We start from the raw sequence: 461,373 nt of genomic DNA, 5'->3' as shown, positions 1-461,373 counted from the left end.
GAATCGTCGTGAATCGCGCTGATTTCGATGTAATTCTTTCGGTCGTCATCATTAATTGCAAACAGTTTAAAATCGCGCATTAACTTAGGTGATAAATACTGGCTAATAAAGCTCTCGTCTTTAAAGTTATGCATTGCAAAATGAACAGCGTCTAACCAATCACTTCCTGCTAGGTCAGGGAACCATTCTACATCTTCATCAGTGGGGTCTTCGCAGATACGTTTGATGTCTTGAAACATAGCAAAACCAAGCGCGTATGGGTTAATGCCACTAAAATGAGGGCTATTGTATGCTGGTTGTGCTACGACACTGGTATGGCTGTGCAGAAATTCAAGGATAAACTTATCCGAGACTAATCCCTCGTCGTATAGGTGGTTCAATATCGTGTAGTGCCAAAAAGTGGCCCATCCTTCATTCATTACCTGTGTCTGTTTTTGAGGATAAAAATACTGACTGATTTTACGGACGATACGAACGACTTCTCGTTGCCAGGGTTCCAGGAGTGGAGCGTGTTTCTCAATAAAGTAGAGGATATTTTCTTGAGGTTCGCTGGGAAACCTTACTTTCATATCTTCATCTTTTATGGCTGTTTTTGGTACTGTTCGCCACAATTCGTTAACTTGAGATTGTAGATAGGCTTCCCTTTCTTGCTGCCGTGCCGTCTCTTCTGCAATTGAGATCTTCTCAGGTCTTTTATATCGATCCACACCATAGTTCATAAGCGCATGGCAAGAGTCGAGGAGCTCTTCAACCTGAGGAACCCCATATTTTTCTTCACACTCTGCTAGGTAGTTTTTTGCAAACAATAGATAATCAATGATGGAGCTGGCGTCTGTCCAGGTTTGAAAGAGGTAATTGCCCTTAAAAAATGAGTTGTGACCATAACACGCATGAGCCATGACGAGCGCTTGCATAGTAACAGTATTCTCTTCCATCAAATAAGCGATACAAGGGTTTGAATTAATCACAATCTCATAAGCAAGGCCCATTTGGCCATGTTTATAGCCTTGTTCGGTCTGGATAAACTTCTTACCAAAAGACCAGTGATTATAGTTAATGGGCATACCGATACTTGAGTAGGCGTCCATCATTTGCTCGGAGGTAATCACTTCGATTTGATTTGGGTATGTGTCGAGTCGATAATGCTGTGCGACGCGTTTTATCTCAACGTGGTATTGCTCTAATAAGTTGAACGTCCAGTCGGGGCCGTCAGGGAGCATCTTATCTTTTGACTTACTTTTTTTTGATGTTTCTGTTTTTGCTTGAGTCGCCATGGGCACGTTCCCCTAAGTTGATTCTTTTTGAAAGAGTTCCCGAAATATGGGGAAGATGTCATCAACGGTTTTAATATTTTTCATCGCAAAATTGTCAAATTGCTGTGCAAGCTTTTCGTATTCATGCCAAAGAGTTTGATGAGAACGCCTCGTGATCTCGATGTAGGAGTAGTACTGACAAGTCGGTAAGAGTTGATTAACCAGTAGCTCTTTACAGCGAGGAGAATCATCGGCCCAGTTGTCGCCGTCTGACGCTTGCGCCGCATAGATGTTCCATTCGGATGCTGGGTATCGCTCAGCAACGATGTCATTCATGAGTTTCAACGCACTAGAAACAATGGTTCCTCCCGTTTCCTGAGAGTAGAAAAATTCATGCTCATCGACTTCTTTTGCTTGGGTGTGATGACGAATGAAAACAACATCGACATTTTCATAAGTACGATTCAAAAATAGATAGAGCAGCACATAAAAACGTTTGGCGATATCTTTTGTGGCTTGATCCATCGAGCCGGAGACATCCATTAAACAAAACATGACCGCTTGGCTTGATGGGATAGGGCGCTTTTCGTAATTTTTATAACGAAGATCGAAGGTATCAATGAATGGAACACTTTTGAGTTTTTTTCTTAAATCTTCGATCTCTTCTTGGATGCGCTTTTCTTCGAGCATTTGAGCGGGTTCAGCATTTTGGATGCGCTCAAGTTCCTCTTCCAACTCACTGATTAGGCGTTTTTTACCCGCTGTCATTGCTGTTCTGCGCGCTAATGACTGCTGAAGTGAGCGAACGATAGCGATGTTGGATGGGATCCCCGCAGATTGAAACCCCGCGCGATGCGTTTTCCATTCGGTTACTTTGTTGACCTGATTTTTTTCGAGGTTGGGAAGCTCTAGATCTTCAAAAAGAAGGTCCAAATATTCGTCTTTGGATATTTGAAAGACAAATTCGTCTTCCCCATCGCCATCAGGGCTGGCTTTGCCTTCTCCGGCTCCATTACCTTGCCCGCCACCTTTCGGCCTTTCAACTTTGTCGCCTTTGATGAATTGGTCATTACCAGGATGGACTCGCTCGCGTTTGCCTCCTTGCCCTTGGTGAAAGGTCGGCTCTTTTATGTCGCGGTGAGGTATAGAAACATCTTCACCGGAATCCGTATTGGTGATTGAGCGGCTATTAACGGCATCGGCTACCGACTCTTTAATCTGTTCTTTATGGCGGCGCAAAAAACGTTGTCGGTTGACTGCACTCTTGTTTTTCCCGTTAAGCCTTCTGTCGATAAATTGTGCCATCAGCAATTCCTCATGAAACATCACTCCACTGAGCCTTTAACCATCAAGTGATACTACGATGGTTAAAGACTGTCGGTTTTAGCGTTGCTTACGATTAAGAAGATTTACGAACGCGTAAATACCACTCAGACAGCAATCTAACTTGTTTTTCGGTGTATCCTTTTTCCATCATGCGAGCGACGAAATCATCATGTTTTTTCTGGTCGTCTGATGACGTTTTCGCATTGAAAGAGATAACGGGGAGCAGTTCTTCCGTATTCGAGAACATCTTTTTCTCAATAACGGTACGAAGTTTCTCGTAACTGGTCCAAACCGGATTTTTGCCGTTGTTGTTTGCTTTCGCTCTTAATACGAAGTTGACTATCTCGTTTCTGAAATCTTTCGGATTACTGATGCCCGCTGTTTTCTCTATTTTCTCGAGTTCACTATTGAGTGCGCCTCTATCAAACAGCTGCCCCGTTTCTGGATCGCGATATTCTTGGTCTTGAATCCAGAAATCCGCATAGGTCACGTAACGGTCGAATATGTTTTGCCCATATTCGGAATAAGATTCAAGGTAGGCCGTTTGGATCTCTTTACCAATAAACTCGACATATTTAGGTACGAGGTAGCCTTTCAGAAACTCAAGGTACTTTTCAGCTTGCTCTTGTGGAAACTGCTCTCTTTCAACCTGCTGTTCGATGACATAGAACAGATGAACAGGGTTGGCAGCGACTTCGGTCTGGTCAAAGTTAAAGACTCGCGACAAAATCTTAAAAGCGAAACGTGTCGACAAACCGGACATACCTTCGTCGACTCCTGCGTAGTCACGGTACTCTTGATAGCTTTTCGCTTTCGGGTCGGTGTCCTTTAGCGTTTCACCATCATAAACCCTCATTTTAGAGAACAAAGAGGAGTTTTCTGGCTCTTTCAAACGAGAGAGGATAGTAAACTGTGCCAATAACCCTAGGGTACTCGGTGAGCATGGGGCTTTAGACAGTTCGGAATGTTCCAGAAGTTTTTGGTAGATCTTGATTTCTTCAGACACACGTAAACAGTAAGGGACTTTGACGATGTAAACACGGTCTAAGAACGCTTCGTTGTTTTTGTTGTTTCTGAACGTTTGCCACTCTGATTCATTCGAGTGAGCCAAAATCATGCCATCAAATGGTAGAGCAGATAACCCTTCTGTGCCGTTAAAGTTGCCCTCTTGTGTCGCGGTTAGCAGAGGGTGTAATACTTTTATTGGCGCTTTGAACATTTCGACAAATTCCATTAACCCCTGGTTTGCCTTACACAATGAACCGGAGTAGCTGTAAGCATCGGGGTCATCTTGAGAAAAATGTTCTAACTGACGAATATCAACTTTACCGACCAGAGATGAAATATCTTGGTTGTTTTCATCGCCAGGTTCTGTTTTGGCAATGGCAATTTGTTCAAGGATAGAAGGGCGCAGTTTCACGACTTTAAACTTAGATAAGTCCCCCCCAAACTCTTTAAGACGTTTGGCTGCCCATGGAGACATAATCGAGCGTACATAGCGTTTCTCTATTCCGTAATCTTGCTTTAAGACCTCGCCATCTTCATTGACATCAAAAAGGCAAAACGGGTGGTCATTGACAGGGCTTCGCTCACCATTCGCTGATAACACATAAATCGGCATTTGTTGCATGAGTGCTTTTAGTTTTTCAGCTAAGGATGATTTACCGCCACCGACAGGGCCGAGCAAGTAGAGTATTTGTTTGCGTTCCTCTAGTCCTTGCGCCGCATGTTTTAAATAGGAGACAATTTGTTCAATCGCGTCTTCCATGCCGTAGAAATCTTCAAATGTTTTATATCTTGAGATAACACGATTAGAGAAAATTCGGCTTAGGGTGGGATCTAAGGCGGTATCGATAACTTCTGGCTCACCAATAGCGAGCAGTAATCGCTCTGCTGCGTTTGCGTAGGCGCTCTTATCCTCTTTACAAAGAGAAAGAAACTCTTGAAGCGACAACTCTTCGTCTTTGGCTGCCTCATAGCGTGCTTGGAAATGGTCGAAAATACTCATCATGAAATCCCCTTTGAACCGTTCAAACTGTCAAACAACCCGCAATCGAAATACAAATCCTTTCATAGTTAAGATTAGTTTAGTTTTAGAATTGTGCTTAACAATTATGTGTTTAATTGCAAAATAGAGGAACGAGGGGAGAGAATTAGGTGATAAAGATGTTCATGGAATACGGTACAAAAAAAGGCCAGCTCTACGCTAACCTTTATCCAATCGGGTTTACTTGGGCTTATGCTCCAAGTTCATGCATTAAAGTTATGCATTAAAGATTTGATTCAACTCAGTCGCACACAAGTGATATTGACGAGGGCAGGCTCGCCACGTTGCCAGCATGCGACGATACTTTTCAAGCATCGGCATTTGGCTATTGAAGTGGTGATCCGCTTTATCAAAGTGCGGGTATAAGCCTTCAGAGTCAATCAAGAAACGAACGTAATTGACGAGCTGTGATTCGCGAGCGATATCAAACCCTAAAAACTGTAAGCGTCTTTGGTCGACGTCTTTACGCTCATCGTCTTTGAGCATTTTGTTCGATTCTTGCATCGCATGATACATTTCCAAAATATCAATCACTTGACGACACTCAGCTTCAACGATACAACCGAAGTCTTTATTTAGCTCCTGCATTTGCAATTCGTAACCACGCTCTACAATGGTCTGAAAACGTTGGTACTTACCACGGTTTTCTGGGTCCATTTGAGACATCAAGTAATACTGGTTTGAAAGGATCAAACGTTGAGCATTGGTCATTTCCATAATAATTCTCTATTCGTGTTAATACATGTTTATAAAAGGCTATAACATTATTTATCAGTACTTTACGTTAGAGTTATACTGACTCAAAATTGACTGAATATTGTCCATAGACTCTTTTGATGGAGGGCTGACGCCTTCCAGTTCGTACTCAAAACCCAGCGCTTCCCACTTATGCGCACCTAGCTTGTGATACGGTAGAAGTTCAACTTTTTCAATGTTATCCATATCTTTAATAAACTCACCAAGCATGTGCACCGCTTCGATGTCATCGGTATAACCAGGCACAACCACATAGCGGATCCAAGTTTTTTGACCGATTTTGTGTAAGTAGCGAGCAAAGTCTAGGGTGCGCTTATTAGAAACACCGATAAAATCATGATGAATTTCATCTTTCATATGCTTGAGGTCTAGCATAACGAGATCGGTAGAGGCGAGAACCTCATCAACTACGTCGGTGTGTTTGCGAATATACCCGTTGGTATCAAGACAAGTATGAATACCTTCGGCTTGCGCTGCTTGGAAGAAATCTCTTACAAACTCAGGTTGCAGCATCGCTTCGCCACCGGAACAAGTGATACCCCCACCCGATGCCTTCATAAAATGTCGGTATGACTTGGCTTCGGTAATAATTTCTTCGACAGTGACCTCTTTTCCGCCATGTGTATCCCATGTATCGCGATTATGGCAATACTTACAACGCATTAAGCACCCTTGCATAAACACAATAAACCGAATGCCAGGGCCATCGACGGTACCACAAGACTCAAAAGAATGAATGCGACCAGTTGTAGACATGAACTCATCTCGAAAAGGAAATTTGACGTTATTTTATTATAAATAGCAGGTTATAAACAGTGCTTGTGGCATTAACTGCATTTTTTCCACGGTTATTAAAATGGTTATTAAAAATAGTTATTAAAAATAAATCGCCTTATACAGGTTATGTGTTATAGAGTTGTTATAGTTAATAAAGATATTAATAATAATTTAGTTACATAATTTTTGCTTAGTTGTTTATCTCAATAGTAGATAAGGGTGTCTCATGGAAGTATTTGCATTATCTCAACGACAAAAAATAACTGCCTTTTTGGTGATTTTGTCTATCGGTTTTATTAGCCTTGGCCTGTTTACCTCAAACCGTTTGTCTGTAATGGGGTCACAATATATCAGTAGTGGCGATGTGGCTGCTGGTTCGATTTCGATATACAAAACACAAAGTGCGTTACTGACACTTGCCGCTGACATCGATTCTCTTACCGCGAATGAAGTGGAAAAGACTAAGGTAACAACAGAAGAAATTAAGCAGTTAGCCGATGAAAATGCGATTTTTCTAAAAGCGCTTGGTCTGATTCAGCAAGCTGATGACCTGACGGGGAGTGTGGACGAGTTTTATCAAACACTCATTCCATGGTTAACGGTGAAGGAAGAGCTCGGATTCAGTGTAGATGAGGGGAATTTAGGCCAATTAAAATCGCTGGCGACAACCATTGAAAAGAAAATTGAAGAAACCGGTATGGTGACTTTGAATTCAGATTTTCAGGTTATGATTAAAGCACAACAAAACTATCTGCTTCAGCCTAACGAAAAAAATCTCACTTTGTTCAACAGAGCGATGGCGATGTTCGTAAACATGTCGAATACATATGCGATGCTTGATCTCTATGAGAAAGAGATTGAAGCGATGAAAAGTACCTTTCTTAGAGTTGCTGAGCTTTCCCAAGAGATTGGAACGATTGAACAAAACTTATTTCAAAGTGAATTACGCGTAAAGACGGTCATTGGTGATGTGACGGATACGTTAGCGGGTATTACGACTGAATACATTGGAAAGGCCGAGAAAAGTGCGGCCCAAACCCAATGGTCGGTTCTCATTGCATGTGCGGCATTAGCCGTATTTACTATTGCAATCTTTATCACAATCAGTGGGACGCTAACACGCTCAGTTAAGCAAATAAGTACGATTCTTTCCGGCGTTGCGAAAGGTGATTTATCACAGAGAATGAAGATAGGCCCGAACGATAACGATGAATTTAACCAATTAGCGATGACGATTAACCAAAGTTGCGAAAATCTGGGTGAATTGGTTCATGGTGTACAAAATAGCAGTAATGCATTGTCAGTCAATGCGGCAGAACTGAATACAGGGATAGATACGTTGGCACACAATCAATCGAAAGTATTAGGACAAACCGAGTTGTTAGCGTCTGCGACTGAAGAAGTCAGTGTGACCACGCAAGAAGTGTCTAATTCGTTGGAGTTTGTTGCTGATGTGAGTAAGTCATCGACCAACGCTGCAGAAGAAGGGGCGACGGTGATCAAAGGAGCTATTGATTCCCTTGAAGATGTTAACAATATACTGAAGTCGGCAGCAGGGCATATTCAACAGCTAGAAACCGCCTCCTCAAAAGTGGATTCCGTTATGGAGATTATTAACGGGATTGCGGAACAAACCAATCTACTTGCTTTGAATGCGGCGATAGAAGCGGCAAGGGCTGGTGAGCAGGGGAGAGGATTTGCCGTGGTTGCCGATGAAGTTAGGAACCTGGCGGTGAGAACGGTTGATGCAGTTGGTGAGATTTCAGGGACGATTGAAACCATGAAAAAAGAGAGTGCTGAAGTGATTCAGTACATTGGGCAATCTGAATCTTCTATACAAGCAGGTCAAGAAAAAGGCCACGAAGCGATGACAGCATTAGGTCAAATCACTGAAAAAGCCGATGAAGCTGCGCATCAAACCGAAGTGATATTCGCCTCAATAAGAGAGCTTGCTACGACTAGTCAATCAATGGCGAATAACATGATAGAGATATCATCGGCAATGAAAGAACTCGAAAACAATAATGAACAGCTAAGACAGACGAGCGAGTTGGTGGATGAACGTTCAAGCAGCCTGAATTCAGACTGCGAACGTTTCAATATTTAGCCAATTTAGCTATCAGTAATCAGTAATCAGTAGAGGTAGTCGTCTCAATAAAATGGTTTTTATTCTAACGGCTATCCTACTGAGTGTTATAGCAAGCAAAGGTTAGAAAAAGGCAAATAGTGCGAGGCCACCCGTACCATATATCGAGCTTGGCGCTTGTTTGTAATCGGGTGTTTTTGCTGTCACGGTTAAACTGGCCCCGACGTATTGGTTGTACCAAACCGCGCCTAAAACCGCGGTAGATTGCCAGTTTTCAAGGGTGCTTGGGTAATTTTCAGGGTCTGAAATGTTAGGTCGTTCGCCTTCAATGGTGATGTCGTTGAATCGATAGCGACCTTCAATGCCAGTGAAGACAAACCAAGCAGAATTAGACGCGCCAATCATACCAGGTCGAAATGGGTTTTCTGTTGAAATGTTGGCAGCGCCCATGTTTCCCCCAAGGTCTGTACCCCATCGAAACATCATCCCAGTAGAAAGATCACTTCTAAAACTCCCTATATTGCCTTCGCTGACGTTGGACACTTCAAATTCAGTATTACCGAATGAACGGCTGCGTCCCCAGTTAAAGTGAGATAGGTAGCCAACACTGCCGACCATACCCTCATCGACTTGGTAGTCCCAGCCGTTTGGATCGTCAGACCCGGTAATGCTATGAACCAACTTTTGTGCTTGGCCTGCCAATGAGTTTTCACCGGTTGCGCCGAGAGTTAGGTTAAATCGCTGAGCTTGCTGTGGGTGAAGGCTGATGAAATTAAGTTCACCATGGAAATAACCCGCGTACGGTCGGTCATTTGCAAGGGGCTCCATTGCTTCAATGTCTGAAGGCGTCCACATTTTGTGCCCTAACGTAAACTCGACTTTGTCTAAAGGAGAGGCTCCCCAAACCGACAAGCTCAGAGGGGTAAGAATCCAAGGCGTGTTGATTGCCCCTGAAGTATAAGAGAGAAAAATGCCATTGGTATAATCTTGGTCGACCCCAAAGATACCATCGTTATCAAGGGAAAATGAAACGGTGGATCGTTCAGATGCGATGACACTTGACGAGGAGATAATTAAAGCAAGGAGAATTCGTGACTTCATTTTAGTACTACAACTGATTACTGACTCTAGATAGTACAGCAAAAAATACGCCAAAGTGAGCGATAGAATAATGAAGCGTTAAAACTGTGCGCGTAATCGAATTAATCGACTTAACCAAGATTTTTGGTGAATTGTAGTCGAAAAAAAGCCCTGCTTACTGAATGAGTAAGCAGGGCTTCTACGCTTTATGTTTCGCTAAATCTTATAGAGATTCAGTGAAAGTACGTGCGATTACATCAGCTTGTTGCTCTTTAGTTAAAGAGTTAAAGCGAACAGCGTAACCAGAAACACGGATAGTTAGCTGTGGGTATTTCTCAGGGTGCTTAACAGCGTCTTCAAGCGTACCGCGGTTAAGAACATTCACGTTAAGGTGTTGGCCACCTTCAACGCCAGCTTCATGGTGGAAGTAACCATCCATAAGGCCTGCTAGGTTAGCACGTTGGCTATCTTCTTCTTTACCCAGTGCATTTGGCACGATAGAGAAAGTGTAAGAGATACCATCTTGTGCGTCTGCAAACGGCAGTTTACCTACAGATGTCAGTGACGCTACTGCGCCTTTCTCATCACGACCGTGCATTGGATTTGCACCAGGAGCGAAAGGAGCACCAGCACGGCGACCATCAGGGGTGTTACCTGTCTTCTTACCGTATACCACGTTAGACGTGATAGTCAGAATAGACTGAGTTGGGATAGCGTCACGGTACATCTTAAGCTTACGGATTTTGCCCATAAACGTAGAAACAAGTTCACATGCGATGTCATCAACACGAGCGTCGTTGTTACCAAATTTAGGGTAGTCACCTTCGATATCGAAATCGATAGCAATGCCGTCTTCATCACGCACTGGTTTAACCGTTGCGTATTTGATTGCAGATAGAGAGTCAGCTGCAACAGAAAGACCCGCGATACCACATGCCATAGTACGACGAACATCACGGTCATGAAGTGCCATCAGAGACGCTTCGTAGCTGTATTTGTCGTGCATGAAGTGGATGCTGTTTAGCGCAGTCACGTATTGCTTCGCTAACCAATCCATAAACGTGTCTAGGCGACCCATTACGTCATCGTAGCTAAGCACTTCGTCAGTGATCTTATCGCCAACTGGACCAACTTGCATTTTCAGTTTTTCATCAACGCCGCCATTGATTGCGTAAAGCATTGTTTTCGCAAGGTTAGCACGAGCACCGAAGAACTGCATTTGCTTACCAACAATCATTGGAGATACACAACATGCGATTGCGTAGTCATCCGACTGTAGGTCAGGGCGCATTAGGTCATCATTTTCGTACTGGATAGAAGACGTATCGATAGATACCTTCGCACAGAAACGCTTGAAGCCGTCAGGCAATTGCTCAGACCAAAGAACCGTAATGTTTGGCTCTGGAGAAGGCCCCATAGTGTATAGGCTGTTTAGGAAACGGAAGTTTGTACGCGTAACCAGTGTACGACCATCAACACCCATACCACCCATAGATTCTGTAGCCCAGATTGGGTCACCAGAGAATAGCTCATCGTATTCAGGAGTACGTAGGAAACGAACCATACGTAGCTTCATTACGAAGTGATCGATCATTTCTTGTGCTTGAACTTCTGTGATAGCGCCAGAAGCAATATCACGCTCAATGAACACGTCTAGGAAAGTCGAAGTACGACCTAGAGACATCGCTGCACCGTTTTGAGATTTAACCGCCGCTAGGTACCCGAAGTAAGTCCACTGGATTGCTTCTTGAGCTGTTTGAGCTGGGCCTGAGATATCGTAACCGTATTTCTCAGCCATTACTTTCATTTGGCCTAGAGCGCGGTGTTGCTCAGAGATCTCTTCACGAAGTTGCATTGTTGCTGCTAGGTCTTCGCCGTTTTCAAAACGCTCTTGAAGAGAAGCAAACTGAGCTTGCTTGTCTTTCATCAGGAAGTCTACGCCGTAAAGTGCAACGCGACGGTAATCACCAATGATACGACCACGACCGTATGCATCAGGAAGACCCGTTAGAACACCAGATTTACGACATTTTAGAATGTCTGGCGTGTAGATATCGAAAACACCTGCGTTGTGTGTTTTGCGGTATTCTGAGTAGATCTTTGAAACCATCGGGTCAAGAGTTTCACCGTATGCTTTACAAGAACCTTCAACCATACGTACACCACCGTTAGGGATGATCGCACGCTTTAATGGTTTTTCAGTCTGAAGACCAACGATAGTCTCAAGATCTTTGTTGATGTAACCTGCATCGTGAGCAGTGATGGTAGAGATAACAGATGTATCGAAATCCACAGGAGCTTTCGTTGCGTTTTCCTGCTTGATACCTTCCATTACTTTGTTCCAAAGCACGTTAGTTGCTTCAGTACCTTCAGAAACTAGGAAAGATTCGTCGCCTTCATACGGCGCGTAGTTCTTTTGAATAAAATCACGAACGTTTACTTCGTTTTGCCACTCACCTGCAGCAAAACCTTCCCAAGCTTTAGCAAATTGCTCTGCCATGACATACCTACCTTTTTAGTAGAAAAAACACGTACTGGGTTCACTGTATGAACAGCTATCTTCAGAGGAAGACCAGTACTCACATTAATAACAATATCTATAATAGTAGAAACTAGCATCTCGAAAATTATACATATTGCCATTTACATCGAGTGTGGCATTAAATTTGGAATAACAACACTCACGACATGGGTGAATCATACTCTAAAATATTTTTACAAAACTTAAACTAAATCAATAAAAGTAAAATAAAGTTGAAAAAAAAGGGCGATGAACCTCATCACCCTAACTTTTTTTTAGTTTACAGCCAAGCTTTTAGCCCATACTGACTTTCTAACATACCAACAGCAAGCATCGCAATCAAACAAATGATCAGTACGCCAGCAGGAATAACAATTTTGTCTACGAATGATAGTTTAGAAGCACGCTCTTTATCACCAATCAAACCATTGTTATCGAGAAGCATCGTCAATGCCCAAGCCAGTACAGGGTTGACAACCGCTGACCCGAAGATACAAATCCCCGCAGCTTGAGAATCTTTCGTGTCTTTAACCATCTGCATGCCTGCTTCAAGTAGAGGTAAGAAAACACCCACAAGAAGAGCAACACGCATCACTGGAGGCCATACCGCAACATCCATTGGGAAACCAAGAATCGCAACAATAATACACAGTGAGCCCAGTAAAATCGCACCAGCCGGAATAGGGCGCTTAGCGATTGCTGCCGGGATCATGTAGGTTCCCCAAGATGATGTGATGTTACCACCACCGACTGCAGTCCCCACCATTTGACGGAAAGAACACATAGTCATGGTGTCATCCACATCCATTAATACTTTTTCAGTCTTACGCGGGTAGTTCAGCTCTTGGAAGATACGGTGACCTAGGAAGTCTGGCGACCACATCGCAACCGCAAGGATCGCAAATGGAAGTGATGCAATGAAGTGTTCCAGGTTAGGAAGACCTAATTGCCAACCTTGTTCTGTGCTCCCCCACCAGTAAACAGGGTTTAGATTAGGTAGGCCCATTTCTGTTTCGAACGTAAGGTCGAAGCCCGCTCCAAGGCCTAAAGCAATAATAAGGCCGGTGAACGCACAAACAGGAATCGCTAACCAACGCATGTTGATCTTCGCCAGAATCGCGTAAACCACAATGTTAATGCCTAGAACCACTAAACCAATGTAGCCAAGGCTACCGGCTTCCACTGTGGAAGACTGAAGTCCTGTCGCCCAAGTTTGAATCGAACCTATTTGGCTCATTACCCCAGTAAAGCCGAGGAATATTAATAATCCTCCTGCTGTTCCTTGGGAAGTGAGGTTAACCAGTTTGGACCCCCCTTTGAAGTAACTGAGCAACAAACCGAAAACGCCTAATAAAATCGCCAGCGCAAGAGGGTGAGCACCAGCAAGAGCGATACTACCAATTAGAGGAATCATCGGACCGTGGTTACCGGCCAAATTTGCTCTAGGGTTAAATATCCCAGATGCTAAGATACAGAACAGTAACGCTGGGATAAGCATTTCAACACGGGCTACTTCAATAGCGAAGTCCTTGCCCAGCTCAACATGATCCCATGCCGCCGTTAGGCCATCAGCCCAAGACATCATTACCGCAGAGTACATTGCGATAATACCAATCGTACCAGCAAGGGCAGGTACTAAGTCTTCTAATTCAAATCGGAAATCACGACCAGGCAGGTTAAGCCCAAAGCGGCGTGGTTTCATAATTTGCAGTTCATGATCTAAATAGTCTGAACGGCTAGCAAACTCAGATGCTGGACGGTGGAGCTCTTGGTAGCTCTTGTTCTCAATATCCGAATCAGAGTGCGGTTTATTCACTGCGTCTGACATAGATTCCTCATAATAAAAGTAGTCATTTGTTCAATCCGAAACCTGCAACTCGTTAATAGTAAGTTGCTGGAGTGGTACGAGATAATTGTGTTAATTCTCAATTAAAGATAAAGCATGTAGTGTTTGTTTACACTTTCGATTTTTTGCGAGTTTACCCCGCTTGCTATATGGCTTGATTGATCTTGATCACTTTATAAAACATTGTGAAATAAAGCTACAGAACTGAGGGGCATGTAGGTAAAAGTAATATTGATATTGAAATTAAGTTACATAAAAAATATTGATATTGAAAGTAAACTACATCCTATTGCGAGTGTTTTTTTTAAACGAGCGTAGTGAACAAGATAAGTGAAGGTTTACAAATGTTGAACTATATCTATTTTTTATAAATCTATTAACATTTGCAATGTTGGAATAATGATTCAAATTATTCATTTTATGCGCCTTTGGTAGATTATTAGCCTGATGTTTGAATTATTAATCATATAAAGTAGCTATATATTTCAAAAAGACAGGTTAATAATTTGTTGCATCTATCAATAAGGGGTGCTAGTTTGAATCGCTATGTGGGCGGAGCCCAGCAGTCATATCGAAATAGGGAGTACGAGCGCATGAATGAAGTACCAGCGCTAGATATTAAGGAACTACACAAGACATTTGGTCAAAATGAAGTACTGAAAGGCATTTCGTTAGAGGCACATAAAGGCGATGTTATTTCTATCATTGGCTCTTCCGGTTCAGGCAAGAGTACTTTTCTTCGATGTATAAACCTACTTGAAACTCCCACGTCTGGTGATATTTGGGTCAATGGTGAATTGATCGATATGAAAAAGAATCGTTCGGGTGAAGCGGTTCCTGCCAATGAAAAACAAGTCCAACGAATTCGTTCTCGGCTAGCCATGGTCTTTCAAGGCTTTAATTTATGGTCGCATATGACGGTATTGGAAAATGTGATTGAAGCGCCTGTACACGTTCTCGGTGTTCCCAAAGCTCAAGCCATTGAAAATGCAGAATTGTTACTAAAGAAAGTGGGCTTGTACGAACGAAAAGACTATTACCCTGGTCACTTATCGGGTGGGCAACAACAGCGTGCAGCAATCGCTCGCGCTTTAGCGGTTGATCCAGAAGTGATGCTGTTCGATGAACCGACTTCTGCATTAGACCCAGAACTTGTTGGTGAGGTTCTTGGTGTTATGCGAGATCTTGCCGAAGAAGGCCGCACTATGTTGGTTGTTACTCATGAAATGGCGTTTGCCCGTGATGTTTCTAACCATGTGATGTTCTTACACCAAGGTATCGTTGAAGAGCAAGGCGACCCAGCCAAGCTATTTACAGCACCAGAATCTGAGCGTTTACAGCAGTTTATATCTTCGATCTACTAGCTCAGGAAACTGGTTTAGTGGAATTGTAAGCACAACCCAAAACACATAAAAATCAAACTTTATAGAAGTAAATTTCAATCACAGGAGTATGGAAATGAAAAAGTGGTTACTAGTAGCAGCGATTGCTGCAACAGCTGCAACAGGTATGGCCCAAGCGAAGGAATGGAAAACAGTACGCTTTGGTATTGAAGGCGCTTATCCTCCATTTAGCTGGACTGAAGCTGATGGTTCACTCAAAGGCTTTGACGTCGATATGGCAAATGCACTTTGTGAAGAGATGAAAGTGAAATGTCAGATCGTACCTCAAGATTGGGATGGTATTATTCCATCGCTACTTGCTCGTAAATACGATGCCATTATCGCAGCAATGTCGATTACAGAAGAACGTAAGAAGCGTATTGATTTCACTGGAAAATACGCGCTTATTCCAAATAAATTTATCGCTAAAAAAGGCGCAGAGCTTAACTTCGACAAGCTTGAAGGCGTAAAAATTGGTGTTCAACGTGCAACAACACACGATAAGTACCTGACGGACAACTATGGCAGCGCAGTAGAAATCGTACGTTACGGCTCTTTTGACGAAGCCTACCTTGATCTAGCTAACGGTCGTATCGTTTCTGTTCTTGGTGATGCCTCGGCACTTGAAGAAGGTGTTCTCAATAAAGCGGGTGGTGAAGCGTACGAATTTGTTGGTCCTTCTCTAACGGATCCTAAATGGTTTGGTGACGGCTTTGGTATCGCAGTGCGCAAACAAGATAAAGACCTAACGAAAACGCTCGATGCGGCGATTCTTTCGCTTCGTGAGAAAGGTGTGTATCAAGAGATTGCTGCAAAATACTTCAACTACGACGTATATGGCCAGTAATAGCTAAGCCGATATCTGGCTGTTGGTTCCTAGTCAATTGATGTACCCAACAGCTGGATATTCGCGTCTACAACCTAGGGACTAGGAACTAACCTATGTTAGATTTACAAGGATACGAAGCCTCAATATTAAAAGGGGCCGTTTTAACCATCGAAGTTGCCATACTGTCGCTTATCCTAGCTATGGTACTGGGTATGCTCGGCGCTTTAGCCAAATTAGCCCCATATCGTTGGGCAAGGGCAATAGCGACTCTTTACACCACAGTCATTCGTGGCATTCCTGATTTAGTACTCATGATGCTTATCTTCTTTGGTGGGCAAATCTTATTGAATAATAGTCTCTACTCGATGAATGAATGGATTAACGAATGGTTTACCTCGTCTAATCCAGATCACGAGTGGACAGCGTATTTACCTGATTATATCGATGTCAGCCCTTTTGTCGCTGGCGTATTAACCATCGGGTTTATTTTCGGTGCTTACATGGCTGAAACCTTCCGCGGCGCAATTATGGCGGTCGATAAAGGTGAAATGGAAGCGGCTAAAGCATATGGAATGAGTGGTCCTCTGGCGTTTCGACGCATCTTGCTTCCACAAATGATTCGTCACGCGTTACCAGGATTTGGTAATAACTGGTTGGTTTTGCTTAAAACCACGGCTTTGGTTTCAATCATTGGGCTTGAGGATATGGTCCGAGTCAGTTCATTAGCTGCGGGTTCAACGAAAATGCCTTTTACTTTCTATATGACGGTTGCTGTGATTTTCTTATTCTTTACGAGTGTATCAACGGGGTTACTTAAGTTGGTCGAGCGTAAATTCAGCATTCATGCGAGGTAGATGATGGATTTTTCTTTATTGATTGATAGCTTTCCTATCTATCTTGATGGCTTGTGGACAACAACCTGGCTTGTCTCTTGTGCTTTAGTGATAGGCTTAGCCATCGCCATCCCTTTAGCGATAGCACGAAACAGCCCTAACTACTTTTGGAATGCGCCGGCATGGACATTCATCTACTTTTTTCGCGGAACACCGCTGTTGGTGCAGCTCTATTTGATTTATTACGGTATGGACCAGTTTTTCCCAGTCAAGGATACGTTGTGGGAAAACGCGTGGTTTTGTGCCCTCGTCGCGTTTGTTCTTAATACGTCCGCGTACACGGCGGAAATTATCCGTGGCGCGATTAATGGTTTGCCGAAGGGGGAAGTAGAAGCCGCAAAAGCGTATGGAATGAGCATGTCGAAAACATACCGTCGAATCATTCTGCCGAGCGCATTGCGTCGCGCACTTCCAGCCTACAGTAATGAAGTGATCTTTATGCTCCACGGCAGTGCGGTGGCGGGTATTGTGACTATCATGGACTTAACTGGTGCAGCACGTCTCGTGAATGCTCGTTACTACGCCCCGTTTGAATCGTTTTTAGCAGCAGGGCTATTTTACATGGGCTTGACGTTTATTATTCTGTGGTGTTTTAAACATGCTGAAAAGCGTTTTCTAGCGTACCTTAGACCACTTAGCTAGAGTTTTAAGCCAATTTGGCTACTGTTCTAGACCATTGAGATAAAAGCGATAAACTAAATGAGAGAAAGGCTTCTGAGCAGAAGCCTTTCTTATTTTTAGTCCTTGATTCCTTGGCACCAAATTCCTTGGTACTAAATTCCTTGGTACTAAAAAGAAAAAGTTGACCATATAGGCGCATGGTCTGATGGTTTTTCAATACCTCGCAGCTCGTAATCAATGCCTGCGTCTATGCATTGAGCGGCCAGTGACGGAGTTGCTAAGACAACATCAATGCGCAGCCCTCGATTGTCATCAAAGCCACGGGAGCGGTAGTCAAACCATGAGTATTGGTCATCCACGGTTGGGTGCAAGTTTCTAAAGGTATCTTCAAGGCCCCATTGCTGCAGAGTCGCTAACCATTCACGTTCGATGGGTTGGAATGAACACTTACCGGTTTTCAACCAACGTTTTTTGTTTGGTTCCCCAATGCCGATATCAGCATCAATCGGGCTAATGTTAATGTCGCCCATCACCACCAGTTTTTCATCATTACAGTGGTTATCATTAAGGTAAGTCATTAAATCTTTGTAAAATTGCTCTTTATAAGGAAACTTAGTTTCGTGCGCAATATTGTCACCTTGCGGGAAGTAGCCGTTAAGCACGGTGACAGGTTCACCGTTGTCATTTTCAACGGTAACCATAATCATGCGCTTTTGATGCTCTTCAGTATCAGTTGGGAACCCGTATGTAACCGAAATAGGCTCTTTCTTACACAACATGGCCACGCCATAGTGTGCTTTTTGTCCGTGAAAATAGACGTGATAACCCATGGCTTCAACCGCTTCAAGGGGAAATGCTTCATTGTGAACTTTGATTTCTTGTAGGCCTATCACATCCGGTTGGTGTTTGTCGATAATGGCTTGTAACTGATGTAAACGAGCACGAAGGCCATTGATATTAAAGCTGATGATTTTCATAAGTCATCCATGTAGAAGAGGCAAAGTAGGATTCTATCACCTCTTATAATGAGGACAACGGCCAAACGCATAAAATATTATGTGGTCATTGATTGCAATATTAACATTTAAGTAAAGTTCTGATTGACGGAGTAAAACAGTGTGCTTTAATTCTAATGGTCAGGACTATTTTAACCGAAATTTCATACTGTTTGCTTATAAGGATGTAAGATGCGAACTCTTTCCGTGCAGTGGAAAATAACCCTCTTAGCAGGTTGCTGCCTACTGATCACTTCATTATCTCTTGTCGGATTTTCCGTTTACAACGCGATAGGGAATCAAAAGATCATCACCGCTCAAAGTTCAACGTCGGTGATAGATAAATCTCAACAGCTTCTTGAAACACGCGCTCGACTGAACGCTACTGAAGTGGCTCAATTTCTCGATGAAGCGATATACCGAGCTGAAATGCTGGCTTCAAACGCGTTATTTTTCAAACGAAATACGGAAGAAAACTTTGGTTCAAGTGAAGAGTTACGCACCGCTCTAGATGAAATGGTGCGTCAATCGGTTGCTGAGTTCGATGCCATCGAAGGGGCTTATCTGGTGTTTCAACCGGATCTTCTGGATGGGGAAGATGGTAATTATGTAAACGCCGATTATGTAGGTTCCAATGACATTGGCCGATTTGCTTCTTATTGGAAAACGGCAGAAAACGGCGAAAATATCATTGCTAACGTGTTATCAGAAAAGTCCTTGGCACAAGAAAGTGAAAGTGAGCGTTTTTACTGCCCAATTGGCAGTGGTGAGATTTGTGTCTCGACACCCAGGCTCATTGTCCAAGCAGATAGAGAATTTCTCACCTCATCCATTTCTGTTCCCATTCTTGTTGACGAGGTTCCAATCGGTTTCTTTGGTATCGATCTTAAACTCGATCAACTGACTAACGTTATCGCGGAATCCGATGCCAGCCTGTTTGAAGGACGTGGTCGATTATTTATCATCAGTTTGAATGGTTCTTTGATCGCGAGTGACGACCCGAGTCTCGTGATTGGTAGTGCGTTTCAAAGTAGTACCGTCAGTCGCGATAAAGTGACGGATCTGTTATTTGGCGGCGAGCTAACGACAAGTTGGAGCAATGATGATTCATGGCTAACGGTTTTTGCTCCAATGACGGTTGCGAATCAAACCTGGGGCGTTATTTTTGAAATGCCTCGCTCAGTGGTGGTCGCAGATGCCGTCGCGTTAGATGAAGTCTTATCTGGCAACTTAGCGTCGAGTGTAAAAAGTGAATTATTAACGGGCGGGATATTTGTCCTTGTTGGTTTGGCTCTTATTGCTCTTTTGGCTCAACGTGTTGTTAAACCTATTCGAGAAGTGGTGGTACGCCTTGATGACATTGCGTCAGGTGAAGGTGATCTTACTCAGCGTCTAAACGTTACGTCACAAGATGAAATAGGCCAATTGGCTCAGGGTTTTAATCTCTTTTTGGAAAAACTTCAGTCAACGATCAAAGACGTGGTGGTGACAACCAATGATGTTGCCCAAACGACGGTTGAAGCCAAAAGTGCGGCGATGGCAACTCGAACGAGCAGCGAGTCTCAATTCAAAGAAGTGGATTTAGTCGCGACTGCATCTGAAGAGATGACACAAACGGCGAGCATGGTGGTACAAAATGCAGAAACAGCCGTGCAAGCTGCTGCTGATGCTAATGACGCTGCGGTTACCGGACAAAAAGTGATTGAAAGCTCTCAGACTGAAATGGGAGCACTGCTCAGTAAAATGACGCAAGCGGTCCCTATTGTCGAAGAGCTAGCTGTAAATAACGCCAATATTACCGAGATATTGACGGTTATTGAGGGCATATCAGAACAAACAAACTTATTGGCTCTCAATGCTGCCATCGAAGCGGCTCGGGCTGGAGAGCAAGGACGTGGTTTTGCAGTGGTGGCGGATGAAGTAAGAAACCTGGCTAGTCGTACTCAGGCATCTGTTGGTGAAATTAGAGGCGTGATTGATAAAGTTCAGCGTGGAACCCAAGACGTTGTTGCAACGATCCAAGAGGGTCACCAACTCGCTCATGACTCTTCCAGTCAGGTCAATACCGCTGTTGAAGAGCTGAGTCATATCTTTGCCGCAATCGCTGCGATTAACGATATGAATAGCCAGATTGTTAGAGCGGCAGAAGAGCAGCAAACGGTCTCGGCAGAAGTGAACCAGAGTGTGTCGAATATTAGGGATCTAAGCGCACAAATTGTTAGCCAAGCGGGTGAGTCAGAATCGATTGGTAATCAAATTAATACACTGTCTGAGAAGCAGCAGCAGTTGGTGAGTCAATTCAAAGTATAAGTGCTTGGTTGAGCGACCTTCCAGCGCGATAAAAATCCAAGTGTCTCTCAGGCACTTGGATTTTTTATGGATCCTTCGTAAGCTCTGAGTGTCATGTCTAAATGGAAGGGTGAGGGGGCAAAACACGCGCTAATAAGTAAGAGCGCCATTTTTCGTCAGTGAACCGCACTCGGGTTTGAGGTGACGTCCCATTGACTTTGCTCAGCGTCCAGTGACCACAAATAGCTTGGTTATCTTGAGGTTTTCCCCACATATTCTGTTACAAATAGCAATTCCGCTCAAATATTTTTTAGAGCAGTAAAATAAATATTCCTTAATTTACAACTTCTAAGTCTTTTATTGGCAATCAATCCCCCAAATGACTCAAATTATTTTGAGTTTTTTGATTTTCAGGAGTAGTATCTCTTTGCTCTTCACCGTTACGGTGTAACACGGAATTAACAATAAAATAAACTTTGCGTAACACCCTGCGCGACCTCGTGGTTCGTTAAGGGCTTTATTGCACAGAAAGTGTCACTCAGCCGACACATAGGAGTAATTATGTTGGACGTAGTTGAACTATCACGTCTCCAATTTGCAATAACAGCGATGTATCACTTCTTATTCGTACCGTTGACTTTAGGTTTGGCGTTTCTACTCGCCATCATGGAGTCGCTGTATGTCATGACCGACAAACAAATCTACAAGGACATGACTAAGTTCTGGGGTAAGTTATTCGGTATTAACTTTGCGTTAGGTGTAGCAACTGGCCTAACAATGGAATTTCAATTTGGTACTAACTGGTCTTATTACTCCCATTATGTGGGTGATATTTTTGGTGCCCCTCTCGCCATTGAAGCGTTAGTCGCTTTCTTTTTAGAATCAACCTTTGTTGGGCTTTTCTTCTTTGGTTGGGAAAGGCTGTCAAAGCGTCAGCACTTGGTTGTGACTTGGCTCGTTGCGTTAGGCTCAAGCTTTTCCGCGTTGTGGATCCTCGTTGCTAATGGTTGGATGCAAAACCCAATCGGTGCAGAGTTCAACTTTGAAACCATGCGTATGGAAATGGTTAGCTTCTCGGAAGTTGTGCTTAACCCAGTCGCTCAAGTTAAATTCGTTCACACGGTCGCCTCCGGTTATGTAACGGGCGCGATGTTCGTTCTTGGTATCAGCTCTTATTACCTTCTGAAAGGTCGTGATGTCGCGTTTGCTCGTCGTTCTTTTGCTATCGCAGCTTCATTTGGTATGGCGGCTATCTTGTCGGTGATCATCCTAGGCGATGAGTCTGGCTACGAGCTAGGCGACGTACAAAAAGTGAAGCTCGCTGCCATTGAATCTGAGTGGCACACGGAAGAAGCTCCTGCTGCCTTCACCGTTTTTGGCATTCCAAATCAAGAGACAATGGAAACCGATTACGCGGTGAAAATTCCATACGTGATGGGCATCATTGCAACTCGTTCTCTTGATACTGAAGTGACGGGCCTACGTGACCTGCGCGATGAACATATTGTTCGTATCCGTAACGGTATGGTGGCTTATGAATTGCTTGAACGAATCCGCGAAGGCGATCGCAGTGAAGAAAACCTCGCAGCGTTTGATGAGGTCAAGGTGGACTTAGGCTACGGTTTACTGCTGAAGCGATATACCGATAACGTTGTTGATGCAACAGAAGAGCAAATTCAAGCAGCGGCTGATGACTCTATCCCTACGGTGTGGCCACTCTTCTGGTCATTCCGTATCATGGTAGCGTGTGGCTTTATTATGTTGTTTGTTTTTGGTGCCGCATTCATCCAAACCTGCCGCCAAAAAATCGAGCAAAAACCATGGATACTTAAAGCGGCACTGTTCAGTATCCCACTTCCATGGATTGCAGTGGAAGCAGGGTGGTTTGTTGCGGAGTACGGTCGTCAGCCATGGGCAGTCGGTGAAATCTTGCCGGTAAACATTGCGGCTTCAGCCCTAACGATGGGTGAATTGTGGACGTCACTGTTTATGATCATCGCACTGTACACCGTCTTCCTGATTGCTGAAATTTATCTAATGCTGAAGTTTGCTCGCAAAGGGCCAAGTAGCCTGAAAACTGGGCGCTATCACTTCGAACAAGGTGAGCAATCACTTGAAGATAAAGTTAGCCGTCAAGTTGAAGCATAACAGGGAGTAGAGACATGTTTGATTACGAAATTTTGCGCCTAGTTTGGTGGGTGCTTATTGGTGTGTTGTTTATCGGCTTCGCCATAACAGATGGTTTTGATATGGGGGTTGGCGCACTGATCCCTGTTATCGGGAAGACCGATACCGAGCGACGGGTAATGATTAATTCCATTGCACCGCACTGGGATGGAAACCAGGTATGGCTAGTGACGGCGGGTGGCGCGTTATTTGCCGCTTGGCCACAAGTTTACGCAACGTCATTCTCAGGGTTTTACCTTGCGATGATGGTGACGCTCGCGGCGTTATGGTTGCGACCACTTGGTTTGGATTACCGTTCAAAAATTGAAGATCCAAAGTGGCGCAAGTCATGGGATATCGGTATTTCGATCAGCGGATTTGTGCCACCAGTTATATTTGGTGTTGCTTTTGGTAACCTTCTACAAGGTGTTCCATTTCAATTCAACGATTTTATGATGGTGACCTACCACGGTTCGTTTTTTGGTTTGCTCAACCCATTTGCCCTGCTATGTGGTCTTGTTAGCTTGTCGATGATCTTGCTGCAAGGAATGACTTGGCTGCAAATGAAAACCACCGATGAAGTGCATTCACGTGCACGTTCTATCGCGCAAATCATGGGCTTGATTGTTGTGGTCACGTTTGTGGCGGCTGGTGTTTGGATTCAGAGCATCGAAGGTTACGTAGTGACAAGCATTATTGATACGAATGCGCCTTCTAACCCTCTGAACAAAGAAGTAATTCGAGAAGCGGGCGCTTGGATGAACAATTTTTACGCGTATCCAGCCATGTGGTTAGCACCAATAACGGGTATCGTTGGTGCCTTGCTGGCGGTGTTGTTTGCTAAAATTGACCGCGCTGGCTTTGCATTTCTGTCTTCCAGTTTAGCGAATACGGGTATTATTTTGACAGCTGGCTTTGCCATGTTCCCGTTTGTGATGCCTTCAGATTTGCTTCCAAACCACAGCTTAACGATGTGGGATGCAACGTCGAGTGAGCTGACTCTTAACTTAATGACAGCCGTCGCATTTGTTATGGTGCCCGTTATCTTGGCCTACACAACGTGGACGTACTACAAGATGTTTGGTCGTATCAATAACCAGTTTATCGAAGATAACAAAAACTCACTTTACTAAGGAGCGTAACGTATGTGGTATTTTGCATGGATTTTAGGCATTTTACTTGCCTGTGCATTTGGCATCATTAACGCTCTTTGGTTAGAGCACTCAGAAATGATGGATAAAGATAGCGAATAGCAGAGAGACCACTTGGTTTCATTTGTAATGATGAGACATAAGTCGATACAATTTTTGCTACTAAATGATGAAATAACATCCAAGTTAGCGCTACCTCTTTGAGGCAGCGCTAATTTTTTATCTGAAAGGGAGCAAAACCATTGATAGCACTTGTACTAATAGTGATAACTTGCGTTATAGTACATTCAATATTTAATTGATAATGGGTATTACTGTGCATCCAAGTGCCTCAGTTTTTAGCTGGCCAGTAACGGTCTATTACGAAGACACAGACGCTGGGGGAGTGGTGTACCATTCTAATTATCTGAAATATTTTGAACGTGCACGAACCGAAATGCTTCGAAGTATTGGGGTCTCACAACACCGCTTACTTGAAGAGAATATTGGGTTTGTTGTTCGACATATGGATATCGACTTTTTACAGGGCGCCCGCCTTGATGAGCAACTCAATGTGGTTACCACCATCGCAGTAAAGAAAAAAGCATCAATGACCTTCTGTCAAGAGATCGTAAATCTCGACGGTAAGACATTGTGTAAAGCGACGGTTAAGGTAGCATGTATCGATAATGTGAAAATGAGGCCAAAAGCAATGCCTCAATCTATAGCTTTGGAGTTAATAGAAAGTGACTGCTGATATTTCGTTTGTAGAACTGATACTAGAAGCCAGTATTCTAGTTCAATTAGTTATGTTGATTTTGCTTGGCATGTCAGTCGCTTCTTGGGCAATGATCATTAAGCGCAGTAAAATTTTGTCTCAAGCTTCCAAAGACAGCGAATCATTTGAAGATAAATTCTGGTCAGGTACGGATCTCGCCGTTCTTTATCAAGACGTTAAAAAGAGAAAAGACAATCTATCGGGCACAGAAGAGATTTTCTATTCTGGCTTTACCGAGTTTGCGCGCTTGCGTAAATCCAACGCAGATTCACCAGCGTTTATCATGGAAGGGACTGGCCGTGCGATGCGCGTAGCCGTTGCAAGAGAAGTGGATGACCTAGAAACTAACTTGCCTTTCTTAGCTACCGTCGGCTCTATCAGCCCATATATTGGTCTATTTGGTACGGTTTGGGGGATAATGCACGCCTTCATCGCATTGGGTGAAGTAAAGCAAGCAACGCTGTCTATGGTTGCGCCTGGTATCGCCGAAGCATTGATTGCGACAGCAATGGGCTTATTTGCCGCAATTCCAGCTGTCATGGCCTATAACCGCTTTAGTAGTAATGTTGGTAAACTTGAGCATAACTACGCGACTTTCTCTGAAGAATTCCACAGTATTTTGCACCGCCAAGCAATGGCAGGTAGGGATTAACCATGGCGGGTTATCAACCAAAAAAACGTAAGATGACAGCGGAAATAAACGTTGTACCCTACATCGATGTTATGTTGGTTTTGCTGATCATATTCATGGCAACCTCACCATTTGTGACGCAGGGCGTCGATGTTGAATTACCACAAACGAGCAGTGCAAAAGCCGCATCGGAACTCGCTGGTGACACCGATAGCAGCTTTATCATCGTCGAGATTGATAAAGAGGGCGTTTTAGGTTTGAGTGTTAACGATGAAGAAGTTCAGCGTGGTATTTCAATGCAGGACGCGATCATTCGAGTCAAAGCGGAGTTGTCGATTAAACCTGACTCACCGGTTGCGGTTGGTGGTGATGCAGCAACGCCGTATGCGGATATTGTGTTAGTGCTTGATGAATTAAGCCGTGCAGGTATCCCTAAGGTTGGCCTGTTAACGGAATTAAGGGATTAGATCCGTATTACTCATGAAAGAAACTAACTCAAAAAACAGTAATTATCGGAATCCCATTGTTATTTCTTTAGCAATGCACATCGTGCTGATTGTTGCTTTGCTCTGGGGCTCAGACTTTAGCATGTCGGAACCTGAAGCGAGTGGTCAGATGGTTCAAGCGGTCGTTATCGATCCGAACCTGGTCAAACAGCAAGCGCAGAAAATTCGAAGCCAAAGAGAAGCCGCAGCGAAAAAAGAACAGACGCGTCTAGACAAATTGAAGCGCGAAAGCGAGCAATTGGAAAAGAACCGTAAAGCAGAAGAAGATCGGATTCGTAAGTTAAAAGAGCAGCAAGTTGCAGAAGCAAAAGCGACACGAGAAGCTGAGAAAAAACGCGCTGCGGTCGAGAAAGAACGAAAAGCAGAAGAAGCCCGAGTAAAGAAAGAGAAAGAGAAAGCCAAACAGCTTGAAGCAGACCGCAAGCTTAAAGAAGCGGAAATAAAACGCGCTGAAGAAGAGCGTGTAGCGAAACAAGCAGCAGTGGCGAAAGCGGAACAAGAACGTATCGCTCAAGAAAAAGCAGCAAAAGAAGCGAAAGAAGCAGCAGAACGCGCAGAGAAAGCTCGAATCGCTGAAGAAAAAGCTGCGAAAGAGTCGGCTGAAAAAGCGCGCCAAGAAAAGCTTCGTTTAGAGCAACTTGAAAAAGAGCGCAAAGAGCAAGAAGCCGCGTTAAATGATATTTTTGCTGGTATGGAAACAGAGAATGAGCGTAATTCTTCGGCTCAATCTAAATTTGCACAATCAGAAGCCGCTCGTTACGGCAATATGTACAAGCAGATGATCGAACAAAACCTGCTTATCGAGGACAGCTTTAAGGGAAAGTCTTGTCGAGTTAACCTTCGCTTGATACCCGCAGGCGACAATGCTCTATTGGGAAGATTATCGATTGTCAAAGGTGATGAACGCTTATGTGCAGCAACGAAAAGAGCAGTAGCAAAAGTGAATTCGTTTCCACTGCCGGTGGATCAGCCCAGTGTCGTTGAACGATTGAAAGACATTAATTTAACCGTTGAACTGTAACAGTCATAAAGGAAAAGCGAGTGATTAAGCGAATAATTTTTGGATGTTTGTTGTTACTATCGAGCTCGGTTCAATTTGCCAATGCGGCACTTGAACTGGTGATTACTGACGGTATTGACTCCGCAAGACCCATTGCCGTCGTGCCATTCCAATGGCAAGGTGGACAGCCACTTCCCCATGACGTGTCAGCGGTAATCGCGTCGGATTTGCAGCGCAGCGGGAAATTCAGTCCTGTTGCGACGAGCAATATGCCACAGACGCCTTATTCAGAGTCTGAAATCGCCTTTGATTCATGGACAGCGCTTGGTGTCGATTCCTTATTGACGGGGACCATCTCGAAAGGCGAGGGCGACAATTACATCATCAACTACCAGCTGGTGGATGTTATTCGAGGTCAGCTAACCCAAGGTCAAAGTAAAGCGTTAAGTGAAGATGGCCAATTGGTTCTGTCGAAAGATCATGTACTGTTTAATAAGAAAGCCACTGTACCAGGCCCCAGATTGCGTGAATATGCGCACCGAATCTCCGATTTAGTTTACAAAGAGTTGACGGGTGAGCGTGGCGCATTTTTGACTCGTGTCGCGTATGTTGTAGTGCAAGACAAAGACCCATACCCATACCAATTGCGAGTTGCGGACTATGACGGTTATAACGAGCGATTAGTGCTACGTTCTAAGCAGCCGTTGATGTCACCAGCATGGTCACCTGACGCAAAACAACTTGCGTACGTCAGCTTCCAAAATGGGCAAGCTGAAATCTTCATCATGGATATTTATACCGGCAAACGAGAGAAGATCACCTCGTATCCACGTCATAATGGCGCACCAAGATTTTCCCCAGATGGCAATAAGTTAGCCCTAGTATTATCAAAAACGGGGTCTCTTCAGGTTTATACCTTTGATTTGAGATCAAAGAAATTGACGCAAATTACTCGTGGTAGATCAAATAATACGGAACCGTATTGGCATCCGGATGGAAAATCATTAATCTTTACCTCTGATAGAGGTGGTAGACCACAGATTTATAACGTAAATTTGGCAGATGGTTCGACCAACCGTCTGACTTGGCAAGGCAGCCAAAACTTAGGAGGTCAAATTACGCCTGATGGTCGATTCCTGGTTATGGTGAATCGAAGCAATTCAGGGTTTAATTTAGCCAAACAAGATTTAGAAACGGGTGCAATGCAAATACTAACAAGCACATTGCTTGATGAGTCTCCAAGTATTGCACCTAATGGTGGTATGGTCATATACAGTTCTATCTATAACAAAACGAATGTACTTTCGATGGTTTCGATAGACGGGCGTTTTAAAGCTAGATTACCGGAAACAAACGGGCGTGTAAGAGCACCTGCTTGGTCACCGTTTTTATAGAAAATAAGTATTAATTAGTTAAGGGAAAAATATAATGCAGCTTAATAAAGTTCTTAAAGGTCTACTGATTGCTCTTCCTGTATTAGCAGTAACAGCTTGTAGCTCTAGCGATGAAGCAACCAGTGCTTCAGGTACAGAGACTAATCAATCAACTTCTGGTTCAGAGAACACGGTCGACACAACCGTTGTGACTCCAGTTGATTCATACGGTGAGCTAACAGAGCAAGAGCTTAAAGAACAAGCTTTGCGTGAAACTCAAACTATTTACTTTGCATTCGACAACGCAACTATTGCTGGCGATTACGAAGAAATGCTAGCAGCACACGCCGCTTACCTAAGTAAAGATGCTAGCCTACAAGTGACTATCGAAGGTCACGCAGACGAGCGCGGTACTCCTGAGTACAACATCGCTCTTGGCGAGCGTCGTGCACAAGCGGTAGCAAACTACCTACAAGCACTTGGCGTACAAGCTGACCAAATTTCTATCGTTAGCTACGGTGAAGAGAAGCCTCTTCTACTTGGTCAATCTGACGAAGTATACGCTAAGAACCGTCGTTCAGTTCTTGTATACTAATCTTCGCGTTGTGCTTAATTCGCGTTGTACTTAAGTCGTTATGATACCTAGGTGATAAATTGCACCTAGGTTATCAATACACTTATGCTGCAAGACAAGTTATGCGACAACACAAATAGAGGAATAGCCTCATGTTCAGTAACTCAAAGCGAGTTTTAACGCTTATGTTACTGGCAAGTGCAGCGAGCACATCGTTTGCTGCACCAGCTCCAGTATCGGACTTAAGCAATACAGCTCCAGCCTCCACCACATCAACACGTACAGTGAACTCTTCTGAAACCGATATCCAACGTCTAGAGCGATTGCTAGAGAATCGAAATCGTGTTCAATTGACTATGCAGCAGCAAATTGACGACATGTCGATGGAGATCAGTGATCTTCGTGGTCAACTTGAAAAGAACAGCTACGACATGCAGCAAATGTTGCAGCGTCAGCGTGAGCTTTTTATAGAGTTAGACAAAGTCCGCACCGAAATAAAGACCGTTGAAGCGCCTGTTGTTGATTCATCCGACACACAACCAGTAGGAACGTTCAGCAGCAATGTTGATGAGCAAACCGCCTATCAAAATGCCGTCGATCTTGTGCTTAAAGAGCGCGATTACGCTGGTGCTATTGTTGCATTGAAACAGTTTCAGGTGGATTTTCCAGATTCTTCATTTTCGTCAAACGCACACTATTGGCTAGGGCAACTTTATTTCGCTAAGAAACAAGATAAAGAAGCTGTGAAGAGTTTTGCTGCGGTTGTGTCATACAAAGACTCAAACAAACGCGCCGATGCATTAGTGAAGCTTGGTGACATCGCTAAGCGAAATAACAATCAAGCAGCAGCACAAAAATACTATCAGCAAGTTGTGGATGAATACCCAAATAGTTCATCAGCAAAATTAGCACAACAGAACTTATAGTTGATGGCAGTGCTTACCTAAATTGCTTATCTAGAAGAGGTGGATATCCCGCCTCTTTTTCTATTGGCTCAAACTCCTTTGATTCAGGCCATGTTTAAGGTGTACAATGCTTGGATTCATGGAAGTTGCATAGAGCAAGAGCAATGAGCCACATATTAGACACAGTTGAAACAATATACCCATTTCCTCAAAAGCCAGTTCCTTTAAGCGATGTTGAAAAGCAAACCTATATTGCTAGCATCAAGTCACTACTGGTAGAAAAAGATGCGGTTCTGATCGCGCATTACTACACCGATCCTGAAATCCAAGCCTTGGCTGAAGAAACGGGCGGATTTGTGGGTGATTCGTTAGAAATGGCTAAGTTTGGTAATCGTCACCCTGCCAGCACGCTTATTATTGCCGGTGTTCGATTTATGGGAGAATCGGCTAAGATTCTAACCCCCGAAAAGACCATTTTAATGCCAACATTAGAGGCCGAGTGTTCACTTGACCTTGGTTGCCCTGCTGATAAGTTCTCGGCTTTTTGTGATGCCCATCCCGATCACACTGTTGTGGTATACGCGAATACATCTGCGGCTGTTAAAGCAAGAGCCGATTGGGTCGTGACATCAAGCATCGCCTTAGAAATTGTTGAACAACTCGACAGTGAAGATAAGCCGATTTTGTGGGGCCCTGACCGTCACTTAGGCTCTTACATTGCGAACAAAACTGGCGCAGACATGTTGCTATGGCAAGGTGAGTGCGTTGTTCACGATGAGTTTTCAGCAGATGCACTGCGTAAGATGAAAGCGGTTTACCCCGATGCAGCTATTTTGGTTCACCCTGAGTCACCAGCCAGTGTGGTTGCACTTGCTGATGCTGTGGGCTCGACAAGCCAGCTCATAAAAGCGGCGAAAGAGTTACCCCAAAAGAAACTGATTGTTGCTACCGACAAAGGTATTTTCTTTAAAATGCAGCAATTAGTACCAGAAAAAGAGCTAGTAGAAGCGCCAACAGCCGGTGCGGGCGCCACCTGTCGCAGCTGCGCACATTGCCCTTGGATGGCGATGAATGGCCTCAAAGCGATAGAAACGGCTCTACGTGATGGCGGTGATGAGCATGAGATCTTTGTTGATGAAGAGTTACGAGTAAAATCGTTGATCCCTTTAAATCGCATGCTAGATTTTGCTGAGCAACTTAATATCAAAGTGAAAGGCAACGCATAGAGGTTAAAGAGGTTAGTCCCCCTTGTTTGTCAGGCTATTTTTCAGGAGCGTCGCTATTTTATACCGCCGATGAATGTATCGGACGCTTCAGCTGGAAAGCACGACCTAAAAAGCCACATAAACTAATATTAAACATGTGAAATAAACAAAGCCTACGGATAAGTAGGCTTTGTTGTTTGTGGAGAACTCTGTCGCTTAACGCAAAGACTTATTGCTGTTCCGCTAAAAGACCACCACGCTGAGTTAATCCGCAAAGCATCACTGGAATAGCATTAAAAATTTCTTCAAATTGCTCCATCCCTTCGATGCCTTGATCCGCAAGCGTGCTAATCGACGTTTCAGGATCGTAAAGCATGCTTAACGACAGTAATACACCACCAAGAAGTGCATTGTCTTCACTTTGCTCAGGCATGATGGTCTCCCAGTCGTCACGTGCTAATTGCCAACCTTGCAGCATACCTTCACAAAAATCCCGGGTTTGTTTCGTGACAATATCTTCTTCATCAAGCGCACATAGATTTGGCCATTCCCATTTGCCATCTAAAAGTGCAGGGCGGTATGTGTTCCACATTTGAATCACGAGTTCGACATAACGCTCAAGCTGCTCACCATCGCTAAAGGGGGCTGTGTCTTCTCCTCCCCACAAGAAGGGTAGCCACTCTTCAGGTGGAAGGACGTTCGGCGCTGCGGCCATTGAGGCAACGAACCCTTGCGTTCTTGCTTCATTAAGAAGCTTTCCTTCTAGCTCGGGTAAAGAAAGGATATTGTCTAAAGTCAAAATAGATCCATTGGTTTGAATTAATGTTATTCCTATAGTACCAACTCAAATACTAACGAAAAAGACTTGATGCTTGATAATATTCACTATAATTTTTAATAAACATAAAATAATTCAAGTCATTATATGGAAATCAGCTCCTCACTAAAAAGAAAAAGTATTTTGGCGCTTGGCGTCTATTTGTTTTTCTTTATCGCTATGATCGGCACGGTGACCTACCTCGTTGTTGAACCCCTCGTGCGTTCAAAGCTAGAGCAAAGTTTAGACTTAAAAACAGAGTTGCTGGCTTCTCAATTAGAACAACCACTTAACAGTGCGGTTGGCGTTCTTCACGGGATAGCGAGTATTGGAGAAGCCAATCACTCACAGAAGACTCAAGCCGAGATATTAAGCTCATTATTTAAAACGTTAGACGGTGCGGTGGTGAGTGGTGGTCTTTGGCCTGAACCTTACGCCATTGACAAAGATATTCCTTACATGAGCCTTTATTACAATCGTTCCAGTGATGGTCGGGTAGATAATATCCAGTCATGGAATAACCCAAGTGCCGGTGGCTACGTTCAAGAAGCATGGTATACCGTTGCGATTGATGCACCGAAAGGAAGTGTTTTTTGGTCAGAGGTCTATATTGATGCCTACACACATATCCAGATGATTTCCATTACTTCTCCTTATTACATTGATGACCAATTCTCTGGCGTAGCAACCGTGGATCTGTCACTGGCTGATTTGATCGACTTTATTCAAAATAATGCCAAAGAGCATGATTTGGGGTTTATTCTTCGCGATGGATTGGATGAGGTCATCACGGAGCACAACTTTAAAAAATCAGACACTATCTATATCAGCTCTCATCAATTTGGCGAATTTAAATGGACGATAGATGTTGTTAATGCAAAACGAACCGTCAACGACAATGTGTATGCATTAGTAACCAGTATCGAGCTCAGTATTATGCCAATCCTTTTATTGTGCGTTATGGCTGGCTATTACCTGCTCAATCAGTTCTTAATAAAACCGATTGTCTTGATTGCAAAGAAAGTAGACGCTTCAAAAGAAGGGGGGATCATTGAAGTCGCTTATCGAAGTAACGATGAAATCCGTCACCTTATAGACACGTTTAACCAGAAAACTGTGTATTTAGAAGCTGAAAAAGTCAAAGCACAGGCATCGACCAAAGCGAAAAGTGCCTTTCTAGCGGTGTTATCTCACGAAATTAGAACGCCAATGAATGGTGTATTGGGTACAGCACAAATTTTGCTGAAAAGTAACTTAACGCCAGAACAGCGTAAGCATCTCAATAGCCTGCGAGAATCAGGAGAGCATATGATGACATTGCTCAATGAAATACTGGATTTCTCCAAGATAGAACAAGGCCATTTAGAATTGGAGCGAAACCCTTTTCCTATCGATTCCATCATCGGCAGTATCAATAGCGTTTACCACACACTGTGTACCGAAAAAGGCCTCCAATTCAAAGTGTACTCAGAAGTTCCGGCAGGGCGTTGGTACAACGCTGATAAGGCTCGGCTTAGACAGATATTGTTCAATTTACTCAATAATGCCGTTAAGTTCACCTCTAGAGGGTTTGTAGAGGTTTATTTAAAGGAAAAGATGGTCGGGGAGCAATTACATCTTCTAATTAAAGTGAGAGATACAGGCATTGGTATTTCTAAAGAAGCACAAAGTCGTGTTTTCAAACCGTTTGAACAAGCGGAATCGAGTACCACGCGTCGTTTTGGTGGAACAGGCTTAGGGCTTGCGATCGTGAAACAGATCGTCGAGCTCAATGGGGGACGCGTTACCGTTACCAGTGAAATGGGAATTGGCACCAGTTTCGATGTTTCGCTATTGATTGAAGCAACGTCCCCTGGCTCAGTTGAAATGAACGTTCATCGGAAGTTGAACTACAGTGGCTTAAAGGTCTTGATTGTTGAAGACAATAGAACCAATACCATCATCATTGAAACATTTATGAAAGGCAAAGGCTTCGAATGTGATTGTGTTGAAAATGGTGAGCAAGCACTGGTGGCGGTCGCCCAAACACAATACGATCTTATTTTGATGGATAATCACATGCCTGTGATGGATGGGGTCGAAGCAACCTCTAACATTCGGGCTATGAATGACAACAAAAACAGAGTGCTGATTTTTGGCTGTACGGCGGATGTGTTTATTGAAACAAGAGAAAGGATGCTAAGTGCGGGAACGGATTATATTATTTCCAAACCGATAGACGAGTCTGTACTTGATGATGCCCTTTACCGTTATGCCTCCAAGCTTTACCAATACCATCCAGAAAAGAGCTTGATCTCAGAAGTTCTCATTTCAGAAGAAGTACTGGTTAGACTCTATGTGGAACTCGATAATCAGCATTTCTTTCAAGCGAAAGAGATTATAGAGGACATTGCGATAGCGCTTGCTCCTTACGAAGATCAAGTATTGATGGATAAGCTCAAGGATATTGTTCGATGTTTAGAATTGGAAGAGCAACCCCAGGCCGAAGATATCGATGTTATAACCGTAATGCTCAGTAAGTATTGTAATTAAATTTCACAATACCAGGCCAAATTGATGGTAAATTGACCTATATCTCGTTTTGTAGTTAGAATATCTAGTTTTATATTCAATACTGGTTATTTATTTACCTTCCCATGTAAATTTTGAAGTATATCTCTGCAAATACTGTGTTCTAATAGCAAGATAATCCAGCCTAAAGTTAAGGGCTGGTATGTTGTGTTATCTAATCGCCATTAAACCAGTTATTTATATTGCAGAGGAAGACCATGAAAGCCCGCGCCCCTTTTTGTATCCGTCATGCTGCGGCAGATACGTTTGCGATGGTAGTATTTTGTTTTTTATCGGGGATGATTATCGAAATTTTCATCTCAGGCATGACATTTGAGCAATCTTTGGCGTCGAGAACCCTTTCGATCCCAGTCAATATAGCGATTGCATGGCCATACGGGGTATTCAGAGATTACGTATTGAGGCAGGGAAGAAGAATTTCTGATACTGGTTTAGTGAAGAATATTGCGGATTTGTTTGCTTATGTGCTTTTTCAATCTCCTGTTTACGCGGCGATCTTATTGGTTGTCGGGGCATCAAGTGATCAAATCATGACAGCAGTAACCAGTAATGCCGTTGTTTCATGTGGAATGGGGGTACTTTACGGATACTTCCTAGATACATGCCGTAAGTGGTTTAAGGTTCCTGGGTACTGCCCGCAGGCATAACGTTTTGATGAAAAAATGCGCTTAAATGTCAATTAGTAAGCACTTAATCAAGGTTGTTGGTTTTTTTTAGCAATAGCACTTGACCAAGGAGAGCAGAATCATTAAATTAGCGCCTCGTTAACGCATAACGTTGACACACAATACGGTGAGTTGTCCGAGTGGCTGAAGGAGCACGCCTGGAAAGCGTGTATACGGCAACGTATCGAGGGTTCGAATCCCTCACTCACCGCCACATTTAAACGAATAAGCCCTTGATTATCGAGGGCTTTTTTGTGTCCGCTCAAAAGTAAATTTGGCATGATACGTACAGGTGATACGATCATGTTTCTACTCAAAGACCGCAATGCTACATATTACGCCCGTTATTACTTCCCTAAGGAGCTAGTGAGTAAGGGGTTTCCAAACGAGCTACGCTTTTCCCTTTCTACGAAACAACGCTCTATGGCTTTAGAACGAATGTTATTAGTCGTGGGTGCCATTCGAAATCATGTGAATCAATTGGATCTGAATCAGAGCGCTGATGTCGCAATGGAATCTATTAAAACGTTACTGAAATCAATTAGATCCAATGGTTTCATACTCTGGCATTAAGCCGAACTCGTCAGTAAGCCAACACAAGACAGCAACACTATTAAGCGTCAAACCTTATCAGAACTTATGTGCATCATGAAAACAAGCCGATATGTCTTGAGATAAATGCCCCTGTAAGCCTTTTATACTAATTAGTGAATTAGTGAATTAGTGAATTAGTGAATTAGTGAATTAAGGAATGGATATCGAGTGAATTACGTTGGAATCGATGGTTGTAAAGCGGGCTGATTGCTCAACCGACCAGCTGTATTGTGATTCCATTTGGTTATCACCGTTATGGTGTTCAGGCATTACTAAATGATCGACTTCCCACTTATACTGGTCTTCTTAACGAGAATGCAGAGCGCATGTCTTGTCACTTGAGAGGGATATCAGAATTGAAACTAGGTTGTGATGAAAAAGTTTCCCACGTTAATGCTCTTTGCTTGTGCGCCTGTTCAGGCTGACGTAGTTGCGTCTATTGAAAAGTTCACTGATATATTTAGTATCAGCGCATCTTCTGTTGATAATGATGTCGTTTATACTTTAGATGGGAATTACTATCTAACTGAAAATTTGAGGGTTTTTGGGGATATTGATACGGATTCACAATGGGAGATAGGGCTTGGTTATTCTTTTTGGTCCAATGATGATTTCTACACAGAGAATACAGTTAGTGCCAATTCCAATACGTATTCTACGGGCCTCTTTTTAGCAAAGTCAATAAACGAAAGCTGGCTTGTTATATCTGATGTTAACTTTAATTACCGTACAGATATTAATGATCCACTTTGTTACTTTGACGAAATTTGTAACGGTAACCAATTGAGTGCTAAGTATGTTAGATCTCATACTGTTGATTACAGCCTTGGGGGGATGTGGAGCCCCATTTCGTTTTTTGATTTACTGTACAAGTTTAATCATGAAGTTGGTATTGACCGAAATGAGCTTGAAATCTTGAGCTATCGAACAGAACTGCAGAGAACAAATTTCAATTATCATGAAGCTTCTATGCTGTTCAATATAGGCTTTTTGAAACCCTCAATTACTTACACTTTTGGAAAACAGGTTAGCGATAACTATGTGGAGTTTGGCCTTGCGTTTAGTTTCTAGTGATTCCATTTGGTTATCAGAAATATCCCATCAAGTCATTATCTTTCTTTGTCGCAGAGAGTTACGATTTTGTTAAACCTAAAGCTTGCACGGAAGCTTCTGTCCCGCATTACAAAGAGAGATAAGATGAAAAAAACAATACTAGCATTAACAATTGCAACAACGATTCCTTTTGTCAGTGTTGCTTCTGCCGCGCAAGTTGATCGTGCTGTCGCAAACTACTATACAGAACAAGTGATTGCTCAGCAGATGAGTGATATTGACGATCGTGTTCTTGAACAGCTTAATGCTCAGGGCAGTCAGGTTGCTGTTGTCGACAATGTTGTCTATGAACAACATTCGGATGGTTCTTGGAGTAAAGTCGGCGCTGCTTCGCTAACTTTAGTTGCTGGTATCTTAAGCACATCTTCATCTAGTTCGTCATCGTCTAGTGAAGCTTTACCTGTTCTGCCTAATGTTGGTGAGCCATCTCTCTTACCTATTCCTGATACAGATAACCCTATATCCAAGCAATATACTATTGAAGCAACGACCTCTGGCTGGAAAGTGACTGATAATGAGACCGGTGCAAACGCATTGGTTAATGAAAATGGTGATATCAGGGATTCAAATACAGGTAGGTTGATAGGTGCCATTGAAGAAACTAACACCGGTGCAGATATTCTAAATAGCGAAGGTATTGTCGTTGCCACTTATAACGCGCAAGATGGTCTTGTATTCCTAGATGTGGATCAAGATGCTGGCAATTCGTTGACTCCAAAGGACCAACCGATTTTTGAGCAGTTCAGTATTGAAATGACCACAATGGGTTGGAAAGTGACGGATAACCACACGGGTGCAAATGCATTGGTGGACGATAAAGGCACTATTCGTGATTCAAATACAGGTGAAGTTATTGGCCAGATTTCTCAAAGCTCAGCAGGGGCAAACATACACAACAGCGATGGTGTTTTAATCGCGACATACAACCAGAGAGATGGACTGGTATTCTTAGATGTAGACCAAGATGCTGGCAATTCGTTGACTCCAAAGGACCAACCGATTTTTGAGCAGTTCAGTATTGAAATGACCACAATGGGTTGGAAAGTGACGGATAACCACACGGGTGCAAATGCATTGGTGGACGATAAAGGCACTATTCGTGATTCAAATACAGGTGAAGTTATTGGCCAGATTTCTCAAAGCTCAGCAGGGGCAAACATACACAACAGCGATGGTGTTTTAATCGCGACATACAACCAGAGAGATGGACTGGTATTCTTAGATGTAGACCAAGATGCTGGCAATTCGTTGACTCCAAAGGACCAACCGATTTTTGAGCAGTTCAGTATTGAAATGACCACAATGGGTTGGAAAGTGACGGATAACCACACGGGTGCAAATGCATTGGTGGACGATAAAGGCACTATTCGTGATTCAAATACAGGTGAAGTTATTGGCCAGATTTCTCAAAGCTCAGCAGGGGCAAACATACACAACAGTGATGGTGTTCTAATCGCGACATATAACCAGAGAGATGGACTGGTGTTCTTAGATATTGATCACGGTTCATCAAATGGTAAAACATTTTCGAGAGTAGTGACAGACGATCAACACGAGCGCGTAACACGTATTGACCACGTTAATTCTGAAGCATCGGCTATGATTGTATACGATAAAGATGCCCCACAAAGAAGTACGATCACGGTTACCGATCGTAACGGGAATGAGTTATCAAAGCCTCAAATCAACGAAAAGGTTAAAAGTTTGCGCGGTAGCGGGCGCCTTGATAGCGTTAAATCTCAGATATCAGCGGTAAGATAATCGACCTGTAAGAGTAAGAAGCCAATGCTCGGTATCGGGTATTGGCTATTTTTTTAGTTGGTGTTCAGCTAAAATTTAACTAGTTTAATTCTATTGGTATGGCTCATGGCTAAAGACCTGTTTTCTAATCTGGATCTCAACCTCCTTCGAACGTTTATTATACTTCATCAAGAAGGTAACATGCGTCAAGCTGCGAGAAGACTATTTGTTACGCAACCAGCTATAAGTAAATCTTTACAAAAGCTCAGAGCACATTTCGATCACGAGTTGTTCGTTAAAACACATAAGGGTCTTACTCCTACGGCTTATGCCAATGATCTTGCGAGCAAAATCTCCCCATTAATCAATGATCTTAACCTAGCCTTAAACTCTACCCATAAATTTGACCCTAGCCAGTTGACAGGAATACTCAAGGTGGCTATTTCACCTCATATTCTTAGTGCCTTTGCGAGTGAAATATTTCATGCAATTCGGAGAGATGCCCCAAATGTTCAAGTCCAGCTTCTAAATTGGTCAAGTAACACCATTCAAGAGCTAATGAATGATGAAGTGCAATTAGGTGTGAATTATGAAATCGATTACGCGCCAAAAGAACTGCTTAGGCATTTCGTTATCCAGGATGAGTTTCACGCCTATGTCAGAAAAGACCATCCGTTCAAAGGGGAATCAATCTCACTTGAGCAAGCTTTAAATTATGAAATCGCCACTATCATCGCTGCCGATTGGAACTCTCAAACCTCATTTGCAGAAAAGGTAATAAAAGAGAAAGGGTTGAAATCTAATGTGGCGTTTCGTTCAGAGCTGCCCTCAGCCGTGGTTGATGTGGTACTGAATTCCGATATGTTGTTTCCAAGTTCGAGCCTTTCTAAGATGGATAAGTTAGACAAGTTGCGTCGCTTTATTATCAAAGTAGATAGCTACGCGCGTACCCCAGAAGTATTTATCTACTACCATCACAAGAATCGTGAGAATAAAACAATGAGGTGGCTGAAAAGTAAAATAGAGGAGACTCTAGCTAGTTACGCTAAACGCTAGCGTCACGTAGGTGAGTGAGTTGCTCCATTAACTAGTAGACTATTAGCCTATGTGGGTTATTCGAGAAAATAAGAAAGGTTGTCGCGTTCTAACTTTTGAAACAGTAATTAAGATCGCATAACGATTTTCCTTGGAATAAGCTCAACGCTGGGGTTATGCCGTTTTTGTGAGACGTTGAGTGTTTGTTTTAACGTACTGTCACAGATCAAATCAAACTGCTGGGGCAAAGAGTTTATCTTGAAAGGCAAAAAGTGGAGTAAGTGATCATCACCAATGAAAACAATATTTTTGAATTTTACGCATAATATTTAACGATCTGGAGAGCACTATTAGTGTTCTTTTTCGTATCTGGAGCCTAATAAGATAACACTAGCCCTCACTGGAGCTAACACAGGTTATCCAATAAGCGCCTACCTTATCCTAAAGCTCTTTACCTATTTCACAGTCGGACGGGTGTCTATACCGTTCGGTTGACTCTGCGTGTAAATGGGCACCACCGCATTTAAGCTTTTAGGCGTTCAGCCAAGTCAACAATCATGAGATGGGAATATTTGTTGAAAGGAATGAGGATTCGGATATTTATCGCGATACTTATGATGAGACGCAGAGAATTATCCGAATCAGTGAAGAGATTCGCGCGCCTAGAATCTAGGCGGCTAACTTATTCTTTACTCGTCACAATACCAGTAACCTTTGTTGACTAGCTCAGTAAATAGAGCGATATCGGCGCTTCCGATAGGTCGATCAAAATCAGAAGCACTTAACGTGTCGTAGTTACAGAGTCTGTGTAAAAGGTCCTGCTGTTCTGAATCAACTTTAAACATGTTGCCATCGATATAAGCGACACATGGCTCTGACTCGTTGTATAACGCACGTAATCCAGAGACTTTGATAAAGTTCACCTCGTTATCGAGTTGCAGTGAGATCTCTTCACTTTGCCATGCGTCTTCTGGCGGATACAGCGCTAACTGATGGCGAGATTGGCTTAGCATGCTGCCCATAAAGTCTTTGAGCGTATCCGGATCTTCGATAGCTCGTGTTAGCATTTCTGTCAGCAGTGTGAGGTCACTAGAAAGAATCTCTCCGTGCTGAGTTTGCGTTTTTAAGTTTGGATTGTGAAGATGCACATCCCCAATATCATGAGCCAACACATAATCGGCGAAGTTGCTGACCAGCTCTTGTTCTTTTGGTGAACGGTATCCCATCGAATAACTCATCGAAGGTTCTAATGCGACGCCTTCGTGTGGGAAACCTGGCGGAATATACAAAATGTCACCAGGCTCTAGAATGTCATCAATGATGGCATCGAATCCTTCTATTTGTCTTAGGGCTGCGGCACGTTGCGTTTCTTTGTATTGTCCGACATCTTTATCTCCAACTCGCCAGTGGCGCTTCCCACTGCCCTGAATAATAAATACATCATATTGATCGATGTGTGGGCCAACTCCGCCACCGGTTTCGGAATAACAGATCATGAGATCGTCGAACAACCACTGAGGCAGATGCTTAAAAGCTTGAGAGAGTTCAGCAACGCCCTCGTGCCAATGGTTCGCGGCTTGCACGATCAATTGCCAGTGTGACGGAGGTAATTGGCTGAACTTCGCTTCATCGAACGGCCCATGTTCTGCAATCCATTTATTATCAAAATTAGACACATAGCGGGAATCGACTTCTTCTTCCATGGTTAGGCCAGCCAGCTCTTCAGGAGTGATTGGGTCTTCAAAACGTGCGAATCCGCCTTTAATAATGGTGGGCTTTTTATGCCAAAACTCAGCAAGAAAGGAATCTAAGGAGAACGAAAGTTGATACATGTTTTTACCAATTAAAGGGTGGGTATAAATAGTGTGTGACAATGGCTACAGGCTACAGGCTACAGGCTACAGACTACAGACTACAGAATTGATGACAGTTTGGATTCAATATCTGACTTGACTATCTCTATGGCTTTCAGGGCGGTTGTTAGATCGACTTCGTTGGATTCAAGAAGATAAATGAGATCCACAGCGAGTTTGATCTCATCTGGCGCGTTGTCCAGCGGAGAAACATTTTCATTCGGCATCTTTTCATGCGGGATATTTTCGTCAGACATAATTATTGGTTCTTTTCTCTAAAGGTTATTTGCTTTTCTATTTTTAGCTTGGCTTCTTGGCAGCGTTGTAACCTTTGTTCCGTGGCAAGTAAAGATTGCTGAGCCTGCTGTTGATGAAAAGAAGGGGCCTGAGATAACTCTAGCTGTTTCTCTATCACCATATCACGCAGGCGAATCTCCCACTCCTGGTGTTGGGCCAGTTCCTGATAGAGCGCATTAATCGGTTTTCGGTAGTAGCTTGAATGCTTAGGTTCACTTTTGCGAATACCCTGCGTTGAAAGTTCTCTCTGAATAGCGCTTATTTGAGCGAGCAAACGTTCGGACAAAAACTCTGCTCTATCAGCAGTGAGTTTTTTCGCTTGTTCTTCTCGAATGATGGTTTTAAAGGTCGACTGGGTTTCAGTGACGCAAGGGACCAGCAATCTCCCGTGACAATGAAAAAGGCGCTCATCGAACAAGGGTTTATGATGTTCCCCACGAGAGCGATCTAATTGCGCAGCTTGATGGGCCAATTGTTCAAGAATGGGCTTTAAATTTGAAAAATGACTCATAGGTTATACGACTCGTTCCATGGGTTTATCATTTTTTGGGCCATTATAAACTCACAAACCAAGCTTCGTACGCCAGTTTTACCGCCAATACGCTCACTACGGTGATAAAAACTGGGCGAATGAACTTAGCGCCAAATCGAATCGCTGAATGTGCACCCACGTAGGCTCCCGCCATAAGGCAAACGCCCATGGTTAACCCAAGTACCCAGTCAATGTGGCCGAGAACAGCAAAAGTTACGAGCGAGGTAAAATTGCTGGTAAAGTTCATGGCTTTAGCAAGGCCAGAAGCTAATAGGATATTGAGGCGGTATAACGCCATAGAGCTGACGGTCCAAAAAGCGCCGGTTCCAGGCCCTGCAACACCATCATAAAACCCCAATGTTAGCCCTTGGATAATCTGCTTCTTGCGAATCGATGCGGTGTACTTTGGCAAGACATTCTTAGTCGAATGGGGCGTTTTATGGAGAATGGTGTAAACCGCAGAGGCGAGAATAATTAAAGGAAGCCCTTTTTCGAGCCACTCTGTGCTTATGGCATCAACAATTAACGTTCCGAAAATCGCACCCAATAAGGTGGCGACAAACGCTTGTCCCCAGAATCTAGGCTTGAACAGTTTTTTCTTGTAATAAGTAAAAGCAGCCGTCGACGAAGCAAAGGTGGCCGCCAGTTTGTTTGTTCCCAACGCGATATGTGGGGGTAACCCAAGTGAAAGCAGGGCTGGTACGGTTAGCATTCCGCCACCGCCTGCGACAGCGTCAATAAAACCAGCGACAAAAGCGACCAGCGCTAGCACAACCAGCATGGTCGGCTCTATTAATTCCATAAACTCTTCTTCTATTTTATTGTCGGGGCCGGTTTATTATTAGGCCTGTGTGAATCAAAACGAACGAACCAAAAACAGCAACACGCACTATTTTATTGTTCTTTTAAATGGCGGAAGTGAATCAAGCAACGACTTCCCGTAGCGTTTTGTTACTAGACGGCGATCAAGGATGTACACTTTACCAGAGTCTCGTTCTTTACGCAGTAAACGCCCTACCGATTGAATCAGCTTTTTACTGGCTTCAGGAACACTGATTTGCATAAACGGATTTCCACCACGCTGTTCAATATATTCCGCGTGTGCTTGCTCAACAGGTGAGGTGGGGACACCAAAAGGAATCTTAGTAATGATGAGATTCTCCAATAGCTCCCCTGGCAAATCTAATCCTTCAGAAAAGCTCCCTGTCCCAAACAGCACACTTGTCTTCCCACATTGAATCAACGTTTTGTGTTTGTTTAGAATCTCGTTACGAGAGCTGTCACCTTGAACTTGAATCGCCCAACCTTTTTTAATGAATCCCTTCGCGAGGCCTTCAGCAACTTGATTCATTTGCCAGTAAGAAGAGAATAAAACAAGATTGGCCTTCTTGTCTTCAATTAACTTAGGCAATATTTCAATAAGATATTCAGTAAATTGAGGCGCCTGAGGCTCATATTTCATTTCAGGTACAATCAGCTCTGCTTGGTTTTGATAATCAAAAGGTGAAGCCAGCGCTAAAAATTGAGTGCCTGAATCTGGTTTGCCACTGACTCCTGTCTGGTGGCAGAAGAAGCGAAAGGAATTGAGTGCGCGCATTGTGGCGGAAACCAAAATAGCGCCAATGCAACGGCTCCATAGCTGCTGATCTAACTGCCAACCGACTTCAAGGGGAGAAACGTTGACCGTGAAATCACTGTCGCTGTCTTTCGATACTTCTATCCAACGAGCGAGTGGCGCTCCTTTTTCGCGTGTTGGTTCGGCCATGAGCGTCCAGACTTGAGCGAGATTCTCCAACCTTTGCAAGTAAAAGCCCAGCTCCGCTAATGCAGGTTCTGCTAACTTGCTCGATAGCTCACCGTCTTTTAACCGTTCAGCGATCAGATCCGCTACTTTTGCCGCGGCTTGAGCCCCTTTATTGGACAGCAGCTTTAATTCTGTCGCTTCTTTCTCAAGCCAAGAGGGGAGTTCTCCTCCTTCAAAACGATATGTCCCTTCTTCAAAGGATGAAGGTTCAAAGCGCTGACTGAGTTGCGTTAAAGAGGGAATTAATTGCTGAATGGAATCTTGAAGCTGGTTTTGGAAACGACCAACTCGTTTTTCGTCCGCTAAGCTAGCAAACTTACTGACCAGTTTATTCAGTCGCTCTAGCCAGGTTGCTGCACCTTTTAAGCTGGCTGACGCTGAAGAATGGTCGCGGGCAACGCGAGGTAAATGATGCGCTTCATCGAAAACATAAATGGTGTTTTCAGGTTCGGGTAGGATGACACCGCCACCGAGATCAGCATCGGCCATGACTAAACTGTGGTTAGCAATAATGACATCGGCTTTGTCTAGTTCAGAACGTGCTTTTTGAAAAGGGCAGGAGCGATGAGCAGGCAAGCTGTTATTGCAGCTGTGCTTATCGCTGACGATCGATTGCCATAATTCATCACGAATCGGTTTTGGCCAGGAGTCTCGATCACCGTCCCATTTTCCACCCACCAGTGATTTGTACATGGTTTGAAGTAATTCAATCTCATTTTTTTGAGGTTTTGATTCAAACATGGCCAACTGACCACCATCGACACCGCTCGCTGAGGCCAATTTTTCTGCGCAGCAATAACGTTGTCGTCCCTTCGCTAAAATAAAAGAAAACTCTCGGTCGGTAATGCGTCGAAAAAGCGGCAGATCTTTGTTAATTAATTGTTCTTGCAATGCGACCGTGGCTGTCGAAATAACGACCTTACGGTTATTGAAGACAGCAATCGGAATCGTCGCCATTAAATAAGCCAAAGATTTACCGATTCCGGTGCCGGCTTCGCCAACGAGGATGCGATTTTTTTTGTGATAATCACCACAAAGTGTTTTTGTGATTTCTGCAACAAGATAGTTCTGCGCTCGACGAGGGACAAAGTTATCGAGCTGAAATTGCAGGTTTTGATAACTTTTGCGGATAGATTGTTGAATTTTACTGGTTGACATACGGTGACCTAAATAGTGACCTGACGATGTTAGCACAAATCTCTAGTGTGTACTTAGTTCACGAAATTGAATGCTATTAGCTAAAAAATGGATCTTGTTCACAAAAAAAAGTTGAACCTTCATGGGGTTAGATTAATTTTATAACTAAAAATATATAAATCTCCAGGCACGTGTATTTGGCGGTTAAATATTCTGAAGAATTGACGTGCTGGCCTTGTTTTTAGGATTTTAATCTGATTTTTGTTTTGTTAATTTTTTGATTTTTTACGCCAAAAGCTAAGATGTGACTCGAAAAAAAAGCACAAATTAGTGTAACTTATTGATTTTTATTGATTTGACGTTTTTTTAGGTAAATTTTTAGAAGATTTGACACGCAGGATTATCTTTTGCAATCTAGACCACGAAATTTAGTGACGGTGACATCAAGCCATAAGAGCTTGAGCCACCATCAAAATAAAGGGAACCGGACAAGGATTTCCCATCTAACGAAAAGGCAGTGGATTATCATGAAAAAGACTCTATTAGCACTAAGTGTTATGGTTGCAGCTACTTCTGCACAAGCAGGTATCGAAGTTTACAACAACGAAGGCGTTACAGTTAACCTTAAAGGTGACATCGAAGTTGTATACGTACAAGACATCGGTGTGGACAAAGAGTTCCAGCAAGAAATTCAAGATGCAGACTTTGGTTTTGACGTACGCTACGCAGTGAACGACGAATTCCAATTCGGCGGTTACTGGGAGTTTGACGGTGCATCTGGCGATGTAACTGACGGAAAAAGCAGCAGCGCTGACGTAGGCGACGTTTACGTAGCAATGTACTCTCAGTCTTACGGTTCTGTAAAAGTTGGTCGTACTTGTGGCGCTCTAGATGATGCTGGCGTAGGTTCAGATTACCAATTCGGTGTTAACTCTTTCTTTAGCAACGACAGCTCTTTCTGTGCTGACGAAATGGTTCGTTACGACATCGACACAGGTATGTTCTACGGTACTCTTTCTCTAGCACAAGACAAGAGAAGCGTTGATAAAATGGGTAAAGACGGTTCTTACTTTGATTTAAAAGCGGGTGTTCGTGTAGCTGATTTTGATTTCACAGCATACTACGGCGACGCAACGCTTAAAAACCGCAAATCATCAACTACATCTGACGTAGTTGTATCTGGTCCAGGTGGTAACTACACTATCTCAAACACAGTTACTACTGACCAGCCTCAAGCTGATGACTCACTTCTTGGTCTAGAAGCTCGTTTCGGTGGTGTTGAAAACCTAAACCTAGAGATTGCTTACTACCAAATCGATGTTAAAGTAGCTGGCTCTGATAAAGTTAAGTCGGATACTATCGCACTAGCTGCTGACTACACAATCGATGCAGTTAAACTAGCTGCTGGTTACAGTGTTTCTGGCAACGATGTAGCTAACTCTGAAGATCTTAGCAAGTGGTTTGTAAATGCAGGTTACGGTTTTGCTCCAAACACAACAGCGTATGTTGAAGTTGGTGGTGATGACGTAAGCGCAAATGACACTGGTTTTGCAGTTGGTGTTAAAGCTAGCTTCTAATCAAGCCTAGTATATAGTAATTATAAAAAGCCACCGCAAGGTGGCTTTTTTAGGTTTGCAGACAGCCACTTATATAGTTTTCGTCACGGTATCAACGTGATACAGTAAAACGCTCTTAAGTTTAGGGTACGAGTTCAGGGAGTTAACTGACAGTGAATAAAATTAAATTGGCCATTTCTATCGCTTGCATGATGGCATTTTCAACGAATGCGGCGACATTAATTCCTGCGAAGGGTGTGTCCATTCTCTATATTAACGGCCAAGAAGCAGACGCTAAAATTGGCAAAAATAAGGTGTTAGAAGGTGAGACTCAGCTTATCGTAAGAATGGATAAAGAGCTTGGCCGTGGTAATAGTAAAGAAGTCTTCACCTCCGATCCTTATGTCGTAAGTTTGGTGGTAACGGGTGATGAATTGAAGATTAATCATCCTGTGGCAAGAAGTACCATTGAAGCAGAGAGTGCATTTAAGTCGAAAGCTCCGCAGTGGCGGATTACCCAAGATGGAGCCGAGCTAAGCTACAGCCAAGAGCCGTTGCCTAAGAAAAAAGGCATGCTCCCATTTATGGGCCTAGATACGATCGTCAGCGATTACAATGAAGATAAAGGCATCTTCTTTGTCGATGGGGTGCTTACGGCAGCAACTGTCGCCCCTGCTAGTGTAGCAGCGGTAGCAACAACAACCGCAGTAGTGGCAACATCAGCTGAGAGCAAAGTGGCGACGGATGCCATTGCCAATGAACAGCCTAAGTTGGCTATCGAAGATACTCAGAATGTAGACCAACTGAAAGCTTGGTATCTCAAAGCATCAAAATCTGAGAAAAAAGAATTCCGCCGTTGGATGATCGATCAAGAATAAAGACTTAAATCCAAAGAGATTTATAACTTGAAAACAGATAGAAAGAGGAGCTTAGTGCTCCTCTTTTTGCTGATGTTAACTTACTTTGGTGGGGTAGCTTACCTATATTGACTTAATGTATTGGCTTAATGTATTGGCGTTGGATGAGCGGGGTTACAAAGAGCTATTCAATAGAGCACTGCGGTGACTGCACTGCACTCGATATAGCGTCAATCAATGTCTTTATTTGATCCGCACTGGTGATAAATGGGGGCATCATATAAATGAGCTTGCCAAATGGACGAATCCATACCCCTTGCTTAACAAAGTGCGCCTGTATTACTTCCATATTTACGCTCTTATGTGTCTCTACGACGCCAATCGCACCCAGCCAGCGAACATCTTTGACCTGCTCATATTCACGTAACTTGGGCAGTTGCTGAGAAAATAGTGTTTCAATGGCTTTAGTCTGTGCGAGCCAGTTCCCTTGTTCAATCAGTTCTAAGCTTGCCGCACCAACAGCGCAAGCCAGTGGATTACCCATAAAGGTAGGGCCATGCATAAAGCAGCCAGCTTCACCCGCACATACGGTATCAGCAACCTGTTTGCTGGTGATGGTTGCTGAAAGAGTCATATACCCGCCGGTGAGCGCTTTACCCACGCACAGTATATCTGGCGCAATCCCCGCATGTTCGCAAGCAAATAACTTGCCTGTACGACCAAAACCCGTCGCGATTTCATCCAAGATGAGTAGAACTTTATACTCGTCACAAAGCTGACGCACTCCTTTCAAATACTCTGGGTGATAAATTCTCATTCCCCCTGCGCCTTGAACGATGGGCTCCATGATCACTGCCGCGATATCGTGATGGTGTTCGCTGAGTTTGAGCTTGAAATCATCGAGATCTGTCTCATCCCATTCTTGCCAGTATCCGGTTTTTGGCGAGTTCGCGAAAATATGCTCGGGTAAGAATCCTTTATAAAGAGAATGCATTGAATTATCTGGATCGGTTACCGACATCGCGGCAAACGTATCCCCATGATAGCCATCGCGTAGTGTGAGGAACTTTGATTTTGGCTGACCTTTCGCGTGCCAGTATTGAAGCGCCATTTTCAAACTGACTTCAACCGCAACAGAACCTGAATCGGCCAAAAATACTTTCTCTAAATTAGGGGGCGTTAAGCGAACGAGCTTCTTACACAGCTCTATGGCTGGGTTGTGAGTCATGCCTCCAAACATTACATGCGACATCTTGTCGATCTGGTTATGCGCCGCTTGGTTTAAATGAGGGTGATTGTAGCCGTGAATCGTCGACCACCAGGAAGACATACCATCAACCAATTTTTCTCCTGTCTCTAATTCAATAAAAACGCCTTCAGCGCCCACTACGGGATAACAGGTTAAAGGGTCAATGGTTGAAGTGTAGGGATGCCAAATATGATTTTTATCGAAGTCTAAATCCATGCAAAGAAACTCGCTGTGTGTTTTATAACCAAGTGTAAACTTGTTTGTTTTTATGCTGTTGACAGTCTATCGCTTATCAGTACACTAGCCAAGTATCCATAACAATAATGATGAATTACTTAATAAGGAAAGCGCTGTGCAAATACGTCACGATTGGACTCATGCAGAAGTTCAGCAATTAATGCAAAAACCATTCATGGATCTGTTGTTTGAAGCACAGCTCGTTCATCGGGAATTTCAGCCGCATAATCACGTCCAAGTCAGTACTTTGCTCTCTATTAAGACGGGCGCTTGTCCGGAAGACTGTAAGTACTGTCCGCAAAGTGCTCGTTATCAAACCGGTGTAGAGAAAGAACGCTTGATGGAAGTCGACCGGGTACTGGATGCGGCGCAGAAAGCCAAGCAAGCGGGCTCAACCCGTTTCTGTATGGGTGCCGCGTGGAAGAATCCTAAAGAACGCGACATGCCACACCTGACGGAAATGATCAAAGGTGTCAAAGATCTAGGGCTAGAAACCTGCATGACTTTGGGCATGTTAGAGCCTAAACAGGCAAAAGTACTGGCTGATGCAGGCCTCGATTATTACAACCACAATTTAGACACATCGCCAGAATTTTATGGAAACATCATTACCACCCGAACCTACCAAGATCGTTTGGATACCTTGTCTCATGTTCGTGATGCCGGGATGAAAATTTGCTCTGGCGGCATTATTGGCCTTGGAGAAAGCACCAATGATCGCGCAGGCTTATTTGTTGAGCTGGCGAATCTTCCTGTGCAACCAGAGAGTGTGCCAATTAACATGTTGGTTAAAGTAAAAGGCACCCCCCTTGAAGAAGTCGACGATGTTGACCCTTTTGACTTCATACGCTTGATTGCCGTTGCCAGAATTATGATGCCAAAGTCTGCGGTTCGCCTGTCGGCTGGCCGTGAAGGGATGAACGAGCAAATGCAAGCACTGTGCTTTATGGCCGGTGCAAACTCAATTTTTTACGGATGTAAGCTGCTGACCACACCAAACCCGGGCGAAGACAGCGATATGCAGCTATTTAAAAAACTGGGTATTAATAGCCAACAAGTGGTTCAAAAACCTGATGAGATTCAAGAAAATGAATTACTTGATCGCGTGACTGAGCGGGTTGCTTCTCGTCCGACTAAAGACGATCTGTTCTACGAAGCGTCAGTGTAATTTCTATGAACCAAGGCTTTACTCATCAAGGTGTTAACAATAAGCAAGGCTTTAACAGTAGACAAGGCTTTCACAACAGACAAGGCTTTCACAACAGAATAGAGAAAGCGCTGGATGCAAGACGTTCGCAAAGCCTGACTCGATCTTTGTTGCCGACGCTGAATGGAAACACCGTAGAGCTGACTCGAAATAATCAACGACTGATCAACTTTTCCAGTAACGATTACTTAGGGTTAGCCAACGATAGCGAACTGATTCAAGCATGGCACAAAGGCCTTGATATTTATGGTTGTGGAAGTGGTGCTTCGCCGCTTGTGACAGGCTTTACGCCCGCCCATCAGAATTTTGAACGAGCGCTGTGTGAGTGGTTGGGCTTTGATCGAGCCATACTCTTTTCATCGGGGTTTAGTGCGAATCAAGCGCTTCTATTCACATTGTTAGAAAAATCCGATGTTGTTTATCAAGACAAGCTTAACCACGCTTCGTTGATGGAAGCAGGAATGCTGTCACCCGCATCAATGCGCCGTTTTAAACATAACGACACCAATCACCTTGCGAATCTGTTGGATACCAGTGGCATTGAGGTGTCAGACCAACTTGTGGTGACGGAAGGTGTGTTTAGTATGGATGGTGATCAAGCTCCATTGAAATCGATAGCGGATACCATCGATCAGCGTGCTTGGTTAGCCGTGGATGATGCTCATGGCATCGGTGTGTTAGGGGCAGGAGGTCAAGGCAGTTGCGATGTCCACCAGGTAAAGCCCAATATTCTTATTGTGACCTTTGGTAAAGCGTTTGGTCTGTCTGGCGCGGCGATTTTGTGTGATCAATCTACTGGTGATTATCTTACCCAGTTTGCTCGGCACCATGTGTATTCAACCGCGATACCACCCGCGCAAGCTTATGCTCTATCTCATGCTTTACATATGATTCAAACGCAGCATTGGCGTAGAGAAAAACTGTTCGATCTAAAATCGATTCTGAATGATCAACTGAGCGGGTTTGAGCAAGTTGTCGCAACGCAGACCCCAATTAATCCGATTATCATAGGTGATAGTGATCAGACACTGTCAGCCGCCCAGAACCTTGAACAGTTTGGCCTGGGTGTTACGGCGATTCGTGCACCGACTGTTCCAGCAAACATGAGTCGTTTACGCATTACCCTAACGGCCAGTCATTCAGAAAATCAGGTGAAGCACCTAACGACTTGCCTTCAGAAAGTACTCGGAGAATGAAACGGATGTTGAACACGCTCAGTGCCCAAAATCAAAATGAATGGCTTTTTGGTCGTGCCCCCGATAAGAGCAACATTGCCGCTGCGTTTAGCAAGGCTGCCGCGAGCTATGACAAACATGCTGGATTTCAGCGTGATGTCGGTGATCAGCTATTAGAGCGTATGCCTTTGGATCTGTCAGGGAAAGTCGTGGTTGATTTAGGTTGTGGTACGGGATACTTTTCAAAAAAATTATTGTCACGAGGCGCTTACGTTATTTGCGTTGATCTATCGGCATCGATGCTTGAACAAGCTCGGCTGAGGTGCGGTGATAATAGCATTCAATATTGCGTGGCTGATGCTGAGAGTCTTCCTCTTAATCAAAACTGTGTTGACTATGTATTTTCGAGCTTAGCGTTGCAGTGGTGCCAAGATTTGTCTGTCCCTCTTAAAGAAATAAACCGGATATTGAAACCAAAAGGCGAAGCGTTTTTTTCGACATTGTTAGATGGTTCATTACAAGAGTTAAAGACGTCTTGGGAGAAGGTTGATAAAAATCAACATATAAATACGTTTATATCACCTAATCAGGTAAAAATTGCGTTAGCTCAATCTCAATTTAACAATCTTCGACTAGACTTCGATGAAATCACTATTTGGTACGACTCTGCATTTTCAGTGATGCGTGATCTTAAGGGTATTGGCGCTAACCATGTCAATGGCCGCTCACAAGGGCTAACAAGTCGTAAGGCTTTGATTCAAGTAGAACATGAGTACCAAGTCTTTAAAAACCATCAAAATCAACTACCTGTTACATATCAGGTATGTTTAGGGGCAATTCAACGATGATTGATGCATTTTTTATTGCTGGTACGGATACCGATGTAGGCAAGACCGTAGCGTCAAAAGCAATTTTACATGCTTTAGCTACTAAAGGGTTAAATACGATTGGCTATAAGCCAGTGGCTGCTGGAAGTACTAAGACAGAAGAAGGCATGCGTAATTCAGATGCGCTTCATTTGCAAAAAGCGGCAACACTCGATACGCATTATGATGATATCAACCCATACGCTTTAGAATTAGCATGTTCACCGCATATCGCTGCGAAACGAGAAAATGTAGAGATAGATTATGCCGTACTGAGTGAAAAGCTGGCGTCGCATAAGAAGAAGGCGGATGTTGTTCTTATAGAAGGTGCTGGCGGCTGGCGAGTGCCTGTCTCTGATACGGATTATCTATCAACATGGGTTAAGAAAGAGCAACTGCCGGTTATTTTAGTGGTTGGGATTAAACTAGGGTGTTTAAGTCATGCTGTTTTAACGGCGGAAGCGATCAGGGCAGACGGGCTCAACATCGCAGGTTGGGTGGCGAATCGTGTTAATCCAGGTACCGAGCATTACGCTGAACTTATAGAAACGCTTGAAGCACAGTTAGGTGCACCAAAGCTGGGTGAGATTCCATACATCCCAGCGGCGAAGCGAACGGATCTTGGTCGATTCATTGATTTAGACAAGTTATCTCAGTAGTGAAAATCGAGCACCGCCACAATAAATAGAAATAAAACAAGAATCAGAGATAACAGAATAAAAAGAGGGCTGCATTTTTTGCAGCCCTCTTTTTATGGATTTATATCTATGTATTTGAATTATATGTCTAACACAGCGTTACTTCAGTCAGGATAACTGGCTGTTTATTTGTCTTGAACTAAGCCCATGAGTGCTTGTTGTGTATCAAAGGCCGTCTGCTGTATTTCTTGATCAGATTTAATACCCAGTTGCTGTTTTGCTTCTTTTTCAGTGATGCCAAGATGACAGCAAAGAAGATCAATCGCCATTTGATAGTTGTTAGCTTCCACCATAAAACTGTCCTTTTCTTTGGGGGCTAAATGTATAGTGAAAATGTAATAGCTTTGGTCTAAAAGCACAATAAGACTAAAGTCTAATCAATATGTAACCTCATGCATTACAATAGAAAACAAATGTTTCAATTTAGCACTTAACCTTGTTTTATTTCCCTTTAAACTATATGTATAAATATAAGTGATAAAGTTTTCTATTATCATGTCGTGTAAGCTTCCCATCGGAGAGAAAGAATGAAGCGGATAATGCTGTTTTTAGCCACTAACTTAGCAGTGGTGCTTGTACTAAGTGTTGTACTTAATATCGTTTACGCTGTAACGGGAATGCAACCAGGTAGTCTATCTGGCTTATTAGTCATGGCTGCCGTATTTGGATTTGGTGGCTCGTTTATTTCGCTGCTGATGTCAAAGAAGTTGGCCCTGCGCTCTGTGGGTGGTGTTGTGATTGAAAGCCCACGAAATGAAACGGAGCATTGGTTGATGGAAACCGTGAGTCGTCAATCTCAACAGGCTGGTATTGGGATGCCAACAGTAGCGATTTATGATGCGCCAGATATCAATGCTTTTGCAACTGGAGCAAAGCGAGATGATTCACTTGTCGCGGTGTCAACCGGGTTACTCCATAGCATGACGCGCGATGAGGCGGAAGCGGTACTCGCCCATGAAGTTAGCCACATTGCCAATGGGGACATGGTGACGATGACGCTGATGCAAGGTGTCGTCAATACGTTTGTTATTTTCTTATCCCGTTTTATCGCCAACATTGTTGCATCAAATAACAATGACGAAGGGGAGGGGGGAAGCAATATGATGGTTTACTTTGGTGTTTCGATGGTGCTGGAATTGGTGTTTGGTTTCCTAGCCAGCTTCATTACCATGTGGTACAGCCGTCATCGTGAGTTTCATGCCGACTATGGTGCAGCGAAGCTGGTAGGCAGTCATAAAATGATTGCGGCTCTAGAGCGTTTGAAAGTCAGTCACGAACCACAATTAGAAGGGTCTATGATGGCCTTTGGTATTAATGGTAAGCGTTCTATGACTGAGCTTCTTATGAGCCATCCACCGCTGGATAAGCGCATTGCTGCGTTAAGAAGCTACGATTACAGCTAAACACGGCTGGCTAGTCAATCGACTTAAACGCTATTATTCAGAGAACAAACCCTATTATTCAGAGATAAGAAGGGTTGAGTGTGAAAAATAATTAGAGATTAAAAAAGGGCTCATCAGAGCCCTTTTTGTTGTTTGTTACTTTATTACCATTCTAGCGCATGTTAATGATAGCTCTAATGATCGCTCATTGCATGCTGATGGAAGGAAAGTGCTTGCTATAGTTTGTCCGTCAGCTCAATGGCTTGACCGATATAGTTAGCAGGTGTCATCTCTTTTAGACGCACTTTTTCAGCCTCAGGAAGCTCAAGGCCGTCAATAAAGTTACGCATAGCTTCACCATCGATTCGCTTACCACGAGTGAGCTCTTTAAGCTTTTCATAAGGCTTTTCAATGCCGTAGCGACGCATCACAGTTTGTACTGGCTCTGCAAGTACTTCCCAGTTCTTATCAAGATCAGCCAATAGTGCTTCACGGTTCACTTCTAGCTTGCTAATACCTTTAAGCGTTGAAGTATAAGCAATGATTGCATAGCCAACACCAACACCTAGGTTACGCAATACCGTTGAATCGGTTAAGTCACGTTGCCAGCGAGAAATAGGCAGCTTTTGCGATAGGTGGTTAAACATTGCGTTTGCTAGACCAAGGTTACCTTCCGAATTTTCAAAGTCGATTGGGTTTACTTTATGTGGCATCGTCGACGATCCGATTTCACCAGCGATGGTCTTCTGTTTGAAGTGACCAAGAGCAATATAGCCCCAAACATCACGATCAAAATCGATAAGAATCGTATTGAAACGTGCAATCGCATCGAATAGTTCAGCGATGTAATCGTGAGGTTCAATTTGAGTTGTGTATGGGTTCCATCTTACACCAAGAGATTCAGTGATGAACTCTTCACTAAAGTTATGCCAATCCAGTTCAGGGTAAGCAGAAAGGTGAGCGTTGTAGTTGCCAACCGCGCCGTTTACTTTTGCCAGAATTTCAACATCAGCGATTTGCTTGTATTGACGCTCCATACGGTATGCAACGTTTGCCATCTCTTTACCCATTGTGCTTGGCGAGGCAGGTTGACCGTGCGTACGAGAAAGTAATGGAATGTCGCGGTATTCAACAGCCAGTGCTTTAATCGCGTCAATGATGTTTTTAATTTCAGGTAGGATAACCGTTTCACGCGCTTCTTTTAACATTAGTGCGTGTGACGTGTTATTGATATCTTCTGAAGTACATGCAAAGTGGATGAACTCATTAACCGCATGAAGCTCTGCGTTGTCTGCGACTTTCTCTTTTAGAAAATATTCCACCGCTTTCACATCGTGGTTAGTCGTGCGTTCAATTTCTTTGATACGTGCTGCGTCTTCTTCGTTAAAGTTCGCTGCAATGTTATCTAGGAATTGATTCGCTTCTGCGCTAAACGCTGGAACTTCAGCAATACCTGCCGTTGCAGCTAGTTTTTGCAACCAACGAACTTCGACAATAGTGCGGTATTTTAGTAGCCCATACTCACTAAAGATGCTGCGTAAAGCAATCGTCTTACTTCCGTAACGGCCATCTACCGGTGATACAGCAGTTAACGCTGACAAATCCATGGTGTTCTCCTGAATTGAGTTTCAAAATTTGTGTTTTCAAAACTTATGTTTCTAAATAATTGTGAGCTTTATACCAATAACTGCTCTTATTGTCACGAATATTGCGCAATCGTTTGCGCGAAAGTTACATTGAGCGAATAGAGACAGTGAATTGAATAAAAAGTCAGCTCGCGATAGTTCGCAAGCTGTGTATTTGTTCAGTCTGGCTACATTCTGGCTAATAGAATCTGAGCTTGTTCGACCATTTTCTTGCGACCAAAAATTAAGTGGCGACGTTTGCCCCCAACTTGACGCCAAAGAACCGCACTGCGTATACCCGACAACAATAATGCACGAACTTTGTGCTGGTTAGTCGTATGCTGTAAGACAGTGGGTGTTCCAGAAACCTGAATACGCGGGCCTATAGGGCTAACCACATCCAGATAAACACTGGCGAGGTTACTGAGCATTTGGTCATCAAGCAGTTCAAAGTGGTCTAACTGGCGCTCCAACATCTGTATACGATCGCCGAGCTGAGACATAGCATCATTGCGTAAACTGAGTTTTTTCTCGAGAGCCATTAGGCTGATGATATAGCGTGTTACTTCGCTGCCCGCTGGGGTACTGTCGATTCCTTTTACCAAACACTGCAACCCAAGTTTTAGATCTTGCTCACTGCCGAACACATCTAAGGTACTATTTGGGCTGGTATTAATGACAGCATGCAGTGAGGTTCTAAAGGCATCGCTATCGCACTCACCATCTTTGGCTACTTGTTGAACTAATGAGACAGCTTGGCATATACCAGCAAAGGCTATAGTACGGTCATACAGAGAATTCGCCACGTAGTAGTACTCCAGTTTACGAATTAGTTAAATACGTTGTTCGATAATACCGCCACCGAGGCAGACATTATCTGAATAAAAGACAGCGGATTGGCCAGGTGTGACAGCAACTTGGGGCTCGTCAAAGATGACCTTAATACTTTCATCGTCCACTGGGATGATGGTGCACTTAATGTCGGTCTGACGATAGCGAGTCTTCACCGTGCAGGTTAGTGGCTCGGTGATCGTGTTCCTGTCTACCCAGTGAAGCTGTGATGCTATCAACCCTTGAGACTTTAGAAGAGGGTGATCGCCACCTTGTACCGCAATAAGAACATTACGTTTAAGATCTTTTTCTGCTACATACCAAGGTTCTTCATTACCGCCGCCGCCTTTTTGGCCACCAATGTGCAGACCTTTTCTCTGACCTAGGGTGTGATACATCAAACCTTGATGTTCGCCAATTACCTTGCCTTCTGGTGTCTCGATTTTACCTGGTTGAGCAGGAAGGTAGCGCGATAGGAAATCGGTGAATTTTCGCTCGCCGATAAAGCAGATACCGGTTGAATCTTTTTTCTTCGCAGTAATCAGCCCTTGCTCTTCAGCAATTCGACGCACTTCGGGTTTTTCAAGTTCGCCAACAGGGAAAAGGCTACGGGCCACTTGCTCATGACTTAATGTATATAAGAAATAGCTTTGATCTTTATTACTATCTAGGCCACGAAGCATTTGCGGTTTTTCTTCGCCTTCAGGAAAGGTACGGCTAACGTAATGGCCCATTGCAATATAATCTGCATCAAGAACATCATCAGCAAAATCGAGAAATGCTTTAAATTTAATCTCTTTGTTGCAAAGAATATCAGGGTTAGGGGTTCTTCCTGCTTTATATTCCTCAAGGAAGTACTCAAACACATTATCCCAATATTCTGCGGCGAAATTGATGGTGTGTAGGTGTATCCCTAATTTGTCACAGACAGCTTGAGCATCAGCGAGATCTTCAGCCGCAGTACAATACTCTTCATTGTCGTCTTCTTCCCAATTTTTCATGAACAAGCCTTCGACTTGATAACCTTGCTGCTGAAGAAGATACGCTGAAACGGATGAATCGACACCCCCAGACATTCCGACAATGACTTTCTTTTGGCTGTTGTTTGACATGACTTATTACCACTCACTATAACTGGTCGCAGATTCTAACAGAAACAGACAAGGGGTGACAGTTTCTAGGCTAGAATCACAACGTCATTTGATGAAAAAAATGGCATAAATGTAGAAGTTATTTGCTCACCTATGGCATAGTGCAGCGAAATTAATATTGAGGCCATAAACATGTCTGAACAAAACGAATTCATGCAAGAAGAAGAGCTTATTCAAGTGATTGAGAATCAGCTTGAAGATGGAAATCCAATGAAGGTAAAAGAAACACTGATGCGCCTGATGATGACAGGGACTTCACGTGATGATGCGGTTGCAATGATGGCATGTTGTATGTCGATAGAGATTTTTGATGTCATGAAAAATGAAGGCGAGTTCAATTTAAAACGTTATTCAGAGCATTTAGATCGTCTACCAGACCTGAGCTTTATGGAAGGTGAATAAATTTTATTATCGCAAACGTTTGCTATAATTAGCTAGATTGCCGCGTGTTATTGAGCGCGGTAGAATCCCCCCTTCATCCTTAATACGAACTGTCGCTTATGAAATTCCCTGGTCAACGCAAGTCCAAGCATTATTTTCCTGTTCACGCTCGTGATCCTTTAGTGAGTCAAGCTCAAGAAAGTAAGAAAATGTCACAAACCCATATTATTGGCATTGATCAAACGCTTGTTGATATCGAAGCGAAAGTCACCTCTGATCTTATTGAAGAATATAATTTAAGCAAAGGGCACTCATTAGTTATTGATGATGCAACCGCTGAAACGTTATACAATCATTTAAAAAAAGAGCAGCTCATTACGAATGAACATGCAGGTGGAACCATTGGGAATACGCTGCATAATTATTCGGTGTTAGCTGATGACCGTTCTACTTTATTAGGGGTGATGAGCCAAGATATTAAAATTGGCAGTTATGGCTATCAATATTTATGCAATACATCGAGCCGGATGGATCTTAATCATTTGCAAGGTGTTGATGGTGCAATAGGGCGATGTTTCGCTTTGATAACGGAAGATGGAGAACGGACTTTTGCAATTAGTGAAGGTCAAATGAATCAACTTCATCCAGACAGTATTCCTGAGTCTATATTTAAAAATGCTTCAGCTCTGGTCATCACCGCTTATTTAGTTCGCTGTAAAGAGGGCGATCCAATGCCTCTAGCTACGATGAAAGCAATTGAGTATGCAAAAAAGAATAATGTCCCAGTCGTATTAACGTTAGGAACAAAATACGTTATTCAGAATGATCCTTTATTCTGGCAAGAATTTTTAAAAGAACATATTTCCGTTGTTGCAATGAATGAAGAAGAAGCGGAAGCTTTAACCGGTGAACATGATCCTTTAGTCGCTGCAGATATTACTTTGAATTGGGTTGATTTAGTTTTATGTACGGCTGGCCCTGTTGGCTTATTTATGGCGGGTTATACGGAAGATGCGGCGAAACGAGAAACGTCGTTACCATTAATGCCAGGATCGATTGCTGAATTTAATCGATATGAGTTTAGCCGACCTGCAGCGAAATCTATGTGTGATAATCCGATTAAGGTGTATTCACATATAGCGCCATATATGGGCGGGCCAGAGAAAATTAAAAATACCAATGGCGCAGGAGATGCCGCTCTCTCTGCGTTACTGCATGATATGGCGGCTAACACATATCACCGGGAAAATATTCCAAACTCAAGTAAGCATGCTCACACATTCTTAACCTACTCTTCGTTTTCACAAGTGTGTAAATATTCCAATAGAGCGAGCTATGAAGTATTAGCTCAGCATTCACCAAGATTATCGAAGGGTTTACCTGAAAGGGAAGACAGCTTAGAAGAATCTTATTGGGAACGATAACTTCCTGGGAACGATAAAACAGAAAGGCTCCTTTAAAGGAGCCTTTTATATTTAATGATGTTTTAGAAAACGAAATTAAAGTGCAAATTCTTCTAATGATTTACCCGCATCAAGCTGAGTTTGAATTGCTGAAGGTGTACGGCCTTGACCGGTCCAAGTCTTTTCTTCGCCATTAGTATCTACATACTTATATTTTGCAGGGCGAGGAGCACGTTTAGCTTTTACTTTACCAGCCTTAGTTTTTGTTTCGCCGGATAACGCAGAAATAAGCGCTTCAACATCAATACCGTCTTTTGAAATCTGTTCAGCAATGGCGGCCAGTTTTTGTTCTTGTTCCGCTTTAGCTGCACGCTCTTCAGCTTCAGCTTCGTTACGTTCTTGAACAACAATCGTTAATTTATCTAAGGCTTCTTCTAGTTGCTCTAAGGTTAATTCGCGAGCAAAGGCACGAAGGCTACGAATATTTAATAGTGTTTTTGATAGTTCCGACATGTCTATTCCTATGAAAATAAATTGTATTGGTTGATATTAATCTGCAAATAGATTTAACACAATAATGAAATCAAAATAAATACTAGCATATAAATGGATTATATATCGTCATATTAATGTAAACAGAGGTAATTGTTGTATCAGATATTAGAAAAAAGTTTGCCTTAATAGAAATAGTCGAACAGTTAACGTATTTTACGTGTTGCATAATAAAGCGCGTGGAGTGTTATGGCTAATGGAGGATGAAATTTATCATTGATATCTTATTTCGAGTTAAATATTGCAAAGAGGTGGTTTGTAAGTACAATAGAATCCGCTTTAAGTGTGAGGCCAGTTAAATTGTTGTTAATTTAAAGTAACAGCGGTTATTTATGCCTTGCACGGTAGAGGCGCGAGATAGAAGAGTCGATGTTATTGGGGTGATGCCAATGAATAACATTAAAAGGCTATTTCGCCGAAGTGAAAGTGTGCAATCATCACCTTTTGCTGGGGGTGTACTCAACAGGTACATCACTGCCATAGTCTATAATTTTTACACTATGGAGCGCTACTGTAGAGTTAGGTTTTGTCATTGTTAGCCTTTCACTTCGTTCAATGAAATTTCGATGAGTTACTATCACGAAATTTTTCTGCAGTAGATCTCTTGCCATTACTAACTGGTTTTTGAAGATCATGAATTTAATCGATTTTGCATCATCCCCTTTGTCACTCTTGCCTCCAATTGTGGCGTTAAGTCTTGCTATTATTACCCGCCGCGTTCTAATTTCGCTTGGTGTCGGCATCGTACTCGGTGCGTTGCTACTTACAGATTACTCCGCCACCGGCATGGCCGGATACGTGGGTAAAACTGTATCAAGTGTCTTTATTGAAGACGGAAGCATTAACTCATGGAACATGAGTATCGTTGGTTTCTTGCTTTTATTAGGCATGATGACTGCACTGTTAACCATGTCTGGTGGCACTCGCGCGTTTGCCGAGTGGGCGCAGACTCGAGTTAAAAGTAAACGCGGTTCTAAACTGCTAGCCGCCTGTTTAGGGGTATTCATCTTCATTGATGATTACTTTAACAGTTTGGCTGTGGGCGCTATTTCCCGGCCCGTCACTGATCGCTATTATGTTTCGCGCTCAAAACTTGCCTACATCCTCGACTCTACCGCCGCACCAATGTGTGTGTTGATGCCTGCATCAAGTTGGGGTGCTTACATCATGACGATTGTTGGTGGAATATTAATTTCTCACGGTGTCACTGAGTATTCAGCGATCGGTGCGTATGTGCGCATGATCCCAATGAACTTCTATGCTGTGTTTGCTCTCTTAATGGTGTTTGCGGTTGTTTGGTTCCAGCTTGATGTGGGTCAAATGCGCAAACACGAAATTCAAGCATCTCAAGGCCGTGGGTTTGATGGGGATAAAGAAGCCGATCTACCACAAGCTCATGAACTAAATGAAGAGCTTGATATTCAAGAAAGTGAACACGGAAAGGTATCGGATCTGGTCCTACCGATTCTGTGTCTTATCGTTGCGACGGTTTCTGCCATGCTTTACACAGGTGGTTCTGCGCTTAAAGCGGACGGCCAAGCCTTTTCATTATTGGGCGCATTTGAAAATACCGACGTTGGCATGTCACTTATTTATGGTGGCATTACTGGTTTTGTTGTTGCGTTAGTGACTGTGCTAAAACAAAAAATGTCGCCTAGTGATATTGGTGTGACGCTTTGGATTGGTGCTAAGTCTATGTTTGGCGCAATTTTGATTCTTATTTTCGCATGGACGATTGGTACCGTTATTGGTGACATGAACACCGGTGCTTATTTATCTTCTCAGATTGAAGGTAGTATTAGCCCAATGTGGTTGCCGGTTATTTTATTCCTACTATCTGGGCTGATGGCTTTCTCAACGGGCACTTCTTGGGGCACGTTTGGCATTATGTTACCTATAGCGGGAGATATGGCTGGCGCAACGGATGTTGCACTTATGCTACCGATGCTAAGCGCAGTGCTAGCTGGCTCTGTATTTGGTGATCACTGCTCTCCAATTTCAGATACGACTATTTTGTCATCAACGGGTGCTCGTTGTAATCATATTGACCATGTTGCCACACAATTACCTTACGCACTGTCGGTTGCGTTGGTGTCGTGTATTGGCTTCATTGTACTCGGTATTACCGCGTCGGTATTGTTCTCGTTCTTAGCATCACTGATTACTTTTGTGCTGGTTTGTTTTGCAATGTCCGTGATTGCAAAATCAAAAGTGACAAGTTACCAAAACGCTTAGTTCTAACGACTTATCTATATAAAAGAAGGCTTAGGCCTTCTTTTTTTGTGGAAAGCAAATAAAAACCAAAAAGTACTAATTAAAGGTTGCAAATGATACATAGCTTAGTTAGTGTGGTTATCAACGAAGCAACATTAGCAGAGCCAATAAGTATGCGTTATATTACTATGAATATTCATCACCATCATCACCCTATTTAGTCTTTCGGGGAGATATACGCATACCCGGGAGGCACAAGCTCCCGGAGGTGAAATTGGTAAAACAAGATTCAAACCCTCGGGAGACATGCAGTCTCCCGAGGGTTTTTTAGTTTTAAGCTTGAACGAAATTTAATAAATTCAACAATTTGTACAGGGAAGAAATAATGCAAACACAACGTCTAAGAATCGCTATTCAAAAGAAAGGTCGCTTGAGTAAAGAGTGCCAAGAGTTACTTAAGAAGTGTGGTGTGAAATTTATCGTGATGGGCGAACGCCTTGTTGTTCATTCACTGAATATGCCAATAGATCTGCTTCTTGTACGTGATGATGATATTCCAGGTTTGATTATGGACGGTGTGGTTGATCTCGGTTTCATTGGTGAAAATGAACTCGAAGAAGTTCGCCTAGATCGTAAAGCACTGGGTAAACCTAACGAGTATGTAGCGTTACGACGTTTAGATTTCGGTGGCTGTCGCTTGTCGATTGCTATCAATAAAGATGAAAAGTACAACGGCCCTCAAGATCTCGCCGGCAAGCGCATTGCAACCACATACCCTCAGCTATTAAAAGCGTTTATGGATGAGCAAGGGGTTGACTACAGTGCTTGTATGCTTACGGGATCGGTAGAAGTTGCTCCTCGCGCTGGCCTTTCCGATGCCATTGCCGATTTAGTCTCGACGGGGGCAACATTAGAAGCGAACGGATTAAAAGAAGCGGAAGTCATTTTCAAATCTAAAGCAACATTGATTCAGCGCAACGGTGAATTTGATGCTGATAAGCAAGCACTTATCGATAAGCTATTGACCCGTATGCAAGGTGTCCAACAGGCGAAAGAGTCGAAGTACATCATGCTTCACGCCCCTGTATCAAAGCTAGACCAAATTAAAGCGCTTCTCCCAGGAGCAGAAGACCCAACCGTATTGCCACTGTCTTCTGATACAGAGAAAGTCGCTGTTCACCTAGTGAGTACTGAGAACCTATTTTGGGAAACAATGGAACAATTGAAGGAACTGGGTGCAAGCTCGATTCTTGTCCTTCCAATTGAAAAAATGATGGGGTAAGTCCATGAGAACAGTTGTTTGGCAATCATTAAGTGAATCTCAGCAAGATTCGATATTGGAGCGTCCGGCCATTACCGAAGGCGCTAATATTACCGCCTCGGTATCAGACGTCATTGCAAGTGTCCGCAGCGAAGGCGATAAAGCACTTAAAGAGCTGACCCAAAAATTTGACGGCGTTGAATTGGTTTCTATCCGCGTATCAAGCGACGACATCGAGTCAGCATCAGCGAGACTTGGGGACGAAATAAAAGCCGCGCTCGAACAAGCCTATAGCAATATAGCAAAATTCCATAAAGCACAAATACCTCAACCATTGAGTGTCGAAACACAACCAGGTGTGGTTTGTGAGCAAGTAACGCGGCCAATTAATACGGTTGGATTGTATATTCCAGGTGGCAGCGCACCCCTGCCTTCAACAGTCTTAATGCTTGGGGTTCCCGCTCAAATAGCAGGATGCCGTAAAGTGGTCTTATGCTCTCCACCGCCAATTGCTGACGAAATCTTGTATGTGGCGAAGCTATGCGGAATCGATGAAGTCTACAACGTTGGTGGCGGTCAAGCGATTGCGGCCATGGCGTATGGGACGGAAAGTATCACGAAAGTGGACAAAATATTCGGACCTGGAAATGCTTATGTAACAGAAGCCAAAAGACAGGTGAGCAATGATTTTCGTGGCGCAGCGATAGATATGCCTGCAGGCCCATCAGAAGTGTTAGTTCTAGCCGATGAGACAGCAGACGCTGACTTTATTGCGGCAGACCTACTTAGCCAGGCTGAACACGGCCCAGATTCACAAGTCGTATTAGTAACGCCATCGGCGGTCATCGCAGACCAAGTGACCGATGCGGTCCAACGACAATTACAAGAGTTATCGCGTGCGGATATTGCCCAAAAGGCATTAGCCTCGAGCTTGGTGATTATTGCTGACTCTCTAACACAAGCGATATCTATTTCAAACTACTATGGGCCAGAGCACTTGATTGTTCAAACGAAAAGCCCTCGTGAACTGTTACCGCTGCTTGATAATGCGGGCTCTATTTTCTTAGGCGACTGGTCTCCTGAATCTGCTGGTGATTATGCGTCTGGAACTAACCACGTACTGCCTACTTATGGTTATACCAAAACGTATTCAAGCTTGGGCTTAGCCGATTTCTCGAAGAGAATGACGGTTCAAGAGCTAACTGCAGATGGACTTAAACTATTGGCTCCAACCGTTGTGACAATGGCGGAAGCGGAAGGCCTAGATGCGCACAAACGTGCGGTAACTATCCGCATTGAAAAATTGGCGCAAGGAGAAAGCTAATGGAAAAGCTCGCTCGCAAGCAAGTTCAGGCCTTAACGCCTTATTTGTCAGCAAGACGCATTGGTGGCACTGGGGATGTTTGGCTCAATGCTAACGAATCGCCATTTAATAATGAATACAAAACAGATTTTGCTCGATTGAACCGTTACAGCGAATGCCAGCCAAAGGCTTTGATACAAGCTTATGCTGATTACGCGAATGTGACTGCTGAGCAAACACTGACAACTAGGGGAGCAGATGAAGGTATTGAGCTTTTAATTCGCGCCTTCTGCGAACCGAATGAAGACGCCATTCTATACTGTCCACCAACGTACGGGATGTATGCGATCAGTGCTGAAACCATCGGCGTTGAGAGAAAGGTCGTTCCTCTTACTTCCGATTGGCAATTGGATCTTGAGGGCATCAAACAAAATTTAGACAAGGTAAAGCTCGTTTTCGTATGCAGCCCTAATAACCCAACGGGTAACTTAGTCAAAAGGGAAGATATTGTCTCTTTGCTGGAAATGACCAAAGATCGCGCCATTGTTGTCATGGATGAAGCGTATATCGATTTTTGCCCAGAAGCCTCAACGGTTGATTTGTTAGCTCAATATCCAAATTTGGCGATATTACGTACCTTATCTAAGGCTTTTGCATTGGCTGGGTTACGTTGCGGTTTTACCCTCGCCAACAAAGAAATCATCGACGTGCTTCTTAAGGTGATTGCGCCTTATCCGGTGCCGATTCCTGTGGCTGAAATTGCACAACAAGCGTTATCAGAAACTGGGCTCGCTCGAGCGAAATATCAAGTTCTTGATTTAAGTGCAAACAGAGCGTACTTGCAGGCTGGCTTATCGGTCTTGCCTCAACTTACCGTCTTTGAGGGCTGGGGTAATTATTTATTGGTGAAATTCCAAGATGGTGAGGCTCTATTCAAGGCGGCTTGGGACAGTGGCATCATATTAAGAAACTCTCCCATCGAAAATTGCGTTCGTATCAGTATTGGTAATCGTGAAGAGTGTGAGAAAACACTAGGTTTTATTAGAAATTACTACGCTTAGGTATTTTAGGGCAAAGCCTATTTGCCTAAACTATTTTTTAAAAGGAAGTTCGTGTGAGTAAGCAACAGAAAATATTATTTATTGACCGTGATGGCACCTTAATTGTTGAGCCTCCGATCGATTTCCAAGTAGACCGTTTAGATAAGTTGAAGTTGGAACCGTTCGTCATTCCTAGCCTGCTATCACTTCAAGACGCAGGTTACCGCCTTGTTATGGTGACTAACCAAGATGGTTTAGGAACAGATAGTTACCCGCAAGCTGACTTTGATGCGCCGCAAAATATGATGATGGAGATCTTCGAATCTCAAGGTGTTATTTTTGACGACGTGCTAATTTGCCCACACTTTGATGAAGACAATTGTTCTTGCCGTAAGCCTAAGCTAGGTATGGTGAAAGAATACCTTCAGGGTGGCAAAGTTGATTTTGCTCAATCCGTGGTCATAGGTGACAGAGAAACAGACTTGCAGCTCGCTGAAAACATGGCGATTCGTGGCATTCAGTACAACCCAGAGACAATGGGTTGGAAACAGATCCTGAAAGACTTGACGGTTAACGCGCGTACCGCAAAAGTCGTTCGTACTACCAAAGAAACCGATATTAATGTGTTCGTTAATCTGGATGAAACCGGTGGAAACAAGATTGATACTGGCATGGGATTTTTTGACCATATGCTTGATCAAATCGCCACTCACGGCGGCTTTCAATTAAAGCTGGATGTCAAAGGCGACCTCCACATTGACGATCACCACACTATTGAAGATACCGCTCTAGCTCTCGGCGAAGCGCTTAGAGAAGCCTTGGGTGACAAAAGAGGCATTGGGCGTTTCGGCTTTAGTCTGCCTATGGATGAGTGTCTAGCGCAATGTGCCCTGGATCTGTCTGGGCGTCCTTACCTTAAATTTGATGCCAAGTTCTCAAGAGAGCAAGTCGGTGACTTATCGACAGAAATGGTGGTTCATTTCTTCCGCTCACTCACTGATACGCTAGCCTGTACTTTGCACTTATCCTCGGCTGGTGACAACGATCACCACATTATTGAGAGTCTGTTTAAAGCGTTTGGTCGCACGGTTCGCCAAGCGATTAAAGTGGAAGGAACGGAACTGCCGAGCAGTAAAGGCGTACTTTAATAAGGAAGTATTATGAGCGATCAGAAAGTCGTCATTATTGATACAGGATGTGCGAACGTCTCTTCAGTGAAATTTGCCATCGAGCGGTTGGGCTACAAGGTTACGATTTCGAAGCAACCAGAAGTGGTGTTGGCCGCTGATAAGCTTTTTCTACCAGGGGTGGGAACCGCAAGCGAAGCCATGAAAAACTTGCAAGAACGCGATCTCATTGAACTGGTTAAAAAAGTGGACAAACCACTGCTAGGTATATGCTTAGGAATGCAGCTCTTGGGCCGAGCTTCCCAGGAGAAAGGCCAAAAAGCGGATCAAATCGTCGAGTGTTTAGGTCTGTGTGAAGGCGAAGTTAAACGCTTACAAACCGGCGATTTACCACTGCCTCATATGGGGTGGAATACCGTTCAAGCGACCCCCAATCATCCGTTGTTTAAAGGCATAGAAACGAACGAGTATTTTTACTTTGTTCACAGCTTTGCGATGCCAGTGGGTGAATACACTATTGGGCAATGTGACTACGGCACTCCGTTTACGGCGGCACTTCAAAGTGGCAATTATTATGGCGTTCAATTTCACCCAGAACGTTCAAGCAAAGCCGGTTCTAAACTCATTCAAAACTTCTTAGAACTGTCGTCACCGTTCTGAGCGTAGGAAAAGGAATTTATCGTGATTATTCCAGCATTAGATTTAATAGAAGGTCAGGTTGTTCGCTTATTTCAAGGCGACTATGGCCAAGTGACAGAATACAAAGTTGATCCTGCTGAGCAGTTCAATCTCTACCACCAAGCCGGTGGCAATTGGTTGCATTTAGTGGATTTAACGGGCGCTAAAGATACCTCAGCACGACAACTAGATTTGATTGCTAAGTTATTGGCGAGTACACCCGCCAATATTCAAATCGGCGGCGGTGTCAGAACCGAGCAAGATGTGGTTGATTTGCTAGAAGCGGGTGCTCAACGGGTTGTCGTAGGCTCTACAGCCGTCAAACAGCCTGAACTGGTCAAAGGTTGGATGGAAAAGTACGGCGCAGAGAAGATTGTTCTCGCATTGGACATTAACATCGATGATCAAGGCGTAAGGCGAGTGGCTATTTCAGGCTGGCAGGAAGATTCAGGAGTGACCATTGAAGCACTGGTTGATGATTACCTAACTGTGGGCCTGAAGCATGTTTTGTGTACCGACATTTCTCGAGACGGCACGTTAGAAGGCTCCAATGTTGAGCTGTATATCGATCTGTGTAAACAATATCCACACGTTCAGTTCCAGTCATCTGGTGGTATTGGCAGCCTAGCTGACATTGAAGCACTTAAAGGCAGTGGTGTATCTGGCGTGATAGTGGGACGAGCCCTACTGGATGGTAAGTTTACCGCAGAGGAGGCATTTGCATGTTGGCAAAGCGAATAATTCCATGCCTCGATGTTCGTGACGGGCAAGTGGTCAAAGGTGTTCAGTTTCGTAATCACGAGATCATCGGTGATATCGTTCCATTAGCTCAGCGTTATGCTGAAGAAGGGGCTGATGAGTTGGTATTTTATGACATTACTGCGTCAAGTGATGGCAGAGTTGTGGATAAGAGCTGGGTCGCCCGAGTGGCAGAGGTGATTGATATCCCTTTTTGTGTCGCTGGTGGAATTAAATCTGCTGAAGACGCTGCCCGTATTTTAGAGTTTGGAGCGGATAAAGTGTCAATCAACTCGCCAGCACTCGCAAAACCTCAGTTGATCACTGACCTCGCCGATAAATTTGGTGTTCAATGTATTGTTGTTGGTATCGATTCATACTACGACAAAAACACGGGTAAGTATCAGGTTTATCAGTTTACGGGTGATGAAGAGCGAACCAAAGCCACAAGCTGGGAAACAAGAGATTGGGTTCAGGAAGTGCAAAAACGAGGCGCGGGTGAAATCGTACTGAATATGATGAACCAAGATGGCGTGCGTAATGGCTACGATATCGAGCAGTTAAATATGGTACGCGAAGTCTGCCATGTGCCTCTGATCGCGTCTGGTGGTGCTGGTGCAATGGAGCATTTTGCACAAGCGTATAAACAAACGAATGTCGATGGAGCACTTGCTGCCTCGGTATTTCATAAGCAAGTCATCAATATTGGTGAACTGAAGCAATATTTAAAAGCAGAAGGTATAGAGGTACGAGTATGAGTTTTAATGTATCGAAGATAAATGAGCTTTCTGAACGAATAGACTGGAACAAAGTCGATGGTTTGGTTCCTGCTGTTGTGCAAGACTTTACCTCAGGGCAAGTCTTGATGATGGGCTATATGAATCAGGCAGCGCTTGAGAAAACAGCTGATACTCAGCAGGTTACATTTTTCTCAAGAACCAAAGAGCGCCTTTGGACCAAAGGTGAAACATCAGGGAACGTTCTTCAGTTGGTGAATATTTCCCTTGATTGCGATAATGATACACTTCTTGTCAAGGTCAATCCAATTGGTCCTACGTGTCACACCGGTACCACAACATGTTGGGATGCAGACAAGCAAGAAGAGTCTCAAATGGTGTGGCTTCATCAACTTGAGCAGCTATTGGCTGCCCGCAAGGACGCCGATCCAGAGTCTTCTTACACAGCCAGTCTATATGCTCGTGGTACAAAGCGTATTTCGCAGAAAGTCGGCGAAGAGGGCGTTGAAGTCGCGCTTGCGGCAACGTCGGGTGACAAGGCGGAGTTAGTTTGTGAATCTGCTGATCTTATTTACCACTTGATGGTGCTACTGCAAGATCAAGGTTTATCAATGAATGATGTCGTCAATAAGCTAAAAGAGCGTCATAAATAGCTCTAGGTTTGGATGTGTCGCTGACTCGTTTCTATAGATAATAATATCGGTGGGGACGATATCAGCGAATAACTATCGTGTTTAATAACTATTGTGTTTAATAACTACCGTGTTTAATAACTCATAGTGTTCAATAAACCCAGTGGTGCATAACAAAAAGGTCAGCAACGGATGCTGACCTTTTTTGATCGGAAGGTGGTGATCGACAAGAGAAGAAAGCGCCACATCGCTTTAACTATCATTCAGTTAGGTAAATCATGCGGTTAGGGGAATCATGAAGCTAGTGAGATTATGAGATGAGGGAAATCTACAGTGTGATCTCTTTCCATTGACCGGGTTGAAGATCAGCCAGTTCGACGTTGCCCATTGAGTAACGAATGAGACGCAGAGTAGGGTGACCGACATGCGCTGTCATCCGTCGGACCTGACGGTTCTTTCCTTCAATAATGGTGATTGATAACCATGTAGTCGGAATTTTTGCTCGAACCCTAACTGGCGGCGTTCTTTCCCAAACGCTAGGCGCTTCCATTATCTGGATTTCAGCAGGGAGGGTAAGACCATCTTTCAGTTCGACGCCATCCCTGAGTTGTTGGAGTGACGCCTCACTAGGGGTACCATCAACTTGAACCCAATAAGTTTTAGGCGATTTAGAACTTGGTTGGGTCAATCTTGCCTGCAATATTCCATCATTGGTTAAAATCATCAGACCTTCACTGTCACGATCAAGGCGTCCTGCGGCATAGACTTCTTTGACTGGAATATAATCGGCTAACGTTTTTCTGCCATCGCCATCGGTAAATTGGCTAAGTGTATCGAACGGCTTATTGAATACGATGACTTTACGATCTTCTGGATTGACCCGTTTCACTTTGCTTGTGTCATTTTTGCGACTTGCTCGTCGACCTTTTGAAGTGTCACCTTGTTTAAAATGTGGTCGAGAGCCAGTTGAAGAACGTTGGCCCTGCTTATGACGAGAACGCGGCTGCATGTTAACTACCTTGCAAAAATGTGAATAAAGTGTGGTAAAAAGTTTTTCCGCATCTGTAAATAAGCTATCATTTGCGCGCCCAAAAACAGAATAACGCTCAAGATAATAGACTATTATCGCGGTTTTGTTTAATTATAAGTATCAGCACTCAAGGACTTAGGATACGACTGCTCAACAAGACTATCTTAAGAAGTTTAAAAGAGTGATAAAATCGCATCAATTAGGATGCGGACATTCACACAGCATTATTGAGACCAATAGTGGCTGTTTAGAACAATAGGGAAATTTCATGCCTACAGAAAAACCTACCATCATTTATACGATTACCGATGAAGCGCCAGCGCTAGCAACTTATTCATTATTACCAATCATTCAATCTTTCACCGCTTCTTCTGGCATCAATGTAGACACACGCGATATCTCATTAGCAGGGCGCATCATTGCAAACTTCCCAGAGCATCTAAAAGAAGAGCAGCGCATAGGCGATGCATTGACGGAACTTGGTGAGCTAGCGAATACGCCAGAAGCCAATATCATTAAATTACCGAACATTTCAGCGTCAGTACCTCAGTTGATTGCAGCGATTGAAGAGCTTCAAGCTAAAGGCTACGATCTTCCTAACTACCCTGAAGAGCCAAGCACTCACGAGCAAGAAGCGATCAAAGCGACTTACGACAAAATTAAAGGCAGTGCAGTAAACCCTGTATTGCGTGAAGGTAACTCTGATCGTCGTGCTCCGCTTTCGGTGAAGAATTATGCGAAGAAGAACCCACATTCAATGGGTGCCTGGTCACCGGATTCTCAATCGCATGTATCAAGCATGTCTGAGAAGGACTTCTTTGGTAGCGAAAAATCAGTCACTGTAAGCGGTGACACAGAAGTCAAAATCGAATTCGTTGCTCAAGATGGTTCAGTAAAAGTGCTGAAAAAACCCTTCGCAATCCTTGATAAAGAAATCATCGACTGTTCTGTTTTAAACAAAGCAGCGTTAGTGGATTTCTTTGCTAAAGAGATTGCTGATGCGAAGAAGCAAGATGTTTTATTGTCGTTGCACTTAAAAGCAACAATGATGAAAGTGTCCGATCCAATCATCTTTGGCCACGCCGTTAAAGTGTATTACAAAGACGTGTTCGACAAGTACGGTGAGACCTTCGAGCAGCTCGGCGTAGATGTGAACAACGGCCTAGGTGATGTCTACTCAAAGATTGCGTCACTTCCACAAGCTCAAAGAGAAGAAATTGAAGCGGCTATTCTTGCCGTTTACGAAACTCAACCTGCACTTGCGATGGTCGATTCAGATCGTGGTATTACTAACCTTCATGTTCCAAGTGATGTCATTGTGGATGCGTCAATGCCTGCAATGTTACGTTCTTCAGGTCAAATGTGGGGTCCAGATGGCAAGCAGAAAGACACCAAGGCACTGATTCCTGATCGTAGCTACGCTAGCATCTATCAAGCGGTTATCGATTTCTGTAAGAAAAACGGTGCTTTTGATCCAACCACAATGGGCAGCGTTCCAAACGTTGGCCTAATGGCGCAAAAAGCAGAAGAATACGGTTCTCATGACAAAACGTTTACCCTAGACGCACAGGGCACAGTGCGTGTTGTTGATGCTTCAGGCGCGACATTGTTAGAGCAACCTGTGGAAGAAGGCGACATCTTCCGCATGTGCCAAGTGAAAGATGCCCCTATTCAAGATTGGGTTAAACTAGCCGTTACTCGCGCTCGTGCAACTGGCGTACCGGCGGTATTTTGGTTAGATAAGAATCGAGCACACGATGCTCAACTTATCGAAAAAGTAAATGCTTACTTACCTGGCCATGATTTGAGCGGCCTGGACATAAAGATCCTAGCACCACTTGAAGCGTGTCAGTTCTCGTTAGAGCGCATTAAAGAGGGATTAGATACGATTTCTGTGACAGGAAACGTATTGCGTGACTACTTAACCGATCTTTTCCCAATTCTTGAGCTGGGTACATCGGCGAAAATGCTGTCGGTTGTTCCACTGATGAATGGTGGCGGTTTGTTTGAAACGGGTGCCGGTGGTTCAGCTCCTAAACACGTTCAACAGGTTGAAAAAGAAAATCACTTACGTTGGGATTCATTGGGCGAATTCTTAGCGCTTGCTGCGTCGTTAGAGCACCTAAGCACGGTAACTGGCAATGCTAAAGCACAAGTACTAGCTGATGCGCTTGATAAAGCGACCGGTGAGTTTTTAGATGAAAACAAATCACCGTCACGTAAAGTGAATCAACTTGATAACCGTGGCAGTCATTACTATTTAGCGGCGTACTGGGCTAAGGCGTTGGCAGCACAAATCGTCGATGCGGATCTAGCGGCAGAATTTGCACCAATTGCAAAAGCGTTAGCGGATAACGAAACGACTATCATCACTGAACTCAACGAAGCACAAGGTGTGGCGGGTGATTTAGGCGGATATTACGCGCTTGATGATGAAAAAGTGTCAGCGTTAATGCGACCAAGCCAAACACTAAACAGCGTAATCGATGCATAATATAGATTACTCCCACCATTTTTGATGGTGGGAAAAAGCTTTATAAAAAAGTAACCCCGCTAGTTTTAGCGGGGTTTTTATATTCTTGGCGTCTTAAGGTTTATTTTGCCATTTGAGCTTCAATCGGCACGACGGAGCTAGCATGGTAGCCTTTAGGTCCTTGCTCAATTTCATAAGCGACTTGTTGACCCGCTTTGAGCGTACGATAGCCATCCATCTTAATTGTTGAGTAGTGAGCAAAAATATCCCCGTCCTCACCCTCTGGACAGATAAAACCAAATCCTTTGGCATTGTTAAACCATTTTACTGTACCTGTAGCCATGCTATACATCCCTCATGCATTTAATACTGATGTTGTGTTAAGACGATTCCGCCACAAACGTAACGTGAATCTGTTAGTGACTAATCATTCACGTGCCTATTATTTTTAATCACTATTTGACCAATGTAGTCAATGAACAGAGACAGTCAATAGGCAAAAGGTCTTAAATGCTACATATTTGCAAACAAATCACTTTTGAGATTTACATTTCTGCAACTTGACAAGCCTGAGATCTAGGCACTTTTATTAGTTTGCTTGTGAAACTGTTTGCTTTTTAATCAATTAGATAATTCTCTAGAATTGATTTCTATGTTTTATTTGCAGCGATTGGAATGCTGGATTAGTCTCTAAGTAAGGGATGCATTTCTGGCCGTAATATTTCTTAGCAGCATTCGGAGATAAATCTAAAACTTTGTCGTCACATAATGGTAAAATCGACTCTAGAAATCCTCAATTATTGAATTGACCATGGGCCGAAATTTTGAATGGGTAACTCCAGACTCTGATTTACTGGAGAAAGAGAAAACGAAAATCCAGCCACCTGCGATGTATCACGTGTTGTTAAATAATGATGATTACACGCCGATGGACTTTGTGATTGAAATCCTTGAGCGTTTCTTTTCAATGGACATAGAGAAAGCGACGCAAGTTATGCTTCAAGTGCATTATGAAGGAAAAGCAATTTGCGGAACCTTTACCGCAGAAGTAGCTGAAACAAAAGTGGCGCAAGTCACCATGTATTCCAAGGAAAATGAGCATCCATTGCTTTGCACATTAGAGCAAGCGTAACGCTTGTATGAACAACCCTGTTGTTCTTTTAGGAGGTACATATGCTTAATAAAGAATTAGAGACCAGTCTTAATGGCGCTTTTGCGCGCGCTAGAGACAAACGACACGAGTTCATGACTGTCGAGCACCTCCTACTCGCATTATTGGTAAATGATGCAGCCAAGGAGGCATTAGCGGCTTGTCAGGCAGACCTAGAAGCTTTACGACAAGAACTCGATGTTTTCATTGACCAAACAACCCCTCTTATTCCTGAAAACGATGAGACTCGTGAAACTCAGCCGACGTTAAGTTTTCAGCGAGTTCTTCAACGTGCCGTTTTCCATGTTCAGTCTTCTGGCCGCAGTGAGGTAACAGGCGCTAATGTTCTGGTTGCCATTTTTAGTGAACAAGAATCACATGCGGCGTATCTACTGAAGAAAAATGACATCAGCCGACTCGATATCGTTAATTTCATTTCTCATGGCATTGCTAAGTCGTCAAGCTCAAATGATGACTCCTCTGAATCGTTTGGCTCAGAAAATGTTGAAGAGGGCTCTTCCGATGAGCGTTTAGAAAGTTTTGCTATCAATCTAAATCAAGTGGCAAAGCAGGGCCATATTGACCCGTTGATCGGTCGAGATAAAGAACTAGAAAGAACGATTCAAGTATTGTGTCGACGCCGTAAAAACAATCCTTTGCTTGTTGGCGAGGCGGGGGTGGGTAAAACGGCAATAGCAGAAGGCCTCGCTTGGCGAATCGTAGAAGGTCAAGTTCCAGACGTCATTAAAGACAGCGTTATCTATTCATTAGACATCGGTTCATTACTGGCGGGCACCAAGTACCGTGGCGATTTTGAAAAGCGTTTTAAAACCATTCTAAAGCAGCTAGAGAAAGAAGAAGACGCGATCCTATTTATTGATGAAGTTCATACCATCATCGGTGCAGGAGCCGCTTCTGGTGGTCAAGTTGATGCGGCAAATCTGATCAAACCATTACTGAGTAGCGGTAAGCTTCGTTGTATCGGTTCAACCACGTATCAAGAATACAGCAGTATTTTTGAAAAAGAACGTGCGTTATCTCGCCGCTTCCAAAAAATTGATGTTGTTGAGCCATCACTAGACGATACAACCAAAATTCTGATGGGCTTAAAACCTAAGTATGAAGCACACCATGAGGTGCGCTATACCAATAAAGCACTCAGAGCGGCGGTTGAACTGTCAGCTAAATACATTAACGAACGCCATCTGCCCGATAAAGCCATCGATGTTATTGATGAAGCGGGTGCTCGAAGTCGTTTGGCGCCAGCGAGTCGTCGCAAGAAGACTGTGGGCGTTGCTGACATCGAGTCCATGGTGGCTAAAATGGCTCGAATCCCTGAAAAATCGGTGTCTTCATCAGACAAAGATATTTTGAAAAATCTTGATGATAAGATGAAAATGTTGGTATTTGGCCAAGATCCAGCCATTGATGTTCTAAGTGAAGCGATCAAGTTAACTCGTGCTGGACTTGGAGCGGATAACAAACCGGTTGGTTCATTTTTGTTTGCAGGCCCTACGGGGGTAGGTAAAACTGAAGTGACGTTGCAATTGGCGAAACTGATGGGAATTGAACTGCTGCGATTTGATATGTCGGAGTATGGAGAAAGACATTCTGTTAGTAGGCTAATCGGTGCTCCTCCAGGTTATGTTGGTTATGACCAAGGTGGGTTGTTGACGGACTCGGTTATCAAACACCCCCACTCAGTCGTGTTGCTCGATGAAATCGAAAAAGCACACCCCGATATCTTTAACCTACTATTGCAGGTCATGGATAACGGTACGCTTACCGATAATAACGGGCGCAAAGCGGACTTTAGGAATGTCATCTTGGTGATGACGACCAACGCTGGTGTTCAAGAAACAGAACGTAAATCAATGGGCTTGATTGAGCAAGATAACAGCCCTGATGCCATGGCGGAGATTAAGAAAGTCTTTACGCCTGAGTTCAGAAACCGTCTTGATAACATCATTTGGTTTAACCGCTTAGATGAAACGGTTATCCACCAGGTGGTCGACAAGTTCATCGTTGAACTTCAAGCACAACTGGATGCTCGTGGTGTTTCTTTAGAAGTGTCGGAGAGAGCAAGGCATTGGCTAGCAATAAAAGGCTACGATAAGTCGATGGGGGCTCGACCAATGGGCCGCGTGATTCAAGAGCAACTGAAAAAACCATTGGCAAATGAACTGCTCTTTGGTTCGCTAGTCGAAGGCGGTACAGTCAAGGTTGACTTGAAGAAAGATAAAATTGTCTTTGAGTATTTCGGTACGAAAGAAGAAGCGCTGCACTAGTCTGTCTGTAGTGAGTCACACACTAAAAACCAGAGCGATGTGCTCTGGTTTTTTATGTGGTGTTCGCAGGTGATTGTTGTGTTCGCTAGTAATTGTTGTCTTCGCAGGTGACGGTTGTCTTTGCAAGTGACTGCTGTCTTCGCAAGTGACTGCTGTCTTCGCAAGTGATAGTCCAAACCACTGACACGCTCAATGTGTTAACGGGGCGAGGTGTTTCATGGATAAGCTTGTTTAAAGGGTCGATTCCTTGAATGAATCAATTCCTTCAATGGTTCAACAGATAGTGTTCGTAGATGAATTGATACGCCTGCTCTACAGAATCCGGTATTTCTTGCTCAGTCTGAAATCCAAGTTGGGGGTAGGTTTTGATGCGTTCATAGTCTTCGGTGAGTGCTCTTAACACCATATCGAGGGGCATATCTTCATTGAGGTAATCAAAAAAACCGTCTGATGAAGAGCTCACCAATACTTGTTCACAAGGCTCAGGCCATTGCTGCATAAACGTCGCATAACTGCGCCTTTCCATGAAGGGCTTTTGAACCAGGAGCATTTTCTTATGTGGTAACCCAAGTCGTCGAATGAGTTCATAGCCGAGCGTGACATTTTCTCCGGTATTGGTCGCTTCTTTTTCGATGAAAATGTCCCCTGAAGGTACCCCACAATCTTTTGCAATTGCAGCAAACGTCTCGGCTTCTGTTTTATCGAAATGTCCTTCGGTAAAGCGTCCAAAGCCACCAGAGAAAACAATCCGTGGAGCAAACCCTTGCTGGTATAGTGAAGCGGCATGAGAAGCGACACGTAAATCATTACTGCACAGAACAAAAATAATATCCGACTGCTTCGGCGTATGCCCCATTAACATGTAGCTCCACAGAGTCTCTATGTGTTGGTATAGGCGTTTAGTCATTTAGCGCATCCAAAACAAGGGAAAGAGTCGGGTAACGATATGAGTACCCAAGTGAGATAAGTTTGCTTGGGTCTATTTGTTTGTCGTGTACGTCAACTATTTTGGGTAATAAGGAAGTCGGCAAGCCAGCATTGATAAGCGCCTTTTGATAAAAAGTATCTTTATACATGATATCAGGCGTGGTCACGTTAATGGCTTGGTTACTAATATTGCTAATCGCAAACTCCAAGCTCCCAATGGCATCATCAAGGTGAAGTATGTTTGCTGGCGCTAAACGACTTACCTGTTTTAATTTACTGACAAAGCGAGCTGGGTGACGATTTGGGCCTACTAATCCGCTCAGGCGAGCAATAACAAACTCGATACCTGAGTCAATGACATGTTGCTCTGCTTGAAGCATGACAATGGCGTTTTCGCTGAAGCCATTTTTGCTAGAACGACTCTTGTCAGTCTCATTCGATTGGGTCTGAGCTAAGTCATAGTGGGTCTGAACTAAGTCATAACAAGACATGGGTTCTGTCATCAAGTGAGGTGCAGGCTGGTTTTTGTCGATAGAGGGGTAAACCGCTGTCGAGCTGATCATGATGATTTTTTTTACGTTAGCCTGTTTTGCGGCCTCTACGACCGTTTGCCACATCAATTGATATTCATTAGATAAACCCCGACGAAATCCTGGAGGAAAACATCCAATAAGGACATCAGGTTGTTGTTCGAGAAGGTTTTCAGTCAGCTGATGAGGAGACCTAAGATCACAAATGAATCCTTGAATACCTAATGCGGATAATTGCTGAGCTTTATCTGAGGTAGTGTTGCTAGCAAACACTCGATGGTGTTTAGAAAGGAGCGTTGTGGCGAGGGGAGTGCCCAGCCAACCTGCTCCAATAATAGTGATAGTTTTCATCGGATTCTGTTAGAAGACTAATGGATAGCTATGCGCTTAGTATACGCAAAACTTTATCGGCTTTTTCTGCTATTTCGATACCTTCGTCAGTGAGGTAGCCTCCATCAGGCAGTGTACACAATCCTTTATCGAAGAGTCGCTTAGCCGCTTCTTGTGTCTCTTTAGCGGCATCTTGATGGACCTTGATGCCAGTCGCTGCACTACTAATATCAAATTGCAGAAGCAAATTTAGCTCTGCGAGGTGGTCTTGGGAAAATTTCATGATTATGTTCCTTTAAATGCTATTTGCTACACATTAAGCAAGCATGGATAGCACTGCAAACAAGGAAAGTGAGAAGTGTTAATTAGAACCAAATTGGTGCACATTTGTTCGATGCTGGGCATAAAAAGTCCCGTTATCTGGGTGATCAAAACTGCCCAATATAATATGCACCTAGAGGTATATAAAGGATGGGTTATCCACATTTTCTGTGGATAAAGTGTTTCTAACGCGAGAGGGTGTACGTTTTTTGTCCAGATTTTAGGCTCGTATCGTTATGAATTTTATCGGCTTTAAATGGTTGTTTGTTATCAAGCTGCCTTTGTCTTTATTGGCTATTTTTATCGATACCCATTTGGTGTGTAGACTCAATCAATATCAAACGAACGACACTGAGCGAATTTAAAGAAGTATGATTTTGGATTTAGACGGACTCTTTATTTAAAAAGCGAGCTAAACTGTTAACTGAGTGTTTAGTGGTTAACCTTAAAACAACATGTGTAACTTGTCTTATTTGTTCATAATTTTACACATAATATGACAATCAAACATATCTCTGGATGAGCTCAAAAAAGTGTTGATTAATAAGGCTTCAACAGCGGTTGTTATTGAAAGTTAGATGACGCGTGAACTAAAATTCATTCTAACAATGACGAGATTTAACTAACTCAAAATATTGAGTCGTTAGGCAAAACTAAATCGAATGCAGGTAAATGTATGAGAAGTGTTAATAAAGATAAGAAAGATGAGGCACATTCGTTAGAATGGCAGTCTTTTCTTTTTATTACTGTCGTCCTTTTCCCAATCTTAAGTATCGCTTTTGTTGGTGGGTATGGTTTTATCGTTTGGATGCTGCAAGTGTTTGTCCTTGGGCCTCCTGGTGTGCATGGTTAATGCAATCCCTAACACCCATATTTAAATAGAATTTTAAGAGAGTGAAACATGAAATCATTGATTGCTAGACTGTGGCGTACAATGACACGCCCGGCAGTTCATATCAGCCTAGGGGTTCTAACCATGGGCGGTTTCATTGCTGGTGTGATTTTTTGGGGTGGCTTTAACACCGCCTTAGAAGCAACCAACACTGAAGAGTTTTGTATTGGTTGCCATACCATGAGCGAAAACGTGTACGTAGAGTTACAAGAGACGGTCCATTGGAAAAACAGCTCTGGTGTTCGAGCGACGTGTCCAGACTGCCATGTACCTCATGAATGGACAGCAAAAATAGCGCGTAAGATGCAAGCATCGAAAGAGGTGTTCGCGCAAATATTCGGTGATCTTGGTACGCCAGAAAAATTTGAAGCACGACGTCTTGAGTTGGCTCGCCATGAATGGGACCGATTCTCTGCGAATGGTTCACTGGAATGCAAAAACTGTCACGCGTACGAGTCGATGGACTTTGAACAAATGTCACCCACGGCGCGGATTCAAATGAAACAAGCCGCTGAACGAGATCAAAGTTGTATCGATTGTCATAAAGGCATTGCACACCACCTCCCAGCAGATATGGCTTCAATGAGCGGTATCGTTGGTGATCTGGAGCAGACAGCAAGTAGCACCAACTACTCACAGGGTAATGACGTTATTTCCGTTCGTCATCTTCCATTGTATACCGATCAAAGCGCGACAACAGAAGCTGGCTTGTTAAGTCCAGCTAGCCAGGTGGCCATCGTAGGCCAACAAGGCGACATGATTGAAGTTAAAATTGACGGCTGGAGAAAAGCGAAAGGCTTTGGCCGTGTGATCCAGGAAGATTTCGGTCTTAATATCTCTACGGCAATCTTATCTCGAGAAGTGTCCCAGAGTGATCAAGTGAATGTGGGTGAAGGAAAAGAAGACGAACTCACCGGTCTGCCTTGGGAAGAAGTGAGCGTCAATCTTTGGATGAAAAAAGAATCGATGGTTTCCGACTACGCTCCGATCTGGAATGCGGCGAGCGATGCCTACAAAACGAACTGCTCGACTTGTCACTCACAACCTGATGAAGCGCACTTTAGCGCTAACGGTTGGGTCGGCATGCTAGATGGCATGATCGCATTCGTCAACTTTGATGCTGACACTGAAGCACTGGTACTGAAGTATTTACAAAAGCACTCATCAGACTTTGCTGAAGGTCATCACTAATCGACGTCAATTGGAGTAATAAAATGGCAATTTCACGAAGAAGTTTTCTCAAAGGTGTGGCCACCACGAGTGCTGCATCTGTTATCGGTCCAAGCCTGTTGGCGTCGACGTCGGCTATGGCAGCAGAAACCACAGAAGGGACTTGGAAAGTATCAGGTTCTCACTGGGGTGCATTTCGCGCCCGAGTTTATGCGGGCAAAGTGCAAGAGATTAAACCGTTAGAGCTCGATAAGCACCCAACGGACATGCTAAATGGCATTAAAGGCATCATCTATAGCCCATCGCGTGTCCGCTATCCAATGGTTCGTCTTGATTGGCTTAAAAAGCATAAGTACAGCGCTGACACACGCGGCAATAACCGTTTTGTGCGCGTGACATGGGATGAAGCACTCGACCTGGTTTACCGTGAGTTAGAGCGCGTCCAGAAAGATTATGGACCTTCTGCACTGCATGCGGGTCAAACCGGTTGGCGTTCAACAGGGCAATTCCACAGTTGTACTAACCACATGATGAGAGCCATCGGACTTCACGGACATTCCGTAAAGAAAATCGGCGACTACTCGACAGGGGCCGGTCAAACGATTCTGCCTTACGTACTAGGCTCCACTGAGGTCTATGCTCAGGGTACTTCTTGGGAGCTTATTCTAGAGAACAGTGACAACATTATCATGTGGGGTAACGATCCCGTTAAAAACCTACAAGTTGGTTGGAACTGTGAAACCCACGAATCATTTGAATATCTTGAGCAACTGAAGCAAAAAGTGGCGAATAAAGAAATCAATGTGGTTTCAGTCGATCCTGTGCAGAATAAAACAGGGCGCTTCTTAAACAATGAACAGTTCTATATCAACCCCCACACTGATGTCCCGTTCATGTTGGGTGTGGCCCATGAACTGTATAACAAAAACTTGCATGATAAAGAGTTCATTGATACTTACTGTCTGGGTTTTGAAACGTTCATTCAGTATGTTCAAGGTGAGACGAAAGACAGAGTAGAGAAAACGCCAGAGTGGGCTGCCAATATATGTGGCGCGAGCGCTGAGAAAATTCGCGAGTTCGCACGTATGCTCGTGAATGGGCGAACCCAAATCATGGTGGGTTGGAGTATTCAGCGTCAAGAGCACGGCGAGCAACCGTATTGGATGCTTGCAGTATTAGCAGCGATGGTCGGTCAGATTGGATTGCCAGGTGGTGGTATTTCTTATGGGCACCACTATTCAGGCATTGGCGTTTCTTCAACAGGTTTTGGTGCTCCAGGTTCGTTCCCGCTTAATATCGATCAAGGTCAGACGCCGAAATATGACAACCAAGATTACAAAGGCTTTAGCCGAGTTATCCCAGTTGCGCGTTGGGTTGATAGCCTGATAGAGCCAGGTAAGAAGATCAAAGCCAACGGTTCAACGGTGACGCTTCCAGACATCAAAATGATGGTGTTCAGCGGTAACAACCCTTGGCATCACCATCAAGACCGAAATAAAATGCGTCAAGCATTCAAGAATCTACAAACAGTCGTAGCGGTAGATTTTGCTTGGACTGCAACCTGTCGCCATTCTGATATCGTGCTGCCTGCGTGTACACAGTGGGAGCGTAATGATATTGATGGTTATGGTTCTTATTCTGGTCGTGGTTTGATAGCCATGCACAAATTGGTAGACCCATTGTTCCAGTCAAAATCTGACTTTGATATCATGAGAAACCTTACCCGTCGCTGGGGCCGTCACGATGATTACACTCGTGGCATGGATGAAATGCAATGGGTTGAGTCTTTATACAACGACTGTCGTGCAGCGAATGGTGCTAATTTCGACATGCCAGAATTTAAAGAATTTTGGGAGAAAGGCTTCTTAGATTTCGGCAAAGGGAAGCCGTGGACCCGCCATGCTGCGTTCCGTGAAGACCCAGAAATTAATGCCTTAGGTACGCCTTCTGGCTTTATCGAAATTTCGAGCCGTACGGTTGGTAATATGGGCTATGAGCATTGCCAAGAACACCCAATGTGGTTTGAGAAATCAGAGCGTTCACATGGTGGTCCGGGTTCCGAAAAGCACCCATACTGGTTGCAATCTTGTCACCCCGATAAGCGCTTGCATTCCCAAATGTGTGAGTCGGAAGAATTCCGTGCGACTTATGCAGTACAAGGCCGCGAGCCAATCTACATGAACCCAGGTGACGCTAAGAAAAAAGGTATCAAAGATGGAGACCTAGTTCGAGTATTTAACGACCGCGGGCAATTATTAGCAGGAGCCGTTCTTATGGACAGTTATGCACCAGGAGTGGTTCGTATCGAAGAAGGTGCTTGGTATGGCCCTATGAACGAAAAAGTAGGTGCCTTAGATACCTATGGCGATCCAAACACATTAACTCAAGATATCCCAACGTCTGAACTTGCGCAGGCAACCTCAGCCAATACCTGCTCTGTTGATTTTGAGAAGTTTACTGGGAAAGTTCCACCTGTTACCTCATTCGGTGGACCGATTGAAGTGAGCTAATTACGCTCTGCAATTAACATAATTCAATGCCAATCCAACAGGGTTGGCATTTTTGTATTAAAATCCAAGTAGATAGTACAGAGAAACAGACAGTACGTAAAAGCTGGTAGTACAGAGCCATCGTGACTCGCAGTCATTGTGCATTGTGCATTGTTTATTGTGTATTGTTTGTTGGGCACTGTGCATTGTTCATTGACCTAAAATAAACCGAGGGGTAAGTCGCCGTTATGCCGCAAATCATTACTTTAGCTTGCCAGCGTGAGATATCGGTTCTCAATAATGATCTCTCCGTGTCGTTGGCTAACCAGGAGCTCACCTTTCGTTTTATTGGACTGCACAACAATCCAATTCCAAGTGACTACCGATTGTTTACCATGCCGTTCGATTTTGAACTGTCGGCGACCTTGCTCGGTGATGGTTTTCAGATGCTAGCTCAGACTTCAGGAAGTTGTGATAATCCAATAGAAATAGGTCGTTGTGCGGACAACAATGCGAGTTATCGAATTTACCCACAAACCGAGGCTAAGCGTTATTACAACTATCTCGTCATAGAAGACTCTGCGGGATATACCTTGTTAGGCTTTACAAGTTGCCATCGATTTGCCGGATATTTTCAAATCATCAACCAAGAAGGCCAACGCACTATCTTGGCGAATATAGATGGTGAGAAAACATACCCACTCGACTGGGATAGCCAAAGGCTTGAATCTGTTGCTGTGCTCAGCGGGCCTTCTCTGTCTTTACTGTTTGAAGAGTATTCTCAGCTCATTAAACATCATCATCCAACGAAATCCACGTTGACACAAAAGTCACCCATTGGCTGGTGCTCTTGGTATGCGTATTACGATGCCGTAACAGAGAACAACATCGCGCGTAATGTAAAGGCGATGAAACAGGATCTTTCTTATTTAGATTGGGTGTTACTGGACGACGGATACCAAGCGTTTATGGGTGATTGGTTAACCCCATCGTCGAAGTTTTCTCACGGCGTAAAAGCGATGATTCAAGCGATCATCAAACAGGGGAAGAAACCGGCTATTTGGTTAGCGCCTTTTATCGCTGAACCCAAATCCAAGCTATTTAAACAGCACCCAGACTGGTTTGTCCGACACGAATCTGGTGAATTACTCAAAGCCGAAGACGTGACTTATGGTGGTTGGCGCTGCACACCTTGGTATGTGTTGGATACATCAAATGCTGAAGTGCAAGATCACCTAACTCACATTGTTAAAACGATGCATGAAGATTGGGGCGTGCAGCTTTTTAAACTCGATGCGAATTATTGGGGCACATTAAAAGGAAAGCGTGACCAAACGGGTGTAACAGGGATTCAAGCGTATCGAATGGGGATGAAAGCTATAGAGAAGGGAGCCGGAGACGCATGGATACTCGGTTGCAATGCACCCATGTGGCCATCATTGGGTTTGGTCGATGCAATGCGGGTCTCTGATGACGTAGAGCGCTCTCCCGATCGCTTTTGTCAGATTGCCCAAGAAACCTTTTTCCGCAGTTGGCAACATCGCCAGCTTTGGCATATTGACCCAGACTGTGCGACCTTTGTATCACTCGCGAATCAGTCTACAGAACGCCAGTATTACGATTTTCATCGTACCGCTCTATTGGCAAGTGGAGGTTTACTTCTTTCGGGGGATCCACTTCCAGAGCTTACCCCTTATGCTAAGTCGAGTTTGACCAAACTTGTGCTGCGGCAAAAACACAATCAAAAAGCTTCAAAATTCACATCGTTATCGCTTTCCCACGCGTTTCTTCCGATAACGGATAGAAACGATCTACACTGCTTATTCAATTATCACTCTGAACTTGAAGAGTTTACGTTAACGTCCAAACAAGCGGTCTATTGGTACGATTATTGGTCGGGCAAAAAGCTGACGTCAAAGCCAACAAATGCACTTCAAATCAGTTTAGAAAAAGGTCCAAGTAGCCGGGCGATCATTACCGCGATTGCTAAATGAAAACCGATTGCCAAGTGAAAACCGATTACTGCGTAAAAACTGACGGCTATCTATACGGATGGCTGTATAAACTGATAGCTTTATAAACTGACAGCTACATAAACGGAAGTCACACAAACGAAAACCACACAAACTGAAATCTTTGTGGGTTACTCAAATAGAAAGAAATACCCATAGCCGACAATAAAGGCGGGGATCACTGAGTAAATCGTTGCTATCAAGGCGGCTTTTGGTGCAAGAGCGATTGCAGGGAACAACGCATCACCATCGTTTGAAATTGAATTAGCCAGTTGGCTCGATAGCGGAACCGCCCCAGACAAGTAAAGACTGGTGATCAATATCTGTGGGCCGCAACCAGGAAGAATACCAACAGCCAACCCGATGAGTGGCATCCAGACTCCCCAACCAGAAACGCTGGCTTTAATATCAAGACCAGAAAAAAATGCAGCGAGCTCAAAAAACAGAAAGGCGATGATGACCCAGGCGGTGACAAAATTGGTATCTTGGGCCGCTTTTTGAATCGGGTGAGAGGTCGAGTATTTTAGATCTTCAGAAACGGTGGTTTGGTAGTCTTTTAACTCTTTAGTTAATGACCACAAAAGCATGCTAACAATGATGAGTATGCAGCCAATCCACTCGATGGTCATATCAGAAAGGGATAAAAGATGATTAATATCCACTTGAAACGAACCGAGTACTGCCACTATTGTCACTGGAATGAGCAGCGCTTTCCAGAACATGCCTTGTAAATTGATGGCTTTGCTTTCGAATTTTTTCTCTGAACATTCTGCTTGGTGTAGGAGGTTCATTCGAGAATTGTTCTCTGGCATTGTTTCAATCTCAGGCCTTAAGAAATCATCTCTATGCAGTCTATTGACGGTCCACCCAGAGACGCACCCTACAACAACCCCAAGAGCAATAACACTTAATCCCACTTTAGGTGCACTCGCAATCAGCAGAAAAGCGGCATCACCCATTGTGGAGGTGAGTACCGCCACCATTGCTCCGAATCCTACGCGACCACTGATGAATTGGGTTGTCACTACAATAGCGCCTCCACAACCGGGTAACGCCCCGAGAAGCGAAGCAAAAATGACCTGATGAGTACGAGAGCGAGTATAGAGCTTAACCAGTTGACTGTTTTTACTCATTCGATTGGAAAGGTAGTGATAAATCGCCAAGGTAAATGCGACGTAACATGAAACCGCCCAAAAAGCATCGGATAAAGTGGTTACGGTGATTTGCCTCGTGGTATCGGATGCCAGCAGAGCAATGAGACAAATAGGAAGAATCAGTCGTTTATAAGTTAAACGAAACTGAGTCGATGAAAGCCAAGATAAATGTTTGCTAAAAGGGCTGAATGTATTCATCAACAGAGCATCCGTAATTATTCAATACCTTCATTATATGCAAATGATAATTATTATCAATCGCATTTGCTTTGGTTTTTTAGATAACGGCCTTTTGCCAATATCAGCACTAAGACGTACAACAGAAGTCGTTCCGCTTTAAAAGCCTATTCCTTGCTCGTAAATTTGAAAGTAACTGTATGGTATATGTGGGAAAATTAGGCTTAGCGCCGGAAAGCAGCGATAAAAAATGGTGGTGGGTGATGATAAAAGGGATAGAAAAATCCGGTTAAAAAGATACGTTATAGATCGAAAAAAAATGACAGAGACAAGCTTGGTTTGTGCTTTGACGTGTAAAGGAATGACAAATTTAAAAATTCAGGTAAAGTAACACCTTTGTGAGCAACCTCACCCCGCAGAGGGTGAACAAACTAAATGAACAGGAAGAAAAATGATTCTAGTTGTCGGTCATAAGAACCCAGATAGTGACAGTATTTGTAGCGCATTAGTAGCCACTGAGCTATTAAAGTCTCGTGGTCTTGAAGCGATGCCAATTCGCCAAGGTGAAATTAACCGCGAAACGCAGCACATTTTAGAGGTGGCTGATGCTAAATCTCCAGAGTTGCGTACATCTGTCGCTGGCGAAAAAATCTGGTTAGTAGACTACTCTGATCTAGCACAAGCCCCAGATGATGTCGCTGATGCTGAAATCCTAGGCATTGTTGACCATCATCGTCTTGGTGATGTAATGACCATCAACCCTATGGAAGCTTGGATCTGGCCTGTAGGTTGTACTAACACTGTTCTATTTAACATGTTCAAAATTGAAGGCCATACGATTTCTCAACAGATCGCTAAGCTGATGATGTCGGCGATTCTTTCTGACACGGTAGGCTTTGCTTCGCCAACATGTACTCAAAAAGATAAAGATGCCGTTGCAGAGCTGGCTGAAATCGCGGACGTACAAGATGTTGATGCATTCATCAAAGATCTTTTGATTGCAAAAACAGACATCGAAGGCCTTTCTGCTGCTGAACTCGTAGAGAAAGATCTAAAAGGTTACCCATTTAATGGGCGTGATGTGGTTGTAGGCCAAGTTGAACTTGCAACTCTAGAGCAAGTTGACGGTATGATTGAACAGCTAGAAGCGGATCTAGACGCTCGTTGTGCGAAAGACAATCTAGCCTTCGCTGCTGTTATGTTAACGGACATCACAACGGCTCAGACTCGTCTTCTTTACAAAGGCGAGTGGGCTGAAAAATTAGTGAAGCATGAAAAAGATGGCTTACTAATGATGGAAAACACGCTTAGCCGTAAGAAGCAAGGTTGGCCTTGGCTACAAGCTGAACTCGTATAACCAAATGTGAATCATTGAAGCGCCCACAGGCACAGTCTGTGGGCGCTTTTATTATGAAAGCTTAAAAAGCTGAGGAATAAAACATGACAACGACAGCGCTAAACGCCGATCAAATCGCGACGATTAACCGTTATAACGATGATCAGCGTTTCAAATATTGTATAAAAGAAATCGTCACCAATAAGCAAGTTTGGATTCTTACCGATGAACATGGCTGTGTGATGCTCAATACCGAGGATGATGATTGTGTCCCTGTTTGGCCAAACGAAGAATTTGCGACGGCTTGGGCAACGGATGACTGGAAAGAGTGCAAAGCAGAAGCGATTTCATTAAACAAATGGCATAGCCGATGGACCCAAGGGCTCGAAGATGATGAACTTTCTATCGTTGTATTTCCAAACGAAAAGGAAGAAGGCGTGATTGTTTTTCCAGACGAATTTGACTTTGAACTGAAAAAACAAGCAGCAAAACGTTAGTTAACGCTATCGAGTCACTCCTCAATGAAAGTCATTCACTGTAAGAACAGGCGGAATGACTTTGACGGAATCTTTTGTACTCATTGATCCCACGTTCAGGCTGTTTAACCAAGTTAGGCTGTTTAAAAAAGGGCGCTTTATTTGAAAAAAGGCGCTTTATTAAAATGGCTTTCAATCATACGTTGAGTGATAGGATGTTGGGGGTCAGATAACACTTGGTGTGTCTCTCCTGATTCTACGACATCGCCTTCATGCATCACGATTACTTTATCGGTAATGTGCTTCATTATTCCAATATGTTGGGATACGTACACAAAAGAAACGCCCATCTCTTCTTGTAGTTCCAAAAATAGGTTGATGATCTGAGATCGCATTGCCATGTCGAGGCCATTGAGGGCTTCATCTGCAACAATAATGGAAGGCTGAAGAATGAGGGCTCTCGCCAAACAAATGCGCTGTTTTTGCCCTGTTGCTAACATTTGTGGATAGAAATAGGCGTGCTCAGGTAAAAGACCAACTCTTCTTAACGTTTCTTTCACCCGTTTCATTCGAGCGTCAGGAGTCATATTGGTGTTTCTCTTCAGCGGCCCTTCAAGTATTCGGCCCACTTGAATCCTGGGGTTCAAAGACGTGTTTGGATCTTGAAAAATCATTCGAATCAGTTTGCAACGTGTCGAATAGTCTTTGTGCTCTAACAGTTCGCCATTAACGCGAATGTCACCCTCTGTAGGTTCAACCATACCGGAAAGCATTCGAGCAAGTGTTGATTTTCCAGAGCCGTTTTGGCCGATAAATCCGATGGTTTGCCCTGCATCCAATGAAAAACTGACGGGCTTAACCGCGTGTTGAATTTTCTTTCGGAAAAAGCCAGAACGGGTAACAAAGTCTTTTTTCAGCCCGTTGACTTCCAACAATGCGCTCATTGTTTTTTCTCCATGTTAAGAGGAAAGTGGCAAGCAAATTTATGTTGCTTAATCCGCCTAGTAGGGGGAATCATTACGCATTGTTTTTGAGCGTAAGGGCATCGTGGTCCGAGTCGACAGCCAATCGGTAGATGCTGAAGAGGTGGAATAGAGCCGGGTAAAGACTGTAATTTCTGTTTATGCGGAATCCAATCACTGAAATCAGGGACGGCTTTCAGCAATGCAGAAGTATAAGGATGCTTTGGCGCGGACAAAATCTTCTTGGTACTGGCGGATTCTACCGATTGTCCACAATACATTACTGTGATGCGGGTCGCCCATTGAGTAATGGTGGCTAAGTCGTGCCCAACCAACATAATGGTCGTATTGTGCAGTTGATTCATCCGGCTTAACAGGCGCAAAATTTGTGATTGCGTTATTGGATCGAGATCATTGGTCGGCTCATCGGCAATTAATATCTTAGGCTTAGTCGCGATAGCCATTGCGATCATCACTTTCTGGCATTCCCCATCCGTTAGCTCATATGGGTAGCTTTCCATTAAGCTCTTATGATCTTTTATGCCTACTTTATGCAGTAGGGTGATGGCTTGTTTTTTACGCCATTTTAATCGTTCCCACCAGCGCCCTGTAAATGTTCTTGAAGGGATGGATTCAATCAACTGTTTACCGATTTTCTCAGATGGGTCAAGGCAAGTAGAAGGTTCTTGGAAAATCATAGCGATATCACGGGCGATGACTTTACGTCTTTCTCTGGGCGCGAGTTGCAAAAGGTCTATGTTTCCAAAACGCATGCGATCGGCGGTCACTTTCCAGTTGTCTTTACAAACTCCTACAATGGCCTTAGCGACAAGACTTTTACCTGATCCCGACTCGCCAACGAGACCTCGAATCTCTCCTTCATTTAAGGTTAGACTCATTCGATCTACCGCTTTGACTAAGCCTTGAGGGGTGTCTATTTCAATCGTGAGATGGCGAATATCTAATAGCGGCATTATTCAGTCCCCGCATTGAGCGCTTGTCTGATCCCCTCGCCAACCAAGTTGATCACGATAACCGTGACCATAATGGCCAGCCCTGGAAGTGTCACCGTCCAAGGAGCGAGATAAATCAGTTCAACCGAATCACCTAAAATAGCACCCCATTCAGAGCTGGGTGCCTGTGCACCTAATCCGAGAAATCCAAGTGCGGATATATCTAAAATTGCAATCGACAACGCGTAGGTCATCTCTGTGGCGATGACGATCAGAATGTTAGGTAAAATCGAGCTCCATAGGAGGTAAAAATCATTCGCGCCATCTAAGCGGGCGGCCATAATGTAGTCTTTTTCAATCTCATTATGAACGGCAATATAAACAGAACGAATGAAGCGTGGAATAAGAGCAAGACAAATCGCCAAAAGAATATTGAACTCGCCGAAACCGAGAAAGGCGACAAAAATAATGGCCAGCAACAAAGAAGGGATCGACATAATCGTATCAAGCAAATGATTGAGAGTACTTGATAATAGACCTTTGGTCATACCGGCGAGGATACCAATGATGCAACCTATAGTCGCAGCAATAGCCGTTATCACTACCGCAGCCCCAAAGGTGAGTTGAGACCCTTGAATTAGCCGAGAAAGAATATCTCGACCTAAATCGTCAGTCCCTAAAAAGTATTCAACGGTCCCGGATGGGTTCCATGAAGGAGGAATAAGAAGCTGTGTCGATTGCGCTTGTGGATCATGAGGTGTGATCAAGGGTGAAGCGAGTGTAATCAAAATAATGATAACCAAGCACCACAAACCGAACATCGCAAGACTGTTAGAGCGAAAACTTCGCCAGAACCGTTGGAACTGAGTCGGGATATGCTCTTCTTGATAAATGTTATTTGTTAGCATACCAAGCCTTTCTCTCCAATGGGTTAACCATTGCACCAATTAAGTCTGAAATAATATTTGCGGTTAACACAAACGTCGCCACCACCATCACACCGGCCTGTATGGACGTATAATCTTGATTGGATAATGCATCAAGTAACCATCGGCCGATTCCTGGCCAATTAAAGATAGTCTCGGTAATAATCGCCAGGGTCAGCATACTAGAGAGCTGGACACCAATCTTTGGGATGATAGGTGGAATAGCGTTTCTCATTACGTGCTGGGTAATGATCTCTAGGGTCGTGAGACCTCTTATTCGAGCAGCTCGAATGTAATTTTGTGTCATGACTTCCGCGACAGACGTTCTCATCAATCGAATCACTTGAGTGGTGGGTGCCAATGCCAGTACCAAGCAGGGTAATATTAAGTGTTCCAAGACACTTTGAACGGTATGAGCGCGATACTTTCCTTCCGTAAAGAAGGCATCGATCAAAGCAAACCCAGTCACGTGTTCTACCTGGTATAGAAAATCGTACCGACCTGCAATAGGTAAGACTTGATATTCTAAAGAAAACACCATGATCAATAGTAATGCGACCCAAAAAATTGGAGCGGAATAACCGGTCATTGAAGTGAATGAAATAATGCTATCGATCCACTTACCTTGTTTCATCCCTGCGAGCGTGCCGAGTGGAATACCGACAAACATTGAGATGATGAAAGCGATCAAACATAACTCAATGGTCGCAGGGAAAACGATGATGAGTTCGTCAATGATAGGCACCCCATTATTATTGGTGCCAAAGTTAAGCTGAGACAGTTCGACAAGATAGCTTAACCAGCCACTCCAGAAATCAAGATGTGCCCACGGAGATAGGGCATCAAGGCGAACAATATTGAATCCAATGAGCGTCAGCAGCAGCAGAGTAATAAAAAACAGATTCAGACGACGAAGCGTATAGAGAAACATTACTGACTCCGTTCAACTAAGTTAAATGGGGGCAAATTAAAGGGATTGAATTCTATCCCTTTTAGAGAATGGTGGTAAACCTGAAATTGTCTGCCATGGGCAAGTGGAATGACTGGAAATTCATCATTCAAAATATTCTGAGCCTGATAATATAAATTGGTGCGGTAACGAGGTTTGTCGACTTCCAGCGCCAAATCGAGTAAGAAATCAAAATCTGAGTTACACCACATGGAGATATTAAGCCCCGCTCTTTCAGAATCACAGGAGAGTAGAGGCCTAAAGAAATTGTCTGGGTCCCCAGTCGCACCAAGCCAACCGGTTAAAAATAAGTCGATATTATCCCTGTTGTTTGCGTCGCTCCGACTCAATCTATCTTCAGTAATAAGATGCAGTGTGATACCTACATCAGCAAAATTAGCTTGGATCAGCTCGGCAGTTTTACGAGGGCTAGGGTTGTACGCTTTGCTTTCTAAAGGGATGGACATGGTTAATTCTAAACCCGAGTCATAACCGGCTTCTCGCAAGAGAGCTATCGCATAATTCCGGTCGTATCGGATTTGTACTTGGTCTTTCTGATACGCCCAGGATGTTGGTGGTAGAAGTGTATAGGCTAAGCTACCGGTACCGTAATAAACCGAATCGAGGATATTTTGGCGGTTGATGGCAAAACTGAGTGCCTTACGGACTCTGACATCGGTTAACTCTGGGTGAATGGTATTGACCGCTATATACGCAACATTGATGGCCGGTCTTGCGGTTAACACCAGTGACTCTTGCTGCTCAATAATAGGAATTTGGCTTGAAAGAGGTGCGTTCAGGACATCGCACTCATTTCGAAGAAGCTTCGCGAAGGTCCCTGTCCCACGGTGAGAAATATCAAACACCACTTGCTGAAGTTTCGCTGGACCATTCCAGTAGGTATTATGTTTACGAAGACGGACGAAGTCATTGACCAGATATTCATCTAGATAAAATGGCCCAGACCCCACGGGTAAAGTATCGATCTGTCGCTTACGGTCGTTTTTCTCAAGCTGAGTGGCGTATTCCAAAGAGTGAATAACAGCATGGCTTGTCGCGATGTTAGACAAAAATGTGTTATCAGGGCGACTGAGCGTGAACTTGACTTGATGGGCTGTTAAAGCCTGTACATCGATCAGCAGATTTTGAAAATCAATGCCGGTAAACCAAGGGTACTGGCCATTACCCACGTAATGATAAGAATGACTCGAATCTATAATACGTCGAAAACTAAATACAACATCTTCAGCGTTAAGGTTGCGCGTTGGCGTAAACCATTCAGTCGTATGGAACGGAACATCTTCTTTAAGATCGAAAATATATTCGGTACGAGACTTATTCACCGTCCATTGAGTCGCAACACTCGGGATGGGTTGATGCGTTTCTGGATCGAGTACAACTAAAGTATCGAAGAGTTGCGGGCTAAGTGCTTCAGACGTAATACCGCTATCGACAAGTTGTGGATTGAACGTTTGTAAGCCGCCTTGCCCACAAAAAATAAAGCCACTTTGTCGGATTTTATCGTGATCGATATCTTCACCACAGCCGACCAAAAACAGTAGGCCAAAGAATCCAAATGTCAGTTTTGAGAACGCTTTCATAGAAAGAACTTTGTCAGGGGATAAGGCAAAACTAAACCAATATTCATGCCGTCAGATCTCGATAATTTACCATTGTTTGGACATTCAAACCAACTGAAAACAGTTGAATCTATGAGGTTATTGGCCGTTTTGCGCAATCAAGTCGTATTTTCTGACCATGCCTCTTAATTGATGATAGCTCAAGCCTAAAAGCTCAGCGGCTTTTCGTTGGTTAAACTGCGCCTCATTGAGTGCCAGATTCAGCAATGCAATATCTTGTTCTTCTTGCCACGCTTTATAGTCAATTGGCAACGCTAACGGGTTGAGTTTACTCGGTTCTAGTGATTTATCGTCTGAGTATGGCGATACAAAACCATTATTTTGAGGGTTCAAAAGAGCGGAATCTGGCTGCTCGCCCATTTTACTATCGTTATCCTCGTGGTTCACTGTTGTGTTGCCCCAAGCGCCACCAAAGGGGTCAAACACTAGAGTATCAATGGGCTCATCGATGCGATTGTGCTGGTAGATAGCACGCTCAATGACATTTTTGAGCTCTCTGATGTTACCCGGCCAAGTGTATTCAAGAAGTTCTCGCATGGCGCTGTGAGAAAAGCCAGGAAAAAATTCCAGATCCAATTCTTGACACATCTTTATCGCGTAGTGCTCAGCAAGCAGTGGAATATCTTCAGGGCGTTCTCTCAATGGCGGCAAGTGAATAACATCAAATGCGAGCCTGTCGAGAAGATCGGCCCGAAAGAGATTCTTCTGTGCGAGCTGAGGCAAGTTTGCATTCGTCGCGCAGACCAAACGAACATTGGCATTCAGTGTTTTTTGACCACCGACTCGCTCATATTGCCCATATTCGATCACCCTGAGCAGCTTTTCTTGCACGGCTAAAGGCGCGGTGGCGAGCTCATCTAAAAACAGAGTTCCGCCTTCTGCACGTTCAAACCGACCTTGGTGACGACCTTTAGCCCCGGTAAACGCGCCAGATTCATGACCAAACAGTTCCGAATCAATTAAGCCATCACTCAAAGTGGCGCAGTTAAGTGAAACAAGGCTATTTTCCCACCGTCTGGATAGGTAATGAAGCCGCTGAGCGATCAGTTCTTTCCCCGTACCACGCTCGCCAATAATGAGGACGGGCCGTTCAATAGGCGCCAAACGAGAGACTTTATCTAATACTGAGAGAAAGGCTGGGGATTCACCGATCAAGTTTTGGCGCATGATGTCGACTCCATGTTAAGAACGAACTGGTTAAAAATACCAATAGTAGGTTAATTTCATCATAACACAGAGTGGTGGCTAATGACGGATAATATAAGTGTATGATTATAAAGATTTAAAAATTGGCATGCATCTTGATTGTTTCTTTTCATACATCAAGAATGTCAGCGCATATACCGCGCATCGTTACCGTTAATTAGGAGATATATCATGGGTGTTTTTTCTCGTTTTGCAGATATCGTAAACTCAAATATTAGTTCTCTACTTGATAAGGCAGAGGATCCAGAAAAGATGATTCGACTTATCATACAGGAAATGGAAGATACACTGGTTGAAGTAAGAACCAACTCCGCGAAAGCGTTGGCCGATAAAAAAGATCTGAGCCGTAAAATTGAATCAATGGAAGACCAGATTGAAGGTTGGCAGCAAAAAGCAACACTCGCCATTACCAAGCAGCGCGAAGAGTTAGCGAGAGCGGCATTGATCGAGAAGCAAAAACTCATCGAGATCCTCAAAGGGCTGCAAGCTGAAAACGTATTGGTGGAAGATACGATTGAAAAGCTTAGCGGTGAGGTAAGTAAATTAGAGAGCAAGATCATTGAAACGCGAGCTAAGCAACAAACACTGGCGATTCGAAACCAAACAGCAACCAGCCGACGTGATGTCCAAAAGCATCTTCATACTAGTCGTACTCATGAAGCTATGGCGAAGTTTGAGCAGTATTCACGTAAAGTGGATGAACTGGAAGCGGAAGCGGATGTGTATGCCAAGAGTGGTAATGCAAAATCCTTAGATCAGGAATTTGCCGAGCTCCAAGCGCAAGATGAAATTGAACAAGAGCTGGCGAAATTAAAGCAGCAAATGAAAGATAAAGGATAGGAGAGTTCTATGTCATCGTTTTTGATCGCTGGGCCATTGATGGTTTTTTTAATCTTTGTGGCTCCCTTATGGTTATTTTTACATTATCGAGCAAAACGTCATTCCGGTAATGGGTTATCCAAAGAAGATAACCAACGGATCCACCATTTGTCAGAGCAAGCAGAAAAGCTGCAATCTAGAGTGGTGACGTTAGAGAGAATTCTAGATGCTGAGTCCCCCAATTGGAGATCATCTTATGACTAAACGCGAACTCTACAGAGATGTTCAAAATAGTAAACTGACCGGCGTTTGTGCTGGTTTAGCGAACTACTTCAGTGTCGAGGTTTGGTTGATTCGAATCCTAGTCATATCTGCGGCATTACTTGGTGCTGGATTTCTGGTTCTCCTGGCTTATGTCGCGATGACACTGATGATTGAGAAACAGCCGGTGAATTATTCTCAAGACATCAAAACTCAACAAGAGCACAAGCTAAAAAGTAAGCCTTGGCAACAAGGCAAGAGTGCCAGTGAACTGCTAAAAACGTTAGAAAGTGATTTTGATACACTGGGAGGGAAATTAGGAAAAATGGAGGCCTACGTCACCTCTGATGCGTTTAAAGTCAACCGCGAGTTTAAAAATCTTTAATCAATAATGAGAGTGGCATCAAATACCACTCTCTACTCATTTGATTTCAATGAATTAACCGATTATTCACTGGTATCCATCAGGGTATTCAACTATCTTTGTAACTAAATGATTCTGTTGGGTGCTACACATGGCAAAGTATATTTATCTCATTGTCTTTAGCGCAATCTTAAGTGGTTGTGGTAAAGATCTTCCTCCTGTACCTGAGCCGGAATCACGGCCTGCAAAATTATTCACAGTATCGGTTGGTAATAACCAGTTTGAACGCACTTTCCCCGCGACAACCGAAGCGGGTGATAAAGCGATATTGACTTTTAGGGTTCCTGGCCAACTGCAATCGATTGATGTAACTGCCGGGCAAAATGTCAAAAAAGGTGAGCAGTTAGCGGCTTTAAACCCAGATGAATACGCCTTACTGGCCAAGCAAGCCCAAGCCAATTTCATGTTGGCTGACGTGCAGTTTGAACGTTACAAAAAGTTGCATATTGATAAAGTAGTGTCAGAACAAGACTTTGACCAAGCCAAAGCGAATCACAATTCTGCGCGAGCTATCCTCTCTCAAGCGAAAGCAAATCTTAGATACACTACACTGATCGCGCCCTATGACGGCACCATTTCACTTTCCCCAGCTCAAAACTTTGAATTTGTGAGCGAGAAAACAGGGGTAATGAACATTCAAACGAACCAGTTGCTGAAAGTGGTGTTTCAGTTACCTGATCATCTGTTGAACCGTTTTTCGCAAGATCTTAACCCTAGTGTCACCATGACGTTTGATGCTTTCCCCGACACGAGTTATCCGCTTCTCTTTCAAGAAATAGACACAGAAGCAGACCGGAACACGGGGGCTTATAAAGTGACGATGGTGATGGAACGGCCAAAGGATGTCGGTATTCTTCCTGGAATGGCAGGCCGTGTCCGAGCCATCGTTGATGCGGGTCAATCTACCCGAATCCCATCATCTGCACTGTTTGAAGAAGATGGAAAAACACGAGTATGGCGTGTTACACCATCGGGTCTAACAGAGAAAGCAACGGTTGAAGTGAATGATAAGCGAGAAGTACTCTCTGGCTTAAATGATGGTGATCAAATCATCGTATCTGGCGTTGGTGGCATTGAAAGTGGCATCAAAGTCCGAGAGTGGGTTAAGGAGAGAGGGCTGTAATGATGAAACAATGGAAAACAGTTGGCTTGTTCGCATTCAGTATCGTTTTGGTGGGATGTAAAGATACCGTTGTAAAGACTGAAATGGCTCCTCTTAACGTTAGGGTTGCTGATCTATCGATTTCTGAAGTGACAGAATCGCTTTACTTCCCCGCTGTGGCAAATGCGGCAGAGCGCTCTCATTTGAGCTTTCGAGTATCAGGCGAAATCAGCCAGTTAAGCGTAAAAGAAGGGGACCGAGTTAAGAAAGGGCAATTGATTGCTAGGCTAGATCCCACCGATTATCAGCTTGATGTCGACAACGCTCAGGCTCGATTTACCGTTGTGAATAATCAGTTTAATCGTTCCAAACCCCTCGTTAACAAAGGGCTTTTGGCTAAGTCACAATTTGATGAGATTGCGGCGCAAAGACAAATAGCCTTGGCCGAATTAGAGTTGGCGAAATTAAGACTGTCGTTCACCCAGCTTAAAGCCCCTGTTGATGGCGTTATTTCTCGAGTTAATACTGACCAATTTGAAAATGTTCAAGTTGGGCAGCACATTGTCAACATACACAGTGTTGAAACAGTAGAGATACTCATACAGTTACCAGATAGGCTTTACGTCAATGCGCCAACTCGCCAGGTTGTAGAGTCGATTCAAACGGTCGTCAGAGTGCCTAGTGGCAATGAATATGAGGCATCAGTAAAAGAATTTACCACCGAGCCGGATCCGGCAACAGGTACATTCACTGCCACATTGTCTATGCCGATGCCAGAAAGCGAATATATCCTCGACGGTATGGCTGTTGAAGTTGCCGCCATGGGTGAGGGCCTTGGGCATAGTATCAGCGTCGGGGCTTCTGTCCCTGTAGAAGCGATCTTTAATGGGGATGGGGATGCCTTAGAAAGAGACAATAAATACGTGTGGATTTTACAAAGTGACAATACGGTAACAAAACAAAAAGTCACATTAGGCAAAGCATCGCAAAACTCATTTAAAGTACTCGATGGGCTAGACAAAACTAACGTCGTCGTTGTTGCAGGACTTTCTAAATTGCGAGAGGGAATGAAAGTGAACGTGATTTCAGAGGTAGCATTTAATGAGTGATTTGAAGCAAGCGATACCCGACCAAACGAATGAAGAAGAAAAAGGAATCGCGGTTTATTTTATCAAGAATAAAGTCATCAGCTGGATGATTTCACTGATCTTTTTGATTGGAGGCGTGTCTGCCTTTTTTGGGTTAGGTCGTCTTGAAGATCCTGCCTTTACGATCAAAGACGCTATGGTCGTGACTCAGTATGCAGGTGCGACTCCTCAGCAAGTCGAAGAAGAGGTGACTTATCCTTTAGAGAAAGCCATTCAACAGCTTACTTATGTGGATGAAGTTAATTCGATTTCCAGCCGAGGGTTGTCACAAATAACGGTGACGATGAAGAACAATTATGGCCCAGATGACTTGCCGCAGATCTGGGATGAGTTGCGTCGAAAGGTCAATGATCTGCAAGGGTCATTACCACCAGGGGTGGGCGCTCCTAAAGTCATCGATGACTTTGGTGACGTTTACGGTATTTTGCTCGCGGTGACAGGGGATGGGTACGGTTATAAAGAGCTGCTGGATTATGTAGATTACCTAAGACGAGAGCTAGAGTTAGTTGATGGCGTGAGCAAAATCTCCGTCTCTGGGCAACAGCAAGAGCAGGTATTCATTGAAATATCGATGACTCGAATGAGTAGCCTTGGCTTGGCGCCGGCAACGGTATTCAACTTACTTTCAACACAGAACCTAGTGTCGGATGCAGGTGCTATAAGAATCGGCGATGAATACATTCGAATTCATCCTACGGGCGAGTTCGAAAATGTTGAGCAACTTGGTGATTTAATCATTAATGAAAATGGCGCTTCAGGGCTTATTTATTTACGTGATGTTGCCAAAATCACCCGTGGTTACCAGGAAGTACCGAGTAATATTATTAACTATAACGGCGATGTCGCGCTTAATATTGGTGTTTCTTTTGCAACCGGTGTTAACGTGGTTGAAGTCGGTGAACGGTTTGATCGGCGCTTAGCCGAGTTAAAGTACCAGCAGCCTGTTGGCGTGCAGATAGCAGAGATATACAGTCAACCCAAGGAAGTGGACAAATCGGTAAGTGGGTTTGTTGTCAGTCTTGGCCAAGCGGTTGCGATCGTCATCATCGTGCTGTTGTTTTTTATGGGCTTAAGGTCCGGGTTATTGATTGGTCTGATTCTCTTACTGACCGTCTTCGGCACCTTTATATTCATGCAGTATTTCAAGATCGATTTGCAACGTATCTCATTGGGTGCGTTGGTGATTGCGCTAGGGATGCTGGTGGACAATGCCATTGTGGTGGTTGAAGGAATACTCATCGGCACCCAAAAAGGACGAACCCGCACCCAAGCCGCCACTGATATTGTTACACAGACGAAATGGCCACTACTCGGTGCTACTATTATCGCGGTGACGGCATTCGCGCCGATTGGGCTTTCTGAAGATGCCACTGGCGAATATTGTGGCACCCTGTTCACGGTGTTGCTGATCTCGTTGATGCTCAGTTGGTTTACCGCTATTTCACTGACGCCGTTTTTTGCTGATATGTTTTTCAAAGGGCAAAAGCTTCCAGAGGGCGATGAGAACAGTGATCCATACAATGGGGTTGTGTTTGTTGCCTACAAAAACTTCCTAGAGTTTTGTATGAATCGCGCTTGGTTAACTGTGATTGTATTGGTTGTGGGGTTAGGTGTTAGCCTTTATGGTTTCACCATGGTGAAGCAATCCTTCTTCCCTTCATCAACGACTCCGATGTTTCAAGCTGACATTTGGTTACCTGAAGGTACGGATATCCGCGCCACCAATACCAAGCTCAAGGTTTTAGAGTCTTGGCTATCAGAGCAAGATCATGTTGAACATGTGACGACCACAGCGGGTAAAGGTTTACAGCGTTTCATGCTGACTTATGCACCAGAGAAAAGTTACGCAGGTTATGGAGAAATCACCACTCGTGTTGATGATTACGAAGCCTTGCACAATCTTATGGAAGCGTTCCGTCAGTATGTTGAGTCTGATTTCCCAGAAATCAGTTACAAGCTCAAGCAGATAGAACTCGGTCCTGGTGGTGGCGCGAAAATTGAAGCGCGAATAGTGGGGTCAGATCCGACTATTCTAAGAGGGCTGGCGGCGCAGGTTTCAGAGATTATGTCTGCCGACCCAAATGCAACCAATGTACGTCACGATTGGCGTGAGCGAACAAAAGTCTTAGAGCCTCAATTTAACGAAAGCCAGGCTCGACGTTACGGTATCACAAAATCGGATGTTGACGATTTCTTGTCCATGTCGTTTTCAGGTAAGTCTGTCGGGGTTTATCGAGATGGCACGACGCTAATGCCGATAGTGACCCGATTGCCGGAAGATGAACGGGTTGATATTCGTAATATTGAAGGCATGAAAATGTGGAGCCCTGTACTCAGTGAATACATTCCTTTACAGCAAATCACACTTGGGTATGAGCTACGTTGGGAAGACCCAATCATAGTGCGCAAAAACCGTAAGCGTGTCCTTACTGTGATGGCCGACCCAGACATTCTAGGTGAAGAGACGGCGTCTACGTTACAAAAAAGGTTAATGCCACAAATTGAAGCGATAGATATGCCGCCAGGGTATTTTCTAGAGTGGGGTGGGGAATATGAATCTTCTCGTGATGCGCAAGAGTCATTGTTTACCACGATGCCATTGGGCTACTTGTTTATGTTCCTTATCACGGTCTTCCTATTTAACTCAGTGAAAGAGCCGTTGATTGTTTGGCTTACTGTACCGTTAGCGATCATAGGGGTAACAACGGGCTTGCTCGCCTTGAATACCCCTTTTGGTTTTATGGCGCTGCTTGGGTTCTTGAGTCTGTCCGGTATGCTGTTGAAAAACGGGATTGTATTGCTTGATCAAATTGAAATAGAAATGCGCACAGGAAAAGAGCCTTACGTTGCTGTGGTAGACGCGGCCCTTAGCCGTGTGCGACCTGTTTGCATGGCAGCGGTCACGACGATCTTGGGTATGGTTCCATTGTTGCCTGATATCTTCTTTAAACCGATGGCCGTCACAATTATGTTTGGCTTAGGGTTTGCAACCGTATTGACGCTTATCGTAGTGCCTGTGCTGTATCGACTCTTTCATGGACTCAAAATACCGAACAAGATTTAACGGTTACTAATGGGTGGATTGATTCACCCTAGAAAAGACATATAGACACTCAATGCCTCTGATATTTCAGGGGCATTGCTTTATTGCTTTGTTGCTTTAAGGAGAAGGAGAAAGAGTAATGGCAAATGAAACGTGTGCTTGGGCACTGAACCATCCTTTGGAAAAGGCGTACCATGATGAAGAATGGGGACGCCCTGTGTATGACGATCGCGTTCTTTTTGAGTTTATTACGCTGGAAGGTGCACAAGCCGGGTTGAGTTGGATCACCATTTTGAAAAAGAGGGAAGGCTATCGTTCTGCTTTTCTAAACTACGACATACAAAAACTTGCCGAGCTAGACGAATCGAATGTAGCAAGGATTATTGAAAGCTATGACGTCGTGAGACATAAAGGAAAAATAGCATCGGTTTACAATAATGCACGCGCCACAATGAAACTGCAGCAGGAATATGGCTCATTATCAAACGCACTTTGGCAGTTTGTAGAAGGTCAGCCACGAGTCAATGGGTGGACATCCGTGGATCAAGTGCCCGCTTTCACCGCAGAATCGACAGCCATGAGCAAATTTCTAAAAAAGAATGGTTTTAAATTTGTTGGCGAAACGATCTGTTATGCATTTATGCAAGCGATGGGAATGGTCAACGATCATCTTATTGATTGCCCCCAATATCAGCGTTAGCCATCACTGAAAGACAACAAGTGGTAAACAACAGGCGATATAGGATGAGGAAGAAACACAGACATTGGCAATTTTAGCCTTTCGACTGAATTAACGAGTCGAAAGGCACATTCTTCGATTCCGCAGCTCAGAGCTTGCAAGTGGATCAAAGCTTGCAAGTGGAGCAAAGTTTAGATTATTGAGCTGACGCCACTGCTTGCTTGTAGCGCTCGAGGCCAGATTTTAGATCGTCAATCAAATCATCTACGTTTTCAAGGCCCACATGAATACGAATCAAAGTCCCTTCAAAGTTTGGGTTCGCAACGGTACGTAAACTGTTAAAGCTTCTAGGTTCGTTCGCTAAAATCAGGCTTTCAAACCCACCCCATGAATATCCCATGCTGAAATGACGCATTCCATCGAGCAGTTCTGTGGTTGCCTTAGGGTGAGACTCTTTTAGAACAAAAGAGAACAGGCCGTTACCGCCAGTGAAATCTCTTTCAAAGAACTCATGGCCAGGGCAGGAAGCAAGCGCCGGATGACGGACATGATCGACGTCAGGGTGACTTTCTAACCATTTGGCGATGGTCAAGCTATTTTCAGCGTGCTGTCGCAAACGAACATCCAGTGTCCGTATCCCTCGTAGTGCCAAGTAAGCGTCGTCCGGTGACACGCATTGGCCCATCAAATAACTTTGCTCTCTAAGTTGAGGCCAGTGCTTTTCATTCGCGACTGCGGTCCCTAACATGACATCGGAATGCCCAACGATGTATTTAGTCGCCGCTTGTATGGAAATATCGACACCGTATTCAAACGGCGAGAAGTTAACACCCGCTGCCCAAGTATTATCGAGCATAACGATGATATCGTGCTTGTGTGCAATGCGCGATAACGTGGGTATATCTTGAATTTCCATCGTTACAGAACCTGGGGACTCGGTAAACAATATCTTGGTATTTGGCTGAATAAGATCGCGAATACCTTCACCGATAAGTGGGTTGTAGTAGGTGGTTTCAACGCCCATTTTTTTCATAATAGTATTACAAAAATCACGAGTCGGTTCGTAGCAAGTGTCGACCATCAAAATGTGATCGCCAGTTTCAACAAACGATAAAATGGCGTTTGATATTGCGGCGGTTCCACAAGGATAAAGTGCGCATCCCGCACCACCTTCTAGTTTTGTCATTGCATCTTGGAACGCAAAGTGTGTATTTGTTCCTCGGCGTCCGTAGAAAAGCGTTTTATTCGCTCTGTTCAATGTTGCCGCATTTTTTTCAGCAACGGTATCAAATACGATGGTTGATGCACGTTGTACCGGAGGGTTAACCACACCATTGGTCCATTTCTTATCTCGCCCAGCGGTGATGAGCTGGGTCTGTTTCCCCTTTGACATATCAGTTCCTTGTCTACGAATTTTGATAACGCTATTTAAAGCATGGAGTTGCTATTGGTTTCAACCCCTAAAGCGCTTTTAAAGAAGCGGATTGAATAAAAAGAAGGCTCGTTCTAAGAATCTATGGTGAAGTGGGCGTTCTTGCCACTTTTCTTGGTCAACAGGATACGACTGCTCAATATATTGCTGTTGAAGCCACGACATTTCTTTAGTAAACGCTGGATCTTGCACGGCTAAGGTCACTTCAAAATTGAGCCACAAACTGCGCATATCCATATTGACGGTTCCGACAAGGCAGAAATGGTCATCAATAACGACCGATTTGGTGTGCAGCAACCCCCCATGAAACTCATGAATGTTCACCCCCGCGTCGAGCAGATCGCCATAAAAGGCACGCGATGCCCACTTAACCATGATTGAATCATTTTTATGAGGGATGATGATATCAACGGAAACACCACGCTGAGCGGTTAATTTTATGGTCTCAAGTAAATCGTTACTAGGAACAAAGTAAGGGGTAGTAATTTTGACCGAATGATTCGCCTGATGCATGGCTAAAGCGAGAACTTGCATGATCAAGTGTTCTGGCATACCAGGGCCTGAAGGAACCACTTGAACGGGGTTTTGTTGTTCATTGGGCTGAATTGTGCATTCCGGCTGTTTGGGTAAGTGACGTTGGCCTGTTTCAACTTCCCAGTCCCAGCTATGAATCGCGGATAAAACGTTAACCGTCGGGCCAGTAATGCGAATCATGATATCAATCCATTGCCCGACATCGGCGCTTTGTTTGAAAAAAGCGGGATCGACAAGATTCATTGAACCTGTGTACGCAATAGTATCATCGATGACAATAATCTTGCGGTGCTGGCGAAGATCAAGACGGCGTAGAAACATTCGCCATGGGCTGACTTCTAAAGCTTGAACCACTTGAATACCTGAATCTTTCATCATCCGGCACCAAGGGCTTTTGAAAAAGCGTGGGCTTCCAGCAGAATCGAGCAGCAGTTTAACTTTAACCCCTCGCTTAGCGGCTTGAATAAGGGCACTTGCAACCGAATCAGCCAGACCGCCTGGGTGCCAGATATAGAAAACCATACTGATGCTATGTTGCGCTTTTTCTACATCTTCAATAATCGAATGAAGAATCTCGTCAGGTGAGTTTTGTAAAGACAAAGAATTGCCGACAAGGGCAGGTATGCTCATACGGTTATTGCACAGCTCGTCAATTTTGGAGATGTGCCCATCGAGTGACTCTGGAAGGTGCGCTTGGCAGTGATTCAATTGACGAAACCAATGCTGAAAGGGGGTAAACATCTCTTTGGTTCGTTCCGCACGTTTACGGCCTAAATTGAGCTCGCCGAAAAGAAAATAGCAAGCTACGCCGACAACAGGAACAATGTAAATGATCATAAGCCAAGCTAGCGAAACACTAACAGCCCGCCTTTTCAGGACAATTCGTAAAGTAACACCAGCGACTAGAAACCAGTAAATGCCAATACTTGCTAGCGTAAGAAAGTGATAAAACTTATCCATATACACACAACATTGAATGAGAGAAGTTTGATAGTAATGGGAATCTAATAATATAGAAACGTGTAAATGCACTAATATGAAATTAGTAACAGTATAATATTGTTAAATTTTAGTGATAAATAGAATTAGAGGAATATGGCTGGCTAAAAATGCAACAGATAAACTGCAAATTGGGATTGTAGGCCGTAATTTATACTTTGTGGGGTTCCAATTTTAATCGCAAACTGGTTTACTTGCTAGGCATGAGCGTCACATAACCTTTGTAGGTTGTATATTTTAGTTTACACGCTAACTTTACACTCAACCTTTTGGACGCCAAATAAGACAAACACAACTAAAGATTTGGAGATAACGTGGCGACTAATACAACCACAGCACCCCGTGATACCTGGGGGTCGAAACTTGGATTCGTAATGGCAGCGGCAGGTTCAGCCGTAGGCCTAGGTAATATTTGGAAATTTCCGTATACAGCAGGTGAAAGCGGCGGCGGTGCGTTTGTTTTAATTTACCTTCTGTTTGTGATCTTTATCGGTTTCAGCGTCATGCTAACGGAATTTGCCGTTGGTCGTAAGACCGGTGTTTCAGCGGTAGGTGCTTTTAAATCGACAGACAGACGTTGGTCGTTCGTCGGCGTAATTGGTGTTTTCAGTGGTCTATTGATCATGGGTTTCTACCCAGTTGTTGGTGGTTGGGCAATTGCTTACATCTACAAACTGTCAACGGGTCTATTGAGTGCCCCTGAAGCGATCGGTGATAGCTTTGGTGCGTTTATCTCAAACCCAATTGAGCCGTTGATGTGGATGGGTCTTTACCTACTTCTAAACATCGCTATCGTTGCTCGCGGTATTTCTGGTGGTATCGAAAAAGCAGGCAAAATTTTAATGCCTATGCTATTCATCATCCTAATTATCGTTTCTGTTAAGGGAATGATGCTACCGGGCGCAAGCGCGGGTCTAGAGTTCCTATTCAAACCAGACTTTTCAAAGGTAGACAGTAGCGTAGTGTTGGCTGCTCTAGGGCAAGCGTTTTTCTCTCTAAGCCTAGGTATGGGTTGTATGATCACATACGGTAGCTACCTGAAGAAGAAAGAGAACCTAGTTCAAACGACCGCTATGGTTACGGCGATGGATACCAGTGTTGCTATCCTTGCTGGTGTTGCAATGTTCCCTGCAATGTTCGCATTTGGTATGGCACCAGCAGCTGGCCCAGGTCTAGTGTTCGTTGTTGTTCCTCAGCTATTTGCTGAAATGGGCGCAGTTGGCTTGATGTTCGCACTGATGTTCTTCGTTGGTCTAAGTGTTGCAGCTCTAACATCTTCAGTATCTCTACTTGAAGTGGTTGTATCGTACTTAATCGATGAGAAAGGTTTGAAGCGTTCTTCAGCCGTAGGGCTTGCAGCGACAGTAATGGCTGTGTTGTGTGTGTTCTCTTCAATTTCTCTAGGTGGCTTAGGTCCTCAACTGTTTGGTACAGGTGCGTTCGATGTATTTGACCTACTAACAGATAAAATCTTCCTAGCGGTTGGCGGTATGCTGATATGTATCTTTGCGGGTTGGAGACTTAACCGTGAAGATCTAGAAAAAGAAATCACTAACGACGGTACGGTCAAATTCCCTCTATTCGGTCTTTGGTACAACCTAGTGAAGTACGTGATTCCTTTTGCTGTAGCGATTGTTGCTATCGCAGGTATCAAGGCAGGCTTTGATAGCGGTAAAGGTGCAATCATGCTGATTGGCTTAGGCGTTATCGTAGTATCTGGCTTCATTTCTAAGAAGTTGTAAGTTTTCCATAGAGCCAGCTTTATCGCTGGCTTTATTGAATTGAAAAGCGAGAAGCATTGATTTGTTTCTCGCTTTTTGTTTTTTAGCAGTGCATATGGGATAGACAGAGGTGGAACGTCAACTACCACTGGCATCCTACGTGATACTGGGTATACTCCAACTCGAAAATGGAGCTAGCCTGATGTTCGATATACTTTATACCCATACAGATTTTCTTGTTATCAACAAACACCCAAATGTGTCTGTCCACAAAGACGATGGTGATACCATGCTTCTTCAAGAAGTTGGACGCCAAAGTGGCGATGATCAGTTGTATTTAGTACACCGACTGGACAAGATGACATCAGGGATTCTGCTATTAGGGCGAAACAAAGAAAGCGCTAGCTCACTCTCCAAAGCCTTTGCTAACCGAGAGGTCGCGAAGTTTTATCTCGCAATTAGCAGTAAAAAACCCAAGAAGAAACAGGGTCTTATTATTGGGGATATGGAACGCTCTCGTCGATCAAGCTGGAAATTGACTAAGTCTCAAAATAACCCAGCAATTACACAGTTTATGTCCCTGCCTGGTGAGCCTGGTGAGCGCCTATTCTTATGTAAACCTCATACAGGCAAAACTCATCAGATACGTGTCGCTCTTAATTCTGTTGGCTCTAGTATTGTTGGTGATTCGATTTACAATGCCAGTAGTCAAGCAGATCGTGGCTACCTCCATGCCTTTGCTCTTAACTTCACATATAAGGCGCTAGAGTTTCAGTTTGTTTGCGATCCCAGAGAGTATTCTACGTTAGGTGAGAAGTGGCATGAGCCAATTGTGAGTGAAGGCATTGCAACATGGCTAAAGCCCGACTTGTTGGCTTGGCCAAAGCTTAAAAATAGCCCTAAGCCAAAATAAGACAAAAAATAACTTAACTAATAATTAAATATTGATAGAGAAGAATATGCAGGTTTCACAACTACCGATTTTTTTTGAACATATCGAATCTGAACTCGCACAAGCGCCGAATGAATTGCGTCGCCTTTTTCATGGTAGAGGACACAACTGGCAAGGACTTGAACAGATGACCTGTGACTGGCTACAAGGTCAGATGATCGTTAGCTTGTTTAAGTCGGTGGATGACGCGTTCCTAATGAGCCTAAAAAATGGTTTGTTAGCGTTTACCCAAACGTCGCCCTGGCTAGAGAAGTCTGGTTCTTGCATCGTTGTTCAACATCGATATACCGACGGTGCGCCTTCTGAAGTTTTAGTTGGCGAGTTAGAGTCTAGGCCTGTCGTGACAGAAAGTGGGTTAAAGTATCAATTGGACATCGGCCGAAACCAGAACTTTGGTTTATTCTTAGACATGCGCTTAGGTCGTGAATGGGTAAAAGAACGATCTGAGAAAAAAAATGTGCTTAATCTGTTTGCTTACACCTGTGGTTTTTCCGTTGTGGCAATAGAAGGTGGCGCGACCAAAGTGGTGAACGTCGATATGTCGAAATCATCACTGAGCAAGGGGCGTGAAAATCACCGATTGAATGAGCATGACGCGCGGTCAGTCAACTACCTTGGCTATGACATCTTCAAGTCTTGGGGAAAGATCAAGAAGATGGGACAGTATGATTTAATCATCATTGACCCGCCTTCGTTTCAAAAAGGCAGCTTCGCCTTAACTAAGGATTACAAGAAAATCTTACGCCGACTGCCTGATCTTTTAACGGAAGGTGGTGAAGTTCTTGCGTGCGTTAATTCGCCTGTTGTGAACAGTGAATTCCTTGTTGATAGCATGAAAGAAGAAGCGCCAAGCCTTTCATTTCAGTATCGATTGGACAACCCTCCAGAGTTTATTGATACAGACCCTGAAGCGTGTCTAAAAGCGCTTGTGTTCAGTTAAATCATGGCGTTGGTAGCACGTATGATGCATAAAAAAGTAGCGCTCTTTAGCGCTACTTTTTTATTTGGTTTCATTCAGAGTATGGAACCCCGAGTAGATACGGTTGGCGGTCGTAAACCAACACGCAGCTGAATAAATATAAGCGATGAGAGCGAAGTGCATTGGGAACAAACAGAAGGTAATGAAACACGCGATGGTTTCTGTCCCTTCAGTCAACCCGCTCATGTAATACAGCGATTTATGTTTATACACTGGGTTTTCAATTCCTCGCTTGCCCGCCATCACAGCAAAGGCTAAGAAACTTGTTCCCGTCCCGATGAACGAAAAAATTAAAAAAGCTCCGGCAATCGCGTTTTGATCAGGGTTGGCTAAGATGAACCCAAATGGGATAAGCGAGTAGAAAATGAAATCTAAACTGATGTCGAGAAACCCGCCTGCATCGCTTATCCCCTGAATCCGTGCGAGTGCGCCATCAAGTCCATCACAAACGCGGTTAATAACAATCAGAAACAAAGCCAGGTGATATTGCTCTAGAGCCAAAGCGGGCAGAGCTAGGCAACCAATGAAAAATCCGAATAAAGTTGTCTGATTGGCAGTAATGCCGACGCGATTTAGTCCTTTTGCTGCGGTTGCTAACGGCCATCGAATGATTTTGATGCTAAGACTATCAAGCATGATGCGTCTCCCAAGGCCAGCTATACACCTTACTGTTTGGTGGCACGTCTTCTTTGTCGTGCGTAACCATCAATGTTGGTATGTTGGCGTTGCTGAGTTCACTAATGACCCAGTCTCGAAATTGACCTCGCAACTCTTTATCGAGCTTACTGAATGGTTCATCGAGCAACGCGAGTTTGGGTTTAGCCAATAACATGCGAGTTAGGCTAATACGAGCGCGTTGGCCGCCAGATATTTGATCTGGTAGTGCGTTGGCCAATTGAGTCAGGGAAATGGCTTCAAGGGCTTCCAATGCCTGCTTCTTTCGGGCTGCGCCTTTTATGTGATTAGGTAAAGCAAAAGCCAGGTTTTCCCAAACACAGAGATGCGGAAACAACAAATCATCTTGAAACAGAATGCCCACGTCACGTTTATGTGCCTCAAGCTGAGACAGATCTTTCCCGTTAAGGGTTACCTGGCCATCATAAGTAAATTCATTTGAAAGATGGCCCGCAACAAGATCTAACAGGGTCGATTTTCCACAACCACTAGGGCCCATGAGAGTAAGGATCTCGCCATTATGGATAGTCATAGTGATAGACGAAAATAGAGGTTCGCCATTCTTTTTAATGATGGAAAGGTTTTTGAGACAAAGACTCATTCGGTAATAGACCTTTATTAGAGAGTTTACGAGAGCGAACGCTAAATCGACTTAATAGAATTGCAGCAGAGAAAAAGAGTAAGGGCAACAGCATTTGCCATAGCGCATAAATTGCAGTGACTCGTCGGTCAAAACCGCTCGAAAGAGCAACCGCTTCCGTGGTAACCGTGGTAATTCGACCTGCTCCTAGCATTAATGTAGGTAGATATTGAGCCAAACTGACACTGGCACCAATCGCCCAAGCAAAAATCAGACTGGGAAAGAGAAGGGGCATTTTTATTTTCCACCAAACACTAATAGGGTGTTTTCCAAGGCTTAAAGCCGATTTCGTTAAGTTACTATTATAGCTGCGCCAAGCGCCATCGAGAGACAAATAGACAAAAGGAAAGGCGAAAAACACATGAGACCAAAGAGTCCAAAGGAAGTAACTGCTTTGATTGATATACAAGGTGATGATCTGGATGCCAAATAAAATAGACAGTTGTGGAATCAACATTGGAATGGCGATGAGGTAGTCCGACAGTGCCCAACGATGTTTCAGGCGATACTCGTGAGCAATCACGGCAAGCATTAAAGCCATCGAAGCACAGGCAAGCGCGAGCGTCAGGCTTTGTAGAATATTGCCTAAAAGGCCAAACCATTCATATTGCCAATAACGAGTCGTAAAGTTGCTAGGCAGTAAATCCGGGAATCGCCATCGCTGAGCGAAGCTCCACACGACCGTTAAAGGGATGATTAACATCGATAAGGCGAATACCGCGACCAATACAGGTTTTCCGCCTAACGATTGTCCATACCGCCCTGAGAACTGCCAACCTCGTAGCCCATGAATGAATACCCATTCAAATAAGCGAGCAAACCCCATTAATAATGACGCTAATAGAAACAAAACCATGGCGCCAGCGGCTGCGCGGGGGAGTAACGTTAAGTCTGGGTCACTAAACCATTGCCAAACCAGTACCGCAAATGTCGGTGGGTTAGTCGGGCCAATGATCAGAGCAATATCAACAACCGATAGACTGTAAGCAAGCACCGCCAGTAAAGGAAAGCGCATTTTCCTAATCCACTGGGGAAAAATGCATTTCCACCATGTTTGAGCGCGGTTATACCCCAACGAAGCGGTCACCTTTTCTAATTGGTCGACATTCATTTGTTTGAGTATCGACATGCTCATCAATAACAAGAAAGGAATTTCTTTTAGAGCAAGCATAACCACAAGACCAATGGCATACGGGTCGTTCACCAACAAAGGAAGATCATTGACCGTTTGCTGATTCACGTCATAGCCAACAGAATTGAAGAGTACTCGGGAAATTAGGCCTGTCGGAGCGAAAAGAAAAGCAAAGCCAATCGCAAAAGCAACGTGGGGAAGCGCGAGCAGCGGTGAGAGTGCTAACTCAATCTTATTCCAAAACGGCTTTCCCCAACAAGACAATAAGATTGCAAAAGAAAGCAATGCAGCAAGATAGCTACTGGCCAGTGCTGAAAACAAAGAGAGCCCAATGGACTGCCAGACACCTTGCCATTCAAATACCCACTGAAACCCAAGAAAAGAGAGAGTGTGCATGTTGATCGGCGGTATATAGCTAAAAGAAGAAGCGATCACACCGACTACCCCAGGGATAGTCGGAATAAAACAGATCAGGATAATGAAAGGGTACAGCGCTCTCAACATCTAGAATCAGTTTCCGTAGCGTTCAAGCCAAGCTTTTTCAAGAGCGGCTTGCCAACTAGGGTGAGGTTCAGAGACGGACTTAAACTGCTGGGTGTTTTTTGCGCTTCCTGTTAGGTACTGGCTGCTCAATACAGATGGATCGCCCCATACTGACAAATCCCCTTTTCTCGATTGAGCTTCAGGGCTCAGTAAAAAGTTAATCGCAACTTGCGCACCAGCATTCGCATTCGAGTTCCATGGGATCGCTAGGAAATGAATATTAGACAGGGCTCCGGCGTCCATGGCATAGGCTTTCGTCGACATCGCGAGTTTACCGCTAGCTTGAGAAGAAAAGACGGAATTCGGGTTGAAGCTGATCGCTAAATCCAGTTGGCCGTCATCCAACAATTGAATGGTTTCCGTTGTGCCCGCTGGAAATTGTTTTCCTCCACGCCAAGCGACAGTGTGTAATTCGTTGAGATAAGACCAGAGAGATTCTGTGACGGCATTAAAATCACTCTCGGAAACCGGTTTGGCTAGCGCAGGATCATTATCGGTCAACTCGATGAGCAGTGCTTTAAGAAAGCTTGTCCCGTGGAATTCAGGGGGGCGAGGATAACTGACCTTATTAGGGAATGCTTTTGCGTAATTGAGCATCTCAGCAAAGGATTTAGGTGGGTTGTTTAATGTTTTGCTGTCATGAATAAAGACCAACTGACCGACACCCCAAGGGGCTTCCAATCCAAGAGTTGGCTCCGAAAAATCCACGTCAACAGGGAGTGACTTATCGACATATTGCCAATTTGGCAGTGATTGCGTGAAAGGACCAAATAGAAGTTGGTTGTCTTTCATGGATTTGAAGTTCTCTCCATTGATCCAAACAATATCGACACTGCCGCCTTCGTTTTTCCCTGCGGCTTTTTCCGCAATCAGTCGCGTTGTTGTTTCAGCAATATCGGTCACTTTAACGTGTTTCAGTGTAACGTCATATTGTTCGGCAAGCTCTGATCCCGCCCATTGAATATAGCGGTTGATCTCTTGACTTCCACCCCAGGCATGGAAATAGACCGTTTGCCCTTTTGCTTGGGATTCAATCGTTGTCCAATCTGTTGCCAGAGCTTGAGTTGCCAATGTGGCCGTCGTTAGTAACATCGTACTAAGTAGCGTCTTCATAACCTTATCCATGTTAAATAATACCAGTGAAGTTTTTATGTTCCATTAACTAGAAATACTAATCTATCTCATTCATTTATCAATACTATTTACTTAATGATTGTCGTAAATGTATCCAGAACAGCCCAGTTAATGAATTAGGGTGTGTAAGCGATGTTTCTAGAGACCCGTAAAGAGCAAAAAAGATTACAGTAAAGATAGAATTAAATGAAAAGTGTGGCCAAGTGCCGACAAGAACCCGGCATTTTGTTCTGTAATGGCCGCGTCTTTTGTCGCCAACATTGACTTTAAACCTCTTTAAACCATGCAATTGCCTAGGATCGTTCTAATATTGTTGTAGTACATAGGTATTGAATAGAGAGTGAAATCAGCCCGTTTTGTCAATGAACACCTGTCATTCAGGTATTCTTTTTAAAACTGAGGGATTTCCCTTGTAGTCGCTGCTCTAAAAGGACATAAGGTTAATGAGGATTGAGTTCTGCTCTCCGTGGGGTGGTTTTAATGTTTAGAAATATGAAAATTGGAATGCGGCTAGGGCTTGGTTTTGCATCAGTCTTGCTGCTTCTGATGATCACGGCATATCTTGCTTTTAATGCGCTTCAAACCGCTTCATCGGGATTCGCAGATTATCGTTCACTGGCTAGAAACACCAATAACGCAGGCCGAGTACAAGCTAATTTATTAAGTGTACGTTTAGCGGCGTTAAAATACATTGATAGTTCAGATGAGCTGTTTTTAGATGAGCAGCAAACTCGTTTTGATACATTAACCGGTTTAATGGTCGAAGCTCAGAATGAAGCTTTAACCAAAGAAGACAAGGCCATTTTTGAGCGTGTAGAAAAGCATTTACAGACTTATGACGTCACCTTTAATCAAATTATCGAGAAAATTGAGCGTCGACATGTTTTAGTGCATGAAACGCTGAACAAACTTGGCCCAGAGATAGAAACACACATCACGGCATTACTCGTTGGCAGTAAAGAAGACGGTAATATGGATGAGGCCTACGATGTTTCGCAATCAATGCGCCATCTGCTGTTGGCTAGGCTGTATGTGAGTCAATTCCTCAATGGTAATGACTCAAAAGATGTCGTTCGGGTGCAAAATGAATTCAAACACTATTTACGCACATTCGGTCAAATAACACATCAAACCAATAACCCAAGGCATCGTGCCATCATTGACAAGGCAACGGTACTCAATGGGCAATATATAACCGCCTTCAATGAGCTTGTTTCGGTTATTGAGGAACGAAATCGATTAAAGAGTGAAAAGCTAGATTTGGTAGGAGAACAATCCGCCAAACTCATAGAAGGTTTCAAACTCGCCATTAAAGAGAGGCAAGATTTGCTAGGCCCTCGGTTACAGACCTCAAATGATCAATCGAAAGCATTTGTTATCGCAATCAGCTTCATCGCGGTGTTTTTGGGCGCTATTCTTGCCATCATTATTACGAAAATTATTACGGTTCCTGTTCGAAAAGCCGTATTGATTGCCAATCGACTCGCTAAAGGGGATTTAACGTCAAACATCTCAATTGACAGCGAAGATGAGACAGGACAATTGCTCAAAGCGATGAAGCATATGGTACAACAACTCTCAGGCATTATTGGTGAAGTAAGAAGTACATCAAACAGCTTAGCCAGTGCATCAGAAAAGGTCAGCGCAACAGCATACTCGATGAGCCGCTCTTCTGTGACTCAGGCTTCCAGTGTTGAGCAAACGAGAGACTCAATGGAAGACATGACCGCTTTGATTAAATTGAACACTCAAAATGCTAAGGTAACGGATGATATGGCCTCTAAAGCGACCTTTGAAGCGCAAGAGGGTAAAGTCGCGGTTGAGCAAACGGTAATCGCGATGAAAAAAATAGCGGATAGAATAAGCATCATCGATGATATCGCTTACCAAACGAATCTACTGGCATTGAACGCAACGATTGAAGCCGCCAGAGCGGGGGAGCATGGTAAAGGGTTTTCGGTCGTGGCAGCAGAAGTGAGAAAGTTAGCTGAACGGAGCCAAAGAGCAGCCCAAGAAATCGGAGACGTTGCCTCTGACAGTGTTATTTTGGCTGAAACAGCAGGACGGTTGTTGGAGCAAATTGTCCCTTCGATCAACAAAACATCCGGTTTAGTTCAAGAAATCAATCACGCTTCCGATGAGCAATCAGCAGGGATCGAGCAGATCAACGATGCCATGAAACAACTCACGGTCATTACTGAACAGAATGCTTCAAGCTCAGTTCAGCTTTCTTCCACGTCAAATGAAATGAGTACGCAGGCACAACAATTACAATCAGTGATGGGTTTTTTTAAAGTTCGTGAAAAGCGCTAACGTGCGAAGCGAAAGCGTTACTAAGTCGGCTTCTAACACGAAAAAAGAACGGCGAACCGTTCTTTTGTTTGAGCGAATACATTTAAGTATATAAGTCGGGTCTAGTTTACCCAGTCGCGTAGTGTGAACGTTAACGTATGTGCATCATTTTCAAGTACTAGGCTGTCTTTTGTTAGCGTCATATTGCTCCAGTCCGTAAGCACTTGAGACATAACCATTTCAGTGTTCATTGATACGTCATCACACATTTTCATTGTCATGCCCATTTTTTCAATACGGAACTGGTTTTCGTTTAGTTCAGCTTGTCCAAAGAAATTGTTGCAGCCAGCGTGTCCGTTAGCCGTCATGTTCTCCCCAACTTCTAGGCGCACAGGTCGATGGTCGTTATCTTTAACTATGTCTTGCCCATCGATTTGGACAAGTTCCCAGTTGTGGTGCTGTAGATCTTTAGGAGTGATGACTTGTCCTTCCTCGCTGACATTTGTACAGGCAGCCAACAATACTGGAACAGAAATAGCAACAACGAGCGTTTTTAAACTAAGCTTCATAATATAAAACTCCGAACTGAAATATGACCAAGCAATGTGCTATTCGGTCTAAGAATGCAAAAAAGTATAGTTAATAAAACAGTGTTTTTGTCAGAACTAAGTCATAGTTTACTCTACGTCACAGTTTTGCTAATTTAAAACACGCTCTTAATAATCATTAACTAACATATTGAATTATCGAGATTTAAGGGGTTAATTTGGAACAATTAGAATTCTTTACTGTACCAAGCCCTTGTGTAAGAGTCTGTCTCACTGATGAAAAAGGGTATTGCCAAGGCTGCATGCGAAATCGCGAGGAGCGTTTTAACTGGTTATCGATGACAACGGCACAGCAGCTTCATGTTATAAAATTGTGTCGACAACGGTACCGACGAAAAATGTCGCAAGGAAAACATGATCAATCACCGGATATTGAAGCCAGTGACCCTCAGCAAGATCTGTTTTAATCGGAATACTTGGTGTTTTCAGGAAAGAAAGAATGACAGAAGAGAAGTAACGCCGCACACCATTATTTACAATAACTTATTTCCAAGCTCTTGTTTGTAGAAGCTTGTTTATAACATCCAGGCGGCGTAATAGGATCCCACTTATTTTAGCCCCCAGGTATCACTAACCCACCCCCCGGCACTTTCATCAAAATGACTGCCGCTAAATCGGTGATTCCTTTCGACACATTCTTCCTTGTGGGAGCTATCGTTCAGTAGGTGCTGAATATAGTTAGCCATTACGTCGTTGGAAAGTTCACGTTGCTTTCGTGTCGCGACCTCTTTTATGAGTTGTAATCGATATGCAGTGCTTGCTCTTTTCATCCTCAATGACCTCCTAGTTAATAGACTTAATAACAAAATTTAGAAGTTAATCACATGAGCGTCAAACCGATTTCGCCCTAATTCTGAGACTTTTTTCGTGCTTTTAAAAGGATCGAAAAAAACAGTTGTAGAATCAAAAAGTAATAGAGTGGACAACCATTGAGAAAGTCATTCTCTTCGCAAAAATAAAACAGTACAGATGTTAACTCTAGAAGCGGTGGAACTAACAGATTCACTAGATAGCGATAGGAAGTGGTGATGCCAACTCGTCGGTGTATTTTGGATAGTCGGGTCCCGTTATGCTAAAGTTAGACGATAATAGGTCGAAACCTTAGTATAAGAATAATAGATAGATTGATTCATATGTGGATGTATTACTCACATAATTAGGGATAAGAAGTAGAATGGAGTGGTTGTCATATGAGTGAAAATCCAGAGCAAAAGCGCCAGTATTATCGGCTAAAATACCCAAAACGAGCGAGGCCGATCATAAGAATTCATGAGCGTCTTTTTCATGTGAGTGAAGTGTCTGAGAAAGGCATTCGTTTTGTGATTGATGACCCATTGGCAGTGCACCACGGGTTAGATCTATCAGGTGTTTTAAATCTGCATGATGACAGTGAAATCAGAATTGAAGGCGAAGTACTGCGCCTAGACAAAAACGAAGTGATTATTTTATTGTCCAAAGGCCCTAGCTTTAAAGATATGGTTAGAGAGCAGCGACACATACGCCAGAAGTATCCCGTGCACTTCGCTAAATTAAGAGCATGCACGGCTTAACCACTTATTTATCCCCTGCCTTTTCTTTAAGATCCTCTATCTCGGTTTGCTGAAAGTGTTTGATGAAAGCGTTTGATCAAGTAAGTCGGCGATCGTCTCATAACGAGCGGGCAGGTTTCTGTGACGTTTTTGTACCATGTATAACGTTTCATTGACTGGGGACTGGGTCGAAACAATATGCAGCTGTTCTTTTTCTGAAAAACTGTCGATTGCGCCTTGAGGGATAACCGTAAATCCAATGCCTTTAGCTACCGGAAGCAGAATCTGGCTAAGTTGGTTGATATGGCCGGAATGTGGAATGTCATCCAGATTAAGGTTCTCTAGCTCTTTATCGCCACATAAATCAAAGTAGAGTGATAAGTAGTGATTAGCATCAGGGTGGCTGATGAGCCCACATTCAATCAGTTTTTCTGCGGTTATTCTTTCATTGTCGAATGACCGAGGTACAACTAAACATAACGTCTCGTTACCAATGATTTTACTTTGGAAAAGATTGCCCGTGGGAATATGAGTTACGATGCCTAGGTCGATTGCTCCCGTTTGTAAATCATTCAGGATCTTGTGATTTGGTGCGGCTTCAAGGTGAATACTCAAGTCGGAGTGCGTCTGCTGTAATGTGATGAGTTCGGGGTATAGACGCAACGCCAGCGAACCCGAACACGCAATTTTACATTGACCTGAAAATGGATTATCAAAGCTCAGGCTTTCAACCAGCATCGCCTCATTATTGGCTAATGTGAGTGCGTATTGATACACCATTCTTCCTTGTTCTGTCAGCTCAAAGCTTTTTCCTTCTCGCTTAATTAACGAATGTTTACATGCTGACTCAAGCTTTTTGATATGTTGGCTGACACCTGGCTGAGTCATGTACAGCTTTTCAGCGGTTTGGGTGAAGTGGCCAATATCGACAAGGGTTTTAAACGTGTTCAGCCAAAGTGGATTAAGCATGGCTAACCTCAGAGATTGATAACAGAGTATTATTATATTAATCGAAATCGATAATAAAAGTGGCAAAAAGTGTTCATTGAGAAATAAGGGGGGGAGATGCATCAAATTGGTGATTGTTTGCAAATGATTTCCGCTTACGGGTTGCTCTCTGAAGACCAGAATAAAACTTGAAGGCATTTGTCACCATAACCAACCTGTCGTGGTCGATCGCTTTACCAACAGAATTCAAACTGAGCAATGTTGATTAGGCATTGAACGGGTTGCGTGTGTTCGTTATAGAGAATTTACTTCCCATTGAACGTGGCTAATGCTGAATCATAAGCATGACTTGGGAGTGGCACATAGCCTGCCTGTTTAACAACGTCAGGTGTGCTGTGTTTGTTTAGATACAGGTTTACAAACCGTCTAACGAAGGCTCTATTCTTCATAGACTGAGTATTGACGTAAATAAACAAAGGTCTAGAGAGTGGCTGATACAAACCGCTTGCGGCATTAGAAGCATTTGGAAGAACGGCTTCTCTTCCTTGCCAGCCAATGGCCACGGCTTTTAACGTGTCTTTATGCTCCAAATAATAAGCGAGCCCAAAAAAAGCCATAGCGTTTATGTCAGTGGCAACGTTTTGCGCCAAAACGTTGTCATCTTCGTTTGGTCGGTAATCCTTTCTGCTCGTTTTTTCACCTAATACTGCGTTGACAAAGTAATCGTAAGTGCCGGAATGAGCGCCTGGCCCATGAAGTTCGATTGGTCGATCGGGGTAGAGGCTGTTTAAGTCACTCCAGCGTTGAACTACCCCTTCTGATTCAGGGCTCCAAGCGGTTTTGAGCTCTTCAACGGTCATCGAGTGAGCCCACGTGTTGTGTTTACTGACGACGACAGTAATGGCGTCAAGCGCGACGGGCAGCTCAATAAACTCAATGCCGTTTTGTTCACAAATGTTCATTTCCTTTGCTTTGATTGGCCTTGAAGCATTCGATATATCGATGTCACCTCGACAGAATTTGTTAAATCCACCGCCAGTTCCATTGATACCAATCGCGATTTGAGTTTTACCATTTTCAGTCGCCATAAACTCTTTTGCTATGGCATTAGTGATAGGAAAGACCGTACTTGAACCGTCCACCTTGATGAGGTTTTTTGCTTGAGAATATGAGCAAAATAGACAAGTAACTAATATTACAATCAATGGTTTGGGTGTTTTCTTTGCTGTCATATTTTTAGCCAAAATTCACTCCGTGAGATTGCTGCTACTGATAATGTTGCCATTTTAATATTAATTTAATATTACGATCTGATAATCCTCATCAATGTTTTAACAATCATATAGATAAATTGGTTTATCTATCTCACCGCAACGATTTGGAAGAGTTAAATCGGGTGATATTAGGTCAGAACCAGTTTCAACTGAGAATTGGAATGCTCGGTTGCTCAAGTTAGGGACGCGGAATGAAGGCAAAGAGGTTATTTTTACTCACGGTTACTTTGGCAGGAATTATTATTTCCTTAACAACGTTACTGTTTGCGCAAGCGAACAAATTGTTGACAGAGAAAGCCCCGCTGATTGAAGCCTCTCAGGAAATCAAAATTAACGGCACACTGGCGCACCTTTGGTTCGAAGAGGTTATGTCTGGGGATGCCACTCAGTCGGTGCAAGAGGTGTGGTATTACCTCGACCTTGCAGACTGGCATACATTAGCTTTGCTAGAAGGTGGGAGCAGCATACAGGGTGACTTTAAGCCCATTCAAGATTCCGCTCTGCGAATCATCTTGGTTTCAATGCGAGACACACTCGTCAAGTTTAGAAATGAAGCGTTACTAAGGCATCAAAATAAAGATATCTCAAGTGCAGGTTCGGCCATTGATATCCGGTCAGATGAAATGTTCCTAGACTTCATTCAAGAAGCGGATGATGTCCAAAGAGCCGTGAAAATGCACCTAGAAGAGGGAATCCAAAGATACCAGTACATCAGCATTATGTTGATCATGGTCTCCATTGCTAGTGTTGCGTACTTGTACCGAGTGCTTAATAAATTTGAAGAGAACAGAACCGTTTGGGTTGAATCCTTAAGTAAAGCGAATGAATCTATCGCGGCCAAAAATGAACAACTGCATAACCAAGCACATTATGACTCTCTGACGAAATTGCCAAATCGGGTGATGTTTCTAGAGAGCTTGGAAAAGTCTGTTTCGAGAGCGTCACGATTAAAGAATACGTTTGCTGTGCTGTTCATCGATTTAGATCATTTCAAAACCGTCAACGATCAATATGGTCACGACATTGGTGACAAACTTCTAAAAAGTGTCGCAACGCGCATCAACCACTGCATTCGAGACTCCGATACTGCCGCAAGAATCAGCGGAGACGAATTTGTTGTCGTTCTTGAACATCTCAATGATGTGCAAAAAGCCACCAATGCGGCCGGTAAAATAGCCAAAAGCCTGAATAAGGCGCTGCAACGCCCTTTTCAAATTAATGATGTTTGCGCATCCATTTCAGCCAGCATCGGTATTGCGATATATCCTGATGACAGTATGAACAGTGATTCTTTGATGCGTTACGCTGACAACGCGATGTATCACGCTAAGTCTTTGGGAAAGAACAACTTTCAGTTCTACTCTGAAGAGCTTAATCGCATTTCGATGTCGAGAATAGAAATCGAACGCGATCTAAAAACCGCCATTAAGCGAGACCAATTTACACTTTATTATTTGCCGAAATGGGAACTGAGAAGCGGCAAGATTGTGGGTGTTGAAGCCCTTCTACGGTGGTTTCACCCGACAAAAGGCATGATTTGCCCAGATGCATTTATTCCCATTGCTGAATCGACAGGATTGATTCGAGAGCTAGATTTGATGGTGTTGTCCAAGTCAATTGAGCAACAAAAAGAGTGGCAGGCGAGGGAGATTGATACGGGGACGATGGCGATTAATGTTTCTGCAAAAAGCCTCAAAAATCAGGCGTTCTTTGAGCAGTTAAAGCGCATTGTTATCGATTCTGGCGTTGACACAACAAGTTTAGAATTAGAAATCACAGAGAGTGTGCTGATTGAAAACGCAGAACAAGCGAAAGTCATCTTCAAGGAGTTAAAGCAACTTGGCGTTCGTTTGGCTTTGGATGATTTTGGCACTGGATTTTCATCACTCTCCTACTTGAAAGAATTCGACTTTCAAACACTCAAAATTGACCGAAGTTTTGTGGCGGATTACAGAGAAAGCGCCAAATCAATGGTGTTACTCAAAAATATTCTAAATCTAGGAAGAGAGCTTGGCTTAGATGTGGTTGCTGAAGGAGTTGAAACGAGCAAGCAACAAGAAGATCTGCAAGATTTTGGGTGTCTTATTGGGCAAGGCTACTTTATGACTAATCCGCAACCCGCCAGTATTCTCATAGAGCGACTGTTTAGTGCTAACCTCGCAAAAGTTCAGTACCTCAGAAAGGTGAGTTAGATTTCTAGATTTAGAGAGGTCGATTTCCATATTTAGAGAAGTGATGGCCGACAAAGATGTCCGCCATTCGCCGTTCTCTGTTCGGCAAAGTGAAAGATAGCCTCTGACAGTATCAGTATGGCTATCTTCGCTTCGCCTCTATAGAGAACATCTCAGCTTGGGAGCTATTCGGATTTATTCGGGAGCTCGCGAGCAATAAAGCTACAGCTCAATTCCGTTCACCGAGAGTTTTATACCCATTAAATTGCAAGCAACTTAATTTGAAATAATACTAATTGAAAAAAATAACGTGCGCAAGTATATTGTGTGCAATTAAAGTTTTGAGTGGTGACTGTTATGGGCGAACCTTGCTCTGAAGGTAATCTAAGATTGGATAATCAGGTTTGTTTTGCACTTTATAGCGCATCGAATGCTATGGGACGTGCGTATCAGCCTATGTTGAAAGCGTTAGATTTAACGTACTTACAATACATTGTCATGATGGTGCTTTGGGAAGATCAATCCATCAACATTAAGCAACTGGGTAAAAAAATGCATCTCGACTCCGGCACATTAACTCCGCTGGTGAAACGTCTAGAGACAAAGGGATATGTGACACGAACACGCAGCGCTGAAGATGAAAGGGTACGGATTGTTACCGTGACAGAGCAAGGCAACGCTCTGAAAGAACAAGCAAAGAGTATTCCAGAAGAAATGATGTGCATGGCAAAAATGAACGCTGACGCCCTGATGAGGTTGAAACGTGATTGTGAAGAATTACTGGCAAACCTTAGTCGTTAGGCCCCTGGCTCAGTTGAGCTTATTTCTATCGAATTAATGAGTGGCTATCTAAAATGGAGTCAAAAATGAGTGAGTTTTATAAGCAGTCGATAAACACACTGCAAGGACAAGAACTCAACCTGAGTGAGCTAGAAGGTAAGGTTGTGTTGATTGTGAACACCGCGAGCCAATGTGGACTAACACCTCAGTATGAAGGTTTACAAGCGTTACATGAGCAATACTCAGACCAAGGCTTAGTGATCATTGGTTGCCCTTGCAATCAATTCGGGGAACAAGAGCCGGGAAGCGAGAGGGAAATAGAAGGGGGCTGCCTGATCAATTATGGAGTCAGTTTTACCATGAGTGAAAAGGTGGATGTGAATGGTAAGAACAGCCATCCACTTTTCGTTTATTTAAGAAAACAGCTTCCTGGTGTACTGGGCAACCGCATCAAGTGGAATTTCACTAAATTCTTGATAGGCAAAGATGGGCAACCTATCAAGCGTTTCGCGCCAACGACCAAGCCTCAGGCTATTGAAGCTCATATTAAAAAGTCTTTAGCTTAGCGTCTCAAAACCTTGAAACTCGATATCAGTAAAATAGGAACAGTTCTGATGTGTCGAATAGCTTGAAGAATGATAGATTTTTCATAATACACCTTCTATTGACGTTTATTGAATGAGCGAGGCGTCAACCGCCTCGCAATGTTATTCGTGATTTACATTTTTGATTATGACTATAAGCCTAGTGCAGCTTTTAAACCTTCGCCATAAGCGTTGTCTGCTTGGAACGCATGGTCAACGTGGCGCTGTTGAATAAACTCAGGCACACCTTCTAACGATCGAGCTGTGTTGTCGAAGAGCGCTTGACGCTGATCATCATTCATTAAGCGGAAAAGATCACCGGCTTGAGTGAAATAATCGTTTTCTGTTTGCCCTTGATCGTAGTGATCGGCATCGCCAGAAATTTTCAAAGGCGGCTCTGAGTAATCAGGTTGTTCTTGCCACTCTTGCTTATGGTTTGGCTCATATCCGATGGTTGAACCAAAGTTTCCATCAACACGCATTGCGCCATCACGGTGATAGCTGTGAACAGGGCAGCGTGGTGCGTTCACTGGGATCTGATGATGATTCACTCCTAAGCGATAGCGCTGTGCATCACCATAAGAGAATAAGCGACCTTGTAGCATCTTGTCTGGAGAGAATCCAATCCCAGGAACGATAGAGGCAGGGTTGAACGCCGCCTGTTCTACTTCGGCGAAGAAGTTTTCTGGGTTGCGGTTAAGTTCAAATTCGCCCACCTCAATCAATGGGTAATCTTTTTGAGACCATACACGCGTTAAATCAAATGGGTTAAAGTTCACTTGGTCAGCTTCGAGCTCTGGCATCACCTGAACGTACATTGTCCATTTAGGGAAATCTTTGTTTTCGATGCTGTCGTATAGGTCGCGGTGATGGCTTTCACGGTCTTTACCGCAGATCTCTTGCGCTTCCTGATCGGTTAGATTTTTAATGCCTTGCTGAGATTTAAAGTGGAACTTCACCCAGTAACGTTCATTGTCCGCATTGATAAAGCTGAATGTGTGGCTACCAAAGCCGTGCATGTGACGGTAAGTTGCAGGAATACCGCGATCACTCATGACAATCGTAACTTGGTGGAATGCTTCAGGCAGTGATGTCCAGAAATCCCAGTTGTTGGTGGCACTGCGCATGTTAGTGCGAGGGTCACGTTTAACCGCGTGGTTTAGATCTGGGAATTTAAGAGGATCACGTAGGAAGAAGACCGGCGTGTTGTTACCCACTAAGTCCCAGTTACCTTCTTCGGTGTAGAACTTTAATGCGAATCCGCGAATATCACGCTCGGCATCTGCCGCACCGCGTTCGCCAGCTACTGTTGTGAAACGAGCAAACAACTCGGTTTCTTTGCCTACTTCAGAAAAGATCTTAGCGCGGCTGTACTTTGAAATGTCCTTGGTTACGGTGAACTTACCGTAGGCGCCAGACCCTTTTGCATGCATACGTCTTTCTGGAATAACTTCGCGATCAAAATGAGCCAGTTTCTCTAAAAACCAGACATCCTGAAGAAGTTGAGGACCACGTGGGCCAGCGGTCATAGTGTTTTGGTTATGTGCAACTGGGCAACCTGCTGCTGTGGTTAATTTTTTGCTCATGTGTCTAATCCTTTATCATTCGTGGGGCGAGTCGACAATGTTCTATACATCTAGCATATTGTCATGATTGAAAAATAACTTGCGTGATTGATGAGGTAGATATTCATCTTTAGAGACAGAATAGGGGGGGGCGGGTACAGAGAAAAGACGGTTAAAACTATAACTGTTATTGGTATTTTCGATTATAGAAATCGTAATGATGGTTTCAAAATTATGATGTTAATTCTGAATAGGTCGAGAGCGCAAAGGAAATGCAGTCCCAGATTTCCTCTGAGGTTCATTGGAAATCTGGGGGGTAGGCGATTGCTTTGGCGATGCGAGTTGAGTCGTTCGTCTAAGGAAATACTGATTGCTCTATTGCGAACTTTGTAACATTTCGGAGTACCCCCCAGCATTGTGAACATGAGTGAACCCTTTTTGTTTTAATTGCTCTAATGCAGCCCCTGAGCGACGACCACTTCGGCAGTACAGGACAATTGGCGTATCTTTAGCAATAGACTCAGACCATGACTCTAAGTCTTGCAGAGGATGAAGTTGAGCGTTATCCAGGTGGCCTTGTTCAAACTCTTCTGGGGTTCGAACATCAATGAGCATAGAACCTTGTTTTATTTTCTCCCAACCTTGGTTTGCTCTTTCTGAAGCCAATGAGGAAAAAGTGCTAAGAGATAGAAGTAAAGACAGCAGTAATAAATACGTTTTGTTGATCATAGCTGAGCCTAAATTAAATAACAGTAAACTTATTATAACAACGATTTACCATAAGAAGGGAAACGGTGTGCCATTCAATGAGACGCACTGATCCGGTGAAATTTCGTCAATTTCTTCATTGATCCCGTAAACCCGAGCTTTTTCTAACTAACTGCTACACTCAAGGAATGAAATAAATCTCGCTTTATAAAAGAGATATTGAGTGGTTCAGTTGGAATAGGAGGAGAAATGGTTGATTCTCGAAAATTGTTGATCATCGAATCAGACACGGAATTTTGTAATGCCATGGTTGAACAGCTAAAAGGCACCTATAGCGTTGAGGTCGCCTTTAACTTTAACCGAGCGCAAGATCTGATTGAAACGTATCAGCCCAATATCGTGCTGCTAGACACACACCTAAATAACGAATCTACGATTGAGTTTTATAACAACCTAAAAAGCCTAAATCATTACGATGATTTTGCTGTTGTATTTATTACTGACAACACATCAATAAACGAACGGCTCAAAGTTTATCAAGCGGGTGCTACTGAAGTGCTAGTTCGCCCTTTTGCCCACGAAGAGTTGATGGCTAAGCTCCATGTTATCGATAAGTATCTGATAGAAAAAAGAAAGCTGTTGTCGGACTATGATGAAGCGAAATCCGCATCGACAGAGTTTATGAAAGAAGCGAGCCAGCATGGTCTGGTTGTCCAGTTTTTTAGAAACCTATCCTATTGTCAGCATATTGAGCAACTGAGTTTTACGGTTTTTCAAACAGCAAGTGCGCAAGGCTTGCACGCTTCCATGGTGGTTCGAGATGAGCAGGATCACTATTTTGATAATATTAGTGGTGTAGTGAACCCGATCGAGCGCAATATCTTTGACCTTTTACATACTAAAGGTCGGGTTTTCCAATTTGGCAATCGCCTCATATTCAATGACAAAAATTGTGCAATTTTGATAAAAAACCTCCCTGAAGACGATGAACGTTTTGTCGGGCAAATTCGAGACATCTATGCGTTTGTAATTGAAGGTCTAGAAGCAAAGTACCAAGATATCAGGCGTCAAAACATGATGTTAGATATTGTAAAAGACATCGCTAACACTGCTCAGCAAGTCTCAATGCGTATCAACGATTTTGATGCGATATCCGCGGAAAATCTCAGTGAATCACAGCAAGAACTGAATAATAGTTATCACTTTTTGGGGCTCTCTTATGAGCAGGAAGAAGCGTTGTCGGCATTATTCGAATCAGGGCTAAAAAGAATGGCGTTTGCAAAAGATGAACTGACGAATATGCAAAGTGTATTAGAAGATCTGGTATTAAAAATAGAGAACGCAGATATGCTCACCGTCCCTAGCGAAGAAGCGCCGAGAGAGGATACGGGTGGAGACGTAGAACTGTTTTAAGCTGTTTCGCCTTAGCGATTCCATCTGAGCCAGCACGCTTAGCGTCTATGACATGCTGGTTGCCCATTGGATGACAAAAATCGGCTTCGGTAGTGACAATGTGTCTTATATGAAAAAAGCCTAATGATGAAGTGACACCATTAGGCCTTTAGGCTTTTTCATTAGTGAATAAATGCTATTACCACATCAGGTCATCGGGTACGACGAAATCAGCGTATGGGTCATCTTCTGCAAGTGTTTCTTCATCAGAGGTGTTGTTTTCGATGATCGTTTCTTGATCTCGCAGAGCGATTTTGTCAGCAACACCTGCTGGGATAACAGCGTAGCTTTCGCCGTAACGAGCAATCGCAAGAATGCCTTTGATGATTTGCTCACGGACTAAAGATTCAACATAAAGAGATTTAACCAGGGTGCCATCAGTAAAGTTGTATTTGATGTCGCCTTTAAGGTCCAGCTTATTCATTTCAATCAGCTGCTTCACTTGAGCCTTTAGTTCTTTGCTCAATTGCTGCTCTTTACGCTGTTGATTCAGCTCTTTATCGCGCTCTTGTTGTGCAAGTTTATTGGCTTCAACCGCTTCTTTTGCTTCACGCGCTTGAACTCGTGATTTTTTGGCGCCTTTTTTGGCTTTTTTGAGTTTCTTTTCGTTTACTAAGCCTGCTTTTAGCATTTGCTCTTGTAGCGTTAACTTTGCCATGATTTATCCAACTTAATCAAATTGGCGATAGTTTATCGTTTAGGGCAGAGCAAATAAAGCCATTGCAGTGGAATTCAATTCATCATTGGCGATTCGACGCCAACAACAAGGGATAAAGCCACTTCTACTGCCCTTTAATTGGCCCACGAACCAGTAGGCTCACGAACCAGTAAGCGCACTAACCAGTAGGCGCACGGACTTTGGTGGATTTTCCCAAGCCCTTATTTACTTTCAGGCGGCGCAATTAAAGGAAAACTAAGCTTGAATCTGGTTCCTTCTCCCTTAACACTCGTTACCGTAAGTTCACCACCGAGTAACCCGGTCACAATGTTGTAGGAAATATTAAGCCCCAAGCCCGAACCCCCAGCCCCAAGGCGGGTGGTAAAGAAAGGGTCAAAAATCTTGGGTAAGTTCTCCGGTTCAATGCCTTGCCCGTTATCAATCAGTTCAATCATGGCACAGTGCTCATCAACCAGAGAGCAAGTAATGGTGACGAGTTTTATTGTCTGATTATTAAAAGCATGGGTGACAGCATTAGATAGCAGATTCATCATAACTTGTGTTAAAGGCCCAGGATAGCTGTCCATTACGATGGAATCAGACAGCTGTTCGTCTAACTGTATTTGCTCGCGTGATAGCGTTGGCGTCATTGTGATACGCAGTTCATGGAGTATTTCAGCCAAATTGAATTTACGACGTTGATAACTGGTTTGGTCAATGGCGACTTGCTTAAAGCTGGTAATCAATTCCGCTGCCCGTCGGAGATTATGTTCAATGCTGCTTGCTGATTCAGCGCTTTGAGATAGATACTGATCAAGTACCGACTTTCTTAATCCTTCTTTGGTTGATTCGATAAAGTCGTTATTAAAATCTTTGATAGAGCTGGCGACCAACAGCGCATTGCCGATGGGGGTGTTCAATTCGTGGGCTATCCCGGCGACCAGTGATCCAAGGCCAGCCAATTTCTCAGAATGAATGAGTTCATCTTGTGTGGATTTTAAAGTCTTGAGGGCTTCTTGTAATTCAATGGTGCGTTCATTCACTCGCTGCTCTAGTAGCTGTGTTTGTTGTTCAATGGTTGATAAATGCAGCCTGCGGTCCGTTTCTGTTCGGGCGACACTTTCAAACCAATGTCTCCATCGGCTAGGGATGTTTGGAATGGAAATATCCTCGGTCTCAGGGATTTCTTCTACAAATTGGGCGAGCCTCAGCGCTGGCTGACTAAAGTTCCAATGCTGATATAACACAACAAATAACAGCAGGGCTGCAAACAACATACCCATAATGACGTAAGGCAAAATGGCGTTGAGAATATAGCCATCGATATTGGCATCGGGTATTTCTAACACTAGATTCCAGGGAGTATGCTCAAGCGAGTAAGAAACCCAATAGCCGCCATCCACGTCTTGAATTTGTTCCGCAGGGATTTGATGCGCTTCCCCTATGTTGACCAAAGAAAGTACTTCACTTTGAGAAACAGCGTCCGTTTTATCTTTTAAAGCGCCTTGGCTATCTGCGACCACTGTCCCTGTCGCATCAAGCACAACAAACCGGCCGATTTTAGATGGATGACTATTAAGAATCGTATCCAGCACTTTTAAGGTAATATCTGTGCCGACTGCGCCAATGAATGTGTCGGCCTGATAAACAGGGGCCAGCAATGAAATCATCATTCCTTTCCCCCCTGCATCCATATAAGGTGGCGTCCATACCTTGTTTCGTTCCCGATTTTTTTCAGGGCTCACCAGCTGCAACGGAAAAGTCCCGCCAGCTTCATAGATAACGTTGATCGCTTCATCCATGTTGGCCGTGTCCGTGGCAGCGAGGAGATCATTAAAACTCACCCATGGATAAAGCTGAGTCAACTTTTGATGGGCGTCATAGTAGTAACTCCACTGAAATTCTTTGTGTTGTTGGTGGGTGGCCACCACCGTAGGCATCATGGTAAGTAACGTGCGTTTGTCGAAAGAAATATCGCCAGCATCAGAAGCAACAAAAACCTGCCCCACTACTTGTTTCAATTCCGTGGGCAGGGAGTCCCATGGGGAGCCCTCGGGGGATTTCTTTGCCTGTTGTTCTAGGTAGGTTAACGAGGCTTGGCTCGGCATCAAGTCGGGGTGCTCACGCGCCGTTTCAACGGAATATCGCATATGATCAATGTGATCGAGTGACACTGAAATGGTTTGAGATAGTGCTTGTAATGTTTGGACGCCTTGGTGATTTTCTTCATTGAGCACCTGTTGCTTTGTCTGTTCACTCAGATAAAGCGCATTACCCAATGTTAGGCCGATAATCAGCAGAAGACCGCCATAAATCATAGAGCGATAGCGTTGTATCAGGACTTTGGAGCTGACCCTTGTGCTTGAGGTTTTGTCAGCGCGATCGGATGAATTGCTCACGGAATACTCCTGTTTATGGATAGGCGTCCTGCTGATTGACATGAAGGCTGCTTTTGACAAGAAGGCTGCCGATGCCAGGCAGTGTTAGGCTTTACTTTGTTTAAGCTCTGAGATGAGCTCTTCAAGAACCATCGCTTTGGCAAATAACCAGCCTTGACCTTCTTCACAACCAAAGGATTTGAGCTTTTCAAATTGCTCATCGGTTTCAATGCCTTCAGCGGTCACTTCTAGGCCCAATGTTTTTCCAAGATTCACGATCATTTTGGCAATGCTGTCGTCTTCATCCATCGCATCAACAAACGCTCTATCGATTTTTAATCGTGTCGCGGGCAGTTTGTGTAGAACGCTGAGTGAGGAAAAGCCCGTTCCAAAATCGTCTATCGCGACTTTGCAGCCGAGATTTCTTACCTCAGTCAGCACGTTGCAAATGTAGTCAAAATCATTCGCCGCGACGGTTTCAGTGATTTCTAATTCCAATTGCTGTGGTGAAATCCCCGTACTTTCAAGAGAGTATTGAAGCGAAGAAATAAACCCCGAATCTTCAAGTTGAGAGGGTGAAATATTAATAGCCATGCTGATGTCTTCAAAACCAGCCTGATTTAATTGCCTTAATTGCTCACACGATCGCTGCATGACAAAAGCACCGATGGTCAGCATCATTCCCGATTGTTCCGCGAGTGGGATGAACTGATCCGGTGGAATGAGATCACCACTGTCCGTTCGCCAACGCAGCAACGCTTCCATGCCCGTTATCGTTTTGGTTTCAAGGTGGTACTTAGGCTGATACATAAGAAACAGCGCATTTTTGGTCAGCGCCAGCCGCAGTTGGGTCAATAGCTGTATTCTTTCTCGAGCACATTGCCCCATGTCTTGTGAGAAAGTCATTGCTCCGCCACGTTTATGAACTTTCGCTTGCTTGAGTGCGACCTGAGCATCTTTGAATAAGTCGGTGAGCTCGGTGGTGCGCTCTGCAAGTTTGACCAAACCAACACTGGCACTGAGTTTAAAAGGTTGTTCATTGACGATGAATTCATTTTCGAATGTGTCAATGATAAGAGATGAGTTCACTTCCGATTCAAGGCCAATAAGCGCAAATACATCACTGCTGACTCGAGCAAGAAAACATTGAGGGAATCGACTTGTTAACCGATTGATGACTTCTTTGAGTACCGAGTCGCCAAATTGATGACCGAAACTGTCGTTGATGGCTGAAAAATCATCGAGATCAATCAAGGCCAATAGAGAGGTTTCAGAATGATCGATTGGGCTGCACAGATATTTAAGCAGGTAATTAAGATTGGGCACCTTGAGCAAAGGGTCTGTATAGGCCTGTTCTTCAAGTTTGTTGTAGAGAAAGACATTATCAAAACCGACCGAGAGGTTGGCACAAAATACTTCCAGTAAATGTTGGTCAACGCTATTGAGTGGACGGTCAATATCGACGTAGGCGGCTATTCCTCGCCCTCTATCGGTAGAGAAGTAGAGGGTAAGCCCATCATCGACTAGGTTCTTTTTTTGTTGCAAACAATGGGTAAGCAACTGCTTTATTTTAGGCGATTTTAAACTGTCTAAAGGGGCCTGTACCAGGTTACTGTATCGACCTGAAGCCGCGATAACATGAATATTGTCGGCATTATCATGGGAACCGTCTTGAGCACAGATCAATCCATCGGGCTCTATTTGTATCAGTGCGCTTATTTGCTTAACGGCCCCTTCAGCAAACAGTCTCATGCCATGGATATTCGCCATTTTCGTGCTGGCACTGACGACGTTTTCCAACCCCTGTCGCATGACTTTGTGCTGCCTGATTTGCTTGTAAGCACGTATCGCACTGGTCAATATGGTGAAAAGGCGAATTCGAGTTAAGTCAGATTTGGTTCGGTAATCATTGATGTCGTACTTTTTGATGGTTTCCATCTCTGGTGCATAACCGGGTTGTCCGGTACGCAGGACTATACGAACGTCATCTAACATTAAATCATTGCGGATGGTATCGACCAGATCTAATCCAGAATGCTCAGACTCCATAACCACATCCAATAGTACGACACTGATGTCTTCTTCTGCTTTAAGTAGCGTCTCCGCTTCAGCCGCTGAATAAGCGTGCAATAATTCTAACGTTCGATCCTCGATCACTAAGCTGTTTAATGTGAGGTTAGTAGCAACATGGACATCCTCGTCGTCGTCAACCACCAATACGCGCCAGTAATTGGAGTGATCGACCTCTTCAATATCGCCTTGTGTGTCGTCGATAATGGTCAATAACTCATCGTGAGCACTGTTTTCCTTTGGCATCCAATCTCCAGATAAATCTAGCGAGTTAATGTGACAAACTCAGGTCATTATGGGCTAGGCTTTACATTCGCAAGCCCCTTATGGCTGAGTAAGTGACGGTTAATCTTGGTGACTCGTCGTTTACAAACCATGAGTCACCCACCTTAAGTAACCAACGTATTTGAGTATAGAACGGTTTTTAAGGGTGTGCCTGAACTTGGATAAAGAAGTGCTGTAAACCTTATTAAATGTAAGATTTTGTATGGTAATGAGTTTTTGGGGTCGTCTTCGGGTGCGCTATTGCCCGTCACGACTTCTCGGTTTGGGTGAGCGTTGCTGAAATTGTTTGATGCTTTTTTTGTTGTTGGTTCTTCGGTTTGCTTTTTTATCTCTTGGGGCTCGCTTGCTCCCGCTTGACGATGGCGTATCGGTGACTGGAAAATCAGCAAGGGTTTGTGTGGTGAGTGGGCGTTGAGTGCATTGGCGAATGGCGTGTAAGTAGTCAGCTTCTCCATGACACACGAGTGAAACGGCCAGCCCTTGTTGTCCTGCTCTTGCGGTTCGTCCAACTCGATGCACATATGCCATCGGATCGGAAGGGAGTTCGAAATTGATGACGACAGGGAGGTGATCAATGTGAATCCCTCGGGCTAAAAGGTCCGTTGCAATGAGAACTTGTAGGGATTTGTTTTTGAATTGCTCAAGTGTGTATTCACGTTCTTGTTGAGTTTTATTTCCATGCAGTGCTGCACAATGAATCCCCGCTTTCGCGAGTTTTTTTGTCAGCGCATCGGCATTGTCTTTTGCACCAATAAATACCAAAACTTGTTGCCAATCTTCACTGTGTATCTGTTGGATAAGCGCCTTGGCTTTACTGCCTTTGTTCACCAAGAAAAGCCTTTCTTCTATATTGTCAGCAACCTGGTTAGCCAAACTTACCTGGACATAAGAAGGCTGTTTTAATTGAGTGTCAAGGCGCTCTTTGAGCTCATCGGGCAGTGTGGCTGAAAACATCATTGTTTGTCGATTGCTAGGTAGGGCATGGCTGATGGATTGAATATCTGACCAAAAACCCATATCGAGCAAACGATCGGCTTCGTCAAACACGACGCTATGAATACCACTCACATCGAGGTGACGAGTTTGAATCAGATCCAATAAGCGCCCAGGTGTTGCGACGATGATGTGTGGTGACGGTTGCAGTTGCTCTATTTGAATATCTTTTTCGATACCACCACACACTGAGATAATTTTAACGCTCTGGGTTTGCTCCAATTGTGCAATATTGGTGGCCAGCTGTTGTAGCTCTTTCGTTACCTGGGCCGCCAGCTCACGGGTAGGTACGACGATAATAGCGCTGGGTAGTAATACTTTATGAACATCTATCTCGAGTACTTTTTCTATGATGGGTAGGCCGTAGGCCAGTGTTTTCCCACTTCCTGTCTGGGCGATGGCAAGTAAGTCGCCCCCTTTAAGAGCGACAGGAATCGCCTGTGATTGAATGTCAGTCGGTGCACGAAACGAGCTAGGAAGAGCATGAATAAGAGTCGAACTCAAATTTAGGCGAGAAAATGGCATTCACTGTACCCAATAATCGATGTGGAAATTCTGGCCGCAACCTTACCACAGAGCGAATAGGGGGCCTATTGGTTTTCATTTTGCGCTTTTTACAGGAACGATAGTATTTTTAAGCCAGTATTTAGCCCTGAATACTGAGTTCGTAATCTTTAGTCATCAGCACTTAACCACTGGTATTCAACTGATGACATGGCCCGAAAGAGTGAACCGAAAGAGGCGACCTTGTCTGAAAAAATACGCCCAACCGACTGAAAATTGACCAATGAGAGGTCGAAGTCACAAAAATAGTGCCGTTCTAACGGGTATTGCTCTATAATCTTCGGCCTTATTTTTGGTTATGCTGTTTGTGGTCGTAGCCGTCAGATTTTAGGAACACAACAATGTCATTTTCATCTCAGAATTTTGCGCCAGAAATAGTGAAAGCACTGTCGGAGTGCGGCTACGAAAAACTAACACCAGTACAAAAACAAGCTATTCCTCACGCTCGTCGTGGTCACGATATTCTTGCGAACGCACAAACGGGAACGGGTAAAACCGCCGCTTTTTCTTTGCCTATTATTCAGCAATTGCTCGACAAGCCTAAAACAACGAATCGCCATCAAGCGAGAGCGCTTATTCTTGCACCAACACGAGAATTGGTTGCCCAAATCGCGCAAAATATAGAAGACTACATTAAGTACACCTCTCTCTCTGTTGCAGCGGTATACGGTGGGGCGAAAATGTCATCGCAAGTGAAAAGCCTCCAACAAGGTGTTGATGTATTGGTCGCTACACCGGGTCGATTAATTGAGCATTTAGATGACAACAATGTCTCATTGGTGAACTTAGAGTTCTTGGTGTTTGATGAAGCGGATCGCATGCTCGATATGGGCTTCATCTCTTCTATTGAAACCATCATGGGTGGGATCTCAACCAAGCCTCAAACTATGCTCTTTTCAGCGACGTTCTCGCCACAAATGAATAAATTGGCAGGCGAAATTTTGCGTCAACCAAAACGCATCTCTGTCGCCAGAGAGAATGTGACAGCAGAGACCATTGCACATGTTGTTTACCCCGTCGATCAAGAGCGAAAACGTGAAATGCTCTCAGAGCTGATTGGTCGTAAAAACTGGAAACAAGTCTTGGTATTTGTTAACTACAAAGAAACCGCCAATATGCTGCTAAAAGAGTTAAAACTTGATGGCATTAAAGCGGTGTTATGCCATGGTGATAAGGCACAAAGTGCCCGTAGAAGAGCCCTGGAAGAGTTTAAAGAAGGCAAAGCTCGCGTGATGATTGCCACGGATGTTGCAGCGCGTGGCCTAGACATCAAAGACTTGCCTCACGTAGTGAACTTCGATATGCCATTTTTGGCAGAAGATTATGTTCATCGCATTGGCCGCACCGGTCGTGCTGGTCAAAAAGGACACGCTATTTCCTTTGTAAGCCGAGAAGAAGAATTGACACTGCAGCAGGTCGAGTCGCTGATAGGTCATACGATTTATCGAGTCGAGCAAGCGGGCTATGAGCCAAAGAATCGTGATGCGTTGTTGGAGAAAATGCACTCCAAGCCGGCGTTTAAAAATCGCAAAACAAGAACAAACAACCCATCAGATTCCAATCAAGGGTCAGCAGAAAAACGAGCAAGGCTGCGCAAGATGATTGTGAACAAAAACAAGCCAGCAAGCCTTAAGAAATAGCGGTTCTACGTTTCAGACCCTATATTTTAAAGCGTTAAGTTTAAAAGCGTTAAGTTTAAAAGTACCAAGTTTGAAGCGCTAAGTTTGCAAAGCTCAGCGTCAAATGAAAAGCGCCGAAGACAACCATCTTCGGCGTTTTTTTATACTTCTAATAAGGTAATGATTTGAAAAATGAGGTTTACATTGAAAAATTGGGTGTTCAGCCGAGAGAATAGCCCCATCGGTTGTGTAGCGAGAGGAAAAGTTAAGCAACAAATTACCCACTAATTAGAAATAAGTGTCTGCTTGAACTAAATTGAATAGTAAACAAAGCGTGTAGGTACTTATGAGCGTTTCAAATTGGGCTGAACAATATTGCTCTGGCTCGTCAGAGTTGCTGGTGCTGTATCATCCAGAACAAAATTATGTATGCCAAAGCAAAGGGCTATTGAAGACACTTTCGCAAGGCGATTTAGATATCGTGGGGTTTCTTTCAAACCTCACTCCTGAGCAATTAAATTCCCCGGACTTCAGCGGTTTTTCTATGGATCTAGCGGAAGTCACCTGTATCGATGATCTTTATTTTTACCGCTTAAATTTGATCACACCCATATCTTCGAATGAGCCGAATATCCAACCCATTCGCAATAATGAGAACTTGACGTTCAATGAGCAAGCTCGACTTCTGGAGAAAGCACAAAAAGAACTTATTGAGTCTGAGAAACTGGCTTCCTTAGGGGCGTTGGTGGCTGGCGTGACCCATGAAGTCAATACGCCGATTGGGATAGGAGTCACCGCAGCATCGCACTTATTATTGGAAACCAAATCCATTATCGAACGCTATGACAATAAGACGATGAAAAAGTCACAACTGGAAGACTTTTTAGAGGGCACGCTAGAAAGCGGAGAAATCATTCAAGATAATTTGATGAGGGCCAGCGACTTAATTAAGAGCTTCAAGCAAATCGCGGTAGAACAAACCATTGATTCAATATTTGATGTAAATTTGAACGAGATGGTGGCGAACATAAAAAACAGTTTTCACCATAAACTCAAAAATAAGCCAGTCACTTTTGTGAATAATGTTGGCAGTGATCTGGTGTTTAGAACCTGTTCAGGGAAACTGAATCAAATCATGACTAACCTAGTCAATAACTCGCTTATTCATGGTTTTGATAAAGGTAACAAAGGCAGCATTGAAATTAACGCTAAACGTGAAAACGGACACATACACATTTGCTATTTTGATACAGGTAGCGGGGTAGACGACACGATACTAACTCAATTGTTTGACCCTTTCTTTACCACCAAAAGAGAGGAAGGTGGCACCGGGCTTGGCCTGAATATTGTTTACAATATTATCAAGGAACAAAATGGCCAAGTGGAAGTCAGCCACGTAAAGCCGTCAGGCCTTCAATTTAACATCATTCTACCAATCGAGGTGAATCAATGAGCGATGATCTGTTTGATGATGATTTTTTTGCCGATGAAGAAGAAGCACAGGACAAAGAGCCTCAAAAACCCTGGAACGTACTGATTGTCGATGATGATGAAGAGATTCACCGCGTCACCAAGATGGCATTGCGATCATTTGAATTTGAAAATAGACCGTTAAACTTTATCAGTGCGAACTCTGCAAAAGAAGGAAAGAAAGCCTTCCTCAATAATACCGACATCGCGATGGTGCTGCTTGATGTGGTTATGGAAACGGATCATGCGGGGTTAGAGTTAGCAAAATGGATTCGAGATGAGCACGGTGATCTAAATGTTCGAATCGTGTTGCGAACAGGCCAGCCAGGCCAATCGCCAGAGCAGTCAGTGATTAAAGACTATGACATTAATGATTACAAAGCCAAAACGGAATTGACGGCGCAGAAACTCTACACCACAACACTTACTGCTTTGCGAGCCTATCAACACATTATGATTCTCGAGCAAAGTAAGATGGGGATGGAGCAAGTGGTCGTTGCGACCAAAAATGTGATGGATAAATTGGGTTTTGTCGCGTTTTCAAAAGCGGCGCTCGACCAGATTATTACGCTCATTAATGTCAACGACACCATGCTGATTGACTTGACGCCAATGACCAAGGCCCAGGTTTCTGGTACTCAAAATCAAGATGCAAAAAGTAAGGTTGATGTCATTTGTGGAACGGGTTTGTTTCAAAACACGCAGGATAAATACACGTATTTAGAAGAGCTACCGTTTCAGTGTCTTGTCGCTAAGTCTCGACAAAATAATGGATCTGTTTTTGATGGTGAAGAAATTCTTATTTACTGCAAAAGTGACAATCATGCGGTAGCTTTTTACATCGCCACAGGACGAGAATTGGGCCATCTTGACCGGCATCTATTAGAAGTATTTACCGAGAACTTAGTGGTGGGGTTGAAAAATATCGACCTGAATGAGCAAATGAAAAACTCTCAAAGAGAGGTGATTTATCGATTAACCGAAGTGGTAGAAAGCCGTTCGAATGAAACTGGCTATCACGTTAAACGAGTCGCCCGCTATTGTGAATTGTTGGCGCAGTTATACGGCTTGAACGAAGAGCAATGCGAAACCATTCTATTTGCGTCGCCACTGCACGATATTGGCAAAGTAGGCACTCCTGATCGCGTTTTAAACAAACCGGCTAAGTTAAATGCGGAAGAGTGGGCGATCATGCAAACGCATGCTGAAATTGGTCAGCAGATGCTACAGGGGTCTGAACTCGAGCTATTGGATGCGGGTGCAATCATAGCGGGTACGCACCATGAACGCTGGGATGGCAATGGCTACCCTAACGGGTTAAGTGGCGAGGATATCCCCATCTATGGAAGGATTTGTGCGTTGGCAGACATTTTTGATGCGTTGTGTTCCAAGCGTGTTTACAAAGACGCTTGGTCAATTGAAAAGGTATTTGACTACATTGAATCCGAATCGGGGCTGTTTTTTGATCCAAAACTGGTTGAGTTGTTTTTAAATAACAAAGCGCTGTTTTTAAATATAAAAGAAGAGCTTAAAGATCCTGAATGCTAACGCTCGACTATTTTGATTTACCTTCTACCCTTTGATGATAGGTAATGAATAAGAGATGGAATGGTTATTATGACTAAATGGTTGCTGGTTTTACTCACTGTATATTGTTCCGCTCTATTTGCTGCCGAACCCAGCGTATTTCGAGTCTATTTAGATGCCGATAGAACAGGACATATTGAATCGGCGCGATCGATTGAACAGGGGGTTCGTGTCGCGTTTTCGGAAGTTGGCGACCAAATTGGTGGTGTTCCGGTAGAGTTCGTCGTGTTAGACCATCGTGGGAACTCACTTCGTAGTCTAAAAAATATGGAACGCTTTTCCAAAGATCCTAATGGGTTAGCGTATATCTCAGGGATACATTCACCGCCATTGATTAAATATCGTCAGTTTATCAATGAATCGCAGATGCTAACGTTAGTACCTTGGGCTGCTGGTGCGCCCATTACTCGCTACCCATCCCCTGACAATAATTTTGTTTTTCGCCTATCGGTTGATGACTCAAAGGTCGGCAGTATTTTGGTGAAACATGCGTTAGCCAATCAATGTCAGCAACCTCAACTTATGTTAGAGAATACGGCATGGGGAAAATCAAATTATGAAGCCATGAAATCAGCACTGCCCAAAGAACTGAAAGCCAAAGTGCAAGTCACTTGGTTTAATTGGGGGATTTCTGATATTGACGCAAGAATCAAAATTCGCGAATCCATCGACACGAATGCCGATTGTCTATTATTAGTCAGTAACGCTCGGGAAGGTCGGTTGATTGTTCAAGGGGTGAGTGACCTTGAATTGAACACGCCGGTCTATAGCCATTGGGGTATTACCGGGGGAGATTTCGCACAGAGAGTCTCTTTAGAAACAAGAGAAAATGCACAGCTTAATTTCGTTCAGTCTTGTTTCAATTTTTATAGCCAACAGAATAATCGCTTCCAGCAAGATGTCTTCAACCGGGCTCAGGCTTTGTATCCCAACGATTATGCCACACGCAATATCGCAGCGCCTGCAGGCTTCGTGCACAGTTATGATTTGGCGAAGATTTTCCTTCAAGCGGCAGACAATACGGTATTAACCCACGATGCAAAATTGAATCAAAGGAAACTGAAGGAGTCGTTGGAATCATTGGCAGTACCCGTCCAAGGTTTGATTAAAAAATACAACCAACCGTTTAGAGTCTTTAGCTCGCAAGACCTCGATGCGCATGAAGCGTTAGGTGCTGATGATTTGTGCATGGCTAAATATGATGAAAACAATGCGGTGAAATTAATTAGCGGTGAAAATAATTAGCGGTGAAAATAATTAACTGATTAATGATATTTACAATGGAATGTTGGAGTAAAACGAGACGCCTATGATTGAGCGTAAAAAGAATAAAGTCGATAAAAGCACATTTAAGTTCGACAAGAAAAATGGAATGCACCTCTTTTCGGTTTTTATCCTGTTGGGTGCTTGCGTTTTTTCAATGGTCAGTTTGTTTTTTGTCCAAAAGCAGGCAGAAGATACGGCTCGCTTAATTGTAGAAGAAAGTAACGCGGGGCGATTCTCTACGATTGAGAATTACACCAAGGAGTTCCTAAATTCCCATCAACAGACCCTCACAAAAATGGTGGAGCACCCGCTCGTTCGAGCTTCAACATTACAAGGTGTGGCGGATAAAATAGCGTTTGAAGATCAAATCGCTAAACTCAAAGTCACAGAGGTAAGCAGTTATTTTAGTGTCTATGATTTCATCGGTAATGAAATCTATAGCGAATCGATATTACCGGAAAATGTCGCCAATTATATTAAATCTGGCGTCAGGGATGAAAGTTTACTAACTTCCGTATCCTATTCTTTTTTCAAGAAAAATAGTGTTCGATATATAATGCTCTCTGCGCCTATTCTTTATAATGGGCTTGCTGAGGGGCTAGGTGTTTATATTTCAACCGTCGATGAAAATAGGCTGCGTTTAGGGCTGAGTGATGATGGTAACTATTGGGTTGGCATTACCCAAGATCGCTTAGGTTGGAAAATGATCGCTCCCACAGGCTGGGAAACACAAACCTCTGAGATCCCAGAAAAAGCGCTCTCTGTCTCTTTTGCCTTGTCTCCTTCACTTTTTAGTCATGCACAGCAGTCACTGTTTAACAGTTTGTTTGTCGGTTTATTGGTCGCTACAACAGTGGCGTTTTCCGCATTGTTTTTTCTTGGTCGCCGAGTTCTGGTTTCCCCTTATCAGCAGTTGTATCGTTCAGAGCAAGAATTGATCGTTTATTCAGAAGCATTGAAACGTAAAGAAGAAGAATCGGCGCTCCTCGCGAGGGTGGCGAAGCATATGCGAGATGCCGTGATCTTCACTGACACAGAGACCAAGATCACTTGGGTGAATGATGCTTTCGAGAAAATGACAGGTTATGCGTTTGAAGAGGCAGTCGGAAAAAGGCCAGGAGAGTTGCTACAGGGAGAAGACACTGATCGTGAAACGACGCTGAAGATTCGAAAGGCGATCCAGAATCGCGAGTCTGCTTTTTTCGAAGTTATCAATTACACCAAGCAAGGAAAACTGTACTGGGTTGAAGTTGCCTTAACGCCTCTTTACAACAAAGCAGGAGAGTTAGAAAGTTTTATGGGGGTTGAAAGAGACGTAACACAACGGGTTGATTTGGAAACGTCACTCAGGCAAAAAGTGTTGGAAGCGGAAGCTGCGAATATCGCTAAGTCGCAATTTTTAGCGGCCATGAGCCACGAGTTACGAACGCCAATGAATGGTGTGTTAGGAATGGGCGAGTTATTAAAGTCAACCCAGTTGTCGGTTACTCAGCAAGGGCATGTTGATACTCTCTTACAGTCAGGCTCGCACATGATCTCCGTCCTCAACGATATTCTTGATTACTCTAAAATTGAAGCGGGAAAACTCGATATATCGTCCCACAACTTTTCGTTGATGAGTGCAGTGGATAAAGTTGTCCATATGTATGAACCTCTTTGTCGCGAGAAAGGATTGAACTTCGTTCAACAGACGCCTAGCCATAATGATGAGATTATGATTTGCAGTGATGAAAAGCGCCTTGTTCAGATATTGCAAAACTTGCTCGGGAACGCGTATAAGTTCACTTTGAAAGGAGACATCAAGTTCGAGCTGAAGATTGTCGATAATGGGGTAAACAATAAAACCTTGTCGATTGCAGTAACGGATACGGGTATTGGTATTGCAAAAGAAAAACTGGGTGACGTGTTTGAAGCTTTCGTTCAAGCGGACAGTAACAGCACTCGAAACTTTGGCGGTACAGGCCTTGGGCTAGCGATATGTAAAGAAATTGCCCACGAAATGGGGGGACATATCCATGTTGACAGTGAATTAGGTATAGGCAGTCGGTTTAGTGTCGACTTACCGGTTACGCTTGTGCAGAGCGAAGGGCATGTCTACATGGTCGAGACCCCTATGTTCACCGGCAGTGGATTATCGGCACTCATTGTTGAAGACAATAGAGTGAATACCATCTTGCTCTCTAAGTTGCTAGAGTTACGAGGGTTTGAATACGATACCGCGGAAAATGGTCAGATAGCGGTTGAAAAAACCAAGGCAGGTCACTTTGATTGTCTCTTTATGGACAACCACATGCCGGTCATGGATGGCATTGAATCGACCACTGTGATTAAAAACCTGAAGCTGGACAAAGAACCTGTGGTTTTCGGTTGTACTGCGGATGTATTTGAAGAAACCAGGCTAGAAATGCTGGCAGCAGGCTGCGTAGAGGTTTTGACTAAACCAATAAGCTTGGAGAAGTTAGATGAGGCTCTTCATCATTGGTTGAAGCCCAACCGCATACCAAGCAGCTCGTCTAAAGTTAGCTGAATAGTCGATGCTCTGAATAGGCTAGCCGTGCAAGTCCGTTAGCCGAGTCAGTGAAGCTAGGTTTGAGTGTGCCCACAATCAATCAAACAGAGGGAAGATCCTGTTTTAGCTCGAGTAGAAGCAGGTAAGCACTTTCGCCTGACATTTGATAAGGGTTAAACTCATCAGTACTCGAAAATTGCAGTGTGAGAAGCGCCGATAGATATGAAGGAGGTACATGGCCCATCGACCAGTCTCCAAATTCTCTACAATTGACTTCTTTGAAGTAAATAATGGTTACATTGCTATGCCTACTGTCTTTTTGAATTCGACGGTAAGTTTTGTTTACTTCCTCTCTGGATCCTTCTAAGCATTGCAGAAAGTACTTTTTGTTGAAACTAAGCAGCCCAGTGAGATGGCTTGATTGATTGTTTCTGCGCGACGCATTGAGAATATTGTCCATATCCGCAGAGTCGCAATGATCGGAAATGGTACTAACGTAAATTAATCGGCATAAAATCATAGAGCATTCTCTGTTTTACACATATCTCTATTAAATATAAGCGATAGTATGGGAAATGCGAGCAAGCCCTGCTGATTTATACCGTTCATTACCGGTATTTATTGACGATTTTTGTTGGTAAAAAGCACGCTGTATAGATTTTTTAACACCCGCTTCACATTGAATTTATAAATCCTTATCGACATTTTGCGCAATTGAAGCGATCTTAGCGTCCTTCAAAGCCAGAGCTCGTGACTGAACTGGCGAAGTGGGTAATTTCAGTGGTATTAATAAGGACATTCAAACATGGATAATGAACATTCTCTTCGAGAGAATCTCTTAGCGTTGATTCTGGGCAGTGCGCTAGTGTCACTCGGGGTGATATTTTTTAATCAGGTCGGTCTATTGACCGGTGGTACGGCTGGGCTGTCTATTTTTATCACCAAGATCTCGGATTACTCTTTTGGCCAAGTCTTTTTCGTTCTCAATCTGCCGTTTTACATTTTGTCGGTGACGCGAATGGGCTGGCGTTTTTCTATTAATACTTTTGTTGCGGTGAGTATTGTTTCGTTTGCTGTTGATCATTTGTACCATGTGATTCAGATCGCTCATATTCAGCCGTTGTACGCGGCTCTGCTGGGCGGTGGATTGATTGGAATGGGCATGCTTGTCATCTTTCGACATAAAATGAGCTTAGGTGGTTTCAATATCCTGGCGCTCTACTTACAAGAACGCTTTGGCATTCGAGCGGGCAAGGTTCAAATGGGTCTTGATTGCTCGATTGTGGTGATGTCGCTGTTTATTGTGAATGTTGAGCTGATATTGCTTTCAATCGTAGGTGCTATTGCGACGAACTTGATTTTGGCGATGAATCATAAGCCTGGCCGTTATCAGGCTGTGGTGAACAGTACGCCTTAGTCTTTAAGGTAACGTTTTTAAGATAAAAAAGTGGTCTAGATAAAATCTAGACCACTTTTTTGGTAAATATTGCCATTGTAAACCTTGTCATCACAAACTGTACAATCACAACACCCTGTCGTTTTATTCTATTGTATTTTCTTTCCTGAACGCTGTTGCTCTTTTAGCGCCAACTTTGCTTTTTTGCGTTGTTCAATCAAATGAGCAGCTTCACCACCAACATGGGTTTCACCACGTAAGTTAGATAATTGAACTTGCTTTTCACGTTCACGGAAGCGTGCTTTTTGCTCATCACTGTGTTTGTCGACACACTTAGGGCAGCTCACGCCTTTTTCGAAATGCATCGATTCTTTGTCTTCATTAGTGATGGGTAAGCGACAAGCGTTACAAACATCGTAACCACTTTTTTCTAGTTGATGATTGACGGCAACGCGCCCGTCGAACACGTAGCAGTCACCTTCCCATAGGCTTTCTTCTTCTGGTACATCTTCCAAATACTTGAGAATGCCGCCTTCCAGGTGGTAAACCTCTTCAAATCCTTGCTCTTTCATGTAAGCGGTTGATTTTTCACAGCGGATGCCACCAGTACAGAACATGGCCACTTTTTTGTGTTTGGCTGGGTCTAAATTGTCGGCAACGTATTGTGGGAATTCACGGAATGTTTCAGTGTTTGGATTGACGGCATTTTTGAATGTACCAATGTCCACTTCGTAGTCGTTACGCGTATCCACTAGTAACACGTCTGGATCGGAAATGAGTGCATTCCAATCGCTTGGTTTCACATACGTACCGACCACATTAAGAGGGTCGATGCCTTCTACGCCCATGGTGACGATTTCTTTTTTCAGCTTTACTTTTGTGCGGTTGAAAGGCTGTTCTTCATTAAACGATTCTTTGTAAACAACATCGGCTAGGCGAGTATCTTGCTTGAACCATTCAAGTAATGCATTGATGGATTCACGTTTACCAGCAACTGTGCCATTAATTCCTTCACTTGCTAGTAACAAGGTACCTCTAATTTTATTGGCTTCAAGGAGTTCGGTGAGCGGTTGGCGAATTTCTTGGTAATCGTTTAGCGTGACAAACTTATAGAGTGCGCATACAACATATTGAGACATGGTTTTTCCTTCTGCGAGCTGGAACGTAAATCCAGTGCGTGCCTTCTAGGCGTATTAAAATCACGCGAAGTATAACCAAGCATAGGTAAGACAAAAACCCACATAAAATAGGGCTATTCACCTTTTTCAGTGTGGGAGTCGTGGGGGGAATCAAAAATGCTCGGACTGCATCGCTTTGTTTAGGGGCTCTTTAGGGACTCATTTAAGTTTAAGAAGCTTGGTTTAGCAGCTTAGCTTAGAAGCTTGGTTTAGCAGCTTGGTTTAGAAGCTTTAGTGAGAACTCTTACTTACCCCAGTGGTGTTTATTTGGGTCATTGCGGGCGATCCAGTCAGGCTCTTCACGGGCTTTGAGGTATAACTGCAACCCATTGTACGATGCAAACGCCGTGACCCCGCCTAAATGCTCAAACTCATCAAAGAACGCGTCTTCTTGTTCACACAAGTCAGAAAGGTTCTCTACACCGTTTTCTATGGCCCATCTTACTGCAAACGCTGGTGCGCTGGTGCCAGACACAGAAACGTCTGTTATTGAGTCTTGCTCTTGATGTTCTAACGTTAACGCTTCGTGTTTTTCTGTTTCCTGCTGGTGAATGTCATCAATGATCTGGGTCCGTTGAGAGTGGGAAGGGCGTCTATTTAACTTGGCTATTTGGAGCGCATAATCAAACCGTTCAGGCGTCAGAATGTGAACCAGTTCAGTGATCAAATCTTTGTCGATTCCTGTGGCTTCAACGAAGTAGTCGATGCATGCACTGAGAGAGGAGTAGTGAGTGCCGTTAAACTCGAAATAGCTTGTGTCGTCATCACAATCGATAGGAAGTTCGTCGACGCAGACGGGCCACCCTTGGAAAGAGACTCGCTGTTTGGCAATGTTATACATTTCCCAGGCACTTCGGCCAAAACCACCTAATATCGCACCTGAGAAATCGCTATCAATCAGCTCTTGTTCCGTCCAGTTTTCCCCAATTCCCAAGTGCTTAGTGTACTTAGAGATAAGCGCCTGTTTGATATGAGCGCGTAATGCCCAAATTGAGGTTAAATGGTTAGGATAGCGAATAGAATGACATTCACTGCACGCGGGTATTGCCAGCGAAGGGTGCGTCACATATTGACGAGATAGCTCGTTGCTAGGAAAATCTAGGCAATCAGAAGAGGGCTCACCACAAAACCAGCAGGTGTAACGCAGGTTGAAGGGAATATCGATGACAGTATACGAATTTAGTGGCGGTTCAATGGGCATATTTTTGAGCTACGGTTTTGACGGGCTAGGGCGAAACTAGTCAACCAATGAGTGAAATTTTATATAGGGGGGATAGTATCAGGAAGTTGAGCATGGCTCCAAGTACACGAATCGATCTTGCTAATAATTAAGATAGGAATTTTAAAACTTGAGGAGACGGAAAGCGAGCGCTCAAGAAGAGGGAGATGCTCTGCCGACTGTTTAACCTGGTGACGATTTGTCTTTTATCACCAGGTATAAGTACGAGGTTTTAATCTTTAAACTGAAGCTCTAATCTCAAGCTCCATGCTCAGGTACAAAAGCAAAGGCTCCCATATTCTCTCGTGCCTAGGGCGTGTTACAGCGATGGAGAATTTAGGAATTCATGCAATTGCTTTTCCGTCGGTAGGGCCGTCATTGCACCTTTTGCGGTTGTTGCTAAGGCTCCACATGCATTGGCCTGAGTAATAATAGTGACTAAGTTATCCCATTGTTGCCAATCATCTGTTGATGAAAGCCCAGCTAACAAACCGCCAACAAACGCGTCTCCTGCACCGGTGGTATCGATTGGAACCACAGGCTGACCTTTAACCAATTGCTGAGTGTTGTCCAAAATGATGAGTGCGCCGTCTTTTCCTTGGGTAATGATGGTCAGTGGGATGGTGTAATGATGTTTTAGCCAGGCAATGGCAGATTCGGTATCGCTCTTTTCGGTTAAATAGTACAGTTCATCGTCTGAAAATTTAGCAACATCCGCCAAAGCAATCGCTTCTAAAACGACCGGTTTCATTTCATTCAGGTCCGTCCATACATCGTCACGTAAATTGGGGTCGAACGAAACATAACCGCCCGCGGATTTTATCGCTTTCATGGCATTTAAGGTGGTTGAACGTGATGGTTCATTAGCCAGTGCAATTGAGCAAACATGAAGCCACTCCCCGTGGTTGAAGGAAGGGATGTCAGAGGGTTCTAAAAATTGGTCAGCACTGGGAAGAACCATAAAGGTAAAACTGCGTTCTCCATCATCATCGAGATCGACGAGCACGGTCGACGTTCGATGCTTTTCATCCAGTAGCATGCTTTGGGTATCCACGGTTTCATTGGTCAATACCTGTTTCATGAATTTACCTAGTGGATCACAACCAACACGGCCGATGAAAGCAGCGTTGCCCCCAAGTCGAGCAATACCCACCGCAACATTCGCAGGGGCCCCACCAGGACATTTCAAATAGCTATTATCTCCATCTGGAATGAGATCAACAACGGCGTCTCCAGTGACCCATACTTTAGCCATGTTATTTACCTTTTCGTGTATTTATATTTTTAATTGTCAAGTGAAGTGCCAAGTGCAAAAGCCCTACTCGTTACTGTGTGAAGCTTGGCTGCAACACAGAGTCTTTAAGTAGGGCGGTTAGCCAGTCGATAATCTATTAAGCGGTTTTTGCTGCCAATCTATTTTGTTTAGCGTGATAGCGCTTACCAAGCAAAATCGTGATAGAGAATGCAACGGCAAAAGATATCGCCATACCAACAACATAGATGCCGACTTTATCTGGAGTAATCGAGATAATGCCAGGAAGTCCAGCGGCCCCAAGTGCTTGTGCTTTTACTTTGAAAAGGCTAATAAAGGCACTCGCTACGGCAGCTCCGATAATGGCCGCGATAAATGGGTAACGCAATTTTAAGTTGACGCCAAACATTGCTGGCTCGGTAATGCCAAGTAAAGCGGTCACGCCAGAGGGCATTGCAACGCCTTTCATTTTGTTGTCTTTAGTTGTAAGACCCACCGCGAGCGCTGATGCGCCTTGGGCAACATTTGACATAGCAGCGATAGGGAATATAAAACTGCCTCCTGTTACGATGATGTTCGTCAACAGCTGGGTTTCTATCGCAATGAAGCTATGGTGCATACCGGTGATAACAAAGGGTGCGTAAATAAACCCGAATAACGCGCCGCCAACAAAGCCTGCTGAGTCATATAACCAAGTCAGCCCGTCACCTAATAGGAAACCTAAATCACGTGTAAATGGCCCAACGAGCGTAAAGGTGATCACACCGGTAATGAAAATCGCCAGCATTGGGGTTAATAAATTGTCCAATACGGATGGGATGACTTTACGTAAATTTTGCTCTACTTTCGCCAATATGAAGGCGGAAACTAAAACGGGTAATACAGATCCTTGATAGCCTACTTTTTGAATTTCAAATCCTAGAATATTCCATGTAGGAATGTCACCGGTTATCGATGCACCGCCGAATCCCCAGCCGTTTAGTAAGTCTGGATGAACCATCAACATACCTAGGGCTGCGCCCAGATACGGGTTACCACCAAATTGTTTCGATGCTGAAAACGCTAATAAAACGGGAAGGTACACAAAAGGGGCGTTTGCAAAGGTATTAATCATGGCAGCAAGATCGGCTAAACCAGGATTAGCATCAATAATAGATTGTCCTTCAATGAACAAGCCATTTGCGGTTAAAAGATTAAATACCCCCATTAAAAGGCCGCCAGCGACAATAGCTGGGATAATCGGGACAAAAATATCAGAAAGCCCCTTTACTGCGCGTTGAACAATATTTTGTTTATCAGCACCTGCAGAGGCGACATCTTTCGTCGACATTTCTGTGATGTTTGTTAGCTTCGCCATCTCAGCATAGACTTGGTTAACGATGCCTGAACCAAAAATAATTTGGTACTGACCGGCAACTTTAAATTGCCCTTTGACTCCCTCTAATGCGTCGATTTTCTTTTCATCAACCAGTGAATCATCTTTCAGTGCCAAGCGTAGGCGAGTAGCACAGTGCGCAAGAGCTTGTATATTTTCTTTACCACCTAAGGCGGAAAGCAATGTTGTAGCAACAGCGGGGTAGTTCATATCCTGCTCCAAGTTTGTAGGGTTTAATTTTTTGGGAACGTTTGCAGTTTAAATATTGAGATAATTCGATAAATAGTCAAAACATTAAGACCAATAGTGTGAAAACGATCATGTTAATTCTAATATGATCGTTTTTTATGAGAGTGTTATCGGTGATATGCTCTTTCTATGACAGTTTTTTCGCAAACCATCCCAAAAAAGGAACGAGAATGGCTAGCTTGCATGATGTAGCAAAACTCGCAGGCGTCTCTAAATCGACGGTTTCCAGAGTTATTAATAATGAGTACGGTGTTAAAAAAACCACAAAAATTAGAGTAGAAAAAGCGGTACAAGAGTGTGGTTATGTCGTTAACCAGGTAGCGAAAGATCTAAAGTCCCAAAAAACAAACTTGGTCGGAGTTATTGTGCCTCGTATGGCTTCAAATGCCACAGCACAAGGGGTTGATGGTCTGAGCGCTGTTTTTGAACGCAATAATAAACATGTATTGCTCGCCAATAGCCAGCGAGAGCATCGAAAAGAAGTCGAGTTTATTCACCTGTTTAACCAGAAACGAGTGGAAGGTATTTTGCTGTATGCGACTCACTTGGATGACGATATTATCAATGCGATTGCTCAATCGCGAGCTCCTGTGGTCTTAGTGGGACAAGATGGCTCGATGCATAATATCCCCAGCGTTGTTCATGATGATTTTAGAGTGGGCTTTGAAGCTGGGACTCGGTTAATGAAAGCGGGTTGCCAGCGTGTCGGGTTTATTGGTGTAGATAATAATGATATTGCTGTTGATGGCTTACGTTCTCAAGGGTTAGCTCAAGCGTTAGAGCGGGATGGTAAGTCTGTAGAGTGCCATTATCATGGCGACTTTTCCATCGAGTCGGGTTATCTGCAGATGCGCCGTATGTTAAATGAGCATTCTACTGTTGATGGCGTTTTTGCGGCGACCGATCGCATGGCTTTGGGCGCGATTAAAGCAATTCAAGAGCACAATAAAACGGTGGGTAAAGAGATTAAAATATTAGGTGTGGGTAATGATGAGCTGGCAAAAATAGCCACCCCAGGCCTGTCGACGTTTAATTATACTTTTGATTATGCAGGAGAAAGTGCAGCCAGTCTCTTGCTGGAGTTGATTGAAGAAAAGAAGAATATCATGAGCAAGTTGGTATTAGGGTTTCAATTCGTAGAGCGTGAAACTTGCTAGTGATTGTTTGTCATACGTATGGCAATTAGCCCTCTGAATTTGAGGGCTTTTTTGTCGTTTCAATGTCTGACACTCCTCAATATTTTGTCCAATATCGCGAGTTTCATTTGTCATTTTTATTTTGATGGATTACGATTGCAAACGTTCCCAATAATAATCAAAGCGAGATGACGATGTTAGAGCCAATCTTAAAATGTTGCGGTGGTACAAGAAACCTTACTCGTGTGCTAGTGGATGGCGAAAAACTTGTTTTTGAAATCAACAACAAAAATCGGTTGGAACTGGATGGTTTAGAATTGTCATGCAGTGATGTTTTGGGTAAAACGCAGGTGTCGTATCGTTCGCCAGCAAGTTTGTCATCTAAAGCTTTACTGAGCATTGGTGAAGATATTCGAAAAAATCAATTGCGCTTATTGAGCGATGTTCAAAAACCGATCCCATGTACCCATCGCCCAGATTGGCACATATCACCTCCGCAAGGGTTGCTTAATGATCCCAATGGCTTCATTTATCATCAAGGTCAGTATCACCTTTTTTACCAGTGGTCGCCTTTTACTTGCACACACAAAGACAAGTACTGGGCACATCTCACAAGCACCGATTTTATCAACTGGGTATGGCAACCTGTGGCATTAACCCCTTCTGATTGGTTTGACTCACATGGTGTATTTTCAGGGCATGCGCTTACTGTTGGGGATGAGTTATGGCTTTATTACACAGGAAACACTCGCATTGGTTCTGAGCGCATTAGGCAAACGACTCAATGCTTGGCCATTTCAACTGACGGCATTCATTTTGATAAGCTGGGCCCGGTCATAGACAAGCCCGCTCCTAATGTGACAGAGCATATGAGAGATCCAAAAGTGCTTCGTGACCATGAGCACGATCATTGGCTCATGTTGCTAGGTGCTCAGCGCCAAGATAGACAGGGCAGGTTAGCCGCTTATACCTCAACAGACTTACGTAACTGGCAATTTGATCGGTTATATGGCGATGAGTTAGGTGATTTTGGGTACATGTGGGAATGCCCTGATATGTTTGAACTTGGTGGTCAGTCATGGGTGATTATTGGCCCCCAAGGTATTGAATCCGAGAGTGATTATCACACTGCTCCTCACCATAATCGAATAGCCAAAACCAACAATCAGAGTACAAAAGGCTTTTTTCTGGACGAGGCTCAAGCGTTAGACCATGGCTTCGATTTTTATGCCCCACAGACACTACTGGCACCAGATGGACGTCGTATCCTATGTGGTTGGATGGGGTTGCCCGATGAGGTCGACCAACCAAGTGAAGGGTGGGTACATCAATTGACTGCGTTAAGACAGCTAACGTTTGAAAATGGACGCTTAAGACAATGGCCAATTGCGGAGCTGAGCATGCTGCACGGGGAGGAACAGCGACTAGAACTCAGTCAAAACGGACTGGATATAGGGACTAAGTCTTTTGATTTATCGTTGACGATGTCATGGGGGCAAACTTTGCATCTCTTCGAGAACGGTAACCAGTACTTCAAAATTGAACTAGACGAGAGCAGTCGTCGACTTTGCCTGGATAGAACTCGAACCTTGATTAGAGAAGGTGACGTTATTCGAGAGTTACCTCTGTCTGGCGATGAGGTTTCATTGCGCATTTTGGCGGATAACTCATCGATAGAGATCTTTGTGAATGAGGGAGAACAGGTATTGTCTTCACGAGTGTTTACGGAGGTCGATGCTACCCATATATCCCTTCATGGTGGGACTGCAATGGCAAGATTCAATTCAATTGGCCGTTCAGCTGCGCCATTTGTGCAAGATTAGGGAAAAAAGGGCATACGGTTAATCGATTGAGAAGCTCAAAGACTGGTCGATAAGTGAGTTGTGCATTTTCACAAACACCAGCACAACTCATACTCTATTCGACCACCAAACTCTCGGTGAGTAAGCTTTAACTAAACAGCTTTAACTAAACAGTTTTAATTAAACAGCTTTGACCAAACAGCTTAGGCTACACAACGGCTACATAACGGAAGTTACGTTAAATGTTCACCAAAGAAGGCTAGGGTGCGCTCCCATGCTAATTCGGCTTCGGTTTCAGCGTAGCGACCTGTTGAATCATTATGGAACCCGTGATTCACTCCTTCATAGATATGAGCGGTATAGTCGGCTTTTATCTCTTTCAGTTCGGACTCGTAGTCGGGCCAGGTAGCATTTACTCGTTTGTCTAAACCCGCAAACTGTATCAACAGTGGACCTTTCACGTTCTTTCTCAGTTCCGGTGCAGCAGGGGTGCCATAAAATGGGACGCCTGCATCAAGCTGTTCGGGCATCACCGCAGCCAACATGTTGACAATATACCCACCAAAGCAGAAGCCGACGGCACCTAACTTACCGCTACTCAGTTCATGTGACTTTATAAAGCTCGCCGCCGCGATAAAGTCCTCCTCGATTTTGGCTTTATCCATGGCCTTTTGCATAGCGCGACCTTCGTCGTCATTTCCTGGGTAACCACCTAAGGGGTGCAACGCATCAGGCGCAAACGCAATGAAGCCTTTTGCTGCTAATCGCCGAGCGACATCTTTAATGTAAGGGTTTAGCCCACGATTTTCATGCACAACGAGTACTACGGGCGCCTTACCTTTCAGTTCTCTTGGCACGACGAGGTAACCTTGTCCTTCACCACTTCCTTTAGGTGAAGGAAACGTTTCATAAGTGGCTTTGATGGATGGGTCGTTGAACGAAACCTGTTCTGCCAATGCGTAATTAGGTATTAAAGCCGAGGTTAATGTTGTCATCGCAAACCCGAGGGCAACTAAGCCAGACAGGCGAGTCATGAACTCCCTGCGGTTGATAAGCCCATGTGCATATTCGTCATACCAATCAAATGCTTCTTGTGGAATGGCTCTGCTATGGTCTTGCTGATCTCTATTCTCTTGAATCATTTTTCTTCCTTGTTGATGTTGGCTGATAAGACAGAAGTCACTATCCGTTTGGTATTCAAAGCTTAGTCAGTATAAAGAGATAAACGCAATTATTTACATTCGTTTACAAATAAAGGGGGGATGAGGAATAATCCGAAACCGTGATTTTTAAGGGAAGGTGAGTAGATAAACTCAGTGAGAAGGAAACGAATCAGGAGAGTATTACTCTGTTTATCGAGCTGAGTTGGATATAAAACGGGAGATTAAAGTCTAGGAAATTAGGTCTACTACTTTTTGTTAGTAGCATCACCCTTTGGTTGTATAACGACCAGTAATTACCTGTTTGACTTATTCTGTAACATAATTTGAGTATTTATTAACAGAATTATGCATTTAGGTGCCTTATGTTTTGACATTGGTTCATAAAAAGTATGTAATCGCGCATCATGATTTTTATCTCAAATTATCATTTTCTTAACAAAACCCTTCGGTTAATAAGGATTTTCAGCCAATGGTTGGTCTAGGCATTCAAAACATTTTCCACTCAAACAAAATTGGTAGTTCAGTTCGTGCGATTCTAAGCAGTAAGCAAAGACGAATGAACAAAAAGCAAAAAATTGAGAAAAATACCGCCACTAAGAAGACCATTGTTTTTGAGGCTATGGAGCCTAGGCTGCTGCTTTCTGCTGACACATTAACCACCGCAGATATTACTGCGCTTCATGATAGCTTGAGAGATCAGTTAGACCAATTTGATGCTTTTTTAGAACAAATCGAAGGTTTGGAAGCGGTTAATAGTGGTTCAATTCAGCTCCCGTTTATTGACCAAGATAGCGACGGTTTCTTTGGTCAACTTGGCAATGTTCTCGATTACAGCAGCATTGTTAGTGATACCGCTGTTGATAAACTAGAAAGCTATGTGATAGATCCAGACACGATTACCGAGGTTAAATATACTGAATTCCTCAATTCGGTTTTTGCTAGTGTTGATGGTAACTCCAATATCACACTCAATAAGGCTGAGAATGGTCTGATTTCGGTCAACTTTGATTTTTCGCTCGTCTCTAATGATGATTTTCAACTTGATTTAAGTAGCTTGGGAGAAGGCATCAAGCTCACTCACGTGCAAGATGCGAATTTGGTAATCGAACACGCTGTTAGCTTTGATTTTGTTTTAAATACTCAAAATAGTGCGAATCATTTCGATGATTTAAGTGTGAACTCTGATATTGGAGTCAGTGCGGAGCTAACGGGCGCATTAATCAAGTTAGGACTGTTTGATTTCAAAATTGGCGAAGGCGCACTCAGCGACTTAAAAGAGCTAGATTACACATTAACTGTTTCTGTAGGGTTAGACGATCCCGCCCAAGAATTGGTTTTTGACCCTGATGCGCCAATTTCAGCACAGGAACTAATAAAAGCGGATTTTGGCTATGCTGAAAATCAGCAGATTGTAGATTTAAAACTCTCTCTAGATAATGACCAACTCGTTAATGGTTTAGATCTTCCTGATGATGCGTCAATCACTGTCACCACGTCAGAAACAAACGAGTTAAGCAATGCTTCCATTGTAATGCACGAACAGTTGTCTGATCTCACACTTTTTGATGCGAACATTCTTTACATCGCATTGGAAAGTTTGGTCGAGCGTATCGACACGATTTTTGACCACGATGCATTTGACCTAGATATTCCATTCTTATCCGATCTTGAGCTGTCGGAGCTGTTTTCCTTAAGAGAATCACTACAAGCGAACTTACTGGATGCCTTTATTCCGGTACTGGATTTGATTGGCTTTGAGGGCGAGAGTTCCAACGAGTACACTTCCACAAGCACCGAACTTCTTGGCGCAGAGATAGAGACTGATGGCAGTGGAACATTGCTACAAGCTATTTCAAGTAACTTTAGTTTTGCTATTACGTTGAGTGATGGAACTCGGGAATTGATCGAATGGTACCCGACAGAAGAAGCACCTGAAATCACAACGATTGATGCTTTAGTGGCGGCACTGCATACCTCTATTCAAAAAAATACCAACTTAAAAGATCGGTTGTCGGTGACTAAAGATAGTAACCGCCTAAAATTCACCGATTCAAGTCAAAAAGTCGATGACGAAAAAGTAATAAAAATATCTGATCCTCAACGTCATCTCGCTGTCGATTCTATTGATGATGTGGTTGTCGCGTTTGCAAAAGCTCTAGGCAATGATGTCGCCAATGCTTCTGGTGAAAACATTAAAGCTTGGGCAGAAAGTCTAAACCTACGTTTTGAAGACAATGCCGTTAAGTTCGATTTGAGTTTTTCGCTGCCGAAAGTGTCAACTGACTACGATTTCAGTGATGGTTTATCACTTGGTGATTTAACCGGTATTTCTTCAGATGGTACGATTAATATTGAAACCAATGCCGTGTTTGATATGACGCTTGGTTTGGATTTAGACCCAATTGGCTCCGGCGCGGGAGATCTTTCTGACACCGCACTCAAAGACCTGAAAATTTGGAGCGAAGGGATAGAAGCAAGTGGCGATGGCGCTGAATTAACTTTTGTTTCCCCATCAGGCGCGTTAATAGAAGTTCAGGTTTCTGGTGACGATACGATTCAAGATGTGATCAGTAATATCAATACTGCGGCTGGTGGCGCTTTCTCTGCCTCGTATGATGCAGAGCTACAGAAAATTGTTATTAGCCAGATTACAAATTCGCTCGATCCCGTTGTTTCTGACGGCCCTATTTCATCAAAGCCTGGTACATTTGGGGATGAATACCAATCGGTAGTCAATCTGAAAGTCGGTGAAGATGGCTCACTACAAGCCACTCAAATGGCGGACAGTTGGTCTTCAAGCAGTGCCTCCACGTTTATGCTGCGTATTGGTAGTTTAACACCAGTGGCAATAACCATAGATGCAAAGGCGGATCGCGACCTCAATGGTTTTATTGATGCATTTAACCAAGCTTTAGATAGCCTCAACCTAGACATCAGTGACCTTGGTCTAAAACAATCAGATTTAGCCGGCTCAGTAAACGCAGCGAGTATTCATTGGGGAGACGTTATTTCCGTCTCTAGAGAGGCAAACTCAAACGAATTTCGTGTGGTATTTACACCAGATAGTATTTTAAAAGTTGAGAGCGAGAAAGACTCTGCCGGTAACTTACTGAGAGTGTTTACCTCATCTTCGGCTAAAGCTTTTGGTTTGTCTTCAATGACGCTGGGTAATGCAGAGTTTTCTGCGTTGCTCAATGGTGATTCCCTAGTGGCTCAAGTGTTAGGGCTTAGTGGTTCTGCAGATGCCAAAGGCAAAATATACAGCGGGGAATTGCATGGTCAAAATCTTGGAGATCGTGTTTTCTTAGAAGACACAGGCTTTTCTGCGGTTGTGACTGCTGAGCTAAATGACGTTGATATTACAGCAAATATCGGAATGCTTGGCGTTGAAGCCGATCTTAACGGTTACTTGTCTTTAGGTTCTAGCATCGTGCTGGCCGATGATGACAATCGAGTTAACCTCAACCAGTTGTTAGAGGCGAGCAACCAAGGAACGTCAGAGTCTTTGGTTTCGGTTGATTTCTTCAGCGGCAAAGAAGGCGGCTTACTTGGCAACCTTGTTATCGATGACGTTGTTGCAGTAGGAGATGTTGAGGTTGCTCTGGGGGAGTTAGGGGTAAATGCTTCGATTGAACTGCCTCAGTGGGAAGATGGGCAATTATCAAATCCAGTTGTTAACTACGATTTCAAAGGGCTAGATAGTATCGGGTCACTTTCATCCATGAGCTATAGCGATATGGTTGAAGGGCTGCAAACCATACTTGCTACCTTGGATAGTCTGTTAGGAGCGGGTTTATACGATACCGCACTGCCGCTGATTGATCTTAGCTTAAAAGATATCTTAGATATTACTGGAGATTTAGCCGAGAAAGTCGACCAAGTGAAAGAGAATCCAGATATGGCTCTGGATCTTGTCGAGGCTGAAATTGAAAAGCTACTCTCGATTCCTTCAGACGCTTTTGATATTCGTTATTCCGCAGACTATCAAGGGTCTGGCCCCGTAATTCTACTTGATCTTGACTATGAGCTAGCGGGTTTCAATCAATCCGTTGCTCTAAATGTAGACTTGCAGGAACTGCTGAAAGGTGTGGATGATCCTGATGTACGTAAGCTACTGGACGGTGTTGGCAGTTTAGTTGGAATTGGCGCAGATGGCGCGTTGGATTTAACACTCACGAGCAGTTTGACGGCGTTAATGGGTATTAAGCTGACTTCATCGACCACGCCTGCGAACGGCAATACGCTGCTGAGTGAACTGAATGATGGACAAGGCTTGCCAACCGATAAAACGGAACAAGCGGATCTTCAATTTACGCTTAAAAGTGGTGAACAGTTACGTTTAGATCTTGATGGGCTTAACTTGTCTACCGCTACACTCGATGTTTTGATCGAGGCGATTAATGCCCTTTCCGATGATTTAGTCGCGAGTTTAGAGAATGGGCAAATTATTCTAACGGATAACAGCGTTGCACAGCCGGCCATTGGCGGGCTCGACGCACTTGGCGAAACGCTTCAGGATATTGCACTACCCAACACCTTTAATTTCGATAATCTTCCCAACAGTTTTGACCCAACCGATGCGATTCAATTCTCTATTAGTGTAAACGACCAACGTATTGAATTGCAGTTAGCCGCAGATCCAGAACGCAGTCTGTCTCAGTGGGTTGAAGATGTGAATCGCGAACTGAATAAAGGGCTATTTAAATACTCTGATGGCACTCAAGGGTCTTCAAACAATGCACACATAATGTGGAGCCAGTTGTTAGAGTTTAGCTTAAGTGAAAATGGTGCACTATCGCTGTCCACTGACGTACAAACTTGGAACAAGTTAGCGTTAGCCAATGGTGCCACTATGACGATAGCGGACATACAAGCTGAAGAGCCTGCGCTGCTCATCGAGGGAGTGTCAAACACAGATATTCTTCATGCGTTGGGTTTAGCCCAGTTAGAAGCCAGCGATAATCAGTGGAGTTCAGAAACCTTAACCGTTGAAAGTACAGGGGATCAGTTCTTCTTAGATACTGCGGAAACAGGATTAAAGATCAATGCTGAGCTTAATGGCACTGATCTTGACTTTAAAACGTATCTCAGCGCGCTCGAAATCGAAGTCAGAGACGGCACAGCCGTGATCTCTGGAGATGATGCCGAAGGTGATAAGGCAAATAATGAAGATTTCAGCGTCGTTGCAGGCGATGGTAACGATCTAGAGTTCAAGTTTGGTATCACTGACGATAAGCCGGATACCGAAGGTGATGAAGATTCGTTGCTCTTTTTTAGTGAGTTTAGTGAAGTAGACACGACCTTTGTCGACACTTCAATCAGTGGTGGAGCGCAAGCCATACTGCCAGTGTATGTTGCTGGAGTGAAAGTAGGTGATGTTGTCATTAATATCAGCGATATTGTTGATGACAATGGAGAGCGTGAAGTTGATATCCAAACGCCTGATTTTGCCTCTATGTTTGCGGAGCTCAATTACCTTAATAACCCTGAAATACTCATCAGCGGTTTAGATACATTTTTTGCATCCCTAGATAAAATTTTAACCGATAGCGTGTTTGGTTTTGAGATACCGGTTATTGGTAGTGCATTAGAAGGGGCAGGGGATTTCATCTCTAATCTGCGTAATGCTATTGTCCCTGCACTTTGGCAAGAGTTAGAAGAATTTAAACTCAACTATCCTGGTATACCGCCAACCACTTCAACGCTGATCGCGAACGTGTTACAGGAACAATTTAGCGCGTTGGGTTGGAACGCAACAGTAACGGGTAATGACAATGTTGACTCAAAGTCAGTCGACTTTACGATTGATTTTGATTACGAGCTGTTCAATACCGATATTGATTTAGATGCTGACCTTGGCTTCCCAGGATTAGGTTTAAGTGTTGAAGATGGCACTATTGGTGTGAGTGCGATTGCCAGCATGGCTTTGGGCTTTGGCTTTAGCATCGAAAATGGCTTCTACCTTCACGATGTTAGAGAAGTTAATGGTGTACTAGTAGACCACAATGAGCTTGAGCTGAAAATTGTGGCTGATTTTTCTGATATGCCAGAGCTATCGGCAAGCTTGGGTATTCTTCAAGCATCGATATCAAACAACAAATCAGCGGATGTTCAGACATCACTGACCGGCACCATCGGTATCGATCTTAACGACGGTAACGACGATGGCATGATGACCTTTGATGAAATGAAAGGTCAGAAACATATGGTAGAGGTACTGGCTCAATTTGAGACTGTGCTTAACCTTATGCTTGATGCTGGGTTTGAAGATAATTTGCCAGTGAGTTTGCCAGCCATAAGTACCAATTTATTCTTTGACCATACTTATACAAAAGTCCTCTATGGTGAAGCACGTGAAGTAATGACGGTTGAGGCGTTCGAACTACGTGATATTACTTTAGATGTGGGTGAGTTCTTAGAAGGATTCTTAAAACCAATTATTGGCTTTGTCGATGATGCGCTCGATCCAATTCGTCCAGTTCTCGATTTTATTACCTCACCAGTTCCAGGCATATCCGATATTTTGGGTCGTACTTCGCTATTAGATATCGGTAAAATGACGTCTGGAGCAAACCCAAGCTTTGATAGTGCGGTCAAGTTTATTGATATGGTTGACAAAGTTAACACGCTCATTGTTCTGTTAGAAGACAAGACAGATCTGACGATCAACTTTGGTACTTATGACTTTGGCTCAGATACGGATCCGTTTGCGGGTGGAATGAGCGAACATGAGTTTGATTTAGCCAATCTGACGGGTGGCGATTTTAACGCTAACGATCCATACGGAAGCCTTTCTAAAGAGAATCCGGCTCTAGCTGGTGCTCTTTCAGGCAGTGAATCAAGCAGTTCAGACAGTAAATATGGTCTTTCACTTCCCATATTGACCGATCCTATGATGGCGCTGAGACTTCTTTCTGGTGATACCAGCAACATCGATTTGTTCTTGTGGCACTTTCCATCTTTTGCTCTTTCTTTCGAGAAAACCATAGGAGCCAAGGTTCCTGGTGTACCCAAGGTTGGGTTGAGTGCTGATGTTGAATTTAGCGTTGATCTCGGTTTTGATTTGGCCTTTGGTTACGATACCAGTGGCTTTACCAAAATGATCGAAAGCGGTAATTCTAAATATATCCTTGATGGATTTTACATTGCGGATTATGAGAACGGCAGAGAAAAGCCAGAAGCATGGTTTAACGCAACCATTGCATTGGATGCCAACGTTAACCTATTCCTGTTCAAAGCTGGCGTTGAAGGATACTTAAGCGCTGATTTTAGCGCTGATTTAACCGACCCAAATGAAGACGGCAAAATTCGCGCCTCTGAATTTATCCAACTTATCACTGAAACGCCAGAGTACCTCTTTGAAATAGATGGAAAAATATCGGCAGGAATAGATGTCTATTTTGATGTCTACTTTAACTATCTGGTCGGTAAGAAAAAAATTGGTGGTGACTCTTGGGCCATTCTTCCTAAACAAACCTTAATCGACTTTAGTCATAATTATGAGCCTGAGCTTTCTCTAGGGAATGTCGACGGTGGAAAGCTCACCTTAAATATGGGTGATTATGCGGGCGATCGAACCGTTGGTGAGCTTATCGATGGAAATGAAGAGTTCCGTATCGTTCAATCTGGTAACGATATTCTGGTTTATTCTGAGTTTTATAAAGATGGCGATAAAGCACAACGTTTTTCCAATGTTGATCAAATCGTCATCAAATCTGGTGCTGGTAACGATGTATTGAACTTTGAAGGATTCAGTGGCGGTGTATCCATTGATATTGATACAGGTAGTGGCGATGACAAGGTTTTCTTCAATACGACGAACGCTTTTTCTGCCGCAATGGTCACAAGATCCTCATCGTCTAATGTGACGATTCAAGGTGGTATTGGTAATGACCAAATCGTTGTAGGTAACGGTAATTTCGTTATTTATGGCGGTGAAGGGAATGACACAATAACCATTACTGGAAGTGGTAATAATACCGTTTATGGTGAGGCTGGCGATGATGTCATTTCAACGGGGACCGGAAATGACACTATTTATGGTGGTCGAGGTGCCGATAGATTAACCACTACAGGCGGTAACAACACGTTATATGGTGATTCTGGTGATGACATTATTATCGCAGGTATTGGGTCTGACACGATTTACGGTGGTATGGGTGATGATCGTATTCTCGCGGATGGCGGAACGATTGATCTTAACTCCATGGTATCTGACAAAACTTCCGGTGGAGCAGACACAATTAAAGGTGGTGACGGTGATGACCTCATTATCGCTGGAGCGGGCAAGGACACAATCTTCGGCGAGCAAGGTAATGACACCATCGTTGCTGATCTTGGCGAAATTGGCTTTGGTGCGTCGAATATCACCTTTGCAGAAGCAACGGGGAACGTAGGTGGCGATGACGACATCGATGGCGGTTTTGGACAAGATATTGTTCTAGGCGGTGCAGGCTCAGATACCATTAAAGGTGGAGGCGGGCTTGATGTACTAATTGGTGATAATGGTTACGTAGATGGTGCGGATGGCGGAAAAACACTGGGTGAGTTTATCGCGCAAGCGAGTCAATTCACGGGCAGTGTATCCAATACTAGCGACAACATAATAGGTGGTGCTGGTCGCGATATTATTTTAGGCGGAGCCGGTGCAGATACTCTAAATGGCGGCGAAGGCAGCGATGTCATTTTAGGTGACCACGGTGAAGTGATACGTCAAACGACATTCAGTGCCGCTTATACTTCGATCAAATCAGTGCATAGCAACCAAGATGGCGACGATATTATTATTGCTGCTGGTGGCAGTAACACTGTGATTGGCGGTTCCGGTTCGGACACCATCACTGCCTCTCCTCAGCAAGGTGTCGTCGGTAATAATATTCTTGTTGGAGATCATGCCAATATTCAACCTGCAGGTACGACCGTCGGTATTAATCCAGCTCCAGATATTGTATCAACATACGTTGAGAAGGGCGGGAATGACATCATTAAAGGTGAATCGGCTATCGATATTATTATTGGTGGTGCAGGAAATGATGTACTTGAATCCGGTGCAGGAAATGACCTAATAATTGGTGATGTAGGTTCTGTAACTCGCGATGAGACCTTATATGTCCTTGAAGCCAGCTCACTTAATACAATAATTACAGGCAATGACAACATCACAGCTTCTGCGGGTCACAATCTTGTCATTGGCGGCTTAGGTGACGACGAGGTTACAACTGGCAACGGTCAAGATGTGGTTATTGGTGATTTAGGAGTAATTACCGGAGCAACTGTTGATCGTAACGGTGTTAAATTTTCCTCGAAAGAATCTTCGTTTGGTGGTGACGACACAATCAATACGGGCAGTGGCTCAGATGTGGTTATCGCTGGGAACGGTGATGATGTTATACAGACTGGATCAGGCACAGATATCGTTCTTGGTGATAACGGTGACGTCATCGGAGAAGCCCAGTTCACTTATGACAAAGATTTAGATGCACAGATAGTAGAGAGTTGGCACTTTGTTGAGGTGAATTCTGGCGCCGACAGCGATGAAGTTCACGGTGGTAATGACACTATCGATGTTGGTGCCGATAACGATATTGTCATCGCCGGTACGGGTGATGATGAAATCATCGGCGGCTCCGGTCACGATGTCTTACTGGGTGACCTAGGTATTGTGGTCCCAGCCAACGGACAAACCGCCGATGTGATTGCGCGTAACGCAAGCAACGGTGGCAAAGACACCATTCACGGTGATGATGGCAACGATGTGATCGCCGGTGGCGGTGATAACGATGTGATAACTGGTGGCAACGACCAAGACCTTATTTTAGGTGACAACGGTCAAGTCAGTCGCACGCAGGAAAGTACCGGCTGGCAACTCGTGAGCATTGAAAGCACCGAAGAGTCACAAGGTGGCAACGATGTCATCAATGCAGGCAGCGGTAACGATGTGGTGATCGCTGGTACGGGTGATGATGAAATCATTGGCGGCTCCGGTCACGATGTTTTACTGGGTGACCTAGGTATTGTGGTCCCAGCCAACGGACAAACCGCCGATGTGAGTGCGCGTAACGCAAGCAACGGTGGCAAAGACACCATTCACGGTGATGATGGCAACGATGTGATCGCCGGTGGCGGTGATAACGATGTGATAACTGGTGGCAACGACCAAGACCTGATTTTAGGTGACAACGGTCAAGTCAGTCGCACGCAGGAAAGTACCGGCTGGCAACTCGTGAGCATTGAAAGCACCGAAGAGTCACAAGGTGGCAACGATGTCATCAATGCAGGCAGCGGTAACGATGTGGTGATCGCTGGTACGGGTGATGATGAAATCATTGGCGGCTCCGGTCACGATGTTTTACTGGGTGACCTAGGTATTGTGGTCCCAGCCAACGGACAAACCGCCGATGTGATTGCGCGTAACGCGAGCAATGGCGGTAAAGACACCATTCACGGTTTTGATGGCAACGATGTGATCGCCGGTGGTGGCGATAACGATGTGATCACCGGTGGCAACGATCACGACCTGATTTTAGGTGACAACGGTCAAGTGACTCGCACGACTCAAAGTTCAGGCTGGCAACTCGTGAGCATTGAAAGCACCGAAGAGTCTCAAGGTGGCAACGATGTGATTAACGCGGGCAGCGGTAATGATGTGGTGATCGCCGGTACGGGTGATGATGGAATCATTGGTGGCTCCGGTCACGATGTCTTACTGGGTGACCTAGGTATTGTGGTTCCAGCCAACGGACAAACCGCCGATGTGATTGCGCGTAACGCGAGCAATGGTGGTAAAGACACGATTCACGGTGATGATGGCAACGATGTGATCGCCGGTGGCGGTAATAACGATGTGATCACTGGCGGAAATGATCACGACCTGATTTTAGGTGACAACGGTCAAGTGACTCGCACGACTCAAAGTACCGGCTGGCAACTCGTGAGCATTGAAAGCACTGAAGAGTCACAAGGTGGCAACGATGTGATTAACGCGGGCAGCGGTAACGATGTGGTGATAGCGGGCACGGGTGATGATGAAATCATCGGCGGCTCCGGTCACGATGTCTTACTGGGTGACCTAGGTATTGTGGTCCCAGCCAACGGACAAACCGCCGATGTGATTGCGCGTAACGCGAGCAATGGCGGTAAAGACACGATTCACGGTTTTGATGGCAACGATGTGATCGCCGGTGGTGGCGATAACGATGTGATAACTGGCGGAAATGATCACGACCTGATTTTAGGTGACAACGGTCAAGTGACTCGCACGACTCAAAGTTCAGGCTGGCAACTCGTGAGCATTGAAAGCACCGAAGAGTCTCAAGGTGGCAACGATGTGATTAACGCGGGCAGCGGTAATGATGTTGTGATCGCCGGTACGGGTGATGATGGAATCATTGGTGGCTCCGGTCACGATGTCTTACTGGGCGACCTAGGTATTGTGGTTCCAGCCAACGGACAAACCGACGATGTGATTGCGCGTAACGCGAGCAATGGTGGTAAAGACACGATTCACGGTGATGATGGCAACGATGTGATCGCCGGTGGCGGTGATAACGATGTGATAACTGGCGGAAATGATCACGACCTGATTTTAGGTGACAACGGTCAAGTGACTCGCACGACTCAAAGTTCAGGCTGGCAATTAGTAAGCATTGAAAGCACCGAAGAGTCGCAAGGTGGCAACGATGTGATTACAGCGGGTCGTGGTGATGACATAGTAATTGGTGGAGTCGGGTCAGATAATATTCAAGGTAATCAGGGTATTGATGTGTTGCTGGGTGATTTAGGCATAGTCTTCCCAGCTAATGGTTCACGAGCTGATGTCATTTCCCGTGAAGCCGAACTGGGTGCAGACGACACGATTTCTGGAGGTGATGGACATGACGTTATCATTGGCAGTGGTGGTCAGGATGATCTAGACGGTGATGCTGGCAATGACGTGATCCTTGGCGACAGCGGTTATGTGATTCGTAACCAAGCTCAACAAGCGTTGAAGATTGTGACCACTCAGGTTGATATCGGCGACAATGATAAGATTTTGGCTGGTGAGGGAGATGACTTTGTCTTTGGCGGCCAAGGTGATGACGTAATAACCGGGGAGCAAGGGCGAGACATCATGATGGGTGATGCAGGTTATCAAATTAATGATGATAATTGGGTCGCTCGTGAAATGATTTCTACCGACTTCAGCATTGGTGGCGATGACCGAATCTTTGGTAATCAAGGTGAAGATTTCGCTATTGGCGGCATTGGTAATGACTATTTAACAGGTGATCAAGGGCGAGATACCCTCATTGGTGATCAGGGCACATTCAAGTGGCTGAGTAATGGACACAGAGATTCAGCAAAAACGATTGCTCAGGTAAACGTGAACGGTGAATTTAACGATGAGCTTTATGGTGGTGAAGGCAACGACAACTTATTTGGCGGCCGTGTTAACGATAAGCTATACGGTGGTATCGGCAGTGACATCTTAGTTGGTGATGAAGGCAACATTTTCTTTAAAAACGATAAAGAGTACATTGCGCAGTCCAAAGAGTCCTTTACTGGAGGCGCTGACACCATGCACTTAGGCACTTGGGAAGGCAATGCTGAAGGTGTTGACCTCTCTCCCGATTTCTTACTTGGCGGTGAACAACCAAACTTCAATTTTGCTGACGCTCTTTTAGATATGATCTTGCATGAAAATGCGCATGTTGAAGTCAATCCAGACCGAATCGGTGAGTGGGACGAACCTCCGTTCCTTGGTGACCCTGTCGCGACAACGACAGACGACTTCTTCTCTTTATCCGGTGAAATGGACCTGTTAATAGACGAGTTAGAAAACCGCGAATCAATCAGCACGCAGTTTAACGAGCCAGAGAGTTCTCGAAATGCTTTGAACCGAGATATGGGTGCTGATGTTCGTGGTATGAACAATTCTGCAAAACCCAATAATGTCATCGTGCTAGGTGAGACAGGAAATGAAGAGGTTGCTGCTCTCACAGAAACAGAGAATGAGAATAATCCTGTTGCTACGACAAATGCACTGACTTCAGCGCAATCGTCCCCAGCACCTTCAAACAAAGGGCAAGCAAATAACGGTTCAGATTCAAATCAAAGCACGGCACCAGCGCCAAATGATGCCAAATCATCGCAACCTAATTCACCTTCTGAAGCAAGTAATGACGAAGAGGCTGAATTAGAAGACCAAGTGGGTAATCTACTGTTTTTCGATGCGCAGTTAGGCCTCTGGATTAAAGCACAACCTGAATCCGATGTTCGTATTCAGGATAATCAACATAAAGTAAGAATCATCTAACAAGTAGTAAGGATCAAATGATGAGCAATCAAGATAAAACACCAAGCAACCAGACAAACATTAATTGGAATGACGATCAAATGCGTTCTACTTACTCGAATGTTGCCAATGTAGGCAGCACCATAGAAGAGTTTATGCTGCTATTTGGAACGAGCCAAAACTGGAACGGTTCAGCAGAGCAGATTGATGTTGAGCTAAGTGACCGCATTATTATGAACCCTCGTGCTGCGAAGCGCCTATTTTTACTGCTTGGTAAAGTGCTCAAAGAGCATGAAGAAAAGCACGGTGAAATTAAATAATTAATGATTATGCAAAGCAATACCCCCGTAAGTGACTCTGAGCTATGGCAAACCTTTTCTAGGACCAACGATCCTGAACAGCTTGGTCAAACATGGTTGGCCATCGTGTTGAATCAATTTTCACAACGGGCGGATATAGCAATACAAGATGGCTTGCTGGCCGTTGGTCAGCCAGCCTCTGCTGATTATAAAACCGTTGCATTTACCTCAAATGGCGCAAAGTCATCTGCAATATTAAAGCAGGTGGGTGAGCAGGCTATGCAGCGTTTAGCGCCTGTCGTTCAGAGCGAGGAGCAAAAGGGACTCTATTTTTTGGCGTGTCCATTGGTGGTCGAAAATCAACTCTATGGCGTAGTCATTTTATCGTTGAAGTTAAACCATAAGAACTTATTGACCAAAGCGACAGAAATAGTCCAGTGGTCGATTCCCGTTCTTGTACAGCGTTTAACACCTACGAATCAATATGCCATGGCCACTGAGGATTCTAACTCGCCCGTATTTTCTCTATTGGAACAGATAAATCAGCCTATCCCAATTGCTGATATGGTTGAATGGGTATGCACAGAGCAGCTTAAAAGGTTTGGTTTAACTCGCTGTGCTATGGTGATTGCGGACGATAAAGCCAATTCTCTTTTGCAAGTGGGCACGTATACGGGAGAACTTGAATCCAAATCTGAAACCGATGTCATTATTAGTCAAGCTCGTGAAGTCTTGCTGCAAGGGAATGGACCTAATGAACTGAGCGACAATTCCGATCACATCGGTCTACAGCTCAAACATCAAGATCAGGTCTCTTGGGCTGATTGGTTTACCCAACCCCTGACATACCGAGAAAGTACAGTACATGTTCTTTGGTTGGTTTCTTGTGACAAAGTACCTACGGCAGCGATAAGAGATCAGATACAGCAAACTCTCTTTACCATTTCTTCTCCTCTGATCTCTAAATATTTTGAGCAACAGTCTTTAACCCGCACGGTGACGAAATCAACAAAAGTCAAACTGTCTAACTTTTTTCGCAATCGAAAAAAGACGCCAATAACGTTCGGTACTTTCATCCTATTGGCTGCTTTTTTATTTTGGCCAGTGAACTATCAAGTGGTTGCTGATGCGAAAATTGTCGGTGCGGAGAGAAGGGTCATTTCGGCGCCATTTGATGGGTATATATCAAAAGTGGCGGTTCGACCGGGTGATGAGCTCATTAAAGACCAATTGATGTTCGCTCTCGATGATAAAGAGTTAGAACTACAGAAACTCGATCTTAAAGCGAAATTTGTAGAAGTTTCTCGTCAAATGGACGCAGCGCGTGGCGAATATGATATTGCGAAGTCAAATATTCTAGCGGCCTCTCAAAAGCGCGTAGAGGCAGAAATTCGCTTGATTAACCATAAGTTAAGCCGTACTCAGATTCTTTCGTCGTTAGACAATGCCATCGTGGTCAGTGGTGATCTTATTGACGCCATCGGAACGCCTGTTCGTCAGGGAGAGGTTCTCGCGGAGTTATCCCCTCTTAATCAGTACAAACTATTGATTGAAGTTGAGCAACTGGACATCGGCTATATTGCTCTCGAACAGTTAGGGAAAGCACTGCTGACTCCAATCCCTAATCAACCTTTTGAGTTTAAGGTAAGTAGAGTGACACCCATTGCCCAGGCTAAAGATGGAAAAACGGTATTTCGTGTCGAGGGTGTGCTGCAAGGTGATGTTTCAGATCTTAGACCAGGAATGGATGGCGTCGCGAAAGTAGAGACTGTTTCTCAACCTAGGATATGGAACTGGACACGCAAATTATGGGCATGGATTTCTATTAAAACTTGGGTACTCATGCCGTGAACCCAAGTGCCTGGAAAGCAGTTGCAACGTCACGACCAACATTAAAACCTGGACTTTCGACAGCAACGCACCTTTATCGAGGAAAACAGTGGTGGGTCATCCGAGATGACGATACTCATCGCGTTTTTCGTGTGCCTATCAATGCTGTGTCTTTTGTTTTAGCGCTTAGAGGCGATCAAACAATCGAGCAAATTTATCAAGCGTACAGAGAGCAGGTTCACGAAGAATTACTCAGCCAGGAAGAACTCCTATCGTTATTGAACCAGTTAGAAGTGCAGGGGTTGATTGTAGGGCTGAGTCAATTAGGGCTAGAAAAGCTTACTCAGAGAAGAACTCGACAGAAGAGGTTGGCGTTATTTAGCAAATACGGTAACCCAGTTTCATTTAAGCTTCCTCTATTGAATCCAACAAAATTCGTTGCCCAAATGGTTGGTGTGGCTGGTGCTTTATTCAATCCCTATGCGCTGTTTTTATGGGCAATGTTGGTGGTTGTTAGCGGAATTCTAGCAGCTATGCATTGGCGAGAAATTACCGATAACCTCAATGACAAATTTTTCAGTGTTGAAAATGCATTATTGGGCTTAATCGTTTATGTGTTGATTAAAGCCTTTCACGAGCTTGCTCACGTCTTTGCGATAAGTCGCTATGGTGGCAGGTGTAAAGAGGTGGGGTTACTGTTTATTGCTTTTGTACCCGTACCTTATGTGGACGCGTCACAATCGTCGTTGCTGCCCAATAAATGGCATCGTGTATGGGTTAGCCTCGCTGGAATACAGTCTGAATTGTTACTTGCCGCTGTTGCAACCTTTGTCTGGTTAGCGGTCGAACCCGGTTTACTGCGTGCAGCAATGTATAACGTAATGATGATCGGGTGGATCAATACTTTGCTTCTAAATGGTAATCCGCTGCAACGTTTTGATGGTTACTTCGCGTTGCAAGATGCGTTTGAACTTCCCAATTTAGCCACACGATCTGCTAATGCTTATCAGTACTTAGCTCAATATTATTTGTTAGGGGATCGATCGGCGGTAAAGCCTGACTACCTGAGAAAAGAATGGCTGTGGTTTCTGGTCTATTGGCCTGCGTCATGGTGTTTTCGTACCGCAATCATGGTGACGATTGCACTTTATTTAGCTGAACATATTCCTTTTGTAGGCTGGATATTAGCCGCGTGGACTTTGATTCAGATGTTCGCTATTCCTTTGGTAAAGTTTGTATTGTTTATGAGTCGTAATAAAAAAGAGAAACAACAATCTCCAGTGCTGCGTCGAGGGCTACTGCTGAGCTTGATGATCGTGCTGTCTATTTCATTCGTGCCATTACCCAACAACTCAGTCGTTGAGGGTGTCGTTTGGCTCCCCGACGTTCAGCGAGTGAGAGCGACGTCGAGTGGCTTTGTAGAACAACTCCATGTAACCCCTTCGACAGTTGTGACTGCTGAGCAACCTCTAGTCACATTAAATGCGCCTCTCATTGAATTAGAACGCAGTGAGAAACAGGCACAATTAATACAGTTAGAAAGACAATACGACGCTGATTTGGTCGATGATCAAGTGAAAGCAGCGATTACTAAAGAAAGAATTCAACAAGTTGAGTTTGAAGTTGCAGAGCTTGACCGCCGTCTTTCCGAGTTAGTGGTTTATGCGCCCCGTGATGGGGAGTTTGTAATGTTAGAAGAGTCACTCATTATTGGTAGTCATGTAAAAAAGGGTGACCCGATAGGAGAAGTCCAACTCGTGGATTACAACTCAGTCAAAGCCGCTATACCAATGGATAACATTGATTTGGTGCGAGAGTCTCTTGTGAATGTCGAAGTTAGGGCTGCCCACGCTCCATTCAAAGTGAGCAACGCAAGTATCGTTCGCTTAGATCCTGGGGCAAGTCAAACTCTGCCCAGTGAGGTGTTGACTATAGAAGGTGGTGGTTCTTTTGCTGTTGAAGATGCAGAAAAATTAACCAGTCACCAGCTGTTTTATCTTGCTGATATTCGCTTAGCGAACCCAGAACCATTTTATGGTGGAGAGCGCGTGACGGTTCGATTCCAGCACGAATATCAGCCTCTTTTTTTCCAGGTTGCAAGGTTAGTGCGTCAGACATTACTAAGGAGACTCGATGTATAAAGTAACATTGGCAATGCTGTTACCTTCATTGGCTGCAATGCCTCTAGCTGCCCAGACATTTCCCTGCCAAGTCAAGCCAAGTGAGTTACTTGAATTAGCATCGCCCGTGGTTGGTGTTGTTGCTGAAGTCCATGCCAATCGAGGTAAATGGGTTAAGCAAGGAGAGCTGCTTGTTAAACTCGATGATAGGGTTGAACAAGCAAGAGTTGCCTACTCCAAATCCCGAGCACAAAGCAACGGTTCAGTTAGTGCACGAAAAGCGAAATATGAGTTTGAGCAGCGTCAAATTGAGCGAAACAAAGAAGTGATGGCACAAAATATCATTTCAGCTCAAGCCGCTGATGAGATTCGAACGGGGCATGTCATCGCGAAAATGGAATTGCAAGAAGCAGAAGAGCAGCAAGCGATTTTCAGAGATGAGCTGGCAATGGCAAACGCTGAACTAGCGTTAAAACGCATTCTTGCTCCGATAGATGGAGTAGTGGTAGAACGTTTTGTGGGTTTAGGAGAGCAAGTTCGAGATGAACCAATCATTAAAATTGCGAAGGTTGACGTTCTCTATGTCGAAGCTAGCGTGCCTGTGGAGCAATACGGGCAGTTCAAAACAGGTGATAAAGCGACGGTCTCCTTTACCTTGCCAGGATTAACGGACAAACAATTGCCCATTACTTTGATTGACCCAGTTGCAGACCCTCGAAGCCATACTTTCAATGTACGCCTAGAGCTACAAAACAAAGACTTTAAAATCCCGGCAGGGAGCAAATGTTTAGTCAAAATAGATTTTAAGGAATCTAAATCGTCGGCCAATGACGACTCATTATCAACGGCGTTGTCAGATTTAGATTCTTTGTTACCCGAAGCCCAATCGAACATAGATAAACATCAATAAGGACGTAATTAAAGCATGAAAACACCTAAAAGAACCCTTTCAGCGTTGATATCAATACTGGCTGTTTCAACGGCTTCAGCAGGGACTTTACTCGATGTTTATAGCCAAGCAACTCTCAACAACCCTAGTTTGCAAAAAGCGGAAGCACTGACCAATGAGGCTGAAGCGGCTTATACGAACTCTTGGTTGGGTATTGCTCCAAGAGTTAACTTGACTCTCGATTTTGAATCGGTCAGCCAAGAGCTTAAAAGAACTGAAAACCCTACGTTTAACTTGGGGGAAGCTGAATTCGACAATAAGAACCGAACCTTATCGATCGTCCAGCCAATCATCGATGCATCGTTATTTGCTTCAATACAACAAAGTAAATATCGATTAAACAAACAAGTGTCTGAGTATCAGGTATCGGAACAAAATCTGGCTTTTGATACTATCGAAGCGTATTTAATGGCACTAGCGAGCCACGATGCTTACCTGCTTGCTAAATCGGAGTATGAGATCTACGCAGAGCAGAAAAATCAGCTAGAGGTACGTCGAACCAGTGGGTTAAGTAGCAGTTTGGAGTACAGTGAGATCACCGCAAAATTGAGTTTGGCTAAAACTCAAATGTTGCAAGCTTTGGCTCAAGTAGACAATAAATTCTCAGAGTTAGAAGTGCTGACAGGACAGCGACTGGAATATATTCAGCCGCTTAACGTCGATTTTCCTTTGCAGCCACTCGCGTACAATGATGTTGATTACTGGTTGGCACAAGCCCAAAAGCAAAGCCCAGATTACCGTGCACTAGAGCATGATGTAAAATACGCGAGATCAGAGCTTGCTAAGCAAGATGGTGAGCTACTACCTACTGTTGAATTGAGAGCGACAAATACCTATCGTGATATTGGTGGCGCCCTTTTTGGCTCTGCTTCTGAAAGTGAAGAGACCATTGTGGTTTTGCGCTTCAATGTGCCAATCTTTAACGGCAATGGCGTCGGCTATGAACGAATGGAAGCGGCTCATGCATGGAAGTTTAAGCAGTATGAAAAAGTCGAATTTGATCGCGCATTGAGACAGCAAATCAAAACCGCATTAGTACAAGTTAATAACAGCATTGAACGTCTACCTCATCTCAATACTTTGGTAGAAAGTCGTAAAGCCATTGTTGAAAGTAGTGATAAGCAACTTTCTGCCGGTTTAATTACAGTTGATACCTTGCTCGATGATGTTAGTGATGTTTATAGCGCGAAGCGTCAACAATTGTCAGCAAGCTATAATTATTTATTGGGTAATTTATTGTTAAATCGCTTAACGGGTGAAATTAATATCGCTTCCGTTGAGCGAGTTAATCAATTGTTAGACATGAACGCAATTCCAGTCGAAAGACCGACCTTATTTAATTAAGACATAGACTCAGTTTAATACTACCTACTTTTCGTCAAGTAGGTAGTATTGGCTTGTTGACCTTAACGCCGTGCTCTCGCTGCATACGATCTAATGTTCTATTAAGGTCTATTCATTGAGATATATCTGTTCAGCTCTATTTATTCAGTAATGCATTATCAAAGCAATGTTCCATGTAAGTAATGTAATATTGGCATAAGCTGAAAACTCACCATTACATATAGAAACCGTTTCTACCTTTCTCTTTTGCTTTGTATAAAGCCTTATCTGCGTTGTGCAGTAAACTTCCCATCTCTTGCCCCTTGCTGGAAGCAGCGCAGCCAATACTCACGCTCGTAGAAACACCTTCAATATTAAATGTGTGCGAAGCAACAGAAGAACGTAAACGCTCAGCAAGTTCAGTGAGGCGATTATTATCAGAGTGTTCGATAAGAACCAGAAATTCATCACCACCCCACCGAGCAGCACAATCGCCGGGCTCTATTGAGTTTTTCAGAATCGTTGCTATGGTCACTAGGACTTTATCTCCGACCGTATGGCCATAAGAATCATTGATACTTTTGAACCAGTCGATATCAATCCATAGAATGCCAATCTGGCTATTATCTGAGGCAGATTTCTCCAAACTGGCTTCAATCCTATCTGTCATTCCACGACGGTTGTACAGGTCGGTAAGAGGGTCTATCTGAGTCAGTCGCTCTAGTTCTGCAGTTCGATCCTGAACTTTTTGTTCCAGATCCCGTTTTGATTCCAGAATGACCTCCGACATACGCATGAAATGTTTGATCAAACTTGCCAAATCGCCCTTAGCGTTAATACTCAGATCCGCGTTTGGTCGTTTTCCTTTCTCCACACGATTCATCGCATGTTCTAACTTGCTCATCGGGTTTAGCACAAGGCGGTTCAAAAAGTAGTTCAATAGAATAAGAGCGATTAAAAGGGCAGCCACAAACATCATGGCGATTTTAACGATGTTCTCGGTTGGAAGAATGTAGCTGAGATCAATCAGAGAGATTTCATACCAGTCGATTTCTGGTAGATACACAACGCCAATAAGATGTCGCTGACCAAAGAGAGTAACAAAACCGGTTGCGACCTCATTCTCCAATTTCTCAGCTTGTTCCATTGCGCGATAAACCGTTTGTTTATCCTCTTCTTTCTCGAAAATTAGGTCGACGGTCTTTTGCGTTCCTTCATGTTTACCAATAGAGCCAAAATCAATAAAATCCTGATTTCTGTGTAGCTGAATGGCACCTGAGTGATCGAGGAATAAGTTAAGGACACCGGGCTCGCTGTCGCTAGTCAGAGCGTCGAGCACTTCAGATAAATCCAGGCCTGTCCCTGCAATCCCTAGAATCTCTTCACCATGGCGGATCAATACATCAATCCAAAGCTTAGTTACGCCAAGCTCGACATCAGGATTGACGTTAATATGAATATCACGTCCCTGCTCAATCAAACTGTAAAACCAGTTATCAGATTCTTTATCGGCATCGAGTACATAGCGAAATTCATCGCCCTTAAACTCATTGGTACTATTATTATGGTAATAATGCCCATTGTTTAAAAAAGCGACAAAGTAATTATGCCCTCTAAAATTCAGACGATAACTCTCTAGCTCTTCCATAGCCGTTTTTTGTAACTGTTTATTTTCAGGGTCTTGAGCCCATTCTCGAATAAACCCTGAGGTCGCGAGTTGGCGAGAAAGAGCAAGCTCACGCATAATCGGCTGTAGCGTCCTGCTTTTGTCATACAACGCCTGTTTCACCATGAACTTTGACGCCCACTGCTGAACAATGCCTTCCGATAACGTTCGTATTGACCAAGAAACCCCAATTGCTGTCACCAAAAAGAGTGTTGCTGTAAGCAATAAAAAGCGTGGTTTTAAGTTCATTCCTTTTCCTAATACCGAGCCGAATATATCCATGTATCCAGCAATTTTACTATGAATGAATGCCCCATAGTAGGTTATTGAATTCTTTTCTATTTCTCCCGGTATATTCCCAGCAAAAAACTTTATATTAGAGCTTAGTATATATTCGTGTTGTTTTTATATCTGCGTGTCCAAGTTATTTCTGAACGTTTTAATATCATCCCCGCGCGGGAGTGTGTCTGTAACCAATGAATACCGCAAGGTGTGGCATGAGATGTTTTTATCCATGTTGGCTAATTGACCTGTTAACTGAATGTGTGTTTGAAGCGCGTTTGGGTGAATATGATGCCTACGTGGTACACATGCGAGCAAATCGCTTGATTACTCACTATTTTTCCGAAGAACTCAATCGTTTTTTATTGTTAATGATGAAATAGGGGAGGTCTGTTTTACTTATGATGGTAGTGAGTTATTAAGTTGTTTTCCTTGTGAAATCGATGAAACTTCTGAAGTTTGTCTGTAGAAATTCCCATGAAAAACGTTCATTATTGATTCATAACACTTGGCGTTTACGGTTTAACCTATTAAGTATTTACGACACATTAGATTAGGCGCAGCGTTATGTGCCTCTTCCATTTTGTCGATTCGAAGGTATTGATGTGAAAAATTCAGCTTTGGTGATTTTATCTATCGGCTTTATTGTATTTCTGCTTGTTGGTCGTCAATTTGAGTGGTTTGGGTCAAGTAACGCGAAGTCCTTCCCTAAACTCCCTGAAAAACCAGACTTTATTGTGTCAACTAAGTTTGATGGTGAATGGGTGGGTAGGCGTATAAACACAACGGGTAATAATATGTGTGAGCGAACAACCATCACCGGGAATATCATTGAAGGTAAGGCAAAATTGAGGCTAACTTATAATGGCACTTCACTTCAGGGCTGGATTTCAGAAGATGGGAAGCTAGTGTTATATGCTAACCATAGGCTGTGGGATTATCGTTTTTCGGCGACAGGTCGTAAGAATAGGCTAGAGGGAAATTGGTTTTTAACTAATGGCCCTTGTAAAGGTTCTTGGTATATTGAAAAGAAGTAGCATCCCCGTAAGCTTTGGCACATAACAAACTGGTTAGCCTGGCGCTATAAATAATTGGTAATTTCGGATTTAGGAATCAAGTATATGAAGTGTTCAGTATTTATTGCGGCGAGTACGGATGGGTACATTGCTGAAGAAAACGGTGGTTTAGATTGGCTTCATACATCGGGTAATCCGGATGCTGATATGAGCGAAAATTTTGATATGGGCTTTGCCGACTACATAAACTCCGTTGATTGTATGGTAATAGGGCGTAAATCTATGGAAACCCTATCTAGTTTCAATCTTACTCCAGAGCAATGGCCTTATGGTGACATCAAGATCTATGTTTTGAGCAGCACGCTGACCCAAGCCCCAGAAAACGTTTCAGATAAAGTTGAGGTGTTCTCTGGAGATATATCATCTTTAGCTCGTCAACTAGAAAAAGAAGGTTATAAGCATGCATATATTGATGGTGGATTAACGATTACCTCATTTTTGAATGAGCGACTCATCAATGAAATCACCATCACTCGAGTTCCTGTCATTTTGGGTCGAGGCATTCCACTTTTTGGAAAGGTTCAAAAGGCGGTTCAATTGCGCGAAGCTACGGCGATAGTATTCCCCAATGACTACATACAAACAAAGTACACAGTAAATTACTTATAACAACGATTCTGCTTGTGCATACAGCGTTATCAGTTAATAACTAAGCGTTCGATAACATCCAGTATTACAGAAAGTAAAATTCAGCGAGTACGCCTATTTACCGTATGAAAATCAGATTGATACGAAGAGGTAGCGCAAATGATATTAACGGAATATCATACGTTTTATTTGGCTCAACTTTTTGGTTTTCCCCAGCTTAATGATTCAGTAAAGCATTCACTGGATATTTGAGGACAGATCTTTAACTCTTTGTTCAGCCGAGTAATTGACGGCCATTCAGCTTTTTCATAGGCTTCTATTAAATTCAGTACATTTCCCGGCACACCTTCTCGTTCTATGATGGCGCTGTGAACCGTAGGACTTATCCTGATTGAGGCAAAGATGGTCTCAAAGCTGACTTTAAACATGGCATCTAACAGGGAGAAAAGGCCAATAAGATAGGCATCCGTGCGACCTAGCTTCAAGTGTCCTGCGAGTAGAGAGCAGAAATAGGCTCTCTGGATTGCCATGAGGTAAATGGGTTTAGGATCGGTGCTTTTGTCCGCTGAAAGGGCGATGAGCGACACAAACAGCCGAATTTTGTCTGCGCCTAAGTAGACAAGTGCTTGTTTAAATGATCGGATTTCAACGCTTAAATTAGATGAGTTTACATATCGAAAGAGTTTGAAGGATAGTGCAACATCTGAGGCAAATAGGCTTTCTAAGCGTGTAATTTCAAGTTCTTCTTTTGCCACCTCTTGGCACAGTTTCAGAATCGCTAACTGAGAGGCGCTGATCGATTTTTGTTGAACTACTTCTGGTTTGGCAAAATAGTAGCCTTGAAAGTAGTGAAACCCTATATCTTTGCATTTTAAAAAATCTTCATGTGACTCCACTCGCTCGGCAACGAATGAAATTTTGTGACTTAACTTCTTAATCAAATTGGCGGTTTTATTTAATGGGATCTGAGTGATGTCGAACTTAATGATATCAACAAAAGGCAGAAACCTTCTCCAGGCGGGGGTTGGCATAAAATCATCAAGTGCAATTTTGTAGCCAAGCCCTTTAAGTTCTTTTAGTGCGGCAAGAAGCTCATCAGTAGGCTCGCAAGTTTCTAGTACCTCAACAACTATCTTGCGTTTAGGCAATAGCGAAGGGATTAGCCTAACGATACTGTTGTATGGAAAATTAACAAAGCCTAACTTATCTTGCAGTAAACGTTCGTAGCTATCGCTATTAAAGTACACGTTAGATAAGACTTTCGATGTTGCTAAGTCAGGGGCAATGTTTGGAAATGCATTATCCTTTCCTTCGCGAAATAAAAGTTCATAGCCAATTAAATTTTTATCTCTATCAAGAATGGGTTGCCTTGCTATAAATGTTTTTTCCATGATTAAATTTATTGCCCTTGGGATTTTTACGTAAATACAAATAGTTAAATTAATGTCTTTGTTAATAACTGAGTAACCTTATTGCATAGGTAAGGGTTACACACTGATCTATTTACATTATGTAACGAATTAAACATGGTTGGACCAGTTATTTTTAGATGATTAGGCTTCTTTTAGGGTAAATATTGGCCAAAATGTCGACTTTAATGGAATAAAATGCTGTAAATTATCTGAAAAATTAAGTTATCCGTGATAAATGCGATACAAGGAGTGTGGAATTAGCAGGGGCAAAAGGATGGCAGGTCTTGCCTTTCCTCCACCTTTAATTCACCCATAGTGGATAGGGTTATAATTTAACGGTAGGTTTTACAGGGATTTCAGTAGCTTGAATGGAAAATAGGAAGGTTTCTGACCGTTAAAAACGGTGAAACCCCGATGTTGGTAGCATCGGGGTTTCGAATTTTTAGATTATCGAATGGTAAGGTCGATACTCTTTTCTATGCAGAAGGCTTGGAGTTATCCAATCAATTCCTTGGTCAGGAATTAGATACGGATGAAGTCCATGTGCTCAACTTTAGGCTTGAACGCGTGACGTTGAACGTCTTGCGGCTTAACCTTAACTTCAGCGCCGTCAATCACTAGAGTGATTGCTTCGTAGAACTCAGGCTTATCCATTTGGTTGATCACGTCAGAGTGAACAAGTTCGATAGATACTGCTGGTGCTTCACCACCGTAAATTACAGCTGGGAATTTACCAGCGTGACGTAGGCGGCGGCTCGCACCTTTACCTAGTTCAGTACGTACTACTGCTTCAAATTTCATAGTTTTACTCTCAATTAGTAAACATTAAATATCACAACACAATGCGACCTTGTGATGCGCTTACATTCAACCGTAACCGAAGTTACTTTCAAACGAGCGCGGATACTATCATTCTCTTTGTTTTCGAGCAAGAGCCTACCTTGATTTTAAGGCGTTAACTTAGAGTAATTTCAGCGTTTGATTAGATATCGTTCAGTTGAAGCTTCATAAGCCTTGGTCTTGAGTTTCGGCATCATATTCCAGTGTCTTTTATCTTTGCCTCAGGCTGGTTACACAGACCAAGTTACGGATGTGAAATATTCAATGTTAAGGCTGCTTTCAAGCCCCCCATGGTGCTTTTAGACAAGGTGACGTTTCCTCGGTAACTGTGGGCCATTTCGCTTACTATATTAAGCCCAAGACCTGTTCCTGGCGTTGTTTCATCGAGCCTCACCCCACGTTTGGTAACAAGAGCAAGTTTTTCTTCAGGGATTCCTGGGCCATCATCTTCGATGATCAGAGTGACATGGTTACGATCAACGCTTTGAGCATGAACTCTGATAATGCTACCCGCCCATTTGTACCCATTTTCAAGAAGGTTGCCGATCATTTCATCGAGATCGGCGGTTTCTACCGAAACGGCAAGATCGGAATCAAGTTCATTGATGAGTGTGATTTCTCTGTGGGAATACACTTTATCAAAGGCCATTGAAATCGCGTCAACACGCTCGCTTGGGTTTGATTTGACCGACAGAATATTCATAGAACCAGCCATTCGAGCACGGCCTAAATGGTATTCAATATGATTCTGAATCTGATGGATCGGCTGTGAGAATTTCTCGGCATCTTTTTTGGGTAGTGTTTCAACTTCATTCTTGAGCACAGACAAAGGCGTTTTAAGCGCATGAGATAAGTTCCCCGCGTGATTGCGCGCCCGTTCAAGTAATTCCTGATAGTGAAACAGTAGGGCGTTCAAATCAGACACAAGGGGGGACACTTCTTTTGGGTAATTGTCCCCTAAAGATTGTTGTTCACCGTTTCTAAGTAACACTAATTCTCGTTGCATTCTATTTAATGGCAATAGTGACCAACTGACTTGAATCCCGATCAACAGCAAAATACCCACAAAGAGCAATGACAAAATCAACCAGATTTCCCTGGTGATTTGTTGGACCGTGGATACTAAAGGCGCTTCATCAACACCGACTGTGATGGTTACGGGTACACGGAGATCGGGCAAATACACAGAGCGAGAAATATAGATGAGTTTTTCATTCTTTGCGCCAGTCACCGTGAGACCTAATGGCTTCTTTTTGAATGAGAGGCTTTTGTCCCAAAGGGAGCGAGAGCGCAATGTCTTATCGGTTGTTTTGGCTGTCCAGTATAGACCACTGTAAGGCTGATAAAACCGAGGATCTGAAAGCCGGCTCAGCATCACTAAATTGCCATTGGCATCGGTTTCAATATTGGCGGTGAGTTCATCCATAGCAAGGCTGAGTTGCTGCTTTATATCATCAGTAAGGTAGTCTTTAACAAGCTTAGGAATGCCAAGGCCTGCGGCTAAAATCATCGCGCCAAGCCAAAAAGCCGCGGCGAGAAGCAAACGGCTCTTAAGGCTGATGTTTTTAAGGTTTTTCTTCGATGGAGAGGCTAGCTTAGGCACGATACGCTCTTAATGTCATGGGTGATAAAGAGGTGGTTAACCGATGCGGACATATTGACATCATTACTCACAATTCAGTTGGTAGCCTAATCCACGCACTGTTTTTATGATCTTAGGAGCAATCTTTTTACGGATTCGTCCAATAAAGACTTCAACGGTATTTGAGTCACGGTCAAAATCTTGTTTATAAATATGTTCGACCAATTCAGTTCGTGAAATAACCTTATCTGAATTGTGCATAAAATAGGCAACCACTTTATATTCAAGGGCAGTCAGGCTAACGGCTTGTCCTTGCCAAAGCACTTTGGAACTGCGTGTGTCTAAGCTTAGATCACCAATCTGTTGAATAGGCGATGCATTGCCTGATGCTCGGCGCAGTTGTGCACGAATGCGCGCAATTAACTCGACCATTTCAAAGGGCTTGGTTAAGTAGTCGTCAGCACCGGCGTTTAACCCTTCCACGCGCTGACTTAAGGTGTCTCGTGCGCTTAAAATGACAACCGGTGTATTGATGTTTTCATCTCGGATGCCTTTTAAAACGGTTAAACCATCAAGTTTTGGCAGGCCAAGATCGAGAACAATCGCATCCCACGGCTCAGATGTTGCTCGGTATAATGCGTCGATGCCGTCTTGAGAAAGCTCGGGTACCCAATCGGCGGATTCAAGTGTTTCAATAATTTGTTCGCCAAGACGAGGGTCGTCTTCAACCACTAAAATTTTCATATGTCACCAGGTTGTGTTTTTGTCGTTGTTATTTTTTGATCACATCTTGCAGATTGCGTCCCTTTATCTCTAACATTTCTAGAGTGGTGGCGTTGTATTCTACTTTGATTACGTTGTCATTATGAACCAACTTTAACTCGTAGATCCATTCATCGCCGTCTTCTTCTAATTCAACTTTGATGACACGACCGTGCAGTTGGGATTCAATGGCATCGTAAAGGTCAGAGAAAGGCAGTATCAAACCCTCTTTTACCGCTTTATACACTTCATCTTGGTCTTCATCGAACTCGACACGAGCACCTTCTTTGTACTCATCTTGAACGAGGTCATGACCATTTGTGTTGGAATCTGACATCGCGACATTGGGTAATAAAAGCGCGCAAAACAAAGACACGCTAGCAATGGTTGTTTTACTAAGCATAACTGATCCAGAGTTGGGGCGACCTTCACTACCTTAAAGCAATGAACATGAATAGAAGGTGAATTTGCCAAGCTTAACGGTTTTGAAGTTCATCATCGAATATTTTGTCCCTCATTTTCCAAAATCGCCCTGATTTACGTGCGATAACAAACTGAGGTAGGCGGAATCGGTGCTGATTTGCAACGACCTTGGCAGGCGATGCTTCTTCAAAAGGTCGATGCTTGTCAGCTAAGTGCGGACGAACAAACCGATCTTTAAAGGCTTGTTTCTGTTTTTTTGTGGTGAGGGACCAAAACTCATGGACCTGGGCTTGGTTCTCTCCTCGATAGGTGACTTTGAGTTGAGGTTTTCCTTGTATGTCCTTGAGCACATTGAGTTCCATCTCTAAGCACTCGAAGACCAAAGCGTCTTTTAAGTTTAACGCCTCCTTAAGCTTTTTGTCTGGGTCTACTAACGTCGCATCACATTCATGGCAAATGCGTGCTGCTATGTCGTTATCTGCCCCACATTCATTGCAATACTTTGCTCGAAAGCGATAACCGCAATGCTCTCGTTCACCGCTCTCTTCGTCTGTAAAAAAACCTTGGCAGCGTCGACCAAAGTGTTCGAGTAAGAAACCGTTGCTGTCGAGTTTGCCCCAGAAATTATTGTTAAATCCGCACGCGGGGCAGGGAATGGTAATGATTTCGCTGTTTGAATCAGGTTTAGGGTCTCCCACTTCAGGTTGATAGAGATCGTAGTTGTTGCCCGCGTAGTCGAGAACCAAACATTCCTTTTTTCCCGGAGATAAGCGCAATCCTCGCCCAATAATCTGCTGATACAGGCTGACAGATTCTGTAGGTCTCAAAATGGCAATGAGGTCGACGTGAGGGGCATCAAAACCGGTCGTTAAAACAGAAACATTGACGAGATACTTAATCTTTTGCTGTTTAAAGCGCTGAATAATGTCGTCACGCTCATGTGTCGGTGTGTCACCAATGACTATCGCTGACTCAGCCTCGGGAAGCAGTTGCAAAATTTCTTGAGCATGGCGCACGGTTGCAGCAAAAACCATGATGCCCATTTTATCCTTTGAATACTGGAGGATTTGCTCAACAATTTGTGGCGTAGCTCGCTTTGCTTTGTCAATAACCATGTCCAACTCGGCTTCTTTATAGCGTCCAGTGCTGGCCGGTTTTAGTTGAGAGAAATCGTAAGACAGGACAGGTGCATCCATCATTCGAGCTGGAGTTAAAAAGTCTTCATCCAGTAAGTAATGGATGGGAAGTTCAAAAATGCAGTCACGGAAGAAGCGCGGTTCTTCACTGCGTACCTGGCCTCGGGTGTGATATTGGTAGATCCAGCCCATACCAAGGCGGTAGGGGGTGGCTGTTAGCCCAAGGACTTTGATTCCTGAATTGAGATCTTTTAGATGAGTAATCACTTTTTGATAGCTGCTGTTTTTGTCATCGGGAACACGATGGCATTCATCAATAACCAACAGTGAAAACGGGTGCTTAAAGTCATCCAGATTGCGAACCACAGACTGAACCGACGCAAACACGACTTGCTGCTCGGTCTCTTTTCGTCCTAACCCTGCGGCATAAATCGACCCTTTTAAACCATAGCCTTCATACTTTTCGTGATTTTGCTCTACCAGCTCTTTGACGTGAGCAAGCACCAAAACACGCCCTTTAGCGAGGCGAGCAAGTTCTGCGATCACTAGGCTTTTTCCAGCGCCGGTGGGCAGCACAATGACTGAAGGCGTCGAGTGCTTGCGAAAATAATGAATCACGGCTTTTACTGAATCGGCTTGATAGGGGCGAAGGGTATACATAGTCACTAAAGGTAAGGATCGTTATTGAGTCGTCTAGTATACACAGCAGACTCACAGACTGGAATTGCACAATATCGCTAATGATATGAATTGTATTCACATCGAAAGTGCAGCTGGGCTCATTTAATTTGAACCGTGAACGGAATAAGATTCTAAGCAACAAACGAGTCGGTGATATTTTATGAAAAGAAAAATTCTCGGTGTAGTGCTGGCAGGAATGCTTAACATTCAAATCGCACATGCATGTCTTGGTGACGGAGCGGTAGATGGTGCTCTGGTTGCTGTGCCAGCAGGAACATTTGAAGTGGCTGTCGCGACATATCATGCCCAGGCAGACGGGAATCTCACTAAATATCAGCGACATAACCTAGTTACTGTTCAGTTCTTACTTGCTCAAGCGTTAAGCAGCAATTATCAACAAGAAATTTTTGATGTGACGATTTTTGAAGCGACAGGTCAACATTTCTTCCGATTTGTTGGTGACGGTGAGCGAGTGGAGATCTTGGCCCATGAAGTGCCAAAAAATGAGTTTGATTCTGTCATTGTTACTGACATTGATGTTCTAACCGCACTGGTTAGAAAAGAGCTGAATTTTACTGAAGCAGACTCGTTAAATCTTTTCTATCAAGCTGATGTGTCCAAAAGTTTTTATCAGCTACTGACCCAATCTTTTTAATTTACTTTAATCCAATTAGTTAGAGGTTCCTATGAAACTTTCTACCCTTAGCGTACTAATTACAGCGGTTGTTTCTGGCTCTGTTATCGCGAGCGCATCACTTCCTACATTTACGCCAGATCAAAAAGAGGCGACACCACATACGATTGAGTTTCAAAAAGAGATTCGCACAACACTGCCCTTTGCTGACCAAGAAGATTGGGATCTCGCTAAGAAAGGCTTTATTGCGCGTGTTGATGACTTGGAAATCAAAGATGCAAACGGCAGCGTGGTATGGGAGCTAGGAAACTACGACTACCTTCTTCAAGGGGAAGACTACGACACTATCCATCCATCAATGCAGCGTCAAGCAGAGCTGAATATGGAGCATGGTTTATTTGAAATCATGCCAGGTAAAGTCTATCAAGTACGCGGGTACGATTTGGCTCAAGTGAGCTTTGTTCGTTCAGATAATGGTTGGGTTGTTTTTGATCCACTCACTATCCCAGAAACTGCGGCGGCAGCGTACGATCTGTTTAAGGCACATGTAAAAGAAGCGCGTGAGTTGCCAATCACAGCGGTGGTTTACTCTCATTCTCATGGTGATCACTTCGGCGGCGTAAAAGGTCTAGTATCTCAAGAGCAAGTTGATTCTGGTGACGTTCAAATTATCGCTCCTCGTGCTTTCTCTGACTTTGCGATTTCAGAAAACGTATTGGCGGGTAATGTGATGGCGCGTCGTGTGGTATACCAATACGGCAATACACTCGAGAAAAGCGCAAAAGGTCAAGTTGATGCCGCTATTGGTAAAGGTGTTGCGAACGGTGGTCTATCATTGATTCTACCGACTCACCAAGTGGAAGATGATCTAGAAACGCTAACTATTGATGGGCTAGAAATGGTGTTCCACAACGCACCGGATACTGAAGCACCGTCAGAAATGAACACGTACATTCCAGAGTACAAAGCATACTGGGGCGCTGAGACGACAGTTGCAGGTCTACACAATGTTTACACACTACGTGGTGCATTCGTACGTGACACTATGCAGTGGGCTGACTCCATCAATGAAGCACTGTATATGTTTGGTGGGGAAGCTGAACTATTGTTTGCATCACACGGTTGGCCGCGTTTTGGTAACGAGAATATTCAAGACTACCTACGTGGTCAACGTGATATGTACGGTTACTTACATGACGAAACACTGCGTCTTATTAACCACGGTGTGAGCATTACAGATATCCAGGATGAGTTCTTTGTACCAAAACCTCTAGCTGACCAATGGTACACACGTGGTTACCACGGTTCATACCACCGTAATGCTAAAGCGGTAGCCAATAAGTACATCGGTTACTTTGATATGAATCCAGCAACTTTACTGCACTTAAACTCTGTTGACCAAGCAACTAAGTATACGGAGATGATGGGTGAAGAGGCGATTCTTGCGGAAGGTAAAAAGGCATTCGAAAGTGGCGAGTTCCGTTGGTGTGCGACCGTTGTTAACAATGTTGTCTTTGCTAATCCAGAAAATATGCAAGCACGTTATTTACAAGCGGACTGTTTTGAGCAGTTAGGTTACCAATCTGAATCTTCAGGTGAGCGTAACGTGTTCCTTGCTGGAGCATCAGAACTGCGTAACGGTATTGTCGAAGTTCAATCGACTAAAGCGGTTACACCGGATTTGATTCAGGCGATGCCGACTCGTGACTTCTTAAACTTCATGGGCGTTCGATTTAATGGCCCACAAGCAGCAATGGATGGGTTCGTAATGAATGCAAACCTAGTGATTCCTGATGAAGATGCAAAATACGCTATTGAAGCGTCAAATGGTCGTGTAAGTAATATCGAAGGTTTCGATGTTCCTAACCCAGACTTTACGCTAACCATTAACCGTTCAGACATCACTTTGATGCTGCTACAGCAAACAACATTGCAAGAGCTTCTTAAAGACGGTAAAGCAACAGTGAAAGGTGATTTGAGTAAAGTTGGCCAGCTAACGGGTTACCTCGATGACTTTAAGTTCTGGTTCAAAATGGCGTTGCCACAAGACCACTCAGAGTACAGCTTTGGTAAGTCAAAGACGGGCGTATCACCAGTTAACCGTTAATTGAAGTTAATTGGCGTGCAGCCAGCAAACGTTAAGTAATCAAACGTTAAGTAATCAAACGTTAAGTAAGCGCTAAGAGCACAGTGTTAAGCCTCGGAGGGTATCCCGAGGCTTTTTTGTTGTTACCGTACTTTGGTGATACATTGAATTCCATCGTATTTGACTAAGGGTTATGGTTCGATGCCAAAAAGTAACCATTTTGATTTTAATCTATTACGAGTGTTTCTTAGCGTTTATAAAACTCACTCTTATTCGCAATCAGCAGAAGCATTAGACCTAACCCCATCAGCGGTGAGTCACGCAATTAAACGGTTAAATACACAGCTGTCTGAAACACTATTCCAGCGAACAAATATAGGGGTTGAGCCGACATTTGTCGCACATGATTTCTATAAGCAAATCGCCGCTCCTTATATGGACATTGAACAGAGCTTATCGAGCTATGAAAAATTTGATCCTTATGAGTCGAAACGTACTTTTCAGGTTTTAGTACCAGACATCTATATGCCAGTCTTTGCAGCTCGATTAGATAAAGAGAATGATACGAATTGCCAAATTATTTGTATTGCTCTTCCTGCGGAAGATGAACAGATCTACGACTTGTTGATGAGTGGAGAAGTTGATTTAGCATTGGATTATGTATTGCCAAGTTTGGCGGGTATAAATTCTGAAATGATCTATGAAGAGGAAATTTGTTGTGTAGCGAGAAAGGAGCACCCAAGAGTGAAGCTGCCTTTGGGGTTTGAAGATTACATGGCAGAGTCACACGCCAAGCTCAATTTACGCCGTTGGAGTCATAGGGCAGCAGATACGCTTGCAAAGCGGGCTCTACCTCAGCGTAAGACACATAGTGAACATAATTCGCTCTATTCGATGGTACATACTTTGGCGAGCAGCGATGCACTAGGTATTTGCCCCAAACGATTAGCACAAGATCTACAAAAGACACTGCCTATAGACATTCTTCCGATTCCGTTTGAAATTAACAATATTACGGTCTGGCTGCACTGGCCAAAGAAAGTCAGCAATAACCCCGCGAACAAATGGCTGCGGGATATCGTAAGAAAAGCATGGGCAGAAGGGTAATAAATTTTCGGCCGATACTCACTGTGGTACGAATTCCATGTATACTGCGCGCGATTTCGCTCAAATGAGGCCAACATGCGTTTAGATAAATTTTTATGTGACACTTTAGGTGTTACCAGAAAAGAAGCTCACCAGATCCTACGTTCAAAAAAAGTGATGGTTGATGGTGAGATGGAAAAAAGAGCTGCGTCACATGTGACGGAAGAGTCTGTGGTTGAATGGCAGGGCAACCAGCTTAAGTTATCTGGGCCTCGTTACATCATGCTTTACAAGCCGGAAGGGTTTGTGTGCTCACACGAAGATGGTGCGAACCCAACTGCGTTTGAACTGATCGATGAAATTAAAATGGACGAGCTTCACTTTGCTGGTCGTTTGGATGTCGATACGACAGGATTGGTTCTGATCACCGATGATGGACAGTGGTCTCATCGAATCACCTCGCCGAAGCACAAGTGCCAAAAAACTTACCGTGTTTGGCTAGCGGAGCCTGTTGAAGATGACTATGCAGAAAAATTCAAACAAGGTATTCAGCTGAAAAGTGAAACTGGATTAACGCTACCTGCTGAACTCGATGTGCGAGCGGAAAAGGAAGTGTTGCTAACCATCCATGAAGGTAAATATCACCAAGTTAAACGAATGTTTGCAGCGCTTGGTAACAAGGTGGAAGCACTGCATCGCGAGAAAATCGGAGATATAGAGATGGATGAAAGCCTAGAGCTGGGTGAATATCGTTATCTTACGGAAGATGAAGTGAACTCCATCTGGAAATAACCCCGCTTTAGAAACACGTATATTTCTCAATGAGAACTAGTCTTTTTTATAAGAGTCGTTATTATTATTCGTTAATAATACGCCACGAGTTGGTTATGGTATCGGTACCATAATCAAATCGACCACTGATTTGATAACCTAATGACAAATAATTCGATATCTTCTCCTGCCAGCTCACAACAAATAGGACTGATTCTTTTTGCGGTGCTAGGGGCTATTGGTGCTTTAACACCATTAGCCATCGACATGTACTTACCTGCGATGCCATCCATTGCCAATGACTTGGGCGTGACGGCTGGTGAAGTTCAATTTACCTTGACTGCTTATACTGCAGGTTTTGCGATTGGTCAGTTGTTTCATGGGCCATTTGCTGACAGCTTTGGTCGTCGCCCTGTTCTACTCATTGGTGTGGCTTTATTTGCTATTGCATCCATAGTGAGTGCGACCACTACGGGTATTGACGCGTTAACGTTTATTCGATGTGCACAAGGTTTTGCAGGGGCAGCAGCAGCCGTCGTTATTCAAGCGGTTGTCCGCGATATGTTCGACAGGGAGGACTTCGCTCGAGCGATGTCTTTTGTCACGCTCGTCATGACTATTGCTCCGCTTCTTGCGCCTATGATTGGCGGCCACCTCGCTATCTGGTTTGGTTGGCGCTCCATCTTTTGGGTGTTGGCTGTTTTTGCTGTTGTGGTGATTTTGCTTGTGGTGTGGAAAATTCCAGAAACCTTACCAGTAGAAAAACGACACCCGTTGCGCTTAGGGACGACAATTCGCAACTACTTGGGTCTGTTTCGTAACCCAACCGCGATGGGGCTAATATTTTCAGGTGCGTTTTCATTTGCCGGGATGTTTGCATTCTTAACGGGTGGCTCATTCGTTTATATTGATATTTATGGTGTTCGTCCCGATCAGTTTGGGTACCTGTTTGGCCTTAATATTGTCGCTATGATTATCATGACCAGTATTAATGGTCGGCTAGTTAAACGGGTAGGGTCACACGCTATGCTGCGTTTTGGTTTGGTTATTCAGCTTATCGCCGGCATCGGTTTATTGGGCAGTTGGTTACTGGATTTAGGACTGTGGGGAACGGTTCCTTTTGTTGTCTTATTTATCGGCACTATTTCAACCATAGGCAGCAATACTATGGGCTTGCTGCTTAGTGGCTATCCAAACATGGCGGGGACTGCGTCGTCGTTGGCGGGCACGTTAAGATTTGGAACCGGGTCTATTATTGGTGCGGTTGTTGCGGCTATGCCAAGCGATGTGGTTTGGCCGATGATATTCGTAATGACAGCGTGTTCTGTGCTGTCAGTAGCATTTTATTGGACATTAGGAAGAAAGGCATAGTGTCAAATTATACAGTTGAAATTCAAAAGGTCGTGAATCTAGCCTTAGCAGAAATGCAGGCTGAACACGCTTCTGGCAAGTTGGCTGATGCGCCAATTGCTAATAATCACTTCTTGGTGCGCTGGGTGACAAAGGCTCTCAAAAGCCAACGTTTTGAACGGTGCGTCGTGGAGGATTTAATTCGTTGGCAAAAATCAGGACGTTCCAAAGGCGATAGTGCAGGGCTACCCTTTATCTTTAAACGAATTTCAGTGTTTTATGCGCAGTTTTTCCAGTCAGATGAATCGCTAAAAGAGCTTAAAGACAGTGATATTGAAACGTTTTTGGATGAAATGATTGCCGCGAATTGGGACGTTTCAACTTCAGAGCCATTAATCGGTGGGGGTAAAGTTCAGATCTTTACGGATGGGCATAGTTCGCTCGCATTGTGCGCTAACCAGTGTGATGACTGCTTTGAAGGTGAGTTACTGACCAAACCGATGCATTGGTTTGTACGGGGTAATCATGCCGAGTTTATTGAAAAATCGGCGGCGGCGGGTTTTATGGTTCATAAGGTAACGGATTACAAGTCGGTGGTTAAATACCATGGTGAATACGTGATTTTCCCACGAAATCAGGGCAATCAACTGGCTGAAATTCCATTGAACCTGAAGATAGATTAAGACGTTAAGATAGACGAAGCCTTCCGTGGTTAAACAATATGGAATGAAAAGACGTATCCAATGAGGGTACGTCTTTTTTCTACTCGTTGTTTTGTGTCGCTACTCGTTGTTTTGTGCGTTTTTGACTATCGCTTTAACCATACCATTGAAGATAAAGAGGTGGGCTGGCATCATTGCAAACCAGTAGAGTAACCCTAAGAACCCTTGTGGATGCCACCAGGCAGTGATGGTGAGCTTTCTTTCATTTCCTAAGTCTGCAATGGCTACTTCTAAGCGCCCTAGGCCTGGCCCTTTCATGCCAAACAGAAGAGAAAGAAATTGTTCTTTTTCACACCGAATGACTTTCCAAGAATCAATGTGATCTCCGACTTTTAGCTCCGGCCCTTCTGGCTTGCGACGTTGCGGCACTCCTCCACCAAATAAAACATCCAGCCACTCTCGTGTGCGCCATAAAGTGTTGGCAAAGAAATATCCATGCTTACGACTGCCTATTTGCTGAGCGACTTTCCACAACTGCTCCGAAGTTAAGGAAGTTTTGATACTGGCCCCCGCTTGTTTAGGGTAATAGCCGTAACCGGGTTGCCATCGATTGAGCGCTTCTGGTTCAAACCCCCATACATTGCTCCGAACAAATGTACCTTCTTCTTTGATGGCGGTCGTAACGGCTTGTTTATAGGAAATAAGAGTTTGCGGATAGTCTTGCTGAGCCTGGTTTGAATCGGAAATATAATCATGCTCTAAGCCCGCGAGCAACGCTCGGCCTATGTTACTTGGAACGGACGTGACTAAACCTAGCCAGTAGGAGGCCAACTTGGGAGTCAGCAAAGAAGTGGACCATAGCCGAAACGGTTTATTAGCGATCTCGCAAATGGTTTTAAACTGCTCTCGATAAGAGAGGACATCCGGACCGCCGATAGAAAACTGTCGATGTTCAGTCGGGGACTCTTTGGCAATTTCAATCAAATAGTGATTGAGGTTATCAAGAGCGATGGGGTTCGCTTTGGAATCGACCCATTTTGGAGCAATCATTACCGGCAAGTTGTATACGAAGTCCCTCATGATTTCAAAAGCGGCTGAACCCGGCCCAATGATAACCCCCGCTCTAAGCTCGGTGATCGGTACGCTGCTTTGCCGAAGAATATCGCCAGTCTGACGCCTTGCATCTAGGTGCGTGGAATTCCCCGTTTGAGGTTGCAACGCGCTGAGGTAAATGACTTGTTGTACCGAGCTGCTGACCAGGGCTTCTTTAAAATTGTGCGCCAGAGAAAGCTCGTATTCTAAAAAATCGTGTCCTGCGGCCATGCCGTGAACAAGAAAGTAGATCAGATCAAATTGAGGAATCAGTTGCAGAGTTGCTTCACGATCAGCAAGGTCTAGGTATGTAAATCTTAAATGAGCGTGAGGCGTTACTCTTGCTTTCAAGTATTCAAGATTTCGAGCTGCTGCTGTTACATTGTAACCTTTGGAAAGGAGGATCGGTAATAACTGAGAGCCTACGTATCCTGATGCACCAAGAACCAATACCTTTTTCATACATTCCCTTCAATCGCCATGGTTAAGAATCTATCACTGTATACCATAACGCGTTGATTTTCTGTTTATTGAGCGTATGAGGTTCAAGTGCCAGATTATCGTTGTCATGTCAGTTACCTCACTGCATAGTGTAAAAGCAATAAGTAAGAAAATAGTTTGTTAGAAAATGAGAAGTGACGCGGTTAATTGTTGCAATTGAGTGCATATCTTGTGATCAGGTATCCAAAATACTTTCTAGAAAGCTCAATTTAGTGTAGATTCTCCTTCCCAGTCATATTATTGCGAGCTATTTAATGTTACAGCTGAATAACCTATGTAAAGGATACGTTGACGGTGGTGAATTTCATCCAGTTTTACAAGGTGCGGAACTGACATTAAATCAAGGCGATCAGGTTGCTCTTATGGGCGAAAGTGGTACAGGAAAAAGTACGCTACTCAACCTGATTGCAGGGCTCGACACCATCGACTCAGGAGAAGTTCAATATCCGGATTTCTCTATGCACGAAAGTCCAGAACACCTAAGGACTGCATATCGACGCAATAATGTGGGTCTTATTTTTCAGCAATTCAATTTACTTCCTACGCTAAATATCGCCGATAACATTCGCTTTTGTCGTCAGCTTAAAGGGTTACCAGAAGATCATGGACTGTGGCGACAAATTTTGTCGGCGTTGGATCTTATGCCTCTATTAGGGCGCTACCCAGAAGAGGTTTCAGGGGGGCAGCAGCAGAGGGCTGCGATCGCAAGAGCCTTGTATATGGAGCCAAAGATTTTGTTGGCCGATGAGCCAACTGGGAGTTTAGATGAAAGAAACGCCGAAGCGGTGATGCGCTTATTGACTTCCTTAACTCGCCAATTAGATTGCACGCTTTTGTTGGTCACGCACAGTGATAAAGTGGCCGAACACATGGATGGTCGCATTCGTCTCCAGGGAGGGCAACTCCATGTTATGGCCCGTAGTTAAAGCGTTATTCGGGCACTATCGTCGTTATCCTTTACAGATGATCTTAGTTTTACTTGGGTTAACGCTGGGCGTTTCTTTGCTGGTTGGGGTTACCTCTATCAATCATCATGCTCGTCAGAGCTACGCTGACGGTGAGAAACTCTTTTCGAATCCATTACCCTATCGAATTCGACCTAAGCATATTAGTAATACGGTCCCGCAGGGCTTATACGTTCAGTTAAGGCGTGATGGCTTTAATGAGTGCGTCCCATTCGTTCAGCAAAATCTCACGACGGCTAATGGCGATGAATTAGTGTTGGTGGGTTTGGACCCCATTGCCATGTTTCAAACTGAGCAAGGGATGTCACTGGCACAACTCAAAAGCCTGGATCTCATGAATCCACCGTATCCCATTGTAGTAAGCCAAGGGCTAGCAGAACGCCATGACTGGAAAGATGGAGATTCAATAACGCTAGACGATCAGTCGCTTCTTGGGCCCATTGTTGTCGATAGCAATAAAAGTTTGAGCGGCACTCGCATGATTGCGGATATCTCGCTACTCAGGATGCTTAATCGCAGTTCCGGTATCGGCCTGATCGCTTGCGGAGAAATGCCAAAAGACAAATTGGCCAGCTTAAAGAGCAGCCTTCCTAACGGTTTGTCTTTATCACGAAGCTCCCATTCAGAACTTGAATCATTAACCAATGCCTTTCATATGAATCTTAGCGCGCTTGGTATGCTGGCCTTTGTCGTCGGACTATTTATTTTTTATCAAGCCATTTCACTTTCGTTCGTTCAGCGTCAGCCTCTTGTTGGTATTTTACGACAGACTGGGGTGTCAGGCTGGCAATTGGCGCAAGCGTTATCAATAGAACTCATCGGTATGATATTCATCAGCTGGCTATGTGGCAATGTGTTCGGATTGATGCTTGCAAATCAATTAATCCCAGCCGTAGCCACTAGTTTGGGTGAGCTTTACAACGCGAATGTAGGTATTGATATTGGTTGGAGCTATTACTCAAGCTTCTACAGTCTAGGCATGTGTGTGCTAGGGGTGATTACTGCATGTATTTGGCCACTTGTTCGTTTGCTGCGCTCACAGCCGAATCGGTTGACTTCGCGTTTGTCACTGGTCAGGTTCGCCGGAACTGAATTTACTCTCCAAGCCTTTTTAGCTTGCGCGTTGTGTGTCGCGGGTGTGGCTATCTACCAAGTGCCCCAAACACAAACATCAGGCTTTGCCATTATTGCGCTGCTGATGATGAGTGTCGCGCTCTTTACTCCATTTTTAATTTGGAAAGTGTTCACCAGTTTTACCTACTCTCTGCGTTGGGTGAAGTTACGTTGGTTCTTTGCCGATGCCGCAACCAGTATGAGTTATCGTGGTGTGGCAACGATGGGATTAATGCTCGCCATGGCTGGCAATATTGGTGTGGAGACCATGGTTGGGAGCTTCCGTGATACGACCGATAAGTGGTTAACACAAAGGTTAGCCGCTGATCTATATATTTATCCAAGTACTAACGCCGCTACTCGTTTGAACAATTGGTTACAAAAGCAACCTGAAGTTGAGAGTGTCTGGTGGCGATGGGAAAAAGATGAGCAAACAGCAAGAGGCGTACTTCAAATAGTAAGTACCGGTGCTTCTGACGCGGAACTTGACGCGCTGACCGTCAAACTTGGTATTCCAAACTACTGGTATCATTTGCACCACTCTAAAGGTGTGATGATCAGTGAGTCTATGTCGTTGAAATTAAACATCAGACCTGGCGACTTTATCAGTCTTTCTAATCAGCTTGGACAACGGTGGCAGGTTGTTGGTGTCTATTACGATTATGGTAATCCGTATAACCAAGCTTTGTTATCGCATCGAAATTGGCTCAATGAATATGCAGGTACCGGCGACGTTGCTCTTGGCGTTGAGCTTAAATCGGGGGTGAACCCAACCGGATTAAAGCATCGACTGGCTTCTGTATTTCGTTTGAATTCCGATCGCGTGTTTGATAATAGCGATATTCATACACAAGCCATGAAGGTGTTTGATCGTACCTTTGCTATCGCTGATTCTTTAGGCCATATCACGTTATTTATCGCGGTTTGCGGAATTTTCTTTGCCACCTTAGCTGGCGAGGTTTCCCGCCAGCGGCATATAGCGTTGTTGCGTTGCTTTGGTATTTCAGGCAAAGAGCTCGTCATTATAAGTGGGCTTCAACTTCTTGTTTTCTGTATGATCTCGGTAGTGATCGCAATGCCTCTCGGGTTGGCTTTAGCAAGCCTTGTGGTGGATGTTGTGATAAAACAATCGTTCGGTTGGACCTTGGAGTTGAGATTTGTTCCTATAGAATATATTAAGACAATATTTTGGGTGATTGCATCGTTAATGGTGGCTGGCGCACTGCCTGTATGGCGAACGATTAAGAGCACACCCATGAAGTCTTTACGGGATTCGCTATAAATGAAAAGTACTCCAAAGATCGGTAAGTTAAGTTTTATTCGTTTGTTGCTTTCTGTTACTGTGATTCTCTTTGTATCAATCCTACTTTACTTGAGTTCCGACCTCTCTGATTCTGATGTCCCCGATCGTTCGCATCAAGCCGTTGTCCAAATGTTGCAAAAAAAAGTGTTTGAACCGGTCCTGCCTGATCAAAGCGTTAGCCTTCCAGACGACTTTAAATCTCACCCAGAATATCAGCATGAATGGTGGCAGTATTTTGCCAATGTTGTTGATCAGCAAGGCACTGAATATGCAATTCAATGGAGTTTTTTTCGAGTAGCTAGGGATGAGAGAAAGACGGAAGGCTGGCAAAATCCTCAGATTTATATTTCTCACGCTGTTATTTCCAATAAAACGCAAGTATGGAAAGAGCAGAGGATTGCTCGAGGGGGAATCGGGCAGTCGGGGACGAATGTGAACCCATTTAAGTTATGGATAGATAATTGGGGGTGGCAGTCATTGGGTTATACACCCTTTCCCGGTGAGTTGGACATTTCAACGAATGATTTCAGCATAAACCTTCAAACATTGACAGCAGGCCCTTTTGCGCTGCTTGGCGATAATGGTTATCAACCAAAACATGATCTCCTTCCTATCGCGGCATTTAACATTAATGCGCCATTTTTGTCTGTATCTGGCGAACTGAGCCTAGATAATGGTGAGCCATTAAAAGTGAAAGGCAGTGCATGGATGAGCAAAGAGTGGGGGAGTCAGCTGATTTCGAAGCATCAGGAAGGGTGGGATTGGTTTGTCATTAATCTAACCCCGACTGAGACGTTAACCGTAAGTCGTTATCGCCATCATGAGCAGATGCCGTATCTCTATGGTTCTATCATCAGTAATAGTGGAAGAAACACGCTACTTGATGAAAAGAGCATCTCTTTAAGTCCCTCAAAAACAACCGTATCGTCGAGCGGAAAAAAAATACCTCTTGAATGGAGGATAGTGATTGCTGAGCATGGTATCGATGTATTACTCACACCGGTTAATCGTAATCTATTACTACCTTTTGTCATTCCTTACTGGGAGGGGCCAGTTGAAACATCAGGTTCTCACGAAACGAAAGGGTTTATGCAACTAACGGGCTATTAATGCCCAATGTGCTATAGCTCTCATTTTTTTAGATGATTAGACTCGCTTAATCTTTTGATTAGCGAGTTTTTTTTATTCTAGTTCTTTTGTGTAACATTATGTTATAAATTGAATGATTAAGTGTGCCTCTGATTGTTATATCGGAAATCCCGAATTAATATATCAGAAGAAACGAAATTACATGTGCTAAAGATAAAAGCTAGTCACCACTAATTCGTTAATTTTTTAATTATTTAAAATTCTAAGGGCAACAACAACATGACAAGTATGATTCGTGACTTCTTAAAAATGGAGTCATCTAGTGGTATTTTACTGGTCATTGCCGCAATCACTGCGATGATGATAGCTAACTCGCCTCTCAACGGCTTTTATCAGGGTTTTTTACATACTTATTTGTTGGGGATGTCTCTATCTCATTGGATAAACGATGGCTTAATGGCTATCTTTTTTCTTATTATCGGTCTTGAGGTGAAACGTGAGCTGGTTGAAGGTGCGCTGAAATCAAAAGAAACCGCTATGTTCCCTGCAATCGCTGCAGTGGGTGGCATGTTAGCGCCTGCACTTGTTTATGTTTTATTTAATTATCAAGATCCAGAAGCCCTAGCCGGTTGGGCAATACCTGCTGCCACCGATATCGCATTCGCACTTGGGATTATGGCTCTTTTGGGTAATCGTGTTCCTATCAGCCTAAAAGTCTTTTTACTTGCTTTAGCGATCATCGATGACTTGGGCGCTGTTATTATTATTGCGCTTTTCTATACCAACGATTTGTCGGTAACTGCGTTGACAGTCGGTTTTATTTCAACTGCTGTTTTGTTTATCTTAAACTCACGTCGTGTCACGTCTTTACCTCTGTACCTAATTATTGGCTTCGTGCTTTGGTTTGCGGTACTAAAATCTGGAGTGCATGCAACGTTAGCGGGTGTTGTTGTCGGGTTCGCTATTCCATTAAAAGGGAAAACCGCCAGTGACTCGCCGCTTAAAACGTTAGAACACGCCTTACACCCTTACGTCGCCTTCGGTATTTTACCTTTGTTTGCGTTAGCTAATGCAGGCGTATCTTTACAGAATATCTCGGTAGAAGGTTTAACGTCTATGCTTCCTTTAGGTATCGCTTTGGGCCTATTGGTGGGCAAGCCTATTGGTATTATGTCTTTCTGTTGGCTGTCGCTGAAATTGGGAGTTGCAAAGCTTCCTGACGGGATTCAGATGCGACATATTTTTGCGGTGTCTATCTTGTGTGGTGTGGGTTTTACAATGTCGATATTTATATCTTCATTGGCTTTTGGTTTTGAGAAAGAAGTCATGGACACATATGCTCGCCTAGGCGTTCTACTTGGCTCTACAGCCTCTGCACTATTGGGTTATGCAATATTAAGTATTGTTTTACCAAAGCAAAAAGCAGTGACAAATTAATTTATAATAGTTCGCAAAGGTAAACGGTAATGTTCCTTTGCGAACTTTTCTCCTATTCAGAAATCTCCTCTAGTTACACTTAGATACAGAAAATTGTCGTTTAATCTACAACGTTATTTGACAAGTCATTTCTTCTTTTTATTCCGTGAACAATTAATAATCAGTTTCCTTTCTTTAAATATTTCCCACTGTATTTAGATGGTATTTTCGTCGTATTTGTCGGTTTCTTACGGAAATGCCGAGTTATTGCTTCATAACAAGCGAGTATTCAAGCGAGAGCTATTTAAATAAACTCCTCGTTCAATAATATCGTTACTTTCTGCATTTCGTTTTTGAATATTATTGCGTTATAGATTGGTTGTGATTATGCTTTTTTTAAGGTTTCTCATGCACTAACTCGTATACACTAACTCAAATATCGGATTTATTTTGAGTTAGCGTCTTGCTACTTGATTCTATGGTCGAAGTTTTTGGAGGCTATTTTTAATGCTTATTGCTGTCCTGTCAGGTTTTTTCCTGGCGGCATTTGTTCCTTGGTTGTTTAAGCGTTTTGGTGAAAAAACCAGCCAGTTGCTCGCACTATTGCCAGCGGCTTTGTTTGTCTATTTTCTTACTTTTTTGCCGGCTGTGACAAGCGAAGGTCCACTGCTGATCAGTTATGAATGGGTACCACTATTAGGTATCAGTTTGAATTTTTGGCTAGATGGGTTGAGCCTACTGTTTGCGTTATTGATTTCGGGTATCGGTTTTTTCGTCATGATTTATACAGGCAGCTACCTAGCTCATAAAGCCGATCAGCGTAAGCTCTTAATGTATCTGATGGCATTTATGGCGGCGATGTTAGGCGTTGTGCTGTCTAGCAACCTGATGGCCATGTTTGTCTTCTGGGAACTGACCAGCATTACTTCGTATATGCTGATTGGTTATTACCATGAAAAAGAATCATCGCGTAAATCAGCGCTTCAAGGACTGATGGTGACCGTTGGTGGTGGTCTTGCGCTACTGGCGGGCATTATTATGCTTGGCTTGATTGCCGGTACTTATGAAGTCAGGGAGATTCTTGCTCAAGGCACGAGTCTTCAATCTCATCCCTTATTCCCTGCAATGATGGTGTTGGTCCTACTTGGTGCATTTACTAAGTCAGCGCAATTCCCATTTCATTTTTGGTTGCCTAACGCAATGGCTGCCCCAACGCCTGTCAGTTCTTACTTACACTCCGCCACCATGGTAAAAGCGGGTGTCTATTTGATGGCTCGATTGCAACCTACGATGGCAGGTTATGAAGCATGGACTGTTGCGCTTACATTCTTTGGTGCGACGACAATGTTACTCGGAGCCACTTTGGCTGTCACGAGTACCGATTTGAAACGTATTTTGGCGTACTCGACTGTAATGGCATTAGGTACGTTAACGATGCTCATTGGTATCGGTACGGAAGCTTCATTGGTTGCAGCGGTAGTCTTTTTGTTAGGTCACGCGCTGTATAAAGGTGCGCTCTTTATGGCCGCAGGTACGATTGATCATGAAGCGGGAACAAAAGACGTACGTGAATTAGGCGGGCTTAGAAAGGCTATGCCGTATACGGCCGCCTTTATGTCATTAGCCGCTTTGGCACTGGCTGGCGTTCCACCACTGTTCGGCTTCATTGGTAAAGAATTGATGCTAGAAGGGGTTTTATCTAGCCCTTGGGCTGTGCTTCTTATCTTCATGACGTTGTTAACCTCTGTCTTTATCGTGGCTTGCGCAGGGTTGCTTGTGATTAAACCATTTTGGGGTGAAAAGAAAGTAACACCGAAAGAGGTCCATGAAGCGCCGATGGGTATGCGTTTAGGTTTTTCTGTACTGGCGACCGTAGGGCTGATTTTTGGGTTAATGCCAAGTCTCGTGACACCGTTAGTATCTTCTGCGGTGAGTGCGATCTCATTTGGTCAGATTGAGTCCGTTGATTTAGCACTTTGGCATGGTATCAATCTACCGCTGATGATCAGCGTTACCGCTCTAGGTTTGGGTTATTTGCTGTTTAAGAAGTGGGACACGTTAGGCCCACGAGCATCAACATTGAAACCTATGCTTGAGTACGGACCTGAACGTGGTTACGAAATATTTATGGATAACTTAGTGACGTTTGCTAAGTGGAGTACCATGAAGCTGCAAAATGGCTACATGGCAAACTATATCCTAACGATCTTTATTACGACGATTGCACTAGTCGCGTATGCCATGTTCACCAAAGTTGGCTTCCATTGGGATATTGATTTCTCTGATGTGACGCTTAAAGACGTAGGCATCTCGATTCTCATTATCGCGGTGATTACCTATGCGTGCATAACGCCTCTTCGACTTGGCGCCGTTGCCGCTATTGGTGCTCTGGGCTTTTCGATGGCGTTAATCTATGTCTTCTTTAGTGCTCCAGATCTAGCGATTACTCAAGTACTGATAGAAACCTTGACGGTTATTATGCTTGTTCTCGTGCTGTTTAGATTGCCTAAATTCCAAAAACTATCAAGCAGTGACGTACGCTGGAGAGACTGTTTTGTGGCGGTTACTTTTGGCGTGATGATGGCCGTTCTACTGTTGACGGTTACGCACTTTGCGATGCCTGATCGTATCAGTTCCTATCTTATTGAGAATAGCTACACGATTGCCAAAGGACGAAATATCGTCAACGTAATCCTAGTCGACTACCGTGTACTCGATACGTTAGGTGAACTATTCGTACTTTCCCTTGCCGCAATAGGGGTTACAGCCATGCTTCGAACTCGGGAGGAAAAGTAATGAACAATACGGGGACTTCTCTCATTCTTCAGGTAGTGGCGCGTTTTTTACTGCCAATGCTGTTGTTGTTTTCTGTGTTTTTGTTGTTACGTGGGCACAACGAGCCAGGCGGTGGTTTTATTGCTGGTTTGGTCGCTTCAGCCGCATTTGCGCTTCACTTTTTTGCTTTTGACGCGTCTCAAACTCGAAAGCTTATTGGTATCGACAGTAGTTACTTGATGGGTGGTGGCTTGCTGATTTCGTTATTGAGTGGTTTTACTGGTTTTCTAATGTCAGGCAGTGCTTACCTAAGTGCAGTATGGTGGGATGTGTATGTTCCCGGTATTGGAGAATTAAAATTGAGCACACCTTTGATTTTTGATGTTGGCGTTTATCTTGTCGTTACGGGCATGGTTACAACGTTACTCTTCTCGTTAGCACAGTTGGAGGAATAAATGACAACTCTATTTGCTATTGTCATTGGTGCTCTTTACGCCGCAGCACTCTATATGATGCTTCGACGTAGTGTGGTTAAGCTCGTGATTGGACTGATGATTTTGTCTAATGCGACCAATTTGTTGATTTTCACGGGCGGAGGCTTGATTCGTGGTGCGCCTCCTCTTATTGAGGAAGGAATGAAAATACCATCGGGGCCGATAGCCGATCCATTGCCTCAAGCTCTTATTCTAACGGCTATCGTGATTAGTTTTGGTGTGTTGGCATTTGCTGTTGTACTGATAAAGCGCGCTTATAAAGTCATAGGCGCAGACGACATGAACGAAATGAAGAGTACAGATTCACAATTATGATGATATTAATGCCAGTACTGATCCCAATGTTTGCGGCAGCGTTATCAATGTTGCTGTGGAAGCATCGAACGCTACAGCGTTGGATCAGTGTAATCTCAAATTTTTCGCTGCTGGTTGCCGCGATTACGTTATTTAACAAGGTTTACACGAGTGGTATTCAGGCCACCAATCTAGGAGGCTGGGAAGCACCGTTTGGTATCACTTTAGTGGCCGATTTACTTGCGGTCGTCATGGTGACAGTGTCTTCGGTTGTGGCGTTTTGCATATCAATCTATGCATTGGCCACCATGACCAAAGAACACGAGAAGTTTGGTTTCTATCCTTTATTGCATCTAATGCTTGCGGGCGTTATTGGCTCGTTCCTAACCGGAGATATATTCAACCTGTACGTATGGTTCGAGATAATGCTCGTGGCATCGTTTGGCTTGCTGATCTTAGGGGGTGAACGAAGCCAGATGGAGGGTGCGCTGAAATATGTAACGCTTAACCTACTGTCGTCAGCGCTGTTTCTAAGTGCGGTAGGCTTGTTGTACGCCTATGCGGGCACGTTGAATATGGCCGATTTGGGACAAAAGTTGTCAATGTCTGCCAACCCTGAGGTTGTGACGGTCATATCGCTGCTCTTCTTGGTCGCCTTTGGTATTAAAGCCGCTGCATTTCCGTTGTTTTTCTGGTTACCAGCGTCGTATCACACGCCTCCTGTTGCGATCTCTGCGGTCTTTGCCGGCTTGCTAACCAAAGTGGGTGTTTACGCCTTATACCGAGTGTTCAGTGTCATCTTCGTGGGCGATGTGGACTTTACTCATCATACTTTATTGATGTGGATGGGCATCTTTACCATGGTCACGGGTGTGCTAGGCGCCGCCGCTCAGTTTGAAGTTCGTAGAATTCTCTCATTTCATATTGTGAGCCAAATTGGTTATATGATTTTAGGTCTCGCACTCTTTACGCCATTGGCGATTTTAGGAGGCGTGTTTTACTTATTCCATCACATCATAGTCAAAACCAATCTCTTCCTAATCAGTGGTGTGATGTATCGAATGCACGGTAGCTACCGATTGGAGAAGCTGGGGGGGCTTTATAAGTCCGCGCCTTTCTTAGCCATTCTGTTTGCAGTGCCGGCAATGTCACTGGCTGGGATCCCACCGTTATCGGGTTTCTTTGCCAAGTTCGTCGTTATACAGGCGGGTATTGAAGCCAAGGAATGGATTGGTGTCTTCGCTTCATTAGCGGTTGGTTTGCTCACTATGTATTCAATGATTAAGATTTGGTCTGAAGCGTTTTGGAAGAAATTACCAGATGACGCAGAGACTCGACCAGCGATGTCTGATTCAGAACGTTTGTGTCTCTACTTGCCAATCATCGTGATGGCGATCATTACTATTACCATTGGTATCAATGCGGAATGGTTTGTAAATCTAGCTTCTATGACGGCGGAACAAATACTTGACCCGCAGCAATACATTGACGCGGTATTGGGAGGTCAATCATGAAGGCATTTGGATGGAATATGCTGCTTGCATTAGCTTGGCTAGTGCTATCCGGTACCTATACCATATCTAATTTTTTTGCAGGCATGCTGCTGAGCTATGTCGTTCTGGCTTATGTATTGCGAGACCATGAACCATTTAAAGTCTATTTTGGTAAGTTACCAAAGATGCTTAATTTTATTCTGTTCTTTATTTGGGATTTAATTAAAGCGAATGCGAGAGTGGCCTACGATGTCGTCACTCCGACGCATTTAATGAAACCAGCGGTTATTGCAGTGCCATTGGATATCGACACTGATGGGGGTATTACGATCTTCTCTACTTTGATCACGGTAACACCTGGATCGCTGGCACTGGATGTATCAACGGATAAAAAGGTGCTTTATGTTCATCTGATGTATTTCGAAGATGAGAAACTTCATATCGCTGAGCTTAAGCGCCTTGAAGCCATGGTTATTGATTTATTAGGTTAAAATTATGCTAGATACTGTTTATAACATTTGCTTCATTATTATGACCTTGGCGTTGCTACTTTCCTCGGTCAGGTTATTGAAAGGGCCGTCTTTACCAGATCGAGTTGTCGCACTTGAATTGATGGCGTCAATCACTGTAGGGCTGGTTGTTCTCTATAGCATTGCTCATAGTGAGCCAAAGTTTATTGATGTTGCGATCGTATTGGCACTGACGTCTTTCTTAGCGGCGGTCGGTTTTTCTCGATACTTAGAACAAAGAGGGATTAGAGAGGATGATTGATATTATCGTAGCTTTTTTCGTACTAACAGGTGCTTGCCTCATGTTATTGGCCAGTATCGGTATTAATCGCATGCCTGATCTTTTAACGCGCATGCACGCAACTACGAAAGCTGGCGCCCTGGGTATTGGTTTAATTGTGGTCGCGTTCTCGATCATTTTTTGGAGTGATACAGCGGTGGTCGTACGTGCTATGGCGGTTGTGCTTTTTGTTATTCTTACTGCTCCTATTGCGGCTCATGTACTGGCTAGAACCAGTTACTTTGTCGGCGTTCCAGTTTGGGAAGGGACGGTGAAAGATGCGATAAAAGAGCAGTACGACATGGATACTCACCAGCTATCGAGTCGCTGTGCTGAAAAGAAAAAGGTGCCTGAATAGGTGAATAGGTCAGTATAGTTTGCCTTGCTAGTGAGGTTTGTCGTCATGAAATGAGGTCAAACAATGATTGAGTGAGAAAACGGTAATGTCTGTCTTTTCTCAGTCTCACACTTTTAAAAATGCTCCCAAGAATAGGGGGCATTTTTTTTCGCATCGCACGTGGTTGAACAAACATTAATGGTCATGACTAGAAAAATAGACCAGCCTGTCTTTTTATACCGCAGGATAGAAAGATTTATGGGTATAACAACGCTAAATGGAGGGAATATAAGCAAGCAGAAGGTAGGTGAAGGAGCTTGGTTTTATTTACAAATTGGTTAGTAAAAATAGTTGCCAGCCTCTTTGAGTTTGTGATACTTTTCCGCGCAATCTCGGAGCACTTATTAATGCATTACTCTGGGGGATACTCGTAACGTACATTCGGCTGATTGTCTCGTTGCGTAGGGTAGGTATCAGCAAGCCCTTGTTGATAGACGGGATAGTTTTGTTGCATTGGCAACAGATGAGAGAGAAACCCAACAGTGAAAACCTTTAATTTATACAGCCTAATCAGCTTCGTACTTCCTAAGTGCCCTGTACTTCACGTCAGTAGCATTACTGAACCCTGAATTCCAGAACTCCTAATGGACCACTCTAAATGGTCACGATCTTAATCCCGAACGTATGGATGTTTTCGGAAGGTATTGCTTTGCCTCTTTTTTATCAACCAGAGTGTCTATCAACTGAGTTGAAAGAGCGCAAATCCTCTATTTTTTAGGGAATTACAATGAGTACAGTTTTTGACGTCGATAACACGCTTATCGCAACCCCTTTTTCTACTAAAGTTCCTCATGTAGAAGGTCTTTATGATCTCACACCAGACCAAATCCTGCTGGATCAAGCAGAACATGAGTCTGAAGTTCGTTCATACCCAAGACGTTTACCCATAGCGATAAAACAAGCTCAAGGTGTGCTTGTCGAAGATACGCGTGGTCAGCTTTTTTTAGATTGCCTAGCGGGTGCGGGCACCTTGGCTCTGGGTTATAACCACCCAGAGATCAATCAAGCGCTTAAAGACCAGCTTGACTTGGGCTTGCCATATCAAACCTTAGATATGACGACCCGAGCAAAAGACACCTTTATCAAGCGTGTGAAGGCATTTTTACCGAAAGAGTTCGCCCATAATTCTGCAATTCAGTTTTGTGGCCCGTCAGGGGCTGATGCTGTTGAAGCGGCGATCAAGCTGGCTAAGCAAACCACCGGTCGTAATACCATGTTTGCTTTTCGCGGCGCGTACCATGGCATGACCAATGGCACTATGGGTATGATGGGTAACCTCAGTACCAAAGCGCGTCGAACGGGTTTGATGTCTGACGTTCACTTTATGCCTTTCCCATACAACCTACGTTGTCCATTTGGTTTGGGTGGCGAGGAAGGGGCTCAAGCGAGTATTCGTTATATTGAACGGCTACTTCATGATGATGAAGCTGGAATCATGAAACCTGCGGCTATTATTGTTGAGCCTGTTCAAGGTGAAGGAGGGGTTTTACCAGCTCCTGCATCTTGGCTTCGCGAACTTAGACGTATTTGTGACGAGCATGAAATTTTACTGATCCTTGATGAGATTCAATGTGGTGTAGGAAAAACAGGCTATCGATTTGCGTTTGAAGAAGCGGGCATCTCTCCGGATATCTTGTGTTTATCAAAAGCCATTGGTGGTGGATTACCGATGTCTATCCTTGTATTTAACAAAGAGATTGATACATGGAAAGCGGGTGAGCATACCGGTACATTCCGTGGAAACCAGTTGGCGATGGTATCCGGTGCTAAAGCATTAGAAATCATCGAGCGTGATAACTTGGTTGAGCATGCCAATATTGCCGGTCAATATTTGCGAATGGGCCTTGAAAGCATTCAAAAGCGCGTGAATTGCATAGCAGAAGTTCGTGGCAAGGGCTTGATGCTAGGCATGGAAATCCAAAAGGCTGATGGTTCGACGAATAAATTTGGTGAGCCTGTCGCCGATGGTGAACTGACACTTGCGATTCAGCGGGCAGCACTAGAGCGTGGGCTGATGGTTGAAAAAGGCGGGCGTGATGGCTCTGTTATTCGCTTCCTTCCACCTATGATTATCTCGTTTGAGCAGATCGATTTCGCCCTTCGAGTCATGGAAGACGCGATCTTGGCTGCTGGTGGCGGCAAGCGAGAGTCACTCGAAGAGAACGCAAAGTGGAAACAGCACTTTATTCATACCGGTGAAAATGGCGCTGATAATTATGCGGCGGTGATGAACCACGCGACCAACACGTTAAAGCAAATTTTTGAGCAGGTCGATAAGCCATACACGGGTATGGATCCCAAGCTTCTAGAAGCTCAAGTTAACGCCGTGTGTTTAGATTCTGCCAATCACAGCCTAAAAGAGGTGATTGATAGCACCAGTGATTTAGTCGTAAAGAATTCTATTTTCACACAGCACCCTAATTGCATTGCACACTTACATACACCACCGTTGATGCCGGCGATCGCCGCTGAAGCTATGATTGCGGCTCTGAATCAATCTATGGATTCATGGGATCAAGCGTCTTCTGCAACGTATGTTGAGCAGCGTGTGGTTGATTGGTTATGTGGTAAATACGAACTAGGTAACCAGGCTGACGGTATCATCACCAGTGGTGGTACACAAAGTAACCAAATGGGCTTATTACTCGCTCGTGATTGGATTGCCGATAAGCTTTCTAACCATTCCATTCAAAAGCTGGGGTTGCCTGAATACGCTCACAAACTGCGCATTATCTGCTCTGAAAAATCACACTTTACGGTGCAGAAATCCGCATCGTGGATGGGACTTGGTGAGAAATCAGTAGTGACTGTACCTGCACATGTTAACGGTACCATGGACACATCGCTTCTTGATTCGACCATCAGTGATCTTAAGCAACAAGGTCTGATCCCATTTGCCATTGTGGGCACGGCGGGGACCACCGATCACGGTGCCATTGATGATTTAGTCACACTGGCGGATTCAGCGAAGCAACATGACCTATGGCTCCATGTCGATGGCGCATATGGTGGCGCTTTGATTCTAAGCCGTCACAAAGATCGATTGGCTGGTATTGAGCGAGCGGATTCCATCAGTGTAGACTTCCACAAATTGTTCTATCAAACAATCAGTTGTGGTGCGTTATTGCTTAAAGATAAGTCTCAGTTTAAGTACTTGCTTCATCACGCAGACTACTTGAACCGTGAACACGATGAGCTGCCTAACTTAGTGGACAAATCCATTGCGACCACCAAACGTTTTGATGCGCTTAAAGTCTTCATGACCATGCAGAATGTTGGCCCGCAAGCACTGGGCGAAATGTATGACCATATCATCACTCAGACGCTTGAAGTGGCTGATAACATTCGAGCACATGAAAATTTTGAACTGCTGGCCGAGCCGTCATTGTCAACGGTGCTATTCCGAGCGATTGGCACGTGTGAAGGCTCTACCGACAAACTGAATCAAAAAGTTCGTATAGAAGCGTTAGTTCGTGGTGTGGCTGTGCTCGGTGAAACTGTGGTAGCAGGGCAATCTGCATTGAAGTTTACGATCCTGAATCCATGTCTGACGATGGCAGATTTTGAGCAATTAATTACAGATATAAACCAGTTAGTCACAGAACTCGCTGATTAATTGAATAGAACATAAGGTAAAAGAACAATGGCAATTCTACAAATTGGTGCAGGTGGTGTTGGTTGGGTAGTCGCACATAAAGCGGCGCAAAACAACGAAGTGTTAGGTGATATTACCATCGCCTCACGTACTCTTAGTAAGTGCGAAAAAATCATCGAGTCAATCAAAGGCAAAAATAATCTTAAAGACACGACTAAGAAGCTAGAAGCTCGTGCTGTGAATGCTGATGACGTTGACGCTTTGGTAGCGCTGATTAAAGAAGTGAAGCCTGATCTCGTGATCAATGCGGGCCCTCCGTGGGTTAACATGTCCATTATGGAAGCGTGTTACCAAGCTAAAGTGAGCTACTTAGATACATCGGTTGCCGTAGACCTTTGTTCAGAAGGCCAACAAGTCCCTCAAGCGTACGACTGGCAATGGGGTTACCGCGAGAAGTTTGCCGAAGCAGGCATCACGGGTATCTTAGGCGCGGGTTTTGATCCAGGCGTTGTTTCTATTTTTGCAGCGTATGCAGTTAAGCACTTGTTTGATGAAATCGATACGATTGATGTGATGGACGTTAACGCAGGCGATCATGGCAAAAAGTTCGCGACGAACTTTGACCCAGAGACGAACATGCTTGAGATTCAAGGTGATTCGTTCTACTGGGAAAATGAAGAGTGGAAACAAGTCCCTTGTCACTCACGTATGCTTGAGTTTGATTTTCCGAACTGTGGCTCTCATAAAGTGTACTCAATGGCGCACGATGAAGTTCGTTCAATGAAAGAGTTCATCCCGGCTAAACGCATTGAATTTTGGATGGGCTTCGGTGATGCTTATTTGAACTACTTCAACTGTATGCGTGACATCGGTCTGTTGAGCCCAGATCCTCTGACGCTTCACGATGGAACCGTTGTTCAGCCATTGCATGTTCTTAAAGCATTGTTACCAGATCCAACTTCTTTGGCTCCGGGTTACACGGGTTTGACGTGTATCGGTACTTGGGTACAAGGTAAGAAAGACGGTAAAGAGCGTAGTGTATTCATTTACAATAATGCTGATCACGAAGTGGCTTACGAAGACGTAGAGCACCAAGCGATTTCTTACACGACGGGTGTCCCTGCAATTACGGCTGCGCTTCAGTTCTTCCGTGGAGAGTGGGCAGATAAAGGTGTGTTCAACATGGAACAGCTAAACCCAGACCCATTCCTAGCGACAATGCCAGAAATCGGTTTAGATTGGCATGTTCAAGAGCTAGAGCCAGGTCAGCCAATTATCCATAAACTGAAGTAACTTTGTTGGATCCTAACAAAGTCATTTAGATTGAAGCCGATGCCATAGCGTCGGCTTTGTTCGATTTTTACGGTGAACATAATATGCAGAAAAACGAACTCAAAACCCCATACTTCATGATCAATGAAGACAAATTGATTGCGAACCTAGAGAAAGCCAAGCAGCTAAAAGACAGGTCAGGTGTAAAGTTAGTACTGGCACTGAAATGTTTCTCGACATGGGGTGTATTTGACATAATCAAACCGTACCTAGACGGTACAACAAGCTCTGGGCCTTACGAAGTTAAGTTGGGCCACGAAACCTTTGGTGGTGAAACACATGCTTACAGCGTCGGTTACAGTGAAGAGGATGTCAGAGAAGTTGCGGACATTTGTGACAAACTGATTTTTAACTCTCAAACTCAGCTTGCGGCGCATCGTCACATTGTTGAAGGCAAAGCATCCATTGGTTTACGGTTGAACCCAGGTGTGAGTTATGCAGGTCAAGACCTAGCTAATCCAGCCCGTCAATTTTCTCGCCTCGGGGTACAAGCGGATCACCTGGACAGTGCCGTCTTTGATTCTATAGATGGTGTGATGTTCCATATGAACTGTGAGAATAAAGACGTTGATGCCTTTGTTTCTCTTCTTGATGCCATTTCAGAGCAGTTCGGGTCTCATTTGGACAAACTCGATTGGGTCAGCTTGGGGGGCGGTGTTTTTTTTACCTGGCCAGATTATGATATTGAAAAACTGGGCTTGGCATTAAAGGCTTTTTCAGAAAAACATGGCGTTCAACTCTATTTGGAGCCGGGTGAAGCAATTATTACTAAAACCACCGATTTAGTTGTGACTGTCGTGGACATCGTGGATAACGTGAAGAAAACAGCGATTGTTGATTCAGCAACGGAAGCACACCGTTTAGACACGTTGATCTACAACGAGCCAGCAACGATTCTAGAAGCGAGTGAGAAAGGGGACCATGAGTATATTATTGGTTCTTGTTCATGTCTTGCCGGTGATCAGTTTTGTGTCGCAAACTTTGATGAGCCACTCTCTATTGGGCAGCGTTTGCACATTACCGACAGCGCAGGCTATACCATGGTTAAGCTTAACTGGTTTAACGGTTTGAAAATGCCTTCTATCTATTGCGAGCGTTCAAATGGTGATATTCAAAAGCTGAATGAATTTGGTTACAGTGATTTCAAACGTTCATTGTCGCAGTGGTCAGTCAGTCCTGTTGATAATGAATAACGCCCTGGTACGATATAACTGGTTGATAATAGTTAACTGGTTGATAATAGTTAACTGATTGATAATAAATAAAAAGAGCAGAAAATCTGCTCTTTTTTCTTTTTAGTATTCTATCCACCTCTTATGATGCTTCTAAAATAACCCGAGTATCTTCACTCAATGATTCGAGTTCATTGGCTACATCTTCAATTTGCACTTCACTCGGCAGTCGAACGGCTAAATTCGCGGTAAAGAGACTTGAACTCACCCCTCCGCCTCCGGCAACAAATACCCGCTGACAATCCATATCGAGAATACTGATCCCTTGAGCATCAAGTACATGGGTTATTTCATTGACAATGCCCGCGCGATCATTGGAATCGAGACGAAACTGAAAGATGGTTTCTTCTCGATGTGGTGATGTTTCTGAATCGACTATCTGGACTAACAGATCTTGGTGCGCTTTGAAAGCCGCTTTAACAATATCGACATTCGCTTTAGGGAGTTGAACTTTAATTACGGCGGCAACTTGGTCTTCAATGAAGTTGACTTTGCTGATTAACCATTTTCCGCCGTTGTCATGGGTTATGGAAGCAAATTGTTTGATCGTGGCGGGAGTGGCTTTCCCGACGAAATTGACGATAAATGTCGTATTCATAATGATTCTCCTGCGCCAAGTGGGGGTAACTAATTAAAATAATTGATAGTTTCAGTGTAGAAGTTAACAGCAGGAAAGATTTGATGAATGTCAATTTTTCAGGGTAAAGAGGTAACTCACTATTGATAACGAGTTATCGGGCACACAATGGGTACAAAAAAGCGCCTATCAATAGACGCTTTAAACGTTGCACAATGTGCATAGGTCAAATACAGAGGGTGGTATTTTAGTTAGAAACCTATCGTTAGCTCAACGCCGTAGAATTGGCGGTCATAGGAAGCTCCTGAATCCATGGCAAACGCAGCCGCATTCGAGTTTCCGAACCAAGGCGTACTGCTGTATTGGAATTCAGCACTACCACCCCAAGCGCCACTTACCCAACCGTGAATATGGCCAACAGGGTTTAGGAAGAAAAGGGTAAAGCTACCTACGCCTTCAGAGCCGAATACTTCGCCGCCATTGGCGACAATATCTTGCTCGGCTTCAAACATCATTTCACCGACGACTGCACCAAAAAATGGGGTAACAAATATATCTTGCCAAGAAGGGACTTCTGCAAACGCTTCCACCCCCATTTCCCAAAAGAAGGTAGACATAGCAGCAGAATATACAAATGACTCAAACTCGTTAAAACCTGCGTGTCTTGCAGCGGTATAGTACACACCCCCAAAATACGGGTGCATCACATAATTCAAAAAGTGCTCGTCGCGATCCCATACCGGACCAGCACTGATGTTATCTTTCCATTTCGAGCCTAATTGACTCATATCACGGTCTTCTTCGTCCCACTTTGTAATAGACTCTGGAAGTAGCGTCATTAAGCCAACAGTTGCCACACTTAGACCTAAGATAGTGTAGGTCTGTCCCATTAGGTAGTCCCAGTCTTTTTCATCTTGCATGACGAGATACTTAGGTAGACCAGGGTCTTCAACTTTAAGCTCTGGTTCTTTCAATGAAAGCATGAAGCTCTCTTCATTATGAAACAACGCAGGTTGGTAAGAGTATGTGTTGTCGTTAAGACAGAAGCTATTTTCACAATCGACCGTGTAAGAAAATTCTATATGTTGATTGACGTTAAAGTTGTTGGCGTTTGCACAGGCGGAAAACGATAACATCATTGCAGCGATGTTTTTCTTTAGCACGGTGGCTCCATTATTATGTTTATAAGATCCTAATCACAATTATCCAATAAAGGGCCGTTAATAGAAACCATAAAATGAACTATTTTAGGGAGTTATGAAGATTATTTTCGAACCATGAGCGTAAACATTACATAATTTTAATCAAAGTATGTGATGATAAGCATTGCAGTTCTCAATGACAGGAAATATTAATGACAAAAATCGCAATGCTTAGTACGGGGGAAGAGGTCCTCTACGGAGATATTGTTGATACCAATGCCGCTTGGTTATCACGACTTTTCTTTGCTAATGGTTTTTCTTTGTATAAGCGCTCCACCGTAGGTGACAGTTTGGTTGCGTTGAAAGAAGAAATACTCATGCTAAGTTTCAATTGTGATGTTGTCATCGTCAATGGTGGACTCGGTCCGACAACGGATGACTTAAGTGCCGCTGCCGCCGCAGAATCAGCAGATGAAGCGTTGACTTTATTTCCAGAGTGGCTGGATAAGCTCCATGCCTTTTTCAATGCTCGAGGCATCACGATGCCAGAAAGTAATGTTAAACAAGCCATGCTCCCCCAAAGCGCCTCGATTATAGATAATCCGATAGGAACAGCGTGCGGTTTTCAAATGGTGATTAACGATTGCCTCTTCTACTTTACGCCAGGTGTTCCTAAAGAGTTTGAGTTGATGGTGGAAACTCAGATCTTGACGGATCTAAGGCACCGTTTCCCTGAACGAGAAAGTTACAGTTGCAGCCGGCTATTTACACTAGGGACTTCCGAGTCAGTGTTGTCAGATAAACTCGACAAACTGCAACTTCCAAAGGGGTATATGATTGGATACCGCTCATATTTACCTTTTATCGAAGTGAAGTTATTTGCGCCTCAACACGATCTAGACACTCAAGTTCGTTTGCTGCAAATGATCTATAAGCTTATTGAACCTAACGTGGTGAGTGTTGATGAAAGCATGCTTTCTCATATCGGGCATCTGGTCGCTGAAAAGAAACAGTCTATCTCAATTTCAGAGCAATCAACCCATGGATGGCTGTCCAATTGGCTCCATTCAGACGTCAATGCGAATCCATTTTGTGGCCACTCATGGATTATGAGCGGTTCTTTAGACGTTTCAAGCCAAGAAAAGAACCCTTTGGCCGCCGCATTTGCTTTAGCAGGGGCAACACGAGAAAAGTGTTCAACCGACATTGCGTTAGTGACGGGCAAGTTAGAAGATAATGCGTTTTCTATCGCCTTATCTACTTCCAAAGGGGAGTGGGGTCAAACGCTAGAATTCAAACGTCAATATTCTATGGCTGAACGAAAAGAACTGATTTCGACGATTGCGGCAGATATGCTCCGACGGTATCTGTCAGGTAAGCCGATGTTTATCCAATACAGCTCGGTGACGAGCGTAAAAGAGATGTTTATTCCTTCAACTCTTATTTAATCCGCAACTCTTATTAATCAACAATCCAAGAGGCTACTTATATCAAAAGTAGCCTTTGTCAAACGTCTACCGAGTGCCGTGCCGTAATAAAGTGATGAAACTACTCCTTATTACATAGCGATGTGCAATTATATTTCTTATAAATAAATGGTCTAAATGTAAGTTGATGATTTCAATATAGCGGGCTCATTGTCCTATTTTTGAGGCTATCAATGGTGGCGATTACTTGTACACTATCTCCTTCGATGAAACATTCGGTCAAGGAGGTCACTGTGTTTTCTCACTCGAAAATTTTAGTCTGGTATCAAGTGGCAAGTCAAAAAGTGGTTTTAGGTGAAGCGCTTAGCACCCATGGTTACGACTTGGCATCTGATTGGCGACACGCGCCGATTGAAGACAGCAGCAAAGTGGCGCAAGGATATCGTCTCTCTTTGTTTGATGATGACGGTCGAGAAATTGCGGATAAACCGGTTTCGATGTTTACGGCTGATGCATTTTTGGAAGGAATAAAAAAGGCCAGTTTATAACTGACCTTTCTCGATGACTTTGATGAATGCGCGCTACGCGCGTTTTTCTTTCAGTCGATAGCGAACATTTGATAGCTCAACGTTGCTTTTGGCTTTACAGATACAAGGCAAAATTTCATTATTCTCTGTATAGGCCATAGCAAAACCAACAAACTCGACTTCCCCTGAATCCAATGTACAGCGACACGCTCCGCAGTGCCCGTCACGGCAATTGTATTCTGGCTCAAGACCAGCCAACTCGAGCGATTCCAATAAGGTATTGGAAGAGTTTGACTCAATGGTGGTGACTTTGTTGATTTTAAGTTGGGCCATTACAGTTCAAAATCCTCAAAATCATTTGCGCTAACTTCGTTGTCAATCTGGCCAACCAGGTAAGAGCTGATTTCTGCTTCCTGTGGCGCGACTTGCACGTTATCTGAAGATAACCAGGCATTGATCCAAGGAATAGGGTTCGATGTCGCCTCAGGGTATGCGGTGCCTAGGCCAACCGCTTGCATACGAACATTAGTGATGTACTCGACGTATTGGCACAAGATATCTTTGTTTAAGCCAATCATAGAGCCATCTTTGAATAGGTATTCAGCCCATTCTTTTTCTTGCTCAGCAGCATCTTTAAATAGATCGAAACACTCTTGCTTACACTCTTCCGCGATTTGCATAAAGGAGAAATCATCTTGACCATTACGAAGGATGTTCAGCATATGCTGAGTACCAGTAAGGTGAAGAGCCTCATCGCGAGCAATAAGCTTGATTATCTTAGCGTTACCTTCCATAAGTTCACGTTCAGCAAACGCAAAGGAACAGGCAAAGCTGACATAAAAACGAATGGCTTCTAGAGCGTTCACTGACATTAGGCAAAGGTATAATTTTTTCTTCAAATTATGCAGAGAAACCGTTACTGATTCACCGTTAATTTGATGAGTACCTTCACCATAGCGGTGGTAGTCGCTGGTTAGCTCAATCAATTCATCATAGTAACGAGCGATATCCTTCGCGCGGCTAAGAATGTGTTCGTTTTCAACGATATCATCGAACACAATGCTAGGATCGTTAACGATGTTACGAATGATATGCGTGTACGAACGTGAGTGAATCGTTTCCGAGAATGACCAAGTTTCAATCCAAGTCTCGACTTCTGGTAGTGACACCAATGGCAGTAAGGCAACGTTCGGGCTGCGACCTTGTATCGAATCAAGCAGCGTTTGATATTTCAGATTAGAAATAAAAATGTGCTTTTCATGTTCAGGAAGTTTGTTGTAGTCGATTCTATCACTCGACACATCGACTTCTTCTGGACGCCAGAAAAAGCTCAATTGCTTTTCGATCAGTTTTTCAAAAATCTCAAATTTCTGCTGGTCATAACGAGCAACGTTAACAGGTTGACCCAGAAACATAGGTTCTTTTAATTGGTCATTTTTGTTTTGAGAAAAAGTACTGTAAGCCATAAATGCCTCAATTCCTTTTTAAGCCCTTCCGTAAAGAAGGGCAATAAATCTTAGGGTTGTTGTTGATTGCGTTTCATGAGAAGTCACAAGTTAAATCTTGCAACCACCTCCTGCGCAATCTTCCTCTTCAACAGCAACCGAATCGGATTGCTCGTCTTTAGCGCCATCGCGGGTATTATGGTAATAAAGTGTCTTTACGCCATATTTATAAGCGGTGAGAAGATCTTGTAGAAGTTTCTTCATTGGCACTTTACCACTATCGTAAACGCTAGGGTCGTAGTTTGTATTCGCTGAGATGGCTTGGTCGACAAACTTTTGCATGATACCCACAAGGTGAAGGTAGCCATCGTTTGGACCGATATTCCATAATAACTCGTAGTTCTCTTTGAGATTAACGAAATCAGGAACAACCTGCTTCAAAATACCATCTTTAGACGCTTTGACAGAGACATACCCACGAGGTGGCTCAATGCCGTTTGTCGCGTTGGAGATCTGCGATGAGGTCTCTGATGGCATTAGTGCTGTTAACGTTGAGTTACGCAGACCGTATTCCATAATGTCAGAGCGCAGCGCATCCCAGTCGTAATGCAAAGGTTCATCACAAATCTTATCAATGTCCGCTTTATAAGTATCGATGGGTAGCAGACCTTTCGCGTAGTTCGTCTCATGGAACGAAGGACAACGACCTTGTTCTTTCGCGAGTTCAACCGATGCTCTTAGAAGGTAGTATTGAATCGCTTCAAAAGTACGGTGAGTCAAACCATTTGCGCTACCGTCAGAATATTTCACGCCATTCTTAGCTAAGTAGTAGGCATAGTTGATAACGCCGACACCTAAAGTACGACGGTTCATTGTTGACTTGTACGCCGCTGGTAATGGGTAGTCTTGGTAATCCAATAAGGCGTCGAGAGCACGAACAACCAGATCGGATAATTCAGCCAGATCATCTAATTCGTTGATAGCCCCAAGATTGAAAGCAGAAAGAGTACAAAGAGCGATCTCGCCTTGATCATCTTCTACATTCGAAAGAGGCTTCGTTGGCAATGCAATTTCTAAACATAAGTTAGATTGACGAACCGGTGCTACTTTTGAATCAAATGGGCTATGAGTATTACAGTGATCGACATTTTGGATGTAGATACGACCAGTAGAGGCTCTTTCTTGCATAAGAAGAGAGAACAGCTCAACGGCCTTTACCGAGGTTTTCTTAACCGATGGGTCATTTTCGTATTGAACATATAAACGCTCAAATTCATCTTGATCTTCGAAGAAAGCATCGTATAGGCCAGGAACGTCAGACGGTGAGAATAAACTGATGTTTCCACCTTGGACCAGGCGAGAATACATGAGTTTGTTCAGCTGTACGCCGTAATCCATATGACGAACACGGTTTTCTTCAACACCACGGTTATTTTTGAGTACCAACAGTGATTGGACTTCACCATGCCAAAGAGGGTAGAAGACGGTTGCTGCGCCGCCTCGCACACCACCCTGAGAACAACATTTCACTGCGGTTTGGAAATACTTATAAAAAGGGATACAACCCGTGTGAAAAGCTTCACCACCTCGTATTTCTGAGCCTAAAGAACGAATACGCCCCGCGTTAATACCAATACCAGCGCGTTGAGAGACATAACGAACAATCGAGCTAGCGGTCGCATTGATAGAATCTAAACTATCGCCACATTCGATAAGAACGCATGAACTGAACTGACGGGTCGGCGTACGCACACCCGCCATAATTGGCGTTGGCAGTGAGATTTTGAATGTCGACGTCGCATCGTAGAAACGCTTGATGTAGCCAAGACGAGTTTCTCTTGGATAATTCGCAAACAAGCACGCTGAAACTAGAATATACAGAAACTGCGCACTTTCATAGATTTCACCAGACACACGGTTCTGAACGAAGTACTTTCCTTCGAGTTGTTTAACGGCAGCATAAGAGAAGTCTAAATCACGTTTGTGGTCGATGTAGCTGTTTAGCTCTTCAAATTCAGCTTGAGAATAATCTTCCATCAAGTGCTTATCATATTTTCCCGTTTCGACGAGACGAGAAACATGATCATAAAGCTTAGGCGGCTCATATTGGCCGTAGGCTTTTTTTCGTAAATGGAAGACAGCAAGACGCGCAGCCAAATATTGGTAATCTGGCGTTTCTTCTGAAATTAAATCAGCAGCAGACTTGATGATAGTTTCATGAATGTCAGAAGTCGTAATACCGTCATAGAACTGAATGTGAGCTCTTAGTTCTACTTGTGAAACGGAGACATTGTGAAGGCCTTCTGCAGCCCATGTGATCACGCGGTGTAGCTTCTCGAGATCAATACTTTCTTTACGTCCATCACGCTTGGTGACAGTGAGTTGTTGATTCATTCTGATTTCGTTCCCTAACAAAACGGATGAAAGCTCTATTTGTATGTAACTTTACTAAAATGGGTACTGGCTTTGTGATCAAGCTCTCTCTATATATTCTAGTTCAAAACACAACATATAGGGGTATCTGGTCATTTGGGTTACAAGATAGTGCTATGCCATGCAATTATCAAGGCAGAGATCTTGGATGACTTGTGGATAACTGACAAATTTAAAAAAAACTGTAAGTGTCCACTTACTGAGGAAGAAAGAACGTTGCTGAGTGTCTAAAGTTACCGTTTTGTAATCGGTTTAAATCTCGCCACAAACAAAAATATTTTCCTTGATCTTTTGCTAAAAATCGAACCTTAAATCAGACTGTACAATTTGGAATCTAACGCACAAAAACCAAGCAACAAAAGGAAGAATGGGCAGCATTAATACATGCTACCCAGGAGACAAATCAATTTGCCCTAGATAGGGTAATGAGTGTGGACAATGTAATTGACATCCACATTTGGGCCCAGCTTATAAGCGTCTGTTAATGGATTGTAATGAAGCCCCGTGATTCCTTGCTCAACCAGGCTCGTTTTATCGACCATCTTGATCAGTTCCGAAGGGCGAATGAACTTGTCGTGGTCATGGGTACCTTCCGGCACTATTTTTAAGAGCTTTTCTGCCCCAACAATGGCAAACAGATACGATTTGAAGTTTCTGTTCAACGTTGAGAAGAAGACATGACCGCCAGGCTTAACAAGTGCAGCGCAAGATTGCACCACAGAAAGCGGGTCCGGTACATGCTCTAGCATTTCCATGCAAGTAACGACATCGTATTTCTGTGCATTCTCTAAGGCGTGATCTTCAATGGTACTTTGTATATAAGTAAGGGTGGTTCCGGTCTCCAGTGCATGTAGGCGAGCGACTTCTAGCGGTTCTTTACCCATATCTAGCCCAGTAACAATGGCGCCTTCTTTTGCCATGCTCTCAGCGAGAATACCGCCGCCACAACCCACATCTAAAACGACTTTTCCAAAAAGCCCGTCCGACTTCTCTAAGACATAGTTAAGACGCAGAGGATTAATTTGGTGAAGGGGTTTAAATTCGCCTTCAAAATCCCACCACCTTGATGCCATGTCTTCAAATTTTTTGATTTCGCTAGGGTCTACATTTTGCTTTGTGGTCATAATCCGTACTTCACTCATATTCCTATATACTTGCCAGCATTATAACGGGTTATCTGCACCTGACTATAGGTGAAGGGTTTTTCATCATTGAGCGGATGAAATTTAACCAATAATCAAGTGGGTATACAGCGATTGTGTAAATTCTCGGCAGTTGATTCACAACCAAGTTCACAACATGATAAAAGGAAAGGGAAAGTGATGCCGAATAGGCTAAATGTGTGTTATATTTTCCGACCTTGTACGTATCAATATACGATCAAAATATAGAGGGATAATGGCTCTATGAGCGATCTAGCTAAAGAGATCACGCCGGTAAACATAGAAGATGAACTTAGAGGTTCATACCTTGACTATGCGATGTCAGTCATCGTTGGTCGAGCGCTTCCAGATGTGCGTGATGGCCTAAAACCAGTACACCGCCGCGTTTTATTCGCGATGAATGTATTGGGTAATGATTGGAACAAATCATATAAAAAATCTGCCCGTGTGGTAGGTGATGTAATCGGTAAGTATCACCCACATGGTGATAGTGCTGTATACGAATCGATCGTTCGTATGGCGCAGCCGTTCTCACTACGCTATATGCTAGTCGATGGCCAAGGTAACTTTGGTTCGGTTGATGGCGATTCAGCGGCGGCAATGCGTTACACCGAAGTTCGTATGTCAAAAATAGCCGGCGAGCTATTGGCGGATCTTGATAAAGAGACCGTTGACTACGTTCCTAACTATGATGGAACAGAGCAAATCCCAGCGGTACTGCCTACTAAGATCCCGAACCTATTGGTTAACGGTGCTTCTGGTATCGCAGTCGGTATGGCAACCAATATTCCTCCGCATAACTTGACGGAAGTGATCGATGGTTGCTTAGCGTTCATTAATAATGAAGACATTACTATTGATGAACTCATGGACTACATCCCAGGTCCTGATTTCCCGACAGCAGCATTAATCAGTGGCCGCAAGGGCATTGTTGACGCCTATAAGACTGGTCGCGGAAAAGTCTACATGCGCTCTAAAGCGGATATAGAGGCGGATAAGAACGGTAAAGAAACGATCATCGTTACTGAGATCCCGTATCAAGTTAACAAAGCAAGATTGATTGAAAAAATCGCTGAGCTCGTTAAAGACAAGAAAGTAGAAGGTATCAGTGCACTACGCGATGAGTCTGACAAAGATGGTATGCGTATTGTTATTGAATGTAAGCGTGATGCTGTGGGTGAAGTTGTACTGAACAACCTTTACTCTCAGACACAGCTGCAAACGACCTTTGGTGTCAACATGGTTGCACTTAACAATGGCCAACCTCAGCTATTCAACCTGAAAGATATGTTGAAGTGCTTTGTTGATCACCGCCGTGAAGTGGTAACTCGTCGTACGATTTATGAGCTGAAAAAAGCTCGTGAACGCGCACATATTCTTGAAGCGCTTTCTCTTGCTCTAGCGAACATTGATGAAATTATCGCACTGATCAAGAACGCTCCGACACCAGCAGAAGCGAAAGTTGAGCTTGTTGCGCGTGGATGGGATCTTGGTAACGTCGCGTCAATGTTAGAGCGTGCAGGCACCGATGCTGCTCGTCCTGATTGGCTTGAAGATGAGTATGGTATTCGTGATGGTCAATACTACCTGACGGAAACCCAAGCTCAAGCAATCTTGGAATTGCGTCTTCATAGATTAACAGGTCTAGAACATGAGAAAATTCTAGATGAGTACAAAGCACTACTCGAAGAAATTGCCGAGTTAATGCATATCCTTGCAAGTACCGAGCGCTTGATGGAAGTTATCCGTGAAGAGCTTGAGCTAGTAAGAGAAAACTTTGGCGATGCCCGTCGCACTGAAATCACAGCCGCTGTCCATGATATTGATATGGAAGAGCTTATTGCTCGTGAAGATGTTGTTGTCACGTTGTCTCACGAAGGATACGTTAAGTACCAAATCTTGAGCGACTACGAAGCACAGCGTCGTGGTGGTAAAGGTAAGAGTGCCACTAAGATGAAAGAAGAGGATTACATCGAGCGTCTGCTGGTTGCTAATACTCATGACAACATCTTATGTTTCTCAACTCGTGGAAAAACGTACCGCTTGAAGGTATACCAATTACCGCAAGCGAGCCGTACTGCTCGTGGTAAGCCGATCGTCAATATCCTTCCATTGGAAGAAAACGAACGTATTACCGCAATCTTACCGGTTTCTGAGTTCAGCCCAGAGAAGTACATCTTCATGGCAACTGGCGATGGTACCGTTAAGAAAACATCATTAGATCAGTTTGCTAACGTACGAGCTAATGGCCTAATTGCTGTTAACTTACGTGACGAAGATTCATTGATTGGTGTTGATATCACCAATGGCGACAGTGACATTATGCTGTTCTCTAAAGCGGGTAAAGTGGTTCGCTTTAGTGAAGATAAAGTGCGTCCGATGGGTCGTACCGCAGCGGGTGTTCGTGGTATGAAACTGGTCGATGGCGATCAAGTTGTGTCACTTATTGTTCCTTCCACTGACGGTGAAATTTTAACGGTCACTGAGAATGGTTACGGTAAACGTACACAATTAGCCGAATACCCAACTAAGGGTAGAGCGACTCAGGGTGTTGTTTCCATCAAAGTTTCAGACCGTAATGGCCCAGTAGTTGGTGCTATTCAGGTTGACGAAGGCGATGAAATGATGATGATCACGGATGCTGGAACCTTGGTTCGTACCCGTGTATCTGAAGTCAGCCAAGTGGGTCGTAATACTCAAGGTGTTACTCTGATTCGTACTGCAGATGATGAAAATGTAGTGGGTCTTCAACGTATTGATGAAGTTGAAGAATCTGAACTGTTGGATGGTGAGCAATCTGAAGAAGCGTCTGAAGATGCGACAGCTTCAAGTGAGGTTACGTCACCGGATGTAGAGAGCAGTACAGACTCTGATAGTGAAGTGAACGAAGAGCCTGATGGCGAATAATCGTAAATCACGTTGAACAAAAGCCGAGCGATTTAGCTCGGCTTTTTTGTATCTGAGCAAGAATATCAACCAATTATGGGGTTTACATGATGAATGTTTTCTGTTCAATTAGTGTTGAAACCAATTAAAGGAGTTGAATATGACATTAGACACATGGATTGTGTATCTTATTGCCGTTCTCGTACTAACGGCATCACCAGGACCAAGTGCACTTTTATGTATGACGAAAGGCGTCACTCATGGTACAAAAACGGGTCTTTACACGGCTCTTGGTAGCTTAACCGCTATTACCTCGATATTAACCTTATCTTTCGTTGGCCTAGGGGTCATCGTCTCATCTTCAGAGTGGCTATTTAATATTATTAAATGGATAGGCGCGGCATATTTAGTTTATCTCGGCATTCAGTCTTTTCGCTCTCAGCAACAGGACTATCAAGCAGCAGACAATAAGCCAAGTGAAGAGGCCAATATTCGCGAACACTTTCTGAGTGGCTTTATTGTGGGAGCAAGTAACCCCAAAGCGATTCTGTTCTTTAGTGCACTTTTTCCACAATTTATTGATGCAAGCTCAAATATGCTGGTCCAGTACATCATCTTCTGCTTAACATTTGTTGTCTTGGAATTTTCATGGTTAATGCTTTACGTACGCTTGGGGAATCGCTCCTCTAGTTGGCTATTTGCAAAAGGAAGAGCCAAGCTATTTAATCGTTTGACGGGCGGTGTTTTTATTGGAGCCGGAACCTTACTGTCCTTTTCGAGCCGAAACTGAGAGTAGGGTGAGGAGAGAGTGAGAGTCAGTGTCAGTGTCAGTGGCCACACCTTTCAAGATATACCCATATAAATTCAGTGTTATATAAAACGTATAGAGCCTAGTACGTCGCTAGGCTTTTGTAATTTTGCTATCAAAATAAGTCAATCCAGCCTCGTTTAAGTACGATTTTTACTCAACTGGTCCGAAATATAGTAGGAAAGTTACAAGGATACGTACGGATTACTGATTCTCACCATGAAATACTGTATCATTACAGACGCGAATCACGACAACTAGAAACCATCATAGGTATTAATACCTATCGCAGTAAATAACGGGTCTTCTTAGCTTGTTAAAACACTCGATAACTGCATGAGAGTTTTTGATAGTAGAATCTCTATCTACCGAAAACCCTGTCTTGCTATCAAGCTTTTTTCTACGCTATTTCTAACTACTTACTGTGATTGGTAAAAATGGGTGATTTTTACTGGTCGTGTTTTTTATCGACTACGATTTTAGTTTTAAGAGAGGAATGATGACGAAAGGGATCGATAAGTACAGTATTGACAGCACGGACTATACCGTAGGTCAAGATAACGTTCAGAAATGGGGATTTGACGTACACAACCCTGTATTTGGTATAAGTGCTGGTTTGATTGGGCTATTTTTGCTCGCAGTATTGTTTTCAGATGCTGAAACCGCCAAAACGGCACTGGACGGAGTCAAATGGAAAATTATTGGCGCTTTTGATTGGCTGTTCATTTGGTCTGGGAATATCTTTGTACTATTTTGTCTGGCTCTTGTGGTCTCGCCATTTGGCAAAATTCGCCTAGGCGGACAAGATGCCGTTGCAGATTATTCATTAATTTCCTGGTTCTCAATGCTGTTTGCAGCGGGTATGGGTATTGGTCTGATGTTTTGGAGTGTTGCAGAGCCGGTTGCCTACTTCACTGGCTGGTATGAAACACCACTTAACGTAACACCCAATACACCAGAAGCCGCTCGACTAGCATTGGGTGCCACTATGTATCACTGGGGATTACACCCATGGGCGATATACAGTGTTGTTGCGTTATCGCTAGCCTTCTTTACCTACAATAAAGGACTTCCACTCTCTATCCGTTCTATTTTTTACCCTATTTTAGGGGATAGAGCATGGGGTTGGCCTGGTCATATCGTAGACATACTTGCGGTATTAGCAACACTGTTTGGTCTTGCTACATCACTTGGTTTGGGTGCTCAGCAAGCTGCGAGTGGTATCCAACATGTATTTGGCATAGAGGCAGGCTTAACCACGCAAATCATCGTTATTACCATTGTGACCTTATTAGCGGTTGTGTCAGTGATACGTGGTATCGATGGCGGTGTTAAAGTCATTAGTAATATCAACATGATTATTGCTGTTGCCCTCCTAGTACTCGTTTGTCTAGTGGGCTACGCGGTGACATTGGGTTCTATTCCAACAACACTCTTTTCTTACATTGAAAATATCATTCCATTGAGTAACCCTCACGGACGTGCCGATGAAGCATGGTTCCAAGGCTGGACGGTATTCTACTGGGCGTGGTGGGTATCATGGTCACCATTTGTAGGGATGTTTATCGCGCGTGTTTCTCGAGGTCGCACGGTTAGACAATTCATCACTGCAGTACTACTTATCCCTACAGCATTTACCATACTGTGGATGTCTACATTCGGTGGAATGGCGATTGATCAAGTTAAGAATGGCGTAGGTGAACTCGGTGTAAATGGATTGACGGACGTGTCTCTGGCGATGTTCCAGATGTTCGATTTACTGCCGCTTGGTTCTTTGCTTTCTATTGTGGCCGTTGTTCTGGTTCTTGTATTCTTTATTACGTCTTCAGACTCCGGTTCATTGGTTATCGACAGCATTACTTCAGGCGGAAAAATAGACGCACCGGTACTACAACGTGTCTTTTGGGCCTTTATGGAAGGGGCCATTGCCGTCGCATTACTCTGGATCGGTGGTACTCAAGCGATTGAAGCGCTTCAAGCCGGAGCCATTTCAACCGCATTACCATTTGTATTTATATTGCTTCTGATGTGTGTAAGTCTATTAATGGGTATGCGCACAGAAAAACGTTAATCAACGAGCACTAAGATAATCGACGCACGATCAAAAACTCTAGCCATGCCGCTAGAGTTTTTTTTATCTGAACATATTGCGAGAGAATGGTTAACCGAATAGGTGAGTACTCTTAATTGGAATAGCAGGGTAAAGCTTAGATCCAAAAATCTCGTATAGGCTGATTAGGATCGTAGTGGTATGAAATTTGTGCTTGTAGCAGCTCGGCTGTGGCGATGGCATCAGTAAGGGCATGATGCGGAGTGTAAGTGGGCAGGTGGTAACGAATACGACTTTGCCCAAGCCTGACAGATTGTGGTTTTTTCCCTTTGAGTCTGTTCCAGAACCCTCCAGCCCATTGCGCTTGGATGCGACTTTCTATTTGCATGGTATCGACAACCGGGAACTCAATTCCTTCCTCAAACCGAGCACGTAGAGCTCGATCTAAAAACTCTCGTTCAATACGATGGTAATGAACAACCAGAATACGGCCAGAAAGGCACGCTAAGATTTCTTCAATAACCTCGGTTAAATCGGGTGCGTCGATGATGTCACTGTGGGTTATTCCATGGATCACCACAGATTCTTCGCTCAACTGTTTTCTTGGTCTGACGGTCCAGTGTTGGGCTCGATTCAGATAGATTCGATTGAGAGTGAACGGAACGACTCCCACGGTAATGATATCGTCTTTTTTTGGATCTAACCCGGTGGTTTCAAAATCAACAGCTAGAAATTCGATGTCACCAATGGGCGTGGTCGCATCAGGAATAGACTGCTGATAAAAATGAGTCAGGACAGGGTGCTTTGCCATAGCAAGATGCTTTTTAAACTTTAAAGCCCAATCTACGGCTGGTTTGCGTATAAAACTATTCATGCCAGGGTCCTATTTGAAACTGCTGCTAGCTTGGTAACGGAATTTCAAAAAGTTTTGTGCGTTACTCAAAATCTGAAAGGCGTCTTTTAAATTGCGGCGCTCAAAATCGGACAAGTTTTCTGGCTCGATATTATTATCTGGCTCAATTTCGTTTTCTACGTCAATGGCTTGGTGACGAATGCGTACCATGGAAATGAACTCCATTGCATCTCGAAGATCTTGTGCTCGACCTTTAGGGAGAATGCCGGCATCAATAATATCGTCCAATCGCTCAAAAGAATTGGTTGAACGTGAACCGACTGCCAGGGCATGAACGCGAATGAGATCGGCAAGTGGTGCCGTACCTCGGCGTTTCAAGTTGATGGAGTTGTTGTGGCGACCATCTTTTTCCATAACGAAATCTTTAAAAAAGCCAAGTGGTGGCGTTCGATTGAGTGCATTTCGAGCGAGACACGCTAGAAAACGATTGTTCTTCTTTGCACGGCGCACGATAAAACTATTCAACTGTTCCGCCCATTTTAAGCGACCATAAACACCATCAAGATCAAAAAATATCGAGGAATTAAGCAACGCTTTTGGGTTGGGGTCATCTATCCAATCAGAGAAGCACTCTTCCCATTCGCGTCGTGTCATTCGCCAGTCGGGATTGGTGGCCATAATGTCGCCAGTGCACAGAGTGTAACCACACATAGCAAGGCCATCACAAACAAACCGAGCGAACTTCTCAAAGTAAGCGCTGTGCTTTTCAGGAATGTAGCTGTCATCAAGGATAATGGCGTTATCTTGATCCGTGACGATAAGTTGCTCGTCTCGACCCATGGAACCAAGTGCTAAAAAGCAATATTGGATCGGTGCAGGGCCAAGTTCTTGCTCAGCAAGCTCGATGATGCGCTGTTTGAAACTACGACCAATAACCGACATTGCTGTCCCAACCATGTGAGAATTGGCATCTTCGTTGACCAGGCGCACAAAGCTGTCTTTCACTTGCTCAGAAATTTGGACGAGCTCTTCGATGGTTTGCTGTTGGAAAATACTGCTTACAAGAAGAAGAGAGTTTTGAGACTCATACCGAACGATATCGGTAGCTTCGATTATCCCAATGGGTTGGCGATCTTTTAGTACGGGGAGATGATGAACATTGTATCGCAACATGGTCAGCATCGCTTCATAGACGTAGGCGTTGTGATCAAGAGAGATCACTTCCGTAGTCATCACGCTGGCAACGTCATCATTTGCGTCTAATCCCTCAGCGATAACTCGAGTACAGAGGTCTCTATCGGTAATGATTCCAAGAACGGGGCTTTCATCGCTATCATCATTGTCGAGCTTGTTTTGATCAATAATAAGCAGTGAAGAGACATTCTCTTCAGCCATTTTAATGGCCGCTTGCTGAATGGTTTCGGTTCCGGCAATAAAAAGTACGTCTCGCGTGAGTAGCGTCCGAACCTTACAGGTCGTTAAGTCGTTATCATCTTCGGTACTGGACACGGTTTGCCTAAGGCGGGCGTTATCTTCTACTTCCACAAAATCAGCGAAAGAGTCGTGGTTGTCATACAGTTCTTGGAATATCGCCTCCGGAAGACAATAGAGTAGAGTGTCTTCAATAGCCTTAGCAGGAAAGCGTACTTTATTATTGGTTAACAACCCCATTTGGCCAAAAACAGCGCCCTCATCGATGCGATTATAGAGTTCCCCTTTACGACGATAGACTTCAACGATACCGCTACGTACGATATACAAATCATTGATGTTATCGCCAAAGTGAATGATGGGGGTATCTTTACGAAAATAGGAAATTTCGACATGTTTGGTGACGTGTTCCAGCACTTCTGGAGGGAGATCATCAAATGGAGGGCGTTGAGAAAGAAAGTTTTGAATTTCGAGAAGTTCAGCTTCCATTATTGAATCCGTTGAGTCATTTTCCCGATAGTATACCATTTTGTATCGGTGTGTAGAGTGACGTACCGTATGTAATTAATGTGTAAATTGGTAGGTTGTATTGTGAACAATTTGGCGTTTGATAAAGCGTGAAAGTTAATAATAATTACATTGAATAAGAGAGACTTATGAGATTGAAAAAAATAGATTAATTGTAGTGAAAGTGCCAAGAGTTATCTGTACTATTCGGGTTTTATAAGTCTAATGTGAAACAATATGAAATTGACACTAAAGCGTAAACTCACCGCTAGTAGCATCGCGTCGGTAGTTTTGATGGCCACCATTTTAACCGCACTGTCTGGATTTAAGCTCGTTGATGAAACCAGATCGAACATCTACTCGCGATCAGAAAGCATTGCAGCAACGGCTTCGGAAGGCATTTCAGAGTGGGTGGATATTCGCAAAAATATTTCTTCAGCGTTTAACTATAACAGCACACAACCAGATGTTATCCCTTTCTTGAAACAAGCAAGAATTTCAGGTGGTTTCGATGATATATTTTTCGGTACGGTTAACGGCGATATGTTACGTTCGCACCCTGAACGGAATAGAGCTGGGTATGATCCGAGAGAGCGTCCTTGGTACAAAGACGCGCTAAAAGAGAATAAACAAATAGTGACCAGTGCGTACCAAGATGCGATAACCAATGAATTACTGGTCACTATTGCAGAGCCCGTTTACCAAGGTTCAAAATTGGCTGGCGTAGTAGGTGCTGATGTACTGATCAAACAGCTCGTGTCTGATGTGATAAATCTAGATGTCGGTCATAATGCTTATGCGGCTCTTATTGAGTCAAACGACGGGACGTTTTTAGCGCACCCAGACCAAAGTTTAACTCTCAAACCAATAACTCAGCTATCTAATCAGCTTTCTATGCCTTTCATTAGTAGTGCAATTCGAACAAATCAAGTAGAGCACATTTTTGTTAATGGAAAAGAAAAACTGATGTATTTTTATCCTGTTAGCGGCACCAGTTGGATTTTCACTATTGTCATGGATTATGAAACGGAAGCAGCGGGCAATATTTCGTTAATAGAGAGCTTAATCGTCACTGCATTGTTTGTCGCAATCTTTGTAATGATTATTCTCACTTTATTGGTCAACTATTTATTTAATGATCTCACTAGAGTTTCAGTAGCAATGGAAAACATTGCTAGTGGCGAAGCTGATCTCACGCAGAGAATCACACCTCGCTATGACGATGAAGTAGGAAAGATAGCTAATGATTTCAATGTGTTTGTTGGGAATATGCATAGCGTTGTGAGTAAATTAAATGAAGTAGCATCTTCATTATCTCTACAGGCTAAAACAACCTTATCGCAATCTGAAACACGAAGCCGTAGGATTGTTTCACAACAAGACGACATTAACATGGTTGCCACGGCTATTGATGAAATGGGTGCTGCAACTCAAGAGGTCGCAGGTAATGCTGATAACACCGCAAAACATTCTGAAGAAGCGGTGAGCGCCTGTATTCATGGCAGCGATCGAGTGACTCAAACGCATAACTCAATCAATAGCCTAGAGTCTGAAGTACAATCTGCGACGCAAATAATGCAGGAGCTTGAGATACACGCTAACAGTATCAACTCAATCATCTCTACGATTCAGGGCATTGCAGAGCAGACAAACTTACTTGCGCTGAACGCGGCGATTGAAGCGGCTCGAGCTGGTGAACAGGGCCGTGGTTTTGCGGTAGTTGCCGATGAAGTAAGAGTACTTAGCCAACGGACTCATGCTTCTACGACTGAAATCCAAACTATGATTGACACGTTGCAAGTTACTACGAGCAAAGCTGTAAATATAATGAACGATAGCCGAGATCTCGCGACAACAAGTGTAGAAGATGCAAACCTAGCATCAGTAAGCCTTGAGCAAATACAACAATCAGTGAAGCTGATAAGTGATATGGCAACACAAATCGCTTCAGCTGCCGAAGAGCAAGCGACGGTGACCTCTGAGATTTCTCGCAATACTGTGGGTATTCGTGATGTCTCCAACGAACTCGCGGAGGAAGCGCATCAAGCAGCAATACAAGCGGGTGAATTGTCGGCGCTTTCTAATGAACTTCAAAACGAAATAGGGCGCTTTAAGCTCTAAGAGACATACGCAGACAAAAGTTATGCGTATATACAATATCAAGATCATTTCGTAGAAAATAGAAACGCCAGCAAGTAATAATTGCTGGCGTTTTTTGTAGAGGCTTTAATCATTGATGAGCGGATCGTGCTTTTGATGCTTAGCTTTTAGCTTTTAGCACAGTGCAGTGTCTCAGTAACCTCATCAATAAACGGCCTAATCTATAAGGCCGTAATCGCTACGCAGCACATCGATAATTTCTTGCTTAGGATTTTGGCTGAGATGCACAGGTTTACCCGTAATCTTCTCTGCAATGCTGATATAAGTTCTAGAGATATCCATGAGAGCTTCATTTGGCAACGCGTTATCACGAGCCAACGCTTCTCTTTCTGGCATGCGTTCTTTATTTAGAAGAATATCTGGATCTGGAAAATGGCCTAAAAGGAATTGACGGAAACCTTCTTTCGAGTTTTCGACGATATTGCCTGCTTGATATTCTTTGGTATCCCAAATGCGAGAAGAATCCGGCGTGCCCACTTCATCCATATAGATGAGCTTTTCATTGCCCGCTGAGTCAGTGACATAGCCAAACTCAAATTTAGTATCGACAAACGTCTGATCAACATCGGCCAACGCTTTACTGATAACAGAAAAGCCATCTTTAAGCAGGGATTCGTATCGAGCTATATCGTCTGAGGTGGAGAAGTTGAAAGCAGCAAAGTTGTCTTCGATGTTCTTGCGAGAAATATTGACATCATCCGCCTCAGGGACTCCCGGAATACCCTTAAGAATTCCTTTTGTTGAAGGAGTAATAAGAAGCTCAGGCAGAACTTTATCTTTTTCTAAGCCTTCAGGAAGCTCAATACCACAGAATTCACGTTCACCTTTCTCGTAAGCACGCCACATTGAGCCTGTGATGTAATTTCTACAGATGGCTTCAATCATGACGGGTTTTGCTTTTTGCACAATCCAAACAAACGGATGTGGGATATCCAGTATATGACTGTCTGCGAGATTATTCTTCTTAAACAAATCAAACCAATGGTTAGATATTGCGTTAAGAGCAGCGCCTTTTCCTGGTACACCTTTAAGACCACCTTCAGCATGCCAAATACAATCAAAGGCAGAAATACGGTCACTGATGACCATGATAGCTAACGGTGCATCAGGAGCAACGTCGTACCCTTTTTCTTGAATTAGACGCTGGCTATCTTCATCGGTCAGCCAGTAAACAGAACGAACTTTGCCACTGTGGACTGGCTTGTTAGTGCGGATGGGTAAATCGTCATTGACGGCTAAAACTTGATCAGCAAGGCTCATTAGACATTCCTATTTTTTAAACGTCAGATTGAGAAGGAACCCAAGACTACAAACAGTAGGGCTTAGGCTGTGAATATGCCCCGCATCATACCAGAACTTTTTATCATCGACACTTAAAAAGCAAACGTTTGCTTAAAATCTATCGTATATCGATACAGCGAGAAAAAATAAAAAAGCGCCTCGAAAATGAGGCGCTAAAAGAGTGCGAAAATTCGTTGAACTTACTAGTGATACTTTTGGCCTCTGCCTTCAACGAAAAATACTTCACAGTCATGGAGCGACGCTAACGATTTGAGCAAGGCTTGGTTAACGTGGTCAATATTATTTGAAGCGACAACAGCACTGGCGTTGCCTGATTTAATGGCTTTTGTCACCGTTTCTAGTTCTGTCATCGATTGAGATGCTTTCATATGAATAATTTTATTGCAGCTGATTTTCGATGAAGAAAACTGTTCAAAATCAGGACGAGGGCATTCTGACGTAAATAGAATCCATTGCTGGCTACTTGATAAACCTGATAACCGACCCATGATTGAATCGTCGATCATCATTGGAGCTGTTGGCTGAGCAAGAGTGTTGTACTTAGAGTGCTGATTAGGTTGTATTTGCAACATATCCCTGTCCTTATATACATGCTGTATGCCTATACAGTAGTTTTATTTTGAGTAAGGATCAAGTAGAAGTTGCTTCAATTATGAACAAAATGTGATTTAGGTTGGGTGTTGAGATGGTTTAATGATCGGTAGAGGACAGTTTTAAAGGGCAGAAATTAAAAAAGCCACGTTAAGTGACTTTTTAGTGAAAGCTTTTGGTTGGCAGTGAAAGAGTGAGTAGAAAAGAAGAAGGGGTAGTCTAGTACTGTGCGCAGTGCTGCTCTTGGTGCTGACGTTCCGCAATGTTGAATTCGCGTACATCCAATGAAGCAAGGTCATAACAGTCTTCACATGAATTGTTAGACTTTCCATCAATATAATTAAGTTTGGTAAGGGCGCTTGGTTTTTTACACCAGTCACAAGTACCTTCTGAGCTGAACATTATTTTCTCCTTCTAAAGTGAAGTTCACTTTCAATTTTCTGCGAACATTATGACATATAAAAGGAAGTGAGGTTAATTGTTTGTTACATCCTTGAGAGAGGGATCGCTTGCGTGGTGAGGATTTTATCGTTGGCCCTCAAAACAAGACACCTAAATGTAACATTTAATTAACCTGGAGTGGCGTTACTTAATGTGTGTCAGTATGATTTTTAGCGCATTATTTAATCGTTTCATTTCATCATCCGTTCCACGCAAATCTGGGTGGTATAATTTGGACAGTTGTTTGTAACGAACTTTGATCGTTTTTTGATCGGGTAGTTTTGTCGAAGTGAATCCAAACATCGCGCAGGCAGTGTTCAGTTTCTGGTCGTTGGCATTTTTAGGTGATGCTTGTTGTAATTTTTTAAATTGTCTATAAATCGTTTCGATCTGTTTTTTTTGCTGCTTGATGATCAGTGCTTGAGCTTGGTTTGATTCAATCAGCCGCCGCTTTTGGTCATTCTCTGCTTTAGTTGCTTTAGTTGCTTTAGTTGCATGATCTGACTTAGCTCGGCGACGTCGGTTATATAAGAAGGTGATGATGGAAGCTGCAACGATGATTAAAACGATCAGAATGTAAGTTGGATTGGTATGATGGTTTATCACTGGCGTCTGATCTGAGGTGTGGTTTACATCCGTTTGCTGAGGCTCGAAGGCGATATCGAGTTGGTCAAGAGAAGAAACTTGTTGAGCTTTCCGTTGGTTGAATTTAGCTTCTAAGACTCTGCTGTATCCTTCAACTGCAAGCTCACTATTGGGTTGTGCCACCAAATACCAAATCTCGGCCATATCGAGGTTTTCTACTTGGTCTGCTGTTTGTTCATAAATGGTTGCGAGCGCTAGCTGAGCATCGACATTACCTGTCGTAGAAAGCTTAGTAAGCCAAAATACTGCCTGGGTTAAATCTGGCTCGGTTCCAATGCCTTTTAGGTAGTACGTAGCTAATGTAAAATGCGCTTGCGTATGGTTATTGGAGGCAGCTTGTTGATACCAATAAAAAGCTTGTTCAAGATCTGTTTCGGAGGCGGAATTGGCATACAGGTTTGCAAGTTGAAATTGAGCCAAGGCATCATTTGATTCCGCTCTTGGCGTAAGATCAGCTATTGGGTCGCCAAAACAAAGGCTCGGTAACAATAATAATAGAGAGAGAAGCCACTTCAAGATAAGCACATTCCGTTGTGATTTAATAAGGTTGGCTTTAAAACAAGCATAGCCACCATTGCTAAGTATAAGATTAGATGGCCTTACCTGCGAACAATACCACCAAGTATCAAGCATACACGCAAAGATACCGTCACAGGGTGTAATTTATTTCAATTGTTTTGGCGCTTGTGCACCATCAATTGGGCGATTAACCGAGACCTTACGGCCTTTTTTAAGCCCTACCTCATAGTCTGCGGTGAGGTTCTTCATCGCCTCCTTTAGCTGTTGCTTGAAGGTTTCTCTATCGATATTTTCGAATTCTTTGTCTATGTAGTTGTTGATTTTGTTATTGGATTCGTCATCTGGTGTGATGGTTGGTAACTTCTCTAACGCGCCTTCAACCCAACCGGAAACGAATGAATTGACCCGACGTGTCACTTCAAGTGATGAAGTGCCGCTGCCAGAAAAACTATTTCTGAACTGACCGGTGTGTTCGTTCATTTCTCGATAAATAATGTCAAACGCAAACGCAGCAAAGATGGCTCGATCAGCTTCGCCAATAAATTCCGCGCGTTTAAGGCCTTTATGGTTTAGTAAAACCGCCTCAACGCCAAACTTGGTGTTGATACCTCTAATAACGCGCAATAATGTCGAACTAATATTTGCAGGTAATAAGTGCGATGATTGTGTTTTGCCCATCTTGATGAACTCAATATCGTCTTTATCAAGGCCATACTTGAGCATCAAACTGTGCGCCATTTTGATGGCATTGGCGGCTTCGTTAACGTTGGCTGAGTTACCCAGTTCTAAGCACTTAGCAATTTTCTTTAGAGCTTTCTGTTTATTCATCGATATTTTAAGGCAGATGCGATTTTTACAAAGTCTGACATAATACCTTTTTATGGCTATAAACTGAATCGCTCTGATAAAAATACCCGTTAGATTAAAATAATCTGGCGATTTGAGGGAAAAAGAAGAGGGATTACCCCCCGAATAGACGCTTGGAATCGAGCGGACGTATTCAAATCTATTGAAGGTATTCAACGTTCAATTAAAAACTCCCTCTATTCGGTATCGTCAAAAAAGAGGGAGTCGGTAAGGTTTTGCTAACGTTGACTGTCACTTAATAACTGTCACCTAATAACAGCCACTTAATCACGATTACTTAATCATAGTCAGATAGACTAGATTCCTAGTTCATCGAGCAAATCACTGGCCATGGAGTCTTCGACCGTGTTTGTTTTCTCTTTTTTTGTGGCCATGTTGTTTTGAGTGGCTTCTAGAATCGAATCCGGGCATTCATCTTCGGCAACTTCGAACTCTTCCAGTTGAATAAATTCAGTTTTATCCATAGCGAGTTCAAGGTAGAAGATATTGTTGTTAGTGGTAGAAAACGTGACTCGTCGCGCTTGAGGTCGGTCAAGGTTTGTATCTACTGACAAGTTCACTTGTTTGTTCAATGCCAACATTTTTGGCTGGTTCTGAGTGATGTTGGTTTGTAGCTCTTTGCGAATTTTATTGGTGAAGTCACCAACTAATTGATTCATGAGTTCCCCAAGCACATCACCCACCTCGTCTGAGGTATGCAGTACCGCGAGTTCATCTTCAGGCATGCCCATGTTACGCATGTAGTTAGTATAAATTTCGAGCGCGGCCTTAGCAGTAAAGTTAATGACAACCAGTCCAGAAAAACCACCGTCAAAAAGGACAAAGCAGCCAAAGTCAGGTTTTAAGCTTGTCTTATTAATTTTTTGAACCATCGCTGAGTAGGAAATCTTGGAATCAGTCGCAGAGGTCAGTACCCCAGACACTGACTGACACAATTTTAGAAGGATATCCTCAGTGGTTACCGTTTTGTTTTTTTTCATTATTTAATCACTCTAAGTCAAAGCTATTTGCTGAATGCGTTGCTCATTTTTAAGCTTACGTTTTAAAAAAGAAAGCATTAGTTGTATTTTTTGGTTGAGAATCTGTTTTGATCACGTTTTCAAATGTTGTAAAGTGACCAGATTCTAAAAAATTAATAAATACAATTACCCATAGCTGATTGGATCAGCGCTTTAGGGGCAGGAAGCACATGTTACCAAGACTGCAATTTCAATCTGATGTCGACCCAGTCGTACACAGTTACTTACAAGAACTTCATCAGGCTGGCTTTAGTGGAGACATCGAGTCTCAATATGCCAGTCGTTTGGCGGTAGCCACTGATAACAGTGTATACCAACAACTCCCTCAAGCGGTTGTACACCCTAAAACAACGAATGATGTTGCTCTTATAGGTAAGGTTAGTTCAAAACCCGAATATAAGCGCATTACATTTTCACCACGTGGCGGCGGCACAGGGACAAATGGTCAGTCGTTGACCAAAGGAATTGTGGTGGATTTATCTCGTCACATGAATGCTGTGTTAGAGATAAATGAAAAAGAGGGTTGGGTTCGCGTTCAAACGGGGATAATAAAAGATCAGCTGAATGATGCCGTACGTCCATTTGGCTATTTCTTTTCTCCAGAGTTGTCCACCAGCAATCGCGCCACGCTCGGTGGAATGGTGAATACCGACGCATCAGGCCAAGGCTCACTGAAATACGGTAAAACCTCCGATCATGTCTTGTCGCTTCAAGCGGTCTTTTCAGACGGAAGTATATTGGAATCAGATTTGTCTCTGGGTCAACCACAAGCGCAGACGCAAGCTGCGATGGCTCTTGATATTACCGAGAAAGTCTGTCGCGATAACCGTGAAAAAATTCTCGATAAGTTTCCGCCGCTCAATCGATTCCTAACGGGCTATGACTTAAAAAACGCCATTGATGAGAGCGAGCAATTTAATTTCACTCGCGTGTTGTGTGGCTCTGAAGGCTCCCTTGCTTTTATCACTGAAGCTAAGTTAAATCTCACGCCAATCCCAAAAGCGCGCACCTTGGTTAACGTTAAGTATTCCAGTTTTGATGCGGCATTACGTAATGCCCCGTTTATGGTAGAAGCCGATGCCTTATCGGTCGAGACCATCGATTCTCGAGTCCTCAATTTAGCGAAACAAGATATTGTATGGCACAGCGTGAGTGATCTTTTGCGCGAAGTGCCAAATAAAGAAATGCTTGGCATCAATATGATTGAGTTCGCAGGCGATGATGAACAAAAGGTTGCCGCTCAAGTTAAAGCATTAAGTGACAAGATTGAAGCCATGATCACCAACGGTGAAGCGGGAATTATTGGCTTTCAAACGTGCAGTGATTTATCGAGCATTGGCAAAATTTACAATATGCGCAAAAAAGCCGTGGGTCTTCTCGGTGGAGCAAAAGGCAAAGCAAAACCTGTCGCTTTTGCGGAAGATACTTGTGTACCACCAGAAAATTTAGCGGACTTTATTGCTGAATTCCGCCAACTTCTCGATGACAATCAGCTCAATTACGGGATGTTTGGGCATGTGGATGCGGGTGTATTGCATGTTCGACCGGCTTTAGATCTTTGCGATCCAGAACAAGAGCAATTAATGCATCAAATATCGGACCAAGTGGTTCAGTTGGTGGCTAAGTATGGCGGTTTGATGTGGGGTGAGCACGGTAAAGGCTATCGCTCTGAATATGGGCCTGAGTTTTTTGGTGAGGTGCTTTTCCAAGAACTTCGCCGCGTCAAGAGAGCCTGCGATCCACATAATAAAATGAACCCAGGTAAGGTATGTACACCGTTAGACAGTGATGCCGAGCTCGTTAAGGTATCAGACACCAAACGTGGCTATTATGACCGTCAAATCGACATTGAAGTGAGAGACAGCTTCAAGCAAGCGATGGAGTGTAATGGCAACGGATTGTGCTTCAATTACGATACAGCGTCTCCTATGTGTCCTTCTATGAAAGTCACATCAGATAGGCGTCATTCCCCTAAAGGACGAGCGGGCCTTGTGCGAGAATGGCTTCGTCAGTTAAGTGAACAGGGTATCGATATCCTTGATATTGAGCAGAAAACCTTGTCGGGTCGTTTAAGCATTAAATCGCTACTCGATCGCGTTAGGAACAGAATTAACAAGCGCCATGAGTACGATTTCTCGCATGAAGTTTATGAAGCAATGAATGGGTGCTTAGCTTGTAAAGCTTGTGCAAGCCAGTGTCCAATTAAAGTAGATGTCCCTAGTTTCCGTTCAAGGTTTCTTAATCTCTATCACACGCGTTATCAGCGCCCAGCCAAAGATTACCTGGTCGCCAATATTGAAACCATGTTGCCACTGATGGCGAAAGCGCCCAAGGTCGTTAACGCTGCTATTCGTCAGCCTTGGGTTCAAAGCCTAACAGAGAAAAGTGTGGGGTATGTCGATACTCCGTTGATGTCGGTGCCAACGTTAGCCTCTCAACTGGATAAATCTCATAAGTTTGATTTACAGCGACTCGCGGCGTTATCTAAGCAAGAGAAAAGCAACCACGTACTGATTGTTCAAGATCCGTTTACGAGCTTTTATGACGCTGAGGTAGTCGCTGATTTTATTGCGCTGGTTTCTAAACTGGGTAAAACACCCATTTTATTGCCATTCAAACCCAATGGAAAAGCGCAGCACATCAAAGGGTTCTTGCAGCAATTTGCCTCGAGTGCAAAAAACACCGCGACCTTTTTGTCGCTGGTAGCCGATCTTGATATCCCGTTGGTTGGTGTTGATCCGGCGTTAGTGCTCTGCTACCGAGACGAATATACCGAAGTACTGGGTAAAGACAGAGGTGATTTCGATGTTCTGACCGTGCACGAATGGTTATTACCTCGGTTGGCTGACATTGAGGCTCGTACTTCAACCGCTAAGCCTTCTACAGCGGTGAATGAACCTTGGTATTTATTGGCGCATTGTACTGAAAAAACGAAGATGCCTAATGCCGAAAAAGAGTGGGGCGAAATTTTCACTCACTTTGGTGCGACATTAAACACGGTACCCGTGGGTTGCTGTGGCATGGCTGGCACGTTTGGGCATGAAAAAGACAAGCTAGAGATGTCAAAGGACATTTATGCATTAAGCTGGAAACCAAGGCTTCAAGACCTGCCGTCAGACCGTTGTCTAGTGACGGGCTACTCGTGCCGAAGCCAGGTTAAACGTTTTGAGCAAGTGAAAGTTAAACACCCATTACAAGCACTGCTAGACGTTGTTGATCGTTGATATTGTTTAGATACGCCAGTGTTTAGATATGCCAGTGTTTAGATATGCCAGTGTTTAGATATGCCAGTGTTTAGATATGCCAGTGTATAGATAAAGTGTGTTGATAGAAGTGCGTAGCTAGAAAAATGTACAGATTGAAACGTAGACCGATGAAACGTACATAGAAAAATAGCCCAGATGATCATTCTGGGCTATTTTTTATCTACAGCTCATAAACGGGGTAAAGTTCGTCATTGAGGCCGTCTAATAATAAAATGAGGATCGAAATGGACAGATTGGAGCTCAAAATCCCACCGGTAGCGGTGTTTGTTATCGTTATTCTTCTGATGAATTTTGCAGCAGAGAATCTGATGTTCGCGCACATTATTTTCCCTTTCACCTGGCTGGTGTTTTTAGTGTGTTTTATCGCTTCGGGGATCGTTGGGCTACTGGGCATTCGAGAATTTCGCCGAGTAAAGACAACGGTGAACCCTGTGAAGCCTGAAACCGCTTCTTTGGTTGTGAATAGCGGTATCTTTGCTTATACGCGTAACCCCATGTATTTAGGGCTTTTCATTCTTTTGTTTGGAGTGGGGTATTGGTTGCAAAATGGACTGAGTCTTTCCCTTAGTGTTTTCTTTATCGTGTATATGAACCGTTTCCAGATACAACCAGAAGAGAAAGCATTAGAGCGGCTGTTTGGTGCTGAGTACGTAGATTATAAACAGAGCGTTAGACGCTGGATTTGATGGGATGAAAGCGAAAAATCAAAAACACCCGCTGACTGAGCGGGTGTTTCATATTGATCTGTATTTCTCATTCTCTAAGCGGAATATCTGAACTCATTAAATAAGAGAATGAGATAAGAAAATGAGGCGAAAAGGTTAAGCCGCTGTAGCAAACTTCTCTAAAAACATGTCCTTACGTTCATTAAAACGGTTAACCAGGTCATCAACGGAATCTTGATCGTAAGGTTTTAGTCCACTGGCTAGCATGCGTTTCACGCCTTTGCCTACAACGATACCATCTTCTTTAAAGGCAAAGTTTAGTGTCACCACGCCACGCTTTCCATCGACATCAAACGTAGCACCGGTAAACTCTACTTCAGGGTGTGTCAAATCGAGGCGATCAAATTCAACTTCCATGCTTTCATAGATGACTAACGGACGCTGACAGTTAATCATCATCTGTTGCTCTTCCATCAGTGGAACCATGATGTGAGGGAAGTTCATACCAGAGAATTGAACGTAGTTTGTAACAACGTGCTCGATGAACGCGGCATCATGACTCACATCGCCTTCGCGGTTCATGTGAAGGTATTCTTTGCCTTTTTCGTCAACGAGAGCGCTTTCTTTCTCACATTTGTTTTCAATACTCAGTGCTATACCGTCGTTAACCATCCCTGAGAAGTCAAAGCGCATCTTTTTGCTGATGCCTTCTTTTTGAAGCAAGACTGCAAAAAGTAGGTCGCCAGGAACACAAAAGCGTTTGTTATCTTCGTCATGAAGAGGGTTAAAATCACCAGCGACTTTTTTAGCAAAGTGGCTTGCTTGCTCGCGAGTGAACGTGAATTGATGGTCTTGTACTGAAACAAAAGAAGTTAGAAACATAATCTACATTGGGTAGTGAAAACTGGGGAAGATTATACAGGGAAACGCATTTTTAATGGTCCATCCAGTACGTAGTGTTGAATAGACGAGCAATTGAGTAAAACAAAAAGAGAAGGCCCACCAATGAATGATGGGCCTATGCACAGTCAATACTAAAAACGGTCAATACTGAAACGGTCAATACTGATTACTGTCACTACGAGTAACTGTTAAACAGTTGGTCTGGCATTAAGTGGTTATGAATGGCGAGTTTTAGCAATGCATTAGCTTGCTCAATATCTGGAGCGAAGTAACGATCTTTGTCATAGAAAGACACTTTTTCGCGCAGCATTGCTTTTGCTTCTTCAACCCGTGGCGAAGACTTTAACGGAGCACGGAAATCCAACCCTTGCGCGGCCGACAAGTATTCAACCGCCAATATTCCACGGGTGTTTTCAGCCATATATCTAAGCCTTCTGGCCGCAAATGTCGCCATCGATACATGGTCTTCCTGGTTTGCCGAGGTCGGTAAACTGTCGACAGACGCTGGATGCGCAAGGGATTTATTTTCACTGGCTAGCGCGGCCGCGGTAACTTGAGCGATCATAAACCCTGAATTTACCCCGCCATTGTCCACTAAGAAAGGAGGCAGTTTGCTGAGTGCACTGTCAATCAGCAGTGCCATTCTTCTTTCTGATAAGCTTCCAATCTCGGCGATGGCAAGCGCGAGATTATCTGCGGCCATTGCAACCGGCTCTGCATGAAAGTTACCGCCTGAAATAATGTCGCCATCTTCAGCGAATACAAGGGGGTTATCCGATACTGAATTCGCTTCAATTTCCAATATGGATGCAGCATTTCTCATCTGTTGTAGACAAGCCCCCATGACTTGCGGCTGGCAACGCAAAGAATAAGGGTCTTGCACTTTTTCACAGCCGGTATGGGAATCACCTAACTCGCTGCTCACATCAAGTAGATGACGATACGCTTCTGCCGCGTCCATTTGACCTCTATGGCCTCGCACACGATGAATACGTGGGTCAAAGGGGCGTCTGCTTCCTAAAGCGGCTTCGACAGTCATGGCTCCGCATACGGTCGCTGAAGCAAACAGATCTTCTGCCACAAACAAACCTTCGAGAGCGAATGCGGTAGAAGCTTGTGTGCCATTTAAAAGAGCGAGACCTTCTTTGGGAGCCAGGGTAATAGGTGTGATACCTGCGATGGCTAAGGCTTCAAGACCAGAAATGATTTTGCCATTGTGCCTTGCTTCACCTTCACCGAGCAAGATGGTGCTCATGTGCGCTAAAGGTGCCAAGTCCCCCGATGCGCCGACAGAGCCTTTTTGAGGAACACAAGGGTAGACTTGAGCGTTGACCAGTTTGATTAACGCATTGATCACCGATAAACGTATTCCAGAATAGCCGCGGGCGAGGCTGTTAATTTTCAGAACCATCATCAAACGTACGGTTTCATCAGACATTAATTTCCCAATGCCGGCCGCATGCGAAAGTACGATGCTTCGCTGTAATGTTTCTAAATCTTCAGGGGCAATACGTGTGTTGGCGAGTAGGCCAAAACCGGTGTTAATGCCATACACGGTTCTATCTTCGGCGATAACCTGCTCGACAACGCGTGTGCTGGCTTCAATGTCAGGAATAGCATCTGGATTAAGCGCCAGGTTAATGGGCGTTCGACTGACTTGGCGCAGCTCTTTTAAGCTAATGTGTCCAGGCTTTAGCAATAGATTTAACATCTTCATTGATCCTTTAATACTTCTCTATTGAATCGTTACTCACCGATTGTTTTTATAAACCCGTGTTTTATCAATAAATGCTTTTATCAATAAGTGCTTTACAAACTCGTCTTCTCAAAAACACGTCGTCTCAAAAATACGTCTTCTCAAAAACTAAGAGTTTCACAAAGCAGCGAGTAACGATAGAAATTGGCAGAAACCGGTTCGCTTATCTAAGCTTGCTCAGTTCTTCGTTTAGCATTGGAAGGTCTAACCCTTGCTCCGCTGCGCACTGTTTTGCAATGTCGTATCCCGCATCAGCATGACGCATGACTCCCGTCGCAGGGTCGTTATGCAGGACTCGCGCTATTCGTTCTGACGCATCTTCACTGCCATCACAACAAATGACCATGCCAGAATGCTGAGAGAACCCCATTCCAACACCACCACCATGGTGAAGTGAGACCCAGGTTGCACCACCAGCGGTGTTAAGCAGGGCGTTCATCAGTGGCCAATCTGAAACCGCATCTGAACCATCCATCATGCCTTCTGTTTCTCGGTTAGGGCTTGCCACTGAGCCAGAATCTAGATGATCTCGGCCAATAACGACGGGCGCTTTAAGCTCGCCAGTTTTAACCATTTCATTAAAGGCTTGACCTAAACGTTCACGGTCTTTTAGGCCGACCCAACAGATACGTGCGGGTAACCCTTGGAACTGAATACGTTCGCGCGCCATATCAAGCCAGTTATGAAGCTGAGGGTTATCTGGAATAAGCTCTTTGACTTTTTGATCAGTTTTGTAGATGTCTTCAGGATCACCAGACAGCGCAGCCCAACGGAAAGGCCCAATACCTTCACAGAACAAAGGTCGAATATAAGCAGGAACAAAACCCGGAAAATCAAAGGCGTTGTTTACGCCTTCTTCGAGTGCCATCTGTCGAATGTTGTTGCCGTAATCCACCGTCGCAGCGCCTCGTTTTTGTAAATCGAGCATGGCGGTGACTTGAATTGCCATGGATTGTTTTGCCGCTTTGATAACTTTCGCTTCATCGTCTTTTCGAACCGATGCCGCTTTGTCCATGCTCCAGCCTTGAGGCAGATAACCATTAAGAGGATCGTGAGCTGAGGTTTGGTCGGTAACGACATCTGGAGTGATGTTACGCTCAACGCACTCAGTGAACACGTCTGCGGCATTCCCAAGTAAACCAACGGAAATAGGCACGTCAGATTCTTGAATCATTGCCATTGCTTCATCGAGGCTGGTGGCTTTCTTATCGACGTAGCCGGTGCGAAGTCGGTAATCAATGCGTGATTCATCACATTCCACGGCAATCATGGAATAACCCGCCATGGTCCCTGCTAGAGGTTGCGCGCCCCCCATGCCACCAAGGCCACCGGTTAGAATCCACTTACCTTTCGCATTACCATTAAAGTGCTGCTTTGCCATCGCGACAAACGTTTCGTAAGTCCCTTGCACAATGCCCTGAGAGCCAATATAGATCCAGCTCCCCGCCGTCATTTGCCCGTACATCATTAAGCCTTGTTTATCGAGTTCATTGAAGTGTTCCCAATTCGCCCAGTGGGGCACAAGATTCGAGTTTGCAATTAAGACACGAGGCGCATTTTTGTGGGTTGGAAAAACCCCAACAGGTTTACCCGACTGAACCAATAAGGTTTGGTCATCTTCGAGTCGTTCGAGTACTTCAACGATTTTGTCGTAACATTCCCAGTTGCGAGCGGCTCTGCCGATACCGCCATAAACCACCAAAGCATGGGGATGCTCAGCGACATCGGGATCAAGGTTATTCATTAACATACGAAGCGGCGCTTCAGTTAACCACGATTTTGCACGAAGTTGCGTACCATGTGGTGAGCGAATAGTTCGAGATGTGTCGAGACGCTTATCTACACTCTGGTGTTCCGTCATGTTGAGGCTCCTTTTGTTATACGTTATAGGGGTTTGTTCTATTTTTCTTATTTGCACTAACTGTTTATGTGAACTGCTTATGTGAACTGCTTATGTAAACTGTTTATGCATACTTTCGTTGTCGTTAATGTTGGTCACCTTATCGGCCATCGCATTCGCCATATCCCAGCAAAGCCTTGCGGCTAACCTCGCGGTTTGGCTATCAACGTCATACGTCGGGTTATATTCGGCTATATCAGCGATCATCAGCTTATTGTGGCAATTAAGAATACGCTCCAACAATAACGAGATGGATTCATAGCTGACTCCGCGAGCGGCGGGGGCACTGACGCCTGGTGCGGTTGATGCTGGAAACACGTCCAAATCAATCGTTAAATAGAGGTAGTCGCACTGGTCGATAAAGTGTTGCAGCTGGGGAAGATGAGCATCGTGCTTCATTGGTGATAACTGATGGTCTTCCACATACCAAACCCCAAGCTCATCGGCGGTGTTGAAGAGTGCCGCTGTATTACTTGCGCGACTCACCCCCAAACATGCGTAGTGAAAATCCCAGTTGTTGCTCTGACAGTAGCGACTAATTTGATTAAAGGGTGTCCCAGAACTGGGTTTAACGTCAGCATGATTGCTTTCAAAAGCACGAAGATCGAAATGCGCATCAAAGTTAATGATTCCAATCTTGGGTTTGAGTTCGGGGGCGGTATTTTTTAAGTGGTTGGCTAACCCTAAGAAAGATGGCCAGGCGACTTCATGCCCCCCTCCAAGCGTAATCACAGGTGAGTGGGCGAGGGCTGCGGTAATCACTTGCGCACATTGCTCTTGGCTATCTTCGAGTTGATCATCTTCACAAGCGACGTTACCCAAATCGACAATCGACACGTTTTTATGCCAGGCCATGTTAGCTAACGCCTGGCGAATCAAATTTGGTGCTTTCTTCGCGCCAATTCGCCCTTTATTTCTTGCGACGCCTGCATCGCTAGGAAACCCTAAGATACTGACGAAATTTTCGGTGGTATTCAGATCATAAGCTTGCATTTTCTTCACTACATGATGAATGCGCTTACCAAGATCTGCGTCTTCGGCATCATGTCGACCTTGCCAGTGGAATGTGTGATCAGTAACGGTGTGTGGGTTAGTCATTGTTATGCCCTTCACGGTGATATAACGCGCCGTTAACGATACGCGCCGCTAAATTAGGGACGCCGACTTGGTAGCTGAGATCGGCGGGATGAGCGATGTTCCAGATGGCTAAATCGGCGTCGAAGCCTAATTGAAGTTGTCCTCGAGTTGTTTCATGCCCGATGGCTTGGGCGGCATGACAGGTCACCCCTCGGAGGGCTTCTTCTGGTGTGAGGCCAAATAAAGTGCAGCCCATGTTCATCATCATCGTCAAGTCAGCGATCGGTGAGGTTCCAGGGTTAAAATCCGTGGCGATTGCCATGGGAATGCGATTATCTCGGAGCAGTTGAATGGGAGGACGCTGTGTCTCGCGCAGAAAATAAAATGCGCCGGGCAGTAATGTGGCAACGGTCTTGGTGTTGGCGAGCGCCTTTACTCCCTCAAGGTCGAGATACTCAATATGATCCACAGACAGCCCATTAAAGCGTGCGGTGAGAGCACTGCCTCCGAGGTTCGATAGCTGCTCGGTATGGCCTTTTACGCGTAAACCGTGCTGTTGAGCCGTCTGGAAAAGTCGTTCTGTTTGTTTGAGGTCAAACCCTATGGATTCACAGAAAACATCGACGGATGAAGCGAGTTTCTCTTCTGCGACCAAAGGAATGATCTCTTGGCAGATGAGTTCAATATATTGGTCCGATTTTCCTTTGTATTCCGGAGGAGTCGTGTGCGCCGCGAGTAATGTGGTCTCTACTTTAATCGGTACATAACGTTCAAGAGCTTTGGCGGCGCGTAACATCTTCACTTCATCATTTAATGTCAAACCGTAGCCCGATTTCACTTCAACGGAGGTAACGCCAGTGTTTATGATTCCTTTCACGCGTGGAATAGCCAGCTCGATTAATTGTTCTTCTGTGGCTTTGCGTGTTGCTTCCACGGTAGCGAGAATGCCACCGCCTTGGTTCGCTATTTCGGTATAAGGGACGCCTTGAAGGCGCATTTCAAATTCGTTTGAGCGATTGCCAGCAAAGACGATATGAGTATGAGCATCAATAAGCCCCGGCGTGACCAGCTTATGCTTACAGTCATAAATAGGGCCAATTGTCGAATGGTGTCCGTTTGGGTTACCTGAAAGCAAATTGTCCGAGGATAAATCGCGCTGGTCTTGAATTGAGGCGATCTTACCGTTTTCGAGTTGGATGACTTTTTCAGTGCTGACTTGGTAGCCTTCATTACCTGGTGTCATAGACACAAGACGAGCATTGATAAGCGTAAGATCGGTAACGGATGTCATGAACGGCCTCAATGAATATTAAATGTATATACAATTAATAGTTCAACTCGAGCAGACTGACAAGATGAATGTTACAAAAATGTGATCATGATTTAGTATGATGTGCTCAATTAGATGAGAATCTTAGAGCTTAATTTGTATTTTGACGCTGGATGGTAGAGTAAAGCAGTGCTGACTAGGTTCTCTTCACTCCAGGTGCGTCTATGCAGCAATAGGCAGGGTTCGTTGGTGGTCAGTGCTAATGCTGTTTTGACGTTATCCTCTGGTGAAATAGCTTCCACCGTATGCTCAATCGCATTGAGCGGGCAGTTGTCAGAAAGATATTGATTGGGCGTGATGGCAGAGAAATCTTGTTGTAAATATTGCGGAACATAACGTGGATTGACCCATCTCAATTCTAGTTGAATCGGTTTATCGTCTTCAAAGTGTATGATTTCACTAAAATAAACTTCTTTTCCTAGCATGGTTCCGAGTTGTGTGGCAATCCGTTCATCAGCTTCGATTGAGGTTTGTGACACAACGAGATTGTGGTATTTTTTACCACGTTGTGCGACTTCTTCAGCGATATTTCGTATGTCTAAAAGCGGAGACTGTGCTTTTTCTGGGATTGCGCAAACAAACGTCCCAGCTCGTGGCTTACGTTGTAGTTTTCCTTCGTTAACCAAGTCTCTAATGGCTTTATTAACGGTCATCCGGCTGACATCAAATTGTTTAGTCAGTTCGATTTCTGTGGTAATTCTATGCCCGACAGGCCAGTTCCCCGATTGTATTTGTTCAGAAATAAAGTGTTTGATCTGGATGTAAAGAGGAACGTTACTCATAAGACGACTCGGAATAATTGACTATACAAATAGTGAGTTAATTGCAGAGTGATTGCAAACCATAGGTGATGAAATATGACGAGCATACTATTCTATTGAGAAATTCATTCGACATTTGCACGGAAGAAGAAAGCTCATAGGCGTGTATCAACCGACGGTTTCTCGTTGTACAATCCACCAATGACAAAGAAAGAAAAATTACAGAGAAATACGCATGTCTTACCCAACTGAAATGACATTTTTTGAACGGTTTGAAGCTGATATTTTATCGGGCAAGAAAACCATCACGATTCGAGATAAAAGCGAATGCGATTATCATGTTGGAAGTGTGGTTGATGTTAAAACCTTGGAAGAAGGGCGTTGGTTTTGTCGGTTACACATTCAGTCTGTGGAGCCGATTCTATTGAGCCAATTATCCGATTTTCATGCTAAGCAAGAGAATATGACGCTGGATGAATTAAAAAGTGTGATTGAAGATATTTATCCCGGCATCACGGAATTGTACGTGATCAGTTATCGCCTTGTTTGATCGCTTTTATTTGGTGAGTCGATAAAAAAACGCCAAGCGTATATCAATAACAGCTTGGCGTTCTTAAGCGAGTGGGTTTAGCGTGAATTAATCGCGCTTCCAAAGCATATGACAGAACTTATTGTCTGGGTCTCGGCTGACTAGCATACGAGCAAAGACATCATCAAGAACATCGCTGTCTTCATCAACAAGGCCAATTCGCACTTCTGCGTAAACGTCCTTATCGACATCGAAGCCCACGTGCTCAGGCCAATCCTCGCCAGTTTCAACTAACTCCGCTGCACCACGTTCTTCAAATTGAGCTGTAAATAGAATCACATCAACAGGCTCTAGGTTATCGGGTGCCATTTCAAGAAAAATGTCGTAGGCAGCATCGATTACGTCATCATAAGAGATCAGATTTTGCTCATCAGACATAAGGGTTACGCTCGGCTCATGTATTTGCGTTCAGCAATATTAACGATAACGCGATCGCCTGTAGCGATATACTCTGGTACTTGAATAGACAGGCCAGTAGCGAAACGTGCTGGCTTAGTACGAGCCGATGCCGATGCGCCTTTGATTGACGGATCCGTTTCTTCGATAACAAGCTCAACCGTTGATGGCAACTCAAGCCCAGCAACTTTTTCGTTTACGATAACGACATGCATACCTTGAGTCTCTTCATTGATGAACATGAGATCATCTTCGATGTCACTCTTGTTGAAGGTATATTGGGTATAGTCTTCGTTATCCATAAAGATGTATTCATCACCATCTACGTATGAAAAGGTAGACTGACGCTTGTACATTTCAACCGTGTCTACAACGTCATCGGCTTTTAAACGCTCATCAACGCGAGCACCATTGGATAGGTCTGTACAACGCATTTTGTAGATCTTAGTTCCGCCACGGCCACCAGGGGTGGTTACTTCAATTTCTTTAACAAGTAGAGTTTTGCCGTTTGATTCAATAGCAAACCCTTTTTTAATTTCACTGGCTCTAGGCATCAGAGGGATCCTTTGTATTTGGTTTGGGGGCATTATAGCAATTAAGTGGCAAGAAGGAATATCTTGATCGAATTCGTTCTCTGAGAGATCATAAAGGTAGTCCCCTTAATTGAGCGTATTTGATACCTTTCATGACTCTTTCTGTAATTGACCCGAAACAACCTTTCCAAATCGACTATCAAGCCGCCGTTAACGACTTAGTGAAGTTTTTAAGGGGTGGGTTGGGCGAAAACCTCCACAGTGTTTATCTCTATGGCAGTGTTGCAAGAAAGGCGGCAAAACCTGGGCAATCAAATCTCGATGTGATCGTGGTGACGAACCGCTCGTTTAATGATACGAGAACGACGTTACTCAATACGATCAAATGGCGTTTTCAACAAAGTTTTAGCCATATAACCGAAGTCTCCATAAAAACGGCATTATTGTCTGAAGTCGCCACATTGGAGAGTATATTTTCATGGGGGTTTCAGCTAAGACACTGTTCGGTGTGTATTTACGGCGACGATTTATCCGAATGCTTTGGTGACTACGAACCCAGCTGGGAAATCGCTAAGCACTGGAATATGGATGTTGAAGACTGGGTCGCGGTTTATCGAAATCGAATCGCTCGAGCAAGTTCACCGCAAGAGCAAGCCAAAGCACAGAAAATAATTGCCAAAAAATTACTGCGCGCGAGCCATTCTTTGGTCATGTACCGAGACAAATTGTGGCTGGAGGACCCCTCTGAGTGTGGCGATCACTTTCTGCGGTTTTATCCAATGAAAAAAACAGAGATAGACAGACTCAAGATATTATTGACAGGAAGAGTGATACCAAAGCGTTCGGTGATCGGGATACTGGACAGCTTTGGCGATTGGCTCGTCGAACAGTATAAAAAAACCGAGTTTCGAATCGGTTAGCTCTTTTCTGTTCGCTACATGCGCATCTTTACATCCAATACGAACTTATTACCTTGTTCTCAGTTGTTCAATTACTGGATGTGACGCAAAACCTTTTCCAATCATTATTCTGCACCTTGAACCTTGAACCCAAAACCCTGAAAACTTCCCCATATGTGCTAAATTATAAAAAGGCCAGTAAGTTTAAGGGAAACGATGGGCATGATAGTCACGAGGCTCCAGTCGACATGGAATGTGGTTGAAGGTTTTAGTCTCAAGTTTATAACACCCTCGTTGCTTGCTCTTCGAGAAGGCATGATCTGGCTATTGCCCTGTTTAATGTTGTCCTCCTTTTTTCTCTTCTTTGCCAGCATGGGCGAGTTTGTTTTTGGTCGCAGGACTGAGTGGGTAACATCGCTATATGCTATTCATGGTTCGATAGCGAGTTTTTTCCCTTTTCTAATGACAGCCGCTCTGTCGTATGTGTTAGCCATGCAGTGGAAATTACCACGCCCGCCAGTGGCCTTGCTGTCTGTACTTTACCTAGTGGTTATTGGTGAAGTCTTACCTAATCAACAATCAGTACAAACGTTTAATATTATTATCGCGATAATCACGCCGTTGTACGCCACTCCGATTTTAGCCAGTTTATTGAAATTAGGCAGTTTGAAAATAACTCGGTCTAACAGTGGTGGGAAGATTGTTAAAGAATCCCTAAACTTAGTGCTACCAGCCACGATCACCGGAGTGATTGTGATGGTCGTGAACAGCCTGATTTTTACCGGGTTAACGGGCAATCATTTATTGTCAGCGGTTTATCTAGATTATGCCAATGAGCCTTATACATTTGGAATGGTATTCGCGGCATTAAATTCGACGCTTTGGTTTATCGGTATTCACGGATACTACGCGTTGCTCCCCTTGGTTGACTATTTACAAGAAGCTACCAACTTAAGTTACTCTACGTTTTTAGCAGGGAGTACGGGACCGTACCCTATGAACCTATCTTTCATGGGATCGTTTGTGTTCATTGGAGGAAGTGGTGCTACGCTCTCTTTGGTTGTGGCACTGCTGGTGTTTTCTGAACAAAAAGCATTACAGGTTATTGCTCTAGCGAGTATTCCCATTGGTCTGATAAACGTAAATGAAATTTTGTTGTTTGGCCTTCCAATTATCTTTAACCCTCGGCTGTTTTTTCCCTTTCTATTGGTGCCTATCGTTAACGTCTGCACCTCCATGTTTGCGATTCAGTCTGGATGGGTATCGGTGCCTGTTGTGTCGGTACCTTTCAATAGTCCGGTATTAATTAATGCCTGGATATCGACAAATGGCGACGTTGGTGCGCTCGGCCTTCAACTCTTTAATGTATTGATTGGTACTTTGATTTATCTGCCTGCAGTACGAGGGCTCAATAAGGTCTATGCGAACCGAAAGATCGATTTCCCCTTCTTAGATACCACTTATACGCGCCGTCAAGAAGAGGCTGAAACGCTCCGTGAAGACCCAATAGCGATCGCTCAAAGCGAAGAGAAAAAGGCGAAATCGTTGGAGGACCAACTGGAGGTCATAAGTCATAAAGAGTTTTGTATGGAATATCAGCCCCAGATCTGTTCGCTCACGGGTAAAGTGGTAGGGTGTGAAGCGTTAGTGAGGGCCACATCAAGCAGTGGAGAGTTAGTGTATCCTGGCGCTTTTATCCCATGGCTTGAAGAAGCTGGGTTAATGAAAGATCTTGATGTCTGGGTGTTTAAACAAGTAGCGAAAGATATCCAGATTTGGAATAAAAGCGGTAATCGGACGTCGGTGAGCATCAATATTTCACCCGAAACATTAGTGACTGAAGATGTGATGACGCCAATATTAAAAGCGATCAAACCCGTCGCCAGCCAGATCAATATCGAAATTACGGAAGAAACTTTGCTGGTGGATGAGCAGAAGCTGATGATGTCTTTTAATCGGTTACAGAACTTGGGCGTAAAGGTTTATATTGACGACTTTGGTACCGGCTTTTCTTCTTTAAGCTATCTGAACCGATTTAGTATTGATGCGATAAAGATAGACCGTTCTTTTGTTCTAGCGCTAAGCTCCGAAAAGGGGAGAAAGGTTTTTACAAGCATCCTGTCTATTGCGACAAGGCTTGATATTTCAGTCGTGGTAGAAGGGGTTGAAACCCTTGAACAGCTTAGCTTCATTCCCAAAAGTGATACGATATCAGTTCAAGGTTGGTATTATAGCCGCTCTCTTCCTAGTCAAAGTTACAGGGAATATTGCCAGCTCAATGAACAACTCACACCAGACAATGCACAAGATGTATCAGCCAGCTAAGACTTTAAAATAGACCGAGTTGCGGTTCAGTAAGGCGAGTGAAATCTAAGCCAATGAAAGGCAAGATTGCATCACCAATAGGTTTGAGCTGCTTATCAATATAGTGTTGGTAATCAATGGCACTTTTTCGATACTCTTGTGGTTCCGGGCCATTGATTGTAATGATATACGCGATTAATCCTTTATTTTGGTATTGCAACGGTCGCCCAAGTTGTTGGTTCACTTCATCAGCCAGACGCGCAGCTCTCACCTGAGGAGGCACATTCTTTTGATATTCATGCAGTTTACGTCTTAATCTCTTCTGGTAAATGAGTTGGTCATCATATTGGCCTGCGAGTGTGGCTTCCACAAATTGTCTCACGTACAGTTTTGGACACTGACCATGAAATATCAGTTGGTAAAGTTTTTGCTGAAATTGTTGTGACAGAGGCGTCCAATCGGTTCTGGCACTTTCTAGCCCTTTAAAGATGATCTGCTCTTGGGCGTCTTCACCTTTTAATCCTGCGTAACGCTTCTTCGATCCTTTTTCCTCACCGCGAATGGTCGGCATGAGAAATTTTCGGTAATGAGTTTCGTATTCCAGCTCTAACATTGAAGTGAGCTGATATTCTGACTTGAGGTGGTTATCCCACCAGTCATTGATTTTTGTCACAAGCATTTGACCTATCTGGTCGGCCTCGTTCTGGCTGCATTGCTTGTTCAGGGAAACAAAGGTTGAGTCTGTGTCACCGTAGATCACTTGGTAACCTTCCGCTTCAATCAATACCTTGGTTTTTTTCATGATTTCGTGACCGCGCATGGTAATACTCGATGCCAGTCGAGTATCAAAAAATCGGCAACCTGACGATCCGAGCACCCCATAAAATGAATTCATGATAATTTTAATCGCTTGAGAAAAAGCTTTGTCGTTCCTTTTTTTTGCGAGGTCTCGTGCTTTCCACAGGTCTTCAATCATTTGAGGAAGAAAGTGTTTAGAGCGATGAAACTGACCACCACGAAAACCTGGAACCGCTTGTTCATTGCCGATTCCGATCTCTTGTTTTAGCCCTTCAATTAGGCCCATTGGGTCTATTAGAAAAGAGCGAATGATCGATGGGTAAAGGCTTTTAAAGTCGAGCACCAATACGGAGTCATAAAGGCCTGGCTGTGAGTCCATCACATAACCGCCGGGGCTGGCGAGCCAGTTCTCTGGTTCTAGATTGGGAGCAACATAGCCAGAACGATGTATCTGCGGCAAATAGAGATTAGTGAAGGCAGCGACAGAGCCGCCAATTCGGTCAAGCTCAACACCGGTTAGCCGAGAACGCTCGATGGCAAAATCAATGAGATGGGTTTTCTCAAAGATTCGGTTAACCAAAACACAATCTTGTAAGTTGTATTTCGCCAAAGAGGGTTTATCTTGGCGAAACATTCGATTGATTTCATCCATACGGTCATGCACATTATGAATGCTTTTGCCTTCTCCTAGCATTTCTTGAGACACGGATTCTAGTGACCAAGATCGAAAGTGGTAGGTGGCGGTTTTGAGTGTGTCAATTCCATCCATGACAACGCGACCAGGGATAGTAATGAAGCTCTGCTGGGTACTCATTGACGTTCGGAAGTGGCTCATTTGCCTAGCTCGACCTAACGTCAATTTAATCTTGTTGAACTCGGCTCTTTTATGAAGAAGCCGAAAATCAAAATCAATAACGTTCCACCCGATAATGACGTCAGGATCAAATTCAGCAAACCAACGAAGTAGCGCCTGTAAAAGCGCAGACTCATTATCAACCCACTCAATTGGGGTTTCACTGTCTTCTTTCTGGCCAATCATAATGACGCGACTGTCCATCTTGCTGTCTAATCCAATCGAGTAGAGGATGCCTTTCTCTGAGCATTCAATATCTAAAGAGACAACATTGAGGTTCGGAATATAGTCACCTTGTCGACACTTGGCGTGAGTGACTTTTGTGTACGACGGCATAGCTTGAATCTGACCGGTGTATTCAATGCTTCCTTTGATGAACCGTTCCATTAAAAAACGGTCTGTTAATCGGATGTCTGACTCTAAAGTTAAAATCTCATGATTTTTTAGTTCGTCGTTCAATTGATGTGCATTACGTATTGTTGCGCAGTAACAGGCTGCCAGGTCAATACCATCGAAGCTTTTGAGCGATAAGGGTTTTACTTCAAGGGAAATGTTTAGGTCGGAAGCAATCGACATCACTTTTTGACGCTGACTGTCGTCAATGAAAAAGACGCATTTTTCGCCTTTGACGATGAGTTGAACAGGTCCCTGCTCAGTACTGAGCCATAAGTCAATTTGTGTTTGGCCGACGATATCACGTGCTTGGCGAGTCAATACAAAACCTGGGTTAATAGCCAACAACGTGCCTCACGAAATATAGTACCTGAACAAATAATAAATAGAGTTACTTGAATAAATAAAGCGATCTAAACAATGGTTATCTCACCATGTTTATATAAACAATAGTGACTAAAAAAAGAAAAAGGCTACATTATGTAGCCTCTCTAGTGTAACAAACATTCCACCTAACAAGTAACAGATAGAGTCATGAGATAGAGCGATGGCGAAATAAGAAGCAAAGTTACCGTATAACAATCCAGCTATTAACATTCAGCATCTACGCTAAAACATGCCGCAGATAGAAGAGCCTAGCTCAAACATGTTAGTAATAGAGATAGGCGGTCAGTTTTGCTGACGTATCTTCTCTAGTCCAATGTTGGTAGCTTACTTGGCTGCGTAATGCCCAATGCCGATTAAATGTCCAGTGCCAACTCGCTGTTGCGCTGGCGTTTTGCTCGGCATTGGAATCAATGAGGGCTAAATATTGCCCTTGTAACCCAATTCGGTGCTGGTCGGCCATTTGATACAATAAGCCCGCTTCCACGCCAATACCGAAAGTGGCGTCATACTGGGTTAGTTGGCCACCACTCAACTCTGTCGATAGGAGTGAATACGCGTGGAGCTTGTCGGCTTGCCCCCAGGCTTTACCCACGCCAGCTTGTCCAAACCATCGCCCTGCGAGTTTATCTACACTTGGCTTACGGTCGAAGCCCGCTCGAACATTCCATGCCAAGCTGTTGAAAATGCGATTACTTGGTGCCAGCGACATTGCATCAAGTAAATACAAGCGGTCGAGGCGGGTGTTTGAATCTTCATCAATACTGAGTTGTGTATCTAGAAAGCTGATCTGGGCACCGGGAATAAACCCAGCCTGAGAATCAAGTAAATCATGATACGCAGCACGCCATTCAAAAGTGGCTTTGTCGTGACTGTGACTATTCGTTTGCAGACCTAAACCTACTCGGGCCGATGCGTGTCCTTGCTCTGGTGATATCTTTGGCACCGGCACTGAAGAAAAAGGTGAATCAACTTTCATTCTGCTTCGCTGATACAGAAGTTGAGTCAGTTGCTTTGCTTTGGCATCACGATCTAGACCGTCTTCGTATAACTCAAAATTTAACCACTCATACGCGAACTCTAATATGGCCGCACGCTCATCTTCGTCAAATTCGCCATCGGACGGGAATTCTCCTTGTTTGGCTCGAATTGAGGCATCAAATAAACGTTGATCAATCTTATTGGCTTGGTGTAGTAATCGAGTTCCAAACGCTTCGCGATATCGTGGCGTATCAAGAAGCCCGTTTTTTGCCAACGCTTCAACCGTATCTGATGGGATAGCTTGAAGAGGGAAGTCAGCAATGAGTGATAAGTCATCGCGTGCGAGTTCCAATAACGCTAACAGTTGATATGAGCAGTTCTCATCTAAGAAATAGTAGTCGAATTCAGCACGTTGCATTTCCCACAAATGGAGTAACACACGATTTACTTCACTTTCAGTGAAATTGAGCTTGTATTCCCAAATGTCTCGAGACTCGATGTCGTTGTATTCTCGAACTTTCCGATAATAGGGCATTACAGCAAAACGACCAGGGTAGCTACCAATAAGCCCTCGCATTGCGTAAAGGGCCGGGTTATCTTGGGTTTCTGGTTCCGCCGCAAAATTGATAGCAAAAGCGACGAGCTCTTTGTGGCGTGTTTGATCCTTTGCATCGACTCTTAGTAGTGTGTGACCAAACATCGATGAAGGGTCATTCATAAAAGCGGTGGGGAAGACGAGTGTCATTCCCTCTGGATCTAACACGTCAAGCCAGTTTTTAAGGTCAGGGCAATGTAGAACCGCTTCTCTACCGTGTAACGACTCAAGCCAAGTGTACCGAGCGGGGTATTGGCATTGGGTGAGTTGGGCGATTGCTGAGTCTGTGCTATATAGGTTTTCGATGGTCGCTATCAGTTCTGTTTCTGGATTGACTTTGCCATCAACGGCTAGGAAAAATTCATCTTTATCAACCGCACTTTGTAAACCCCGTAAAGGCTTGTCGACATAATGCCCAAGTTTCAACCAGTAGGGATGTTGAGATAATTCAGAAAAGCTAAATTCATCGGTGTTAAAAGAGGCACTTAACGAATTTGTAGAGCTTTGAGCGAAAGTACAAAACGTGGCACTAACGCTTATCGCTAGTGAAAAACCGACAGTCCAAAAATTCATTGTTAACCGCTATTGTTTTATAATCCATATACTTAATGATGGTCAGAGTAATGACTAACGATAGGTAAAGCTATAAAAAAGTGCCCTAGATGGGCACTTGGCTTAGTATTGTTTAACTAGATGCGGTAATCAGCTAGTGTTTGATCTTGAGATACTAACGTATTTAAGTTTGCGAACACTTCTTCTGAGGTGACGTTTTCAGATTGGAATACTTCAGCGAAATTTTCTTGCGCTAGAGTGTTAAAAGCGGCTTTGTCAGCCTGCTTAATTCCCCAAACTTCCGATAGAGTGGCCAGTGTTTCACCCTCGCCCTTAGCGATATCACGAGCCAAGTTATCTAAGTTCCCATCGATAAATAGCGCCAGTTTTTGTGCAGAGCTAATAGTACCAGTACCATCACAGCCCAAAGTTCCAAAAGTAATACCAAATGTTTGGTTACCCGATGTACCGTTAGTCGTCGCGGCTAGGACTTTAAATACTTTGCCTGATTTACCGTCAAAAATCATAGTACCTAAACCACAACCTACGTCTGCATCAGCCATGGCAATGTTAGAAAGAGGAAGAGTCGAAGCTAGAGCAACCACTGCAAGAAGCTTTTTCATTGTATATCCTTATCGTATTGATTTGATGTTAAATATTCACGGGGTCATTGTAGCAATAAATTGTTACAGCCCTATAAATAAATGAAATCAGTTGCATTTTCAACCATTCGCTTAATTTATCGATTCATTCAAATACATTACAGTGTTGGATTGAGAGGTAGGGCAGGTTGTACAGAAGACAAATAGCAGGTGACGCAGAAGACAAATAACAGTGATTACTTATCCATTTGGGCAAGAATTGCTTGCTAAAGTTTGGATTTGCGCACATATTCATTATGAGTTTTGACTCAAAAATGAGTTAAACTAAGCGAATTGTATAGCAAACCTCACACAGAGTTGTTTGCAAGAAGATTAACAAGTGTGGAGATACAAGTTTGATAAATGTTTTCCTTGTAGATGATCACGAGCTGGTTCGCACAGGGATACGACGTATTATTGAAGACGTCCGTGGTATGAACGTAGCAGGGGAAGCTGAAAGCGGTGAAGATGCTGTAAAATGGTGTCGCAACAATCATGTTGATGTCATTTTAATGGATATGAATATGCCTGGTATTGGTGGCCTAGAAGCAACCAAGAAAATTATACGTTTTAATCCTGATATAAAAATCATTGTTTTGACCGTGCATACAGAGAACCCGTTTCCTACGAAAGTGATGCAAGCCGGAGCGGCAGGTTACTTGACTAAAGGAGCTGGCCCAGATGAAATGGTCAATGCCATTCGTGTTGTTCATAGCGGACAGCGCTACATATCTCCCGCAATTGCACAGCAGATGGCGCTAAGTCAATTCTCACCTGCCTCTGAGAACCCTTTTGCTGATTTGTCTGAGCGCGAGCTTCAGATCATGATGATGATCACCAAAGGTCAAAAGGTTACAGATATTTCCGAGCAATTGAGCTTGAGCCCTAAAACAGTCAACAGTTACCGATACCGTCTGTTTAGTAAATTAGACATTAGCGGTGACGTTGAACTGACTCACTTAGCGATAAGGCACGGGATGCTCGATACAGAGACGCTATAGTGCCCCAACTTTTTGATTCTGTTTCTTTTCTAAAAACGGTTACCCATCAGCCCGGTGTTTATCGAATGTATAACACCGAGGCTGTTGTCATTTATGTTGGAAAGGCCAAAGATCTTAAGAAACGCTTGGCCAGCTACTTTAGAAAAAACGTTGATAGCGAGAAAACCAAAGCGCTCGTCTCTAACATAGACAAAATTGACGTTACTATTACCCACACTGAGACAGAAGCGCTCATTCTTGAGCACAACTATATTAAGCAGTATCTGCCTAAATATAATGTGCTATTGCGCGATGATAAATCTTATCCCTATATCTTCATTAGCGCCCATAAACACCCGCGTTTGTCCATGCATCGAGGGGCTAAAAAAAAGAAAGGTGAGTATTTTGGGCCTTACCCTGATTCAGGCGCTGTCCGAGAAACCCTCCATCTACTGCAAAAAATCTTTCCTGTCAGGCAGTGTGAAGACACGGTTTACGGAAATCGAACTCGACCATGTTTAATGTACCAAATAGGCCGCTGTGCGGGGCCATGTGTCTCTAGCCTTATTTCTGAAGAAGAATATGGCGAGTTGGTCGATTACGTTCGTTTGTTTTTGCAGGGGAGAGATCAACAAGTCTTAAAGTTGCTGATCGAGAAAATGGAACAAGCCAGTACACAGCTTCGTTTTGAAGATGCGGCCCAGTTTCGTGATCAAATCCAGGCGATTCGACGCGTTCAGGAGCAGCAGTTTGTTTCTGATGACAGTATGGATGATATGGACGTCCTTGGTTTTGCCCAAGAGAACGGTATTGCCTGTATTCATATATTGATGATACGCCAGGGGAAAATACTCGGTAGTCGTAGCCATTTCCCTAAAATCCCGAATAATACGGTCAGAGAAGAGGTGTTCTACAGCTTTTTAAGTCAATACTACTTGAGCCATAACGAAGCTCGTTCTGTGCCCAATAGAATTGTCCTTAATGGCGACTTAATTACGGATACCGCCCCCATGCAAGAAGCGTTGTCTAATATCGCGGGTCGAAAAGTGAATTTTCATTTGAATGCGACCAGTACAAGAGGGCGTTATCTAAAACTAGCGAATACCAATGCGCTAACTGCAATTACGACTAAGATAAACCACAAAATGACGATATCTCAGCGATTTAAGGCGCTGAGAGAAGTGTTGGATATCGATAATATCGCGCGTATGGAATGTTTTGATATTTCGCACACGATGGGCGAAAGCACCATAGCATCGTGCGTGGTGTTCAACCATGAAGGCCCGGTTAAACAAGAGTATCGTCGGTACAATATTTCGGGAATTACTGGCGGTGATGATTATGCAGCGATGGGGCAAGTATTAGAACGCCGATATTCAAAACAACTTGATGTCGACAAAATTCCAGACATTATCTTTATTGATGGGGGGAAAGGGCAGTTAAACCGAGCATTGGACATTATCAGCCAATATTGGGGAGATTGGCCTAAGCAGCCAAGGCTATTGGGTATCGCGAAAGGGGTAACGCGTAAGCCAGGTTTAGAAACCCTAATCACCACCGAGGGCGAAGAATTCCATTTGCCGAGTGATGCACCTGCATTGCACTTAATGCAACACATACGAGATGAGAGTCATAATCATGCGATCGCCGGCCACAGAGCAAAGCGTGGTAAAACCCGTCGAACCAGTTCACTTGAAGGTATCGAAGGTGTTGGGCCAAAGCGTCGTCAGGCTTTATTGAAGTATATGGGAGGATTGCAAGAACTAAAGCGTGCAACTGTTGAAGAAATAGCCAAAGTGCCGGGTGTGAGTCATTCTTTGGCAGAAAACATTTATCAAGCATTGAAACAATAGCAAAAATCCCGCAACATAAACGCGCAATGAATAAGAGCTTTAAAAATATGCGTTTTAATATTCCCAATATTTTGTCTTTACTACGACTTTTTCTCATTCCAGTTTTCGTCGTAGCGTTTTATCTTCCCTACTCGTGGGCGCCTTTTGCTGCCGCAATGATTTTTTGGGTTGCTGGCTTTACCGATTGGCTAGATGGCATGTTAGCTCGTAAATTAGGGCAAACATCTCGTTTTGGTGCGTTTATAGATCCCGTTGCTGATAAAGTGTTGGTGGCTACGGCACTTATCCTTATCACTGATGACTACCACACCATTTGGATTACCATTCCAGCAGTAACCATGATTGCCAGAGAAATCATTATCTCTGCACTACGTGAGTGGATGGCTGAAATCGGTAAACGAGCGAGTGTCGCGGTTTCCTGGATTGGTAAAGTGAAAACAGGCTTTCAGATGTTTGCGCTTTGGGTTCTGATATGGCAACACGATGATTGGATGGTTTGGTTAGGTTATGCGGCTATTTATATCGCGATGATTCTGACATTCTGGTCAATGATTCAGTACTTGATGGCCGCCAAAGACGATTTGTTAAGCGAAGAACATCAATGAAGAAACGGGCGTTAGCCCGTTTTTTATTAGCAGTCCATTTTCAACAGTTTAGATCTGATTTTATGACGATTTGTGGCGATTAAAACACCCAATATACCTTGTATTGAGTGCAAATTAGCCAAACGATTTAAAAATCAAAAAATAGGGTTGACTCAAACGACTGAATCCGTAGAATGCATCCCGTACCCAAAAGGAACGCAGTTAAATGTGAGCCGATTACGGTTACGGCGGCGTGTTGGCAGAGTGGCTATGCAGCGGATTGCAAATCCGTGGACCTCGGTTCGACTCCGGGACGCGCCTCCATTTGCGATACTAGCTCAGTTGGTAGAGCGCAACCTTGCCAAGGTTGAGGTCATCGGTTCGAACCCGATGTATCGCTCCAAATTTAGATTCATAGCGTAATTCGCTGTCAATCATAAGATGGTGTCTAACCCACTCGAAAGAGTGCGATTATTAGAAGCATCGCAACAAGTTTTGCGTGCCCTGGTGGTGGAATTGGTAGACACAAGGGATTTAAAATCCCTCGGCGTTCGCGCTGTGCCGGTTCAAGTCCGGCCCGGGGCACCATCTATTTAAGTCTATAATTTGCGTAAGCCTCTTATAGCAACGCGATACTAGCTCAGTTGGTAGAGCGCAACCTTGCCAAGGTTGAGGTCATCGGTTCGAACCCGATGTATCGCTCCAAATTTAAAGCCCTAGCAGAAATGCTAGGGCTTTTTTCATTTTACAATGTTCAGTAACATCGGCCAATCCCACGTAAAAATGGAAGATGATAAGCGCTCATTTTCTCTCATTCTTTTCTAATACTTCGTTTTATGGACTGACTCATCCCTGACGAGTTCACCCAGATAAGCACTGTAATTCCGCTGATTTTTACGACTTTGGGCGTAGAAAGGTTTCATTGGTGTGAGTTTGCTTCCAGAATCCATGTCTTGCAAGTGTTTGAGCCTCTGGCTCTGATTTTTTAGCTTGTCTATTCACTGGTGCACTACGAGTAAGGGATAATAATGAAAGTAAAAATGATGGTCTGCGCCGCACTGATCACGAGTACATGGAATACCTATGCGAACGATACGTCGTCGCAAGAGTATCATTACGGGTATCAAGGTCCTGACGCACAGGGACACTGGGGAATTATCGAAGGGTTAGAGTTTGATGAGCAAGTAGAACTTTACCCGGATATGCTTCCAGACTATATCAAAGTTCTTTATACAAATGATAACAAGATAAGCTTTGATACACGATGGACGTTCAGTTCTATCTATGGCATGTATCCAGACGTGTGGGATGCTTACCCAAATACCGACACCGAAAAAGGGCGACAAGAAGCGCTCTACGATATTCGAAACAACGTTGCTTGCCAAACCGCATTCAAAGCGACGCAAGCGGCTGATTATGCTGACTCAGACGCTGATGGCGAAGTTGCTAACCTAGAAATGGAATCCTGTCTTCAAGATGGTAGTTTAAAGAACTATCGTATGCGGACATACATCCCAACGACTCCCGGCGCGACTTATGCTTTTGAATTCAAATATCGACAAGTTACGCCGATTGAGGACTCTGGCTCTGCTGGTTTATGCCAACAATATCACGCTTCCCATGGTTACGGCTTATACCACAATCTCTACAATTACTTTTCTGGGCTGAACCGTCACTGGGACACTAATGGATGGAATAAACCTTGGTGTAAAAATGACGATGATAACTCTAGTCGCAGTGATAACGATGTCCTAACTGGGCGGATTGATTTTTCAGGTTACGGACGCAATTTTTATCGTCTTTATCAAGATGGTGTCCTTGTTAAGGCAAAAGGGTTTGTCTGGCCTGGCTCTGCCCATTTAGGCTGGGGTTATGTGAATCGCTCCTACTCAGGCCTTGGAGTGAGAAGCCGTGCGAGTAATGGCTACTTCTTATCTAACGAAGTGGATTATCGCTTTGCGAGACAGCGAGGAGTGTCAGAGCGTTTGAGCTTTGATTTGCTTGACAACATTTCATACCAAGCGGAAATTGAATTCTCCCATTTTTATGCTCAAGAGCAAGAAAAAGGGATAGCAGAATTTTATCGCAACGGTATCAAAGTCTCATCTCAGCCGTTTGCTTCAAACAGCGCTGGCGGTCAATATAAAAAGGCCTTTGATGTCGTGGAAAATGGCTTTGATAGAATCGTCATAAAAGCCTCGAATAATGGGAATCCATACTGGCGTGGTGATAACAGTGATTTAACGGTAAGGGCGATTACATTTTCAGATAAAGCATCAGAAGCCCCTAATTTGTTCGTCAATATAGATTGGTCACTTAACTATCTGACAACAGAAGTTGAAACGGATGAAGAGCTAGATCAAGGGTTCAAAACGGAAACCTTATTTGTTAAAGCAAGCAAATATTACACATCACTTACGGTTAATAAGGAACATCTACACAACAGTAATGAAGTTCTGTTACGTTCAATTGCCGTTACCGAGTTTGCCAGCAACCCAAGACAAGCACAGTGCGAAGAAGTCTACCCAATTAAAGGAGATGCTCAGACATTTTGTTTAACCGGAGACAAAGCGCCAGAGCTTCTTGGCTGTGATTTGAGCCAAGCCGTTATCGCTTGGAGTAAAGGGGTCAGTGATACGAACCATGGCGATCCAAACCGCAGTACCAAAGAGAATATTCTGCACAGCGACAGTGATAAGTTTTTGTCCTTGGGTAAGGCTGGGAATGTAGAGCTGCGTTTGCGTGAACAGGGCCACATATCAGCGTGCCCAGTATTTGGTAAGACGCTTTCCTTTAATGAGGTTTCTTCAACCCAGTTTAACGAAGTCGGATTAGTCCGAGTAACGTTAACACGTTGTGAAAACACGGAACTGAATTCAGGACAAATACTGCTGACTAACGATTTAGATAGTGGGGCGAAGATTTTTAATGCCGAACAACCTTTCTCGTTTAGCTTTGGCGAAGGCTTTGAAGGATGTGCAATTTCTCAAATAAAAATTGAAGATGCATTGAATGTCTATTGGAGTGGCGCTTTAGACCCATATGACGGTGATGGCGTTGATATCAATGCCATTACACTTGAGTAATTCATAACTCAATACGCAGATGCACATGACAAATAGAGAGTATTTACTCTCTATTTTTTTGCCTATTCATTGTTCAAACACCGCATTTCGATACGACTCATAAGGTTTTCAAATAAATCCCAACAAATCTCTTGATCTGCTCAATGAATTCGATATTATGACGATGTGTCAAAAATGACGCATCGTCATAAAGGTAAGGTACATAGATTTTGCATTCGTGTTACAATTGCAGCGTTAAGTGGTTTGACGAAAACGGATTGAAATAACATGTTTGGCTTTAACTGTAAAAAAGATGGTAAGAAAGAGTCGCAAGGCTGTCCTTTTGGTTTGTCCAAAAAACAGAAAGCGATAGCGGATAGAGAAGTCGAGTTAACTCTGTTGGCTAAATCTCTTGTTCAAGAACAAGGATTTAGTAATTTAACAATGGATAAATTGACGGCAGCTAGCCCGTACTCGAAGGGGACTATCTACAATCATTTTTGCAGTAAAGAAGATGTTATTTTGGCTCTGTGCATTCATTCGTTAAAAAGTGAAGCGCTACTGTTTGACCGAATTGGTGATTTTGAAGGGAATACTCGGGAGCGAGTGATTGCACTGCATGTTGCGTATCGTATCTATGCTCGTATGGAGCCGGTACTCTCAACGTGCGCTATCATGGCTAAAAGCCCCTGGGTATTAGAGAAAGCATCACCCGACAGAGTCGCGGGATTAAACGCGCTCGAAGAGATAGTGATCAGCCAGGCCGATGAATTAATCGGTTTAGCCGCTGATGCGGGTGATCTCAAATTTTCTTCAGGAATCGGTTCTGACGCGATAGTATTTGCAAACTGGTCGATTGCTTTTGGTTCCAATGCATTGACGCAAAATGCGTCTAATAGCCATTGTATCAATCGCTTACAAGACCCGTTTTCAGTGCTGCACAATGCAAACATGTTACTTGATGGTTTAGGTTGGAAGCCTCTTTCTTCGGAATGGGATTACCGGAAAACTTGGCGTCGAGTAGAAAGTGAATTATTCAGTGAAGAAGTCGAGTACTTAAACTCTGTTGGTCGTTAAATTCATACGTACCGATTAAAGCCCATGTATAGTGGGCTTTAAAATCACCATTTATGACGATTCGTCACATAAGGTTGGGTTTATCCCACGCCTTATTGATGCATTAGTGTTGCTATTTTCGGAGTTTTTACAGCTCCGGTGCTTAAGCCAGATTGATCTGGTTTTTTAATGGCAATAAATGACGAAACGTCACAAACGGAGACTGTGATGAAACCATCGAATCCACCGCCTAACAACATCAACGCTTGGTTCACACTACCAACCAAGTTTACCTTTTGGGTGATACTCACCACATTATCACTTGTTGTCTTTGCGGCTTTAGGGGCAAAGAACCTCTATTTTAGAGGCGACTACAATATCTTCTTCGAAGGCTCCAATAAGCAGTTATTGGCGTTTGAAGAAATACAAACGACGTTTACCAAATCAGACAATCTCGCCATCGTTATCGCACCTGAGCAAGGGTCGGTATTCACCCCCGAAATACTGACTCTGGTCCAAGATTTAACCAATGATGCATGGCAAGTTCCTTACTCTAGCCGTGTTGATTCGTTAGCAAACTACCAACATACAGAAGCCGATGCAGACGACCTGATCGTTGAAGACCTCATTTATGAAGGTTACGCGCTTACCGAACAACGTATACAAAAAATTAGGCGTGTTGCACTAACAGAACCGGCTTTAGTGGACTCACTCATATCGAAAAAAGGCGATGTCACGGTTGTTAATGTGACGGTTCAACTGCCAGAAGTGGATAAAACGTCTGAAGTGCAAGAAGTCATTGTGAGCATCAATCAAATGGTGGAACGCTACCAAGCACTCTATCCCAATGTTGAGTTCCACAAGGCTGGAATTATCGCGATGAATAACGCGTTTATGCAATCTGCTCAGTCAGACACGGCTACCTTGGTGCCTGCAATGCTGATGGTCATTTTAGTCTTTTTAACCCTGATGCTACGTTCTGTATTCGGTGTTCTGGCAACGCTTGTCGTCATTATTGGTTCTGTTGCAGCAACGATGGGGCTCTCTGGGTGGGCGGGAATGTTTATCAGTACGGCCACCGTAAACATACCCACATTGGTTATGACACTCGCCGTTGCCGATTGTGTTCATGTCATTGCGACAATGCGCCATAACATGCAGAGCGGTTACTCAAAACGATACGCTATTGAGCAAAGCGTTGCGGTTAACTTCATGCCTATTTTGATCACATCGGTCACCACTGCAATCGGCTTTTTGATGATGAATATGTCGGATTCGCCAGTACTCAGAGATTTTGGCAATCTAGCGGCCCTCGGCGTGATGATAGCGTGCTTTTTGTCAATGACACTGCTACCCGCCATGCTCAAGTGGCTTCCGATGAAAGTTAAAGAAAACCAGGCAACAGCGTCGAATCGATTTATGGATAGACTGGGTGATTTCGTGGTAAAGCACCGTAAGCCTCTGCTACCGATCTCCGTGGTATTCATTGCCGTCACTGCTGCGTTGATTCCGTTAAATCAAGTCAATGATGAGTCTGTAAAATATTTTGACTCTCGAAGTGAATTTCGTCGAGCTGCGGATTTTATGGAACAGCGCATCAGCGGAATGACCAATATCAGCATTGCGATCAAAACTCATGAATCTCAGGGCATTGCCGATCCCGTCTTTTTACAAACCGTGGGTGACTTTACCGATTGGCTACGAGAGCAACCGGAAACCGATCACGTAGCGGCACTATCCGATGTTTACAAACGCTTGAATCAGAACATGCATAGCGATGATAGTCGCTACTATAAACTGCCGCTCGACAGAGAGCTGGCGGCTCAATACCTATTACTCTACGAAATGTCACTTCCTTATGGTTTGGACTTAAACAACCAAATCAATGTCGACAAATCCTCGATCAAAATGATGCTGACACTCGACAACTTGGGAAGCGTAGAGCTTGTTGAAATAGAAAGCAGAATCTACGACTGGTTTCGTCAAAACGCGCCTCAATACCAAGTTGTCGCTTCAAGCCCATCATTGATGTTCGCCCATATCGGCGAGACCAATATGGCGAGCATGTTATCGACATTACCCATAACTCTGATTTTAATTTCAGCACTCATGATCTTTGCATTGCGATCATTCCGTTTAGGCATCATCAGCATCATTCCAAACATGGCACCAGCGGCGATTGGCTTTGGTTTGTGGGCGCTCGTCTCTGGTGAAATTAACTTAGGGCTATCTGTTGTTGTCACATTAACACTTGGCATTGTCGTGGATGACGCGGTCCATTTCTTATCGAAATATCAGCGCGCACGTAAGCAAGGAAAAAGCGCGGAAGAAGCGGTGAGATACGCTTTCCATACAGTAGGCAGAGCGCTTTGGATTACAACCGTTGTCCTTGTCGCTGGGTTCTCCGTACTGGCAATGTCTTCATTCAGATTGAATTCTGACATGGGGCTACTGAGTGCGATGGTGGTGTTTATCGCATTGGTGGTGGATTTCCTATTTCTACCAACCTTGTTGATGCTTTTCGACAAAAAAGAATACCCAAGCCAAGACGTACTGCCGGAAAAGCAAGAAATACGAATAACCAATAAGCCAGTAACAACGAGCTAAACCCTCTTAATACCGTGGCTAAATACGCTCAACGTTGACGAAATTTAGCCATAGGTAAACCCGAATTAGAACGAAACGAAGGAACGAACAATGAATGCGTTAAAGAACATAAAAACACTCGGCATTAATACTGCAGTCGCACTATCACTTGTTTTAGGCGCTTCAATGCCAGTGACCGCGAGCGAAGCAACAGGACTAGAGATAGCAACCGAGAGAAAAAACCGAGATGAAGGCTGGGGCGATTCTGTTTCAACGATGGAAATGCTTTTGAAAAATGTACAGGGCGAAAGCAGCACACGCTTAATGCAGCTTAAATCTCTAGAAGTGAAAGACGACGGAGATAAAGGACTGACGATTTTTGAAGAGCCACGAGATGTAAAAGGCACGGCGTTTTTAAACCATTCGCATACCGTGGATGCCGATGATCAATGGCTCTACTTACCCGCGTTAAAGCGAGTAAAACGAATCTCATCGCGTAATAAATCGGGGCCATTCATGGGCAGTGAGTTCGCTTATGAAGACCTTAGTTCGTTTGAGCTAGAAAAATACACGTTCAATTATTTGAAAGATGACGCGATATCAGGAGAAGAGGCGTTCGTATTAGAGCAGATTCCAACCGATAAAAACTCTGGCTACACCAAGCAGATAGTGTGGCTTTCAAAGCAAGAGTACCGCCCTTTAAAAGTTGAATTCTACGACCGCAAAGGTGCGCTACTAAAAACCCTGACGTTTACCGACTACAAACAGTACCTAGACCAATATTGGCGCGCACACACCATGTCTATGCAAAACCATCAAACAGGAAAAAGTACCTTACTGACGACCAGTGAAATGACATTTCAAACGGGATTAAATGAGAGTGATTTTCAAAAGAACACGCTGAAACGTATAAGGTAGCCATGACATGAAAAGGATGAACACATCGCTACGCCAATTAGGGTTGACTATGGGTATGGTGACGAGCCTGGTTTTCTCGCTACAGTGTCACGCAGTCGGCCTAGGTGGTCAGGTCAATATTGAGCACCGCCAATACATGTCAGATGGAGCACAAGGTCAAGATAAAGGACAAACGTCTTTAGTGGTTGCGCCCGATCTTCATTGGGAGTTTGATGGAGGAAGCAGTTTCAGCTTTACCCCTTTCTATCGCCTAGACAGCATGGATGAAGAAAGAACTCATGGTGACATACGAGAAGCGCTTTATCTGACCTATTGGGATGACTATGAACTAAGGCTTGGGGTTGGCAAGGTGTTTTGGGGTGTGACGGAATCGACTCAACTGGTTGATGTGGTCAACCAGACCGATGCGATTGAATCACTGGATGGAGAAGATAAGTTAGGTCAGCCGATGATTCATTTTAGTTCAATAAAAGAGTGGGGCACGCTAGACACCTTGATAATGCCTTATTTTAGAGAACGAACGTTTGCTGGGGTTGATGGCAGGATCAGACCTACCGTTCCTGTTTCTAGTGATACCATTTACGAGTCATCGAGAGAAGAAAAGCATATCGATGTGGCGTTGCGTTACAGCAAAATGCTAGGGGACTGGGATCTTGGATTCAGTTATTTTAATGGTACAAACCGAGATCCTTATTACCAGTTTAATCAAGGGCAAGTGAGCCAAATCAAGGTACAGCCTTATTATGCTCAAATGAATCAGGTGGGCGTGGATGTGCAGGGTATTGTCGGAGACTGGTTATTAAAACTGGAATCGATTTATCGTGATAGTGTTGACCATCATACCGGCTTAGTCACTGGGCTAGAGTACACCGTGGTTGGCCCATTTGACTCGTATTGGGATGTGGGGCTAATTGCTGAGTATCTTTATGATAGCCGAGGAAACAATGCACAGACCCCAGGGCAAAATGACATATTTGCCGGAGTTAGATTGGCGTTAAATGATGAGGATGGCACGGAATTGCTCACAGGCATTACTCAGGATCTGGATAATAGCGATGTCTATAGCGCTAAGCTGGAAGCGTCGAGTCGAATCACCAACCAATTGAAATGGCGATTAGATGCGTGGGTCTTTGAAAATGAAACACCCACGGATTTGCTGTATTTTGCGAGAAATGATGATTTCGTTGAAGTCTCTCTAGAGTATTATTTCTAAACGAATGTTTCTTCGAGGCAGAGCATTTGATGAATGCTCTGCCTTTTTATCGCTTTTTTATCGATTTTTAAAGCTATCTTCAACCGTTTTGGTGATCGTTGCTAATTATAGTTCTTTAAGCATCCACACATCACACTTGCCGTGGAGAGTGCCCTCTAATGGCTTATCCAGGTGTTCAAATCCTAATTTTTCGTACAAGCGTATCGCGTCACCCATACTCGATAATGTATCCAGATAGCAGTGAGTAAAACCGAGAGTTTTCGCCATATCAAGACACGCCAATGTCAGCTTTTTGCCCAAGCCAACGCCTCTGCCTTCGCTAAGTAAGAAAAGCTTTTTCAGCTCGCAGGTAACCTTAGAGTCATTAAACGGGGCGATCCCACTTCCGCCGACAATGGTATCGTCAATCAGAGCAACAAAATAATGGCTGCGACGTTCTTTCGTGTAATAGGCACTCATTTCTGAGACTTCCGCGTCTGAGGGGCCAAACCCTTCGCCCACCGCCCCATATTCTTGACCAACTTTAGTGATGATGTGCGAAATGGCGGAGTCATCTTTAGGTTGTATTTCTCTGATCGTCAGCATAGTTTTTGAACTCAAAATAGTGGTTATTGTTTATCAATGGGAGCGAACGAGAAGATTTTCAATCGTCGTCGTCGGTTTTTTCCCCATTAAACGAAGATAAGCGTAAATCGATTTGGCTTTAGAAGTGGGTTTCGCTACTATGTACAGCTATTTGAAAATGCCCAAGAATCCCTTGCAGGGAACCTTATGGACAGTACCACTTATGCCTTCTTTTACAGATAGCCATAGGTAGATGAGGAAACGATGCAACATCTAGAAGAGATTATTGCTAATGCTACAGCCGCGATTAACGCTGCTGAATCATTAGTTGCACTCGATGAAGTGCGAGTTCAGTATTTAGGTAAGAAGGGTGAACTCACTCTTCAACTACAAAGCCTAGGTAAACTTCCACCTGAAGAGCGTCGCACTGCTGGTCAAGAGATCAACAAAGCGAAAGGTGCTGTTCAACAAGCGATCGTCGCTCGCAAAGACGCACTGCAACGTGCAGAGCTTGAAGCGAAACTGGCTGCAGAAACCATTGATGTGAGCCTACCGGGTCGTCGCATTGAGAACGGTGGTCTTCACCCAGTGACTCGCACTGTTGAGCGTATCGAACAGTTCTTTGGTGAGCTTGGTTTTAGCACTGAGTCTGGCCCTGAGATCGAAGATGCATTCCACAACTTTGATGCACTCAACATCGCAGACGATCACCCAGCTCGTACTGATCACGATACTTTCTTCTTCAACCCTGATCTAATGCTACGTACGCACACTTCTGGTGTTCAAATCCGTACGATGGAAAACGGCAAACCGCCTTTCCGCTTCATTGCTCCGGGTCGTGTTTACCGTAACGACTACGATCAAACTCACACGCCAATGTTCCACCAAGTGGAAGGTATGTTAGTGGATGAGAACGTAAACTTCGCACAACTTAAAGGCATTCTTAACGATTTCCTTTGTAACTTCTTTGAAGAAGAAGTTGAAGTGCGTTTCCGTCCTTCATTCTTCCCGTTCACAGAGCCTTCAGCTGAAGTTGACGTGAAACGTAAAGATGGCAAATGGCTAGAAGTTCTAGGCTGTGGCATGGTTCACCCTAACGTACTTCGCTCTGTTGGCATCGACCCTGAGAAATACTCTGGTTTTGCATTCGGTATGGGTGTAGAGCGTCTAACGATGCTTCGTTACGGCGTAAATGACCTTCGTGCGTTCTTCGAGAACGACCTTCGTTTCCTTAAACAATTCAAGTAATCCGGGGCAGTCAAAACTATGAAATTCAGTGAATCTTGGCTACGCGAGTGGGTTAAACCTGCAATTAACAGCGAAGAGCTAGCTCACCAAATCACGATGGCTGGTTTGGAAGTTGACGATGTAGAACCTGTTGCTGGTGAATTCACCGGCGTTAAAGTAGGTAAAGTGGTTGAGTGCGGTCAGCACCCAGACGCAGACAAACTACAAGTTACAAAAATCGACATCGGCGCGGTTGATGCAGACGGTAACAAAGAGCTGTTAGACATCGTATGTGGTGCATCTAACTGTCGTCTTGGCCTAACGGTAGCAGTAGCGACCGTTGGCGCAGTACTTCCTGGCAACTTCAAAATTAAGAAAGCAAAACTACGTGGCGTTCCATCGAACGGCATGCTTTGTTCTTTCTCTGAGCTAGGTATCGACGTAGAGTCTGACGGCATCCTTGAGCTGCCAGAAGGCACAACGCTAGGGTTGGACGTACGCGATCTTCTAGAGCTTAACGACGTAACTATCGACGTAGACCTAACAGCAAACCGCGCAGACTGCTTCAGCATCCGTGGCCTTGCTCGTGAAGTTGGCGTACTAAACCGCGCAGACGTTACAGAGCCAACAGTTGAAGCTGTTGCAACAAGCATTGAAGACACAGTATCTGTTGAAATCAAAGCAGCTGACGCTTGTCCACGTTACCTTGGCCGTGTGGTTAAGAATGTAAACGTGAAAGCGGAATCGCCAATCTGGATGCAAGAAAAACTGCGCCGTTGTGGTATCCGTTCAATCGACCCAGTTGTAGACATCACAAACTACGTGATGCTAGAGCAAGGCCAACCAATGCACGCATTTGATCTCGCTAAGATCGAAGGCGGTATCGTGGTTCGTCTAGCAGAGCAGGGCGAAAAGCTAACACTTCTAGATGGCAACGAAGCTGAACTAAACAGCAACACACTTGTTATCGCTGACCAAAACAAAGCACTAGCCATCGCTGGTATCTTTGGCGGTCAAGATTCAGGTGTGACTACTGAAACGACAGACGTACTTCTAGAAGCGGCATTCTTCGCACCGGATCACATCCGTGGTCGCGCACGTGCTTACGGCCTTCACACTGATTCTTCTCTACGTTTCGAACGTGGTGTTGATTCAACACTTCAAGCAGCAGCAATGGAGCGTGCAACACAGCTTCTCGTTGAAATCTGCGGTGGTGAAGTTGCGCCAGTAAACGGCAGCGAATCTGAAGCTGATCTTCCTAAAGCAAACGTAGTTGCTCTACGTCGCGCTAAGCTAGACAGCCTACTAGGTCACGAAATCCCATCTACAGACGTAGTAGAAATTCTTACTCGCCTAGGTTGTGAAGTAGCTGTTGTTGAAGATACAGAAAGCACTGATGCTGGTTGGACGGCAACGTCTCCATCTTGGCGTTTTGATATCGCAATCGAGCAAGACCTAATTGAAGAAGTAGGTCGTATCTACGGTTACGATAACATTCCAAACCAAGCGCCTAAAGCGGCACTTAAAATGAATGACCACAAAGAAGCTAACCAACCGCTTAAGCGCGTTCGTGACCTTCTTGTAGACCGTGGCTACCACGAAGCAATCACATACAGCTTCGTAGAACCAGAACAGCAAAAGCTTGTTGTACCTGGTGTTGAGCCGTTAATCCTGCCATTCCCAATCTCTGCGGACATGTCAGCAATGCGTCTTGGCCTAATCCAAGGTCTTCTAAACACAGTGGTTCACAACCAGAAGCGTCAACAGTCTCGCGTTCGTCTATTCGAATCAGGCCTACGTTTCATCCCTGAAGCAACGGCTGAAAACGGCATGCGCCAAGAAATGATGCTTGCGGGCGTTATCTCTGGTACTCGTGGCGAAGAGCACTGGGACATTGCAACGAACACTGTCGATTTCTTCGATCTTAAAGGTGACCTAGAAGCCGTTCTTGAGCTTTCTGCAAACGAAATCGCATACAGCTTCAAAGCAGCGAAACACCCAGCACTTCACCCAGGTCAAACTGCGGCTATCGTAGTAGACGGCAAAGAGGTGGGTATCATTGGTACTGTTCACCCAGAACTAGAGCGTAAGTTTGGTCTTAACGGCCGTACTATCGTATTCGAAATCGAATGGGCAGCGATCAACACTCGCGTGCTTCCAGAAGCAGTAGCCGTATCTAAGTTCCCTGCAAACCGTCGTGATATCGCCGTTGTTGTTGATGAAGCAGTTGCTTCTGGCGACATCGTTGAAGCGTGTATCGCTGCGGGTGGTGAATTCCTAACAGGCGCTAAACTGTTCGACGTATACGTTGGTCAAGGCGTTGAAGAAGGTAAGAAGAGCCTAGCAATTGCACTTAGCCTACAGTCTGTAGAGCGCACACTTGAAGATGCAGACATCGCTGGTTCAGTAGATGCTATCGTCGCTTCAATCTCAGAGAAATTCGGCGCAGCACTTCGCGACTAATCTCTTCTGATCGATGGAAAAATCAAAGGCCTCGCATTGCGAGGCCTTTTTTGTAGCCTAAGAAGTAGGGGTAATTCATAGCTGAAAAAATCAAGTCAACCACGCGACCAGTTTAATTGTAACTCTTAAAGAAGAATGCTCAACACAACTACTCGTGAAGATTATTTATCGAAGTAAATAAGCTATCTTCTTAGATTTGCTAATGTTGGTAACGAGATAAACTGAGAGGGTTGCCCATTAACAACTTTGCCCTGATACCCAAATCGTAAGTTACTTGTGACTAAAACACACCACTCTATAGCTCTAGTTATACCGACATAATGTAAATTTAAGCACTGTTCATAGTTTTCATAGATAACATCATAATTACCTTTAATGAAAACTCTTTTTGGCATAACCCAGTCGTATAAGTCCAAGTGGTAGACAACTTTAAACTCTAAGCCTTTAGCTTTATGAAGAGTCATAACTTGAACTTCATTATCATCAATAGGTTTGTACTGTTTCATCAAGTAATCATCAGTTAGAATTTTTGATACTTCCCTTTCTTCAATATTACTTAATGGCTGTATTCTTAGAAGATGAAATAAGCTGTTTATATATTGGATAATATTATTAGGAACCTCTTTTCGACAGTCTCTTATTTTATTTGAAATTAGGGAAAAATTGATGTCATTTTCATTAATATTCTTCAGTATTGTATTCATAACATCAGTAATCAGAGAAGAATGATCAAAGTAGAACCTAAGTAATGAGTTGGCAATTATCGCAGGTGTTGAGTTAATTTTTTCTAGATTAACATCCTCGTAGATACGCAAAGGCAAGTTGAAGTTATTCTTTATTACATCTAAAGATGAGTTATTTCTGACTAGAACTGCAATATCCTTGAGAACCAAACTTTTGTCATTTTCAATCAATTTTTCTATAGAGTTATTAACTGTAATCGCACACTGTGCTGGGGTGCCATCCAAGTTCCAATAAATTACCCTATTATCATCTGTATCTAATAGATGGCATTTCTCATTATAAAGTCTACTAGCATAATTAATTATAGAAGGATGGCATCTATGATTGATCGTAATCGAAAGAGCTTTGAATTTTTCATTATTTATCAGGTCATTTAGATACTTCGGATTACTTCCTCTAAATGCATAGATAGACTGCTGTATATCGCCGACAGAGATACACTTCAAATCTAGGGAGTGTAAATAGAGAAACAATGCATGTTGTGACTCAGAGGAATCTTGATATTCATCTACATATACGGCTGTATATCTAGATTTAATATATCTTCTGCATGACTTTGACGATTCAAGAACTTTGAGTGCGATAATACCATTAGCTTCTAATAACAAAATACCTTTAGATATTAGGTTGTAAATAGCCTCGGAATATCCTTTAAAGTTGTCGATGGTAATTAAGTTACCAGCAATACTTAGATCTGGTAAACCTAGTTTATCATCATCACTTAGATCAAAATAAGACATCGTATCTAAGTTTTTAGGTATATTATTATGAATACTATATAAGAATGGATAAACTATTTCGACTAGGCAGAAACTATCAATTGTCCCAAAAAAACTAGACTTTGTGTTAAAGCCATCTGATTTGCATTTCTTCTTTAGCTCTGAACTTGCTTTAACAGTAAAGGTGATACCAATAATACCCTTGTAGTCTGCTAATTGATTTAGCTCCTTTCTTATTTTTTCAACCATAACTGTAGTTTTTCCGCTACCAGGACAAGCGGTTAGCACCATGCTACCATCAAAAACGATAGCGGCATTTTGTTCATCGGTGAAAGTGAGCATATGTTATTCCGTCGCCAGTTTTTCAGCAAGCAAGAGAGGTTTTACAATATTTTTCGCTCTCAGGCTATCGAAGTCGATATTATCTTTTCTCAAAAACTCACTCATCCTAAGAGCCTTTTTTGATTGTATCAATGACAGGGTCAGGTCTTGCCTTTTGCTTTCAGTCAGTAAATTTAGAATAGTGACCTGTTCATCTTCTTCCCTAAACAAAAATGGCCTAGCTAATAACTAGGCCACTCTCATCAAAAAGGCAAAAGGCAAAAGGCAAAGGGCAAGGTCTGATAGCCATCGTTTTGACCCGATCGCTTTTTGCAGGCAGCAGGTGTCGTTTAAGAGGTTACTTTGTTAGCAAACTTAAAGCCCAAGCTACCAACAAAAATGGACAAAACAAAAGCAATAGGCCATGCGGTAATGAAATGAGTCATCCATGTGTATAGCCATACCTTTGTCATTCCTAGCTCGATGAAGCTAAAAATGCCAGTCATAAGGAATGCCATCAAGGAAAATGGCAGGGTCAGGTCTTGCCTTTTGCTTCCAGCCAGTAAATTTATAATAGTGACCTGTTCACCTTCTTCCCTAAACAAAAATGACCTAGTTAATAACTAGACCGTCTGTATCAAAAAGGCAAAACGCAAAACGCAAGACCTGACCCCATCGTTATGACCCCATCGTTAATAGCCACATCATGACATTAGCTGATTAGTCATGTACAATTAACGCAACCAACAAAAGGAACATTGATATGGGCAATGTCTCAAATTCAAAGCGCCAAAAAGCTACATTTACCCCAAGCTTAAAGAACTTCAAAACCAGTTTGGGTTATGAAGGCATGACGATAAATAAGAAAGCAAACGTTCAAACTATTGAAGATTTAAAACGCAAGTATGCGAGATAAATATGGTGCTGAGCAGGACAAATACTGTTATTCAAATTCTGAAGTTTTAATTAACAGATTGAATATACTTGACTCAGATGAACTTGAAAAAGCCGAAGTTGAATTTACGAGTCATAGGTACCTTTCATACCAAAGTAACGTTGCTGAACTCAAGCATTTAGACTTCAATCACCTCAAATGTCTACATCATCATCTATTCCAAGATATTTTTGAATGGGCAGGTCAAGTTCGAGAAGTCGATATATCTAAAGGCTACACTCGATTCTGTACCGTTTCTAGGATTGAACCTGAAGCTTCAAAATTATTTGGTATTATCCCCTCGTTAGATAATTTGGCTTTGCCCGATCTGACCCAAGAGTTAGCCAATCTATTTTGCGAATTAAATTTGTTACATCCTTTTAGGGAAGGCAATGGCCGAACTTTACGTTTCTTCTTTGAAGAACTCGTATTTATCCTTGGCTACACCATAGAGTGGCCTAAAATCACTCAACAAGAATGGATTGATGCAAATATTGCAGGGGTATCGCTCAATTTGGAGCCGTTAACTACAATATTTTGTTTAGCTCTATCTAGTGAGAAACAAGGCTGAATTTTTGTGCGATTGCAAAACCTTGGTAGGAACAAAAATGTCAGGGTCAGGTCTTGCCTTTTGCTTTCAGTCAGTAAATTTAGAATAGTGACCTGTTCATCTTCTTCCCTAAACAAAAATGGCCTAGCTAATAACTAGGCCACTCTCATCAAAAAGGCAAAAGGCAAGGTCTGATAGCCACCGTTTTGACCCGATCGCTTTTTGCAGGCAGCAGGTGTATTTTAAGAGGTTACTTTGTTAGCAAACTTAAAGCCTAAGCTACCAACAAAAATGGACAAAACAAAAGCAATAGGCCAAGCGGTAATGAAATGAGTCATCCATGTGTATAGCCATACCTTTGTCATTCCTAGCTCGATGAAGCTAAAAATGCCAGTCATAAGGAATGCCATCATAAAAGAGATAAAGATTTGTGCGATGATTAGAGTTTGTTTCTTTTGCATTGTTTCACCCAAGTTGTCAATGGATGGTGCACGAAACGTATAGACGAGCACCATCCTAATAAAAGGTTAGTGCCGCGGGTTTGCTGGAAGCAACTAAATCTCGGGATAAACGAGGACTGGAATAACCGGACCAGTCTAAAATCTTTTCGACAGCGCATACATTAGCCATTAGTGTGATGTGAGTCAAGTTTTTAGTGCGTATATGGGTAAGGTTTTGCCATTTGCCAATCATTATTTTTGTAATACAAAGGTGAGGTGATTATTTGAATTCAGAATGGAAGGGTCAGCTCTTGCCTTTTGCTTCCAGCCAGTAAATGTAGAATAGTGAATTGTTCATCTTCTCCCTAAACAAAAATTGATCCGCACCAATAGTTTTGGACACTGACTTAACGGAGTTGGGCTGCCCAGACTGCAGTCTGGCTGGAGAAAATGATATTAGACAATATTGGTCAATCTGAGCCTACGTATTTATTGACAAGACTAGCAATTAGACTACGCTTTAAGGACTGATGGAACATCGTCAGTGGAAAAATGAACAAGTTTCAACGCAAACAGTAACACTGTAAAAGAAAAAAATATGTACATTGTAGAAAAATAGAAAAGCCACTTTTTACATTAAGTGGCTTTTTTTTTGCCAAAAAAAGACGATCAACGATGGCTTCAATTTTTCGTGCAGATAACGAATCCAGTTTGAAAGTTAACAACAGAAAGAAGCAACCACTCCATAACTCTAACCTAGAGGTTAACGAAAACTCGGGATAATCGCCGGTATGCCCGGTAGGAGACCAACCAACGCCATTACACCACTTAGCACAATAAACATAGCGCCAGGCAACACCCAACGGCTCATTTTACTCAGTTCACTGCTGCGTTCTTTACAACCAACTAAGCCTAAGTTATCTAACAGCATGGTGAGAGCCCAACCAAATGCGGGGTTAACGAGCGCTGAAGAAAATACAACAATCGCTGCTGATTGGGTGGTTTTCCCTTCACGTGTCATTTCCATTCCAGCTTCTAGTAATGGAACAAATACCCCAACAATGAGCGCAACACACAGTACAGGTTGCCAGATAGCTAAATCCATTGGGTAACCCCAAACCGCGGCGATGATACAGAATAGAGCCGTTAGCAAAGCGCCTGCAGGAATAGGGCGTTTAGCAATTGCCGCAGGTATGATGTAAGTACCCCATGAAGACGTAAAGTTAGTACCACCGAGCAGAGAACCGAATGTTTGACGAATTGACGCTGTGGTCATGGTGTCGTCAATGTTCATGTGTACTTTTTCGGTACGTTCTGGATAGCTGATTTTTTGAAAGACTTGATGCCCTAAGAAATCTGGCGACCACATCGCCACAGCTAAAATAGCAAATGGCAACACCACCATGAAATGTTCAATCGTAGGTAGGCCTAGCATCCAGCCTGTATCTTCTCCCCACCAATACATTGGGTTCATGTTGGGTAAACCTGGCTCGGTTTGGAAAGAAAACGGGGCACCCATGGCAAATGCTAACGTACCACCCAGCAAGCAACTAAGAGGTACCGCTAGCCAACGTTTACGGAAATGTTCCAATAACGCATACAGAATAATGGTGCAAAAGATCACGACAAAAGCAATATGGCTCATACCGATCCCGTCAGCCCAAGCGAACAGCTTCTTAACTTGAGAAGCGGTTCCAACAAAGCCAAGGTAGAGCAGCAAACCGCCACACACGCCTTTACTGGTTAGGCTTGCCAACATGCTACCACCTTTACTGATGGCTAAAATTAAGCCAAAAGCACCAATCAGCAACCCAAAGGCCATAGGGTGCCCGCCTGCTGCAACGACAATCGGAATTAAAGGAATGAGTGGGCCGTGTGTACCTGCGAGGTTAGCGGTCGGCAATAAAAAACCAGAGAAAAGAATGATGAAAACAGAGGCGATGAGTAATTCATAACGAACATTTTCTAAAATAAAGCCTTCGTTTAGCCCTAGAGCACCGGCAAAGGTTGTTGCAATGGCTCCCACCATAACAATCTTCCCAATGGTCGCCGCCATAGCTGGAATGGTATCTTCTATTTCAAATCGATAATCTTTAAACGGTAAATTGGGACGCCAGCGTTTAGGCGCCATGATTTGTAATTCATGTTCTAAATATTGGTCGCGGGAATCAAATTCCGATCTTGGTTTGTGTTGTTGTTCATAAGTGAGTTCATCCTCATTGGGTTGAGGCTTATCTGTTTGTATATGTACGGACTCTAAAGTACTGCTCATGTTGATTCCTTTCGTTCACACTCTAAGGTGTGCTATTCCAACAAACGTTCTTTTCTATGAAACTCTTAAAATTCACTATTAAATAAGAAGAACGAATCAACTTATTACTAAAAATAATCCTCAAAATTCAGTTGCTAGTACCTTATACCAAACCAAAAAAAACAAACAGTCTCAGGTAGTTAGACATTAGTCGTAGAGTAAGGCTGCTAGTAAGAGAAACCGTAGGCAGTGTGTGTCTATTTGTTGGTAGGCCCTTAAATTCAGGAGTTAAAAAGCAAGGTTTAGCAAGAAACGGCTCGACTCCAAAGACCCAGAGAAAATCCATCGATGAACGATTTCTAGTGTTCTTAGGGGGATTTGATGGTGAACATCTGTACTAGTTTTATGCTGAATATATTAGGGCGATAAACAGGGGAAGGTCTTGTCTTTAGCAACCAAATCTCTACTACGTTTAGCCCCTGATAGTGATAGAATCTCCGCATCTGAATTATCGAGAATCTAGGTATTTATAAACAATGTTTATCCATCATGTTAATGGCATCGACTGGCTGGTGATCACCGCTTTTGAAGAACTGAAAACGATGTTTATCGAAGATGCTGGTCCAATCCCATCTTACTTCTCTACCGCCAGTGAATTGAGCCTGATTGATCAAGCCAAGCGCAGCTATGGATTTTTGCCTACATTCCGCGGTGTGATCACTGATACCGGCACGTATCAAAGTAAAGATCTTGAAGATGATTTGAACCCACAGCTTGCGTGTATCGTTGAAGGGCGTGGTCGGGTGTTTATCTATCACGGCGACTATGTGGCTTTTGTGGATGACGAGCAAACCTTTATTACTCGCATGGACTGAAAAGATTCAGTCAGTTGAAATTGGTGTAAGCATGAACAAGGCCTCGCGTTTGCGGGGCTTTTTGTATGTGAGAGAAAGTGATTGGCCGTGTTGAGGCTTTAGGAGATTTACGCGAGAAAAACGGACAAGTGGTTGTTTAACGGGTATTGGGTTACGCCAGATAGATCGCATCTAAGCAGGGGAGTATGCTTAACCTGTTAATTATTTTCCAGTTTTAAGGACAATACCATCTAGGCGATTAACGTCGATAACGCGCAAGGATGCTCAGTCATGGCTAAGAAATTAATATTCATCCACGGTCGGGATCAGAAGCCTGACAAAGAATCTCTTCAGGCATTGTGGTACGACGCAATTGAACATGGATTACAGCGAGATTGCAACGGTTCAGGTTCGCTTCAAGCGTTTAAAAATGTAGAGAAGCGCTTTGTCTATTTTGGCGACCTATCGAACACCTTGTTATTCAAACCCACCGAGGATCCGCTCAGTCGACAGCAAGCACTCATCAAGCTCAAAAGCTATAAGACCAAACAGTTCAACAAGAAAACGTATCATGACGTTTCTAAGGCAGGCTTCCTCCAGGAGGCGCTTGCAGATATGTTTTCTTCCGTACTCAATCGATTGAAAGCCGCCGAACCAATCATCACTCTGGTTGCGCCAGATATGGCTCATTACTGGTATGAAGATTCTTATTTTGGTAGTGATGTCAGGTATCGATTAATGGTCGAATTAAGGGAGGCGCTGGATAATCAAGATGATGTGATGATCGTGTCGCATAGCCTTGGCACTATGATCAGTTATGACGTGTTATGGAAGCTGTCGCATTACAGTGAATACCGAGGGGTTTACGGCGCGAAGAAGAAGGTCGATTTACTGGTAACACTGGGTTCGCCGTTAGGGGATGAGAGTGTAAAAGATCGCTTAAAGGGGAGTCGATTAAAAGGCTTTAGGAAGTACCCTTTAAATATTCATCGATGGATAAACATCTCCGCAGAAGACGATTTTATCTCTCACGACAGCAAGATCAAAAACGACTTTGAAGAAATGCTGAAACTGGGTTTGGTGCCCGGTGGAATGAAAGACATCTACCCAATTTATAACCTCAATGTTCGTAATAGGCAAAGCAACCCACACGGATCAATTGGGTATCTGATTAATCCTAAGTTTATCGCGGTGCTGGATGAATGGCTCTCTACTTGATCTGTTTTTGCTGTTTTTCTGTTCTTGTTCCTTTTGTGTTTGTGTTCTTACTGTTAGTTGCCAGCGTAGTTGCTAGCGGTTGCGATTAATAATAGCTCGTCGTTGATCGGTAGGTTAAGGTATAGAACAAAGTAAGAGAGTCCGTTTAGATTGGGCGTATTTTATATCTGAAACCTGTTGATTATTAATGGGTTAGTAATGAAATAAGCGGCCAAGTGTTTGGGTGGTTTTGTCCTTAATTTGAGAATTTTCTGAACAAACTTCAAAAAAAATCCACCCAAGCCTTATGGTCATTAATAATGTAATTAGTCTACTTTTCGGTTATTAATCCTATAAATTCTTTTTTAATTTTGTATTTTTGGTTTTATATCTTGAATGATGTGTTTATTGATTCAATTTATATTTATTGATAGTTCCATACACTTAGAAAAAAGTTGGCGAAAATCAGAAGCTTGGCATACACTTTCCAAGGTAAAGCCGATATGTTGTTGATTGGCTAGGCAAAATGCTTTGGCGCTGCCATCTGGCAGTAATGTTAAACATAGCTTTAAGGGGAGTTTTATGGCGCTCACAAAGGCCGATCTGGCTGAGAACCTGTTTGAAAAACTTGGATACAGTAAACGGGATGCCAAGGAAACGGTTGAAGTATTTTTCGAAGAAATTCGAAAAGCACTCGAAAGTGGCGAGCAGGTAAAGCTGTCTGGTTTTGGTAACTTTGACCTTCGAGAGAAAAGCGAACGCCCAGGTCGAAATCCTAAAACTGGCGAAGACATTCCTATTTCTGCTCGACGTGTTGTCACATTCCGTCCGGGACAAAAACTAAAAGCCCGCGTAGAGAATATCAAAGTTGACAAATAGCTGATCGATTGAGACCACGCCTAGCGTGGTCTTTTTATATCTGGCTTAAGGCAATAAATGAACATCCTTTAGGCTTTATCAATCGATGAAGTTGAAAGCACTCATACTCATTGAATTTTCAATTCTTTTCGCTTTTTCTCTCTGCTTCTCTTCCTTTCCTTTTCGCTTATAGCATCATTTAAGCGTGAACGTTTACGCATTGTGATTTTTTGAATCGATTAGCGAAAAAGGTACGGAAACAGTTGCTGTTTTTCTTCCTGCGATAAAGACTCAACACGAGCAATATTGTTATCGGGTATGGCTTCAGGATCGGGATAGTGTTTGAGCACCTTTTCCATCGACTCTTCACGGATTAAATGAATGGTTGGGTAAGGAGAGCGATTAGTCAGATTCTCGGTATCATCGGGTTGGGTCCCGTGAAAGTAATAATCCGGATGAAATGTCGCGACTTGGTAAATTCCTTCATAGTCTTGCTGTTTGATCAGCCCATCAACCCAGTCGAGAAAAAAGTTGTAATCCATGAAATCCTGAAGCATATCGGGAATCACAACCAAAGTTGTTTCTAGCTCTTTGGCATCTTTACTGTCGAGAATCTGAAATTCTTCCAAAATACGTTCAAGCAGTGCTTCTTCCGTCGTGGCGTCGGTGACTGCGATTTTAATCTGTTTATTCTTATTCGGCTTGTGTGCGAAAGGACACAGGTTAAGACCAACGATGACGTCTTCTAACCATTGCTGAGTCTGTTTTTCTGCGAGTTGATAGTTGTCCATAGGGGTATCTTTACTTAAACCGTTTCTGCGGGAGTCAGCACCGTGCGTCTCCAGATATTAGAACGAATAGAATACCAGAAATGACGCTTTGAATGAGTAAAAATGGTGCTTGTTTTACTGCTTAACATCGCTGCTTAAAACACTTCTTCCATTACTTATTTAACGGCTGTCCAACTGACAGATTAAGTATCGTTTATCGGTGTGTTGGGTGAGGTTCGGCCAACGTCCGAGACGATACCGTTTGTCGATAGAGAGCATAGCAAAGAGCAAACAAACCAAGATAGAGAACCATGCCACCCATGGTGACACTCAACCATCCACCGTGTTGCCAGCAATAGATAAGAAAGAACCCACCTAAGCTTCCACCTATATAGTAGTGAACAAGATACAGTGCGGTTGCCGTTGCTTTCGCGTGTTCGGCCCTTTGGCTAATCCATGAATACGCTAAGGTATGCGTAAAAAATGCACCAAAGCTCACCAGTAATAACCCAATGACCATCATGGGTAAGTGATCAACCAGTGCCGCCCACATACCCAGCATGCTGATGATGCTTCCGGTTACCATCCCTGAAATAGGCTGTTTATGTTGAGCCCATTTCCCAGTTAATTTCGAGCTAAGAGTTCCTGCTAAGTAACACAGAAAAATCAAAGAGGCAGCGCCAATCGGCAGATAATGTGGGGCACTGACTAAGCGAAAGCCCATGACGGAATACAGATTAACAAAAAGCGCGAAATTGATGCCACCAATGAGCATGGCAAACCACAACGTCTTGTTTTTGATGTGTTTCACCAACGCTCGATTATGGTGGAAAAAAAGACCACGCTGGGGAGTAAAGTTGTCCTGGTTTGGTAGTAGCAGCCCAACAATCACAGCGCCTATGAACGTGAAGATGGCCATGGTTGCAACGGCAGTTTGCCAGCTGAACATTTCGGTAAGCGTGCCGCCGAGTATGCGGCCACTAATGCCACCGAGAGAATTGGCGGCAATGTATCCCCCAATCGCCTGGCCAAATGCCTTAGGGCTTAGCTCTTCAACCATGTAGGCAACGGCCACGGAAGCAAACGCGGCCAACGCCACCCCCATTAATCCTCGGGTCAGGAGCAGTAGCCAAAAGCTGTCGCTAAGAAGCATCAATAAGCCAATCAAAGGCATAGAAAAAATGCCCCCTAGCATGACTTTTTTACGGCCAAAAGATTCGGAGCAGATGGCCCAGGGTACGAGGAAAATAGAAAGCGCAAAGGTAGACGCAGCAAACAATCCGTTAATTTGAGTTTCTGATACCGTAAATTCTTTGGCGAGCAAAGGAAGGATTGGCTGAAATAGATAAAGGTTGCAGAACACCAAGAATGAGCCCAGTGCCAAGCTTAAGGTGATTTTTTTATAGCGGGTACTGCCAAACTCAGCCATTTATTTGTCCTGAACGCCAATGAATTTCGGGGTAATGTGATGAAATTAGCAGTGAATTTGTGATTAATAAAATATATTAAAACTATCGACTCGATATAAAAAGTTAATGATATGGAAACTCGTCATCTCAAACACTTCGTCAAGGTTGCAGAGCTTGGTCATTTTACGATGGCAGCGAAGGCGTTACATATTGCTCAACCCGCCTTAAGTATCTCGATAAAAAAATTTGAGCAGCAACTTGGCGTGGTGCTCTTTAAGAGGCAAGACAGAAAAGTAGAACTCACCCATGAAGGGAAAGTATTACTCGACCATGCGAAGCGTATTTTACAACAGTTAGACGATGCCAAGCTCGCTATGGATGAACTGATCGGATTGGAAAAAGGAGAGGTCCGCTTAGGGGCTCCTAGTATGATGGGGTCTTACTTTTTTCCTGACATCTTGATGGCTTTTAAATCTCATTACCCAAACTTAAAACTGACACTGGTCGATGCAGGAACGCAGTCAATTCGGAAAATGCTATTGGATGGAGAGCTGGATATTGGGGTCATTGTGAATAACGACATTCCGGAAGATCTCGATACCGATTACCTAGTGACCGGCGAGATGGTTGCCGTCGTGTCTGAAACCCATCCTTTGGCACAGAATAGTTCAATGTCGTATTCCGAGTTTTTTCAACATGAATTGGTGATGTTTAAGCCGGGCTATTTTCACAGAGAGTTTATTGATCGTGTGTCTATCGAAAATCAGTTTACTCCGCAGTTCTCTTTTGAAACCAACTTGATCCCAATGATACTGAATATTGTAAAACGAGAATTTGCTATTACTGCGCTATTGAAACTCGTCACCGACAATGAACAAGGCGTGGTGGGCATTCCATTTGAAGAGCCTGTAAAGATAGATTTGGCTTTGGCGTGGCGAAAAGATGGGTATCAATCGAAAGCCGATAGAACATTTATCGACTTTGTTAAGCAGTATGTCTAAAGAAGCAGTATGTCTAGAGAAAGAGTTGGGTTTGATTACGAGCGGTACATTTTATCAAACGTTTTTTGGTCCCAACCTACCATCACCTGATCACCAATTTTAAGAACAGGGATCGAGCGTGCACCCATCGCCTGTAGCTCTTTTCGGCCTCTTTGCATTTTGGCATTGGTGAGACGATACTTGAGACCTTTTGAATCAAGATAACGTTGAGCATCTTTGCAATGAGGGCATTTATCGGCGACATACAGGACTAAACGTTTCATAACGGACTCTTAATTGGTGACCACTAAGGGCGAAAATTCAAGCGCGGAGTTTAGCCGAAATTACGCACTGAGAAAAGTCACACTGACAAAATCAATGAATCGTTAAGCCAAATCCGATAAACTTAGCGGCCAACAGCCACGGTCGTTATCTTAACTATGCATCCATCACTTCGTTATGTTCAGGGCTATCCAGAGCATATTGTTTCCCAGGTCGAACAATTGGTTTCAGCCAATAAGCTGGTCACTTGGTTTGAATCTCGCTACCCACAAAACCATACGATTAAGAGCGAGAAAGCCCTTTTTGATTATACGATGGCCATTAAAAATCGTTACATGAAGAAAACCGCGCCGCTGAGCAAAGTCATTTACGACAGTAAGATACACCTTATCAACAATGCACTTGGTCTTCATACCTATGTCAGCAAAGTGCATGGCAGCAAGATAAAGTCCAAGAATGAAATTCGGATTGCGAGTATTTTTAGAACGGCACCAGAACCGTTACTGCGTATGCTAGTGGTTCATGAACTTGCCCACATTAAAGAAAAGAACCACGATAAGGCCTTTTATCAGCTGTGCTGTCATATGGAAGCGGACTACCATCAGCTTGAATTGGATGCGCGTCTATTTATGATTTATCAAGACCTTAAAGATAAGTAATGTCGATATGAAACCAACCAGAAAAAACAATAAAGCGATCGGCCAGTTAAAAACGATGGGTCAGTCATCAGCAATGAACGTGCAAACCGTGACCAGCCAAGCCGGTCTGCATAAGAAAAATAAGCACCATGGTCGCTATGATTTTGAAGCGTTGATGGTTGCTCTGCCTCAATTGAAGCCATGCGTTATCAACAACCCACGTGGTGAGAAGAGCATTAATTTTTCAGATCCGTTAGCGGTCAAACTGTTGAATAAAGCGTTACTAGCGCATCACTATAAAGTGACAGAGTGGGACATTCCTAAAGGGTATCTTTGCCCACCTATACCCGGCCGAGCGGACTATATTCATCGCGCTGCGGAGCTGCTATCGACTGAGAGTCAATCAATCAAGCACGCTTTGGTCAGAGCGCTTGATATTGGTGTTGGGGCAAATTGTATCTATCCAATTATTGGCGTGTGCGACTACGGTTGGCAATATGTGGCGAGTGACATTGATGAAGTGTCAGTGGAAAACGCCAATAAGATCGTGGCGAATAACGAACGGCTACAGCGCAATATCGAGTGTCGTCTTCAACAAAACGGTCAGCACTTTTTTGAAGGGGTGATAAAGGCAGGAGAATTCTATGACATTACCACCTGCAACCCTCCTTTTCATAAGTCGTTACAAGAGGCAGAGCAGGGCAGTCAGCGAAAAATTAATAACCTGAATGCTAATAAAGCGAAAAAGGGCACGTTAAAAAACACGTTAAAACGAGCAGGAGAACCGTCAAAAGCCAGCGCTCCAACCCTCAATTTTGGTGGCCAAAAAGCAGAACTTTGGTGCGATGGTGGCGAAGCTGAGTTTATCAAAAACATGGCCGTTGAAAGCAAACAGTTTGGCCATCAGGTATTATGGTTTACCACGCTGATCTCTAAAAAAGAGAACGTTAAGTGGATGCAAAAGACGTTAGAAAAGATAGGTGCATTGGAAATGAAAGTCGTAGAAATGAGCCAAGGGCAAAAGATCAGCCGTTTTGTCGCGTGGACGTTTAAAACGGCACCACAGCGACAAAAGTGGCTCAAGCTGAAAAGTTAGTTCATTGAAGACTGTTTCGCTATCAGATCATTCAGTTGGCGCTGGTACTTTGTTTCTAAAGCGGTATTGCCAGCTTGTTTTTCTAGCTCGACCGACAAGGTTAACGATGATGCTCGCAGCCCAAAACGTTGATGGAAATGCATTAGCCTTATCCTTGCATCGGTGAATTCTTGTTGTTCTATTTCTATTTTTGCTAATTGTAAGAGTGAGCGGGCACGATTTGGATCATGGTCCAATGCGCGTTCAAAATACGTTTTTGCCTGAACCGTATTGCCCGCTTTTAAGGCACATAAAGCCGCGTTCTCGTAGCTGCCTGAAATGAGATAGTAATAGGGTTGGTTGACGGCGCGATTGAAGTACTCATCCGCTTGCTTGACGTTTCCTTGCTTACACAGAAAGGTACCGTAGTTGTTGAGCACATTGCCATTTTTAGGGTGTTGACGAAGAGCCGTCTTGTAGATATTTTCAGCCGATTTAGGCTCGCCCACCGCCTCATAATAATGGGCCATGCTAAGTTGAGTTCGATAGTAATTGGGGGCATGCTTGAGTGCTTTTTCTAGGTTCTCTCTCGCTCTGATCATGTTGCCTTTTTCAAGGTACCCAAGCCCTAATGCTAAACGGGTTTCCGCCATGTCAATTGACGATGATTTTGTCGGTGTCTCGTTGCCTTCTGTGACTGTCACGCAACCTGTTATGCTCATCACTGTGCCGATAACTACGCTCGTCGCTATGTTGATAGCAGCGGTCTTTGAGGGCATCGCGGTAATTTTTGACAACACACCAAAAAGTGTCTTTTTGTTCATAAGGGCTCCTTGTTAGCAAATTCATCATATTCGGAATGTTACGGTTAGAAATACCGAGCAAGGAACAATGCGAGCAAGTTAGCAATCATAAAAAAACGGTCATATTAATGACCGTTTCTTTTGTGTCTTATTAACTAAAGAGTAAATAAGGTGTTGATTATTAATCATCTTTCGTAAAGTGGGCTTCACTGAACTTATCAAGATCGTAAGGGGTCTGTTGATAAACGCAGTAATTGAGCCAGTTAGAGAACAGTAAGTGGCCATGACTACGCCAACTGGCACACGGTTTGTTATCCGCGTTGTTATTTGGGTAGTAATTAATGGGCATTGCTGGCTCCATGCCTTCGCCTAAATCACGAATGTATTCATGATGTAATGTGAGCGCGTCGTACTCTGGGTGGCCTGTTACAAAAACGTTTCGTTTGTCTTTCGTCGCTGCGAGGTAAACGCCAGCGACATCGGAACTGGCTAAAATATCCAGCTCCGTATGCTCTTCTAGGAACTCAGGAGAAAAATCCGCATAGCGAGAATGGGGAGCCAAAAACGTATCATCAAAACCTCGTAAAACAGGGTGGAACGGTTGGTGAATTTTATGATGGTACACGCCAGAGAGCTTTTCTTTTCGAGTTCGTTTTGGCAGGTCGTAAAGAAGCTTCAACCCTGCCTGAGCCGCCCAGCATACGTACAGTGTCGATGTCACATGACTTTTGGCCCAGTTCATGATGCTTTGTAGATGATCCCAATAAATCACATCTTCAAACTGCACAAGACCAAGAGGAGCGCCGGTAATAATCAAGCCATCGAAGTTACGATTTTTCACCATTTCAAATTGGCGATAAAAGTTATCCAGATGTTCTGTTGGGGTATTCTTACTTGGTCGATCATCAATACGCAGCAATTCTACATCCACCTGTAGTGGGCTGTTAGAAAGCAACCGTAAGAATTGAGTTTCAGTCTCAATTTTTTTGGGCATAAGATTTAAGATCAACACCTTGAGCGGACGAATCTCCTGAGTTGAGGCGCGAGACTCGGGCATGATAAATATGTTTTCTTCGCGCAATACATCGGATGCAGGCAGTTGATCGGGGATCTTAATTGGCACAGCTCTTCTCCCTAAGCTATTTGTTTTGGACGTCTATACATCCAAACTTAACGTAATCGGTATGAGATGTCGATAGGAAAATGAATCTAAATTACGTTACTATGCAACTTCTATAATCACTTCTAAGGCGACTTCTATAAGTGATCCTATAGTAATGAACAAAGCATGAGCAAACCGTTATGACACAAACATTCACCCTAATTCGTGGCTTACCAGGCTCTGGAAAATCGACACTTGCACAGACGATGAATGCTTCCCATTTTGAAGCCGATATGTTTTTTATTAATGCTCAAGGGGAATATCATTATGATGCTGACTTAATCCAGAATGCCCATGAATGGTGTTTTAAGCAGACGGAACAGGCACTCTTTAAAGGTGAGAGTGTTGTTGTGTCCAATACTTTCGTGCGTCGCTGGGAGATCCTGCCGTATTACCACCTTGCACGTCAGTTTGGCCTAAAACTGGACGTCATAGAGTGCACGGGCAGTTATGCCAATATTCATGACGTTGACAAAAAAACAATCACTAGAATGAAGAAACGGTGGCAGCAATGGCAAAACGATCGCCAGTCATAGACATATCGTCATACGGTATATACACAACATGGGATTCACGAGCGAAACACTTACCGAAAATTCAAGAGTTTACGACCAACGTTCCAGCAGAGATTGATGTAGAGTTTGGTCTTATCATCAACATTAAAAAAGCCAAAGGCGAGAAGTTCACTTATTGCATCGACCACCCTGGGATACTGAGTAAAAAAGGCGAGCCTTTAGAACCATTCACCGGTGAAGAATATATAAACAGTAACGACTTTGATTTCTACTTAGGTGACACAGTGTGGGAGCCGATAGACGATAAGTTGGGTAAATGGACAATGACCATTGAGCTACAGGGACGTGTTGTCGCTGAAAAAACGTTCCATTTAGTTGGAAAGAATGAGCAGCAATTTTGGAAGCACCGAGGCTTTTAACCGAAATCTTGACGTCTCCAGCGTTTTTCAAGGTAGTGGTCATCAAAAAGAAAAAAAACAGGCGCCGTGAAAGGCGCCTGTTTTTATTCATATAAACGATGCGTTATGAATCACTGCACAGCCGTGTCGGGTTTGGATCTTAACTTATTGATGAATCCAATCACTATTGGGCTCATCAAAACTAAGGCCGCGATGACAGTAAAGGTCAGGGTAATCGGACGTTCCCATAAGAAGCTCAATTCCCCATCACTGATCATCAATGCACGACGTAAGTTCTCTTCCATTAATCCACCAAGAATGAACCCAAGCAAGAGTGGGGCAAGTGGGAAGTTAGCAAGCCGTAACGCTATCGCCGCCATGGCCACAATCAACATGATGAACACATCCATGGTGTTAAATGAAACGAGATACACCCCCGTAATTGAGAAAAACAAAATCATCGGAAGAAGTACCGTCCTTGGTACAGCCAATAACTTGGAAATGTAAGGGATTAATGGGAGGTTCAGAATAACCAGTACGATGTTACCAAAGTACATAGAAATGATGACCGACCAAAAGACATCTGGGTGCTCTACAAATAAACGTGGACCAGGCTGAATCCCATAAGCGATTAACGCACCAAGCATGATGGCTGTCGTACCCGAGCCTGGAATCCCCAATGTTAAAAGAGGAACAAAGGAACCGCTTGATGCCGCGTTGTTTGCTGATTCTGGCGCAACCAAACCACGAATGCTGCCCTTACCAAACTCTTTTTTCTTGTCTTTTGGCGCGAGGCTTCGTTCCATACCGTAGCTAAGAAACGCAGCGATAGTCGCGCCAGCACCCGGAAGAACGCCAGTAAAGAAACCAAGAATAGACGATCGAATCGAGACCGGAGCCACTTCTTTGAACTCTTCTTTTGTAACCTTCATGCTGCCAATATTGGCCATGATTTGATTTTCTTCGCCACTGGTGTCTTTTTCTGGCTTTAATATCCCCATCAGCGTTTCACCGAGAGCAAATGTCGCCATAGCAAGCAATAAGAAGCTAAAGCCATCCATTAGGTCAGTGAGGCCGAAAGTAAAGCGTTCTACACCCACGCCTTTGTCTATTCCCACGGTAGAAAGCATCAACCCCAGAATCGTCATCATCCATGCTTTCACTACTTGCCCTGGGCCAGCAAATGCGGCAACAGCTGATAGGCCTAAGACCATGAGTGCAAAGTAATCTGAAGATTGGAAGCTCAACGAAACGCTAGCAAGTGCGGGCGCCGCAATAAGAAGCATAATTGCCGATAACGTACCGCCAGTGAAGGATGAATAGGCGGCCAGCGCAAGGGCCTTACCCGCTTGGCCTTTTTGTGCCATTGGGTAGCCATCAAATGCTGTCACCACAGTCGAAGAGCAGCCCGGTGCGTTAATCAAGATTGAAGAGGTTGAACCGCCAAATACCGCGCCGTAATAAACACCGGCCATCAAGATAAGGCCTGAAGAAGGGTCCAAGCCATAGGTAATTGGGATCATCAAAGCAATGGCTGAAATTGGCCCAAGACCAGGTAGCATGCCGATAAAAGTCCCCACAAAGCAACCAACGACCACCATCATGATGTTCATTGGCATCACTGCGGTAGAGAGCCCTTGTAAAATTCCGTCTAACATATTGTGAGTCCTAATTACCAGAGAGTGAAGATCAGACCAGGCTCAAGATAAATATCTAAACCTTGGGTCAGGAGCAAATAAAAAACGATTACAAAAGGGAACGACGCGCCCAGCAGCACGGATCTTCTGCGCTCTCCGAGTAAATAAAACCCGGCAAGAAGAAACAGGCTGGTTGCTATCACGAAACCTAAGTAGGTCAGACCAAGTCCGTAAAATGCCATCAAACACAAAAATGCGATAAGCAATTTCCAATCAAAGTCGGTAACGGCGCCGCTTTCTGTGTCTTTTTTTCCGGTGACCAGTAAAAGAAGGGATAGGCCAATGCCAGCAAATGTCAGTAGGGTGGGCAAGGTTCTGGCTGTAAACGGTTCATATTCGTCGCCAGGGAACAAAGGAATAAGAGTGCTTTGATAGCCGTAACATAAACAGACCAAAAGGAAGATAAACGCCCCGACTCTATCGCGACATAGTAAGTTTTCTTTAGTGAAAAAATTGGTTGGCGAATCCGACATATCCAACTCCAATTGCTGGGGAAATAAAAAGCCGTATACGAGCAAGTTAATGAGTAGTGATCTTCTATTTTGAAGAGCTAAGCGCTAACCAAAAAGTAAGCTGATTGCTGCTAGTCAATTGGGCTTACCTGCTTAAGCACATCAAACATGCAAATTAAGCACATAAAACATGCAATAAACAAAGGAGTTTTGAGGGTAAACTCGTATACGGCAAAACGTGTTATATCAAGGGCTTCAACGGCATATAACTGCCCAGAAGCCCTATGTTGATGTGGTATTAATGGTGTTACTTAAGGAAACCAAGCTCGCGCATTAGATCACCCATTTGCTTTTCTTGGTCTTCAAGGAATGAGTAGAAGTCTTTGTCTGCTTTGTAGTTGTCTATCCAACCGTTACGGTCGCGAACCACTTCCCACTGCTCTGTTTTGTACATCTTAGTGAGAGCTTGGTTCCATGAGTCCACTTTTTCTTGGCTAACGCCTGGTGCTGCAAAGAAACCGCGCCAGTTAGCAAATACGGTCTCATTGCCATACTCGACCAGTGTTGGAATGTCAGGAGCCGCTTCAAGACGCTCTGGTGCCGTAATGGCAATAACTTTTACTTGACCTGATTTAGACATTTCTAACACTTCGCCTAAACCTGTTGATAGAAGTTGAGTTTCGCCTGATAGCAATGCCGCCATTGCTTTACCACCTGCATCGTAGGCGATATAGCGAACTTTCTTCGCATCAAACCCTTCGCCTTTAAACGCTGCTGCAACAACAAGGTGGTCCATACTGCCACGCGCTGATCCGCCAGCAATTTTTACTTTACGCGGATTCGATTCAAACTCTTTAACGACGTCTTCCCATGTGTTGTAAGGTGAGTCAGCAGAAGCAACGATTGCACCGTAGTCGGCAATGGTGGCTGCAACAGGCGTTAAATCACGGAAAGATTGAGGGAATATGCCCGTCAATGAACGAACAACAATAGGGGTTGAGTTCACCATCAAGGTGTCTTCTTGGCGCTTAGCTGTCTCAATAAGGTGTGCGATTGCTTTACCACCGCCGCCACCAGACAGGTTTTGGAATGAGACATTTTCAACAATATCAGATTTAACCAGAACATCCCCTGTACCACGAGCGGTCATATCCCAACCACCACCAGCACCACCTGGAATGATAAAGTGGATTTTCTCTAGATCCGCTGCAAAAGCGCTGAAAGAAAATGATGCTGCGATAATAGACGCTGCAAGTGTTGGTTTTAATACCTTAAACATGTTTCACGTTCCTTATGTAGGTGCACGAGCTGAATAGACGAGTGCTTATCATTATGTTTGTCTACATAGGCAAGTGAGCCGACTATGCAGAGTCACTTGAGGTTACGTGGATGTTAATTTTTTGTCTTTAATGTGTAGATAAAAAGAATATTGGTCATTTAGGGGATTTAGTTCATAAAGTTCACGGTGTGCGCTTCAAGGCGGCGGTTAGCTTGCTATGATAATGATTGAATAAAAATCGAGTCAATTAAATTAGAGCGTAAAAAGCCATTATCATTCAGTCACACTATGGAGGGTGGGAATGAAAGATTCAAAAAAGAAGGATAGAAAATACTCGATTCGTTTTACGGTCGGGAGTTTATTCATCCTCGCTACAATACTCACCTCTCTTTTCACCATTTCTATCCAGTATCACTTTTCAAGAGAGATGTCAGAAGACTTAGTGCTGTCTAAGCTATCGTTTACGTCCTCTAAAGTCAGTGAGCATATAAAGGACATAGAAACCAATGCTTCAAATGTTGCGAGGTTATTGAGGCATATTTCGGTGGTGACTGAGTACCAATTCAGTCAGCGTGAAGTGAAGACTATTTTTACGCAGACACTACTAGATAACCCCATGTTTTATAGCATTTATTGGGGAAATGATAACGAAGATTTTTACCAAATAATTAACCTTAATTCATCGCCAATCGTACGAGAAAAAATAGAGGCTGGGGTGAATGACCGTTGGGTTGTGATACAAGTTAATGGACCCAAAGAGAATAGGGTAAGAGAGACGCACTATTTTACTGAAAATTATACGCTGACCAAAAAAACGACGGAAGAGAGCAACTTCTACCCAACTCAGCGGCCTTGGTATGATCAAGCAACAAAAGAGCACGTGCTTAAAACTGAGCCCTATTTATTTCAACACCTTAAAATAACCGGGCAAACTTACGCAGTGAGAACCAATCATGAAGTGATAGGGATAGATATTGTTCTTTCCTCAGTCAGTTCACTGATTTCGCCCAAAGCACTTGGATTAGGCGGGGAGCAAGGCGTTGAATCTTACATTTTTAATGAGAAAGGCGAAATTATTGCCTCTAGCCATAGTCAACAAAAAGAGATCCAACGAACCATTCTTCCCCCTTCTAAAGTGCTGGCCTTTGATGCAGAGCAAAAACGGTTTTTAGACGATTCCCGATCATTACTGGTATCCAACCAAAATGATTGGGGCCCTTTAGACTACTCGTTGGCAGGTGAACCAAGAGGTTACGCCGTTGATCTTCTCGCCATTGTGAGTGAAATGACGGGGTTAAAGTTTGAATTTGTTAATGGATTCACCTGGCAAGAGCTGTCCGATAAATTCAATCGAGGTGAATTAGATCTATTGCAATCTACCCAGGCCCCAGAATCGTCTAGCCAGGTAGGCACCGTCAACAGTGTCGTTTTGTATTCCATGCCCCTCGGTATCGCAACACACTTGAGGGATGCTAGAAAAACGCATGACCAGCTGATGTCCCTTCCGATTGCTTTAGTCAAAGGCCGCTCAACGGAGACGCTACTCAGAAAAAACAAAGAAAGAACGGTCCTATTTGCAAACAGTATTGATGAAGCGATGCAATGGCTCAGTACCGGGAAAGTCACTTCTGTGGTAGATGCATTGCCAGTCTTAAACGGTTATAGAGATACCACCTATTCCAGTGACCTTAATATTCGCCCCTTACCGCGCAATAAACCCGTCGAATATTACTTATCAATGAAGACGGATGATCAAAGGTTAATGGATGCGATAGGGTTAGCGATAGCCAATGTGACGGATAAGCAATGGCAAGCACTGAATGAAAAATGGTTAAACCAAAAATTGAAGCATGAAACCTTGGTACCGTATGCCGAGCTGATGGCGTTGACTGAACAACCGACCCTTCAAAATCAAATGATTGAACAAGACATCAACGGGTCAGACCATTATCTTTACCTCGCACCAATGGAGGATCCTACTCGGGAAACCGAGTACTTCGCCGTTCTTGTTCCCAAGCAAGTTGTGATTGATAAGGTGATCCCCAAGGTACTGACATCGATGGGCTTGAGCTTCATGATTCTGTTTCTTTTGTTGCCTGTCGCTTGGGTATTTGGCAACCCGATCGTTAGACCCGTGGATCTACTAACGAAAGAAACGTACAAAATTTCTCTACGTCAGTTCGACGATGTCCATCATGTTCAATCACGCATAAAAGAAGTGTCTGAACTGTCTGATTCTATGATGGATATGGTGGAAGAGATTCAGCGTTATCAAAAATCGCAAGAAGAATTTGTCGAGTCGTTTATTCGTTTGATTGCTCAAGCGATCGATGAAAAGTCGCCTTATACTGCTGGGCATTGTAACCGAGTGCCTGAAATAGGGATGTTGCTGGCAGATGCAGTGGAAAATGCCCAAGAGGGTAAGTTTAAAGACTTTAAGTTTGCCGATGATAAAGAGAGGAAGGAGTTTCAGATCGCCGCTTGGCTTCACGATTGTGGAAAGATAACGACCCCGGAACACATCGTAGATAAGGGCAGTAAACTGGAAGCCAATTATAATCGAATTCATGAAATTAGAACGCGCTTTGAGGTGCTATGGCGTGATGCTGAAATCCACTACCTCAAGCAATTACTCAATGAAGAAAACAACAAGCAAACTGAAAACAGCGAGAGAACCAACAATAACGAACAGACAGAACAAACATTGATGGAAGAATGGCTGACTCGCCAGGAGCAGTTAAAAAGTGACTTCGAATTTATCGCGACATCCAATGTAGGCAGTGAATTTATGGGCGAAGAGCAAGTGAAACGAATCCATCAGATAGGGCAACAAACCTGGCAACGTCATTTTGATGATGCTTTAGGGCTTTCACCGTTTGAAGAACTCTCCAAAACCCGACGTGATCAACCATTGCCTATGACTGAAACCCTGCTGAGCGATAAACCCGAGCATATTATTAAAAGAATAAGGCCGTTAGAGTTTGATCCTAAATTTGGTATTAATATTGACGTACCGGAACATCAATACAATCTGGGTGAACTTTATAATCTATCCATTAGAAGTGGAACGTTAACAAAAGAAGACCGCTTTAAAATCAATGAGCATATGATCAGCGGAATTAAAATGCTCAATAACCTGCCATTCCCGCCAGAGCTAAGTCGTGTTCCTCGTTACGCTTCAACGCACCATGAAACACTAAAAGGAACAGGATACCCTCGTAAACTCACTCGTGATGATCTTTCGATTCCAGAGCGCATACTCGTGATTGCCGACATTTTTGAAGCATTAACCGCCGCCGACAGACCTTATAAGAAGGCCAAGCCCGTCAGTGTCGCTATTGATATTATGCATAAAATGGCGCTGGATGATCATTTAGATATCGACCTGTTTATGCTTTTCTTGGAAAGTGGCGTGTACAAAGAATACGCGACTCGCTTTTTACCTGAAGCGCAGGTCGATGATGTCGATATTGAAAAGTTTCGCTCGTAAAGCCAGCAACCTTTGAGTCAGGCATGTTCGAGTGGCAATATTTGAGTGGGTAATGTTTAAGTGGGTAATGTCCGAGTGAAAATCGCGCAATAGAGAGTCAAACGCTCTCTACTGCGCCTCTTGCCCTAATAGAGATAATTGTCGACACAAGGTCTTCGGTCTTTCTTCTCTTATAATTCTAGTTGTCATCTGTTTTTTAAGTTTAATGCCTTGAAAATGCGGTTTATTATCCAGTTCTTCTAACCTTCCGTTCGTATCTTTACTAAAATTAAATACCTATACCTTAGTCTAAAGTGTCGACAATTTACTTGATTGTCGACACTTTAATGGTCTATTTTATAAACACAGCAGCAGATTGTTGACACAAAACCGGTTAACCAAGAAACCTGGTTAGCTAAAGTGACTTATTAACCAAGGTGACTTATTAACCAAGGTGATTGATTAACTAAAGTCACGGATTCACCAAAGCAATGTATTAACTCAAGCAACCAGTCAACCTAGATAATGTGAGTGCATGAACATGAACAGTACCATTTCCGAATTGAGTCTCTCTAACGACACCAAAACTCGTGCGCCTGAAAAAGAAAACACCAAATCAGAAAGCTTAACGGAATATCTTATTGAGGCGATTGTTGGTGGTGATATACCACCAGGAAGCAAGATATCTGAGCCTGAACTGGCAAAACGATTTGAAGTCAGTCGCGGGCCGCTTAGAGAAGCGATTATGCGCGTTGAAGGGCTAGGATTAATCGAGCGCATCCCACATGTTGGCGCAAGGGTGATTACCTTTTCCCAAGAAAAACTCATAGAGCTGTATTCAGTTAGGGAAGCGTTGGAAGGGATGGCCGCCCGACTCGCTGCAAGACACATTACACCAGATGAGCTAATCAAGTTAGAAGAAGTATTGGCAACCCATTCCAAACATATCGATCAAGTTGAGGGGGCTTCTTACTTTCATCAACATGGCGATTTTGATTTCCATTATCGAATCATTAAAGCCAGCCGAAACAGCAAACTGGTCTCCCTATTGTGTGGAGAGCTTTACCACTTGCTGCGTATGTATCGTTATCAATCGCCTCGAGCACAATCAAGACCAACAGAAGCGCTTGAGGAGCACAAATTTATTTTACAAGCGATACGCAATCGTGATGAAGAGTTGGCAGAAATGCTCATGAGACGGCACATTTCTGGCAGTCGCCTGCTGATAGAAAAGCAGATCCAACAGGATGAGTCCTAGTTTAGGTTTGTTTCGTGGCGACCAGGAAGCATGTTTATCAGGAAGTACGTTCACTAGAAAGAGCATTCACTCGAAGGCCGATTCAATAGAGAACACATTGCATTGAGACATTACATTAAGAACTGAAGAGTTCGACTGAGTTATAGGGAGTTTAACCATGAAATTATCACCGGGGGCCAAATTTAGGCTTGCTGTCGAAAACAATGATCCGCTGCAAATTGTCGGTACGGTCAATCCATACTGCGCAATGATGGCGAAAAACATCGGCCACCAGGCGATTTATTTATCGGGCGGGGGCATCGCGAATGCATCGTATGGGCTACCTGATTTAGGTATTACAACACTCAATGATGTGCTCGTGGATGTTGAGCGAGTCACCAACGCCTGTGATTTGCCATTGTTGGTGGACATCGACACAGGATTCGGTGGTGCGTTTAACATTGCCAGAACGATCAAGTCGATTGAAAAAGCAGGCGCTGCGGCAGTGCATATGGAAGATCAAGTCGCACAGAAACGGTGTGGTCATCGACCAAACAAAGCCATTGTCAGTGCGCAAGAAATGGTCGACCGAATCAAAGCCGCAGTGGATGCACGCAACGATGAAAGCTTTGTCATTATGGCGCGGACTGATGCGTTGGCGGTAGAAGGGATTGACAGCGCGATTGAACGAGCGATTGCCTGTGTTGAAGCAGGGGCGGATATGATTTTCCCAGAGGCGATGAATCAACTGGATCAATATGTGAAATTCTCAGCCGCCTTGCAATCTGCAACGGGAAAACATGTCCCCATTCTGGCCAATATTACCGAATTTGGTCAAACCCCTCTCTACAGTTGTGAAGACTTAGCCAAATCGAGTGTGGACATGGTGCTTTATCCGTTGAGTGCATTTAGAGCAATGAACAAAGCCGCTGAAAACGTTTACCGACACTTGCTGGTGGAAGGCAATCAGGAGGCGGTGGTTGAATCGATGCAAACGCGCAAAGAGCTCTACGAACACCTCAATTATCATGATTACGAAGATAAGCTGGACCAGCTATTTTCCGGTAAATAGACAACATTAACCTAATCCAATAACGTGAAATCGTTAACTTATGACAGTGCCGAAGAGCAACGACGAAGATACCGTCACATAAGTTAGCACAGAAAAGGAGTTCATTATGTCTTCACCCGTTTCCTCAGAAAGCACGATAACTAAAGGCACCATAACTAAAAGCACAATAACAAAAAGTGCAAAAACAGAAAGCCAAAAGCCAATTGGCGGCGCGGGCTTGCGCGGACAAAGTGCTGGCACAACATCACTGTGCACTGTGGGCCAAACAGGAACAGGCCTAACTTACCGAGGGTATGATATTACCGACTTGGCGAACAACGCCGAGTTTGAAGAAGTCGCCTATTTGCTGTTACAGGGGCACCTTCCAAACCAGACAGAATTGGATGAATACAAAACGCGATTGATTGGATTAAGAGGGCTACCAACCGCGCTTAAACAAGCACTAGAACTGATCCCCTCTACAGCGCATCCAATGGATGTCATGAGAACCGGATGTTCTATGCTTGGTAACCTAGAACAAGAAATGGATTTTTCACAGCAACAGCAAGCGACAGAGCGAATGTTGGCGCTGTTTCCGGCGATCATCTGTTACTGGTATCGGTTTAGCCACGACGGCGTGCGAATCGACACTCAAGACACGTCAGAATCGTGTATCGGAGGGTATTTCCTTAAAATGTTAACCGATACCTCGCCAAGTGAACTGCATAGAAAAGTCATGCACTGCTCGCTTATCTTGTACGCCGAGCACGAATTTAATGCATCCACATTTGCAGGCCGAGTGTGCGCTTCAACGTTGTCGGATATTCATTCCTGTATCACTGCCGCAATTGGCACGTTGCGTGGGCCTTTGCATGGTGGCGCAAACGAAGCTGCGATGGACATGATCCAAGATTGGCAAACCGCTGATGAAGCAGAAGAGAACATCATGAAGATGCTGGCAAACAAAGACAAAATCATGGGCTTTGGTCATGCGGTATACCGAGAAAGTGATCCTCGTAATGCACTGATAAAACGCTGGTCAAAAGAGTTGTCACAAGCGGTAGGAGACACACAACTGTATGCGGTTTCAGAGCGAGTAGAATCGGTGATGAAGCGCGAAAAAGGCCTATTCTGTAACGCCGATTTCTTCCATGCATCTGCGTATCACTTTATGGATATCCCAACCAAGCTGTTTACGCCTATCTTCGTGATGAGTCGTTTAACGGGGTGGGCGGCGCATATTTATGAACAGCGTGCCAAAAATCGAATTATCCGTCCAAGTGCTGACTACGATGGTCCTGAGCATCAGGAATGGTTGCCGATTGTTCAAAGGCAATAGAGCAACGAAATAGTCAAACAAACGAGTCAAAGACATTGCCTTTCAATAGCGTAACAAAACCAAGCAAACTAAGCAGATAAAGCAGATAAAGCAGATAAAGCAGATAAAGCAGATAAAACAAAGCAGGCAATGATGAAAAAAGCAGGGCGTACGATGCCTTGCTTGACCAAGATGAACCGATTCATGGACGGATGTTATGCCAAATTCCAGCGTAAATCAGCGATACCGAAAATCGCTGCCAGAGACAGATCTAGACTATTTTGATGCGCGTGAAGCGATCAACAGTATTTCACCAGGTTCGTATGAAACACTACCCTATACTTCAAGAATCTTGGCGGAGCAGCTTGTCAGGCGTTGTGACCCGAGCCAGGTGACCGACAGCCTAAAACAAATTATCGATAGAAAAAGCGACCTTGATTTTCCATGGTATCCAGCTCGTGTGGTGTGTCACGATATCCTAGGTCAAACCGCTTTGGTTGACCTAGCCGGACTTCGAGATGCCATTGCAAAAGAAGGTGGCGACCCTGCCAGTGTGAATCCTGTTGTTGAAACGCAGTTGATCGTTGATCACTCATTAGCCGTTGAGCATGCAGGCTTTCAAAAAGATGCGTTTGATAAAAATAGAGCGATTGAAGAGCGTCGTAATGAAGATCGTTTTCATTTTATTGAGTGGTGTAAAACCGCGTTTAAAAACGTCAGCGTGATTCCAGCAGGCAACGGCATCATGCACCAGATCAATCTTGAAAAAATGTCACCGGTTATTCAATCTCAAAATGGAATCGCATTCCCTGATACGTGTGTGGGAACCGACAGCCATACGCCCCACGTAGATGCATTAGGTGTGTTAGCGATAGGGGTTGGTGGATTAGAAGCGGAAACGGTGATGCTTGGTCGTCCATCAATGATGCGTTTGCCAAATATCGTCGGTGTTAAGCTCGTAGGAAAGCGCCAAGCCGGCATTACAGCGACCGATATTGTTTTAGCCATTACAGAGCTTTTGAGAAACGAACGAGTCGTTTCAAGCTACTTAGAATTCTTTGGCGAGGGGGTACGCGACCTCACGATTGGTGATCGTGCCACCATCGCCAATATGACACCAGAATACGGCGCGACCGCTGGGATGTTTTACATCGATGAGCAGACCATAAACTACCTCAAACTTACAGGCAGAGAAGCCGAGCAAGTTGAGCTGGTAGAACGCTATGCAAAACAAACCGGGTTGTGGGCTGATGACTTAGAAAGTGCGGTTTATGAGCGCGTGATTAATTTCGATCTTTCAACGGTCCAGCGAAACTTAGCCGGCCCTTCAAACCCACATCGCCGCTTACCAACCTCGGAACTCACCCAAAGGGGTATCGCGGGCCAGTGGGACGATAACGGCAATCAAATGCCCGATGGTGCGGTCATCATTGCAGCGATTACCTCGTGCACTAACACCAGTAACCCAAGAAATGTCGTGGCGGCGGCGTTAGTGGCGAAAAAGGCCAATGAGCTAGGCTTAGCGCGTAAACCCTGGGTGAAGACGTCATTTGCTCCGGGTTCCAAAGTCGCCAAATTATACCTGGAAGAAGCGGGGTTATTGCCTGAAATGGAAAAACTCGGTTTTGGTATCGTAGGGTATGCCTGCACAACGTGTAATGGCATGAGTGGCGGACTATCGCCGGACATTCAACATGACATTATTGAGCGTGATCTTTATACCACCGCGGTACTGTCGGGTAATCGTAATTTTGATGGTCGAATTCACCCTTACGCGAAACAGGCATTTTTGGCATCGCCACCGCTTGTCGTTGCTTACGCTCTAGCAGGAACCATTCGTTTTGACATCGAAAAGGACAGCTTAGGGCTCGACAGCAGTGGCAATCATATCTACCTCAATGATTTATGGCCGAGTGACGAGGAAATCGATTCCGTAGTAAATCGCCATGTTAAACCAGAGCAATTCAATCAAGTTTACATAAAAATGTTCAAACTGGATGAAAGTGAAACCAACCTCAACCCTCTGTACGACTGGCGTGAAAAAAGCACTTATATTCGCAAACCACCGTACTGGGAAGGAGCGCTTGCGGGGGAACGAAGCCTAAAAAATATGCGCCCGTTGGCGTTGCTAGGTGACAACATCACCACCGATCACCTCTCTCCTTCAAACGCTATTTTGGCCTCAAGTGCGGCGGGTGAATACCTGACTAAGATGGATGTTCCAGAAGAAGACTTTAATTCCTATGCGACTCATCGGGGCGATCACTTAACCGCTCAGCGAGCCACATTCGCCAACCCAAAGCTGTTTAATGAAATGGTGAAAGAGAAAGGTGAGGTGGTGCAGGGATCACTTGCGCGAGTAGAGCCAGAAGGAAAGGTAATGCGAATGTGGGAAGCCATTGAGACCTACATGGATCGAAAACAACCACTGATTATAGTTGCTGGTGGAGATTATGGGCAAGGTTCGTCTCGAGACTGGGCAGCGAAAGGCGTTCGGTTAGCGGGAGTAGAAGTGATTGTGGCAGAAGGGTTTGAACGCATTCACAGAACCAATCTAGTAGGAATGGGCGTGCTGCCGCTAGAATTTAAATCGGGTCAGAATCGTCATACCTTCAACCTTAATGGCACTGAAGTTTACGATGTGCTCGGTGATATCAAACCAGGAGGTGAGTTAGTGCTATCGATAACTCGAACCGATGGTGAGCAGTTTAAAGTAGACGTCATTTGTCGCTTAGATACTGAAGATGAGGTGAATGTTTATAACGCTGGCGGCGTGTTACAACGTTTTGCTCAAGACTTTTTGTCACAATCACAATCACAATCACAGACGAGTTTACCGTCACAATCTCAGCCTCAATCTAACTTTCATTCTCACTCTCACGCGGGGCCAGTATGAAACAGACTAAAATTTCAGCCACCTACATGCGCGGCGGCACCAGCAAAGGTGTTTTCTTCAAACTAGAGGATTTACCTCAATCGGCTCAAGTGCCCGGAAAGCTGCGAGATGAACTGCTACTTCGAGTCATCGGCAGTCCTGATCCTTATGGCAAACAAACGGATGGTATGGGCGGGGCGACGTCAAGCACCAGTAAAGCCGTTATTGTATCGAAAAGTCATCAAAGTGATCACGACGTTGATTACCTCTTTGGGCAAGTCGCGATAGACAAACCCTTTGTTGATTGGAGTGGTAATTGCGGAAATTTATCTGCCGCGGTCGGGCCATTTGCAGTGGAAAGAGGGCTCATTGATGCATCGCGTATTCCTCAAAACGGTGTCGTGGAAGTCAAAATATGGCAGGTCAATATTGGTAAAACCATTGTGGCTCATGTACCGATTGTTGGTGGAGAAGTGCAGGAACTTGGGGATTTTGAACTCGATGGGGTGACTTTCCCAGCCGCTGAAATTCAGGTGGATTTTTTGAATCCAGCAGACGGGAGTGGATCGATGTTTCCAACTGGAAACCTGATTGATGAACTAGTCGTGCCCGATGTTGGGGCATTTAATGCGACGTTCATAAATGCAGGCATCCCCACTATCTTTGTTGATGCAGAATCTATCGGTTACACCGGAACAGAAAGCCAAGAAGCGATCAATGGTGATGAAAAGGCATTGGCAATGTTTGAATCCATAAGAGCGTATGGGGCACTGAGAATGGGGCTAATTCACGATATTGAAGAAGCAAAATCTAGACAACACACGCCTAAAGTAGCGTTTGTCAGCCCGGCCAAAACCTACGTCAGCTCGAGCGGAAAAACCGTTAGCTGCGATGATATTGATGTCGTTGTGCGTGCGCTTTCTATGGGAAAACTTCATCACGCTATGATGGGCACAGCAGCCGTGGCCATCGCTTCGGCAGCATGTGTACAAGGCACGTTGGTTAATCTGGCGGCTGGAGGAAACAAGATAGAATCCGTTACATTTGGCCACCCCTCTGGCGTATTAAAGGTAGGCGCGAAAGCAAGCCAAGGGCGACAAGGGTGGACGGTTGATAGGGCGACCATGAGTCGAAGTGCCCGCGTATTGATGGAAGGGAAAGTGTGTGTCCCTTTTGGCATCTCACATTAACACTGTTTTTCACGGAGGAAGCAGGGCATGTCTAAGAATAATAAAACTCAAAATATAAAATCGGCCTATCAAGAAGAGTATCAGTGGTCACAAACGGACCCTAAATCGTTTTGGGGAACACAGGCGGAAAATATCGACTGGTTTGAGTCGCCTAAAACGGTGCTTGAATCCGATGAAAATGGTATCGAACGATGGTTTCCTGATGGAATATTGAACACCAGCTGGCTCGCGCTTGATTATCACTGTGAGAATGGAAGAGGCGAGAAAACCGCCCTAATTTATGATTCTCCAGTGACAGGAACACAGCGAGAATACACGTATTTAGAAATGCGTAACCAAGTTGCAAAAGTGGCGGGCATGTTAGCAGAGCAAGGGGTGTCGAAGGGCGATCGTGTGGTTATTTATATGCCTATGATTCCAGAAGCGGCAATGGCAATGCTAGCTTGCGCAAGACTTGGGGCAATTCACTCTGTTGTGTTTGGTGGGTTTGCACCGAGCGAGTTAGCGGTTCGAATAGAAGATGCGGAACCTAAGGTGGTGATTACGGCTTCGTGCGGAATCGAGATCAACAAAGTGCTGCCTTATAAGCCTCTGGTAGATCGGGCGATTATGGACAGTCGCTGGAAACCTGAAACAGTGGTGGTCGTTCAACGAGAGCAATGCATCGCTGAGTTGAACTTAGAGCGAGACATCGATTGGGACAGCAGCGTAGCGCAAGCTCTTCCCCATGCGTGTGTGCCTGTTTTGGCGACCGATCCTCTTTACATTCTTTATACCTCAGGAACCACGGGCAAACCTAAAGGCGTTGTTCGCGATAACGGCGGACACGCGGTCGCTATGAAGTATTCCATGAGTACGATTTATGACATGCCCCAAGATGGTGTTTTTTGGGCGGCCTCTGATGTCGGGTGGGTGGTCGGCCACTCTTACATTGTCTATGCGCCGCTCATTCATGGGTGTACCAGCATTCTATTTGAAGGGAAGCCGGTAAGAACCCCAGATCCAGGTGCGTTTTGGCGAGTGTGTGAGCAATATAAAGTGGACGTTCTGTTTTCAGCACCTACCGCGTTTCGTGCAATAAAAAAGGAAGATTCGGAAGGCGCATTGCTGACACAGTTTGATCTCTCTAATTTGAAAACGGTGTTCATGGCGGGTGAACGTTTAGATCCGCCAACACTAGAGTGGGTGCAATCTAAAACGAAAAAACCGGTGATCGATCACTGGTGGCAAACAGAAACAGGGTGGGCGATTGCGAGTAACCCGACAGGCATTGAACGAATGCCAATTAAGGCTGGCTCAGCAACAAAAGCAGTGCCAGGTTATCAGGTAGAAATACTCAATGAAGTTGGTGAGTCACTACCAGAAAACCAGCAAGGCTTTGTTGCGTTGAAGCGCCCATTGCCACCAGGCTGTTTGCCGACGGTGTGGCGCAATCATGATCGTTTTGAAAGTGGCTATTTGAGTCAGTTCCCTGGCTACTATGTGTCTGGTGACGGTGGGTATTTGGATGAAGAGGGCTATTTATACATCATGGGTCGGATAGATGATGTCATCAATGTCGCTGGGCACCGCCTATCAACCGGAGAAATGGAAGAGATTGTTGGAGGCCATCCAGCGATTGCTGAGTGTGCCGTTGTTGGTATTCATGACGATCTTAAAGGTCAGTTACCTCTTGGTTTAGTGGTATTGAAAGACGGTGTGAAAATCGATGATCTCGCATTGGAAGGAGAGCTCGTTGGTAAGGTTCGTAACGAAATTGGCGCAGTTGCATGTTTCAAACACGCGTTAGTGGTTGAGCGATTACCCAAAACGCGTTCAGGTAAAATTTTACGTCGAGTAATTAGGCAGATTGCAGACGGAGAGCAATATACGGTTCCATCAACGATTGATGATCCGAGTAGCCTCACTGAAATCGAACGGGTGCTGAGTGAAAGCTAGATCATACCGGTGTCCTGAACTTTGTTTTGAGAGCAGGTAAGTAATAAACACAGTAATCCCAATTAAGCCCCGATAATTAGGGGCTTTTTCGTGTAAGTTTCTATACAATCTCAATTATTCATACTTTATTTGTGTCGCGAAAATAATATGACTCCAATTTTGTTCTCTGCAGCCAAACCATCAGACCTAGAGCAATTGAATCGGTTGATGTTTGATCTACACCATGAACACCATCAATCTTGTCCTGAGTTTTTTAAAACGGCCTGCGAAATCGAACAGGAAAAGAGCATAGCTCGCTACTTAGATGACCCTGAGTGTTTGGTATTTGTGGCTAGAGATAACCAAGATGTCGTCGGTTTTGTTACTGGGCATTTTTGTGAATTAGTGTCGAGTGTCAGTAAACCGATTCAGATGGGCAGTGTGGATGAGCTTTATGTTCGGCCCCAATATAGGCAGAGAAAGATTGCTCACCAACTGTGTGAAACGCTGAATCAACGCTTCAAAGAATATGGGGTGGTTCAGATATTTGTTGAAGTTTGGGATTTTAACGCGGCGGCATTAGAGTTTTATAACCAACTTGGATTCGAGCACCATATTCATTGGTTACGCAAAGCAATATGAATGGTCTCACATTATTTTATATGGAAGGTTTTTAACGTGATTAAGCGGATACTGTTGCTTGTCTTAAGCAGTTTTTCACTATTGTTTGCAACGCTATTAATAGCACAAGAATCAATAACTCAAGAAATGCCAGACTCTATTCGTGGTGCGCTTTGTATGGTGAAAGCGAACGATAAGGTTGTGTTAGTCAATGAGATATTAACCCAACAGATTTCGCTGCCTGGCGGTACCATTGATCCAGGAGAGCACCCAAGTTTAACGGCCCAAAGAGAAACCTGGGAAGAAACAGGCCTGGTCGTAACGGTCGGTGACGTACTGGGTTATACCAACACAGCGGTTATCTATGATTGTATCTCAGATTCAGAAATCATCGCTTATGAATACAATAACGAGCTCGACGGCAATACGATGCCAATTTGGTTCGCACCGCATTACGGGATCGAAGTATCAAGTGCCATGTTATTGCTACCAGAGTTGTTACCCAATGAAAGATACCGCTACCCAGAGCAATGGCATGACATCAAAGAGATGCATCAACATGCAACGGATCAATCCGTTACCTTTGTCAGCGAGCTCATAAAAGCAGCGCCTGAACTGAACCAATCTCAGCTGCACTGGATTGTGAGTATGCAACAATCCGTCGCCTCATTGCCGAGCGCAATAGCAGCGGCTGTAGAAGTTGCTAATGGGCTATTAAACCAGCTAACCAAACCTTGGATGCTACTGATCATCTTGCCTATTTTGTATTGGCGATTTGGAAAAGAATTCAACTACAAAGTGTTCTTTGCAATCACGGCCACTTCTTTGCTGTGCTTAGTTGCCCAGCAAGGCTTTGCTATTCCTAGACCACATGCTTATATCCCAGCGATTGATATGTCCCACAGTTATGGATTTGGCTTTCCTAGCTTACCGATTGCTATTTGGTTTTGTATCGCAGGGTTAGTGTATAAACAGATTGATAATGAGTTAAAGCAACGCTTTGTTACTGGGTTCCTATCGTTGGTTCTGTTGGTAGGCTTATGTCAGTTTTATAGCGGAAGTGCGTTTATTTGGGATATGCTGATTGGAGCATTATTGGGCATACTTGTTGCGTGGCATATTATTCGATTGGAAGGCAAGCCAGATGTCGATTTAATGTCGGTAATCTGCTCTCGAGGGCTTTGGATTGCTGTCAGCGTAGGGGCAGTCGCGCTGACCGTCATTTGGCCATTACCGGTCTTTACTTCCTGGATCGCCATTACGATCACAATGCTTGGTTTAGTGCTCTCGCTTGATCGCGATAAACAAACGATTTCATTCAAGCAGCTACTAATTATAATCGTATTTCTTCTATCGGCGAATCAGTTACTTCTTTTTCTTGCTTCTTTCGTTTCTTACAGCAGCTTATTGTCACTGATGATGGAATCTATCCGTTTCCCTATTTTGATCATATGCTATGCGGGACTGGTACGTAAATTCAGCCAATAGATGGTGAGTGATAGTCTTTTCGTAATGGCCTTGTACTGAGGGCCTTGTTTTCGAAAGTAAAAAACGCCTGACACTGTGTTAGGCGTTTTTCATAAGCTATATTTTGAATAAGCCATATTTTGCATAAGCTACGTGGGGTATTTTTAGTCAGCAGCCATCACATGATCAGCGATTAACTCGACAGGATGAACTTTTCGATCACATCTGCTACGCCATCTTCATCGTTGCTAGGGGCAATATAAGTAGCCAATGCTTTTGTTTCACTCATTGCATTACCCATCGCTACCCCCATACCTGCGTAACTTAGCATATGGTTATCGTTTTCAGCATCACCCACACAAATAACCTCACTCGAATCTAGGCCTAGATAGTTGGCAATCGATTCGACCCCTAAGCCCTTGTTGCTGCCTAAGCTTAAGAATTCGAGGAAAAACGGGGCACTCTGAACGATGGTATAGCGTTGGTGCAACGCTTTTGGTAGCAGTGAAATAGCTTGAGTTAATTTACTCGGTTCACCAACAATCATTGCTTTGATGATCGGGTGATCGTCTTCTAATGTTGAAAAATCCATTTCTGTCAGGCTGAGTCCGTTAATCGTTGCCTCTAGCTGAGTGTACTCACTATTTTTCGGCGTGATTAAACCGTGCTCCTCGCTAAATGCATGGACATTTAGGCCATATTTCTTAGCCAGTTCAGCCACTTCTTTTGCTGCCTTGCCATCGATAATTTGCTTACGAATGATGCCTTGGTTTCCGAGCTCTTTGACCACAGAACCGTTATAGTATAGAACGAATTCGTTATCGCCATTGATGCCTAACTCTTCCAACTTATCGACCATACCGTCAAGTGGTCGGCCGGAAGCCAAAACAACTTTTACACCTTTGTTTCTCGCCGCCGAGATGGCGAGTTTAGTCTTGTCCGAAATTTGTTTGTTGCTATTGAGTAGCGTGCCATCCATATCGAGCGCGATGAGTTTGTACATAACTTACCTAAAATCTACAGCAAAAGGGCAGGATAATTAATTTTGATGATTTCAGCCAGTGTTAGTTGCCTCACGCTATATTCGTTCATTTATCGATTGGCATTTTATTTGACCTTAACCTAAGACTCATTTAAGGTCTCGGACCTAATTTAGAGACACCTCGGGTTAAGTAAGTTGTATAAGATAAACGAAATGTTTGAAACGATTCAGGGCGAAGGTTATTTCACCGGTGTACCTTCAGTTTTTGTTCGGCTTCAAGAGTGCCCAGTGGGATGCGCTTGGTGCGATACGAAACAAACATGGGATGCGCTTGAAAGCGATGAACGCACAATCAATGAAATCTTAGTCAAAACTGAAGATAACCCATTATGGTGTTCGATTTCTGCTGAAGGCATAGTCGAGCAATACCAGCATCAAGGCTATACTGCAAAGCATGTAGTGATTACGGGTGGTGAGCCCTGTATCTATGACTTACGTCCCTTAACTGAGGCGTTTGAGCAGATGGGGTGTCGCTGCCAGATTGAGACCAGTGGAACGTTTGAAGTAAAAGCAACCGAAAGCACCTGGGTGACAGTGTCACCAAAAGTCGCAATGAAAGGTAAGCTTCCTATTATTGATTCTGCACTGGAACGTGCTGATGAAATCAAGCATCCGGTTGGCACGCAAAAAGATATTGATCACTTAGATGAACTGTTAGGTAGAGTGACAATCGATCAAAAGACGGTGATTGCTTTGCAACCAATTAGCCAGAAAACACGAGCAACCGAACTGTGTATAGAAACGTGCATAAAACGGAACTGGCGATTGTCGGTGCAAACGCATAAATATTTAAGTATTGCCTAGGGCTATTTGGAAGAGATAATGAAAAAAGCGGTAGTAGTATTCAGCGGAGGCCAAGACTCCACCACATGTCTGGTCAAAGCGTTACAAGAGTTTGATGAAGTCCATGCCATTACCTTTGATTATGGGCAAAGGCATCGCTTAGAGATCGCCATTGCTCAAGATCTTGCTAAAGAGCTGGGCGCAACGGCACATAAAGTCATGGATGTGACTCTCCTGAATGAACTCGCAATCAGTTCATTAACCCGTGACGATATTCCTGTTTCTCATGAGTTACAAGATAATGGCTTACCTAACTCATTTGTGCCTGGAAGAAATATTTTGTTTCTCACGCTCGCTGGCATTTATGCGTATCAAATTGGTGCAGACACGGTGATTACAGGCGTTTGTGAAACCGACTTTTCTGGTTACCCGGATTGTCGTGATGAGTTCGTTAAATCAATGAATACTGCGCTCGTACTCGGAATGGATAGAACGTTTGAAATATCAACCCCGCTAATGTGGCTCAACAAGGCCGAAACCTGGGCAATGGCTGACCGATATGACGCGTTAGAATTGGTGCGAAATAAGACGCTTACGTGTTATAACGGCGTAATAGGCGATGGATGTGGTGATTGCCCATCTTGTGATTTGAGACAATCAGGACTTGATGAGTATCTACAAAACAAAGAACAAGTAATGAAGCAATATCTAAGTAAGGCTTCGGAGTAACCTTTCTTACTGTTGTTAATTCAAAAATAAAAACGTCGCAATTGCGACGTTTTTTGAAAATGCATTTAGTTGACGACTTTCTCTAAATAGAGTTTCGCTAAATCGGAAGGCTCAATTTCTTTACCTTCTAAAGATTCGTTCCAGTTAGTGCCAATCAAAACGCCATCTTCAGCAAGAGTCAGTAGCCAATCTTCTACAAAAATATCGAGTGGGATTTCTAGTATTTCGAAGTCAGACCATTCTTCAACATTATGGCGTTGTGCATCTTCTTTTGAAGACCAAAAAGGCATTACTTCACTTTGCTCGAACTCACTTGAATCACACGCTAACCAACCTTCTTCGTTTCGTAAGCCCCAAACCAATTTGTTCTGACAGGTTTCTGTTACAAATAGCTCTAGGTTAGCTTGGATATCGGCGGTCAATTTAGTCATGTTAGTGCTCTCAATAGATTAGACCGCGGTAGATTACCATTTTCATCAATGAAACTCATTAGAAAATAGGAACAAAATAAAAAAGGGCGCATTAGCACCCTTCAAGTATTGAACCCGTAATATATCTTCGATTGTAATTACTTTTCGATCTTGTCAAAGATAGTCCACGCTTCCTTCACCGAGCCTTTGAAACCAACAACGGTGGCTTCTACTTTCCGGTTGAGTGCATGACTTTGTTCATCGTCACCATAAGCCGCTAAAGAGCTTGCCCCGTGACCGACAATATCGATACGAGTATGGCTTAGCCCATTTGAAATAAGTTCTTTTCTAATCGTCTCAGCACGTTTTTCAGATAGCTTCAAATTGTACTCTGGGTTGCCGACTTTACTGGCGTACCCTTGAAGTTCGATCGAGGTTGATGGGTAGTTGGTCATAAACTCGGTCATCACTCGTATTTGATTCAGAAAGACCGAATTCAATTCATAAGAATCGTTAGCAAAAAGGATATTCAGTTTCATCTCTTGCTTGGAGTCGATGTAGGTTTCACAACCATCATTATCAATCTCTGACGCAAGCGGTGTTTCTACGCACAGATCTCTTGCGTTAATAACACCATCACGGTCGTCATCGAGTAAATCGTCTAATTGCGTGGCGACTGGTGTGGCTATGTAGCTGTATTCTTCCTCTGCGAGTGTATGCGAAGAAAAAAATGATGCTGTCACAAGTAAAGGGATAAGATGCTTGTTCATATTAGTAATCCACCTCTTGGTGCCATTCGCCTGGCGTTGACACTCGTAGCGCTGATAACAAATTACCGGTTGCGTTCATCACTCGGTACTTGGCATATTGCTCATCATATTTGGCGTCAAGGTATCCTTTCCTCGCTTCGAAAAGCTCATTTTCAGTGTTCAATAGGTCAAGTAACGTACGCTTTCCTAGTTGGTACTGCTTCTCGTACGAAATAACAGTTTCAGAAGCCGAGTCAACATGGTCAGATAAGAAGTCTTTCTGTTGTACCGTAAGATCTAAAGCGCTCCAAGAGAGTCTTAAACCTTCTTCAACAGTGCGGTAGGTGCGATCACGGAAGTCTTTAGCTTTGTTCAACTGATAAGCATAGCTATCGATACGGTCAGAATCAGAGCCACCATTAAATAGGTTGTAACGTAAACGAAGCATGGCTGCAAATTCATCACTGCTTCCTTCAGTACCGCCAGCGTCATCGTACCAAGTTTGAGTCGCTTCAATGGATAGGGTTGGGTAATTCACACCCTTAGACTGTTTATATTGGAACTTCGCCGCATCGACATCAGCTTGAGCCACCTTAATAACAGGGTGTTTTTCAAAAGCCGAATTGAGCGCCTCGTCAATAGTAAATGGAATGGCAATTTGATCGGCCATTGGGAAAATCAAACCTGCGGGAGCTTCACCAACGATGCGCTTAAACTGAGTATGCACATCAAAAAGATTATTTTGCGCCGCAAGTAAGTTACCGTGCGCTTTTGCTATACGAGCTTCTACTTGTGACATGTCCGCGGTTGAACCAATCCCTGACTCTACGCGCTTCTTAATATCGATATAGATTTTTTTATGTGTTGCAAGGTTACTTTCAGACAGGCTTAGTACATCAAACGCTTTTGTCGCATCAAGGTAAATCTTTGTCACCTCAAGCGCGATGTCTTGTGCGTCAGCAAGAAGTTGAAAACGGATAGATTCAGCATCGGCTGCTGTCCTGTCCATATCATTCAAGGTCGCAGAGCCATCCCATAACAGCTGGGTCAATGTTAACGTTGCTTCTTTTCGGGTTAATTCGGTATCAGGGTTATTCTGCGCAGGATCGATCGCTTCGTACCCAATCCCTGCATCAAGATCGAGACTAGGAAGATAGGCTCCGCCTGATGCATCGGCTAGATAGCGTTTACTGATGAATTCATTGTATGAAGCCGCTATCTCTGGGTTGGTTTTTAACGTGTTAGCAACCGCCTGCTCTAATGTTTGGCTATAGCCCGGAAAACTTGCGGCGATTAGAACACTAACAGCACTAATTCTATTCCAGTTCACGATGTTTCTCCTTGGACAACTCTGTCTTTGTTATATGACGCGTCAATAAAATAACACGAATCGTTATAAACCCTAATGTTTTTGTCCATATATGTAATCAATTTGTAAAGTTAAGACGTTTTGCAACATTGTAACGCGTCATTGTTGTATTGAATATATTGAACTAAGATCAAATTATTATAGTGATATCGATTCATTCTCAATATGAGAGATGGGTCGAGTTATGCGTTCGAGTGCGTTATTGAAATGTTAGTTTATTGGTTTTGTTTACAACCTATTAATGTTAAATTATAGCAATAATGAATGTAATTCCACGGGTCATTATTTTGACTTATTGGATTGGCAGTTTGAAATAGCAGAGGCGTCATATGGGTATCGGTACTTTTATTAATGGTAGCAATTTAGCTGCTGGGCAAATAGTGGTTATTGACATTAATGGAAATCTAAAGGTATTGAACGAAGGAGATCAAGTCCTCCCTGGAGAAGTCATCGTAAAAAGTGATGGCTCGTTAGATACCCAAGCAGAACAGCCTCTGCAGGTTGAGATTGTTGGCGAAGACGGAGATAACCAAGATATCACCGCTGAAATTGAAGATATCTTTGCAGCGTTAGAAGAAGGTCAAGATCCAACTCAGCTTGGTGAAGAATTTGCGACTGCCGCAGGTGAAGCATCGGGCTCTAGTTTGACAGCATCTGGAAGCATTTCTAGAGACGGCCGTGCGATTATTGCATCAACACAGTTGGACACCGAAGGATTGGAGGCATTAGGCCTTTCTCAAACACAAAGCCTCACTCTGCTTCAGCAATTTCGTCAATATTCCCCAAATTTTGTCGATTCCACAAATGCCGAACTAGGCGATACTCTTGCGATTTTAACTGAAGAAGACACGCCGATCAGCGGGCAGTTTTCTGCAACAGACACGAACGGTGATAGCCTTGTTTATTCACAGGTCACTGCTCCTGAAAATGGTACCGTATCCGTTAACCCTGACGGTTCATGGGAATACACGCCGAATGAAAACTACAATGGCCCAGACAGCTTTACAGTCGAAGTTTCTGATGGCCGAGGCGGAATAGACACACTCATTGTTGAGATTGGTGTAACGCCGGTTAATGATCCAGCGACAGTCTCTGATGATGCTGGTGAGGTTGTTGAAGATAACGCCGATCTGTTCGTTGCAACGGGAGCACTTTCAATTGTAGATGTTGATGCTGGTGAGCAGTTTGTCACACCCGTAACGGTTTCAAATGAATATGGGACATTTACAGTAGACGAAGAAGGTAACTGGTCGTTTACGTTAAATAATGAGAGTGATGCTGTACAGCAACTTCCTGAGGGCGCAGAAATCCCACTGTCGTTTGATGTGACTTCGTTTGATGGTACTGGCACCGGGACGGTCGATATTATTGTTCGCGGTACCAATGACATTCCAACCATTAATGCCACTGAAAGCGTCTCGACGGGCAGCGTAGTGGAAGCGGGTCACACGGATACGGGTGATACTGTGGCCGGCACAATCAGTGCAACGGGGCAGTTGGTGGCCAATGACGTAGATCAAAACGATTCGACTTTGACGTGGTCTGTGGCGGAGACGCCTGATGCTACCTACGGGACTTTCTCGATTACTCAAGACGGGAAATGGACGTACGAGCTGGACAACAGTCTGGCCGCAACGCAGGCATTAACGGAAGACCAAAAAGTTCCATTGACGTTCACTGTGCAAGTGGTGGATGAAAACGGGGCGACGGTTGAGCACACCGTGAGTCTTGACTTAACGGGCACCAATGACATTCCAACCATAAATGCTACTGAGAGCGTCTCGACGGGCAGCGTAGTGGAAGCGGGTCACACGGATACGGGTGATACTGTGGCCGGCACAATCAGTGCAACGGGGCAGTTGGTGGCCAATGACGTAGATCAAAACGATTCGACTTTGACGTGGTCTGTGGCGGAGACGCCTGATGCTACCTACGGGACTTTCTCGATTACTCAAGACGGGAAATGGACGTACGAGCTGGACAACAGTCTGGCCGCAACGCAGGCATTAACGGAAGACCAAAAAGTTCCATTGACGTTCACTGTGCAAGTGGTGGATGAAAAAGGAGCGACGGTTGAGCACACCGTGAGTCTTGATTTAACGGGCACCAATGACATTCCAACCATTAATGCCGCTGAGAGCGTCTCGACGGGCAGCGTAGTGGAAGCGGGTCACACGGATACGGGTGATACTGTGGCCGGCACAATCAGTGCAACGGGGCAGTTGGTGGCCAATGACGTAGATCAAAACGATTCGACCTTGACGTGGTCTGTGGCGGAGACGCCTGATGGCACCTACGGGACTTTCTCGATTACTCAAGACGGGAAATGGACGTACGAGCTGGACAACAGTCTGGCCGCAACGCAGGCATTAACGGAAGACCAAAAAGTTCCATTGACGTTCACTGTGCAAGTGGTGGATGAAAAAGGAGCGACGGTTGAGCACACCGTGAGTCTTGATTTAACGGGCACCAATGACATTCCAACCATTAATGCCGCTGAGAGCGTCTCGACGGGCAGCGTAGTGGAAGCGGGTCACACGGATACGGGTGATACTGTGGCCGGCACAATCAGTGCAACGGGGCAGTTGGTGGCCAATGACGTAGATCAAAACGATTCGACCTTGACGTGGTCTGTGGCGGAGACGCCTGATGGCACCTACGGGACTTTCTCGATTACTCAAGACGGGAAATGGACGTACGAGCTGGACAACAGTCTGGCCGCAACGCAGGCATTAACGGAAGACCAAAAAGTTCCATTGACGTTCACTGTGCAAGTGGTGGATGAAAAAGGAGCGACGGTTGAGCACACCGTGAGTCTTGATTTAACGGGCACCAACGATGGCCCAATTGCAACCGACGATAGCTACAACGTACCAAATGAAACGTTGCTGTTCACCGAGTCATTTGAAGAAATGACATCAACAAGCCGATGGACAGTTGTTCAAGGTAATCAACTTGGAGAATGGAGCGCAACTCACGGTTTAGAAGTACAGCATGATGGCTTGATTGCCAAAGCCACAGATGGTGATTATCTCGCTGAACTTGATGCACACCAAAATACGTCGATTTCTACACATATCGATACATCCGGACAAGATAGGTTACGTGTAGAGTTTGACTATAACCCTCGTCATAATGGTGGGAATACTTCCTCAAATATGACGTTCAGTGTTGCTGGAGTAACGATAACGGTTAATGCTGACGGTACATTAACGGACCATGATGGGCTAGATGTACAAATTAGTGAAGTTAACTCAAATGGCTGGTATCGAATTACTGGTGAGTTTGACGTAGCAAGTGATGATACAGTTATTAGCTTTGCTGGCTCTGGAGCATCTGATTCTCTAGGAGCTTTGCTAGACAACATATCGGTAACAGGTATTCAGCAACCAGATCTTACAACCGAAGAAGATCAACCGATTACTATCTCATTTGCAGAATTGCTTGGAAACGATAGTGATGTTGATGGGGATACTCTTCAGGTCACTAATGTCACTAACGCCGCTAACGGTCAATTCGTTGTTGATTACCAAAATAAGACAATTACGTTTACTCCAGACAGAGACTACAACGGTGAAGCGACGTTTGAGTACACCATTTCTGATGGAAATGGAGCTACAGATACAGCCACGGTTACTTTAAATGTCACGCCCGTGAACGATGCGCCAATCGCTGTTGATGATGTCCATGCATTAGGCGAAAACTTAATTACAAATGGCAGTTTTGAAAACTTTACCAGTGATAAATCGACGGGGTGGGGCGATAGAGCGAGTACTCTAGACGGCTGGGGCTATAGTGCAAATTCAGGAAAACTAGACGTCGTTAACGATGGCTATAACCGTGTAACAACAGATGGCGAACGTTATATCGATATGGAAGGTGAAGGTGGTCGTGGAGACAATGTCACCCTTTCTCAAAACGTTAGTGGTGTTAAATCAGGAGAAAGCTACCAACTGTCGGTTGACGTAGCAGCACGTTCTGATAATCACACAGCAAAAGTTCAAGTTGTTTGGAATGGCCAAGTTATTGCCACAATTACTCCTGATACTAATGTGATGGAAACCCATACTTTCGAAGTGATTGGAATAGATGGGGATAATACCGTTAGCTTTGTCGAAGTGGGTAGAGAAGGTGATAACAGCGGTACGTACCTAGACAATGTTAAACTCCAAGAAATATTAGTCGATCTCACTACTGACGAAGACACGATTCTGGAAATCCCACACCAACAATTACTTGGTAACGATTATGACGTTGACGGCGATGAATTAACGATTACTGATGTTAAAATGACCAACGACATCGAAGGTAGTGTGAGTATTGTTGACGGCAAGGTTGTTTTCGAACCAGCACAAGATTTTAACGGTATAACCACCTTTGAATACACCATTTCGGATGGGAATGGTGGCACTGATACTGCGTTAGTTACCGTTAATGTTAAGCCAATAAATGATGCCCCTGTCTTTGAAAAAGACGGCGATCCACTTGGTGATGATGAAAATATAAGTGTTACAACGAAAGAAGACGCCCCTGTGTCTGGAAGCGTAGTAGCAACTGATGTTGATGGTGATGACCTAGCTTACACTATTCTTACCCAAGCTGAGAATGGAACGGTCACCATCGACAAGGAAGGTAACTGGGTCTATACCCCGAACGAAGAATACAACGGTGTTGATAAGTTTGATGTTCAAGTCAGTGATGGTCAAGGCGGCTTTGACACCGTAACGATTGACGTAACGGTATTGGCCGTTGCCGAGATGACAGTGAAAGCTGGTGATCCTGTCGAAGAGTCTGATAATACTTACCTATCATTCACCATTGGTCTTGACGAGCCGGTATCAGAAAGCGTCACTTTAGATCTCAAACTTGGCCGAGAAGGTGAAGGTGAAGGTGAAGGTGATGATTTACCAAAGGTAGCAACGAAAGGTTCAGACTATTTAAGCAACCTATTTGTTTCAGATGGCAATGAAGGATATAGACCAATTACAGAAAAAGACCTGATCATGAATATCGGTCAAACTGAGTTGGAAGTTTTCGTTCAAATTAAAGATGATGCAGAAACAGAAGGGGATGAATCGGTCACCTTATTTGCAACTAGTGGCAGCGAATTTGTCAAAACACCTTCTGCGGAAGGCACAGGCATCATCGAAGATGATCGCGGAGTAGGCAATCCTAATGTCGATGAAGACACAACTGCAACATTCCAAATCAAGGGTGGAAACACCGTTGAAGAGGGGGATGATGTATACCTAGGCTTCAATGTGAAACTGAGTAATACGGTTGGTGAAAACGTCGTCTTTACCTTGTCTGCTGCCATTGACGGTGATTCAACGACAGCGGATGCATCGGCTGGAATAGACTATGCCGACGAAGTATTTTATGTATCAGATGGGAATGGCGGATTTAAAGAAGCGGAACCGTCGGATTTAATTGTCAAAGCTGGTGAAACGTCAACACAAGTCTTTGTTAAAGTGCTCGATGATGACAGCTATGAGTCCAACGAAGTTGTAGGCCTTACTGCATCAACCACTAGTGAGTTAGTTGTTGGAAATACAGTATCAACGGCTACTGGCGTTATCACCGATGCAACAGACAACCCACCAGAAGCAGAAGATTTTACCGCGCAGGTGGAATCATCAGGAAGAACCTTTATTCAGTTTGACACTGATACTGGTTCCATTGATGGGGAAGGCACTGATCATATCTCTGATGCAGAAGATGATGCCGATCCTCAAGCGAATGTCCAAGTGGTCATTACTGAATTACCTGATCACGGAACGCTTTGGTATAACAATATTCAAATCACAGAAGCCGATCTATATAGCGGTGAAGGCGATACTGAGTATAAACAGTTTGATCCAAACCTAATTCAATATGAACCTAATGCTGACTCAGAAGGGTTTGTGTTGGGGGTTAAAGATGCTCAACCTGGCGAGCAAGAAGCGAATAAAACTGAGTTTCTTAACTGGGGGGAAGCAACGGACAAAGCAAATGAACGTCTGCTTACTCTAGAAAATGGCGATAAAGTTACCATCAGCTCATCGAATGGTCCTCTAGTACAATATCTTGGTGATCCGAAAGCCGATCATGTTGGGTATGGTATTGGAACAAAAGGTGGGGACGGCATTCAAAAGAAAGATACTATTTCTATTAGTTTCGATGACCGTCCAGCGGATAGCGTTACTCTTGGTTTAGATGGGCTCGGTGGCTGGTTTGACGAAAATCTAAACACTAAAGACGAGTCAAGTGTACAGATTACTGTTTTTTACACTAACGACGGCGTAGTTAGCAGTGAAACATTCAGTTATCAGAAATCAACAGCTGGCGATACGAACTTATTCCATGAAATTACGATCCCTTCAGACGGCTTTACATTGCCTGAAGGTGCAGAAATCACTAAGGTCGATTTAGGTACAGATGGAAATGGCAACTGGGAACTTCGTTATATAGAGACAGAAGCGACGGATACCTTTGATTACCGAGCTGTAGATACCGATGGTAACTTTAGCGACGAATCTACTGTCACTATTGGCACACCAAGTACCGCACCTATAGCGAGTGATGATCCTGTTGGTTTCAGTGTTAGCCTTGGTTCCTTTACGGATGATGGCTCATGGAGTACTGATGATGGCTCATTGGGTGAAGGTGCAGCTATTTCTGCGCGTTATCAAACCGAAGACAGAGACATAACAGACAGCGGAATTAAACGTGGTGTTAGCGGCCATGAAAACGGTGGAATAGCATCACAAATTCAATTTAACCGCGAAGACGGAGAGTCTGAGCAGTTCATTATTAACCTAGATAAACCCGTCACTCAATTCAGTTTTACAGTGTCAAATCTGTATAAAGGTGAAGGTGGTTCAGATAACCATGAACAAGGGAAATGGGTCGCTTACTTAGATGGAGTAGCCGTCGCGAGTGCTACTTTTGTAGCAAATGAAGGTAACAATAAAGGCACCTATAGCTATGATGCAGGTGACTTAGAAGGTGTAGCGTTCGATAGTATTGTCTTTGAATCTATCGACTTTGTTAATACACCGGCCCGAGGTGATGACTCTTCCGACTATTTCTTGACGGGCTTTGAAGCGTCAAGTCAAGGCGCGTATGCGGTTAATCAAGGAGGTGTGCTCGAGATTCCAGCGTCAGAATTACTAAACAATGACAGTGATCCAGAAGGTGATAGCCTACGCATTACCTATGTTTATGGAGAAACAGAAGGTGAAGCTCGCATTGAAAATGGCGTGGTTTACTTTGATTTAGATGATGACTTCGTAGGAACCACGACGTTTGAATACCAAATTACCGATGATAACGGTGGTTACGATAGTGCAACGGTAAATGTGATTGTTAACCCAGCGCCAACGCCAGCATCCGTCGACTCAATTCAGCTGCTTTCAGAATCCGTACCTGAAGGTATGGATATGGCATTTAAGGTACATTTGGTTCCAGAAGAACTGAGAGAGGGTGGCTTACGTTTAGGTGCGCTTGAAGAAACACGCTTAGACATAAAGTTTGGGCTAGGTACCGACACCGCAAACGATTCAGATATTGACCTGTCGGATCTTGTCTTTACTAATGGCGTTACTTACGATGCCGATAGCAATGAGATCGTGATTCCCGTTGGTGTTAAAGACTTTACAGTTCTGATTCCTACACAAAAAGACGGTGTTCACGAACTCGATGAGACTTACTCTTTACGCATTGGTGGTGAAGATGGTGTTGCTGCGACAGGCACCATTGAAAATATTGATATTCCGACGTTATCCGTTGTTAGCGAAGGTGATGTATCGGAAGGGTCAGCCGCAACATTTCAGGTCAATCTCTCTGTACCATCCGATCAGTCCACTGAGCTTACTCTTTCAACGAGCGTTGACGGCGAAGAAAATACCGCCGAAGCCGATGATTTAAGCGGCACTATCACGGCATACTACCTAGATGGTAACAACGTTAAGATTCCGTTGGCAGTAGAAGGCGGCAAAACTACCGTGCCACCATTTGTAACGGCAGTTTTCGTCAACGTAGGCACCGCAGACGATTCAGTGTATGAACTTTCTGAGCAATTTGAATTGCTGGTATCAGGTAAAACAGGTGATACCGAAATAGCAACAGCGAAAGGCTCGACCAACATTGTTGACAATGGCAGCATTGATCCAGACGGTGATGGGCCGCAGGTAGGTGACGATGATCGTCCTGTTGTTGAAAGTGTTTCTGACATCAGGATTGAAGAAGGAAGTGTAGGTGCTTTCACGGTTGAACTATCGAATCTGAGTGACACGAATACAATTGTTAGGTTGCGATTTGGTAATGCAAGTGCGACGTCTCCAGAAGACTTTGACACGACTAGCGTTACGATCAAGTACGGTGATACAGAAAAGACAATTGATGTCATTAATGGCCGCTTCCAATTAGAAATCCCAGGAGATGTACAATCTTTTGATGTCGTCGTGAACACGGTTAACGATGACTTTAGTGATGATAATGAACAGTTTTTGCTATTTGCTAAAACGCTTACTCAAAGTGATTCCATTGCAGGAACTGCAACGATTTTCGACAATGAAAAACCAACGATTGATCTTGATGGTTCTGAATATAAACTCGAATTCGTTAGTGAGAATGCGGGTTATAACAATGTGTTTGGTTACTATGTTTATGACGAATTGTCTCAAACTCAAGAACTTCATGTCCTAATTGGCAATGCTAATGATGTTACGGATCCGAACTTAGGGACTCTCACTTCTTTGGATAATGTTGATTACTTCCTAATACCAAACGGTGCAAACATCGTTAACGGTGCGAATAAGTTGGAAATCAACGCAGAAGGAAAACTGATCCTTGATGGTGAGCTTAAGACGACTCATGTCTTTACTGGGCGCGAAGAAGATAGCCAGCTAAGAACATCGTTGGATGACGATGGTAATTTAGTCTTGAGCTTTGATGACCAACGCCAAGAAAGAGAAGATAACGATTTCGATGACCTAGTTGTTAAGGTGACAAAAGTAGTCGGTGATACTGGGTATGAAACCACCTTTACTGAAGATGGCCCGGCTGTTTCTATCGCAGATGCAAAGGCTGATATCTTTGATGATAAAGACACCATTCAATCCATGAAGGTTGTTCTGAGTAATGCTAAAAATGGTGATGACTTAACGTGGTCTGAAACACTAGGCTTTAGAGTTGATAAGACAGTTGCAAACGGCATTGTTACTTTACTAATTGTCTCTGATACCTTAGAAGGTGTTTCTTCAGCCCAAGAATTTGAATCTTTCTTAGGAAGTATTCAATTTACTAATTCAAGCGACACTCCCGATGAAACTCCAAGACAAATAGATATTACGGTTACCGATGGAGCAGGTCTAGAGTCTGAATCAGCAACGTCTATTGTGAACATTACACCTGTAGATGAATTGCTTGTTTCAACCTCTTATGGAGTTGAAGACAAACTGATCCCGCTAAATATCGCATTGAATGACGATGATACGTCAGTAACTCATGTGACAATTAGTGATATCCCCGAAGGTGCTGCTGTATATGTTGGCGATAATCCAATCAACATTACTTCTAGTAGTGTAACGGTTTCGGTTTCTGATCTAGATCAGCTATCAATCAAAGCTCCACAAGATAGTGATGTCAATTTCAATCTTACTGTCATTGGTCAAGATGAAAACGGCATTGCTATCGAGTCAACCGGTTTAACCGTTGACGTTCATCCAGATGCTGATCAACCTAATCTAACTATTGGTGAGTTCGAGAAAGTTGCAGCCATTGATTTTGAGGATGTTCAAATCAAATCTGGAACTTGGGATAGTGACATCGAGATTAATAAGGTGGAAGGCGCTGGTACTATCGGTAAGTGGTTGACTTCAAATGATGGTCAACATGTTGAAGTAGGGACTGAAGGAACTTACCTGCCAGGGAATTCAATCAATCAAGTAATGGAAATTGAAGGTGAAAATGGCGATAAAGTCCTTTATACCGATATGGATCTGGTAGCGGGTCGTTTTTACAAATTTGAGTTCGACATTGCTGCTCGTGAAGGTAACCCTGCCTCTTCAGACATGTCTGTGAAGCTAATTAAACTAGACGACAATGGTGACATTGTTCCAAATAGTACCATTGAGTTGTATGACTTTGATCCAACAGCAGAAGGTTGGGAAAATGGTCAATCATTCAATCTACCTATTGAGTCATCGGGCAAATATAGACTGTTACTGATAGCTGATGAAGCGGATTCTACAGGTGCAATACTTGATAACATCACGTTTAAAGCCGTCGATAATTATGGCTACGAAGATACCTATATTAAGTTAAGTGAGATTAATGCATCGTTAGTTGACGAACTCGATAAATCAGAGTCTTTAAAAGTAGAGCTTATGGGGATGCCTGTAGGGTCAATATTAATAGATGGTGAAGGAAATGACGCTCGGACGTATACCGTCACCGAAGAGAATAAAGATGAACTACTTGATGTTACTGACTGGGATCTTTCAGAGCTGCAGATTAAAGTCGAAGACCCAGGTAAATTCTCGATTAAGGTCATTGCTACATCTACTGAAATAGATACTAACAAAGATGATGCTATTCACGATAACGAACCGCAAGCGATCGGCGGTCGATTAACCGCAGAATCAATCGACTACATCAATGTCGAGGTGTTAGAAAAAGTAGAGGGTGGTGACTCTGGTAATGGTGATATTGGTTTACCAACAGCTAATGACTTTTCAATTTCATCTGAACATAGTGTCGCTGACGTTGACTTTGAACCTAATGCTACAGATGTAGAAGATGATGCAGATGCAGGAAAAGTTACACGAGTCGAATTGGCTGATATGCCTTTACACGGCAAGCTTTATTATCAAACTGGCGATAAAACTTACACGGAAATTAATGAAGGTGACGTAATAGCAGACACTTCAAAAGTATTCTATGTTGCTGACAGAGGTAGCGAAGTAACAACAAGTATAGATGGCTCTGATGGTGCTCTTGTTGGCGAAGGTATCGATATCTTAACGGTAAACAATATGTCTATCTCTGGTGGTACTATCGTTGATGGCAAGTTTATAAACGATGGTCAGATCAAGTTTGATGGAAACCCGTCTCAGGGTGGTTACTATGTAGATAGCAACTTAGACAAAGGGAACGGACAAGGTAAAGAAACTCAGATTGGAGAATATATCGCTATTGTTTCCGAGCAAGGTAATATTTCTTCACTTTCGGTTACTCTAGACAGCTTGAATGGTCATTTAGGTAACCCTTCTAAAGCTGTTGTTATTGCGCACCTATTTGATAATGGTCAGCTTGTTGGTACTCAAACTCTATCATTAACAGCTATCGATCATCATTCAGGACGAGCAACGATATCTTCAAATGACACTACGTTTGATGAGGTGAGATTAGTTGGAACCGCGCTAACAAACAATGCGCAAGCAGGGTTTAACCTTTCAAGTGTGGATATGGTCGCAAATGGGGCTGTCGAAATTAATGATAAGTTTACCTATTGGGCGATAGATACGGACAATAATAAGAGCGAAGAAAAAGGTACCGTTAGCGTTGAGGCATCTAATGCTCTACCTGGTGATGAAATCATCGGAGGTCCTGGTCTGGATAACGTATCAGTACTGAAAGGCGGTTGGGAGATAGGATCTGATGGCCAGTATGTAATGCTTGATAGAACGATATCTTGGGCTACATCTGCGGCTAAATTGTTTGAAACTGAAAGCCATGACATTCTTGCTTATGACCCAATAAATGGAGCAGTTATAGATGTTGGTATTGCGAGCGATACCGTCACAATGGGCAGTGGCAGTGATACAATTTATTTGGGTGAGGGTCATTCACCAGGTGTAGATGTAAATGTGGATCCAAATACACACGATCAAGCGCTGAAAGATTATGCTTCTAGATCTATGGATCAATTGTTTGATACTGCGGGAGATGAAAATTCAGGATTGAAGGGTATTAACGGTGCCTCAAATCCGGGCTTGGATATTGCACAAGCAGGTGGCGGAAATGACCAAGTCTATGGTGAAGAAGGCCAGGATATTATCTTTGGTGGCTCAGGCCATGACATCTTAGATGGTGGCGAAGGAAATGATGCTATACGCGGCGGTTCAGATAACGATACGATCATCGGTGGTGCTGGTGATGATATTCTTCTCGGTGACAATGGCAGTGACATATTGATAGGAGATGAAGGCTTTGACGTCTTTAAATGGAATGAATTAGATGCCTTGGATACTCATGAGGATCACATTGTTGATTTCAACCGTTTTGAAGATCGTATCGATCTGAGTGAATTAGTTGATACAGATGCCGGTGAGTCAATTGATGACTTGTTAAGAACTATCGATGTTACTGTAGTTGATAGTGATATTACACTTACTATGGCGAGCGGTAATGAGGGTCATAGTCAAATCATAGTGTTAGATGATGCTGCATCTCAGTTTTCAAGTAATGAACTTAGTGATGTAAATGTAACTAGCTTGTTAAATGACTTGATGTCACTCAAGACAATCGATTAAAAACAACTAAGGGCTGAAAGGCCCTTTAACTGTTTTTTCTAAATAATGAAAAAGCCCGAATTTCTTAATAGAAATTCGGGCTCTTTTTATTCAGATATTGATTGTTTAAAGCACCTTACAAGCAAAACCTTTCAAGTAAAAACCTTCAGGGTAGGCCGTATCAATTAAGTGATCGGCTGCTTGTTCAAAACGCTCGACAAACTTTACGCTTCGGCCTGCATCAAGCGCAGCGTCAGCAATGACTTTTTGGAACAAGTCAGCACTCATTAAGCCAGAGCAAGAATAAGTCAGCAAGGTTCCACCAGGTTTGAGGATCTGCATCGCAAGCATGTTGATATCTTTGTAACCGTTCGCGCCAGATGTCAGATTGTTTTTACTAGAAACAAACTTTGGTGGGTCCATAACAACGACATCAAATTGCGTTCCTTGATCGCGATACTCACGCAGTAGCTTAAATACATCAGCATTTAAAAAGACAGCGCGCTTTTTAGAAATATCGAATTCATTAATTTCTGCATTGTACTTGGCGGTATCAAGAGCCGGCTGAGACACGTCAGCGTTGATTACCCGCTTCGCACCCCCTTTAAGAGCGTATAGGCCAAATCCGCCAGTGTATGAAAAGCAATTCAGCACGTCTTTGTCTTTAACATACTTCATCGATTGCTGGCGACTATCTCGCTGATCGAGATAAAACCCCGTTTTATGACCATTGATGATATCAACACTGATTTTAACGCCATTCTCTTCAATAATGACTGAATCAGGCGGTGTATCGCCATGCAACACACCGACAGTTTCTGGCAGGCCTTCTTTTTTACGAACCGCCACATCAGAGCGTTCATAGATATTGCAATCAGGAAAGCACTCAACCAAGGCGTCAACCAATGTACTCTTGTTATATTCAGCGCCAGCACTGAGGAGCTGACACACTAAGTAATTTTGAAATCTATCGATGGTGATACCAGGCAGTGAATCAGACTCTGCAGCGATCAATCGGTAGCCAGTGAGTCCATCGCGTTCGATGATATCGTCACGCAATAGCTGTGCTTGGCGAATTTTTTCAACAAAGAAGGCTTTATCGATATCTCGTTTCTCAAAACTCCATACACGCGCGCGGATCTGAGAGGTAGGAGAATACGCTGCTTTTGCCAGCCATTGACCGTTATTGGCGTACACATCAACGGTTTCTCCCGATTGTGGTTCACCTTCTACACGGTGAATGCCTCGTGAAAAAACCCAAGGATGTTTGCGACGTAAAGATTTGTCTCGGCCTTTAACCAGATAAATAGCGGGAGTCATGTACTTACTCAATAGATAATTTTGGTGCGCTATTGTCTTGTATGTACCCATGAAATGCAATGAGAGACTGCACGGCTAGTCCTTCTAGAAATATCGGTCTAAACAGTTGCCTGTCTCTTCTGTTTTGAAATAAAAAGGCCAAATGCGAATTGCACCTGGCCTGTTAGTTTATTCTATTTGCGTCGTTGCTCTTTTGAATGCCGCTTTCTCTATGAGTTAAAGATAGTACACAGAGTGGTTATGCTGCCTTAATGTGCGTAGTGATATACGGTTGCCACGCGTCTTGATAGAGCTGTAGAGATTGATTTCTCATCTTGTTAATTTGCGTCAATTCAAACTGTTCCAAATCTCTTTGCTCGGCTGCCGCTTTACGTTCGATCTGCTGTATCACTTCGTAAAGGTCATGCTCAGGTCCATTCTTCACATCCGCAATCGCTTGAAGATGAACTTGTACTTCCGCGATAATATTGGTCTTGGGTAGCTTAACCAGCAAATTCAAATCTCGGTAGCCAGAGGGTGCTGGACTCTTAAATCGGTTTTTGACTTTTACAATCTCCGTTTCTCTATCCAACGCTTCATAGACTTCCATCAAGCTTTCTACATCGTTAGCGATGATTGTCGCTCTTGCGACATCAGTAATGCGCTCCACTTTTCCACCAAGCTCATGTTTTATTTTATCTTGAGCACGGTGTGAAGATTTAATACCAGCAAAATATGCATGAGTTTGAGTGAGTAATGCTGTGCTGTTGCAGATATCTTCAAGTTCAAATTGCGCCTGATGAGATTTACTGTATAGCGTGTCAAAGTCTGAATATGGCTGAATCGGGGTGACATTGGTTGATTGAATAGCATACAAGCCGCTTAAGTTGTGTTTAAACAACTTAGCGCATACTTCGTTATGGCTGGTCGAAAGCTTGTCTTCATCCGCTGGTGAAGTCGGAAGCGCTGCGAATGCAGGTGCACGGGTCAGCATCAAAAGCATCATTGCTGTCGTACGAAGAAAAAGACTCATTCATTCTCCTTAATAAGTAACCTAGTAAAAAGTGGATATAAAAGACACTAAGTTCAAACAAATTAAGCAACTAAACAAGATATTGGGGTGCTAATAACCCAATCAAACCCTATTATCGCGTTTAGTGCGAGAAGCTAGAAATAGATCACGTTTTATCGCAAATGGCTTAGAAAAACGTAATTTACCCTGAACTGTGTAGTCATTATATCGGGCGTATATTAATGGGATATGAACACACTGGTTATAAATAATTTAACACGTTAAAATCCAATACATTGACCAAAATATCTTCAAACACAAGGAACAACAATGAACGATCCAGACTTTTGGCACAGTAAGTGGGCCGCAAATCAAATTGGATTTCATTTGGAAGATGTGAATCCATTATTAATTCAGTATTGGCCAAAAACACAACCCCAAAGAAGCGATTCAGTGTTGGTGCCATTGTGCGGAAAATCAGAAGATTTGGTGTGGTTGGCGACCCGCCATGATGATGTCCAAGGGGTTGAGCTAAGTAACATTGCCGTACGTTCCTTCTTTGCTGAACATTTTTACACACCAACCGTGACGACGATAAGTAGCCAACATCAGCTGTATCAGTTTGACGAGCTTTCAATCTACAACGGAGATGTCTTTACTGCGCCGATAGAGCCGGTTGATATTGTCTATGATAGAGCAGCTCTCATCGCGCTACCTGAATCCATGCGCAGTGACTATGTGAGTTTGATTAAAGGGAAGTTGGCTGAGAAAGGCCGCATTTTACTGGTCACGCTCGACTACCCGCAGACTGAAATGGCGGGGCCTCCGTTTAGCGTTCCTCAAAGCGAAATACAAGCTTTGTTTTCAGAGTTTAAGGTCACTCTTTTACATCGTGATGATGCTGATGAACATCATCCCAAGCGAGCTAAAAAAGGATTGACCAGATTCGCAGAAGAAGTTTGGCTGATTGAAAAGTCTAGCGTTTAGTATTGTTTAAGCGATGACTGTGATGGGTATAAGCCATTCACGAATGGGAAACAAAAAATCCTAACCCCTTAAAGGTTAGGATTTTTTATCGTACTTTTTGTGACTTAATTTAGCGTGTCACTGGATCCTGTTTATAACAATAGGCTTGCTCAAGCGAAACGCGATGATAACCATTAAATTAGTAGCTAATGTTGACCTTTTGAGCGCTCGTTATGGCATCTTCTATCGCTTTGTCTACGCTGTGACGACGGGTCAGTGCTACACCTAATCGACGGCGGCCATCAATATCGGGCTTACCGAATAAACGTACCTGGGTTTGAGGCATTGCTAATGCGTCACTGAGTCCATCATAACGGATATTAGTTGATGTCCCTTGCCCTAAAACGACCGCGGAAGCAGAGGCTCCGTATTGAGTAATGCTGTTGATTGGCATACCCGTAAACGCTCGAACGTGCAGTGCAAATTCAGAAAGTTCTTGCGAGATGAGCGTAACCAAACCTGTGTCATGTGGGCGAGGGGAGACTTCGTTAAAGATGACTTTATCGCCTTTAATAAACAATTCAACACCAAAAATACCATAGCCACCCAGCGCATTAACGATTTTCTCCGCACTGTATTCTGCGGCTTCCCTCGCTGAGTCCGTCATGGCTTGTGGCTGCCACGATTCGCGATAATCACCATCTTCCTGGCGGTGGCCAATCGGTTGGCAGAAATGAACGCCATCGACAGCGCGAACCGTCAAAAGTGTAATTTCATAGTCAAAATCAATAAAGCCTTCCACGATGACTCGACCCGCACCAGTTCGGCCACCTTCTTGAGCGTAATCCCATGCTGTTTGAATATCCTCGGAGGATTTGATGACACTTTGGCCTTTACCTGATGAACTCATTACGGGTTTGCACACACAAGGCAGGCCAGCAAATTCAACCGCCGCTTTAAATTCTTCGAATGTATCCGCAAACTTATAGGGCGAGGTCGTGAGGTTTAATTCTTCAGCAGCCAGGCGACGAATACCTTCACGGTTCATGGTGAGTTTTGTGGCGTTCGCAGTTGGGACGACATTGAGACCTTGAGCTTCAAGTTCAACTAATTTGTCGGTTGCGATAGCTTCAATTTCAGGGACCACATAGTCCGGCTTTTCTTGTTCGATAATGGTTTGAAGCGCGTCGCCATCGAGCATATCAAGAACATGGCTACGGTGAGCCACTTGCATTGCTGGTGCGTTTTCATAACGATCACAGGCGATCACTTCAAAGCCTAAACGTTGGCATTCTATGGCGACTTCCTTGCCTAATTCACCAGATCCAAGAAGCAATACTCGAGTCGCATCTTTACTTGTCGCGGTACCAAACATAAAAACCTCGTTATCAATACAGGTAGTAAATTCTGACGGGGATCATACTGATTATCGGCACAAAAGCAAACGTTTGCGTATCGAGTTTTATCATAGAATGAAAAAGAGAAAAACGGATACAGAAAAACAACGTACAAGACACGCTTCATTGACAAAAATAACGTTTCATTGATCTCAAGCGTAGTAAATCAGTGACAACCCCTTAATAATAGACGACTTAAAGGTAAGGAGTATTTACTCCATTAGTGATCCTAGGATCATTATCGTGTCGTTACTTAATCTCAGGAAGAGTTGCCGTACCATGCGTCAGTATATGAAATACATCATTCCCCTTATTATCCCTCTGTTCATTCTATGTTTACCCTTGTCAGCGTTTCCATTTGAGGGCTTGACGATTATCCAACAGCGGGTCATCGCGATATTCTTACTCGCCGCCCTGTGCTGGGTATTTGAGCCAATACCGATTTATGCGACGTCTGTGGTGATCATCGTTTTAGAGCTGTTAATGCTGTCCAATAAGGGAATCTTCTTCTTTCGTTTGGAAGAAGGTCAGCCGCATTTTGGTGAGCTTCTCCAATATCATGAGATCATGGCCACGTTCGCGAGCCCAATCATTATGCTCTTTTTAGGCGGATTCTTCCTTGCAATGGCAGCGACTAAGTACCGGTTAGATGTCAACTTAGCGCGCGTATTGCTCAAACCATTTGGGCAAAACCCTAAGTACGTGATGCTCGGATTGATGCTCATTACCGGCATTTTTTCGATGTTTATGTCGAATACGGCGACAACCGCAATGATGCTGTCGATTTTGACGCCAGTTATCGCGGTTTTTGGCCCTAAAGATCCAGGCAGAGTGGCATTTGCATTGTGCATACCCGTTGCGGCAAATATTGGTGGGATAGGCACACCCATAGGAACCCCACCCAATGCGATCGCGCTGAAATATCTAGTGGGTGACAATCTTATAACCTTTGGTGAATGGATGGCGTTTGGTGTGCCGTTCGTTGTTGTTATGATGGCGTTGGCGTGGTTCTTAATCGGGTCAATTTATAAAGCCGATCAGAAAACCATCAACCTGAGCATCAAAGGCAAGTTTTTGAAAACGCCAAAAGCGATTATTGTTTACATCACCTTTGCATCAACGATCATATTGTGGCTGATGGGGTCATCTCACGGCATGAATTCCTACACTGTGGCTCTTATCCCGGTCGCTATTTTCTCACTGACCGGCATTATCAACAAAGAAGATTTGAAAAAGATCTCGTGGGATGTTCTGTGGCTTGTTTCTGGTGGTATCGCGTTAGGTCTGGCGTTAGATAAAACGGGCCTCGCAAGATTGATGGTGCACAGTATCCCGTTCGACGAATACTCACCATACGTTGTATTATTTGGCGCGGCGACCCTATGTTTAGTCATGGCTAACTTTATGTCTCATACAGCAACGGCCAACTTGCTTATGCCTATCATGGCTGCTCTGGGCGCTTCAATGGCATCTTTAACCCCTTTGGGTGGCGAGTTAACCTTGATTCTCGTTGTCACTTTTGCCGCTTCGCTGGGCATGTCTTTACCCATCAGTACGCCGCCTAATGCATTGGCACACGCGACAGGGCAAGTTCAGACCCATCAAATGGCGAAAGTAGGCGTGATTCTGGGTGTAGTTGGCGTGTTATTGAGTTTTGTTATGGTGTGGATCTTACACTCTGTGGGCCATATAGGGTAACTACGGACGATGCCTAATAGTAAATTCAATCAACTCATTGGTCGTTATTTTAGTGATAACGATAGAAAACTGTCCCCAATTGCTGGCACCGTCGTTCTAGAGCAGGGCGGGCATAACGACAGGTTGTATTACGTAGTTAGTGGTGAATTAGAGGGTTATTTCACCAAAGGTGGCGATCTACAAACTAAGGTCTTTTCAGCGTCGGAAGGGGCCTTTATTGGTGTACACAGTTTCTTTTCTGAAACGTGGATCGCCTCGTCTACCGTTGTGGCTAAATCTGATACTCAGCTCGCATGGATAGACAGAACCACACCAGCCTTTGAACCAGAAAACTATGGCCCATTAACGGCTCAATTTACCCCTGTTATTGTCAATGAACTGTCACGTCGCCAGCGCAGAGCCACAGAAGAAGCGTTAGCCAAAGAACAAGCGTTACAAAAGTTACACACCGCAGAACAAATGACAACGCTAGGGCAGCTAGCTGCTGGAATAGCGCACGAGCTTAACAACGCGATTGGTGTTGTGAGCAGTACATCTGATCGATTAGAGTCTGTGTTATTAACGTTACTCGAAGAGATTCATCCGGAAGCGAGCCAGTTTTTTGATGTGGGTTTAATGCAAGGTCAAAAGAGTCCCTCCAGTGAAGTTCGTAAAAGGGGAAAGCTATTTGAACAAAAGTACAATTTACCCAAGGACATCGCAAGAGAGCTTGCTCGCGCAGTGAAAGCCGATGAAGTGAATGATCATTGGTTAGCGTCTCCCAAAGACGCGATTCGTTATTGGCAAATGGGACGCGACATACATGATCTTCGCTTGGCGTCAAAACACACCGTGGGAATTGTAAAATCGGTGAAACAACTCGGTCGTACCGACATCGATTTAGATGAAGAACTGGATGTGAATGATTCCATTCATCGGGCGGTGGCATTATTACAAAGTGATTTACGTAGAGTCTCTGTGCGTATTCGACCCGCTGAGCTTCCACCATTCAAAGGGTCACAAACTGAGCTTGTTCAGATCTGGGTGAACATCATTAAAAACGCCTGTGATGCAATGGAAGAGTGTGACGAACCCGCCATCGATATTCATACTCGGGTGCATAAAAATAGGATTTTAGTCACGGTGACCAATAATGGCCCTGAGATAGAACCTGCGATCCGAAGAAAGATCTTTCAACCTAATTTTACGACAAAAAAAGGCGGCTTATCATTTGGCCTAGGCCTTGGGCTCTCTATAGTCAAACGTATTGTTGCTGGGTACTCCGGCAGTATTGCAGTAAAAAGCGACAGAGAGAAAACAATTTTTAGAATCAAGTTACCAATCGAGGATGAACATGGAGAAGCTTAATTTAATTTGCGTTGACGATCAGCGAGAAGTGTTGAGTGCGGTACTTCAAGATTTGGAACCATTGACTCATTGGCTAAATATAGAAGATTGCGAATCGGCTGACGAAGTGTTGGAGCTGATGGATGAATTAGATGCGGATGGTGAAATGGTTGCTGTGTTGATTTCTGATCATGTTATGCCAGGAAAAACCGGCGTTGAACTGCTCACGGAAGTCTCTTTAGATTCACGTTTTAGGCATACAAAGAAAATCTTGTTGACAGGTCAAGCCACACAGTCGGATACGATTGAGGCAATCAATGTCGCTGGGATAAATCACTACTTTGAGAAACCTTGGGCGAGTGACGTGTTGATCAGCACAATTCGAACGCTGGTGACGCAATACATCTTTGAGCAAGGGTTAGACTATACGCAGTACCAATCCGAACTTGATCAGCAAGTGGTGTTTTCACATCTTAGATAGGCGTTAGCTACTCATCTTCACCTAGTCCTACAGCGGAATAGGAACAGTCATCGCCATAGCGATAAAATTAATGCTCAGCAATTGCTGAGCATTATTACATTGTATGGAATTACTGCTTTCAGCGACATTACTTCTTCTCTTGTTAATCAGTTTTCGATGACCGTTATATAATTACTAATAATAAGATAAATCGCGGACTTAGCACTAAACTCGGTGAGTATCCGTAAATTAAAGATTAAAACGAGCTCTTTTATCAGGAAAAGTTGCCAAGGGAGAAACAAATTATTCCTTGTAGTGACTGAAAGTCGCTACCATTTCTCGCAGAAATGGCTAAACCAAACATCAATGCTAAAAGGTAGTTAGCCATCGCGTTCGTGTCACAGTCAGCGGCAAGATTACCCGCTTTTATTTCATTTTCAAAAAACGCCGTAAAAGCGTCGCTTGTCTGTTGGTTAATGCCTTGTAATTTTGTTCCGCTTTTTTCAGGTAAGCAGGTCCCCGCAAGCTCAGACGTACTATGACAAATTAAACATCCTTTTGGGAGGTTACTATCGGTCAACATCCTAGCTGTAGATGTTAAGAAGTTTTTCAGCCGATCTTGTAAACAGATATTTGCCTCCACAAGATGAGTTGAATGAACGAGAGCATATTTCTCTAAATAAAGCTCAAGCGATTGATTAAACAAATTTTCTTTATTACCAAATGCAGAATATAAACTGGGCTTGTTTATACCCATTGCCCCAGTTAAGTCGGTTAACGACGTCCCAGGGTAACCATTTTTCCAAAAAACCAACATGGCATTTTCAAGTGCGGTCTCTTTATCAAAGCTACGGGTTCTGCCTGATTTCATTTATACGTCCATCTTTAATTATATTGCCCTTGATATTTTGTACCGATAGGTATAGATTGTCAATATTATGTACCGATCGGTACATAAGTAAGGGCGAATAATCCAACATATTAAGGAACGAGAGATGAATGATTTAACAGGAAAAGTTGCCGTAGTAACGGGTGGCAACAGCGGTATAGGCTTCGCTACCGCAAAATATTTTAAGAAGGCAGGGGCGAGTGTGATCATTACCGGTAGGTCGGCTGATAGAGTAGCCTCGGCGGCTTTTGAATTAGGGGTAAAAGGAATTGTTGCAGATGTAAGTGATTTATCTGCGATTGATAATCTCGTTGAGCAAGTAAAGCGTGAATTTACTCATATTGATGTTTTATTCGTGAATGCTGGAGTGTTTAGCCCGGCTCCAATAGGGCAAAATAGTGAAGAAATGTTCGATACGCAAATGGGCATAAACTTTAAGGGCGCGGTGTTTACCACTGAAAAATTTTTACCGGTTATCAATGATGGTGGCTCGATCATAAACCTTTCATCTATTAACGCTTATACCGGTATGCCAAATACCGCTATATATGCAGCTTCCAAAGCTGCGTTAAATTCCTATACACGCACAGCGGCGACTGAGTTAGCACCCAGAAAAATTAGAGTGAATTCAGTTAACCCAGGGCCGATACATACCCCGATTTTTGGTAAAACCGGAATGCCAGAAGAGCAATTAAACGACTTTTCTACAGCGATACAAAATCGGATTCCGCTGAAGCGTTTTGGTCAGCCAGACGATATCGCCAAACTCGTGCTGTTTCTAGCCTCGGACGATGCTTCGTTTATTACAGGTGGCGAATATAATATTGATGGGGGAATTAATTTGAATCCAGTTCTACTTTAGTACCTCTTAGTGGTAGTACTTATTAGCCGTTACTTTGATTTAGAGTATTAAGGGTTAATATCTGTTGAGAAACTTGGGAATGCTATTCTGGCCTTAGAGGTAAAACTTTAAAGGCCAGATTGAATCTGGGCGGGTAACGCCCCTTTCAGTTGTTTTGATAACCGTTGCTAAATAGATAAACACGGTCAAAATGAATGCTTCACTTATTAGACTTTACTTAATACTGGGTATATAAGCCTTTTTATAGAATAAGTTAACCACTTTAGGCCAACCTCTGATCAAGCAAAGGCTCAAACGGACAAATAAGAAACCGTAATGTCTGGGTTGATGGCTTCTAGTGTTGCTTGAGTATCAGCAAGGTGACTGATAGTGCCTTCAGACATTTCGACCAGTGCTGCTGAAGCGATATCGTTGATCGACTCACCATCTAACAGCAATTGAATCATCGCAACTTGAAGCGGTGGTAAACTTGGGTTGAACGCCGCATTTTCAGCGTATGCACCGCTATAGACTTTCCCGTTAGCCAGACGAAGCGCTGCACCACTCAGATTCTTAGTGTAAGGTGCGTGACTGGCATTTAATCGTTGCATCGCGACGTTGATCAATGCGTCTTCATCATCGGTCGTCAGCAGATGATCGACTTTAGACATCAGTCTGGTTTCAATCCCAAGATCCGCAGGGCCAAATGACTCAGGTAAATATTCTTGCAATGATTTCTGATCTTTTTGTGGTAGCTGAATAACAAGCTCATCTGCTGTAGAGAGTTCATTCATAAATTGTCGGCAGTGACCACATGGGCTGAAGTTGATTGTAATGTCAGTAATCCCTTCTTCACCTTTCATCCAAGCATGGCTGATGGCAGATTGCTCAGCATGGACAGTTTGACCGAGCTGAACGCCAGAAATCTCAACATTCGCACCAAAATACAACCGACCAGATAGGCCTCTCACTATGGCACCGACAAAAAAGTGAGATAGCGGAGCGTAGGAATAAGCGGCAGCAAACGGCAACAGTGCAACACGCAAATCGGCGTCTGCCAAGCCAGAGACTTCAAGGAGTTGCTCAAATTGCTGTTTAGACAAGGTAGCGTCAAAGCTATCATCTTGGATAATCGGTAATAAAAAGCGAGATAGTGATTCAGGGGCTTCTTGTAGTGCACGTTCCATTTGGGTATTCATTGTTCGACCTCTTTTTTGTATTGATATTCATTCTAGGGAACGATAAATAATAAACAGAGGTATAGATCACATTAATAAATGTAATAGGAATTACATTACACCAAATGAGTGACTCAGCACGTTTTTTAGAATGAATTTCCCGTTTTTCCGCCTTTTTATGTAAACAAACATGAGTAAAGGAGCCGGTTCAGTGAGCTGCTCTACATGAGCAACCACACGGCCAATGAGAAAAACGATGGAGCGAGAATCGAGGTGATCACACCGCACACGACCAAGGCTAAAGAACTGAACGCCGCATCTTTAGGATCTTTTTCTGCACAGGTTGCGGTTCCTAACGCATGAGAAACCGTGCCCATGGTCAACCCCTTAGCGATAGAGTGGGTGATGTTTAGGAGGTTATAAATAGGGTAAGCGAGAATCGCACCAAACAATCCAACCAGCAGTACGAAAATTGCCGCCATGGCGGGTTCGCCTCCAAGGCTGCTCGAAACCTCCATAGCAATAGGCGTTGTAACCGATTTCCCCAAGAAACTGGCAATCAAGGTTAGTTCTGTCTGCATGAATACGGCAATGATGGTCGAGGTAAACATAGAAAGCACACTGCCGACACCGCACGCCAGCATGATAATGCGCCAGTTTGCCCGTATTTGTGGCAATTGTTCGTATAGTGGATAAGCCAGTGCAACGACGGCGGGCTGTAACAAATAATTTATCCAACGGTTCTCTGCATAATACTGTTCGTAAGGCACTTTTAACCAAATTAACATCGGAATCAAAATGCTAATGCTGATAACCAATGGATTAAATAATGGGTTATTTACTTTTTGACTGACCCAACGTGAAAATAGGAAAACGACGACGGTCACCAGTAGCCACATCACTTGTTCCCCTTCTTTAACAGGCGATCCAAAAAGTAGCCCAGTACGACAAGAACAATGAACGTTGCCCCAACAGTAGAGGCCAATATAGGCAACGCGTTTTCAATCAGTGTATCGAAATGAAGCATGAGGCCGACGCTAATCGGCACAAACAGTAAAATCATGTATCGAATCAAGAGTGTGGCACTCGATTTAACCCATTCCGAAGAAACAAGGCCACTCGCGAGCAGTGCAAATAGTATCAACATACCAAAAATACTGCCGGGGATGGCGGTGTTTAATAGTGATTGTAGGGTGTTACCAATCAATAAACTCACTAAAATGAGAAGCATGGACACCAAATATTTTGCCAATTTCATAGCCATTGAGCGTGCGTTACCTTATTACATGTTTACCAATAAAACCGTGCATCCAATCGAGATTTAATCCTTTTAATACAGTATGTCTAAGCGCGTTATCTATAGCAGATTAAGACGCTATTTTTTCAACATACTGATACACCGCTTTCAAAATGGCCATTTTCTTTTCATCACTTTCATGTTCGTGGACCAGGTTTTCAAGATTCAACATGTAACCTTCGAGCCTTTGTTCAAAATAATCTCTGCAATGATTCGCCCATTTAACTTGCTCTTGCTCATCTAAAGACAATGGGTAATGTCTCGCTCTATAGCGGAAAAGAAGAGGTTCAATGCGCTCATCGTTAAAGCGAATGTCCAAAGCGGCTAAATTGGCTGGGTCAGTGGCGCGAATAATGTCCATTGCTGACTTATCTGCGGGAGAGAAAAAACCGTCATAGAGTTTAGTGTCGACATCTTCGCTGGCTGGATACTCGCGGTCCGCACTGTACAAACTAATGAGTTTTTCTCTGATCTCAGGGTGGCTACGAAGTCGTGCCAGATTATCCAAGCATTGCTTTCTATTAATACCGATGGCTTCGGCATTTTCTGCCGTCAAGGTTTTGGCTGGCGCGAGAATAGGACACTTGTTGATATGAACGAGCTTAATAGGAACGGGAAGCTCATCTTCTGCGAGTTCACTGCGTTTGGTATATAAACGAGTACGAAGTTCATCAGCGTCCAACTCTAATAAGGGAGCAGGATCTTTTGCCAAATCCACAACGATTGCAGCATTTTGGTTGGTTGGGTGCCATGCAACAGGCACAATCCAGCTGGTATAATTGCAATCGCGTCCAAACATACCGGAAACATGCATTAATGGTGTCATGCTCACGATATCAATCAACTCGTTCAGTTTTCGTTTATGACGCATGCTCAAGAAGTAATTGAACAGTTTTGGCTGCGCTGCTTTTAGCTTTTTCGCCATTTCAATCGTAGCGATTACGTCTGCCATCGCATCGTGCGCATTTTCGTGCTCAATCCCATTGGCTACGGAAAGGTGCTCGAGCTTAAAACTGGTATAACCCTCTTCATTTTCAGGCCATTTAACCCCTTCTGGGCGAAGAGCATGACAGGCGCGCATAACATCAAGTAAATCCCAACGAGAGTTACCGTTTTGCCAGCTCCAAGCGTAGGGGTCGATGAAGTTTCGGTAACAGGTATAGCGGGTCACTTCATCATCAAAACGAATACTGTTGTAACCCAGGCTCGTGGTTTTTGGTTTTGAGAGCTCGTCATGGATCTTGGCAATGAACTCGGGTTCAGGCAAACCTTGCGCAAGGGCTTTTTGAGGGGTGATTCGAGTAATCAACGCCGCTTCAGGAGAAGGCAAATAATCAGCAGGAGGTTGACAATAAATAACAAGAGGCTCGCCAATAATATTGAAATCTTCGTCGGTACGCACACCCGCAAACTGACTCGGTCTGTCTTTAGCTGGACTCGTGCCCCAGGTTTCGTAATCGAAAAAGAAGAAGGTAGGTTGATCGTTGTTATTCATATTGTTTTCATTATGGTTAGAATTCTTCAAAGCAGCCCTTTAGAATCAATCGCTTAAGTGCGTATTTTGTGCTATATTTTCTATTCAGTTTTAGTGTTTTTTCGTCGTTCACATTTGCACTTGCGTCCATATATGTGTCTATTTTTAGTAAGCGCTGTGTCCAAATTTTTAGGGAAGAAAATTGAGCATAACCGACAAACAACTAAAGGCCATCGCTAAACTTAGCGAGTACGCTGGAGCGGCAGAATTAAAGGATGGTGAGGGGCTAATTGCAAAGATATCGCCCAAAGCAAACATCACATTCCAGTCCCGGTGCCGTCACAACGGAATAAACAAACGCATTCGTCTAGGCAAGTATCCGATAATCAGCCTAAAGAATGCAAGGCAAATCCACAAAAGGATGTTGGAGCTTAAAGAAGAAGGACGAAATCCAGAGATCGCCATCTCAGGCGAGACAGATTTCGTCACTCTCAAAGAGTGCCTCGATTTCTGGTTTGAGAACATAGTCGCTCATCAAAAGCTCGGGACTAGAGTGTTGTATGAATCAGTCGCCAAAAACTACTTCTATAATGCATTCCCTAATGTAAATCAGCCCGCGAGTGGATGCAGTGGTTTGATGGAATAGCCAAGAAGAACCCTAAAACTGCTAACTCAGCATTTTCCAAAATGAGAGCCTGCCTTAACTTCTGTAAATCAAAATTCATAATAGACGGCGCCCACCTTGAAAAACTCAAACAGCAAGATGTAGGAGAACCATCGAAAGCGGGGACAGAGTACTCACGTTACCCGAGTTAGCAAAAGTCTGGATTGAGATAGAACGTAGTAAAGCGGGCACATCAACCAAGAACCTTCATCTCATGACAATGTTATGGGGTAACCGATTATCTGAGCTACGTTTATCAAGGCGTGCTCACTTTGATATGGTCAATGATGTCTGGACCGTACCTCCTGAACTGAGCCAAAAATGGGAAACACCATTCGTAGGCCTATCCCTAAACACATTAAACCAATGCTAGAACGGTTGATGAATATTTACGATGACTACCTTTTCCCTGGTGCATCTCTGCACAAACGACTCAGCATATCTGCAGCTAATTGTTATATCAGGCGTCTACGTGATTCAATGACGCTTACGCATTGGCGAATGCACGATTTCAGACGCAGCATTTCAACGATATGTTCAGAGCTTAAAGCAATGCCCCATGTGACAGAAAAGATGTTAGGGCATGAATTAACGGGAGTAATGTGAGTAATGGGAGTAATGGGAGTAATGGGAGTTTACAATAAGCATGATTGGCTAGCCGATCAAAAAGAAGCGTATGAGACTTTTTCTGAGGCATTGTTTGAGCAAGTTAAGAAAGAGCTAGCATTCCCAATTGGTAGTTAGATAATTAAATCAATCAATTAGCAAACTACATCACTTTTTGTATATGTAAAAAATGGCATATTGATTGATGGAGTACATTCTTCTTAACTTTCTAGAGTTCAAGGAGGAGTAAATGAACTAATTGGTGGAGGTGATGATGGGTAGGTTTGCTGGAATAGAGTACAGAGGAATGGCAGGGATTTCGTGTCACTGCATAGATGCGGTAGTTGAGATTCTGCATTTTGGAAGAACTATAAATGAGGTGAAGATACTGACTGTTGAGGGTGAGCATAGTAACTCTCATGCCCTATTACTCAATGTTGACACTGACATAGTTATAGCTATAAAAACTGGGTTTGCATCAGGTTACCCGGGTGAAGGCCCTAATGCATTTTCCAGTGTTTTATCTCTATTGCAACTTCACACCGAGGAGATAAACGAATATTCAGTGTCTTCTAAACTTGTCGATCGACTCGACGATTCATGCCTACTAGAAAAAGACCTTGATTGGATAAATAATGAAAGGCCGATAAGACCAAACCGTTGGTACGATTATATTGACAACAGGCAACCTTTATCTCATCTAATATTTAGGTACTTCCCACGAGAGTTACCATTAGCACTCATAGACCAGAGGTTATATGACTTGGTTTTAGAGTTTAAAACAAACCCCGACAATGCCCTAATGTCTGGATATAGATTGTTGGAACGGATTATTCGCGAGAAATCAGGTCTAAAAAAAGAGACAGGGTCAAAGTTATTTTCAAAAGCATTTCTAGGAGATGAATCACCATTTTTCTGGGCTGATTTGGACGGCGGGGAATCAAAAGGCAGAGCGTCACTCTTTTCTAGTACATTTATGGCATTTCGTAACCACAGAGCTCACAAAGAGCCGGAGCATAATATTCTTGATGATATCCGAGAGTTTTTGCTACTCAACCAACTTTTTGTTCTCGAACGTTCTGCAAAAATTAGGGAAACTACTCAATAATTTGACCCAAATGGAATTATAAAATGTTATATAAGATCGAAGAACAAGATGATGTATTTGAAAAGCTTGAACCAGTAGAATTTAAAGATTTCTCTAGTTTTGGGAAGTTAGAGAAGGATTTAGAAAACCTAATTGCAAGCAGCATTTTAGATGTGTTGTTTGAAGACTTTAGGTTGATGCCTATATTTCAAGAAAGATCTTGGCAACCCGAAGCTGATATATATGCGTTAAATGAAAGTGGTGAATTAGTAATCTTTGAATTGAAACGAGCTTCAGCAGGTAAAGGTGCTGTTCAACAAGTCCTACGATATGCTGAAGATGCGGGGCAGTGGAGCTATCAACAGCTAGAAAAAAAATTCAAGGAATATAGTAAGAGTGAAGTACCACTAGTTGATGCTCATAAAGACGCATTTAGTTTAGAGCATGCTCTAGAGCCTAGAGAAATTAACAACAAACAAAAATTATTAGTTATCGGAAGTGCTGCGGATGCGTCACTAGTAACCTCTGTCGATTATTGGAAGAGAAATGGCGTATCAATTGATTTCTTACCGTATCGAGTTTATGAGTTAGGAGGTTCCAAATATTTCGAATTTTTTGCGTTCCCTTACGATCAACATAAAAACCCAGGTGAAGTGAAGGGAGTATTATTTGATACAAACCGCAGTTGGGATGAGAATTCTATTTGGTCGATGATGGATAACTGCCGCCTCGAGGCATATGGCGATGCCAAACGTTTTGTTCATCATGTTCATATAGGAGACATCGTGTTCTTTTCACATACACAGTGTGGTTTGATTGCTGCTGCTAAAGTGAAAAGTGACGTAAAGGCACCTGATGTAGATACGTTATACAGAGATGTTGAATTTTTAACCCCAGTACCTAGCAGAAGAGATGACAAACTGCCAGCAATGCCTTTTTCAGAAGTCAGTTTGAAAACTGGGAAAAGCTTCTTTTGGGCTCGCACAATAAAAGTGCCATATCTAGATAGAGAAGAAGCTATTTATTTAGTTAAAGAACTTAATCGATATTTGGGGCGGAAATAATAATTACACTTGTAACGGACGTATAGCAACAAACAAGGAAGTTTTCATCATGGAAACATTTTTATCAATTGTATTACTTGGTTTACTAGCCCTTTGTATTTTGGGTTGGGCTATTAAGCTACTAGAATTTGCTTTGGGCCTGGTCTTTCTAGGTATTATTGTTATGTCTATCTGGGCAATTGTTGCTCTTATTGAAACAGGGTTTTGGCCCGTTGCTTTGATATTGTTTGCCGCTTTGATTATCGGTGGTGTCTATACATCGACGAATAAATTTAAAGGCAAGCAAGGTGAAGCCAAGGTAAATAAAAAGCTAAGTAAATTATGTAAGAATACGGATAGCCAATTTTTGTCCAATGTTACTATTCATTACAAAAACAGAACAGCGCAGATAGATCATATTCTAATCACAAAAGCAGGTGTATTTGTCATAGAGACAAAAAACTTTGGCGGAACGATTTCAGCTAAGCTCGATGAAATGCAGTGGGTTCAACATCTAGGGGAAACAACCAACCGTTTCTATAGTCCTACATGGCAAAATGAAACACATATTGCAGCTTTGGACAGATTACTCAATCTTGATAATGCGCTATTTGTTAACACCGTCGTCTTCACTCGTACAAAAGAGCCACTGAGTTGGGATACCGGTGATCCGCTTCTAATAGTTACTCGTCTACAAGAGCTTGAAAAAAAACTAGCGGCATATGAAGGCGAATGGTTTAGCTCAGTTGAAATAAATAAAATCAAAGAAATCATCGAATCAGAGAGATTACCTGTAGGAAGAGAAACTGATAAGTACCACCTTCAAAATATCAATAGAGATAAAGTGTAATGTATATTTTATCTCTGTTGATAATATAAGCATTTATAAAGATTAGAGTGGAGATGCATAACTAACTAATTATCATAGAAAATGATGGTTTTATCTATGGATTAAGCTGATACTAACTACAGCTATCTAACATTTCCGCCAACCCCCATCTTAGAAAATTTGAAAGGTATTGTTTTGCCTCAAAAATCGTTAACGGTATCAGATGGTTGAGTATTTGCAATCATACAAGTAGTGGTTGTTGAGGCATCATTACAAGGGAAACAATGTATTTCCTCTAACTAAGCGAGATAAGAGGCCCATCCACAATACTAAGGCGAGTGAGTTAGTTCGTGAAGTAAGCAAAGGGAAGTGGGCCGCGCATGATCTTCGTAAACTGGCTCGGACTGTATGGGCAGATTTGGGGATTGATTACTTGGTTTCGGAGTCTCTACTTAATCACGCTAAAGATAAGCTCGATGTCGTTTATATCCATTCAACAGTGGAGCTTCAGAAGAAAGAAGCGCTGATTTCCTACCATAATTGGCTAAAAAACTGCTGGCACACCTGCCGAGCGCCTGCCGCCATCACTTCTGTTTTCCATCAAAAAGATCTTTCAAATCAGATCCTAAAGCATGATCTCAATGAATATTAGAGAGGAGTATAATGAGATGGCGTTTTTATACCCAAACGAGCCAATAAATGAGTCTCTTATAACCGCAGCGCGAATTGTTCCTCATCAGGTAGCGAGAGTTAAATTGAGTAAAACTCAGCTGAGAATTTTGAATGCGATCAAGAATGGTGAAAAGACAACTGCAATCCAAATTGCTTATAGGTGTGATTTGTCGTCTAGCTTTGCGAGTACTTTACTAAAAGAGTTAGTCAAGCGCTGCCACTTGACGAGAAGAAGCAGCGTAAGGAAGTTTGGCGGTGTCGAGTTTGAGTACTATAGGTTAGATGGAAGTTCGAGTACAGAAGCTGAGATTAAAGAGGTTAGCATAGATTAACTGATTGTTATCTGATTCAAGCCAAGCATTGCTAATAGAGCCTGTTCCGTTGAAGAGCCTAATTGTCATAACAGACTTTTTGTCCGCCAAGTAAAGTGGATCCTTACTGTATGCTTCTTTATGTGCAGTTGTTCTAATAGTAATGGATTTTTTTTGTAGATTTTTTTGTGCGTTAGTATCGGGGCCTGCATGATCTAATTCAGCAGACCAAGATTTCTTGAACCCTCCAATCCATATTGATTTGAAATTAACGTTATTTTTGTCATAATCAACGACTATTTCTATGGACTTCATCCCATTTTCACCCTTAAAGCATCCGTATTCAACAATTCCACTTGCAGCCACTGAAGGCAATGGGACAAGTGCCATCAAACTAAGTAGTAGAGGGTGTCCCTTCACTTTGATACATCCTTTCATATAAACATCCTTTAAAAAGTCTAAAGATTATAAAATCAATAAGTTGTGAAGATTTCGATAGGGCAGGATATGTTCCCAAAGGACGTATTTCAACGTTCTAGTTCTAGAGATGTGACTTTATGCGAGTTGTTTCTTATCTTCATCAGTGTGTTACTGAAAGGGCTTGTCACGAAAGGCTATCTCAAACGTTCTTGTTATAGCCGCTCGTAGGGGGGGGGAGTTTCGTTATTCAGTACTTAGGCAGAGTGAGTAACGCTACCATGCTTTATCTGACATCTTCGCTAGATACATTTTTAGCACGGTGCCTCGAGGTATATCGTTAGCTAGGTTTACTGAGAGACTGGTGCTAGTCAAGTTAATATGTTCAGTTGGGATATTAATGTGAACGAAGTAATCGTAGGGATTAGCGAGCGTAGTAGAAAAGTTAATATCGAATGACCCTATACCATTGTCGGTTATAGAAGAGACGCCTCTAGTCTGCTTCTCGAGTTTAATCCAATGGTCAACGTTAGCGACTAGGCATGTTTGCGGTATTAATGGTAATACTTTATCTTGTAATTTACTAATCTCTTGGTGCTTAATGTTGATAAGATGAACGATTCTATTTGCAATATCTTCATCATCAATTTGATCTTTTTCCTCTTTAATTGAGTCAATGAGCTGGCTCAGAATAGATGACACAGTGATAGCTAACCCAGTACCTGTTGGATCCATCAACCCTGCGATACTTGAGCCTATTTTTATCAAGCTATTGATGCGTGGAATGTGCTGCGTGTCGGTGCCTAGTATTTCTCTTAGTTCTTGTAGCTCATTTTGATATTCGACTTCTTTTGATTCCATTTATGTTCCTCCAGTAGTCTGGTAAAGAGTAACACTCTTAAAATCAGGTAAATAGGTTCTTTCTCGATCGCTTGAAGAGCAAACGCGGCTCACCCTCGTGAAATAAAAATTTTTCGACCCCTATAGTCACAACCACCAAGTGAGCGTAGCGTCTAAAAATTATGCTATGTCATTTAAACGTTATGCGTAACGGTGTATAACATTTAAAGTTAGGATATGAAATTGGTGGGGTATTGATATGTCAGTTCGAAATATGACTTCTGTGTTTATTCCAGATGAAGACAAAGTACTTGATGCAAACGAGTTCTTGGATACATGTAGGGATAAGAAGTACTTCGAATTTCGTCGAGAGCTTGAGGAGAATAGAAAAACGAATCCCGTCGCTTTGTGCAATGTCTGTTTTCAGCCTGTCGTACTAAGAGCAACATCTGATCGAACAACATTTTTTGCCCACCCGAAGAATTCTGAAGACTGCCCAATAAAAACAACATCGATTTTCACACAGGAAGAAATACGAGCCATGCAATTTAATGGCCAAAAGGAAGGTCGGGCTCATAAGGAGAATAAACAGCTATTAGCTGACTATCTGATTGCTGATAGGCTATTTGATGACGAAGTTAGCATAGAGCCGACATTTCGCGAGAAGAATAGTGTTGGTGTAGCTAAAAAGTGGCGACGTCCCGATATTAGTTCAGTGTTTAAAGAGGGCAGAAAAGATGTAGTCTTTGAGCTTCAAGTAAACACGACTTTTCTAGATGTGATCATTCAGCGTGAAAACTTTTACCGAGATAACGATACCTACATCGTTTGGGTATTCTTGCCATTTGACCCTAAACAGTTCACTACGCTAGATATAGGTTATGCAACAAAGCCAATATATTTGTTCTTGATGATGAAGCTAAACAAAAATCTGAAAAAGAAGAGCAACTATATCTAACTTGCCACTATCAAGTGCCATACATGCAAGATGACCTAGGTGTTGGGTATGAGTGGAACTCGTGTTTAGTTGAGTTTTCTGAACTCACTTTTGATATTGAGAGTAAAAAGATATACGCCGTAGATACAACTGAGATAGACGAGCAAGTACACCAAGCAATTGAAGTAGAGCTGGCTCGGATTGAGCAAGAACAAATAGAAATGGAAGCGGAAACAGACCGGCTCAAGAAAAAAGAGGAAGACGAGCAAAAAGATGAGGCGGCTAGAATCGCAAGGATAGTAGAATTAGCGCAAGAGAACATGAGAACGTCACCGGCGTTTGACCCTTTTCGCATACCGTCAACGTCATCAAGGTCGTCTTCTAGCAGAGGAAGAAATTCATATGCCAATCGCAGAGAACAGTCTACATTTTCCCATGCAACACCAGAATCAAAGAAGTCGTTTGGTAGTACTGTTTTGTGCCCCAAGTGCAGTGTAAGAGCGAAGCCAAAGAAAGTAGGGAACTCTCCAACTTGTAGTAATTGCATGTCTTATTTGGGTGATTAATAACGGTGTAACTATTTGATTAAAAGCAATAAGAATGTAGTGTGAGCTTGGGTTTGCTCTATTAGGATACGTTCTCTGAGTCGTCCTGGTTGAGTAAAGTTGAAAAATGAGAGAAAAGCGTAAAAATCACATTAAACACTTCAACAATTAGAGCAATAGATAACATAATAATTGTTAATTCAACCGCTGTGTAGAATGTATCCCTAGTTGGAAGAAGTTCATGAATAGGGTAATTGAGTAACGGAATACCGGTTACCCTTAGGTATGGAAGCAATAATGATAAGACTAAACACATAAGAAGAAGAAGTATGTCCTTCTTCAGGCTTGCAAGAAAACCAGTGAATGCACTTAGATTTACCTTAGAGTTAGGTGATGAAGCAGTAGTGAGAAGGACACTGAAGATTATAGATATACCAGCTGTAATCCCACCTAAAATCGCACCAAGGATACCTGGAGTAGCAGATTCTATAAGTGTGTACGCATCTTTGTTATCAGTTGAGAACCCCAAACAGACTCCAAATATTACGGCTAGTATAAATATAGTTTTAATCATTAGTTTGATCTTCAATTACATCTTCGTATTGGAATTTTGGTCTATATAGATCAAGAATTTCTTTAACATCGCTAGGTCCATAACCAGAGAGTGTCACTTCAGTAACGCCTTTTCCTTCCATAACAACTATTTTGGCTGTCTTTTCACTTTTCACGCTAGTTAACTGCTTTTTGTGACCCATTAAACGGCCTTTCATTAACCAATGCCCACCACCTTTTCTGCACCAATTGACCATATTGTTGAGCCAGCCTTCACTTTTAAGGTTTAACTGTTTGTCTTTGTTCTCAAAAGTCGTTGTAACCTTGTTAGCATTTGTATTTGCCGCTGTATCTTTAAGCGCTTTTTTCATTTCTTTTTCAGTTTCACCGAATAAATTAGGTGGCATCAATTCAAATGAAACTGACTCAACTAGCTCGAATCGGTCATACTCTTCCCAAAAACTATGGTCACTTTGATTAAGTACTGGTTCAATTTCGGCTCGGAGCCCAATCTCTGCTAATTCCATATTATTAGCTAGTTTTTTAAATGCCTTACAAGCAGCTGTGGGTGTTGAAAAGACGCTAGTTTTTTTCTCTACTAATATTACTTGCTGTTGCCTATCCCAAAACCAAACCATAGGCGGAAAATCATCAACACTATATTCATTAAATTCTTTGTCGTGCCCATGTAATGCTTTAGCCCTGGAAACTATACCAGCCATTACACCTTCTTCTCGGCCCTGCACTTGTATCATTATAGAGAAAATTGTCTCACCATGTTCATTTTGCGGTGGGTTCTCAACTGAATGTAGAAGAGCATCTTCAAATGAAAAGATATCTTTAGACATATTTTCATCAATAAACAGTTGAGGGTCTCCAGCAACGAGTGAAACCCTTAGAGCATAAAAATTCATAGTTGTAATTCTTATTTTGACGTTGTAAATCAGAATTTTAACTATAAAGAGTCTTGTTGCATACACTTAACAGTAGCTTTGGTCGTGCGTGCCTACTGTTTTTTTATACAGTGTAGTTTCAAATTATTAATCTAGCAAGTTATTCGGTAGGTTGAACTGATGAGATGATGCGAAAAGTATGTGTCTAAATTGCGTCTTAAGTTGTTGGTATGGTGCCATTTGTATAACTAAATCAATGCATTAGATTGATGATTGCGTAGTCGAAAAAGAAGAAGGTAGGTTGTTGCTCTTGTTGCATGTTGGTTTTACCAGATGGGTCATTAGCTTATGACTATTAGACCACTGCGAGGAAAGCTTAGCAATCTGGATATCTCTTACTGAGGCTAATAGAAATAAAAAGTGGTTGTTTATAACTGAATCGACAAAAGAAATTTTACGATAATCTATGCTTTGCAGTAGCGGCGACGTAACACAGCGTTTCATACACATGACATATTTTTCACTCTATGCTTTCTCCATTTAAAGTAAACAAAGGGAAAAACAGAGTGACTAAAACGAACAAAATTTTACCAATTTGCATATTGATATCCAGTACATGTTCGTCATTGGCTTTAGCTGCTGAAAAATGGGAAAGGAAAAGCTATTCCGGCGGTGTAGAAGTATGCCATGAACAAATGCTCTATAAATCAAAGTGGTGGGCAGGCTCAAACAGCGAGCCCAATCCTAATGGCCCAACATCATCAAGCCAGTCTGGATGGGGGAATGATCCTTGGTTACCGATTCCTGACTCCTCGGAGTGTACCTCAGGACAGGCTAATCGCGCGCCAAGAATTGAATTAGGGCCTGATATAACAGTTCTTTCACCAAGTCAGGCCGTTGCTCTCGACGGTTCGGATTCTTTTGATGAAGACGGCGACCGCTTAACCTACCGATGGCGACAAGTTTCAGGGCCAAGTGTTGACATTAGTAATAGCCAAAAAGAGATAGCCAGCTTTCAGTTACCACGGTTAACTGAAGATGCACAATATACGTTTCAGCTAACGGTTAATGATGGGAAAGCTCAAGCGTTCGACAATATCTCGATTACGGGCCTAGCAGCAAAGAATCAACGCCCAAATGCGATCGCAGGAAAAGACATTCAAATCGACGCTCTGCCAGCAGAAGTTCGACTCGATGGTTCATTATCGAGCGATGTTGACAGTGATAAGCTTGAATATCATTGGGAACAAATTTCTGGGCCACAAGCTGAAATCACTGATCCACAATCAAAATATACCAATGTCCATTTTCCATCAGGCACTCATGATGATAGTGACTATATGTTTAAGTTAACGGTGAGCGATGGAGAACTTGTTGACACTGATAATATTGTTGTCTCCATCGCTTCTGGCGCTGAGCTCATGCCGCGCAGTTTTTCGGTAGAACAACCCGGTAAATCAAGCTATCTACAATCTGACCAACGACGTCGTCATGCACCGACACCATTACAATCAACGGGGTTTTGGGTCAACAAGGGTGAAACTCTGGATGTGAATCTTAGCATTGATGGCGCTGCGTTATCTGAGCTTCCGCAATTGTTCATCTCTCTTCCGGATGATAGAACATATAAATTCAAACATGCAGAAAAACACCGCTTAGCAAAAGGATCCAATGAAATAGAAATTAATAAAAGTGGAATACTCTATATATATAATGACGCTAAAATAAACAACAGCAATGTCAACGTTGATTTAATCTCTGGGGGCCAACCTTTTCCGCGATTTAAGTTGAATGAAAATAATCTAAATGACTGGAAAGAAATGTTGAATGACTACAGTGATATTCCCTATGTTGAGTTAGTTGGAGATAACATAATTATAACGGCAAAAAAATACCCGGCACTAGAATATATAGAGGATAGTGGCCCTGAACGGCTAATATCTGGTTGGGATGATGCTATACAATGGGCGCAAGAACAATACGGCATTACATCCGATGATCAAAACAGCCCACATAGAAAAATAGCCCACAAATTTCATTTTGTTGATGGCTTAGAACCTGAAGGCACTATTAACAATGATAAATGTTCAGGAGCGATGAATGCGTCGGCATGGAGGCTAATGGCCTGCTCAGATAAGGGTTTGAAAAACATTTTCGTTGTAGAGGACAGCAAAGTGGGAGACTGGGGGCCATGGCATGAGCTTGGACATCATATGCAAATTCAACCATTTACTTGGTCAGGAATGAATGAAGTAACGGTTAACTTAACTTCCTTATATATAAATCGTAAGTTCAATATTGAGCCAAGACTAGAAACAAAAGGCACTTGGGATGATGTGATATTTCCTTATTTAAACAAACCCGTTAAAGATTTCGATTCATTAAATGTCTGGGGAAAATTGGGTATGTTTTGGCAGTTAGACCTAGCGTTTGGAGAAGAGTTCTACCAACAGTTAGGATTTAATTACCGTGAAAATAGTATGTACTCTTCTTCTATTTCTAATGACAAGAAAATTCAAAGATTTGTTATTGAGTCAAGTAAAGCAAGTGGGTTCAATCTGGTCGAGTTCTTTGAGGAGTGGGGTATAAGTGTCACTACGAGTAGCAAACAGGAAATTAACTCGATGAAGCTTTCTACTTTAAATGTTCCTATATGGGAAAATAGAGATAATGATATTAAGTACAAATTGAAATAGTAATTAGGTGTCTGATTGTCCGACTTAGTAACATAGCGTTATTAGAACGTAGATAATAATCGTCACTAAAAACTAAGCGAGTCTCTGATTTTAGACTCGCTTTATCTACTTCTATTTGGCCTGATTGAGAAATTCATCCTCAATCTACGATGTGTAGAGCTTCTATGTGTAAAGCTTCTATGTACAGAGCTTCTATTTGGAAACAGCTTGGCTAAGCCACTGATCGAACTGACTCTTAGGCAAGGCGCCATTGATCATATCGACCTGCTTACCGCCTTTGAACACCATGATAGTTGGTATACTACGAATTCGGTATTTTGCTGCGAGCTCTTGCTGATCTTCAGTATTGATTTTAATGTGGCGTACTTGCCCCTTTTTGTCTGCTGCTGATTGCTCGAACACGGGTGAAAAGCCAACACATGGGTTGCACCAGGGTGCCCAAAAATCAATCACTACGGGTTGGTCGCTTTGAAGTAACGCGTCTATGTTTGATGACGTTCCTTCAATAGGTGCACCATCTAATAAGAGCGCCTGACATTTACCACATTTAGGACTTTCTGAAATACGGTCAGTCGGGATTTTATTGAGCCCAGAACATGATGGGCAACGAGTAGTAATGCTAGACATAGGATTCTCTATTCTTTTTATTGTGGCGTCGTATTAACGTAATTCTCAGTAAGATACGCAAATGCGAGGAAATAATAAATAGCTCAACCGTTGATTATACCTATTGGTTTAATAGGAACTGGCTATTGCTGTGGTAAGTTACACGTTTAGATTGCTCTCGATCAAGCAGCAAAGAACGATTATCATTGACAGAAATTTATTAACAGAAGTTATCATCTTATGTCATTTCCTGCTTGCCCTAATTGCCAATCTGAATTCGTTTACCAAGACCGAGCGAATCTAATTTGTCCGGAATGCGCTTACGAATGGAATCCCAACGAAACGGAAGACGTTTTTACCGTCTGCGATTTGAATGGCAAACCGTTAGAGCAAGGCGACAAGGTCACTCTGGTTAAAGATTTAAAAGTGAAAGGCAGTTCTTTGAACCTTAAGATCGGAACGAAAGCGATAATCAAGCGAATCATCGAAGGCAAGGATCATCAACTCGATTGCAAAGTGGACGGTGTGGGAGAGATGTTGGTGACCGCGAAATACGTCAAAAAAGCGTGAGCTGACTGAACGTTAATTGAAAAGCATAAATTGAAAAGCTTGAATAGATAAAGCGCAGCTCTTCAAGCCATAAATATACAAGCCACAATACAATATTCTTCATTTGTCAGGGCGACACCAAACGGTGGCGCCCTTTTTTTCGCATTATCATCGCCATTTATATGAACCTTTCATGACGAGGTTATCTAGATAAGTGAACAGGCTTGTCTAGATAATCGCTTCTAACACAGTCGCCATAGGCATTGCCCTGTTTATACCTCTTTCCACTGCGATAACGCTGTCAACGTCTTGAAATATTTTGTTTATAAAAACGACACATACAAACGACACGATAGGGACACTAAACACATAGGTGCCCTGAATTATGGACAGCATTATCGAAGTTACAGGTTTAACGAAAACCTTTGGAAACAACAAAGCACTCGATGCGGTAAATTTTAGTATTAACTATCGAGAAATGACCGCGCTCCTTGGTCCGTCAGGATCAGGAAAATCAACCTTACTTCGGCATTTAAGTGGGCTTGTCTACAGCGACAAAAACGATGTTTGTGAAGTTCGAGTGCTTGGCGAAACCGTCCAAGCCAAAGGTCGTGCCACTTCTCAAGTCCGACAATGCCGAGCTCAAGCGGGCTACATTTTTCAGCAATTCAATCTGGTCAATCGATTGTCCGTGATGACAAATGTTTTGATTGGCGCAATGAGCAGTACGCCGCTATGGCGAACCCTCACTGGCAACTTTACTGAGTTACAAAAACAAGAGGCGATGGCCGCATTAGAGCGTGTGGGGATGAAAGATTATGCGTCTCAGCGTGTATCAACTCTGTCTGGCGGTCAACAGCAACGTGTCGCCATTGCCAGAGCATTGATGCAAAAAGCAAAGATTATTTTTGCTGATGAACCTATCGCCTCTCTTGATCCCGAGTCATCACGGATTGTGATGGAACTGCTTAGCGACATCAATCAAAAAGAGGGCATTCCTGTTGTTGTAACTCTACATCAGGTGGAACATGCCCTCAAATACTGCAAGCACGTTATCGCCCTGCGGGAAGGAAGGATTTTCTACCAAGGAGAAAGCGCCAATATTGATAAACAAGCATTGGACGCACTCTACTGTTACAAACCAGAAGTCACTGTCGAGGTAGGAGACCAAACATCACCTATTTCGATCAATAACCCGTCAACCCCTCTTATTAGTTAACACACAAAGGACATTGAAGATGTTACGAGTACTAAAAACGATTGCCTGTGGCGTTGGTCTGCTTGCCGCAACGATGACTGCATCGGTTTCAGCTGAAGAGAAAATGGAATCATTGAATTTTGGCATTATTTCAACGGAATCACAGCAGAACTTAAAAACCGTATGGGACCCGTTCTTAAAGGACATGAGTAAGAAACTAGGTATGGAAGTCAAAGCCTATTTTGCGCCGGATTACGCGGGCATTATTCAAGGCATGCGTTTTGATAAAGTTGATGTGGCGTGGTTTGGGAACAAGTCTGCGATGGAGGCGGTAGACCGTGCAGGAGGTGAAATTTTTGCTCAAACGGTCGATTCTGAAGGTAACCCTGGTTACTGGAGTTTATTGGTCACTCACAAAGACAGCCCAATCAACAGCGTTGAAGATATGATCGAAAAGCGCTCTGAGCTCGCTTTTGGTAACGGCGATCCAAACTCAACATCAGGTTTTTTGGTTCCGTCTTACTATGTTTTCTCGAAGAACAATATTCAACCATCTGATTTTAAACGTACCTTGAATTCAAGCCATGAAGTGAATTTATTCGCGGTGGCTAACCAACAAGTGGACGTTGCCACCAACAATACAGAAAACATGCGTCGTTTTGAGCGTACTAATCCAGAGAAGTTTAAAAACATCAAGGTTATTTGGACCTCTCCACTGATTCCGTCTGACCCGATTGTATGGCGTAAAAACCTTCCAGAAACCGTTAAGAACGATGTATACCGCTTCTTCATGGATTACGGCACTACAGGTGATGAGCGTGAAGTGGCGATCCTAAAAGACCTAGATTGGGCTCCGTTCAAACCATCAAGTGACTTACAAATTTTGCCAATTCGTCAACTTGCGCTTTATAAGCAGCTAAATGCGTTAAGCGCTCAAACACAGCTATCGGATAAACAAGTTGAAAAACTCTCTCAAACCAAACGCACACTGGCGGCGTTAAATCGCCAAATGAGTGCGCTTGAAGCGATGGAATAAGCGTTGAAATACGTTGAGCTGGAAGGCTTTTGCTTTCCGGCTCAGCTTTTACAACTAGTTCAGCTTATACAACTTGTTCACCGATTCAATGAATGAAGCGCAACGAACGAAATTTAACCAATGCGGCTAAAACAAAGTCGTAAACCAAATCAAGCCAGCTCTCTTGGGCTTCGTATTTTAACGAGCTGGATTACATACAACCGTCTGATGGATTCGGCATAATGAGCAGTAAAACTCTAGTACTCCCAATACACCCTTTCTCGCAATGGAAGCGCTTTGCTTCGATGTTGTTGATAGCACTCATACTCGCGTGGTCATGGCAGGGCGCTGAAATGAATCCAGCTCAGTTAATTGAGGACTCTGGAAACATGGTCGAGTTGGCCTCGGATTTTTTCCCTCCGGATTTCACACACTGGAAGCTCTACGTAGAAGAAACACTCATCACCATACAAATAGCACTATGGGGAACCATTCTCGCGGTCGTACTTTCGATTCCGTTCGGTTTGCTTTGTTCTGACAATATTGCGCCGTGGTGGATATACCAACCGATGCGACGATTGATGGATTCGGCGCGTGCGATCAACGAAATGGTCTTTGCCATGCTGTTTGTCGTGGCGGTGGGGCTTGGCCCGTTTGCTGGTGTTCTTGCGCTCTTTATTCACACCACTGGCGTGTTGGCAAAGCTGTTTTCCGAGGCAGTTGAAGCCATCGACCTAGGCCCGGTTGAAGGGGTGCGTGCAACAGGTGCAAACAAAGTGGAAGAAGTCCTTTATGGGGTGTTGCCTCAAGTCCTTCCGTTGTGGATTTCGTTCACGCTATATCGCCTTGAATCTAATGTTCGCTCCGCCACCGTGGTTGGAATGGTTGGTGCTGGTGGTATTGGAGTGCTGCTATGGGAAGCCATCCGAGGTTTCCAGTTTCAGCAGACGGCTTCAATCATGTTGATCGTCATTGTCACCGTGAGCCTGATTGACTTTGCGTCACAGTACATTCGTAAGCGGTTTATATAAAAATTTTGTCGTAACTTGTCTAGATAAGTACTGAGTTGAATTGAGAATGACGACGTAAAAAGGACGGAACGAACATGCGAATTTATCTTGATATCGCTAAGCGCCTTGAAAATGACGTACGCCGTTACTTTCAAGGAGGGGAGTACCTACCTGCCGAATCAACGCTGGCGAAACGTTTTGATGTAAATCGCCATACTGTTCGGCGAGCGATCGATGAGCTGGTGTTTAACGGGCTGATTGAACGTCAACAAGGGCGGGGAAACATGGTCGTGAGCCAACCGTTTGATTACCCATTGCATTCGGGAGCGCACTTTACCGACAACTTACTTGAACAAGGCAGTTTGCCAACTAGTCAGGTTATTGAACGCAGCCTTGTGGCAGCGAATGACAAAATATCCAGTTTATTTGACCTGCCTGCGGAGTCTAAGGTGATCAAGCTTAGGACGTTACGAAAAATCGATGGAATGCCAGCGAGCGTTATCGACCACTATTTAGCAAACGTGAATTGGTGGCCTGTCGTCAAATACTTCGAAGTCGGCTCTCTACACGCTTACTTAAAAGACAAGCTGGGTATTGAGTTGAGTCGAAGGACAACACGGTTAAGGGCAGCAATGCCAACAAAGACAGACTGCCGCTTATTGCAATTGCCAGCGAAAACGCCAGTCATGGTGTTTAAAACCACCAACGTGATTAAAGGAACCGAACAGATTGTTGAGTTTTCATCGTCACACACACGATCTGATTTAGTCGAAATTGTTTTGGAGCATTAAATGACACAAGAGCAGCATACCCAAGAGCGTCCGACCCACAATCCACAAGAACATCTGCAACGTAAAAGATGGATGTCGGTGTTGGCTCGTTGCGACTATCAAACATTAAAACAGCGCTGGGATGAACTGTCACTCAGCACACGCTATCAATTCGTACGAGAGCCAGAAATTGGGCTTGCGCAAGTACGAGCAAAGATGGGATCAACCGGTAATGCGTTCAATATGGGCGATGTAACAATAGTAAGAACGGTGGTGCAGTTAGACCAAGGAGAGCTCGGCTATAGCTACCTAACAGGGCGAAATAAGGACCATGCGGAAGTGGCTGCGGTTGTCGATGCGTTAATGCAAACAGAATTTCAAAATGATCTGTATCAAGCATTAATCGAACCATTAGCGGCTGATATTGAGGAAAAAGAGCAACTTAAAGCTCGCGAAGTAGCACCAAGCAAGGTGGACTTTTTCACTATGGTAAGAGGAGAGGATGAATGAGTTACCTCACAAGGGGATTTGATCACCCAGTTCACGATGCCCAACAGACATTTAGGCTATTGATGGACGCTGTTTCTCGTCCCGGAACAAAAGTAGAGCTGTTGTCGACATTGCAATTTGGCACGGTTAGCCCCGCAGCCACACAGCTACTGCTCACTCTGGCCGATAATGTCACGCCGCTCTGGTTTGGCGAAGCATTCTTAAACGACACAGCACTGATGGAAAATTTACGCTTTCATTGCGGTTCACCCGTCGCTGATTCGCGATCACGGGCGGATTTTGCGCTGGTAAGGGCGAACGAATTCAATCAGTTCGATGGCTTTGCGATGGGAGACGACAGTTACCCCGACCGAAGCACCTCAGTGATCATTGAAGTCGATAGTCTTCATACGGGCACCACGCTGATTTTGTCCGGCCCTGGAATAAAGTGCGAGACCAAAGTACAAATTAACGGGTTAAGTCACTCACTCATTGAAGCAATACAAACGGGGCGAGGATGCTTTCCTCACGGCATTGATATTTACTTCACGTGTGAAAACGAAGTCATTGCATTGCCACGTACTACCCAAGTCGTGATGCAAGAGCAAGAAGAGCAAGAAGAGCAAGAAAAGAAAGAAGAGAAGGAAGCATTATGTACGTTGCAGTAAAAGGGGGTCAAAAAGCGATAGAGGCCGCGCACCGCTTACAAGATAAAAAGCGACGGGGGCCAGAATCCCAACGAGCACTCTCGGTGGAGCAAATTGCTCATCAGCTTGCTGGTGCAACGGATCGCGTTATGACCGAGGGCAGCATTTACGACAAGGAACTCGCGGCACTTGCCATTAAGCAAGCTGGTGGCGATTTGATTGAAGCGATCTTCTTACTGCGCGCGTATCGCACGACATTACCACGTCTTGCGGTGACACAGCCCGTTAATACGGAAGCGATGAAAATAGAGCGCCGGATTTCCGCAAGCTACAAAGATTTACCCGGTGGTCAATTACTCGGCCCTACGTATGACTATACCCACAGATTGCTCGACTTTGCGTTGCTCGCAGAAGGTGATGACTCGCTTCAACAGGAACATTATCAAGGTAGCGAAGAACTCCAAAGCTCAGCGCTCGATAGTGGTTGTTCTGAACCGTGCCCGCAAGTACTCAAAATGCTAGAAAACCTTGATCTAGCCGTACCTGAAAATGACAGTGGAGAGTTGCCGGATGATATCACAGTGACACCGCCTACTTTTCCCGCTAATCGAAGCGCAAGGTTACAACAGCTCGCACGCAGTGATGAAGGCTTCTTATTGGCGCTTGGGTATTCAACTCAACGTGGCTATGGGCGCAATCACCCTTTTGCAGGAGAGATTCGTTCAGGAAACGTCACCTTAGAGTTAATCCCGGAAGAGCTGGGCTTTGCTATCGAAATCGGTGATATCGAACTGACTGAATGCCAGATGATCAATGGCTTTACTGGCAACAAAAACGAAAAGGCTCGCTTCACCAGGGGTTACGGCGTCACATTTGGTTTTTCTGAACGTAAAGCGATGTCGATGGCATTAGTAGACCGTTCGCTACAGTGCCAACAATATGGTGAGGTACCACAAGGCCCTGCGCAAGATGAAGAATTTGTGTTGTCTCATGGTGACAATGTTGAAGCCTCAGGGTTTGTTAGCCATTTGAAACTGCCCCATTACGTTGATTTTCAATCTGAGCTAGCGTTGATTCGTAAGCTGCAAAAAGAATTTGATGCAAGAGAAGCGGAACAAAAGGAGCACGATAATGGCGACTGACCTGAATTTAAAGAACGGCTATAACTATGGCTACCTTGATGAGCAGACCAAACGGATGATCCGCCGAGCGCTATTGAAAGCGATTGCCATTCCCGGGTATCAAGTTCCGTTTGGTGGCCGAGAGATGCCAATGCCATATGGTTGGGGCACGGGTGGCATTCAAATAACGGCCGCCATTATAGGCCACCCCGATGTGCTTAAAGTGATTGACCAAGGGGCGGATGACACTACCAATGCAGTATCGATCAGACAGTTTTTTGAAAAAGTGGCTTCTGTAGAAACCACGGAACGAACGTCGGATGCGACCTTAATTCAAACGCGCCATCGTATTCCTGAAAAGCCATTAACAGACGGGCAGATTCTTATATATCAGGTGCCTATTCCTGAGCCATTACGTTTTATTGAACCACGAGAAACGGAAACGAGAAAAATGCACGAGCTCGAAGAGTACGGCGTCATGCATGTCAAATTGTATGAAGATATTGCACGTTACGGTCATATTTCTACATCCTATGCGTACCCAGTGCATGTGAATGGGCGATACATCATGGACCCATCGCCGATACCAAAATTTGATAATCCGAAAATGCATCAAATGCCGGCACTGCAACTATTTGGGGCAGGGCGTGAGAAGCGAATCTATGCAATTCCACCTTATACCGATGTAAATAGCCTCGACTTTGATGATCATCCATTTGAAGTACAGCAATGGGACGAGCCTTGTTGTATTTGTGGCTCAACAGAGAGCTTTTTAGACGAAGTCGTGACTGACGATAAAGGGGGGCGGATATTCGTCTGCTCAGACACGGACTATTGCCATGAACACGCAGCATCACTATCACGCCAATCATCAGCGTCAACATCGAACTGTAGGCCCGATTCTATGTCGGACGCTATTTTGGACGCTATTCCAGACGCAATGGAAAAACCAGTATCTGGAAATGTATCCAGCGTTGTTTCAAGTTCAAAAGATGAGGTCACACCGTGTCAGTAACTGAATTAAACAAACTCACTCGATGCAGTGAACCGGGGCGACTAAACGAACCCAAGCAATGGCGTCAACCTCATCAATCTAATCAACAAGCGACACTCGCTGACTTAGAAAGAAAAGGTTCTTATCTAGAAAAAAAACGCGCTGTGGAAACTTATTCACCGCTGTTGGAGGTACAGGGGTTATCGAAACTCTATCAGCCTGGAAAAGGGTGTCAGGATATCGATTTCAAACTCTGGCCTGGTGAAGTACTGGGTATTGTAGGCGAATCAGGCTCTGGGAAGAGTACCTTGCTGCGAGTGTTGTCAGGGAGAGAAGTACCCGATAGCGGCGCGGTTCACTATCAACTACCGAATGGTGAGCAAGCTAGCCTGTATGGGCTGACAGAAAGTGAACGTAGACGGTTATTGCGTACTGAATGGGGCGTGGTTCACCAACATCCAATGGACGGGCTTAGACCGAGGGTTTCTGCGGGTGGCAATATTGGAGAGCGCTTAATGGCAGTAGGAAGCCGACACTATGGGGACATTCGTACTCAAGCGCTGGATTGGCTTAATCAAGTGGAAATCCCATGCGACCGAATAGACGACATGCCTATTACCTTCTCGGGAGGAATGCAACAACGTCTGCAAATCGCGCGAAATTTAGTCACACACCCAAAGCTTATTTTTATGGATGAACCCACAGGTGGTCTCGATGTTTCAGTTCAGGCAAGGCTACTAGATTTGATCCGAAACTTAGTGACGGAACTCGGCTTATCTGTGGTGATCGTCACTCACGATTTAGCGGTTGCGCGATTGCTTGCTCATCGTTTGGTGGTCATGAAAGAGAGTCGTATTGTGGAGAGTGGGCTTACCGACCAAGTGCTCGATGATCCTCAGCACCCCTATACACAATTACTTGTTTCGTCAGTCATCCAAGGATAAGGAGCCGTCATGAATACCTTGATAACCCCCGTTGGTGAACGCCACCATAAAGAAGCCTGTGTTGCTTTTACAAATGACGAGCCATTTACAAATGACGAGCCATTAAGCGACGCGAATACGATGCTTTCGGTATCTAACGTAAGCAAAACGTTCGTTCTTCATAATCAAAGTGGTGCCAAGTTGCCTGTTCTGTCGAAAAGCAGTTTTTCAGTGGATAAGGGCGAATGTGTTGTGCTTTTGGGACGCTCGGGATCGGGGAAAAGCACATTGCTTAGAGCCCTGTACGCTAATTATTTGGTCGACGAAGGGCATATATGGGTCCGCCATGATGGTGTTAGTCATATTCGTGACTCTGAAGGTACAAGCGATCTGACGGATACGTGTGAGATGAGTGATGTAATGAGAAACCAAAACGAAAGCCAAGCGAATTGGGTCGATATTGCCAACGCACAGCCAAGAGAAGTATTGGAAGTCCGCCAAAATTCGCTGGGATGGGTCAGTCAATTTTTAAGAGTGATCCCCCGCATCAGTGCCTTAGATGTGGTGGCCCAGCCCCTAATCGAACAAGGAGTAGACAAAGAACAAGCCAAGCAAAAAGCCGCGGCTCTGCTGACTCGCCTAAACGTTCCAGAGCCTCTTTGGTCGTTGGCTCCCGCGACCTTTTCAGGTGGAGAGCAGCAACGAGTGAATATTGCACGGGGGTTCATCGTAGATTCGCCAATTTTATTGCTTGATGAACCGACCGCTTCACTGGATGAAAAAAACTGCCAAGTGGTGATAGAGCTAATTCAAGAGGCAAAACAAAGAGGTGCCGCGATTGTGGGCATTTTTCACGATGAGTTTGTTCGTCAAAGCGTGGCAGACAAATACTACGACATTTCAACGGCGACACTTCGCAAAGCTTAACGACAAAGGATAGAGCAATGATTATTACGAATGTTCAACTGGTATTAGAAAACGAAGTGGTCAATGGATCGATTGAAATTGAGGGTGGCATCATCCGTTCAATGTCTGATTCCAAAAGCCAAATGCCTGGTGCGGTTGATGGCAATCAAGGCTGGCTTATGCCTGGTCTCATTGAATTGCACACAGACAACTTGGAAAAGTACTTTACGCCACGACCAAAAGTCAGCTGGCCGCCGCTCTCTGCTATGGCAGCCCACGATGCTCAACTGATAGGCGCAGGGATAACAACCGTATTGGATGCCATAGCCGTTGGTGATGTGCGAGATGGTGGTCATCGTCAAGACAACCTCGATAAAATGATTGATACCATAGTAAGAAGCGGAGAGCTGGGGTTGAATCGCGCAGAGCACTTTGTACACATTCGCTGCGAACTGCCCCATGAAGCCACCGTCGATCTTGCTAAAAAGTACCTTGATTTGGAGCAAACACACATGGTGTCGTTGATGGATCACTCTCCGGGCCAACGTCAATTCGTCAACATTGAGAAGTACTACGACTACTACCAGGGGAAGTACAACTTGAACGATCAACAAATGGCAGATTTCGAGCAACAGCAGCGTCAGCAATCGGCCCAGTTCTCGGATGCTAATCGTAAAACAATCGCGCAATTGTGCCGAGAGAAAAGTATTCCACTCGCCAGCCACGATGATGCCACGCGATCCCATGTCGAAGAGTCACATTCTTTGGGGCTGGTTCTAGCAGAATTCCCTACCACAATAGAAGCAGCGCAACGATCTCATGAACTAGGGTTAAAAGTGATGATGGGGGCACCTAACGTGGTTAGAGGGGGTTCCCACTCGGGCAATGTCGCTGCACATGAATTGGCAACCCTTGGTGTCCTGGACACGCTATCATCAGACTACTTTCCGGGCAGTCTTTTAGAAGCGGTATTTGGCCTGGCTGATGACGAACGAAACGACTTGGATTTAGCAACAGCGGCCCGATTAGCAACATCTAACCCAGCGTCGGCGCTTAGTCTTAATGACCGAGGTTCGATACAAGAGGGCTTACGCGCGGATCTATTGCTTGTTGAGCGTCGCGCCGGGCAGCCTTTAATACAGCAGGTATTACGTCAGGGAAAACGCGTTTTTTAATAAACGTGAGTCGTAGAAATGCCTTATAAAAATCGAGTCATTATTAAGAGCAAATAAATAGAAAGTAGGAAGCGGGAATGGCTAAGTTGTTCTACGTACTAGGGGCCTCAGGGGCGGGGAAAGATTCGATCATGGACGCCCTCAGATGCGTATTTTGTGATCAATTGATGGTCGCACATCGGTACATAACAAGACCCGCATCGGCAGGAAGTGAAAATTATATTGCCCTGTCAGAGGAAGAGTTTTCACTTCGTACGCAGCGAAACTTATTTACGATGCATTGGCATGCAAACGGATATCGCTATGGGGTAGGCAGAGAGGTCGATCATTGGTTAAGTGAAGGCTTGAATGTTATGGTGAATGGATCTCGAGCGTATCTGCCCACTGCGAAACAGAAATACGGTAGCCGATTGCAAGTTGTATGGATAACCGTCAGCCCCGATATATTAAAGCAGAGGCTGATTAAACGGGGGCGAGAAAACAGGACTGAAATTGTCCAACGATTGGAACGAGCGGTTCAATACGATGAAGTTCGACCAAACGACGCGATTTTGCTGAATAACAGCGGAACACTGCAAGAAACAGTCGCACAGTTTTCTCGTCAAATGGATAGTCAGCCCAATGCCCGCGTGTTTGGCTAAGCCTATGACAAAAAGTAATTAATCATAAAAGATACCTTCGACACTTATAAAAGAACGGTGTTGGGGGAAGGGAGACAAATGCTGACACTGACTCTACTCGGTACTGGGGCCGCAGGTGGCGTGCCACTGTATGGGTGCGAATGCACGGCCTGCGCCATCGCGACCGAGCAAAAAGAGCGGGAACGTAAACCCTGCTCTGCAATGGTGGAGTGGGGAGACGGCGAGAACAAAAATCGCCTACTCATTGATGCCGGTATTATGGATTTACATCGACGCTTTAAATCGGGGTCGTACCTAGGTTTTTTGCTGACGCACTTTCACGTTGATCACGTACAAGGCCTATTTCATTTAAGGTGGGGTAATGGCGCTTCGATTCCAGTTTGGTGCCCGGATGATCCTCTAGGGTGCGCTGATTTACTTAAACATTCTGGATGTTTGCGGTTTATCCCTAAAATGACGCATGCTCGGCAGGTCAATATAGCAGGATTACGAGTCACACCTTTACAGATGCGTCATTCAAGGCCAACCGTTGGCTATCTATTTGAATATGAAGATCAGTCGATTGCTTATCTCACAGACACTGACGGCTTACCCAGTGAAACGTTCCAGTTTTTGAGTGGTAGAGCCTCTCTTGACACACTAGTGATTGACTGTTCCTTTCCACCACAGCACTCAGGGAGCAATCATGGCAACATTGATACCGCAAAAGAAATTCAGAAGTTACTTGCGCCTAAAAAACTGGTCATCACTCACATTGGGCACGATTTAGATAGCTGGCTAATAAGAAACGAATTACCCGATAGTGTCATCATTGGCTATGACGACATGATTACTTGAGAGCCCAATCGACTATTCAGGCCCCGTTAAGCTAGCAATGGTCTCATTCATATCGTGTATTTTTAGCGTTCGGAATATGCGCATTGGTCAATGAACGTTTTTACCAGCGTAAGATCCCTTTTATTCCACGTCGCCGACTAAAGTGGACACTCCACACGTGGCATTTACAGTTTATTTCCTAACGGTTATTCTTGTAGCAAATGTATCAGCGACAGTTGCTACTGACCGAGGTACGTTTGGGTATTAAATTTAAACTAACCGCATAAAAGGAATTTAGAGAAAGTGAATACAGTGATAAAAGTAGCATTATTAGCAGTAACATCGCTGGCCATATTGGGCTGCAAAGATAAAACGGAGATTTATGCAAACCCACCTAGCCATGTGGTTGATCAAATAGATGCCTATTTACCATTATCAATGAGATATGTGGAAAAAAATGAGCAAATCGCCTTGTCGCAAGGTGATCGGTTATCTCCACAATTTATTGAAGTTGCTCACCGGATAGGAATCAAACACCCAGAGAAAGTCCGTGTAATTTACGCTGATACGCTGCCTTTACCTGAGAATGAATCACTATTATTCCAAATGCAAAGATTAGGGTTGGATTCTCCATATTTTGTCGGCGCGACTTTTGGGTACGGCATTTGGATTGCGAACAAAGCAAAAGGGGACAAGCTGTTGTTGTCTCACGAATTGATCCATGTAAAGCAAGCGGAAACAGCGGGCCTTGAAGCATTTACGAAAGACTATCTATTACAACTTTCGATTTTTGGCTATGCCAAAGCGCCAATCGAACTTGAAGCTTATAACAATGCTGAAGGTTATTTATATCCCTAGACGATAGTGACAAATTTCAATTGAACTCAGTGTGTAGAAACCATATGGTTCCTGTTATAAAACCAGTACCTAAATGTGTTTAGTTATTATAAGAAGGAACCAAAATGAAAAAACTGATGACATTATCTATCGTTGTTTTCGCTTTATCTGGCTGTGATGATGCTACCAAGGCTATTGACCAAGCTCAGCAGGCAGCGAATCAAGCGGTAGATAGTATCCAAGAACAAATGGATTCGGTTGATCTCAGTCAGCTCAACTTAGAACAATTTGGCGAAACTGCGGAACTTGCCGAAGAGTTAGCATCGTCTATCGAAGAAGCATTCAGTGCTGATTTCACGAACCCTGAAGAATTAACTCAAATCTCAGATCATGTTGCCAACGCATACAGCTGTTTGGTTGAGGCATCCTCAGAATCAGCCGCTGAGAAAGTTCTCGACAAGATTCTTTCGTCAATCACCGGTGACGAAGCGATGAGTTTGATTGATAAAGGCATAGAAAGAGCCAAGGCAGCTCAAGAGTGCGTTATGTAACTTATTTGGCCATGCAATAAGGCAACAAATGGTGTTATAAACCAATAACCCTGTGAATCAATGAATCGTTAAAATACACACCCATATAAATATGCGTTGTATCAGTCAATATTCATTTAAAAAGTAAATATCCGTTCTAAAAGTAAATATCCGTTCTAAACGTAAATAGTGACCTAATGGCCATTGTGTTACGTATAACGACCATGCACCTTGTGCATTTCATGGAGCGTTATGACGAACTGAGGATGATATGGAAACAGTGACCGGTTTATTGGAAGATTATGGTGTGTTGGTTTATGCGCTGCTTTTTTTGTATTGCGCCTTAAAAAGTGGCTGGCTCCCACTTTTTGCTGGTTACGCAGCCTACTTAGGTGCTCTCGAGTTACCTTGGGTTGCGCTAGCCACCTTCCTAGGCGGATATCTAGGGGATGAAATTCGCTTTGGGGTCGCCAAAACCTGTGGCATTGCTTGGGTAGAGCGTTCAACAATGTTTGGGCGTCTGTTTGAAAAGTCGGCGGCATTAGCCAAAAAGTACGGGACCGCGTATATTTTCATCTATCGATATCCTAAAGGTCTACGCACAATTGGGGCATTACCACTTGGGTTAACGGACATAAAGTGGCGTAAATTTACACTATTGAACATGAGTTCCTCAGCGTTATGGGTCGTAGTGATGGTCGGTGGCGGCTTCTTTTTCGGAGAAAGCTTTGACACACTAGGCATTGAAAATTTAACAGCGGTCAGTGTTCTTCTTCTTTTGGTGTTTTTGTTGTCGCTCGTTAGAGTGTGGAAAAGAGAGCAAAGTCGAAAATTAACAAGGTCGTAGAGTGGCTTGCTGGGTGTAGAGAGGGCGACTGGGTTTAGACCAATTAGCGACACTGACTAGAAAAATAAGATGGATAGAAGATGAAAGATAACAAGGTAGCCATCATTACGGGTGGCGGACGCGGGATTGGAGCCTCAACGGCACAACTCTTCGCGAGTAAAGGCTATGCAGTTTGCATCAACTACAAATCAAATTCTGACGCAGCTAAAAAGGTTGCAGATTCGATACTAGCTCAAGGAGGGCATTGCATTACTGTCAAAGCGGATGTATCGAGTGAAGAGGATGTCATTCGAATGTTTTCAACGGTTGATGAAAAACTCGGTGGCGTCTCTGTATTGGTCAATAATGCCGGGATATTGAGAAAACAATCACGTTTGGAAGACATGACGGCAGAAAGAATCAACGCAATATTGATCAATAACGTGACGAGCTACTTTCTTTGTTGCCGAGAGGCTGTGAAACGCATGTCTACACGCCATGGCGGGCAAGGTGGGGTCATTGTTAATGTTTCATCTGGTGCATCTCGTTCAGGCTCTCCGAATGAATACATAGATTATGCGGCATCAAAAGGGGCAGTCGATACGTTAACCAAAGGCTTATCACTAGAGGTCGCGGCGGAAGGTATCCGCGTTAATTGTGTGCGTCCGGGGCTTATTCATACAGATATGCATGCTGACGGCGGAGAACCAGAGCGAATAGAAAGGCTAAAAAGTGTTATTCCTCTTCAAAGAGGTGGACAACCAGAAGAAGTCGCGGAAGCGATCTATTGGCTAGCATCAGAAAAATCATCATTTTCAACCGGAAATTACCTCGACCTAGCTGGTGGTTTGTAAATCGAGATATCTGGTTTATCACCACAAAGACGAGAGGTGTATTGTTACCGTTCATTTAGTGCTGTATTTTAAGTAAGTATCGATGCTCGATATAATGCTTTCCTCCCGTTCATATGGCGACTGCAGCCTAAAGGATACTTGTGATTTCAAAATTACCTCGTTGGATCGAATACGGCGCGTTTGTTCTCGCGCTGATCGCGGGTTTTATCAATTCAATTGGTTTATTGGGTTTTAACCATCAATCTGTGTCACATCTCTCGGGTACCGCGACAATGATAGGCACAGGGATGGTCACTTCATCGTTTAATACTATTTCCCATTTGTTGCTGGTTCTCATGAGTTTTATTGCTGGTGCGGCTATCTCTGGCTTTTATTTGCGCAGCGGAGCGCTTCAATTGGGGCGTAACTACAGTCGGTTGCTTATTCTAGAGGCCATTTTCCTTCTATTCTCCATTTACTTTTTAACCAAGAATGCGTTGCCTGGCCATTATTTTGCTTCTGCTGCGTGTGGATTACAAAATGCTCTTGTCACGACGTTTAGCGGCGCTGTGATCAGAACCACACACGTCACTGGGATTTTTACTGACCTAGGTATTATGATAGGAGCAAAATTAAGGGGTGAACCGTTTGATAATAGAAAAGCGTTACTGTTTTTATTGATCATTAGCGGCTTTATTTTAGGTGGCACTTTAGGAGCCATATCTTTTAGTGCGCTATACTTTTACGCCTTATTGATACCCGCTGCGACTTGTATGATTTTGGCGGTATCGTACTCAGTGTACAATGCGCGATTTGGCCGATAATGTTGCTAATGCTGAGTCTCAGCCTAAGTCGATTAATCGCCTAAATCGTATCTATCAGGTTAATCGCGTCAATCGATTTTATTTAGGCCACATAATTACTTGGGGGACAGAATTAATGGATTATGAACAATTTAACCGCTTATGTGCGTCATTCCCAGCCACGACTCACGTGGTGCAATGGGGAGATTCCAATGTTTGGAAAGTTGGGGGGAAAGTGTTTGCGATTGGCGGTTGGAGCAAAAATAAAAGCCCCGCATTTACGTTTAAAACCTCAGAACAAAACTTTGATTTTCTGAGTGATAGCGAAGGGTATATTCCCGCCCCGTATTTTGCGAATCGTGGTATGAAATGGATTCAACAAACCGAGACGTCAGGTGAGCTTGATGATGATCTAACCTATTACCTTTCTGAATCTTATCGCATTGTGTCTATGGGGTTGAGTAAAAGAAAACGAACAGAGTTAGGGATAGAAGTGTGAGTCTGTTACAAATCTGGGAAAGTACGTTTGCCCATGTATCTGTTAACTGACTCGAAGAATGTACGCTCAACAAACGTTAGAATAGTTACAATTTCTTACACTACGGATGGTTAGTATGCAAACCACATCAAAAAATACATTGATTGTGATTATCTCCAGCCTCGTTTTTGTACTCGGCTTTTTCTTTCTTCACGAATTGGATTATGCATTAGGGGCACTGTTGGTCATTCATATCTCGTTCTCTTTGATCGTGCTTTACGGAGATAGGCTCGTATGTCGCACTCGTGATAGTGATGGATGGGAAGGATACTCGGAAGTTTATCAATCGCAGGGCAATCAACTCAATTCAAAAGACGGTAGTGAAAGTCACGACTAATTTAGCGTGGCATGTTAGAAAACGTTATTAGGAACGATTTAGGATGGATAGGATGCACCAACACGAAAAGCTCAATTATATTGAATTGCCTGCTCATGATTTGAATGCAACAAAATCATTCTTTTCATCCGCATTCCGCTGGGAGTTCGTCGATTTTGGGCCCGATTATATCGCGTTTAACAATCAAGGTTTAGATGGTGGCTTTTTTCGGTCTGATGCTTGTAATGAAACAAAAAAGGGCGGTGCATTACTTGTATTCTATAGCGAGAATATACAAGAGACGCTTCTCAAAGTGACTGAGAATGGCGGTGAAATCATTCAAGATATATTTGAATTTCCTGGTGGTTGTCGCTTTCACTTCAAGGAACCCAGTGGCAATGAGTTTGCTGTTTGGTCGGAAAGCCAAGGCATTTAACGTCTAGTCTCTTAGCATCTAGGCCCTTAACATCTAGTCTCTTAACATCTAGGCCCAAAATTTTTCTACTTTCTAAGGTTAGATAGAGAATGGCTTTCAATGATTGTTTGCTGAATATGCAAGCGGAGGGTGTCACCAGTCACTGTAACTCTTGAGCGTTGGTCTTATATTGACTACAATGGCGCACTTTATAGTTACTACAGATTTCGAATATGAACGACACTACATCGCAACCTGCTTTACCAGACCGCCTTGCGGGTAACCCTCGCAGCCCCCACCATGTGGCAGCGTGTTTCGAACATAAAATTGGTATTCGTCTTAACGGCAAAGAGCGTTTCGATGTCGAGGAATATTGCATTAGCGAAGGTTGGGTAAAGATCCCTTCTCCTAAAGCACTTGATCGTCGCGGCCAGCCAATTCTCATCACATTAAAAGGCACTGTTGAAGCTTTTTACAGCTAATCCGTTCTTACGCGATTAATAATCTTAGTGTATTCACCTAAGTTTATTTCATCCTAACTAATATGAAGAGCCTAAAGAGATTTAGGCTCTTAATATTTTAATAGAAGTTTAATAGAAGTTTAACAGTCGTTTTATCATTGTTTTTAATCTTATTTCTAGTGTTGTTTATTCATAAATATGAATATTTAAAACGAATATAATAAAATAACAATGATTTAATGGAAACAAGAGCTCTTCATATAAAATAATTTATTCAGGGTGTCGGATTTATATTTAACTACTCAAAACGATTGAAATCAGGGCGCACTAACCGCCCTGTTTATTCTGGTTAGAATGTGTGATTTTATTTAGGCAATAAAACGGTGTCGATAACGTGAATAACGCCGTTGCTTGCTTTTACATCGGTCGCGACCACGTTTGCGTTGTTAATCATTACTTTGCCGTAGCTTTCTTTAATCATGACCGTTTGACCTTGTACCGTAGTTGCACTATCAAGTTTAACAACGTCAGCAGCCATCACTTTACCAGCGATAACGTGGTAGGTTAGAACCGCTACTAGCTTATCTTTGTTTTCTGGTTCTAGCAGCATCGCAACCGTACCTTCTGGTAGTTTAGCAAAAGCCTCATCAGTTGGCGCCAAAACAGTGAATGGTCCGTCACCTTTCAATGTGTCAACAAGACCCGCAGCTTTTACCGCCGCAACAAGGGTATTAAACGATCCATTTCCTACCGCAACATCAACGATGTCTTCCTTCATGCCGTGGTTATGTGCTACCGCAGTAGTAGAAAAAGATAAAGTAGCCAGTAACATAGTTAAAGCAGCCGTTATTTTAATAGACATATTATTATTCCTTTATTAATCGCAGAGTTTGTGTTTCAGAGATAGTTACGATTAAAAGAAACAAACCGATCACATTTATTTTTCAATTTATTTCCATGATGATTTTTATTTAAAAGAGAGAGGTGTATTTTAGATGAAGGCGAGGTCAGATACATAACATAATAGTTATTAGGCGTTTTGGGTGGTATGTATTAAGACACGCTAACGGCCTACTTAGGTTGAGATGTTTAACAAAATGCAATAATACATTATTTGTTAAGCCGTTATGTTTAAACGCTAGCGTCCTTAACTTTAGCCTTCTTAATGCTAGATTCTTAAATGCTAGATTCTTAAATGCGGAGGATGACACATAGCGTCAAGTGTTACCAACTTAGCGGCGTTGAGCGTGTAATCGTTCCATTTCGGCACTATCCATCGTCCTGTCAGATCCAGTGCTGCCATCAAAGATGTCATAAAGCATGGCTGTAGCGACATGGCTGGCCTTAATTGGAACGTATTTTGTCAAAGGCCCGATCATGAGTGGCGTAAGTATTTTAAGGATGTACTCGACCACCGCTTCATTTTTTCTAGGTTCATCTCGTAAACCAACCAATGGGCCGGGCTGGGCAAAAACAAGCTTTTCAAAGCCTATATTGCGAATGGTTTCTTCCATTCTTCCTTTACACTTTAAGTAGTGTGAGAACGAATAAGGGGAGGCACCAATACTTGAAACAACCGCCAGCTTCTTTACGCCGAGCACTTTCATTGATTGAGCAACATCACACACCAGCTGATAATCGACTTCTTCTAGCTTTTCTTTAGAACCGGCTTGTTCAAGCGTTGTGCCTAAGCTGATGATGCCAATGTTCGGTGTCGGGTTTTCTTTTTTCCACTCTAAAACACGCAATTCATTATCCAGAATTTGCTCAAGCTTTGAATGAAAGAAAGGAAGTTCTTTACGTGCTAACGCATAAACGTGCGAGATAGAGTCATCTTCTAGTACTTGTTTCAACACTTCAGTGCCAACAAGCCCAGAAGAACCCGCTAGAATTACTGCTGTGTTATCACCCGGAATGCTCATTCAAATCGTCCTAAATGTGTTGCCTTGTCGCATAAGCAATTTGAATTGAAATGCCACTAGAAAATGGATTAAACAAAATATATAGAAACAGTAAAGCACCTTCTGTGATCCAATGTAAAAAAAACAAGTGCTAAATCTCGTTATGAGGGACTATTTTGACAGTCTGCGACAAACATAAAATCCTCAGATCTTTTACGATAGGGTCATTAGTTCATAGGTCGATTCTACAGGCGGTTTGGCTGATAAGGTTTGTGTTGAATCAAAATTTACCATTTCGATTGCACTTGTTTAATAGTTAACATGTTGATTTCGAGTTAAACTGAACCGATAAATTCAACACGCCCTAGACCTGCTACTTTAATGAGTTAAATAGCGTCATGCCCAAACGATGAGAGCTTACCCATCATGTTACAACACACCTTTTCTGAAGCCATTCAACAACGCATTGATACTAAAACCAAACCGCTTGGTGCCTTAGGGCAACTTGAGCAACTGGCATTTCAGTTGGCAACCATTCAAAGCCAAGGCAAACAGCAGGTTACAGATAAAATAAGCATTGCCAAGCCGACGGTCATCGTATTTGCTGGAGACCACGGAATTGCTGATGAAGGCGTCAGTATTGCGCCTAGTGCCGTTACTCAGCAGATGGTTCTCAACTTCTTGTCAGGTGGCGCGGCAATCAATTGTTTTTGTCGAGTGAACAATGTCGCGATGAAAGTGGTTGATACAGGCATAATGAATCCAGTTGACTCCGATCATAAGGATTTCATCGTTCAGCGACTTGGGGCCCGTACCGAAAATTTTGCTCAGGGACCGGCTATGAGTCAGCAAACGGTGGCTAAAGGCATTGAACTCGGTCAGACCATGGTTACCGATCTTATCCAACAAGGCACTAACATGGTGATGTTTGGTGAAATGGGGATCGGTAATACCAGTAGTGCTTCGGCCATCATGGCTGCATTGAGTCAGCGTCAAGTGAGCGAATGCGTCGGGCTCGGCACAGGGATCACCCCTGAACAACTGCATAAAAAACATCAGCTTGTTTCCAAAGGCGTCAAACGATGCTTATCCAATGATCCAATCGATGTGCTTTCACAAGTGGGAGGGTTTGAAATCGTTCAAATGGTGGGGGCATTTATTGGAGCCTATAAACAGAACGTTCCCGTTATTGTTGATGGCTTTATCGTGACCGTTGCCGCTTATGTTGCCACCTTCATTGAGCCTGACTGCCGTGACTATATGATTTTCGCACACAAATCGAAAGAAGCTCCGCACCAAGCATTGCTTGAAGAACTCGGGGCAGACCCATTGCTTGATCTCTCACTGCGCTTAGGTGAAGGAACGGGGGCGGTACTTGCTATGCCTTTAGTGAGCGCAGCAGCCGAATTTTACAATACCATGGCGAGCTTTGAAGACGCGGGCGTGACCGTCTAATGGTCGCTTGGTTCCGGTATCAGCGAGACCTATTTTGGTTAGCGCTCAGTTTTTTTTCACGCATTCCTATCCCTAAGGCTACGCCTTACAGCGCAGAACGCATGAATCGTTCAGGGCGCTACTTTGCATTGGTTGGTGCATTATTAGGGGCCATCTGCGGTGGAAGTTTCTGGCTGTTGTCATTAATTCTTCCCAATGACATAGCACTGTTTGTTATGCTGGCCTTCAGTTTAATGTTGACAGGCGCATTCCATGAAGATGGCCTAACAGACATGGCGGATGGCATTGGTGGAGGAATGAGTATAGAGCGGCGCTTATCGATAATGAAAGATAGCCGCATAGGAACCTACGGCGCGGCAACGTTAGTCATGGGACTGCTGGGTAAGTTTTTGTTATTGAGTGAATTAGCTGAGCGAGACGCAAACGGTGGATTGCTTGTCTTTCTTGTAGTGATTATGGCTTATACGGTCAGTCGAACTGTCGCAGCTTCACTTATTTTTGATATGCCCTACGTGAGCGACAATGATACCAGTAAAAGTAAGCCATTAGCTCAAACACAAACCCCTGCGGAACTTGCGTTTCTAATGGCATGCGCGGCATTGACGTTACTGATTCTTACACCATTGGTTTTCTGTGTTCTAGCCTTAACACTGCTGATTGCCCGTTATGCATTTAAACGATGGTTGTTCGCTCGAATAGGTGGCTTTACCGGCGATTGTTTAGGTGCCGCGCAACAACTCAGTGAACTGCTCATTTACCTGATACTTGTCGGCTTCGCGCATAATCAGGTCAACGTACTTGGAGGTTGGTTATGAGTATTCACCTTATACTGGGCGGCGCCCGTTCAGGAAAATCAAGCCATGCGGAGCAGCAAGCTAAACAGTGCTTATCCTCAGGCAAAGAGGGGGTAACACAGTTGCATTACGTGGCGACAGCTCAAGCGTTTGACGAAGAGATGAAGCAACGAATACGGCATCATCAAGATCAGAGAGATGATCGATGGATTGAACATGAAGTACCGATAAACCTCGTAGAGACGATAAATGCGTTTACCATTCATGATGTTGTGTTAATTGACTGTCTAACGTTATGGTTGAATAACGTTATATTTATCAGGGGTGACAATGTCACGTCAGAAGCAGTGCAGAGCGAAATAACCGCATTACAAAGTGCGCTCAAACAAACCAGTGCCACGGTCATTTTGGTCTCAAACGAGGTTGGACTAGGTGTCGTTCCAATGGGTAAAGTATCGCGAATGTTCGTTGATCATGCCGGTTGGATGAACCAAAAAATCGCGTCCATTGCTAGTCGAGTTGAATTTATTGCAGCGGGCTTACCAATGACGCTAAAGCAATAAAGCAATAAACCTAGAGCAATAAACCTAGAGCAATAAAGCTAAAGCAATAAAGAACTAAAGCGGCTAAAAAACCAATAACGAGAGCGATGTATGGATAAAGTAGTCAATGTTTACTTATTACGGCATGGGAAAACCGTTGGGCCTGCTGCCCTGAACGGACGAACCGATGTGCCGGTCTGTAGCGACACTCAAACACAGATTGTCGATGCACTAAATAAAGATGCCATTGAGTTCGCTTCCATCATTACCTCTCCCTTGTCTCGTTGCCGTGCATTAGCAGAAAAATGGCATGGCTTGAACTCATCAATACCTTATCGAATCGAGACACGATTCCAGGAATTCGATTTCGGCGATTACGATGGCAAGACGTTTGATGAGCTGCAACCCATGTGGCCACAGCTATCCACATTTTGGAGCGATCCCGCGCATCACACGTTGCCCAACGCTGAGCAGTTACAAGATTTCTATGAACGAGTGAGTCAAGGTTGGTTGGATCTGACCACAAAGATTCAGGACGATACTCTCGTTGTCTGCCATGGTGGGACTATTCGTCTGATCTTGGCGCACATTCTTAATGTCGATTGGTCGAACCCTGCATGGTACTCAAGTCTTCATATTGGGAATCAATCCATCACCCACATAAAAGTGACCCTATCTGAACCAAGACTCGCCCACATTCAAATGATAGGGAACCCCCTGTTTTAATTCATACTTATAGACGCTCATGACTGTAGCGGCTGATAGCCAGTTAAGGAAAAAACGATGACTGCACCAAGTTGGGATCTCTCTATTGCGTATCAACATTTAGACGATCCAAAAATTGAACAAGATATCCAATTAATTGAACAATGCATCCAAGCGCTCAAAGCACATGTTGAAAATCGTACTCAAGTGACCGTCATGCAAAACGCGGTGCAAACCTCTGAAGCCGCGGGCACATTAATGGCAACAATCAATACGGTGGCGACTTGTTACGCCTCCGTAGATTCTTCGAATGATGTTGCAAAATCACTCATGGGGAGAGTTGCCAAGCTTAATTCAGAACTTACCCAAGCCTTTAGCCCTTACCGCGACACCATTACGCATGCTGACGAAGCGTATATTGAGCAGGTTTTGGCTCATCCTAGTCCGGATGTTTCGGGCCAAGCGTTCCAGTTCGATTGTTTACGTCAATTGGCTGATAGCCGGCTCTCTGTGACGGAGGAGCAATTGATCACGGCCCTAGAAGTTGATGGCAAAGACGCTTGGGGAAGAATGTATGACAACCTGACTGGAACTCTACAGGTCACGCTGAAGCACTCAGATGGCTCCACAGAAGTGATGGGATTCTCTCAAGCAGCAAGCTTACTTTATGGCAGTGATTTTGAGAAACAACCAGCCGCCTGGCAAGCCATTCAAGATGCTATGTCACTGCATCAAGAGAGCTTTGCCTCCATACTCAATGCGTTAGCAGGATGGCGTCATACCGAGGCAGACAAACGTTCGCACACACGGGACATTCATTTTCTGGAATCAAGCCTGCACGGTAGCCGAATCTCGGAACAAACACTCGATTCGATGATATCCGTTACCAAGTTGAATCGTCATGTGGGACAAAAAGCGGGATCACTGATGGCGAGAGTGCATAATCTCGATCAAATGCAGCCATGGAACCACTTGGCGGCCATGCCTGTACTCGGGGAAGGCGAGGCCACGCAGTATAGCTTTGACGAGGCCATCGAAATCATTCGAAATGCGTTTTCGGACGTGGATGTCGAAATGGCTGAATTTGTCGATGTTATGATCGAAAATGGCTGGATAGATGCCGCGCCGACCAAGCAGCGACGTTTGGGCGCTTATTGCACCAAACTGGCGGCGACACGTTCACCGCTTGTCTTTATGACCTGGGGTGGGAGCCGATCGGACCTTCTTACTCTTGCCCATGAACTTGGCCACGCATTCCATAACTGGGTCATGAAAGGGATGCCGCTGTGTCAAACTCGTTACCCTATGACATTAGCAGAAACAGCGTCCATCTTTGCGGAGAATATCGTTCGAGACTATCTACTTAACCAAGCAAAAACCACGGATGAAAAGCTAGAAATGCTGTGGGAAGAATTGTCGTCATGTTACGCATTGATGATCAACATTCCGGTTCGATTTGAATTTGAAAGAGAATTCTACCTGCTACGAAAAAATGGTGAGCTCTCGGCGGCCAAACTGTGTGCGTTGATGAGTAAACATTGGCAAGAGTGGTATGGGGATTCGATGTCACAGCCAGACCCATACTTCTGGGCGAGTAAGCTGCATTTTAGTCTCTCTGACGTTAGCTTTTACAATTATCCTTACCTATTTGGTTATCTGTTTAGTAAGGGGGTTTATGCTCAAAGGGAAGCCAAAGGGGCCGATTTCTACCAAGACTATTTGTCATTGCTGCGTGACACAGGAAGTATGAACGCAGAACAAGTTGTAGAAAAGCACTTAGGCATGACGTTAACGGGTGCTGAGTTTTGGCAGCAAAGTATTGATTTGGTCAATGAGAAAGTGGAAGAATTCGAAGCGTTACTGGCGTTGAGAAACGATGGAAACTCGCCGAAGGTGACCAATAGTATGCCTTAATATTGTTGATGAATGTCGTACTAAGTTATTGTTATTTCTTCCATCGCTGAGGATATTTTGGGGTTACTCTGAGCAGCAAAAAGTACGGAGTAACCCATTCCGATGCCGTTTTTGCGATTTATACTCGAATTACTATTAATAAGTGGGATCCTTTCAACATAAATTGCGCACTCAATTCATTAACATACCGCTGTGAAATAAAGGAGTACCACATGACGAAAACTATCTTTCGCCAATCATTTCTTTTAGACAGCTTAGATATCAATCAAGAAGTAGAAGCGTCGGATCTTACCGCGCCATCCGGAGTGACTCTAAAGCTGCATGAACGTGGCGTGCTGGAAGTGATACCAGCTGACTACGACGATAAAACAAAAAATGTTATTATTTCGTGTGGTATCCATGGTGATGAAACCTCACCAATGGAGATCATCGATAAAATTATTTCAGACGTATTATCTGGATTTCAGGCCGTCTCTGAACGTTGTTTATTCATCATTGCGCATCCTGAAGCGACCAATCAGCACACACGTTTCATTGAGGAAAATTTAAACCGACTTTTTGATGATAAACACCATGAGCCGAGTCGAGAAGTCACCATTGCTGATAATTTAAAACGGATAGTGACTCGTTTTTACAGCGGTACCAAACTAGAAACGCGTTGGCATCTTGATCTTCATTGTGCTATTCGTACATCTAAGCATTATTCGTTCGCTGTGAGCCCTAAAACTAGACACCCGGTGAGAGGCCGTGCGCTATTTAATTTTGTGGAACAGGCACATATTGAAGCCGTATTATTTTCCAATTCACCGGCTAATACCTTCAGTTGGTTTAGTGCTGAAAACTTTTCAGCTCAGGCGTTAACGATCGAGCTTGGCCAGGTGGCACGAATTGGAGAAAATGATTTAGAGAAGCTTGTCGCATTCGACCTTGCATTGCGTGATTTAATCGCAAGTAGCGAACCGGAACATCTACCTAGACGGCCCGTGATGTACCGCGTTAGTCGAACATTGGTCAGAATGCACAATGAATTTAACTTCTTATTTGATGACGACGTAGAAAACTTTACGAGCTTTAAACACGGTGAAGTGTTCGGTTATGACGGTGAAAAACCGTTGATGGCAAAAAATGAAGATGAAGCCATTGTTTTTCCCAATCGGCACGTCGTTATAGGTCAACGTGCAGCATTAATGGTTTGCGAAGTCTCTATACGTTACGACAACGAGCAAGCTGTCTATGATTAATCGTATTGTTCAATAGAGTATCTTTAGATTAAATACGGTTACTGCTTTCCATTTTAATGGCTTAACGTTAAGGTTAGGCCATTATTTTTTTCACAGGTCTTCAAGCATCGTTGTTTGATAAGAGCATGGATTTCAATCAGCTTCTCATAAAAAAGCATCGACGTTGGATGCGCTATTCTTTTACTCTTTTTACACTATTACTCTTCAGCAGTGCGGTGTATTTGATCGTCGGTGAACTGACGATTTCTCCCTTTGAACCAATTTCATCGCTAGAGTATCAATTGTTATACCAATTACGTCTTCCTAGATTATTGGCAGCTATGGCGATAGGTGCTTCGCTCGCCGTTTCTGGCGCGGTATTACAAGTCCTTTTAGGTAACGTATTGGCAGAGCCGGGGGTGCTTGGTATCTCTGGTGGGGCCAGTGTCGCAATGGTCGTGGTGTTGTTTCTTTTTCCGATGGCGTCATCCACCTATGCGTTTATGTTAGCGGCGATGGCAGGGGCGATGCTGTTTACGTTAATTTTAGTGACCATGGCTAAGGCGATGCGATTGACCACCGCTCGGCTATTACTGGTCGGTGTGGCGCTTGGGATTTTGGCCAGTGCGGTCGTAACTTGGGCATTTTACTTCAGTGATGACCTCAGTTTACGACAATTGATGTATTGGCTAATGGGGAGCATTGGAGGAACGACCTGGCAGCAACATACGGTGACACTCTTCCTGATCCCTGTGATTATCTACCTCTGTTTACAAGGGAAGACGCTTGATCGACTCATGATGGGCGAAGCACACGCAAAACAACTGGGTCTCAACATTGATGCCATACGTTGGAAGCTGATTGTGGCGGTTTCAATTTTGGTGGGGGGGTCTGTGGCTCTCGGTGGCGTTATTGGGTTTGTTGGGTTGGTGGTACCGCATCTTTTGCGCTTAGCATTTGGTACGGAAAACAAATATTTGCTCCCAGCTTCGGCGTTAAGTGGCGCTTTACTGGCTGTTGTGGCCGATTTGATCGCACGTTTAGCTCTTGATTCTGCAGAGTTACCGTTGGGCGCAGTGACCACAACCATAGGGGCACCAATCTTCATTTGGATGCTGGTGAAAAATCATGATTCACGTTAAAAGTGTTGCTGTAGTGTCGAGAATTCTTCCTCTCTCGTTTGAATGCAAAGCGGGTGAGGTGACACACATCATCGGTCCAAATGGCAGTGGCAAAAGTACACTGCTTTCCGCGATATCAGGAGTATTGTCCTTCACTGGAAGCGTGGTTATCGATTCACTTGAAGTGGAAAATACCTCACTAGAAACCCTCGCTGAGCACCGGGCTTACCTGTCTCAAAGTGATCGACCTGCATTCAACTTGGAGGTTTTCCAGTATCTTGCGTTATCCGTGCCGCACTGTTGCCATGTTGATGATCCTAAGGTTCAGCAAGCAATAGAGACACTGACAGCGTTAGTCGGCATACAAGACAAAATTCACCGTTCTATTCACCATTTATCTGGCGGGGAATGGCAACGTGTGCGACTCGCCTCTATCTGTTTACAGGTATGGCCGGATATTAACCCTCATGCCAAACTGCTTCTGCTAGATGAACCTGCCGCCCCTCTCGACATAGCGCGTGAAAGTTTGCTTTATCGATTGATTGATGAAGTGGCGAAACGGGGACTTTGTGTCATTATGGCTAACCATGATTTGAACCGAACGTTGCGCCATGCAGACAGGGCAATTCTGATGAGTAATGGCGTCATGCAGAAAGTGGGTAAGGTCAATGAGGTGTTGGAACCAGAATTACTCACTGAGGTATTCCAAATTCCAGTAAAAAAAGTGCAGGTAGACAACCGACCCTATTTGATTTTTGACTAGACGGAATACTCAATACAAAAATAGCGAGCTACTGGCTCGCTATTTTGATCGGGCTAATATATCTAATTGGTTTCAATACGGTTTCTGTGTCTGTGCGAGAAACGCTAAATATGCCCCGATTTTGATTAGATTAAACAAGCGGTGTTAAATCGGCAGGGCGGTAATAAACGGACTTTAGAACTTTACCTTGGCGAATGGTTTTTCCTTCCGCTACAAAATCTTCTGCGCACTTAGCAATAATGTAATTGCCTTTTTGTGCCGCCATCAATGCGATTCCTTGTTCTGCATAGAATGCTTCTGTCTCTGTGAACTCCGCTTCATTGCGACATACCTTACTCATATTACTTGAGTGTACTTCGTCCCAGCATGGCAAGAACTCAATATCACGGTTAATCGCCACATTAAGCAGCAGATCAATCAGGTAGCTAATGGCAAGGTTATCGTCGACCTGGCTATGGCCGAGGTGAACAAGGCGGCCCATAAGAACATACACACTGTCGACAATGGCGTCAGCTTGTTCAATTTTTGAGTCGGCTTCTGCCAGTTCAGTCAGCTCTTCGATAATTAGCGAAGTATGCAATGTATCGGCTTTTTCATTTAAGCTCGCGGCATCAGAAACAGGCAGGTCGAAGGTGCTACGAAACTCTGTGATATCGCGATAAAGATGGTCAAAGATAGGTTGAGTCAATTGAGATAAAAGCATGAAAAAGTCCGTTATAGATAGGCTTGTAAATTTCTCAATATGATACCAAAGCACAGCGCTAGCTTCTATCTTGTTCTAAGATCTATCTCGTCCTATTATCCATCTTGTTCTAAGTTGCGTCTTGTTCTTGTATTGATTCGGTTCTTACTTCTATCGCGTTGTAGCAACGCCATTACTGATTAAATTGGCCCAACGCGACGAAGAAAATATAATGAAGCGATAGGCCTATATTATTACAAACAATCTAAGGTCAGGATGTTCGTCGCGTTAACGGCCTCTACCATCAACCATGACTAAAATGGTCTTTGAAATGATACTCAAATCCATCAATAACCAGTTGCGTAAAGAGCCTAAAGAGAGTGCGTAACTATGATCAAACCCGACCTTACGGCGAACATCATCAATACAAGTGTCATATCCTTGGTTTACCTGAGCAAGCCCCGTAATACCGGGCATAACGCCATAGGTTCTATCAGCAAAATATGGGATGGCCGTTTCTAATTTATTGTAAAAACTAGGGCGTTCAGGCCTTGGACCAATCAACGACATTTCACCACGGATGACGTTGAACAACTGCGGGATTTCATCAAGGCGAGTTTTACGTAAAAAACGTCCTACAGGAGTGATGCGCGGGTCACCCTCCGTTGCCCACACGGCGCCGGAGCGCGATTCAGCATCTTCGTACATGGTTCGGAACTTAATAATATCGAAAAAGGCCATGTGGCTTGGGGTGGATTTTCCAACTCTCAGCTGTTTGTAAAACACAGGGCCAGTTGATGTCAATTTAATCGCGATGGCTATAAACGGCATGATTGGGCTAAGCAATAACAACGCTACAACGGAGCCAACTAAATCAAAAGCACGTTTTGCGAACCAAATTGAAATACGGGTAGATTTATTCGTTGTCATAATAATATCCTTAGTGATTTACACGCGTCCAGCGACCAGATTCAAAACCAAGTAGGTAACGTAACCCACCAACAAAGTTAGCGAAATGTCCTGATACCAAGTAGGTAATAAGTGTGCATAATTTGCATTTGAATAAGCTTGGGAATAGCAGGCTCAAGCCAGCAATTGAGTAGATCGTCAACTGACCGATCAGGGCAGCAAAAAATAGAGTGTGATGCATCAACATCATCGACGTTGTCAAGCATACAAGCATTAAGTATGGCGTCACCAATCTTAGGCCTTTACCTGATATAAAGGCAAAAGCGACACCTTTGTATCTTGGGTTGAATAGGCCAAATAGTTGAATGACCTGTTGCATATTGCCAGCAGATATACGTAAACGGCGTTTAAAATCGTTGTTTTGATTCGTCTCTTCTAACTCTAGCGCCACCATTTTTTCATCGTACAATGTGTTGTAGCCTTGTTTCACTATGGTCATCGGTAAAATGAAATCATCGTTAATGGTGTTTTCGCAAATAGGTTCAAATAGGTGCGTTCTAAACAGATAAAATGCTCCGTGAGCGCCCAGTGTTGAACCTAGTGACGCTTCGTTTTGCTTGAGTTGACTCTGATATTTCCAATAGCTTGCTTCCCCTTCATTGCCAGTTGACAGCAATTGGTAATGACCGTTCACCACACCAGTGGATTTGTTAAGGAAGTGCTGCTCAGCGACTAACAATGCGTCAATTGAGATTAAAGCTGAAACATCGGAAAGTGCAGTAATGTCGCTGGTGATCGTTTTCATTTGATGATTTATCACTGCGACTTTTCCCATATTTTCAGCAAAGTCGCGTATTTCAAAGTGAACATCACTGCAAATGGATTCTTGTATGGTGTCCTGAGCAATTTCTACCGTGTTATCTGTGCAACCGTCGCACGCTATAATGATCGATAAACGTTTTCTCGGATAATCCAAGCTCGCGAGATTACGAATCTTTTCTGCTATCCAACGTTCTTCATTATAAGCAGGGACTAAAATAGTGATAGATGGACGCGTCGAGTCCAGCTCGCTTCCGCGATAGCCTCTCTCGATGTCAGACACATGGTTAAGTGGATGACGCTTTGAATACCATTTTAAAAAGAGCGGATAACCGACGTGATGGTAAACGATAAGCATCGCACTCAATGCTGATATCAAGACAACAAGTAGCTCAACGATACTGTTCATACTGCCGCCTCCGTGTTCAATGCTTTCAATGCTAGGTTCTCGTACGACTTCACCATGTTTCTGATGTTATTGTGTTTTAGAACAAATGCGCGTGGAGTCTCTTTGTCGTCGATTTTAGGTTGAAGGCTTGAATTTAAATTGGCATTACTACGAGCCATTTGAAAAAGCACGTCCACCATATTATGCACATCATTGGCTTTTATTAAGCGGCCGCTGATCGGGCAAAGCGTCTCTTTACTTGCGCCCACATCCGTCACTGCGGTTGGTACGTTACAGGCTTGCGCTTCAAGAGGAGAAAGTGGAAAGCCTTCTGAGCGTGATGGCATGCAGAATACATCCAAAGCTTGATAGAATCGTTGCATGTTATCCACTAATCCTAAAAAGGTGACGCGGTCACTCACTGCGTATTGTTGAGCAAGTTGTGCCAATTTTTCACGTTGGCTGCCATCACCAGCAATCACAAGTTCAATGTTGCGTGGCAGATAAGAGAGTGCAGCAATCGCTAGGTCGTGCCCTTTAACGTGCTCTAAGCGGCCCGCGCAACCAATCAGTATTTTATCATTCGGTAGGTGGAAGTGTTTACGAGCCACATCCATTGATCCTGGTTGGAACTTATCCCCATCAATGCCATTTTTAATGGTAATGGTGTTTTCGTATGCAAAGTGGGTCAGCAGGGCGTTTTTAACCTGATCCGCATCAGCGACCAACTGGGGTTTTGAGATGTTTAGCGCGACTCTTTCAAGGCGGCGGTGTTTAACATTGTTTAAGTGCCAAACATCATGCTCGGTGTGAATTCTTACTGGAACTGATGCCAATCTCGCCGCCAGACCCGCATAAACAAGTGGACCAATGTGATGAGTATGAACGACATCAGGTTTGATTTGACGGAACACTTTGATCAGTTGAACGAGTGTGGTTAATTTTACTCCAGGCTGTTTTTCTAGAAACAACACTTGATTAGCGAAAGGTTTAAGCCGTGGCCAGTTCATGATAGATGGGTTCTTTTCACCTTCTAAGCTGACGATCATGACTCGGTTTAATGGCGTAGAAAAACTGAGAAGATCGAGAGCAAGGCTTTCAAGTCCGCCTGGCGCAAGGTGCTGTACAACATGGACAACGGTCTGTCCTAATTGGGAATCTTTCGAGTTCATATGCGCTCCTTGGTTTAACGGCATCGTAAGTGCTATTACTTATCTTGCTTATTACAAAGAGAATTGCAGGGAGCGTGCCAGTTTAATTTATCTCTTATTTTTAATGACTTAGGTGGTTTGTGTCGGTGTTTAAATCATCCCTCTCAAATTGAGAATCGATATGAAAAACAAAATGAGGGAAAGCGTCACTAGATAATGGCTGTAAACAGGCAGAAAGCTATTGATTAGCTTCCTACCTTTGGAATGATGGTAATAACAGGAATTCCGGTAAGATCTTCAAGTTGGTCTTTACGTCGAATTGAAGTGTCAAAGAGTTCAGTAATGGTGGCCAATCCGCAGCCAAGGGCGATACCCGCGATTAAGCCTGCGAGAATAAAGAATACAGGAGCCAGATTAGAAGGACGGCTGGGGGTATAAGGTAAATCAATGATTTTGACTCGCTTGTTTTCCTCAAAGACCCCTAAAGAGCCCGTAAGCTGAGCCATTTCATAGCGTTCGACCAACTCATCGTAAAGTTGACGCTTGATTTGAACGTCCCGTTGAAGACGATAAAGCGCTTTGGCATTATCACCAAAATTATTCGCTTTTTGTTCAAGTTCAAAGATCATCTGTTTCAGGCTTTTAGTCTCTTCACTAAGAGATTCAAATTGGCTGCGAACCATTTGAAGGCTGTGGAGTTGTGTCACTAGCAAAGGCTGAACCGTAGACAGGTCGGTTAAGGTGGATGTACTGGCAATATCCCAAAGTTGATCGCTGTTAAGGTTCGGTTGTTCGACATTAAGCAGCGCAGAGCGTTCACTTTCTAAACGAGACAATTCGCGGTTTTTTGCTTGAACGGCGCTGTGCGATTCCGTGTATCTGGCTTTTAACGAACTGAGTTCACTGCGTATTTCTATAATCTGCTCTTCGATTTTCCCAACCACGGGATTGGTTCTTGAAAGTTGATCATCAAGGCTACCCAAGCTTTTCTTAACACCAGCAAGTTCGGCTTGTTTTTCAGCAAGACTTTGCTTTAGAACGGCTAATCGCGTCAAACTTTGGCTTTGAAGCTCTGGGCTAACAGAAGAGTTATCATTTTTGAAATCAGCCAGCGCATCTTCAGCGAGATCGAGATCGTTTTGTCTCTTTTCAATATGAAAAGCCAAAAATTCACTCGAATCTTTAATCGATGAACGTTCAGGCGCGAGCAGCTGTTCAATAAAATGGTCACTGATAGACTGAAGCAACTCTTTCATGCCTTCACTGTCTTTAGACTCAAGCTCAATTTTTAAAAAATCTTTTCCTAACTGAGTCACATTAAGGCTGTTTGAAATGTCATACATGACTTTATCGATGTCACTTGGCGACGAGTACTCATCGATTAACCCTTGCTCTAAAGCCACTGAATTGAGTACGTGGCGACTTTTGAGTAAGGTACTGAGCGCGTTAAGCCGATCTTTTAACATGGTTGATACCGCTAGATCTTCCAAGAAGGGATTCATCTTGGCGGTTTCTTGAATCAGCATACTGGTGTGCGAACGGTATGTGGTAGGGGCGAGCTGAGAGACTATTGCCCCGATGAAAGGAAGAATAACAATCGGTAAACAAATCAGGTAACGCCTTCTCCAGGCGGCACTAAAAATAACGAGTAAACGATACTTGAGTTCATTCATAGTTGCTCCAACATCCTATCAACCAATTTGCTGCGCGCATCCCAGCTATGGTGATTTACAATCCCTGAAGGCAGTGGCTTTTGTTGTCTCGCTTGATGTAAAGCTTGGCTCATTTCTTCGCTATTCGAAACGACATTTACGTAGCGTTTATACGCTTCTAATGCGGGAAATGAGGTGGAAACAATAGGCTTTCCTGATGCTAAATATTCCATGAGTTTTAATGGGCTACATGCGATTATTTGATCATTCAACTTAAAGGGTAGCAGACTTACATCCCAGTGCTGGCTGTATTGAGGCAATTCTTCATGTGGCTTAGGTCCTAAGTAAAACACATTGCTATGTTTGGGAAGTCGAGAATCGCTCAACTCTTGTGGCCCAATGAACACAAAATCCCAATCCTGATTATGGTTAACGACCTGTTCGAGCATATCGTAATCTAGCCAGTTTGAGAGACTTCCATAAAATCCGGCGATTGGTCTGCCTCGATTAGGAAGGTCTTGAGCTCTAGGTGCTGGTGTAGCGAATAGTTGGGCATCAACACCATGAGGAATCAAGTGAGTTTTATGCTCGGGGAAACGAGACTGCATTTCTTCGCTGGCAGCAAAGATCATGTCGGCTTTAGAAATCAGTTTTGCTTCATGTTCGCTCACGGTTTTATGGTCAACACCGGCCAATGAAGAAAAGTCATCGCCACAATAATACACCACTGCGGTTTCGCCTAGGTGACCACAGAGATCGGCTGCGGTGGGTAAAGAGCACCAAAGCACAGGTTGTTGAAGTCCTACTTTACTCAATACGGGTTTCAGTTGGCGTAATATGAGAGACTTTGCGATCTTTCTTGCGACGCGAGATTGTGGCGCGGGAATGGTTTTTAAATTGACAATCGTTAGATCCATTGCGTGATTAGGGCTGCTTACGTCTTGGTGTTCTTTCTCGTGTAAAAAGGCAACGCTTGCGGCAGAGTGTGGTTGTTTTGGCGAAAATCCTGATTTTGAACGGCCCAAGAGCTTGTTCCATACACGTTTTGCATCGTTCAAATTCAGTTTAGGTTGGCGTAATCCGATGGAATTAACCCAAACAACTTTACGCTGTTGCGCTAAACGCTTAATCAGGTGCTGGGTACTGGAAGGAAGGCCACCAAAGTCTTCGCCGAATACAATGAGATCATGCATGACGTTCTCCTCCATGAGTTTCAGGTAAGATGGATTTAATGACTTTCGCTGGATTGCCTGCGGCGATGACATAAGGCGGAAGATCACTAATCACCACGCTGCCGGCTCCAACGACTGTGCCTTCTCCAATAGTCACCCCTTGGCGAACCGTCACATTAGTCCCAAGCCAGACGTCTTTTCTCAAAATGATATCGCCAACTTGAGACTCATCATCGGGCTCTCCAAGTGCTCGTCGACCTGCATCTAACGGATGGCCGGAATAGCCAAATAAAAATCCACCACCGGCGATACGGACGTTGTCTTCTAGTATCACGTTTCGACCTACCGCAATGGTGGTTTGCCAGCTGATGTCGACATTATTGCCAACCCTAAGGTGTGGGTTTTGGCTTCGAGAACGTCCACTTAATGTAGTTTGCCCTGAGATTCGGCAATCATCGCCTAGCGTTATGTTGAGTGGACCTGATACAAATGGGATTCCACCATAAAGATACAAGCCGCGACCATAGTGATTAAGACGACCTTTGAACGCTGGAGTGTGGAAAAAAACACGCAGCACCGAATTCCAAAATGAAGAGATGAACTTATAAATCTGGTAAACGGCTTTGTTGAAAAGCTGAGGAGTAGGGATTTCAAACATGCGAATCTTTTTGAGAATCATAAAAACATGACGAAAAGCCGGGTTAGGGTGGCATTGTAACCAGGTTTTAAAATTATTAGTGTGGGTATCTAGCATAGGTTCACCTGACAATTGTTCTAATGACTATAGCTATTACACAGAACGTGCCAGAAAATAAGTATTTAAATTACAGTTGGTTAGGTGTTGTTGATTCGGTTTTTTTTGGTTGTTGTTTATTGATTCTCATTTTGAGAACTGTTTTGAGCGATGTTGGCAACCGCGACAGTCAGCGCAGCCAGTATGTAAATCGGCCAGTTAAAACCTTGAGTCAGAAAAGTGCCAGAAACGATGGTGCCTAATAGGCCTGCATACACAGCGTTTGCAGCGACAGTGAGATTAACGGAGTATTGGTTTGGGTTTTGAGCAATGGCGGCCAGTGTTTTTCTGGCACTGAGTATTAGAGAGGTAATGAATCCTAAAAATACAATTAATCCAAGAAACCCTGTTTCAGCGAGAACACCAAACCAGGTACTGTGTACCGCGTGATTGAGACCGTCCCAGTGAGAGCTATAAAAAAAGTAGTTGGCAAAAAAGTTATCTAAGCCCACACCGGTCAATGGATTGCTTATAGCCATTTTAAATGCGGCTTCCCAAGCGTAGATTCGCCCCATGGCTGATTCGTCGATACCAGCCTCGGCTGCTCCCCCTGATGATCGGTCCGAAATCCCAGCAACAAAATATAGGACAATCGCACCGATTACCCCTAATGAAATCAGTAGGGTTTTTGAACGGATCAACTTAAAGGCATAGATTCCGATAACGGCTAACGAACCCAATAGACCACCACGACTTTGAGTAGCAATGATCGCGCTCATAAGTAAAAAGGTGATCAATAAAGCAAGAAATCGAGTGATGATAGGGACGCGTTGGGTAGTGGATAATCCAATGGAAAACGCGAGAGGGAAAAGTAAAACCAACGACAGATCGTTAGGGTCACCCAGCATTGAGCCAAAAGAGCGGCCAATTGAAACACGAGTTCCTTCGACCAAATCGATACCGTTGGCAGAGTTGTACAATGCAACACAAGCGATGAGCCCCCCTGACAGAACGATCATAATCGCGATTCGGCCGATGTTTTTATCGTTGTTCACTAACCATGCTATCGCGAGCGTCATGACAATGATTTTCCAATAGATCGATTTGAAATTGGCAACCGCAATACCGATATTCGATGCAAAGACAATTCCTATCACGACTAAGATCCAAAACACTGATAGCCATGTTAGTGAACGGTGCCAGTACACCTGAATTTTTCGACTGATTAGGGTATGCCATAGCAGGGCAGAGAGCGCCCCCAGTGACAGTATCAAAGGAATTTTAAGGGAGTATAGGGCCGGTATTGCTTCGTGAATCCGGAAAAATGAAAAAAGAACGAAGAGTGTCACCAACCAAAAAGTCTGGCTGAGTACGAACAAAGCACCAAGCGGGATTAACGCGATAATAATCGGAATAATCGGGTGAGGGACAAAATACCAAGCGATGGCAATCACCAAACAAAAAACGGTAGCCAGTCCCACATAGTTTAAACGGTGCTCACTGGTCATTAGGATCCTCGAACAGTTCTTTGCAAGTCACTCGAAAAACGAGGTAAATTGAAAACACTTAGAAATTCATATCGGTACGCGATAGCTAAATTGAATATAGCACCAAACAAGGTAATTAATATGAGCCATACAGGGTGCGTATAGATAAATCCGAGAGCTAAACAGCCAAGTGTGTTAACGAGGATAAGGAGCAATGCGGTAAATTGAAACGGCAGTTTTACCAGTCGCTGGCTGAAGTAAAGCAGTATAGCCGCCCGTGATCCTTGCGCAAACGCGATTGAGCCAATGATCCCCCAAATGCCGTACGACGATAGCGTTAAACACAGCCCAAGCCCACCCAAAGTACAAACAACATTAATCACCAGCAATAACTGGGTCTTCTTTTGTTGGAGGATTCCGATGTTAAACAAGTCAGAAAGCTCTTTAAATAATGCAACGACAATGACCCCAGTCAGCAACTCAACAGCAGGGAAGTAGTCTGACGGTAAGGCCCATGTGATGAACAACTGGCTGACACTCGCTGCACTGATAGCGAGAATTGCGATATAAACGAACCCACATTGAGTAACGCGTGCTGTATATTCTTTTCCCTGGTACAACAATGCGTTAAACCGCTTGGGCATCCACCACATGCTAAATGGTTGGATCAGAATACACATAGCGAGAGCAAATTTAGCCGCCACGGCATATAGGCCAAGAGTTTCAATAGAAAAAGAATACCCAATGATCCACTTTTCCGCACCAGTCAAACCAAACGCCACAAGCGTAGAAAGCATCAGTGGAAACGAGTACATGAGCAGTTTTTTGAGGTTTCTCATTCCACCCCAAGACCAAGTGAAACCATTGGTCTTGTGTAATATGACGAGCTGCAACAGCCCGGTTAACACACCAACCGCATAAATATAGGTGACAACCGGGGCGATATACAAAACGATGAGAATTGCTGACACTTGAAATACCGTGCTAACCACGCTGATCACTAGGAAAGAGGACGCTCGGTCTTTAAAACGCAACCAAGCCATACTTATCCCAAGCGCACTTTCAAAGCCAAGCACCGTGCACAAAAGCGCAATATCGAGGGCAGTAAACACCGATTGAAGCGGCGGAAGTAAAAAGAGCACAATGGTGACGATAGAACCGACCATGAGCGACAGCATCACCGCGTAAGTATAAAGCTCACTGACCTTGTTAAATTGTTCGACTTTGCATTTCAGTTCGCCGACGAAGCGATAGAGGTTTTCATGCATAGCCAAGCCAACCAATAAGCTCAGAAATACCGTGGTTGTCGCCAGTAACTCGAGTTTGCCGAGCTGTGCTGGAGACAAAAACTGAGCCATGATCGGCAGCATGATCAATGAAATGCCTTTGACTAAAAAAATACTTACCGCATAGGTCAGCATGTTTTTTAAGGAACTGGGAAGTCTATCAATGATCATAATATTCGCCTTTGTGATTACGCTCTTTTTATAAAGCGTTTAGTGCGTCAAATAACATTTTCATTTCATGCGTGTTTGTCTATTTATATTCTGTCTATTTCTCATCACGTTATTATGCAAAACGATCCGCTAGAAAGGTCTTGATTGGGTTGAGCGATACCAAACTAGGAGTGACGAGATCGACCGTGTCTTCCGTATTGTCGGCCATCGCTTTTGTGTATATCTTCTCGATCGCCCTAACATTTTGAACAGCGGTATGGTTTTTCAAAATATGTTCTTTAGCATGAAGTCCAATGGCCTGTGCACTTTTTGGGTTTTTAACCACCGCTCGCATCGCATTCAGTATTGGGCACGTACCACTGGTGTTTTTATAGAAAATCGCGGTTTTTTTATGTTCTAGTATTTCAGGAACACCCCCTTCATAAGGTGCGATGATAGGCAGCCCAGCAAGAGCTGCTTCAGCAATCGCAAGACTGAATGCCTCCTTACGAGCGCCACTGACAAAGGCATTGCCACCTTTCAACCAACTTTGTACGTAACGTTGCTCGCCAACAAAATGAACATTATCCGACAGGTATAAATAATCAGTTTGTTGCTCTAATTGCTCTCTTTGAGGCCCATTACCAATCACAACCAGGTGAACGTGTGGGTATTCCATAACCAAGTGACGCATCGCTAGAAGTAGGCGGTCCACGCCTTTTCGGTGGACGAGAGAACACACGGTGACAAAGGTAAAGGCATCATCACCAATATCAAGTTGGGCTTTTATGTCTACCGCGCCTTGTTTTTCAAGCCGATCCACATCGATTCCGTTAGGAACAATGGATAGCCGCGCTTGCGGGTAACCTTCTTTGATGAGCTGGTGTGTGATGGATTTGCTGACCGCAATGATTCTAGGCGAGTGATGGAGACCTAATGTGATACGTTCGCGTGCAGAATAGTCAGAGTGTAATTGAGTGATCATTGGCGTCTTCGTTACTTTGGCAACCGTATACATCCACTGACAAGGCGCACCGCTGTTTACATGGATTAAATCAATATTAGCTTTGGCGATGTAGGCTTTTGCGTATTTAACTTGAGTCAACCACTGACGAATGTTGAACCGTGGGCTTGACCAGCCAAGCAGAATTGAAAAAGGCTCCAGTTCAGTATGAATAGCCATCTGGCGCATTTTGTCGTGAAGCAAAGGGCTGTTCGTCAAAATAAATGGCGTAAAACGAGCACGATCCATGTTCGCGATGATACCAAGCAGACTGTTTTCATTGCCTTTATGGTCATCGTTTCCGCAATGAACAAAGAGTATGTTTTTTGCAAGTTTCATATTCGGCCCCTTATCTCAGCGAGAAGTCACTTTTTCTCTTACAAGGGGTTAATGCAATTGAGGTGCCATAAAGAGCAAGAAGCTATGCTATTGATATATAAACGTATTTTATCTGAGAGTGTTGTGTGGATTCGTATTTCTCAATTTGAGAATCATATTTGATAAATGGCTAATATCTGAGGGAGAACGCTGCGGGTTGAGTACTGCTCGGCTACTTTTTGTCTCGCGGCCACCTTCATAGATGCTCTTTCGGACTCGCTCTTTGAGATCCACAATGTTAAGTACTGGTTGAGTTCGGCCTCGTTATCCGTTATGAACCCATTGGTATCGTGTTCAATCAGTTTATTCAAGTCTCCCACATCGGTGCAAAGAATAGGTATACCTCGGGCCATGGCTTCTAGCGCGGCCATGGGCAAGCCTTCATATCGAGATGGAATCACTAGAAGTTCGATGTTTTGCCAAATCGAATCCATGTTGGTCTGGTGTCCGTGAAAGATAAGGTTAGCGGGTGCACGACTTTTTAGCTCGGTTTCCATCGGGCCGCTGCCATAACAATGAAATTTATATTGAGGGTTTCGATAGGACAGTTCTAAAAAGCGATCGGGTGCTTTTTCAATACTCATCCGTCCTACAAAAGCGATTTCAGAGCCCTTAGATTGGGATGCATTGGCCGTATCGATAAAGTTATTGAGAGTAAAAGAGGGGGTTGGGATTTTTTTCTTTATTAAATCACTGACTGATAAGCAGGCGTGAGAGAACATCGAGGTGTACCGATCAACAAAGTCATAGACTTTCACTCGACCCTTTGGTGTTTCCCCTGCGTGATAAGTAGAGATGTGTCTGAATGATACTTTTGGAGTGGTCAATCGCGCCAGTCGACTGTAGATACTTGCTTTGTAACCATGAGCGTGAATAAGAATAGGTTTGTGAAACACTATTGCGGACGTTAATGATTGGAATGTACTGCGTGCAGGAAAGGCGTTATTTAAGTAAAAAAAAGGTATTGAGGCTTGCTCTAGTTTTTCAGAGAGAAGAGCAGGTTGCCCATAATGGGCAACAAACACCACGGTAACGTTAACGTTGAATACCTTTAATCCTTTGGCGAGTTCAAAAACATGGGTTTCGATCCCGCCAAATGTCAGGCTGTCGATGACAAGCCAAACCTTATTGTCTCCATGTGGATCAGGCGGTGCTGTGTTCATCATCCGATTCCCACGCTTGCTTCTTGCGATACACCGTAGACGGGCTTAGCTCTAACAGTACGGCCGCATTTAGGACGTTTCCATCGCAGTAATCTATCGCATTTTGTATGGTCTCGCGTTCGATTTGCCACATAGGTCTGATGGCGGATGGTTTAGACGCAGTCGGTGCCTTAGCGTCCTGAGCAGGCGAGGGCATGGATACTGGATCTAAAGTGGCTGCTCCCGCCTCTTGTCTAGGGGGTGAAGCGTCTTTAAGTGCTTGTTTAGCGTGTTGCTCCGCTGTTTGTTGATAAGTTGCTAATTGTTTAGCTGACGATGATTTAGTCGCCGATTGTTTAGACGCCAAAATTTGAGCGGGAAGATGAGCAACGGATAACTTAGCTTCGTCATTCAAGACAACAATATTACGGATGATATTTTGCAACTGCCTAACATTTCCCGGCCACTGATATTTTTTAAGCAGCTGTTCCGCATCTTTGTTGATACCAGTAAACTTTTTACGGTCTTCCTTCGCATAGGCTTTCAGGAAATGGTTGGCGAGGATAACGATGTCATTTTCACGCTCACGCAAAGGCGGCATTTCAATCGGGACGACATGCACTCGGTAGTAAAGATCTTCCCTGAATCGCCCCTCCTCAACTTCAAGAAGTGGGTCCCGATTCGTTGCACATAAGATCCGTACGTTAACTTTGACCTCCTTAGTCGCACCGAGCGGAGTAAATGTGCCTGTTTGCAAAAAGCGCAAGAGCTTCTTTTGCATGTCCAAGTCCATTTCGCACAACTCATCAAGAAACAGTGTGCCGCCATCTGCCAGTGAAGCCGCACCTTTTCTATCGCTTGTCGCTCCGGTAAAGGCGCCTTTAACATGGCCGAAGACTTCACTTTCCATCAAGTCTTTAGGTATTGCACCACAGTTAATAGCGACAAAAGGCATTTTTGCGCGTTGGCTTTCTTTATGAATCGCTTCTGCGCACACTTCTTTCCCAGTACCGCTTTCACCATGAATAAAAACACTTGCCGTGGTGGGGGCAACGGAGTCAATAATTTTGTAAACCGCTTGCATGGAAAGGCATCCACCCAAGAAGCCGTGGAATCGGTTACGATCGAATCTTGCTTCAATGTTTTCAACAAGGTGTTCAAGCTTTGCCTGCTTCAAGTGCAGTGAAATGGACGTTTTTAAACGATCGGCTTTAATGGGTTTTTCTAGAAAATCTTTCGCCCCTTTCTGAATCAGACCGACGGCAATATCAACGGAACCATGAGCCGTTGCTATGACAGCAGAGGTTTGAATTTGCTTTTCACCAATCCAGTCCAGGATATCTTCACCGGACATATCGGGAAGTTTTAAATCCAAAATAATAAGCTCTGGCACGTTACGTTCTATAAACGCGATGGCTTCTTTACCTGTTTCAACATGAAATAGGTCATAAGGTTCATCTTTGACGTATTGCTTATAAAGCACAGCAAGCGATGTTGAATCTTCTACGAGTAGTACTTTGGGTCTCATCGGCTACGTCCTTTTAACTAATATAGAGATACACTTTATAGGATGAACACATCTATAAGTTGAACAATGAATAAGGGTAATCAAACTCGTCGTTTAGTAATTTAAGCGTCTACAAACCCTAAACCTTTTCTCATGACCAAGGCGTCAATAGAATGTTTAGCCAACGACAGCAGCAGTGGAATTCGATCGAGCGCAACGTCAAATTGCTTTTGTAAGCACTGCTTTTCTATCTCTCTAGCCAACTCTGCAAGCGTGCGGTTACCCAGGGCGAGAGCCGCACTGCCTAAAGTGTGTGTTTCAAATTCAAGCTGTTCCATATTGTTGCTGTTCATTGCCTCGGTGATGTTGCTCAACCGAATTGCTGATTCTTCAACATAATGATCGATTAAGATGGGGATGACGTCAGCACTGGTGTCAGCAATCATTTGATTCAATATCGATTCATCAACGTACTTAGAGATAGAGTCGGGTAGTTCACTTGATACGCTCAATGGTTAATTTCTCTCTGGTTAGCATTCATTTATTCATTATTAAAATGATAGTCCAGTATGAAAAAAATTCTGATATTTTGGCAATGCAGAGGTGAATGAATTGCGATTATGTGATGTGAATAAGCTCAATTTATCAATAAGCTGCGATAGATTGCGCGTATTCACGCATAACAATAGTGTTGAGTAAGAAGTAAGAAGTAAGAAGTGAGGAGGGAGAAGCGAAAAAGGAAAGCCAAACTATTCTAGATTAAACCTAAATAAGGGTTGAATCGTTAGAGTGATGATTAAAGCTAGGCTGATAATGACAAAAACTCGTTGCGACTCAACCAAAGCTCTAGCTTGATTTTCAGTTTTTTAGGGAAGAAAGGAATGCGCCTTAGCTCGCGAATCATTTCGGCACTTAAAGTGGGTTGATCCATCACATTTAGGATCGTGCCAAGCAAATGGATTTGATCGCTGCTTAAGAGTTCGATCGCTTTTTTAATATGAGATGAAGTGGTACATCCTCCTTTAACTACCAGAATCGTTTTGTCACAGGCGCTGGCGACACTTTGCGCGGGTATATTGCCACGGTTAATTTGTAGTAGCGGAGAGGTATCGATGATCACTCGGTCAAATTGGCCCTGCCATTTTTGTACTGCGTGGCTCATAAATGTGGGATCTTTATACGCGAGTTGAGTGGATTGGTCGCTTGGTATCGCGACACCGGTAAACAATCGATGGCTGTCGACATGTTCTATTAACTGCGTATTCCCTTCTGGGCTTATGGTGAGTTCTTTGAAAGCGGGGTTAAACATGTTTAAGTCGACCAATAATGCGTTATGGCCTGCTAGCATGTATCTTTCAGTCAAAGCACTCGCTACCGAAGTGACGCCATCTAGCGATTGGCAAGCGGTGATGCACAGTGATTTGCACCCAGAAAGTTCAGCAGACAAGTAGATTTGTTCAATTTCAGCATGGGTCGCAGGAATAGCCATTAGAGCGCTCCTATTAGTACAATCGTCGTGGTTAAGCGAAGGATATCGGTTAGACCTATACGTGCCTTTTCCATGAAACTTTCACTCTGGTCTGGGATGAAGATGGTGTCACCAGCACGCAAAACAGGAAGATGTCTTATATTGGCGGTACGGCTGAATTCAATCAGATCAAATGTTCTTGCCTGTCCCTGACAGCAAGACATATTGACGACAGAAATCTTTTCAACATAAGCGTTATCACTTGGACCGCCAGCTTCTGCAAGGATATCTAAGATGGTCATGTTGTCGTCAAAAACATAGCGACCGGGTTTATTGACCGCACCCAGCACACGTACGGTGGACTCTTTTGAACGGTCTAACCAATTTTTGTTTTTTTCTGGGATATAAATGGTATCGCCCATGGTCACGGTCGGTAATAAGTTTTCGTCACCCGTTTCAAAATAGAGTGATAAGTTGAGCTTACTCACTTTGGAGTAGGTTTTGTCTCGGTGCGTGACTCTAATATTATGGATATCGGCTTCTTTTGTTGGGCCATCTGCGGCAGCCAGTATGTCGAGAAAATGCATTTCTTTAGTGAATCTAAAGCGTCCAGGCGTGTTCACCTGACCAAAAATATAGATAGAAGCGTCTGAGCTTTGACGTACCCATTGTGATTTATTGTCAGAAGGATCTTGTGGCAAATCATGAATACGGACTATCGAACCGGCGGAGATGGAAGGCAGTTCATTCGGTTTTGCACCATTTAAAATGAATGCGTCTAAATCAAAGACCACTAATTTCTTCTCTGCATCGATAACCTCAATCTTTGTGGTGTCGGCTCGAAGTGTCGGACCGCCTACATGGGAAAGTAAGTCCATCAAATTCATTTCGTCCGACCATTCGATGCGGCCGGGTCTGACGACTTGCCCCATCACATTGACGGCTCGGTTTGGTGACACCTTTAGCCACGATTTCTCGTTCATATCGGTTTTTTCAGGAACGAAAATCGCGTCCCCCGGCTCTATAGCGGGTGGCTTAGATCCTTGAAGACCTTCTGTGTAGGCAGTCAGATCAAATGGAATGACTTGCCCACTGGCTTTAATCACACGAATTTGACGGGATTCTGCAAATCGAGTTGGCCCCCCCGCGTTAGCCAAAATATCCATAAAGGTTGCGCCTAACTTACCTTCAAAAGCGCCAGGAGAAGCCACTTCACCCATGATGTAAACGGTATTTGCGCCGGATTTGATCTCTTCTTCTTGCTTAGGAACAAAAACAGTTGAGCCTGGGTTAAGTTTAGGGAGCAGGGTAGCGTCGCCGCTATCAAGGTAACGCTTTAGATTAAACAGCTCTGGGGTATTGTTGGTAATGATCCGAATTTGCTCAACACTCGCATAACGTGTTACACCGCCAGAGCGCATCAAAATATCAACCAAATCAGTGCCTTCCTTAAACGAGAAAGAACCAGGTGCATTCACTTCTCCAAAAACCTTGATCGCACTGCGTCCGTCGGCACTGTCACCTGAATCGGCCAGTTTAGCAGGGTCAAACTCTTGTTCGATATTACTGACTAGTGGTGAGGCAGGAACAAACAGTGTATCGAGAGATTGCAGGGTTGGAAGCTGTTGTTCATCACCGGAATCTAAAAATGCTTTGTAGTTGAATGTCTGTTTTTCCCCACCACGTTTAAGCAACATGTTATTGAGCTGGGCACCCGAACGAAGTCCTCCTGCTGCGTACAGTGCCATTTGAATATCGGCGCTTTTCGCAAGAGTGTATTCACCTGGAGAATTCACGTACCCTTGAACTGAGATGAGAATTTGTTGCTCTGAAATGTAGACATCGGCATTTGATAAATCTCTGAATACGGATTCTAACGCCCCTAAGACAGCGTTCTCTAATTGCTGCTCATCGTAACCCACAACATAAAGGGCACCGACTTCAGGTAGGGTAATTCTTCCGCGTTTGTTCACTTGAAAGCCCCTATTCAAGGTGCTTTCACCAGGGAGATTCACCTGGATGAGATCGCCCACTTGTACGATTTCTTTTGACGATACTTCTTCTGTCGCCCAGGCAGTAGTCAGACTCAATGCCATTACCAGAGTGAGGAATACGATAAATAAACGCTTAAACTTAAATTTCAATTCTGATTTAAACGTCAGCCTAAGCGTAAACAAAAACATAAGGTTAATCATACAATCCTCCGTGTGACGCTGTCACCGAGTGGTCGAGTGTCGATATGATTTCGATGCTCACACGTCGATTGGTAAGCATAACCGCCTGACTTTCACCTTCAAATAGGGGCAGTTGAGCACCAAGAGAGTGTGTCGTGATCCTGTTTGGTGCTAAACCAAAAATGGTAAGGTAGCGTTTGACTTGCTTTGCTCGGCCCATAGCAAGCTTTTCATTGTCGATGTCGTTCCCCTGAGCATCAGCATGGCCGGTCACAGAGAGCTTCAAGTCTTGATTTTCGAGCAGAATATTGGCGGCTTTCGCTAAATGTCCCATGTATTTAGGATTGATCTCTACCGAATTTTTAGCGAATTGATTATCGACGTTTAAAATCTCGAACAGCTGATCAATAACCACAAGTTGCTGGTCCAGTTTGAACTGACTCGAAGGGGGGGAGCATCTTGTCTCTGAAGTGACATAATCGAGTTGCAACTCCAGTTCATTCAATCGTTTTCTTTGTATTACCAGGTCGTTTGCCGCGTCAAGAAGTAACCCTCCTTCTAATTCGCGAGCAATTCGATTCTGTTTTTCTGTCGCTTGTACGACCGCGGAGGGAAAACACCACTTGGCTCCTTGTCTGATTAACGAATCCAGTTGAAGTTTAGCTAATTGCCAGTCAAATCTTAGCCCATGCTCTGGGCCCAGTGGCTCATTTGGCATGATGGGAGAAAACTCGGATGCGGCATAATCTTCAGCTAAGCCTCCACGACCTTCCTCTGGATAGCTAGTGCATCCAAACAAAACCGTTAAGGATGCAATCAAAGCTATTGAGTTATGAAATCCCTTCATCGCCAACGTCCTTTTATTATAAGTATTATTAGTATAGTTGCATTTAGTGAGTATTTTTGTTTACCGGTATAGCTTGCCCGATACGCAGCAAATTAATAATTTCTAGAGGTTGTCCCGTAACATTCTCGATGCGCATGAAACGCTCTCGTTCAATCAAACGTTTATACAAATAAACCAGTGCGCCAACTCCTGACGAGTCGAGAAATGCGACGTTGCGAAAATCGAGCTCTATCTCACTATGGCGATCATGAGTAATGACTTGATCGATATGTGGCAGCGCATCTTTGCTTCCCTCTGCGTCTAGGTTGCCCATAATTTCTAATGTCAGAATTGTGTCACTTGCTTCAATAGTTCGTAGTTCCATGATGAGTACTCCTGTTTGGTTTATTTCTATAGAGCAGATTCTGTGCCATCAATTAATGCCTGATATATCATACGGTTAGCTGATTCTTGTGGGGGTCTGTCAAAATGAAAATTGTTGATTCTCATTTTGAGAATCAAAATATAAGCACGGGTCACAACCCACAGATAGTGTGAACTGTATGGAAAAGTGAGTGAAATGTTATGAGCCTGCTCGCATTGGCGCGAGTAAGGTTAACTTGGTTAGTTATTCTCTGGAAGAATACATTAACTCAATAGACGAGGAGTGTTTCGTGCGGTTATCGGTAATTTCAATAGGAATCTGTCTTGCGTTTAGCTACCCAAGTTATGCTGAGCTTACGTATGACATGGGTGTAATGAATGCACACAGTTATCAATCAGGAATCAATATAGCGGAGTACTGGCAAAGTGAAAAGTTAGACGGTATTCGAGCGATATGGACAGGAAAGGCGCTGTTAACCAGAAAGGGCAACCCAATTAATGCTCCAGATTGGTTCACCGAAGCGTTACCCAATTTTGCGCTAGAAGGGGAGCTTTGGGCGGGACGTGGCAATTTTCATCTTGTTCAACAAACGGTTCTAGACAAAGTACCTTCCGATTCTGCATGGGAGAGAATCGATTACATGCTGTTTGATATGCCTCAGTCTGCCGGTGATTATCAGAAACGGTATTACAATATTTTACACTGGCTTGAACATAACAACGCCCCTCACCTCAAATACGTAGAACACAAGCCGATTGCATCAGAGGAAGAGCTGTTTCGACATTTAGACAATGTCAGTAGCGACAACGGCGAGGGTATTATGCTGCGTAAAGTGACGAGCCGTTATCAAGCAGGTCGAAGTAATGACATGCTTAAGTTGAAAAAGCATGAGGATACGGAAGCATTAGTGATTGGGTATAAGCTTGGAGAGGGTAAATACAAAGGGTTGATGGGTTCGTTGCGGGTCAGGCTTGAATCGGGGGCTGAGTTTAATATTGGTAGCGGGTTTACTGATGAACAAAGACGCCACCCACCCAAAATAGGTTCGACGATCACGTTTCGATATAATGGATGGACACAAAATGGGATTCCAAAGTTTGCTCGTTATTTACGTGAGCGTAAACTTTTTTAATAGTCAGGTTACATCCATAACCTGACTATGAGATTAACCCACCAGATCACTGAGCCGTGTGAGTTCGTGCTACTACCCGGATATATGGCAAGCAATGGCACTTGTCTTTACGATTTAGCCGAAACATTACTTAGCAGCAAAGGCCAATTGATCTTCTTCACTTTGCTTGTGCATCCATTGAAGCCTAACGCCTAACATTAGGGCCGCCGAGGAAAGACCGATAATGAAGCCTACCCAAAAACCGTGAGCTCCCATAGGTTCAACAATCCAATCGGTCATCCCCAGTATGTAGCCGATGGGTAACCCCAGTATCCAATACGCAATGAATGTACGATTGAATATCGCTGTCATGTCTTTGTATCCCCGAAGGGCGCCCGCCGCCACCACTTGAATTGAATCGGTGCACTGGTAAACAGCTGCGAACATTAAAAGCTGCATTGCAATCGTGATTACCGCTTTGTTATCAGTATACAAATAAGCAATATTCTCTTTAAACACGACGGTTAGCGCCGCGGTCAATACAGCCAATACCAGTCCGACAATAATGCCCACGCGAGATGCGATCATCGCACCTTCGATGTTTTTCTGCCCCAACATATGACCCACTCGGATACTCACCGCAGCGCCAATACTCATGGGTAACATAAACACCAGTGAAGAGAAGTTTATAGCGACTTGATGGGCTGCCACCACGAGGGCGCCTAACGGGGCGACTAAAAGTGCAACAACAGCAAACAGAGTGACCTCAAAGAACATCGCGGCCGCAACAGGAAAACCAAGTTTAAATAAGCGAACTAGTGCTTTCGGTTGTGGTCGATAAAATTGGTCAAATAACGGTATGTGGGCAAGGCGTTTTGATGTCACAACATAGAAAAGTAACATCGCGAGCATTAACCAGTACACGATAGCGGTGGCGACGCCACAGCCCACACCGCCTAATGCAGGTGCGCCAAATTTACCGTACACAAAGATCCAGTTAAGTGGAATGTTAACTAATAGCCCGATAAAACCAATCACCATCGCTGGTTTGGTGAGTGCTAATCCATCAGTGTAGCTGCGCAGAGCTTGAAAAAGCAGGAAAGCGGGCACCGCAAAGATCACCGCAAACATATACCCGTTCGTTTTTTCAGCCATTAACGCATCGACATTCATCATGTCCAAAATCCGTTGAGTCTGCATGAGAACAATAATAATGGGCACAGAAATAAGCAGCGCCATAGCGATCCCTTGATGGATTTCAAAAGGAATCTTGTTTTGACGCCCCGAACCATTGAGTTGCGCGACAATTGGCACAAGCGCCATAAGCAGACCAATACCAAATAGTATAGAGGGTAGCCAGATACTTGAGGCAATAGACACGGCGGCCATATCTGTCGCGCTGACGCCACCGGCCATGATGGTGTCAACGAAACCCATTCCAGTTTGCGCGATAGAAGCAATGAAGACGGGCGTAGCAAGCTTAACGAGGTTAGAGGCCTCTAATTTGTAACGATGCACAGGAACTCCAAAGAAAGGAGGAAAGAAAAAGAGTCCACCGATAAAAAATCATCAATAATGGTGTTGTCGGGCATGATAAAGAAATGTCACACTAAGCTCCATAAAAAACTCATGGAATTTAACTATGTTTACTGGAATTGTCCAAGGCACAGCACGTGTTGTTTCAATTGATAAAAAAGAAGACTTTCAAAGCCATACTCTTTCACTTGCTGAAGAACTCAGCTTCGGCCTTGCTATTGGTGCGTCCGTTGCTCATAACGGTTGTTGTTTAACGGTGACTTCAATAAACGGTGATTTGGTGACATTCGATTTGATGCAAGCCACATTGAAACTGACCAACCTTGGCGAGATCAGCGAAGGTGATGAAGTGAACATTGAGAGAGCAGCCAAATTTGGTGATGAAATTGGTGGCCACTCAATGTCTGGGCACATCGCTTTTACTGCAACCATAGATCAAGTGATCGACACGCCCAATAATAGAACACTGTGGTTTTGCGTCGATAAACCTGCCATGAAATATATCTTGGAAAAGGGTTACATTGGTTTAGATGGTTGTTCATTAACGATTGGCGAAGTCGAGGTAGAGGAAGCGCGGTTTAACGTGCATCTGATTCCAGAGACGTTAGAGCGAACCTTGTTTGGGATTCGTAAAGCGGGCGATAGAATTAACGTTGAAGTTGATCCACAAACACAAGCCATTGTGGATACCGTGGAACGTGTGCTTGCTCAGCGCGTCTAGGGCGAAACAAAAGAAGCACCCTTTAAGAGTGCTTCTTTTACCGAAGAAAGTTCGTTAGCTATTCGTTAACGATTTACTAACTAAAGGGTTCGTCTTCAATACTCGCGATCAAGCTAACCTGTTGCTGGCTGTGGTCGATATGCATATTTAAGTGGATAGAACGGTGACAAAACGGGCAATCATCGTAAAACTCTTGGCTTTCACTAGAAGCGTCGAGCGTGACTCCAATTGTATGATCACAATTAGGACAAGTGATATTTTTCTCTGTATAAATTCTCATTGCGTACTCCGTGACATCTATGCAATAAAACGATTTTAATGGCCGAAGTTAGTAATGGTCGTGAATTAAGTGGAAAGTTTGAGTTACACCATAAAAACACATCGAACAGTGTATTGCTCATTGATTTCTATAAATACAATTTACCAGTAAACAAGAGGGTTATTTCATCAGGAAATCCTTATTTGGTCAATTATGAGTTTGACGAATGCTTTTTTGGGGTTTTGCTCTAGGTATGCTTTGTCCAACTCCTGAGCATCAGGTAGTCTAAGGTTATTAATATCCACTGTGTGAGTGGTGAACTTTAAGGTAAACGATGCAATCGAAACATAAAAACAACCCACCTCCACTCAATCTGTCGCCAGTAAGTGAACAAAAAGAGCAGGGGAAGAACAATAAAAATCTGAGCATTTTGTTTAACCTCGTCGAGTTCGTTAAACCCTACAAGGTCAGTGTTATTGCGGCGCTTCTCGCGCTTATGTTTACTGCATCGTTGACACTGTCGGTGGGTCATGGCGTCAGAATGTTAATTGATGAAGGATTTTCTCAGCGATCCATTGACGATCTTGGTCGCGCCATTCAATTTATTCTTGTGGTGACCGTTCTTATCTCTGTGGGTACATTTTTCCGGTTCTACCTCGTCTCCTCAGTGGGGGAACGCGTGAGTGCAGATATTAGACTCGCTGTGTTCAATCATGTCATCACTTTGCATCCCAGCTACTTTGAAACCCATGGCAGTGGGGACATTATGTCTCGCATCACTACCGACACCACACTGCTACAAAGTATTATCGGCTCCTCGTTTTCTATGGCGATGCGCAGTGCGCTCATGTGCATTGGCGCTGTGGTTATGCTTTTTGCAACCAACATAAAACTGACCCTAATCGTATTAACGTCGGTGCCGTTTATCATCGTGCCCATCTTAGTGTACGGCCGCAGAGTCAGAGCGTTGTCGAGAAAGAGCCAAGACTCGATGGCGGACGTAGGCAGCTACGCTGGTGAAGCCATTGAACATATCAAAACCGTTCAAAGCTACAGCCACGAAGAGCAAGAAAAGAAAGCGTTCTCGATTGAAGTGGAAAAAGCATTTGAAATTGGTCGCCAACGAGTAAAACAGCGCGCTATCTTAATTTCAGGCGTTATTGTGATTGTATTCAGTGCGATCGCAGGAATGCTCTGGGTAGGTGGAAGTGATGTTATCAGTGGTAATATGTCGGCGGGGGATCTCGGGGCTTTTGTCTTTTATGCCATTATGGTTGCCTCATCTCTGGGGACAATCTCAGAAGTGCTAGGCGAACTCCAAAGGGCCGCGGGCGCAACAGAAAGGTTGATAGAACTGCTTCAAGTGGAAAGCAATATCGTCGCGCCAAATCATAAAACAAGGAAACCGACTGGCTTATCAGCCGAAGTAGTATTCGATAATGTCACTTTTTACTACCCGTCAAGACCTGACCAAGCCGCCACCGATAACCTTGTTCTCAGAGCAGAAGAAGGTAAAGTTTTAGCGCTTGTGGGGCCATCAGGAGCGGGTAAAACGACGCTGTTTGAGCTTCTTCAACGGTTTTACGATCCACAGAACGGTCTGGTTACTCTTGGCGGTATCGACCTGCGAGAGTTTGATCCTTATGAGTTACGTCAACAAATGGCAATGGTTCCTCAACAGCCAGCGTTATTTAGCCATGATGTTTTTCATAATATTCGTTACGGCAACCCGGATGCCACTGATGAACAAGTGATCGACGCGGCTAAAAAAGCTCATGCACATGAATTTATTATGAAGTTGCCGCAGGGGTATCAAAGCTTTCTTGGTGAGAGAGGTGTACGTTTATCTGGTGGACAAAAACAGCGGATTGCCATTGCGCGTGCGATCCTAAAAGATCCTACCATTCTATTGCTAGACGAGGCGACGAGCGCACTAGACAGTGAAAGCGAGCATCATGTACAACAAGCGCTGAAAGAGTTGATGCATGGAAGAACGACGCTCATTATTGCTCATCGATTATCGACAATTAAGCATGCCGACCAAATAGCGGTGCTAGACCAAGGACGATTAGTCAATGTTGGGGATCACCAATCATTACTAAACAGCTGTGAGTTGTATCAACGGTTGGTCGAGTTACAGTTCAAGCAGATGTCTTAGTGGAAAGAAACTCAAGCTAGAATGTAAAAAAGAATCAGCATCTGTGACCTTGTAAATAATTCTGTTTGCTATGAAAAAGGCCGCTAAACTAGCGGCCTTTTAACGAATAACGAATCGCTTATTTCATTATAAACCTTGAACGTATTGGTCGTTGGTTCTTATCGTAACGAGCTGTTCTAGATTCTGTTGAGAGCCGTTAACGCCATTGATCAAGCCTTCAAAGTGCTTAATCAATTCAGCCTTATCCTGTACTTCTTTAGAGCCTGCACCAATGTTGGTTAAATCAATGAAGAATTCATCAAACAGATCCGAAAAATCAGTCACAGCTTCATGATTTAGAAACTGCTCGTGGTTGTAGATGCTCGGGTAGCCACCTTTTTGCTTATCAACAGCAAATGAAATGCCTTTCACATTAGTAATTGTTGTCGCTTTCTCACACTTCAGCATACAGCCCGCTTCGATACTCGGTTTGTTACAGCCAACGGTTCTTTGGAAAAAGCACTGGCGGCTTGTCATCATAAGAATAGGGTGGTAAATGCTGTAGAACAGTTTGAAGTTCTCTGGGCGGGTGATATGACGTATCTGGCCTTTATTTATCTCGTTTGAAATAAACGCACCGGCACAGTTTAGCTCTTCTTTAAGGGTGACTAACGCGTGTGAGTTGGTCGTATTCATGAATGGCCCAGCCACCCATTCAATGCCCATTTCATAGGCTTTATAGGCAATGCCGGTATTGTTAGTGACGATACGCTTAGGTTTAACTTCTTCTAAGATACGCACGGCTTCATCGTAATCTTTACCAATCAATACCGCTGGGAACCAAGGAATCAAACGAGGATTTTCCGCCAAAATATCGATGTATTTATTGCAGCGTTTTTTAAAGCTCTCGGGTAATTTATAGTAAACATCCGCATCAGTAATATCACAGAGGTGAAGATCGGCGACATCAGCAATTAACATTGAAAGCGTTGGCGTTTCGTTCACTTTAGGGTGCTTTTCAAGCGCAGGAACATCGACATGCTTAATGACATCGACAGAACCATTCAAAATGAAATCTATTTCTTCTTTCAGCGCTGAAATTTCTTTCAATGGAATACTGAGTCCTTCCTCCATACGAGAAAAATCATACTGAGCCAATGTATGTACAGGGCTTTTTAGCGCTTTAAAACGTTTGGTCAATAGCTCTTGAGTAATGGCTTTTTCACCGGCAACCGAGAGAGTGGAAGGGGACTTAACGGTAAATGTTTCGTCTTTTGAAATAACAGAGACAGTTAGCGGCTGTCCCAGTTTTGCGTCAAATGAAAGCGTAACCTGTGTCTTGGAAATATCGAGAAATTGAATTTTCTCTCGCATCTCTGCACCGATTTCATTTTTTGATGTATAGAGGTTGTCTGTTACTTCTTGAATTTGTACAACGGAGATCGATTCGTTTTCCGATGTCGCTTTGTCGACCGCATAATTCACGCTGTTGTCACGTGGATTATCAATAAACATGTCTTTCGTTAGGTTACCTTTGAGGAACGAGTTCGTGAAATCACGATTAAACACTTTGTGCAGGTTAGCGTCATCTTCAATCAATAGACCTTTTTCGACGAAACTATCGATCTGTTTACGCCAAGTATCGACAACGGTATACACATAATGCGCGCCTTTGATGCGCCCTTCAACTTTGAGCGAATCCACTTTTGCGTCAACCAGTTCAGGAAGATCGTAGTAGGCAGAGTTGTCTTTTAGGTTGAGCGGATACTTATTACCGGCATCGGTAATTTCATATTCATCACGACATGCCTGGCTACAACGGCCACGATTTCCGGAATTACCAACACTAACAGAACTTGAATAACATTGACCCGAAAATGCAATACACAAAGCGCCGTGTACAAAGACTTCCGTCAAGACATCGTGATCATGAGCGACTTCAGTGAGCATTTTAATTTCAGGAAGGTTGAGTTCTCGAGAGAGATTCACGCGTGTTGCCCCAATTTTGGCTAAGAATTTGATTTGACCTTCGTTATGGGTCGTCAACTGGGTAGAGGCATGCACATCTAATGATGGAAAGTGCTTTTTAACTAAGTCAAATAACCCTAAATCTTGAACAATAATACCGTCCAGTTTGGTATTGACTAGCTGGTTAAGCAGTTTGCTAATGCTTTTAATTTCGTGTTCTAACAGCACGATATTCAATGTCAGAAAAACTTCGCAGCCATATTGGTGAGCTAACCGTATAACACCATTCAATTCATCAAGTGATAGGTTTGATGCTCGATTTCGCGCGTTAAACGTATTTAAACCACAATAGACTGCATTCGCACCTGCCACGATAGCTGCCTTTATTGCTTCTACGTCACCGCCAGGGGCTAATAATTCAATTTTTCTGCTCATTTGAAACCGCTCAGTGTTTTTAACTTATAATTTTTTGAGCGCGTATTCTAACGAGATCACTTGTTCATTACCACAACTCTCGCTTTCGTTGACTTGCGTCATATTAAATCACTAAGAAATAACGTTGCGCTTTAACAAACTAAACAAATGGTAAAGTGGAAAATCTATGGAGGGGTGCCTGTATTTCATTATGCAAACCACACTACTTCCGGGTGTTATACCCACTGGCTATTTTAAAAGTAGTGACCGGTCTGCCTATTTTTGTGTTGTTGGAGAGTTCAAATCGTGCATAAAGATTCGCTAATAACTATTTATATTGTTTATCAAACCTTCTGCCTCGGCGAGGTAGTGCCCGCCAAATAAATTGTAGTGGTTCAGAATATGATACAGGTTATAAATATCTTTTCTTTCTCCATAGCCAAAATCTAGGGGTAATATGCTTTCGTAACCATTATAGAATTCAGGCTGAAACCCACCAAATAACTCAGTCATGGCAATATCGCATTCGCGATCGCCCCAGTAGCAAGACGAATCATAACAAATTGGGCCAAACGCAGAATTGGCGACATTACTGTGCCATAGATCGCCATGAAGTAATGATGGGCGAGGGTGATGATTGGACAGTAGATCTGACACTCGTTCAGTAAATTCTGCGATATTAACCAGCTCTATGCCTTTCTCTCTGAGAAGTTGAAGTTGCCAGCCAATACGTTGTTCGGCAAAAAAACGATGCCATTTACGATCCCATTTGTTTGGTTGTAATGTCGTGCCAATGTAATTATCTTGATCAAACCCAAACTCTTTCTGCTCACCCCATGAATGAAGCTGCGCAAGTTGAACGCCAAACTTATAACTCTGTTTATCATCCTCAAGTGGCTTAGTGGCTAAATAATTAAATACGATAAAAGAATGATCTTTGCTGGTGCCGGTCAAGATAATCTCAGGGATAGAGACGGTAGAAGTGCTACGCAGGAGATTAAGGTTGTCAGCTTCAATGAGATACTTGTCAATGAAGCTTCTCGTATTCGACTTTACAAAATAACGTTGCTCACCGTCACTTATCATGTAGCAATCACTGATGTCACCACCATTCATTTTTGCGCGCTCGGTGATCGTATAATTGAACATAAGTGCTTCAGAGAGTTGTTGAGTCAATGCTTGCCACATAATAAAAACCTTCGGATAAGTACTTATTTACATTAAGTTTAGGACAAAATTTTTCGATTACCTGCTCAAGAGTTGACACAAAGCGAGAATTTACGCCCTTTTTTTTGTTAAAACGTGGAAGTGTGACCTTAATCAAGCGCAGCTAGCATTATCGAGTTCTCTATTTTTGAATATCAAAGGACAACAAACAAAGTTATGCCGTCAATACGGACGTCAATAACGAATGAAAGACTCGTTTCTTTGGCAGCGATGTGATCAGTAAACTATAAAGTGAGCTCTAAGGCATAATCAGGTTGTTAAAGTGCGTATACTTGTCTTAATATTAATGAGAACCTATTCTCAAGTATTGCAGTAACTAGGAGATTTAAGTGTGGTTGTAGAAACCGATGGATATTTAGCCTTAATTGAACATTTAGCATTGAACCTAGATGTGTTTACATCTGTAGACGGTGATACTGGTGCTGAGAGTATTGAAGATGTCGTGACTGACATGGTTTCAAGCAACATTATGGCCATTTTTGAACAAAATCCAGAGCTGCATTCCAGTGTACGCTTTAAGTTATTAAAAGAAGCGGATTCCGTTGTTGAGGATTTGGGAGAGGTATTAGCAGGAGCCTGGACTAAACCTGCAACCAATGAACAGATCACCTTCCTTGACGAATACATTGCCCTGGTGAAAAACCTGTTCGATGTCGCAGTGGCGACCTACGATTAATTTCTCATTTCAAACATACCTAATCAATTGACTATAGGCGGGTGTTCTACTCGCCTAAAGTGCCAAAATTTAGATGCCCAATAGGGGTTATCAACTCTAGAGATAATCACGCCTTTTGATGTGGAAGCATGCAAAAATTGACGGTTTCCCAGGTAAACACCAACATGGCGAGTGGTTCTCGACGTTCTAAAAAATATTAAATCGCCCACTTCCGCTTCGTCATAGCCCACCTTTGTGCCTAGCTTACTTTGATGAAGTGTCGTCCTTGGAAGTCTAACATTCAAAGCATCTTGGTAAGCGATTTGCACAAATGCAGAGCAGTCAATGCCTTGAAATGACGTGCCTCCCAATCGGTACGGCACACCTTCCCAGCGACTAAATACAGCCATAAATGATTGCTTAACCTTTTTATCGTAGGCAGATAAGGACGGAGAGCCGGATACAGAACTTGAAGGCCCACTTGCGGGTTTCGAAGGACCAGATGTATTTGTACAACCGGTCAAAACGCCTATGCCGATAATGATGATTGCAGTGATCTTTAGTTTAGTCATTTGACATCTTATTGAAATATCGTTGAAATTTATTTGTCATGAGAGACAACTAGCATAGCGGATAACGTGTTCGTCAAAGTAGCTAGTAAAAACATGAACAAAAAAAGAAACACATCATTTTCTCTATCGTTAGTTCAAACCATCAGTGCGGTATTCATCTGCATTTTACTCTTAATTGTTGCACTGTCATTTATTACCATAAAAAGTGTTGATCGAGTTGGCCATGAGTTCAGTGCTTTATCGGAAAAAGCGCTGCCGTTAGCGATCAATAATGCCAAGTTGACTCAAACCATTCTCGAACAAGTGAAACGTATAAGCTATGCCACACAGGGAACAACGGTGGAAGCTCTTAACGAGAACACAATAAACATTAATGCGTTAATGAAGAAAAGTAACCTGTTATTGAATAATGTCAGTCAGTTTTCCGATGGGTTTACGACGCGTGAAGAAAAAGAAGAAAACTCCCGTCTGCTAACGACACTTAAAAATAGCCTACAAAAATTAAACGCTTCAACCATTTCTATACTCGATACCCAGAAAAGCTTACTTGAACAACAAAGCACAATCGATGACCAAGTGGGAGCATTTCGTTATGGGCTCAGTTCCATTGGCCCAGAGATGAATCGTATTGCTTCCTTTCTAAGCAACAGTAATCCGGAGTCCTCTGACGCTGCTAATCGGTTTATCGCCAGCGCTAGCTCTTTAGAAAGTACATTTTTGATGCTGATGATGCAGGTAGACTTAGAAAAAGCGGCAGAGCAATATCAAGAAATGAGAAGCCGAATCGCAGGAATCAATCTTGCCTATGATGACTTCAAGGATTGGCATCCAGATATCGAAGAGTTTGCAAGCTTGACCACTCCTTACACTATGGTGAACGATGGGTTTAAACAGCAAGGAATTTTGAAAAATATCATGACTAAATTGTCATTGTCGACCAGCCAAAAAACTCAGATAGCCGAAGTGGTGCACCTTGGAAATACGACGGTAGTTGCACTTGAAGCCATTTCTCAAACGGCCTTGTCACTGATTGAACAGCGAGAATTTGCGGTTAACGAAACGATCATTTCAACGTACAGCCGCCTGACCATGATTGGGACGACGATTGCCTTAATTATTGTTACATTTGGTCTTGGTTTAAGACGCTGGCTAAATACTAGCCTCAAAAACATCACCATTCACCTTAACCGTTTAAGTGATCATGACTTTTCATCGAGTGTTCCGATTATCGGCCCGAGTGAATTTCAGGAAGTATCAAAGAAACTCAATACTGTCATTGAATCAACGAGTCGGTCTATTTCTACCGTTACCCATAACTGCGAAACTTTGTATAAAACAGCCGAGATTAGCCATAACGCGGCAGAAAGCTCAAATGCGACCTTGATTGAGCAAAATACGTCATTAGAGAGCATGATCACGACAGTTAATGAACTTGAGGCTTCAATTAGTCAAATATCCTCGATCACCCACCAATCTTATCAGGATTCATGTCAAGCCTCAGAACACTCTCAGCGAGGTTTGGACGTCGTTGAAACCAATCGACAACGACTAGAACAGTTAGAAGAAACACTCAATGCGAATGAAGATTCAATGGTCGAACTTGACCATCGAGTCAAGCAGATACGCGAAATGGTAGAGATGATCTCGGCCATTGCGGATAATACGAATCTATTGGCGTTGAACGCTGCCATTGAAGCCGCACGGGCAGGGGAACAAGGAAGAGGATTTGCCGTGGTTGCTGATGAGGTAAGGCAATTGGCGAGCGGAACCTCACAACAGACGAAAAATATCAGAGTCAAAATGAACCAATTGATCGCTGCTGCTGATAAATCTCGTGTGGCGGTTGAGCATTCTCGTGTAGAAATGGTGTCAGCATTAGCGTCAAGTGTGGAAGTAAAGGCGACATTTTCCGATATAGAACGAGCGGTCAATCAAATTCAAACAAGGGTAGAGCAAATTACTGTTGCTACCGAAGAACAAGAGCGCGCGACCAAAGAAGTGAGTCAATCCATTGCTCTTGTTTCTAAGCAAGGTGACCAAACGAAATATCAGCTACAATCAATGGTCGAAAGCTCAGAACAAGTGGCAACGATTGCGGGGCATCAGCAAACCATGCTCCACAAATATTCACTGTAAATTCATCACAGATGAAATCTGAGTTTATTCAGTGCTTAGTCAGTTAAGTGCTTAGTTAGCTAATTGTTTAGTGAGTTCAGTGCTTAGTTAACTCAACGCTGACGAAAAGGTTGAGTTAACATTTTGTCCAACCATTGCTCTCTTGTTGAGCGAAATACGGGTAAGCCTATGGTCATCTGGTCGTGACCTTGCGTCGGTTGGGCGATATACGTGTTAAACAGTTTATCCCAAATCGATAAAAAAAATCCGAAGTTAGAATGCGTTTCTCGTGTGATGATAGAATGATGCACACGGTGCATATCGGGAGTCACTATCCACTTTCTTAGCAACGAATCTATTCTAGGGTGAAGTCGAGCATTGCTGTGGTTAAACATGGCACTGCCGTTGAGCAACACCTCAAAAATGATCACAGCGCTTGCTGGAATCCCCACAATTATGACGATACCTATCTTGATGAGCATCGAAAGAATGATTTCAATGGGGTGAAAACGAGCGCCTGTCGTCATATCGATGTCTTGGTCTGCATGGTGTACCTGATGCAATCGCCAAAGAAGAGGAACCTTGTGAAAAACCGCGTGTTGACAATAAATCGCGAGATCCAGCAGCAATACTGAAACAATAATCGTAAGTAAAGCAGGCATCGAGGGTTGGTTAAATAGCCCAATTTCGTTGATTGTCGCGTATTGGGCGGCTTGGTAAGCGACAACAGGAAAGAGCACAGCGAGAAGTACGCTGCTTAAAGAAACCAGTCCAATATTATTTAGCCATCGAACACCTTTACTTTGCGTTAGACGCTTACGCGGTAACACCCACTCCCAAATTGCGCACAACATGAAAATGGAGACAAAAAATATCAGTCGGATTGACTCTGGATTATTCATAACAACTTCCTTTGATTCTTAGTGTACTGTAAGTACAATGCCGTCAACTTTCTAGTACTAATCAAGCATCATGAGAATTCACGCCTTCCATCACCTGTTTAAATTCCGTCAAAGCTTGTCGACACGAGCGTTTAAAGCACGAGGTGCAAAAGTATCCCGTTGCGATTATTGTCAGGTCGCCACCAAGTACTGCCTCTGTGAATATCAGCCAGATATCGACACTAATGTGGCGGTTATGCTGATCGTTTCTGACAATGAAGTGTTTAAACCGAGTAATACAGGGCGATTAATAGCGGATGTTGTGAAAGAAACCAGCGTATATCAGTGGAATCGTACCGAACCAGACGAAGCGATGTTAGACCAGCTTAACGATCCCAAGTATTTCCCACTCATTGTTTTTCCTGAAGACTATGTTGATGACAAATCTCGGTTGATTAATGAACAAAGCTTTCCTTTACCAGACAATAAAGTTCCGTTACTTATTTTTATTGATGGTAGTTGGAGAGAAGCGAGAAAGATATTTAGAAAGTCCGACTATTTAAGCCAGCTTCCGGTCTTTTCAATTAAGCCGGAATCCGTATCTCAATACATGATGAGGAAGTCAGACAACGATGACCATCTTTCTACCGCAGAAGTTGCCTCTATTGTGCTTAGCAAAGTGGATGAAAACCAAGCGTCTCAGGTGCTCGAAATGTGGTTTGAGACTTTTCGCGAAAGTTATCTGTTAACAAAGACGCGCTTGAAACCGGATCTCACTAAACCTGCTCTGAAACGTTTCCTAAGTGAAACTAATTTCGAGAAGTAACTCTAATAATTGAAAATTCGTTGTTCTATAAATGTACAGTTGCATTTAAGTGCCAGATAAATTTGTCGTGTGTCACGGTTTGTAGGCTGAGCTATATGGATAATGCCAAGAGAATAATTTTAGCACCTCGCTTGGGTGCTTTTTAAGGAGAGATTGGAATGTATTACGGCTTTGATGTGGGCGGCACAAAAATTGAATTTGGGGCTTTTAATCAAAAATTAGAAAGAGTCGCGACGGAACGAGTACCAACGCCAACGGACGATTATCCACTATTAGTCGAAACCATTACCTCATTAGTGAAAAAGTACGACCAACAATTTGAGTGTGAAGGTAAAGTAGGGCTAGGCCTACCGGGAATGGAAGATGCTGACGATGGCACGGTTTTAACGGTTAACGTTCCTGCCGCGAAAGGGAAACCATTACGCGTGGATCTAGAAAAAAGCTTAGGCCGTCAAGTTAAGATAGAAAATGATGCCAACTGTTTTGCTTTGTCTGAAGCATGGGATGACGATCTAAAAGATCAGCCTAGTGTTATGGGGCTAATTCTTGGTACAGGCTTTGGCGGCGGTTTGGTTTACGAAGGAAAAGTGTTTGGTGGCAGAAATAACGTTGCGGGCGAACTTGGTCACGCTCGTTTACCTATCGATGCATGGTTCCATTTAGGTGACAACGCACCTTTACTGAGTTGCGGTTGTGGTAAGAAAGGCTGTTTAGACAACTATCTGTCTGGGCGCGGCTTTGAACTTCTTTACGCGCATTACTATGGCGAAGAGAAAGCCGCTATCGATATTATTAAGGCTCAAGCAGAAGGTGAGGCTAATGCAGTCGAGCACGTAGAGCGCTTTATGGAGCTCCTGGCTATTTGTTTTGCCAACATTTTCACGGGCAATGATCCCCATGTGGTTGCACTTGGTGGTGGCCTTTCAAACTTCCAGATGATCTATGAAGAGATGCCTAAGCGCATACCTAAGTATCTATTGTCTGTTGCGAAGTGCCCAAAAATCATCAAAGCCAAACATGGCGATTCTGGTGGTGTACGTGGTGCTGCGTTCCTCAATATAAAGTAGCTCGGCTTAGTACATGCCACTTTGATTTTGTTTGCGGGATTTTTCGTACATTAAATCTTATCTACAAATAGAAAAGGGCTTGCGTTGGCAAGCCCTTTTAACATCGATAATCGAATTGGTTATTTTTTATCGACGCCTTTTTCACCAACACCTTTTTCACCAACACCTAGGTTCTCTTTTTGCTTCAATGTTATTTTACCAAAGCCAAGTCGAGCAAAGTGATTATCACGGTAATTACGTACTGCTTTAGTATCTGATACCGCTTCAATTTGTTGTTCCATTTTTAAATAGCCGCTTAAATCGATCCCTTCAGCTTCGGCAACCGCTTCATGAATATTGCGGTGTTTCTCGTAGGAAAATACAAGCTCTTTGGCTTCACTTTTGTATGTGTAAAGGATGGTACGTACCATAAAAATAGTTCTCAAAATAAAAGGCCGGAACTTCCGACCTTAGTTAACATAGGTTAGTGGGGTTAGATTCTGCCTTGAAGCGGTATAATTGTCACGCTTTCTCCAACTTTTACTGTATCTACCGCAGGAGCCACTTCAATCAGGCAATTGGCTTCGCTCATTGAGCGCAATATACCCGAGCCTTGTTTTCCCGTCGTGCGAACAGACAACTGACCTGAAGGATCGGTAGAATAAACACCACGGCTAAATTCCGTTCGGCCTATTCTAGAACGTAACGGTTCCTCAGCCACTGCTGACACTTTTAATGGCTGCCAGTGGGCTTGCCCTTGCATTTTTCTGATCGCAGGTTCAACGAAACTAATGAATGAGACCATCACCGCAACCGGGTTACCAGGTAGGCCAAAAAATGGTTTACTGGCGATATGACCAAAAGCGAGAGGGCGACCTGGACGCATGTTAATACGCCAAAAATCAATATTCCCGAGTTTCTCTAAGGCGAGTTTTATGTAGTCGGCATCACCCACAGAAACCCCGCCAGAGGTAAGCACAAGATCCGCTTGTTTAGAGGCCATTTCCAGCGCGTCAATCATTTTTTGTTCATGATCTTCTAGAATACCAAAATCAATGATCTCACAGCCAAGTGTTTCCAGTAGGCCCATTAACGTATAGCGATTTGAGTCGTAGATAGTATTGGGTTGTTGTTTGCTTCCTGGTGCCTGTACTTCGTCTCCGGTAGAGAAAATCGCAACTTTGAGTGGCTTATTAACCTGGCATCTGTCAAAACCGAGTGAAGCAAGCATACCCATCTCAGGAGATTGAATACGAGTACCTTGAGTAAAGACAGCCTCTCCTTGTGCCAAATCCTCACCGGCTTGGCGTACATTCTGCTTACTGCTGATGGCGGCACCACCAAAGGTGACCGCGTCACCGTTCGATACTGCTTGTTCACGCATCACAACGGTGTCGGCAAAATCGGGAGTCGGTGCGCCAGTCATTATCTTAACCGCTTCACCCTTATTTAATTGTTTATCGTAACAATGACCGGCAAGTATCTCGGCGACCACTTTATAGGAGCCGCAACCCAAATCGTCTCCGCGTATCGCATAGCCATCCATTGCAGAGTTTGTATACGATGGCACATTAATTGGCGAAATAATGTCTTCCGCTAATACGCGGCCATACGATTGCTCAATGGCGATAGATTCGTGTAACTGGACACCAGATACCATCGAAAGAATCTTGTCTCTTCCTTGTTCAACCGATAAAAACGCAGGAGACAACGTATCACAACAAGCAGAAACAACAGGGGCAACTGAACCTTGATTGGCTGCTGTATTTTGATTTGCTACATCGTCATGAGATTGCTCATTGTGCGATTGCCCATTAAACAACTGCTTATTATGATCGTTGACATAACTCAGTACGAACTGAGCAATACCCTCAATGTCGTCGATACTCATCTGAGGCAATGATGTATCCACTTTTAAGTCCGCAGCGATTGCAATAATATTGCCGTCATGTGGATAGATCCAGGGCTTGCCGACGTCTTCCCTGTGTAACTCAATTTTTGGGAATGCGATATTTTTACATCCCTCAACTAAGACCAAATCCAGTTTATTCACGTCAAAGCGTGTCAATAAGTAGTCAAATTCAGATTCAGAATCCGGCGTTTCGGTCATCAGCGCATGACGATTTCTTGAAGAAATCAACATCTGAGAAGCACCTGCTTTTCGGAGTCTATAGCTGTCTTTTCCGGGTTTATCGACATCAAAATCATGATGGGCGTGTTTGAGTACTCCAACACGTAATCCTGAGTTAACCAGTTTCGGTAGCAAAGCTTCCAACAGTGTTGTTTTTCCCGTCCCTGAGTAGGCGGCAAACCCCAACAGTGGTAATTGAATAGAAGGCATGTTCATGACTCGATCGCTCCAAATTGGGTCAGTTCATCAGGGGTATTCAAATTAAGAAAGCAGTCTGGAGAATCACTAAAATCAACGTATTCAACGCGGCACTCTTTGTAAAGTAAGATGATTTTTCGTTCGCCACGCTCAAGAAACGCATCAAGCTTAGGTAGCACGCGCTTATTAAATAAAGTAAAGACAGGCTGTTTATATTCGCCGTCGTGCGCCACTAAAATATCGACACTCTCGGTGATTTGACGCTCGAACCGTTCGACCAAATCGTGACTAATGAGTGGGCTATCACAAGGGACAAATCCGACCCATTCGGTCTTTGATTGACCAAGACTTGCGTGTATACCACCGAGCGGGCCAGGGTAGCCTTTGAACTGATCATCGATGACCGAGGCGTATTGTTGATAAATGGCGAGGTTTCTATTTGCGTTGATACTAATGGAATCCGTTTGAGGCTCTAACCTCGCTATCACATGTTCAATGAGCGGTTTACCAGCAAGATTAATCAATCCTTTATCATGACCGCCCATTCGAGTGGCTTGTCCGCCAGCTAAGATGACCCAGCTAGTTTGCACCGGTGTTAACATATGAACTCTCTTGTTCTACATCTGGAATAATTTGTAATAATGGTGACTCTACAAGAGTCGAATCTTTTATCCACCATTGTTTTCGACATAATTGAGTAAGTGCATTAGTTTGATGACTCGTAATGACCAGACTTGCGCCTCGATCGATTAAATCTTGCGCCATAACGACCAATCGTAGAATCGACTCTTGGTCAAGCGATGCGCTGGGTTCGTCCATCAATAAGATTGAAGGTTTCAGTATCCAGGCTCTTGCCATCGCAACGCGCTGCTTTTCACCGCCTGAAAGTACCGAAATATGTTCATCGGCTAAAGTCTCTAAACCAACCATTCTAAGTGCCGTGATAACCTGTGCTCGTTTATCTATTTGTGAGAGTTTTTGAAAACGAATCCCATAAACAACATTTTGATAAACCGTGCCATCGAAAAGGTAAGGGGTCTGATGTAAATAGATAATATCTTTGAACCCAACACAACCACTAAATCGTGTTAACCAATGTCGATTGGGCCTGACAATATTACCTGAACTTGGTTTAACCAAACCGGAAAGGATTTTTAGTAGCGTTGTTTTGCCTACGCCATTGTCTCCTTTCAGGTAGACCACATCACTGGGGCCAATCGATAGATCGGGTATATGGAAAAGGATACGATCTTTAAAACGCATGGAAAGTTGCTGAGTGGTGATTTTAATCGTCATACCTCCTCCATTAAGTCCGTAAGTAGCCTTTGCCACGCATCATCGACAAGGCTGAATTAAGCGCCAATGCGAGCGTTAAGAGCACAATCCCAAGAGCCACTCCCTGTGCAAACGCGCCTTTGTGACTTTCCATTGCGATGGCCGTGGGGATGTTTCGAGTCAGCCCCATAATATTGCCCCCAACCATCATTGAGCAGCCGACCTCGGTGACAATTCTGGAAAACGCCGCAACAACCGCAGCCATGAGCGGAAACCTGAGCTCCCACATGATCGTCAATGCGACTCGGTAAAGTGAAACACCGAGCGTGACGGCGGTTTCAACTGAGCGTCTATCACTCGATTGTAATGAACCGTGCATCATAGAAACCAGTACGGGAAAACAGATCAACATCTGTCCTACAATCATCGCTTTTTGACTAAAAAGGAGCTGTAAATCGCCTAATGGACCCGCTCGTGAGAGCATCATATAAAGGAGTAAGCCGATAACGACGGTTGGGATCGCTTGAAGCGTGTTGATAAGCGACAGTAAAAACCATTTCCCAGGGAACTCACTGTACGCGAGGACAAACGCGCATAGGATAGCTGGCAGTAACACCACAGAGATCGCTGACAATGAGACGCTAAACGATACCGCAACGATTTCCCACAGTTCACGGTCAAGACTGAATAAAAGCGCTAACGCATCTAACGTTGTTTGCCAAAGGCTCATAAGGTTATTGTTCTCTTCATTAGTTCAATCCCAAATATCTTCACCTAGATAAGTATCTTCGCTTAAGCAAGTGTTTTCGTTTAATAAGACTGTTTGCGTATCAGCGAAGAATCGGCTTTTACATTAATTGATTGGGTTTAGGTTCTTATTGAACAGTCGCGTTAGAGACAAACAGTTGCTTGCCATTGAGCTTAAACTGATTGATTAACGCTTGTCCTTTTTCGTCAACTAACCAATCACTTAATACCTTAGCCCCTTGATAATTAATGCTAGGGTAGCGCTCTGGGTTAACCAAAATAACCTGGTAGGGATTGAATAACTTTTTATCGCCTTGGAAAAGCAAGGTGAGATCCAGTTTGTTGTTGTAAGCCAGCCAAGTGCCTCTATCGGTCATGGTATAACCTTGCATCTCAGCGGCCATGTTTAACGTTGGCCCCATTCCTTGTCCAACAGATCGATACCCACCGAAATTAGGGTCTATCTTACTTTGTTCCCATAGGCCCATTTCTTTTTTGTGAGTACCGGAGTCGTCGCCACGGGAAATAAACATGGCATTTTTCTGGGCTATTTTTTCAAAGGCAGCAAGAACGGTGTTTTCACCTACGATATTAGCGGGATCGTCTTTAGGTCCGACAATCACAAAATCGTTATACATCAATTTTCTCGGCTGTACACCATAGCCCAAGGATACAAAATTCGCTTCCGCTTTAGGGGCGTGGGTCATCACTAGATCAACATCACCATTTTCGCCCATTCTTAAGGATTTACCGGTTCCCGCAGCAATCACATCGACTTTATAACCGGTATCTTTAGTAAATTCAGGCAACAAATAATTGAGTAACCCAGAATGATACGTGCTAGTTGTGGTGGCTAAGCGAACGTGAGGTAACTTTTCGTTAGCCGCGTAGGAAGTAAAACTGAATAAGCCAAGTGACACTGTAATTAAAGCCGAACGAGCGAAGTCCATATTAATAATTCCATTGAATAATATAAGGCATAGATGGGTTTAAAAGTTATGCATATTAAGCAAATCAGATGCCAACTTGTAATCTATTGAAATACAAGGCTATTGCAATCGTAAAACGTAAGAATAACGAGACAAATATCAAGTTATGAGAGAGAAAGGACAAAATGTCTCACATTAGTCACAGTCGGATCAAAAAACATTGCTACAATCGGATGTCACTTTTTGTTCATACACGAGATACTTATGTCGGCCTTACTCAATGCAAACAATAATCAAAAATACGGTGCGTTCTCAGTTCTCGTCGTAGATGATGAAATTGGGATGCAAACCATATTAAAAAAAGCGTTAAGTAAATGGTTTTCGACAGTGCAGTGCGCTGCCAGCATTGAAGAAGCTGAGGGGATTCGATCAGAACATCATTTTGATCTGATTGTACTAGACATTAATTTACCGGGTCGATCTGGTATCGATTGGCATGAAGCGTTCACGGATTCCGACAAACGTTGCGACGTGATCTTTATGACAGGGTATGCGGATCTTGAAACTGCCATTAAAGCACTGAAGCTCGGCGCTAGTGATTTCATCCTCAAACCTTTTAATCTCGAGCAGATGCTTCAAGCTGTTCAGCGTTGCATGGAAAAGAAACTTGCCCAAAGGATGCAATATGCGCTGCAGCGTGATGTGCTGCGTCATTGCACGACCAGCATTATTGGCCACTCCAGTAAAACCCAGCAATTAAAACAGATGATCGCAATGTTTGCGCCATCAAAAGGATCAGTGCTGATTGAAGGAGAATCAGGTACGGGCAAAGAGTTGGTGGCAAGAGGGGTTCATGAAGCCAGTGAACGCTCCGGGCCTTTTATTCCTATCAATTGTGGGGCGATGACACCGGATCTCCTCGCCAGTGAACTGTTTGGGCACACTTCTGGCGCATTCACGGGCGCAAAGAAAAGCAAAGAAGGGTTATTTAGGGTCGCTAACGGGGGCACGTTATTTTTAGATGAAATCGGTGAGATGCCTTTGACCATGCAGGCTTCGTTGCTGCGGGTACTGGAACAAAGGACGATTCGACCTGTGGGCAGCGAAAGAGAAGTCAGCGTTGATGTTCGTATCGTTGCGGCAACCAACCGTGATCTAGAAATGGAAGTAAAAAACGGGCTATTTCGATCGGATCTCTATTATCGCCTCAACGTGCTAAAAATAAGCGTTCCGCCGTTAAGAGAAAGGAAATCAGATTTAAAAGAGTTGGTGCCGCACTTTACAAAGATGCTCACCAGTGAATTAGGCATGCCCACACCGAATTGGGCCTATGAAGATATTTCTGCACTTAACGATTACATCTGGCCAGGCAATATACGAGAGCTCAAAAACCTGATTGAACGGTGCATTTTACTTGGCAAGCCTCCCGCTCATTATTGGCGTGAATTAAATGGGGAGACGGTTCATCCAATGAGCTTGGAAGCTGAACAATCCGAGTTAAACAGTACAGATGAAATATCACCAACGGGTACTGGCAATCAATTCGGTTACCCCGATTCATGGTCATTAAAACAAGTAGAAAGAGCCCACATACTCAAAATTGTCGATCGATATGATGGCAATAAATCGGCGGCGGCCCGTGAGTTAGGAGTGGCAAGGAAGACACTCGAGCGAAAATTCAAAGAATGGCTCACTGAGGAAACCGAACTTGAAAAATAATGACGCTTCTTCAAGAGCAGCACACAGCACTCGACGAGGAGTCTTGGGGAAGTGGCGTTACCGATTCAATTCAATGGTGCGCTATCGACTGCTAATCCTCACTTCTGCCCCCATTGTTCTTACGCTCATCTCCTTGATTGGTATTACGATTTACTGGTCTATTACTTACACATGGAATGCCGCATTAGTGGATGTGTCAGAACGGCTAGGGGTGGCAAACAATAGCATCGTATTGCTTCAACAAAAGCAAGCTAAAGCCATTGAGTCACTTTCTCAATCCTACGATTTTCGTATTCGCCTGAATAAAGCCCATTCGAATGAGCAGTTTACTTCATGGGTCGAATCACAAAGACATCGCTATGATCTCGATTTTCTCACGTTTTATCCCATAGATTATTACGATGATTATTCTCCTGATAACAAGACACTGTTTCCCCAACCATCTATTCAACAAGATCTCGATAAAAAGATCTTTCCAATTAAATCGCTGCCTGGCGTTCTTCCTATTGCTTACACCTTTTTCGATCGTTTCTCTCAACAGCAGCTTCAAACATTTGGTGGTGATCTGCACCTGTACGCGCAAATCCCCTTAGTGATGCCGAATGAAATAGTGGCTTCGAATCAGATAGTTGCGTCGAGTCAAATAAAAACCGATGGATTGGTAAGTCGTTCGATTCTTCCGATTCTAGACTCCAATAATCAACTCGTTGGGTATCTTGATGGGGGACTATTACTGAACAATAGCACCATTCTTGTTGACCAGATTAAAGAGCTTATTTATCCAAACGACACACTAGACAGTCGACGCCCCAAAGGAACGGTAACGGTATTTCTTGATGATGTTAGGGTGAGTACCAATGTGCCTTTAGACAGCGATACCGAAGTGGGTAGAGCGATTGGAACAAGGGTATCCGAGGAGGTTAAGCAAGCGGTTCTTATTGATGGTCAACAATGGGTCGATCGTGCGTATGTATACGATGCTTGGTATATCACGGCGTATCGACCGATCAAGGATAGCCAAGATAGCGTTATTGGTATGCTGTATACCGGCTATTTGATCTGGCCGTTTTTTAAAGAGTACATGACTAACATTATTGAAGTCAGCCTGATGACACTGGCGTTACTATTAGGCTCGGGGTATGTGGTGTACCGAGGATCGCGAGATCTGTTTCAACCGATTGAGCGCATCCATAGAGTGGTCAAGCTCATTCAATTGGGAAAAGACACTAGGATAGGAGAACTGGGCCTTGATGAGCAGCATGAGTTAGCTCAACTTGCTCGGCAGTTCGATAATATGCTCGATTCCCTGCAACAGCGAAAAATAGAAATAGAACAGGCCGCATTGCAACTGGAAGTCAAAGTAAAAACCCGAACCGCAAGCTTAGAAGAGAAAACAGCTCAATTGGAGCACCACATCACGTTGCTCAACCAAACAAGGGACAAGCTCATCATTAACGAAAAGCTGGCTGCATTAGGCGAGCTAACCGCGGGCATTGCCCATGAAATAAACAACCCAACCGCTGTGATTCTTGGCAATGCTGAACTGATAAAAATAGAACTTGGCGATGATGCAGAAAAAATTGAAGAAGAAATTGATTCTATTTTGGAGCAAATTGATCGTATACGAAACATTACCCGAAGCCTTCTACAGTACAGCCGACAAGGTGGTATACAAGATGAGATCAATTGGGAGCGAGTCAATCCGATCATAGAAGAAAGCATGACCCTCGTTAAAACCGGCGCAAACAAACGAGACATTACCTTTATCGCTGATTTGCATGCCCGAACCTCCGTCGAGGTCAATCGCCACCAGTTCCTTCAGGTGTTAGTTAACCTGCAGATGAATGGCATTTATTCCATGAACGGGCAGGGGACACTGACTATTTCGAGTCACGATTGGTATGAAAATGATGTTCTAAAAGGCGCAGTCATTCAAGTTGCCGATGAAGGGTGCGGTATTAGCCCTGAACATTTGAAACGCATCTTTGACCCTTTTTATACGACCAAGCGGGATGGCACGGGACTGGGGCTATCGGTATCGCAAAGTATTGTCAGCCAATCCGGTGGGCAGATAAAAGTAGAGTCAGAACTGGGGAAAGGCAGCGTATTTAGTGTTTATTTACCCAAGAAAGAAGATAACACGCACTCAGTATTAGTCACTTAATGCATAGGTCAGGGAATAAAGGAGAAAGTTGAAATTTATCGAGGTTTGCGGTGTAATTTATGTGATCTAAAGCAAACAACACTTGAAGTTCTTGCTACGAACAAGTAACGTTGCGCCGTTTGTATGTCATCCATTAAATTGAAGGTAACCGCATTGATCTCCACAGCGAACATCACCCAGCAGTTTGGCGCTAAGCCACTTTTTGAAAATATTTCTGTCAAATTTGGCGAAGGCAATCGCTATGGTTTAATCGGTGCGAATGGTTGTGGTAAATCAACCTTTATGAAAATCCTCAGTGGTGAGTTAGAGCCTACTGCTGGAAACGTCAGTTACGATCCGAATGAGCGTGTCGCTAAACTAAACCAAGACCAGTTTGCTTATGAAGAGTTCACTGTGATCGATACCGTCATTATGGGTTACAAAGAGCTTTGGGAAGTTAAGCTAGAACGTGACCGTATCTACTCACTGCCGGAAATGAGTGAAGAAGACGGAATGAAAGTTGCCGATCTGGAAGTCCAGTTTGCTGAAATGGACGGTTACATGGCCGAAGCCAAAGCGGGCGAACTTCTCCTTGCCGTTGGTATCGATGAGTCATTGCATTTCGGACTGATGAGTGCGGTGGCACCTGGTTGGAAACTTCGTGTCCTACTTGCGCAAGTTCTGTTTGCAGACCCGCATATCATGTTGCTTGATGAACCAACCAACAACTTGGATATGGATACCATCGCTTGGCTTGAAGAAACATTGAATCAGCGCAATTGCACGATGATTATTATTTCCCATGACCGTCACTTCTTAAACTCTGTATGTACCCATATGGCCGATTTGGATTATGGTGAATTACGCTTGTTCCCTGGTACCTACGACGAATACATGACGGCAGCAACACAAGCGCGTGAACGTCTATTGACCGATAACGCGAAGAAAAAAGCCCAAATTGCTGAGCTACAAACGTTCGTATCGCGTTTCTCTGCGAATGCTTCTAAAGCGAAGCAAGCAACATCACGTGCTAAGCAAATTGATAAAATTCAACTAGAAGAAGTCAAGGCTTCTAGCCGTCAAAGTCCATTTATTCGCTTCGAGCAATCAAAAGAATTGTTCCGTAATGCGTTAGTAGTGGAAAATCTATCACAAGGCTTTGAAGAAGACTTATACAGTAACTTCGATGCGATCTTTGAAGTCGGTGAGCGTGTTGCCATTATTGGTGAGAATGGTGTTGGTAAAACCACACTGCTTAACACGTTAGCGGGTGTCATAGAAGCGCGTACCGGTGAGTACAAATGGTCTGAAAACTCTAACATTGGTTATTATGCCCAAGATCATGCTCATGATTTCGAAAATGATATGAATCTGTTTGATTGGATGAGCCAATGGCGTCAAGAAGGTGAAGACGAGCAGGTTGTTCGTGGCTTCCTTGGTCGTATGCTATTTGGTCAGGATGATATTAAGAAATCGGTCAAAGTGATTTCTGGTGGAGAGCAAGGTCGTATGCTTCTTGGTAAGATCATGATGCATAAACCTAACATTCTGTTGATGGATGAGCCAACCAACCACATGGATATGGAATCTATCGAGGCGTTAAACCTAGCGCTTGAGAACTACAAAGGAACCCTGTTCTTTGTTTCTCACGACCGAGTTTTCGTTGACTCTCTTGCAACCCGTATTCTTGAAATCAAAGACAATAAGATTCATGATTTCCGCGGCACCTATGCAGAGCTTCTTAAGTCTCGAGCTGCTGAAAGCAAATAAGCGTTACGTTTACCGATTAACGAAAAGCCCATCGTCAAAGATGGGCTTTTGTGTTTCATATTGGTGTTTAATAGTGTTCGGTAAGTACATCAATCGATAGTATTCCAATGTTTCTTAAGCATTTAAATTCGCCCTCAGTATTTAAACTCGCCTCAATATTTAAACTCGCCAACAATACGCTCCAGTTTTTCTCCCACTTGATTAACCTGAACACTGCACTCCGCTGATTCTGAAATCGTTGAATAGGTGCTTCCTGCCAAGTCAGCAATTTGCGTAATATTACGGTCTATATCTGAAGACACCATCGACTGCTCCTCAGAAGCTGTCGCTATTTGAGTGTTCATATCAAACATCTCGCTGATCTGCTCGGTAATCAAGCCAATCGCGGAGACCGCTTGTGCGGTTTTATCATTGGTTATATGTGCCTGTTCCAAGCTGTTTTGCATTAAATCAATCGTTCCTTTTACACCTGCTGTTAGCCCATTGATTGTTGACTCAATTTGCTGAGTAGAGTTGTTGGTCATCAACGACAATTGGCGTACTTCATCAGCAACCACGGCAAAACCACGACCATTCTCGCCCGCTCGCGCGGCCTCAATGGCGGCATTTAGCGCAAGTAGGTTGGTTTGTTCTGCGATACCTTGAATGGTTGATATGACGGAGTGAATCTCGCTGCTGTGTTTTTCAAGTTCCGCGACCATTTGTTGAGAGTTTTCGATGTTGCTGGTCAGTATATGAAGGCTATTGCTCGCATCGTTAGTCAGATCCAAACTTTTATCCGCCTCTTGTTTGACCAGGTGCGCATTTTCAGCCGCACTTTCAATATTGGCCGTAATTTCGTTACTCGTCATCACAAGTTCATTGACCGCAGTAGCAACTAGTTCGGATTCAATTTTCTGCTGTTGAGCGTTATTCATGCTCTCGGTGGCAATGTGTTTTGAGGCCAACGAGCATTCGTTAAGCACGTGCATCACGTCTGCTATATCTTTTATATTGGTATGCAGTTTAGAGACAAAATGATCAAACGAATTCGATAACTGAGCGAGCTCATCGTTGCCCGTTGAGTTCATTCTCACGGTCAAATCACCATTGCCTTCCGAAATGTCTTTCATTAAACGGGTGATCTGACCAATTCGTTTCGTGATGCTGGTGGTAATGATGACAAGTAGCGTAGAAATAATAAACGCTAATGCGGTACCAAAGAGGTAAAGTTTGGTCTTTACCTGCGTTCTCGTTCGATCTACCACCGCATTAATCGATTCTTGAAGTTGATGAAAAGCTTCTTCTGTCTTGTGAACATTTGTTCTTAAGGCGCCTCTCATACCCAATTGTGGTGATAAACCATAAACAGCGTACTCAGCCACAAACCGTTGAAATGATTGCTGGTAACGAACCATTTCGGTTACAACTTGAGTATAGGCTGATGAACGGGACGTGAAATTGTTGATAGCCTCTTCGAAGTCGAGCACAGCCTCTTGAGAGGGGGCTATAAGGTAATGGAAATCCGCTTTCACTAGGGCTAAATAGCTCGCCTCGAGCTCAGCACTTTGTGTTTGTTTAACAGCATGATGAAGACCTAGACGATTGTCATTGAGTTCTGATCCCAAACCGGACTGTTGGTCCATTCCCAGCAGCGATACCTGCTTGTTTAGTTGATGAAATTGATCCTGATACTGTCTTAATGTGCCAGTAATCGTGGTGAGCTGACCTAATGCAGCAGAGTCGTATTTTGAAAGGGTGTCTTGCAAAAATAAAACACGTTGCTCCAACTGTTCGAAAGTTTCATCAAAGCGGGTCACATATTTAGGATCTTTACGAGAAAGGAAGTCTTTCTCGTGTCGCCTTAACGTTAACAAATCTATCGCACTGAGTTGATTCTGTTTTGCTGCTTTTTCAATGTCTTCAAGAGTAGAGAAGCTCGCCTGTTGGTACAGGGCATAGCTCACGATCCCAATGATTAAAGTACCAACCACTGTAAGCAACTTTGCTTTTATCGATACATTTTGCAGAAATGACGTTGTTCTCGGTGACCCAGCCATAGGCACCTCCCATAGTAATGGTGATAGATTGACGTTGAATACCCACTTCTAGCTTCTTATATGAACTTTTTATTACAGTGGATATACAACGAATAGCAGCTGGGTTCGGTTTTGCAAGTTGAAAGCTGAATTAAACTGCCTGCAAAAAACGACAAAAAATAGAGAAATTAGCCTTTAACATCGAAGAAGATTTTTTCTGCGCCCGTAAATACCTGAAAACGCAGGCCCTTAGCGCGAGCGATGGTTGTAATGCCAAATTTGTTCGCGAGATCCAGTCCCATTTGGGTCACTCCTGAACGTGACAATAAAATAGGGATTCCCATCTGCGCGACTTTAATCACCATCTCTGAAGTTAGGCGGCCCGTTGTGTAGAAAATCTTATCTGCACCCGTGTCTTTGTTTAACCAAAGCTCTCCGGCTAAGGTATCAACCGCATTATGACGGCCAACATCTTCAACAAATGAAATCACCTCGCTGGCGTTACATATTGCGCAACCATGTACGGCACCGGCTTTTTTGTAGGTATCGTTATAATGAGTTAAGGCTTCGAGGGCTGAGTAGATATCTGATTGTTTTAGTTTGATTTGAGGGACTTGGTAATTTTCAAGCTGCTTCATCACGTTTCCATACATTGTGCCTTGCCCACAACCCGAGGTGACGGTTTTTTTCTTCAACGCCTTGTCTAATTGAGAAGTGTCTTCTTTCGTCACCACCGCTGCACTGTGCGTTTCCCAGTCAATAATGATCGATTCAATCGCATCAGGATCTTTGATGAAGCTCTGATTTTTTAAATAGCCGAGAACAAGAGATTCAGGGCGTGAGCCTAGGGTCATCAAGGTAACAATCTCTTTCCAATTTAGAAGTACCGTAAGAGGGCGTTCGCAAGCGATTTGTTTCAGCAATTTCTCTCCAAATTCATCAAACACTTCGACTTCAATGGTTTGTACGGGGTTCTCTTGGGTTTTGATAATACTAGGTTGAGTCACACTAAATTCCTGTCTTATGGTTAGAGCCTGTTGACGTTAGTAAATAGGTGCATGATGAAAAATGACAGCCTTTGTCTGCTGTTCTCCCGCTAACAGTGAGGATTCTTAATCATGTGACACCTTTCATGCGGCAATACGCTATTGTTTTTAAAGTATTTCCTCTAAAGGAAAGTCAATACCGATGTTTGTCTAAGCGATGTTTGTCGAAGTAAAGTAACCTGACAAAATCCTGTACTTGAGATAAATAAGTTCAAGCTGGCGTAAATATTGCTTTTATCGTGCCATAAATACAACAATAAACATGTAAATGTGAAATAGGTGAACCATGTCTAACAACCGCTTTTCCACCACAGAGTTAGTTAAAGATGAAAATCTATGGCCAATACGCTGCCATTTAGTATCACATGAGATCACCACGGGCGTTTGGACGACGACCCAATGGCAATTGAAAGGTTTTGATTTGAGCGCTCGCACACCAGACAGTTGCGAAACACAAACCAGTAGCGACAATCCATTGGTCATTTTAGAGCTATTTAAAGATGAGAGAACAGACTATCGTTTTAACTTGAGTTCAAATCAGCCTAAATTGTTCTTAGTGTTAGATAATTTCGATGATGCGGAAGTTCAATCCATCGTTACGCTTACGGCATCACAAAGTGTTGCTAGCCAGTACATGGACGGCGACTATCTCGTACTCTCCAATGATATGCCTCTGGCTGTACAAGCTTGGATGGAAGCCTACATTGGTCGGCATGGTGAATTGTTAGAGCAAAAGAGGAAAAAGCGTAAAGGGGCGGGTAGAGCCAGTGGCAAATAACTTTTTTTCACGTTGGTCAAGCAAGAAACACCTTGAAGCATCGACCTCACAAACATCGACTACAACATTACCTGAGGCTAGTGAAAGAGCAACAGAAGCCGCTGTTCTTGCAAAAAATAAACCCTTAGCCAAAGAAACAATAAGCAAAGAAACAATAAACAGAGAAACAACAAGCAAGACCACGATAGTCAATGAAGCCCCAACAAATCAATCGTTGCAGATAATGGGTCAGGGCTCGCAGGAAGAAGGTAGCGCAGTTTCTGTTGCTGATGGGTTAGAGGATAGCCCGCGAGATGGAAAAGACTCTAATGACGAAGAAGCCCTATCTATCGCTTCACTCTTAAAGAGTGACAGTGATCCTTTGCTAAAAAAAGCGGCACTGAGAGCGCTGTTCAGTGGTGAGGAATTTAATCATATCGATGCACTCAATGATTATGACCATGACTACAGTGCCATTCCGAGTTTATCCCAAGACGTCGCTCAATCACTGCGCGAATGGATCAAGCCTACATCGCAGGAAAGTGCTGATGAGACAGCCCAACAAGAGTCTGATACTAATTCACCCCAACCAGACCACGATTTAGAATCGGTCTTGGAGGAGGGTGATTCTGAGTGTGGTGTATCGAACCAAGTAACACTAGAAACATCAAAAACACTAGAAACATCAGAAACAGATCTTGAGCTGTGTAATGAATCAAATACCGATGTACGCTGTGACCGGTTGGAACAAAAACATTAACCTTACAATTAATAGGTACATTTTGACCTAATCGGTAAATTCGAGGTGCGACATAATGTCGCACCTCGCTACTGTTCTTCTCTATTCGTTTTGAATGTCGCCTAAATATTGTTTAATTCATTGTTTTTAAACGCTAAATATTTTGGAATGCTAATTGCATTGCACCGTATGTGAATCCCTGTTATCACATGGACCCGAGCAATGCTAAAAGAATTACTACAACAAGCGACATCAAATAATGGAAAGGCCCGTTCTTACGCAATAGAAAATACCGTAGAACTGACGAATCTTATCCCACCGACCGTAAGCTACGAAAGTGGTGGTCACACCTTAATTATCGGCCCGACTGATATTATTCAGGCGACAGCAAAACAGTTATCGAGCATGGCCTCTTTGACTCTACTTTCTACTGATGGAGAGAAAGGTGAAAGTAACAACATTTACTTCTCGTCCTCGATCGAAGTGTCCGGCTTTTTGGGGGCATTTCACGTCCATATATCCCATCATGGTGAGGCCGATCTAGGCGCTGGAGGTTTAAGCTCAGAAAGTAAAAGAAACCTCGCTACTATCGCAGTTAACCAAGAGTGCTTTGATGTCATTCTCGATCTTTCGCTCACAGGAATCATGAACGAAGAAGTGCCTGTTCCGGGTTATTATCCTGTCGGGAGGGGCTACCCAAGCATGCAGCAAGCGCTATCGGAAATTCCAACACTTATGGGGACCTTCGATAAACCTAAGTACTTCCGATTAGATACCGATTTATGCGCCCACAGCTCACGAGGTGTCAAAGGGTGTGATCGCTGTGTGGATGCTTGTCCAGCTGGGGCTCTTTCTAGCTTAGGCAGTGATAAAACAGGTTATAACATTGAGATAAACCCTTATCTCTGTCAAGGAGTCGGCACTTGTGCAACGTCGTGCCCGACAGAAGCCATTCGTTACGCCTTACCCAATCCTGAAGAAACACAACAATTTGTCGAACGCACGCTGGAAAACTACCGCAAAGCGGGCGGCGAGCACCCAATCATCTTATTTTGCAGCGCCCGCCATGAAACATACAACATCATGGCATTGAAGCAATTGCCAGATAACGTCATTCCGATCGTAGTAGAAGAACTCCCCTCGGTGGGCATTGATACCTGGTTCGCCGCATTAACCAATGGGGCAACTCAGGTGCTCTTTGCAGCCAGTCAGCATATGCCTGACACGATTATTCGAGTTTTAACCAAAGAAGTCGCCATGGCACAAGCACTATTAGCGCCATTGGGTATCGCTTCTGACTGCATAGAGATCCTGTACTTAGAATCGATGCACAGAGATAAGGTAGATTCAGGCACTCAGAAAGAACAGACATCTACTGGGAAAACTCTCGATCTTAAAGCTCCATCTCTTCAACCCCCTCGTCTACAAACGAAAGTGTTGAGCCCAATCATGGGTGGGGTGAGTGGATCTAAGCGTCATCGATTATTTGAATCACTCGATACCCTTACTCGTCATCATCAGCCCACTGAAAACACAACACCACTCATAGAAAGTGCACCCTATGGCAGTGTTGATTGCGAATCAAAAGATTGCACATTATGTATGGCGTGTGTAGCGGTGTGTCCTACACGAGCACTTCACCACGATGGTGAGTCTCCTTCACTACTTTTTGTCGAACAAGACTGTATCCAATGCGGTATGTGCGAGAAGGCCTGTCCTGAATCTGCGCTTTCATTGTCGCCACGCATCAATTGGGATTCAGAACAGCGTAACAAAGCTGTCGTCTTGCATCACGAGAAGCCTGCCGAATGTTTACGTTGTCGCAAACCTTTCGCCCCGCAATCAATGATTACTATGCTGCAAGATAGGTTACGCGGTCACTCTATGTTTGCCGATGATGTTGCGATCAACCGTATCGCGATGTGCGAAGACTGTCGAGTCAAAGACGTTTTCGAAGCAATGGCTGACGATCCAACGAAACAACTCACTTACTAGGAGCGCATTTTGGATAATCAATATCAAGAAATACGTGCTGACATCTATTTACTGATTGCCACGCTGTTTCGACAAGCGCCGAGTGCTGAACTCATTGCGTTTTTAACGTCACTCGATATAGAAACAGAAAGCAGTGTCATGCAACAAGCGTGGCAAGCCTTGAAGCAATCCGCTAGCACCAGTGAAATAGCCAATCTAAACGACGAGTATCAAGAATTATTCATCGGTATTGGGCGTGGAGAAGTGGTTCCATTTGGTTCTTGGCATATGACAGGATCATTAATGGAAAAGCCACTAGCGCAACTTCGTCAAGACCTAACAACATTAGGATTTGAACGTGAAGACAGCGTCAAAGAGCCTGAAGACCATATTTCCGCATTATGTGAAGTGATGGCTCTACTCATTAATCAAGAAGACCCAGAGCAACAGGCATTTTTCAATGCACATCTAGCACCTTGGTATTCCTCTCTTTCGCAACAAATAAAGCAAGCGAGTCATGCCCAATTTTACGTTCAAGCCGCACAGCTACTTGAGGCGTTTTTGAGTGTAGAAAAAGTTCGGTTCAGTCAAAAGCGGGCGGGATCAAAAAGCACACTAACTATTCATGTCAATAACACCAGTAACCTAATTCAATCCACTTAATTCGAACTCCAATAAGAAGCGCTAAAGCGTTCAGTCGCCCTAACATGGTAAGGAAGCAATACATGAACAACAAAAAAGACACTGAAACATTAGACACCGGTCGACGAGACCTTTTGAAAGGCTTAACAACAGCAGCGGTTGCTGGCGCCGTCGTCACGGGTGTTAGCACTAAAGTATCAGCCGAAGAAACGGTGTTGATACCTCAACAAAAAGAAACGGATGGGTACCACGAAACTCAGCACATCCGCGATTATTACGACTCGTTATAGGAGCAAACTAATGAAATTAACAAAACGCTCAGATAGCGTGACTAAAAAAGAGAATCAATTTGGTGTGAGTCGCCGTGCCTTTATGAAAAATTCCTCTTTGGCTGCGGGGGGCGCGGTCGCAAGCGCTTGTTTGATCGCACCAGGAATGATGAAGAAAGCGCAAGCGAAATCAGTGCCTAGTGATGCCAAAACAGAGATTAAACGAACGATTTGTTCCCATTGTTCCGTTGGTTGTGGCATATACGCGGAAGTTCAAAACGGAGTATGGACAGGCCAAGAGCCTGCTTTTGATCATCCATTTAATGCTGGTGGACACTGCGCCAAAGGGGCAGCACTGCGTGAGCACGGGCACGGTGAGCGTCGACTTAAATACCCAATGAAACTTGAAAATGGCAAGTGGAAAAAGCTGTCATGGGAGCAGGCGATTAATGAAATTGGTGATAAAGCGTTAGAGATTCGTAAAGAGTCGGGGCCCGATTCTGTTTATTGGCTAGGAAGTGCCAAGCACAGCAACGAACAAGCATATATGTTCCGTAAAATGGCCTCGTTATGGGGAACAAATAATGTCGATCACCAAGCGCGTATTTGCCATTCAACAACCGTAGCGGGGGTGGCAAACACCTGGGGCTATGGCGCGATGACCAACTCCTTTAATGACATGCACAATTGTAAGTCTGCGCTCTTTATTGGTTCGAACCCTGCTGAAGCTCACCCAGTTGCGATGCAACATATCCTAATCGCCAAAGAGAAAAACAGCTGTAAGATTGTAGTGGCCGATCCTCGTCGTACGAGAACAGCTGCCAAAGCGGATCACTATGTATCATTAAGACCTGGCTCGGATGTGGCGTTTATCTGGGGTGTGTTATGGCATGTGTTTAAAAATCAGTGGGAAGACAAAGAGTTTATCCGCCAACGTGTGTTTGGTATGGATGAGGTCCGTGAAGAAGTCGCCAAGTGGCCGCCTGCAGAAGTTGAGCGAGTGACCGGCATAACAGAGCAAGAAGTCTACAAAACCGCAAAACTACTGTCTGAAAATCGCCCTGGTTGTATCGTATGGTGCATGGGCGGAACCCAACATACAACAGGCAACAACAACACTCGTGCTTACTGTATTCTTGAACTAGCGCTTGGCAACATGGGCAAGTCAGGCGGTGGTGCCAACATTTTCCGTGGTCACGACAACGTACAGGGCGCAACGGATCTTGGCGTTCTTTCGCACACGTTACCTGGTTATTATGGCCTTTCTGATGGCGCGTGGAAGCATTGGGCGGGCGTATGGGGCCTTGAGTACGAATGGGTGAAAAACCGATTCGACCAAGACAAATACCGTGGGAAGCTGCCAATGAACAATATGGGAATTCCCGTTTCTCGTTGGATCGATGGCGTTTTAGAAAATAAAGAAAATATTGAGCAAAAAGACAATATCCGCGCCATGTTCTACTGGGGTCACGCGGTCAACTCACAAACACGTGGTGTCGAAATGCGAACGGCCATGAAAAAGCTCGACATGATGGTGATTGTTGACCCATACCCAACTGTTGCTGCCGTGATGAATGATCGAACCGATGGTGTCTACCTTCTTCCTGCAACCACGCAATTTGAAACAACGGGCTCTGTCACCGCCTCTAATCGATCGCTTCAATGGCGAGAGCAGGTGATTCCACCCTTGTTTGAATCAAAGCCTGACCATGAAATCATGTATCTGCTAAGTAAGAAACTCGGTATTGCGAATGAGCTATTTAAGAATGTGAAAATTGACAATAACCAGCCCGTCATTGAAGACATTACAAAAGAATTCAACCGCGGTATGTGGACCATTGGCTATACAGGTCAAAGCCCTGAGCGAATTAAAGCGCATACAATGAACTGGCATACGTTCCATAAAACATCTCTTGAAGCTGAGGGCGGTCCAGCACACGGCGAAACTTACGGTTTACCTTGGCCATGCTGGGGAACACCAGACATGAAACACCCAGGTACGCATATTTTGTACGACACATCTAAACCTGTTGCGTTGGGGGGAGGAAATTTCCGCGCTCGATTTGGTGTGGAATATGAGGGCAAAAATCTACTTGCCGAGGACAGCTATTCTAAAGATTGCGAACTCCAAGACGGCTATCCAGAATTTACCGACAAATTGTTAAAACGCTTAGGATGGTGGGACGATCTTACGGATGCAGAAAAACTCGCTGCTGAAGGTAAAAATTGGAAAACCGATGTTTCAGGCGGCATACAACGCGTTGCCATCAAGCATGGTTGCATGCCCTTTGGTAATGCGAAAGCACGCGCAATCGTGTGGACCTTCCCAGACCGCGTACCACTGCATCGTGAACCGCTGTACACACCTCGTCGAGATCTCGTCGCCGATTACCCAACATGGGATGACAGTGAGTCTATCTACCGTTTACCAACCATGTACAAATCAATCCAAGATCAAGATAAGTCTCAAGAGTATCCAATTATCTTAACGTCAGGCCGTTTGGTCGAGTATGAAGGAGGGGGAGAAGAGACTCGCTCAAACCCTTGGTTAGCCGAACTTCAGCAAGAAATGTTTGTAGAAGTTAACCCGAAGGATGCCAACGACATTGGATTTAAAGATGGTGAGATGGTGTGGGTTGAAGGTGCCGAAAAAGGCCGTATTCATGTGAAGGCGATGGTGACACGCAGAGTGAAGCCAGGTTTGGCCTTTATCCCGTTCCACTTTGGGGGCAAGTTCCAAGGCGAAGATCTGAGAGACAAGTACCCGGAAGGCACGGATCCTTACGTGATTGGTGAGTCCGCAAACATTGCAACCACCTACGGTTATGATCCTGTTACGCAGATGCAGGAAACAAAAGTGACTCTTTGTAACATTCGAAAAGCTTAGGAGTAATAGAGATGGCTAAAATGAAATTCCTTTGTGACACCAAGCGCTGCATCGAATGTAACGGCTGTGTCACCGCGTGTAAAAATGAAAACGATGATGCTTTAGAGTGGGGTATTCAGCGTCGACGTGTTGTTACGTTGAATGATGGTGAACCCGGTGAGAATTCGATTTCAGTTGCCTGTATGCACTGTACCGATGCGCCGTGTAAAGCAGTCTGTCCAGCGGACTGTTTTGAGCATACAGACGATGGCATTGTTCTTCACAATAAAGATCTCTGTATTGGCTGTGGTTACTGCTTATTTGCCTGTCCATTTGGTGCGCCTCAGTTTCCTAAACAAGCTGCGTTTGGGGAACGTGGGAAGATGGATAAGTGTACGTTCTGTGCAGGCGGCCCAGAAACAGAATCCGGCTCCGTAGAGGAACAACAAAAATACGGTGCGAATCGTATTGCAGAAGGCAAACTACCGATGTGCGCATCTTTATGTTCGACCAAAGCACTGCTTGCCGGAGATGCTGAAAAGGTATCTGATATTTTCCGTCAAAGGGTTGTTGAGCGTGGGGCGAAAGACGCAGGCTGGACCAATGGTGAAGATCTCTCTTTTGATGCGACTAAAAGCTAACTGGGAGTAGGTATGCGATTAGAGTTAATACGAAAGTCGCTCGTATTGCTGTCTGTGATGACCGCAATACTGGCTTCGTTATCATTTCAAGTATTTGCCAACACAGAGCCAGCGGTGTCAGAACGCGAGATAACTCAACTGGCGGGTGCTGAGTTCTGGCGCCAAGTTCGAGGTGGGGAAGAGGGCGTTACGACGTCACAATTCCCAGAGCATGGTGTGCTGATTAGTGCGCCTGGACAGACTTGGTATATTCTCAAAGAGAAGTGGATGTCTCCTGCTGGGGCCGTTGCTATTTTTGGCAGCATTTCAGTGGTAGCACTTGCCTATCTTATTGTTGGGCCTGTCATGTTAAGTAATCCGCGAACGGGAAGAAAAATTAAACGTTGGACTCGCTTAGATCGCGCTTTGCACTGGAGTATGGCATTCACATTTCTTACCCTCGCATTTAGTGGACTAATGCTCGTTTACGGTAAGCATTTTTTGAAACCCTATGTACCAACTGAACTTTGGGGCTTCGTGATTATGCTCGCCAAACAGTATCACAACTATTTGGGTCCACTGTTTGGTGTGTTACTGATCCTCATCCTATTCAAGTGGTGGCGGAAATCGATCTTCCGCAAAGTTGATGTCACCTGGTTTATGAAGTTCGGTGGAATGGTAGGAAAACACAAAGGAAGCCACCCATCGGCTGAATTTTCAAACGCAGGAGAAAAGGCGCTTTTTTGGCTACTTATTGTCGTTGGAACGGTGGTCGCTTTTAGTGGGCTGGTATTAGACTTTCCAATTTTTGGTCAAACCCGTCGAGATATGGAGCTGTCTAACCTTGTCCATATGTTATCTGCACTCATTTTGATCTGTGGCTTCGTCTTCCATATTTACATAGGCTTATTTGGCATGGAAGGCGCGTTAGAGGCGATGGTCACTGGTGAAGTCGATGAAACATGGGCAAAAGAGCACCATGACCTGTGGTACGAAGACGTCATGCAAGGAGAACAAGAACGACAACATGAAAGCGAACAGAAGCACGCGAACGTGAAGGAGATGACCAATGAACACGCATCATAAGGGAATTTGGTTTGCTTATGTAGCGAGCTTGTTCACACCGTTAACCTGTCTACTATCGGGCGTTATCGCTATCGTTTATGCCGGCTATCGTCTGGATAAAGGTGAAGATTCAGAGGTAGTGAATTCTCATTATTATGGGTTAATTCGCAGCTTCTTTTTGAATCTGACGTTTTTTGTTGTACTGATCGTGACAATTGCGACATCCAATGGGGTTCTAATCGGTATCAACGACTACTGGTATAACAGTACGATCATTGATTCTGTCGCCTATTTCATACCTATTGTGGGGATTGCCTTAGCGGTCATCGCCATATTAGTTTGGTTCGTGCGTATGTTTAAAGGAATGAAACAACTAAAAGCCAATCTTCCTCTACAGACCATGAAGGGCCCTAACTTATAAGGTTGTTCGTCCATTTTTTGCGGATCGACCGAAAAAGATGAAAAAATGAGGATGGCGTTTAATGCAACGCCGTCCTCATTTTTTGATTACCTCTTATTTTTGCTTAATAGAAGAAAGCCTTCTTTGGAGTTTATCTTGTGGTTCTTCTCCTATTTTCTGTTTTGGCTCACAGAACCCACAGTAAAGTCAGGGAAATAATACTATGGTCTAACGAGATACGCTTCTGAAGCGTATCGAACAGTGCTAGTCTTTAGTAAAAGTTAGCGCTAAAAGGACATAGCATGAAGTTTCCTTACAAAAACATCGTAATCTTAACGGGGGCGGGCATTTCTGCAGAGTCCGGAATTAAAACCTTCAGGACTCAAGATGGCCTGTGGGAAAATCACCGCATTGAAGATGTGGCTACGCCAGAAGGCTTTCAAAAAGATCCAGACCTGGTACAAGACTTCTATAATCAACGACGTAAAAAACTGCAATCTGATGCTATCAGCCCCAACGCTGCACATATAGCGCTCGGTAAACTCGAAAGAGAGTTAGAAGGCACTGTCACGATCATTACTCAAAATATTGATAACCTCCATGAAAAAGGCGGTAGCAAAAACATCATTCACATGCACGGGGAGCTGTTAAAATCCCGCTGTAGTGAATCGAACCAAGTCATCGAACACACCGGTGATATTCATACCGGAGACTTGTGCCACTGTTGCCAAATCCCTGCCCAGATGCGGCCACATATCGTTTGGTTTGGAGAAATGCCGCTTAGAATGGGGGATATCTACTCCGCCCTAGAACAAACCGATCTTTTCATTTCTATTGGTACGTCAGGGGTTGTATACCCGGCGGCGGGATTTGTTCACGGTGCAAAAATGCACGGGGCACATTCTATTGAAATTAACCTAGAACCGAGTGCGGTCGAAAGTGAATTTGCAGAGAAGCGTTATGGTAAAGCCAGTGTGGAAGTGCCTAAACTTGTAGAAGAGTTGCTAGCGCTGGAAAGCCAAAAATCAGCCTAACGAGAGCTTCAAGAGCAATCAGTTAACTTTTTGATTTGAACGCTCATCATGCTGAGCGTTTCTCATTTTACTCTTTTTCATTTTATACATAGCCACATCGGCATTGGTTAACGCCTGCTCTAAATTGTCTAATGTTGCGGTTTCAAACCCATAACTGAATGTTAAGGTTTCGCCTTTCAAAACTCTGATGACAGAATCCACATACTCCTGAGCTCTTCCTGGGTCTACTAGTACGACAAACTCATCGCCACCGATTCTAAATGCTTTTTCTCCGCTGTGTTTGGTGGTGGTCAGTGCTTGAGCAAAGCGAATAATGAGTAAGTCACCGACAGCATGACCTTTGGTATCGTTTACGGATTTTAAGTTATTAATATCAAGATAGACGATATCGAATTCAGGTTTTGAGATATCGTTGAGTTTCTTTCGATTATAAAGCCCCGTTAACTCATCAATAGTATTCTCATAATGCATTTTGTTAAGTAGGCGAGTGACACCAATCGCTATTATCAAATATGCGATCTGAAGAATCCCGTCTTCTAAGAATGTATCAAAGAGTTCATACTTATCAGCGAGATCATCAAGCACTTTGATTTCGGTCACAACATCATAAAACATGTTGAATACCAACATGAGCAAGCCTATTTTCAATATGCGATTGGAGTGGAGAGATTTTCTAGAAATGAGATAAATATAGATAGTAATGAATAGCGAGTTGCTTTCAAACAGCAAGTCGTAGTGAGAATCAACTTCGACTAAATGACTCAGCATTTTCATAGAAATTGAAACTAACAGCATAAATGTGATTAAAACCAGCGCACTAGAGTGCTTTATCTCATATTTGATTGCCTATTTCCTTATTGAAAAAGAGTGTCTCGAGTCGATATGAACGATCATGACTCGAGACACCTCACGGTTTAATTACCTACTTTAAGACGTTGGAAGTACTCTTCATAAAGTGCACTTGCTTCACCAACTTCGTCTTGCCATACGCCAGAGTCCATAATGTGTTGCGGTGGAAAGATGCTTGTATCATTAGCAAACTCGGGTGGTAGCAGCGGGTAAGCGGTCTTAACAGGGGTTGGGTAACCGATCTCTAAAGCGATCTTCGCGGCGTTTTCTGGGCGCAAAAGAAAATCGATCATCTTGTGCGCAGCCTCTGTATTTTTAGCCCCTGCAGGAATCGCTAAACTGTCCATCCAAAAAATAGCGCCTTTCTCTGGCCATACGATATCGATGGAAGCCCCTTCCTGACGCGCCATGTAAGCGGATCCATTCCACAACATTCCTAAAGAAACCTCGCCAGCAAGGTATGGATTTGCAGGAAAATCAGAATTGAACACCAACACATTTGGCATAAGCTTACGTAACTCTTGATAGGCTTGTTCAATTTCTTCAGGGTTAGTCGTATTCGGTGAATAGCCTAACTTCGTTAATGCGATATGAAAGACTTCACGAGAGTCGTCCATTAGCATCAGCTGACCTTCCCATTTGCTGTCCCAAAAGTCTCCCCACTTTGTTAGCGAGCTGCCATCCAGCATATCTGAATTCACACCAATGCCCGTGGCGCCCCAAATATAAGGAATAGAGTAGGTATTGCCAGGATCAAAAGGTTTGTTTAGATAATTAGGGTCGAGGTCCGCAAAGTGAGAGAGTTTGGTCTTATCAATCTCTTGCAGCATGTTTTCTTTATGCATTTTTGAAACGAAATACGTCGATGGAACAACTAAGTCATAACCAGAACCCTGCGTTTTTAACTTGGCGTACATACTCTCGTTTGACTCGTACGTCGAGTAAATCACCTTAATACCCGTTTCTTCGGTGAAACTTTCTAGCACATCAGCAGGGATGTATTCAGACCAATTATAAAAATACAGCTCTTTGTCGTCAGCGAAGACTGATTGAGAGAATATAGTAGCGGCAAATAGTGCTGCGACGCTTAGTTTTGTTTTCATTTTACATCCATCTTATGTTGCGTACTTAACGTTAAATGCGTGTATAACAAGCATAGGGTAAGTTTAGAAAAAAGAACGCATATTTCAATGATATGACAACAAATAATTAGCCCATATCTAAGCGCTGAATTTGTTGTCTTACCCAATATGCCTGAGATCCATATAAGTAATCTTTATGGCTATGCTGTCAATCTGTCTTTGCCTATCCATTGAGAGAGCAAGACTAAAAACAACGAAACGACGAGCATAATAGTGGCGAGAGCGTTCACTTCAGGAGAAATGCCCACCTTAACCATAGAATAAATTTTGAGTGGAAGTATTTCATAGCTTGGTCCAGTGACAAAAGAACTGATGATCACGTCATCCAACGAGAGTGTAAAACTCAATAACCAACCTGCCGCAATTGCTGGCTTGGCAATGGGTAGAATGATTTTTTTCAAGATCGTCCATTCACTTGCACCAAGATCTTTAGCGGCTTCGAGCATTTTTACATCAAAGCCTTTTAGCCGGCTGTATACGGTGACAACCACAAAAGGCAAACAAAACGTAATATGTGCGATCAGTAAGGTTAAAAATCCAAGCTGTACACCGATGAGAAGAAACAACGCAAGCAAAGAAATTGCCATCACGATATCAGGAGACATCATGACAATAAAAAGCATGCCATTGACGGCAGGCTTTCCTTTGAATTGATACCGAAATAGGGCCACAGCCGTTAAACTACCAATAGCTGCAGCCGCTGTTGCAGAGAAAACCGCAATATTGATCGAGTGCCACGCAGCCTGCATGAGACTGTCGTTGTTCACTAAAGATTGATACCACTTGAAAGTGAATTCACCCCATTTCATTCCAAATTTATTGCTATTAAACGAATTAACGATCAATACAATGATTGGCAGGTACAGAAACGCATAAACAAGGGAAATGAAACTGTATTTAGAAAAACGCCCCATTAGCTTAACTCCGTGGTTCGGTTAAGAAGCTTTCCAGCTCGATAGTAACCATACAGTAATATTGCCATCGCTCCGGTAAGTGCAATGCTCGTTGCTGCGCCAAAAGGCCAGTCTCTGGCATTGAGAACCTGACTCTTAATCACATTACCAATCAGTAAGTTTTTCGCACCACCTAACAAATCGGCCACATAGAACATTCCGAGTGCAGGCAACAACACCAATAAGCACCCGCCGATGATCCCCGGCATTGTTAAAGGTAAGATGACACGAACAAAGGTTTGAAACTTGTTCGCACCCAAATCTTTCGCAGCCTCGATATAGGAACCGTCCAGTTTTTCTATGGTTGAATAGAGTGGCAGTATCATAAACGGCAACAAAACGTAGACTAAACCTATCATTACCGCCGTTTCTGTGTACATAAGGCGTAGCGGTTTATCAATGATGTCTAACGCGAGCAATCCCTTGTTTAACACTCCTTGAGTACCGAGAACAATTTTCAACCCATAGGTACGAATCAGTGAGTTAGTCCAAAATGGAACAATCACCAGAAACAGCATTAGGGGTCTGACATTCACAGGCATTTTTGTCACTAGGTAAGCGAAAGGGTACCCAATAAGTAGACAAAGCCCGGTCGCCATAATTGCCATATAAAACGAATGCCAAAGCACTTTGAGGTAGAGCGGATCCATTAAGCGAGCGTAGTTATTGAGCGTGAATGTCAGGTCGATTAGGTTCGCCTCATCACGTGTCAGAAAGCTCGTCGCGATAATCATAATGTTAGGAATCAGCACGAACAAGGCCAACCAACTGATGATTACCGTCAGAATCGTATTTTTGAAGTTAAACCATTTGTGCATCAGTCAGTACCACTTCCCAAGTTTCTACCCAAGAGATCGCCACTTTTTGGCCCAAAGAGTGATCCACATCGGGGTCATCTTCATTGAAGAACTCACTCGTCATCACTTTCATTCCAGAAGGCAATTCAATCACTGAATCGAGAGTCATTCCTTTATAGGTACGATCTATAACGTGACCAATGATTCCGGTGTTTTCGGATTCTATGATTTCAGTCACTCTTAAATCTTCTGGGCGTAACAGTACTTGAAGAACATCGTCCGCTTCAACGGGCGCCTTGTAATGAACAACGCTGTCTGAGTTTTCTATCGAAACCAATATCTTTTCATCGTCTATTCGAGAAAGTACTTTTGCATTAAAAACATTAATTTCTCCTATAAACTGCGCGACAAATAAGTTTTGTGGCTCTTCATAGATTTGTCTCGGTGTGCCATCTTGCTCAACAACCCCTTCGCGCATCACAATGATCCGATCGGACATAGACAGCGCTTCTTCTTGATCATGAGTCACAAAGATAAAGGTAATGCCAAGCTGACGTTGCAGCTGCTTTAATTCTATTTGCATCTGCTTTCTAAGCTTATAATCAAGCGCAGACAGGGATTCATCTAACAACAGTACTTTGGGCTTATTAACCACAGCTCGAGCAATGGCGACACGCTGCTGTTGACCACCAGAAAGTTGATGAGGCATACGGCTTGCGTGCTCTGTTAGTCGAACCATTGAAAGAGCATCGATCACGCGCGTTTTAATCTCATCATTAGGAACGTTTTGCATGCGAAGCCCGAACGCAACATTCTCAAAAATCGTCATATGAGGGAATAGGGCATAGCTTTGAAAGACCGTATTCACATGTCGTTGCTCTGCTGGGAGCTCGGTAATATCGACACCATCGAGCGTAATACTTCCCACATCGGCCATTTCAAACCCGGCAATCAAGCGCAGAACGGTTGTTTTACCACAGCCAGAAGGGCCCAAAATCGTGAGAAACTCCCCGTGATTGACGTCGATAGAAAACTCATTGATCACTTTCTGACCATCGAAGCTTTTGCTGACTGCAGATAATTGAACTATGGGTGTTGATTTCGTTGGATGAGTATTCAAGGCTGTCTGGCTCCCAATAGAACTCATGGACGTATGATCGAGTTTAATACAAGATCAAATAATGGGCGGATGATAATCATCAATCTAGTGAATTTAAAGTATTTTTACACTGAATTCGTGCAAAATCGTTATTCGAAGCCTATTCAAATTTTAAGCGAGTGGGCCATAAGTCTGTGTGAGTAGAAATAGTAGACGAATATGTAAGAAAATGAGGATAAACTACGGAACAGATTTTCGTATAATTACCTTTTAAGTATAATGCGGCTAATTTCTTCAATCAGCTATTTAAAGCCACTGAAAGCAATCCCCATTGCGACGGACGTTAGAATGAACAATGACATTGAAAAAGACTTCAACCTAGGGGGGAGCGTAGACAAAGCGCTGTCCGGTAAATACGATTTAAAAGTAGGTGAGGTTTTAAAAGAAGCGGGCAGCATGACTGTTAAGCATTTTCTTTCGTTCTCTCCTGCGGTGCTGATTTTGCTCGTGCTGCAACTCGCCATTTTTTACATCGCGTTAAAGCTACAAATTGGTGACCCTTCGATTGTTCTTGATATCTTTGAAAACCCAGAGAACTTTAACCAATCTATCGTTCAGGCAATTTTTGTCGCAAACTTTAGCTATGAAGTTGTCAGCGCCCCATTTTTTGCGGGGCTGAGTTTGATGGCCATGAGCCACGCTGCTGGGTTGAATACGAAACTTCGCCATATAGGCAAAGGACTACAGTTCACAGTCCCTGTCATTATAGCAACGCTTGTTGCGTTAATTTTGCAAGGCATCGCAGGGACATTCTTACCATTCGTGTCTTTATACTTGTCGTTAGCCTTTAGTAATTCCATTCTCCTAGTGTGTGAAAAAAGAGTCAGCCCGTTTCAATCGTTATGGATGTCGCTACGTGCAGTGAATAAGAAGATCCTGCCAATTGCCGCCATTTACTCAATCGTGACTATGCTGTTTGTTGCGGCAGCAATGTTCTACGGCATTGGCCTTATCTTTGTTCTACCGTTTTTCTTTCACGTAAAGGGGATAATCTATCGAAACATGTTTGGTATTAAATTAAAGGTTTATGCGTCAGAAAAATCAAATGACGATACGCCGAACGATGACCATCACAATAAAGACTCGAGGTTCTTCGATGCCTAAAAAACGGATCGGGTTAATTGTTGGGCTAGGGCTCGCCTCGACCGTCTTGGTGTCGAGTTTATTTTTGGCCACACAAGACCTAGATGTCACGGATACAGACATCAACGTGCTCGAAGATAACCAAAGAGAAACAAGCATTGAAGCCAAACAAATAAGTGACGCACCAGACTTCGCTGCTATTTCTGATATCCAACAAAAAAAGAAGGCATTTTTTGAGTATCTAAAGCCGGGCGTTGCTCTTGAAAACAAACGAATCATAAAAGAAAGGCGCCGACTGGAATCGATGTTAGAACATCTTCAGTCAAGTGCTCTCACATCAGAAAACACCGCATATGCGGAACGTCTTGCTCGCCTATATAATGTGGCTCTTTCTGAAAATGGTGTCACTGTCGATTGGCTAAAGTCGATGCTTCACCGAGTTGACGTTTTACCAGAGGCATTAGTGTTAACTCAAGCGGCGAAAGAATCGGGTTGGGGGACATCTCGTTTCGCTACTCAAGCAAATAATTACTTTGGTCAGTGGTGTTATAGCTCTGGCTGTGGTGTCGTGCCACAACAAAGAACTGATGGCATGACTCATGAGGTTGCAAAGTTTGATTCTGTACAGGAATCTATCCATCGCTACTTTATGAATGTAAATCGCAATCAAGCTTATCAAGAACTTAGAGATATACGTTTCAGATTACATTCTGAAAACAAAGACTTACTGAATAGCGAAGCGGCGATTGCGTTAACAAACGGATTAGTACGTTACTCAGAACGTGGGCAACCTTACGTGACTGAACTGCAGGGTATGATTCGCTTTAACCAACCCTTTTGGTCAAAATAATAAGAAGAACTATGAACAAATTATCGACACTATTACTGGCAACAACGGTACTTCTTTCAGCCTTTCCTTCGTTTGCTGAAGAGTACCGATTTACCTATTCAAAGCTGTTCACGCAAATGAAAAACAACTTAAATGAAGGGCACGACGACGTGAAAGTGGGCTTCTTTTTTGTGAACGCAGAAACCAAGCAATTGTGCAGTATTGACAAAGCGTGGATGGAAAAAGATGAACATTATGAAGTTCTGAAAGTCACGTCGAATCGAGAACTAGTGATTCCACTTGACGACAATTTAAAACAAGCGAACCCGTTAGTGTTCGTTCATACACCCAAAGAAATGCAATGTGACTTTTCCATGGTTGTACTCTCTAAAGAGCCGTTGGAAGGCGTAGTGAGTTATGAAGAAGTGGCTCAATATCTCCCACAAATGAAATCCATGCTCGATGACTTAGGTGGCATGTTTTCCAGCTGGTTCTCTCCTAATGTCGAAGGCCTAACTCTCGAGTTTGCAAACCAGCTCACTGGTAACATTGAACTATCACACGGAGAAATCATTCCTATTGTGAATGGCATAGCGATCGTCACTCTTGATGATATCCAAAAGGGAGGATCAATGTCACTGCCGCAAGAAACGATGCGGGTACTTCCATTTATTCCATCAGCTGAATAACGTTCTTTTTCAAGTAAGCTTCATCTCGAAGAGCTCACTGACGATAAAAATCATTTCTGATTACAAAAATAGCGGCTAAATAGCCGCTATTTTTAATCTGTATCACCAAGTTTTTATCTGTATCACCTAGCCAATTAACACTCCGTCAACCAAGGCATCTAGAATATCAATACTCATTTGAAACTATTAAATATTGGTGACTTTAAGTGCTAGGCTTGGGTCAAACTCAGTGACAATATCGTTGTCTTCCAAAGCAACACTTGGCATCTCGGGCTTGTCAAAACCGATGTCACCACCATTAATCACACCTGAATCTCGGTCGATAGATTTGAAATCAAACAGTTGATGATCAGCAAGATGGCTAGGAACGACATTTTGCATAGCAGTGAACATAGTTTCTATTCGACCAGGGAACTGCTTATCCCAGGAATTGAGCATCTGCTTAATGTTCTGACGTTGCAAATTAGGCTGAGAGCCACACAAATTACACGGTATGATTGGGTAATCACACATCATTGAATACTTGATAATATCCTTTTCGCGGCAATACGCTAATGGACGAATAACAACATGCTCACCGTTGTCTGAAACCAGCTTTGGTGGCATAGATTTCAATTTCCCACCGTGGAACATGTTCAAAAATAGCGTTTCGATGATGTCATCGCGGTGGTGACCCAACGCGATCTTAGTTGCCCCTAACTCTTTCGCTGTTTTATACAAAATACCGCGACGAAGGCGAGAGCAGAGAGAACATGTCGTTTTGCCTTCTGGTACTTTATCTTTGACAATCGAGTAGGTGTCTTCTTCAACAATTTTATACTCTACACCCAGACTTTCTAAATACTCAGGAAGAATATGGCCAGGAAAACCGGGTTGTTTTTGGTCTAAATTAACAGCAATCAGCTCAAAATTAACAGGGGCGCTTTTTTTTAAGCTCATCAAAATATCGAGCATGGTGAAGCTGTCTTTCCCGCCTGATAGGCAAACCATAATTCGGTCGCCATCTTCAATCATATTAAAGTCAGCAATGGCCTGACCTGTATTTCGGCGAATACGTTTTTGTAATTTATTGAAGTTGTTTTTCTGAGCTGGTGTAAGCTCTTGGGTCTGTTCAGGCATCTGCTGTAAAATCTCAAAACCAAAATGAAGTGCGTATGATACGGATAAATTGGATAGATGCTAGTGATTCTGATTGATTAAACCAAGAAAAACGCCTTATAGACTGTGCTATTGTCGCTTAGCAAAATCAGAAGGCGTTATGATTCATCTGCTCGTTGTTAGTCACGCTACTCTTTGTTAGGAATAGGCTCAGTTTAGATCGATGTTTGTGGGTCAAGAGGGCTAATGTAGCCATGGGGTTTCAACGCAAGCACATCGCAATTGATCTTATCAATAACGTGCTCTGCGGTATTGCCGATAAAAACAGCCGACAAGCCTGTTCTGCCCGTAGTCCCTAAAATCACCATCGCAGCAGTTAGCCTATTCGCTACCTCTGGAATAATGTCTTCAGGTAGTCCTTGTTCGACAATCGTTTGTTCTTCATCCATGCTATGCTTTTGACGCAGTGCTTTCATAGAGGTTAAGTGATGGCCTCGAACCGCATCAGTGTAAGTGCTTGGATCAAACTCTGGCAATTCGATCGTAATGTTTGCAGGCGTGATCGGGTAGGCATTAACAAGATAAGAATTCGTATTGAGTCGCTCAGATAGATTTTGAAGTTGCTTGACCATTCTATCATTGAGATCACTATGCGCCTCATTTTCGGATCCTACATGGACTGAGGCGATAATATTCGCGTCTTCAGGCCAAAACTCATTTTTAACCAACAACACAGGGGAAGGGCATTTCCTTAGCAAGTGCCAGTCGGTTGGCGTGAAAATAACAGATTCAAGAATGTCGTGCGTTCGCGTTCCTTTAATAAGGATATCATGAGAGCTTGCAAAGACTTCCGCTATGATCGCTTCATAAGGTCGGTTATGCCACACCACCTTAATCTCAAATTCGATATCGTTTTCGAGATAAGGCTCAGCCACTTTTTTCATCCACTGCTCACGTTGATGAATGACGCCTTTTCTCATTGCATCGCGTTCGTCAGATGAGAGCATAGATGTCATATCGTATGAAAAATCATAGATAGATAAGAAAAACATAACGTGGCTTGTAGAGGTACTTTTTGAAGCTAGCTGTATGGCTCTTGCTAGCGCTGGTTGCTGGTCGTTATTGATGTCGGCAACCACTAAAATCTTGTTGTAGATACTCATACGAACACCTTAATTTGTTTGCGACTATATAACTAATGTAGCGCAGATATGAGGAGAAGTATGAGAAAAAAAGAGGAAAGGTTGTGGAAGTATGACGCAGCTCATCAATAAGCTACGTCATTGAAGTTACTTACTATTCTGTTGTTACGCCAGCAAGCTTCATTAGTGCATCGTGATCGACAATAGTAATGTATTTGCCTTTAACACTTAAGATATCGGCCTTCTGAAAACGGCCCAATAGACGACTAATAGTTTCAACGGTTAAACCTAAGTAGTTACCGATATCACCACGAGTCATAGTTAGACGAAACTCTCTTGGGCTAAATCCACGTTGTGAAAAACGGGTAGATAGGTTATATAAAAAGGCGGCTAATCTTTCTTCTGCATTCTTCTTTGAGAGCAGAAGGATCATTTCTTGGTCGCCTTTAATCTCATTGCTCATCAAACGCATGATTTGTTGGCGAAGCTTTGGCATTTTGCCAGAAAGGTCATCAAGGATATCGTAAGGGATCTCACACACCATTGAGGTTTCGAGCGCTTGAGCAAAGCTTGGGTGGCAATCATCAGTAATGGCATCAAAGCCCACTAAATCACCCGCTAAATGAAACGCTGTAATTTGTTCATCACCTTGCTCTGTAATTGTATAACTCTTTATCGTTCCAGAACGAATAGCATACAAAGACTTCAACTCGTCACCGGCTTTAAAAAGTTCCTGTCCTTTTTGGATCGGCTTTTTTCGTTCGATGATTTGGTCGAGCTGATCAAGCTCTGATTCGCTCAGTGTAAATGGAATACACAGCTGGCTAATACTGCAATCTTGACAGTGGATAGCACAACCGCCAGATTGAATGCGCTTTGTAGCTGGCTTTTCAGAAATCATAACAACCTTTCACAATTTGATATACATCAATATTTTACCACCGCTTAACATTAAAGGGTAGTTAAAAAAAACAAACTAAATCACACGCTTAAAAACTAAATGATAAAATCATTAATGCGCCATAACCCGTGTACACGCCATAACCGAGAATAAGCGCGGCTCCAACGCTACGAAATAATGTCGATTGTTGTATCCTTTTTAAGTGACTTGCACTGTAGCCAATTAAGAGCATGGCGGGCAATGTTCCGAGCCCAAAACAAAGCATGATTAAAGCACCGTTCATTGCGCTACCGGACACCGCTGCCCATGTCAACATAGAGTAAACTAGACCACATGGTAACCACCCCCAGACAAATCCGAAGGGCAGAGCATGAAGTGGTTTTTTTAGCGGTAATAAAGATTGACCAAGAGGTGATATGTACTTCCAAAAGTGTTGCCCTAACTTCTCAAAGGCCAACAACCCAAACCACCATCGACCCACATACAACGCAAGTATGATCATGAATAGAGCAGCAACGAGTCGTAACCAAGCGAGGGCCTGGTTAAGCTGGCTAAACTCAACCAAGGAAGAAACAGCACTACCAATGAGCGCACCGATAACCGAGTAGCTCAATAATCTGCCGATATTGTAATACAAGGGAATAGCAGCTGAAGGGTTCTGTTGACCAATACTTAGCGCAGAGGCTAGGCCACCGCACATGCCCATGCAATGACCCGCGCCAACGAGGCCAATAAAGAAGGCGCCAACCCAGTCGATAGGCATTATTTCTGACCTTTACTTGGGGTTTTGTCTCGAATTTTTTTGTCGTTTTCTGACTTATCATCATCAAACAAAATATTGTGACCCTGTCTTTCTAGATCTTCAAACTGATCACTTTTCACAGCCCAAAGAAAAACCGCCACGGCAATACAAACAAGGACGATGGCAATAGGGATTAGCAAATACAAACTTTCCATTATTTATTATGCTCTTTTAGTAAGCGCAATGAATTGGATACAACGATGATTGAACTTCCGGACATTCCAAGCACAGCAATGTAAGGTGCAACTAACCCCGCCACCGCTAAAGGCAGAATCAACACATTGTACCCAAGAGACCATGCTAAATTTTCGCGAATGATCTTACGGGTAGATAATGCGAGTTCACGAGCCTCCAACAAACGGTCTAATCTATCCCCAAGTAGCACCATATCAGCAGACGCCTTGGCAACATCTGTACCTCCACCCATTGCAACCGATATATGTGCGCCAGCAAGAGTAGGGGCGTCATTGATTCCATCTCCGACCATCATGGTGATATCCCCATCTAACTGGTTTAAGTAGTTAAGCTTGTCTTGGGGCTTAGCTGAGGCAATAACGTTATCGATCCCAATTTTACTTGCAACTAACTGAGCGTTAGCCTGAGTATCACCGGTTAGAAGCGTGACTTTTATGCCTGCGTCTCGAAAACGTCGAATAAAGTCCGCACTTTCTTTTCGAATAGGATCGCTGTAGCTGAACGTGGCGATATGGACATCATTCAAAGAAAGGTAGACGCTGTTCGCTGCTGCCTGATGATCCCCACCTAAGATAAACTCAGCGCTACCAATCTTAACGTGTTGTCCTTGGTAACAACCCCTGATACCAGAACCAATGATGTTCTCAACATCAGTTATTTCTGTGATAGAAGGCGCAGAGAGCTGCTTAAAGGCTCGAGCAATAGGGTGATTGGCATGGGACTCGAGCTCCGAAGCCAAAGCAATGCATGTGTCTTTATCGATATCGGCGACAATATCGACTTCGGTAATCTCAACATTGCCACACGTTAATGTGCCGGTTTTATCAACGACAAGATGGTTCACTTTACAGAGCGTTTCAAATACATGGCTTTTGCGTAACAAAATACCAAAATTGCCCATTCTTGATGTTGCACACGTGAGTGCTGTCGGGGTAGCAAGAGATAAAGCACAAGGACATGTCGCAACCAACACCGATAACATTATCCAAAACGCATCATCCGGACGCGACTGTTGCCAGAAATACCATGTGCAAGCTGCAACAATAAGAATAACAGCAACAAAATAACGAGCGACAATGTCAGCTATTTCAGCGATTTTCGGCTTCGACATTTGAGCTTCGTCTTGCAGGCGAACAATACTTGAAATAACGGAATTCGCTTTGGATGCAGACACTTCGAGTTCAAAAGAGTCGTCCCCATTTAAAGTACCCGCAAAAACCATATCACCCTGTGACTTAACTACAGGCAGCGATTCACCAGTCAGCATCGATTCATCAATATGAACTCTACCAGCGCAAATCATACCATCCGCAGGAATATGCTCTCCGGGAAGCACTCTAATTTTGTCGCCAATAGTTAAAGATTTAACTGGGATCTGTTCACCGTCTAACGTTGTCGCTACAGCAGGTATCAGCTTCAATAAATTCCCACTGGCGGCCGCTGCTTTTCGACGAGCACGCATTTCAAGAAACCGCCCAACCAGTAGGAAGAAAGTAAACATCGAAATCGATTCAAAGAACACTTCACCTTGCTCAGTAACCGTTGCAATTAAACTTGCTACATAAGCAAAAATTAGGGCAATGGAAACAGGGACATCCATCCCCAGTGTTTTACCACGAATACTACGCCAAGCGTTCAGGTAAAAAGGAAGGGCAGAATAGAGTAGAACGGGAGTAGCGAAAATTAAGCTTACCCAGCGAAAATAGTTCTTAAATTCAGGCTCTAAATCACCAAACACTTCTAGATATAGTGCAACCGCTAGCATCATAACCTGCATGGTAGCGATACCCGCTATACCTAATCGATAGAGGTATTGTTTCATTGACTGGTGATAAGAAGCTTCGTGCTGATCGGCCTCAAAAGGCGCGGCTTTATATCCTAAAGTATGAATGCTTGAGATCAGTTCACTTAGTTTGACGAGAGACTTGTCCCAGACCAGCAACGCTCGGTTTGTTGTGGTGTTAACCCTGATCGATTGAACGCCTTTCACTTTGGTCAGATGTTTTTCGATCAACCAAGCACAAGCAGCACACGAAACGCCGTCTATAGACAGTGTCACTTCTGAGCTATTTTCATTATGTCGAACAAACTCAGATTGAACCTCTTCGTTGTCATAATGTATTAGACTTAATAATTGTTCTGGAACTAAGTCAACTTTATCGGCAGGTGCGGTACGGAATTGGTAATATGAAATTAATCCACTATCCACGATAGTTTGCGCTACGGTTTCACAACCTGGACAACACATCGGACGAATCTCATCTAAGATCTCTACCTTAAAATCCGTGTTGACTGGTACATCTTCACCGCAGTGATAACACGATTTACACATAGTATTAATTCATTAGTGGGATTGTAGCATCTGAAGGAAAGCCAACGCGGCCTTGAATAAGCCATTGTTTATCATGTGGTGATAGCTCGATAAACCAAGGGCCTTGAAGCTCCGCATCTAACTGTAATCGATATGTACCGTTAGCATCTGACGTCATCAAACGGCTAAAATCACGATCGGCTAACGTTCGGTGTGCAAACATAGCGGTAATTGCAGGGTAGTGTTCTAACGAGCCTTTATCGACCTGAAACACTATCGTATCACCTTGAGACTGGACAGTGGCAGAAAGCCCAAGATCTTTAGCCACTCGAACTTTTGAAATGTCGATGTTGATGCCTTTGCCTTTTTTATAGTAATCCTCTGTTACCAAAGAAACAGAGTTCTGAGAAAAAACAACCACCGTTGCGATAGTCCAAACCACGACGGTAGCCGGTAGTATGATTAGAAACCACGGCCAAAACTGTTTATACCAAGGAAGTACCATAAAAAAGTTCTCTACAACAAAAAGAAAGAAGAATGTAAAACTATAGAAAAGACAGCCCCTTATAAAGGGGCTGTTATTGAATTGTTACTTATTATCTGAGTTTGTCAGGCTCCAAACATACGCAGACACTAGCTGAATTTTATCCTCGCCTAGAATATCCTTCCAAGCAGGCATTACGCCAGAACGACCATTCATTAGTGTTTCTGTTACGTCCGCACGTGAACCACCGTATAGCCAAACTTGATCCGTTAGGTCAGGTGCACCAACAGCAGGGTTACCTTTACCATCTGTACCATGACATGCTGCACAGACAACAAACCTAGCTTTACCCGCTTCCGCTTCACGAGCATTAACTGAACGACCAGAAAGGCTTAAAGTGTATGAAACCACTTCTTTCACACCGTCTTCGCCTAACGCATCTTTCCAAGCTGGCATTTGACCAATACGACCATTCATTAATGTCGTGACAATAGCAGCAGGTTCACCGCCGTACAACCAAGCATCGTCAGTTAGGTTAGGGAAGCCTTTTTGACCACGAGCATCTGAACCGTGACATTGAGAACAGTTTTGCAAGAACAAACGTTGGCCGACTTTAACCGCTTCCTCATCGCCAGCAATATCCGGGATTGAACGCAAGTCTGTGCCATTCGCATCGTATGCCAAGCGCTTGAATGCTTCTCCAAAGTACGCATCAGCATCATCGAGTTCTTTTGCGTACTGGACGAGCTGTTTGTTACTCTGCGCATTTGCAATCGAGGCTTTTGACTCTTCCAAAGAGCGAACGGTTTGATCCGAACTTTGCCAACCTAACACACCTTTAAAATTACCCAAGCCAGGGTAAAGAGCAAGGTAAACGGCGGCAAATATGAACGTACTAATGAATAAGTAAGTCCACCACTTAGGTAGAGGGTTATTCAATTCTCGAATACCATCATACTCATGGCCCATGTCAGCACCGTCTTCAACGCCCATTTTATCTTTCAGGCACCAAATAAGTACGGCCGCACATCCAACCAACGTACCGATAGTAATGATGATTATCCAAAGACTCCAAAATGTAGTCATTGCTTCGTCACTCCCTGTTCTTTAGGTTCCGTGTTTTGTTCATCAGCAAACACTAAATTTGCGTCTTCATCGAAGCGAGCTTTGCGGCTTTTGCCGTACGCCCACCATACAATTCCAATGAAGCTCGAAAACAACACGACGGTCCATATACTGTGAATAGTACCAATATCCATAACTATTCCCCTTATTTCATTGCATGGCCAAGAGATTGAAGATAAGCAATGATGGCATCCATCTCTGTTTTTCCTTCAACATCTTTTTCTGCACTGGCGATCTGTTCATCAGTGTATGGAACACCAAACTGATTTTTAAAGATCAATAACTTATTCTGAGTGTGCTTACCGTCTAAGGTATTCTCCTCAAGCCAAGGGAAACCAGGCATGTTTGACTCAGGAACAAGTTCACGAGGATCAATTAGGTGTACACGATGCCATTCATCAGAATAACGACCGCCAACACGCGCAAGATCGGGACCTGTACGCTTAGAACCCCATAGGAATGGATGTTCCCATACGTGCTCACCAGCAACAGAATAATGACCGTAACGTTCAGTTTCAGAACGGAATGGACGAATCATTTGGCTGTGACAAACATTACACCCTTCACGGATATAGATATCACGACCTTCCATCTCGAGTGCCGTGTACGGGCGCAAGTTTTCTACAGGCTCGGTTGTCTGCTTTTGAAATATAAGTGGCGTAATTTCCACTAAAGCACCCAAACTGATCGCGACAACAATCAGAATGGCAAGCAAGCCGACATTGCGTTCAACAATTTCATGGCGATTGTTCGAATTAGAGCTCATTCTATAATCTCCTTAAGCCGGTTGCTGGATAGCTTTTAGGCTATCTTTTGGCGCGGCGATTGTCTTGTATGCGTTGTATGCCATTAAGAACATACCAGCAAGGAAGATAAAGCCACCAATGAAACGAACAGTATAGTAAGGGTATGAAGCTTGAACTGATTCAACGAAACTATACGTTAACGTGCCGTCTGAATTAACTGCACGCCACATTAGACCCTGCATAACACCTGATATCCACATGGCTACGATATAAAGAACCGTACCAATCGTCGCTAACCAGAAATGGACATTAATCAAGCCCACTGAGTACATGCGTTCTTGATTAAATAGGCGAGGGATAAGGTGATAAACCGTACCAATCGTCACCATTGCAACCCAACCTAATGCACCAGAGTGAACGTGACCAACCGTCCAATCAGTATAGTGGGATAGGGCATTAACCGTCTTAATCGACATCATCGGGCCTTCAAACGTAGACATACCATAGAAGGACAGAGAAACCACTAAGAAACGTAGGATTGGGTCGTAGCGAAGTTTATGCCAAGCACCAGATAGCGTCATAATACCGTTGATCATACCACCCCATGACGGAGCAAATAGAACCAAAGACATCACCATGCCTAGTGACTGTGTCCAATCAGGTAGCGCGGTATAGTGCAAATGGTGAGGACCCGCCCAAATATAGAGCGAAACAAGCGCCCAAAAGTGAACGATGGATAAACGGTAAGAATAAACTGGACGTTCTGCCTGCTTAGGGACGAAGTAATACATCATACCTAAGAAACCGGCAGTTAGAAGGAATCCAACCGCATTGTGTCCGTACCACCACTGTATCATCGCATCTATCGCACCCGCGTAAATCGAGTAGGATTTGCCTGCTGACACTGGTATTGCCATGCTATTTACAATATGCAAGACAGCAACGGTGATGATAAAGGCTCCAAAGAACCAGTTTGCTACATAAATGTGTGAGGTTTTACGCGTAATCAGTGTTCCAAAGAACACCACAGCGTAAGCGACCCATACCAATGTAATAGCAATATCGATTGGCCATTCTAGTTCTGCGTATTCTTTACCTGAAGTAAGCCCCAAAGGTAAAGTAATTGCAGCGGCTAAAATTATCGCCTGCCATCCCCAAAAGGTGAATGCGACGAGAGGGCCACCAAATAAACGAGTTTGACAAGTACGCTGCACAACATAATAAGATGCTGCGAATAGCGCGCTTGTACCAAACGCAAAAATAACCGCATTAGTATGCAGAGGACGTAGGCGACTGTATGTCAGCCACGGCGTATCAAAGTTTAGCTGTGGCCAAACTAGTTGAGCGGCAATCAAACAACCAACAGCCATACCAACAATACCCCAAAGAATAGTTACAAGGGTAAACTGGCGAACGACTGTATAGTTATAGTTTTGCTCAAGCTGCTGTTCTTGGCTCATTTGCATGCTTCCATTTTTTTATTAACTACACTTTACTTCCAACACGACTAGTGTCGTAATGCCACCCAAATCCTTTGGAAATATAAGCCTTATATCGGCGTTTCAGTTCCATTATCAACTTTTAAAAAAGTGGCACTTTCAGGACGAAACTATACTTGAATTAACAATTTAATGACAGCTCAGTAACCTTGCTAATGGTCAGGTTTTGAGGGTTTTTTTAAAAAATTTGAACTTAATTACATGGAGACAGAAAAACAATGGCAGCTCAACCCCTGACTAAAGGACGATTTGCTCAAATAATCATCACGTTGACTATACTGGTGGGTGTATTCACGTGGCGCACGATAACCCATTCACAAATTCAATTTGTGGATTGCGAATACCAAGAACTATGTTCATTTGATGTAAAAAATAACGCGTTGGAAGCCAATTTTAGCCAAGGTAAACTAAAGTTAGAGTTCAATACCGAGAGGGTCTCTGTTTCGACCAATTTATCGCCAATAGAAGCCGATGAACCATTTGTATGGGCATTGCCTCAAACAGGACAAGACCCCAGCATAGTTTTAGTTGTTATCCTCAAAAATAACGACACATATCAAGTTAATATTAAAAACTTCTATCCGTTGGGGCTTCCTAGCGTGAACTAATAGGTCACAACGCAAATCTATTGTATAAATAACGGAACGATTAAGACCTTTTATCAATGTTATGCAGTTTATTACCAAAGTCACACATGTTGAAGATGAACACTCTGCCATCGAAGAGTTATTGCACGGATTGGAACTTGAGAATCTGACTAGCATAATCTGCTATTACACAGATAAATACGATCCCCATCAGTTACGACACGCTTTTAACTCATCGCTAACAAATGTCTCAATTATTGGATGCTCAAGTTGTCAGGGAATAATGACGGAAAAGGGAGTGCATTTCGGTAATGTGGTCGGCATTTTGGCTATCTATGATATTGGAACAAGTGCTTATGGCTCCGGTCTGATCGAATTAGCCAGCGGTTGTAGTATAAAGCAGGCGACATCTAATGCGCTTAATTGTGCTCTTAATAATGCTAAGCGCATTGGAGAAGTACCAGGATTTATTATATTACATGCAACTCCCGGTATTGAAGAGTCGATAATTCAAGAAATTGATGATGTATTTCATACCAAAGTCCCAATCATTGGCGGGAGTGCTGCAGACAACAACATAAAACAGCAGTGGTCCATTTTTACAGAATCCGGGGCAACCAACTCTGGATTTGCACTACAACTCTTTTATCCTTCACAAAAAGTCACCGCTGGGTTAAGTGCAGGGTACACGCCAACAGAGTTCAAAGGTACGATTACGAAATGTAATGAAAGAGAAATATTAGAAATTGATCACCAACCAGCGCAAGACGTCTATCTGGAATGGATCAGCGATCATGCGGGAGTCGAACTACCAACACATTTTTCTTTTGAACTCGTGACCGAATATCCTTTAGGACGAATGGTCGGTGAAGTTTACACGACACCTTACTACAAGTTATCCCACCCGATAAATGTAAGCACAAACAAAGGGTTACTACTATTTACCAACGTAACTGTTGGGGACGAAGTTACCTTAATGTCCGGCGACCGAGAGCAACTTATTTCTCGCGCCGCGCGAATACTTAAAGAAACCAAACGAAACATTCACTCAGAGCAAATGATCATTGGCGCGATCTGTATAATGTGCGCAGGGCCAATGCTTTACTTAGAAGGAGATATTCACGAGGTAAATAGGCGCATAAGAACTGAACTCAACAACAACCCGTTTATCTGCCCGTTTACTTTTGGAGAACAGGGACGATTCATTGGTGGCGAGAATGCCCATGGTAATTTAATGGTGTCATCTGCTGTCTTTCATTCCTCTTGGTAGCAATATGGAATTTAAAGCGAAAGAAGAACTGAACGAAATCTTGCTAGAGCTCAAAAGAAGCCAGCAGCGCGAGGCGAACCTAGCTTTAGAAAACAGGGCGATTCTTGACGCAATATCCGCCATCACAGGTGCTCAAAATCGGCACCAAATTTTCCATGAGCTAAAGCGAATATTAGCTTTATATATCGATTTTGATGATTTTGTCGTTTTAAGTAAGGCACAAAGTGATTCGGAATTTCGAACATTTTTAACATCAAACTCAGCTTTTGTTAACGTCAATTGGCCAGTCGGGGAAAAGTTTATTCGAGTCCTAGATGGCGACCGAATTATTCTTTTTGAGCCAACCACTCTCCCCGAGTTCTCTCATTTAAATCAATTTGTTAAAGACCAGATTAACGCAGCGATCATTATTGGGATAAACACGACCATCTCTCAATCTGTTGTTTTACTATTAGGGCAAAGAAAAGGGCAGTTCCCAATATCTTCACGCGATACGTTGTCACGTTTTGAGCCACTGCTAGAGCGAGCGCTCATTGATATCGAACAAAAAGAGAGCCTCCAAGAATTAGTGTCGATCCGAACAGAAGAACTTAAACTGGCAAGAGAAAAAGCAGAGGAGGCAAGTAAGGCTAAAACTCAGTTTTTAGCAATGATGAGTCATGAATTAAGAACACCACTGAACTCGGTACTTGGTCTTATCGATATTCTGGAGTGTGAGCTTGTTGATCGCTCGCAGCTAGAGACACTGAGTAAAATAGAGTGTTCTGCAGAACTATTGCTAGTACTGATCAATGACATCCTAGATCTGACCAAAATCGAGTCTGGTAAATTCTCTACGGAATATCAGTGGATTAAGCTGAAAGAGCAACTGAAAAAGACCCTCGAAAACTATGTTAGTCAGGCAGACACAAAGGGATTAGATCTGAAGCTTGACTTCGATACTATCGATCGAGACTTATACTGGATCGATCCCACGCGTCTATCCCAGATAGTATTTAACCTTGTCGGTAACGCCATTAAATTCACCACAAAAGGGACGATTTCTGTTTCCGCTCAAGTGCAAGATAAACGACTAGAAATAGTGATCATAGATACCGGCATTGGCATTGAAAACGGCAGAATACCCACTCTGTTTTCTCCCTTTATACAAGCAGACAGCTCAATCACCCGAAAATATGGGGGAACAGGGCTAGGGCTTACCATAACTAAGCATCTCGTTGAATTAATGAACGGTAAGATTCACGTTGAAAGTACCTTAGGTCAAGGCTCTTGCTTTACAGTACGAATCCCAGTCAATAAGAAAAAACCGCGTAGCCACACGAAGAAAAAAACAGCTATACCCAATTTTTCTCCGGAAATGAAAAATGTCTTGGTTGTGGAGGATACAAAGACCAACCAAATGGTCATTCGACTCTTACTGGAGAAGCACGGTTACAATGTAACAACGTTATCTAATGGCCGGGAAGCGGTG

At 43.7% G+C, this 461,373-nt stretch carries 386 protein-coding genes, 5 tRNA genes, 2 pseudogenes, 1 riboswitch and 1 other annotated feature (2 of these 395 cut by a window edge); of the genes and pseudogenes, 225 read left to right on the top strand and 168 right to left on the bottom strand.

The window, feature by feature from the left end; translation table 11 throughout:
• The 5 genes from QF117_RS15620 to pflA all read right to left on the bottom strand — a co-directional run.
• On the bottom strand, window positions 1-1,274 hold the 5' portion of the coding sequence (locus QF117_RS15620; protein WP_282386682.1) for a SpoVR family protein. Its footprint begins 283 nt before the window's first position; 1,274 of the gene's 1,557 nt are visible here — the first part of the coding sequence; its start codon is at window positions 1,272-1,274; its stop codon lies beyond the left edge, outside the window.
• Window positions 1,275-1,286: 12 nt separating this feature from the next.
• On the bottom strand, window positions 1,287-2,558 hold the full coding sequence (locus tag QF117_RS15615) for a YeaH/YhbH family protein (protein WP_282386681.1): 1,272 nt from the start codon (window positions 2,556-2,558) through the stop codon (window positions 1,287-1,289).
• Window positions 2,559-2,652: 94 nt separating this feature from the next.
• Window positions 2,653-4,587 carry a PrkA family serine protein kinase gene (locus QF117_RS15610; protein ID WP_069584645.1) on the bottom strand — a complete coding sequence of 645 codons (1,935 nt, stop codon included), beginning with the start codon at window positions 4,585-4,587 and terminating at the stop codon, window positions 2,653-2,655.
• Between the two features lie 255 nt (window positions 4,588-4,842).
• The gene (locus QF117_RS15605; RefSeq protein WP_017033833.1) at window positions 4,843-5,343 is read right to left on the bottom strand and encodes a YfbU family protein; all 501 of its coding nucleotides are present in this window, start codon (window positions 5,341-5,343) and stop codon (window positions 4,843-4,845) included.
• 54 nt (window positions 5,344-5,397) lie between these two features.
• The gene (gene pflA / locus QF117_RS15600; RefSeq protein WP_282386680.1) at window positions 5,398-6,138 is read right to left on the bottom strand and encodes a pyruvate formate lyase 1-activating protein; all 741 of its coding nucleotides are present in this window, start codon (window positions 6,136-6,138) and stop codon (window positions 5,398-5,400) included.
• Between the two features lie 247 nt (window positions 6,139-6,385).
• Between pflA and QF117_RS15595 the strand changes: the two genes are divergently transcribed.
• The gene (locus tag QF117_RS15595) at window positions 6,386-8,266 is read left to right on the top strand and encodes a methyl-accepting chemotaxis protein (RefSeq protein ID WP_282386679.1); all 1,881 of its coding nucleotides are present in this window, start codon (window positions 6,386-6,388) and stop codon (window positions 8,264-8,266) included.
• Window positions 8,267-8,368: 102 nt separating this feature from the next.
• Here QF117_RS15595 and QF117_RS15590 read toward each other — a convergent pair whose 3' ends face one another.
• From QF117_RS15590 to QF117_RS15580, 3 genes are all read right to left on the bottom strand, one after another.
• Window positions 8,369-9,346 carry a lipid A-modifier LpxR family protein gene (locus tag QF117_RS15590; RefSeq protein WP_282386677.1) on the bottom strand — a complete coding sequence of 326 codons (978 nt, stop codon included), beginning with the start codon at window positions 9,344-9,346 and terminating at the stop codon, window positions 8,369-8,371.
• Window positions 9,347-9,548: 202 nt separating this feature from the next.
• Window positions 9,549-11,825 carry a formate C-acetyltransferase gene (gene pflB, locus QF117_RS15585; protein ID WP_282386676.1) on the bottom strand — a complete coding sequence of 759 codons (2,277 nt, stop codon included), beginning with the start codon at window positions 11,823-11,825 and terminating at the stop codon, window positions 9,549-9,551.
• 301 nt (window positions 11,826-12,126) lie between these two features.
• A complete protein-coding gene (locus QF117_RS15580) occupies window positions 12,127-13,674 on the bottom strand; it encodes a DUF3360 family protein (RefSeq protein WP_017034862.1) in 1,548 nt (515 codons plus the stop codon).
• 611 nt (window positions 13,675-14,285) lie between these two features.
• On the opposite strand from QF117_RS15580, the gene QF117_RS15575 reads away from it, so the two are divergent.
• From QF117_RS15575 to QF117_RS15560, 4 genes are all read left to right on the top strand, one after another.
• Complete coding sequence (locus tag QF117_RS15575) at window positions 14,286-15,056, top strand: ABC transporter ATP-binding protein (RefSeq protein ID WP_017034863.1); 771 nt, start codon at window positions 14,286-14,288, stop codon at window positions 15,054-15,056.
• Between the two features lie 94 nt (window positions 15,057-15,150).
• The gene (locus QF117_RS15570) at window positions 15,151-15,921 is read left to right on the top strand and encodes an ABC transporter substrate-binding protein (RefSeq protein WP_017037318.1); all 771 of its coding nucleotides are present in this window, start codon (window positions 15,151-15,153) and stop codon (window positions 15,919-15,921) included.
• 95 nt (window positions 15,922-16,016) lie between these two features.
• A complete protein-coding gene (locus QF117_RS15565; RefSeq protein WP_282386673.1) occupies window positions 16,017-16,757 on the top strand; it encodes an ABC transporter permease in 741 nt (246 codons plus the stop codon).
• 3 nt (window positions 16,758-16,760) lie between these two features.
• Window positions 16,761-17,438 carry an ABC transporter permease gene (locus QF117_RS15560; RefSeq protein WP_282389500.1) on the top strand — a complete coding sequence of 226 codons (678 nt, stop codon included), beginning with the start codon at window positions 16,761-16,763 and terminating at the stop codon, window positions 17,436-17,438.
• 146 nt (window positions 17,439-17,584) lie between these two features.
• Here QF117_RS15560 and xthA read toward each other — a convergent pair whose 3' ends face one another.
• Entirely contained in the window at window positions 17,585-18,394 is an 810-nt protein-coding gene (xthA, locus tag QF117_RS15555) for an exodeoxyribonuclease III (protein ID WP_282386672.1), read from the bottom strand.
• Between the two features lie 210 nt (window positions 18,395-18,604).
• On the opposite strand from xthA, the gene QF117_RS15550 reads away from it, so the two are divergent.
• The 12 genes from QF117_RS15550 (at window position 18,605) to nadA (ending at window position 30,990) form a co-directional block, all read left to right on the top strand.
• A complete protein-coding gene (locus QF117_RS15550; RefSeq protein WP_282386670.1) occupies window positions 18,605-20,722 on the top strand; it encodes a methyl-accepting chemotaxis protein in 2,118 nt (705 codons plus the stop codon).
• A gap of 540 nt (window positions 20,723-21,262) precedes the next feature.
• On the top strand, window positions 21,263-22,849 hold the full coding sequence (gene cydA, locus QF117_RS15545; protein ID WP_282386668.1) for a cytochrome ubiquinol oxidase subunit I: 1,587 nt from the start codon (window positions 21,263-21,265) through the stop codon (window positions 22,847-22,849).
• Window positions 22,850-22,863: 14 nt separating this feature from the next.
• On the top strand, window positions 22,864-24,000 hold the full coding sequence (cydB, locus tag QF117_RS15540) for a cytochrome d ubiquinol oxidase subunit II (protein WP_282386666.1): 1,137 nt from the start codon (window positions 22,864-22,866) through the stop codon (window positions 23,998-24,000).
• Between the two features lie 12 nt (window positions 24,001-24,012).
• Window positions 24,013-24,120 (top strand): cytochrome bd-I oxidase subunit CydX, encoded by a 108-nt coding sequence (gene cydX / locus QF117_RS15535; protein WP_017034871.1) that lies wholly within the window; start codon window positions 24,013-24,015, stop codon window positions 24,118-24,120.
• 202 nt (window positions 24,121-24,322) lie between these two features.
• Complete coding sequence (gene ybgC / locus QF117_RS15530) at window positions 24,323-24,754, top strand: tol-pal system-associated acyl-CoA thioesterase (RefSeq protein ID WP_282386663.1); 432 nt, start codon at window positions 24,323-24,325, stop codon at window positions 24,752-24,754.
• Window positions 24,744-25,427, top strand: coding sequence for a protein TolQ (gene tolQ, locus QF117_RS15525; RefSeq protein WP_017034873.1), 684 nt, complete (start codon window positions 24,744-24,746; stop codon window positions 25,425-25,427). Before ybgC ends, tolQ begins: the two co-directional genes overlap by 11 nt.
• A 2-nt stretch (window positions 25,428-25,429) precedes the next feature.
• On the top strand, window positions 25,430-25,873 hold the full coding sequence (locus QF117_RS15520) for an ExbD/TolR family protein (protein ID WP_282386661.1): 444 nt from the start codon (window positions 25,430-25,432) through the stop codon (window positions 25,871-25,873).
• Between the two features lie 13 nt (window positions 25,874-25,886).
• Window positions 25,887-26,933 carry a cell envelope integrity protein TolA gene (tolA, locus tag QF117_RS15515; RefSeq protein ID WP_282386660.1) on the top strand — a complete coding sequence of 349 codons (1,047 nt, stop codon included), beginning with the start codon at window positions 25,887-25,889 and terminating at the stop codon, window positions 26,931-26,933.
• 20 nt (window positions 26,934-26,953) lie between these two features.
• Window positions 26,954-28,306 carry a Tol-Pal system beta propeller repeat protein TolB gene (tolB, locus tag QF117_RS15510; RefSeq protein ID WP_282386659.1) on the top strand — a complete coding sequence of 451 codons (1,353 nt, stop codon included), beginning with the start codon at window positions 26,954-26,956 and terminating at the stop codon, window positions 28,304-28,306.
• A 34-nt stretch (window positions 28,307-28,340) separates the two neighbouring features.
• On the top strand, window positions 28,341-28,880 hold the full coding sequence (pal, locus tag QF117_RS15505; protein WP_282386657.1) for a peptidoglycan-associated lipoprotein Pal: 540 nt from the start codon (window positions 28,341-28,343) through the stop codon (window positions 28,878-28,880).
• 131 nt (window positions 28,881-29,011) lie between these two features.
• On the top strand, window positions 29,012-29,785 hold the full coding sequence (gene ybgF, locus QF117_RS15500) for a tol-pal system protein YbgF (RefSeq protein WP_282386656.1): 774 nt from the start codon (window positions 29,012-29,014) through the stop codon (window positions 29,783-29,785).
• A 143-nt stretch (window positions 29,786-29,928) separates the two neighbouring features.
• The gene (nadA, locus tag QF117_RS15495; RefSeq protein ID WP_017034879.1) at window positions 29,929-30,990 is read left to right on the top strand and encodes a quinolinate synthase NadA; all 1,062 of its coding nucleotides are present in this window, start codon (window positions 29,929-29,931) and stop codon (window positions 30,988-30,990) included.
• Window positions 30,991-31,198: 208 nt separating this feature from the next.
• Here nadA and QF117_RS15490 read toward each other — a convergent pair whose 3' ends face one another.
• Entirely contained in the window at window positions 31,199-31,768 is a 570-nt protein-coding gene (locus QF117_RS15490) for a UPF0149 family protein (RefSeq protein ID WP_282386655.1), read from the bottom strand.
• A 126-nt stretch (window positions 31,769-31,894) separates the two neighbouring features.
• Here QF117_RS15490 and QF117_RS15485 point away from each other — a divergent pair, with 126 nt between their 5' ends.
• From QF117_RS15485 to QF117_RS15455, 7 genes are all read left to right on the top strand, one after another.
• Window positions 31,895-34,318, top strand: a complete 2,424-nt coding sequence (locus tag QF117_RS15485) for an ATP-binding protein (protein ID WP_282386654.1) — start codon at window positions 31,895-31,897, stop codon at window positions 34,316-34,318.
• 236 nt (window positions 34,319-34,554) lie between these two features.
• Window positions 34,555-35,004: an L-alanine exporter AlaE gene (locus QF117_RS15480; RefSeq protein WP_282386653.1), complete on the top strand. Its 450-nt coding sequence runs from the start codon at window positions 34,555-34,557 to the stop codon at window positions 35,002-35,004.
• Window positions 35,005-35,148: 144 nt separating this feature from the next.
• Window positions 35,149-35,236: transfer RNA gene (locus QF117_RS15475), tRNA-Ser, on the top strand.
• Window positions 35,237-35,301: 65 nt separating this feature from the next.
• A complete protein-coding gene (locus QF117_RS15470; protein WP_282386652.1) occupies window positions 35,302-35,595 on the top strand; it encodes a DUF6538 domain-containing protein in 294 nt (97 codons plus the stop codon).
• 393 nt (window positions 35,596-35,988) lie between these two features.
• Window positions 35,989-36,687, top strand: a complete 699-nt coding sequence (locus tag QF117_RS15465) for a hypothetical protein (RefSeq protein WP_282386651.1) — start codon at window positions 35,989-35,991, stop codon at window positions 36,685-36,687.
• Between the two features lie 126 nt (window positions 36,688-36,813).
• Window positions 36,814-38,490, top strand: coding sequence for a hypothetical protein (locus tag QF117_RS15460; protein ID WP_282386649.1), 1,677 nt, complete (start codon window positions 36,814-36,816; stop codon window positions 38,488-38,490).
• A 105-nt stretch (window positions 38,491-38,595) separates the two neighbouring features.
• On the top strand, window positions 38,596-39,525 hold the full coding sequence (locus QF117_RS15455; RefSeq protein ID WP_282386648.1) for a LysR family transcriptional regulator: 930 nt from the start codon (window positions 38,596-38,598) through the stop codon (window positions 39,523-39,525).
• Between the two features lie 107 nt (window positions 39,526-39,632).
• On the opposite strand, the pseudogene QF117_RS15450 reads toward QF117_RS15455, so the two are convergent.
• Window positions 39,633-39,803, bottom strand: a pseudogene (locus QF117_RS15450) (catabolite repressor/activator); the annotation flags it as partial.
• Between the two features lie 239 nt (window positions 39,804-40,042).
• Here QF117_RS15450 and QF117_RS15445 point away from each other — a divergent pair.
• Window positions 40,043-40,162 (top strand): annotated as a pseudogene (locus QF117_RS15445) (DNA repair protein); the annotation flags it as partial.
• Window positions 40,163-40,193: 31 nt separating this feature from the next.
• Here the strand turns inward: QF117_RS15445 and QF117_RS15440 are convergent.
• From QF117_RS15440 to dinG, 5 genes are all read right to left on the bottom strand, one after another.
• Window positions 40,194-41,336, bottom strand: coding sequence for a cupin domain-containing protein (locus QF117_RS15440; protein ID WP_282386647.1), 1,143 nt, complete (start codon window positions 41,334-41,336; stop codon window positions 40,194-40,196).
• An 80-nt stretch (window positions 41,337-41,416) separates the two neighbouring features.
• Window positions 41,417-41,614 carry a pleiotropic regulatory protein RsmS gene (rsmS, locus tag QF117_RS15435; RefSeq protein WP_282386646.1) on the bottom strand — a complete coding sequence of 66 codons (198 nt, stop codon included), beginning with the start codon at window positions 41,612-41,614 and terminating at the stop codon, window positions 41,417-41,419.
• Window positions 41,615-41,616: 2 nt separating this feature from the next.
• A complete protein-coding gene (locus tag QF117_RS15430) occupies window positions 41,617-42,165 on the bottom strand; it encodes a primosomal replication protein (RefSeq protein WP_065576390.1) in 549 nt (182 codons plus the stop codon).
• A 43-nt stretch (window positions 42,166-42,208) separates the two neighbouring features.
• A complete protein-coding gene (locus tag QF117_RS15425; protein ID WP_282386643.1) occupies window positions 42,209-42,988 on the bottom strand; it encodes a TSUP family transporter in 780 nt (259 codons plus the stop codon).
• Window positions 42,989-43,075: 87 nt separating this feature from the next.
• Entirely contained in the window at window positions 43,076-45,148 is a 2,073-nt protein-coding gene (gene dinG / locus QF117_RS15420; protein ID WP_282386642.1) for an ATP-dependent DNA helicase DinG, read from the bottom strand.
• Window positions 45,149-45,654: 506 nt separating this feature from the next.
• Between dinG and QF117_RS15415 the strand changes: the two genes are divergently transcribed.
• Window positions 45,655-46,704: a porin gene (locus QF117_RS15415; RefSeq protein WP_282386641.1), complete on the top strand. Its 1,050-nt coding sequence runs from the start codon at window positions 45,655-45,657 to the stop codon at window positions 46,702-46,704.
• Between the two features lie 152 nt (window positions 46,705-46,856).
• Window positions 46,857-47,561, top strand: a complete 705-nt coding sequence (locus QF117_RS15410; RefSeq protein ID WP_282386639.1) for a DUF2057 family protein — start codon at window positions 46,857-46,859, stop codon at window positions 47,559-47,561.
• Window positions 47,562-47,724: 163 nt separating this feature from the next.
• Here QF117_RS15410 and bioA read toward each other — a convergent pair whose 3' ends face one another.
• Window positions 47,725-49,005 (bottom strand): adenosylmethionine--8-amino-7-oxononanoate transaminase, encoded by a 1,281-nt coding sequence (gene bioA / locus QF117_RS15405; protein ID WP_282386638.1) that lies wholly within the window; start codon window positions 49,003-49,005, stop codon window positions 47,725-47,727.
• A 136-nt stretch (window positions 49,006-49,141) separates the two neighbouring features.
• Between bioA and bioB the strand changes: the two genes are divergently transcribed.
• Genes bioB through bioD form a run of 4 tightly spaced genes read left to right on the top strand, consistent with a single transcriptional unit; the run spans window position 49,142 to window position 52,933 of the window.
• A complete protein-coding gene (gene bioB, locus QF117_RS15400; protein ID WP_282386637.1) occupies window positions 49,142-50,194 on the top strand; it encodes a biotin synthase BioB in 1,053 nt (350 codons plus the stop codon).
• A gap of 5 nt (window positions 50,195-50,199) precedes the next feature.
• Entirely contained in the window at window positions 50,200-51,429 is a 1,230-nt protein-coding gene (bioF, locus tag QF117_RS15395; RefSeq protein WP_282386636.1) for an 8-amino-7-oxononanoate synthase, read from the top strand.
• Window positions 51,430-51,434: 5 nt separating this feature from the next.
• The gene (gene bioC, locus QF117_RS15390) at window positions 51,435-52,256 is read left to right on the top strand and encodes a malonyl-ACP O-methyltransferase BioC (RefSeq protein WP_282389499.1); all 822 of its coding nucleotides are present in this window, start codon (window positions 51,435-51,437) and stop codon (window positions 52,254-52,256) included.
• Window positions 52,253-52,933, top strand: coding sequence for a dethiobiotin synthase (bioD, locus tag QF117_RS15385; protein ID WP_282386635.1), 681 nt, complete (start codon window positions 52,253-52,255; stop codon window positions 52,931-52,933). The genes bioC and bioD overlap by 4 nt, the downstream gene beginning before the upstream one ends.
• Before the next feature lie 164 nt (window positions 52,934-53,097).
• Here the strand turns inward: bioD and QF117_RS15380 are convergent, their stop codons facing one another.
• Window positions 53,098-53,265, bottom strand: coding sequence for a hypothetical protein (locus QF117_RS15380; protein WP_017034896.1), 168 nt, complete (start codon window positions 53,263-53,265; stop codon window positions 53,098-53,100).
• A gap of 234 nt (window positions 53,266-53,499) precedes the next feature.
• Between QF117_RS15380 and htpX the strand changes: the two genes are divergently transcribed.
• Window positions 53,500-54,375: a protease HtpX gene (htpX, locus tag QF117_RS15375; RefSeq protein ID WP_282386633.1), complete on the top strand. Its 876-nt coding sequence runs from the start codon at window positions 53,500-53,502 to the stop codon at window positions 54,373-54,375.
• A 215-nt stretch (window positions 54,376-54,590) separates the two neighbouring features.
• Here the strand turns inward: htpX and purB are convergent, their stop codons facing one another.
• From purB to mnmA, 3 genes are all read right to left on the bottom strand, one after another.
• Window positions 54,591-55,961, bottom strand: coding sequence for an adenylosuccinate lyase (purB, locus tag QF117_RS15370; protein ID WP_282386631.1), 1,371 nt, complete (start codon window positions 55,959-55,961; stop codon window positions 54,591-54,593).
• Between the two features lie 206 nt (window positions 55,962-56,167).
• Window positions 56,168-56,785: a high frequency lysogenization protein HflD gene (gene hflD / locus QF117_RS15365; protein WP_282386630.1), complete on the bottom strand. Its 618-nt coding sequence runs from the start codon at window positions 56,783-56,785 to the stop codon at window positions 56,168-56,170.
• 27 nt (window positions 56,786-56,812) lie between these two features.
• Complete coding sequence (mnmA, locus tag QF117_RS15360; protein WP_282386628.1) at window positions 56,813-57,922, bottom strand: tRNA 2-thiouridine(34) synthase MnmA; 1,110 nt, start codon at window positions 57,920-57,922, stop codon at window positions 56,813-56,815.
• 171 nt (window positions 57,923-58,093) lie between these two features.
• Between mnmA and QF117_RS15355 the strand changes: the two genes are divergently transcribed.
• Both QF117_RS15355 and QF117_RS15350 read left to right on the top strand, forming a co-directional pair.
• Window positions 58,094-58,363, top strand: coding sequence for a hypothetical protein (locus tag QF117_RS15355; protein ID WP_017034901.1), 270 nt, complete (start codon window positions 58,094-58,096; stop codon window positions 58,361-58,363).
• Between the two features lie 98 nt (window positions 58,364-58,461).
• Complete coding sequence (locus QF117_RS15350) at window positions 58,462-59,766, top strand: inosine/guanosine kinase (RefSeq protein ID WP_282386625.1); 1,305 nt, start codon at window positions 58,462-58,464, stop codon at window positions 59,764-59,766.
• 75 nt (window positions 59,767-59,841) lie between these two features.
• Here QF117_RS15350 and QF117_RS15345 read toward each other — a convergent pair whose 3' ends face one another.
• Window positions 59,842-60,258 carry an H-NS family nucleoid-associated regulatory protein gene (locus QF117_RS15345; protein WP_282386623.1) on the bottom strand — a complete coding sequence of 139 codons (417 nt, stop codon included), beginning with the start codon at window positions 60,256-60,258 and terminating at the stop codon, window positions 59,842-59,844.
• Window positions 60,259-60,634: 376 nt separating this feature from the next.
• Window positions 60,635-60,816: riboswitch (Lysine riboswitch) on the top strand.
• 114 nt (window positions 60,817-60,930) lie between these two features.
• Here QF117_RS15345 and QF117_RS15340 point away from each other — a divergent pair.
• The 9 genes from QF117_RS15340 (at window position 60,931) to hisIE (ending at window position 70,048) form a co-directional block, all read left to right on the top strand.
• Complete coding sequence (locus QF117_RS15340) at window positions 60,931-62,532, top strand: Na+/H+ antiporter NhaC family protein (RefSeq protein ID WP_017034904.1); 1,602 nt, start codon at window positions 60,931-60,933, stop codon at window positions 62,530-62,532.
• A gap of 175 nt (window positions 62,533-62,707) precedes the next feature.
• Window positions 62,708-62,843: a sequence feature (His leader region), on the top strand.
• Window positions 62,844-62,896: 53 nt separating this feature from the next.
• A complete protein-coding gene (gene hisG / locus QF117_RS15335; RefSeq protein ID WP_282386621.1) occupies window positions 62,897-63,793 on the top strand; it encodes an ATP phosphoribosyltransferase in 897 nt (298 codons plus the stop codon).
• Window positions 63,794-63,797: 4 nt separating this feature from the next.
• Window positions 63,798-65,096, top strand: a complete 1,299-nt coding sequence (gene hisD, locus QF117_RS15330; RefSeq protein ID WP_282386619.1) for a histidinol dehydrogenase — start codon at window positions 63,798-63,800, stop codon at window positions 65,094-65,096.
• Window positions 65,096-66,136, top strand: a complete 1,041-nt coding sequence (gene hisC / locus QF117_RS15325) for a histidinol-phosphate transaminase (protein ID WP_282386617.1) — start codon at window positions 65,096-65,098, stop codon at window positions 66,134-66,136. The genes hisD and hisC overlap by 1 nt, the downstream gene beginning before the upstream one ends.
• A gap of 53 nt (window positions 66,137-66,189) precedes the next feature.
• Entirely contained in the window at window positions 66,190-67,263 is a 1,074-nt protein-coding gene (gene hisB, locus QF117_RS15320) for a bifunctional histidinol-phosphatase/imidazoleglycerol-phosphate dehydratase HisB (protein ID WP_282386616.1), read from the top strand.
• 12 nt (window positions 67,264-67,275) lie between these two features.
• Complete coding sequence (gene hisH, locus QF117_RS15315; protein WP_282386615.1) at window positions 67,276-67,902, top strand: imidazole glycerol phosphate synthase subunit HisH; 627 nt, start codon at window positions 67,276-67,278, stop codon at window positions 67,900-67,902.
• A 21-nt stretch (window positions 67,903-67,923) separates the two neighbouring features.
• Window positions 67,924-68,661 (top strand): 1-(5-phosphoribosyl)-5-[(5-phosphoribosylamino)methylideneamino]imidazole-4-carboxamide isomerase, encoded by a 738-nt coding sequence (gene hisA, locus QF117_RS15310; protein ID WP_282386614.1) that lies wholly within the window; start codon window positions 67,924-67,926, stop codon window positions 68,659-68,661.
• A complete protein-coding gene (gene hisF / locus QF117_RS15305) occupies window positions 68,643-69,416 on the top strand; it encodes an imidazole glycerol phosphate synthase subunit HisF (RefSeq protein ID WP_282386613.1) in 774 nt (257 codons plus the stop codon). The genes hisA and hisF overlap by 19 nt, the downstream gene beginning before the upstream one ends.
• On the top strand, window positions 69,413-70,048 hold the full coding sequence (gene hisIE / locus QF117_RS15300; protein ID WP_282386612.1) for a bifunctional phosphoribosyl-AMP cyclohydrolase/phosphoribosyl-ATP diphosphatase HisIE: 636 nt from the start codon (window positions 69,413-69,415) through the stop codon (window positions 70,046-70,048). Before hisF ends, hisIE begins: the two co-directional genes overlap by 4 nt.
• A gap of 307 nt (window positions 70,049-70,355) precedes the next feature.
• Here the strand turns inward: hisIE and QF117_RS15295 are convergent, their stop codons facing one another.
• Entirely contained in the window at window positions 70,356-71,036 is a 681-nt protein-coding gene (locus QF117_RS15295) for a pseudouridine synthase (protein ID WP_282386611.1), read from the bottom strand.
• 289 nt (window positions 71,037-71,325) lie between these two features.
• Here QF117_RS15295 and QF117_RS15290 point away from each other — a divergent pair, with 289 nt between their 5' ends.
• Window positions 71,326-73,551, top strand: a complete 2,226-nt coding sequence (locus tag QF117_RS15290; RefSeq protein WP_282386609.1) for an NADP-dependent isocitrate dehydrogenase — start codon at window positions 71,326-71,328, stop codon at window positions 73,549-73,551.
• Window positions 73,552-73,651: 100 nt separating this feature from the next.
• On the opposite strand, the gene cspD is transcribed toward QF117_RS15290, so the two are convergent.
• Complete coding sequence (cspD, locus tag QF117_RS15285; RefSeq protein WP_017034915.1) at window positions 73,652-73,873, bottom strand: cold shock domain-containing protein CspD; 222 nt, start codon at window positions 73,871-73,873, stop codon at window positions 73,652-73,654.
• A 468-nt stretch (window positions 73,874-74,341) separates the two neighbouring features.
• Between cspD and clpS the strand changes: the two genes are divergently transcribed.
• Both clpS and clpA read left to right on the top strand, forming a co-directional pair.
• A complete protein-coding gene (gene clpS / locus QF117_RS15280) occupies window positions 74,342-74,662 on the top strand; it encodes an ATP-dependent Clp protease adapter ClpS (RefSeq protein WP_017034916.1) in 321 nt (106 codons plus the stop codon).
• A gap of 41 nt (window positions 74,663-74,703) precedes the next feature.
• On the top strand, window positions 74,704-76,968 hold the full coding sequence (clpA, locus tag QF117_RS15275) for an ATP-dependent Clp protease ATP-binding subunit ClpA (protein WP_282386603.1): 2,265 nt from the start codon (window positions 74,704-74,706) through the stop codon (window positions 76,966-76,968).
• A gap of 265 nt (window positions 76,969-77,233) precedes the next feature.
• Here the strand turns inward: clpA and QF117_RS15270 are convergent, their stop codons facing one another.
• The 3 genes from QF117_RS15270 to QF117_RS15260 are packed head-to-tail and all read right to left on the bottom strand — an operon-like array spanning window position 77,234 to window position 79,038.
• A complete protein-coding gene (locus QF117_RS15270; protein ID WP_282386601.1) occupies window positions 77,234-77,875 on the bottom strand; it encodes a YdcF family protein in 642 nt (213 codons plus the stop codon).
• Complete coding sequence (locus QF117_RS15265; RefSeq protein ID WP_282386600.1) at window positions 77,868-78,776, bottom strand: NAD-dependent epimerase/dehydratase family protein; 909 nt, start codon at window positions 78,774-78,776, stop codon at window positions 77,868-77,870. Before QF117_RS15265 ends, QF117_RS15270 begins: the two co-directional genes overlap by 8 nt.
• A 28-nt stretch (window positions 78,777-78,804) precedes the next feature.
• Window positions 78,805-79,038, bottom strand: coding sequence for a TIGR02647 family protein (locus tag QF117_RS15260; RefSeq protein WP_017034920.1), 234 nt, complete (start codon window positions 79,036-79,038; stop codon window positions 78,805-78,807).
• Window positions 79,039-79,752: 714 nt separating this feature from the next.
• On the opposite strand from QF117_RS15260, the gene torE reads away from it, so the two are divergent.
• From torE to QF117_RS15240, 4 genes are all read left to right on the top strand, one after another.
• Entirely contained in the window at window positions 79,753-79,929 is a 177-nt protein-coding gene (gene torE / locus QF117_RS15255; protein WP_282386597.1) for a trimethylamine N-oxide reductase system protein TorE, read from the top strand.
• Window positions 79,930-79,977: 48 nt separating this feature from the next.
• On the top strand, window positions 79,978-81,159 hold the full coding sequence (torC, locus tag QF117_RS15250; protein ID WP_282386596.1) for a pentaheme c-type cytochrome TorC: 1,182 nt from the start codon (window positions 79,978-79,980) through the stop codon (window positions 81,157-81,159).
• A 23-nt stretch (window positions 81,160-81,182) separates the two neighbouring features.
• On the top strand, window positions 81,183-83,648 hold the full coding sequence (gene torA, locus QF117_RS15245) for a trimethylamine-N-oxide reductase TorA (protein WP_282386595.1): 2,466 nt from the start codon (window positions 81,183-81,185) through the stop codon (window positions 83,646-83,648).
• A gap of 227 nt (window positions 83,649-83,875) precedes the next feature.
• Entirely contained in the window at window positions 83,876-85,621 is a 1,746-nt protein-coding gene (locus QF117_RS15240) for an alpha-galactosidase (protein WP_282386594.1), read from the top strand.
• 149 nt (window positions 85,622-85,770) lie between these two features.
• On the opposite strand, the gene QF117_RS15235 is transcribed toward QF117_RS15240, so the two are convergent.
• Window positions 85,771-86,991 (bottom strand): putative manganese transporter, encoded by a 1,221-nt coding sequence (locus tag QF117_RS15235; RefSeq protein ID WP_282386592.1) that lies wholly within the window; start codon window positions 86,989-86,991, stop codon window positions 85,771-85,773.
• Window positions 86,992-87,421: 430 nt separating this feature from the next.
• Between QF117_RS15235 and QF117_RS15230 the strand changes: the two genes are divergently transcribed.
• Both QF117_RS15230 and QF117_RS15225 read left to right on the top strand, forming a co-directional pair.
• Entirely contained in the window at window positions 87,422-88,327 is a 906-nt protein-coding gene (locus QF117_RS15230) for a manganese-dependent inorganic pyrophosphatase (protein ID WP_282386591.1), read from the top strand.
• Between the two features lie 83 nt (window positions 88,328-88,410).
• A complete protein-coding gene (locus QF117_RS15225; RefSeq protein WP_017034927.1) occupies window positions 88,411-88,803 on the top strand; it encodes a DUF2750 domain-containing protein in 393 nt (130 codons plus the stop codon).
• Window positions 88,804-88,940: 137 nt separating this feature from the next.
• Here QF117_RS15225 and QF117_RS15220 read toward each other — a convergent pair whose 3' ends face one another.
• The 6 genes from QF117_RS15220 to pspF form a co-directional block, all read right to left on the bottom strand.
• On the bottom strand, window positions 88,941-89,726 hold the full coding sequence (locus tag QF117_RS15220) for an ATP-binding cassette domain-containing protein (RefSeq protein WP_282386587.1): 786 nt from the start codon (window positions 89,724-89,726) through the stop codon (window positions 88,941-88,943).
• Complete coding sequence (locus tag QF117_RS15215; protein WP_282386585.1) at window positions 89,723-90,718, bottom strand: oligopeptide/dipeptide ABC transporter ATP-binding protein; 996 nt, start codon at window positions 90,716-90,718, stop codon at window positions 89,723-89,725. The genes QF117_RS15220 and QF117_RS15215 overlap by 4 nt, the downstream gene beginning before the upstream one ends.
• Window positions 90,718-91,605: a putrescine export ABC transporter permease SapC gene (sapC, locus tag QF117_RS15210; RefSeq protein WP_282386584.1), complete on the bottom strand. Its 888-nt coding sequence runs from the start codon at window positions 91,603-91,605 to the stop codon at window positions 90,718-90,720. The genes QF117_RS15215 and sapC overlap by 1 nt, the downstream gene beginning before the upstream one ends.
• Window positions 91,592-92,554: an ABC transporter permease subunit gene (locus tag QF117_RS15205; RefSeq protein WP_282386583.1), complete on the bottom strand. Its 963-nt coding sequence runs from the start codon at window positions 92,552-92,554 to the stop codon at window positions 91,592-91,594. The genes sapC and QF117_RS15205 overlap by 14 nt, the downstream gene beginning before the upstream one ends.
• A complete protein-coding gene (locus QF117_RS15200) occupies window positions 92,554-94,173 on the bottom strand; it encodes an ABC transporter substrate-binding protein (protein ID WP_282386581.1) in 1,620 nt (539 codons plus the stop codon). The genes QF117_RS15205 and QF117_RS15200 overlap by 1 nt, the downstream gene beginning before the upstream one ends.
• Window positions 94,174-94,290: 117 nt before the next feature.
• Window positions 94,291-95,379 (bottom strand): phage shock protein operon transcriptional activator, encoded by a 1,089-nt coding sequence (pspF, locus tag QF117_RS15195; protein WP_282386579.1) that lies wholly within the window; start codon window positions 95,377-95,379, stop codon window positions 94,291-94,293.
• Between the two features lie 210 nt (window positions 95,380-95,589).
• Between pspF and pspA the strand changes: the two genes are divergently transcribed.
• The 7 genes from pspA to QF117_RS15160 all read left to right on the top strand — a co-directional run bounded on the left by pspA (window position 95,590) and on the right by QF117_RS15160 (window position 102,915).
• Window positions 95,590-96,258: a phage shock protein PspA gene (gene pspA, locus QF117_RS15190; protein WP_282386577.1), complete on the top strand. Its 669-nt coding sequence runs from the start codon at window positions 95,590-95,592 to the stop codon at window positions 96,256-96,258.
• A 9-nt stretch (window positions 96,259-96,267) separates the two neighbouring features.
• Window positions 96,268-96,501: an envelope stress response membrane protein PspB gene (pspB, locus tag QF117_RS15185; protein ID WP_282386576.1), complete on the top strand. Its 234-nt coding sequence runs from the start codon at window positions 96,268-96,270 to the stop codon at window positions 96,499-96,501.
• A complete protein-coding gene (gene pspC, locus QF117_RS15180) occupies window positions 96,494-96,883 on the top strand; it encodes an envelope stress response membrane protein PspC (RefSeq protein WP_282386575.1) in 390 nt (129 codons plus the stop codon). Before pspB ends, pspC begins: the two co-directional genes overlap by 8 nt.
• A gap of 130 nt (window positions 96,884-97,013) precedes the next feature.
• On the top strand, window positions 97,014-98,045 hold the full coding sequence (locus tag QF117_RS15175; protein ID WP_282386574.1) for an efflux RND transporter periplasmic adaptor subunit: 1,032 nt from the start codon (window positions 97,014-97,016) through the stop codon (window positions 98,043-98,045).
• Window positions 98,045-99,133, top strand: coding sequence for an efflux RND transporter periplasmic adaptor subunit (locus QF117_RS15170; RefSeq protein ID WP_282386573.1), 1,089 nt, complete (start codon window positions 98,045-98,047; stop codon window positions 99,131-99,133). The genes QF117_RS15175 and QF117_RS15170 overlap by 1 nt, the downstream gene beginning before the upstream one ends.
• Window positions 99,126-102,236 (top strand): efflux RND transporter permease subunit, encoded by a 3,111-nt coding sequence (locus QF117_RS15165; protein WP_282386571.1) that lies wholly within the window; start codon window positions 99,126-99,128, stop codon window positions 102,234-102,236. Before QF117_RS15170 ends, QF117_RS15165 begins: the two co-directional genes overlap by 8 nt.
• Window positions 102,237-102,354: 118 nt before the next feature.
• Complete coding sequence (locus tag QF117_RS15160; RefSeq protein ID WP_282386569.1) at window positions 102,355-102,915, top strand: DNA-3-methyladenine glycosylase I; 561 nt, start codon at window positions 102,355-102,357, stop codon at window positions 102,913-102,915.
• A gap of 175 nt (window positions 102,916-103,090) precedes the next feature.
• On the opposite strand, the gene QF117_RS15155 is transcribed toward QF117_RS15160, so the two are convergent.
• Both QF117_RS15155 and cls read right to left on the bottom strand, forming a co-directional pair.
• Window positions 103,091-104,287 carry a cystathionine beta-lyase gene (locus QF117_RS15155; protein ID WP_282386568.1) on the bottom strand — a complete coding sequence of 399 codons (1,197 nt, stop codon included), beginning with the start codon at window positions 104,285-104,287 and terminating at the stop codon, window positions 103,091-103,093.
• Between the two features lie 78 nt (window positions 104,288-104,365).
• A complete protein-coding gene (gene cls, locus QF117_RS15150) occupies window positions 104,366-105,820 on the bottom strand; it encodes a cardiolipin synthase (RefSeq protein WP_282386567.1) in 1,455 nt (484 codons plus the stop codon).
• Window positions 105,821-106,173: 353 nt separating this feature from the next.
• Between cls and QF117_RS15145 the strand changes: the two genes are divergently transcribed.
• The 3 genes from QF117_RS15145 to QF117_RS15135 all read left to right on the top strand — a co-directional run bounded on the left by QF117_RS15145 (window position 106,174) and on the right by QF117_RS15135 (window position 109,472).
• A complete protein-coding gene (locus QF117_RS15145) occupies window positions 106,174-107,601 on the top strand; it encodes a sodium-dependent transporter (RefSeq protein ID WP_282386566.1) in 1,428 nt (475 codons plus the stop codon).
• A 181-nt stretch (window positions 107,602-107,782) separates the two neighbouring features.
• Window positions 107,783-108,493, top strand: coding sequence for a TIGR01621 family pseudouridine synthase (locus QF117_RS15140; RefSeq protein WP_282386564.1), 711 nt, complete (start codon window positions 107,783-107,785; stop codon window positions 108,491-108,493).
• 46 nt (window positions 108,494-108,539) lie between these two features.
• The gene (locus QF117_RS15135) at window positions 108,540-109,472 is read left to right on the top strand and encodes a class I SAM-dependent methyltransferase (protein ID WP_282386563.1); all 933 of its coding nucleotides are present in this window, start codon (window positions 108,540-108,542) and stop codon (window positions 109,470-109,472) included.
• 60 nt (window positions 109,473-109,532) lie between these two features.
• Here the strand turns inward: QF117_RS15135 and QF117_RS15130 are convergent, their stop codons facing one another.
• The 4 genes from QF117_RS15130 to QF117_RS15115 are packed head-to-tail and all read right to left on the bottom strand — an operon-like array spanning window position 109,533 to window position 113,626.
• Window positions 109,533-110,147 carry a CDP-alcohol phosphatidyltransferase family protein gene (locus QF117_RS15130; protein ID WP_282386562.1) on the bottom strand — a complete coding sequence of 205 codons (615 nt, stop codon included), beginning with the start codon at window positions 110,145-110,147 and terminating at the stop codon, window positions 109,533-109,535.
• Complete coding sequence (locus QF117_RS15125; RefSeq protein ID WP_282386560.1) at window positions 110,140-110,787, bottom strand: ATP-binding cassette domain-containing protein; 648 nt, start codon at window positions 110,785-110,787, stop codon at window positions 110,140-110,142. The genes QF117_RS15130 and QF117_RS15125 overlap by 8 nt, the downstream gene beginning before the upstream one ends.
• Window positions 110,753-112,462 (bottom strand): thiamine ABC transporter permease, encoded by a 1,710-nt coding sequence (locus tag QF117_RS15120; RefSeq protein WP_282386558.1) that lies wholly within the window; start codon window positions 112,460-112,462, stop codon window positions 110,753-110,755. The genes QF117_RS15125 and QF117_RS15120 overlap by 35 nt, the downstream gene beginning before the upstream one ends.
• Window positions 112,463-112,468: 6 nt before the next feature.
• The gene (locus tag QF117_RS15115; RefSeq protein WP_282386557.1) at window positions 112,469-113,626 is read right to left on the bottom strand and encodes an ABC transporter substrate-binding protein; all 1,158 of its coding nucleotides are present in this window, start codon (window positions 113,624-113,626) and stop codon (window positions 112,469-112,471) included.
• Window positions 113,627-114,115: 489 nt separating this feature from the next.
• On the opposite strand from QF117_RS15115, the gene QF117_RS15110 reads away from it, so the two are divergent.
• Window positions 114,116-115,948, top strand: a complete 1,833-nt coding sequence (locus QF117_RS15110; RefSeq protein WP_282386555.1) for a methyl-accepting chemotaxis protein — start codon at window positions 114,116-114,118, stop codon at window positions 115,946-115,948.
• 101 nt (window positions 115,949-116,049) lie between these two features.
• On the opposite strand, the gene QF117_RS15105 is transcribed toward QF117_RS15110, so the two are convergent.
• Window positions 116,050-116,496: an META domain-containing protein gene (locus tag QF117_RS15105; protein ID WP_282386553.1), complete on the bottom strand. Its 447-nt coding sequence runs from the start codon at window positions 116,494-116,496 to the stop codon at window positions 116,050-116,052.
• A 197-nt stretch (window positions 116,497-116,693) separates the two neighbouring features.
• Here QF117_RS15105 and QF117_RS15100 point away from each other — a divergent pair, with 197 nt between their 5' ends.
• Entirely contained in the window at window positions 116,694-116,942 is a 249-nt protein-coding gene (locus QF117_RS15100) for a DUF1289 domain-containing protein (RefSeq protein ID WP_017034585.1), read from the top strand.
• Between the two features lie 141 nt (window positions 116,943-117,083).
• On the opposite strand, the gene QF117_RS15095 is transcribed toward QF117_RS15100, so the two are convergent.
• Window positions 117,084-117,305, bottom strand: coding sequence for a hypothetical protein (locus QF117_RS15095; protein ID WP_282386552.1), 222 nt, complete (start codon window positions 117,303-117,305; stop codon window positions 117,084-117,086).
• Window positions 117,306-117,725: 420 nt separating this feature from the next.
• Here QF117_RS15095 and QF117_RS15090 point away from each other — a divergent pair, with 420 nt between their 5' ends.
• On the top strand, window positions 117,726-118,085 hold the full coding sequence (locus QF117_RS15090) for a PilZ domain-containing protein (RefSeq protein ID WP_282386551.1): 360 nt from the start codon (window positions 117,726-117,728) through the stop codon (window positions 118,083-118,085).
• 36 nt (window positions 118,086-118,121) lie between these two features.
• Here QF117_RS15090 and QF117_RS15085 read toward each other — a convergent pair whose 3' ends face one another.
• Together QF117_RS15085 and QF117_RS15080 are read right to left on the bottom strand one after the other, a co-directional pair.
• Window positions 118,122-119,033 carry a LysR family transcriptional regulator gene (locus QF117_RS15085; RefSeq protein ID WP_282386550.1) on the bottom strand — a complete coding sequence of 304 codons (912 nt, stop codon included), beginning with the start codon at window positions 119,031-119,033 and terminating at the stop codon, window positions 118,122-118,124.
• Window positions 119,034-119,317: 284 nt separating this feature from the next.
• On the bottom strand, window positions 119,318-120,256 hold the full coding sequence (locus QF117_RS15080; protein ID WP_282386549.1) for a PstS family phosphate ABC transporter substrate-binding protein: 939 nt from the start codon (window positions 120,254-120,256) through the stop codon (window positions 119,318-119,320).
• Window positions 120,257-120,477: 221 nt separating this feature from the next.
• Between QF117_RS15080 and QF117_RS15075 the strand changes: the two genes are divergently transcribed.
• The 3 genes from QF117_RS15075 (at window position 120,478) to QF117_RS15065 (ending at window position 123,803) form a co-directional block, all read left to right on the top strand.
• Complete coding sequence (locus QF117_RS15075) at window positions 120,478-122,478, top strand: EAL domain-containing protein (RefSeq protein WP_282386547.1); 2,001 nt, start codon at window positions 120,478-120,480, stop codon at window positions 122,476-122,478.
• Between the two features lie 336 nt (window positions 122,479-122,814).
• On the top strand, window positions 122,815-123,258 hold the full coding sequence (locus tag QF117_RS15070) for a MarR family transcriptional regulator (protein ID WP_282386546.1): 444 nt from the start codon (window positions 122,815-122,817) through the stop codon (window positions 123,256-123,258).
• A 65-nt stretch (window positions 123,259-123,323) separates the two neighbouring features.
• Window positions 123,324-123,803, top strand: coding sequence for a glutathione peroxidase (locus tag QF117_RS15065; RefSeq protein ID WP_282386545.1), 480 nt, complete (start codon window positions 123,324-123,326; stop codon window positions 123,801-123,803).
• A 170-nt stretch (window positions 123,804-123,973) separates the two neighbouring features.
• Here the strand turns inward: QF117_RS15065 and QF117_RS15060 are convergent, their stop codons facing one another.
• Together QF117_RS15060 and QF117_RS15055 are read right to left on the bottom strand one after the other, a co-directional pair.
• Window positions 123,974-125,407, bottom strand: a complete 1,434-nt coding sequence (locus QF117_RS15060) for a catalase (protein WP_282386544.1) — start codon at window positions 125,405-125,407, stop codon at window positions 123,974-123,976.
• A 354-nt stretch (window positions 125,408-125,761) separates the two neighbouring features.
• Window positions 125,762-126,115 carry a rhodanese-like domain-containing protein gene (locus QF117_RS15055; protein WP_282386543.1) on the bottom strand — a complete coding sequence of 118 codons (354 nt, stop codon included), beginning with the start codon at window positions 126,113-126,115 and terminating at the stop codon, window positions 125,762-125,764.
• Between the two features lie 228 nt (window positions 126,116-126,343).
• Between QF117_RS15055 and QF117_RS15050 the strand changes: the two genes are divergently transcribed.
• Complete coding sequence (locus QF117_RS15050; protein ID WP_282386541.1) at window positions 126,344-127,507, top strand: response regulator; 1,164 nt, start codon at window positions 126,344-126,346, stop codon at window positions 127,505-127,507.
• A 178-nt stretch (window positions 127,508-127,685) separates the two neighbouring features.
• Here the strand turns inward: QF117_RS15050 and QF117_RS15045 are convergent, their stop codons facing one another.
• The 4 genes from QF117_RS15045 to QF117_RS15030 form a co-directional block, all read right to left on the bottom strand.
• The gene (locus tag QF117_RS15045; protein WP_282386539.1) at window positions 127,686-128,204 is read right to left on the bottom strand and encodes a DUF2058 domain-containing protein; all 519 of its coding nucleotides are present in this window, start codon (window positions 128,202-128,204) and stop codon (window positions 127,686-127,688) included.
• A 221-nt stretch (window positions 128,205-128,425) separates the two neighbouring features.
• Window positions 128,426-130,603 carry an ATP-binding protein gene (locus tag QF117_RS15040; protein WP_282386535.1) on the bottom strand — a complete coding sequence of 726 codons (2,178 nt, stop codon included), beginning with the start codon at window positions 130,601-130,603 and terminating at the stop codon, window positions 128,426-128,428.
• A gap of 84 nt (window positions 130,604-130,687) precedes the next feature.
• Window positions 130,688-132,898, bottom strand: a complete 2,211-nt coding sequence (locus tag QF117_RS15035) for an EAL domain-containing protein (RefSeq protein ID WP_282386533.1) — start codon at window positions 132,896-132,898, stop codon at window positions 130,688-130,690.
• Window positions 132,899-133,174: 276 nt separating this feature from the next.
• The gene (locus QF117_RS15030; RefSeq protein WP_282386532.1) at window positions 133,175-134,455 is read right to left on the bottom strand and encodes a DEAD/DEAH box helicase; all 1,281 of its coding nucleotides are present in this window, start codon (window positions 134,453-134,455) and stop codon (window positions 133,175-133,177) included.
• Window positions 134,456-134,835: 380 nt separating this feature from the next.
• On the opposite strand from QF117_RS15030, the gene QF117_RS15025 reads away from it, so the two are divergent.
• From QF117_RS15025 to QF117_RS15005, 5 genes are all read left to right on the top strand, one after another.
• Complete coding sequence (locus QF117_RS15025) at window positions 134,836-136,134, top strand: DEAD/DEAH box helicase (protein ID WP_282386531.1); 1,299 nt, start codon at window positions 134,836-134,838, stop codon at window positions 136,132-136,134.
• A 325-nt stretch (window positions 136,135-136,459) separates the two neighbouring features.
• Window positions 136,460-137,566 (top strand): HAMP domain-containing sensor histidine kinase, encoded by a 1,107-nt coding sequence (locus tag QF117_RS15020; protein ID WP_282386530.1) that lies wholly within the window; start codon window positions 136,460-136,462, stop codon window positions 137,564-137,566.
• Window positions 137,563-139,131 carry a response regulator gene (locus QF117_RS15015; RefSeq protein WP_282386529.1) on the top strand — a complete coding sequence of 523 codons (1,569 nt, stop codon included), beginning with the start codon at window positions 137,563-137,565 and terminating at the stop codon, window positions 139,129-139,131. The genes QF117_RS15020 and QF117_RS15015 overlap by 4 nt, the downstream gene beginning before the upstream one ends.
• 69 nt (window positions 139,132-139,200) lie before the next feature.
• Window positions 139,201-140,415 carry an ABC transporter substrate-binding protein gene (locus QF117_RS15010; protein ID WP_282386528.1) on the top strand — a complete coding sequence of 405 codons (1,215 nt, stop codon included), beginning with the start codon at window positions 139,201-139,203 and terminating at the stop codon, window positions 140,413-140,415.
• Window positions 140,416-140,479: 64 nt separating this feature from the next.
• The gene (locus QF117_RS15005) at window positions 140,480-142,963 is read left to right on the top strand and encodes an ATP-binding protein (protein WP_282386526.1); all 2,484 of its coding nucleotides are present in this window, start codon (window positions 140,480-140,482) and stop codon (window positions 142,961-142,963) included.
• A gap of 82 nt (window positions 142,964-143,045) precedes the next feature.
• Here QF117_RS15005 and QF117_RS15000 read toward each other — a convergent pair whose 3' ends face one another.
• Entirely contained in the window at window positions 143,046-143,465 is a 420-nt protein-coding gene (locus QF117_RS15000; RefSeq protein WP_282386525.1) for a BLUF domain-containing protein, read from the bottom strand.
• A gap of 285 nt (window positions 143,466-143,750) precedes the next feature.
• On the opposite strand from QF117_RS15000, the gene QF117_RS14995 reads away from it, so the two are divergent.
• Window positions 143,751-144,362, top strand: coding sequence for a YitT family protein (locus QF117_RS14995; protein WP_017034559.1), 612 nt, complete (start codon window positions 143,751-143,753; stop codon window positions 144,360-144,362).
• Window positions 144,363-144,490: 128 nt separating this feature from the next.
• Here the strand turns inward: QF117_RS14995 and QF117_RS14990 are convergent, their stop codons facing one another.
• From QF117_RS14990 to QF117_RS14975, 4 genes are all read right to left on the bottom strand, one after another.
• Window positions 144,491-145,480: a rhodanese-related sulfurtransferase gene (locus tag QF117_RS14990; protein WP_282386522.1), complete on the bottom strand. Its 990-nt coding sequence runs from the start codon at window positions 145,478-145,480 to the stop codon at window positions 144,491-144,493.
• A 283-nt stretch (window positions 145,481-145,763) separates the two neighbouring features.
• A complete protein-coding gene (locus tag QF117_RS14985) occupies window positions 145,764-146,720 on the bottom strand; it encodes a hypothetical protein (protein ID WP_282386520.1) in 957 nt (318 codons plus the stop codon).
• Window positions 146,721-147,057: 337 nt separating this feature from the next.
• Entirely contained in the window at window positions 147,058-147,993 is a 936-nt protein-coding gene (locus tag QF117_RS14980; protein ID WP_282386517.1) for an aminoimidazole riboside kinase, read from the bottom strand.
• Between the two features lie 136 nt (window positions 147,994-148,129).
• On the bottom strand, window positions 148,130-149,575 hold the full coding sequence (locus tag QF117_RS14975; protein WP_282386515.1) for a sucrose-specific PTS transporter subunit IIBC: 1,446 nt from the start codon (window positions 149,573-149,575) through the stop codon (window positions 148,130-148,132).
• Between the two features lie 209 nt (window positions 149,576-149,784).
• On the opposite strand from QF117_RS14975, the gene QF117_RS14970 reads away from it, so the two are divergent.
• Window positions 149,785-150,771 carry a LacI family DNA-binding transcriptional regulator gene (locus QF117_RS14970; RefSeq protein ID WP_282386513.1) on the top strand — a complete coding sequence of 329 codons (987 nt, stop codon included), beginning with the start codon at window positions 149,785-149,787 and terminating at the stop codon, window positions 150,769-150,771.
• A 173-nt stretch (window positions 150,772-150,944) separates the two neighbouring features.
• Window positions 150,945-152,573 (top strand): glycoside hydrolase family 32 protein, encoded by a 1,629-nt coding sequence (locus QF117_RS14965; RefSeq protein ID WP_282386511.1) that lies wholly within the window; start codon window positions 150,945-150,947, stop codon window positions 152,571-152,573.
• A 212-nt stretch (window positions 152,574-152,785) separates the two neighbouring features.
• Here QF117_RS14965 and QF117_RS14960 read toward each other — a convergent pair whose 3' ends face one another.
• Entirely contained in the window at window positions 152,786-153,694 is a 909-nt protein-coding gene (locus QF117_RS14960; RefSeq protein ID WP_282386509.1) for a dienelactone hydrolase family protein, read from the bottom strand.
• Window positions 153,695-154,184: 490 nt separating this feature from the next.
• On the opposite strand from QF117_RS14960, the gene QF117_RS14955 reads away from it, so the two are divergent.
• The 6 genes from QF117_RS14955 to QF117_RS14930 are packed head-to-tail and all read left to right on the top strand — an operon-like array spanning window position 154,185 to window position 173,530.
• Window positions 154,185-167,009 (top strand): LEPR-XLL domain-containing protein, encoded by a 12,825-nt coding sequence (locus QF117_RS14955; protein WP_282386507.1) that lies wholly within the window; start codon window positions 154,185-154,187, stop codon window positions 167,007-167,009.
• A gap of 17 nt (window positions 167,010-167,026) precedes the next feature.
• Complete coding sequence (locus QF117_RS14950) at window positions 167,027-167,308, top strand: DUF3467 domain-containing protein (RefSeq protein ID WP_240492311.1); 282 nt, start codon at window positions 167,027-167,029, stop codon at window positions 167,306-167,308.
• A gap of 9 nt (window positions 167,309-167,317) precedes the next feature.
• A complete protein-coding gene (locus QF117_RS14945) occupies window positions 167,318-169,138 on the top strand; it encodes an HlyD family efflux transporter periplasmic adaptor subunit (RefSeq protein ID WP_282386504.1) in 1,821 nt (606 codons plus the stop codon).
• Entirely contained in the window at window positions 169,135-171,258 is a 2,124-nt protein-coding gene (locus QF117_RS14940; RefSeq protein WP_282386502.1) for a site-2 protease family protein, read from the top strand. The genes QF117_RS14945 and QF117_RS14940 overlap by 4 nt, the downstream gene beginning before the upstream one ends.
• Complete coding sequence (locus tag QF117_RS14935; RefSeq protein ID WP_282386501.1) at window positions 171,251-172,147, top strand: efflux RND transporter periplasmic adaptor subunit; 897 nt, start codon at window positions 171,251-171,253, stop codon at window positions 172,145-172,147. Before QF117_RS14940 ends, QF117_RS14935 begins: the two co-directional genes overlap by 8 nt.
• Window positions 172,148-172,162: 15 nt before the next feature.
• Complete coding sequence (locus QF117_RS14930) at window positions 172,163-173,530, top strand: TolC family protein (RefSeq protein WP_282386500.1); 1,368 nt, start codon at window positions 172,163-172,165, stop codon at window positions 173,528-173,530.
• Between the two features lie 214 nt (window positions 173,531-173,744).
• On the opposite strand, the gene QF117_RS14925 is transcribed toward QF117_RS14930, so the two are convergent.
• Window positions 173,745-175,424, bottom strand: coding sequence for a diguanylate cyclase (locus tag QF117_RS14925; RefSeq protein WP_282386498.1), 1,680 nt, complete (start codon window positions 175,422-175,424; stop codon window positions 173,745-173,747).
• Window positions 175,425-176,062: 638 nt separating this feature from the next.
• Between QF117_RS14925 and QF117_RS14920 the strand changes: the two genes are divergently transcribed.
• Together QF117_RS14920 and QF117_RS14915 are read left to right on the top strand one after the other, a co-directional pair.
• Window positions 176,063-176,494, top strand: coding sequence for a hypothetical protein (locus QF117_RS14920; RefSeq protein ID WP_282386497.1), 432 nt, complete (start codon window positions 176,063-176,065; stop codon window positions 176,492-176,494).
• Window positions 176,495-176,578: 84 nt separating this feature from the next.
• On the top strand, window positions 176,579-177,142 hold the full coding sequence (locus QF117_RS14915; RefSeq protein WP_282386496.1) for a dihydrofolate reductase family protein: 564 nt from the start codon (window positions 176,579-176,581) through the stop codon (window positions 177,140-177,142).
• Between the two features lie 173 nt (window positions 177,143-177,315).
• Here the strand turns inward: QF117_RS14915 and QF117_RS14910 are convergent, their stop codons facing one another.
• From QF117_RS14910 to QF117_RS14885, 6 genes are all read right to left on the bottom strand, one after another.
• Complete coding sequence (locus tag QF117_RS14910) at window positions 177,316-178,512, bottom strand: EAL domain-containing protein (protein WP_282386495.1); 1,197 nt, start codon at window positions 178,510-178,512, stop codon at window positions 177,316-177,318.
• 543 nt (window positions 178,513-179,055) lie between these two features.
• Window positions 179,056-179,334, bottom strand: coding sequence for a 50S ribosomal protein L25 (gene rplY / locus QF117_RS14905; protein ID WP_282386493.1), 279 nt, complete (start codon window positions 179,332-179,334; stop codon window positions 179,056-179,058).
• A 283-nt stretch (window positions 179,335-179,617) separates the two neighbouring features.
• Window positions 179,618-180,976 (bottom strand): ATP-binding protein, encoded by a 1,359-nt coding sequence (locus tag QF117_RS14900; RefSeq protein ID WP_282386492.1) that lies wholly within the window; start codon window positions 180,974-180,976, stop codon window positions 179,618-179,620.
• Window positions 180,977-181,039: 63 nt separating this feature from the next.
• Window positions 181,040-181,699 carry a response regulator transcription factor gene (locus QF117_RS14895; RefSeq protein WP_282386490.1) on the bottom strand — a complete coding sequence of 220 codons (660 nt, stop codon included), beginning with the start codon at window positions 181,697-181,699 and terminating at the stop codon, window positions 181,040-181,042.
• Between the two features lie 28 nt (window positions 181,700-181,727).
• A complete protein-coding gene (locus QF117_RS14890; RefSeq protein WP_282386488.1) occupies window positions 181,728-182,120 on the bottom strand; it encodes a hypothetical protein in 393 nt (130 codons plus the stop codon).
• Between the two features lie 73 nt (window positions 182,121-182,193).
• Window positions 182,194-183,936, bottom strand: coding sequence for a DEAD/DEAH box helicase (locus tag QF117_RS14885; protein ID WP_282389498.1), 1,743 nt, complete (start codon window positions 183,934-183,936; stop codon window positions 182,194-182,196).
• Window positions 183,937-184,117: 181 nt separating this feature from the next.
• Here QF117_RS14885 and QF117_RS14880 point away from each other — a divergent pair, with 181 nt between their 5' ends.
• The 6 genes from QF117_RS14880 to QF117_RS14855 all read left to right on the top strand — a co-directional run bounded on the left by QF117_RS14880 (window position 184,118) and on the right by QF117_RS14855 (window position 190,567).
• A complete protein-coding gene (locus QF117_RS14880; RefSeq protein WP_282386487.1) occupies window positions 184,118-184,612 on the top strand; it encodes a hypothetical protein in 495 nt (164 codons plus the stop codon).
• Window positions 184,613-184,643: 31 nt separating this feature from the next.
• A complete protein-coding gene (locus QF117_RS14875) occupies window positions 184,644-186,698 on the top strand; it encodes an alkyl sulfatase dimerization domain-containing protein (protein WP_282386485.1) in 2,055 nt (684 codons plus the stop codon).
• A 180-nt stretch (window positions 186,699-186,878) separates the two neighbouring features.
• Window positions 186,879-187,784 (top strand): LysR family transcriptional regulator, encoded by a 906-nt coding sequence (locus QF117_RS14870; RefSeq protein ID WP_282386483.1) that lies wholly within the window; start codon window positions 186,879-186,881, stop codon window positions 187,782-187,784.
• Between the two features lie 75 nt (window positions 187,785-187,859).
• Complete coding sequence (rsuA, locus tag QF117_RS14865) at window positions 187,860-188,555, top strand: 16S rRNA pseudouridine(516) synthase RsuA (protein WP_282386482.1); 696 nt, start codon at window positions 187,860-187,862, stop codon at window positions 188,553-188,555.
• Between the two features lie 141 nt (window positions 188,556-188,696).
• Window positions 188,697-189,905 (top strand): Bcr/CflA family multidrug efflux MFS transporter, encoded by a 1,209-nt coding sequence (locus tag QF117_RS14860; protein ID WP_017035304.1) that lies wholly within the window; start codon window positions 188,697-188,699, stop codon window positions 189,903-189,905.
• Window positions 189,905-190,567, top strand: a complete 663-nt coding sequence (locus QF117_RS14855) for a DUF2913 family protein (protein WP_282386480.1) — start codon at window positions 189,905-189,907, stop codon at window positions 190,565-190,567. The genes QF117_RS14860 and QF117_RS14855 overlap by 1 nt, the downstream gene beginning before the upstream one ends.
• A 99-nt stretch (window positions 190,568-190,666) precedes the next feature.
• On the opposite strand, the gene QF117_RS14850 is transcribed toward QF117_RS14855, so the two are convergent.
• Window positions 190,667-192,100, bottom strand: coding sequence for a DUF2867 domain-containing protein (locus QF117_RS14850; protein ID WP_282386478.1), 1,434 nt, complete (start codon window positions 192,098-192,100; stop codon window positions 190,667-190,669).
• Between the two features lie 293 nt (window positions 192,101-192,393).
• Between QF117_RS14850 and QF117_RS14845 the strand changes: the two genes are divergently transcribed.
• The 14 genes from QF117_RS14845 (at window position 192,394) to nspC (ending at window position 210,387) form a co-directional block, all read left to right on the top strand.
• Window positions 192,394-193,065 carry an ABC transporter ATP-binding protein gene (locus QF117_RS14845; RefSeq protein WP_282386476.1) on the top strand — a complete coding sequence of 224 codons (672 nt, stop codon included), beginning with the start codon at window positions 192,394-192,396 and terminating at the stop codon, window positions 193,063-193,065.
• Window positions 193,046-195,499, top strand: a complete 2,454-nt coding sequence (locus tag QF117_RS14840; protein ID WP_282386475.1) for an ABC transporter permease — start codon at window positions 193,046-193,048, stop codon at window positions 195,497-195,499. Before QF117_RS14845 ends, QF117_RS14840 begins: the two co-directional genes overlap by 20 nt.
• Window positions 195,500-196,630: a lipocalin-like domain-containing protein gene (locus tag QF117_RS14835; RefSeq protein ID WP_282386474.1), complete on the top strand. Its 1,131-nt coding sequence runs from the start codon at window positions 195,500-195,502 to the stop codon at window positions 196,628-196,630.
• A 258-nt stretch (window positions 196,631-196,888) separates the two neighbouring features.
• The gene (nhaA, locus tag QF117_RS14830; protein ID WP_282386472.1) at window positions 196,889-198,046 is read left to right on the top strand and encodes a Na+/H+ antiporter NhaA; all 1,158 of its coding nucleotides are present in this window, start codon (window positions 196,889-196,891) and stop codon (window positions 198,044-198,046) included.
• 486 nt (window positions 198,047-198,532) lie between these two features.
• On the top strand, window positions 198,533-200,821 hold the full coding sequence (locus QF117_RS14825; RefSeq protein ID WP_282386470.1) for a putative monovalent cation/H+ antiporter subunit A: 2,289 nt from the start codon (window positions 198,533-198,535) through the stop codon (window positions 200,819-200,821).
• Window positions 200,821-201,255 carry a Na+/H+ antiporter subunit B gene (locus QF117_RS14820; protein WP_282386468.1) on the top strand — a complete coding sequence of 145 codons (435 nt, stop codon included), beginning with the start codon at window positions 200,821-200,823 and terminating at the stop codon, window positions 201,253-201,255. Before QF117_RS14825 ends, QF117_RS14820 begins: the two co-directional genes overlap by 1 nt.
• Window positions 201,256-201,609, top strand: coding sequence for a Na+/H+ antiporter subunit C (locus QF117_RS14815; RefSeq protein WP_017035313.1), 354 nt, complete (start codon window positions 201,256-201,258; stop codon window positions 201,607-201,609). It begins immediately after the preceding gene.
• Window positions 201,606-203,102: a Na+/H+ antiporter subunit D gene (locus tag QF117_RS14810; protein ID WP_282386467.1), complete on the top strand. Its 1,497-nt coding sequence runs from the start codon at window positions 201,606-201,608 to the stop codon at window positions 203,100-203,102. Before QF117_RS14815 ends, QF117_RS14810 begins: the two co-directional genes overlap by 4 nt.
• The gene (locus QF117_RS14805) at window positions 203,099-203,572 is read left to right on the top strand and encodes a Na+/H+ antiporter subunit E (RefSeq protein ID WP_017035315.1); all 474 of its coding nucleotides are present in this window, start codon (window positions 203,099-203,101) and stop codon (window positions 203,570-203,572) included. The genes QF117_RS14810 and QF117_RS14805 overlap by 4 nt, the downstream gene beginning before the upstream one ends.
• 4 nt (window positions 203,573-203,576) lie before the next feature.
• The gene (locus QF117_RS14800) at window positions 203,577-203,852 is read left to right on the top strand and encodes a cation:proton antiporter (protein ID WP_017035316.1); all 276 of its coding nucleotides are present in this window, start codon (window positions 203,577-203,579) and stop codon (window positions 203,850-203,852) included.
• On the top strand, window positions 203,845-204,228 hold the full coding sequence (gene mnhG, locus QF117_RS14795) for a monovalent cation/H(+) antiporter subunit G (protein ID WP_282386464.1): 384 nt from the start codon (window positions 203,845-203,847) through the stop codon (window positions 204,226-204,228). Before QF117_RS14800 ends, mnhG begins: the two co-directional genes overlap by 8 nt.
• A 766-nt stretch (window positions 204,229-204,994) precedes the next feature.
• Window positions 204,995-207,883 (top strand): pyridoxal phosphate-dependent class III aminotransferase, encoded by a 2,889-nt coding sequence (locus tag QF117_RS14790; protein WP_282386462.1) that lies wholly within the window; start codon window positions 204,995-204,997, stop codon window positions 207,881-207,883.
• A 27-nt stretch (window positions 207,884-207,910) separates the two neighbouring features.
• Window positions 207,911-209,155 (top strand): carboxynorspermidine synthase, encoded by a 1,245-nt coding sequence (locus QF117_RS14785; RefSeq protein ID WP_282386461.1) that lies wholly within the window; start codon window positions 207,911-207,913, stop codon window positions 209,153-209,155.
• Between the two features lie 83 nt (window positions 209,156-209,238).
• A complete protein-coding gene (gene nspC, locus QF117_RS14780; RefSeq protein ID WP_282386459.1) occupies window positions 209,239-210,387 on the top strand; it encodes a carboxynorspermidine decarboxylase in 1,149 nt (382 codons plus the stop codon).
• Window positions 210,388-210,508: 121 nt separating this feature from the next.
• On the opposite strand, the gene QF117_RS14775 is transcribed toward nspC, so the two are convergent.
• A complete protein-coding gene (locus QF117_RS14775) occupies window positions 210,509-211,024 on the bottom strand; it encodes an ACT domain-containing protein (protein WP_282386458.1) in 516 nt (171 codons plus the stop codon).
• A 230-nt stretch (window positions 211,025-211,254) separates the two neighbouring features.
• Window positions 211,255-212,166 carry a DUF3943 domain-containing protein gene (locus tag QF117_RS14770; RefSeq protein WP_282386457.1) on the bottom strand — a complete coding sequence of 304 codons (912 nt, stop codon included), beginning with the start codon at window positions 212,164-212,166 and terminating at the stop codon, window positions 211,255-211,257.
• A gap of 191 nt (window positions 212,167-212,357) precedes the next feature.
• Here QF117_RS14770 and QF117_RS14765 point away from each other — a divergent pair, with 191 nt between their 5' ends.
• Both QF117_RS14765 and QF117_RS14760 read left to right on the top strand, forming a co-directional pair.
• Entirely contained in the window at window positions 212,358-213,593 is a 1,236-nt protein-coding gene (locus QF117_RS14765; protein ID WP_282386456.1) for a CinA family nicotinamide mononucleotide deamidase-related protein, read from the top strand.
• Window positions 213,594-213,865: 272 nt separating this feature from the next.
• Window positions 213,866-214,120: a hypothetical protein gene (locus QF117_RS14760; RefSeq protein ID WP_282386455.1), complete on the top strand. Its 255-nt coding sequence runs from the start codon at window positions 213,866-213,868 to the stop codon at window positions 214,118-214,120.
• A 33-nt stretch (window positions 214,121-214,153) separates the two neighbouring features.
• Here the strand turns inward: QF117_RS14760 and yfaE are convergent, their stop codons facing one another.
• The 4 genes from yfaE to ubiG form a co-directional block, all read right to left on the bottom strand.
• Window positions 214,154-214,432, bottom strand: a complete 279-nt coding sequence (yfaE, locus tag QF117_RS14755; protein ID WP_282386453.1) for a class I ribonucleotide reductase maintenance protein YfaE — start codon at window positions 214,430-214,432, stop codon at window positions 214,154-214,156.
• Window positions 214,432-215,565 (bottom strand): class Ia ribonucleoside-diphosphate reductase subunit beta, encoded by a 1,134-nt coding sequence (gene nrdB / locus QF117_RS14750; protein WP_282386452.1) that lies wholly within the window; start codon window positions 215,563-215,565, stop codon window positions 214,432-214,434. Before nrdB ends, yfaE begins: the two co-directional genes overlap by 1 nt.
• A gap of 90 nt (window positions 215,566-215,655) precedes the next feature.
• The gene (nrdA, locus tag QF117_RS14745) at window positions 215,656-217,938 is read right to left on the bottom strand and encodes a class 1a ribonucleoside-diphosphate reductase subunit alpha (RefSeq protein WP_282386451.1); all 2,283 of its coding nucleotides are present in this window, start codon (window positions 217,936-217,938) and stop codon (window positions 215,656-215,658) included.
• Between the two features lie 452 nt (window positions 217,939-218,390).
• Window positions 218,391-219,101, bottom strand: coding sequence for a bifunctional 2-polyprenyl-6-hydroxyphenol methylase/3-demethylubiquinol 3-O-methyltransferase UbiG (gene ubiG, locus QF117_RS14740; protein ID WP_282386449.1), 711 nt, complete (start codon window positions 219,099-219,101; stop codon window positions 218,391-218,393).
• A 282-nt stretch (window positions 219,102-219,383) separates the two neighbouring features.
• Here ubiG and gyrA point away from each other — a divergent pair, with 282 nt between their 5' ends.
• The 3 genes from gyrA to QF117_RS14725 all read left to right on the top strand — a co-directional run bounded on the left by gyrA (window position 219,384) and on the right by QF117_RS14725 (window position 224,905).
• On the top strand, window positions 219,384-222,047 hold the full coding sequence (gyrA, locus tag QF117_RS14735) for a DNA topoisomerase (ATP-hydrolyzing) subunit A (protein WP_282386447.1): 2,664 nt from the start codon (window positions 219,384-219,386) through the stop codon (window positions 222,045-222,047).
• Window positions 222,048-222,186: 139 nt separating this feature from the next.
• On the top strand, window positions 222,187-222,816 hold the full coding sequence (locus QF117_RS14730; protein WP_282386446.1) for a LysE family translocator: 630 nt from the start codon (window positions 222,187-222,189) through the stop codon (window positions 222,814-222,816).
• 517 nt (window positions 222,817-223,333) lie between these two features.
• On the top strand, window positions 223,334-224,905 hold the full coding sequence (locus tag QF117_RS14725; RefSeq protein ID WP_282389497.1) for a BCCT family transporter: 1,572 nt from the start codon (window positions 223,334-223,336) through the stop codon (window positions 224,903-224,905).
• 136 nt (window positions 224,906-225,041) lie between these two features.
• Here the strand turns inward: QF117_RS14725 and QF117_RS14720 are convergent, their stop codons facing one another.
• Both QF117_RS14720 and QF117_RS14715 read right to left on the bottom strand, forming a co-directional pair.
• Window positions 225,042-225,758: a 3'-5' exonuclease gene (locus QF117_RS14720; RefSeq protein WP_282386444.1), complete on the bottom strand. Its 717-nt coding sequence runs from the start codon at window positions 225,756-225,758 to the stop codon at window positions 225,042-225,044.
• Between the two features lie 9 nt (window positions 225,759-225,767).
• Window positions 225,768-227,657 carry a putative nucleotidyltransferase substrate binding domain-containing protein gene (locus tag QF117_RS14715; RefSeq protein ID WP_282386442.1) on the bottom strand — a complete coding sequence of 630 codons (1,890 nt, stop codon included), beginning with the start codon at window positions 227,655-227,657 and terminating at the stop codon, window positions 225,768-225,770.
• A gap of 255 nt (window positions 227,658-227,912) precedes the next feature.
• On the opposite strand from QF117_RS14715, the gene QF117_RS14710 reads away from it, so the two are divergent.
• Window positions 227,913-229,796 (top strand): methyl-accepting chemotaxis protein, encoded by a 1,884-nt coding sequence (locus QF117_RS14710; protein ID WP_282386441.1) that lies wholly within the window; start codon window positions 227,913-227,915, stop codon window positions 229,794-229,796.
• A gap of 195 nt (window positions 229,797-229,991) precedes the next feature.
• Here QF117_RS14710 and QF117_RS14705 read toward each other — a convergent pair whose 3' ends face one another.
• The 6 genes from QF117_RS14705 to QF117_RS14680 form a co-directional block, all read right to left on the bottom strand.
• On the bottom strand, window positions 229,992-231,095 hold the full coding sequence (locus QF117_RS14705) for a phosphoribosylaminoimidazolesuccinocarboxamide synthase (protein WP_017038913.1): 1,104 nt from the start codon (window positions 231,093-231,095) through the stop codon (window positions 229,992-229,994).
• A 224-nt stretch (window positions 231,096-231,319) separates the two neighbouring features.
• Window positions 231,320-231,709, bottom strand: coding sequence for a SulA-like leucine-rich domain-containing protein (locus QF117_RS14700; protein WP_282386437.1), 390 nt, complete (start codon window positions 231,707-231,709; stop codon window positions 231,320-231,322).
• A 238-nt stretch (window positions 231,710-231,947) separates the two neighbouring features.
• Window positions 231,948-232,130: a hypothetical protein gene (locus QF117_RS14695; protein ID WP_017035336.1), complete on the bottom strand. Its 183-nt coding sequence runs from the start codon at window positions 232,128-232,130 to the stop codon at window positions 231,948-231,950.
• Between the two features lie 183 nt (window positions 232,131-232,313).
• On the bottom strand, window positions 232,314-233,339 hold the full coding sequence (locus QF117_RS14690) for a J domain-containing protein (protein ID WP_282389496.1): 1,026 nt from the start codon (window positions 233,337-233,339) through the stop codon (window positions 232,314-232,316).
• A 138-nt stretch (window positions 233,340-233,477) separates the two neighbouring features.
• A complete protein-coding gene (locus QF117_RS14685; RefSeq protein ID WP_026026758.1) occupies window positions 233,478-234,161 on the bottom strand; it encodes a DUF2786 domain-containing protein in 684 nt (227 codons plus the stop codon).
• Between the two features lie 335 nt (window positions 234,162-234,496).
• The gene (locus tag QF117_RS14680) at window positions 234,497-235,180 is read right to left on the bottom strand and encodes a DUF3334 family protein (RefSeq protein WP_282386435.1); all 684 of its coding nucleotides are present in this window, start codon (window positions 235,178-235,180) and stop codon (window positions 234,497-234,499) included.
• 209 nt (window positions 235,181-235,389) lie between these two features.
• Between QF117_RS14680 and QF117_RS14675 the strand changes: the two genes are divergently transcribed.
• Window positions 235,390-238,443: an FAD-binding and (Fe-S)-binding domain-containing protein gene (locus QF117_RS14675; RefSeq protein ID WP_282386433.1), complete on the top strand. Its 3,054-nt coding sequence runs from the start codon at window positions 235,390-235,392 to the stop codon at window positions 238,441-238,443.
• 266 nt (window positions 238,444-238,709) lie between these two features.
• The gene (locus QF117_RS14670) at window positions 238,710-239,171 is read left to right on the top strand and encodes an isoprenylcysteine carboxylmethyltransferase family protein (protein WP_282386431.1); all 462 of its coding nucleotides are present in this window, start codon (window positions 238,710-238,712) and stop codon (window positions 239,169-239,171) included.
• A gap of 135 nt (window positions 239,172-239,306) precedes the next feature.
• On the opposite strand, the gene QF117_RS14665 is transcribed toward QF117_RS14670, so the two are convergent.
• The 6 genes from QF117_RS14665 to hutC form a co-directional block, all read right to left on the bottom strand.
• Complete coding sequence (locus QF117_RS14665; RefSeq protein WP_282386430.1) at window positions 239,307-240,032, bottom strand: DUF3581 domain-containing protein; 726 nt, start codon at window positions 240,030-240,032, stop codon at window positions 239,307-239,309.
• A gap of 196 nt (window positions 240,033-240,228) precedes the next feature.
• Window positions 240,229-241,764: a histidine ammonia-lyase gene (gene hutH, locus QF117_RS14660; protein WP_282386429.1), complete on the bottom strand. Its 1,536-nt coding sequence runs from the start codon at window positions 241,762-241,764 to the stop codon at window positions 240,229-240,231.
• 208 nt (window positions 241,765-241,972) lie between these two features.
• Window positions 241,973-243,670 carry a urocanate hydratase gene (gene hutU / locus QF117_RS14655; RefSeq protein ID WP_282386427.1) on the bottom strand — a complete coding sequence of 566 codons (1,698 nt, stop codon included), beginning with the start codon at window positions 243,668-243,670 and terminating at the stop codon, window positions 241,973-241,975.
• Between the two features lie 90 nt (window positions 243,671-243,760).
• Window positions 243,761-244,807, bottom strand: a complete 1,047-nt coding sequence (gene hutG / locus QF117_RS14650) for a formimidoylglutamase (RefSeq protein ID WP_282386425.1) — start codon at window positions 244,805-244,807, stop codon at window positions 243,761-243,763.
• Complete coding sequence (gene hutI / locus QF117_RS14645) at window positions 244,800-246,077, bottom strand: imidazolonepropionase (protein ID WP_282386424.1); 1,278 nt, start codon at window positions 246,075-246,077, stop codon at window positions 244,800-244,802. Before hutI ends, hutG begins: the two co-directional genes overlap by 8 nt.
• A gap of 110 nt (window positions 246,078-246,187) precedes the next feature.
• Complete coding sequence (gene hutC / locus QF117_RS14640; RefSeq protein WP_282386423.1) at window positions 246,188-246,898, bottom strand: histidine utilization repressor; 711 nt, start codon at window positions 246,896-246,898, stop codon at window positions 246,188-246,190.
• A 214-nt stretch (window positions 246,899-247,112) separates the two neighbouring features.
• Between hutC and yqfB the strand changes: the two genes are divergently transcribed.
• Window positions 247,113-247,427 (top strand): N(4)-acetylcytidine aminohydrolase, encoded by a 315-nt coding sequence (gene yqfB / locus QF117_RS14635; RefSeq protein WP_282386422.1) that lies wholly within the window; start codon window positions 247,113-247,115, stop codon window positions 247,425-247,427.
• Between the two features lie 87 nt (window positions 247,428-247,514).
• Here the strand turns inward: yqfB and QF117_RS14630 are convergent, their stop codons facing one another.
• A complete protein-coding gene (locus QF117_RS14630; RefSeq protein ID WP_017035349.1) occupies window positions 247,515-247,844 on the bottom strand; it encodes an HI1450 family dsDNA-mimic protein in 330 nt (109 codons plus the stop codon).
• 5 nt (window positions 247,845-247,849) lie between these two features.
• Window positions 247,850-248,416 carry an elongation factor P-like protein YeiP gene (gene yeiP, locus QF117_RS14625; RefSeq protein WP_282386420.1) on the bottom strand — a complete coding sequence of 189 codons (567 nt, stop codon included), beginning with the start codon at window positions 248,414-248,416 and terminating at the stop codon, window positions 247,850-247,852.
• A gap of 131 nt (window positions 248,417-248,547) precedes the next feature.
• Between yeiP and QF117_RS14620 the strand changes: the two genes are divergently transcribed.
• Window positions 248,548-249,315, top strand: a complete 768-nt coding sequence (locus tag QF117_RS14620; protein WP_282386418.1) for a nucleotidyltransferase domain-containing protein — start codon at window positions 248,548-248,550, stop codon at window positions 249,313-249,315.
• 195 nt (window positions 249,316-249,510) lie between these two features.
• Entirely contained in the window at window positions 249,511-251,619 is a 2,109-nt protein-coding gene (locus QF117_RS14615) for an EAL domain-containing protein (RefSeq protein ID WP_282386417.1), read from the top strand.
• A gap of 4 nt (window positions 251,620-251,623) precedes the next feature.
• Here QF117_RS14615 and QF117_RS14610 read toward each other — a convergent pair whose 3' ends face one another.
• The 3 genes from QF117_RS14610 to QF117_RS14600 all read right to left on the bottom strand — a co-directional run bounded on the left by QF117_RS14610 (window position 251,624) and on the right by QF117_RS14600 (window position 256,777).
• Window positions 251,624-253,987 (bottom strand): DNA polymerase II, encoded by a 2,364-nt coding sequence (locus tag QF117_RS14610; RefSeq protein ID WP_282386416.1) that lies wholly within the window; start codon window positions 253,985-253,987, stop codon window positions 251,624-251,626.
• 304 nt (window positions 253,988-254,291) lie between these two features.
• Window positions 254,292-256,175 (bottom strand): DUF4105 domain-containing protein, encoded by a 1,884-nt coding sequence (locus QF117_RS14605; RefSeq protein WP_282386415.1) that lies wholly within the window; start codon window positions 256,173-256,175, stop codon window positions 254,292-254,294.
• A gap of 116 nt (window positions 256,176-256,291) precedes the next feature.
• Window positions 256,292-256,777 (bottom strand): DUF3015 domain-containing protein, encoded by a 486-nt coding sequence (locus tag QF117_RS14600; protein ID WP_282386414.1) that lies wholly within the window; start codon window positions 256,775-256,777, stop codon window positions 256,292-256,294.
• A gap of 374 nt (window positions 256,778-257,151) precedes the next feature.
• Here QF117_RS14600 and uvrY point away from each other — a divergent pair, with 374 nt between their 5' ends.
• The 12 genes from uvrY to QF117_RS14540 all read left to right on the top strand — a co-directional run bounded on the left by uvrY (window position 257,152) and on the right by QF117_RS14540 (window position 269,050).
• Complete coding sequence (gene uvrY, locus QF117_RS14595; RefSeq protein ID WP_017033557.1) at window positions 257,152-257,796, top strand: UvrY/SirA/GacA family response regulator transcription factor; 645 nt, start codon at window positions 257,152-257,154, stop codon at window positions 257,794-257,796.
• A complete protein-coding gene (uvrC, locus tag QF117_RS14590) occupies window positions 257,796-259,628 on the top strand; it encodes an excinuclease ABC subunit UvrC (protein ID WP_282386411.1) in 1,833 nt (610 codons plus the stop codon). Before uvrY ends, uvrC begins: the two co-directional genes overlap by 1 nt.
• Window positions 259,629-259,675: 47 nt before the next feature.
• Window positions 259,676-260,233 carry a CDP-diacylglycerol--glycerol-3-phosphate 3-phosphatidyltransferase gene (gene pgsA / locus QF117_RS14585; protein ID WP_017033559.1) on the top strand — a complete coding sequence of 186 codons (558 nt, stop codon included), beginning with the start codon at window positions 259,676-259,678 and terminating at the stop codon, window positions 260,231-260,233.
• Window positions 260,234-260,462: 229 nt separating this feature from the next.
• Window positions 260,463-260,536: transfer RNA gene (locus QF117_RS14580), tRNA-Cys, on the top strand.
• Between the two features lie 3 nt (window positions 260,537-260,539).
• A tRNA-Gly gene (locus QF117_RS14575) sits at window positions 260,540-260,615 on the top strand.
• Between the two features lie 98 nt (window positions 260,616-260,713).
• A tRNA-Leu gene (locus QF117_RS14570) sits at window positions 260,714-260,800 on the top strand.
• 41 nt (window positions 260,801-260,841) lie between these two features.
• Window positions 260,842-260,917, top strand: a tRNA-Gly gene (locus QF117_RS14565).
• 323 nt (window positions 260,918-261,240) lie between these two features.
• Entirely contained in the window at window positions 261,241-263,298 is a 2,058-nt protein-coding gene (locus tag QF117_RS14560) for a hypothetical protein (RefSeq protein ID WP_282386408.1), read from the top strand.
• Between the two features lie 267 nt (window positions 263,299-263,565).
• Window positions 263,566-264,354, top strand: a complete 789-nt coding sequence (locus tag QF117_RS14555; RefSeq protein WP_282386407.1) for a TetR/AcrR family transcriptional regulator — start codon at window positions 263,566-263,568, stop codon at window positions 264,352-264,354.
• A gap of 207 nt (window positions 264,355-264,561) precedes the next feature.
• Window positions 264,562-266,940 carry an MMPL family transporter gene (locus tag QF117_RS14550; protein WP_282386406.1) on the top strand — a complete coding sequence of 793 codons (2,379 nt, stop codon included), beginning with the start codon at window positions 264,562-264,564 and terminating at the stop codon, window positions 266,938-266,940.
• A gap of 90 nt (window positions 266,941-267,030) precedes the next feature.
• Entirely contained in the window at window positions 267,031-267,837 is an 807-nt protein-coding gene (locus QF117_RS14545; protein WP_282386404.1) for an outer membrane lipoprotein-sorting protein, read from the top strand.
• 7 nt (window positions 267,838-267,844) lie between these two features.
• A complete protein-coding gene (locus QF117_RS14540; protein WP_282386403.1) occupies window positions 267,845-269,050 on the top strand; it encodes a hypothetical protein in 1,206 nt (401 codons plus the stop codon).
• A 105-nt stretch (window positions 269,051-269,155) separates the two neighbouring features.
• Here the strand turns inward: QF117_RS14540 and QF117_RS14535 are convergent, their stop codons facing one another.
• Window positions 269,156-269,635 (bottom strand): GNAT family N-acetyltransferase, encoded by a 480-nt coding sequence (locus QF117_RS14535; protein WP_282386402.1) that lies wholly within the window; start codon window positions 269,633-269,635, stop codon window positions 269,156-269,158.
• A gap of 243 nt (window positions 269,636-269,878) precedes the next feature.
• On the opposite strand from QF117_RS14535, the gene pheS reads away from it, so the two are divergent.
• Complete coding sequence (gene pheS / locus QF117_RS14530; RefSeq protein ID WP_017034130.1) at window positions 269,879-270,862, top strand: phenylalanine--tRNA ligase subunit alpha; 984 nt, start codon at window positions 269,879-269,881, stop codon at window positions 270,860-270,862.
• Window positions 270,863-270,880: 18 nt separating this feature from the next.
• On the top strand, window positions 270,881-273,304 hold the full coding sequence (gene pheT / locus QF117_RS14525) for a phenylalanine--tRNA ligase subunit beta (RefSeq protein ID WP_282386400.1): 2,424 nt from the start codon (window positions 270,881-270,883) through the stop codon (window positions 273,302-273,304).
• Window positions 273,305-273,486: 182 nt separating this feature from the next.
• Here the strand turns inward: pheT and QF117_RS14520 are convergent, their stop codons facing one another.
• Entirely contained in the window at window positions 273,487-275,109 is a 1,623-nt protein-coding gene (locus tag QF117_RS14520; RefSeq protein ID WP_282386399.1) for an ATP-dependent helicase, read from the bottom strand.
• 329 nt (window positions 275,110-275,438) lie between these two features.
• Entirely contained in the window at window positions 275,439-275,606 is a 168-nt protein-coding gene (locus QF117_RS14515) for a DUF2798 domain-containing protein (protein ID WP_282389495.1), read from the bottom strand.
• Window positions 275,607-275,851: 245 nt separating this feature from the next.
• On the opposite strand from QF117_RS14515, the gene QF117_RS14510 reads away from it, so the two are divergent.
• Both QF117_RS14510 and QF117_RS14505 read left to right on the top strand, forming a co-directional pair.
• Entirely contained in the window at window positions 275,852-276,004 is a 153-nt protein-coding gene (locus tag QF117_RS14510; RefSeq protein ID WP_282386398.1) for a hypothetical protein, read from the top strand.
• Window positions 275,994-276,593: a Fic family protein gene (locus QF117_RS14505; RefSeq protein ID WP_282386397.1), complete on the top strand. Its 600-nt coding sequence runs from the start codon at window positions 275,994-275,996 to the stop codon at window positions 276,591-276,593. Before QF117_RS14510 ends, QF117_RS14505 begins: the two co-directional genes overlap by 11 nt.
• Before the next feature lie 221 nt (window positions 276,594-276,814).
• Here the strand turns inward: QF117_RS14505 and QF117_RS14500 are convergent, their stop codons facing one another.
• On the bottom strand, window positions 276,815-277,033 hold the full coding sequence (locus QF117_RS14500; protein WP_282386396.1) for a DUF2798 domain-containing protein: 219 nt from the start codon (window positions 277,031-277,033) through the stop codon (window positions 276,815-276,817).
• A 742-nt stretch (window positions 277,034-277,775) separates the two neighbouring features.
• A complete protein-coding gene (locus tag QF117_RS14495; protein ID WP_282386394.1) occupies window positions 277,776-279,284 on the bottom strand; it encodes a DUF3360 domain-containing protein in 1,509 nt (502 codons plus the stop codon).
• A 515-nt stretch (window positions 279,285-279,799) separates the two neighbouring features.
• Between QF117_RS14495 and QF117_RS14490 the strand changes: the two genes are divergently transcribed.
• From QF117_RS14490 to ihfA, 3 genes are all read left to right on the top strand, one after another.
• Entirely contained in the window at window positions 279,800-280,138 is a 339-nt protein-coding gene (locus QF117_RS14490) for a cytosolic protein (RefSeq protein ID WP_282386392.1), read from the top strand.
• 270 nt (window positions 280,139-280,408) lie between these two features.
• Window positions 280,409-281,335 carry a hypothetical protein gene (locus QF117_RS14485; RefSeq protein WP_282386390.1) on the top strand — a complete coding sequence of 309 codons (927 nt, stop codon included), beginning with the start codon at window positions 280,409-280,411 and terminating at the stop codon, window positions 281,333-281,335.
• A 561-nt stretch (window positions 281,336-281,896) separates the two neighbouring features.
• Window positions 281,897-282,193: an integration host factor subunit alpha gene (gene ihfA, locus QF117_RS14480; RefSeq protein WP_282386389.1), complete on the top strand. Its 297-nt coding sequence runs from the start codon at window positions 281,897-281,899 to the stop codon at window positions 282,191-282,193.
• 218 nt (window positions 282,194-282,411) lie between these two features.
• Here the strand turns inward: ihfA and QF117_RS14475 are convergent, their stop codons facing one another.
• Together QF117_RS14475 and QF117_RS14470 are read right to left on the bottom strand one after the other, a co-directional pair.
• Window positions 282,412-282,963, bottom strand: a complete 552-nt coding sequence (locus QF117_RS14475; RefSeq protein ID WP_282386388.1) for a DUF1415 domain-containing protein — start codon at window positions 282,961-282,963, stop codon at window positions 282,412-282,414.
• Window positions 282,964-283,156: 193 nt separating this feature from the next.
• Window positions 283,157-284,371, bottom strand: coding sequence for an MFS transporter (locus tag QF117_RS14470; protein WP_282386387.1), 1,215 nt, complete (start codon window positions 284,369-284,371; stop codon window positions 283,157-283,159).
• Window positions 284,372-284,482: 111 nt separating this feature from the next.
• Between QF117_RS14470 and QF117_RS14465 the strand changes: the two genes are divergently transcribed.
• The gene (locus tag QF117_RS14465) at window positions 284,483-285,352 is read left to right on the top strand and encodes a LysR family transcriptional regulator (protein ID WP_282386386.1); all 870 of its coding nucleotides are present in this window, start codon (window positions 284,483-284,485) and stop codon (window positions 285,350-285,352) included.
• A gap of 35 nt (window positions 285,353-285,387) precedes the next feature.
• On the opposite strand, the gene QF117_RS14460 is transcribed toward QF117_RS14465, so the two are convergent.
• Entirely contained in the window at window positions 285,388-285,615 is a 228-nt protein-coding gene (locus tag QF117_RS14460) for a glutaredoxin family protein (RefSeq protein WP_282386385.1), read from the bottom strand.
• Window positions 285,616-285,771: 156 nt separating this feature from the next.
• On the opposite strand from QF117_RS14460, the gene QF117_RS14455 reads away from it, so the two are divergent.
• Together QF117_RS14455 and rlmF are read left to right on the top strand one after the other, a co-directional pair.
• Window positions 285,772-286,272 (top strand): M48 family metallopeptidase, encoded by a 501-nt coding sequence (locus QF117_RS14455; RefSeq protein WP_282386384.1) that lies wholly within the window; start codon window positions 285,772-285,774, stop codon window positions 286,270-286,272.
• A gap of 7 nt (window positions 286,273-286,279) precedes the next feature.
• Window positions 286,280-287,347, top strand: coding sequence for a 23S rRNA (adenine(1618)-N(6))-methyltransferase RlmF (rlmF, locus tag QF117_RS14450; protein WP_282386383.1), 1,068 nt, complete (start codon window positions 286,280-286,282; stop codon window positions 287,345-287,347).
• Here rlmF and pilW read toward each other — a convergent pair.
• Both pilW and metA read right to left on the bottom strand, forming a co-directional pair.
• A complete protein-coding gene (gene pilW, locus QF117_RS14445; protein WP_282389494.1) occupies window positions 287,344-288,105 on the bottom strand; it encodes a type IV pilus biogenesis/stability protein PilW in 762 nt (253 codons plus the stop codon). The genes rlmF and pilW overlap by 4 nt on opposite strands.
• A 205-nt stretch (window positions 288,106-288,310) precedes the next feature.
• Window positions 288,311-289,252, bottom strand: a complete 942-nt coding sequence (metA, locus tag QF117_RS14440) for a homoserine O-succinyltransferase (RefSeq protein WP_282386381.1) — start codon at window positions 289,250-289,252, stop codon at window positions 288,311-288,313.
• Between the two features lie 179 nt (window positions 289,253-289,431).
• On the opposite strand from metA, the gene QF117_RS14435 reads away from it, so the two are divergent.
• Entirely contained in the window at window positions 289,432-289,827 is a 396-nt protein-coding gene (locus tag QF117_RS14435) for an AAA family ATPase (protein WP_282386380.1), read from the top strand.
• Window positions 289,803-290,225, top strand: coding sequence for a DUF3859 domain-containing protein (locus tag QF117_RS14430; protein ID WP_282386379.1), 423 nt, complete (start codon window positions 289,803-289,805; stop codon window positions 290,223-290,225). Before QF117_RS14435 ends, QF117_RS14430 begins: the two co-directional genes overlap by 25 nt.
• A gap of 110 nt (window positions 290,226-290,335) precedes the next feature.
• On the opposite strand, the gene QF117_RS14425 is transcribed toward QF117_RS14430, so the two are convergent.
• The 3 genes from QF117_RS14425 to QF117_RS14415 all read right to left on the bottom strand — a co-directional run bounded on the left by QF117_RS14425 (window position 290,336) and on the right by QF117_RS14415 (window position 293,632).
• Window positions 290,336-291,862, bottom strand: coding sequence for a tripartite tricarboxylate transporter permease (locus QF117_RS14425; protein ID WP_282386378.1), 1,527 nt, complete (start codon window positions 291,860-291,862; stop codon window positions 290,336-290,338).
• Between the two features lie 14 nt (window positions 291,863-291,876).
• Window positions 291,877-292,374, bottom strand: coding sequence for a tripartite tricarboxylate transporter TctB family protein (locus QF117_RS14420; RefSeq protein ID WP_282386377.1), 498 nt, complete (start codon window positions 292,372-292,374; stop codon window positions 291,877-291,879).
• 286 nt (window positions 292,375-292,660) lie between these two features.
• On the bottom strand, window positions 292,661-293,632 hold the full coding sequence (locus tag QF117_RS14415; RefSeq protein WP_282386375.1) for a tripartite tricarboxylate transporter substrate binding protein: 972 nt from the start codon (window positions 293,630-293,632) through the stop codon (window positions 292,661-292,663).
• A 301-nt stretch (window positions 293,633-293,933) separates the two neighbouring features.
• Here QF117_RS14415 and QF117_RS14410 point away from each other — a divergent pair, with 301 nt between their 5' ends.
• From QF117_RS14410 to QF117_RS14370, 9 genes are all read left to right on the top strand, one after another.
• A complete protein-coding gene (locus QF117_RS14410; RefSeq protein ID WP_282386374.1) occupies window positions 293,934-297,122 on the top strand; it encodes an HD domain-containing phosphohydrolase in 3,189 nt (1,062 codons plus the stop codon).
• A gap of 520 nt (window positions 297,123-297,642) precedes the next feature.
• Window positions 297,643-298,359, top strand: a complete 717-nt coding sequence (locus QF117_RS14405) for a GntR family transcriptional regulator (protein ID WP_282389493.1) — start codon at window positions 297,643-297,645, stop codon at window positions 298,357-298,359.
• Window positions 298,360-298,516: 157 nt separating this feature from the next.
• The gene (gene prpB / locus QF117_RS14400) at window positions 298,517-299,410 is read left to right on the top strand and encodes a methylisocitrate lyase (RefSeq protein WP_282386373.1); all 894 of its coding nucleotides are present in this window, start codon (window positions 298,517-298,519) and stop codon (window positions 299,408-299,410) included.
• Window positions 299,411-299,516: 106 nt separating this feature from the next.
• On the top strand, window positions 299,517-300,728 hold the full coding sequence (prpC, locus tag QF117_RS14395; RefSeq protein ID WP_282386371.1) for a 2-methylcitrate synthase: 1,212 nt from the start codon (window positions 299,517-299,519) through the stop codon (window positions 300,726-300,728).
• A 196-nt stretch (window positions 300,729-300,924) separates the two neighbouring features.
• Window positions 300,925-303,603 (top strand): Fe/S-dependent 2-methylisocitrate dehydratase AcnD, encoded by a 2,679-nt coding sequence (acnD, locus tag QF117_RS14390; protein ID WP_282386370.1) that lies wholly within the window; start codon window positions 300,925-300,927, stop codon window positions 303,601-303,603.
• Complete coding sequence (gene prpF / locus QF117_RS14385; RefSeq protein ID WP_282386369.1) at window positions 303,600-304,772, top strand: 2-methylaconitate cis-trans isomerase PrpF; 1,173 nt, start codon at window positions 303,600-303,602, stop codon at window positions 304,770-304,772. The genes acnD and prpF overlap by 4 nt, the downstream gene beginning before the upstream one ends.
• A gap of 27 nt (window positions 304,773-304,799) precedes the next feature.
• Complete coding sequence (locus tag QF117_RS14380; RefSeq protein ID WP_282386368.1) at window positions 304,800-306,710, top strand: propionyl-CoA synthetase; 1,911 nt, start codon at window positions 304,800-304,802, stop codon at window positions 306,708-306,710.
• Window positions 306,711-306,857: 147 nt separating this feature from the next.
• Window positions 306,858-307,331: a GNAT family N-acetyltransferase gene (locus QF117_RS14375; RefSeq protein ID WP_282386367.1), complete on the top strand. Its 474-nt coding sequence runs from the start codon at window positions 306,858-306,860 to the stop codon at window positions 307,329-307,331.
• Window positions 307,332-307,367: 36 nt separating this feature from the next.
• On the top strand, window positions 307,368-308,798 hold the full coding sequence (locus QF117_RS14370; protein WP_282386366.1) for a bifunctional NUDIX hydrolase/phosphatase PAP2 family protein: 1,431 nt from the start codon (window positions 307,368-307,370) through the stop codon (window positions 308,796-308,798).
• Window positions 308,799-308,970: 172 nt separating this feature from the next.
• On the opposite strand, the gene QF117_RS14365 is transcribed toward QF117_RS14370, so the two are convergent.
• Window positions 308,971-309,780 (bottom strand): Cof-type HAD-IIB family hydrolase, encoded by an 810-nt coding sequence (locus QF117_RS14365; RefSeq protein ID WP_282386364.1) that lies wholly within the window; start codon window positions 309,778-309,780, stop codon window positions 308,971-308,973.
• 174 nt (window positions 309,781-309,954) lie between these two features.
• On the opposite strand from QF117_RS14365, the gene queE reads away from it, so the two are divergent.
• Window positions 309,955-310,623 (top strand): 7-carboxy-7-deazaguanine synthase QueE, encoded by a 669-nt coding sequence (gene queE / locus QF117_RS14360; protein ID WP_282386362.1) that lies wholly within the window; start codon window positions 309,955-309,957, stop codon window positions 310,621-310,623.
• A gap of 18 nt (window positions 310,624-310,641) precedes the next feature.
• Window positions 310,642-311,331: a 7-cyano-7-deazaguanine synthase QueC gene (gene queC / locus QF117_RS14355; RefSeq protein ID WP_282386360.1), complete on the top strand. Its 690-nt coding sequence runs from the start codon at window positions 310,642-310,644 to the stop codon at window positions 311,329-311,331.
• Between the two features lie 65 nt (window positions 311,332-311,396).
• On the opposite strand, the gene QF117_RS14350 is transcribed toward queC, so the two are convergent.
• The 3 genes from QF117_RS14350 to QF117_RS14340 form a co-directional block, all read right to left on the bottom strand.
• The gene (locus QF117_RS14350) at window positions 311,397-311,762 is read right to left on the bottom strand and encodes a DUF2750 domain-containing protein (protein ID WP_282386359.1); all 366 of its coding nucleotides are present in this window, start codon (window positions 311,760-311,762) and stop codon (window positions 311,397-311,399) included.
• A 137-nt stretch (window positions 311,763-311,899) separates the two neighbouring features.
• On the bottom strand, window positions 311,900-312,511 hold the full coding sequence (locus QF117_RS14345; protein ID WP_282386357.1) for an OmpA family protein: 612 nt from the start codon (window positions 312,509-312,511) through the stop codon (window positions 311,900-311,902).
• Window position 312,512: 1 nt separating this feature from the next.
• Window positions 312,513-313,820: a TolC family outer membrane protein gene (locus QF117_RS14340; protein ID WP_282386355.1), complete on the bottom strand. Its 1,308-nt coding sequence runs from the start codon at window positions 313,818-313,820 to the stop codon at window positions 312,513-312,515.
• A 368-nt stretch (window positions 313,821-314,188) separates the two neighbouring features.
• On the opposite strand from QF117_RS14340, the gene QF117_RS14335 reads away from it, so the two are divergent.
• On the top strand, window positions 314,189-326,377 hold the full coding sequence (locus QF117_RS14335; protein WP_282386354.1) for a tandem-95 repeat protein: 12,189 nt from the start codon (window positions 314,189-314,191) through the stop codon (window positions 326,375-326,377).
• Between the two features lie 105 nt (window positions 326,378-326,482).
• Here the strand turns inward: QF117_RS14335 and QF117_RS14330 are convergent, their stop codons facing one another.
• Together QF117_RS14330 and QF117_RS14325 are read right to left on the bottom strand one after the other, a co-directional pair.
• Entirely contained in the window at window positions 326,483-327,676 is a 1,194-nt protein-coding gene (locus QF117_RS14330; protein WP_282386353.1) for a class I SAM-dependent methyltransferase, read from the bottom strand.
• Window positions 327,677-327,914: 238 nt separating this feature from the next.
• Window positions 327,915-328,688, bottom strand: a complete 774-nt coding sequence (locus QF117_RS14325; protein WP_282386351.1) for a phosphoribosylglycinamide formyltransferase — start codon at window positions 328,686-328,688, stop codon at window positions 327,915-327,917.
• 309 nt (window positions 328,689-328,997) lie between these two features.
• On the opposite strand from QF117_RS14325, the gene QF117_RS14320 reads away from it, so the two are divergent.
• Complete coding sequence (locus QF117_RS14320; protein WP_282386350.1) at window positions 328,998-329,654, top strand: thiopurine S-methyltransferase; 657 nt, start codon at window positions 328,998-329,000, stop codon at window positions 329,652-329,654.
• Between the two features lie 178 nt (window positions 329,655-329,832).
• Here QF117_RS14320 and purT read toward each other — a convergent pair whose 3' ends face one another.
• Complete coding sequence (gene purT / locus QF117_RS14315) at window positions 329,833-331,008, bottom strand: formate-dependent phosphoribosylglycinamide formyltransferase (protein WP_282386349.1); 1,176 nt, start codon at window positions 331,006-331,008, stop codon at window positions 329,833-329,835.
• 301 nt (window positions 331,009-331,309) lie between these two features.
• Here purT and QF117_RS14310 point away from each other — a divergent pair, with 301 nt between their 5' ends.
• The 3 genes from QF117_RS14310 to QF117_RS14300 are packed head-to-tail and all read left to right on the top strand — an operon-like array spanning window position 331,310 to window position 334,535.
• Window positions 331,310-332,728, top strand: coding sequence for an SLC13 family permease (locus tag QF117_RS14310; RefSeq protein WP_282386347.1), 1,419 nt, complete (start codon window positions 331,310-331,312; stop codon window positions 332,726-332,728).
• A 9-nt stretch (window positions 332,729-332,737) separates the two neighbouring features.
• A complete protein-coding gene (locus tag QF117_RS14305) occupies window positions 332,738-334,075 on the top strand; it encodes an ATP-binding protein (protein WP_282386346.1) in 1,338 nt (445 codons plus the stop codon).
• Window positions 334,062-334,535: a response regulator gene (locus QF117_RS14300; RefSeq protein WP_282386345.1), complete on the top strand. Its 474-nt coding sequence runs from the start codon at window positions 334,062-334,064 to the stop codon at window positions 334,533-334,535. The genes QF117_RS14305 and QF117_RS14300 overlap by 14 nt, the downstream gene beginning before the upstream one ends.
• Before the next feature lie 253 nt (window positions 334,536-334,788).
• Here QF117_RS14300 and QF117_RS14295 read toward each other — a convergent pair whose 3' ends face one another.
• Entirely contained in the window at window positions 334,789-335,385 is a 597-nt protein-coding gene (locus tag QF117_RS14295; protein WP_282386344.1) for a TetR/AcrR family transcriptional regulator, read from the bottom strand.
• A gap of 124 nt (window positions 335,386-335,509) precedes the next feature.
• Between QF117_RS14295 and QF117_RS14290 the strand changes: the two genes are divergently transcribed.
• On the top strand, window positions 335,510-336,265 hold the full coding sequence (locus tag QF117_RS14290; protein ID WP_282386343.1) for an SDR family oxidoreductase: 756 nt from the start codon (window positions 335,510-335,512) through the stop codon (window positions 336,263-336,265).
• Between the two features lie 290 nt (window positions 336,266-336,555).
• Here the strand turns inward: QF117_RS14290 and cdd are convergent, their stop codons facing one another.
• The 4 genes from cdd to sbcB all read right to left on the bottom strand — a co-directional run bounded on the left by cdd (window position 336,556) and on the right by sbcB (window position 340,214).
• Window positions 336,556-337,443 carry a cytidine deaminase gene (gene cdd / locus QF117_RS14285; protein WP_282386341.1) on the bottom strand — a complete coding sequence of 296 codons (888 nt, stop codon included), beginning with the start codon at window positions 337,441-337,443 and terminating at the stop codon, window positions 336,556-336,558.
• A gap of 200 nt (window positions 337,444-337,643) precedes the next feature.
• Entirely contained in the window at window positions 337,644-338,321 is a 678-nt protein-coding gene (locus QF117_RS14280) for a CidB/LrgB family autolysis modulator (RefSeq protein WP_282389492.1), read from the bottom strand.
• Window positions 338,321-338,686, bottom strand: a complete 366-nt coding sequence (locus QF117_RS14275) for a CidA/LrgA family protein (protein ID WP_282386340.1) — start codon at window positions 338,684-338,686, stop codon at window positions 338,321-338,323. The genes QF117_RS14280 and QF117_RS14275 overlap by 1 nt, the downstream gene beginning before the upstream one ends.
• A gap of 103 nt (window positions 338,687-338,789) precedes the next feature.
• Window positions 338,790-340,214: an exodeoxyribonuclease I gene (gene sbcB, locus QF117_RS14270; protein WP_282386339.1), complete on the bottom strand. Its 1,425-nt coding sequence runs from the start codon at window positions 340,212-340,214 to the stop codon at window positions 338,790-338,792.
• Between the two features lie 181 nt (window positions 340,215-340,395).
• Here sbcB and QF117_RS14265 point away from each other — a divergent pair, with 181 nt between their 5' ends.
• The 8 genes from QF117_RS14265 (at window position 340,396) to QF117_RS14230 (ending at window position 345,426) form a co-directional block, all read left to right on the top strand.
• Entirely contained in the window at window positions 340,396-340,839 is a 444-nt protein-coding gene (locus tag QF117_RS14265) for an Arm DNA-binding domain-containing protein (protein ID WP_282386337.1), read from the top strand.
• A 339-nt stretch (window positions 340,840-341,178) separates the two neighbouring features.
• Window positions 341,179-341,463, top strand: coding sequence for a tyrosine-type recombinase/integrase (locus QF117_RS14260; RefSeq protein ID WP_282386335.1), 285 nt, complete (start codon window positions 341,179-341,181; stop codon window positions 341,461-341,463).
• 21 nt (window positions 341,464-341,484) lie between these two features.
• The gene (locus QF117_RS14255) at window positions 341,485-341,601 is read left to right on the top strand and encodes an integrase (protein WP_282386333.1); all 117 of its coding nucleotides are present in this window, start codon (window positions 341,485-341,487) and stop codon (window positions 341,599-341,601) included.
• Window positions 341,602-341,734: 133 nt separating this feature from the next.
• A complete protein-coding gene (locus tag QF117_RS14250; protein WP_282386332.1) occupies window positions 341,735-342,571 on the top strand; it encodes a TIGR02391 family protein in 837 nt (278 codons plus the stop codon).
• 23 nt (window positions 342,572-342,594) lie between these two features.
• The gene (locus QF117_RS14245; RefSeq protein ID WP_282386331.1) at window positions 342,595-343,614 is read left to right on the top strand and encodes a hypothetical protein; all 1,020 of its coding nucleotides are present in this window, start codon (window positions 342,595-342,597) and stop codon (window positions 343,612-343,614) included.
• Window positions 343,615-343,663: 49 nt separating this feature from the next.
• Window positions 343,664-344,443 (top strand): nuclease-related domain-containing protein, encoded by a 780-nt coding sequence (locus QF117_RS14240; RefSeq protein WP_282386330.1) that lies wholly within the window; start codon window positions 343,664-343,666, stop codon window positions 344,441-344,443.
• Window positions 344,444-344,681: 238 nt separating this feature from the next.
• The gene (locus QF117_RS14235) at window positions 344,682-345,074 is read left to right on the top strand and encodes a hypothetical protein (protein ID WP_282386329.1); all 393 of its coding nucleotides are present in this window, start codon (window positions 344,682-344,684) and stop codon (window positions 345,072-345,074) included.
• Window positions 345,055-345,426, top strand: a complete 372-nt coding sequence (locus QF117_RS14230; protein WP_348984833.1) for a helix-turn-helix domain-containing protein — start codon at window positions 345,055-345,057, stop codon at window positions 345,424-345,426. The genes QF117_RS14235 and QF117_RS14230 overlap by 20 nt, the downstream gene beginning before the upstream one ends.
• Here QF117_RS14230 and QF117_RS14225 read toward each other — a convergent pair.
• Window positions 345,373-345,843: a hypothetical protein gene (locus QF117_RS14225; protein WP_282386328.1), complete on the bottom strand. Its 471-nt coding sequence runs from the start codon at window positions 345,841-345,843 to the stop codon at window positions 345,373-345,375. The genes QF117_RS14230 and QF117_RS14225 overlap by 54 nt on opposite strands.
• 255 nt (window positions 345,844-346,098) lie before the next feature.
• Complete coding sequence (locus QF117_RS14220; RefSeq protein WP_282386327.1) at window positions 346,099-346,683, bottom strand: hypothetical protein; 585 nt, start codon at window positions 346,681-346,683, stop codon at window positions 346,099-346,101.
• Window positions 346,684-346,921: 238 nt separating this feature from the next.
• Here QF117_RS14220 and QF117_RS14215 point away from each other — a divergent pair, with 238 nt between their 5' ends.
• Together QF117_RS14215 and QF117_RS14210 are read left to right on the top strand one after the other, a co-directional pair.
• A complete protein-coding gene (locus tag QF117_RS14215; RefSeq protein WP_282386326.1) occupies window positions 346,922-347,620 on the top strand; it encodes a DUF6035 family protein in 699 nt (232 codons plus the stop codon).
• 23 nt (window positions 347,621-347,643) lie between these two features.
• A complete protein-coding gene (locus QF117_RS14210; protein ID WP_282386325.1) occupies window positions 347,644-348,165 on the top strand; it encodes a hypothetical protein in 522 nt (173 codons plus the stop codon).
• Between the two features lie 61 nt (window positions 348,166-348,226).
• Here the strand turns inward: QF117_RS14210 and QF117_RS14205 are convergent, their stop codons facing one another.
• Both QF117_RS14205 and QF117_RS14200 read right to left on the bottom strand, forming a co-directional pair.
• On the bottom strand, window positions 348,227-348,718 hold the full coding sequence (locus tag QF117_RS14205; protein WP_282386324.1) for a hypothetical protein: 492 nt from the start codon (window positions 348,716-348,718) through the stop codon (window positions 348,227-348,229).
• A complete protein-coding gene (locus QF117_RS14200) occupies window positions 348,711-349,610 on the bottom strand; it encodes a hypothetical protein (protein ID WP_282386322.1) in 900 nt (299 codons plus the stop codon). Before QF117_RS14200 ends, QF117_RS14205 begins: the two co-directional genes overlap by 8 nt.
• 545 nt (window positions 349,611-350,155) lie before the next feature.
• Here QF117_RS14200 and QF117_RS14195 point away from each other — a divergent pair.
• Entirely contained in the window at window positions 350,156-352,285 is a 2,130-nt protein-coding gene (locus QF117_RS14195) for a M60 family metallopeptidase (RefSeq protein WP_282386320.1), read from the top strand.
• 192 nt (window positions 352,286-352,477) lie between these two features.
• On the opposite strand, the gene trxC is transcribed toward QF117_RS14195, so the two are convergent.
• Window positions 352,478-352,912: a thioredoxin TrxC gene (trxC, locus tag QF117_RS14190; protein ID WP_282386318.1), complete on the bottom strand. Its 435-nt coding sequence runs from the start codon at window positions 352,910-352,912 to the stop codon at window positions 352,478-352,480.
• A gap of 219 nt (window positions 352,913-353,131) precedes the next feature.
• Between trxC and QF117_RS14185 the strand changes: the two genes are divergently transcribed.
• The 23 genes from QF117_RS14185 (at window position 353,132) to QF117_RS14075 (ending at window position 370,725) form a co-directional block, all read left to right on the top strand.
• Window positions 353,132-353,461: a zinc ribbon domain-containing protein YjdM gene (locus tag QF117_RS14185; RefSeq protein WP_017037417.1), complete on the top strand. Its 330-nt coding sequence runs from the start codon at window positions 353,132-353,134 to the stop codon at window positions 353,459-353,461.
• 364 nt (window positions 353,462-353,825) lie between these two features.
• Window positions 353,826-354,659 (top strand): phosphonate ABC transporter ATP-binding protein, encoded by an 834-nt coding sequence (phnC, locus tag QF117_RS14180; protein WP_282386315.1) that lies wholly within the window; start codon window positions 353,826-353,828, stop codon window positions 354,657-354,659.
• A 19-nt stretch (window positions 354,660-354,678) separates the two neighbouring features.
• Window positions 354,679-355,674 (top strand): phosphonate ABC transporter substrate-binding protein, encoded by a 996-nt coding sequence (phnD, locus tag QF117_RS14175; RefSeq protein ID WP_282386314.1) that lies wholly within the window; start codon window positions 354,679-354,681, stop codon window positions 355,672-355,674.
• A gap of 221 nt (window positions 355,675-355,895) precedes the next feature.
• Window positions 355,896-356,684 carry a phosphonate ABC transporter, permease protein PhnE gene (gene phnE, locus QF117_RS14170; RefSeq protein ID WP_282386313.1) on the top strand — a complete coding sequence of 263 codons (789 nt, stop codon included), beginning with the start codon at window positions 355,896-355,898 and terminating at the stop codon, window positions 356,682-356,684.
• Between the two features lie 74 nt (window positions 356,685-356,758).
• On the top strand, window positions 356,759-357,454 hold the full coding sequence (phnF, locus tag QF117_RS14165) for a phosphonate metabolism transcriptional regulator PhnF (protein WP_282386311.1): 696 nt from the start codon (window positions 356,759-356,761) through the stop codon (window positions 357,452-357,454).
• Window positions 357,455-357,943: a phosphonate C-P lyase system protein PhnG gene (phnG, locus tag QF117_RS14160; protein WP_282386310.1), complete on the top strand. Its 489-nt coding sequence runs from the start codon at window positions 357,455-357,457 to the stop codon at window positions 357,941-357,943. It abuts the gene before it with no gap.
• Window positions 357,940-358,590 (top strand): phosphonate C-P lyase system protein PhnH, encoded by a 651-nt coding sequence (gene phnH / locus QF117_RS14155; protein ID WP_282386309.1) that lies wholly within the window; start codon window positions 357,940-357,942, stop codon window positions 358,588-358,590. The genes phnG and phnH overlap by 4 nt, the downstream gene beginning before the upstream one ends.
• The gene (locus tag QF117_RS14150; protein WP_282386308.1) at window positions 358,575-359,711 is read left to right on the top strand and encodes a carbon-phosphorus lyase complex subunit PhnI; all 1,137 of its coding nucleotides are present in this window, start codon (window positions 358,575-358,577) and stop codon (window positions 359,709-359,711) included. Before phnH ends, QF117_RS14150 begins: the two co-directional genes overlap by 16 nt.
• Complete coding sequence (locus QF117_RS14145; RefSeq protein ID WP_282386307.1) at window positions 359,701-360,705, top strand: alpha-D-ribose 1-methylphosphonate 5-phosphate C-P-lyase PhnJ; 1,005 nt, start codon at window positions 359,701-359,703, stop codon at window positions 360,703-360,705. Before QF117_RS14150 ends, QF117_RS14145 begins: the two co-directional genes overlap by 11 nt.
• Before the next feature lie 143 nt (window positions 360,706-360,848).
• Window positions 360,849-361,628 carry a phosphonate C-P lyase system protein PhnK gene (gene phnK / locus QF117_RS14140; RefSeq protein ID WP_282389490.1) on the top strand — a complete coding sequence of 260 codons (780 nt, stop codon included), beginning with the start codon at window positions 360,849-360,851 and terminating at the stop codon, window positions 361,626-361,628.
• Window positions 361,629-361,748: 120 nt separating this feature from the next.
• Entirely contained in the window at window positions 361,749-362,534 is a 786-nt protein-coding gene (locus tag QF117_RS14135) for an ATP-binding cassette domain-containing protein (RefSeq protein ID WP_282389489.1), read from the top strand.
• The gene (gene phnM, locus QF117_RS14130) at window positions 362,495-363,688 is read left to right on the top strand and encodes an alpha-D-ribose 1-methylphosphonate 5-triphosphate diphosphatase (RefSeq protein ID WP_282389488.1); all 1,194 of its coding nucleotides are present in this window, start codon (window positions 362,495-362,497) and stop codon (window positions 363,686-363,688) included. The genes QF117_RS14135 and phnM overlap by 40 nt, the downstream gene beginning before the upstream one ends.
• Before the next feature lie 77 nt (window positions 363,689-363,765).
• Entirely contained in the window at window positions 363,766-364,329 is a 564-nt protein-coding gene (gene phnN / locus QF117_RS14125; RefSeq protein ID WP_282386305.1) for a ribose 1,5-bisphosphokinase, read from the top strand.
• 78 nt (window positions 364,330-364,407) lie between these two features.
• Window positions 364,408-365,166, top strand: a complete 759-nt coding sequence (phnP, locus tag QF117_RS14120; protein WP_282386304.1) for a phosphonate metabolism protein PhnP — start codon at window positions 364,408-364,410, stop codon at window positions 365,164-365,166.
• A gap of 291 nt (window positions 365,167-365,457) precedes the next feature.
• Entirely contained in the window at window positions 365,458-366,003 is a 546-nt protein-coding gene (locus tag QF117_RS14115; protein WP_282386303.1) for a hypothetical protein, read from the top strand.
• Between the two features lie 104 nt (window positions 366,004-366,107).
• Window positions 366,108-366,533: a hypothetical protein gene (locus tag QF117_RS14110; RefSeq protein ID WP_282386301.1), complete on the top strand. Its 426-nt coding sequence runs from the start codon at window positions 366,108-366,110 to the stop codon at window positions 366,531-366,533.
• A gap of 250 nt (window positions 366,534-366,783) precedes the next feature.
• A complete protein-coding gene (locus QF117_RS14105; RefSeq protein WP_282386299.1) occupies window positions 366,784-367,359 on the top strand; it encodes a VTT domain-containing protein in 576 nt (191 codons plus the stop codon).
• Between the two features lie 80 nt (window positions 367,360-367,439).
• Window positions 367,440-368,192 (top strand): SDR family oxidoreductase, encoded by a 753-nt coding sequence (locus QF117_RS14100; protein WP_282386297.1) that lies wholly within the window; start codon window positions 367,440-367,442, stop codon window positions 368,190-368,192.
• Window positions 368,193-368,332: 140 nt separating this feature from the next.
• Complete coding sequence (locus QF117_RS14095) at window positions 368,333-368,995, top strand: YoaK family protein (RefSeq protein ID WP_282386296.1); 663 nt, start codon at window positions 368,333-368,335, stop codon at window positions 368,993-368,995.
• Window positions 368,996-369,110: 115 nt separating this feature from the next.
• Entirely contained in the window at window positions 369,111-369,473 is a 363-nt protein-coding gene (locus QF117_RS14090; RefSeq protein ID WP_282389487.1) for an MmcQ/YjbR family DNA-binding protein, read from the top strand.
• Window positions 369,474-369,588: 115 nt separating this feature from the next.
• On the top strand, window positions 369,589-369,849 hold the full coding sequence (locus QF117_RS14085; RefSeq protein WP_282386295.1) for a hypothetical protein: 261 nt from the start codon (window positions 369,589-369,591) through the stop codon (window positions 369,847-369,849).
• Between the two features lie 52 nt (window positions 369,850-369,901).
• Complete coding sequence (locus QF117_RS14080) at window positions 369,902-370,264, top strand: VOC family protein (RefSeq protein WP_282386293.1); 363 nt, start codon at window positions 369,902-369,904, stop codon at window positions 370,262-370,264.
• Window positions 370,265-370,476: 212 nt separating this feature from the next.
• Window positions 370,477-370,725 (top strand): DUF3297 family protein, encoded by a 249-nt coding sequence (locus tag QF117_RS14075; protein WP_017036628.1) that lies wholly within the window; start codon window positions 370,477-370,479, stop codon window positions 370,723-370,725.
• Between the two features lie 343 nt (window positions 370,726-371,068).
• Here the strand turns inward: QF117_RS14075 and QF117_RS14070 are convergent, their stop codons facing one another.
• On the bottom strand, window positions 371,069-371,566 hold the full coding sequence (locus QF117_RS14070) for a fasciclin domain-containing protein (RefSeq protein WP_282386290.1): 498 nt from the start codon (window positions 371,564-371,566) through the stop codon (window positions 371,069-371,071).
• A gap of 370 nt (window positions 371,567-371,936) precedes the next feature.
• A complete protein-coding gene (locus QF117_RS14065; protein ID WP_282386289.1) occupies window positions 371,937-372,626 on the bottom strand; it encodes an oxidoreductase in 690 nt (229 codons plus the stop codon).
• A gap of 405 nt (window positions 372,627-373,031) precedes the next feature.
• Here QF117_RS14065 and cobT point away from each other — a divergent pair, with 405 nt between their 5' ends.
• From cobT to btuD, 8 genes are all read left to right on the top strand, one after another.
• Window positions 373,032-374,060: a nicotinate-nucleotide--dimethylbenzimidazole phosphoribosyltransferase gene (gene cobT, locus QF117_RS14060; protein ID WP_282386287.1), complete on the top strand. Its 1,029-nt coding sequence runs from the start codon at window positions 373,032-373,034 to the stop codon at window positions 374,058-374,060.
• Window positions 374,060-374,875 carry an adenosylcobinamide-GDP ribazoletransferase gene (locus tag QF117_RS14055; RefSeq protein ID WP_282386286.1) on the top strand — a complete coding sequence of 272 codons (816 nt, stop codon included), beginning with the start codon at window positions 374,060-374,062 and terminating at the stop codon, window positions 374,873-374,875. Before cobT ends, QF117_RS14055 begins: the two co-directional genes overlap by 1 nt.
• A complete protein-coding gene (gene cobU / locus QF117_RS14050; RefSeq protein ID WP_282386283.1) occupies window positions 374,872-375,417 on the top strand; it encodes a bifunctional adenosylcobinamide kinase/adenosylcobinamide-phosphate guanylyltransferase in 546 nt (181 codons plus the stop codon). Before QF117_RS14055 ends, cobU begins: the two co-directional genes overlap by 4 nt.
• A 90-nt stretch (window positions 375,418-375,507) precedes the next feature.
• Window positions 375,508-376,122: a histidine phosphatase family protein gene (locus tag QF117_RS14045; RefSeq protein WP_282386282.1), complete on the top strand. Its 615-nt coding sequence runs from the start codon at window positions 375,508-375,510 to the stop codon at window positions 376,120-376,122.
• A gap of 57 nt (window positions 376,123-376,179) precedes the next feature.
• Window positions 376,180-378,015 carry a M3 family oligoendopeptidase gene (locus QF117_RS14040; protein ID WP_282386281.1) on the top strand — a complete coding sequence of 612 codons (1,836 nt, stop codon included), beginning with the start codon at window positions 376,180-376,182 and terminating at the stop codon, window positions 378,013-378,015.
• A gap of 212 nt (window positions 378,016-378,227) precedes the next feature.
• The gene (locus QF117_RS14035; RefSeq protein WP_282386280.1) at window positions 378,228-379,256 is read left to right on the top strand and encodes a succinylglutamate desuccinylase; all 1,029 of its coding nucleotides are present in this window, start codon (window positions 378,228-378,230) and stop codon (window positions 379,254-379,256) included.
• Between the two features lie 125 nt (window positions 379,257-379,381).
• On the top strand, window positions 379,382-380,377 hold the full coding sequence (btuC, locus tag QF117_RS14030) for a vitamin B12 ABC transporter permease BtuC (RefSeq protein WP_282386278.1): 996 nt from the start codon (window positions 379,382-379,384) through the stop codon (window positions 380,375-380,377).
• Window positions 380,364-381,119, top strand: a complete 756-nt coding sequence (gene btuD / locus QF117_RS14025; RefSeq protein WP_282386276.1) for a vitamin B12 ABC transporter ATP-binding protein BtuD — start codon at window positions 380,364-380,366, stop codon at window positions 381,117-381,119. Before btuC ends, btuD begins: the two co-directional genes overlap by 14 nt.
• 130 nt (window positions 381,120-381,249) lie before the next feature.
• On the opposite strand, the gene QF117_RS14020 is transcribed toward btuD, so the two are convergent.
• The 17 genes from QF117_RS14020 to QF117_RS13940 all read right to left on the bottom strand — a co-directional run bounded on the left by QF117_RS14020 (window position 381,250) and on the right by QF117_RS13940 (window position 400,431).
• Window positions 381,250-381,822, bottom strand: a complete 573-nt coding sequence (locus QF117_RS14020) for a nucleoside triphosphate pyrophosphohydrolase family protein (RefSeq protein WP_282386274.1) — start codon at window positions 381,820-381,822, stop codon at window positions 381,250-381,252.
• A gap of 267 nt (window positions 381,823-382,089) precedes the next feature.
• Window positions 382,090-382,731 carry a sugar transferase gene (locus QF117_RS14015; RefSeq protein WP_282386273.1) on the bottom strand — a complete coding sequence of 214 codons (642 nt, stop codon included), beginning with the start codon at window positions 382,729-382,731 and terminating at the stop codon, window positions 382,090-382,092.
• Between the two features lie 10 nt (window positions 382,732-382,741).
• Window positions 382,742-383,938 carry a glycosyltransferase family 2 protein gene (locus QF117_RS14010; protein WP_282386272.1) on the bottom strand — a complete coding sequence of 399 codons (1,197 nt, stop codon included), beginning with the start codon at window positions 383,936-383,938 and terminating at the stop codon, window positions 382,742-382,744.
• Entirely contained in the window at window positions 383,935-385,089 is a 1,155-nt protein-coding gene (locus QF117_RS14005) for a glycosyltransferase (protein ID WP_282386271.1), read from the bottom strand. Before QF117_RS14005 ends, QF117_RS14010 begins: the two co-directional genes overlap by 4 nt.
• 224 nt (window positions 385,090-385,313) lie before the next feature.
• Complete coding sequence (locus QF117_RS14000) at window positions 385,314-386,741, bottom strand: GNVR domain-containing protein (RefSeq protein ID WP_282386269.1); 1,428 nt, start codon at window positions 386,739-386,741, stop codon at window positions 385,314-385,316.
• Window positions 386,738-387,913 (bottom strand): glycosyltransferase, encoded by a 1,176-nt coding sequence (locus QF117_RS13995; RefSeq protein ID WP_282386268.1) that lies wholly within the window; start codon window positions 387,911-387,913, stop codon window positions 386,738-386,740. The genes QF117_RS14000 and QF117_RS13995 overlap by 4 nt, the downstream gene beginning before the upstream one ends.
• Window positions 387,906-388,646 carry an acyltransferase gene (locus tag QF117_RS13990; protein WP_282386267.1) on the bottom strand — a complete coding sequence of 247 codons (741 nt, stop codon included), beginning with the start codon at window positions 388,644-388,646 and terminating at the stop codon, window positions 387,906-387,908. Before QF117_RS13990 ends, QF117_RS13995 begins: the two co-directional genes overlap by 8 nt.
• A 116-nt stretch (window positions 388,647-388,762) precedes the next feature.
• Entirely contained in the window at window positions 388,763-390,133 is a 1,371-nt protein-coding gene (locus tag QF117_RS13985; RefSeq protein ID WP_282386266.1) for an O-antigen ligase family protein, read from the bottom strand.
• On the bottom strand, window positions 390,133-391,569 hold the full coding sequence (locus QF117_RS13980) for an oligosaccharide flippase family protein (RefSeq protein WP_282386265.1): 1,437 nt from the start codon (window positions 391,567-391,569) through the stop codon (window positions 390,133-390,135). Before QF117_RS13980 ends, QF117_RS13985 begins: the two co-directional genes overlap by 1 nt.
• 112 nt (window positions 391,570-391,681) lie before the next feature.
• Entirely contained in the window at window positions 391,682-392,890 is a 1,209-nt protein-coding gene (locus QF117_RS13975) for a glycosyltransferase (protein WP_282386264.1), read from the bottom strand.
• A gap of 152 nt (window positions 392,891-393,042) precedes the next feature.
• Window positions 393,043-394,092, bottom strand: coding sequence for a glycosyltransferase family 4 protein (locus tag QF117_RS13970; RefSeq protein ID WP_282389486.1), 1,050 nt, complete (start codon window positions 394,090-394,092; stop codon window positions 393,043-393,045).
• Entirely contained in the window at window positions 394,073-395,599 is a 1,527-nt protein-coding gene (locus QF117_RS13965) for a sigma-54 dependent transcriptional regulator (protein WP_282386263.1), read from the bottom strand. The genes QF117_RS13970 and QF117_RS13965 overlap by 20 nt, the downstream gene beginning before the upstream one ends.
• Before the next feature lie 101 nt (window positions 395,600-395,700).
• Window positions 395,701-396,024: an Hpt domain-containing protein gene (locus QF117_RS13960; protein ID WP_282389485.1), complete on the bottom strand. Its 324-nt coding sequence runs from the start codon at window positions 396,022-396,024 to the stop codon at window positions 395,701-395,703.
• A gap of 356 nt (window positions 396,025-396,380) precedes the next feature.
• On the bottom strand, window positions 396,381-397,067 hold the full coding sequence (locus tag QF117_RS13955; protein ID WP_282386261.1) for a chromosome partitioning protein ParA: 687 nt from the start codon (window positions 397,065-397,067) through the stop codon (window positions 396,381-396,383).
• Window positions 397,067-399,142 (bottom strand): SLBB domain-containing protein, encoded by a 2,076-nt coding sequence (locus QF117_RS13950; protein WP_282389484.1) that lies wholly within the window; start codon window positions 399,140-399,142, stop codon window positions 397,067-397,069. The genes QF117_RS13955 and QF117_RS13950 overlap by 1 nt, the downstream gene beginning before the upstream one ends.
• Window positions 399,143-399,233: 91 nt before the next feature.
• The gene (locus tag QF117_RS13945) at window positions 399,234-400,067 is read right to left on the bottom strand and encodes an OmpA family protein (protein WP_282386260.1); all 834 of its coding nucleotides are present in this window, start codon (window positions 400,065-400,067) and stop codon (window positions 399,234-399,236) included.
• Between the two features lie 43 nt (window positions 400,068-400,110).
• Window positions 400,111-400,431, bottom strand: a complete 321-nt coding sequence (locus QF117_RS13940; RefSeq protein ID WP_282386259.1) for an STAS domain-containing protein — start codon at window positions 400,429-400,431, stop codon at window positions 400,111-400,113.
• Between the two features lie 310 nt (window positions 400,432-400,741).
• Between QF117_RS13940 and QF117_RS13935 the strand changes: the two genes are divergently transcribed.
• Window positions 400,742-401,563, top strand: coding sequence for a DNA ligase (locus QF117_RS13935; protein ID WP_282389483.1), 822 nt, complete (start codon window positions 400,742-400,744; stop codon window positions 401,561-401,563).
• A 126-nt stretch (window positions 401,564-401,689) separates the two neighbouring features.
• Here QF117_RS13935 and QF117_RS13930 read toward each other — a convergent pair whose 3' ends face one another.
• Entirely contained in the window at window positions 401,690-403,060 is a 1,371-nt protein-coding gene (locus QF117_RS13930; RefSeq protein ID WP_282386258.1) for an MATE family efflux transporter, read from the bottom strand.
• 124 nt (window positions 403,061-403,184) lie between these two features.
• Between QF117_RS13930 and QF117_RS13925 the strand changes: the two genes are divergently transcribed.
• Window positions 403,185-403,799, top strand: a complete 615-nt coding sequence (locus QF117_RS13925; RefSeq protein ID WP_282386256.1) for a riboflavin synthase subunit alpha — start codon at window positions 403,185-403,187, stop codon at window positions 403,797-403,799.
• Between the two features lie 76 nt (window positions 403,800-403,875).
• On the opposite strand, the gene QF117_RS13920 is transcribed toward QF117_RS13925, so the two are convergent.
• On the bottom strand, window positions 403,876-404,079 hold the full coding sequence (locus tag QF117_RS13920; RefSeq protein ID WP_017033362.1) for a CPXCG motif-containing cysteine-rich protein: 204 nt from the start codon (window positions 404,077-404,079) through the stop codon (window positions 403,876-403,878).
• Window positions 404,080-404,392: 313 nt separating this feature from the next.
• Here QF117_RS13920 and QF117_RS13915 point away from each other — a divergent pair, with 313 nt between their 5' ends.
• Entirely contained in the window at window positions 404,393-406,216 is a 1,824-nt protein-coding gene (locus QF117_RS13915; RefSeq protein WP_282386254.1) for an ABC transporter ATP-binding protein/permease, read from the top strand.
• A 126-nt stretch (window positions 406,217-406,342) separates the two neighbouring features.
• Here QF117_RS13915 and QF117_RS13910 read toward each other — a convergent pair whose 3' ends face one another.
• Together QF117_RS13910 and QF117_RS13905 are read right to left on the bottom strand one after the other, a co-directional pair.
• Complete coding sequence (locus QF117_RS13910) at window positions 406,343-408,598, bottom strand: peptidase U32 family protein (RefSeq protein WP_282386253.1); 2,256 nt, start codon at window positions 408,596-408,598, stop codon at window positions 406,343-406,345.
• A 300-nt stretch (window positions 408,599-408,898) separates the two neighbouring features.
• Window positions 408,899-409,765, bottom strand: a complete 867-nt coding sequence (locus tag QF117_RS13905; protein WP_282386252.1) for a fructosamine kinase family protein — start codon at window positions 409,763-409,765, stop codon at window positions 408,899-408,901.
• Between the two features lie 370 nt (window positions 409,766-410,135).
• On the opposite strand from QF117_RS13905, the gene QF117_RS13900 reads away from it, so the two are divergent.
• Entirely contained in the window at window positions 410,136-410,480 is a 345-nt protein-coding gene (locus QF117_RS13900) for a DUF3802 family protein (RefSeq protein ID WP_282386251.1), read from the top strand.
• Between the two features lie 23 nt (window positions 410,481-410,503).
• Here the strand turns inward: QF117_RS13900 and QF117_RS13895 are convergent, their stop codons facing one another.
• Complete coding sequence (locus QF117_RS13895; RefSeq protein ID WP_282386249.1) at window positions 410,504-411,031, bottom strand: NlpC/P60 family protein; 528 nt, start codon at window positions 411,029-411,031, stop codon at window positions 410,504-410,506.
• A 93-nt stretch (window positions 411,032-411,124) separates the two neighbouring features.
• Between QF117_RS13895 and QF117_RS13890 the strand changes: the two genes are divergently transcribed.
• A complete protein-coding gene (locus tag QF117_RS13890) occupies window positions 411,125-413,167 on the top strand; it encodes a methyl-accepting chemotaxis protein (protein WP_282386247.1) in 2,043 nt (680 codons plus the stop codon).
• 92 nt (window positions 413,168-413,259) lie between these two features.
• On the opposite strand, the gene QF117_RS13885 is transcribed toward QF117_RS13890, so the two are convergent.
• Complete coding sequence (locus QF117_RS13885; protein ID WP_282386245.1) at window positions 413,260-414,048, bottom strand: sterol desaturase family protein; 789 nt, start codon at window positions 414,046-414,048, stop codon at window positions 413,260-413,262.
• A 70-nt stretch (window positions 414,049-414,118) separates the two neighbouring features.
• Between QF117_RS13885 and QF117_RS13880 the strand changes: the two genes are divergently transcribed.
• Window positions 414,119-414,853, top strand: coding sequence for a tRNA-uridine aminocarboxypropyltransferase (locus tag QF117_RS13880; protein WP_282386242.1), 735 nt, complete (start codon window positions 414,119-414,121; stop codon window positions 414,851-414,853).
• 158 nt (window positions 414,854-415,011) lie between these two features.
• Window positions 415,012-415,920 carry an N-acetylglucosamine kinase gene (nagK, locus tag QF117_RS13875; protein WP_282386240.1) on the top strand — a complete coding sequence of 303 codons (909 nt, stop codon included), beginning with the start codon at window positions 415,012-415,014 and terminating at the stop codon, window positions 415,918-415,920.
• Between the two features lie 119 nt (window positions 415,921-416,039).
• Here nagK and QF117_RS13870 read toward each other — a convergent pair whose 3' ends face one another.
• The 6 genes from QF117_RS13870 to QF117_RS13845 all read right to left on the bottom strand — a co-directional run bounded on the left by QF117_RS13870 (window position 416,040) and on the right by QF117_RS13845 (window position 421,200).
• Complete coding sequence (locus tag QF117_RS13870; RefSeq protein ID WP_282386239.1) at window positions 416,040-416,330, bottom strand: DUF2960 domain-containing protein; 291 nt, start codon at window positions 416,328-416,330, stop codon at window positions 416,040-416,042.
• A gap of 62 nt (window positions 416,331-416,392) precedes the next feature.
• Window positions 416,393-418,246: a bifunctional molybdopterin-guanine dinucleotide biosynthesis adaptor protein MobB/molybdopterin molybdotransferase MoeA gene (locus QF117_RS13865; RefSeq protein WP_282386238.1), complete on the bottom strand. Its 1,854-nt coding sequence runs from the start codon at window positions 418,244-418,246 to the stop codon at window positions 416,393-416,395.
• Complete coding sequence (gene mobA, locus QF117_RS13860) at window positions 418,243-418,830, bottom strand: molybdenum cofactor guanylyltransferase MobA (RefSeq protein WP_282386236.1); 588 nt, start codon at window positions 418,828-418,830, stop codon at window positions 418,243-418,245. The genes QF117_RS13865 and mobA overlap by 4 nt, the downstream gene beginning before the upstream one ends.
• Entirely contained in the window at window positions 418,808-419,524 is a 717-nt protein-coding gene (locus QF117_RS13855) for an energy-coupling factor ABC transporter ATP-binding protein (protein ID WP_282386235.1), read from the bottom strand. Before QF117_RS13855 ends, mobA begins: the two co-directional genes overlap by 23 nt.
• Before the next feature lie 10 nt (window positions 419,525-419,534).
• The gene (locus tag QF117_RS13850; protein ID WP_282386234.1) at window positions 419,535-420,233 is read right to left on the bottom strand and encodes an ABC transporter permease; all 699 of its coding nucleotides are present in this window, start codon (window positions 420,231-420,233) and stop codon (window positions 419,535-419,537) included.
• Window positions 420,234-420,378: 145 nt separating this feature from the next.
• A complete protein-coding gene (locus QF117_RS13845) occupies window positions 420,379-421,200 on the bottom strand; it encodes a substrate-binding domain-containing protein (protein WP_282386233.1) in 822 nt (273 codons plus the stop codon).
• Between the two features lie 243 nt (window positions 421,201-421,443).
• Between QF117_RS13845 and QF117_RS13840 the strand changes: the two genes are divergently transcribed.
• From QF117_RS13840 to QF117_RS13830, 3 genes are all read left to right on the top strand, one after another.
• Complete coding sequence (locus QF117_RS13840; protein ID WP_282386231.1) at window positions 421,444-422,898, top strand: sigma-54 dependent transcriptional regulator; 1,455 nt, start codon at window positions 421,444-421,446, stop codon at window positions 422,896-422,898.
• Between the two features lie 73 nt (window positions 422,899-422,971).
• Window positions 422,972-425,062 (top strand): cache domain-containing protein, encoded by a 2,091-nt coding sequence (locus tag QF117_RS13835; protein ID WP_282389482.1) that lies wholly within the window; start codon window positions 422,972-422,974, stop codon window positions 425,060-425,062.
• A 153-nt stretch (window positions 425,063-425,215) separates the two neighbouring features.
• Complete coding sequence (locus QF117_RS13830) at window positions 425,216-426,811, top strand: ABC-F family ATPase (RefSeq protein ID WP_282389481.1); 1,596 nt, start codon at window positions 425,216-425,218, stop codon at window positions 426,809-426,811.
• 152 nt (window positions 426,812-426,963) lie between these two features.
• Here the strand turns inward: QF117_RS13830 and QF117_RS13825 are convergent, their stop codons facing one another.
• Window positions 426,964-428,850 carry a methyl-accepting chemotaxis protein gene (locus QF117_RS13825; protein ID WP_282386230.1) on the bottom strand — a complete coding sequence of 629 codons (1,887 nt, stop codon included), beginning with the start codon at window positions 428,848-428,850 and terminating at the stop codon, window positions 426,964-426,966.
• Window positions 428,851-429,017: 167 nt separating this feature from the next.
• A complete protein-coding gene (fdhD, locus tag QF117_RS13820; protein WP_282386228.1) occupies window positions 429,018-429,836 on the bottom strand; it encodes a formate dehydrogenase accessory sulfurtransferase FdhD in 819 nt (272 codons plus the stop codon).
• A gap of 325 nt (window positions 429,837-430,161) precedes the next feature.
• Between fdhD and QF117_RS13815 the strand changes: the two genes are divergently transcribed.
• The 10 genes from QF117_RS13815 to cobB all read left to right on the top strand — a co-directional run bounded on the left by QF117_RS13815 (window position 430,162) and on the right by cobB (window position 440,241).
• Window positions 430,162-430,653 carry a DUF3305 domain-containing protein gene (locus QF117_RS13815; RefSeq protein ID WP_282386227.1) on the top strand — a complete coding sequence of 164 codons (492 nt, stop codon included), beginning with the start codon at window positions 430,162-430,164 and terminating at the stop codon, window positions 430,651-430,653.
• Window positions 430,643-431,392 (top strand): DUF3306 domain-containing protein, encoded by a 750-nt coding sequence (locus QF117_RS13810; RefSeq protein ID WP_282386226.1) that lies wholly within the window; start codon window positions 430,643-430,645, stop codon window positions 431,390-431,392. Before QF117_RS13815 ends, QF117_RS13810 begins: the two co-directional genes overlap by 11 nt.
• A 201-nt stretch (window positions 431,393-431,593) precedes the next feature.
• The gene (locus tag QF117_RS13805) at window positions 431,594-433,366 is read left to right on the top strand and encodes a 4Fe-4S dicluster domain-containing protein (RefSeq protein ID WP_282386225.1); all 1,773 of its coding nucleotides are present in this window, start codon (window positions 431,594-431,596) and stop codon (window positions 433,364-433,366) included.
• A 9-nt stretch (window positions 433,367-433,375) separates the two neighbouring features.
• The gene (locus QF117_RS13800) at window positions 433,376-434,008 is read left to right on the top strand and encodes a molecular chaperone (protein ID WP_282386224.1); all 633 of its coding nucleotides are present in this window, start codon (window positions 433,376-433,378) and stop codon (window positions 434,006-434,008) included.
• A gap of 62 nt (window positions 434,009-434,070) precedes the next feature.
• Window positions 434,071-434,277, top strand: a complete 207-nt coding sequence (locus QF117_RS13795; protein ID WP_282386223.1) for a twin-arginine translocation signal domain-containing protein — start codon at window positions 434,071-434,073, stop codon at window positions 434,275-434,277.
• Between the two features lie 10 nt (window positions 434,278-434,287).
• A complete protein-coding gene (locus QF117_RS13790; RefSeq protein ID WP_282386222.1) occupies window positions 434,288-437,143 on the top strand; it encodes a formate dehydrogenase subunit alpha in 2,856 nt (951 codons plus the stop codon).
• A gap of 11 nt (window positions 437,144-437,154) precedes the next feature.
• Window positions 437,155-437,763, top strand: a complete 609-nt coding sequence (gene fdh3B / locus QF117_RS13785; protein ID WP_282386221.1) for a formate dehydrogenase FDH3 subunit beta — start codon at window positions 437,155-437,157, stop codon at window positions 437,761-437,763.
• A gap of 12 nt (window positions 437,764-437,775) precedes the next feature.
• Entirely contained in the window at window positions 437,776-438,828 is a 1,053-nt protein-coding gene (locus QF117_RS13780; protein WP_282386219.1) for a formate dehydrogenase subunit gamma, read from the top strand.
• The gene (locus QF117_RS13775; RefSeq protein WP_282386218.1) at window positions 438,812-439,228 is read left to right on the top strand and encodes a hypothetical protein; all 417 of its coding nucleotides are present in this window, start codon (window positions 438,812-438,814) and stop codon (window positions 439,226-439,228) included. Before QF117_RS13780 ends, QF117_RS13775 begins: the two co-directional genes overlap by 17 nt.
• A 281-nt stretch (window positions 439,229-439,509) precedes the next feature.
• Window positions 439,510-440,241, top strand: coding sequence for a Sir2 family NAD+-dependent deacetylase (gene cobB / locus QF117_RS13770; protein WP_282386217.1), 732 nt, complete (start codon window positions 439,510-439,512; stop codon window positions 440,239-440,241).
• Between the two features lie 18 nt (window positions 440,242-440,259).
• Here cobB and QF117_RS13765 read toward each other — a convergent pair whose 3' ends face one another.
• The 5 genes from QF117_RS13765 to potA all read right to left on the bottom strand — a co-directional run bounded on the left by QF117_RS13765 (window position 440,260) and on the right by potA (window position 445,129).
• Complete coding sequence (locus tag QF117_RS13765; RefSeq protein ID WP_282386215.1) at window positions 440,260-440,856, bottom strand: GGDEF domain-containing protein; 597 nt, start codon at window positions 440,854-440,856, stop codon at window positions 440,260-440,262.
• A gap of 299 nt (window positions 440,857-441,155) precedes the next feature.
• A complete protein-coding gene (locus QF117_RS13760; RefSeq protein ID WP_282386213.1) occupies window positions 441,156-442,193 on the bottom strand; it encodes an extracellular solute-binding protein in 1,038 nt (345 codons plus the stop codon).
• Between the two features lie 179 nt (window positions 442,194-442,372).
• Window positions 442,373-443,146, bottom strand: coding sequence for a spermidine/putrescine ABC transporter permease PotC (gene potC / locus QF117_RS13755; protein ID WP_282386212.1), 774 nt, complete (start codon window positions 443,144-443,146; stop codon window positions 442,373-442,375).
• A complete protein-coding gene (gene potB / locus QF117_RS13750; protein WP_282386211.1) occupies window positions 443,146-444,003 on the bottom strand; it encodes a spermidine/putrescine ABC transporter permease PotB in 858 nt (285 codons plus the stop codon). Before potB ends, potC begins: the two co-directional genes overlap by 1 nt.
• Window positions 443,987-445,129, bottom strand: a complete 1,143-nt coding sequence (gene potA / locus QF117_RS13745; protein WP_282386210.1) for a spermidine/putrescine ABC transporter ATP-binding protein PotA — start codon at window positions 445,127-445,129, stop codon at window positions 443,987-443,989. Before potA ends, potB begins: the two co-directional genes overlap by 17 nt.
• 300 nt (window positions 445,130-445,429) lie before the next feature.
• Here potA and QF117_RS13740 point away from each other — a divergent pair, with 300 nt between their 5' ends.
• From QF117_RS13740 to QF117_RS13730, 3 genes are read left to right on the top strand one after another with little or no spacing between them, the layout of a single operon-like run.
• Window positions 445,430-446,245 carry a hypothetical protein gene (locus tag QF117_RS13740; RefSeq protein WP_282386208.1) on the top strand — a complete coding sequence of 272 codons (816 nt, stop codon included), beginning with the start codon at window positions 445,430-445,432 and terminating at the stop codon, window positions 446,243-446,245.
• Entirely contained in the window at window positions 446,238-447,074 is an 837-nt protein-coding gene (locus QF117_RS13735) for a glucosaminidase domain-containing protein (protein ID WP_282386207.1), read from the top strand. The genes QF117_RS13740 and QF117_RS13735 overlap by 8 nt, the downstream gene beginning before the upstream one ends.
• A gap of 11 nt (window positions 447,075-447,085) precedes the next feature.
• A complete protein-coding gene (locus QF117_RS13730) occupies window positions 447,086-447,742 on the top strand; it encodes a DUF2987 domain-containing protein (protein ID WP_282386205.1) in 657 nt (218 codons plus the stop codon).
• 186 nt (window positions 447,743-447,928) lie between these two features.
• On the opposite strand, the gene ttcA is transcribed toward QF117_RS13730, so the two are convergent.
• The 11 genes from ttcA to ccoN all read right to left on the bottom strand — a co-directional run bounded on the left by ttcA (window position 447,929) and on the right by ccoN (window position 458,006).
• The gene (gene ttcA, locus QF117_RS13725) at window positions 447,929-448,861 is read right to left on the bottom strand and encodes a tRNA 2-thiocytidine(32) synthetase TtcA (protein ID WP_282386203.1); all 933 of its coding nucleotides are present in this window, start codon (window positions 448,859-448,861) and stop codon (window positions 447,929-447,931) included.
• A gap of 194 nt (window positions 448,862-449,055) precedes the next feature.
• Entirely contained in the window at window positions 449,056-450,003 is a 948-nt protein-coding gene (gene uspE / locus QF117_RS13720; RefSeq protein WP_282386201.1) for a universal stress protein UspE, read from the bottom strand.
• Window positions 450,004-450,136: 133 nt separating this feature from the next.
• Window positions 450,137-450,883, bottom strand: a complete 747-nt coding sequence (locus tag QF117_RS13715; protein WP_017034275.1) for an FNR family transcription factor — start codon at window positions 450,881-450,883, stop codon at window positions 450,137-450,139.
• 88 nt (window positions 450,884-450,971) lie between these two features.
• Complete coding sequence (locus tag QF117_RS13710; protein WP_282386198.1) at window positions 450,972-451,646, bottom strand: sulfite exporter TauE/SafE family protein; 675 nt, start codon at window positions 451,644-451,646, stop codon at window positions 450,972-450,974.
• A complete protein-coding gene (ccoS, locus tag QF117_RS13705; RefSeq protein WP_282386197.1) occupies window positions 451,646-451,840 on the bottom strand; it encodes a cbb3-type cytochrome oxidase assembly protein CcoS in 195 nt (64 codons plus the stop codon). Before ccoS ends, QF117_RS13710 begins: the two co-directional genes overlap by 1 nt.
• A complete protein-coding gene (locus tag QF117_RS13700; protein WP_282386195.1) occupies window positions 451,840-454,212 on the bottom strand; it encodes a heavy metal translocating P-type ATPase in 2,373 nt (790 codons plus the stop codon). Before QF117_RS13700 ends, ccoS begins: the two co-directional genes overlap by 1 nt.
• A 4-nt stretch (window positions 454,213-454,216) precedes the next feature.
• Window positions 454,217-454,696, bottom strand: coding sequence for a FixH family protein (locus tag QF117_RS13695; protein WP_282386194.1), 480 nt, complete (start codon window positions 454,694-454,696; stop codon window positions 454,217-454,219).
• Between the two features lie 84 nt (window positions 454,697-454,780).
• On the bottom strand, window positions 454,781-455,761 hold the full coding sequence (gene ccoP, locus QF117_RS13690) for a cytochrome-c oxidase, cbb3-type subunit III (protein WP_282386192.1): 981 nt from the start codon (window positions 455,759-455,761) through the stop codon (window positions 454,781-454,783).
• Complete coding sequence (locus QF117_RS13685; RefSeq protein ID WP_282386190.1) at window positions 455,758-455,934, bottom strand: CcoQ/FixQ family Cbb3-type cytochrome c oxidase assembly chaperone; 177 nt, start codon at window positions 455,932-455,934, stop codon at window positions 455,758-455,760. Before QF117_RS13685 ends, ccoP begins: the two co-directional genes overlap by 4 nt.
• An 11-nt stretch (window positions 455,935-455,945) precedes the next feature.
• Window positions 455,946-456,566 (bottom strand): cytochrome-c oxidase, cbb3-type subunit II, encoded by a 621-nt coding sequence (gene ccoO, locus QF117_RS13680; protein ID WP_282386189.1) that lies wholly within the window; start codon window positions 456,564-456,566, stop codon window positions 455,946-455,948.
• A 12-nt stretch (window positions 456,567-456,578) separates the two neighbouring features.
• A complete protein-coding gene (ccoN, locus tag QF117_RS13675) occupies window positions 456,579-458,006 on the bottom strand; it encodes a cytochrome-c oxidase, cbb3-type subunit I (protein WP_017034267.1) in 1,428 nt (475 codons plus the stop codon).
• Window positions 458,007-458,263: 257 nt separating this feature from the next.
• Between ccoN and QF117_RS13670 the strand changes: the two genes are divergently transcribed.
• The 3 genes from QF117_RS13670 to QF117_RS13660 all read left to right on the top strand — a co-directional run.
• Window positions 458,264-458,653 (top strand): hypothetical protein, encoded by a 390-nt coding sequence (locus tag QF117_RS13670; RefSeq protein WP_282389428.1) that lies wholly within the window; start codon window positions 458,264-458,266, stop codon window positions 458,651-458,653.
• Between the two features lie 61 nt (window positions 458,654-458,714).
• Window positions 458,715-459,902 (top strand): FIST N-terminal domain-containing protein, encoded by a 1,188-nt coding sequence (locus tag QF117_RS13665; RefSeq protein WP_282389427.1) that lies wholly within the window; start codon window positions 458,715-458,717, stop codon window positions 459,900-459,902.
• 4 nt (window positions 459,903-459,906) lie between these two features.
• Window positions 459,907-461,373, top strand: the 5' portion of a protein-coding gene (locus QF117_RS13660) for a response regulator (protein WP_282389426.1). Its footprint extends 261 nt past the window's final position; 1,467 of the gene's 1,728 nt are visible here — the first part of the coding sequence; its start codon is at window positions 459,907-459,909; the stop codon falls past the right edge of the window.

It is taken from the genome of Vibrio sp. YMD68 (genome assembly GCF_029958905.1).
Classification (GTDB): Bacteria; Pseudomonadota; Gammaproteobacteria; order Enterobacterales; family Vibrionaceae; genus Vibrio.
This window is presented reverse-complemented; position numbering and strand designations above follow the sequence as displayed.

Coding starts and splice junctions, on each gene's coding strand:
- QF117_RS15615 (WP_282386681.1), bottom strand. CDS start 2,558: ATGGCACAATTTATCGACAGAAGGCTTAACGGGAAAAACAAGAGTGCA.
- QF117_RS15610 (WP_069584645.1), bottom strand. CDS start 4,587: ATGAGTATTTTCGACCATTTCCAAGCACGCTATGAGGCAGCCAAAGAC.
- QF117_RS15605 (WP_017033833.1), bottom strand. CDS start 5,343: ATGGAAATGACCAATGCTCAACGTTTGATCCTTTCAAACCAGTATTAC.
- pflA (WP_282386680.1), bottom strand. CDS start 6,138: ATGTCTACAACTGGTCGCATTCATTCTTTTGAGTCTTGTGGTACCGTC.
- QF117_RS15595 (WP_282386679.1), top strand. CDS start 6,386: ATGGAAGTATTTGCATTATCTCAACGACAAAAAATAACTGCCTTTTTG.
- QF117_RS15590 (WP_282386677.1), bottom strand. CDS start 9,346: ATGAAGTCACGAATTCTCCTTGCTTTAATTATCTCCTCGTCAAGTGTC.
- pflB (WP_282386676.1), bottom strand. CDS start 11,825: ATGGCAGAGCAATTTGCTAAAGCTTGGGAAGGTTTTGCTGCAGGTGAG.
- QF117_RS15580 (WP_017034862.1), bottom strand. CDS start 13,674: ATGTCAGACGCAGTGAATAAACCGCACTCTGATTCGGATATTGAGAAC.
- QF117_RS15575 (WP_017034863.1), top strand. CDS start 14,286: ATGAATGAAGTACCAGCGCTAGATATTAAGGAACTACACAAGACATTT.
- QF117_RS15570 (WP_017037318.1), top strand. CDS start 15,151: ATGAAAAAGTGGTTACTAGTAGCAGCGATTGCTGCAACAGCTGCAACA.
- QF117_RS15565 (WP_282386673.1), top strand. CDS start 16,017: ATGTTAGATTTACAAGGATACGAAGCCTCAATATTAAAAGGGGCCGTT.
- QF117_RS15560 (WP_282389500.1), top strand. CDS start 16,761: ATGGATTTTTCTTTATTGATTGATAGCTTTCCTATCTATCTTGATGGC.
- xthA (WP_282386672.1), bottom strand. CDS start 18,394: ATGAAAATCATCAGCTTTAATATCAATGGCCTTCGTGCTCGTTTACAT.
- QF117_RS15550 (WP_282386670.1), top strand. CDS start 18,605: ATGCGAACTCTTTCCGTGCAGTGGAAAATAACCCTCTTAGCAGGTTGC.
- cydA (WP_282386668.1), top strand. CDS start 21,263: ATGTTGGACGTAGTTGAACTATCACGTCTCCAATTTGCAATAACAGCG.
- cydB (WP_282386666.1), top strand. CDS start 22,864: ATGTTTGATTACGAAATTTTGCGCCTAGTTTGGTGGGTGCTTATTGGT.
- cydX (WP_017034871.1), top strand. CDS start 24,013: ATGTGGTATTTTGCATGGATTTTAGGCATTTTACTTGCCTGTGCATTT.
- ybgC (WP_282386663.1), top strand. CDS start 24,323: ATGGGTATTACTGTGCATCCAAGTGCCTCAGTTTTTAGCTGGCCAGTA.
- QF117_RS15520 (WP_282386661.1), top strand. CDS start 25,430: ATGGCGGGTTATCAACCAAAAAAACGTAAGATGACAGCGGAAATAAAC.
- tolA (WP_282386660.1), top strand. CDS start 25,887: ATGAAAGAAACTAACTCAAAAAACAGTAATTATCGGAATCCCATTGTT.
- pal (WP_282386657.1), top strand. CDS start 28,341: ATGCAGCTTAATAAAGTTCTTAAAGGTCTACTGATTGCTCTTCCTGTA.
- ybgF (WP_282386656.1), top strand. CDS start 29,012: ATGTTCAGTAACTCAAAGCGAGTTTTAACGCTTATGTTACTGGCAAGT.
- nadA (WP_017034879.1), top strand. CDS start 29,929: ATGAGCCACATATTAGACACAGTTGAAACAATATACCCATTTCCTCAA.
- QF117_RS15485 (WP_282386654.1), top strand. CDS start 31,895: ATGGAAATCAGCTCCTCACTAAAAAGAAAAAGTATTTTGGCGCTTGGC.
- QF117_RS15480 (WP_282386653.1), top strand. CDS start 34,555: ATGAAAGCCCGCGCCCCTTTTTGTATCCGTCATGCTGCGGCAGATACG.
- QF117_RS15470 (WP_282386652.1), top strand. CDS start 35,302: ATGATACGTACAGGTGATACGATCATGTTTCTACTCAAAGACCGCAAT.
- QF117_RS15465 (WP_282386651.1), top strand. CDS start 35,989: ATGAAAAAGTTTCCCACGTTAATGCTCTTTGCTTGTGCGCCTGTTCAG.
- QF117_RS15460 (WP_282386649.1), top strand. CDS start 36,814: ATGAAAAAAACAATACTAGCATTAACAATTGCAACAACGATTCCTTTT.
- QF117_RS15455 (WP_282386648.1), top strand. CDS start 38,596: ATGGCTAAAGACCTGTTTTCTAATCTGGATCTCAACCTCCTTCGAACG.
- QF117_RS15440 (WP_282386647.1), bottom strand. CDS start 41,336: ATGTATCAACTTTCGTTCTCCTTAGATTCCTTTCTTGCTGAGTTTTGG.
- rsmS (WP_282386646.1), bottom strand. CDS start 41,614: ATGTCTGACGAAAATATCCCGCATGAAAAGATGCCGAATGAAAATGTT.
- QF117_RS15430 (WP_065576390.1), bottom strand. CDS start 42,165: ATGAGTCATTTTTCAAATTTAAAGCCCATTCTTGAACAATTGGCCCAT.
- QF117_RS15425 (WP_282386643.1), bottom strand. CDS start 42,988: ATGGAATTAATAGAGCCGACCATGCTGGTTGTGCTAGCGCTGGTCGCT.
- dinG (WP_282386642.1), bottom strand. CDS start 45,148: ATGTCAACCAGTAAAATTCAACAATCTATCCGCAAAAGTTATCAAAAC.
- QF117_RS15415 (WP_282386641.1), top strand. CDS start 45,655: ATGAAAAAGACTCTATTAGCACTAAGTGTTATGGTTGCAGCTACTTCT.
- bioA (WP_282386638.1), bottom strand. CDS start 49,005: ATGGATTTAGACTTCGATAAAAATCATATTTGGCATCCCTACACTTCA.
- bioF (WP_282386636.1), top strand. CDS start 50,200: ATGAACCAAGGCTTTACTCATCAAGGTGTTAACAATAAGCAAGGCTTT.
- bioC (WP_282389499.1), top strand. CDS start 51,435: ATGTTGAACACGCTCAGTGCCCAAAATCAAAATGAATGGCTTTTTGGT.
- bioD (WP_282386635.1), top strand. CDS start 52,253: ATGATTGATGCATTTTTTATTGCTGGTACGGATACCGATGTAGGCAAG.
- QF117_RS15380 (WP_017034896.1), bottom strand. CDS start 53,265: ATGGTGGAAGCTAACAACTATCAAATGGCGATTGATCTTCTTTGCTGT.
- htpX (WP_282386633.1), top strand. CDS start 53,500: ATGAAGCGGATAATGCTGTTTTTAGCCACTAACTTAGCAGTGGTGCTT.
- purB (WP_282386631.1), bottom strand. CDS start 55,961: ATGGATTTGTCAGCGTTAACTGCTGTATCACCGGTAGATGGCCGTTAC.
- mnmA (WP_282386628.1), bottom strand. CDS start 57,922: ATGTCAAACAACAGCCAAAAGAAAGTCATTGTCGGAATGTCTGGGGGT.
- QF117_RS15355 (WP_017034901.1), top strand. CDS start 58,094: ATGTCTGAACAAAACGAATTCATGCAAGAAGAAGAGCTTATTCAAGTG.
- QF117_RS15350 (WP_282386625.1), top strand. CDS start 58,462: ATGAAATTCCCTGGTCAACGCAAGTCCAAGCATTATTTTCCTGTTCAC.
- QF117_RS15345 (WP_282386623.1), bottom strand. CDS start 60,258: ATGTCGGAACTATCAAAAACACTATTAAATATTCGTAGCCTTCGTGCC.
- QF117_RS15340 (WP_017034904.1), top strand. CDS start 60,931: ATGAATTTAATCGATTTTGCATCATCCCCTTTGTCACTCTTGCCTCCA.
- hisG (WP_282386621.1), top strand. CDS start 62,897: ATGCAAACACAACGTCTAAGAATCGCTATTCAAAAGAAAGGTCGCTTG.
- hisD (WP_282386619.1), top strand. CDS start 63,798: ATGAGAACAGTTGTTTGGCAATCATTAAGTGAATCTCAGCAAGATTCG.
- hisC (WP_282386617.1), top strand. CDS start 65,096: ATGGAAAAGCTCGCTCGCAAGCAAGTTCAGGCCTTAACGCCTTATTTG.
- hisH (WP_282386615.1), top strand. CDS start 67,276: ATGAGCGATCAGAAAGTCGTCATTATTGATACAGGATGTGCGAACGTC.
- hisF (WP_282386613.1), top strand. CDS start 68,643: ATGTTGGCAAAGCGAATAATTCCATGCCTCGATGTTCGTGACGGGCAA.
- hisIE (WP_282386612.1), top strand. CDS start 69,413: ATGAGTTTTAATGTATCGAAGATAAATGAGCTTTCTGAACGAATAGAC.
- QF117_RS15295 (WP_282386611.1), bottom strand. CDS start 71,036: ATGCAGCCGCGTTCTCGTCATAAGCAGGGCCAACGTTCTTCAACTGGC.
- QF117_RS15290 (WP_282386609.1), top strand. CDS start 71,326: ATGCCTACAGAAAAACCTACCATCATTTATACGATTACCGATGAAGCG.
- cspD (WP_017034915.1), bottom strand. CDS start 73,873: ATGGCTACAGGTACAGTAAAATGGTTTAACAATGCCAAAGGATTTGGT.
- clpS (WP_017034916.1), top strand. CDS start 74,342: ATGGGCCGAAATTTTGAATGGGTAACTCCAGACTCTGATTTACTGGAG.
- clpA (WP_282386603.1), top strand. CDS start 74,704: ATGCTTAATAAAGAATTAGAGACCAGTCTTAATGGCGCTTTTGCGCGC.
- QF117_RS15270 (WP_282386601.1), bottom strand. CDS start 77,875: ATGACTAAACGCCTATACCAACACATAGAGACTCTGTGGAGCTACATG.
- QF117_RS15265 (WP_282386600.1), bottom strand. CDS start 78,776: ATGAAAACTATCACTATTATTGGAGCAGGTTGGCTGGGCACTCCCCTC.
- QF117_RS15260 (WP_017034920.1), bottom strand. CDS start 79,038: ATGAAATTTTCCCAAGACCACCTCGCAGAGCTAAATTTGCTTCTGCAA.
- torE (WP_282386597.1), top strand. CDS start 79,753: ATGAGAAGTGTTAATAAAGATAAGAAAGATGAGGCACATTCGTTAGAA.
- torC (WP_282386596.1), top strand. CDS start 79,978: ATGAAATCATTGATTGCTAGACTGTGGCGTACAATGACACGCCCGGCA.
- torA (WP_282386595.1), top strand. CDS start 81,183: ATGGCAATTTCACGAAGAAGTTTTCTCAAAGGTGTGGCCACCACGAGT.
- QF117_RS15240 (WP_282386594.1), top strand. CDS start 83,876: ATGCCGCAAATCATTACTTTAGCTTGCCAGCGTGAGATATCGGTTCTC.
- QF117_RS15235 (WP_282386592.1), bottom strand. CDS start 86,991: ATGAATACATTCAGCCCTTTTAGCAAACATTTATCTTGGCTTTCATCG.
- QF117_RS15230 (WP_282386591.1), top strand. CDS start 87,422: ATGATTCTAGTTGTCGGTCATAAGAACCCAGATAGTGACAGTATTTGT.
- QF117_RS15225 (WP_017034927.1), top strand. CDS start 88,411: ATGACAACGACAGCGCTAAACGCCGATCAAATCGCGACGATTAACCGT.
- QF117_RS15220 (WP_282386587.1), bottom strand. CDS start 89,726: ATGAGCGCATTGTTGGAAGTCAACGGGCTGAAAAAAGACTTTGTTACC.
- QF117_RS15215 (WP_282386585.1), bottom strand. CDS start 90,718: ATGCCGCTATTAGATATTCGCCATCTCACGATTGAAATAGACACCCCT.
- sapC (WP_282386584.1), bottom strand. CDS start 91,605: ATGCTAACAAATAACATTTATCAAGAAGAGCATATCCCGACTCAGTTC.
- QF117_RS15205 (WP_282386583.1), bottom strand. CDS start 92,554: ATGTTTCTCTATACGCTTCGTCGTCTGAATCTGTTTTTTATTACTCTG.
- QF117_RS15200 (WP_282386581.1), bottom strand. CDS start 94,173: ATGAAAGCGTTCTCAAAACTGACATTTGGATTCTTTGGCCTACTGTTT.
- pspF (WP_282386579.1), bottom strand. CDS start 95,379: ATGCGCCAAAACTTGATCGGTGAATCCCCAGCCTTTCTCTCAGTATTA.
- pspA (WP_282386577.1), top strand. CDS start 95,590: ATGGGTGTTTTTTCTCGTTTTGCAGATATCGTAAACTCAAATATTAGT.
- pspB (WP_282386576.1), top strand. CDS start 96,268: ATGTCATCGTTTTTGATCGCTGGGCCATTGATGGTTTTTTTAATCTTT.
- pspC (WP_282386575.1), top strand. CDS start 96,494: ATGACTAAACGCGAACTCTACAGAGATGTTCAAAATAGTAAACTGACC.
- QF117_RS15175 (WP_282386574.1), top strand. CDS start 97,014: ATGGCAAAGTATATTTATCTCATTGTCTTTAGCGCAATCTTAAGTGGT.
- QF117_RS15170 (WP_282386573.1), top strand. CDS start 98,045: ATGATGAAACAATGGAAAACAGTTGGCTTGTTCGCATTCAGTATCGTT.
- QF117_RS15165 (WP_282386571.1), top strand. CDS start 99,126: ATGAGTGATTTGAAGCAAGCGATACCCGACCAAACGAATGAAGAAGAA.
- QF117_RS15160 (WP_282386569.1), top strand. CDS start 102,355: ATGGCAAATGAAACGTGTGCTTGGGCACTGAACCATCCTTTGGAAAAG.
- QF117_RS15155 (WP_282386568.1), bottom strand. CDS start 104,287: ATGTCAAAGGGGAAACAGACCCAGCTCATCACCGCTGGGCGAGATAAG.
- cls (WP_282386567.1), bottom strand. CDS start 105,820: ATGGATAAGTTTTATCACTTTCTTACGCTAGCAAGTATTGGCATTTAC.
- QF117_RS15140 (WP_282386564.1), top strand. CDS start 107,783: ATGTTCGATATACTTTATACCCATACAGATTTTCTTGTTATCAACAAA.
- QF117_RS15135 (WP_282386563.1), top strand. CDS start 108,540: ATGCAGGTTTCACAACTACCGATTTTTTTTGAACATATCGAATCTGAA.
- QF117_RS15130 (WP_282386562.1), bottom strand. CDS start 110,147: ATGCTTGATAGTCTTAGCATCAAAATCATTCGATGGCCGTTAGCAACC.
- QF117_RS15125 (WP_282386560.1), bottom strand. CDS start 110,787: ATGAGTCTTTGTCTCAAAAACCTTTCCATCATTAAAAAGAATGGCGAA.
- QF117_RS15120 (WP_282386558.1), bottom strand. CDS start 112,462: ATGTTGAGAGCGCTGTACCCTTTCATTATCCTGATCTGTTTTATTCCG.
- QF117_RS15115 (WP_282386557.1), bottom strand. CDS start 113,626: ATGGATAAGGTTATGAAGACGCTACTTAGTACGATGTTACTAACGACG.
- QF117_RS15110 (WP_282386555.1), top strand. CDS start 114,116: ATGTTTAGAAATATGAAAATTGGAATGCGGCTAGGGCTTGGTTTTGCA.
- QF117_RS15105 (WP_282386553.1), bottom strand. CDS start 116,496: ATGAAGCTTAGTTTAAAAACGCTCGTTGTTGCTATTTCTGTTCCAGTA.
- QF117_RS15095 (WP_282386552.1), bottom strand. CDS start 117,305: ATGAAAAGAGCAAGCACTGCATATCGATTACAACTCATAAAAGAGGTC.
- QF117_RS15090 (WP_282386551.1), top strand. CDS start 117,726: ATGAGTGAAAATCCAGAGCAAAAGCGCCAGTATTATCGGCTAAAATAC.
- QF117_RS15085 (WP_282386550.1), bottom strand. CDS start 119,033: ATGCTTAATCCACTTTGGCTGAACACGTTTAAAACCCTTGTCGATATT.
- QF117_RS15075 (WP_282386547.1), top strand. CDS start 120,478: ATGAAGGCAAAGAGGTTATTTTTACTCACGGTTACTTTGGCAGGAATT.
- QF117_RS15070 (WP_282386546.1), top strand. CDS start 122,815: ATGGGCGAACCTTGCTCTGAAGGTAATCTAAGATTGGATAATCAGGTT.
- QF117_RS15065 (WP_282386545.1), top strand. CDS start 123,324: ATGAGTGAGTTTTATAAGCAGTCGATAAACACACTGCAAGGACAAGAA.
- QF117_RS15060 (WP_282386544.1), bottom strand. CDS start 125,407: ATGAGCAAAAAATTAACCACAGCAGCAGGTTGCCCAGTTGCACATAAC.
- QF117_RS15055 (WP_282386543.1), bottom strand. CDS start 126,115: ATGATCAACAAAACGTATTTATTACTGCTGTCTTTACTTCTATCTCTT.
- QF117_RS15050 (WP_282386541.1), top strand. CDS start 126,344: ATGGTTGATTCTCGAAAATTGTTGATCATCGAATCAGACACGGAATTT.
- QF117_RS15045 (WP_282386539.1), bottom strand. CDS start 128,204: ATGGCAAAGTTAACGCTACAAGAGCAAATGCTAAAAGCAGGCTTAGTA.
- QF117_RS15035 (WP_282386533.1), bottom strand. CDS start 132,898: ATGCCAAAGGAAAACAGTGCTCACGATGAGTTATTGACCATTATCGAC.
- QF117_RS15030 (WP_282386532.1), bottom strand. CDS start 134,455: ATGCCATTTTCTCGCCTAAATTTGAGTTCGACTCTTATTCATGCTCTT.
- QF117_RS15025 (WP_282386531.1), top strand. CDS start 134,836: ATGTCATTTTCATCTCAGAATTTTGCGCCAGAAATAGTGAAAGCACTG.
- QF117_RS15020 (WP_282386530.1), top strand. CDS start 136,460: ATGAGCGTTTCAAATTGGGCTGAACAATATTGCTCTGGCTCGTCAGAG.
- QF117_RS15015 (WP_282386529.1), top strand. CDS start 137,563: ATGAGCGATGATCTGTTTGATGATGATTTTTTTGCCGATGAAGAAGAA.
- QF117_RS15010 (WP_282386528.1), top strand. CDS start 139,201: ATGACTAAATGGTTGCTGGTTTTACTCACTGTATATTGTTCCGCTCTA.
- QF117_RS15005 (WP_282386526.1), top strand. CDS start 140,480: ATGATTGAGCGTAAAAAGAATAAAGTCGATAAAAGCACATTTAAGTTC.
- QF117_RS15000 (WP_282386525.1), bottom strand. CDS start 143,465: ATGATTTTATGCCGATTAATTTACGTTAGTACCATTTCCGATCATTGC.
- QF117_RS14995 (WP_017034559.1), top strand. CDS start 143,751: ATGGATAATGAACATTCTCTTCGAGAGAATCTCTTAGCGTTGATTCTG.
- QF117_RS14990 (WP_282386522.1), bottom strand. CDS start 145,480: ATGTCTCAATATGTTGTATGCGCACTCTATAAGTTTGTCACGCTAAAC.
- QF117_RS14985 (WP_282386520.1), bottom strand. CDS start 146,720: ATGCCCATTGAACCGCCACTAAATTCGTATACTGTCATCGATATTCCC.
- QF117_RS14980 (WP_282386517.1), bottom strand. CDS start 147,993: ATGGCTAAAGTATGGGTCACTGGAGACGCCGTTGTTGATCTCATTCCA.
- QF117_RS14975 (WP_282386515.1), bottom strand. CDS start 149,575: ATGAACTACCCCGCTGTTGCTACAACATTGCTTTCCGCCTTAGGTGGT.
- QF117_RS14970 (WP_282386513.1), top strand. CDS start 149,785: ATGGCTAGCTTGCATGATGTAGCAAAACTCGCAGGCGTCTCTAAATCG.
- QF117_RS14965 (WP_282386511.1), top strand. CDS start 150,945: ATGTTAGAGCCAATCTTAAAATGTTGCGGTGGTACAAGAAACCTTACT.
- QF117_RS14960 (WP_282386509.1), bottom strand. CDS start 153,694: ATGATTCAAGAGAATAGAGATCAGCAAGACCATAGCAGAGCCATTCCA.
- QF117_RS14955 (WP_282386507.1), top strand. CDS start 154,185: ATGGTTGGTCTAGGCATTCAAAACATTTTCCACTCAAACAAAATTGGT.
- QF117_RS14950 (WP_240492311.1), top strand. CDS start 167,027: ATGATGAGCAATCAAGATAAAACACCAAGCAACCAGACAAACATTAAT.
- QF117_RS14945 (WP_282386504.1), top strand. CDS start 167,318: ATGCAAAGCAATACCCCCGTAAGTGACTCTGAGCTATGGCAAACCTTT.
- QF117_RS14935 (WP_282386501.1), top strand. CDS start 171,251: ATGTATAAAGTAACATTGGCAATGCTGTTACCTTCATTGGCTGCAATG.
- QF117_RS14930 (WP_282386500.1), top strand. CDS start 172,163: ATGAAAACACCTAAAAGAACCCTTTCAGCGTTGATATCAATACTGGCT.
- QF117_RS14925 (WP_282386498.1), bottom strand. CDS start 175,424: ATGAACTTAAAACCACGCTTTTTATTGCTTACAGCAACACTCTTTTTG.
- QF117_RS14915 (WP_282386496.1), top strand. CDS start 176,579: ATGAAGTGTTCAGTATTTATTGCGGCGAGTACGGATGGGTACATTGCT.
- QF117_RS14910 (WP_282386495.1), bottom strand. CDS start 178,512: ATGGAAAAAACATTTATAGCAAGGCAACCCATTCTTGATAGAGATAAA.
- rplY (WP_282386493.1), bottom strand. CDS start 179,334: ATGAAATTTGAAGCAGTAGTACGTACTGAACTAGGTAAAGGTGCGAGC.
- QF117_RS14895 (WP_282386490.1), bottom strand. CDS start 181,699: ATGAAAATTTTAGTGGTTGAAGACGACCCTCGTCTTGGCGAACAAATT.
- QF117_RS14890 (WP_282386488.1), bottom strand. CDS start 182,120: ATGCTTAGTAAAACAACCATTGCTAGCGTGTCTTTGTTTTGCGCGCTT.
- QF117_RS14885 (WP_282389498.1), bottom strand. CDS start 183,936: ATGTATACCCTTCGCCCCTATCAAGCCGATTCAGTAAAAGCCGTGATT.
- QF117_RS14880 (WP_282386487.1), top strand. CDS start 184,118: ATGAAAAGAAAAATTCTCGGTGTAGTGCTGGCAGGAATGCTTAACATT.
- QF117_RS14875 (WP_282386485.1), top strand. CDS start 184,644: ATGAAACTTTCTACCCTTAGCGTACTAATTACAGCGGTTGTTTCTGGC.
- QF117_RS14870 (WP_282386483.1), top strand. CDS start 186,879: ATGCCAAAAAGTAACCATTTTGATTTTAATCTATTACGAGTGTTTCTT.
- rsuA (WP_282386482.1), top strand. CDS start 187,860: ATGCGTTTAGATAAATTTTTATGTGACACTTTAGGTGTTACCAGAAAA.
- QF117_RS14860 (WP_017035304.1), top strand. CDS start 188,697: ATGACAAATAATTCGATATCTTCTCCTGCCAGCTCACAACAAATAGGA.
- QF117_RS14850 (WP_282386478.1), bottom strand. CDS start 192,100: ATGAAAAAGGTATTGGTTCTTGGTGCATCAGGATACGTAGGCTCTCAG.
- QF117_RS14845 (WP_282386476.1), top strand. CDS start 192,394: ATGTTACAGCTGAATAACCTATGTAAAGGATACGTTGACGGTGGTGAA.
- QF117_RS14840 (WP_282386475.1), top strand. CDS start 193,046: ATGTTATGGCCCGTAGTTAAAGCGTTATTCGGGCACTATCGTCGTTAT.
- QF117_RS14835 (WP_282386474.1), top strand. CDS start 195,500: ATGAAAAGTACTCCAAAGATCGGTAAGTTAAGTTTTATTCGTTTGTTG.
- nhaA (WP_282386472.1), top strand. CDS start 196,889: ATGACAAGTATGATTCGTGACTTCTTAAAAATGGAGTCATCTAGTGGT.
- QF117_RS14825 (WP_282386470.1), top strand. CDS start 198,533: ATGCTTATTGCTGTCCTGTCAGGTTTTTTCCTGGCGGCATTTGTTCCT.
- QF117_RS14820 (WP_282386468.1), top strand. CDS start 200,821: ATGAACAATACGGGGACTTCTCTCATTCTTCAGGTAGTGGCGCGTTTT.
- QF117_RS14815 (WP_017035313.1), top strand. CDS start 201,256: ATGACAACTCTATTTGCTATTGTCATTGGTGCTCTTTACGCCGCAGCA.
- QF117_RS14810 (WP_282386467.1), top strand. CDS start 201,606: ATGATGATATTAATGCCAGTACTGATCCCAATGTTTGCGGCAGCGTTA.
- QF117_RS14805 (WP_017035315.1), top strand. CDS start 203,099: ATGAAGGCATTTGGATGGAATATGCTGCTTGCATTAGCTTGGCTAGTG.
- QF117_RS14800 (WP_017035316.1), top strand. CDS start 203,577: ATGCTAGATACTGTTTATAACATTTGCTTCATTATTATGACCTTGGCG.
- mnhG (WP_282386464.1), top strand. CDS start 203,845: ATGATTGATATTATCGTAGCTTTTTTCGTACTAACAGGTGCTTGCCTC.
- QF117_RS14790 (WP_282386462.1), top strand. CDS start 204,995: ATGAGTACAGTTTTTGACGTCGATAACACGCTTATCGCAACCCCTTTT.
- QF117_RS14785 (WP_282386461.1), top strand. CDS start 207,911: ATGGCAATTCTACAAATTGGTGCAGGTGGTGTTGGTTGGGTAGTCGCA.
- nspC (WP_282386459.1), top strand. CDS start 209,239: ATGCAGAAAAACGAACTCAAAACCCCATACTTCATGATCAATGAAGAC.
- QF117_RS14775 (WP_282386458.1), bottom strand. CDS start 211,024: ATGAATACGACATTTATCGTCAATTTCGTCGGGAAAGCCACTCCCGCC.
- QF117_RS14765 (WP_282386456.1), top strand. CDS start 212,358: ATGACAAAAATCGCAATGCTTAGTACGGGGGAAGAGGTCCTCTACGGA.
- yfaE (WP_282386453.1), bottom strand. CDS start 214,432: ATGGCCCAACTTAAAATCAACAAAGTCACCACCATTGAGTCAAACTCT.
- nrdB (WP_282386452.1), bottom strand. CDS start 215,565: ATGGCTTACAGTACTTTTTCTCAAAACAAAAATGACCAATTAAAAGAA.
- nrdA (WP_282386451.1), bottom strand. CDS start 217,938: ATGAATCAACAACTCACTGTCACCAAGCGTGATGGACGTAAAGAAAGT.
- ubiG (WP_282386449.1), bottom strand. CDS start 219,101: ATGACCACAAAGCAAAATGTAGACCCTAGCGAAATCAAAAAATTTGAA.
- gyrA (WP_282386447.1), top strand. CDS start 219,384: ATGAGCGATCTAGCTAAAGAGATCACGCCGGTAAACATAGAAGATGAA.
- QF117_RS14730 (WP_282386446.1), top strand. CDS start 222,187: ATGACATTAGACACATGGATTGTGTATCTTATTGCCGTTCTCGTACTA.
- QF117_RS14725 (WP_282389497.1), top strand. CDS start 223,334: ATGACGAAAGGGATCGATAAGTACAGTATTGACAGCACGGACTATACC.
- QF117_RS14720 (WP_282386444.1), bottom strand. CDS start 225,758: ATGAATAGTTTTATACGCAAACCAGCCGTAGATTGGGCTTTAAAGTTT.
- QF117_RS14715 (WP_282386442.1), bottom strand. CDS start 227,657: ATGGAAGCTGAACTTCTCGAAATTCAAAACTTTCTTTCTCAACGCCCT.
- QF117_RS14710 (WP_282386441.1), top strand. CDS start 227,913: ATGAAATTGACACTAAAGCGTAAACTCACCGCTAGTAGCATCGCGTCG.
- QF117_RS14705 (WP_017038913.1), bottom strand. CDS start 231,095: ATGAGCCTTGCTGATCAAGTTTTAGCCGTCAATGACGATTTACCCATC.
- QF117_RS14700 (WP_282386437.1), bottom strand. CDS start 231,709: ATGTTGCAAATACAACCTAATCAGCACTCTAAGTACAACACTCTTGCT.
- QF117_RS14695 (WP_017035336.1), bottom strand. CDS start 232,130: ATGTTCAGCTCAGAAGGTACTTGTGACTGGTGTAAAAAACCAAGCGCC.
- QF117_RS14685 (WP_026026758.1), bottom strand. CDS start 234,161: ATGAATAAACAGAAAGCTCTAAAGAAAATTGCTAAGTGCTTAGAACTG.
- QF117_RS14680 (WP_282386435.1), bottom strand. CDS start 235,180: ATGAAAAAAAACAAAACGGTAACCACTGAGGATATCCTTCTAAAATTG.
- QF117_RS14675 (WP_282386433.1), top strand. CDS start 235,390: ATGTTACCAAGACTGCAATTTCAATCTGATGTCGACCCAGTCGTACAC.
- QF117_RS14670 (WP_282386431.1), top strand. CDS start 238,710: ATGGACAGATTGGAGCTCAAAATCCCACCGGTAGCGGTGTTTGTTATC.
- QF117_RS14665 (WP_282386430.1), bottom strand. CDS start 240,032: ATGTTTCTAACTTCTTTTGTTTCAGTACAAGACCATCAATTCACGTTC.
- hutH (WP_282386429.1), bottom strand. CDS start 241,764: ATGTTAAATCTATTGCTAAAGCCTGGACACATTAGCTTAAAAGAGCTG.
- hutU (WP_282386427.1), bottom strand. CDS start 243,670: ATGACGGAACACCAGAGTGTAGATAAGCGTCTCGACACATCTCGAACT.
- hutG (WP_282386425.1), bottom strand. CDS start 244,807: ATGACTAACCCACACACCGTTACTGATCACACATTCCACTGGCAAGGT.
- hutI (WP_282386424.1), bottom strand. CDS start 246,077: ATGACATCCGTTACCGATCTTACGCTTATCAATGCTCGTCTTGTGTCT.
- hutC (WP_282386423.1), bottom strand. CDS start 246,898: ATGAGTAACGTTCCTCTTTACATCCAGATCAAACACTTTATTTCTGAA.
- yqfB (WP_282386422.1), top strand. CDS start 247,113: ATGTCTTACCCAACTGAAATGACATTTTTTGAACGGTTTGAAGCTGAT.
- QF117_RS14630 (WP_017035349.1), bottom strand. CDS start 247,844: ATGTCTGATGAGCAAAATCTGATCTCTTATGATGACGTAATCGATGCT.
- yeiP (WP_282386420.1), bottom strand. CDS start 248,416: ATGCCTAGAGCCAGTGAAATTAAAAAAGGGTTTGCTATTGAATCAAAC.
- QF117_RS14620 (WP_282386418.1), top strand. CDS start 248,548: ATGACTCTTTCTGTAATTGACCCGAAACAACCTTTCCAAATCGACTAT.
- QF117_RS14615 (WP_282386417.1), top strand. CDS start 249,511: ATGGGCATGATAGTCACGAGGCTCCAGTCGACATGGAATGTGGTTGAA.
- QF117_RS14605 (WP_282386415.1), bottom strand. CDS start 256,175: ATGAATTTTTGGACTGTCGGTTTTTCACTAGCGATAAGCGTTAGTGCC.
- QF117_RS14600 (WP_282386414.1), bottom strand. CDS start 256,777: ATGAAAAAGCTTCTTGCAGTGGTTGCTCTAGCTTCGACTCTTCCTCTT.
- pgsA (WP_017033559.1), top strand. CDS start 259,676: ATGCGTTTTAATATTCCCAATATTTTGTCTTTACTACGACTTTTTCTC.
- QF117_RS14560 (WP_282386408.1), top strand. CDS start 261,241: ATGAAAGTAAAAATGATGGTCTGCGCCGCACTGATCACGAGTACATGG.
- QF117_RS14555 (WP_282386407.1), top strand. CDS start 263,566: ATGTTTGGCTTTAACTGTAAAAAAGATGGTAAGAAAGAGTCGCAAGGC.
- QF117_RS14550 (WP_282386406.1), top strand. CDS start 264,562: ATGAAACCATCGAATCCACCGCCTAACAACATCAACGCTTGGTTCACA.
- QF117_RS14545 (WP_282386404.1), top strand. CDS start 267,031: ATGAATGCGTTAAAGAACATAAAAACACTCGGCATTAATACTGCAGTC.
- QF117_RS14540 (WP_282386403.1), top strand. CDS start 267,845: ATGAAAAGGATGAACACATCGCTACGCCAATTAGGGTTGACTATGGGT.
- QF117_RS14535 (WP_282386402.1), bottom strand. CDS start 269,635: ATGCTGACGATCAGAGAAATACAACCTAAAGATGACTCCGCCATTTCG.
- pheS (WP_017034130.1), top strand. CDS start 269,879: ATGCAACATCTAGAAGAGATTATTGCTAATGCTACAGCCGCGATTAAC.
- pheT (WP_282386400.1), top strand. CDS start 270,881: ATGAAATTCAGTGAATCTTGGCTACGCGAGTGGGTTAAACCTGCAATT.
- QF117_RS14520 (WP_282386399.1), bottom strand. CDS start 275,109: ATGCTCACTTTCACCGATGAACAAAATGCCGCTATCGTTTTTGATGGT.
- QF117_RS14515 (WP_282389495.1), bottom strand. CDS start 275,606: ATGGCATTCCTTATGACTGGCATTTTTAGCTTCATCGAGCTAGGAATG.
- QF117_RS14510 (WP_282386398.1), top strand. CDS start 275,852: ATGGGCAATGTCTCAAATTCAAAGCGCCAAAAAGCTACATTTACCCCA.
- QF117_RS14505 (WP_282386397.1), top strand. CDS start 275,994: ATGCGAGATAAATATGGTGCTGAGCAGGACAAATACTGTTATTCAAAT.
- QF117_RS14500 (WP_282386396.1), bottom strand. CDS start 277,033: ATGCAAAAGAAACAAACTCTAATCATCGCACAAATCTTTATCTCTTTT.
- QF117_RS14495 (WP_282386394.1), bottom strand. CDS start 279,284: ATGAGCAGTACTTTAGAGTCCGTACATATACAAACAGATAAGCCTCAA.
- QF117_RS14490 (WP_282386392.1), top strand. CDS start 279,800: ATGTTTATCCATCATGTTAATGGCATCGACTGGCTGGTGATCACCGCT.
- QF117_RS14485 (WP_282386390.1), top strand. CDS start 280,409: ATGGCTAAGAAATTAATATTCATCCACGGTCGGGATCAGAAGCCTGAC.
- ihfA (WP_282386389.1), top strand. CDS start 281,897: ATGGCGCTCACAAAGGCCGATCTGGCTGAGAACCTGTTTGAAAAACTT.
- QF117_RS14475 (WP_282386388.1), bottom strand. CDS start 282,963: ATGGACAACTATCAACTCGCAGAAAAACAGACTCAGCAATGGTTAGAA.
- QF117_RS14470 (WP_282386387.1), bottom strand. CDS start 284,371: ATGGCTGAGTTTGGCAGTACCCGCTATAAAAAAATCACCTTAAGCTTG.
- QF117_RS14465 (WP_282386386.1), top strand. CDS start 284,483: ATGGAAACTCGTCATCTCAAACACTTCGTCAAGGTTGCAGAGCTTGGT.
- QF117_RS14460 (WP_282386385.1), bottom strand. CDS start 285,615: ATGAAACGTTTAGTCCTGTATGTCGCCGATAAATGCCCTCATTGCAAA.
- QF117_RS14455 (WP_282386384.1), top strand. CDS start 285,772: ATGCATCCATCACTTCGTTATGTTCAGGGCTATCCAGAGCATATTGTT.
- rlmF (WP_282386383.1), top strand. CDS start 286,280: ATGAAACCAACCAGAAAAAACAATAAAGCGATCGGCCAGTTAAAAACG.
- pilW (WP_282389494.1), bottom strand. CDS start 288,105: ATGCCCTCAAAGACCGCTGCTATCAACATAGCGACGAGCGTAGTTATC.
- QF117_RS14435 (WP_282386380.1), top strand. CDS start 289,432: ATGACACAAACATTCACCCTAATTCGTGGCTTACCAGGCTCTGGAAAA.
- QF117_RS14430 (WP_282386379.1), top strand. CDS start 289,803: ATGGCAAAACGATCGCCAGTCATAGACATATCGTCATACGGTATATAC.
- QF117_RS14425 (WP_282386378.1), bottom strand. CDS start 291,862: ATGTTAGACGGAATTTTACAAGGGCTCTCTACCGCAGTGATGCCAATG.
- QF117_RS14420 (WP_282386377.1), bottom strand. CDS start 292,374: ATGTCGGATTCGCCAACCAATTTTTTCACTAAAGAAAACTTACTATGT.
- QF117_RS14415 (WP_282386375.1), bottom strand. CDS start 293,632: ATGTTTAAGGTATTAAAACCAACACTTGCAGCGTCTATTATCGCAGCA.
- QF117_RS14410 (WP_282386374.1), top strand. CDS start 293,934: ATGAAAGATTCAAAAAAGAAGGATAGAAAATACTCGATTCGTTTTACG.
- QF117_RS14405 (WP_282389493.1), top strand. CDS start 297,643: ATGAACAGTACCATTTCCGAATTGAGTCTCTCTAACGACACCAAAACT.
- prpB (WP_282386373.1), top strand. CDS start 298,517: ATGAAATTATCACCGGGGGCCAAATTTAGGCTTGCTGTCGAAAACAAT.
- prpC (WP_282386371.1), top strand. CDS start 299,517: ATGTCTTCACCCGTTTCCTCAGAAAGCACGATAACTAAAGGCACCATA.
- acnD (WP_282386370.1), top strand. CDS start 300,925: ATGCCAAATTCCAGCGTAAATCAGCGATACCGAAAATCGCTGCCAGAG.
- prpF (WP_282386369.1), top strand. CDS start 303,600: ATGAAACAGACTAAAATTTCAGCCACCTACATGCGCGGCGGCACCAGC.
- QF117_RS14380 (WP_282386368.1), top strand. CDS start 304,800: ATGTCTAAGAATAATAAAACTCAAAATATAAAATCGGCCTATCAAGAA.
- QF117_RS14375 (WP_282386367.1), top strand. CDS start 306,858: ATGACTCCAATTTTGTTCTCTGCAGCCAAACCATCAGACCTAGAGCAA.
- QF117_RS14365 (WP_282386364.1), bottom strand. CDS start 309,780: ATGTACAAACTCATCGCGCTCGATATGGATGGCACGCTACTCAATAGC.
- queC (WP_282386360.1), top strand. CDS start 310,642: ATGAAAAAAGCGGTAGTAGTATTCAGCGGAGGCCAAGACTCCACCACA.
- QF117_RS14350 (WP_282386359.1), bottom strand. CDS start 311,762: ATGACTAAATTGACCGCCGATATCCAAGCTAACCTAGAGCTATTTGTA.
- QF117_RS14345 (WP_282386357.1), bottom strand. CDS start 312,511: ATGAACAAGCATCTTATCCCTTTACTTGTGACAGCATCATTTTTTTCT.
- QF117_RS14335 (WP_282386354.1), top strand. CDS start 314,189: ATGGGTATCGGTACTTTTATTAATGGTAGCAATTTAGCTGCTGGGCAA.
- QF117_RS14330 (WP_282386353.1), bottom strand. CDS start 327,676: ATGACTCCCGCTATTTATCTGGTTAAAGGCCGAGACAAATCTTTACGT.
- QF117_RS14325 (WP_282386351.1), bottom strand. CDS start 328,688: ATGAGTCTTTTTCTTCGTACGACAGCAATGATGCTTTTGATGCTGACC.
- QF117_RS14320 (WP_282386350.1), top strand. CDS start 328,998: ATGAACGATCCAGACTTTTGGCACAGTAAGTGGGCCGCAAATCAAATT.
- purT (WP_282386349.1), bottom strand. CDS start 331,008: ATGTTTGGTACCGCGACAAGTAAAGATGCGACTCGAGTATTGCTTCTT.
- QF117_RS14310 (WP_282386347.1), top strand. CDS start 331,310: ATGCGTCAGTATATGAAATACATCATTCCCCTTATTATCCCTCTGTTC.
- QF117_RS14305 (WP_282386346.1), top strand. CDS start 332,738: ATGCCTAATAGTAAATTCAATCAACTCATTGGTCGTTATTTTAGTGAT.
- QF117_RS14300 (WP_282386345.1), top strand. CDS start 334,062: ATGGAGAAGCTTAATTTAATTTGCGTTGACGATCAGCGAGAAGTGTTG.
- QF117_RS14295 (WP_282386344.1), bottom strand. CDS start 335,385: ATGAAATCAGGCAGAACCCGTAGCTTTGATAAAGAGACCGCACTTGAA.
- QF117_RS14290 (WP_282386343.1), top strand. CDS start 335,510: ATGAATGATTTAACAGGAAAAGTTGCCGTAGTAACGGGTGGCAACAGC.
- cdd (WP_282386341.1), bottom strand. CDS start 337,443: ATGAATACCCAAATGGAACGTGCACTACAAGAAGCCCCTGAATCACTA.
- QF117_RS14280 (WP_282389492.1), bottom strand. CDS start 338,321: ATGTGGCTACTGGTGACCGTCGTCGTTTTCCTATTTTCACGTTGGGTC.
- QF117_RS14275 (WP_282386340.1), bottom strand. CDS start 338,686: ATGGCTATGAAATTGGCAAAATATTTGGTGTCCATGCTTCTCATTTTA.
- sbcB (WP_282386339.1), bottom strand. CDS start 340,214: ATGAATAACAACGATCAACCTACCTTCTTCTTTTTCGATTACGAAACC.
- QF117_RS14260 (WP_282386335.1), top strand. CDS start 341,179: ATGGGAAACACCATTCGTAGGCCTATCCCTAAACACATTAAACCAATG.
- QF117_RS14255 (WP_282386333.1), top strand. CDS start 341,485: ATGGGAGTTTACAATAAGCATGATTGGCTAGCCGATCAAAAAGAAGCG.
- QF117_RS14250 (WP_282386332.1), top strand. CDS start 341,735: ATGATGGGTAGGTTTGCTGGAATAGAGTACAGAGGAATGGCAGGGATT.
- QF117_RS14245 (WP_282386331.1), top strand. CDS start 342,595: ATGTTATATAAGATCGAAGAACAAGATGATGTATTTGAAAAGCTTGAA.
- QF117_RS14240 (WP_282386330.1), top strand. CDS start 343,664: ATGGAAACATTTTTATCAATTGTATTACTTGGTTTACTAGCCCTTTGT.
- QF117_RS14230 (WP_348984833.1), top strand. CDS start 345,055: ATGATCTCAATGAATATTAGAGAGGAGTATAATGAGATGGCGTTTTTA.
- QF117_RS14225 (WP_282386328.1), bottom strand. CDS start 345,843: ATGAAAGGATGTATCAAAGTGAAGGGACACCCTCTACTACTTAGTTTG.
- QF117_RS14220 (WP_282386327.1), bottom strand. CDS start 346,683: ATGGAATCAAAAGAAGTCGAATATCAAAATGAGCTACAAGAACTAAGA.
- QF117_RS14215 (WP_282386326.1), top strand. CDS start 346,922: ATGTCAGTTCGAAATATGACTTCTGTGTTTATTCCAGATGAAGACAAA.
- QF117_RS14210 (WP_282386325.1), top strand. CDS start 347,644: ATGCAAGATGACCTAGGTGTTGGGTATGAGTGGAACTCGTGTTTAGTT.
- QF117_RS14205 (WP_282386324.1), bottom strand. CDS start 348,718: ATGATTAAAACTATATTTATACTAGCCGTAATATTTGGAGTCTGTTTG.
- QF117_RS14200 (WP_282386322.1), bottom strand. CDS start 349,610: ATGAATTTTTATGCTCTAAGGGTTTCACTCGTTGCTGGAGACCCTCAA.
- trxC (WP_282386318.1), bottom strand. CDS start 352,912: ATGTCTAGCATTACTACTCGTTGCCCATCATGTTCTGGGCTCAATAAA.
- QF117_RS14185 (WP_017037417.1), top strand. CDS start 353,132: ATGTCATTTCCTGCTTGCCCTAATTGCCAATCTGAATTCGTTTACCAA.
- phnC (WP_282386315.1), top strand. CDS start 353,826: ATGGACAGCATTATCGAAGTTACAGGTTTAACGAAAACCTTTGGAAAC.
- phnD (WP_282386314.1), top strand. CDS start 354,679: ATGTTACGAGTACTAAAAACGATTGCCTGTGGCGTTGGTCTGCTTGCC.
- phnE (WP_282386313.1), top strand. CDS start 355,896: ATGAGCAGTAAAACTCTAGTACTCCCAATACACCCTTTCTCGCAATGG.
- phnF (WP_282386311.1), top strand. CDS start 356,759: ATGCGAATTTATCTTGATATCGCTAAGCGCCTTGAAAATGACGTACGC.
- phnG (WP_282386310.1), top strand. CDS start 357,455: ATGACACAAGAGCAGCATACCCAAGAGCGTCCGACCCACAATCCACAA.
- phnH (WP_282386309.1), top strand. CDS start 357,940: ATGAGTTACCTCACAAGGGGATTTGATCACCCAGTTCACGATGCCCAA.
- QF117_RS14150 (WP_282386308.1), top strand. CDS start 358,575: ATGTACGTTGCAGTAAAAGGGGGTCAAAAAGCGATAGAGGCCGCGCAC.
- QF117_RS14145 (WP_282386307.1), top strand. CDS start 359,701: ATGGCGACTGACCTGAATTTAAAGAACGGCTATAACTATGGCTACCTT.
- QF117_RS14135 (WP_282389489.1), top strand. CDS start 361,749: ATGCTTTCGGTATCTAACGTAAGCAAAACGTTCGTTCTTCATAATCAA.
- phnN (WP_282386305.1), top strand. CDS start 363,766: ATGGCTAAGTTGTTCTACGTACTAGGGGCCTCAGGGGCGGGGAAAGAT.
- phnP (WP_282386304.1), top strand. CDS start 364,408: ATGCTGACACTGACTCTACTCGGTACTGGGGCCGCAGGTGGCGTGCCA.
- QF117_RS14110 (WP_282386301.1), top strand. CDS start 366,108: ATGAAAAAACTGATGACATTATCTATCGTTGTTTTCGCTTTATCTGGC.
- QF117_RS14105 (WP_282386299.1), top strand. CDS start 366,784: ATGGAAACAGTGACCGGTTTATTGGAAGATTATGGTGTGTTGGTTTAT.
- QF117_RS14100 (WP_282386297.1), top strand. CDS start 367,440: ATGAAAGATAACAAGGTAGCCATCATTACGGGTGGCGGACGCGGGATT.
- QF117_RS14090 (WP_282389487.1), top strand. CDS start 369,111: ATGGATTATGAACAATTTAACCGCTTATGTGCGTCATTCCCAGCCACG.
- QF117_RS14085 (WP_282386295.1), top strand. CDS start 369,589: ATGCAAACCACATCAAAAAATACATTGATTGTGATTATCTCCAGCCTC.
- QF117_RS14080 (WP_282386293.1), top strand. CDS start 369,902: ATGCACCAACACGAAAAGCTCAATTATATTGAATTGCCTGCTCATGAT.
- QF117_RS14075 (WP_017036628.1), top strand. CDS start 370,477: ATGAACGACACTACATCGCAACCTGCTTTACCAGACCGCCTTGCGGGT.
- QF117_RS14070 (WP_282386290.1), bottom strand. CDS start 371,566: ATGTCTATTAAAATAACGGCTGCTTTAACTATGTTACTGGCTACTTTA.
- QF117_RS14065 (WP_282386289.1), bottom strand. CDS start 372,626: ATGAGCATTCCGGGTGATAACACAGCAGTAATTCTAGCGGGTTCTTCT.
- cobT (WP_282386287.1), top strand. CDS start 373,032: ATGTTACAACACACCTTTTCTGAAGCCATTCAACAACGCATTGATACT.
- QF117_RS14055 (WP_282386286.1), top strand. CDS start 374,060: ATGGTCGCTTGGTTCCGGTATCAGCGAGACCTATTTTGGTTAGCGCTC.
- cobU (WP_282386283.1), top strand. CDS start 374,872: ATGAGTATTCACCTTATACTGGGCGGCGCCCGTTCAGGAAAATCAAGC.
- QF117_RS14045 (WP_282386282.1), top strand. CDS start 375,508: ATGGATAAAGTAGTCAATGTTTACTTATTACGGCATGGGAAAACCGTT.
- QF117_RS14040 (WP_282386281.1), top strand. CDS start 376,180: ATGACTGCACCAAGTTGGGATCTCTCTATTGCGTATCAACATTTAGAC.
- QF117_RS14035 (WP_282386280.1), top strand. CDS start 378,228: ATGACGAAAACTATCTTTCGCCAATCATTTCTTTTAGACAGCTTAGAT.
- btuC (WP_282386278.1), top strand. CDS start 379,382: ATGGATTTCAATCAGCTTCTCATAAAAAAGCATCGACGTTGGATGCGC.
- btuD (WP_282386276.1), top strand. CDS start 380,364: ATGATTCACGTTAAAAGTGTTGCTGTAGTGTCGAGAATTCTTCCTCTC.
- QF117_RS14020 (WP_282386274.1), bottom strand. CDS start 381,822: ATGCTTTTATCTCAATTGACTCAACCTATCTTTGACCATCTTTATCGC.
- QF117_RS14015 (WP_282386273.1), bottom strand. CDS start 382,731: ATGACAACGAATAAATCTACCCGTATTTCAATTTGGTTCGCAAAACGT.
- QF117_RS14010 (WP_282386272.1), bottom strand. CDS start 383,938: ATGAACAGTATCGTTGAGCTACTTGTTGTCTTGATATCAGCATTGAGT.
- QF117_RS14005 (WP_282386271.1), bottom strand. CDS start 385,089: ATGAACTCGAAAGATTCCCAATTAGGACAGACCGTTGTCCATGTTGTA.
- QF117_RS14000 (WP_282386269.1), bottom strand. CDS start 386,741: ATGAATGAACTCAAGTATCGTTTACTCGTTATTTTTAGTGCCGCCTGG.
- QF117_RS13995 (WP_282386268.1), bottom strand. CDS start 387,913: ATGCATGATCTCATTGTATTCGGCGAAGACTTTGGTGGCCTTCCTTCC.
- QF117_RS13990 (WP_282386267.1), bottom strand. CDS start 388,646: ATGCTAGATACCCACACTAATAATTTTAAAACCTGGTTACAATGCCAC.
- QF117_RS13985 (WP_282386266.1), bottom strand. CDS start 390,133: ATGACCAGTGAGCACCGTTTAAACTATGTGGGACTGGCTACCGTTTTT.
- QF117_RS13980 (WP_282386265.1), bottom strand. CDS start 391,569: ATGATCATTGATAGACTTCCCAGTTCCTTAAAAAACATGCTGACCTAT.
- QF117_RS13975 (WP_282386264.1), bottom strand. CDS start 392,890: ATGAAACTTGCAAAAAACATACTCTTTGTTCATTGCGGAAACGATGAC.
- QF117_RS13970 (WP_282389486.1), bottom strand. CDS start 394,092: ATGAACACAGCACCGCCTGATCCACATGGAGACAATAAGGTTTGGCTT.
- QF117_RS13965 (WP_282386263.1), bottom strand. CDS start 395,599: ATGAGACCCAAAGTACTACTCGTAGAAGATTCAACATCGCTTGCTGTG.
- QF117_RS13960 (WP_282389485.1), bottom strand. CDS start 396,024: ATGATTGCTGACACCAGTGCTGACGTCATCCCCATCTTAATCGATCAT.
- QF117_RS13955 (WP_282386261.1), bottom strand. CDS start 397,067: ATGGCTATTCCTGCGACCCATGCTGAAATTGAACAAATCTACTTGTCT.
- QF117_RS13950 (WP_282389484.1), bottom strand. CDS start 399,142: ATGGCATTGAGTCTGACTACTGCCTGGGCGACAGAAGAAGTATCGTCA.
- QF117_RS13945 (WP_282386260.1), bottom strand. CDS start 400,067: ATGAAGGGATTTCATAACTCAATAGCTTTGATTGCATCCTTAACGGTT.
- QF117_RS13940 (WP_282386259.1), bottom strand. CDS start 400,431: ATGGAACTACGAACTATTGAAGCAAGTGACACAATTCTGACATTAGAA.
- QF117_RS13925 (WP_282386256.1), top strand. CDS start 403,185: ATGTTTACTGGAATTGTCCAAGGCACAGCACGTGTTGTTTCAATTGAT.
- QF117_RS13920 (WP_017033362.1), bottom strand. CDS start 404,079: ATGAGAATTTATACAGAGAAAAATATCACTTGTCCTAATTGTGATCAT.
- QF117_RS13915 (WP_282386254.1), top strand. CDS start 404,393: ATGCAATCGAAACATAAAAACAACCCACCTCCACTCAATCTGTCGCCA.
- QF117_RS13910 (WP_282386253.1), bottom strand. CDS start 408,598: ATGAGCAGAAAAATTGAATTATTAGCCCCTGGCGGTGACGTAGAAGCA.
- QF117_RS13905 (WP_282386252.1), bottom strand. CDS start 409,765: ATGTGGCAAGCATTGACTCAACAACTCTCTGAAGCACTTATGTTCAAT.
- QF117_RS13895 (WP_282386249.1), bottom strand. CDS start 411,031: ATGACTAAACTAAAGATCACTGCAATCATCATTATCGGCATAGGCGTT.
- QF117_RS13890 (WP_282386247.1), top strand. CDS start 411,125: ATGAACAAAAAAAGAAACACATCATTTTCTCTATCGTTAGTTCAAACC.
- QF117_RS13885 (WP_282386245.1), bottom strand. CDS start 414,048: ATGAATAATCCAGAGTCAATCCGACTGATATTTTTTGTCTCCATTTTC.
- QF117_RS13880 (WP_282386242.1), top strand. CDS start 414,119: ATGAGAATTCACGCCTTCCATCACCTGTTTAAATTCCGTCAAAGCTTG.
- nagK (WP_282386240.1), top strand. CDS start 415,012: ATGTATTACGGCTTTGATGTGGGCGGCACAAAAATTGAATTTGGGGCT.
- QF117_RS13870 (WP_282386239.1), bottom strand. CDS start 416,330: ATGGTACGTACCATCCTTTACACATACAAAAGTGAAGCCAAAGAGCTT.
- QF117_RS13865 (WP_282386238.1), bottom strand. CDS start 418,246: ATGAACATGCCTTCTATTCAATTACCACTGTTGGGGTTTGCCGCCTAC.
- mobA (WP_282386236.1), bottom strand. CDS start 418,830: ATGTTAACACCGGTGCAAACTAGCTGGGTCATCTTAGCTGGCGGACAA.
- QF117_RS13855 (WP_282386235.1), bottom strand. CDS start 419,524: ATGACGATTAAAATCACCACTCAGCAACTTTCCATGCGTTTTAAAGAT.
- QF117_RS13850 (WP_282386234.1), bottom strand. CDS start 420,233: ATGAGCCTTTGGCAAACAACGTTAGATGCGTTAGCGCTTTTATTCAGT.
- QF117_RS13845 (WP_282386233.1), bottom strand. CDS start 421,200: ATGGACTTCGCTCGTTCGGCTTTAATTACAGTGTCACTTGGCTTATTC.
- QF117_RS13840 (WP_282386231.1), top strand. CDS start 421,444: ATGTCGGCCTTACTCAATGCAAACAATAATCAAAAATACGGTGCGTTC.
- QF117_RS13835 (WP_282389482.1), top strand. CDS start 422,972: ATGGTGCGCTATCGACTGCTAATCCTCACTTCTGCCCCCATTGTTCTT.
- QF117_RS13825 (WP_282386230.1), bottom strand. CDS start 428,850: ATGGCTGGGTCACCGAGAACAACGTCATTTCTGCAAAATGTATCGATA.
- QF117_RS13815 (WP_282386227.1), top strand. CDS start 430,162: ATGTCTAACAACCGCTTTTCCACCACAGAGTTAGTTAAAGATGAAAAT.
- QF117_RS13805 (WP_282386225.1), top strand. CDS start 431,594: ATGCTAAAAGAATTACTACAACAAGCGACATCAAATAATGGAAAGGCC.
- QF117_RS13795 (WP_282386223.1), top strand. CDS start 434,071: ATGAACAACAAAAAAGACACTGAAACATTAGACACCGGTCGACGAGAC.
- QF117_RS13790 (WP_282386222.1), top strand. CDS start 434,288: ATGAAATTAACAAAACGCTCAGATAGCGTGACTAAAAAAGAGAATCAA.
- fdh3B (WP_282386221.1), top strand. CDS start 437,155: ATGGCTAAAATGAAATTCCTTTGTGACACCAAGCGCTGCATCGAATGT.
- QF117_RS13780 (WP_282386219.1), top strand. CDS start 437,776: ATGCGATTAGAGTTAATACGAAAGTCGCTCGTATTGCTGTCTGTGATG.
- QF117_RS13775 (WP_282386218.1), top strand. CDS start 438,812: ATGAACACGCATCATAAGGGAATTTGGTTTGCTTATGTAGCGAGCTTG.
- cobB (WP_282386217.1), top strand. CDS start 439,510: ATGAAGTTTCCTTACAAAAACATCGTAATCTTAACGGGGGCGGGCATT.
- QF117_RS13765 (WP_282386215.1), bottom strand. CDS start 440,856: ATGTTTTATGATGTTGTGACCGAAATCAAAGTGCTTGATGATCTCGCT.
- QF117_RS13760 (WP_282386213.1), bottom strand. CDS start 442,193: ATGAAAACAAAACTAAGCGTCGCAGCACTATTTGCCGCTACTATATTC.
- potC (WP_282386212.1), bottom strand. CDS start 443,146: ATGGGGCGTTTTTCTAAATACAGTTTCATTTCCCTTGTTTATGCGTTT.
- potB (WP_282386211.1), bottom strand. CDS start 444,003: ATGCACAAATGGTTTAACTTCAAAAATACGATTCTGACGGTAATCATC.
- potA (WP_282386210.1), bottom strand. CDS start 445,129: ATGAGTTCTATTGGGAGCCAGACAGCCTTGAATACTCATCCAACGAAA.
- QF117_RS13740 (WP_282386208.1), top strand. CDS start 445,430: ATGAACAATGACATTGAAAAAGACTTCAACCTAGGGGGGAGCGTAGAC.
- QF117_RS13735 (WP_282386207.1), top strand. CDS start 446,238: ATGCCTAAAAAACGGATCGGGTTAATTGTTGGGCTAGGGCTCGCCTCG.
- QF117_RS13730 (WP_282386205.1), top strand. CDS start 447,086: ATGAACAAATTATCGACACTATTACTGGCAACAACGGTACTTCTTTCA.
- ttcA (WP_282386203.1), bottom strand. CDS start 448,861: ATGCCTGAACAGACCCAAGAGCTTACACCAGCTCAGAAAAACAACTTC.
- uspE (WP_282386201.1), bottom strand. CDS start 450,003: ATGAGTATCTACAACAAGATTTTAGTGGTTGCCGACATCAATAACGAC.
- QF117_RS13715 (WP_017034275.1), bottom strand. CDS start 450,883: ATGATTTCTGAAAAGCCAGCTACAAAGCGCATTCAATCTGGCGGTTGT.
- QF117_RS13710 (WP_282386198.1), bottom strand. CDS start 451,646: ATGCCTATCGACTGGGTTGGCGCCTTCTTTATTGGCCTCGTTGGCGCG.
- ccoS (WP_282386197.1), bottom strand. CDS start 451,840: ATGGAAAGTTTGTATTTGCTAATCCCTATTGCCATCGTCCTTGTTTGT.
- QF117_RS13700 (WP_282386195.1), bottom strand. CDS start 454,212: ATGTGTAAATCGTGTTATCACTGCGGTGAAGATGTACCAGTCAACACG.
- QF117_RS13695 (WP_282386194.1), bottom strand. CDS start 454,696: ATGGTACTTCCTTGGTATAAACAGTTTTGGCCGTGGTTTCTAATCATA.
- ccoP (WP_282386192.1), bottom strand. CDS start 455,761: ATGACTACATTTTGGAGTCTTTGGATAATCATCATTACTATCGGTACG.
- QF117_RS13685 (WP_282386190.1), bottom strand. CDS start 455,934: ATGGATATTGGTACTATTCACAGTATATGGACCGTCGTGTTGTTTTCG.
- ccoO (WP_282386189.1), bottom strand. CDS start 456,566: ATGAGCTCTAATTCGAACAATCGCCATGAAATTGTTGAACGCAATGTC.
- ccoN (WP_017034267.1), bottom strand. CDS start 458,006: ATGAGCCAAGAACAGCAGCTTGAGCAAAACTATAACTATACAGTCGTT.
- QF117_RS13670 (WP_282389428.1), top strand. CDS start 458,264: ATGGCAGCTCAACCCCTGACTAAAGGACGATTTGCTCAAATAATCATC.
- QF117_RS13665 (WP_282389427.1), top strand. CDS start 458,715: ATGCAGTTTATTACCAAAGTCACACATGTTGAAGATGAACACTCTGCC.